The organism is Bradyrhizobium sp. TM239 (assembly GCF_036247985.1).
Taxonomy (GTDB): Bacteria; Pseudomonadota; Alphaproteobacteria; order Rhizobiales; family Xanthobacteraceae; genus Bradyrhizobium; species Bradyrhizobium ottawaense.
This window is the reverse complement of sequence record NZ_BTIR01000005.1, coordinates 227,096-688,468: the sequence shown is the minus strand read 5'-3', so window position 1 is coordinate 688,468 and position 461,373 is coordinate 227,096. Positions and strand designations below refer to the sequence as shown.

Below are 461,373 nucleotides of genomic sequence, written 5' to 3'. Positions count from 1 at the left end.
CTTGTCGCGCAGGGCCGCGTCAAGCTGCGCCTGGGCCGCGATATGGCGGCGGCAGAACGGGCAGTGCAGGCCTCGAAACAGGCCGACCAATATCGGACTTTGCCCGCGAAAATCATCAAGCGCGATCTTCCCTTCGCGGGTGATGGCATCCAGCACGATGTTCGGTGCGCGATCACCCGGTTGCAGCGGTCCATCGACATGACGTTCTGACATGGTTGAACTCCTTCACATGACCTAGTCAAGAAATGGCAGTACAATCAGTCCGGCGGGATCAAGCCCGTACCTGGTGCAGACGTCATCGGCCAGCGCGAAATACCGCTCGGCCTCGGGCATGTCGCCGCGATCAAGGTTCAGCGTCGCCAGACCATCATAGCATGGAAAAAGCTGCTGCGGCTCGCCGGTTTCGCTGGCGACCTTGATCGCCTCATTGTAGCAGCGGGCGGCCTGATCGGGCCGGAAATGGCATTGATGGATTTGCCCGAGCACGATCAGGGGCACGGGGAGGTGCTCGCGCTGATCGAGCGCACGGTCGATCTCGATTGCCTTTTCGGCAGCCGGCACGCCTTCGTCGGTGCATTTGTCCGTAAAGGTGCAACAGGCAACGGCAAAATTGGCGAGAAGACGCGCCTGGAACCCGAGATCGCCAATACGATGGGCGACGTCCAGTCCGCGCCGACAGACCTCCATGGCTTGCGCCGGGTCGACAATCGTGTAGAGCACGCTGAGATTGGTGTAACCGCGGCAGGCCACATTGAGAAGGCCGGCGGCCTCGGCTGCCGCGACACTTTGCTCCACTTCGCGCACCGCATCCTGGTGTCGTCCAAGCCGCGCCAGTGCAACCGCCTTGGTATTGAGAGCCTCGGCAATGGCGCGCGCCGCCTCGAGTCCGGCCTGCTCATCCGCGTCCGCTGGAACGGATCGGGCGTAGCCAAGCGCCTCGTCCGCCCATGTCGCGGCCGCCACGTGATCGCCCATGCGAAACGCGAGACGGCCGCGCTCCTGCAAGAGGTGCGCCCACTCGATCCGTGCATCGGTCCCTCCAAGCAGGTCAGCCGCCTCGGCGTAATGCCTCTCTGCCTTGATCCGCTTGCCGGCGTCCCACAACAACCTGCCAAGCTTGCGAAGGATTCGCGCTTCGCCAATGCGGTCCTCTGCGGCGCGGTGCCCCTCCAGCGCGCTCTGGTAGTGCTCCTCGGCCGTGTTGCGGCGGCCCGCCGCGGCGCAGAGGTCCGCGATCCGCTCGTACAGAACCAGGCGCTCCGGCTCGCACTCCCCGCCGGTCAACAACATGGCGAGGGCCTGCTGGTAGAGACGGATGGCATCGTCATTGGCATAGGTCGCGCGTGCGCGATCGCCGGCCGCGCGCAGATAGCGCGCGCCTTTCGACTTGTGCGCGCTCAGGCTGAAATGATGACCGAGCAGGATGAGGTCCTCGAGCCGTTCGGGCGCGCTGCCATAGAGCCGCTCCAGCGCGGCACCAATCCGTCCGTGGAGCTCGATCCGCCGCTGCAAGAGCAGGTTTTGATAGATCACATCCTGCAGCATGGTCTGCGTGAAACGGTAGGATCGCAGCGAGATCGAATTTGCGCCCGCAACCTCCTCGACAATCTCGGCGTCGCACAGAAGTTCGAGCCCCACTTCGACCTTCGCCGGCCCGGTTGCTGTCGCACCGAGCAGAGCCGCGTCGAAGCGCGGGCCGATCACCGCGGCCTCCTGGGCCAGCCGGCGCACCTCATGCGGCAGCCGGTCCAGCCGCGCCAGCAACAGCGCCTGGATGCTTGCCGGGATGTCGGCGGCGGCCTCATCCGACTTTATCCGCCACTGCGAGCCGTCACGCTCCAAGGTGCCGGCCTCGATGAGACCGCGGATGATTTCCTCGAGGAAAAGCGGATTGCCGCTCGCGCGCTCCAGGATTCGACTGAACAGATTTCCCGGCGGCTCACGCCAACCGTGACTGAAATAGGCCGCGAGCAAGTTTTGTCCGTCGGCGTCACCGAGCGGAAGCAATCGAATGGTCGTGTGGCTGATCCGACCCGAACCGAACTGATCCAGCTCCAGCATTGGCCGATGCGTAAACAACAGCATCAGCCGCGTGCGCTCCAGCCGGTCCATCAGGAACCGCAGCGCCTCGAGGGAGACGGCATCGGCCCAGTGCAGATCCTCGACGATGATCAGAAGCGGTGACAAGGCCAGGCGCCGTTCGAAGACGGTTCGGATCGCAAAGAATATCTGCCGCCGGAGCTGTTCAGGCTCGACGTGCTGCAATGCGGCGTCCGGGCCGCCGAGGCCAAGAACATGGACATAGAGCGGCATCAGCCGCTCTGCCTCTTCGGCCGCAAGGCCAAGCTCCGACAGCGCCTCAGCCAGCCTGGCTTCAGCGGCCGCGGCGCTGGCCTTCTGCGCGATGCCATAGGCGCTGCGCAGCACCGCGGCGAGCGTGCCGTAGGATTGTTCGCCGAGTGGCGAGCAGGCGGCCTGCCGGATCGCCACACCCGCGAAGCGCTCCTCATCGCAGATGCGGGCGACGAATTCGTTCACCAGGCGCGTTTTGCCGATGCCCGCTTCGCCGACCAGCCGCACCAGTTGCGCCGCACCGCCGCACGCGCGATCGAGGCTGCCGATCATGCGGGCAAGCTCGACGTCGCGGCCGATCAGCGGCGCACTGAGGCCCAGCGTGTCGAGGCCTCGCGCCGCACGCGGCGTCTCGAGCGGTCCCTTGAGGCGATGGACCAGGACACTGCCCATCTTGCCCTTGAGCGAGACCTCTCCGAGCGATTCATACGAGAACGCATGCCGGGTCAGGCGGTAGGTCAACGGCCCGACCAGCACTTCGTCCGGCGGCGCCATCGACTGCAATCGCTGCGCGGTGTTCACCGTGTCGCCGGTTACCGAATAGGACTTGGCAACGCCCACACCCAGTCCGCCCGCAACCACGTGCCCAGTGTTGATGCCAATGTGGAGCAGCAGCGGTGCGCCGGCGTAGACCTTCGCACGCTCGCTGAGCTGCTCCGTCCGCTTGATCATGTCGAGTGCAGCGCGGACCGCCCGCTCCGGATCGTCCTCGTGCGCTGCTGGAGCGCCGAACAGCGCCAGCAGCGCATCACCGATGAATTTGTCGACGAAGCCGCCAAAGCCTTGCACCGCTTCCGTCAGCTCCTCGAACAATTCGTTCTGAAGCGTCTGCATGACTTCGGGGTCGAGGCGCTCGCTCATCGCGGTGAAGCCGCTGAGATCGGCAAACAGCACGGTAATGGTGCGGCGGTTGGCTTCGCTGTCCAGCCTGTCCGGCTGCGGTCGAAATGCCTGGTGAGGGTCGACCGCCGGCGCCAGCGGCGGCGACGACGCTCTGACCGGCGCTGTCAACCGGCCCGGCTGCGCCGGTCCCCCGGCTTCGGGGGCCTCACTGACGAGGGCGCCGCATTTTGGGCAATAGGTGAAATCCGGTGCGCATGCATAGCCGCAGCCGGGGCACGCGTTCGGCTGCTTCGTGCCGCACTTCGGGCAGAAAGCAAAGCCACTCTGAACCTCGGAACCGCAGCAAGAGCAGTTCATGGGTCAAGACCCCGCGGAAGCCGCGATGACGCGGTCTACTGGGCCTGTCCGATGGGCCCAGTGACCTGGCAAGCATGGGCTCGTCGTCAGGGAAGAGCAAGCGGTGGTTGGTTAACGGCCGCGAGCGCGGCTTCACTCATCCCCGCAACCAGCCGGTTCAGCGCGCCAGCGCGCCGATCGGCTACATGGCGCCGGTCCCCACCAGCACGAAGGGCGCCCATATTGCGGGCTGCGCGGTCTCGCCGCCCTTGCTGATCAGTGCCGAGATCGAGCGACGCAGCGCCTCGGCGCGGCCGATATCGGGATGCGTCTTCATGGCATCGATCGTGCCGGTGGTGATGGCAACCGCGGCGTCGGAGTTCACCGCCCAGTGCGACACCAGCAGCGCGAGCGTGCCGGCATAGAAGAACGCCCGCGCAAGACCGGAGAAGGCCTCCGAATTGGTGGCCTGCCCTCCGGCGGTGTTGCAGGCCGACAGGATCACCCAATCGGCATCGAGCTTGAGGCCGGAAATCTCCGACGACGAGAGATAGCCGTCATCGGTGGACGTCGGCGCCGCTGGCGGGCTGAGGATCAATCCGGGCTCGATCGAGCCGCGCACCTGCCCCGCAAGCGCGCCATGCGTCGCAAAATGCAGGATGCGATATTTCGCGAGATCGCCACTCTGGCCGAGCGCCTTCATCTTCGTCTCGGAGGCGTCGCCAGCGAGGATGACGTCGCCTTTGACGGGCGCAAAGGTGCTGGCCACCGCGCACAGTTCGAGCGCAGTTTCCGGCAGCGGCATCTGCCGCCTGAGCTGCACGATGTCCGCGGTGCCGCCCGACAACGCGTCGACGGCACGCAAGCTTCGTTGTGCAACCTGGGTCGCCTGCGTCGGGAGGACGGCGCAGGTCTGGATCTGGCGCGCCAGCTTGGCACGCGCTACCGCGACATCGCTGCGGCCATCGCCGTCGAGCATGGGGTTGCCGACGCCGAGAAACGGTTTCGACGCCGCGCTCTTGCGTGCGACCTGCCGCAATGCCTTGAGGCTGGAGACGGAGGGTAAGACGGTGGTGGCAGATCGCCTGACCAGCCAGGGTGCCTTCGCGAGGTCCTGGCCGGCAGCCGGCTTCTCGGTCAGCAAGACCTGAAAGGGCAGAGTCGCGAGCGGGCCTGACGGCACCAAGATCAGCTCCTTGCCATCGATGTCGCGCGCGACAGGCCCGAGCAGCGCCTGGTAGAGCGCAAAGGCGCGCTCCTGGTCGAACGGCAATGGCTCATCTGCCCCAAGCGGAGTCTTGCGGCCGAGCTTCTGCGGACACGTGGATGCCTTGTCCAGCCATGCGTCCATATCCAGACCGCAACGCAGGGCGCCGACGGCCTCAGTGAGTTGCTTCTCGCCGAGCTCCACCGAATGCCAGCGTACGTCCGAGCGCGTCACGGTCCAGACGAAGGTGGCCCGCGACGTCGTCGTGAACAGCAACATCGCCTCGTTGGGGCGAAGCTGCTTCTGGGCCTCCTCGATCGCAATCGGCGCCTTGGTGACGAGCGCCGCATAGTTCGGAAACTGCGCAGCGATCGTGCGATCCAATTCCCGGATTTGACCTGAGATGACCGAGGCTCGGGCACGAAGCGCCTGCTCCGCCGCCGGGCTGCGCGCGGCAGCCGCCTGCGAGATCGCCGCCACGAGCATCTTGTCGGTCGCGACCGCCTGCGCGTCGAGATCCTGTCGTTCTCGGACCCGTGCGGCGAGATCCCCGCTGCCATCGGCGATGCGGGCCGACATGCCGGCAATCGCCCGCGCGGCCTGCTCGTCACCGATCCATTGCGCCGCCTCGAACGCCTGCGATCGCAAGGCGCCGGCCTGCCCGCCATTGGCGCTCGCGAGATGATAGGCGGCAACGATCAGTCCGGGATAGGGATTGGTCTCTTCATGGACCTTCACATCGCCCCGGCTCTCCTGATCGGCGGCGCGGCGGCCGTTCTGGATCGCCACCGCGCGCGCGAACGCGTCGCGAGCCTGCGGCCAATCCTTCAAATCGATATGATGCGCGCCGAGATTGGCGAAGCTGTTGGCAACATCCGGATGCTGCTCGCCGAGAGCGCGCAGACGAATATCCAGCGCGCGCTTCAGCAGCGGCTCGGCCTCATGCGGCCGGCCGGTACTGTCCAGAATGACGGCCAGATTGTTGAGACTGTTGGCGACCAGCGGGTGAGAATTCCCCAGCGCGGCCTCGCGTATCGCAAGCGACCGGCGCGCGAACGGTTCGGCCTCGGTGAAACGATCGGCCTCGCTCATCAGCGTCACCAGATTGTCGAGAGCGATCGCGACATCCAGATGCGCCGGACCGAGCGCCTTCTCGCGGATAGCCAGCGACTTGCGGAACAGCTGCTCGGCCTCCTGCTTGCGATCGAGATGAGCCCAGGCCTCTGCAAGGTTGTTCAACGCCGTCGCCACGTTCGGATGGCCTATGCCAACAGCCTTCTCCTGAATGGCGAGCGCGCGGGTCAGCAGCCCCTCAGCCTCGGCGTCCCGGCCCTCGCGCGAGAACACCAGAGCCAGATTGTTGAGGCTCGCCGCGACATCGGGATGATCGGGTCCGAGCGCCTTCTCCCTGATGGCCAAAGTCCGCCGGGCCAATTGCTCGGCCTCCGGAAGCCGTCCCTGCGCACGGCGGAGCTCGCCGAGATTGTTGAGGGTCGCCGTCAGATAGATGCTGTCCGGACCATGCTGCTTCTCCTGAAGCACAAGCGCTTCGGCAAAACTCGCCTCGGCCTGCTGCAACCGGCCTTGCGCGCGATTGACCTCCGCGATGTTGTTCAGGGTCACCGGGATCATGATGTCAGCCTGACCCGGCGACTTCCGGAACACCACGAGCGCGCGGTTGAACAGGTCGAGCGCCTCGGTCTCCTTCATCTGGCGGTGACGGAGATTGCCGAGCTGCATCCGCGCCAGCGCCGTCGTGAGATGGTCGGGGCCCAGCACGCTCTCGTCGATGGCAATGGCGCGCGACATGTCGCGTTCGGCATCGCCGAGCCGATTTTGGCTGAGCTCGATCTGACCCAGCGTGGCGAGCACCGCTGCGACATCGGGATGATTGGGACCAAGGCTCTTCTCGCGAATGACGAGGGCCCGCCTCAACACGCTTTCGGCCTCAGCGGTCTCGCCTTTCGTCTGGAGCGCCTGACCCAGCACAACCAGCGTGGTCGCGGTCAGGGGCGATTGTCGCCCCGTGCTCTTCTCGGCCTCAATGACGAGCTTCCTGGCAAAGCCGACCGCCTCGCCATAACGGCCCTCCTTCGCCAGCGCCGTAATGCGCTGCATCAGCGCCAACATGTCCTGCGATCCCGCCTGACCCGGCGAGACCATGACGCTTACGAGAAGTACAAAACAAAAAGACTGCGCGGCAAACCTCGGCCACCTTACCCACATGCTGCGATCGCTCCGATCCCCCGCGCCCGCGACCTGTTGGGCCACGGCAAGATGAAGACACTATGACCGCCTCATGCGTCCATGGACGAACCGATCGCAGGAACCAGGGGAAGACATTCGCGCGGACCGGTCACGGACCTGCTGCGGCCGTGCTGATGCAGCCACGCATGGCGGCATGCGGCGGGTCCGATTGACACGCGCGTCGCCAACGCTACGTTGCTGAACGGAAAGAAGAAACAACAAGGCAAGGGAATCGCCGTGACACGCGTCATCGCGTTTTGAGCGCAGCCGCGCGGCCGTCGGCGCTCGCACCATTCCGCATCCGCAACTATCGCTTCCAGTGGCCGTCCGACCTGCTCACCTCCTGGGCGTTCGAGGTCGAGACGCTAGTGCTGGGCTGGTACATCCTGGTCGAGACCGGCTCGGTGCTGCTGCTCACCGTGCTTGCCTCGCTCCAGTTCGTCGGGACATTGGTCGCGCCGGTGTTCGGCATGATCGGCGACCGCATGGGTCATCGCGATCTCCTGGTCGCGATGCGTCTTGCCTATACGGTGCTCTCGTCGACCATCATGGTTTTGGCGCTGACCGGTCATCTGTCGCCGCTCAGCGTCATGATCATCGTCGCGGTCATGGGCCTGATTCGCCCCTCGGATCTCGGCGTCCGGGGCGCGCTGCTCGCCGAGATCATGCCGGCCGAGCAGCTGGTGGGTGCCATCAGCGTCGCACGCACGACCCAGGACAGCGCCCGCATCGCCGGCGCGCTGACGGGCGCGGGGCTGTTCGCCGTCCTCGGCATTGGCCTCGTTTACGTGGCGATCGCCTGTCTCTACTTCGTGGCCGCGCTTCTCATGCTGTGTCTGACCCGGCCGAAGAGGACCGTCATCACGAGCGATCTTCCGGCGAATAACCATGCCGTCTCGCGGCTGCTCGGCGATCTGAAGGAAGGGATCGTTTACGCCTGGAGTGGCCCGGGAATGCGTGCGGCACTGTGCGTCGCCTTCCTGGCCAACCTCACCGCATTTCCCTTCACTGGCGGATTGCTGCCCTACATCGCCCGGGAGATCTTTCATACCGACCAGACCGGCCTCGGTTACCTCTCGGCGAGCTTTGCCGTCGGCTCGCTGATCGGCTCCATCACGCTGAGCCTCGTCAGCGGAGTGCGCATTGCCCGGCTTCTGATCGGCGCGACACTGGCCTGGTACGCCATGCTGCTGGTGTTCGTCGAGATCAGGACCATGCCGGTGGCGATGGCCTGCCTCGTGCTCGCCGGCATCGCCCAGAGCATGTCGATGATCTCGGCAGCCGTCATCCTGATGCGAACGGCCAGTGCGCACCTTCGTGGCCGCGTGATGGGCGTGCGCATGATGGTGATCTACGGCCTGCCCATCGGATTGCTCGCGGCCGGCAGCCTGATCGACATCATCGGCTATTCCGCGACGGGTTCGCTCTATGCCGCCGCCGGCCTGATCGCGATGCTGGCGATCGCGATCCGCTGGCGCGCCGACCTCTGGCCGGTCCACGCCCCGGCCAATGCGCGGTGACCGCGCCTAATCCCCATACCCGCGCAGCCGCTCGATATCGAGGATGGTGACGCCGCCATATTCGAGCCGGAGCAGTCCCTCCTTCTCCAGCCGGTTCAGCGCGCGGTTGGCGTTCTGGCGGGACATGCCCGAGAGCGCGCCGATCTCCTCCTGGGTGATCTCCAGATGCGCGGTCGATTCCGGATAGAGGATCGGGTTGAACAGCGAGGCGATGCTGCGGGCGAGGCGCGCGGTGGCATCCAGGGTGCGGTTGACCTCGAGCATGCCGATGAACTGGCCGAGCCGTTCGTTGAGCTGACGCACCAGAAAGCGGTTGAAGCCGACGCTGTTCTCGAACAGCCACATGAAGGCGCTGCGTTCCATCAGCGCGACGCGGCTGTCGCGTAGCGCGACCACGTCATAGCGGCGCGGCTCGTTCTTGAGCACACTGCCTTCGCCGAACCAGGCCCCCGCAGTCAGCCCGGCGAGGCTGGTCTCCTTGCCGTCCCTGGAGACCCCGCCCATGCGGGCAAGGCCGCCCACCATGCCGGCCCAATAGGCAAAAATATCGCCGCGCATGAACACGGTCTCGCCGGTGCCGTAGGACCGCTCCGTGATTCCGGCGCGCGCGACCTCGATCTCCGCTTGCGTGAGCTCGCGCGACCAGGCGGCCACGCGCTTCAGATGATCTTCTGAAATCATGATCTCGCGGCCAGCCGCACCGTTTCGTCACTCCGCGTTCTGTTGCATTGCAACATGATCATTTCGGCCGCCATCCGACGAAAGATGAAGACCGCTGCCGCCCGGCAAACTTTGTCGCAGAATTGTCAGCCGGGAGACATTTCAAAATAGCGCTTTCCCCTATTGAGGACCACCTCGGACGATGCGGCTTTTGATCCCTGACGGGAACGAGAGTGGCGCGGCTCCGGTCGAGACCATCTGCTGCATGGCCTCACCGGCACCGCCGTACTAGGATCGCTGGGCAGGAACGGACGAAGAGCGCCACTAGAAAGCGCCATCACCGGGAGGGTTTCGTTTGGTGGCTACCAGTCTTGAAGTGCGCGACGTGTCCTTGCGATTCGGTGGCGTCCGGGCGCTGACCGACGTCGGCTTCTCCATCAGGGAGGGCGAGCTGTTCTCGATCATCGGCCCCAACGGCGCCGGCAAGACCTCGATCGTGAACTGTATTTCCGGTCGCTACAAGCCGACCGAAGGCCAGCTGTTCTACCAGGGCCGCGACATCACCGCCCTGACGCCGAACGCCCGCGCCTCGCTCGGCATCGGCCGCACCTTCCAGAATCTGGCACTGTTCCACCATATGAGCGTGCTCGACAACATCATGGTTGGGCGCCACCATCTCCTGAAGAACAATTTCATCACAGGCTCGCTGTACTGGCTCACCGGCGCGCGCAAGGAGGAGCTCGAGCACCGCCGCAAGGTCGAGGAGATCATCGACTTCCTCGACCTCCAGTCGGTGCGGAAGGCGCAAGCCGGCACCCTCTCCTACGGCCTGCGCAAGCGCGTCGAGCTCGCCCGCGCCATGGCGCTGGAGCCGCGTCTCATTCTCCTCGACGAGCCTATGGCCGGCATGAACTTCGAGGAGAAGGAGGACATGGCCCGCTACATCGTCGATCTCAACGAGGAATTCGGGATGACGGTGGTGATGATCGAGCACGACATGGGCGTGGTGATGGACATCTCCCACCGCGTCATGGTGCTGGATTTCGGCAAGAAGATCGCCGAAGGCGATCCGGCGACGGTGCTCGCCGATCCCCACGTCAAGCGTGCCTATCTTGGTGAAGAAGACGAGGTGCTGGTCGATCCGGATGACGCCGCACCCGCGCAGGAGAGCGCGGCATGATGGATTACGCAGGCCGCGTCGCGCAGGCCGACACCTATCCGAAGATGCTCCGGCTCAACGCGAAGGAGCACGGCAACGAAATCGCGTTGCGCGAGAAGGATCTCGGGCTCTGGCGGCTGTTCACCTGGAACGACTACCACACCCGCGTGCGCGACTTTGCGCTCGGTCTTCTCGAAATGGGCCTTGGCCGCGGCGACGTCATCGGCATCATCGGCGACAACCGGCCGGACTGGGTGGCGGCGGAAGTGGCGACGCACGCCATCGGCGGCCTCAGCCTCGGACTTTATCGCGACGTGCTGGACGAGGAGGCCTCCTATCTCCTCAACTATGGCGAGGCGCAGCTCGTCTTCGCGGAGGACGAGGAGCAGGTCGACAAGCTGCTCACCCTCGCCGACCGCGCGCCGAAGCTGAAGCACATCATCTATTCCGATCCACGCGGGATGCGGAAATACGACGACCCCAGGCTGATGTCTGCGGAGAAATTCGCCGAGCTCGGCCGGGCACGTGCCACGCGGGAGCCCGAGCTCTACGACAGGCTGGTGGATGCCACCAAGGGCGAGGACGTCGCCATCCTCTGCACGACGTCGGGCACCACGTCCCATCCCAAGCTCGCGATGCTCGCTGCCGGCCGCGTGCTCGGCCACTGCGCGACTTATCTTGCCTTCGACCCCAAGGGCCCGGACGACGAATACGTCTCGGTGCTGCCGTTGCCGTGGATCATGGAGCAGGTCTACGTGCTCGGCAAAGGCCTGCTCTGCCGGATGAAGATCAACTTCGTCGAAGAACCCGATACCATGATGAACGATCTGCGCGAGATCGCGCCGACGTTCGTGCTGTTCGCACCCCGCGTCTGGGAATCCATCGCCGCCGACGTCCGCGCCAAGGTGATGGACGCGACGCCTCTCAAGCAGCGCCTGTTCGACGTCGGCATGAGAAGTGGCCTCTCTGCGCTCGAACAGGGCAAGCGGTCGGGCCTTGCCGACGCGATCCTGTTCCGCGCGCTGCGCGATCGACTCGGTTTCACCCGGCTGCGCTCGGCCGCGACCGGCGGCGCGGCGCTCGGGCCCGAGACCTTCAAGTTCTTCCAGGCCATGGGCGTGCCGCTGCGCACGCTGTACGGCCAGACCGAGCTGCTGGGGGCCTATACGCTGCATCCCGAGGGCAAGGTCGATCCCGACACCACGGGCGTACCTATGTCCGACCAAGTCGAGATCCGCATCGACAATGCCGACGTCCACGGCGTCGGCGAGATCGTGGTGCGGCATCCCAACATGTTCCTCGGCTACTACAAGAATCCCGAGGCGAGCGTCGCCGACATCAAGGACGGCTGGATGTTGTCGGGCGACGCCGGCTATTTCAACGCGAACCAGCAGCTCGTCGTCATCGACCGCATCAAGGATCTCGCCGAGACCTCGCGCGGCGAGCGCTTCTCGCCGCAGTTCATCGAGAACAAGCTGAAGTTCTCGCCCTATATCGCCGAAGCCGTGGTGCTCGGCGCCGGTCGTGATGCGCTCGCGGCGATGATCTGCATCCGCTACTCCATCATCTCGAAATGGGCGGAGAAGAACCGGCTCTCGTTCACGACCTACAGCGATCTCGCCTCCCGCCCCGAGGTCTATGCCCTGCTCCGCAAGGAGGTCGAGACCGTCAACGCCACGCTGCCGCCGGCGCAGCGCATCTCGCGCTTCCTGCTGCTCTACAAGGAGCTCGACGCCGACGACGGCGAGCTCACCCGCACCCGCAAAGTGCGTCGCAGTGTCATCAACGAGAAATACGAAGGGATCATCGACGCCATCTACCGCGGCGATGCCGACATCCCCGTCGACACCGTGATCCGCTTCCAGGACGGCACCACGCAGCGCGTGCGGACGACACTGCGCGTGGTCGATCTCGGCGGGCACGGGCACATGGCGGAGGCGGCGGAGTGACACGATCTACCGTCGCGAGCGGTGCCGCCCTTCCCCTCTCCCCGCTTGCGGGGAGAGGCCGGAGCGCGTCAGCGATCCGGGTGAGGATGCGGGTAATCGAGCCTTCGCAAGAGGTCGTCATGCCCGGGCTTGTCCCGGGCATCCACGTTCTTCGTTCTGCGTGGCTAGGCGTGGATGGCCGGGACATGCCCGACCAGGACGCCGTGAAGGCTTTAGCACTCAAACTATCAAGTCATATGCGATTGCCCGGCCGCAAGCGGGGAGAGGCGAAGGACAGCATGACATGAACACCGCCTTCCTCATCCAGCTCCTGGTCAACGGCCTCGTGGTCGGCACGCTCTACGGCGTGGTCGCGATGTCGTTCGTGCTGATCTACAAGGCGACGCAGGTCGTCAACTTCGCGCAAGGTGAATTGCTGCTGGTCGGCGCCTGGGTGTGCTGGGCCCTGCTTGCCAAATATCAGGTGCCGTTCTGGATCGGCATGCCGATGACGCTGGTGTTCATGTTCATGTTCGGCATCGCGGTCCAGGTGCTGATCCTGCGGCCGATGATCGGCGAGCCCATCATCTCCGTGATCATGGTGACGATCGGCCTTTCCACCGTGCTGCAGGCAACGCTGAAATGGATGTTCGGCGTCAACCCGCAGCCGTTCCCGCGCGTGTTCGAGAGCCAGTCGGTCAGCCTGTTGGGCTTACAGATCCAGACCGTCTATGTCATGAGCCTGGTGGTTTCCGTCGCCATGATGATCGGCATGGCCTGGTTCTTCCGCGCCTCCAAATACGGCCTTGCGATGCGCGCCACCGCGTTCAACCAGCAGGTCGCGCAATCGCTCGGCATTTCCGTGAAAAGCGTGTTCGCGATGGCCTGGGCGATCTCGGCGACGGTGTCCGCGGTCGCCGGTGTCGTCGTTGCGGTCGTGAACGGCGTGTCCTCGGGCCTTGCCGCCTACGGCATCAAGGTGTTTCCGGCGGCGATCCTCGGCGGGCTCGACTCCGTCGGCGGCGCCGTGCTCGGCGGCATCATCATCGGCCTGCTCGAGAACGTCGCGCAATATGTCGACAGCGAGTACCTGCACTGGGGCAATCTCTACGAGATCGCGCCGTTCTACGTCCTCATCATCGTGCTGATGATCAAGCCCTACGGCCTGTTCGGCACCCACGACATCGAGCGGATTTGACCCATGGCCGGCCCTGCCCTCATTCCTGCTGGTGACTTCCGCACCTCTTATGCGGCCGACACCACGATCTTTCCGACCACGACCAGCCGCAACTTCGCGATCGCCGGCGTGCTCGCGCTGTGCCTCGTGCCGCAGTTCCTTGGCGGCTACTGGCTCAGCATCCTGATCCAGATCGGCATCTTCTCGATCGCGGCGCTCGGGCTCAACATCCTGGTCGGCTTCACCGGCCAGATCTCGATCGGGCATGCCGCGTTCTTCCTGCTCGGCGCCTTCACCTCGGCCTACATCTCCAACAACGCGCCGATACCGGTGTTCTTCGCGATCCCGCTCGCTGGCGTCGTCACCGCGCTGGTCGGCCTGATCTTCGGCATTCCGGCGGCGCGACTGAAGGGGCTTTATCTCGTCATCGCGACGCTCGCCGCGCAGTACATCCTGCTCGACTTCTTCTCCCGCGCGGAGTGGTTCACCGGCGGCTCGGTGCCGGCGAGCGCGAATCCGTTCTCGATCTTCGGCTACACGTTGCGCGGCGACAAACAGTATTTCTACGTCGTGCTGGCCTATGTGCTGCTCTGCTACATCCTCGTTACCAATCTGATGCGCACACGCGACGGCCGCGCGCTGGTGGCGATCCGCGACCATTATCTCTCCGCCGAGATCATGGGCATCAACCTGACGAAATACCGCACGCTGTCGTTCGGGCTCGCCGCCTTTTTCGCCGGCATCGCCGGCGCGCTCTACGCGCACTACCAGCTCGTGGTGTCGCAGGAGGGTTTCGGCATCGAGCGCTCGATCCTGTTCCTGGCCATGATCATCATCGGCGGCACCGGCTCGATCATGGGCACGCTGATGGGCACCGCCTTCGTGGTGCTGCTGCCGGAGTCCATGGAATTCATCAGCCTGTACCTGAAGGGCGGCGCGATCGACAAGGCTCTGTCGCTCAACACCAACATCACCTTCCTGCGCGAGATCGCGATCGGAGTGATCATCATCGCGTTCCTGATGTTCGAGCCTGACGGGCTCGCGCATCGCTGGCGGCAGATCAAGGCGTACTGGAAACTCTACCCGTTCTCGCATTGAGCGCGGGCAACTAACTTCACTTAAACAATAAACAGGAGGACCCGACCCATGACGATGAAGTCCCTTTTGAGCACCGCATCGCTCGCGATCGCGATCGCCGCATTTTCGGCCGGCGCGCAGGCGCAGATCGCGCTCGGCCATCTCGCCGACTATTCCGGAGGCACCTCCGACGTCGGCACGCCCTATGGCCAGGCCGTCGCCGACACCTTCGCCTGGGTCAACAAGAACGGCGGCGTCGGCGGCAAGCAGCTCAACGTCGACACCAACGACTATGGCTACCAGGTGCCCCGCGCGATCGCGCTGTATAAGAAGTGGTCGGCACCGGACAGCAAGGTCGCCGCGATCATGGGCTGGGGCACTGCAGACACCGAGGCACTGACCGGCTTCCTCGCCCAGGACAAGATCCCCGACATGTCCGGCTCCTATGCCGCGGCACTGACCGATCCGGAAGGCACGAGCGGCAAGGCCAAGCCTGCGCCTTACAATTTCTTCTATGGCCCGAGCTATTCGGACTCGCTGCGCGCGATGCTGATGTGGGCCGCAGAGGACTGGAAGGCCAAGGGCAAGTCCGGCAAGCCGAAATTCGTGCATATGGGCGCCAACCACCCCTATCCGAACGCGCCGAAGGCCGCCGGTGAAGCGATGGCGCAGGAGCTCGGCTTCGAGGTGCTGCCGCCGCTGGTGTTCGCTCTGACGCCGGGCGACTACAGCGCGCAGTGCCTGAGCCTGAAATCCTCGGGTGCCAACTACGCCTATCTCGGCAACACCGCGGCTTCCAACATCTCCGTCCTGAAGGCCTGCAAGACCGCCGGCGTCGAGATCCAGTTCATGGGCAATGTCTGGGGCATGGACGAGAACGCCGCCAAGACGGCCGGAGATGCCGCCAACGGCGTGATCTTCCCGTTGCGCACCGCGGTGAGCTGGGGCGGCGATGCGCCCGGCATGAAGACGGTGCTGGAGATCTCGAAGATGTCCGACGCCAGCGGCAAGGTCTATCGTCCCGTGCACTACGTCGCGGCCGTCTGCTCGGCTCTTTACATGAAGGAAGCGATCGACTGGGCCGCCAAGAACGGCGGCGCCACCGGAGACAACGTCGCCAAGGGCTTCTACCAGAAGAAGGATTGGGTGCCGGCCGGCATGGAAGGCGTCTGCAATCCCTCGACCTGGACCGACAAAGACCATCGCGGCACGCTGAAGGTCGATCTCTATCGCACCAAGGTCTCGGGCGCGACCGATGGCGACCTCAACGACCTCATGGCCAAGGGCACGATCAAGCTCGAGAAGGTCAAGACCGTCGAGCTGCCGCGCAAGCCGGAACTGCTGGGCTGGTGAGCCTCACCATCGCCCCAAACACAACTGTCATCCCCCGCCTTGTGCGCCTTGCGCACTGGGGCGGGGGATCCAGTACGCCGCGGCTTCTCAATGAATCTCCGGCGTCTCTGGAATACTGGGTCGCCCGGTCAAGCCGGGCGACGACAGCGGAGAGTTACGAAGCATGACCCAGACCGCAGAAGCTGTTCGAACCACCCCCACCGCCGTCCCAGCGCCGCCCCTCCTCGCCGTGCGCAACATCGAGGTCGTCTATGACGACGTCATCCTGGTGCTGCGCGGCCTGAGCCTCGACGTGCCCAAGGGGGCGATCGTGGCGTTGCTGGGCGCGAACGGCGCCGGCAAGTCGACGACGCTGAAGGCGATCTCGGGGTTGCTCAAGACCGAGGACGGCGAGGTCACACGCGGCGAGATCCTGTTCGAGGGCGAGCGCATCAATGGCATCGATCCCGACAAGATCGTCCGCCGCGGCATCTTCCAGGTGATGGAGGGCCGCCGCATCATCGCCGACATGACGTCGCTGGAAAACCTCAGGCTCGGCGCCTTCACCCGGAGGGACCGCGAGGTCGATGCGGATCTCGAGATGGTCTTCAACTATTTCCCGCGCCTGAAGGAACGCACCGGGCTGGCCGGCTATCTCTCCGGCGGCGAGCAGCAGATGCTCGCGATCGGCCGCGCGCTGATGGCGCGCCCGAAGATGATCCTGATGGACGAGCCGTCGATGGGCCTGTCGCCGCTGCTGGTGAAAGAGGTGTTCTCGATCATCCAGAAGATCAACCGCGACCTCGGCGTCACCATCCTCCTGGTCGAGCAGAACGCACGCGCCGCGCTGTCGGTGGCGAGCCATGGCTACATCATGGAGCAGGGCAAGGTCGTGCTCGACGGCACCGCGGACGAATTGCGCGACAACGAGGACGTCAAGGAATTCTACCTCGGCGGCGCCGGCGACCAGCGCAAGAGCTTCAAGAACCTCAAGAGCTTCAAGCGGCGCAAGCGCTGGCTTTGACAAAGCGTTTTCAAGCGAAGTGGGAACCGGTTCGCGTGAAGAAAACGCGTCAAAACAAAAGAGTCTTACTCCAGCACCTGCTCCGCTTCCGTGACTGCGCAGAGAACATGATAGAACGACGACGCGGGAATGGTGTCGATCAGCGACTTGCCGTCGCGATCGAACTGGTCGTACCAGCCGCCCTTCACGGGATGGCTGAGATAATGCCGTTCGAGCCGCACCAGCGCCGCGCGCGCTTCCTCGGCCGCGCCCGCCTCGCCAGATTCGGCCTGCGCGATCCACGCCTTCGCGATCTCGGTCTGCGGCCACAGCCGGCGCGTGCTGCGGCGGATATTGCCGATGTCGTCGCCCTCGTCGATCAGGCAGCCCGTGGCCTCGTCGCGGTACCGGAGCGCGGTCACCAGCAATTCGGCGCGCCGCTGCCCGGTCGGGCAGCCCGTGATGCGTTCAAACCCCTTCAGCAGCCAGGCCCATTCCGCCTGGTGACCGGGCTCGACGCTGACCGGCTCGATCTTCGACCAGTCCTCCTCGAAATACTCGCCGAGCGCACACTTCCGCTTGTCGTAGAGATTGGCCAGGAACAGCGCGAAGAACTCGCCGGCGCGATTCTGGAACGACAGATCGTGGGTCGCGTCGAAACACGCGATCATCGCCTCGAACAGGTGCATGTGCGGGTTCTGCCGGCGCGGCAGCGACACCGGAAGGCCTTCGTGCAAGCCCCCATGCGGCGAGCGGAGATGACTGTCGAGGAAAGCGAGCAGCGCGTCGATCTCGGCACGAACCTGGGCGTCCTGGTCGAGCGCGTAGACGGTCGCGAGCGCAAACAGGATGAAGGCGTGGTCGTAGGCATCGCGCCGGCCGTCCAGCACCGCACCTTCCGGCGTCAGCTGGTGCACATAGCCCGGCTGGCCGTCAGGCGCCTTGGCTGTGGCCAGAAGATGCTCCAGCCCCTTCAGCGCGATGGCGCGGCCCTCGGGGTACCAGCCCGTCTGCGCGGCCTTGGCGTAACAATAGATCTGGCGGGCCTGCACGAACACGCGCCGCGGCGCGGCCGCATCCGCGGTGCCGTCGCGGTGCAGCCGGTCGATGAAACCGCCTGCGGCAGGATCCCAGCCGACGGTCGACCACAGCGGCAGCGCCTCCTCGATCATACGGCCCTTCAGGCGCGCGACGACGTCCGTCGCCTCCTCCGCCGCAATGATTCCTTCGTCCGCCATCGCGTCCTCTCTAGGCCTCGCCAATGGCCGTCTGATACCCACGCCAGCGGCGGCGCGCAACGGATGCCAACACGGAAAGAACAGCCATGACCGCCCACTACGATGCCCGCGAGACGCGCGAACAAGCCGCCCGCGAGGCCGATCTGTTCTCCCGCCTCCCGGAGGTGCTGCGAGCCGCGATGGCCGCCCCGGCCTATGCCGAGCGGCTGAGAGGTCTCGATCCCGCCGCTGTGACCTCCAGAACGGCGCTAGCGGGCCTGCCGGTATTGCGCAAGTCGGAACTGCCCGCCCTGCACAAGGCCTCTGCGCCCTTCGGAGGCTTCGTGGCGGCGGAGCCGGGCTCATTCGCCCGCCTCTTTACCTCCCCAGGCCCCATTTTCGAGCCGGAGGGGCGGCAGGCCGATCCCTGGCGCGGCGCAAGGGCGTTGTTCGCGGCAGGGTTCCGCCCCGATGACATCGTCCTCAACACCTTCAGCTACCATCTCACCCCCGGCGGCTTCATCTTCGACGCGTCGGCGCGGGCGCTCGGCTGCGCCGTGATCCCGGCAGGGCCCGGCAATACCGAACAGCAATTCGAGCTGATCGAGGCCTACCGCCCGGTTGGCTACAGCGGCACGCCGGACTTCCTGAAGATATTGCTCGATGCCGCAGCGAGCTCGGGACGCGACGTCTCCTCGATCAAGCGCGCATTGGTCTCGGGGGCGGCGTTCCCGCCCTCGCTCCAGGCCGAGATCAAGGCGCGCGGCATCGACGCCTACCAGGCCTTCGGCACCGCCGATCTCGGCCTCATCGCGTTCGAGACCGGGGCGCGCGAGGGCATGGTCGTGAACGAAGACCTGATCCTGGAGATCGTCAAGCCCGGCACCGGCGATCCCGTAGCGCCGGGCGACGTCGGCGAGATCGTGGTGACGTCGCTCGATCCGCACCATCCCTGGATCCGGCTCGCCCTCGGCGACCTCACCGCAGTGCTGCCGGGCCCAAGCAAGTGCGGGCGCACCAACATGCGCATCAAGGGCTGGATGGGCCGCGCCGACCAGACCACCAAGGTCAAGGGCATGTTCATCCGCCCCGAACAGATCGCCGAGATCGGCAAGCGTCATTCCGCGCTCGGAAGACTGCGCCTCGTCGTCACACGGCAGGGCGAGACCGACGCGATGACGCTGAAGGCGGAAACGTCGGTTGCGAGCGACGCCCTGCGCGAGGAGATTGCGACAAGCTTGCGTGCCGTGACGAAACTCGGCGGAAGCGTCGAGTTCGTCAGTCCCGGCGCGCTGCCGAACGACGGCAAGGTGATTGCGGACGAACGGTAGTCTCAGCTCGACTTCGAGAGCCGATAGTTACCGAGATACAAGACGTCCAGGCCCGAACAGAAATAGGTGTGCAGCGCCTCCAGCGGTGCGTTCACCGTCGGCTGCTCGTTGATGTTGAGGCTGGTGTTGATCAGAACCGGCAACGAGGTCGCCTTCGCGAACTCGCCGATCAGGCGGCTATAGAGCGGGTTGCTGTCCGCATGGACGCTCTGGATGCGCGCGGTGTTGTCGACGTGGACCACCGCGGGCATGGTCTCGGCGACCTTCTGATTGACCGGGAACGTCACCACCATGAAGGGCGCGTCGAACGTGTCCTCGAAATACTCGGCCTGACGTTCGTACAGCACTGACGGACAGAACGGGCGGAATTCCTCGCGATATTTGATGGTGAGGTTGATGCGGTCCTTCATGCCCGCATGCCTGGGATCGGCCAGGATCGAGCGGTTGCCGAGCGCGCGCGGGCCGTACTCCATCCGCCCCTGGAACCAGCCGACCGTCTTCTGCTCGGTCAAATCGGTGACGCAGCGCGACACGGGATCGTCGAGCAGCTCGAACCGCGCGCCGATCTTGTCCAGCATCTCCCGAATCGTGTCGTTGGAATATTCCGGTCCCCAGTAAGCGTGGGTCAGCGGCGCGATCGCGTGGCCCGCCTCGGCGCATTTCATCATCGCGGCGCCGAGCGCCACGCCTGCATCATGCGGCACCGGTGGGACGTAAAGACGCTTCACGGACGGCTCGGCCGCAATCTCCATGTTCATCTTGCAGTTCAGCCCGACGCCGCCGGCGATGCAGACATCACCGCAGCCGGTCTCGGCAATCGTTGTGCGGATCACCTCGGTGGTGACGATCTCGAGCTGCTTCTGGCCGCTTGCGGCGATGTTGGTCAACCGCTGATCGAGCGGCTGACCGCGCAGCCGCCGCGGTCCCAAAATCTCCTCCATCTTCTCGGTGAAGATGCGCTCCTGCCGCGTCGAGAAATCACTGGTGAAGATCTCGGCGTCGCGCCTGCGCTTGTCGAGCTCGGGATCGAGCTCGTAATTGATGCCGTTCGGACGCAGCAGCTTGGCGAACTTGTCGAGATAGTCCGGACTGCCATAGGACGACAGGCCCATGACCTTGTACTCGTCATTGGTCATCTGATAGCCGAGATACTGCGTCAGCATCCCGTAATAGAGCCCGAGACTGTTGTTGCGGCCGAACCGCGTCAGCACGCGGAAGTCGTTGCCGCGCGCATGGGCGACGAGGCCGGAGCTGGAATCACCCGAGAAGTCGAAGCAGGCCACGGTCGCCTCCGAGAAACCGGAGCCGTAGAACGAGCTCGCGGCATGACAGAGGTGATGGTCATAGAGCTCGATCTTCGGGCTGTGGCCGAACTGATACTTGAAATATTCGGTGAGACGCTGCGTGTAGTTGGTGTAGGTCTTCAGCGGCGAGCAGATCCAGTCGACGTCGCGCATGGTGATACCGGCCTGCTTCAGGCAGAAGCCGATCGCGCCGCGCGGCAGCTCGCCGCGCGCATGTTTGGCCAGCGTGAAGCGCTCCTCCTCGGCAGCAGCGATCAGCTCCCCGTCGCGCAGCAAAACCGCCGCGCCGTCGTGATGCCCGTGCTTGATCCCCGAGCTGATTCCGATCACATACATGTCGCGTGGCCCCCTCGGGAGCCTTCTATAGAAACCGCGGCCAATGTAAATCGGCTCCGGCCCGACCGAAGCGCTCGACGCCGGCCATTTTGGCCCGATGCCGCCGGGCGCAGGAACCTTGCATCGCCCCTGCCGCTCCCGTATTACCAACCCTGCTGCGATATGGCCTGGAATTGGCCCTTCCTGGACCCCGAAACGTGCTTGAACGAACCCTCGTCACCATCGCCGAGACCGAGAGCATTGAGGAAGCCTTCCGGCGCCTGAATGCGAACATGCTCGGCATCCTGTTCGCACAGGACGCGAGCGGACGAATCGTCGGCGCCGTGACTGACGGCGACATCCGCAGGCGCATGCTCACCGGGACCACGATCCAGGACCGGGTTGCGACCTGCATCAATCGCAACTTCGTCTCGGCGAGGGCCGGCGGTCCGCGCGAACAGATCCTCAAATTGCTCGACCAGCGCGTGCACGTGGTGCCGATCCTCGATGGCGAAGGACGGCTCGTCGACGTGTTCAGCCGCGAGCTGTTCAACCTGTCCGAAGAGAGCGAGGTGTTCGCGCGCGCCCGCTCGCCGGTGCGGATCAGCTTTTCCGGCGGCGGCACCGACCTGACGCACTATTTCGTGGAGAATGACGGCGGCGCGGTCATCAACGCCACGATCAAGATGTACGCTCACGCGACATTGCGGCGCCGGAGCGATTCCAGCATCCGGATCTATTCGCACGATTTCCGCAACACGATCGAGGCCGACAATCTCGCAGAGCTCGGAACGGACGGAAACCTTGCACTGATCAAGTCCGTCGTGCGCCTGATCAAGCCGACTTACGGGTTCGAGCTCGAGGTCTCCGCCGACTTCCCGGTCGGCTCCGGCCTCGGCGGCTCGGCGGTGGTCACATCCGCCATCATCGGCTGCTTCAACGAATTCCGCGGCGACCAGTGGGACCGTCACGAGATCGCGGAGATGGCGTTCCAGGCCGAGCGGCTGATGCTCAACATCCCCGGCGGCTGGCAGGACCAGTACGCGACCGTGTTCGGCGGCTTCAATCACATGGAGTTCTTCTCCGACCAGAACACCATCGTGCCGCTGCGCCTCGACCCCAACATCATCGCCGAGCTCGAGGAGAGCCTGGTGCTCTGCTACACCGGCTCGGGCCGCGATTCCGGCGCCATCCACCGCGACCAGAAGGCCCAGCACGAGACCAGCGACGCCGTCGCCGCGGCCGCCAAGCAGAAGGAAGTGACGCGCGACATCCGGCGGCATCTCCTGCGCGGCCAGCTCCTGGAATGCGGCCGGCTGATCGACGAAGCCTGGCACGCCAAACGGAAGCTGAGCTCGAAGATCTCGTCGGACGCGATCGATGCGATCTACGATTTCGCCAAGCAGCATGGCGCGGTCGGCGGCAAGCTGCTGGGCGCCGGCGGCGGCGGCTACTTCCTGTTCTTCGTACGTCCGTTCGAGCGCTACCAGCTCATCGCCGCGCTGGAACAACAGGGGCATAGCTGTTCGCGCATCATGTTCGAGGAGAACGGGCTGCGGACGTGGAAGTCGCGCTTTCCCGCGCGATTCGCCTGACGCATATGAGACGAGAATGTTGATGACATCGCCCAAACAGCCTGCTCCGGTCCGCATCGGCAACCGTCTTCTGGGCGATGGCGAGCCCTGCTACGTCATTGCCGAGATCGGCAACAACCACAATGGCGACTTCGACCGCGCCATTGCGCTGGTCGATGCCGCCGTCGCGGCCGGTGCCGATTGCGCCAAATTCCAGATGCGCAAGCTCGACGAGGTCTATCGTGCGTCGAGCCTGTCCGGAAAGGACGACGACCTCGCAGTCGAATACACGCTCGATCTGTTGCGCCGCTTCGAGCTTCCGACGGCGCAGCAGAAGAAGATCGCCGAGTATTGTGCGGCGAAGGGCATCCAGTATCTCTGCACGCCCTGGGACGCGAACAGCGTCGCCGTGCTCGAAGGTTTCGGCGTGCAGGCCTACAAGGTTGCCTCGGCCGACCTCACCAATTTGCCGCTGCTCGCGCGCCTCGCCGCCACCGGCAAGACGCTGATCGTCTCGACCGGCATGAGCACCTCGGACGAGATCAAGGCCGCGGCGAAATTCCTCAACGCGCGCGATGCGGCTTACGTGCTTCTGCACTGCCAGAGCACCTATCCGGCTGCGCTCCACAATATCCATCTGCGTTTCATGGAGACGTTGCGCGAAATCCATCCGGTCGTCGGCTATTCGGGCCACGAGCGCGGCATCGCCGTTTCGACGGCGGCTGTCGCGCTCGGCGCCGTCGTGATCGAACGCCACATCACGCTCGACCGGGAGATGGAAGGCCCGGACCACGCCGCAAGCCTCGAGCCGGAGGAATTCAAGTCGCTGGTCTCGGGCATCCGCGAAGTGGAGGCAGCGCGCGGCGAAAAACGGGCCGAGCGTGCGCTGAGCCAGGGCGAGCTGATCAACCGCGAAAACCTCGCGAAGAGCCTGGTGGCCGCGCGCGACCTTTCGGCCGGCACCGTGATCTCCGAAGCCGACATCGCCGTGAAGAGCCCGGGACAGGGCCTCTCGCCACTGAAGATGCCGGCGCTGCTCGGCCGCAAGCTGACGCGGACGATGGCGGCCGACGACTATTTCTTCCAGAGCGATCTCGATGAAGGCGCCGCAAAAGCAAGGCGCTACCGCTTCGACCGCCCCTGGGGCGTGCCGGTGCGCTATCACGACGCCGAGCGCTTCCTGGAGATCTGCCAGCCCGACATCATCGAATTCCATCTCAGCTACAGCGACATGGAGCGCGATCCCGCGGCCTATCTGTCCGGCACATATGATCTCGGCTTCGTCGTGCATGCGCCGGAGCTGTTTGCCGGCTCCAAGCTGATGGACCTGGCGACGCCTGACGAGGCGCTGCGGCGCTATTCGCTGGAGCAGACCCAGGCGGTGATCGACATTACCCGCGGCTTGAAGAAGTACTTCCCCAAGACCAAGCGCCCGCCCATCGTCGCCAATATCGGCGGCTTCACCATGGACGAGCCGCTGCCGCCGGAGCAGAAGGCCGAGCGCTACCGCATCTTCGCGCAGAGCTTGACCGAGCTCGACATGGACGGCGTCGAGCTGACGCCGCAAACCATGGCGCCGTTCCCCTGGCATTTCGGCGGCCAGCGCCACCAGAACATCTTCATCTTCCCGGACGAGTCCGCCGCATTCTGCGCCAAGCATCACTTGCGCATGTGCGTCGACATCTCGCACACGAAACTCGCCGCCAATCATTTCGGCTTCGACTTCGCGCAAGGCCTCGCCCAGCTCGGGCCGCACACCGCGCATCTGCATTTCGGCGACGCCAAGGGGCTCGACGGCGAGGGTCTTCAGATCGGCGAAGGCGAGATCGATTTCGACGACATCGGACAGGTGCTGCGCAAGCACGCGCCGGGCGCTTCCTTCATTCCGGAAATCTGGCAAGGCCACAAGAACATGGGCGAAGGTTTCTGGACCGCGCTCGAGCGTCTCGAGGGACACATCTGATGGCGCGCAAGACGCTGGCCGTGATCGCCGCCCGCGGCGGCTCGAAGGGCATTCCGCACAAGAACCTGCTCGATCTCTGCGGCAAGCCGCTGATCGCCTGGACGGTCGAGCAGGCGCGCGCGGCGCGCGGCGTCGACGTGGTGGCCGTGTCTTCGGACAGCGACCAGATTCTCGCCGCGGCTGAAGCCGCCGGCGCGGTGGGCGTGCGGCGCCCCGACGACATTTCCGGCGACCTCGCTTCCTCCGAATCCGCCTGGCTGCATGCGCTCGATGCGACCGACGCGCGGATGGGACGGTTCGAGCGGATCGTCGCGCTCCAGGCGACATCGCCGATCCGCGAACCCGGCGACATCGAGAACGCGCTTGCGACCTTCGATCGCGACCATCTCGACAGCCTGCTCTCGGTTTGCGAGGTCGAGGATTATTTCAACTGGCATATCGGCGCGAACGGACCGGAGCCGATCAACTACGACTATCGCAACCGCCGCATGCGGCAGCAGATCGAGAAGCGCTATTTGGAGAACGGTTCGTTCTACGTCCTGATCCCATCCCTCCTGCGCGAGCAGAATAACCGTCTCGGCGGCAAGATCGGCTTTCACGTGATGGAACGTCACAAGATGTTCCAGATCGACCGTCCCGAGGACGTTAAGCTTTGTGCCGCCATCATGCGCAGTTACGGCTATGCCTGACCTCAGCGCCTTCTCGCTCAAGGACAAGATCGCGGTGGTGACCGGCGCCTCGCGCGGCATTGGCGCGGCGATTGCGACCGGCCTGCAGGAGGCCGGCGCTACGGTGTTCGGCCTCAGCCGTTCCGGGACCGCGCCGCAGGGTGTGGCCGCGCTTGCCTGCGATCTCTCCGACGACAAGGCGATCGAAAGCGCGTTCCGCACGATCGCGGCGCAAGGCGGCCGCATCGACGCATTGGTCAACGCCGCCGGCATCAGCCTGCCCCCACAGAGCGCCGAAAGCGAGCTCGCCCGCTTCCGCGCCACGGTCGCGACCGACCTCACCGGCGTCTACGCCACCATCCTTGCCGCCTATCCGCTCTTGAAGAAGGCGGGCTCGGCCGCGATCGTCAACGTCACCAGCATCAACTCGATTCGCGGCTTTCCCGGCAATCCGGGCTACGTCGCGGCGAAGGCGGGTCTTGCCGGGCTGACGCGCGCGCTCGCCGCCGACTATGCGCCCGACGGCATCCGCGTCAACGCGCTTGCGCCGGGCTATGTCGCGACCGAGATGACCGCAAAGAGCTTTGCCGATCCCGTCATGCACGAAGAGAGGCGCCGCCACACCATGCTCGGCCGCTGGGGACGGCCCGTCGACATGGTGGGAGCCGCCGTCTTCCTGGCGTCGGAAGCCTCCGCCTATGTGACCGGCCAGGAGATCTTCGTCGACGGCGGCTGGATCGCCAAGGGCCTCGCCATCAGTTCGGATAGCAAATCGTGACCGCAACGCTGCAACGCATCGGCTTCATGCAGGGAAGGCTCTCGGCCCTGGTCGACGGCAAGATCCAGGCCTTCCCCTGGGACGAATGGCGTGAGGAATTTTCGCGCGCGAAAGAGCTCGGCCTGACGCGGATGGAATGGACCATCGACCAGGAACGGCTGCGCGAGAACCCGCTGACGACAGAGCCGGGGCAGCAGGAGATTCTGGCGCTGTCGCGCGAGAACGGCGTGCGCATCCCGAGCCTGACCGGCGACTGCTTCATGCAGGCACCGTTCTGGAAGGTCGATGCCGTCGTGCGCGACGCACTCGTCGCCGACCTCGATCTCCTGATCGCCGCCTGCAGCCGCGTCGGCATCGAATTCGTCGTGATCCCGCTGGTCGACAACGGCAAGATCGAGCGCGAGAGCGAGCGCGATACGTTGATGCGTGTGCTGCTCGCACGCTCCGAGCAGTTGAAAAGAAGAAACGTCAAGATCGTCTTCGAATCCGATCTGCCGCCGGGCGAGCTTGCCCGGTTCATGGAGGCATTTCCGGCCGAGATTTTCGGCATCAACTACGACAGCGGCAACAGCGCTTCGCTCGGCTATGACAGCGACGAGGAGATCGCCGCCTACGCGCCGCGCATTCTCAACGTGCACGTCAAGGACCGCATTCGCGGCGGCACCACCGTGCCGCTCGGCACCGGCAACGCCGACCTTGCCAAAACGATCCGGCTGATCGAGCGCTCCGGCTACAAGGGCCAATACATCCTGCAAACCGCACGCGCGGCCGACGGCGACCATGCGGGCGCGCTGGCGAAATATCGTGACATGACGGTCGGCTGGATCGAGGACGCGGTGCGATGAAGCTCGATCTGACCGATCGTGTCGCGCTCGTCACCGGTGCCAGCCGCGGGATTGGGCTTGCGATCGCGACGACGCTCGCGGCAGAAGGGGCAAAAGTCGCGCTCGCCGCGCGCGGTGCCGATGCGCTCAACGCCGCGCGCGCGACCGTCGGAGGCATTTCGTCCGTCCACGTCGCCGACGTCACTGACCCCGCCGCTGTGAAAGCATTGGTCGGGGACGTCGAGAAGCAATGGGGCCGACTCGATATCCTGATCTGCAACGTCGGCAGCGGCGCCTCCGTGCCGCCGGGCAAGGAGACCGCGACGGAATGGTCGCGGGTGATGGATCTCAATCTGTTCGCCGCGACCAACATGATCGAGGCCGCCCGGCCGCTGATGGCGCGCGGCAGCGGCGACCGGGTCATCGTCTGCATCTCCTCGATCGCAGGCATGGCGGCGCTTGGCGCCCCCGTGACCTACTACGGTGCGAAGGCGGCCCTTAACGCGACCGTGCGCGGTCTCGCACGACCGCTGGCGCTGGAAGGCATCCGCATCAATGCGGTCGCGCCCGGGAACATCCTGAGCGCGGACGGCACCTGGGCGCGCAAGATCGCGGAAGACAAGCAGGCGGTCGACGACATGCTCCAGCGCGAGGTGGCATTGCGCCGGCTCGGCACGCCCGAGGAGATCGCGGACGTCGTTACCTTCCTTGCTTCGCCCCGCGCAGCCTTCATCACGGGTAGCGTGATGGTGGCGGACGGCGGCCAGCTCAGAAGCTGAACAGGAGCCTTCGATGGCAAACCCCTCCTCCCGCTACGATCTGACCGGACGAACAGCGCTCGTGACCGGCGCCGGCGGCCTGCTGGGCAAGCAGCATGTCGCGGCGCTCGCTGAATCAGGTGCGCGCGTCGTCGTCACGGACGTCGGTCTGGCGCAGGCCGAAGCGGCCGTCGCGGCGCTGAAGCAGGTCACGCCCTCAGCCGATCTGATCGCGCTCGAGATCAACGTCACCTCGCTCGACTCGGTGCGCGCCGCCAATGAGCAGCTGGCAGGCCGCGGCATCTCCGTCGACATCCTCGTCAACAACGCCGCGATCGATCCGAAGGTGACGTCGAGCCCGGGCGTCATGCACTCCTCGCGCTTCGAGGCGTTTCCGGTGCCGCAATGGCAGACCGAAATTGCCGTCGGCCTGACCGGCGCGATGCTGTGCGCGCAGGTGTTCGGCGGCGAGATGGCCAAACGGGGCCGTGGCGTGATCCTTAACATCGCCTCCGATCTCGGCGTGATCGCGCCGGACCAGCGGCTCTACCGCCAGCCGCAGGTGACGCGCGAAGAAGAACAGCCGGTGAAGCCCGTGACCTATTCGGTGATCAAGCACGGCTTGATCGGGCTGACGAAATATCTGGCGACCTACTGGGCCGATCACGGCGTGCGCGTCAACGCGATCTCGCCGGGGGGCGTCTTCAACAACCAGGACCCGGCCTTCGTCGAACGACTGACGCGCTTGATCCCGATGGGGCGGATGGCCGATGTCGACGAATATCGCGCGGCAGTGCAGTTCCTCTGCTCGGACGCCTCGAGCTACATGACCGGGCAGAATCTCGTCATGGATGGTGGGCGGAGCGTCTGGTAGCCACGCGGAGCATGAGGATGGCGAGACCGCACTCGCCGCCCCTTCAGCGGTGATCCAGGGCAGCTCCGGCCTCAGCCGCTGCCGGCTTGCGCCTCGCTCTTGCCTTCCAGCAATTTCCCAAGCCCTTCGCTAGCCACGAAGACGAGCCCCGCGAGCCCAGGTATGATGAGCCTGGTCTCGGAGAAATCCGCTATGAAAAAGACGAGCCCCACATGGATCAAACAAGCCGAACCGACCACGGCGATCGTCCGGGTCAAGGCAAACGTCCTCACGATCGCGATCGCGATCACAGGACTGGCGATCGCCACCACGAGCTTCATGGCTAGAAGATTGCCGACGAGCTTGCTGAAGTCGCCATTGGTGACCAGGAATGATCTGTAATCCGTTCCTGGATGCATCCAGATCAGCGTCTTTGGCACGGCCAGCGAGATGCCGACCAGCAAGGCGAACACGACCCACTCCTTCAATGTCGGCCATCGCCGCTCGAAAGCCGCCAGGGCCAGCAGCGAGAACGCCGAAGCGAACACGACATCGGTCCGCCCGAAACTGATGATCAGTCCGGAAATGATCGCGGCGGGATATCGCCGCGACGTCAGCAGAAAGAGCTGCCAGAACAAGCCGCCAGCAATGAAGACGGGACCCATGCGTCCCGGGTAGATCGCGATCTGGGTGTAGAACGCAAAAGTCAGCAAACAGAGCCACGTCGCAGTCGGCGAAAGAAGCAGCGTCGCCAGCGCAAAGACGGCGAGAAACGACAGAGAATCGAACAAATAGTTGGCGATGATGTGGGTGTGGAACGTCGAGCCGCCGTGGGTGCGATCGTCGCCGAATATCTGGACGTAGGCCTCGGTAATCTTGGCGAGCAACGGCCGCATGACGCCCTCGACGGCGTCCATATGGGCAAACTCGCGCTCGTGATCGAGGCTGAACTGCAGTTGCTCACGCAGCAGGTTGGCTTCGTGCGCAGTGATGGACAACGCAAGGCAGCAACTGACGAGCAGTCCCAGTGCGACCGGATTGAAGAAGCTCCGTCTCACCTTGAACAGGAGCAGCAGCGGAACGAGCGCGACGGCCACGTAGAAGGCTATTCCGGCGTACCGCAGCAGGCCCGGGAGATAACGGTCGGACACATTCACCCAATACCAGGTGATGACCAGGACGTTCGAGATGACCCAGAACCCCAGCACCAGGCGGAGGGATGGAGTCTTCATGTGATCGTCAAACTTCAGCAAGCGGCCAAGACCGCCGGACCATGACAGCATTGCCCCGTGCTCCGACACTCGACTTCCCTGATCAATGCTGGAGAATGCCGGCGAGGTTCATGTGCGCGGGCCGCGAGTGCTCGATGCCCAGCAACGTCCGCCGATTGTCGTTCGTGCGCTGCAAGTGCAGGCTCGCGAGCGTCATTCCGGTGCAAGTGGTAACTGTGGTCCCGCGGCCGCCGAACGGCTTGAGGAAGTCGAACACGCGACTGCCGAACATGTCGACGACCGACACCTCTCGCGCACCGAGCGGCGGAATCTCGCCGAAATCGCCCTCGATCTGCTCGCCGTCCTCGCGGATCAGCTTCGACGTCGGCCGCGCCGCATGAGCATATTCGGGATCGGAGGAATGATTGATCAGCATCACGCTGCTGACGATGTCGCTGGTCGCCATGATCTTCGGATTGATCCCGGTGAACCCGACATGCGCCTTGAGCCTGCCCTCGTTCAAGGGCCGGGCAAACGCGCCGGTGCGGTAGATCGCCACGTTGTCCTGATCGACATAGGTCATCGAATAGCTGGCAGGCGAGGAACGGAAGCCGTCCATGCGTCCGCGCGACATCACGGCGATGACCAGGTAATCGTGCTGTGGCAGCTTGAGCGAGGCGAAAAGGCGTGACAGCTCGATCTCGACGGAGGCGCCCGGCGCGTAGTTTTCCGGAAACTCGTAGGTCGCCCGGTACTCGCCGTCGCGCGACAGGATGTGCAGCTTGAACCTGAGCTTCTTGCTGAAGCCCGAGGCGACCAGGCTGGCGAGCTCGGGAACGAGATCCTTGACCGTTTCGCGAAAATTCTTGCGCAGGCTGCCGGCGACGAGGCTGCGGAGATACCTGATGTCGACCGGACGATACCAGGCAGGGATCGAAAAACCCATGCGCGACTCGACACCCGCGAAAGTCGGGAACATGAATCTGGGCTCGTAGGGCTTCCAGGGGCTGGACGAGAAACGTGTCACGGATGAGCCCCTAAAAATGGTGCAAGCTGAACTTGCCGTTGGCAAATTCATAATAGCTGAACGGACTTGCGATGTTGGTGCCCTTGAATTCCAGGGCGAAACCTTCGGCCGCACCGATCAGCCGTTCAGCGTCGGGGAAAAGGTCCAGCGTGCTGATGCGGATGGCGCCCATCGGCGCGATCTCCGGTATCTCGCGCTGGCCCAATGCCGTGCCGTCCAGCGCCATGAGCCGCGCCGTCCCCACCGAGACGCCCTCGGACGCCATGCAGGAGTTCACGAGCACCACGCCGGACTCCTTCAGGAATCGCGTGAGATAAGATTGCATCCAGGCGGAGGTCGGGAACGGCGCTGCTGCGACCGGTTCGCGCTCGTGCGACAACGTTATCGCACCGTGCTGCGAGAAATATTGTGCGTAATAGCCGGTCGTTACCTTGCGTCCGGGACGAAGCTTGGTCTCGTGCTTCGGGACCAGTGCCATCGCGACCGTTCCCGAAACGCGCGGACACAGCTCCGAGGTCTGCAATTGCAATTGTCCGTTGACGCCAAGTTCCCTGTGGAAATATCCAGCCGGCTTGCCCGCTCCGTCGAAGAGCCAGACATGAGCATCCACCTCGGGATGATCCTTCATGAAAACCGAGAAGTAGTTGAATGCGCAGACTTCCGTCGTGACGGTCTCGTCGTTGCGCAGATAGAGCACGGCGGGCGGATAGCCCCTTGCGACGGCCTCGCCAATCAGCAATTCACCGGGCATTCGACAAGACTCGGCGGGAGGGCAAGGGATCGGCACAGACCGAACCGGCCGGCGGCTTTGGACAAATCATACGCGATGTTCTTGCCCGCATGCTAAAACGTCGACGCGATTTCAGGGCCTGTTTACGCTGAGCCGACAGGAGAATCAACCGGGAACGGCGTCGCATCGAGCGGCTCGAAAGAGACGGCGCGCGCACCGTCGTCGTACTCAAGAGCAGCCAGTCTGCGCGGCCGCGTGGCAGCCGGACAACGCGTGGCAACCAGACAAGACGACGCTCCGCTTCCGGTACAGGTCCCCGCGATCCCGCCTGCCCTGGAATCCTTGCATTGCCGCGGCGGCTCCCGTATGACCGAATCCGGCTACGTGACCGGGTACCCGCCTGAAAACAGGCCGGAACATCGGCCTTTCCTGGATCCGCACCGTGCTTCAGCGACTGCTCCTCAGCATCACTCCAATCACGGCGTTCGTTCCGCCGGGGAAACGCTGACGTGCGCTGGCAAACAAAGGCGCGGGCGTTCTCGGTGCTGTCGAATATCCCCTGGGGCGAAGGCCTGCACTACGCCCTGCAGCGCTACGTCACACGCCGGCTACCGCGACCCGAGAAGCAGGTCAGATCCATCTACACCCTGGCGCAGCGGCTGCTGGCCGTTCACGAGAAGTACAGCCTGCGGCCACTGCAGGATTCGACCTGCTTCGAGTTCGGCGCCGGACGCGACCTGATCGTTCCGCTGGCTTTCAGCGCACACGGAGCCCGGCGCTTCATCACAGTCGACATCGAACGCCTGGCCAAGCTGGAGCTGATCCGCTCCAACGCCGCCATCGTTTCTCGACTGAGCGGCACTGACCACGCCGGCATAAATTCCCTGGAGGACCTCGAACCTTCGTGGAGGATCGACTATCGCGCACCGGCCGATGCCCGGACGACGGGCCTGCCCGCCGCCTCGATCGACTGCGCAGTCTCCGTCGAAACGCTCGAGCACATTCCCAAGCGCGACATCGCGGCAATCTTGAAGGAGCTGCGACGCATCATGCGTCCTGACGGACTGGTCCTCATGCAAATCGACTATGGCGACCATTTCAAAGGCTTCGATCCGTCCATCAGTTCATTCAACTTCCTGACATATTCCGAGGAGGATTGGGCACCCTTCCAGTCGCGCTTCCAATACGTCAATCGTCTGCGCCACAGCGAATATCTGCAGCTGTTCAGGGAGGCGGGGTTTCAACTGCTCAGCGACCAACCTGACCGCCGGCCGCCGGAGCAGCATATCCTGGAACGACTGGCGCCATGCTTCAGAGACTTCTCCGAAGAGGATTTGTTTACGCTCGGCTCGCTGATCGTCGGCCGCCCAGCCGACCTATCGATAGGACAGTGAAGATCGCCGTTTCCCGGTTGCTTGGCCGAAGCCCATTGTAGAGATCTCCCGATGTGGACGACCACATTTGTCCTGACGCTTCTGTTCTTCCTGATACAGCTCGGCACCGGCTTTTCGATTCTGACCATTGCGTCAACGAAATTCATCAAGGCGTGCCGGCTCACGAAGGCTCAGTTCGTCGTTCTCGGATTTACGGTTGGCGCCTCCACAACGGGCATCCTGCTCGGACTGCTCTCGCTATTCGTAAACGATATGTGGCTTCAGTTCGCCGCGATGCTTGCCCTCTCCGGCTTCGGCCTTGCCTGGTCATGGCCGAACTGGCGCCCGAGCTCCGGCGAGACAGGCGCGGTGGCCACTTGGTGCATCCTGGCGCTGCCGATTGCGCTCCTGACATGGTGGTGGTCCTTCGGCGCATTTTCCAGCTTTCCTTACGGGGACATCGGCGCGGATGTTCACTGGATGAAGACCGCGCAAGAGTACGCCGACAGTGGCGTCATCAATCCCTACGCGGCCCAATCCTATGTCGATCTTCGCTCAGCACTCGCAGGCTCCCTGGCAGGAACGCTCGGCCTGGATCTTCTGAGATTCAGCTGGACCTACCGCTTCTTCTCGATCCTGTTCTTCCTGCTGGCGTCCTATGCCTTCGTGCAGGGCATCTATTCCACATCTCAGCGAAAATGGATCGCCTTCTTCTTCGCCGCGGCCGGCAACGCGGTCGTCTTGATGACAAACGGCAGCCTGGCTGTCGCCAGCAGTGTCGTGTTTCTCGGCGTGCTGATGAGCAATTCGGAGCGGGACGCACACGATCTGTCGACGCGATCTGTCTTGCTGCTGACGGTTATCGCCGGCGCGACTCTTTTGCTCGCGTTCGCATTCAACAACAACACACTCGTACTTGCGTTGCTTATGGCCGGACTACTCGTGGTCAGAAGCCTGAGCAACACCGGAAAATATGCAGGGCTTGCCTTTCTTGGCTGGATCTGGCCGGCAACGCTGCTGCTTGCACATCGCGGCTCCTTCCTGTTCGTTCCAACCGTCCTGGCCAGTTGGCTTCTGTATCTTGCCATCGTGCGGATGATCTCCGCCTGGCCGTCCGCCAGCGTCGCGGCCCTGCGATTCTTGTCCTTCGCACTCCCCTTGATCATTGGCGGAATTGTCGTCTGCGTTGCGGGAATGCGCTTCGGCTACATTCCGCAGATGAGCGCCAACGACACGTTCTCCTCGATTACGGGCCTGATCCTGGGCAGACGGATCGAGGGCGGCGAAGAGCTGTTCCTGGGCTCCGGACCACAGGTCGCCACGATCGAGCTCGGCCGGGCGATGGGCCCGCTTTTCACCATCTGCATCACACTGGGCGTTGCATGGTGGTCGATGACCCGGCCTGTCTTCCGTGGTCCCTCGGGGGCGATCGGACCTCAAAGCGAAGGCTTCGTGACACTCGCGTGGTCCTGGATTGCCGGCTGCGGCCTGATGCTCGCCGTGCTCTCGGGCTTCCCCTTCTTGTATCGTATCAGCACGATCATAATGTCGCTGTTTACGATCACGGCCGCTGAGACTTTTTGTCAGTTGCTGATCGACTTCAACCCTTCCCGATATCGACGGGTCCTGGTTGCGGCAGCCGTCACACTGCTTGCAACCGTTCTTGTGGTTCTGGTCTACGCGTTTGCCTGGCGGGCCGACCTGCCTTTTGCCCGCTACCAGGCGTTCCTGCGACCGACGGAAATCGCAGGCATCGTGCTGCTCACGATACTCGCGCTGTCGACCCTCGCCCGGTCGAGACGGATCTACGTTTACGGCCTGGTGGGTGTCGTGGGATTGGGCGTGGCGGTCGACAAGATTGGCCTGTCCGGCATTGTCAGGAGCTACAGTTACGGCGCGCTTCCCGACCGTACTGCAGTCGTTTCACACTACAACGCCGACGATCTTGAAGTCGCTCGCTGGCTCCGCGACAATCTGCGAAAGGGGATCATTCTCTCGGACCCGTATACGATGGGCATCGTCCAGGCGGTCACGGGCGCTCCGGCCGCCTATCTGTTCTCCAATCTGGATACTGTGAACGAAGCTGTCGCGAAGCGGACAAAATCGGTGGTGCGCACGATGCTGCAGCCGGCCGAAGGACGTCAACGGCTTGAAGACGCTTGCAGCCTGATCGCGCCGCTGGTGGGAGCAATCAATTCGGAGACCTTCTTCCAGATGCGAAGGGCCGATGCTTTGGGCGGGATGATGCGATCCGTCCGCACCGTAACGGCACCGCTTCCGGAAACCGCGCAACCGTCTTCCGACGCAGGCGCCTCGGTGAGCCCGGAACTCTCGGGTGAGGAAGCCAAGTCCACGATCCAGAATATCCTGGAAGCGGGTGATAACGCCTGGAACCTGGTCGCGATCATCACGCCCCGCACGATCGCCTGGACACATCTCGCAGCCGACCAGCGCCTCAGCTATTTTCCTCCCGTCGAGCCGATTGAGCCTGCGATCATCGATGGGTTGCGCACCGGCCCGTTTCCAGTTCTGTTTTCCAACAGGCAGGCGGCCGTCGTTCGTATTCCCTGCTCGCGCTGATATGAAGTGGACCGGACATTGATCCTCGCATGGTCGCAGATTGGCGCTATGGCCCGCCAAACATGCTGTGAAAAGGGCACCTCATGTTGAGACAGGCCGCGATCCTCGTCGGCGGGCTGGGTACCCGGCTGGGTGAGCGCACGAAGCTGGTTCCCAAGCCGATGCTCGACGTCGGCGGACGGCCGTTTCTCGACACGCTGATCGACGAACTCGTGCGCTTTGGCGTGTTCGATGAAATACTCCTGCTCGCGGGCCACAAGGCGGAGATCGTTGAGACGCACTATGCCGCGGCGGTCCGGGGGCGGACGCGAATCGTCGTGTCGCGCGAGACCGCGCCGCTCGGCACCGGCGGCGCGCTCGTGCATGCGCGCGATCTGCTGCACGATCGCTTCCTGTTGCTCAACGGGGATTCCCTGTTCGACTTCAACCTGCTCGATCTGATCGCCCGCGCACATGACGGGCGCGTGCACATGGCATTGCGTGACGGCGTCGTCGGAGATCGCTACGGGCGCGTCGTCCTCGATGGTGACATGGTGCGAGACTTCATCGCCCCGGGTGCGGGTGCGACGGGACCGGTCAATGCCGGTATCTACGTCATCGACAAGTCCGTTCTCGACGGCATCGCGACGCTTCCCGCTTCGCTCGAGCAGGAGATATTCCCCGGCCTTGCCAAGTCCGGCGCACTGCGTGGCACGGCCTATCGCGGTTACTTTATCGACATCGGCATTCCCGACGATTTCGCGCGCGCCGATCGCGAATTGCGCCAGCAGCTGCGGCGGCCGGCCGTGTTCTTCGATCGCGACGGTGTGCTCAACCACGATTCCGGATACACGTTCGAGACACACAAGCTCGAGTGGATCGAGGGGGCATGCGAGGCCGTGAAGGCTGTCAACGATGCCGGCTATTTTGCCTTCGTCATCACCAATCAATCCGGCGTCGCACGCGGCTATTACGAGGAGCATCACGTGGTCACGCTGCACCGCTGGATGGCGGACCAGATGGCAGAGGTCGGCGCACATATCGATGCATTCGAATACTGCCCTGATCACCCCGACGGAACCGTCGCGCGCTACTGCCGCATCAGCGACCGCCGCAAGCCGGCGCCGGGCATGATCACCGATCTCGCCAGGCGCTTCCCGATCGACATGACACGCAGCATGGTGATCGGGGACAAGGAAAGCGACATGGAAGCCGCACAAGCGGCGGGCGTTGCGGGTCACCTGTTTGAAGGCGGGAATCTGGAGACGTTCGTGAAGCAGCGCCTGAGTCCGGCGGGCGAGGCTTAGGCGCGCCACGAAAACCGCTGCATCCCCGGGCATTTGGCAGCCCCCAGGCGCTGCTCTGTTGCGCGCAACCGCCAGTGTGCTATAGCGCCATCTTGTTGCGAATACTGGCTTAATCGCCTTTTGGGGTCCGGCATGGCAGATCTGAGGGACGCCCGCGTCCTCGTTACCGGCAGCGACGGCTTCATCGGCTCGCACGTCGTCGAGGAGCTGGTCAAGGCCGGCGCCCGCGTCAAGGCGATCGTGTATTACAACTCCTTCAACTCCTGGGGCTGGCTCGACACGATACCGGCCGACGTCATGAAGTCCGTCGAGGTGGTCGCCGGCGACATCCGCGATCCCCATTTCATGATCGCGGCCGCGAGCGGCTGCACCGACGTGCTGCATCTGGCCGCGCTGATCGCCATCCCGTTCTCCTATGTCGCGCCCGACTCCTATGTCGAGACCAACGTGCGCGGCACCGTGAACGTGCTCCAGGCCGCGCGCATGGCCGGGGTGCGCCGCTTCGTTCAGACCTCGACCAGCGAGGTCTACGGCACGGCGCAGACGGTTCCGATCAAGGAGAGCCACCCGCTGGTCGGGCAGTCTCCCTACTCGGCCTCGAAGATCGCCTCGGACCAGATGGCGCTGTCATTCCAGGCTTCGTTCGACATGCCCGTCGTGGTGATCCGCCCGTTCAACACCTTTGGTCCGCGGCAATCGGCGCGCGCAGTGATTCCGACCGTCATCAGCCAGATCGCGACCGGCAAGCGCAAGATCCGCCTCGGCGCCGTCAGCCCGACGCGCGATTTCTCGTTCGTCACCGACACCGCGCGCGGTCTGATCGCGGGCCTCACGGCGCCTGCGGAACAGGTCGTCGGCCAGACCATCAACCTCGGCAGCGGTTTCGAGATTTCGGTCGGCGCGACCGCGCAGATGATCGCCGACGTCATGGGGACGGCGATCGAAATCGAGACTGACGAAGCGCGTCTGCGTCCCGCCAATAGCGAGGTCGAGCGGCTCTGGGCCGACAATTCCAAGGCACGCCAGCAGCTCGGCTGGAGCCCGGAATTCGGCGGCATCGAGGGCATGCGCCGCGGCATGGTCAAGACGGTGAACTGGTTCACCAATCCTGCAAATCTCAGCCGCTACAAGGCTGACGTGTACAATGTCTGAGGCAATGGTGGACGGTCACGTGACGAGGACAGGCTTCAACCAGAAGACGATCGTCGATGCCGTGCGGCGCGCGGTGGGAACGCCGAACGGTATCCTCGGCCTGCACGAACCGGTGTTCGCCGGTAACGAGATCGCCTATCTCGAAGAGTGCATCAAAAGCACCTTCGTCTCCTCGGTCGGCCCCTTCGTCGATCGGTTCGAGCGCATGCTCGAGGAGGTCACCGGCGCCAAGCGCGCGGTCGCCGTCGTCAATGGCACAGCCGCGCTGCATGCCTGCTTCATCCTCGCCGGTGTCGAGCCCGGCGACGAGGTCATCTCACCAGCCCTGACCTTCATCGCAACGACAAACGCGATCGCCTATTGCGGCGCGACGCCGCATTTCGTCGACAGCTCGCTGGAGACGCTCGGCATGGACGCGCGCGCGCTCGCGGTGCGACTGGATGCGATCGCACAGAAGACTGAGACCGGCACCATCAACCGCGAGACCGGCCGCCGCATCGCCGCGATCTCGCCGATGCACACCTTCGGCCATCCCGTCGAGCTCGACGAGATTGCCGCGATCGCCCGCGACTGGGGCATCGCGCTGGTGGAGGATGCCGCGGAATCGCTGGGATCGACCTACAAAGGGCACGCGGTCGGATCGCAGGCACGCCTTGCAGCACTCAGCTTCAACGGCAACAAGATCGTCACCACCGGCGGCGGCGGTGCCATCCTGACCGATGACGAGGAGCTCGGCCGCCGCGCCAAGCACCTGACGACGACGGCAAAACTGCCGCACAAATGGGCCTTCGTCCACGACGAGATCGGCTTCAACTATCGCCTCCCGAACTTGAACGCGGCGCTCGGTTGCGCACAGCTCGAGCAGCTCGACGGCTTCCTGGCGAGCAAGCGCAAGCTCGCTGCTTCCTATCAACGGGCCTTTGCGGACGTTCCTGGCGTCCATTTCTCGCGCGAGCCGAAGGACACCACGAGCAATTACTGGCTGAACGCGATCCTGCTCGACGAGGAAAATGCCGGCCGCCGCGACGACGTCCTTGCCGCGCTCAACGACGCCGGCTTCGGCGCCCGCCCGGCCTGGACCCTGATGCACAAGCTGCCGATGTTCGCGCAAAGCCCCCGCGGCGATCTGTCCACCGCCGAATCCATCGAACGCCGGCTGATCAACCTGCCCAGTAGCGCCAGCATCAGGTCCCGGGATGAATAGTGGCGCGCGAAAGATCTGCTTCGTCACCGGCAGCCGCGCCGATTTCGGGCTGCTGGTCTGGCCGATGCGCGCGATCCGGGAAACGCCCGGCCTGGCACTTCAACTCGTCGCCACCGGCATGCATTTCGCACCAGAGTTCGGCTACACCTTCAACGCGATCCGCGACGAGGGGTTCGAGGTCGACGAGCGGGTCGAGACGCTGCTGAGCAGTGACACCGGCGCCGGCGTCGCGAAATCGGTCGGCCTCGGCGTCATCGGCTTCGCCGATACCTTCACAAGGCTACAGCCGGATCTCGTCGTCGTGCTCGGCGACCGCTTCGAAATGTTCGCCGCCGCGCAGGCCGCGATGTTCATGCGGCTGCCGATGGCGCATCTGTTCGGCGGAGACGTCACCGAAGGCGCGGTCGACGAGTCCATTCGCCACGCCATCAGCAAGATGTCGCACCTGCATTTCACCAGCAATCAGGGTTCGACGCAGCGGTTGATGCAGCTTGGCGAGCACCCCTCGCGTATCCATACCATCGGCTCGGTCGGCATCGACGCCATCAAGCATCTCGATCTGATGAATCGCGACGACATCGGCGGCGCGATCGGGATGCCGCTCGGAGAACGCAATGCGCTCGTCACGTTTCATCCCGTCACGGTCGAAGCCGGGCGCTCGGTCGCTGAACTGGATGAATTGTTCGCAGCCCTGTCGACGCTCGATCCCGCCTTTCGCTTCGTGTTCACGCTCGCCAACGCCGACGCCGAGGGCCGCGCCCTGAACGCCCGGATCGAGGCTTTCGCGGCCGGCCGGCCGAACACGATCGCGGTCGCCTCGCTCGGGCAGCTTCGCTATCTCAGCCTGATGAGCCAAGTGGATCTGGTGATCGGCAATTCCTCGAGCGGCGTGCTCGAAGCGCCCTCCTTCGGCGTTCCCACCGTCGATATCGGCGACCGCCAGAAGGGACGCGAGCGCGCGGCCTCGGTATTTCACGCAGCGCCCAAGCGCGGCGCCATTGCCGCCGCGATCGCAGCGGGGCTCGAGCGCGGCCGTCAAGCAACCGTCAATCCTTACGGCGACGGCGAATCCAGCCGACGATTCGCCGAAATCGTCGCCGGCATCCCGGATTTCAGGCAGCTTCTGGTCAAGGGCTTTTACGAGCTACCGCCAGGTGGGGCGCAGGCATGACAACGCACACGCTGATCATCGCAGAAGCCGGCGTCAATCACGACGGAAGCCTGGAGACGGCGCTGGCGCTGGTCGATGCCGCCGCGGATGCCGGCGCCGACATCGTCAAGTTCCAGACCTTCAATGCGAAGGCGCTGGCGGGCAGCGCGGCAAAGAAGGCCGACTATCAGCAGCGCACGACGGCTGCTGACGAAAGCCAGCTTGCCATGCTGGAACGGCTCGAATTGCCGCGGGCCGCGCATCACACGTTGATCGAACGCGCCAGGGAACGCGGCATCGAATTCCTGTCGACGCCGTTCGACGACGCTTCACTCGCCTTCCTGCTGTCGCTGAAACTGCCGCGCATCAAGATCGGATCGGGCGACCTCACCAATGCCCCGCTGCTGCATGCGGCCGCGAAGGCCGGCGCGACGCTGATCCTGTCGACCGGCATGGCAACGCTCGGCGAGATCGAGGAAGCACTGGGCGTGCTCGCCCATGGCTACGGCCTATCCGGCGGGCAACCCGGCATCGCCGCCTTCCGCGCGGCGTGGCGCGATCCGGCGGCGCGCACGGCGCTCGCACAGCACGTGAGCCTGCTCCATTGCACGACCGAATATCCCTGCCCCATCGGCGACGTGAACCTCGCGGCGATGGCGACGATGCGGTCTGCGTTCCAGCTTCCGGTCGGTTATTCCGATCACACCGACGGTTTCGAGGTTTCGGTGGCCGCCGTCGCGCTCGGCGCGACGGTCATCGAAAAGCACCTGACGCTCGACCGCAAGGCGCAAGGCCCCGATCACGCGGCCTCACTGGAGCCTGACGATTTCAAGCGCATGGTCGTGGCCATCCGCAACGTCGAGCGCGCGGTTGGCGACGGCGTGAAGACGCCAAAGGACTCCGAGATCAGGAACGTCCCTGTGGCGCGCAAGAGCATCGTTGCGGCGCGCGCGCTGAAGGCCGGCGAGACCATCGGCCCCGCCGACATCACCGCCAAGCGACCGGGCGCCGGCCGGCCACCGATCGACTACTGGTCGCTGGTCGGAACGGCCGCGCCCCGCGCGCTCGAGCCTGACGATCCGCTTTAACCTTGCGGCTTTGCCGGAACGCCGCGAAGGACGGACCCTGGCGGGCATGGACCCGTGACCACCGATCCCATCGCGACCAGCGTGTCGTTGCCGATCGCGATGTGGTCCCTGACCCGGCTGCCGAGACCAACGAAGCAATTCTCTCCGATCTTCGCGCCTCCGCCGACCACGGTTCCCGGCGACAGATGCGTGCAATCGCCGATCCGCACGTCATGCTCGACGACGACAGCGGAATTGATGATGCAGTGATCGCCGATCCGGCTTCGCGCATTGACGATCGCGCCCGGCATGATGACCGTGCCTGCGCCGATCGTGGCTGACGGCGAGATGATCGCGCGCGGATGGATCACGGACGCCCAGCGCTTGACCTGCATGCGGCCAATCATCTGCCGGCGTGCGGGCCCCGCCTGCATCGATCCGATTCCCAACACGAAGGCGGCATCCGGATACTCTGGCGCGGCCTCGTCGGTTCCGAGATAGCTGACGTCGGCGAGCGTGCCGGGCTGGCGATCGAGGAAGCCGACGACCTTGAACTGGCCGGACAACAGCGCCGCCTCGTAGACCATGACGGCATGCTCGCCGCCGCCGATGATGATGAGATCGTCCATCCCGATTCCCTTGCGCGGGGCAATCTTACCGGGGGTACCCCGGGTCTTCAAACCGTTGATTCGGGCCGCGAAATGCTTGGGTTAACAGGGCGGTTCAGGGGATGTCGTTGGGGTTGACGCCGCCTCTCGCAGCCGCGATATAGCAGGCTCAGCCGTGGGCCGCCCCCAATATCTGGCGTATACGAGGCAGATTGCCATGAAATCCTGGCGTAAGGCCGTCGTTGGAACGCAGGCGACCGTGGGCGAGGCCATTGCTGCCATCGAGAGCGGAAGCATTCAGATTGCGCTCGTGCTCGACGACCAGAACCGCCTGCTCGGCGTGGTCACCGACGGTGACGTGAGGCGCGGCCTGCTGCGCGGCATCCCGCTCACCGGACTTGCGACCGACATCATGAACCGTGCGCCGGTGTCGGCTCCAGCGACGCTGCCGCGCGAAGATCGCCTGCAGCTGATGCGGCAGAAGTCGATCAAGCAGCTTCCGCTCGTCGACGAGGGCGGCCATCTGGTCGTGGTCGAGACGCTCGATGAGCTGCTCGAACCGGCTCACTATCCGAACCCTGTCCTGATCATGGCGGGCGGGCTAGGCGAGCGCCTGGGCGCGCTGACACGCGATCTGCCGAAGCCGATGCTCAATGTCGGCGGCCGACCGCTGCTCGAGACGATCGTCCGCAACGTCGTGCAGCAGGGTTTTGGCAACATCTTCATCTCGGTCAACTACAAGGCCCAGACGATCAAGGACTACTTTGGCGACGGCGCCGCCTTCGGCGCCAATATCCAGTACGTCCACGAAACGGAACGACTGGGGACTGCAGGCGCGCTCGGGCTCTTCCGGGCGCCGCCGGCTCTGCCCATGATCGTCACCAACGGCGACATCCTCACCACGATCAACTACGGCGCCCTTCTCAACTTCCACAACGGAACGCCGGCGGAAGCGACGATGGCCGTGCGCGAGCACAAGGTGCACGTGCCCTATGGCGTGGTGTCCACGTCGGACGGTTTTCTCGATGCCATCCGCGAGAAGCCGACCGAGAGCTGGTTCGTCAGTGCCGGCATCTACGTGATCGGCCAGTCCGTCTTCAGCCATGTCGCGCCCGGCGTCAGCATCGACATGCCGACCGTGCTGGAGCGTGTCATCGCCGGCAAGGGGCGGGTTGCGGTCTATCCCATTCGCGAATACTGGCTCGATATCGGCCGCCTGGAGGATTTCGAGCAGGCGCATGCAGAGTTTCACGAGGTCTTCCCGTGACCTCGACAAAAGCCGTCGTGGTTGGCCTCGGCTCAATCGGCACGAGGCATGCGCGCATCCTGCGCGAGCTCGGCCTCGAGGTCGCGACCGTCAGCCGCCGCGAAGGCGGCGACTACGGATCGATCACGCAGGCCGTCGCGACGGCGCATCCGGACTACGTGGTGATCGCCACCGAAACTGCGCGCCATGCGGACGATCTGAAAGAGCTCGCGCAAGCCGGCTTCCATGGCAAAGTCCTCGTCGAAAAGCCGCTGTTCGCGACACCGACGCCGCCTCCGAAATATCCGTTTGCCCATGTCAGCGTCGGCTACAATCTGCGCTTCCACCCGGTGATGACGGCGCTGGCCGAAAGACTGCGCGGGCGCGACGTGATCACGGTCGCCGCCTATGTCGGCCAGGACATCAGGGACTGGAGGCCCGGCCGGGATCATCGCGCGACCGCATCCGCCACGGTCGATGCCGGAGGCGGCGTGCTGCGCGATCTCAGTCACGAACTGGACTACCTCCTGTGGCTGTTCGGTCCGTGGCATCGCGTCGCGGCCCTCGGCGGCGCGTCCGGCGCGCGCGATATCGACGTCGACGACCACCTCGACCTGCTGCTCGACATGCAGCGGGCGCCATCGGTCCACGTCCACATGGACTATCTCGACCGCCAGGGCATTCGCCGCATTCGCGTCAATGTCGACGACGACACCATCGAGGCCGATCTCGTCGGCAGCCGCCTTGCGATCAACGGCAAGGCAACGGAGATCGCAAGCGACCGCGACCAGAGCTATCGCGACATGCATGGCGCGGCGATGCGTGGCGCGAGCCCGGCTTGCTCGCTGCCCGAAGCGCTCGGCGTCGTGCATCTGATCGACGCCAGCGAGCGTGCTCTGCGCACCAAGACCTGGATATCGCCATGACCTGGATATCGCCATGAGCGCCCTCTGCACCATCTGCGCGCGGGGTGGCTCGAAAGGGGTCGTCGGCAAGAATGCGCGCGATCTGCTGGGCAGGCCTTTGCTCGCCTGGAGCATCGCGCAGGCGCGCGAGACCGGCCTGTTCGATGCAATCGCGTTCAGCAGCGATTCGGACGCGCTGCTCGAGGCAGCCCTGAAGGCCGGCGCCGACATCGCGGTCAAACGTCCGGACGAGATGGCGACCGATACCGCCCCGAAACTGCCGGCGATCCGTCACTGTCTGGAGCAGGCCATCGCACAAACGGGCCGGACGCCGGAGATCTTCGTCGATCTCGACGTCACCTCGCCGCTCCGCCTGGCCTCCGACATCACTGGCGCCGTCGCGCTGCTGCGCGAAAGCGGCACACGCAATGTCATTACCGGGGCACCGGCGCGACGCTCGCCCTATTTCAACCTGGTCGAGCAGCGCACCGATGGCAGCGTCCGCCTCTCCAAAACCGCCGATCCTCCGATCACGCGCCGGCAGGATGCGCCGCGCTGCTTCGACATGAACGCGTCGATCTATGTCTGGCGCGTCGCGCCCTTCCTGGAGCAGCCTGCGGTGTTCTATCCCGATACGCGCCTGTTCGAAATGCCGGAAGAACGCTCGATCGACATCGATTCCGATCTCGATTTTACCCTGGTGGAACTGCTACTGCGCCAACGACTGCCGGCCTGAGGAGCCTCAAGCGATGACCACGAGCTTCAAGGCTCTGTTCGATCTGACCGGCCGAACCGCCGTCGTCACCGGGGGATGCGGCATCCTCGGACGTCGCTTCGCCGAGGGCCTTGCCGAGTTTGGCGCCAATGTCGCGATCGTCGATCTCGATCAGGCCGCGACCGATGCTGCGGCAACCGACGTCGCCTCGCGCCATGCCGTGCGCGCCAAAGGCTATGGCTGCGACATCACCGAGCCAGGTTCCGTCCGCAACGCAGCCGATGCGATCGAAGCGGACCTCGGACCGGTCTCGATCCTGCTCAACAACGCCGCGAGCAAGACCCGCGATGTCGACGCCTTCTTTGCACCCGTCGAGAAGTTTTCGCTGGACACCTGGCGGGAGATCATGGCGGTCAATCTCGACGGCATGTTCAACATCGCGCAAGTGTTCGGCGGCCGAATGGCCGAGCGTGGCTACGGCGCTATCGTGCAGACCGCCTCGATCTACGGCTTGATGGCGCCCGACCAGCGCATCTACGAAGGCTCCGAATATCTCGGCCGCGCCATCAATACGCCCGCGGTCTACACCGCCTCCAAAGCCGGCGTCATCGGCCTGACCAAGCACCTGGCGACCTACTGGGCGGCGAAGGGCGTTCGCGTCAACACCCTCACCCCGGGCGGGGTGGAGAGCGGACAGAACGACACCTTCAAGGCGCGCTATGGTGCCCGCATCCCGCTCGGCCGCATGGCTCGCGCCGACGAGATGGTGGGGACGATGCTGTTCCTGGTGTCGGATGCCGCGTCCTACGTGACTGGCCAGAACATCGCCGTCGACGGCGGCCTGAGCGCCTGGTAGCAAAACATCAATGATCAAGCGCCTGATCCAGAACACGGTGATTTCGGCGCTTGCCTTCGGTGTGGCCGCCCTGCTGGGCCTTGCGGTCATTCCACTGATCATCGGGACCTGGGGGGTGACCGAGTTCGGCCTCATCGTCATCTCGCGGCTGCTGCTTCCCAGCGGCATGATGGCGGTGCTGGACCTCGGCCTGTCCGAGGTCGCCACCCAGGTCGTCGCGCGTGCGCGAGAGCACCGCAATTGGACGCAGGCCAGCCGCCAGATCGCCTTCTTGGGGGTGGTCTCCTTCGCTCTCACCCTGATCCTGAGCGCCGCCATTTGGTTCGCGACGCCGCTGTTCGTCATCGCGATGAAGGTTGACGCCGCACATGTCGAGACGTTCACCCGGATCATGCACTACACGGCCCTCGCGAATCTGATCTTCGTTCCGGCGCTGGTGTGGGAAGGTACCGTCAAAGGCTTCGAGCGCTACAACCTGCTCCGCGTTGCGGAAGTCACGTCAACGGCGGCCTATGTCGGCCTGACATTCGCAGCCTCGTGGGCGGCGACAGGCTTTGAAGTGGTCGCCTACATCTATCTCGCCACGCTGGTGGCCCGCGCCGTCGTCATTGGAATTGCCGCGTTCGTCGCCCTGCGGCACAAGCACGTGCGATTGCTGCCGTGGACCCCGGACATCCGGCAGGATATTCTGCACCGCTGCCTGCTGCTCCTGCAGGGCAAGCTGATGGGCGGCATTTCCGGGCCGCTTCAGCCGTTCCTGATCGGATTGCTGTTCGGTCCCAAGGCGGTCGGCACCTACGACGCGCTGGTGCGATTGTCGCGGGTTTCCAAAGTCGTTGTCAGCCTTCTGACATCCGCCTTGCTTCCCGTTGCCAGCCGCCTCGACGAGCGCGGCAGCGCGGCGTCGTTCCAGCGCCTCGGCGACCTCGGCCTCGTCATGATGCCGATGTTCGTGGTGCCGCCGCTTGCCGCGACCGCGATCCTCTCGCCGGAGATCATGAATATCTGGATCGGTCCCCTCCTTGCGCCCTATGCGTTCTGGATGGGCCTGAGCTTCCTGGTTCCGATCTGCAGCCAATATGTGGCGATCGGCAGCCTGATCTTCCTGACGCGGCCCGAGGTGCAGTCCAGGCTCAACAGGCTGATAGCCGTTCAGCTTCTGATCTGGGCGGCAGTCTCCGCCGCGACATTGCACCTGTTCGCGGAACGCGCCCTGATACTCGGCCAGGTCATCGGCAGCATCCTCATCCTGCCCCTGCAGCTGGGAGAGTTGCGCGGTGCACTCGAACTCGACCGCAATCGCTTCGCGAAGGTGATCGGAACCCAGTTCGCAATCCTTGTCCTGGCAAGCATTTTTCTAGCAACAATTGCAGGTTACATTTGGTTCGACAGCGTGCTAAAGCTCGCGCTCGGTTCCATGGTTTTCTGTCTGATTACCTGGACGCTCCAATACTTCCTCGTGCTTGAAAAGCGGCACCGGACTGTATTTCCAGCCGTCGGACAGCTGATGGGACTGACATCCAAAAGCAGTTGAATGAACATCCACGCGACAGACACGAAAGCCGTCACTTCAGGTTTCGCTCCGGCGTCGTTGTCGGACAAGGCGACGACTTATGCGCTGGATGCGGCAAGGAGCATTGGCCGTTTCGCGATGCGCCGCGTCAAACGCACGGCGGACGTCGTTGATTCCGAGTACAATCTGTTGCATTGGCAGCGAACGCTGTCGGAAAAGGCCTGGACGAAGGCCTCGAGCATCGAAGAATTCCTGATCCCGAAGAATCCCGCGCGGGGTCTTCGCAAGGTCGACAATCAGATCTGCAGGGTCGCGGCCGACGACTATTATCGCTATCGCGCCAGGGCTCTCGGCGAACTGCTTGCGCGGCACACCGACGGCACCACGGAGATCGTCGAGCTCGGCGCGGGCTGCGGCATCAACCTGCTGTCGCTTCACCTCAACCATCCCGACTGGCGGCTGCGCGGGTTCGACATCGCGCCGAACGGCATCGCTGCGGGCCGCGAGATCGCGGCGCATTATGGCCTGTCGGACCGGATGTCGCTCGACAGGATTGACCTGACCGACGGCAACGACCCGAACTACGCGGCGATCCGGGACAAGGTCGTTTTCACCTACTTCTGCATCGAGCAGATTCCTTATGACGTGCACAAGGTGGTGGATAACATCATTGCTGCGCGGCCGAAACGCGTCATCAACATCGAGCCGACGACGGAGCTGCTGAACCTCGCAAGTCCGCGAGACATCGTCAGCTTCCTGTACATCCGCTCGGTCGACTACCAAACGCAGCTGTTCTCGACGCTCGACGATTACGAGCGACAGGGCCGCGTCCGCGTCTTGGCTCGCGAACGCATGCCGTTCGCGCCGACGATCCACAATGATGGTTTTTTGTATTGCTGGGAGCCCACATGACAACCGTCGACACGACGGCTGATCGGCCTGCCCCGAAGAAGGCGAAGATCAGCCAGTTCCGCCGCCTGCTGTGGCACGTCAACCGCACCGATCTCGGATGGGTGCTGAAGGCGGCTCTGACCAGCCTGCAATTGCCGGCCCGCGCCAAGCGTATCGCGCTGCTTAACCAGCTTCCGACCAAGCCGGAATGGGCCGAGGCCAGCCGCAAGCTCGACGAGGACGGCTACGTCGACGTGTCCGCGATCGTCGATCGCAGCCTCGCGGAAGCCGTCGCATCGTTCGCCGACGGCAAGGTGAACCGCCTCCAGGAGCTGGTCGGCCGGCAGAAGGAAGGGCACAAATCGTTCTGGGTCAGCCTGCTGGACGAGGATCTCGTCAACGGCGCCTTTGCCACCGACCATCCGTTCGTGCGCTACGCCTTGCAGCCGGCTGCGCTGCGCATCATCGGCGACTTCATGCACGACCTGCCGCAATTGTCGGACGTGGTGCTGACGTTGTCGCAACCGACACCGAACCAGGCGTTGAGCTTCTCCCAGCTGTGGCATCTCGACCACGACGACAAGCGCGTCTGCAAGCTCTTCATCTATCTGACCGACGTGCAGGACACCGCCGACGGTCCGTTCACCTTCATCCCGGCCGGACCATCGAAGGCGTTCCGCAACTCGCTCAAGAGCCACATGAGCGATGCGCAGGTGTTCGCCAAGACCGGTCCCGACGCGGTCAAGGAAATGATCGCGCCCCGCCTGTCTTCCTTCATCGTCAACACGGCACGCTGCCTGCACATGGGAAGCCGGATCCAGTCGGATCACAGCCGCCTGCTGTACACGGCGACCTACATCCAGCAGCCGCGCATCTTTCCCGAACCGCCGGCGCGTTTCCGCGCAGTCGGAGCCCTGACGGACCTCGAGCGCACCGTGATGCGGCTCTGACACGGACCTGCCGGGAGCTCACATCTTGCGTATAGGCCTGGTGGTCGATCACCCCAAGCGTGACCTGCCGGGGGCAGTCATGCTCGGTTATCAGCTGGCACGGCGCGGCGTCTCTGTCGCGCTGGTGCCGATGTACGAGCAGGCCGTCGACGTCCCCCGGCTCGGGCTGGACGCACTCGTCGTCAACTATGCGCGTCCCGTCAATCTCGATTTGATGCGCAGCTTCGGCAAGGCCGGCCTCGCGCTGTACGTGCTCGATACCGAAGGCGGCGTGCTCGCGGAAAAGGGCGGCAACTCACCGCCGGCAATGGCCGCCCACATCAGGGGCAGCGGCTACGCCGACATCCTGGCAGGCTATTTCTTCTGGGGCAATCGGCTGCACGACGCCTTCCTGGCGGCCGGAACCATGAAGCCCGAGCAGCTTCACCTCACCGGATGCCCGCGCTTCGACTTTGCAGCCCCACGCTGGCGCGCGTTGCTCGACGGCGAGCCGCGCGGCTATCTGCTCGTCAACGCCAACTTTCCGCTGGTCAATTCGCGCTTCACAGGCAAGCCGGGTGGCGAGCGCGAGGCGATGGTGCGGGCCGGTTGGGATGGCGCCTATGTCGATCGCTTCATCGCGGACCTGAAGCAGGTCTTCGCTAATTATCTCGTCGAGATCGACCGGCTCGCCACGGCGCGGCCCGACCGCAACATTCTCGTTCGGCCGCATCCCTTCGAGAGCGAGGACGTCTATCGCAACGCCCTCTCGCATCATGCCAACGTCCTGATCGACGGCACCGGCAGCGTACTCGACCGCATCCGCAATGCAGCCGCAGTGATCCATCTCAACTGCGGGACGGCCGTCGAATCGGTCTTGCTGGGAAAGCTGCCGCTCCAGCTCGAATATCTGAACACACCGACGACCGCGGGCCATGCCGCGCTGCCGGCGCGTGTAAGCCGACAGGTCGCCTCGTTCGACGAGCTGCTCGGCGCGATCGATCACATCGAGCGCGAGACCGAGACCTTCGATTTCGCCCGCGTCCACGCCGCCGATATCGAGGCCTTCTTCCACCTCAATGACGGAAAAGCCGCCGAACGTGTCGCCGATGTCCTGAGCAGCGCAACGAGCTCGCGTCGGCCTTACGTCTCGCTGCTCGCGACCGTGAAAGGGACGCGTGCCAAGCCGAGCCTCGGCCAGATCGTCAAAGGGGCCGCCAGCGCCGCGCTCGGCTCCGCCGTCACGGAGCGGCTGCGCAGCCAGTTCAATCCCGCCCGGCGCGACAAGCGAATCGCACCGCCCTTCGTCCAGACCCTGCTTCAGCGCATCGCCGCTCACGATCAGGCGAGCCCGTCTCAATTTACGGCAAGACGCGCGCATTGCGCGACGACGGGCTTGCCGCTCGCAAGTATTGCGATCGAACACGCCCAATAGAGCCATGGCAACACCTGCAAAGACCATTCTCATCACCACACTTGCCGAATACCAGACCCGGTTCTGGATTCCGGTCGCGCAGCGGCTGCGCGCGGCAGGCCTTGACGTCGAGTTGCTCGCCTTCGACGATCGCAGCGCGGAGATGTCGACGGCCGAAGGCCTTCCGGTCACGAACATGTATCGCGAGGGCCTCAAGGCCGGCCCCTCGCCGGACGATCGCAAGGCGTTCGACGCGCGCGTCGCGTCTTACGGGCTCGACGGAACCAATTTCCTGTTCAGCCATGAGCGTTTCACGTTCGGTATCCGCGACACCGCGGCGCTGCGCCGGCGCTTCATGATCTATGCCAATGCGATGGAGACAGTGCTCGACCGGCTCGAGAAGCAAGGCAAGCGCGTCGAACTGGTGCAGGAACTCGGCGGCTTCCTTTCGGTGATCGCGAGCTTCTATGCCGCCAGGCGCCGCAACATCCGCAATTGGTTCATCGAACCCTCGTTCTTTCGCGGCCGCATGTACTTCACGCCCGACACACTCGGCGCACCCGACGTGATGCCAGCGCCGGCGGACGCCGTGTCATCGGAGGTGCGCGCCTATCTCGACGATACGCTGACGCAGCGCGCCATCGTCATCCCCAAGAAGGATCAGCACCATTATTCGGCGGCCTTCAAGAAGGTCGTCAATTTGCGTAACGCCCGCCGCCTCACCGAGAAGCTGTGGGACCAGTTCGCGCTCGGCAAGCACCAGGAGTTCGGGCACAATCTGCGACATGCCCGCGTGCACGCGGCGATGGCGCTCAACGCGACGCGGCTGCGCAAGCTCTATAAGCCGATCCCCGCGGCGCCCTTCGTCTACTATCCGTTCCACGTTCCCGCCGACATGGCGCTGACGCTGCGCTCGCCGGACTATCTCGACCAGGTCGCGACCGTCGACTTCCTGCTGCGCACGATCCCGGATTCGCATGTGCTCGTGGTGAAGGAACATCCCGCCCAGATTGGCGCGATCGCGGCCTCCCGCCTGTTCGAGCTCGCGCGTCGTTTCGACAATTTCGTGCTGCTGCCGCCGCAGACCAACAATTACACCGTGCTCAATCGCGCCGATGCCGTCATCTCGGTCAACAGCAAGTCGGGCGCCGAAGCGCTGCTGCTCGGCAAGCCGGTCGTGGTGATGGGCGATGCGTTCTACCGCTCCTGCCCGCTGGTCTATGCGGTCGATCGTCTGGCCGATGTGCCCGCACGCCTGCGCGAGGCACTCGCCGCCGGGCCGTTCGATCCGGCCAAAGGCGCGCCCTATTTCGAGTCTGCCTGGCGCCAGTCTCGTCCGGGCGAGCTCTATATCGCCGATCCCAAGCTGCTCGACATTTTTGCGGCCTCCTTGCGCGCGGCCATCGCCGAGCCGGTCGGTGCGAACTGAACGGACCCATCATGCCGCTCGTCTCGATCATCACACCGTCCTGGAATGTCGAAAGCCTGATCGAGGAGACGATCCGCTCGGTGCAGAACCAGACCTTCGCAGATTGGGAGCTCCTGATCGCGGACGACTGCTCAACCGACCGGACGCCGGCGATCATCGCCGACATCGGCGAGCGCGATCCGCGCGTCAAGCTGATCCGGATGCCGAAGAACGGCGGCCCGGCGGTGGCGCGCCAGGCGTCGATCGACGCCGCGCAGGGCCGGTATCTCGCCTTCCTCGACAGCGACGATCTGTGGCTGCCCGAGAAGCTGGAGCGGCAGCTTGCCTTTGCCAAGGCGAAGCAGGCTGCTCTCAGCTACACCGCCTTCCGCCGCATCAACGAGACCAACACCGTCACCGGGCGGCTGATCGAGGTGCCGGCCTCGCTCACCTATGGCCAGCTCCTGGAGAATACCGCGATCGCGACCCTGACCGCGATGGTCGACCGCGAGATCGCCGGTCCCATCGCGATGAAGAACGAGGGCTATGACGATTTCTGTCTGTGGCTCTCGATCCTCAAGCGCGGCCACACCGCCTACGGCCTCAACGAGGACCTTGCACGCTACCGCGTCAGGGGCTCATCGGTCTCCAGCCGACCGGCACGCTCGGCCAAATGGGTCTGGCAGATCTACCGCAACGTCGAGCACCTCTCGCTGATCAGGTCGGCCTGGTGCTTTGCCCATTGGGGTACGCGTGCCTGGCTGAAACGGCGGGAGTTCTAGCGCCGCCGGCGGCTTGGCACGCAGCCACTTGCAACAGCCGGAATTGAACATTGCGACCTTGACGGGTTGCCTCTAATCTGCCCCGGATCGGAGGGGGCTTTGCGTGTACAATCAAGGTGTTATTCCACTGGCAGCGCGTCCCCACGCCGATCGCCGGGCCTCGATTGGCTGGACGCTGGGCTGCCTGTTTCCGGCAATTTTTCTGCTGCTTCTGTTCGCGCTCACGTCGCTTAGCGCGCCCGAGCATGACGACTTCTGCTTCGCGGATCTGTACGCGCGTCACGGGTTCATCGATACCGTATCGCTCTTCTATCATTCGCAATCGGGCCGGGTGCTGGCCCTGTGGTTGACCCAGGTTCCGCCGGCGATCTCTGCCGCGACAGGTGTCAGCTTGCTGTCGGCCTATTCACTGATGATGGCTGTGAGCGCGGCGCTGTTCCTGGCCGCCACGGCCCTCGCCATGGTCCGGGCCTGGCCCCGCACCGCCGCTCTCCAGCTGGTTTTCCTCACGCTCGCATTTGCGAGCGCCGTGGTCAGCGCGGCGCCGAGCGTGCGTGATCTGCTGTATTGGCTCTCGGCCGTGACCTGTTACGTCCCGCCCGCCCTGATCACCATCCTGATCCTTGGGGAGTGCGTTCGGGCGCTTGACGGGGAAGCCGGCTTTTCGTGGACGCTCAGCGTCGCGATGGCCCTGGGCGGCTTCGTCGCTGCACTGTGCAACGAATTTACCGGGGCATGGCTGCTGCTGATCGTTTTGGCTTCACTGGGCGCGCGCTATCTCTTCGGCCAGCAGCGCCAGTTCGTGCATCACCTCCTGATCGCGACCGCCATCGCGATCGGATGGATCATCGTTGTCTCGGCCAGCGGCAACAGCACGCGCATGGAGCAACTCCCGAACGGCGGGCATGTGACATGGTCGGTTCTTCAAGCGCTGGTCGATTCGCTCGCCGGTCTTGGGCGCTTCCTTCGAGAGCCCGCCGCGGTGGTCTGGCTCGCCGCTGTCGGCCTCATCGCGTTGGCCGAGCCGCAAGCCACGCAACCAGCGCCGCAAAAGGGCAAGATGCTGGCTCTCGGCACGATGGCGATTTGCCTGGCATGCTGTTACTTCGAATATTTCGCTCATCGATATGCGACGGGGATGCGGCTCATCGAGCGGGCGCAGAACCAGGCGCTCATCCTGCTGCTGTTCGGATCGACGCTGGGCCTCAGGCTGCTCGTCGGCGCCTACAGCCAGCAATTGCGCGAACGGCTTGCGGCGGGCGCGTTTCGTGGCCTGCTCGGTCCGGTCGGGATGCCTGCGAGCCTGGCGCTGCTCACGATCGCCTCGCTCAGCCTGAGCTCAACGGCGTTCCAGTTGCGCGCGCAATGGCAGGGCCTGTATCCTTACTGGCAGGAGAGCGCCGAACGGCATGCCCTCCTGACCACGAGCCCCGAGCCGGTTGTCGTGGTTCCCCGGCACAAATGGACGCCGTCCCTGCTGATGACCGCCGATGTGACGGCGGACGCCGACAGATTGCCGAACGACTGCATCGCCAGATACTACCACAAATCCGCCGTCTACGGCGCCAACACGCCGCGATGACCATTTGCCCTGCTTCAGAGATGCGAACGTGAAAACAATCAGCGTCATCACGCCCTGTTACAATGAAGAGCTCAATGTCAGGGATTGCTACGAGGCAATCCGGAAAATCTTCGACGGCGAACTCCACGGCTATCAGCGCGAGCACATTTTCTGCGACAACGCCTCCGACGATCGCACCATCGAGATCCTGCGCGAGATCGCAGCACAGGACCCCGCGGTAAAGATCATCGTCAACGCTCGCAACTTCGGACCGCTGCGCAACACCTTCAACGGCGTGATGGCCTCGCGCGGCGACGCTGTCCTGCTGTTCATGCCGGCGGACCTTCAGGATCCCCCGGAATTGCTTCCCGAATTCGTCAAGCTGTGGGAAGCCGGCTACGAGATCGTCTATGGGATCCGCGCGGTGCGCGAGGAAAGCCGTCTGATGCGCGGGCTCCGCAACGCCTATTACCGCGTGCTGACCAGATTCTCCGAGCTCAAGGTGCCTCCGGGAGTCGGTGATTTCCAACTTGTCGACAGGCGCGTTGTCGAAGCCATGCGCCTCGTCCGTGACGCCTATCCATTCATGCGAATGATGACGTTCGAATGCGGCGGTCGCATGGTCGGGGTGCCCTACACCTGGCGCGAGCGCAAGAAGGGGTTTTCGAAGAACCGCGCCGGCGCGCTGATCGACCAGGGCCTCAACGGGCTGGTGTCCTTCACCACGGCGCCGGTCCGGTTCGGACTTCTCGCGGGCTTTCTGATCTCGGCCGTGAGCATCGCATACGCGATCGTCAACTTCATCATCGGCCTCGTGCTTTATCAGAAGCTCGCCGAACCCGGCATCCTCACGCTGATCGTCGCCATGTTCTTCTTCGGCGGCGTACAGCTGTTCTTCATGGGCATGATCGGCGAGTACGTTCTCGCGATCTACGGACAGGTGCGCGAGAAGCCCGTGGTGTTCGAGCGCGAGCGCGTCAATTTCGATCCCTCACCGCCGCCCGGCGCGTGAGGCGCAGGCGGCGTCAGCGCTTCGCCAGCGATTGCTCGACCCGCGCGACGATCGCCTGAGCCGAGAGGCCTGCGGCATCGAGCAGCGCCTCGCGCGACCCCGCGCTCGATGTCTTCCCACCCTGCTCAGGAATGCCGAGGCCTGTGACCGGCGGCCGGACCGCGTCTCCGGCAAACGCGCCCGCGACCAGGCTGAACAGGCCGCCGCGCAGGATGTGCTCTTCCAGCGTCACGATGAGCGAGGCGTCGCGCACGGCGTCGCGGATCGCGATCTCGTCGAGCGGCTTCAGACAGGAGACGCTGACCACGCCGACGTCCCTGCCGCGCCCGGCGAGTTCGCCGGCGGCCTCCAGCGCGCGCGAGGCGATCGGCCCCGACGCGAGGATGACGACGTCCCGTCCGTCACGCAAAACCCTGGGCTTGCGCAGGTCGGGCACGGCGGCGCCGAGATTCGGCTCCCCCTGACGGCTGAGCCGCAAGTAAGATGGCTTGCCGCTTGTCGCGATCAGACGCGTCGCAGCCCGCACCTCCATGGGATCGCAGGGCACGAACACCTCGATGCCTGGCAGCATCGACATGATCCCCGCATCCTCCAGCGCGTGGTGGGTGTAGCCCTGGCTGCCATAGGCATAGCCGGCGCCCACCGCCACGACCTTGACGTCGGCACCGTGATAGCAGACGTCGTTGCGGAGTTGCTCGAGACAGCGCAACGTCGGGAAATTGCCGATCGAGTAGATGAAGACCGTCTTGCCCGACAGTGCGATGCCAGCGGCGATCCCCGCCATGTTCTGCTCGGCCACACCGACATTGAGATAACGATCGGGAAACTGCGCCGCGAACGGCTCCAGCACGGAGTAGCCGAGATCGCCGCAGAGCAGCCAGATGTCGGGGTTTTCGCTTGCGGCCTGCGACAGGCTCTCGATGAACGTCGTCCTCATGCGCCGACCTCGGCCAGCGCCTGCGCGAGCAGCTCATCCGAAGGCGAGCGGTAGTGCCATTCGAGCTTGTTCTCCATGAAGCTCACGCCTTTGCCCTTCACGGTGTGGGCGATCACGACGGTCGGCCGGCCCGATGCCGCCGGCACGCCGCTCAGCGCACGCTCGAGCGCGGTGAGGTCGTGGCCGTCGATCTCCTCGACCTGCCAGCCGAACGCTTTCCATTTCTCGGCGAACGGATCCAGGTTCAACACCTCGGCGACCGAGCCGAAACTCTGGATCTTGTTGAAGTCGACGATGACGCAGAGATTGTCGAGCTTGTGATGCGGCGCGAACAGGATGCCCTCCCAGTTCGAGCCCTCGTCGCATTCACCGTCGCTGAGCAGGCAGAACACGCGGCTGCCCGCGCCCGCATTCCGTGCCGCCAGCGCCATGCCGATCGCAATCGGCAGGCCATGGCCGAGCGAGCCGGTCGAAACCTCGACGCCGGGCACGGCGTGGCTGACATGCCCGGTGAAGATCGAACCGTCGCGGCAATAGGTGTCGAGCTCGGCCAGAGAAAAGAAACCGCATTCGGCAAGCGTTGCGTACATGATCGCTGTGGCGTGGCCCTTGCTGAGCACGAAGCGATCGCGGTTCGGGCTTTGCGGCTCTGCGGGATCGACGCGCAGGATCCGCGTGTACAGCACCGCCAGGATGTCCGCCATCGAGAGGCAGCCGCCGATATGGGAGGCCTTCGCGGCATGCACCATGCGCAACGCGTGCGCACGAATCCGTCGCGCGAATTCTCTCGGCTCAGGAAGATTTGGTCGCGTCATGCCACTCTACCGTCTCGCGTAGTCCCTCATCCAACGGCACTTCGGGCTTCCAGCCCAAGGCAAGCATGCGCGAAACGTCCGCAGCCAGGACCATAACCTGATCGGGCCGATACGCCAACTCGCCGAAGCCGAGAGCGGCGCCGGGGGCGACGAGATCGCGCAGCCGCGTCACCGTCTCGCGCAGCGGCGGCGCGTCCGCACTGCCGACGTTGAAGATGCCGCTCCCCGCTTCATGCGTGATCGCCAGCCGGAAAGCGCTCGCGGCGTCGCGCGCGTGCAGAAATCCCCAGCGCTGCTCACAGGCCGTCAGCGCCATGCGGTGCCCCGAGCGCAAGTTCCGAATCATGCTCGGAATCAGCCAGTGATCGGCATCCTTCGGGCCGTAGGTCGAGAAAATCCTGAGCCAGGCGGCACGCAGCCCGCGCTCCTCGCATAGGCGCATCGCCATCGATCCGGCCGCGAGCTTGGCCATGCCGTACAATGTCGTCGGCCGTGGCGCGTCGTCCTCCCGGATCGGACGATCATAGGGTCCGTACTCCGCCTGCGATCCGGCTCCGACGAAGATCCTGGCGCCGGCCTCGGCTGCGAGCTGGGCGAGGCCCACCGTGTCGGCCACGTTGACGGCCTGAACCGGGCTGTTGCGATCGCTGCCTGCGACGCCGCGCCAGGCCATGTGCACGACCGCGTCCGGCGCGAACGCCCCCAGCGCTCCGCGCAGCCCGTCCGGATGCTCCAGACTGCCCGGGATCACGTGCAGCCGGTCGTGAAGCGGCCCGAGGCGCCAATAGGAACTTGCCGGCCGCAACAGGACGGCCACCTCGTGCCCCCGCGCCATGAGGTCCGCAACGAGATAGGAGCCCAGAAAACCGCTCGCACCGGTGGCAAAAACACGCATAAGCCCCGGGTAGATCAGCTACCCCGGCCCCGTCAATGTCCCGCTTCGGCAGGTCCCCTGCCCGGGCCACGTTCCCGGCACGGCCGAAGGGCGATCCGAACTTGATTATCCGGCCCATGCGGCTAAACGAAGGGCCAGATCGAGGTTCGACGACGTTAGGGGTAGACGCATGAATGACTTCAGGCTGGCCATGGTTTCCGCAGGCTTCGAGCACGGCGGAAACGTCACCCATCGTCACTTCGACGGTCATCCCGACCTGCTCGTCTATCCCTTCGAATCGCAGCTCGGCAACCGCAACTTCAACGACTTCCTGGCCTCGGTCGAGCGCGTCCAGTACCGCTATCCCGAATTCCCGGAGGGGCTGACGGCCACCGAGCTCTATGAGCAGATGATCGACGAGGAGCTGAAGACCTTCCTGCGCAAACGCAACGGCTCCAAGTTCCGCGATGCGGACTGCGTGATGGACGAGAAGAAGCGGGTCGCCGAGTTCGCCCGCATCGTCGGCGAGCCGCCGATCTTCCGCCGCCAAGTGGTCGAGGCCTACTTCCGGTCGACTTTCGCGGCGTGGGAGAACTACTACACCAAGCCGCGCCCGGGCATGGTCCACGTCGGCTACTCGCCCGCCATCGGGATCGATGCCGATCGCATGGTGCGCGACTTTCCCAACGTCCGCATCCTGCACATCGTGCGCAATCCGTTCTCGGCCTACCGCGACACCAAGCGCCGCCCGTTCCCACAACCGCTGACCAAATACCTGATCACCTGGAACATCTACCACTCGACGGTCGAGATGTTCGCCAAAATGTATCCGGAGAACGTGCGGATCTTCCGTTACGAGGACCTCGTCGACGACAAGCGCAAGTTCATGACCGAGGCGGCCGGCTTCATCGGCGTGCCCTTCGCCGACTCCATGCTCTATCCGAGCTGGAACGGCGTCGAGATCAAGGACTCCATCGCGCCCTGGGGAACCGTGCTCAAGAGCACGAAGGACTACAACCAGGCCGTGATCCAGGAGCTCTCGGACGAGGAGCGCAAACAGATCGCACAGGGCACCGCGGCACTCGCCCGTCATTTCGGCTACGACCGGATCGACTATCTGAGCCCGCTCTATCGTGCTGAGTAAGATCGCGTTCTTCGAAACCGACGACCGCCCCGACATCGCCGCCGATCGCGCGCGCCTCCTGCCCGCGCTGCTACAGCATCTGCAATCTCTAGGCCGCAACGTCACCGTTGCGGCGGCGCCTGGCGGCACGCTCGGCGCCTGCTACGATGCGGATATCTCCGGCGAAAAGCGGTTTCTGAAGACGCATCTGCCGGGGGCGCGCGCGCGCGCCAGCCTCGCCAAGGAAGCCGACATCCTCGAGCAGCTCTACGGCAACGCGATCGTGCTCGACCGTTTCGAGATTCCCCTCGCGGATGGAGCGGCGCGACTCTGCCTCATGATGCCCGCGCTGGTGCCGCAGGCCGCCCCGATGCCGCCCGCTGATGCCGCCGCAATGGCACACGCGTGCAGTGCGCGGCTCAAGGACTGGCAGCCGGACGGACTTGCCTCGTTTGATCACTATCTGGCGTCCGCCGCAGAGGCACTGAAGACGCTTTCGAGCCGCGGCCTGCTGGAGCGGGCCGGCGCGATCGAGGTGGGCAGGCTGATCGCGCTGCTCGGGGATCGTCTGGCGGATTTGCCCGAGGCGCTCTGTCACGGCGATTTCGGGCCGAAGAACATCATGCTCCAGGGCACCGCGCGGCGCGTCATCGACTGGGAAGATGCATTCCGCGGCATCGCCGGCTACGACTACCTGTACTGGCTGACCTTCATGGAGAACCGGCCGTTCCTGCAAGAGGCCGCCTTCGGCCGAACCGGCCTCGCGCAGGATGTCGAGCGCGCCATCCTCGTGCTCGTCGTCCTGCTCAAATCCTATCTGGCGGTCTTGTCGGGCGAGCACCTGAAGCACGCGGTGTCGGCAGAGGACCGCATTGCCGAGATCCTCGATCTGCCGGGCTGATCAGGCCTGCGCCGCGCCAGCGACCTGGTCGAGCTGATCGAGCGAGAAGCTGCGCAGGTCGCGGCCCTCGCGCAGCGCCTTGTACCATTCGACGGTCAGCCAAAGGCCCTGCGCCAGATCGAGCCGCGGCGTCCAGCCGAGCTCGCTCCGCGCCTTCGCGCAGTCGAGCCTGAGATAGGCGGCTTCGTGCGGATGCGGGCCGGCGTCGGCCGTCCACCGCGCCCCGTCGCCCCACAGCGCGATCAGATGATCGACCACGGTCCCGACCGGCACCTCGCTTGCAGTATCCGGTCCGAAATTCCAGCCCCCGACGAAACGCTCATCGCCCGCCAATCGCTCGACCAGCGAGAGATAGCCGAGCACCGGGTCGAGCGCGTGCTGCCACGGCCGCACCGAATTGGGATTGCGGATGCGGAGCGCCTCGCCGGCCAGGAACGCCTGCATCGCATCGGGCACCAGGCGATCGCGCGCCCAGTCGCCGCCGCCGAAGACGTTGCCGGCCCGCGCGGTCGCGACGCGCGCCGCCCCCTTCGCGTTGAAGAAACTGTGGCGGTAGGAATGCGTCACGAGCTCGGCGCAAGCCTTGCTGTTGCTGTAGGGATCGTCGCCGCCGAGCCGGTCGCCCTCGCCGAAGGCGGTGCCCATGCCGTTGTTCTCGTAGCATTTGTCGCTGGTGACGTTCAGGATCACCTTCACCGAGCGCAGAGGCCGTGCCGCCTCCAGCACATGCACCGTGCCCATCACGTTGGTCGCAAAGGTCTCGACCGGCTCCTCATAGGAGGGACGCACCAGCGCTTGCGCCGCCATGTGGATGACGATGTCGGGCTCGGCCTCCGCCATTGCGGAGCGCAAGGTGGAGAGATCGCGGATATCGGCGACGCGGTGCTTGATGTCGTCGGCGATGCGCGCCGTGACGAACAGCGCGGATTGGTGTGTCGGCGCCAGCGCATAGCCGTAGACGTCGGCTCCTAGGCGGCGCAGCAGCAGCGACGCCCAGGCGCCCTTGAAGCCGGTGTGGCCGGTGAGAAAGACCTTCTTGCCCCGCCAGAATGCCGGATCCGTCACCAGACCCTCCATTTGGCACGGTTGCCGGCCCACTCACCCTCGAGGAAGTTACGATCGCGCAGCGAGTCCATCGGGTGCCAGAAGCCGTGATGCACATAGGCGCGCAGATCGTCGCCGCGCACCAGTTGCTCCATCGGCTCGCGCTCCCAAATCGTGTTGTCGCCCGCGATCAACTCGCCGACCGACGGCGACAACAGAAAGAAGCCGCCATTGATCCAGCCGCCGTCGTCATTGGGCTTTTCCTCGAAGTTGACGACCCGGTCGCCCTCGACCGCGATCGCGCCGAATCGCTTGGCCGGCCGCACCACCGAAACGGTGGCACGCCGCCCGTGCGCCTTGTGGAAAGCGATCTCGGCGGCAAGGTCGATGTCGGCGACACCGTCGCCATAGGTCAATGCGAAGAAGGGCTCGTCCGCGACATAAGGCAACACCCGCTTCAGCCGGCCGCCGGTCTGGGTGTCCTCGCCGGTATCGACGAGCGTGACCCGCCACGGCTCGGCCGTCTCGCGATGCACTTCCATCCGGTTCTCGGCGATGTGGAAGGTCACGTCGGACATGTGCAGGAAGTAGTTCGCGAAGTACTCCTTGATCATGAAGCCCTTGTAGCCAAGGCAGATCACGAAATCATGGAAGCCATAATGGCTGTAGATCTTCATGATGTGCCACAGGATCGGCCGCCCGCCGATCTCCACCATCGGCTTCGGCCGCGTGCTGGTCTCCTCCGCGATTCGCGTGCCCAGGCCTCCCGCAAGAATTACGACTTTCATTCACCTGCTCCGAACGGGAGGCACGCTCCCCGCGTAGTCCAGACCGGCTTCTATACGAAGTGGCCGGACCTGGAAAATTATCGACCCCTAAAGCTCTTCTGAGGTCAATAGGTATTTTATTACCTTGCGCAAGGCTATTGGCGTTTCCGCCCGTAGCCGATACCACTCTGCCGGCCGCACCGGGAGGACTCCCGAGATCCAGCTGGAACCCGATCATGCCGTTTGAAAGCTACAAGAACAGCCGCATCCTCGTAACCGGCGGCGCCGGGTTCATCGGATCGCATCTGTGCGAGCGACTGCTCGATACGGGAGCCGAGGTGGTGTCCGTCGACAACTACTTCACCGGCAGCCGGCGCAACATCGCCCATCTGATCGCAAATCCGCTGTTCGAGGCGGTCCGGCACGACGTCACCTTCCCGCTCTACATCGAGGTCGACGCGATCTTCAACCTGGCCTGCCCGGCCTCACCGATCCACTACCAGCGCGATCCCGTGCAGACCACCAAGACCTCGGTGCACGGCGCCATCAACATGCTGGGGCTCGCCAAGCGACTCAAGGCGCGCATCTTCCAGGCCTCGACCAGCGAGGTCTACGGCGATCCGCTGATCCATCCGCAGACCGAAGATTACTGGGGCAACGTCAACCCGATCGGCGTCCGCTCCTGCTACGACGAGGGCAAACGTTGCGCCGAGACGCTGTTCTTCGACTATTGGCGTCAGCACGGCCTGCCGATCAAGGTCGCGCGCATCTTCAATACCTACGGTCCGCGCATGCAGCCAAATGACGGCCGCGTGGTGTCGTCCTTCATCGTCCAGGCGCTGCAGGGCGAGCCGATCACCGTGTTCGGCGACGGTGGGCAGACCCGCTCGTTCTGCTATGTCGACGATCTCGTCGAGGCCATCATGCGCTTGATGGTGACGGCGGAAGACATCACCGGCCCGATCAACCTCGGCAACAATTCCGAGTTCACGATCCGCGAGCTCGCCGAGAAGGTCATCAAGCTCACGGGCTCGCGTTCCAAGCTGGTGTTCAAGCCGCTGCCGCAGGACGACCCGCGCCAGCGCCAGCCCGACCTCACCAAGGCGAAGGCGGCGCTGAACTGGGAGCCGAAGGTCGCGCTCGAGGACGGGCTCAAGGAGACGATCGCCTACTTCAAGCACTCGCTCGACATCACCTGACCTGCTCGCAACGTCCATCGTCCGCAGCGAGCTTCCGTCATGAGCGCACCGGCCGGCATCATCAGCGATTTGCGCGCCCGGCTGGACTCGAAAGCCGCGCTGACGAGGTTGGTGCTGCTGCACAGCGCCGTCACCTGCCTGTCGCTGATCGAGGTCGCGACCTTCCAGCTCTCCATCGACTTCGACCCGAGGCGCCTCTGGATCGCGGTCATCGTTGCGGCCGGCTTTTCCGTCGTCTCGCTGCTGTTTGCCTCAGCCCGCTTCTGCTTCGGCTATTTCGTCGGGTTCTATTTCTACACGATGATCCTGGGCTTCCTGTGGATCGACGTCTTCTCCGACTACAATTACCCGCGATTGCTTGCCGGAGTTTCCGCGGCATTGGCGCTGCTGCTCTGCCTGATGCCCATGCTGTTCATCCGCGCACCGCTGCGACAGTTCGTGCCCATGTCCAATGCCCGCTTCGAGCATTTGCTGACGCTTATCCTCCTGGTCTCCATCGTCACCATCGCCGTCGCTTCGACCTACAATTTCCGCCTGGTCTCGATCGCGAACATCTATGACTACCGTGACACGCTCGAATTCCCAGGATTGCTGCGATATCTCATAGGATGGGTTTCCAGCGCGCTGCTGCCGTTTGCCTTCGCCAGCTACTGGCTGCTCGGCCATCGGTGGCGCGCAGGACTGGCGCTGGTCCTGCTCCTGCTATTCTATCCCATCACGCTGACGAAGTTCGCGTTCTTCACGCCAGCCTGGTTGATCGCGCTGGTCGTGCTGTCGCGGCTCCTGGAGGCGAGAGCATCGGTCATCGCCTCGATTTTCGTCCCGATGCTGATCGGGCTGCTCGTGATCTGGGTGACGGAGGCGAGTCTCAGGAGCATTCCCGGCAGGTATTTTGATATCGTCAATATCCGGATGATGGCGACGGCATCGGGGGCGCTCGAGCTCTACAACGATTTCTTCGCCAGCCACCCGCTGACCTGGTTCTGCCAGATCTCCGTGCTCAAGCCGCTGATGCATTGTCCTTATAATGAGCCGCTCGCGGTGCTGATGCAGAACACCTACGACTTCGGCAATGTGAACGCCTCGCTGTTTGCGACGGAAGGCATTGCGTCCGTCGGCCCGTGGCTGGCACCGCTGACCGCGCTCGCAGCAGGTCTCGTGCTGGCGCTCGGCAACCGCGCCTCCGCGGGCCTGCCGCCCCGCTTCGTGCTGATGTCGTCGGGTGTGCTGCCGCACATCCTGCTCAACGTGCCGCTCTCCGTCGCCTTGCTCACCCACGGCACCGTGCTTCTGTTCCTGCTCTGGTACGTGATGCCCCGCACCCAGTTCGAAGAAAAGCCGTGACGCCGTGCGCATCCTGATCCTCAACGCCGACTATCCGCGCTTCCTCGCCTGGCTCTACCGGCGCACGCCCGGCCTCGAGAACCAGCCTTATGCGGCGCAGATGGCGGCGCGGAACGCCAGCCTGTTCGGCGTCGCCGATTTCTATTCGCGCAATTTCGCCGGCCTCGGGCACGCCGCCGCCGACATCCATGTCAACAATCCCTGGATGCGGGCGGCCTGGGCGCGCGAGCACGGCCTTGCCGTCACCGAGCCGCCGCCGCCCGGCACGCCGGCCGCGCGCGATGCCGTTCCCGGCTGGCTGCAGCGGGCGGTCGCCCCCTTCAAGCCGGTGCTGCGGCCGCTCGCGCGCAAGGTCGGCCTCAGCCCGCGCCTCGATGCCGAAGCGGAAGAGATCCTGCTGGCGCAGATCGAGGACTTCAAGCCCGATCTCGTCCTCAACCAGGATCTGTTTCACGTCGACACGCGCCTGGCGCGCCGGATCAAAGGGATCGGCCGCCCGATCCTGGTCGGCCAGATCGGCATCTCGCCCTCACGCGGCGAGGACTGGTCGGTCTATGATCTCATGATCTCGCAGATGGCCGCGGTGGTGAACTTCTTCCGTGCCCACGGAGCGCGCGCCGAAGTGGTCCATCTCGCCTTCGAGCCCGGCATTCTCGACGTCCTGCCGCCGCCGCCCTCGCAAGACTTCGACGTCACCTTCGTCGGGGCCGTGTCGGCCGATCACCAGCTTCGCGTCGCGCAGCTCGAGGCGGTGGCGCGGCGCTACGATCTCAAACTGTTCGGCAGCGGCCTGCACTCCCTTCCCGCCTCCTCGCCGCTGCACCGCTGCTACCAGGGCGAGGTGTGGGGCGTGGAGATGTACCAGGCACTGCGCGCCTCGCGCGTCACCCTCAATTCGCACATCGACATGGCCGGCCGCGAGGCCGGCAATGCCCGCCTGTTCGAAGCGACCGGCGTCGGCGCGTTCCTGCTCACCGACTTCAAGGACAATCTGCATACGTTGTTCGCTCCCGAGCGCGAGGTCGTCGCGTGGCGCAGCGTCGAGGACTGCCTCGCGTTGATCGATCGGTATCTCGCCGACGACACGGCGCGCCAGTCCATAGCCAAGGCGGGACAGGCGAGGACGTTTGCCGCCCACACTTTCCGCCGGCGTGTCGAAGAGATCCTCGGCTACATCGGCTGAATTCCGCACCGGCAGGCGGAGCAATCACCGTGAGCCGTCCGCCCTTGACGGTCCCGGCCAAAATGGCCAAAGTGCACAGCGGGACAGCTATCTCTCTCTAATCACAGCGATTTTTTCGAGGCTCACGATGGAACACGTCGAACAAGTTCGATTCGGCGACCAGCTCTACGCGATCATCGTGCGGGCCTCGTTCCGCGAGCCGGGCATCCACTTCTTTTCGACGCCGGAGCTGTCCCAGCAGCTCGCCTTCATGAGCCATCCGCAAGGCAAGACCATCGAGCCTCACCGCCACAACAAGGTGACGCGGGAGGTGCACTACACCCAGGAGGTCCTCCTGATCCAGAAGGGCAAGCTCCAGGTCGACTTCTACACGGTCGAGGAAACATATCTCGAAAGCCGCGTGCTCGGTGCCGGCGACATCATCCTGCTCTGCAGCGGCGCGCACGGCTTCCACGTGCTCGAGCCGCTCGAGATGTTCGAGATCAAGCAAGGTCCCTATTCCGGCGAGAACGACAAGACCCGGTTTGCCGAAGCCTCCCCGTCCGAAATCCGGATCAAAGGCCCAAACCCGTGACCGCACCGTTCATTCCCGTCAATACGCCGCTGCTCGACGGCAGCGAAGCCGATTATCTCGCCGAATGCATCCGGACCGGATGGATCTCCTCTGAGGGGCCGTTCATCAAGCGCTTCGAGCAGGCGATGGCCGAGGCCGCCGGGCGAGGACACGGCATCGCCGTCACCAACGGCTCGGTTGCGCTGGACATCGCCGTCCACGCGCTTGGGCTCGATGAGGGGTCCGAGGTCATCATCCCGACCTTCACGATCATCAGCTGCGCCGCCGCCCTGGTGCGCGCCGGTCTCGTCCCGGTCGGGGTCGACTGCGATGCCGCGACCTGGAACATGACGGCCGAGGGCGTGGAAGCCGCGATCACGCCGCGCACGCGCGCGATCATGCTGGTCCACATCTACGGTCTGCCGGTCGATCTCGATCCGATCCTGGCGCTGGCCCGCAAGCACGATCTGAAGGTGATCGAGGACGCCGCCGAGATGCACGGCCAGACCTATCGCGGCGCGCCCTGCGGCAGCTTCGGCGAAGTCTCGACCTTCAGCTTCTATCCGAACAAGCACGTCACGACCGGTGAAGGCGGCATGATCCTCACCGACGACGACGCGCTCGCCGGTCGGCTGCAAGGCTACCGCAATCTCTGCTTCCAGCCGCAGCAACGCTTCGTCCACGAAGAGCTCGGCTGGAATGCGCGCATGACCAATCTCCAGGCTGCGCTTGGCGTTGCCCAGGTCGAGCGCCTGCCGCGCACGGTCGAGATCAAGCGCCGGATCGGTCGGCTCTATGACGAACATCTCGCAGGCCTCAACCGCATCCGCCGCCCCGTCGCCCGCACTAGCTATGCCGACAACATCTACTGGGTATACGGCGTCGTGTTGAACGACGACGTGCCGTTCGACGCCAAGGAAGCGATGCGGCGCCTCGGCGAAAGGGGCATCGGGACACGGCCGTTCTTCTGGTGCATGCATGAGCAGCCGGTGCTGCGCCGGATGGGCTTGATGCGCGACGAAAGCCATCCGAATGCGGAATACATCGCCCGGCGCGGTTTTTACCTGCCGAGCGGACTTGCCCTGACCGACGACGAGATCGCGCGCTCGGCCGCGGCGCTGAAGGAGATCCTGGCGTGACGGTGTTCGCCGACTACGCGCCCTGGTATGATCTTCTCTATCAGGACAAGGATTACGCGGCCGAGACGGCATTCGTCGAAGCGCGCCTGCGCGACCACGGCGTTTCCTCGGGCAAGCTGCTCGATCTCGGCTGCGGCACCGGCTTGCATGCGCTCGCCTTCGCGCGCCAGGGGTGGAACGTTGCCGGCATCGATCTCAGCGACGAGATGATCGCGCGCGCCAAGACGCGCGCCGGGCAAGCCGGGCTGTCGATTCCGTTCCGGCAGGGTAATGCCTGCGAGACCGGTCCCGAACGCGATTTCGATGCCGTGGTGTCGCTGTTCCACGTCGCAAGCTATCAGACCAGCCGCGATGCGCTGACGGCCATGTTCCGCACGGCTCATGCGGCGCTGAAGCCGGGCGGCGTCTTCTTCTTCGACTATTGGTACGGCGGCGCGGTGCTGGCGCAGGGCGTCGAGACGCGCGTCAAGGTGATCGAGCAGAAGCCGCTGCGCCTCACCCGCATTGCGCAATCCGATCATGACGAACAGGCCGCGACCGTCACCGTGAACTATACGCTGTTCTGCGAGGACATGGATCGCGCCACGATCCAGCGTGTCGATGAAGCGCACCGCATGCGCTACTGGTTTCCGTTCGAGATCGACGCGGCGCTTGCGGCGACCAGCTTTCAGCCCGCCGCTCACGCCGCATGGCTGACGCAGGACGCGCCGAACTCGAAGAGCTGGGCGGCCTATGCAGTCGCCAGAAAGAGTGTTGCACCGTGAGACCGCTGCGGCTCGCCGTGATGCTGGAACAGGCGCTCGAGGTCGGCGGCGGCTTCCAGCAGCCGCTCAATGACCTGCTCTGGCTGCGCGACTGGGCGGCCAAGTCGGGCAACGAGATCGTGGTGTACTCGCCCTATCCGAAGACCCTGGACATCCTGAAGGAGTTCGGCGTCGCGGCGCGCCTGCTCAAGTTCGGCCCGCTCGACCATGTCTTCCTGTTTCTGAAATATTGCGGGCCGTTCGATCTCGTCCAGATCGCGCTGAAGCTGAAATCGCCGTTCGAGCGTGCGCTGATCCGCGACGGCATCGACGTCGTGCACTTCACCTCGACCTCGAAACGGCACCTGCTGCTCTACGAGCTGCCGTTCATCATCACGATCTTCGACGGCTGCCACCGCGACGCGCCGGAGTTTCCGGAAGTGAGGACGTTCGGCGAATTCGAGCGCCGCGAGATCCTGTTCAGCCTCGCCAGCACCAAGGCCGCGGTGGTGATCGTCAATGCGCCGGAGCTGGTCGACGATCTCTGCCGCCGCTATGCCATGGAAAAAGAGCGCGCGGTCTGCATCCCGTTCTCGCCCTCCACCTATGTCAGCCAATCCACGTCCGACGCCGCCGACGACGGAGCGGTGCTGTCACGATATCGGCTCGAGCCCGGCTATCTGTTCTATCCGGCGCAATTCTGGCCGCACAAGAACCACATGACGCTGCTCGCTGCGCTCGCAAGCTTGCGCGAGCGGAGCATCACCGAACGGCTGGTGCTGTGCGGATCGGATCGCGGCGGCCGCGACAAGATCGATGCGGCGATCCGCACCTTTGGCCTGTCGGACCAGATTTCCATCATCGGCTTCGTCGAGTCCGCCGAGCTCGGCGCGCTGTATCGCGGCGCCGCGGCGCTGGTGATGCCGAGCTATTTCGGCCCGACCAATCTTCCACCGCTGGAAGCCTGGGCGGTCGGCACGCCCGTGATCTATCCCGAGGCCTTCAAGGCTCAGGCCGGCGACGCCGCGATCCTGTTCGACTATGACGACCCGCGCTCGCTCGCGGATGCGATCGTCAGCCTGCGCACCGACGGCACGCGCGAGCGACTGCGCGCGGCCGGAGAGCTCCGGCTCGCACAGTTTGCCGAGGAGACCGAGGCCGGCCAAGCGCAGTTCGCCCGCCATCTCGAACGATTGAAGCACCGTCTGGCATTGACCGCGCGTTGAATAGCAATAGCTAGGCAGGAATCAGCGCTCGCAACCGCTCGCGCAGAGTTGTGCTCAGCAGCGGGCTTGCGAGCATGCCGACCGCGGCGAGCCAGATCGCGCATTGCACGATGAAGTGCGCGAGCCCGCTCCCCGGCACCAGTACGATGATCGCCTGCCCAATCAGCCAGCCCGCTCCCACGACAATAACGGCCATGAGCATCAGGAAGGCGATGTGCCTGAACGGATGATGCAGGGTCTGGCGCATGACGATCAGCGCGAGCAGTCCGAACTGGATGAGGATGTCGCTTGCGACCACGGCGAACGCGGCGCCAAGCGGCCCTAGATGCGGGATCAGGGCGAAGGACAGCGCCAGGAAGACCGCGAGCTGGAGGCCCTTGGTCCGGATCAGGAGATCGCCGCGATTGCTGTGATTGGCAAAGACCAGAGCCAGCAGCGATGGCGCGACGGCCGCCGAGCCGAGCAGCAGGGTCACCGTGAGCGGCGCGTCGTAGGGGATGCTGCCATGGGTCCACAATGCGAAGAAGTCCGGCCAGAACGGCAGCAGTCCCGCGACGATCAGGCAGGCAAGGGCTGTCACGAACACCGAGCCATGCGCGTAGAGCCGGCGCAGCCGATCCTTGTCGCCGACCGCGTGGTCGTGGCCGAGCTCGGCGGCGAGCGGCAGCGTCACCTGGAGACAGAGACCGCGCACCAGGCTCGCGATCACGCGCGTCAGGCCCCATTGCGCCACCGCGACGCGGTTCGTGACCAGCGCGGAGACGAGCAGCACCGGGACGTTGACGAGCGCAAGCTCGGTGATGTTGGCGACCGCGAAGGGCACCGCGCGGCCGAATTGCCCGATGCTCCAGCGCAGGGATGGCGACACCAACGGCGGCTTGCCGGTGCGGCGCAGGAACGGAAACAGTCGCGGCGCGTCGAACGCAGCGAGCATGATCGCGAACAGGAGCTGCATCGACACGAAGGCAATCGCGACCGCAAGCAGGCTGCCGAACAGTGCGAGCGCCGCGAGCTGGGCGATCTGTCCAAGCAGCAGCGCGGCGTTTTGCAGCCAGACCGTCCGGCCATAATGGCCGCGCACCCGATAGAGGCCGGAGACGAGGTTGGCGGGGACGGTCAGAAGCATGCCCAGCGTCATCACCAGCATCGCAGCATCGAATGTCGGCGCGGCCTGAAAGCCGAGCACCGCCGATGGCGGCGCGAGGACCACCGCTGCGCACAGCAGGACACCCAGCACCGCCACGATGGCGAGATAGATCCGCAGCAGGGCCGAATAGAAATTCGCCGTGCGCCCGTCGCAATCGGCGCAAGCCTTGAACGCGAGAAAGCGGTTGATCGCGCGAAGCTGCAGCCCGGCATCCGCCACGACGACGAGACTCCCCGCCGCATAGATCGCGAGCCAGGCCGCGAGCATGTCGCCGGTCCAGACATGCAGGAAGGCCGGGATGAGCAGGAGCTGCTGAGACAGCCCCAATACCATCTGGACCAGGTTGGCCGACCAGCCCTGCACGAGGCGGCGGGCGCGACTGATGCCGCCAGGTCTGCTCGAACCGTCGGCCGTGCCGGGCGCGTCAATTTGCTTGTCGGTCAAGCCGCGTCCTTCCCGTCAAGCAGTCGGCCGCGCGCCCGCCAGCGCTCAGAGCCCATCCGACTCGCCGTTCTTCGGCGTCGAGCGCGGCACGAAGGGGGAGAACGAGGGATCGGCCGGGCCCGGCATCGCCAGCTTGCCCCCGGCATCTGCGGGCGGGCTCGCGGCAGCGGCTGGGTCCAGCCGCTGAAGCACCAGCACCTCGCTGCGCTCGCCCTGCTTGAACGTCACCTCGCGCGGCTGCACCGACGTCAGCGACCAGCCTGCGAGCGATTCGCCCTGCCGCAGACGCACGACCTTCTGATCGATGCGGTTCACGAGAATTGCGATCGCATCTCCCTCGCCCACCACGGCCCCGACCAGCGACAACGGCGGTGGTGCCTCGACCGGCTTGGGCGGCGGCGCGGGACTTTCCTCGACGGGTGATGCGGCGACCGTGCGCGGCGGCGGCCGGCGCATGGCCGAGAAGATCGGACGTTCCTGGGTCGCGGTCAGCGCCGAGAGCGGCACCGACCACAGCGGATTGCCGCGAGGAATGGGCCTGCCTGGCGCCTGCTGTACCGGCCGCGCGATCGGCTTCATCGCCCCGACATCGACACTTTCAGCAGGATTGCCCGCCGCGTCGTCCGACAGCACATCCACGCGCGATGAGGTGGCCGCCATGGTCCCGGCCATGCCCAGACCCATGCACAGCGCGGCCAATCCTGTCGGCCTCAGCCACCCGGACATCGACATTCCCCTGCGACCACCGGCCGCGCCACGCGACGGCGAGGCATCCGCGCCAAACTAGTTCCGATCCGCGGCGTCATCAACCCACACCGTCCGGCCCAACCCGACGAGCAGGCCCATTCTGCCCCGCACCTGTTGCAATGCATGAATATGTTGCCCGACGGCCACGATGGCTGAAAATGCAAAGCGGAACAGGGAGGAAGCAGCCGCAAATGGATATCCGTTCATTGCAGGCCGTTGCGGCGGCATGAGATCATGGCGTGGGTGCCGGGCCCCGGTACGCGCCCCGGTTGCATGTTTGCGATGATTTCTTTGCTGATTTGAGACGATCGGATGGCTGGACCGACAATGGCATGTGGGAGGAACGGATACGGGCTGCGATCCGTCGCGCGCCTCTCGCTGGCCACGCTCCTTGCCACCACAGCGCTCGGCATCGTCGCCGCGCACGCCGTGGACGGCACATGGACCGGCGGCTCGACCGACTGGACGGATCCGACCAACTGGTCCTCCAACCCGAGCGTGCCCGACGAGACCGCGACCTTCACCAACGCCGGAAGCACGGCGGTCGACAACAACAACGGCGTCGTCAGCATCGGCACGATCCAGTTCGCGAACACCTCGCAGGCTTATACGTTCACGATCGGCAATCCGTTCATCGTCAACGCAACGGGCATCGTCAACAACGATACGGTGAACACCCAGACCTTCCAGGTCACCTCCGGCAACAATCTGGTGTTTCAGAACAGCAGCACCGCGAGCGGCGGCGCCGGGGCCGTGACCATCACGAACGATGTCGGCGGCAACGTCAACTTCATCCAGAACAGCACGGCGGGAACGGCGAGTCTCGTCAACAGCGGCTTCGTCACGTTCGAAGATTCCGCTTCTGCCGGCAACGCCCAGATCACCAACAACGCCACCGGCCAGATCGATTTCTTCACCAACGCCTCGGCCGGCTCGGCGACGATCAACAACGGCGCAGGCGGAGTGCTGAACTTCCACAACGCCACCACCGCCGCCACCTCGTCCATCATCAACGACGGAACGGTGAATTTCGACGGCTCTGCCACCGCAGGCAGCGCCACCATCACCACCAATAACGGCGCCACCACGAACTTCGCCGGCACGTCTAGCGGCGGCAGCGCCAAGTTCGTCACCAATGCGGGCGGCACGGTCGACATCTCGGGCCTGACCAGCGGCGGAACGACGGCCGGCTCGATCGAAGGCGCTGGCAATTATGTTCTCGGCGGCAACACGCTCACCACCGGCAGCCTCAACACCTCGACCCAGGTCGACGGCGTGATCTCCGGCGCCGGCGGCGGGCTGACCAAGGTCGGAACCGGCACGCTGACGCTGGCCGGCACCAACACCTATACCGGTGCGACGACGATCGCGGCCGGAACGCTGGCGATCTCCGGCTTCGGCAGCATCTCGTCGTCCAGCGTCGTCACGGTGAATTCGACGTTCGACATCTCGGCATCCGCGGTCGCATTCAATGCGATCACCACGCTTGCCGGCAGTTCCTCCGGTGTCGTCAACATGGGCGGCAATGGGTTGGTGATGACCAATGCCTCGACCGAATTCGCGGGCGTGATCCAGGGCACCGGTGGGCTCGAGGTTTTCGGTGGAACCCAGACGCTGTCGGGCGTCAACACCTACACCAACGCCACGCAAATCGACGCGGGCGCGACGCTGGCGCTGAAGGGCAGCGGCTCGATCGCGAGCTCGCTCTACGTCGCTTTCAACGCTGGGGGCACGCTCGATATCTCGCAGACGAACAGCGGAGCCTCGGTTGGCGGCTTGTTCTCGCTTTTCCTGGGCAACGTCGCTCTGGGATCGAAGACGCTGACGATCACCAGCGGCAGCGTGTTTGCCGGCGTGATCCAGGACGGCGGCATCGGCGGCGGCACCGGCGGAAATCTCGTGATCGCCAACGGCGCCCTGCAGCAGCTCGCCGGCATCAACACCTACACCGGCACCACCACAATCGACAGCGGCGGCGAGCTCGATCTTTTCTCTATCGGCGGCAGCGCTGGCAGCATCGCGACGTCCAGCAGGGTCATCGCCAACGGCACCTTCGACATCACAAATCTCCTGTTCAGCACCGGCACCTCGATCAAATCGCTGTCCGGTTCCGGCCTGGTCAATCTCGGCACCAAGACGCTGAACATCACCGCCGCCAACGATACCTTTGCCGGCGTCATCGACGATGCCGGCTTGGGTGGCGGCCTGACCATCGCCGGCGGGACGCAGACGCTGACCGGCATCAACACCTATACCGGCGCCACCGCCGTGAACGGCGGCACGCTGGTGGTGGACGGCTCGATCCTGAATAGCCCGGTCACGGTCAACACCGGCGGCACCCTCGCCGGCAGCGGCACGATCGCCGGCGTCGCGGTCAACGGCGGTACGCTGGCGCCCGGCAGCGCGGCGAGCCCGTTCGGCCCAATGACGATCAGCGGATCGCTGACCTTTACTGCCGCCTCGACCTATCTGGTGCAGGTCTCATCGACCAACGCCAGCCTCACCCAGGTCACGGGCGCAACCGACCTCGGCGGCGCGACGGTGCGCGCAAACTTCACCTCCGGCACGGTCAAGAAGCAGTACACGATCCTGACTGCGGCCGGCACCCTGGTCGGTACCACGTTCAACCCGGCCGTCGTCTCCAACATACCGACGCTCAACGCGACGCTGAGCTACGACGCCAGCACCGTGTTCCTCAACGTCAACGTCAACCTCACACCGGCGGGCGGCCTCAACGTCAACCAACAGAACGTCGCGAACACGCTGACCAACTTCTTCAACACCACCGGCGGCATTCCCGCGGCCTTCGCCGCGCTGACGCCGGTGGGACTGACCACCGCCTCGGGCGAGCTCGGCACCGGCATCATCCAGTCGGCGATCAATGCCGACGGCCAGTTCCTGAACCTGATGCTGGACCCGACCGTCGTCGGACGCTCGGGCGGCTTCGCCAAGGCGGGCAGCGTCGCCCAGTTTGCCGAGAGCGATAACGCAGCCTCTTATGCGTCGATGCGGCCGGCCACTGCGCGCGAGCGCGAGGCTTATGCGATGGCGACCAAGGCGCCGCTGCTCTCCTCGCAGCCAAGCAGCCGCTGGAGCGTCTGGACGGCGGGCTATGGCGGTTCGGCCGAGGTCGGCGGCAATGCGACGGTCGGCTCGCAGGATCTGACGGCACGGGTCTGGGGCGGCGCGGCCGGCGCCGACTACCGGCTCTCGGTGGACACGCTGGTCGGCTTTGCGCTCGGCGGCGGCGGACTGAACTACTCGCTCGCCAATGCGATGGGCTCGGGCTCGGCCGACCTGTTCCAGGCCGGCGTCTATGGCCGGCACAATTTCGGACCGGCTTACGTCTCGGCTGCGCTCGCCTATGGCTGGCACGACGTCACCACCAACCGCACCGTGGCGCCCGGCGGCTTCGACCAGCTCCAGGGCCGCTTCAAGGCCGACACCTTCTCGGCCCGCTTCGAGGGCGGCTATCGCTTCACGACGCCGCTGATCGGCATCACGCCCTATGCTGCAGCGCAGGTGACGAACTTCAAACTGCCGAACTACTCCGAAGTCAGCCTCAATGGCGGCGGGCTGTTCGCGCTGAACTACGCTTCGCAATCGCTGACCGATACCCGCTCCGAGCTTGGTTTGCGCACCGACAAATCCTACGCGATGCAGAACGGCGTGCTGACGCTGCGCGGCCGCGCCGCCTGGGCGCACGACTACAATCCGGGCCGCGCCGTCACCGCGCTGTTCCAGACCTTGCCGGGCACCAGCTTCGTCGTGAACGGCGCCAGGGTCGATGCCGACTCCGCGCTCGTCAGCGCCAGCGCCGAGATGAAATGGCTGAGCGGCTTCTCGATCGCCGGCACATTCGACGGCGAGTTCTCCGGCAACGTCACCAGCTATTCCGGCAAGGGCGTGTTCAAGTACAGCTGGTGAGGTGACGAAGCTGTTCCTGACGGAACTATACTCTTGGCGGCCCTTGACTGTATCCTATAGGATACTTATGTTTGAGGTTCAGAAGACTGACGAATTCGATCAATGGTTGGCCGCGCTCAGAGATCAGCGAGCGATCGCGAAGATCGCTTCTCGCATTGAGCGGCTCGCCATGGGTAATGCAGGCGACGTTAAAGCCGTAGGCGCGGGAGTTAGTGAACTGCGCATCGACTATGGGCCGGGTTACCGCGTGTATTACAAGCAAGTCGGCAACAGGATCGTGTTGATCCTCTGCGGCGGAGACAAGTCGACCCAGGATCAGGACATCAGACATGCCAAAGCGATCGCAGCCGAGCTCTAAGCAAAGCGCGAAGATAAGAGTAACCAAGTTTGATGCAGCCGACTATCTGAAGACACCGACGGCGATCGCGGCTTATCTCACTGAAGCCTTCGAGACAAATGACCACGCTTACATTTGTAACGCGCTCGACACCGCTGCTCGCGCGAAGGGAATGGGGGATATCTCGAAAGCGACCGGCCTCTCTCGTGAGAGCCTCTACAAGACGTTCAAAGAGACCGCGAAACCTGAATTCGAGACGGTCCGCAAGGTAATGAACTCGCTCGGCGTCAAATTGGTGGCCGTGCCCATCGACGATCAGCAGAAGGTGGCTTGATCGCGCCGCCCTACTTCCCCGCCTGCCACTGGCCCGAGACGCCCAAAATCACCCTGACGCGACCGGCGCCGGCATCGCTCAAGGCCGTCGTCTGCGGCACCTGGACGTCGAGCTGATCGACGAACAGGAACGGCATGCCGGCCTCGAGATCGTACAGCAGCCTTTGGAGCGCCGGCTGCTCGAGCTCGCAGCTCACGACGAGGCCGACGAAGCCGTCCTTCACTTGCGCGCCGGAGACATCGACCTGCGAGGACTGAACCTGGCCGCCGACATTGCCGACCGCAGCGGCAACGCGCTGCAGCAGATTGGCGCCGGCGACCGTCACGGTCGGTCCTTCCAGGAACGGCGTGCCGGGATGCTCGGCCATCGCCGCCGCAGCGTTCTTGGTGCCGCCCTTGCGGCCGCGAAACTGGTCGAGCAGGTCGGAGGTCTGCGCCAGCGCCTGGCGATGGGCGAGGATTTCGGCGATCGACAGCCCCGCCGTCAGCAACAGCGCGCCGGCAATCGCCACATAGAGCGTGACCGCGATCAGCGGCGAGCTCGCAAGCGCCCGCGCAACCGCATTGCCGCCGGCGATCTTTGCGCTGCTCATGGCACGTTCCTCGGCTCGATCTGCGCCTCGATGTGGAAGCGCTCGCCGGGATCGGAGGAGCTGCGCGTGGTCGGGGCGTAGAACGTCGCCCGGGTGAAATGCTGCGACTGCTCGATCAAGGGGATCAGCGAGGGCGCATCGCGGGTGATGCCGCCGATCTGCAGCTTGTTGCCCGCTAGATGCAGCTCGGTGACGTAGGTGTGGTCCGGCAACACCCGGCTCAGCGTTTCCAGCACGATCACGCTCGCCGGCGCCTCGTATTTGCGGCGTTCGAGCAGCGCGAGCGGCGAGCGCTCGCCGCCGTCGCTGCCGCGGAGCGCGGCGCGGCGCTGGGTGATCTGCCGTTCGAGCTCCCTCTCCTGCGCGCTGAGGCTGTCGGCCAGATAGCTTGCTGCGACCGATCCGGCCACCGCGGCGACGGCGGTGAGAGCCAGCACCGCTTGCAGCGCCCGGCTCAGCCGCGCCGGATCGACCGCGCCGCGCGATCTCTGCTCGAATACCTTGATGCGTCCTCCCGCGGTCGCCTCCGTCGCGATCGCGATCGCCGACGGATGGAACGGGGAGACGGCCTCGACATAGCTCATCGCCAGCTTGCGCGGCGCGGCCGCGATCTCCGTGGTGATGCTGTCGCTGCCGTGCGGCGCCGGCGCGCGGCAGCCGAACACGGCCTCGCTCGCGCTCCACGGCGTCAGCCGGTCGATCTGCGCCCGCACGATGCCGTCGAGGAAATCGGCCGCGCGCGCCGGCAGCTCCAGCGGACGAAACAGGAAGCGCGACGGCCGCAACACGATCTCGACGCGGCTGCCGCGGACGATCTGCGCAAGATCGGCGCCAGCGAACTTGCCATCCGCGAACGCGATCTCCTTCGGGGCGTTCTCCGCCTTCGCCGCCTCCAGCGCGAACGCGCCTGTCTCGCTTTCGACCAGCCGCACCACCCGCGGCGACACGGTCCGCTCCAGGGCGCGAACGATTGCGCTGGCCACAGTACCGGTCCAGGCATCGAGAACGGCGCGGAGGGGTTCGAGCGAGCTCATCTCACAGAGGCTTTCCGGCGGAGCCGTCGACGGCGTTGTGCCACGACAATACACGATACGGCTCATCGCCGCTTTCGAGAAGCAGGATGACGATCTCGGCCGAGCTCCGCCGGTGCGACGGCAGCTCGACTGCGACCGTCAACCGGTACGCCTTCGAGCCTTCGACCGTCGCATTGGTGCCGCCGGCGAGCCCGACCAGGGCCCGGGAATCGAAATTGGGATCGGCGCGGTCGCGCAGCACCTGTTGCAGCATCCCGGGCGTCATGCCCGGCAGCGCCGCCACCACCTGCGGCGCGGCGTCGAGCAAATTCACCGCCCGCATGTTGCTGAACACGGTGACGAAGGGCAGCACGCGCTCCACGACGGCAGCCGGAATGCCGCGCACCAGCCAGAGCTCCTCGCTGTGCGGAAACGGCGCGTGGCGCGGCAGATAGGGCGCGCCGAGCGTGCGATAGTAGGAATCCTCCGGATTGTCCTGGCCGGGCTCCGTCGACGAGCGCCAGGCGAGGATCCGGTCGGCATAGACGGGTGCGTCCGTCGCGGAGACACCGAGCGCCGTCATCAGGCCCGACAGCAGCGGCTTCGGCGCCATGTTGAGATCGACGCGCGCAGCCTCCGAGCGGAACGTCACGCTCACCCGACCGGTACCGACGCGGGCGTTGAAGGTGCCGCTGGTCGGACGCGTCGCCTCGTTCTGCGCCGTCAGCCGATAGGCCGCAAGTTCGATCCCCGCGTTCACCAGCGCATCGGCCTGCAACCTGTCGGCATTGACGGCGACCGTGACCGCCGTGTTGGTGACATAGGTCAGGTAGATCAGCGCCAGCGCCGCCAGTGCCGCCAGCATCCAGAGCACGGCGACGACGATGAAGCCGCGGCCGTCGGCAAGCCTCGCTTCGTCGTGCCTTGCGCCGCTCACAGCTGCTGCTCCTGTTTCTCCGCCTGCTGCGGCCGGGTGCGCGCGGTGACGCAAGTCGCGGGATTCTTGGCCCGCGCGCATTCGGCCGGCGCCGTGATGTGCGGGACCACAGCGCCCGAGACCGCGAGCACCTGCCCGGTTCCGCTATCGCGCACGGTGATACGGATACGATCCGGCAGCTGCGCCTGCCCGCGCCAGGTCGGTTGCCACTGACCGTCCGGTCCGGCATAGGCGAAGCTCACGCGGAACGGCGCCCGGATCAGCACGACCTGATCGACGAAGCGGATCTGCCCGTCGGTCGGCATCGGTTGGAACGGCGCGCGCTCGCGGACCAGCGCAAGTCCCTGCGCGTCGGCCTTTTCAATCAGGCGGACGAATTCGAGGCCCGGACGCGTGCTCGGACCGAGCGCCGTGCGCAGGAAGGTGACCGACAATTCGGCGCCGTCGAACAGCGGCACCCTGGCATCGCCATTCACTGTAATCTGCTCGGCAACCGTGAGGTCGGCGACGATGCGGTCGAGCCCGGTTGCGAGACGCTCGGCCCGCTGCACGCGGGCAATGCCGCGATTCCAGTTCGGCAGCCATTGCGCGGTCACGGTCGCCAGCGCCGCCAGGATGACGGTCATCAGCAGGGTTGCGAGCAGCACTTCGAGCAGGGTGAAGCCGGCCTCATTGGCCAGTGCGCGGCGCAGGCGCTTCGTTGCAAGGCCCTTCGTTACCAGACGCTTCATTGCGAAGCCCTCGGCACCAGCTTCACCGTCGTGACCTGAATGGCGCTGCCGTCGGCGCGCTGGAGGCGCAGATTGACGGCCAATGGCACGAAGCGATCACTGGCGGGATCGCCGCCCGGCACGTTCATCGGTGCAACGTCGACCCGCCAGCGGCTGCCGGCCAGCTCGCCGCTGCGCCGGCCGGGCTTTAGCAGGGAGCGCGCCGGCAGGTCCGCAAGCAGGGTCTCGGCCGTGCCGGCGAGTGCCAGACGCTGGTCGATCGCCCGCGTGCCCTTCACCGTCGTGGCGATGACCGAGCCGATGGTCCCGAGCACGACCGCGATGATCGCGAGCGCGACCAGCGCCTCGATCAGGGTAAAGCCGGCGGTGTCAGAGCAGCTTCTGCGAGACAATCTCGACGCCTCCGGTCAGCCAGTTGACACGCACCTCGTATCCCATGCCGGGCCGCGCCAGCGCGATCACCCCGCCGCACGACATGCCCGACGGAAAGAAATCGATCGACCGTCCCGCGGCCCGGTCGGCACAGCGCGAGGCCAGCATCGCCTGCACCACCACGTCATCAGGCAGACGGATGGTCCGCCCGGTGGCGCCGGAACGGATCGCGCGCGCCTCCGCATCCACCTGGGTCGCCACCCTGGTTTGCCGGCGCAGCGCCGCGTTGCGGTCGGCTTTCAGCAGCGCCGCAGTTTCGACCGCATAGCTTTCCAGCCGCGCCCGCGTCGTCGTGCGCGGGATCGCCGGCAGAATGATCGCCGCGAGCAGGCCGATGATCGCGAGCACGCACAGGATCTCGATCAGCGCAAAGCCGCGCGCCTCGCCAATGCCCTCAGCGCGCGCCGCTGACAATGTCGGCCGCCGTTCCACTGCCGCCTTCCTGACCGTCCGATCCCAGCGAGATGATCTCAAAAGGCGCGCTCGCGCCCGGCGCGCGATAGACGTAGATGTGCCCCCAGGGATCGCTCGGCACCACGCCGCCGCGCAAATAGGGCCCATTCCAGCCGGCCTGATTGGTGTTGCGGGTCAGGGCGGAGAGGCCTTCGTTCGAGGTGGGATAACGGCCGAGATCGAGAAAGTAGAGATCGAGCGCGCTCGAGAAGCTCTCGATCTGGATCTTCGCCGCCTTCGCCTTGGACTCGCTGAGATAGTTCAGCACCCGCGGGCCGACCAGCGCCATGATCATCCCGATGATGGTGATGACGACCAGCATCTCGACCAGGGTGAAGCCCGCCTCTCCACGCCGCGCGCGCCGCCGGCCGCGCCTTGACGATCGATGTTTGGTCACCTCAAATCCTCCAAATATCCATTTAACCGACAATCTGACTCACCGACATCAGCGCCGTCATCACCGACGTGATCAGGCCGCCGACGACCAGCGAAATCGCGATGATCGCCGCCGGGCCCGCAATGCCGACCGCGCGGTCCAGCGTGCGCTGCAATTTGGCCTCGTAGAATTCCGCGACGCGTCCCGACAGCATCGGCAATTGCCCGGTCTCGTCGCCGAGCCGGAGCATGCGCACCGCCATCGCGGGCAGCGCCTCCGTCTCGGCCAGCGCGTCGGACAGCTTCGAGCCGTGGCGAACGCGATCGGCGGCATCGCTCCAGACCGCGGACGGGCCGGTGGTCGCCATCATGTCGACGAGGATACGCAGCGTGATGGTGAGATTGACGCCGCTGCCGAGCAGCAGGCCGAGATTGCGACAGAACAGCGCCGTCCGGTACGCGCTCATCACGTTGCGGATTGCCGGCAGCCGCGTGATCGCATTGGCGACGGCGCGGCGCACGCGCTCTTGCCGGAGCAGCAGCCACGCCGCGGCGATGGTGGCCGCTAGGCTAGCCAGCACCGCATCCGAATTGCCGCGCAGGAAGGTGGAGATGTTGAGGAAGACGCCGACGACCGGATCGATCTTGGCGCCGAAATCCTGCAATACGGATGCAAACTGCGGCAGCACGAAAGTGAGGAAGAACAACAGCACGCAGCCCGCCGCACCCAGCACGAACAAGGGATAGCGGATTGCATCCGACAGCCGCCGCCGCAACGCCTCGCTGCGGGTACGCTCCCCGGCCAGCACCTCCAGCACCTGGTCCAGCGATCCCGAGGCCTCGCCGACCCGCACCAGCGCGACATACATCGGCGGGAACAGCCCCTCGTGCCGCGCCAGCGCTTCGGCAAAGCTCTCGCCTGCGACGACGCGCGAACGGATGTCGGCAACGACCGGACGCAGCCGGCCGAAATCGGGATCAGTCGCGAGCAGCTCCAATCCGTCATTGATGCGGGCGCCGGCGCGCAACAGCAGCGCGAGGTCACGGGTGAGGATGGTGACGTCTTCCGGCTTCGGCCTGTTGAAGAGGCTGGACACGCGGCCGGCCGAGACGCCCTCCTCCGGCGTGACGTTGTCGACCAGTACGAGACCGAGCCGCTCAATTCGCTGCGCGACGTCGCCCGGCGCGGGCGCGGCAATGGCGCCGGAGACCAGTTCGCCGTTGGCGTTGAGCGCGCGGTAGCGATAGTTCGGCATCCGCTAGCGCACCGTCGTGACGCGGAAGACCTCGGGCACGGTGGTGAGCCCCGCCCGGCATTTGGCCACCGCATCCTCCAGCATCGTCGTCATGCCGCCCCGTATCGCGGCGGCGTCGATCGAATGGGAGTCGGTCTGCGGGCCGATCAGCATGCGCACCTCGTCGGACATTTCGAGGATCTCGAACACGCCGTTGCGGCCGCGATAGCCGGTGCCGCCGCAGCGTTCGCAGCCGCCGGCCGCGTGCACGACCTCGCCGCACTTGAAACCGATCACCGCAAAGCGCGGATCCTCGGCGAGATCCGCCTCGGTCAGCGCATGCGGGACCTTGCAGCGGTCGCAGAGCACGCGCACCAGCCGCTGCGCCACCACCGCGCGCAGCGTGGACTTCAGCAGAAAGCCCTCGATGCCGAGATCGATCAGGCGCGGCACGGCGGCCGCGGCCGTCTCGGTGTGCAGCGTCGTCAAGACGAGATGGCCGGTGAGTGCGGCGTGAATCGCGATATGCGCGGTCTCGGCATCGCGGACTTCGCCGACCATGATCACGTCGGGGTCCTGGCGGACGAAGGCGCGCATGGCGGAGGCGAAGGTCAGTCCGATCGACGGCTTGACCTGGGACTGGTTGATGCCGGGGATCTCGTACTCGACGGGATCCTCGATGGTGAGGATCTTGCGCGTCGGCTCGTTCAGGATCGACAGCATGGTCGCGAGCGTCGTGGTCTTGCCGCTGCCGGTCGGTCCCGTGACCACGATCATGCCGTGCGGCATCGCGAGCAGCCGCGTCATCACGCTCTCGTCGCGCGCGGCGAGACCGAGCTTGCTCATCTCAAGGAGGCCGCGGTCGCGCGGCAACAGGCGGATGACGGCGCTCTCGCCGTGCTGCGTCGGCATGGTCGCGACGCGGACGTCGATCTCGCTGCGCCCGACCCGCACGCGGGCCGCGCCGTCCTGCGGCAGGCGCCGTTCGGCGATATTAAGGCTGGCGAGAATCTTGATGCGCGAGATCAGCGCCTGCGGCGGAATGCCGTGCGGCGACGGCAGCGCACGCAACAGGCCGTCGACGCGCATGCGCACCGTAAGCCCGGCACGGAACGGCTCGACGTGGATGTCGCTGGCACGCAGATCCACCGCGCGCTCAAGCAGATCGTTGAGCGCGCGCACCACCGGCGCGCCGCTGGCGAGATCGCGCAGGCTCTCGATGTCGTCGTCGGACTGCTGCGCAACGCTCCTGCCGCTTCGATCGGCATTTGCGTCGTCGGCATCGGCCCGTTGATCGAGCACCGTGGTGATGTCCTCGTATGAGGCCACGACGACATCGACCGGTGCTCCGAACACGATTTCAGCGGCGCGAATGGCCGCCGTGTCGGACGGATCGGCGATAGCCAGCCGGAAAACATCGTTGGGCGCACTGAAAGGAAAGATGGTGGATTCTCGCAGGAAGCGGCGCGAGAAGCCGTCGAGGCAAGGCGTGGCCGCGAGCAGTTGTGGAAGGCTCAGCCGCGGCAGACCAAAATGGTCGGAGACTTCATCGGCGAATTCGGCCGCGGAGAGATCGGTCGCCTCCCATAATTCACGCAAGGGACGCGTGAGCGCTGGGTTGGCCGATTTGTCGACATGGGCATGCGCCCGCGGCGACAATGAGTATTTTTCCAGGAGGTGCTGTCGGAAGCTATCTGCGGAACGGTCGCGCATCGCATTCACAGCGTTGACCTTGTTACCTGAATGCAACAACCTCGACGGGACACGGACGGTCCTTTGCCCTTGACTTATTTATTAGCAAAAACATAATCGTGGCGCAAATTATTGCGCGTCCGAACCAAGGGGGGATCGGATGCAATTTTCAGTCACTTCAAGCGTTGGCAGGCGTATTTTGTTTAAGGTGGTCCAGCCGCTTTTGCGCCTTCGCTCAGCGTTGTCTGGAACGCTCCTCCTGTTGTCGTCCGCCTTCGTGCTCGGCGCCTGCATCGTGACCGCCGACCAGTCGATCGAAGCCGATCCAAAGGACCCGCGCGCTCAGGACATCGCCGACAAGGTCCGCTCTCTCGATCTCCAGCCGCGTCAACCTGCGGATGCAGGCGCAGGCGGCATTGCGCAGGCCAGGTCATCGAAGCCGGCGATCTATCTCAGCGATGGTGCAACGCCGCAGGGCAGCGCGCTGGCCGAGCGCGACGATGGCGGCGGCAGCGGCTATGACCTCAATTTCGAGAATGCGCCGGTCGCCAGCGTCGCAAAGGTCATCCTCGGTGACGTACTTAACGTCGGCTACACGATCGACCCGCGCGTGCAGGGGACCGTGACCTTGGCCTCGGTGCGGCCGGTGCCCAAGGCGGATGCGCTCTACGTGCTGGAGAACGCGCTGCGCATGTCCGGTGTCGCGCTGGTCCGTGACCGCACCGGCTATCGCCTGCTGCCGGCGCCGGAGGCCGGTCCCGGCGGCGTCGACCGCTCGTTGAACGCCGCGGCCGGCCAGGGCGTCACCGTGGTGCCGCTGCGCTACGTCTCGGCGCAGAACATCTTCAAGCTGCTCGATGCCTTCGGCGTGAAGGCTCAGGCCATGCGTCCCGACAGCGCCCGCAACACGCTGATCGTCAGCGGCAGCGGCACCGACCGGGCAACCGCGGTCGACACCATTCTCTCCTTCGACGCCGACTGGATGCGCGGGCAATCGGTCGGCATCTTCCCGGTGCGTAATTCCACGCCAGAGCCGCTCATCTCCGAGATCGAGAAGATCATGGATTCGGGCGAAGGCGGCCTGGGCCAGAACGTGGTGAAATTCCAGCCGATCGGCCGGCTCAACGCGATCCTGGTGGTCAGCCAGAAGCCGGAATACCTCAAGCGCGCGCAGACATGGATCGCGCGGCTCGACCGCTCCGACACCGACGGTGTGAACCTGAAATCCTATCCGCTGCGCTACGGCAACTCCAAGGCCGTGGTGGCGCTGCTGAATGAGATCCTGTTCAGCCAGAGCGCGACCAGCAGCTCCTCGCTCGACAATTCCGCGGGCCAGATCTCGCCCGGCTCGGGCATTGCGACATCCTCGTCCGGGACCAATCCGATCGCCTCGCTCAGCGCACTTCCGACCGCCGCCTCAGGCGCCGCAACCCCGGTCACCGGCGCTCCCGGCTCGGCGCTGGCCGCGCGCCCCGCCCCCGCGGCGTCCGGCATGCCCGGCCAGGACAACGGCTCCGGCTCGCTGCTCGGCACCGGCGCAAAGCCTGTCAACAATGCCATTCTTCAGAACGTGCGGATCACGGCCGACGTCACCAACAACGCGGTGCTGGTCTATGCCAATGCCGAATCGCAGCGCGTCGTCGAGCAGACGATCCGGCAAATCGACCGGCCGCAACGCCAGATCGCGATCGAGGCGACCATTGCCGAAGTCACGCTGAACGACGCATTGAACTACGGCGTCCAGTTCTTCATCGCCAGCAAGCACGGCTCGGTCTCCAACGTCATCGGCGGCGTCAGCAACAGCGCTTCGGTCGGCAGCAACATCGAGCAGCAGACCAGCGCGGTCAACGCCGCCGCCGGCGCGCTGCTCGGCCGCGCGCTGCCCGGCTTCAACTTCCTGATCGGCGCGGAAAACTCCCCGCGCGTGGTTCTCGATGCGCTCCACAACGTCACCACGGTCAAGGTGCTGTCCAACCCGTCGCTGGTCGTGCTCGACAATCAGCCGGCGACCTTGCAGGTCGGCGACCAGGTGCCGTTCTCGACCGGCACCGCGACCGTGCTGACCGCGAACAACACCGTCGTCAACACCATCGACTACAAGAACACCGGCATCATCCTGCGCGTGCTCCCGCGCGCCAACGCCAACGGCAACGTCGTGCTCGACATCGAGCAGGAGATCTCGAGCGTCGCGGCCGGCAGCACCGGCTCGCTGACGCCGACGATCTCGCAGCGCCGGGTCAAGAGCTCGATCGCGGTGACGAGCGGCCAGACCGTGCTGCTCGCCGGCCTGATCAGCGAGACCGAGAACAAGCAACGCCAGGGCATTCCGATCCTCGATTCCCTTCCCGGCGTCGGCGATGCGTTCTCGCACCAGGGCACGACGCGCGCCCGCACCGAGCTGATCCTGTTCATCCGCCCGACCGTCATCAAGGACGGCGTCGATGCGCACGTCATTGCGGAGGAAATGCGCAGCAAGATGAACAGCCGCCTGGTCGGGACCAGCAATCCCGTGGTCTCCGTGAACCCGCCCAAGGCGGCGCGCTAGGGCGTGACGGATCAGGCAGCGAAGGTCGGGACGGGCCCTCCGCTCGCGCTCGCCATCGCCCTGCTGCTCAGCGTGTTCGCAAGCCTCGTCACTGCCCCGGGCGCCGAAGGCCTGTATGGCGCGTTCCTGGCCGCCCTGATGCTCGCGATCGCCGCGAACGATGCGCGCCACTACCGCATTCCGAACGAGCTGACGGGCGCCGCCTTCGCGCTCGCGCTGCTCCGTGCCGGCGCGTTCGTTCCCGATATCGGCGTCGAGGCGCTGCTCTGGCCGCTGACCCGCGCCGCAGCCACAGGCCTGCCGCTGCTGCTGCTGCTGGTGCTCTACCGCCGCTGGCGCGGCCGCGACGGGCTGGGGCTCGGCGACGTCAAGCTCGCCGCGGTCTGTGGCGCCTGGCTCGACCTTGCGACCGTGGTCGCGGTGATCGAGCTTGCGGCGTTGCTCGCGATCGGCGCCTATGTCGTCGGTGCTGCCCTGCAACGGAAGCCGCTGCGCGCCACCGCCTTCCTGCCGTTCGGGCTGTTCCTGGCACCGGCGATCTGGATCGGCTGGCTGGGCGAGACCTGGTACACGAACTGGCTCGGCGGCTGGCCGGGCTGAAGGCGGGGATCGGGGTCAAACGGACCCTGCTCACATCAAAATGCGAAAACAACCCCATGCACAGTAGGCGGGGACAGCCTTATCAAGGACTTACCTGTCGGCACGCTTTGGGGATTTTACCAAGCGATTTGACTCCGTCGGGCAAAACTCCCGGCGTGACGTCATCGTGGCGATGGTGCTCCACACCGCCTCCTCCGAACATCATGAGCCCATAGGCGGCACAGCGCTCAGTGCTCGCGGCTCGGCGCCCATTCCAGCGCCCGCAGACGGGCCTGAGCGATCTCTCCGCGCGTCATCTTGGTGGTGACGGCATCGCGGATCCTGGCTCGCGCCTCGCGCGCCGGCGGAGGTGCCGCGGCCGTGGACAGGTTGAGCCATTTGGAGGCTTCGACGATGTCCTGCGGCACGCCCTGGCCGCGGTCGTAGAGCAGGCCCAGCGAATATTGAGCGCGGGTGTCACCCTGCTCGGCCGCGCGCCGGTACCACATCGCAGCTTCCGTGTAGTTCTGCGGCACGCCGCGGCCGGTCTCGAACAGGAAACCGAGATAGGACTGTGCAGCCGCGTTGCCCCGCTCGGCGAGCGGAATGAAGATGCGGGATGCCGTGACATAGTCCTGACGATGGAAAGCGGAGATGCCCTGGCGGAACGTTTGGGCGTGGGCCGGGATTGCGAAGGTCAGCGTCAGCAGAATGGCGGCACAACCCCACCCCGCCCGTCGCCAAAAACCGCGCGTCTGTGGCGCCGCACGGCAAAACCCCTGATCCTGGCTGTCGAGGGTCTCCATCCTACCCGCGCTCCCTGCATATGCAGCCAGACTAGTCTGCAGGCATGCCGAAATCCATAGTGGTGCCACGCACAAAAAAGCTCCGGGCGCATCGCGTCCGGAGCTCATCGATGGGCGGGCCTAGTGATATCCGCCAGCGGTCGCCGGCGTCGTGTCGGGATTGTTGCCGTTGATCTGGTTGTCCAGATAGGACAGCACGCCACCGGTGGTCGCCGCTCCCAGATTGTTGACGATCACCGATCGCCCGATACGTGCCCCGGCAACGCCGCTGAGGGCGAAGCCCGTACTCAGGTTCTCCGAGATGTTGCTGTTGTTGACCTGGACGTTGGCCGAACCTTGCGCGCTCACGCCGACGAAGTTGTTGTGAACGGCCGTGTTGTTGATCAGGACGCGGGAGCTGCCGCCGTTCGTGTTGATGCTGATTCCGGCCCCCGCGGCGGCGGTGCCATTGTGCGAGATCACGCTGTCGCGGATCATGAGCATCGAGTTGAAGTTCGACGGATTGGAGAAGACGCCGGTTCCGCTTGCGCCGTTGAAGTCCCTGATGAAGCAGTGCTCGATAACCACCGAGGCCGCCTGGAGGATGTTGACGCCCTTGATCCCGGTGCCGGCCCCCTCGATATCGAGGCCGCGCAGCACGATGTGATCGGTCGCAGCGGCGTTGATGTTGACGCCGTTGGTGCCTGACCCGAGGATGCTGCCGACGACGCCTTCGCAATAGATCGTCATCGCCTTGGTGATCGTCACCGTGCCGTAGCCGGCGGAATCGAGGCAATTGATCTCGCCGCCGGCGGCCGTCTTCGAGATTGCGCCGGCGAAGGTCTTGCACGGAGCGGTGCGGCTGCACGGATTGACGTCATCGCCGACACCGGAAACCCACGTTCTGGTCGCCTGGGCATGAGCCGGCTGCGACACGGCGAACGGCAAGACCAGCCCCGCCAAGAGAGCCCAAAGAGCAATACGACGCATTTTCAACCTCCCAAATTGAACTGAAGATACAAGTTGTTGCCAGAAGAAATTCACGAGCAGTTGCGGACTAGTGATACCCGCCAGCGGTAGCCGGCGTCGTGTCGGTCGCGTTGCCGTTGATCTGGTTATCCAGATACGACAGCACATTGCCGGAGGTCGCCGCCCCCAGATTGTTGACGATCACCGAGCGGCCGATTCGTACTCCCGCGCCGCCGGTAAGGGCGAGGCCCGTACCCAGATTCTCCGAGATGTTGGTATCGTTGATCTGGACGTTGGCCGATCCCTGCACGCTCACGCCGACGAAGTTCTTGTGGATGGCCGTGTTGTTGATCAGGCTCCGCGAACTGCCGCCGTTCGTATTGATGCTGATCCCGGCGCCGTCGGCGGCGGTGCCGTTGTGCGAGATCACGCTGTCGCGGATCATGAGCATCGAATTGAAGTTCAACGGGTTGACGAAGACGCCGACCCCGCCCGCGCTGTTGAAGTTCCTGATGAAGCAATGCTCGATGACCACCGAGGCCGCCTGGAGGATGTTGACGCCCTTGATACCGGTTCCGGCGCCGTCGATGTCGAGGCCGCGCAGCACGATGTGATCGGTCGCGGCGGCGTTGACGATGACGCCGGAGCTGTTCGATGCGAGGATACCGCCGACGACCCCTTCGCAATAGATCGAGATCGCCTTGGTGATGGTGACGACGCCGAAACCGCCGGAGTCGAGACAATTGATCTCGCCGCCCGCCGCCGTCTTCGAGATCGCCCCGGGAAAGGTCTTGCATGGGGCGGTACGACTGCACGGGTTGGCATCATCGCCTACGCCGGACACCCACGTTCTGGTGGCCTGGGCATGAGCCGGCGATGCAATCACCGGCACGAACAATCCTGCAACCAGAGCCAAGAGTGCAATTCGACGCATTTCTCTTCCTCCCGATATGAAGCTGGGTCCCAGCTTGTTGCCATGCACAAGTCTTCGCTGCCGCAGCCCGCGCGTCGCGCAGCCCTACGGCATCATCGTCCATATTTCGCTGAAACTTCCCCCGCCGCTTTCGGCGCTCGCAATACGGCCTTCGTGTTCAATGATTGGATACGCAACGCTATTGGGAAAAAAACGGAAGCAGGCTTCTTGCCACTTCGCATCACGCAACTGTTGCGCGACGGACGGCGGGCTTTCTAGTGGTCGTGCCGGGACAGGCAAGGTTCAATTCGACGTGTACATTTTATGAGGAATTTTACGTCATGAACGCGCTTACGGCGTCGCCAACCTCGTCCAGGAAGCCGCTGGTGACAGTCAGGCTAGAAGCGATCGCAAGGACGCGGTGCATATCGCAGGAATCGCGATGCGACCCGCCTGCCATGACAGGAATGATCGCTCCTGCTGCGTCGATTCGACGCGACCCGCGCCGTCAGCTCAGCAGGAAGCCATGTTCGTGCAGGTTGTGAAAAAACTCGGTCAGAATGTCGATCACAGCCGCGTCGTGGCTTCCCGCCGGTTGAGTCCACTGCTCTGCAGTCTGCGTAGTGGCCGGCGCGGGCATGGCGTCCGGAAGCTCGGACGGGACTGCCGATGAAATTCCGCTCTGCGTGAAATTGAACGCAAAGCCATCACCAGACGTCCCCAGCCCCGCAGTCGCGGGCGGCGCTGCCCCGATGGCACTGTCGCCATTGAGATCCTGGTGAAGCGTCGGCTCCAGCGCCTTCAGCGATGGATCATTCCCGAGCACCTCGGGAGCCGCCGCGAGCGTGGTCACGAAGTTGCCGGTGCTGTCCGTGCTCCACACGGAGTAATGGGCGTTTGCCGAGTTCTTCCAGACCACGTCGTAACCGCCGCCCGAGGCCTGCTCCGCGGCGATGACCGACCATGTGCCGTAATTGGCCGCGATCACCGTAGACCCGGCATATTTCAGGGTGGGACCGGTGCCGGTCGCGATGTCAGCCAGGTAATAGTTGCCACCTGACAGGACCGTTTTGGTCGATCCGAGCGCCTCGACCGTGACGCCGCCAACGACGGGGACCCCGGTCGTGCCGTCGCCGTTGAGATCCTGATGGAGGGTCGGCTCCAATGCCTGCAGGGACGCATCGGTCCCCAACACTTCGGGGGCGGCGGCAAGGGTCGTCTGGAAGTTGCCGGTGCTGTCGGTGCTCCAGACGGAATAGTGCGCGTTCGCCGAATTCTTCCAGACGACGTCATAACCGCCGCCCGACACCTGCTCGGCGGCAATGACCGACCACGTGCCGAAATTCGCCGCGATCACCGTAGCCCCGGCATATTTCAGGGTGGGGCCGGAGCCGGTCGAAATGTCGGCCAGGTAGTAGTTGCCACCCGACAGGACCGTTTTGGTCGATCCGAACGCCTCGACCGTGACGCCGCTGACGACGGGGACCCCGGTCGTGCCGTCGCCGTTGAGATCCTGATGGAGGGTCGGCTCCAGTGCCTGCAGGGACGCATCGGTCCCCAGCACTTCGGGGGCGGCGGCGAGGGTCGTCTGGAAGTTGCCGGTGCTGTCGGTGCTCCAGACGGAATAATGCGCGTTCGCCGAATTCTTCCAGACGACGTCATAGCCACCGCCCGACACCTGCTCGGCGGCAATGACCGACCACGTGCCGAAATTCGCCGCGATCACCGTCGCCCCGGCATATTTCAGGGTGGGGCCGGTGCCGGTCGAGATGTCGGCCAGGTAATAGTTGCCACCCGACAGGACCGTTTTGGTCGATCCGAACGCCTCGATCGTGGCGCCGCTGACGGCGGCGACGACGGGGACCCCGGTCGTGCCGTCGCCGTTGAGATCCTGATGCAGCGTCGGCTCGAGCGCCTGAAGAGACGCATCGGTCCCCAGCACTTCCGGGGCTGCGGCGAGGGTCGTCAGGAAGTTGCCCGTGCTGTCGGTGCTCCAGACGGAATAGTGCGCGTTTGCCGAATTATTCCAGACGACGTCGTAACCGCCGCCCGCCACCTGCTCGGCGGCAATGACCGACCAGGTGCCGAAATTCGCCGCGATCACCGTCGCCCCGGCATATTTCAAGGCGGGGCCGGTGCCGGTCGAGATATCGGCCAGGTAGTAGTTGCCACCCGACAGGACCGTTTTGGTCGATCCGAACGCCTCGACCGTGACGCCGCTGATGGCGGCGACGACGGGGACCCCGGTCGTGCCATCGCCGTTGAGATCCTGTTGCAGCGTCGGCTCGAGCGCCTGAAGAGACGCATCGCTCCCCAGCACTTCCGGGGCTGCGGCGAGGGTCGTCAGGAAGTTGCCGGTGCTGTCCGTGCTCCAGACGGAATAGTGTGCGTTCGCCGAATTCTTCCAGACCACATCGTAGCCACCGCCCGACACCTGCTCGGCGGCAATGACCGACCACGTGCCGTAATCGGCCACGTTGACTACGGTGCCCCCGAATTTCAGAACAGGCCCGGTGCCGGTGGAGATGTTGTTCAAGTAATAGTTGCCGCTCGTCAGAACCACGCTGGTCGATCCGAACGCCTCGACCGCGGTCGGCACGAGGCTGGAACTGGCGACCGCGACGCCCCCGAACTGGAAATACTCGACGCCGGTGACGGTGTCGGTGCCGTCTGGTGAGCCACTGCGCAAGTCGGTCAGGGTGAAGGTCTGTGTCGCTGCGTTGTATGAGATCGTGTAGTTGGCCCGGCTGCCCGAATACACCGCGGTGTCGGTGCCCGAGCCGCCGATGACCGTGTCGTTGCCCGCCCCGCCGGTGATCGTGTCGTTGCCGCCGCCGCCGTTCAGCGTGTTGGCGATGGCGTTGCCGACGATGGCGTCGTTGCCGGATCCGCCGATGGCGTTGTCGATGTAGGAGCGTGCGTCGCCGCCATAGAGATAGGCGTTGTAGACGTTGCCCGCCGCGTAATGACCGTCGCCGAGATACGCCAGTTGCACGGAGGAGAACACCGACGAGGCGCCGGGATTGAGGTTGATGCTCAGGTTCGTCGTGTAGTTCGAGAGGTCGTAGGTATCGACGCCGCCGCCGTCCCAGACCGTCTCGTAGATGCGGTTGGCCGAGCCGCCGACGCCGCCGCCCGGCGCGAGCTGCCCGACACCGTTTATGAACTCCTGCCCCGTGGTCGGATTCCAGGTGTAGACGGTGCTGCCGCTCTGGGTCGTGAAGTCCGCGCCGTACATCGTCTGCAGCGCGAGGATATCGTTGGCCATATAGGTCTGCGAATATCCGTACGCTTCGTTGGTGTAACCGGACGTGGTCGAACCGCCGACATAGCTGCGATAGCTCATGACGGTGTATTCGCTGTCGTCATGCGCGCCCGGCACGGCGACGTTGGCGGGGCCACCGGCCTCCTGGCTGTGCTTCAGGCCGAGGGCGTGGCCGAGCTCGTGCAGCGCGGTGGTGAAGTAGTAATTGCCGAGCTTGGCCAGCGAAAAATTGTATTGGGTGCCGAACCAGACGTCGCCGCCGGGGGCGTAGTTGCCGGGGTAGTAGGCGTAGGCGGTCGGATTGGCCGCCGGCGACTGCGCGACCATGATGTCGGCGCCGTTCGTGCCCGCGTACTGGATATCGGCGTTGGTGTAACTGAGGATCAGCCCGATCGCGTAATTGATCGCCGCTTGGATCTGGGTGGGCGCCGCTGCAAAGCCCGAAATGGTCGGCTCGCCGTTGCCGCCGCTGTAGGGATTGGCGTAGTCGCTGGATGCGTCAGGAAAACTGTAGGTGATCGTGCCGGTCCATTTGTAGCCGGACAGCAGGCCGTCGATCTCGGCGTTGTTGGTGGCACTGACATTAACAGCGGTAGCCAATGAACTCTCCAGAGCAACGCGTCGCGTGCGATTCGGGACGAAAGCACATGATTCTAGCGTGAGAGTTAAACGTTTGGTTTAAATTGGGCAGCTCCGCCTGCCCCTCTTCCATAAGACTGTGTTAGCCATCAGATCCCGTAGTCATACGGGGCGCAACAACAGCCTCGGTTCCTGCGGCACCATAATTTGCAGGGTTTCATGAAACGACGTTCAATCATGGCCGGTCTGTTTGGCGCCTTGATGGCGCTTGCGGGACAGGGTCATCAACCCTTCGGAGGACTGCCTGTCATGGTGGAGAAGGCCAAGGCGGACGACAGCGGCAAGGCGGCGCGTGCGCCCTCCATGCCGATGGCCCGCGACCCCGCCGTTGCGGTGGCAGAGGAGTACGAAGCCGCCCGCCGCAAGGGAACACGGGAGGCGCTCGAGCTCTTCATTGCGCGCCATGGCGACGCCCCCCTGGCCGAACAGGCGCGCACGGAGTTGAAGCGCCTGGCGCGCTGATCGCTCGGACACCGCATCAGGCATGGCATTTCGGCAGGCGGCATCGGCGCCGGGCCGGCTTGTCGCATGGTCTTTCGGCACTATGGTAGGCCCGCAATCTGTCCCGGAGCCTCTCAAAATGCCCTTTCCGCATGCCTCGGAAGCCCTGTCCCGCTTCACCGTGCTCGATCTGACCCGCGTCCGCTCCGGGCCCACCTGCGTGCGGCAGCTGGCGGACTGGGGCGCCAACGTGATCAAGATCGACGCGCTGACCGAGGACGCCGGCGGCGAGCAGCCGGGCGGCCCCCGCCGGGGTTCCGACTTCCAGAATTTGCACCGCAACAAGCGGGCGATGACGCTGAACCTGAAGGACGAGCGCGGGCTCGCCTTGTTCGAGCGCCTCGCCGCCAAGGCCGACGTCGTGGTCGAGAATTTCCGGCCCGACGTGAAGAAGAAGCTCGGCATCGACTATGAGAGCCTCGCGAAGATCAACCCGCGTATCGTCTATGGCAGCATCTCCGGCTTCGGCCAGGACGGCCCCTATCACAAGCGGCCCGGCTTCGATCAGATCGCCCAAGGCATGGGCGGACTGATGTCGATCACCGGGGCGCCGGGCGAAGGCCCGATGCGGGTCGGCATTCCCGTCGCCGACCTGACGGCCGGGCTGTTCTGCGCCATGGGCATCCTCACCGCGCTGCTCGAGCGCGAGGTCTCGGGCAAGGGCCAGTGGGTGCAGACCTCGCTGCTCCAGGCCCAGATCTTCATGCTCGACTTCCAGGCCGCGCGCTGGCTGATGGAGAAGGAGGTCGCCAAGCAGGCCGGCAACAACCACCCGACCAGCATTCCGACCGGCGTGTTCAGGACTTCCGACGGCTACATCAACATCGCCACGACCGGCGGGCGGATCTGGGAGCGTTGCGCCCAGGCGATCGGCGCACCGGAGCTCTATGCCCATCCCGACTACGCGACGGCGCCGGCCCGCTCAAAGAACCGCGACGCGCTCAACGCCGAGATCGAGAAGCGCACCGTGACGAAGCCGACCGAGACCTGGGTCCGCGAGCTCAATGAGGCCGGCGTGCCCTGCGGGCCGATCTACGCGATCGACCAGATGTTCGAGGACGCCCAGGTCAAGCATCTCGGCATCGCGCAGGACGTGCCGAACGACGAGGACCGCCACATCCGCCTGGTCGGCCAGCCCGTGACGCTGTCGCGCACGCCGAGCAGGATGGTGGCGCGACCGCCGGAATTCGGCGAGCAGACCGACGAGGTCCTGAAGGAGTTCGGCCTCAGCGCGGACGAGATCGCAAGGCTCCGGGACGCCAAGGTGGTGTGAGCCCCTCGCTTGAGGTCGCCAGCGAAGAAAGCCCGGCGCTCCGCCGGGCTTTCGACTTAGAGAGCTGCGCCGCCGCTCAAGTTCCGCTGAAGCGGTAGTTCACGCCGAAGCGCAGGATGTTGTCGGTGATGTGGGAACGATAGCCGACGACGAGCGGCGCGCCGCTGAGCGCGATCACGGGCGTTGTGAGCGAGCCGGACACCGTTCCGAGATCGACATAGAGATATTCGAGCCGGGCGCTCCAATTGTCGGCGAAGGCACCTTCGATGCCGGCACCAGCGCTCCAGCCGACCTTGGTCGTGCTGCTGCTGAAGCTCGCCGCAACCGGCGTGAACGCGAGGTTGTCGCCGGAGCCCGGCGAGCCCGTGACATTGATCGCGCTCACGCTGCCCGAGGTGGAGATGCGGCCATAGGCGAGGCCGCCGGTGCCGTAGAGCAGCACGCGCGGCGTCACGGCGACACCGAGCCGGCCGCGGACGGTGCCGAACCAGTCGAGCTTCTGGGTGAGATTGAGCGCGACGGGCAGCGCGGGATCGAACGTGTTGTCGCCGCGATGGCCGGGCGTGCAGATGCCGTCCTGCAGACCGTCCGGCGCACCGGCGCACAGCGCGTCGAGACGGCCCTTCTGGCCGCTGCCCTGGAAATCGGCTTCGAGACCGAGCACGACCATCTCGCGCTGCCAGTTGTAGCCGAGCTGTCCGCCGCCGGTGACGCCGTTGAGATTGAACGTACCAGCGCTCGAGCTCAGCAGCGCGCCGCCGCCGCTGTCGATGAAATCCGTTGTCGTCACCGAGCGGCCCCAGCCGTAACCGATGTTGAGGCCAGCGTAGAATCCGCTCCAATTGTAGGTTGGATCAACAGCCACCGGCGGCGCCTTGGTATGGATGTGCGGCATTGCCAGATCAGCGGCAAAGGCATGCGGGGCGAGCAGCATGGCGATCGCGGACGCAACCAGCAGAGTTCGTGTCATCAATCTTCCCTCGAGAAACGGCATGGCCTGATCGCCCGCTCGCAAGACGCGCGGGTGATTCAGTGCGGCGAAACTAGGGAAGAACCGTTCGGCTCGCGTCCTGCGATCGAATGTCGGTCGTTCGGAGGATTGGCTCGCGATTACAGCCGGGCGAGCGCGATGACCGGCCGGTGAGGGTCAGGCAGAAACGACAAAGCCCGGCGCGAGGCCGGGCTTTGCTTCTTGTTGACGCCTTTGTTGATTCAGTATCTCGCGACCACCGGGCTGTCGAACTGGTAGTTGATGCCGGCGCGCAGAATGTGATCGGTGAAATGGGACGAGACGCTGGCGCTGATCGGAAGCGCCGGCGCCAGACTGAATGCGCCGGTCGAGAAGCGGCCAAGATCCATGTAGAGATATTCGAGCTTGGCGCTCCAGTTCCGGGTGATCTTGCCTTCGACGCCCGCGCCGACGGTCCAGCCGACGCGCGTGGTCGAACTCGAGCCCACCGCGGCGATCGGACCGAACGGAGCGACGGTGCTGAAGCTCGACAGCGTACCGGTGGTCTTGATCTCACCGAAGGCGAGACCGCCGGTGCCGTAGAACAGCACCTTCGGGGTCGCGAGGATACCGACGCGGCCGCGAACCGTGCCGAACCACTGGAGCTTCTGATCGATCGCCAGCGTGGTGCCGGCGAGGCCGCCGGGCGGAAGGAACGTAAAGGTGGGAAGGCAGGGACCGGCGACAGGCGCCGCGGCAGTGCCAACGCAGGAGAAGCCAGCGCGGCCCTTCTCGTCCGACCATTGCAGGTCGCCCTCGATGCCATACACCCAGTTGGCGCTCTGCCAATTGTACCCGGCCTGACCACCGGCAATGGCGCCATTCATGTCGAACGATGCGCTGGTGATGGAGCCGGCTGGCGGCGCAATCGGCGCGCCGGTTCCGTCGAAGAAAGACGCATTGGAGCGCGAGCGTCCCCAGCTGTAGCCGGCATTGGCGCCGACGTACCAGCCGGTCCAGCTCCAGACCGGATCCATCACCGGCGCCTTGACGTAGGGCCGCGCCGCGAGATCCGCAGCCAGTGCACCCGTCGCGAACAGCGACATCGCCGCCGCCATTCCAATCACGATCCGCTTCATGGAGATCTCCCCCTCCGCACGACTTTGTGATCGGAAGCATACACCGGGTTGCGTCCAAGGGTTGTGCCGCTCCTGCAACATTCAGCAACAATCGGGACTGCTGCAGGCGACACATCAGGACACCGGCGACAATCCTATCCCCTTGACCTGCAAAGACTATGCATCCTGGCGTTGAACCGCCTTTGTGCGCTGCGTCCATCCGACGCGGGCCAGCATGCCGTCGATCACGGGCCAGAACAGCAGGACGATCGCCAGCGTCGTGATCGAGCCGACCAGGCCGTTCGACCAGAACACTTTGAGGTCGCCGCCGGAGCCGATCATCGACAGACGAAAGGCATCTTCAGCACGATTGCCGAGCACGAGCGCGAGGGTGAACGGGGCCAGCGGAATGCCGATCTTCTTGAAGACGTAGCCGACGATGCCGAAGCCCAGCATCAGCCAGATGTCGAACATCGCGTTCTGGATCGCGTAGGCGCCGATCGCGCAGGACACCACGATCATCGGCGCCACCGCGGCAAACGGCACGCGAAGGATCGAGGCGAAGATCGGCACCGTCGTCAGCACCAGCACGAGGCCGACGACATTGCCGAGATACATCGAGGCGATCAGGCCCCAGACGAAGTCCTTGTGCTCGACGAACAGCAGCGGCCCCGGATTGAGCCCCCACACCATCAACCCGCCGAGCAGGATCGCCGCGGTGCCGGACCCGGGAATGCCGAGCGCCAGCATCGGCAGCAGCGCCGAGGTGCCTGACGCATGCGCCGCCGTCTCAGGCGCGAACACGCCCTCGATGCGACCCTTGCCGAAACTTTCGGGATCCTTGGCGAAGCGCTTGGCGAGGTTGTAGCCCATGAAGGACGCCGCGATCGCGCCGCCCGGGGTGATGCCGAGCCAGCAGCCGATGAAGGAGGAGCGCAGCAGCGTCGCCCAGTATTTCGGCAAGTCCTTCCAGACGCCGAGCACGACGCGCAGCGAGATGCTTGCGGCGTGCCCGCGAAGCGCCAGCCTCTCCTCCATCGTCAGCAGGATCTCGCTGATGCCGAACAGGCCGATCACCGCAACCAGGAAGTTGATGCCGCGAAGCAGCTCCGGCGAGCCGAAGGTCATGCGGAGATTGCCCGACACGGTATCCATGCCGATGCCGGCGAGCAGCAGCCCCAGCGACATCGAGATGACCGTCTTGTGCTTGGCCTCGCGCCCCAATCCGACGAAGGAGCAGAAGGTCAGCAGATACACCGCGAAGAACTCGGGCGGGCCGAACTTCAGCGCAAAGGACGAGATCATCGGCGCGAGGAACGTGATCAGCAGCACCGCGACCAGCGAGCCGATGAAGGAGGAGGTGAACGCCGCGGTCAGCGCCTCCGCCGCCCTGCCCTGCTGCGCCATCGGATAGCCGTCGAAGGTGGTTGCGACCGACCAGGCTTCGCCGGGAATGTTGAACAGGATCGAGGTGATGGCGCCGCCGAACAGCGCACCCCAATAGATGCAGGACAGCATCACGATCGCCGAGGTCGGATCCATCGTGAAGGTGAGCGGCAGCAGGATCGCGACGCCGTTCGGGCCGCCGAGGCCCGGCAGCACGCCGACGAAGATGCCGAGCACCAGCCCGACCATCATCAGCACCAGCGTCTTCCACGTCAGCAGGACGGCAAAGCCGTGGAGCAGGAGACCAAAAGCTTCCATCGCGGGACCGCCTAGCGGCCGAAGGCCGCTTCGAGCGGCCCTTTCGGCATGATGACGTCGAAGGCGACATCGAATGTGACGAACATGATCGCCGTGAACACAACAGCGGTGAGCAGCGACTTCCACAGCGCGATCTTGCCGACGAGGCGCATGAAGCCGGAGATCAGCAGGAAGCTCGCGACATAGAGGCCGAGGAACTGCGTGACGAGGCAGAACAGCAGCGTCGGCACGAACACCGCCAGCACGCGGCGGCCTTGCGCGCGCGTGACGAAGGTTCCCGACGCCGCACGCCGCGCCAGCAGCGCCACGACCAGGCCATAGAGGCTGGCGCCGCCGAGGATGACCGAGAGATAGAACGGAAAATAACCGGGTTCGGGCCCGGTCGAATCCCAGGACGCGCCGGTGCGCCAATTGTCGGTGCCGAGCGTGACGGCCAGCGCGAGCAGCAGCAGGCAGACGAATATCTCGACCGTGCCGGACGAGACGACGGAAGGCGAGTCGTCTTCAGGCGCGGTCGGATCGTCGACGACGATTTCGAGATCGGTTTGGGACATGCTCTGCCAGGGACGGAGTGCGGTCAATTCCCCCTCTCCCCGCTTGCGGGGAGAGGGTTGGGGTGAGGGGGAGTCTCCGCGAGGACGGTGAAAGCGGGACTCGCGGAGAGTCCCCCTCACCCGGATTGCACTGGACGATGCTTCGCATCGCCAGGTGCAATCCGACCTCTCCCCGCAAGCGGGGCGAGGTGAAGAGGAGGGTTACTTCGCGACGAATCCGGCTTCGGTCATCAGCGACTTGTTGATGGCATCATCCTCCTCGAGGAACTGCACCATGTCCTTGCCAGTGAGGAAGATCGGCTTCAGCGCCTGCTTCTCCATGTAGTCCTTGTACTCGGCGGTCTGCGTCACCTTGTGGAACAGATCGACGTAGAACGCCTGCTGCTCCGGCGTGACCTTGCCGGGCAGGAACATCGCGCGCAGCATCAGATATTGCACGTCGACGCCCTCCTCCTTGCAGGTCGGGATGTCGGCCCAGGACTGGGTGTCCGTCACCTTGGCGCTGTAGGAGATGCGCTCCTTGTCGAACACGCAGAGCGGACGCACCTGGCCGGCGCGCCAGACTTCGAGGTTTTCGCTAGGGTTGTTGACGTTGGCTTCGGTGTGGTTGCCGACCAGCTGGGTCGCGGCCTCGCCGCCGGACTTGTAGGGCAGATAGGAGAATTTTGCGCCGGTCTTCTGCTCGAGGAAGACGGTCAGCACGTGGTCCTCGCGCTTGGAGCCGGTGCCGCCCATCTTGAACGGCGCGCTCGCCGCCTTCGCGGCCGCGACGAACTCCTTCACCGTCTTGGGGCCGGCGCTGTTGTCCCACAGCACGAACTGGTCGAGCGCGACCACCGAAACCGGGGTCAGCTCGCGCCAGTTGAACGGGATCTTGGCCGACAGCGGCAGCATGTAGATCAGCGAATAGGCGATCAGAACCTTGTTCGGATCGCCCTCGCTGGACTTCATGTACATCAGCGCTTCCGCACCCGAGGCGCCGCCCTTGAGCGAGACGACGATCGGCTGCTTCATCAGATTGTTCTTCTGGATCGCGGCCTGCATCATCCGCGCCATCTGGTCGGAGGCGCCGCCCGCGCCCGCCGCGACCACGATCTCGACGGGCTTTGCCGGCTCCCAGCCTGCAACAGCCGGCGTGCCGCAAAGCGCGACTGTCAGCGCAATCGCGGCCTTCATTCCATGTCCCACGGGCGTCTTCCCTATGTTCTTGTTCGGATTGGAAATTCAGAGATGAATTCAGCGACCATTGTGCTGGCGAATTCAGCCAAGTTCAAGCCATCCGACGTCATCCCCGTTATGACTTTGGAATGAGATGACGCAACGCAAAAAAGCGGGCTCCCTGCGGAGCCCGCGCCTTGGGGCTTCAAACCCGGATGCAGTAGCCTACACGACCAATATGTCGTGCTGATTGAGCAGCACGCCGTTCTGGACGCTGACCAATGCGACCGCCGCACCCTGGGTGCCATCAGCGCTGTAATAGAGCGTCTGGTTGCCGGTGTCGAAATGGAATTGGGAGAAGCCCGAGAACACATCGTCACCTGAGGTCTCGAACGTCACGTCCATCCCTGCCGTCAGCCCGCCGCCGAAGCTGCCCGCCGAGACGGCGATGCGGTCGTGCTCGGTGGTATTGTTGAAGTCGCCGATCGTGCTCGGACCGGATGGCTGGAGGAAGGCGAAGGTGTCGTTGCCACCGCCGCCGGTCATCGCATGGCCGCCGGCCGTGGCGATCAGCACGTCGTTGCCGCCGCCCCCGCTCATCGTCTCGCTCCCGTTGGTCGCGATCAGGATGTCGTCACCGCCGGTTCCGGTCAGCGCGCCCGCGCCGGCCGCGTTGTTGATGATCGTCGCCGTGGCCGCATTCGACGAGGTCGTGCTCCCGTCGAAGGTGGTGTAGCTGAACGAGCCGCCGAGCGCCGAATCGTCGGTGAAGGAAGCATCTCCGAACGCGAAAGCACTGCCACCGGAGCTCGCCGTGATAGTGCCGAGCGACAGATGGTCGATGGTGTCGGGGTCGGTGTCGTTCAAGGCGAGGGCCCAGCTCGGGATCTGGACGGTCCCATTGGCACCGACATCGGTGATCACGGTCTCGCCGACCGCGGTCGGCGCATCGTTGGTGCCGTTGATGGTGACGGTGACATCCTGCGTGGTCGAGCCGCCATTGTTGTCGGCGATCGTCACCAGATAATCCTGGGTCAGCGTCTGCCCCTGCGCCAGGAACTGGATGTCGGCATTGTCGACCGTGAAGTGCCAGGCGAGCGATCCGGCGCCGCCGGCCTCGCTGAGCGGATCGAGCGAGAACGTGCCGACATAGCCGCTGTCGATCGGCACGAAGCTCGCGCTGTGCATATCCCCGATCTCGGCGTCGAAGAACGACAGCGAGCCCGCCGTGGATTCGGTGGCGGGCCCCGTCGCCGGGCTGACGCTGACGGAATCGAGGATCATCCCGGTGTCATGGTTCTTGTAGGTAAACTGCAGCAGCGTCGACGACAGCGCGCTGTCGCCGAGCACATCGAAGGAATAATGATTGACGCCGGACGGCACATTGCCGAGCGACAGGATCGTGGCGCCGTCCCACGACACCGCGAGCGGTGAGCTGACGCTCTCGGGATCCCCGAAGATATCGAAGCTGACGAAATAGTGCTGGCCGGGCGTGGTCGCGACGTTCTGCGACAGTGTTTCCGGAATGCTCGTCGGCAACAGCTCGACCGAGTAATGGCCGAAGCTGCCCCCGAGCTCGAGCTGCGCGACGTGAATGTGGCCACCGCCGCTCACCGTCCAATTGGACAAATTGCCGGTCTCGAAATCGCCGTTGAGGATCACCGGCGGGCCGGCGTCCTCGGTGACCGCTCCGCTGAGATTGGCCGCGGTGACCTGCGGGTTGTCGTTGGCGCCGGCGATATCGAAGGTGATCGTGGTCGAGGCCTGGTGGCCCTGGCCGTCGTCGACCGTGAAGGTGAACTGGTCGGTGACGTTGTCGCCGGCGAGCAGCGCGTCGACCGACGCATCCGCGACATAGCCGTAGGAGCCATCGGCGTTGAGCACCAGCGTTCCATGCGCACCGGCGACCGAATGGCCGACATTGGCGGCGCTGCCGTTGACCTCGGTAATGGTCCGCGGCGTGCTCTGATCGACCGGCTGGGTGATGTCGAAGATGGCACCGCTTGCGATTCCCGTACCGGCATCCGGGCCCGCCGTATCGGCTGCCGCGATCGTCAGCGGCGTCAGGACCAGTGGATCCGCCGCGCCGTCGATGGTCACGGTGACGGTCTGGACCGAATTGATGAAGCCGTCCCAGACATTGACGTCGTATTGCACCGTCAGCGTCTCGCCGACGCTCAGGAAGTCGAGATCGGCGTCGGGAATGCTGAAAGTCCAGTCGACGCTGCCGATCCCGGTGCCCGTGGAATCATGCAGCACCGTTGCGAGCGCCGATTGCAGGTCCACCAGCGTCTGCGCCGGGGCGGCAAAGCTATTGGCCGACCACACCGCCGAGTTCAGCACCACGCTGACGGAATGCGTGTCCGACAGATCAACGTCGTTGAAGCTCAGCGTTCCCGTCGGCACCGGACTGGTGGTGTCCGGCGACTGCGATCCGGTCACGCCCGGCTGCTCGGACAGCGACGCGGATTGCGGCCCGGTGGTGATCACCGGCGCGTCGTTGGCGCCGGTGATGACGACAGAGACGGTCTGCGTCGAACTGGTCGAGCCGTCCGCGACCTTGATGTTGTAGGTCACCGTCAGCGTCTCGTTGAACGCGAGATAGTCGAGATCGTTGTCAGCGATCGCAAAGTTCCAGTCGATGCTGCCGGTGCCGGTGCCCGTGGAATCGTGCAATGTCGTCGTCAGCGCCGCTGCGAGATCCGCCTGCGTTGCGGCGGGCGGCGTCGGCCCCGAGGTCGAGTCCAGCGTGACCGTCACCGTGTGCGTATCGCTGGTGTCCTGGTCGGTGAAGGCGAGCGTGCCCGCCGGGGTCGTCGGCGTCGTATCCGGCACAGGCGAGCCCGTGGTGGCGTCCTGCTCGGCGACCGTGGAGGATTCCGGACCGCTGGTGATCACCACGGGCTGGTTGACGCCGAGGACGGTGATGGTGACGTCCTGGGTCGTGGTGGCGCCGGAGGGATCGGTGACCGTGACGTGATAGACCAGCTTGAGCGTCTCGCCGCCGTTGAGGAAATTGGCAGAGGAATTGGGAAAGGCGAAATTCCAGTCGACCTCGCCGATCAGATGACCGGTCGAATCCTGAAGCGCGGTGCCGAATGCGGCCAGCAGCTGCGTATTGGTCAGCGGGATCGCTCCGCCGCCCGAACGGGTCGCGGTGACCGTCGTCGAGACGGTGTGCGCGTCGGCAAGATCGATGTCGGTGAAGAGCAGGCTGTCATGTGCGGTGAGATTGCCGCCCGGGTCGACATTCTGATTCTCGACGAGCGCGGCCGATTCCGGGCACGACAGGAAAAATGGCTTGTCGTTGGTGCCGACCACCGTCACGGTGACCGTCTGCGTCGAGATCCCGCCGGCATGGTCGTCGAGCTGCACCGTGTAGGTGATGTCGAGATGCTGGCCCGCCGAAAGATAGTCGAAGGCGAGATCGGGCGCCGAGAAGGTGGTGTTGATGGTGCCGGTTGCCGAGCCGGACGTCTTGACGACGTTGTCGACGTGATAGAACGACATCAGCTCGGCGTTGCCGAACGGGCCCGGCAACAGGCCCGCGGTGGCTCCGGAGGCGGAGACGCCGATCACCGTCGCGGTGTGCCCGGTGTTGGCGAGGTCGTCATCGGTGAAGTTGAGCGCGACGTGAACCATGTCGGGCGAGAGCGACAGCGTCTGGTTGGTCTGCTCGGTGACCGTCGCGGCCGTGGTCATGTTGATCACCGGCTTGTCGTCGGTGCCGGTGATGGTGATCTTGACGGTCTGGATCGCGAAGCCGCCGTGGTTGTCGAGGATCTTGACGTCATAGGTCAGGACCAGCGTCTGGTTCTTGGCCAGGAAGTCGAAATCCTGGTCCTGGTCGCTGAAATTCCATTTGAGCTGGCCCGAGCCGTTTGAATCGCTCAGGATCTGCGACTGCATCGCGGTCTGGAAATGCGCAAGCGAGGCTGCCGGCACGATCGTTCCGCCCGAGACCACCGCGGAATGCAGCGTCGCCGACGTCGTATGGGAGTCGGTCCTGTCGCTGTCCTTGAAGCTCATCGTCCCGGACAGAGTGTGCAGCGTGGTTGAATCGTTGAGGTTGGCAAATTCGGTGAAGCTGCCCGTCGCGGATGACGAGGTGAAAACCGGCGTGTGGTTGGTCATGGAAAAATCCCTGCCTGCGTTGCCATGGAGGCGCCGCCGCATGAGGGCGCGGCGACGTGACTGATCGGTCCGAGAAATCAGACGAGACTCAACGGTCTTGCATCAAAGCGTTGGCTTAGGGTCTTGATTTAGGAGCTTGATTCAGGAGCTTGGGCTTGTTCGCGAGGCCGTCCCGGGATGGTCGGCAGCAATGAAAATTCTGGCGCGGGCTCGCGTCGTCGAAATTACGTCGCTATCTCTTCAGTTCAATTTCAGTTCAATGACATCCGGTTGCAGCACGGCCGGTCAGAACGCTTCGCAGAATTCACGTCGGTCAATTCAATCGGACTTAAAATCACTTGCTGGCCGCCCTGTCGGCACGAGGAATATAGAAGGCATCATGCAACCTCTGCGATCTTATGCCCGAGCTCGCCGCGCCGTCAACGTGGACGCATAACCGCAGACGCGCGCAATTGCGGTTCCGGAGGGCGGAACCGCCTGAAAGATCTGTGACAATTGCAATTGCGCGGGGCCACTGACGGTTGATTGGTCAGCCATCGCTTCCGCCGGTTGCCGCACCCAGCATGGCGCAGCCGGCCAAGGACGCGGGCTACTTGCCCTTCCAGTTCGGCGTGCGCTTGTTGAGGAAGGCGTCCATGCCTTCGCGGAAATCTTCGCTCATATAGGCTTTCAGGATCAGGTCCTCGCCCTCTTCGCGCGACAGCGTGCGGCGGATGCGGCGCACCGCTTCCTTGGTCGCTTCCAGCGTGAGCGGCGCGTGGCTGGCGACGAGCTTTGCGGTCTCGTCGGCGCGGCGCTGCAGCGTCTCGACGTCGGGCACGATCTCGTTGAGGAGGCCGAGCGCAAGGGCCTCCGGCGCCTCGACGAGGCGCGCCTTGAAAATCAGATCCTTGGTGCGGGCAGGTCCGACCAGCGCCACGACGCGGCTGATGTTCGACATCGACAGGCAGTTGCCGAGCGTGCGCGCGATCGGAAAGCCCATCCGCGTGGTCTCGGTGCCGATGCGGAGGTCGCAGCAGGCCGCGATGCCGGCGCCGCCGCCGGTGCAGGCGCCGGCGATCGCCGCGATCACGGGCACGCGGCACTGCTCGAGCGTGCCGAGCACGCGGTCGATGCGGGCCTCGTAGTCGAGCGCGTCCTGCGCGGTCTTGAACGCACGGAACTGGGAAATGTCGGTGCCGGAGGCGAACGCCTTGTCGCCGGCGCCGGTCAGGATCAGCGCCTTGATGGAGCGGTCGGCGTTGATCTCCTGGCAGATCTCCGCCATGCGATCATACATGGCGAAGGTCATTGCGTTGCGCGCCTGCGGGCGGTTGAAGGTGATCCGCGCGATGCCGTCCTGGACGGAGTAGAGCAGGTCTTCGTTTGTCGTCGTCGGTGCGTTCATCGCGCGTCTCTTCTTCTCTAGGTCGGTTCAGGCCGGCTGAGCCGCCAGGCTAGCTGAGCCTCTAAGCTACCTGGGCCTTGGTCATCGGCACCGCGTCGCGTCCCTTCAGGACGTCCATGGCCGCCAACACGCCGCCGCTCCGGTGCGGGATCTTTGCCAGATCCAGGCCCATCTCGACGCCGGCGAGCGTGCCCATCAGCATCAGATCGTTGAAATGGCCGATGTGGCCGATGCGGAAGACCTTGCCCTTGACCTTGTTCAGGCCGGTGCCGAGCGACATGTCGAAGTTTTCCAGCACAACCTTGCGGAAGGCGTCGGCGTCGTGTCCGTCCGGCACGCGCACGCCGGTCAGCGCCGGCGAGTGCGCAGCCGGGTCGGCGCACTGCGTCTCCAGGCCCCAGACCTTGATCGCGGCACGCGTCGCCGCGCTGTGGCGCTTGTGGCGGGTCCAGACGTTCTCCAGCCCCTCCTCTTCCAGCATCTTCACAGCTTCGCGCAGGCCGTAGAGCAGATTGGTGGCGGGCGTATAGGGGAAGGTGCCGAGCTTGTTGAAGTTGATGACCTCCTGCCAGTCCCAGTAGGAGCGCATACCGGGGTTGGCCTTGGCAACGCTGAGCGCCTTCTCCGAGACGGCGTTGAAGCCGAGACCCGGCGGCAGCATCAGCCCCTTCTGGGACCCCGCGACCGAAACGTCGATGCCCCAGGCGTCGTGCTCATATTCCATCGAGCCGAGGCCGGAGATGGTGTCGACCATCAGCAGCGCCGGATGCTTGACGCGGTCGAGCAGCTTGCGCACCTCCAGCGGCGGCGTCACGCAGCCGGTCGAGGTCTCGTTGTGGACGACGCAGACGGCCTTGATCGCGTGCTGCTTATCGGCGACGAGGCGCTTCTCGATCTCGGCGAGGTCGGCGCCGTGGCGCCAGTCGCTGGGGATGAAGTCGACGTCGAACTTGAACTTGTCGGCGATGCCGCGCCACAGCACGGCGAACTGGCCGGTCTCGCACATCAGGAGCTTGTCGCCGGGCGCGAACACGTTGACCATCGCCGCTTCCCAGGCGCCGGTGCCGGACGAGGGGAAGATGATCACGGGCTGCTTGGTGCGGAACACCCGCTGCATCGAGGCGAGAACCGCAAAACCGAGCTCGGCGAACTCCGGACCGCGATGGTCCAGGGTCGGCATGTCCATCGCCCGCAGCACCCGGTCGGGCACGTTGGTCGGTCCTGGAATCTGTAAGAAATGCCTTCCAGTATGCACGGTCATCGGCGTCCTTCCCGGTCTTTGAGGCTGTCTTGGCTCTCGAGGCTGTCTTGGCTCTAACGTCGGTTGGCCCGAATTGAGAGCTCCGGCGAGCCGCTCGCATATCACTATTCGCCGGGCTTGTCCCTCGCCCGGCGAGGTCCGTCAATGCACAAGAAGCAGGGCTCGCTTGCCAAGGGCCGTGACGGGAGGCAAGACGGTGCCGGCGAACAGGCGAAAGCGGACCATGGCGGCGGAAGTGGCTGGAAAATCACCGGAATCGGCTGAAAAGGGCGGCCTGGCGGCACGCCTGGCCCGGGAAATCAAAGGTGACGTCCTGTTCGACCGCTTCAGCCGTGGCCGTTACGCCACCGACGCTTCGTTCTACCAGATCATGCCGGCCGGCGTGGTGGTGCCCCGGACCATGGACGAGGCCTTGCTGGCGCTGGCGATTGCCCGTGACGATGGCCGCAAGGTCACCCCGCGCGGCGGCGGCACCTCGCAATGCGGCCAGACCGTCAATGACGGGATCGTGGTCGATCTGTCGAAACACCTGAACCGCATCCTCTCGCTCGACGTCGAGGGCCGCACCTGCGTGGTCGAGCCCGGCATCGTGCTCGACGATCTCAACCGCCAGCTTAGGAAGCATGGCCTCTGGTTCCCGGTCGACGTCTCCACGGCCTCGCGCGCCACCATCGGCGGCATGGCTGGCAACAATTCCTGCGGCGGACGCTCACTCCGCTACGGCACCATGCGCGACAACACACTGTCGATGGAGGCCGCGCTGGCCGACGGCACGCTCGGCCGTTACGGCGAGGTCTCGCGCGATCTCTCAGATCTCAATGCGAGCGACAGCGCACGCGCCCTGTTCCGCGACATGCTCGATCTCGGCACGCGCGAGGCCGACGAGATCGCGGCAAGGTTTCCAAAAGTGCAGCGCCGCGTCGGCGGCTACAATCTCGATGCGCTGGTGCCGCGCAATGCGCGCAACAACATGGCGCACCTCCTGGTCGGCTCCGAGGGCACGCTGGCCTTCACCACCAAGGTCGAGCTGAAGCTCTGGCCGGTGATCCGCAACAAGGCGCTGGGTGTCTGCCATTTCGGCAGCTTCTACGAGGCGATGGATGCGGCCCAGCACCTCGTCAAGCTGAAGCCAATCGCGGTCGAGCTGGTCGACCGCACCATGCTCGCGCTCGGCCGCGACATCGCGATGTTCGCTCCCGTCATCTCCGCCGCGATCAAGGGCGATCCGGATGCGGTGCTGGTGGTCGAATTCGCCGAGGAGGACCAAGCGGATAATCTGTTGCGTCTCAAGCAGCTCTCCGAGCTGATGAGCGATCTCGGCTTCGGCTGGAACAACGACAAACGCAAATGGGGCGGCGTGGTCGAGATCACCGAACCCGCGCTGCAGAGCGGCATCGCCGATTTCCGCGCCGCCGGCCTCAACGTCATGATGTCGATGAAGCAGGAGGGCAAGCCGGTCTCCTTCGTCGAGGATTGCGCCGTGCCGCTGCCGCACCTCGCCGACTACACCGCGCGGCTGAACGAGGTGTTCGCCAAACACGGCACCAGCGGCACGATGTATGCGCACGCCTCCGAGGGCTGCCTGCACGTGCGCCCGGTGTTGAATCTGAAGCTGGAGAAGGACGTCAAGGCGATGCGCGCCATCGCCGAAGAGGCCTTCGCGCTGGTGCGCGAATACAAGGGCTCGCATTCCGGCGAACATGGCGATGGCCTGGTGCGCTCCGAATTCCACGAGACCATGTTCGGCGAACGTCTCGTCGCCGACTTCAGGGAGGTGAAGCAGCGCTTCGATCCCGACGGCACGCTCAATCCCGGCAAGATCGTCGATGCGCCCAGAATGGACGACCGCTCGCTGTTCCGCTTCAAGCCCGACTATCGCGTCGGCGAGTTGAAGACGAAGCTCGACTGGTCGGCCTATCCCGGCGCCGGCGGCGGCTTCCAGGGCGCGGTCGAGATGTGCAACAACAACGGCGCCTGCCGCAAGCTCGAGGGCGGCGTGATGTGCCCGTCCTATCGCGCCACGCGCAACGAGAAGGACGTCACGCGCGGCCGCGCCAACAGCTTGCGGCTCGCGATCTCCGGCCAGCTCGGCCCCGACGCACTGTCCTCCGACGAGATGATGGAGACGCTGAAACTTTGCGTCTCCTGCAAGGCCTGCCGCCATGAATGCCCGACCGGCGTCGACATGGCCAAGATGAAGATCGAGGTGCTCGCCGCGCGCGCCGCTTCCCACGGCCTGACGCTGCGCGACCGCCTGGTCGGCTATCTCCCGCGCTATGCCGGCCTCGCCTCGCGGCTGGCGCCGCTGGCCAATTTACGCAACCGCAGCGCGCTGCTCCGAAAGCTGTTCGAGCGTTTCGCCGGCATCAGCGCGCGCCGCGCCCTGCCCGCCTTCCGCAGCGACGTGTTCGTACCGCCTGCGGGCAGCGTTGGTCCGGAGACTGGCCGCGAGGTCGTGCTGTTCGCCGACACCTTCAATCGCATCTATGAGCGCGAGAACCTCGATGCCGCCCTGCGCGTTCTGGTGGCCGGCGGTTATCGCGTGCATCTGCCGAAGGCACTGAGCGGCAGCCGCCCGCTGTGCTGCGGGCGCACCTTCCTGTCCGCCGGCCTCGTCGATGAAGCCAGGGTCGAGCTCGATCGTCTCGTGGCCGCGTTTGCGCCCTTTGCCGCGCGCGGCGTGCCGATCGTCGGTCTCGAGCCGAGCTGCCTGTTGACGCTGCGCGACGAGCTCGCCTCGCTGCGCAAGGACGACGACGCCAAGGCCATCAGTGCCCATGCCCTCACCTTCGAGGAATTTCTGGTGCGCGAGGCCGAGGCCGGCCGGCTGCAACTGCCGCTCGGCACCATCGCTGACAAGGCCGTCGTGCACGGCCATTGCCATCAAAAATCCTTCGGCGCCTTCAAGCCGGTCGAGCAGGTGCTGCGGCTCGTCCCGGGCCTTGCGGTCGAGACCATCGAATCGAGCTGCTGCGGCATGGCCGGCGCGTTCGGTTATGGCGCGGACACCTATGATGCCTCGATCGAGATGGCCGAACTGTCACTGCTGCCGGCCGTGCGGCGCGCGGACCCAAACACGCTCATCGTTGCCGACGGCACCTCCTGCCGCCATCAGATCCATGACGGCACAAAGCGCGAAGCGCTTCACGTCGCGCGCGTGCTGGCGATGAGCCTCGATCGTACCGAAACCAATTCCACCTCAACTGCTGCAAAGGAACCCAGCCATGGCTGACCTCACGCTCGACACCGCCCGCAAAATCCTCGACGCCGCCTTCGCGAAGGCTGGCGAACTCAAGCTCAAGCCGCTGGTCGTCACCATCCTCGACGCGCGCGGCGTGCTCAAGCTCGCCGCGGCGCAGGACGGCACCAGCCTGATGCGCGGCGAGATCGCGCACGGCAAGGCCTATGGCGCGCTCGCCATGGGCATGGGCTCGCGCGCGCTGTTCCAGCGCGCCCAGGAGCAGGCCTATTTCATCGACGCCGTGAACACCATCGCCAAGGGCGCGCTGGTGCCGGTCCCCGGCGGCGTCTTGATCATGGACGGCGCGACGCTGCTCGGCGCGGTGGGTGTCTCCGGCGACACCTCCGACAATGACGAGGCCTGCGCGGTGGCCGGCATCCAGGCCGCGGGGCTGAAGGCCAATGCGGGGTAAGATGCAGTAGGGTGGGTTAGCACTGTGGGCGCGCAAAGCGCGTCCCGCAGGGCGTAACCCACCTCTTCTGCCTCCGCGGAAACAGACTTGGTGGATTACGCTGACGCTAATCCACCCTACGACACCTACAAGCCCTTGCGCCACCCGACGGGCGAAACACCCATCGCTCGGTCAACCGTCACACCCCAAAATATTCGCCTTTACAGAATTTCTGATTTATCGCATTGTCGGCCCATCCTGATCCCGTGACAAGGGGCGGTCGTACGTCGTCACGAACCGCGGATCGGGTTGCGGTGGACGCTGGGCAGCGCCGTCGCGGATGTGAGACGCAGGGCGGGGCGATGGATTGAGCCGAACCCCGTGAGCGTCCCGCAAGCCGCGTTGTACGAACGGCGCTCGATGCCTGCGAGCCCTTGGGCGAAGACGCCCGGGGGTGAAGCGGGAAGCCTGCGTACGGCAAAACCGCGTGGTCCTAGCCGTCGTTGCTACGGTCAAGCCTCTGCGAATGCGGCGTCGCTTCAACCGAGGCGCGTCCGTGACTTTCGCGGAAGTGACGGAGGCAAGACAGAACTCGTCTCCGGGGAGAGCGCGCATAAGCCGTCAAACCATTGCGCGGGGAAGGCCGGATGTTCGGCTGCCCTGTACTTCTCCTGTGCCTTGCGTGTGCATCATTCTTGCACGGGAGTCTTGCGGGTGCCAGCCGGCACCCGGCCTTCCCTGCGCCCTTTCTTCGGACAGGGCGTGAAGCGAGAGCAAACCCCGGGCGAAATGCGCCGCGGGAAGGCGAAGGCGTGTTTGCTGTTTGAGATGTGAAGTTGGTTGAGCACACCCTCGCGCCCCGGACGCAGCGCAGCGCCCCTTCGGCGGTGCGCTGCAGAGCCGGGGCCCATGCCCCCCGCATTCTCCCGTGCCGCCCTCTGGGTCCCGGCTCTGCGCCGCAACGCCAAGAGCGTTGCAGCGCGTCCGGGACACGAGAGCGAGCCCCCCTCACCTTCCCGTCCAGACCGGCTTTCTCTTCTCACTGAACGCTTTCAGGCCTTCCTTGGCGTCCTCGGTCATTGCGAGCAGCGCGATCTGGCTTTCGGTGTAGGCGATGCTCTCGTCGAACGACATCGAGGCGATGGCGCGCATGGCGTATTTGCCGCGGCGGATCGCGGTCGGGGACTTGTCGACGATGCGGCCGATCAGCCAGTCGACCTTGGCATCCAGCTCGGCGGTGGGAACGACGTAGTTGAGCAGGCCGGCAGCCTGCGCCGCCTTGGCATCGAACGGTTCGCCGGTGAGCGCCCATTCGTTGACGAGGCGCGGCGGCGCAATGTTCTGCAACAGGCTCAGCACCTGCATCGGGAACACGCCGACCTTCACCTCCGGCAGGCCGAAGACGACGTGATCGGCCGCGACCGCCATGTCGGTCATGCAGAGCAGGCCCATGCCACCGGCCATGCAGACGCCGCCGACCCGCGCAATCGCCGGTTTGGTGGCGTTCTGTGACAAACGTAACAGATCGGCATAGTCGACATTTGGTTTGGAATGATCCATCGCGAAAGCCGCGCCGGAATTCTGCAGATCGGCGCCCGCGCAGAACGCCTTGTCGCCCGCGCCCGTCAGCACGATGACGCGGACGTCCTTGTCGTCGTGCGCGTCGCGATAGCCTTTGGTGATACCGGCGATGACCTCGCCGTTCAGCGCGTTACGTTTCTCCGGCCGGTTGATGGTGATCCAGAACGCCTGCCCGCGCTTCTCTGTGATGATTGCTGTGGTGTCGGTCATGCTACGCTCGCTTCCATGCCATCCATTTTGCAGCCATTTGCGGCAGGACGGGCGGCGCGCGCAAGGGCAATCTGCAACGCCGTGTCACCATAGCGTGTGGGCGCAAATTCGCTTGGCGATTGAATTGCGGGTGACGGCCGCTATCCTGACTGGAGATTTTGATCACCGATGAGCCATTTCATGCGCGCCGCGATGATTTTGTTGCTGACAGGCCTGCTTGCGCTGGGCGCAGGCCGCGCAAGCCACGCGGCTGATGCTGCGAAACTTGCGCTGGTGATCGGCAACGCCAGATATCCCGACAACGAGTTCGTGCTGAACGACGTCGCCAACGACGCCCAGGACGTCACTGAGGAATTGAAGCGCGACGGCTTCGTCGTCGACCGGCAGAACAATCTCACGGCCGACGCCATGCGGCAGGTGCTGGATCGCTTCTATGCCCGCATCGAACGCGGCGCTGTGGCGCTGATCTTCTTCGACGGTTTTGCCATCCAGTCCAACCGGCAGACCTATTTGCTCCCCGTCGACGCGCAGATCTGGACCGAGCCGGATGTGGCACGCGACGGCTTCAGCCTCGACACCATCCTCGCCGAGATGAACACGCGCGGCGCCGCGATCAAGATCGCGCTGATCGACGCCTCGCGCCGCAACCCGTTCGAACGGCGCTTCCGCCGCTATTCGGCGGGCCTTGCGCCGGCGATCGCGCCGAGCAATTCGCTCGTGCTGTACTCCGCCGCGCTCGGTGCGGTCGCGGCCAGCGGCAAGACCGAGCATGGCCTGTTCGTCGCCGAGCTGCTGCGCGAGATGCGCGCGCCGAACATCAGCGCCGAGCAGGCCCTGACCAACACCAAGAACGGCGTCGTCGCCGCCACCAAGCGCGAGCAGGTGCCGTGGCTGTCGTCCTCGCTGACCACGGAATTCTCGTTCGCAGGTTCGGTGACGCGGCCGCCCGACACCAAAGCCGGCGACCCGGCCAAGCCGGAGCCTCAGAAACCCGAGCCGCAGAAGCCGGTCTGCGAGCCGCCGCAGGCAGAGCCGCCCCCGAACACCGAGGATCTCGCCAGGGATCCCGTCATCGCCGATCTCAGCCGCAAGATCGCGGCGAACGCCAATGACGTCGCCTCGCGCTACAAGCGCGGCCAGGTCTATGCGATCAAGCGCGGCTACGCGCTCGCCATGCAGGATTTCGACCTCGTGATCCGCAAGAATCCCAGGGACGGCGAGGCGCTCAACAATCGCTGCTGGACGCGCGCTGCGACCGGCGACCTGCAGGGGGCGCTCGCCGACTGCAATCTGGCGCTGCAGATCGATCCCGGCTTGAGCGATGCGCTCGACAGCCGCGGGCTCGTCAACCTCAAGCTCGGCCGGACCGCCGAGGCGATCAAGGACTACACCGACGCGATCCAGCGCAACCCGCGCTCCTCATCTTCGCTGTTCGGCCGCGGCATCGCCACCCGCAAGAACGGCGGCGACGGTGCCACGGACATCGCGCAGGCGAAGTCGATGAACCCGAACATTGCGAAGGAGTTCGCAGGCTACGGTGTCTCGGAGTGCATCCCCTAGACGGTGGCGGCCTTCCTGATCCAGACCTTGTTGTCGTGGAACGCGGCCCCGCCGATCGGCGCGACGGTTTCGGCACCGGTCAGCATGTTGATGCCGCGGCCGCCGATGTGGTTCTTGTTGGGATGAACGGACTCCGCGATCAGAACGCCGCGCCGTACACCGTCGAACAGCGTCGCCACCAGCGTGGTCTCGCCGCGGGTGTTGCCGAGTGTCACGGCATCGCCGTCGGCGATGTCGAGCGCGGCCGCATCCAGGGGATGGATCATCACGCTCGCCCTGCCCTCGCGCGCCTGCGAGGACGGCGTCTCGTTGAAGGTCGTGTTGAGGAAGCTGCGCGAGGGGCTGGTCGCAAGCCGAAACGGATGGGCCTGGTCGGTCTGCTCGATCACGGCCCAATGGTCCGGCAATGCCGGCATCTTGTCGAAGTCACCCATCGTGACGCCGAACGGCGGATGCGCCCAATCGGCTTTGAAGTGGAATTTCCCGTCGGCATGGGCAAAGCCGTCGAGAAAATGCGAGGTGCGGAAGTCCGGTTGCAGGTCGCGCCAGATGTCGGCTTCGAGGCCGCCGATATCGCCGTGGTCGCTCAGCTTCAACGTCGCGTCGATCAATTCGCGCGGCGTCATCTCGAAGCCCTGATGCCTCGCACCGAGCCGCGGCGCCAGCGCCTGCAAGACCTCGTGATTGGAGCGGCATTCGCCGGGCGGGTCGATCAGCTTCGCACCCACCGAGATGTGCTGGTGGCCGCCGCCGTAATAGAGATCGTCATGCTCCATGAACATGGTCGCCGGCAGCACGATGTCGGCCATCTCTGCCGTCTCGGTCATGAACTGCTCATGCACCGCGACGAACAGATCCTCGCGCGCAAAGCCCTGCCGGACCAATGCCTGCTCCGGGGCCACCGTCATCGGATTGGTGTTCTGGATCAGCATCGCCTTGACCGGCCCCTTGCCGCGCAAGGCCTCGGCATCGCCGGTCAGGATGCGGCCGATCTTGGACTGGTCGAGCGCGCGGATGTTCTGGTCGACGGCGTCGTGGCCCTCGATGATGGATTCGTTGAAATGCCACAGCGCGTAATTGTTGAAGAAAGCGCCGCCGCCTTCATATTGCCAGGCGCCGGTCACCGCGGGAATGCAATTTGCCGCGTGCATCTGCGTGGCACCGTTGCGGCTGCGCGTAAAGCCGTAGCCAAAGCGGAAGAAGGTGCGCTTGGTCTCGCCAACCGCTTTCGCGAAGGCCTCGATTTCGGCCACCGGCACGCCGCAAATCGCGGACGCCCATTCCGGCGTGCGCGTCATCAGATGCGCCTCGAGCTCGGCCGGGCAGTCGGTGTATTTGTCCATGTAGACGCGGTCGGCGTAGCCGTCGCGGAACAGGACGTGCATCACGCCGCAGGCAAAGGCGCCGTCGGTGCCGGGCCGCAGGATGATCCTGATGTCAGCCTGCTTCATGGTCTCGTTGTCGTAGATGTCGACCGCCGCGATTTTCGCGCCGCGCTCCTTGCGCGCTCTCGACGCGTGCGTCATCACGTTGACCTGGGTGTTGACGGGATTGGTGCCCCAGATCACGACGAGGTCGGACAGCGCCATCTCGCGCGGGTCGACGCCGGCGATCTTGCCGGTGCCGATCGCAAAGCCGATGCGCGCGACATTGGCGCAGATGGTCTGATAGAAGCGCGAATATTTCTTCACATGCGTGAGACGGTTGAGCCCATCCCGCATCACGAGGCCCATCGTTCCGGCGTAGTAGTAGGGCCAGATCGATTCCGCGCCGAACTCGTGCTCGGCCTCGTTGAAGCGATGCCCGATCTCGTCGAGCGCCTCGTCCCACGAAATGCGCGCGAACTGACCGGAGCCCTTCGCACCCGTTCGGCGCATCGGGAATGTCACCCTCTCGGGGTGATGGATGCGCTCGGCATAGCGGGCGACCTTGGCGCAGACGACGCCGGCCGTGTAGGTCTGCTTTTTCGAACCACGGACACGACCGATGCTGCGGCCTTCGACCACCTCGACATCGAGGGCGCAGGCCGACGGGCAATCATGCGGGCAGGTCGAATGGCGGATTTCGATTTTGGCGTGCTGGTTCATGTCCCAGTTCGTAACACCAAAATACCAGCCAGCCGAGCGCATTTATCCGGCAAGGCCCATGCGATTTGCTCAAGGCGCACGCGCCGCGGGTTCCTGCTGCAGGCGCGAAACGCGGCGCAATCACACCGAAAACCACCCGATATTCCCGGCCCAATCGCCTTTGTGAGGCGTCGACAGTCCGCATTCCCTGCCGCTACAGTGCCGGCCAACAAGAACGATATCAGGGAGGTGGGCATGATGGCCCGAAGATCCGTGCTGACATTGGCGGCCGGCCTGCTCGCTGTAGTCTCCGCAGCCCCCTCATTCGCACAGGATTATCCCAGCCATTCGGTCCGGATCGTCGTGCCGTTCGGCGCCGGCGGGCCGGCCGACGTCGCGGCCCGGCTGATCGGCAACGTGCTCCAGGAGAGTTTTGGTCAGCCCTTCGTGGTTGAGAACCGCACCGGCGCCGGCGGCGTCATCGGCACCGTGGAAGCTGTGAAGTCGCCGGCCGACGGCTACACGCTGCTGATGATGTCCAACACCCAGACCGCGAATGAATCGCTGCTGACCGCGGACAAGCGCAAGTACGAATTGATGCGCGACCTCGCGCCGATCGCGCCGGTGAATTATTCCGATCTCGTCATCGTTGTGAACCCGCAAGTCCCAGTGAAGACGCTGGCCGAGTTCGTCGCACTTGCCAAAGCGCAGCCGGGCAAGCTGAACTACGCTTCCTCCGGACAGGGCACGCCCTACCACATGGCGGGTGAGCTGTTCAAAGCCATGGCCGGCATCGATGTCGTGCACGTTCCCTATCGCAACAGCGGCGAGGCGCGCAGCGGCGTGATCGGCGGACAGGTGCAGATGATGATCGACGCGGTGCCGGCGATGGCGCCGAACATCAGCGAAAATCAAGTTCGCGCGCTCGCAACCACCGGCAAGCAGCGTTCGACCGTGCTGCCGAACGTGCCGACAGCAGGCGAAGCCGGTGTAGCAGGCTATGAGGCGACGATCTGGCTCGGCCTGATGGCGCCGGCCGGCACACCGAAGAGCGTGATCGACAAGCTCAACGCCGCCGTCAACGCAATGGTGAAGCGGCCCGACATCGTCAAGCTCTGGACAGAACAGGGCGCCCTGCCCATGTCGATGACGCCGGAAGAGTTCGACAAATTCCTGCGCGGCGACATCGAGAAATGGGCCGACGTCGTCAAGAAGTTCGACAAGTCCTGAGGCCGCAGAGCGCAATGCCCACCATCCAATTCCAGCTCAACGGCGCGACCGCCGTCGTCGAAACCGATTCTGACCAGGCGCTGCTCGATGTGCTCCGCGGCCGGCTCGGCGTCACCGGTCCGCATTTCGGCTGCGGCGCCGGTGAGTGCGGCGCCTGTCACGTCATGGTCGACGGCCGCGCGATGGCCTCCTGCGACATGCCGTTGTGGTCGGTCACGGACAAGGACGTCGTCACGGTGGAGGGCCTCGGCACGGCAGAGCAACCACATCCGCTGCAACGCGCCTTCATCGCCGAACAGGCGATGCAGTGCGGCTATTGCGTCGCGGGGATTCTCGTCAGCGCCGCGGCGCTGCTGAAGCGCAATCCGTCACCGACGGAGGCAGAGGTCAGATCCGCGCTGGATCGCAATCTGTGCCGCTGCGGGTCGCATAACCGCATGGTCCGCGCCGTGCTGCGGGCGGCGGCGGAGATGGCGGCGTCATGAGCATGCCATCCCCTGCCCCGAAGCTGCCGGTGAGCCTTGTTGCCAATCCCAAGCTGTCGTCCTGGGTGCGGTTCACCGATGACGGCCGTGTGGCGATCTCGCCCGGCAAGGTCGAGATCGGCCAGGGCATCGTTACGGCGCTGGCGCAGATCGCGGCGGACGAGCTCGACGTCGAGATCGGCCGCGTTGACATGATCCGCACCTCGACGGCGATGAGCCCGAACGAGGGCGTCACCTCGGGCAGCCTCTCGATCCAGCAATCCGGCCGCGCGCTGCGCCAGGTCTGTGCCGAGGTGCGCCAGCGCTTCCTTCGCGCGGCATCGGAACGTCTCGGCGTCGATGCATCGCTGCTCGATGTCGATGACGGCACCATCTCCGGTCCCGGCAATGTCAGGACCAGCTATTGGGAGTTGATGGACGAGCTCTCGCTCGACCACGACGCCACCGCAGCCCCGACAGCGAAAAGTGCCGCCAAGCGCACCATCGCCGGACATTCGGTCCAGCGCGTCGACATTCCCGACAAGGTGTTCGCACGGCCGCGCTTCATCCACGACCTTGCGCTGCCGGGACTGCTGCACGGACGCGTGCTGCGGCCGGATGTCTCGGGCGCCAGATTGGTCACACTCAATGAGGAGGCTGCGCGCGCGGTCCCCGGCATCGTTGCGATCGTCCGCGACGGCGGCTTTACCGGCGTCGTCGCCGACAACGAGGCGGCGGCGGAAGCCGCGCTGAAAGCCTTGCGCAAGGGCGCGACATGGTCGGCCGGCGACCCGCTGCCGGACGAGGACGATGTGGCGGGCTTTTTGAAGAGCCAGCCGGTCGAGACCGCCATCATCGACACCAGGATGGCGGAACCGGCGCGCAAACCCGTCCAGACGCTCCGGCGGCAATATACCCGCCCTTACATCGCGCATGCCTCGATCGCACCATCCTGCGCCATGGCGCGATGGGACGGCGATCGTGTCCATGTCTGGACGCACAGCCAGGGCGTCTACCTGCTCCGCGCCGATCTCGCGATCGTGCTGAAGCTGCCGGCCGAGAACATCGTCGTCGAGCACATCGAGGGCGCCGGCTGCTACGGGCACAATGCGGCGGATGACGTCGCGCTTGATGCAGTGCTGCTGGCACGAGCTGCCAACGGCCGTCCGGTGCGGGTGCAGTGGTCGCGCCACGACGAGATGTCCCATGCCCCCTTTGGCGCGGCGATGGCCATCGAGATCGAGGCCGATCTCGACGCAGGCAACGAGATCGCCGGCTGGCGCCACGCGATCTGGAGTAACGGCCATGCAGCAAGGCCGGGACGCGCGGCGCAGCCGGCGCTGCTTGCCGCAACCGAGATCGCAAATCCCTATCCGCGCATGATCTCGACCAACCCGCCGGTCGCCAATGGCGGCGGCGCCGATCGCAACTCCGTTCCGCTCTATGACTTCCCGGCCTGGACGATCACGAGCCACCGGCTGCTGACCATGCCGGTGCGCACCTCAGCGCTGCGGACGCTGGGCGGACAAGGCAACGTGTTCGCCATCGAATCCCTGCTCGACGAGATCGCCGCCCTGCGCGGCGAAGATCCGATCGCATTCCGCTTGCGGCATCTGCGCGACGAACGGGCGCGCGATGTCATCAGCGCTGCGGCGCGACGTGCCGGATGGAAGCCGCAGAAGCAGCCCGGAATCGGTCACGGCGTCGGCTTTGCCCGCTACAAGAACATGGGCGCCTACTGCGCCGCCATCGCGGAGATCGAGGGCGCCGACGACGTCCGCGTCAAGCGGCTGACGCTCGCGGTCGACGTTGGCGAGGCCATCAATCCGGACGGCGTCATCAACCAGATCGAGGGCGGCGCGATCCAGGCGACGAGCTGGGTGCTGAAGGAGCGCGTCCGCTTCGACCGCACCGGCATCACCTCGACCTCCTGGACGGACTATCCGATCCTGACCTTCAGCGAGGTGCCGGCCGTGGACGTCGAGATCATCCAGCGGCCGGAGATCGAGCCGGTCGGCGCCGGCGAAGCCGCGCACGGCCCGGTGACGGCGGCGATCGCCAATGCGGTGTATGATTGCCTCGGCGTGCGTGTGCGAGACCTGCCGATCACACGCGACAAGATCATTGCAGCGATGGAGCGTGCGCCTTGACGACAGTGAACGTTTTGAGCGGAGGCGCGGCACAAGGCCTGGTGCGCGGCGTCACCGACGCTTTCAAAGCGCAAACCGGCCTCGGTATCGACGGCGAATTCGGCGCGGTCGGCATCATGGCGGACAAGCTGCGCGCGGGAACACTGGCCGATCTCGTGATCCTGACGCAGGTGCTGCTTGCGAGGCTTGCCGAGGAGAAGCTCATCGTCCCCTCCTCGATTACGGATGTCGGCCGGGTCGAGACCGCGCTGGCGGTCCGCAGCCGCGATCCCAGGGTGATGGTGAAGACGGAGGCCGATCTGCGCGACGTGCTGCGCGGCGCCGATGCAATTTACGTCCCCGACACCAAGGCCTCGACCGCGGGCCAGCATTTCGCAAAAGTGCTGGATCAGCTCGGCATCGCCTATGAGGTGGCCTCGCGCCTCAAGATCTTTCCGAACGGTGCAACCGCAATGCGGGAGCTCGCGGCATCCGGCGCGGCAAAGCCGATCGGATGCACGCAGGCGACCGAGATCATCGCGACAGACGGTATTGCATTGTCGGGGGCGCTGCCGCCCGGCTGCGAACTCGTGACGATGTATACGGCCGGCGTGACAATGCAGGCAGCGCATCCGACAGAGGCGGCGGCGCTGATCGCGTTGCTGACCGGCGCAGATCGGAAGGACCTGCGCCAGCGCGCTGGCTTTACCGGCTAGAGCCGATGACGCCCTATTTGTGCAGCTGAGTGAGACCGGTCGGCGGGCCGTCGACGGCGGTCCAGCCGCCATCGACGAACAGCGTGCTGCCGCTGACATAGCTGGCGGCATCCGAAGCGAGATAGGCCACCGCGGTCGCGACCTCATCGGCGCTGCTCCAGCGGTTGAACACGGTATGGCCGGCGTAGAGATTATAGATGTCGGGCCGCTGCTTGAACGGGCCGGTCAGCGCGGTTTCGGCGATGCTCGGCGCGATCGCGTTGACGCGCACGCCGGCATGGCCGACCTCGGAGGCAAAGCCCTTCACCAGCAGGCCGATCGCCGCCTTGGTCGAGCCGTAGACGCCAAGGCCCGGCTCGATGGTCACCGCGCGCACAGACGAGCAGGCGATGATGCTGCCGCCCTTTTGCGCGACCATGATGCGGCCGAACGCCTGGAAGAACCACACCGTACCCTTGACGTTGAGGTTGAGGACACGGTCGAGATCCTCCTCGGTGTAGTCGAGGATGGTCTTGCGGATGTTGAGCCCGGGCGTCGTCACCGCGATGTCGAGCCGGGGAAATTTCTGCATCACGGTTTCGGCCAGCGCGTTGACGTCCGCCGCGCTCGCGGCATCACAGCTGGCTGCTTCCGCCCAGCCGCCCTTGTCGCGAATCCCGGCGGCGGTCGCCTCAGCTGCGTCAAGCGCGCGATCGGCGCAGACGACGCGGGCCCCGAGCCCAGCCAGCGCCTCGGCCGACGATTTGCCGATGCCCGATGCGGCGCCGAGCACCACGGCCGTCTTGCCGGTGAGATCAAAGAGCTTGCGATAGTCAGTCACTGATAGCTTCTCCTGTAGCTGCTAGCCCTTGTAACCCATCAGCAGGCGGGGCAGCCACAGCGAGAATGCAGGCACGTAGGTCACGAACATCAGTGCTGCGATCAGCGCGGCGTAGAACGGCATGATGGTGCGCATCACCGCGCCGACCGAGATGCCGCCAATGGCGCAACCCACGAACTGAGTCGTTCCGACCGGCGGGGTGTTCAAACCGAGGGCGCAGTTGATCAGCATCAGCATGCCGAACTGCACCGGATCCATGCCCGCCTTCATCGCAATCGGCAGGAAGATCGGGGTGCAGATCAGGATGGTCGCGGCCATGTCCATGAAGGTGCCGAGCACGAACAGGATGACGTTGATGAGCAGGAAGATGACCCAGGGCTGGGTGGAGACCTTGCTCATCAGGTCGCCGGCGAAGTCGGCCACCTCGTACAGCCCCATCAGGTACTGGAACATGGTGGATACGCCGATCAGCAGCAGCACCACGCCCGTCGTCTTCACGGCCTTGGCGGCGGCGCGCAGGAAGTTCGGCAAGGTCATGGTGCGGTAGATGAAGAAGGTCAGCAGGATCGTGTAGGTGACCGCGACGGCAGCGGATTCGGTCGCGGTGAACACGCCGGACAGGATGCCCGCCAGGATGATGCCGACGATCAGAAGGCCGGGCAGAGCGGCTGCGAACGAGCGAAAAACCTCGGGCCAACCCGGGAACTTGCCGGCCGGATAGCCGCGCTTCACGGCGACCGCGTAAGCGGCGACCAGCATGCACACCATCAGCACCAGCGCCGGCAGGAGGCCGGCGGCGATCAGCGCGCCGATCGAGACCTTGCCGCCGGCGGCGAGCGCATAGATGATCATGTTGTGACTGGTCGGCATCAAGGCTCCCACCAGCGACGCATGGGTGGTGACATTGACGGCGTAGTCGGTGTCGAACCCCTCCTTTTTCATCATCGGGATCATCACCGCGCCCATCGCCGACACGTCGGCCACGGGCGATCCGGAGACGCCGCCGAACAGCGTGCAGGCGACCACGTTGGACATGCCGAGCCCGCCGCGGATGTGACCGACGAGATTCTTGGCAAGCTGCACGATCTTGTCGGCGACGCCGCCATGCAGCATCAGCTCACCGCTGAAGACGAAGAAGGGAATCGCAAGGAACGAGAAGATGTTCATCCCCGACATCATCTGCTGGAAGATGACGGCGACCGGCAGACCCTCGTAGAGGATGGTGCAGATCGCCGAGAGACCGATCGCGAAGGCGACGGGGACGCCGAGGATCAGGAAGCCGAAAAACGTGGCGCCGAGGATGATCAGTTCCATGAGGGGACGACCTCTTCGCCGCGCAAGAGAGCAATGATGTGCTCGATTGAAAAGGAGACGATCAGGACGCCGGAGGCGATCAGCGGGACGTAGCGGATGACCTCAGGGAGGCCGAGATTGGGAATCTTCACGGTCCCCACGGATGCGCCGAGAATCCAGCCGTTATAGGCCATCGCGACGCCAAACGCGGCCACCAGGACGTGGATGACGAGCTCGATCTTCTCTCGCGCGTGATCCGGAAGCATCACCAGCAGGCTGTCCATGCCGATGTGTCCGGCATCGCGCACGCCGACGGCGGCGCCGATCAACGTGACATACAGGATGAGGACCAGCGCGAGGTTCTCCGTCCAGGTCGGGCTCGAATTGAGCACGTAACGCCCGAACACCTGGTAGAACACGACGGTGACGATGACGAGCAATCCGGTCACGGAGAGATACATGCCTGCGCGAGCAACGGGGGCGTTGATCCGCGACAGCAAGCCGTTCGCCGGGCGTGCGGCGACCGCCCCCTGCTCGTGGTCTGCGACGTGTGGGTCTGTCATTCCCGCGTCTCCTTGCGAGGGTCCGGTGTCGCCTTCGCGGCGACGCCGGACCCGACGCTGTGGTCTTACTTCGTGTCCTGGATACGCTTGACGAGGCCCTGCAGCTTCTCGTCACCCGCAAACTTCTGGTACACCGGCTTCATCGCGTCGACGAATTCCGCCTTGTTGGCGATCGTCACGACCTGAACGCCGGCGGCCTCGACCGTCTTGCGGGACGCCTGCTCACGCTCATCCCAGAGCTTGCGCATGACGGGCACCGATTCCTTGGCCGCCTTGCGGATCATGGCCTGATCCTCCTTGCTCAGCGTGTCCCAGACCTTCTTGGACATCACCAGAACTTCGGGCGCCAGGGAGTGCTCGGTGATGTTGTAGAACTTGGCGGCCTCGAAATGGCGCGACGACTCGTAAGAGGGCCAGTTGTTTTCGGCGGCATCCACCAGGCCGGTCTTGAGCGCGGTATAGACCTCGCCATACGGCATCGGCGTCGGGTTGGCGCCGAGGCTCTGGATCATGCCGACCCACAAATCGGACTGCTGGACGCGAATCTTCAGACCCTTGAGGTCCGCGAGCGACTTGACCGGCGCCTTCACGGTGTAGATGGACCGGGCGCCGCTGTCGTAATAGGCAAGGCCGACCAGTCCCGCGGGCTCCATCGCCGCCAGGATCTCATCGCCGATCGGCCCGTCGAGGACGGTGCGCATGTGCTGGGTGTCGCGGAAGACGAACGGCAGGCACAATGCGATGGTTTCCGGCACGAAGTTGTTGAGCGGCGACGCGTTGATCCGCATCATGTCGAGCGCGCCGATCTTGAGTTGCTCGATGGTATCCTTCTCGGAGCCCAGGGCTCCGTTGGGAAACACCTTCACGCCGAGCTTGCCGCCGCTCGCCGTCGCGAGCTGCTTGCCCATGAACTTGACGGCCTCGACGGTCGGATAATCTGCCGGATGGATGTCGGCGGAGCGGAAGTCGCGTGCGGTCGCCAGCGGCGCTGAGAGCACCAATGCAACGGCTGCGATGATACCGGTGAGTGTCTTCATCTGGGCTTCCTCCTGGGTTGATTATGTCGTTGTCGGCAGGCTGCAGGCCGCCTTGGGTCGCTCCCCTTCAGGTGTGAAGTCAAGCGCCAATGTCGTCCCTAGGGCGCGCGGCATTCCATGTCCAAGCCAAATCCGGCATTGATCGATGCAGCAGTTGCATCGATCAATCTGGCGCAATTCGCGTCGTTGTGGAAGCCGGCGGGACGGCTTGCGTCGCCGGCACGTGACTTGACGCGACCAAGAGAGGCCCCTCAAGATGTCCGGAACAGCGGGCCATCTCGAAGGAATGTCCATGCCGCGGAAGCTGATCGATATCTCGGTGCCGCTCAGAAACGACGTGACGGCCGATCCGCCGGGCAACCATCCGACCATCCAGTACATCGATCACCAGCAGGGCCTGCCCCGCATGCTGCAGTTTTTCGACGGCCTCAAGGCGCAGGATTTGCCTGATGGACAGGGCTGGGCGGTCGAGCAGGTCTCGCTGTCGACCCATAACGGCACGCATCTCGATGCGCCCTGGCACTTCCATCCGACCATGAACCGCGGCGAGCGGTCATGGACGATCGACGAGGTGCCGCTGGAATGGTGCTTTCAGCCCGGCGTGAAGCTCGACTTCCGGCATCTGCCCGACGGCTACGTGGCGAGCGCCGATGACGTCGAGAAGGAGCTGAAGCGCATCGGGCACACGCTGTCGCCGCTGGAGATCGTGGTCGTCAACACCAGTGCCGGCGCAAAATTCGGTCAAGCCGACTACGTCAATTCCGGCTGCGGCATGGGCTATGAAGCCACCATGTATCTGCTCGAACGCGGCGTGCGGCTGACCGGCACCGACGGCTGGAGCTGGGACGCGCCGTTCCTCTACACCGCAAAGAAATATGCCGAGACAAAAGATGCCGGCCTGATCTGGGAAGGCCACAAGGCGGGACGACACATCGGCTACTGCCATCTGGAGAAGCTGCACAATCTCGACCAGCTGCCTTCGACCGGCTTCACGGTCTCGTGCTTTCCGGTGAAGATCGAACGCGCCTCCGCGGGCTGGACCCGCGCGGTCGCCATCATCGATGGCTAAGCGTACGCGCTCACTCGCCGTCGAGGCCGCTCTCGGCGAGTTCGCGCAGCGCATCCGTATCGAGCACGACGATGGCACCGTGCTCGAGGCGAACCCAGTTGCGGCCGGCCCAGGCGCGCAATTGCTTGTTGATGCTCTCGCGCGTCATCCCCACCATCTCGCTGATCTCCTGCTGCGTGATGGCGAGCGTGCCGCTGCCGGAGTCGAACTTGCGCTCCTCGGTGAGACCGAGCAGCGCGCTCGCCAGCCGCCCCGGCAGATTTTGCAGGATCACCTGCTCGACCTGCTGGCTGGTCCAGCGCAGACGGGCGCAGAGCAGCTCGATGAATTTCATCGCCAGCGCCGGCTGGCTCTTCACGAACGGGAGGAAGTCCCGGCGATCGATGATGTAGAGCTCGCAATTGGTGTTGGCGGTCGCATCGGCCGACCTCGGAGCGCCGTCGAGCACCGCGATCTCGCCGAAGATCTCGCCGGGACCGATCAGATTGAGAATGGCGTTCCGTCCATCGGGCGACGAGGAAGAAATCTTCACTGTCCCCGTGATCACCGCGAACAGATTGTTGCCGGGATCGCCCTTGGCAGCAATCGTCGCGCCGCGCTTCACGGTGGTGTGCTTGGCGTAGCGGCAAAGCTGATCGAGCGCTTCCGGCTCCAGATCCGCGAAGATCGGGTGCTTGCGCAGGACCGATAGTTTGTTGCCCGCCGACTGTCGGGGGTCGCCGGTCTTGTCCTGAGGCACGCCGCGGGGCTCCTAAGACTGCGAGGCACTGGGGTTCCTGCGTAGTCAACGTTATCAGGCTTTTCAACCGGAAAGCACGCGCGAGATTTGTGGCAAATGCCGCGAAAATGCCGCGGTCGAGCCGGAAGTCCGCATCCGAAGGATGCGCCGATGCGTTTTGATCGATGCAGAGTTGCAGGCAGCGCAAGCCCGCTTGCGTTAAGGCGCTGGCGACGGCCAAGCCGGGCGAGCGCCGGCTGTTGGCGCGTCTGAGCGGATTAAGAGCTCAGGAGCTTCAGCGCTTGGAATCCGGATCGAGCCGACCTGCACTGGTTTGCCGGTCTGCCCAAGCCAGGGCTGCGGCGAATGCGACGAAGATCGCGACGACGACGATGGTCACCAGCAACGCATCAGCGGGCATCATGCACCTCCCGGATTGTTTGGGGCATTATTTTGCTGCATCCGTCCGGCGTCATTGATCTCGATCAAAAACGTCGGGGGCGTTGCGGACGGACGATCAGGCTGCGGCCAGCGCCTCGGCTCGGGCAGGATCGAGCAGGCTGATGCCGCCGTGAATGATCTCGATCACGCCGTGACGCTCCAGCTTGGTGAAGGTGCGACTGACGGTTTCGATGGTCAGGCCGAGATAGTCGGCGATGTCCTGACGGCTCATCGGCAGCGGAACCGTGTCGGACAGCCCCTTGAGCGCGACCTGCCGTTCACGCCAGCCGAGCAGAAAAGTCGCAACCTTCTCGTCCGCCGAGCGGCGGCCGAGCAGGACCATATGGTCGCGCGCCTGGCTCAATTCCCGGATGGCCAGCTCGTTGATCCGCTTGAGCAGCTGCGGCCGGTCTTCGATGAACCGGCCGAAGGGCGCCTTGGCGAACTGGCACACGGTTACTGCGCCGATCGCATCGGCCGAAAAATTGTGCCGGCCGGATATGTTCATCCCCAGGAAATCGCCGGGCAAGGCAAAGCCGACGATCTGCCGCCGGCCGTCGGGCAACAGCTTGTACAGCCGCATGACGCCTTCGAGGACGTTGTAGAACGAGGTCGTCATGTCCTCCTCGGAGAACACGGTCTCGCCGGAATCAAAATGAACGCGGCGTCCGAGATGCTCGAATTCCCTGAGTTCGGCGGCATCCAGCGACGAACAAACCGCCGCTCCGCGTACGGCGCAATCGCTGCAAAAATGCCCGTTCGGCTCAATCGTGACCACGGAAGGCTTCATCCACCGCTCCCCGCGCCGGCTGCTCCCGACACCGGGCCGAGTCCACCGCGCCGGTGCATTTTACTGCACTGCGCCAAAGCCAATTGACAGAGATCAAATTTGAGTGGCATCCCGTCATATTCTGCTTCCAGAGTTCGACGGGATCCCTTTCCATGCTGCAAGCCGCCCTGCGTCACGGCCTGATTGGGCTGCTTCTGCTCACACCTGCCCTGGCGGCCCCGACCGCCGAACAACGCGGCAAGACCTTCGCACGGGCCAATTGCGCACGCTGTCACGCGATCGACCGCGCCTCCCAAAGCCCGCTCAAGATCGCGCCTCCGCTGCGCACGCTGCACCAGCGTTATCCGATCGAGACCCTTGGTGAGGCGCTGGCCGAAGGGATCTACACCGGTCATGCCGACATGCCGGCCTTCGAGCTCAGTCCGGACCAGATCCACGACCTTCTGTCCTACCTGAAGACGCTGGAATAGACGGCGTCACACCGCCTGCACGGTCCACCCGATCAGCTCCTTGGCGATGCGGGCAAAGGCCGTATCGAAGGCAGCGACGGCCGCGGCCGGCTCGACCTTGTCGAGCTTTTCGCTGGTCTCGACCAGGCGCGATGCCACCACCTTGCCGGTCTTGTCGACGATCCGCGCCGACAGTTCGATCTCCACCCGTGTCTCGCCCTCCGTGGCGATCCGAAAGCGCCGGATGTCGATCAGGAGCTGGTAATCCGCCTGACCGAGGTCGCTCGTGCGCAGCGGGGCGTGGGCGATGTCGTAATTCTCGAAGCTATCGATCAGGCGCGCCTGCACCAGTTTCGGAATGCTGTCGGCCCAGAGGAAATCCGCAAAGCCCGGTCTGTCCCCGACGGGCGCGAACAGCATGCGCTGGGTCTGCAGCATTGCGACCGCACTCGGCTCGGGAATGGCCAGTGACGCCGAGAGCGTCTTGCTGGCCAGCCCGAGGTTCTGCGGCGTGTGAAGGTCGTAGGTAACCTTCTGCGCTGGAGCGCCGCCGCCGGTCATCTTCTCCAGGCCCGCAATAATGCCGTCGAGCTTGCCGGTGTTGCGCGCGAGGCCGTCGGAGAACGTCTTGAAATTCGCAATGGTGTCCTTCAGCGGGCCGGAATTGTCCTGAAGCACCGTGTCGACACGCCGCAGCGCATCGCGCGCCGCCTGCGTCATGCTCTGGCCGGCGCCGGCATCGGCGATCAAGGTCACGGGCTCGCCGGCTTTGGCGACGATCGCGCCGCCTTCCAACGTCACCACCGGCACGCCGGTCAGGCCCTGGAATTCGAGACCGACCCTGGTGTCGGAACGCACCGGCGTGGCGGCCGCAACCGAGATCGTCGCATTGACGAAACGCGGATTATCAGGCGCGAGCCCGAGCTGGGTCACCTCACCGACACGGATGCCGTTGAACAGCACGCCGGCGCCAACCAGCAGGCCTGGGACCGGCCCCTGGAATTGCACGTGGTAGTTCGTGCGCGGCCCGATGCCGCCGGTGTTGTTCAGCCAATAGACGAAGCCGAACACCGCGAGGATCGCGGCCAGCACGAAACTGCCGATCAGCACGTAGGGAGCGCGGGTTTCCATGTCTCATCTCATCTCGTGTTGCAGCATCTGCGAGCGCTTGCCGTGGAAATAGGCGCGCACCCAGGGATGCTCGGATTGCAGCAATTCGCGCATCGGGCCGATCGCCACGATCTTGCCGTCGGCCAGCGCAGCGACGCGGTCGCAGACCGTGGTCAGGCTCGCAAGGTCGTGGGTCACCATGAACACGGTCAGCCCCAGCGTCTTTTGCAGCGTCGTGATCAGCGCGTCGAAATCGCCGGCGGCGATCGGATCGAGGCCGGAGGTCGGCTCGTCCAGGAACAGGATCGGCGGATCGAGCGCGAGCGCGCGCGCCAGCGCCACGCGCTTGGTCATGCCGCCGGACAGCTCCGCCGGATATTTGTCGGCGTCCTGGGCGCGCAAGCCGACCATCTCGAGCTTGGCGATCGCGATCTCGTCCATCAGCTCCTGCGACAGGACGAGATTTTCGCGTAAGGGAAACTGGACATTCTGGCGGACCGTCAGCGAGGAGAACAGCGCGCCTTGCTGGAACAGGATGCCCCAGGTCGTGGCTGCGCCGCGACCGTGGCCGCCGGTGGGCTGTCCCATGACCTCGATGGTGCCGCCCTGGCGCGGGATGAGGCCGATGATGGTGCGCATCAGCACCGACTTGCCGCCGCCGGACGCCCCCACCAGCCCGAGAATCTCGCCGCGGCGAACGTCGAGCGACAGATGGTCGAGCACGGTCTGGCGGCCGAATCCGACCACGAGGTCACGGACGCGGATCGCGAACTCGTCCTGCGATACGTCCATCGTCACATTCCGATCGAGGCAAAGAAGATCGCAAACAGGCCGTCGAGGACGATCACCAGGAAGATCGACTTCACCACCGACGTCGTGGTCTGCCGCCCGAGCGACTCCGCGCTGCCCTTGACGCGCAAGCCCTCGCTGCAGGCCACGATTCCGATCACCAGCGCCATGAACGGCGCCTTCAGGATGCCCACCTCGAAATGGGTGACGGAGATGGCCTCATGCAGCCGCGCGATGTAGATCGCCGGCCCCATGTCGCCATAGAACTGCGCGACGAGACCGCCGCCATAGAGCGCGGCGACCGATCCGATGAAGGTCAGGATCGGCAGCGCAATGACCAGGGCCGCGACGCGCGGCAGAATCAGGACGTCGACGGGATCGAGCCCCATGGTCGAGAGCGCGTCGATCTCCTCGCGCATCTTCATCGAGCCGAGCTCGGCGGTGTAGGCGCTTCCCGATCGTCCCGCGACCATGATGGCGACGATCAGCACGCCGAGCTCACGCAGCACCAGGATGCCGACCATGTCGACGGTGTAGGATTCCGCGCCGAACCTGCGGAAATGGAAGAAGCCCTGCTGCGCGATGATGGCGCCGATCAGGAAGGTGATCAGCGCCACGATGGGGATCGCCTGCCACCCGATGCGGTAGAGCTGATACACCAGGGACGTCAGCCGCAGCGAACCCGGCCGGCGCAGCACGCCGATCACGGCCATGAACAATGCGCCGAGCATCTGGAGGAAGATCGTGATGTCTTCCCGCGCGTCGGCCGTGGACTTGCCGAGATCGCCCAGCCTCGCCAGCACCGGATTGGGCGCAGCCGTCGGGGCCGGCGTGTGGCGGTTGACCTGGCGCACCTCATCCAGCAGCCCGCTGAAATGATCGGCGACGCCGACGAATTCGGCCGATCTGCCCGATGTTGCGGCCCTGCGCGACAGTTTTTCCAGGACCCAGGCACCGAGCGTGTCGAGCGCACTGACGCCCGACATGTCCAGGGTGACGACGCGCGAGCGATCGACGTCGGCACCGACCGACCGGGACAATGTCTCGAGCGTGACCACATTCGCGGCGGTCCAGGGCCCTTCGGGGCGCAAGTTCAGCACGTCGCCGGACGGCGTCGCGAGCAACAGCGGTTCGTGGTTCACGCTTCCACCTCATCGGGACAATCGGTCCCCATTCAGACGGTATTTCTAGGCCAGCATATGGCGGCCGGCTTGACCTGTCTCAAGAGCTGAACTGCGCTGCCGATTGACGCAAATCAAGCGCGATCGCACGCGCGGGTCCTAGGCTTGTGTCCATTCAATGGGGATATCAAGTCCATGTTCGACAGTGACAGGATGAGCGAAGAATTGCGGGCGCTGAAGGTTGACGTCACGCGCTTGCTGAGCACCGCCGGGGAGGAGATGTTCGAGAGCTCGAAGGACCGCGCCGAGGCACTCGCCGATCAGATCAGGGCGGCGCTGACCGAGCTCGGCGAGACCGTGGACGAAGAGCAGGCGCAGCTTCAGGGTCTCATTGCGGACCGTCCGATCACATCGCTCGCCTCCGCCTTCGCGCTCGGCGTCGTTGTCGGCTTCATGCTGAGGAGACACTAGGTGAATACCGAGAATGTGGTCAAACATCTGCGCGCGTTGTGGCGCGCCGACAGGATCATCGCGGACATCAGGCTGCGCCATCTGCTGGTCGGCCTCGGCTTGCGTGCCTTTGCGGCGCTGATCGCGGCGTTCGGGCTTCTGATGCTGGAGCTGTCGGCCTATTTCGCGCTGGTGCAGATATGGAGCGCGATTGCCGCGGCCGCCATCCTCGGCGCCGGCAATTTCGCCATCGCAGCCGCTCTGTTCGCGATCGCCGGCCGCGCTCCGTCGGGCCGCGATATCGAGCTTGCCAACGAAATTCACGACACCTCCATCGAAGCCCTTCAGCTCGAAGCGCGCGCGCTCCAGGCCCAGGTGTCGGGCGCGGTGCATCATCCGCTCAGCACGATCGTGCCGGTGCTGGTGCCGTTGATCGCGATCATCATCAGGAATCTGCGGACGACCGCCAAATCGTCCGGCGCAGCGAATTCGGCTGAAGCGCGCTCCTGAAGCAAGGGCGCGCTCACAGCTTCAATTTGACGTCGCAGATATCGGGCTCGGCCGGATCGGGCTTGACCTCGAAGCCCAGGTGCCGGCACATTTCGAGCATCACGGTGTTCTCCTTGAGCACGTCGCCCGATATGACTTTCAGCCCTTCCGACTTGGCGTAGTTGATGATGAGCTGCATGAGGGCCCAGCCGAGCCCCCTGCCCTTGAGATCGGACCGGAGCAGGATCGCGTATTCGCCGCTCTCGTAGATCGAATCCGAATGGAGCCGAACCACGCCGACCATTTCGCCGGTGGCCTCGTCGAAGGCGATGAAGGCCATCGCGCGCGCATAGTCGAGCTGGGTCAGGCGCGCGATGAACTCGTGGGTAAACTCCTTCATCGGCGCGAAGAAGCGCAGGCGAAGATCGTGCGGGGTGACGTGACGCAGGAATTCGTGGATGGTCGGCTCGTCCTCGGGGCGCATGGGCCGCACGAAGATGCGCCAGTCGTCCTTGAGCTTGAGGCGGCGCTCCCATTGCGACGGATAGGCGCGAACGGCGAAATTGGCCGGGCCCGAGCCGACAAACTTCCGCTGCGGCGGCCCGACCGCGACGCGGGCATCGACCGCAGTCACGCCGGTTTCGTCCGCCAACAGCGGATTGATGTCGAATTCGCGGATTTCGGGAATGTCGGCCGCCATCTGCGCCAGCTTGACCAGCACCATGGCTACGGCGTCTTGCTTGACCGCGGGCACATCACGATAGGCCTTTAGAAGCCGCGACACGCGGGTGCGGTCGATCAGATCGCGAGCGAGCTGCAAGTCCAGCGGCGGCAGCGCCAGCGCCTTGTCGTTGATGATCTCCACCGCCGTGCCACCGCGGCCGAACACGACGACGGTGCCGAACGTGGGATCGTCGGCGAGGCCCAGGATCAGCTCGCGCGCCTTCGCCTTGACGACCATCGCCTGGACGATGACGCCGCCGATGCGGGCCTCGGGCCGGAGCTTTCTCGCCCGGGCGAGAATGTCGGAGGTGGCCGCTCGCACGGCCTCCGGCGTCGTCAGATTGAGCACGACGCCGCCGACATCGGATTTGTGGATGATGTCGCGCGACATGATCTTCAGCACCACGGTGCCACCCTGCGCGAAGATTTCCTTCGCATAGGCCACCGCCTGCTCGACATCGGTCGCCGCATAGGTCGGCACCATCGCGATGTCGTAGGCTTCGAGCAGGTGCTTGATCTCGACCGGCTCGAGCCACTCACGGCCATCGGCGATCGCGGCGGTGACGATCTGCCTCGCCCCTCGGGCATCCGGCACGAACGTATCGGGCATCGCGGGGGGAACCTGGCTGAGCTCCTCCACCACCTCGCGGTGCCGGACCAGATACATGAAGCCGCGGACGGCATCGTCCTCGGTCGGATAGTTCGGCACACCGGCACTGGAGAGTGTTTGAATGATGTGCTGATCGGCTCCGACCCAGGCTGCCAATATCGGCTTCGCCCAGCTGCGGTGCTGCGCGCGATATTTGCCGACGAGCTCTGTCACGGTCGTGGCGATCTCGGCTGCCGAGGCGATCGCGGTTTGCACATTGAGGACGAGAACTGCGTCGTTGTCGGTGTCTGCGAGCAGCACCTCCAGCGCCGCTGCGTAGCGCGAGGCGTCAGCATCGCCCACGATGTCAACGGGGTTTGCACCGGACCAGGTCGGCGGCAGGGCCGCATCGAGCTTCTTGCGCGCCTCCGCCGAGATGGTCGCCGGAATGCCGCCGAGTTCGACCAGCCGGTCGATGGCAAGGACGCCGATGCCACCACCGTTGGTCAGGATGGCGAGACGCTTTCCCGTCGGCGATTCGACGCGGCCGAGTGTCTCGGCGCAATCGAACAGCTCGCGCAGGTCGGAGACCCGCAGGACACCCGCGCGGCGGAACGCCGCGTCATAGACCGCGTCCGCGCCGGCGAGCGCACCGGTATGCGTGGCAGCCGCCTTTGCGCCCTGCGCCATACGGCCGGATTTCACCACGACGACGGGCTTCACGCGCGCAGCAGCACGCGCTGCCGACATGAACTTGCGCGCGTCCTTGATGGATTCGATGTAGAGCAGGATCGCGCGCGTCTTGTGATCCATCGCGAAATAGTCGAGCAGATCGGCGATATCGACGTCGATCTGATCGCCGATCGAGACGATGCCGGAGAAGCCGACGCCGCGCTGTGCAGCCCAGTCGACCATGCCGGCAGCGATCGCGCCCGATTGCGAGATCAGCGCGAGGCTGCCCGCCCCCGGCATATGCGCGGCAAAGCTGGCATTCAGGCTGACCCCGGGCATCATGATGCCGAGACAATTCGGTCCGATCAGCCGCATGCCGTATTTGCGGGCCGCCGCGATTGCAGCCTCGTACAGAGATCCCGGTCCGTGGCCGAGCCCGGCCGAGACGATCAGCGCGCCCGCCGATCCGCGACGCCCGGCCTGGTCGATGATACCGGGAATCTCGCGCGCCGGCGCGGTGATGATCACGAGTTCGGGCACGAAGTCCAAGCCGTCCAGGCTCTTCACCGCCGCAACACCGCCGATTTCGGCATGGCGTGGATTGACGAGGCCGAACTGCCCCTTGAATTCGGCCTTGTGAATGTTCTCCAGAACGGCGCGTCCGACTGAGACCGGACGGGCGCTCGCGCCGACGAGCGCAACTGAACGCGGCGCCAGCAGATTGTTGAGACGATAGGTTGACATGAAAGCAAATGCGCCGGGTCAACGGCGGTTCCGATGGTTGACGATCAGGCCGGGAAAATGGCGAGCCTAGTGCGAGATCATAACCCAGCATGGTGGCTGGCCAATGACGGTCTTTGTCACACCGCCCCACACGATCTCGTTCAGGCGTGAATGATGGTAGGCGCCCATCACGATCGCATCCATGCCATGGGAATTCGCCCAACTTCCCAGTACCTTGCCGATCGAGCTGCCGTTGCCGGTCACCGTTTCGAAGGAGGCATAGACCCCGTGTTCTCTCAGATGGTCGACGAGAGCCGCACCGGATTGCGCGACCGCGTCAGCCTTGTCCTCTGCGACCGTCACCACGCGGACCGAGGTCGCAGCCTGAAGAATCGGCAATGCGTCGCCGACCGCACGCGCCGCGCGGGCAGAATGATCCCAGGCGATCATGACGCTCTCGAATTCCGGCCGCAACTGCGCCGCATGCTGCTCCGGGCAGAGCAGCAGCGGTCGCCCGGATTCGAACAGGAGGGTTTCGATGATGTGCTCCGTTCGGCTGTCGTGCGGCGTCACGGGAAACAGCGTGAGATCGCTGAAACGGGCATGCTCGGCCAGGATCGCCGCGATCTGGTCCGCCGGCACCTTGCCCGTTCGGCTCTGGGCGCGAATGTTGGCGCGGGACGCCGCGTTGGTGAAGGCATCGAGGAGCTGCTGCGTCTCGTTCGCCTCACGCGAACTGCCAGCCTCCGCGGAATCGCGATCATGGGGCAGCATCACCTTCGGCCGCTCGAAAACGTCTTCCTCGAGCGCGAGCGCCGTGATCCTGGCGCCGAGGTCGGCGGCGACGGCGACGCATTTCTCGATCGCAACCAGGGCCGATCCGCGCGGCTGGCCGACAAGCGGCAGAAAGACATCCTTGATGGGCATCGGGATTCTCCTTGGTCGCCACAATAGGCCGGCCTTGGTCGAGACGCTTGATCCTCGTCAAGCCAAGTCAAGCCAAGGGAACTCGGTCCGTTCGGGCTGGAAACAGGCGTTGACCGACGTCAAGGACTGGTCGTCCAGCTATTCTATGGATAATTCAGTCGGAGCGGTTCGCCCCGGAGAGACTGATGCGTGCGATGGTGTTGCCGGCCCCGCGAACGCGGCTCCAGATGGAGGAGCGGCCTGACCCGACACCCGGCGAGGGTCAACTCCGGGTGAAGATCAGCGCCTGCGGGGTATGCCGGACCGATCTTCATCTCGTCGATGCCGAGCTGCCCGATATTCGCTATCCGATCGTGCCCGGCCACGAGATCGTCGGTCGGGTCGATCTCGTGGGCCCGAATGTCACCACGCATGCGCCCGGTGATCGCGTCGGCATTCCCTGGCTCGGTTTCACCTGCGGACACTGCCGATTCTGCCGTGAGGGCATGGAAAACCTGTGTGACGCACCGCTGTTCACCGGCTACACGCGCGACGGCGGCTACGCGACCCACACCATCGCCGATGCACGCTACGCCTTTCCCCTCGGTGAGGTGGGCGACGACGTGGGGATTGCTCCTCTGCTGTGTGCAGGATTGATCGGCTGGCGCTCGCTGGTGCTGGCCGGCCCGGCCGACCGGCTCGGCCTCTATGGTTTTGGCGCGGCCGGCCACATCATTGCGCAAGTCGCGGTTTGGCAGGGACGGTCCGTCTACGCATTCACGCGACGCGGCGATGTTGCTGCACAAGACCTTGCACGCCGCCTCGGCGCTGTCTGGGCGGGGGCCTCAGACGAGGCGCCCGGCGAGCCGCTCGACGCGGCCATCATCTACGCGCCAGCCGGCGAGCTTGTCCCGGCCGCACTGCGCGCCGTCCGCAAGGGCGGCCGCGTCGTATGCGCCGGCATCCACATGACCGACATTCCAAGCTTTCCGTACGATCTGCTCTGGCAGGAACGGCAACTGCTGTCGGTCGCCAATCTGACCCGGCAGGATGGCCTCGATTTTCTCAAGATCGCTCCGCAAGCTGGCGTGCGCACCGAAACGACGGCATTTCCGCTTGATCAGGCCAACGAGGTTCTGAACATGCTGCGGGATGGCCGGATTCTCGGCGCGGCCGTGCTGACGCCCTGATGGTGCTTTCGGATGCCCGTTCCCATGAAAGATGAAACGGCGGCCCAGGAGCGGATCTTCCGGACGCTGGCCGGCCATCCCGGCGTGACGCGGATCGACACGCACGGCGCCTCGGTGTTCCTCGACGGCAAGCGCGCGTTGAAGATCAAGCGTGCCGTGCGGTTTCCCTTCCTCGACTATTCGACGCTGGAGAAGCGCAAGGCGGCGTGCGAGGAGGAAATCAGGATCAACCGGCCGCTGGCGCCGCAGATCTATCATCGCGTCGCGGCGATCACGGAAGAGCCGGATGGATCGGTGCAGGTCGACGGTCCCGGCCGGCCGATCGAGTATGCGGTGGACATGGCGCGCTTCGACGAAAACCGGACGCTCGATCATCTGGCAAAGGCCGGCCCGCTGGATGCGGCCCTCGCCTCGGCTGCCGCCGACGCGATCGTGGCTTCCCACGGCGCGGCGACACGCGCGGGCGGCGAAGCGTGGGTCGCCTCCGTCCCCGCCCTGATCGACGGCAACAGTCACGGCCTGCGGGCCGGCGGCCATTTCATCGCGGAAGACATCGAAAAGCTCGGCAAAGCCGCTCACGAGGCATTCCTCCGCGTCCGTCCGCTGCTCGCGGAGCGCGGCCGGATGGGCTTCGTGCGCCGCTGCCATGGCGATCTGCACCTTGCAAACATCGTCCTGATCGATGACCGGCCGGTGCTGTTCGATGCCATCGAGTTCGATGCGCAGATCGCAACGGTCGACGTGCTCTACGATCTCGCATTCACGCTGATGGACCTGTTGCACCACGATCAGCGAGATGCGGCCAACATCGTCCTGAACCGCTATCTCGCCGCAACGCCGGCCGACAATCTCGACGCGCTCTCGGCGCTGCCGCTGTTCATGTCCATCCGGGCGGCGATCCGCGCCCAGGTGGCCCTGGCACGGCTGAAGCCGCCGCATTCCGATGACCCCGGCATCCTTGACCAGGCACAGCGTTATTTCGACCTCGCCAGGACGCTGATCCATCCTGCCGCTCCGCGCCTGATTGCGGTCGGCGGCCTGTCAGGCACCGGCAAGACGGTCTTGGCGCACGCGCTCGCGCCCGTCGTCGCACCGCCCCCCGGAGCCGTCGTGCTGCGCAGCGACCTCATTCGCAAGCAGATGTTCGGGGTCGAGGACATGCACCGCCTGCCGCCGTCCGCCTACACGCCAGAGCACGCGGCCCGCGTCTACGACACGCTGGCTCAGCACGCCCGGCGGGTGCTGGCGCAGGGCCATTCGGCGATCATCGACGGCGTATTCGCCCGCGAGGACGAACGGGACGCGATCGCCGCATTGGCGCGAGAGCGCAATGTGCCGCTGAGCGGCCTGTTCCTGGTTGCGGACCTCGCGACCCGGCAGATGCGGATCGGAAGCCGCCGGGGAGACGCATCCGACGCCACGCAGGAGGTTGCTGCGCAGCAAGAGCGCTATAATATCGGTCACGTCGGCTGGGCGACCATCGATGCATCCGGGACACAGGAGCAGACGCTCCAGAACTGCCGGGACGCAATCGCTAAAAGCAAATAAGGCAATCTGATTGGCGCGGACAAGAATGGCGCGACCCACCACGACCTCGACGGCCGCTCGCGCCAGTCCGGCGGCGAGGCGCAATGCCCTGCCCGGCCGCCTCAGCCCCGGCATGGCCTGCGATACGGCGTTCCGCATCATCGCGCGCCGTCACCTCGATGCCGTGCTCGCCCAGCATGACGGCACCTGCCGCGGCGATCCCGACGCGCTGCATCAGATCCGGATCGCGTTGACCCATCTGCGAACTGCCATCCGCTTCTTCTCGCCGATGGTCGACGACGCCCTGCGCCCGAATGTCTGGGCCGAACTGAAATGGCTGAATGGCCAGCTCGGCATGGTGCGGGACCTCGACGTGGCGATCGAGCGGATCGTCGCCGAGAGTGGCGACGATCTTGCGGTGGTCGCCGAGCTTCAGCATTGGGACGAAAAGCGCGCCGAGAGCCACCGCCTGCTGGCGCGTGCGCTGCAATCGGCGCGGTATCGCCGCCTTGTCGAGCAGACCTCGATCTGGATCGAGAGCGGCCCCTGGTCGACCCGGCGCAGCAAGGAAGCCATTCGATTGCGCCGCTGCACGCTCGCCGATCACGCCACGGAGCGGCTGACCGAGTGGGAGACGACGCTGCTCAAGAAGGCGCGAAAACTCCGCAAGCTCGACGTCGAAAAACGACACAAGCTGCGGATTCTCAATAAGCGGCTGACCTATTCGATCGAGTCGCTCCAGGACCTGTTCGCCGAGGAATCGCTGACGAAACAGAAATCGATCCTCAAGAAATTGCGCAAGGCGCAACGGTCGCTCGGACGATTGAACGACGATGCACGGGGACGAGCGCTGGCGGCCTCGTTGAACGGCGCCGGCCTCGATGCCAGTAATCGCTTCCGCAACCGCAAGCGGGAAAAGAAGCTGTTGCGGACGGCGTCAACGGCCTACCGCAAGCTGGACAGGACCAAGCCCTTCCGCTGCTCGGATCTCGGACCGAGTTCCGAGCCGGAGGTTTAGGTGTGGACGTAATCCCCCGGCGCATCGGGCAGGCCGGGAGCGTCTCCAAGTCCGATCGGCGGCGGATCGCAGGGCGCACCGGAGCGCGCCGCCAGCCATTTGGCCCATTCCGGCCACCACGACCCTTCAACGCGCGGAGCCAGCTTCAGCCACTCGTCCGCACCGACATAGGGCGCGTCCTCGGCCTTGCTCAGCACTTGATAGCTGTGGCCGGGCTCGTCGGGAGGCGCGACGACGCCTGCATTGTGGCCGCCACTGGTCAACAGGAACGTCACGTCGGCATCGACCTGATAATGGATCTTGTAGACGGATCGCCACGGCGCGACGTGATCGGCCAGCGTGCCGACCACGAACATCGGGGCGTGAATATCGGACAGCGAAACGCTCCTGCCGCCGACGTGATAGCGCCCCCCGGCGAGGTCGTTGTTGAGGAACAGCTTTCGCAGATATTCCGAATGCATGCGATAAGGCAGCCGCGTTGCGTCCGCGTTCCACGCCATCAGATCGTTCAGCGGCGCGCCCTCGCCCATCAGATAGTCATGTGACAGACGCGACCAGATCAGTTCGTTGGAGCGCAGCAGCTGGAAGGCGCCGGCCATCTGCGTCGTGTCGAGATAGCCGCGCTGCCACATCATGTCTTCGAGAAAGGCGACCTGGCTCTCGTTGATGAAGAGCGTCAGCTCTCCGGCCTCGGTGAAGTCGGTCTGGGCCGCAAGGAGAGTGACGGTGCCGAAGCGGTTATCACCGTCGCGCTCCATCGCAGCGGCAGCGATCGACAGCAATGTCCCGCCCAGACAATAGCCGAGCGCATGGGTCTTCCGACCCGGCATGATGCGGCCGAGCATGTCGAGCGCCGCCATGACCCCCAGCTTGCGATAGTCGTCGAAGGCGAGATCCCGATCTGTCGCATCCGGGTTGCGCCAGGAGATCGCGAACACAGTGAAACCCTGACCGGTCAGATATTTGACCAGCGAGTTCTGCGGCGAGAGATCGAGGATGTAGTACTTCATGATCCAGGCCGGCACGATCAGGATCGGCTCTGGTCGCACCTGCGCCGTGGTCGGCTGGTACTGAATCAGCTCGATCAGCTCGTTACGGTAGACGACCTTGCCGGGTGAAGCCGCCACCGATTTGCCGACCACAAACTGCTCGCTGCCCGCCAAATTTGAGGCGGAGAGCAGGCGCATCAGGTCGCTGCACCAGTTTTGCCAGCCGAAGACGAAGTTCTCCCCGCCACTCTGGAACGCCTTTTCCAGCACCTTCGGATTGGTCGCCGCGAAATTCGACGGCGCCAGCATGTCGAGCATCTGGCGCATCGAGAACTCGACGATGGCTTCATTTGCGTGCGACACGCCGCGCACACCGGTCGTGGCATCGTGCCACCAGCGCTCTCCGAGCAGGAATGCCTGCGCCAGCAGATTGAACGGCGCGGTCTCCCATTGCGGTCCACTAAAGCGGCGATCCCGCCCCTGTGGCTGGATCACGGACCACGGCTTTTGGCCCAGTGACGCCGCGTGCGCGGCGGCTTCCGCCAGCCGACCGGTGTCGCGCAGGATGTTGCGGGAAATCTCCATCTGGCGCTGCGGCGCCGCAGCGAGATGCGAACTCCAGTCGAGCCAGGCGAGCGACAGAGCCAGCGGCGAAATGCCGCCGGTGAACCGCGCCAGCATCGCGTGAAACGCGCGATCGAGGGGATAGGGCTCCGATACAGGCAAGGGGTCCGCGGCAGCCGGCGTCCCCGCAAGCTTCTCGGAGCCTACCGTCGGGGCTTCGGGAGCGGCGGCGGGATTGACAGGAAGGGCCTGCACCGCCGGTTCTTCGGCTCGTGGAAATATCTGCACGACGCTCATGGCTCAATGTTCCCGAGGGCTGCTGTTATACGTCGGCGGCAGGATATGGCGAGGCTTCGCAGAGGCGTTGAGCTGCATCAAATCCGGAGCGCGGATCACGATTGCTTAATCAGGACGGACAGGCTTCGTCCGATTGACCTGAGTCAAACCGCACCCTGACACCCGAGCTAGTTTTCACGCATCGAAATTCGACAAGCGGAGTTGTCCATGCGCGCCCACCAGATCATGACCCGGTCGGTCATCTCGGTTACCCCCGACACAAGCATCGTCGAGGCGGCAAATATCATGCTGAAGCGGCACGTCAGCGGTCTCACCGTGGTCGACGATACCGGCAAGCTGGTCGGCGTCGTCTCGGAAGGGGATTTCATCCGCCGCAGCGAAATCGGCACCGGGCGCAAGCGCGGACGCTGGCTGCGGTTCATCCTGGGGCCGGGCAAGTCGGCCAGTGATTTCGTCCACGAGCATGGCCGCAAGGTCGCGGAGGTGATGACCGACTCGCCCGTAACCATCACGGAGGACACGGCGCTCGCCGAAATCGTCGACCTCATGGAGCGGAACAACGTGAAGCGGCTGCCGGTGGTGCGCGGCGACAAGGTCGTCGGGATCGTATCCCGCGCCAATCTGCTGCAGGCGGTGGCGGGGCTCGCCCGTGAAGTGCGTGATCCGACGGCGGATGACGACCACATTCGCAACCGCATCATCGACACCATGGAGAAGAACGATTGGTGCCCATTCGGGCTGAACGTCATCGTCCGCGACGGCATCGTTCACCTCAGCGGCGTCATCACCGAAGAGCGCACGCGGCAGGCCGCGATGGTCGCAGCGGAGAACGTCGACGGCGTGAAGAAGGTGCACGACCATCTGTGCTGGGTCGACACCATGTCGGGCATCTATCTGAACTCGCCCGAGGACGACGATCTCGCCAAGGCGAGCTGACAAGGCAAGCTGACAAGGCGAGCTGAACCAGACGCGGTTCAGCGTGGAATGACGGCGGTGGCCTCGATCTCGACGCGCGCCGCCTTCTCGACGAGGCGCACCACCTGCACCAGCGCCATGGCCGGATAATGTGCGCCGAAGATGGCACGGTAGATCTTGCCGAGCTCCCTCAGGTTGGACAGGTACTCGTCCATGTCGACGACGTACCACGTCAACCGCACGAGGTGCTCGGGCCTCGCGCCGGCCTCGGTCAGGATCGCGGCGATGTTGCTCAAGGTCTGACGCACCTGCGCGACAAAGCCGTCGGCGAGACGCTCTTCGGCATCCCAGCCGATCACCCCGCCAGTGACGACGATGAGCCCCTCAGCGGCCATGCCGTTGGCATAGCCCTTCGGCATCGGCCACCCCGACGGCTGGAGCACCTGCACCCGCGAACGGGCGTCATCGTCGGCTGCTGTCGACAGCACCGCGAGCTGCGGGCCTTTCGGCGTCGTCACGGACAATTCTCCATCCTTGTCTCATTCCGCCGCGACGCCTGAGGACGTCGCCGCGGCCTGCGCCATTTGCCGCAAGGCAAAGCGCTTCAATTTTCCGGTCTCGGTCTTGGGCAGTTGCGTCACGAACTCGATGGCGCGCGGATATTTGTACGGCGCGATCTCGCGCTTGACATGCTCCTGCAACGCGGCCACGAGCTGAGCGTCCGGCGTCACGTCGGGCGCCGCGATGACATAGGCCTTTACGATCATGCCGCGCGCCTCGTCGGGGGCGCCGACCACGCCGCATTCGGAAACCGCCGGATGCGTGAGCAGCGCCGCCTCGACATCCGTGCCCGCAATATTGTACCCGGCCGACACGATCATGTCGTCGGAGCGCGACTGGTACCAGAAATAGCCGTCACTATCCATCAGATAGGTGTCGCCGGTGATGTTCCAGCCGTTCTGGACGTATTTGCGCTGCCGCTCGTCGGCGAGATAGCGGCAGCCGGTCGGCCCGCGCACCGCAAGCTTTCCCATCGTGCCCGGCGGCACGTCACGGCCGTCGTCGTCGACGATCTTGGCCTCGTAGCCCGGCACCGGCTTGCCCGTTGCACCGGGGCGGATCTCGTCCTCGGTCGCGCTGATGAAGATATGCAGCAATTCGGTCGAGCCGATGCCGTCCATCAGCTTGATACCGGTCGCCTTGAGCCAGGCGTCGAAGGTCGGCTTGGGCAGCGTCTCGCCCGCGGAAACACATTTGCGAAGCGAGGAGATGTCGCGGCCCGGCAGCTTGCCGATCATGGCGCGGTACGCGGTCGGCGCCGTGAAGCAAACCGTGGTCTTGTATTGCTCGATCGCCGCGAGCATGTCGTCGGGCGTCGTCTTCTCCAGCACGACGAAGGAGGCGCCGATATGCATCGGAAACAGCACGCCGCCAAAGCCGAAGGTGAACGCGAGCGGCGCCGAGCCGACGAAGCGATCCTTCTGCTCGGCTCGCAGGATGTTGCGGGCATAGCCGTCGCAGACCGCGAGCATATCGCGGTGAAAATGCATGGTGCCCTTGGGATCGCCTGTCGTGCCCGACGTGAAGGCGATCAGGCAGATGTCATCGGCGGCGGTATCGACGGCGCTGAACTCCGGGCTCGCATCCGCGATCAGCGCCTCGAGCGAGGCGGCAGCGCCATTGCCCCAGTAGACGACATGCTTGAGACCGGGCGCTGCGGCCTTCGCCTTCTCCATCTCCTCGGAGAGTTTGCCGTCGCACAGCGCCAGCGTGATAGCCGCCTTCTGGATCGGATAGGACAGCTCCTTGGCACGGAGCAGCGGCATCGTCGCCACCACAATGCCGCCGGCCTTGATCACCGCGAGATAGGTCGCAACCATCATCGGGTTGTTGGCCGAGCGCAGCAGCACGCGGCCTCCGGGGACGAGGCCGAGCTTGCCGACCAGGACGTTGGCGATTCGATTCACCAGCGCTTGCAGCTCGCGATAGGTGTAGCTGACGGCGGGACTGATGACGCAGGGGGCCTCGCCATGGCCCTGCTCGACCCAGCGATCGAGGAAATAGCTGACGCAGTTCAGTCGCGGCGGATAGCGCAGCTCCGGCCGCGTAAAGATGAACTCGGGCCAGAGCTCGCGTGGCGGCAGATGCTGCCGCGCAAACGTATCGACATGGGCCGTCGCGGCGTTGCCGTCATGCGAGCCCGACACTTGAATCTTGGCGGCGTTGGCCATCGCACGCTCCTTTCAGCATGGATTGCACCCGGCAGCACGATCTGGAAAACATTTTAGGCTTAAAACAATTTGGCGCAATAGCGGATTTTGGGCATCCCGTGCTTTTTCCTGCGGCAAAAGGGATCGGCGGCGGTGCTTACGGCCGGCGGCGCGCGGCCGATTTCTGCGCCGACGCCTTGGTCTTGGCGAGCAGCCGCATCAATTCGCGTACGTCCTTCGGCGAGAGGTCTCCGAACAGATCGGCGATCCAGGTCTCGTGCTCCGCGGCCATCTTGCGGAACTCGGCGCGACCGAGTTTCGTGAGGCGGATCACCTGGACCCGGCGATCCGTCTCCGAGGTCCGACGGTCAAGATGGCCGGATTCCACGAGGCGCTCGACGAGACCGGTCACATTGCCGTTCGACACCATCATCCGCTTGGAGACATCGGACAGCGTCATGCCGTCAGGCGCCTTGTCGAGCTGCGCCATCAGATCGAAGCGGGGCAGCGTGACGTCGAACCGCTGCCGCAGCCGGCCGCGAACCTCGCCCTCGATCAGGGTCGTGCAGGTCAAGAGGCGCAGCCACAGCCGAAGCTCGTCGGCGTGGTCCTCCGGCGTTTCGACGGCCTTGGTCTCGGAATCGAGCATCTCGGTGCAGTCACTCTCGGCGGGCATTGGCGCCGGCACGGATTCCCCAACATTTTGAGCTTCAAATAAATTGAAGCCGGCCGCAAGTCCAAAGCTGCAACAATCGACCGCACGCCAATTTCTTTAGGCTTCAAATAATTGGCGCGCCGCTTGCATGCGCCGCTGCCCGCAGGATGGTGACAGTCTGAGCGCTGCTTGCCGCGGCCGCCATCATCGGCATAAGCTTGGACCAGAGTACGCGGCTTGCAGCGCAAGCCCTGATGTCACGGGGGACAGATCATGAGAATGCAATCAACCTTGGCCGCGGCCGCCGTGCTACTCGGCACTGCCGCGACCCCGGCCGTGGCGCAGGAGAAGATCAAGCTCGGGGTGATCGTGACTCTGTCGGGACCAGCCGCAGCGCTTGGCCAGCAAGTTCGCGACGGCTTTGCGCTCGCCGTAAAGGACCTCGGCAGCAAGATGGGCGGCCGTGACGTCGAGGTCGTGGTGGTCGATGACGAACTGAAGCCGGACGCGGCGGTGACCAAGGTCAAGGGTCTGCTCGAACGCGACAAGGTCGATTTCGTGATCGGCCCGATCTTCTCCAACATCCTGCAGGCGATCCACCGGCCCGTGACGGAATCGAAGACCTTCCTGATCAGCCCCAACGCGGGCCCCTCGACCTTTGCCGGCAAGGACTGCAACCCGTTCTTCTATGTGACCTCGTACCAGAACGATCAGGTTCACGAGATCCTCGGCAAGGTCGCGCAGGATCGCGGTTACAAGCGCATGTACCTGATGGTGCCGAACTATCAGGCCGGCAAGGATTCGGCGGCGGGGTTCAAGCTCGACTACAAGGGTGAGATCGTCGAGGAATCCTACATGCCGCTGAACACGCTGGACTTCCAGCCGGAGCTTTCGAAGATCTCCTCGCAGAAGCCCGACGCGCTTTTCACGTTCATGCCGGGCGGCCTCGGCGTCAATCTCGTCAAGCAATACCGGCAGGCGGGCCTTGCTGACAGCATTCCGGTGCTCTCGGCGTTCACGGTGGATGAATCGACCTTGCCGGCGCAGCAGGACGCCGCCGTCGGCATGTTTGGCGGCGCCAACTGGGCGCCCAATCTCGACAATCCCCAGAACAAGAAGTTCGTCGCGTCCTACGAGGCCGCCTATAACGTCGTACCCGGCACCTACGCCTTCCAGGCGTATGACGCCGCGATGCTGATCGACAGTGCAGTCAAGGCCGTGAAGGGCGATCTGTCGAACAAGGACGCGGTTCAGGCCGCGCTGAAGAAGGCCGACTTCACCTCGCTGCGCGGCACCTTCAAGTTCAACACCAACGGCTATCCGATCCAGGACTTCTACCTGACCAAGGTCGCCAAGCGTCCGGACGGCAAGTTCCAGACCGAGATCGTCCAGAAGGTCTTTGAGAATTACGGCGACCGCTATGCCAAGGACTGCAAGGCAGCGAACTAAGCCGCGCGTCGCGTCAAGGGTTACGGGAGGACTGCAATGAAGAGCGAAATCACCGGCATCACGCGGGCCAATGAAGGGATCCAGGGAATCTCCTGGAACATCCTCGGCCAGACCTATGTGCCGAAGAGCAATACCGAGCACAGCTTCTCATGGCACGCGACATTGCCGCCGGGCACGTTCGTGCCGCCGCACATTCACCCCGACCAGGATGAATATCTCTACATGCTGGAGGGCAAGCTTGACTTCATGCTGGGCAATTCGGAGTCGCAGGCAACCGCCGGCGACCTGATCCGCCTCGGCATGGGTGTGCCGCACGGCATTTTCAACAAATCGGAGCAGACCGCAAAAGTGCTGTTCTGGGTGTCGCCGACCAGAAAACTGTTCGACCTGTTCTGGGGCCTTCACAACATGAAGGAACAGAAGCCGGAGGACGTGGTGGCGATGGCCGCCGAGTTCAACATCCACTTCCTGCCGCCGCCTCCCGGCGCCGGCTAGCGGCAGGTCTCAAGCGCGCACCGCCGCCAGTCCCGGCACGGCGGCGAAGCCCGCCTTGGTGGCATAGCCGCGCACGATGGCCTCGCGCTGGGAATAGCTCAGCACATTGTCGACATTGTCAAAGCCGTCGGGCGCGAGCTGCTCGACGGCGTCGATGACGCCCTCAGGGCCGCCGCGCCGGTTGGAGCGCACGATATCCGCCGTCATCGGCAGGCGCTTCTTCTCATATTCGAGCAGCGCCTGGCGTGGATGCTCGGCGCGCACCAGCGCATCAGCAAGGCAGCGCGCATCGAGGATCGCCTGCGACGCGCCATTCGAGCCGACCGGATACATGGGGTGCGCGGCGTCGCCGAGTAGCGTGACGCGTCCCGACGACCAATAGGGCAAGGGATCGCGGTCGCAGGTCGGATATTCGTAGAATTCGGGCGTCGCCGAGATCAGGCTCTTCACGTCGACATAGGGCACCGAGAAGCGGGCGACGTGCGGCATCAGCTCCTCGCGGCGGCCCGGCCGCGACCAGTCTTCCTTCCGCGGCGGTGGCGCATTGCCCTCGCCCACCTTCACCAGCACGGCCCAGTTGGTCAGGCGGCTCGCCGGGCTCGATCCCTCCGCGATCGGATAGATCACCACCTTGGCATTGAGGCCACCGGCCACGATCATCGATTTGCCGGTGAGGAACAGCGGCCAGTCGCGCGCACCGCGCCACAGCATCAAGCCGTTCCAGCACGGCGGTCCCTCGTTTGGGAACAGCGTGTCGCGAACGCGGGAATGGATGCCATCGGCGCCGATCAGGATGTCGCCGCGCGCGGTGTGGACATGCGCGCCGGCACGATCGAAGAAGTAAGCGGTGACGCCGCCCTCGTCCTGCGTGAACGCGCCGAGCCTGCAGCCGGTGTGGATCGCCTCGTGCCCGAGCCGCTCCTCGACGGCGCGATGGATGACGCCCTGAAGCCGGCCGCGATGGATCGAGAACTGCGGCACGTCGTGACCGGCGTCGATGCCGCGGGCTTCGCGCCAGACCTCCTGGCCGTGGCGGTTGAGGTAATAGAGCTGGTCGGTGCGAACAGCGACGTCGTCGAGCTTCTGGAGCAGGCCGAGTCCGGCGAGCTCGCGCATGGCATGCGGCAGCGTATTGATGCCGACGCCGAGCTCACGAATGGTGTCAGCCTGCTCGAAGATCTCGCATCCGATGCCACGCGAACGCAGCATCAGCGCCGTGGTGAGGCCACCGATTCCGCCACCGACGATAATCGCCTTCATCGCCCTTACTCCACTCGAAACACGCCAGGCAATGAGGTTAACGTCGCACGGGCGGTTACTCCGCCGCAAGCGGCTTTGTCGCCTCCGCCTTGAGCTCGGCCCGGGTCTTGGGCTTAGCCTTAATGCGCAGCTCCTCCAGATCCTGCCGGTCGCGGACGCTGTTGCGGAAAATCTGATCCATTCCGGGCAGATATTGCGGCGGGCAGAACGCGTCCTTTGCCCCGTACCAGGCCGCCGCCCTCATGGTGAAGAACGGATCGACCAGATGCGGCCGGCCGAGCGCGACGAGATCCGCCCGGCCAGCAGCCAGGATGGTGTTGGCCTGATCAGCCGTCGTGATGTTGCCGACGCACATCGTGGCCACGCGCGCCTCGTTGCGGACCTGATCCGAGAACGGCGTCTGGAACATGCGGCCATAGATCGGCTGCGCATCGCGGACGGTCTGCCCGGTCGAGACGTCGACGAGATCGACACCGGCCTCGGCGAAGGCCCGCGCGATCGCCACCGCATCGTCGCCGGTGATACCGCCGTCAGCCCAGTCGGTCGCTGAAATGCGTACCGACATCGGCTTGTGCGACGGCCAGACCGCGCGGAGCGCCTCGAAGATCTCCAGCGGGAAACGCAGACGATTTTCGAGCGAGCCGCCGTACTCGTCCGTGCGGGTGTTCGTCAGCGGCGAGATGAAACTCGCAAGCAGATAGCCGTGGGCACAATGCAGCTCGAGCATGTCGAAGCCGCAGCGCTCGCCGCGCTCGGCCGCCGCGACGAAAGCGTCCCTCACCGCATTCATGCCGGCACGATCGAGCTCGCGCGGCACCTGGCTGTCGGGGAAATAAGGGAGCGGCGATGCGGAGAACACGTCCCAGCCGCCTTCGTCCAGCGGGCGATCCATGCCGTCCCACATCAGCTTGGTCGCGCCCTTGCGCCCGGCATGGCCCAGCTGGAGGCAGATCTTTGCAGCCGAATTGCCGTGGACGAAACTCACGATGCGCCGCCAGGCGGCCTCCTGCTCGTCGTTCCACAGACCGGCGCAGCCCGGCGTGATCCGGGCGTCGCGGCTGACGCAGGTCATCTCCGTGAAGATCAGGCCGGCGCCACCGATCGCGCGCGATCCGTAGTGCACGAGGTGGAAGTCGGTCGGCACGCCCTCCTTGGCCGAGTACATGCACATCGGCGACATCACCGCGCGGTTGGCGATCTCCATCTCGCGCAGCCGGAACGGCTGGAACAACGGCACTGCGGGCTTTTTGGTATCGACGTCAAAGCCGCTGTCGCGAACCTGTTTGGCAAATGACTTTTCGACTTCGGCGACGAAATCGGGCGCGCGGAGCTTCAGATTGTCATAGGTGATCGCCTTCGAGCGCGTCATCACGCCGAAGGCGAACTGCACGGGGTCGAAATCCCAGAAGCGGTCGACATGCTCGAACCAGACCAGCGAGACGTCGGCGGCATGCTGTGTCTTCTCGACCTCCTCGCGGCGGCCGTGCTCATAGAGATCGAGCGCCGCCTCGGTGCTCGGCGCGTTCTGCATCGCGTCGGCGAGCGCGATCGCGTCTTCCATCGCCAGCTTGGTGCCGGAGCCGATCGAAAAATGCGCGCTCGCCTTGGCATCGCCGAGCAGCACCATGTTGTCCTTGACCCAGCGCTTGCTGCGGATCATCGGGAAATTGCGCCACATCGAACGGTTGATGAGCAGCTTGTGTCCATCGAGGAACCAGCCGAAAATCTCGGCCATCCGTGCGGCGGACTGCGTCTCGTCCAGCCCCGTGAGGCCAGCCCGCTCGAACGTCTCGGGATCGGTCTCGAAGATCCAGGTCGAATGTCCGGCCTCATATTGATAGGCGTGGGCGATGAAGGGCCCCCACTCGGTCTCCTGGAAGATGAAGGTGAAGGCATCGAGCGGTTTGGTCGAGCCCATCCAGGCGAACTTGTTGGAGCGGAGGTCGACCTCCGGCTGGAAATGATCGACATATTTCTCGCGGAAGCGACTGTTGATACCGTCCGCGATCAGCACGAGATCGGCGTCGGCGAACCGGGTTTCGTCGTCGATGTCCACCTCGAAGTGCAGGACGACGCCGAGCTCGCGGGCCCGTTCCTGAAGGATCAGAAGCAGCTTGCGCCGCGAGCAGCCGCAAAAGCCGTTACCGCCGACCCGGTGGACCGTGCCGCGGAAATGCACGGCGATGTCGTCCCAGTATGCGAACTCCTGGGTGATACGGCGGTAGCTCGGCAGATCGTGCTTCTCGAAATTGTCGAGCGTGGCATCCGAGAATACCACGCCGAAGCCGAAGGTGTCGTCGGCCCGATTGCGCTCGTACACCGTGATGTCGGCGCCCGGGCGCTGCTTCTTGAGCAGGATCGCAGCGTAGAGACCCGCAGGTCCGCCACCGATGATCGCGACTTTCATGGGAGCCTCGCCAAGTTCACCCGGCCATGAAACTATTTTAAGTCTAAAATAATTTCGCGCAAGTCCCCCTTGCTGGCCGGCTCGGACAAAGACGCCGTTTAGTCGCCCCTGAATACCGGCTTGACCTTGTTGGCAAAGGCCTCGAAGGCGCGCTCGAAATCGGCCGTGGTCATGCACAGGGCCTGGGCAACGGCTTCCGCCTCGATCGCCTCCTCCACCGACATTGCCCATTCCATCGCCAGCATCCGCTTGGTCATGGTGTTGGCGAAGGTCGGCCCTTCCGCAATCTGCCTGGCCAGCAATTGTGCCTGGGCCAGCACCTGCTCCGGCGTCACGATGCGGCTGAAGAAGCCCCAGCGCTCGCCTTCTTCCGCGGTCATGAACCGGCCGGTGTAGAGCAGTTCGGAGGCGCGGGACTGCCCGATGATCCGCGGCAGGATCGCGCAGGCGCCCATGTCGCAACCGGCAAGGCCCACCTTGTTGAACAGGAAAGCAACCTTGGTCCCGCTCGCCGCGAGGCGCATGTCCGAGGCCATGGCGACGATCGCACCGGCCCCCGCACAGATGCCCTCGACCGCGGCCACGATCGGCTGCGGGCAGGCGCGCATCGCCTTGACGAGGTCGCCGGTCATCCGCGTGAAGGCCGTCAGCCCCTTAGTGTCCATCTTCACCAACGGGCCGATGATCTCGAACACGTCACCGCCGGACGAGAAATTGCCTCCAGCGCCGGTGACGACGATGGATTTGACCTCGTCGTCGAAGGCGCAAGCGCGGAAGAAATCGGTCAGTTCCCGGTAGCTTTCGAACGTCAGCGGATTCTTTCGTTCGGGCCGGTTGAGCGTGACCGTCGCGACGCCGTCGACCACCGCCAGCAGGAAGTGCTGCGGCGAATGGTCCGCGAGCGGAATGGTGACGGGATTTGCTGGTCTGCTCATGCGATCTCCTTGGTGTGTTCGTTCCGCGCCGCTAGATTTCGCCACCAGCCACCGCGATTGCCTGCGCGGTGATCGCACTGGCTCCCTGCCCGCACAGCCAAAGCACGGAATCCGCCACCTCTTGAGGCGCGATCAGGCGCCCTTGCGGATTGTGCTTGGCAAGCTCGGCGATCGCCTGCTCCCGGCTTCGTCCCGTCTTGGTCATGATGTTCTCGATGCTGCCGGCGACGAGGTCGGTGTCGGTGAAGCCCGGACAAACCGCATTCACGGTCACATTGCTGCCGGCCAGCTCGAGCGCAAGCGAACGAACGAGACCGACCGCGGCGTGCTTGGCCGCAGTGTATGCGCTGACATAAGCATAGCCCTTGAGCCCCGCGGTCGACGCAATCACGACGATGCGGCCATACGGACGATCCTTCATGCCCGGCAGCACGCCGTGGATGGCATGGACGACGCCCATGAAATTGATGTCCATCATGCGCGCAAACAGGGCACTGTCCGACTTCGCGAATGGTGCGGATTCGGCGATGCCCGCATTGGCGATCAGGATTTCGATCGGCTTTCGCGCCTGGGCCTCGGCGATGGCGGCCTTCAGAGCGATCTCGTTCGAGACGTCGGCGACAGCCGCAAAATGCGCGGCGCCTGCATTGACCGCCTCTTCGAGGACCGCTGAGTTCCGACCGACTATCGTCACAATGGCGCCGGCGCCGACGAGAGACGCCGCGATCGCACGGCCGATGCCGCGGCCACCACCGGTCACCAGTGCGTGCGGCGAGTGCGGCAATCCGGACATGCGCTGGCTCCCTCGGATCCAATGATCGTTCCTCCGATATATTTTAACCTTCAAATTTTTGCAACGAAAGCGGTGCTCGCCGCCGCGACCGTCAGAGCACGAGAGGGCGGCCCGAAAATTGCTTTAAGTATAAAATTATCGCTTCCCATCCCCCACAGGCCTGTTAGCATCAAGGGCCAAGCAAAAGGATGTCGCGTGTCGCAGCCTGCGCCAATGATAACAAAGGACGGACGCTTCGCCTACGAAGCCGCGGGCGATCCGAATGCGATACCTCTGATCTTCCTGCATGGCATCGGCGGCGCAGCGCGGGCCTGGCGGCGGCAGCTTGCCACATTCGGTGGCCGCTTCCGCGCAATCGCATGGGATATGCCGGGTTACGGCGGTTCGACCCCGCTCGCCAGCGTCAGCATCGCTGCCCTGGCGGAGGCGCTCCAGCAATTCATCGAACAACTCGGTGCAGCCAGACCCATTCTGGTCGGTCACTCGATCGGCGGCATGATCGTGCAGAAGTGGCTGGTGCAATCACCGAAACCGGCACGCGCGGTCGTGCTGGCGCAGACCAGCCCGGCCTTCGGCAAGGCCGACGGCGACTGGCAGAAGTCGTTCATCGCGGCGCGGCTCGGGCCGCTCGATCGCGGGGAGACGATGAAGTCGCTGGCGCCCTCGCTGGTGAAGGAGCTTGTCGGGGACGATCCCGATCCGAAAGGGATGGAGCTTGCACGCGAATGCATGGGAAGCGTGCCCGAGGCAAGCTATCGCGCCATGATGCTGGCTCTCATCGGCTTCGACCAGCGCAGCGCGCTTGGGGATATTTCCGTCCCCACGCTGCTACTGTCGGGATCCAGGGACAACAATGCACCCGCGCCCATGATGGCGAAGACGGCGACGTACATTCCCTCGTCCGAATATATCGAGCTCGCCGGTGTCGGCCATCTCGCCAACCTCGAGCGCCCCGATGCCTTCGACGAGGCCCTCGGCCGGTTCCTGAATTCCGTTACGACCAAAGCGTAAGGTGACTGCGCAATGACCATGCAAGTCAGCAAGACGATCGGCACGACTGACAAGGTCGCGCTGGATGCGCCGATCTTCGATCCCATTGCATTCCGCCTCAGCGACGAGCAGGCTGGCATCATTGCGCGGGCAAGAGAAATCGGCCAGAGCGTGTTCGCCGCTCGCGCCGCCACTTACGATCGCGAGGCGACGTTTCCGATCGAGAATTATCGCGACCTGCACCGCGTCGGTCTGCTCGGCATTGCCGTTCCCAAGAAACACGGTGGGCTCGGCGCGAATTATCAGACCTATGCTTTGGCGGCCGCCGAGATCGGCCGCTATTGCGGCGCGACCGCGCTGACCTGGAACATGCACGTGTGTTCGACCCTCTGGTCGGGGCCCCTCGCCGACGATCTCGACATGGACGCCGGGACCCGGGCCGAGCACGAACGGCGTCGCGCAGTCCACTACAAGCGCATCGTCGAAGATGGTGCGATCTATTCGCAGCCCTTCTCCGAGGGTGGAGCGGCCGCCGCAGGCGGCGTCGCCTTCGGCACGGAAGCAAGGCCGGTCGAGGGTGGCTGGATCGTCAACGGCAAGAAGATTTTTGCATCGCTCTCCGGCCACGCCGACTATTACGGCGTGCTCTGCACTGAGATCGAGGAGGGCGAGAAGGCCTCGCGCCGCAACACGCTTTACCTCGCGATATCAGCCAAGGCCGAAGGCGTCTCGGTCGTCGGCGACTGGGACCCGCTCGGCATGCGAGGAACGGTTTCGCGAACGCTTCTGTTCAAGGACGTGTTCGTGCCGGCCGACTCTGCACTGATGCCGCGCGGCGTCTATTTCCAGGCCGCGATGCGCTGGCCGCACATGTTCCTGACGCTGTCGCCGACCTATATGGGCCTGGCGCAAGCGGCCTATGATTTCACCGTGCGTTATCTGCGCGGCGAAGTGCCGGGCATGCCGCCGGTCAAGCGCCGGATGTATCCGACCAAGCAGATCGCGGTCGCGCAGATGCAGATCAAGCTCGAGCAGATCAAGGCGATCTGGTTCCAGGCGGTCACCGAAGCCTGCGCCAATCCGAGCAAGGAGCAGGTGCTGCGGGCCTATGCCGCGCAATATTCGGTGATGGAAGGCGCCAACGAGCTCGCCGCGCTCGCGATCCGCACCTGCGGCGGTCAGGCCATGCTTCGATCGCTGCCGCTGGAGCGGATCTATCGCGACAGCCGCTGCGGCTCACTGATGTTGCCCTGGACCGCCGAGCTGTGCCTCGACCGGATCGGACGCGAGGCGCTCTATGAGATCGGCGAGACGGACGACTGACGGTGGACCTTTGCAGTCTGATCGATCGCAACGCGGCGTTCGCGCCAGACAAGACGGCCATTGCCTTCGAGGGGGAAAGGCTGAGCTATGCGGCGTTCGCCGCACGTATCGAGCGCACCGCGACGGCATTGAAGCAGGAGCTCGGCGTCGGCCGCGGCGACCGCGTCGCCATCCTCAGTCTGAACCGGCCGGATTACCTGGTTCTGCTTTATGCCTGCGCGCGACTTGGCGCGATGCTGGTGCCGCTGAACTGGCGGCTCGCCGTCGCCGAGCAACTCTTCATTCTCGCCGACGCAGGCGCCAAGGTGCTGGTGCTCGAGCAGGCATTTGAGGGAGTTCTCCCCGAGCTTGCGCCGGGGACGTCCGTTGTCGGCCTCGACTTCACGCCGCCTCGCGGCACAACATTCGAAAGCCTGCTCGCGCGCAGCGACGGCAGCAGCCGAAATCCGCACACCGATCTCTCCTGCCCGCTGCTGATCGTCTACACATCAGGGACAACCGGGCGGCCGAAAGGCGCGGTGCTGCGCCAGGAGGCGCTGTTCTGGAACGGCGTCATGAGCCAGCACATGCACAACATGACGTCGGACGACCACGTGCTGACCGTGTTGCCGTTCTTCCATGTTGGCGGCCTCAACATCCAGACCACGCCGGCACTGCAGCTTGGCGCGACCGTCACGGTCCATGCGCGCTTCGCGCCGGAGACCGCGCTTGCAGCCATCGAACAGGAGCGGCCGACACTCACGGTCATGGTGCCTGCGATCATCCAGGCGGTGAGCGAGCATCCTGCCTGGGCGGCCACCGATCTTTCGTCACTCAAAGCCGTCGCCACCGGCTCGACCATCGTGCCTCCGCATCTGATCGAGCGTTTCGTCGCGCGCGCTGTCCCGGTGCTTCAGGTCTACGGCTCGACGGAAACCTGCCCGATCGCCGTCTACACGCGGCTCGGCGGCGACCTTTCGCGCGCGGGATCGACCGGTCTTGCCGGCCTGTGCTGCGACGCGAAGGTGGTCGATCATGCCGGCAACGAATTGCCCGCCGGCACGCCGGGCGAGATCGCGGTACGCGGCCCCAATGTGTTCTTCGAATATTGGGGCAACGAGGCCGCAACGCGCGACTCATTGCAGGATGGCTGGTATCGCACCGGCGATATCGGCCTGAACGACGCCGACGGCTATTTCTGGGTCCGCGACCGCAAGAAGAATATGATCATTTCAGGCGGGGAAAACGTCTATCCCGCCGAGGTCGAGCGCGTCCTGCTCGAACATCCCGACGTCAGCGAATGCGCCGTGATCGGCCGGCCGGACCCGCGCTGGGACGAGGTGCCGATCGCTTATGTCATCCCCCGATCCGGCTGCCGGCCCGAAGCGAACGAGCTGAGAGCCCATCTCCAGGCGCAACTCGCCCGCTATAAGGTGCCGCGCGAGATCGTCTTCGTCGCCGACATGCCGCGCACCGCGCTGGGCAAGGTCCAGCATTTCCTGCTGAAGCAGCTTGATGCGCAGTCCCGCGCGCAGGGAGAGGCATCTTGAAGATTGCAGTTCTGGGTGGGGGAAACGGCTCGTTCGCGGCCGCCGGCGATTTTGCGCTGTCGGGGCATGAGGTGCGGCTTTGGCGCCGCGATGCCGGCCAGGTCGCGGCACATCGCGCCGCCGGCTCGCGCATCCTGGTCAAGGATCACAACGGCCGCCACGACGTGACGCTCGCGCTGGTCACGACGGATATCGCCGAGGCCGTCAACGGCACGGAGCTGATCCTGTGCCCTGCTCCTGCCTTCGCACAGACCGATATCGCTCGCCTGCTCGCCCCGCATCTGCGGGACGGTCAGGTCGTCTTTCTGCCGCCAGCGACATTCGGTTCGATGATCTTCGCAAGGGCTGCGCGGGAAGCTGGGAACCAGGCCAGGGCAAGCTTTGCCGAAACCGGTACACTGCCGTGGCTCACCCGCAAGCACGGACCGTTCGAGGTCGCGATCACCATCCGCGCCAAGCGGCTTCCGGTCGGCGTATTCCCGCTCGACCGCGCACCGCATGCGCTCGAAGTCATCGGACGCGCCTTCCCCGATACGATCGAGCCGTGCGGAGACGCGCTGTCCGGGGCGCTGATGAATGCCGGCCCGATCATCCATCCGCCGCTAATCGTGATGAACGCAGGTCCAATCGAACATTTCGAGCGCTGGGACATTCACAAGGAAGGCACGCAAGCCGCGATCCGCCGGGTGACCGACGCGCTCGACGCGGAACGCATCACGGTCCGCGAGGCACTTGGTTACGGTGCGCCGCATTTTCCGCTCGCTCACCATTATGCGAGTGAAGGCGAGATCTGGATGTATGGCCGCGGCTCGCACGACCGGCTGACGGATTCAGGCGACTGGCGCGAGCGGATCGTGCTGCCGGAGCATCGCTATATGCGTGAGGACCTGCGGCTTGGGCTGTCGCTGCTGGTCTCCGTCGCCGGCCTGGCGGGCGTGGCCACGCCGCTGGCCAAAGCGTTCCTGTCAATCGGCGGCGCGGTCTGCGGCGAGGATTTTGCGCAAGGTGGCCGAACGCTTGAGACGCTGGGGCTCGACAATCTCAGCAAGGCCGAATTGCAGACGCTGCTTCGCAATGGATTTTGACCGATGACCAATCGCGCCAATATCGTCTGTCTGGGGGCTGGCCGCATGGGACGCGGCATTGCGGTCGCGTTTGCCTACGCTGGGCATCAAGTCACGATGATCGACGTCAAGGCGCGCTCCGCGGAGGAGTTCGCCAAGCTGGAGGCGGACGCGATCGGCGAGGTCGCGAAGACCTTTGCCAGCCTGTCCAAGCTGGGGCTGCTGACGGAGGCCGATGTCGATCCGCTCATCGCGCGCGTCTCGGTGGTGCCCGCCAGCCAGAGCGAGGCAGCGCTATCCGACGCCGGAATGGTTTTCGAAGGAGTCCCTGAAGTCGTCGAACTCAAGCGCGAGGTGCTGGGGTCAGCCTCACGGCAGGTCCGACCCGACACGATCATGGCATCGACGACGTCGACCATCCTCGTCGATGATCTCTCCGGCGCGATCGTGAACCCTCGCCGCTTCCTCAACGTGCATTGGCTCAACCCAGCCTATCTGATCCCGCTGGTCGAGGTTTCGCCCGGCAGAGCCACCGATCCCGCCATCGTCGACGAGGTCAAGGGACTGCTCGAAGGCATCGGCAAGGTGCCGGTCGTCTGCGCGGCGACGCCCGGCTTCATCGTTCCGCGCATCCAGGCGCTGGCGATGAACGAGGCCGCACGCATGGTCGAGGAAGGCGTCGCCAGTGCCGAGGAGATCGACAAGGCGATCCGCTACGGTTTTGGCTTCCGCTACGCCGTGCTCGGACTGCTCGAATTCATCGACTGGGGTGGCGGCGATATCTTGTACTACGCCAGTCGCTATCTCGAAGGCGCGCTCGGCAGCGACCGCTACCGCGCGCCGGACGTCATCTCACGCAACATGCATGAAGGCAGGATCGGCTTGCGCACGGGTGCCGGCTTCCTCGACTATTCGGGCATGGACGTTGACGCCTATCGCGTAAAGCGGCTTCAGGCCATGGTGGATCTGCTCCGCCACTTCGACCTGGCTCGCCCACCCGTGCTCGACCGCAATTAGCCGAATACGTCCTGGAGCACGCCCTCCCGGACCACAGCAACGCCATCGAGCTCGATGGTCGTCCCCATCATCGGCAGATCGAAATGCCCCGCCGTGTAGCGGCCGGCAAATTCGTTGGCGCCGGTCGAGAACAGGAAATTGCCGGAGACAGCCCGAATCTCGGTGCCATTGGTGTCGCGCTGGTCGTACATCGACAGCGCTTCATAGCGCGCACCGGGGTTCATGCCGAAACCGACATGCGAGACGGCATAAGCCTCGCGATCGCCCCAGGCAGCAAGATAGGCGCGCATCATCGCGGCATCGGTGCCCTCGCCTTCCAGCTCGACGACATAGTCGTCTTTCAAGGTCATCTTCACCGGTGAGGCCAGGTAGCGCTTGAAGGTCAGGTTGATGTCGCCGGGCGCCATCACCAGCGTGCCGTTGATGGTCCCGCTCTTGGGGAAACTGACGACGATTCCGCCGGGCCAATGCGCCAGCGTGCCGGGCTTGTCGGTCCAGCCCCACACACCGACCGTGGACGCACCGACCATGTCGACGTCCAGCGCCGTGCCGGCCTTCGACGTCACCCGCATCCGCTTGGTCCCGCGCAGCATCTTGGCCGCCGCCCGAACGCGCTTCTCGAGTGCGCTATCCGGCACCATCCGCTCCAGCGCTTCGGGATGCTCGTTGGAGATCACCAGGATCCGCGCGCCGGCCTTGAGGATCTCGGGCGTCTCCACCGCGTGCATCAGACCTTCAATGGTGCAGTCCACCACAAAGCCGGCCTGCTGAAGCGCGGTGATGACCGGGCCAAGGCGCTGGATCGCCTCGCTCGCCCCCGTTGAGCGAACCGGCACGATGTTGCGGTTACGCGGCGTCGGCATCACCACATGAAACGGCCGCGCGCCCATGCGCAGCAGGGCGAGCTCCGCCAGATGCACGTTCAACGCGCGTGACTGGGTCTCCGAGAGGATTGCGGCGGTATCACCAGCCTTGACGGCGCATCGCTCAAAAATCTCGCAAAATGCGTCGATCCATTTTGCCTCGATGCGATCAGCCAGCATGGTTCACTCCCGGTCTTCTGTTCTTCTTGGTCAGTTCACGCCTCGGGAAAGCCCCGCAGCAGGTACGAGCGTAGCGCCCCGAGCAGGCCATTCAGGATTAGGCCCAGCAGCGAGATCGTGATCAGCGGTACGAACATATCGACGGCCTGGAAAGTTCGCGCCGCGGTCACGAGCGCGTGCCCCAATCCGTCCGTCGACGTGATCATCTCGGCCAGAAACACCACGATGCAGGAAATGACAAGCCCGATCCGGCATCCGGTCAGGATCGACGGCATCGCCGCCGGCAGCACCACCTTGAAGAGGATTTCGTAGCGCGGCGTTCCCGCTGCCATCGCCGACCAGATCAGCTTCTGCTCGACAGTCGATGCACCGTAATAGGTCGAGAGCAGAATGGGGAAGAGTGCGTCCGCGGCCACCAATGTGATCTTCGACCCGTGGCCGAATCCGAGCAAAAGCAGGAGTGCCGGATAGAGCGCGACCTTGGGCAGCGGGGCCAATACGCGGACGATCGGCCGAACCACGGCATTGATCGCCGGATTGGCGGCGGCAGCAATGCCAATACTGACACCCAGCACGACCGCAATCGCGAACCCTGCAAACAGCCGGATCAGGGTTGCCGCGATCTCCTGCTGAAACGTCCACGTGACGAGCTGCTGGAGCAGCCGGCTGAAGACGAAGCCCGGCGGCGGCAGCAAGACCGCGGGCGCGAAGCCGAATGACACCAGGCCTTGCCACAACGCGATAACCAGCACGATCGGGGCAATCCCGAGAAGGACGTTTGCGGAGAGAATGCGCGACATCACGAGAAGCTCAGCGGCATGTCGAACTGCGGCTCGGACCAACGCACGAGTCTGGCACGAACCCTTTCAAAAATCGCGTCGAGACAGATTCCCATCGCGCCCACGATGATGATCATCGCAAAGACGGTGTCGTACTGACCCATATCGAGCGCATTGAACAGGATGTTGCCGGCGCCGGACTGGCGGGCGATCATCTCGCTGGTGATCATCGTGATCAGCGCCAGCACTAGTCCCGTGCGGCAGCCGGTCAGGACCTCCGGCAGCGCCGCGGGCAACACGATCCGCACCAAGCGTCGTGCGGGCGAAAGCCCCATCGCGGCACCCGACCACAGCATCTTCTCTTCGACAGCCTTGGCACCCTCGAAGCTGTGATAGATCACGGGGAGGCTGACGCCCAGAAAGATCACCAATGTCTTGGTGACGTCGCCGACGCCCAGCCAAAGCATGATGATCGGCATCAAGGCGGCCTTCGGCACCGGATAAATCACCATCAAGAGCGGATTGAAAAAGGCCGCGACGCCCCGGCTGCGTCCCATCAACAGGCCCAGCGGAATCGAAACCAGCACCGCCACACCGAACCCGATCGCCATGCGGCGAAGCGAGGCCAGGATGTTGATCAGGGATTCCTTGTCGCCGAGAATATCCGGAATTGCCTTGATCGCCTCCATCGCGGTCGGGAAGCTGTCGTTCTTCAGCGCAAGCGATGCAGCCTGCCACACGGCCAGCAGCCCGATGCAGGCCAGCACCGGAGCGGCCCGTCTGATCAAGGTGGCCGACGACATCATGATGCCGGCCCGGCTTCGTCGCTTTCATCGAACATGCGCTCGATATCGACGATGTACTTCTGATAGCGCGGGTCGAGCAACAGCTCGTTGCGGCGGCGCGGTCGCGGCAGATCGATGTCGATGACCTCACGGATGCGGCCGGGCGATTTCGACATCATCACGACCTTATCCGAAAGAAAGACCGCCTCGTCCACCGAATGGGTGACGAACAGCACCGTCTTGCGGTCGCGCTCCCAGATGTTGAGAAGGTCGTTCTGCAGCCGCGTCCTTGTGTGCGCGTCGAGCGCACCGAACGGCTCGTCCATCAGCAGAACTTCGGGATGGTAGGCGAGCGTCCGCGCCAGCGCCACGCGTTGCTTCATGCCGCCCGACAATTCCTTGGGGTAGAAACTCTCGTAGCCCTTGAGGCCAACCATCTCGATCAAGGCCCGGCTCTGCGCTTCCGCCTCGGCGGCGCGCACACCTTGCTGACGCGGGCCGTACATCACGTTGCCCAGCACGGTCTTCCAGGGAAACAGGGCAAATTCCTGGAACACCGGCCCGCGATCCGGACCGGGCCCCGTGATCGCATGTCCCTTGATCTTCGCCGAGCCGCTGGTCGGGCTGACAAAACCACCGACGATATAAAGCAGTGTCGACTTGCCGCAGCCGGACGGCCCGAGGATGGAGACGAAGGCGCCCTCCTCGATCGTCAGCGAGATGTCGGAAAGCGCCACGTGATCCTTGCGCGCCGAAGTCTGAAAGACCTGCGAGACGCGGTCGATCTCGATGATCGCAGAAGCCGGCTCTTGTGATGTCACCGGTCTCACCCATTCGCTCGATCTCGCAGGCACTACCGTCATCCCGTCTGTCGCCTCACTCGCGCGAACATTTCTCGACGAACCCGCTGAACGTCCTCCGTCAGCGGCACGAGCTTAGCAAGAAACCTGCCAGACAGGCGGTCGTTTTCGCACCCGTGCGGTGGGTCATTCGAACCACGGCCATTCTGCCGGGCCTTCATGCGTCACGGCTCCACCCGGCGCCTGCCCAACCAGCCGCGCGTACTTTGCAAGCGCGCCCGCCCGGTGACGCGGCGGACGTTGCTTCCAATCGCGTCGCCGCGCTGTGAGCTCCTGCTCATCGAGCAGCACATCCATCCGCCGGTTTGCGGCATCGATCCGGATTCTGTCACCATCGCGAACGAGCGCCAGCGGACCGCCGACAAACGCCTCGGGGGCCACGTAGCCGATGCACATGCCGCGGGTCGCGCCGGAGAACCGGCCATCGGTGATCAGCGCCACCTTCTCGCCCATGCCCTGTCCGTAGATCAGCGCGGTGACGCCGAGCATCTCGCGCATGCCGGGACCGCCGACCGGCCCCTCATTGCGGATCACGAGAACCTCGCCCGCCTTATAGCTGCGGTCACGAACCGATGCGACGCAGGCTTCCTCATCCTCAAAAACGCGCGCCACGCCTTCGAAGAATTGACTCTTCAAACCTGCGACCTTGATCACCGCACCGTCGGGACAGAGATTTCCCTTCAGCACCGCTACGCCGCCGTCAGGCATGATCGGCGCGCGGGCCGCATACACGACTTCTCCATCGGGTGCGTTGGCGGTGCCATACTCTTCGGCAAGTGTGCGGCCGGTGATGGACAAGCAGCCGCCATCGATATGCCCGCTCTGGATCAGCTCACGGATCACGACTGCCGCACCGCCGATGTCGTAGACGTCCTTCGCCGTGTACTTACCCCCGGGGCGCAGATTTCCGATCAACGGCGTCCTGGCAAAGACCTCGCCTACATCATCGATCGTGAATGCAATGCCGGCCTCATTCGCGATCGCCGGCAGATGCAGCGCGGCGTTGGTCGAGCCACCTGTCGCAGCGACGATCGCCGCGCCGTTCTCGAGGGATTTCCGCGTCACGATGTCGCGCGGCAACGGCCCGCCGCGGGCCAGCATCTCCATGATCAGGCGTCCGGCGCGCCGCGATATCTGCGCACGCTCGGCATAGACACCGGGCACCATCGAGACGTTGGGAATGGTCAGGCCCATCGCCTCCGAGACCATTCCCATGGTGTTGGCGGTGAACTGGCCGGCGCAGGCGCCGATCGTCGGCAAGCAGGCACGCTCGATCCGCTCCAGCGTGGCGCCGTCGATCTCACCAGTCATGAAGCTGCCGACAGCCTCATAGGAATCGAGCACCGTCAGCGTGCGCCCATCCACGCGGCCCGGCAGCGAGCTGCCGCCATAGATGAAGATGGAGGGCACGTTACAGCGAACCATGCCCATCATCACGCCCGGAAGCGTCTTGTCGCATCCGCCGTATCCGATCAGCGCATCGTAGGCCAGACCATGGACGACGGCCTCGATCGAGTCGGCGATCAGCTCGCGCGAAAACAACGAGAACTTCATTCCCTCATGGTTCATGCTGATGCCGTCAGAGACCGACACGGTCGAGAATTCGCGCGGCGTGCCGCCGGCCTCCTCGATGCCCGTCTTGGCCGCGGCCACCTGAAAATCGTGGGTCATGTTGCAGGGCGTCTGCTCGCCCTTCATGCTCACGACGCCCACCATCGGCTTGGCAATCGCAGCGTCGTCGAGCCCCATCGCGCGCATGAATGCGCGGTGTGGGGCCCGGTCGAGGCCGTCAGTGGTGACGCGTGATCGCAATTTCTTCATACGTGCATCTTCCCTCGTCCCGGATCATCTGGAACGCCGCCACCACTTCGTTCGGATCATCCGACTGGCCGCCTACTGCAGCGGAGCAACGATCGTCGGATGCTTGAACTGCGCGACATCCAGTTTCGGCAGCATTCCGGTCTCGGCGTAGATGTCCAGCATCTTCTGGATCGCCGGAAAATTCGGCGCTGCACCTGGATCACGGCCAAAATCGTTGTCTTTGAGCAGGTAGGTCTCAAGCACCGGGATGGGCGCCTTCAGCACTTCATTGACGACCTTGAGAGTCTCCTCGCGGTTCGCCAGCGCCTTCTTCATGCCCGAGGTAATATCGCGGACATAGGCCTTGACCAGTTCCGGGTTCTTGTCGACGAAATCGGCACGGCAAGCTTCCAGGATATGCACGATGTTCGGCATGGCCTGAGACAGCGAGAAGAGCTTCCTTGTACCGCCCTTTGCCTCCGCCCGCGCCGCGAACGGCTGGTTCATGTTCACCGCATCGACGCGGCCTTGGCGCAATGCATCCTCGGAGACGGCAAAGCCGACCTCGACCAGCTTGATATCCTTGGTTGGATCGACGCCATTCTGCTTCAGGAGCAGGTTGAACGGGCCTTGCGTGCCACCGCCGATCACGGAAATGCCGACCGTCTTGCCCTTGAGATCAGCGATCGTCTTGATAGGCGACTCATCCATGACGGCCCAGTAGACCGAGAAGCCGCCCGGCTTCTCGAACACGTGCTGCGCCACGATGTAGGCCTTGAGATTGCCGCCGACCACACCGTTGGCGAGCGACAGCGGCGCCTGCGTCGCGCAGTCCAGCGCGCCGGCTGCCAAGGCCTGCGTCATCGGCGCGGTGCCCTGGAATTGGGTCCATTCGATATTGTAGGTCTTGCCGAGATTGGGAAATTCAGCCGGGCGGCGCATCATCCAGTACTTCGATTCCTCGGCCGGGATCGTCCAACCGACGCGGATCGTCTGCTGCGCCCATGACGGGCTTGCCCCCGCGCTCACGGCGGCCGCCGCCCCCAAAGCCAGGATCCATCTCGAAACGGTTCGCATCGTGCCCACTCCGCTGCTCCGGCGCCGACCGGCGCCACCCAACCCCGACCGGGTTCAAATCTTTCATGGTTCAAACAATCAGGCAAGCCATGCGAGCCGGGCGGTTTTGCCGTCCGATGCGCAATGTATAGTAAAGCGGCGTCGCGCTGCGGCAGAAGGAGGCAACCTATGGCTGATGCGAGCAAGGCAAACCCGCAAGACGCCGAGAGGCTCGGCTATCTCGGCCTTGGCCTGATGGGAACGCCGATGACCCGACGCCTGCTCAAGGCCGGCTATCAGGTCACTGTCTGGAACCGTTCGGAGGGCAAGGTGGCTCCGCTCGCCGAGGCCGGAGCCAGGCGCGCAGTCACGCCTCGTGATCTCCTGACGAACTCCGATATCGCCTTCATGTGCGTGACGGATGCCGCGGCCGTCGAGGAGGTGATCTTCGGGCCTGACGGGCTGGCAGCGGTGCCCGGCGCAGGCAAGCTTGTCGTCGACTTCTCCTCGATACATCCCGACGCCGCGCGCGATCTGGCCAAGCGACTGAAAGCCGCCAATGGCGCCGGCTGGATCGATGCACCGGTTTCCGGCGGAACGAAGGGCGCCGAGGAAGGCACCCTTGCGATCATGGCCGGCGGAGAAGCGGACGAGATCGAGAGGGTACGCCCCTACGTGCTGGCCATGGCGCGCAGGTTCACCCACATGGGCCCTATTGGCGCCGGCCAGACCACGAAACTCTGCAATCAGGTGATCGTGGGATGCGCGATGGCCGTGCTGGCAGAAGCCACGCGCCTGGCCGTCAACGCGGGTATTGACGCCAATCGCCTGCCCGAAGCGCTCGCCGGCGGCTTCGCGGACTCGATCCCGCTTCAGCTTTTCGTGCCGAGAATGGTGCAAGGCATTCACTCGCCACCGCTCGGTCACATTGCCACGATGCTCAAGGATCTCGATACGGTCGCCGACGTCGCGCAGGCGACATCGACACCGGTGCCGATGGCCTCTCTTGCGGGACAACTTTTCAGGCTCGCCAAGGCCGCGCGCGGCGCGGAAGCGGACGCGCTGGAGATTTACAAGCTTTCAGCGGCGGAGCGCTAAGCTGTCGAGCGCGATCTGAAGTCCATCAAGGCGACGTCTTGCGCTCGTCATCCGCGAGGAATCGGCCGAACGCCCCCCGCGCGAAGAGCAGCGGCTCCGTTGTGTTGTAGGTATAGGCCTCGACCGCGCCGAGAAAGATCACGTGGTCGCCGCCATAATAGCGATTCACGGAGCGGCATTGAAAGTTGGCGACGCTCTCCGCAAGCACCGGCGCTCCGCCGAGGCCCGGCGCCCAGTCCACACCTGTGAACTTATCGTCCGACGACTTGGCGAATTTTGTCGCAAGCGCCTGCTGCGAAGCACCAAGCACGTTGACGGTGAAATGGCTGGCGTTCTGGAAGATGGTCAGACTCGAGGAATAGACGACCAGGCTCCACAGGACCAGCGGAGGGTTCAACGAGACGGAGGCGAACGAATTGCAGGTCAGCCCGTAGGGCTTGCCGTCAGGCGCTGCGGCCGTGATGATCGTCACGCCCGTTGCATAGGTTCCGAGCGCGTTGCGAAAGTCGCGAGGATCGATCGACGAGCTGTCGCTCGCGAACTCGTTGGCGGGATCGGGAGCGCCGGGCTGCTGCGGCAGATCATTCATCGGCCGGCCTCACAGCGTGAGATTTTCGGACGGCAGGCCCAGCGCCACGCGTCCATAGTTGGTCCCGGCCGCATCGAAGTTGAATGCGAGATGCGAGTTGATCGCGTGCGCATCGCGAAATTGCCGCTGCAGCACACCAGTTGTGAACAGACCGCGCGCGCCGCTCGCGGCAAACAGCATCGAGACCGCGTCCGTGCACAGGTTTACCGAAAAAGATCCGTCGCGCCGATAACGGGTCTTGGTCGCCATGTCAGGGATATGACCGCGCCGCGCGTCCTCCATGGCATCAAGGCACGCCGACCGCATGACCAGGCGCGCGGCGTCGATCTTCGCCGAGGCCTCCGCGATCTTGATCTGGGTGCTTTGAAAATCGCTCAATTTGGCCCGGTTGTAGGTTGAAATACGATGGCGTGCGACCTCCGTATAATCGTCGAGGCACGCTTGCGCATTCCCCAGCGCAACACCGGAGAGGACGTATGGGAACAGCGAGAACACGGGGAGCGCATACAGCGGATTGGGATTGACCTTGCTTCCCGGCGTCGTGCCGCCAGCGAGGTCGCCGACGGCGACGGTCATATGGTCCGCCACGAAGACGTCCCTGACCTCCACGTCGCAGGACCCCGTCCCGCGCAGTCCCGCAACGTTCCAGGTGTCCAGCACGCTGTAATCGCCTTTCGGCAGCAAAAAGATGCGATACTCGATGCCGTCGGCCTCGTCGTCGGAGTAGACTACGCTTGCGAGCATGTTCCATTCGCAGGAGGCAACGCCGGAGGAGAATGGCCAGCTGCCGCGAAGCTGATATCCGCCGTCCACTCGCGTGGCCCGTCCGGCGGGAAAAATGAACGAGGACGCGATCAGCGCATCCGGATCACGGCCCCAGACCAGATCCTGCGCCTTCTGCTCGAACATGCCGAGCATCCAGTGGTGGCTCGCCAGATTGGCGAGATTCCAGGCCACCGATGCATCCGCCTGTCCGAGCAGCTCAGCGCAGTCGACAAGAGCGACATAGTCGAGCTCGGCGCCGCCAATCCGTGCCGGTTGGAGCATCCGGAACAGGCCGGCTTGATGGAGATCCATCTCGGTTTCCGATGGGAGATGCCGCAGCTCCTCCGTCCGCACCGCCCGCTCTCGTAGTCGCGGCACGAGGGCCTGGGCCTTCGCGATCATCGCCGCATAGGCGCGTTCGCCTGCTTCCGACCCGGTGGGCTGACCCATGCTCGGCTTTCGACCAGGCGCCATTCGTGTCCCTCACTTTCACATATTTATGCGGCCGCTCCTTCGCCAAATCAAGCCAATGCAGCCGGCATCACGAAGCATCGATTCGCTTGCCGCGCGATGCCTGTTGCGAGGAGACTGACAGCCGGCCTAAACCGGCGTCGAGGGCTTTCCCGAGCCAAAGACGCCTTTCCGGCTAAACTCCGTGATCCGACGCTCGTCATAACCGAGCATGCTGCGCAAGACGTCCTCGGTATGCTCACCTAACAGGGGGGCTGCAACGGGATCGACGGGGCCGGTCAGGCTCATGGTAATCGGCGGCTCGATGTTCGGCACCCATTCCGCTGTACGGTGCGGAATGCGGCTCAAGCGATGGCGCTCGCGAGCCTCTGGCGCATTGAACCCCTCCTCGACCGTCCGGAGATAGCCGACCGGAATATTGGCCAGCTTCATTTTCGCCATCCAGTTCTCGAGCGTATCGCTGGCAAAGACCTCTGCAATGGCTGCGCGCAAAAGCTCCTTGTTCTCGGAACGGGCCTTGCGCGAGGCAAACTGCGGATCGGTGATGAGATCTGGCCGGTTCAGCACCTCGACCACGAGCCGGCGATACAGCCGATCGTTGGCGCAAGCCATGTAGAGCGGCCCATCCGAGGCTTCGTAGACGCCGACCGTGGGAGACCCGCTGGGCGAATTGCCGAACCGGCCGGGGTTTTCGCCGTTGATGAGATACGCCATGCCGTAGAAGCCAGTCATCCCCATCGCAACGTCGAACAAGGCCACTTCGACATGCTGCCCGCGGCCAAGCCGGTCCCGCGCCAACAGCGCGAGCAGGATGGCGTTACAGGCAGACATCCCCGTCGCCATGTCCACGATCGGAGGGCCGGTACGAACCGCCGGACCGTCGGCAAATCCGTTGAGCGACATGAAGCCGCTCTCCGCCTGCGTGATGGGATCGAAGCCGGGGCGGGAGGCGAACGGTCCGGAGCGTCCGTAGGCCGAGATCGAGCAATAGACCAGTCGTGGATTGAGCGGGGCGACCGCGTCATAGTCGAGCCCGAACTTCTTCATGACTCCGCTCGAGAAATTCTCCACAACCACATCCGCCTTGCGGATCAGATCCAGCACGATCTCGCGGGCCTCTGGCACGGCAAGGTTGAGCGCAATGCCGCGCTTGTTGCGGTTCAGGCTGAGATAGGCGGCGCTTTCGCCGCCAATTTCCGCATGCTCATAGGCGCGCGTGTCGTCGCCGCCGTCGGGATTTTCGATCTTGATGACCTGCGCGCCAAAATCTGCAAGCGTCTGCGTGCAGGCCGGGCCGGCGACGACACGCGTGAAATCGATGACCAGCAGACCGTCGAGCGCACTCGGCCCTTCCGTCGCGCGCGGCGAACGTTCCGGCAATTGAGGCTTGGTTGGCATCGATAGCGCTCCCTTACATCGGCTTATGGCCGCCGAATTTCCTGCAGGAGCAAACTTAAAGCCCGGCGCCGCCAACTTCGCAAGGGCCTCGCTCGCTTCACCTGAAACGCAAAAACGGCCCGGCAGCTGTCAAGCTGCCGGGCCGTTAGATATTTGAGCGTACGGTGGCTGCGCGCATCTTGCGCAGCCACTCTAGTCCGAGAAGGTCACGTTCCGCATCACGGGAAACCACTCCAATTACTCAGCGCAGCCACTTTCGCCAATAAAGCGTATGCGACCAGGCCCAGGGCGATTCGGGCTCGTACAGCCGATAACCCGCATGGATGAAATTATTGGCAGATACCGGGTTGTCCGTCGTATCGGAGACGATGCTGTCCCATCCAAGACGCCGCCCTCGCGCCTCGATCGCCCGCATCAGCCTGAGCTGAAGTCCCCGCCCCCAATGCCGCTGCAAGACGCCGACCCGACAAAAATATCCGCTGTTTCGTGCATGCGTCGACGGCACGACGCCGGCGAAGGCAACCGCGTCATCATCGTGGTAGCCGAGCCACCACGATCCCGATTCGAACTGCGGCAGGTTTGCCCCACCGAAGAATGTCAGCCGGTGCAGATCGCCGAGAATTTCGGCGGTCTCATCGTCGTCCGCATCAACGATACGAATTCTGTACATGGGATAGCCTATTTGCAGGGGTGATCGGGAGTGCGCAACCGGCGAATCCATGGCGGTCGAGGCTCACTTGCCCAGCACGACCTTGACCCCGAGCCAGACCGCACCCATCAGACCGGTCGCAATGACTGTGATCACCGCCTTGAAGGTGTAGCTCTGCGCCTGTTCCACGCTCTTTCGCCAGCGCCGCAGGTGCTGGAAGTCAGCTCTGAGCTCCTTCCGGTCATCGTCCTCGATCCCGAACGAGGCCAGGACTGACGCCACCGCTTTCAATACGATGGCATCGACGCTCTCCTGCTGAACCCGGTGCTGCTCGGCCAATGTCTCCGCGACAATCGCCCGGATCTCTTCGTCTTGAATCTTCACCGCTTGATGATCCTCGCAACATTCTCGAAGCCGCGCTTGGCGAAATAGAAGGAGACGACCAGATTGGCCGTGATCGCCGCAAATCCCGCCAGAGCGTCCGTGGAGCCAAATCCCAGGACCTTGTCCCAGACCAGCAGCTTTGCGAAGTAGAGCGCCACGCAATAGCCCATCAGCTTGTCGGGCTCATAAGCGCGAGCGATATCAGATAGGCGGTCATCATTCCTCCCAAAAGAAAAGAAATGCGGCGGCAGATCGCGCAAGGCGAGGCGCGATCGTTTCGGGCGCGAACCCTATCTCCGTGTCTTCCCGGAGACCGCAGCGGCGCGGGCGATTGGCCCCGGCGCCGCGGGCCGGCACGTTCGCGCGTGCACGGCCAGCAATGGTTCGGACGGCGGCGCGCCGATCGGCGCTCCAGGTTTGACGAGTGCGTGGCCGTAATGCGCCGCCGCCGTCCGATCTCGAAAATCGAGACGAAAAAACCCGCGGCGGATGTGCTCCGCGCGGGTGAACCAAACTTCTTTCGATGATGCCATTCTGCCAGTGTTTTGCCCGACGTGTCAAACGAACTTACGGGCCCGGCGAAAGTTAGCCGATCAGGAGGATTGGTTTGATGACACTTGAGATGACGTCACCTGAGACAACGCGAGAATTGCCCGGAGCCAAGCCGCGCATCGACAAGGCGCGCGAGAAGGAGGCGATCGTCGAAGACGCGGGCGAGACAGAGGACGAGGATCGTGATCTCGTTCACGGCGATGGCGGCACCATCGTCATCCCCACCAAACCCGGCGATCTATCGAAGGACGATTAGAGGGACCGGCGCGCGTTTCGATGACGCCGTTCTGCTGGTGTCTTGCCCGAAGTCTCGGCATGCGGCGGGGCCTTTGCGGGAACTTACCCGACAAGAGGCGCGTTGAATGCTTCGTCAGAAGGAACATTCGTGCGATGAGCCACACTGTCCTGGTTGTTGACGACGACCCCGCCGTCCTCGACGTGATCGTGGGCATGCTGGAAGATCTCGGCTGCCAGGTGATCAGCGCCCAAAGCGGCCCGGATGCACTCGGCCGGCTCGAGCAAAACCAGGACATCTCCATCCTCATCACGGATATCAACATGCCCGGCATGGATGGTCATGAACTGGCCGAGCTGGCCAAGCGCGTCCGCCCGGAGCTGAAGATGCTGCAATTGTCGGGTCGCGAGCCCCGGCGCGGCGGCCTTCCGATGATCAGGAAGCCGTTTTCGTTCGAGGAGCTCGCCGACATCATGCAGCGGACCACCGGCGTCTGCTGACCGTCCAATGCCGCAAAAGAAAACCCGCCGCAGATCGCTCCGCGCGGGCTGAACCAAACTCTTTCGATGATGCCATTATGCCGGTGTTTTGCCCGACGTGTCAACGCGGCGAACGCGGAAGAGAAAGCCCCTTCTCCCAACTCAATATGTGGTGCGCAACGGGCTTGCTTCAAGTCCCCGCCTCTGCCGTAGAACCCCCGCCCCAGGAAACATCCAAAGCAACCAGCCGAGGGGTCACGACATGCCCGTACTGCTTCCGACGTCCCGTTCACGCCGTCAGCCGCAGGGAGTCGACGCACAGAACCAGATGCCGCCCGGCCATGCCGTGGTGATCGCCGGCGGCGGCCCGACCGGCTTGATGCTGGCCGCGGAGCTCGCGCTCGCGAAGGTCGATGTCGCCATCCTCGAGCGGCGCGCGAGCCAGGATCTCGTCGGCACGCGCGCCGGCGGGTTGCACGCCCGCAGCATCGAGATGCTCGATCAGCGCGGCGTTGCCGATCGCTTCCTGCGCGAAGGACAGATCGTCCAGCTCGCGGGCTTTGCCTGGACGCGGCTCGACATCAGCGATCTGCCCACCAGGCACGCTTACGGGCTGGCGTTGCGGCAGAGCCATATCGAGCGGATCCTGGCGGACTGGGTCGAAGAGCTCGGAGTGCCGATCTATCGCAACGTCGAGCTCACGGGCTTCGCGCAGGACGAAGCCGGCATCGACGTGATGCTCTCCAGCGGCGAGACCTTGCGCGCAGGCTATCTCGTCGGCTGCGACGGCGGCCGCAGCCTGGTGCGCAAGGCCGCCGGCATCGATTTTGCCGGCACCTCACCGACGCTCAGCAATCTCATGGCCGAGGTCGAGATGCAGGAGCTGCCGGCATGGGGCCTGCGGCATGATGCGCTCGGCTTTCACGGCCTCAGCAAGACTGAGGGCGGCCGCGTGCTGGTCGTCGTGACGGAAGCAACGCTCGCGCGCACCGGCGAGCCCTCCTTGCGCGATCTCAGCGATGCCCTCGTCGCGGTCTACGGCACCGACTTCGGACTGCACAATCCCGCCTGGATCTCCCGTTTCACCGATGCGGCACGGCAGGCCGCGACTTATCGCAACGGACGCGTGCTGCTCGCCGGCGATGCCGCGCATATCCATCACTCCGTCGGCGGGCAAGGCCTCAACCTAGGTGTGCAGGACGCCGTCAATCTCGGCTGGAAGCTGGCGCAGGTGGTCCATCGCATCTCGCCAGCCAGCCTGCTCGACAGCTACCACGCCGAGCGCCATCCCGTCGGCGCGCGCGTGCTGAAAAACACCATGGCGCAGATCGCCCTGCTCCGCCGCGGCGACGACGGCCTCAAGGCCGCACGCGACACCGTCTCCGAACTGCTCGGCATGGACGAGCCGCGCAAACGTTTCGGCGCGATGATGAGCGGGCTCGACATCCGCTATGATCTCGGCGAAGGCCACGCGCTGCTCGGGCGGCGCATGCCCGATCTCGATCTTACCGTCGAAGGACAGAAGCTGAGATTATTCTCGCTGCTAAAGGAGGCACGGGGCGTTCTGGTCAATTTTGTCAAGCGAGGCGGCGTTGCCGCAACGCCCTGGGTGGACCGCATCAATGTCGTCGACGCCGGTTACGACGGCGCCTGGGAGCTTCCGGTCATCGGGCAGGTCGCCGCACCAGACGCAGTGCTGGTGCGGCCCGACGGCCACGTGGCCTGGGTCGGGAACGAGAACCAACACGGGCTTGAGGATGCGTTGACGCGGTGGGTCGGGCCGCCTGCGGCGGCGTAGCGCCCGTACTCCTGAATTGGGCGCTTAGTTCGGCGGCCCCTGATGTCCGCTCGTCTCTCCAGACGAGCACAAACAGCGGACATCATCGAAGGTCGCCGATGGGCCAGTTGCGATCACACTCCTTACTCGCGCGGAACTGCAGCAGCTTGATCGACGAGATTGGTATTGGCCGCAAGTTTATGCGAGCGCGCAAAAACGATCCGAGACGTGGCAGGTATCTCGGCTTCGGCTCTACCGTCTTGGCCGATGAGGATCAATCCGGCGCCGCCATTTGCTACATTCAGAATAATCGGGTCCCCGCTCCAAGTCATGATCGGCTCCATTCCGATGATGAGGAACTCGCCCACGGGCTGGTCGAAATATTGGATGCGCAATTGTGGTCCGACCTCTGCCGGTGCGAGTTCAAAGCCGAGTTTTCGAGCCCGTGAGTAAAGGTCAGCTAACGTCACACTATCGCTCGTGAACCCAAGTTGCGTCGGGGAGACGAGTGCAAGCTCCATGTCTGTCTTCTGAGAAGCAGTAATAAAGGACGGTCGGGCAAGGATTTCGCCCGCTTGGCCGCCCACACTGCATCGCATGCTGTCCATTGCATCGCGCAGCTTAAGTGAGTCGGCGAACGTGCCTATTGCAATTGTCTTCCATATCGCAATGTCACGCTCGGATTTAATGAGCCGTTGAGGCGCTTCGGACGCGCGTGTCTTGAATTTCAGCTGTCTCTCCAAAACATCGCGAGCTGCGCACTGTGTCTGCGCCGTACTGCTTGCGAGCTGAAGGATGCAAACTAAAAGGATTAAAACAACTAAGTAGTGGCACGCCGTGCTTCTGTTGTGGCGATTGACTGAAGTGCATTGAGTTATGCTTTTTGGAATGGACATGGCGGAATCACTTTTCCGATCAAGCTGACAGAAAAAGCCCGCCTCCGAGTCAAGGGGAAGAACGGAGGGAAATGACGTCCATGAACATTCCCCGGCCGCTTTTGAAATGCGTCCGGAGGCGGGGCCTATGGCTTCAAGAATTCCAATTTCCAAATTGCAGGCTGCAGTCCGTAAGCCTGATCAAGCCTGCCCATCAGACCTAAGGCACGATGTGAACGAAGCATAGCAATGTGGCTGCATCCGCTCAATATGCCAAAAGTCTGCTACGGGTCACTGGCGCTGCTTCGAAGGTCGGCCGGTTGCTCTCTCCCATTTGTCAACGTGGCTGACGGTAATCGCCCGGAATTGCTGTTGCGCGAACTATTGGATGGAGTCTTCCGGCACCAGCCATGATGAACGTGTCTTCGCAAAACTGGTCGTGGTGGTGAAGTTCGGCGCATGTGTGACCGGCTGCATTAGCGGTGTCATGGCGCGCGATATGGACTTCGAGGTGAACGTCCGTTGAAGTTCCCATCGCCTGCATTAAAGTATTTCGCTCATGGCTGCTCCTGCGAATGCAGCCAACGCTCTTCATAAATCGCCTCGGAATCACATATCGCCCCGAGGCTTCCGAGAACACTGATCGGGACTCGCTGCACGCTTTCCTCGATCTGCGCTTCCATCGTCACGTTATCGCCGGGATGGACGATGACCCGCTCGATGCGATATTGCGGTGGCAGCTGCGACGCGTGCATGAGCGGGAGCATCTTTGTTACCCGCGATCTGCACGAGAGCCTTCATGGCGACGCCGGTATGTGTCCGTGCCGAGGATTTGATTTCGGTCAACGTCCGTTGCTTCACCGCTCGGCGAGCGGCCGCTCTCGCGAGAGCGTTTTGGGAAAGCAGGTTGGCATTCACTACGTCAGTCATTTGGAAAATTCCTTCAAATTACCCATGTCAATTCAGGATCGAGACGCAAAAAACCCGCGGCGGCAATATCCGTCGCGGGCGCAAAACAAATTCATCTCGATGATGCCATTCTGCCGGTGTTTTGCCCGACGTGCAAAAGAGGATCTCGAGCGGCGCACACCACTCCGGATTAGTCTTCACTCCTGACGAAGCAATGGCCGTATCCAGCGCGAGAACCACTCCTCAGCGTCGCCATGGGGTTGGCCCGAACCGTCCACCCCGAAGATCGGAGGTGGAACGAGGTAGCTCGGCTCATCGGCGAACATAGCGATCGGCTTGCTCGGCTGCGATCGCCCGCTGTTAGCCGTCGGCACGGCCCAACTGCCAAACCGTTCGTTGAATTCCGTTGAAGGCAGGTACGGGACCGCCGCACTCCCGGACGTAAATACGCTGCCCGCGTTGGACTCGTTGACCCGGGCAAGGCGCCGGACATCTTCGGGCGCGACTGATGCGGCGTAGCCCGAGGCTTCTGATTGAAGCGCCTGCGACTGTTGAGTTGGTCCCTTCGAGGTCTCGTCCTGATCTCCGCGGCGATTCACCGTCGGGGGTACTGCTGTTGTCTGCTCCACACCCACGTTTGCCCACGGGTCCGAACTTGGGCTGCCAACATAGCTATTGGAAGTCGTCTGGTCGCGCTTGAATGGATCATATGGGAGCTGGCCCGTGGAGAATACTCCGCCGCCGGTCCCAGCGGTTGCTAACGTCGGTGCGCTAGCAGCTAGCCCAGCAACGCCCATCCTGGCCCAGAGAGGCAAGAATTCCGGAGCGAACACTGCGGCTGCGGCAAGCCCCGCCCCCTTGTAGAGGCCCGCCGGCGGCGTTGCCTGAGACGGAGGGTCGGGATCTAATATCGGAGAGCGTTCGGAGAATGGAAGTGCCCAGCCGGTTGCCGGATCAAATTTGAGCACCAACGGATCTTGGGGGACAGCCGTCGTCGGAGGTAGTTGTCCGAAACCTTGAGGATTGATTGCCGGAAAACCTGGCAATCCAAACTGGAGAAGCGGATTACTTGGCAAAAATCCTTCCGGTCGATTCAGATCTTCTGTAGCAGGCGGAACAAAGCCGGGCAGTCGCGCATCGAAAGATGGCACCTCGAAGCCTGGCAGATCAGGGACAGGCCCGACAGCGGCAAAGTGCTGCGAAATCGGCGAACTGTCGGTATATCTCTTCAGGATGGCTATCTTGTCCGCAAGACTGAGGTTGCCGTGAGGCAAGAGGACGGGAGCACGCAGAGCGCCTTCCCGCTCGCCCGCGGAATGAAGTTGGTCGACGGTATCCCGCATTTGCAGAATGCTGTCCTGGTTGTCTTTGGCATAAGTCCTCCAGTTAGCGTACCAATTTTCGATACGCTTGTTCGCATCCTCCCGCGTCATGCCCACAGGGGTATTGGTGAGCAAATGCCCTCGCGCCAACGCGTGCTTGGCCGCGGCGAGAAAGTCACCCATCTCGGCGTCCAATTGATCAAGAGCAGCAGTATCGCCTTGTTGGGCGGCAGCAAAGGATGGGTGTGCCTCGAGTTCACCAAGGAATTTGCAAAACACCTTGTTATAGCTTCCGAGGTGGCCGCCTGTGTGAGGGCTTGATTCCACCTCGTGAGCTGCTTTTTGATCTGACGGCAGATGCATTAGATTCTTGATGCCGTCTAGGTTGAAGCGATCACTCAAGACTTTGAGTGCGCGATGACCAACAAGGCTCCGCGGCAGGATGTGATGGATCTGGAACATGCTACCCTCTGGCGCAGCGCCAAGGCATCGTTCAGCGGCGCGCCGAAACATTCGGCGCCAGGCACGCGAGACGAAAATTGAAGTGTGGGGTTTGTCCGCCCGTGCTGACGGGCGAAAACGGCGGCTAGTGGCCGGCAGCGACGGCGTGACTCACGACTGCCGATGAGTGGACGAAGCGAGCGAGCGCGGCCGCACGGCTGGGCCTGCGCGTTCGTCAAACAAGCTTGCAATATTTCTGAAGTGCTATGGCGTACAGGCGAGCGCTCGATCAGACCGTCCGCAGTTGACGCTCGCGGAGCGGAATTGCTCACCGGCCCAAGAGCATGGGCCCTATTGGTTCTATTTTAGATCAGGCAAAGGGGGTCTTGGCGCGCCGGCACGAGCCGAGTCCGCTAGACGAAATTTGCCAAGCCTGAACTGGTCATCGTTGAAGCAAAGGCGGCCGGCGTTTCTCGCCCGTACCGAGAAAGCACAGCCGCCCGCGAGCGAACGGACTTCACTTCTCAGGAAGGCGCGAGCCCAAATCGGCTTTTTGAGGCGTAGTCAAACCGAATTCTCTTCAGGCCCGCGGATTTGCAGGCCTCCTTGAGCTCTTGATCGCATATGACAGTCGCATCTTGGTAGGCCATGCGAAAGATGTGCGCGTTGCCGATATCGGCCTCTCTGAAGACCAGTTTGTAGCCGGGAATGACTTCGTAATATTTCTGACCGTGGTCACTCATGACTGGATCTCGTTGAACATCGTGCTCGCGATGACACCCGTCGGAAACCACGAGCGACCGCGCAACAAAAAAGCCCGCGGGATCCCGCGAGCTTGATCGGATTCTTTCGATGATGCCATTCTGCCGGTGTTTTGCCCGACGTGTCAAACGATCGCTCCCGAATGACTGATACAGGCCGCTGTAATCAATTTCGCTCTCGTCGCGGCTTTCTGCAGGCGATGAGCCTTCAACGCCAGCAGCAGTTGCACTTGGGCTCAATACTTGGTCGCATCAGTGAATCCGATGCCCCTTATGCCAGCTTCCTTGCACGCCTCCTTCAGGACTTGGTCGCCGACAACCATCGGATAGAAGAGAAGCCTGAAGATATGGGCTGCCCCGACGCTATCCTCTTTGAAGATGAGGCAGCTTCTTTTTCTCAGATTGTAAACCTTACGATCGGGCGTGGGATACTCGATCTCAAGATCCGATTTCGCCTCGTCGACGGCATCGAGTACCCTGATGATGTCACAAAGCCAATACGTTGGCGCCGCATGGCCGTCTCGATAGCGGGTCTCGCATCTGACGAAACGAACCCCCTCCGGATCCAGGGCCTCGAGAAGGCCTTTCATCCGATCCGAAACAAGCCGGTAGTCGTGAAAGAGCTCCCAGTCCACGGGCGCGCGGCCGAGAGATTTGTCGATGACGAGTCGCGGTGCTTCAGGGAAAGGCGGGAAGCCTCGCCCCGGCGGTGGAATGAGTACGTGGCGCCCACCTGCGAGAACCGCGAGATTCTCCATCTCCCAGCCCGGCGCCGTTTGAAACCTGAAGTCCAAACCGACGACATAGAACCTGCGATCCTTTGCCCTACCCCGGCGCTTCTCGGCAGGAGAATCAACCATCATTCTTCTCATCAAATCCAAGTCTAGCGCACGCCGGCGCAGTGTGCCGACGCTGCCGATCTAAACAGAATCATCCGTACAGTAAAACACCGGCAGCCCGCCAAACGCATCAGAGTTCTTGTGACGAACCTGAATGCGTTCGCTCGCACTCGCCCCGATCGTGTCGCCGTCCTTCACCACGCTTCCATGCTCGAGCAGATACACGGAAAGGCCGGCCACTTTGTCGAACAACGCCGGCAGCGCGAGCTCACCGGTCACGAACTCGATCTCCCGGCCGACGAATGCGGACAGTCCCATCGTGACCGCGCCGATCTTGGCATCTGACCGGAACGGAAGAATGTCGATCCACAGCCTGAAGGGATAGTCGGGATACGGCGCGAATGAATCGCGTGACATTTCGCGCCAAAGATCGGCGGGCCGCGCGACCCGGCTGGCCCACACCACGCCGCAACATTCCGGCATCGTGGCAATCAACGCGCCGATCACCGCGCTCGTGACGCGCGCGGCGACCAGCGGTTGCTCACTCTTTCCGAGCATCGATACGACCAGATGACCGCGATGCCGGGCGGCCACCGCCTTGCTCTCCGGCCACGTCGTGGCGGCGCGCGCCCACAGCCCCTGATCATGCGGAATGGGTGCCGGCATCGACATGACGGCAACGAGCTCTTTGCCGCAACGAATGAGCGGCGAGTTTGCGCGAGCCTGCAGTGCATGCCCGTCGTCCATCGTCTCGGTTGCCAACTCCGAATGTCGGGCGTGAAGGACCTCTGCAACCTCTGACATGTCCGGCGTCACCGGATTATCCAATAAGACCAAAGCGAGAAGGGAGCTACTCATCGACTACCCGCGGAAATAATCTTGGACGAGACGCGATCTCAGATTGCTCGCCCAACGGTTGAAGCATTTTGAAGTTTAGAACAAAACGTGAACATTGTCAATCGGCGTTTTCTCTGCTTCATATTGTGCGGGCGCATTCGAGTGCCGGCGCACAGCTCCCAAACGGTCCCCCATGTTCTCAATCCACCCCGACGATCTCACCTCTGAACCGACCCGCCGCCTGCTCGCGCTTCATCTCGCCGGCATGCATGCGAACTCGCCGCCGGGCCACGTGTTCGCGCTCGACCTGTCGGGGCTGCAGGTGCCCGATGTCACCGTGTGGTCGGTGCGCGAGGGCGATGACGTCGTCGGCATCGGCGCGCTGAAAGAGCTGGGCGACGGCGGCGCCGAGGTGAAGTCGATGCGGACCCACCCCGATCATCTGCGCCGCGGCGTCGCGGCGCTGCTGCTGGACCACATCGTGCGCGAGGCCGAGGCGCGCGGATTGACCCGGCTGAGCCTGGAGACCGGAAGCGGCCCGGCGTTCGAGCCGGCGCTGGCGCTGTACCGCAAGCGCGGCTTCGTCAACGGCGAGGCGTTCGCCGATTACCAGGCGAGCGCCTTCAACCAGTTCCTGCACCTTGCGCTTCGCGCCTGAGCCCGCGCGCGGACGCCTTGGGGGTGTCTTGCAAGCGATCCGAGGGTCGGCTTTGGTCCAAAGGTGAACTCAGGGTTCGTGTCGCACTCAAATTGAGTAAGTGCCTCAAGCGACTGAAATTACACCCGAAAATTTAATTTGCGGGCGTATCTTATGATACAGACTCGGCGCCTCCTGCGGCCTAGGGTTCATCCATCATCGCGAGGCCCTTGGCATTTATCGGTGATGAGAACGCCAAGTCGCGCTCCCGCCTCCTCGAACAGGGAGAAGCGCCATGCTGATGCGCCGTCGTTTCAAACAGACCAAGACTCTCACCCAAAGGCTCGCCGACGAAGCCACGCGCTGTCGCGAGGAAGCACGCGCGCTTTCGCCGGGGCGCCGCCGCGAGATGCTGCTGCGCCGGGCGCGGCAGGACGAAACGGCCATGCAGATCGAGGCCTGGCTGCGCTCCCCCGGCCTGAGAGCACCGACATGATGCAGCAATATCGCGCTTATCTGATCGGCGAGAACGGCGTCTTCCGCTCCGCCGAAGCGTTCGAAGCCCCGTCGGATTCCTCCGCCCTCAGCTTGGCGCGCCAGTTCACACGCCACGGCAAGGTCGAGGTGTGGCAGCTCGGCCGGAAGATCGCCGTGCTGGATTCCGAGGAGTCGCCGCCGCGATCGTTGACGCGTCAATGATCGCCTGATTGCGATCGCGATGCCGGAGTCTCGATCTCGAACCAGAATGTCAGTTGCATGACGGGACCGCCCGCGTCGCGAACGTCGATCGCCATCGTCTGCCTGCCGCCCGTGGGCGGCGCCGAGAGGACGGCATCGCGTGCCATGTCGGCAAGCGACTTGGCCGCCTCGGCCCGAACGGCGCGCGGGCTGGCCAGTTCCAGCCCTTCCTCGTCGAGGGCAATTCCCTTGTCGTCGCGAAGGTCGAAGTAGTAACGCGGCATTGTTGCATCCTTTGCCGTATTAGGCCCGAGAACGGCAAAGGTTTCTAACAAGACGAAAATTCGCTGGGGATCAACGGGTTCCGGGAACACCGTCCAAGGGACTCTGCCAAGGGACTCTGGCAAGGGACGCTGGCAAGGATCGATCCGGCAAGACACGGACTATGCCTGCTTGCGCAGCCCCCTACTCCTCCGCAAGCTTGTGCTCGATATAGGCATCAACCGTCTCGGCGAACGAGCGCTGCACGCCGACCGCCACATCGTGCTGGTCGAGTGCGTCGCGCTGGAGCACGCGCAGGCCGCGCCCGCGGGCGCTGAGCGGCGCCGTGTTCAGATACTGATCGATGGCGCCTTTGGCGAGCGGGATGGCCTTGGGATCGCCCCTGGCGATCAGGAGCCTGAGCAGGCTCTGGCATTCGGCCAAACCTGGCATGGGTTCAGCCTCTCACCTTTGCTGCGATTTCGGCTTCGGCCGCTTCACCGGCTGGGTGTGGGTGCCGAACAGCGCCAGCAGGAACGCAACTTCTTCCTTCGAACCGATCTGGATCATGATTGTCTCTCCTCTTCGCTCCGTTGGTCGGCACGAGCGGGCGCGGAGTTCAGGGCGATCTGGTTTCAGCAATGTTTCAGCCGTGTTTCGTCCGATGGGGTGCTCGGGGCGCCGCCTGCTTGTGTACACAATTGAACATGGCCACCACGGAGTTCATCCGCGCGGCAGTGAGCGAGGTGCCACTTCGGACGCGCCTCGGGGACTTCAGCGGGGCTGAACGTACCGCTCGCGGTTGAGACAATTCCCGGCCTTCGAAATTCTCCCAATGCGGTTCATATAGAACAGCCCGCGCGGATCGCTCCACGCGGGCTTTTGCTTGACGCTCACGCAACCTCACCCGCAGGGTGAGGGCTCTGGGTGCGCTGGGCACCCTCGACGTCCATTCTCAGTGCATGTGGCCAATCAGATAAACGCCGCCACCGATAACGATCACGGCCGGGACGGCCCAAAGCAAAAGTACAGGCATCGCCAATCTCCTCAGTTCGACGTGCAGACCTTGACGGTCTTCATGCCGGCCTCGGCTTCAGTTCTGGTCTTGTACACGGTGTCACCGCTGACGACCGTCGTTTCCGTGCTCGTCGGCTTCGCCTCCGTGATCGTGCACTTCTTGGTCTTGACGTCCTGCACCACGTAGAACGACTGCGCGAATGCAGGGGCCGCAACCGACGACAGCACGACAGCGGCAATGATGGTCTTGACGTTCATTAGATCCTCCTCCAGCAGCGCCCTTCTATCCGGGCCTGGATTTGACCAACATCACAAATTGCCACTTGTTCCCGGTCAGGCCCGAACCAACTGCCCCCGGCTTGCGTTGGTGCGCAAACCGGAGGCCTCGATGCTGGACATGAGACTTGTGACGACTTCGCTGGCGATGCTGATGGCACTGCTGTCCGTGGCTCTGGCCGAGCCTGCCGGCGATCAAGCCCGGCCTGCCGGTCAAGGCTCCGCTGAGGCTCGTCCGATCCGCGTCATCCTTCCCGCACCTTGGGAGCCGGCCAGGACGCAAGCCGACGCACAATCGTCGAAGTGACGCGGCCGCCTTCCAGTGACTCCGCGTGCCGCTGTTCGGCGCGCGCGACGAGCTGGCGACCAACGCGGTGCTCCACCGTCTTGCTGCGCTTTGACACGAGGAGAACGAGGTTCCCTGCGCGACGATTGCGGTTTCCTGGCTGGAACACGCACTTTCGGTGACGACCTTCACCCCGCATTCACACCCCCGTCCCTAAACCTCCGGCCGACGAAACGGCAGGTAGGTAGGACGATGTCCTTTGACCCGATGGCCGCTGCGGTCGACTGGCTTGATGCCTACCGCGCCGGTGATATCGAGACCATTTTGAAGATGTACGCCGACGAGGCGGTGGTCCGTTGCGGCTGCGGCGGCATGAAGACGATCTCAGGCAAGCAAGGCTTGCGCGCTTATTGGATCGACCGCCTCAGAAATCACCCGGCCTCCAGCCTCGACAACCTCCAGCCGTCGGCGGAGGGCACGGTCATCTCCTATGTGGCGCAAGGCGGCGTTGTGAGTGCGATCCTGACCTTCGACGCATCCGGGAAGATCGCCTCGCTCACATGCGGGCCTTCGAACTAGCGGTTTTCACGGGCTTGCGCTTCTGAATGACAAGCCGCAGGGCGATGCCGTGCTGCCAGGCACGCACTCTCACCGCCGCTTCGCTTCGATTGAGCTCGCTTGCAATCTCGTCCGGCCGCCGGCCCGCATCGGCCAATGCCTTCAATCGCTCGTGGTCTTGCGCCGTCCATTTCTTCAACAGTCCGCGGGGCGCGCATAAACGGGATAAACTGGCAGACGTTCCTAAACTGGTTCGATGCACCCGCGCGTTTCGCGCGACACAGGCTGCGGCACTCGGCAGCTTCAAACGTAAGCAACCAATTCGAATCTCACTTGTTGTCGCCGGCACATTCACTTGCTGGAGGACGAAGAAATGCGACGTCTCACTCTACTTGCCACGACCATGTTGCTGCTCGGAGCGGTGCCCGCTGGCGCGCAGTCACAGCCTGCCCAGAGCGGGCCGGGCAACAACGCCGTCAACAGCTCGGACCAGAACAACTCGAACAAGCCGGTCGCTGGCCGCAACAGCTTCACCGAGGGACAGGCGAAATCGAAGATCGAAGAAGCGGGATATTCCAACGTCTCCGGCCTGCAAAAGGACAACGAGGGCGTCTGGCGCGGCAAGGCCGACAAGGCCGGCACCAAAACCGACGTCAGCCTGGACTTCCAGGGCAACGTGAACCCCACCAAGTAACAAGCAAATCGCCAGGAGACCCTCACAATGACCGTCACCATCTCACGTCTTTACGACAATTACTCCGATGCCGAACGCGCTGTGACCCGGCTCGAAGGCGCCGGCGTGGCGCATTCCGATATCAGCATCGTCGCCAACAATTCGGACAATTGGTACGGCTCGCGGTCCGGTAAGGTGGACCGCGATCGCGACGGCGTCGACGATCGCGCTGAAGGCGCCGGGACCGGAGCCGGCATCGGCGCCGGCCTCGGCGGCGCGGCGGGCCTGCTCGCGGGCCTCGGCCTGCTGGCGATTCCCGGCCTCGGACCGGTCGTTGCGGCAGGCTGGCTCGCCTCGACCGCCGTCGGCGCGGCTGCCGGCGCGGCCACCGGCGGCATCGTCGGCGCCCTGACTCAGGCCGGCGTCTCCAAGGAGGATGCCTCGCGCTATGCCGAGGGCGTTCGCCGCGGCGGCACGCTGGTGACCGCGAGGGTGCCCGACCAGGACCGCGCGCGCCTCGATGCGCTTCTCCACGAGAAGTCCGTGAACCTGCAGGATCGCAGCATGGCCTGGCAGAAAACCGGCTGGAGCGACTTCGATGCCGCAAGCCCGCCATTGTCTCCGGAGGACATCGGCCGCGAGCGCGAACTCTACGGCGTGGGCACGCGGCGATAGGCCATCCCACACCCGCCACGACAAAGGCCCCGCGACGCGGGGCCTTTTTTGATGCGAGAAAACGCCATCAGCGCAGCGCCACCACGTCCCGATGCTCCACCCTGCCGATGCTTTGCCGGACAGATCAGACTTTATCTCAAATGCAGCAAAGCGGATTTGGCGAAATGCAATCTCTTCGCGCCATGCTGGGACATGGGCTTGCGCGAATGCAATCGGGAAAGGGTCGGAGAGATTGCCATGTATTACGTCGCCGCTGCATTGCTGGTGCTGTCGGGACTGTTCTACTCCGCGAGCCATCACGAGATCGGCTCGTTCGGCGTCACCATGTGCAGCTATGGCGGCGCATTCTGCGATAACCCGCTGATCGTCTTTTCCGGCGCGGCGCTGGCCGCCGCCTGGGGCATGTTCGTCAGCGTCAAGTAGCGCGGCGGACTTCCTTCATCCCCGACGTTCAAAGTCCCGCACCCGGCGCGAGCAGCCTCGCGGACTGACTTGCGCTGGGAGATGTCGGGCTGCGAGAATTTGGGGCTGCGAGAATTCTTGCGATGATGGCAATCTACACCTGTTTTGCCCGACAGTCAAGTCGATTTAGATTTAACCGAAATCGCAGATCGCCCGCGCGGCCAGGAACTTTCGTTCTCTGATTGGCATTTGCTATGAAACCACCTGCTTCGACGAGGTCCCGTTCATGAGCGACAGCGCTCTCACGCCGACGAAATCCGCGCCGACGCTGCTGCAAAGGCTGGGGCCGGGCCTCGTCACCGGAGCCGCCGACGACGATCCCTCCGGCATCGCCACCTATTCGCAAGCGGGCGCGCAATTCGGCTACGGGCTGCTGTGGACGGTGTTTCTGACCACGCCGTTCATGATCGCCATCCAGCTCGTCAGCGCGCAGATCGGCCGGGTCACGGGCAAGGGACTTGCCGCCAACGTCATGCGGATCGCGCCGCGCTGGGCGGTGCTGAGCCTCGTCGCCATGCTCGTTGCCGCCAACACGTTCAACATCGCCGCCGACATCGCCGCGATGGCCGAGGCGCTCTCGCTCGTCATTGGCGGCCTCAACCACGAGCACGCGCTGATCTTCGCGGCGGGCTCGACCCTGCTCCAGGTGTTCCTGCCCTATCGCCGCTATTCGCCGGTGCTGAAATTCCTCACCTTGGCGCTGTTCGCCTATGTCGCGACCGCCTTCACCGTCAAGATCCCGTGGAGCACGGCGCTGCTCGCCGCGGTGTGGCCCGAGGCGAACGTCACCGGCGATTATTTTCTGATGGTCGTCGCCGTGCTAGGCACTACCATCAGCCCCTATCTGTTCTTCTGGCAGGCCTCGCAGGAGGTCGAGGAGATGAATCAGGGCAAGCGCGACAAGCCGCTTCGCGAGCTCAAGCGCGGCGGCAGTCCGGAGCTCGCGCGCATCCGGGCCGACACCATCTCCGGCATGCTGCTGTCCAACGGCATCGCTTTCTTCATCATTCTCACCACCGCATCGGTCCTGCACGCCAACGGCGTCACCAGGATCAATTCGGCGACGGAGGCGGCCGAAGCGCTGCGGCCGCTGGCTGGGGATTTCACCTTCGCGCTGTTCGCGATCGGCATCATCGGCACGGGCCTGCTCGCGATCCCGGTGCTGGCGGGCTCGGCCGCCTACGGCGTCGCGGAGATCTTCGGCTGGCGTGCCACGCTGGAGGCCAAGCCCGACGAGGCCGCCGGCTTCTACACCATCATCGCCGCGGCAACCATCATCGGCTTCGGCCTCGGCTTCACGGGCATCGACTCCATCCACATGCTGGTGTGGAGCGCGGTGCTCAACGGCATCGTCGCCGTGCCCATCATGGCGATGATGATGCTGATCGTCTCGAGCCGCGCCATCATGGGCCGCTTCAGGGCCCGGTCATGGCTGATCGCGCTGGGCTGGCTCGGCACCGCGCTGATGGCGCTGGCCGTGCTCGCTCTGCTCGGCTCGTCGGTGATTGCTTGAAGCGGACTAAGCTACGGCGTCACGGGGTTGACGGTCGGCGACGTCTTGGGTCCTGGCCGCGAGGGCTCGATCGGCGATTTCGGTGTGGTCGGGAGTACCGCGGCACCAGCCGCCCGCGCCGCCTCTCCCGTGGTCGCATACATGGCTATATGGGCAGGCTGGGTCTTGGCGCGGCTCCAAGGGCCGTGATCGACAATCAGCATTGCCGCAATCGTTACGCCAGCCACGATCAGCGCGATCACACCGGGATGGCGGAGGGCGGCCGAGATGGAGCTCGCGAAACGAGTATTTGTCATCGAAAGATCCGCTGTTGTCCTCATGCAGGTTAATTCAATGGCGCCCCTCCCGGTTCCCGCCTCCCTCGGAGCGATCCCAGCCTGCAGAGGCCACGATCCTGCGGCCGGAAAGCGATCCCACTCGGCACCGCGTTGGCCGAACCGAGGGAATAGCTTCAATACACATGGCTGAGTGCGAAGGGCCGCTGCAGGCGGCCCTTCCAGATTCGACACCGCCGCGGTTCCAGGCGGGAAATATCGGCAATGCGCGCTTGCCTTTGTTCAGATCAGCGAAAAAAATTCTGCCGTCCTTTTCGTCGGCGGCGTCGGCTATTTTCTGGTTCATATGCGCTGAGCGATGAGACGCTTACTCGTGCGGCGGCCCGTCCGGCACCGGTCGCCTTTGTTTGGCGAGCCACTCCGGTGTGGGCAAATGAAAAGGGCCTCCAAATGGAGGCCCTCGATCTCGATAACGTTCGTCCTGTCAGTTGTAGTCCGAATATTTGAACTGCGGGAGCGCCTTCAACTGCTCCTTGTTTCCGCTCATGACGGCGTGATCGGGGACCCAATCATTGGTGTTGCGGCTCGTGGCGTTGGTCGAAGCCGCGCCGGTCGTCGTCTCGCGGGAGGTGGTCGAAGTGCCGGTCGAGCTGGTCCGGACCGGCTCTTCGACGAACTTCAGCTTGTCCATCGAAACGGCGATATCGTGCTCGCCCATTCCCAGGAAGCCGCCGATGCCGATCACCACCGCGTTGATCTTGCCGCTCTTGTCGACGAGCAGTTCGTTGATGTCGCCGAGCTTCTCGTTGGCTTCGTTATAGACGTTCAGGCCCATGAGCTTCGAGGCGCGCCAATTGTTCTTGAGCATCATCTTATCGGCCGGCTGTGCGGTAGCAGCAGGAGCCGCTCGATCAGCGGGCGGGGTGGATTGTGCCAACGCAGCGCCGCTGATCAGAGTGGTGGTGATCAGAGTTGCGGCAAAAATGGTCTTCATCGATCGTCTCCTCCAGTGAGTCAGCATCCAGATGGATGCCTGGCCGCCAACGCCTGGATATTCCACTTGTTCCCGGTTGGGCACTCAGTGAGCGGAGCCGCAAGCCCGGCGGGCCGATCTAGCTCCCGAACATGATGCGCAAGGCGATCACGATGACCGCCGAGACGAGAAAGGAAATCGCCAGCAGCGTCCAACTCGGCCTAGTGCTTCCGCGGGCCACGCGGGCAACGAGCGTCTTTATGTCCGTCAACATTCGTCCTTGGGAAGCCGGTGCAGGTAGGCTATCCCGAAGCTGGCGAGTTCTTCGGCATCGCTTTCGCGCTCTTCCTATCTGCAAAAAAGACCGCGCTCCGAACGGGCACGGCCTTTTCCTTTACATCGCTTGCGAACTTTTCCGCTCACCACCATCCGCCGGACAACGGGTCGTGCCGCTCGAGGGCAAGCCGTCGCTCGGCTGCCCTTTTCGATGATTTGGCCGAGCGCTTCGGCTGCGGACGGGCCTCTGCGGAGATGCGGGCGGGCGGTTCTTTCTTAATCTGGTCGAACGGTGCTGCAGGCATGGCGGCCATGGCTTCACGCATTTGCTGCCGCGGTTCTTCAGGAATCGGATCGGCCTGCGCGATCTCAGGCATATCGGCGCGCGGCCGCGTATCGAATACGATCTTCTCCGGTAGCTTCCTTGCCGATGCGATCCGGATGATGGTTCTGTCAGGATCTGCCGTCGCTGCAGGCTCGCCCGGAGCCGGCAAGTACCGGTCGGCGACGAACAGCAAGGCCAGCAGGACCCCGCCGACGAAGACGAAGTATCGAATGATCGGCATGACAGCCGCTCGCAAACAAGAATAAGGGGAAGGTATTGGGCGGGGCCGTGGTTGCGGGAGGCGGGCCGCCTGCTCAGCGACCCGCCTCCCGGGACTTAGTCGATCTCTTGGACGACCGTGCGCGTCGACGGATCGACCAGCATCACGCGTTCGCCCGAGTAGACGTAACGGTACCTGGTGAGCGAGGGGCCCCAATCGGCGGGCACGGCCTCGAGCTCGACCTCGCGCGGCACCGGCTGGCCGACCACGATTTTCTCTCGGGTCTGCACCGGGCGCACCTTGTGTTCGGTCACGTAGGTACGAATCTTTGTGCGGTATTCCGGCTCGATCTGCACGGCGGCGGCATGGCCGGTGCCGGTGGTGGTGACGACGGTCGACTGCGCCAGCGCGCCGGTCGAGATCAGCGCAGCAGCCGCGCACGTCAGCATCAGCTTCTTCATGGGTATCTCCTCACCGCAGGATGCGGCTTGCGAGAACCCAGGGACCGATGACAAGGTTCCAAAGATGTTGCCACTTTTTCCCGACGTCGCCGGACCCAATTTGGCCGAAGGGCCCGCGCGGCGTTTCGCTAAGGTCGCGGCGTTGGCTGCGGCGGCGCAGCGGGTTGCTGCGAAGGTGCGGCGGGCGGCTTGGGCTGCTCCGCCGGCGCAACAGAATCTCCCCCGCCGTGTGGCACACAGGTGCCCACGTTGCTCAGCAGTCTTTTCGCCTCGAGATCGCGGGCCTTCCTGTAGTCGCTACGCCGGTCGATTCTTGCCGCGGCCACACGGTCCCAGGCATCGAACGCATCGGAGTAGTGCTGTCGCATTTGCGCTTCGGCGGACAGGCAGTCACTGAACTTGTCGAATACGAGATCGGTATTGACGGGGGCGACGCCACCCACGAGGACCACAAGCATCCATTTCATGGTGTCCGCCTACGTTCGCGCCCGCGCATCGGGAACGGTGTTATGTCGGCAAAGTTCCGGCCGGGTCACCAGCCGGTCGCGATGGAAAAAGGCCCCAGCTCGGGGGGCGATTGGGAGCTGGGGCCATGCGTGTCACCCTTGGGGAAGGGCACTGGGAAAACTTGGCAAACGTGGGAATGTTCCTGCCCGATCTAACCGCGCGAGGAGTCGGGTTCGCGGCTCGTTCGTACGGTTGCGCGAGAAGAAGCGACCTATGCCGGAAGGCGTTGGGAGATCAGCCAGGTCCCATAACCGCCCAAATATCAACTTGTGCCCTAGTCTTTAGGCCAACATCTTCCACGACCAATAGACACCTATCGCCATCTGGACTGCGAAAGCCGTGAAGCGCAGACTGACCGCGATAGGACCGCTCGAAAGGAGATGGATAATCGACTGCACGATTCGTGCGGCAAGAAACCAAGGCGCCAAGGGATCCGTAATCGCTGTTCTTGATGTCATGATCGCAATCGCCAACAGACCGCCAAAGATCGGCAGACCTTCGACGCAGTTGGCATGAGCACGGGCGAGGCGCTGCATAAACGGCGACAGTCCGGAATTGTCCGGCGTGAAGCCATTGGCTGCAACATCACCCGTCACCACAAGATAAGCTCGGATGCTTTCCATGAGCACCAGCAGCAAGAGAGCCCACGAGATGAAACCTGTCAGCGCGTAGCCGGTATTGGACACTTTTCCCCTCCCAGGTCATTCTTCCCTCTCTTTTACATTAGCTGAAAGCAGTGATCTCCGCTCTGGGTCAAAGGCTGCTCTTGGCAACTTGTCCGATGTGGTTCGGGTCACCTTTGGGAAGCAGACGCCGCGGCGGATTCGACTATGGCCCGCTACGGGCCAAGGGGCGACATAACATTGGTTTCGAAAGGCGCGCCGCCCTCTCCGGATCAATACACGCCAATCAGAACGGCCGACTCGCCAGCTCATGATCCGCTCGGTCGATTGCATCACTCGCCCGGAGCGATCGCGTTGCTCGGCGTCGGTCGGTCGGTGATCTGCTGGCCGAACAGGCTGCCGATCAGCTCGACCGCCGTGCGCGCCGTCCGGCCGCGCTCGTCCAGGAACGGATTGAGCTCGACGATGTCGACCGATCCCACCACGCCGGAATCATGCAACAGCTCCATGATCAGGTGCGCCTCGCGATAGGTCGCTCCGCCCGGCACCGTGGTGCCGACGCCCGGCGCCACGCAGGGATCGAGGAAGTCGACGTCGAAGCTGACATGCAGCACGCCGTTGCTCGCCTTGACCCGCTCGATGACGCGCCGGATCAAGACGGCGACGCCGAACTCGTCGATCTGGCGCATGTCGACGACCCTGATCCGGCGCGCGCGCATCAATTCCTTCTCGAGCTTGTCGATTGAGCGCGCGCCGAACAAATCGAGCCTGTCAGGGGTGATCGAAGCGCGCGGATCGTCACCGAGCAGGCCATCGAGGCCGGGCTCGCCACACAGGAACGCGGCCGACATGCCGTGCATGTTCGCAGTAAGCGTCGTCTGCGGCGTGTTGTAGTCGGCATGAGCATCGAGCCAGAGCACGAACAGCTCGCGTCCACGCTCCTGCCAATGACGCGCCATGGCATTGACCGAACCCATGGACAGCGTGTGATCGCCGCCGAGAAAGATCGGCAGCGCGCCGGTTTTCGCGATCTCATGGCCTCGTTGGCTCAGAACGCGCGTCCAGCGCTGGATCTCGCGGTAGTGATTGGCCCTTTCCGGCGGCCTGTCGGTGAGGTCCCCGACTTCGGCCACGGAAAGATCGCCGTAGTCGACGACCTCGAAATCCAGGCTTTCGAGCAGTGTCGCAAGGCCTGCGGTGCGCAGCGCCGCGGGGCCCATCAAGGTGCCGCGCTGCGAAGCCCCCATGTCGATGGGAGCGCCGAGCAAGGCGATGCGCCGGCCTCGATCCGTCACGGTCCGATCGGTCACGGCTGTCTCCTGACATCAGCAAGCCACCGCCAGCCTAACAGAGATTCGCACCCGTCGTTTCCCGGGGAAGGTCCGCCGTGGACGTCGTATCGTCCGGAACAAAATCCCGCGCGCTGAATTGCCCATCCAAGGCCGGCACCCGCCGTAAACCACGGCGCCTGTCGCGGATAGCCAAAGGTCATCAAGGCCCGCTGTTCAGAACGAGCGCTCGCGCGGATAGCCAAAGGTGCCGGCCCATCGTCAGGTCTGGAGGTCGCGCACTTGAGCACGGAGATACCGCAATCCACCTCGCAACCCGGCGTCGCCGAGCGCGCCATCGATACGGCCGCGGATGTCTCCCGCACGATCGGTGAAGTCGCCGGAGGCCTGCACTCGGCGGTCAACCGCCTGACCTCGACGATCGAGGAATCGCGCAGGCCCGGCGGGACTCTTGCTACCGTCGCGGCGATCACGCGCGAAGCACCGCTGGCCAGCCTGTTCGTCGCGTTCCTCTTTGGCGTCGCGGTCGCCCGGCGGCGATAGAGACGGAGCCCTGCTCAGGCAGCGCTGACCGCGTCGAGCTCGGCCGCCAGGAATTGCTTCTCGAATGCCTCGGCCGGCATCGGGCGGCCGAAGAAATAGCCCTGCCCTTCCGCGCATCCCATGCTGACCAGGAAGTCGGCAGTCGCGCGGTTCTCGATGCCTTCGGCCACGACCGTGAGGCCGAGCTGCTTGCTGAGGCCGATGGTCGAGCCGACGATCGCGGCATCGTCGGAATCGGCGAGCAGATCGAGCACGAACGAACGGTCGATCTTGAGTCCGTCGAGTGGAAACTTCTTTAGATAGCTGAGGCTCGCATAACCGGTGCCGAAATCGTCGAACAGGACGCGCACCCCGAGCTCCTGAATTCGCTTGAACATGTCGAGCACGCGGCGCTCGTCGTGGATCAGGATGTCTTCGGTCACCTCGATTTCGAGCAGTGACGGGGTAAGCCCCGTCGCTTCGAGCAACGCCGCAACCGAATGCGCGAGATCGCCGGAGTGAAGCTGCGAGGGCGACAGGTTGATCGCGACGCGCACGCCGTTGCCGGACAGTTCCCAGTCGCGCGCCTGACGGCAGGCGGTCTCCATCACCCAGTTCGCGATCCGCTCTGACAGTGCCGAGGTGTTGACCACCGGCATGAACTCTCCGGGCGAGACGTAGCCGCGCACCGGATGCCGCCAACGGATCAGCGCTTCGGCCCCGACAAGGCTGCCGTCGATCAGACGAACCTGGGGCTGGTAGAACAGTTCGAACTCGCCGCGATCCGCCGCAAGCGCCAACTCGCTCTCGAGCGTCAGCCGGTTCTCCAGCTCCTGCCTGATCGCAGCCTCGAAGATCACATGGCTGCCGCGCCGCGTCATCTTTGCCTTGCTCAACGCCAGATGAGCATTGCTGAGAAGTTCGTCGGCGCCCTGTCCGCCTTCGCCATGGACCGCGACGCCGATGCTGATCCTGACGCGATGCTGGCGTGTGCCCGTCGCGAGCGGTGTTTCGAATGCACGCGCGATCCGCTCTGCGAACTTCGCGATCGGCTCACCGCCATCTGCGGCTTCGCGCACAATGGCGAATTCGTCTCCGCCGAGCCGGGCGACGATCGCCCGATCTCCGGCTTGCCCCTCCAGGCGAATGGCGACCGCCTGCAGCACCAGATCTCCCGCCGAATGCCCCAGTGTCTCGTTGATGCCCTGGAAGCCGTCGAGCCCGACGACGAGCAACGCGACTTCGCGAGGCCGTCGCTCTGCATTCGCAATCATGCCGGCCAGTCCTGCATGCAGCGTGTTGCGATTGGCAAGACCGGTCAGCGCGTCGTGTTCGGCAAGATATTTGACGCGTTCGGCTTCGCGCTTGCGGACCGAGATGTCGCGCAGGATCGCGCCGTACTGAAATCCGTCCGTTCCCTGCCAGCCCGAGAAGCTCGCCTCGACGGCGAAGGTTTCGCCATTCTTGCGCCGGCCCTCGAACTCAACGACGACCGCCCCGCCCGGGACCAGCAGCGCTTGGCGCGCGGCGTCATGCATGGACGGCCTTGCATCGCCGTCCATCGGCACCGCGCATAGCATTTCGAACGGACGGCCGATCATCTCGGCCGGCGCGTAGCCGAAGATCGCGCTCGCGCCGGGATTCCAGACCGTGATCCGGTGATCCTCGTCGGTGCACACGAGACCGTCGCCAAGCGACATCGCGATGCGGTGAAAGCGACTCTCGGCGATGCGTCCCAGGAGACTACGGAAATCGATCTCGTCCAGCGCAATCGCGGTCAGATAGGCGACGATCGCGATGTGGAATAGCGATGTGTCGATGACGAAGGGCCATCTTGCCTGCACGAGGGCCGCGACCAGCTCGATGGCAGCTCCGGAGGCGATCAGGACAGCGACGCGAATTCCCGGTGCGAAGCGGCGCCACGAAAACACCATCAGCAGGCAGATCACGCCCAGACCCAGGATCATGCCGATATCGGATGTCCAGCTCAGCATCCGGCTCTGGAGGATCGATTCTGCGGCCAGCGCCTGGAGGACCGGCCCCGAGACGAGCCTGCCGTTGGGAACGCTGAACCGGTCACCGAGCTCGAGCGCCGTGGCGCCGACGATGATCTTCTTGCCTCTCACCTTGTCGAGAGTCGCGGCATCGCCGCGCAGCGCGTCGACATAGGAGACGCTCGGAATGGAGGTGGCACGAATGCTGAAGTCGATCAGGAAGGGCCGCCGCCGGTTGGCGTCCTGCCCGGCCAGCACGACGGCCATCGACGGCGTCAAGGCATCGCCGAGCTTCTCGCCGAACGGATAGCGGCGAACGAGCCCGTCGGATTCGACCGCGACGTTGACGACGGCCGGCCACGACTGGTTGCTGAAACCCTTCAGCGGGCGATTGATGTGCGCCGCGCCACCATTCGGCGTCGGCTGCTTGAAGGACGGCAGGATCGTCGAGCCGCCGACATCGCGGAGGGCCTGGACGAAGGCCTCGTCGGAAGCCGGATCGGACGGCGTGCTGAAATCGACGTCGAAGGCGATGTCCCCCGCTCCCGCCGCCTCGAGCCTGCGCAACAGCTCCGCGTGGAGCCGGCGCGGCCACGGCCACACCCCGATCTGATCGATAGACGGTGCGTCGATGGCCACCACGACGACATTGCCGCTGGCCGCACGCGACTGCCAGCTGAACCGCAGATCAGTGAGCGCGTTGCGAAGCGCACCATGCCATCCCGTGGACAGCACGATCGCAAGCGCGATCACGACGAGAATATGCGGCCGATAACGTTTCACCCGATCCTCCCGCACACCCGCTTCAACGGATGCGCCCCCCTCATCCCCTAGGAAACCGCCTCAGCGCCTGTTGTGGCCGTAGGCATTGCCATGGCCGTTGCCGCCGCCATTGCCATTGCCGTTGTTGCCCCTGCCGTTGCCGGTGGCACCATGGTTGCCGTTGCCGTTGTTCCCGCTATTTCCGTTGTTACCGTTGCCGTTGTTGCCGGAATTGCCATTGCCGCCGGAGTTTCCGTTATTGGCGCCGGGGCTGTCGCTGGATGCACCGGCTGCCGCTGCCGCGATCGCCGCATTCGCAGCCGGCGCGCTGCTGCCGGCAGCTGCACCGCTCGTCGTGGCCGCAGTCTGGAGCGAGCTGTTGGATTCCGGCGTATTGGTCTTGCCGTCGCTCCAGACCGTCGCGGTGCCGGCGTGAGCGTTCGCGTTGCGCACCTGTCCGGGAGCAACCGCGCCGTGGGCGAGCCCATTCGTGACCTTGTGGACATTCAGCTTGACCTCGCCGAGCGAGCTCGAGATGCGCACGGCGCCGGCCTTGGAAACATGACCTCCAGCCGCCTGATGCGATGGCTTCGGCACGCCAGCCGCCTTGGGCCCCTTGTCGATCGGACCGAGCGCATGGATCGCATGGCCGCTCGCGGCATTGCGCGGCGCCGACAGGCCCGATTTCGGGACCGGGACACGCTCGATCGTCGAGGCGCGCGGCTTGCCATGCTCGATCGGATTGAACGTCCCCGCGCCGCTCAAGCTGAGACCAGGCTTGCCGTGCTCAAAGACGGTGGCCGCTTGTCCCGGCATGACCTGGGCGACCTGTCCCGTCTTGAAGTCGGAGACTTCGACCTGGCCGCGGAGCACGCCGACCTTGGTGCTATCGGCTCCCACCGTGACGCTGAACTGCGTTCCCTTGACCACGGCGGCGAGATAGGGCGTCTCGACCTCGAAATGCTTGACGTTGCGCTTCTCGACCTCGAGCAGGATCGATCCCGCCTGCTGGATGATGGTGGTCGAGAGCCCCTCCTTCTTCTCGGCCGGCAAGCCGACCACGGAGTTGGGAGAGATCAGAATGGTTTCCTCGCCGCGGACCAGCAGCACCCGGCCATTGCGTCCGGTGCGGATGGTATTGCCAGGCTTGAGCGTCTCTTCCTGGCTCAGCGACACCTGCTGCGCGCCCTCGGTCGCGACCCACACCTCACCGGTGGCCTTGCTGACCGACCAGACGCCATCCTCTGCGGCGAACGCAGCGGAAGCCGTTCCAAGGGTCAGCGCCACCACGAAGGCACACCGCATTCCAATTCTGCCGAGCATGACGATCCTCAGTCCGCGTTACAGCCGGAGCTGAGGGGTATCCGGAAATCACTCAAGAGAGGATTAGCGGGAAGCGGCGAGTGGAGTGGCAGCATTAACCAATCATTGACCATAAAAAACTATGAAAAATCATGCGGATAACGAACCCTTACCGCCCCATCGCAGAGTCTCCGTCAAACTACGGGGAAAGATTCGCGCCGTGCGTTGGGAAGCGGCATTTCATTACCGCGTTGGCAGTGCTGGTACCGATCTTTGCGGGAATTTCCCAGGTGTTCGCACAACAGGCGAACCAGCCGGGTTTCGATCCGCGCCAGCCCGAGAAATACTTTGACAACCAAACCGAGCGGGAATCGCTGAGCCGGCCTCCGGTCCGGCTTCCGAGCGTCGGGCAGCCCAACACCGGCGGCGATACCAAACCGCAATTCGTGCTGCGCGGCGTCAACGTCAGCGGCGCACACACGCTATCCCAAGACCGGATCGCCGCGATCTATCAGCCCTATCTCGGCAAGCACGTCTCGCAGGCGGATCTCGCCGCGATCGCCGGCGCGATCAGCGATCTCTACCGCGCCGAGGGGTTCCATCTGAGCCGGGCCATCGTGCCGCCGCAGGACATTGCCGACGGCCGGGTACGGATCCGGGTGATCGAAGGCGCCATCGTGCAGGTCGAGCTGAAAGGCGACGGCGCCGAGCAGTTCGGCGTGAGGCCGATGCTCGGGCCGGTTCTGGCCGAGCAGCCGTCGCGCCTCCCGACGCTCGAACGTCAGCTCTTCCTCATCAACGGCAGGCCGGGCGTCCGGATCACCGATACCGCGCTTGAGGAGATCGGTGGTGCGACCGGCCGCTTCCGTCTCACAGTCGTTTTGAAGACCTGGCACGTCTTCTCCTCGTTCGGCCTGGACAATCTCGGATCATCTTCCGTTGGCCCGTGGCAGAGCTACGCCACCGGCGCATTCAACTCCTATCTCACGCCTGGCGACACGCTGGCAGTCAACCTGTCGACGATTGCCAACGATCCTCGCGAGCTCGGCTTTGCGCGGCTGTCCTATGACACGCCCGTCGGCGTCGACGGCGTGCGCCTCGGCGCTTCCGTCCTGTACAGCGCAGTTCGGCCGGGCGATGCCCGCCGCCTCGACAGCGACATCACCACGACAGAGGCGTTCGAGCTGCGCGCCAGCATCGTCCCGCTGCAATCGCAATCCTCCACGCTCACGCTGACTGCGGCGACGACCTACAGCAATGTGTCCGAGCACGACCTCTACGGTCCCTGGTACAACGACCATATCAGGACCGCGAGCCTGACCGCCGACTACCGGCTGCAGGATCGCTTCGGCGGCACCAATCTTGCGACGCTGACCTTTCGCCAGGGCCTCGACATCTTCGGCGCCTCGCATTTCGAGGACGACCTGTTGTCGCGCGACGGCGCATCCTCGAACTTCTCGGTGCTGAACCTCTGGTTCACGCGCTACCAGACGCTCAACGACGCCTGGTCGCTCAAGCTCTCCGCGGCGAGCCAGACGGCGTCACGGCCGCTGTTCATCTCGCAGCAATTTTATCTCGGCGGCGCGGCCTTCGGCCGGGGCTATGGCGCAGCCGAGATCAGCGGCGACAACGGCCTTGCCGGCTCGCTCGAACTGCGCTTCGACCAGAAGCTCAATTTCCGCTACTGGACCGGCTATCAGCTCTACGCCTTTGGCGACGCCGGCGCAGTCTGGAACGACGGTCACCGCCTGAGCGAGGGCCTGTCGCTCACATCGGCCGGAGCCGGTGTGCGCTTTTTCCTGCCAGAAGATCTCCAGGCCGATCTCGGCGTGGCCGTGCCTCTGAGCTACCGGGCACCGGACAACGAGCGCCGCAGCCCCCGCTTCCTGTTCACCCTGTCGAGCGCGTTCCGGCTCTGCCCCGAACGCGGCAAATCCGGCTGTCTCTAGCCCCCCGTCGTTCGCGCGGTGGGCTTGGCATTGGCCCTTTTTGCGGCCTTGCTCACAGACTTGCCTAAATTTAATCCCGTAACCTGCTCACGGTCGCTCGATCCGGGAGTTCCCAATGACCATGTTCAGCCAAACGTGATTTGAGAGGAGACCATGACGAGGGTGTTTGCAATCCTGGCGTTTCTCTGTGTCCTCGGCGTCGGGGAATATCTGGTCGTCAGCCGGTTCGCGATCCGCCACGAGACTTTGGCCCTGTACGACGCCGCGCGGCAGCGGCCGATCTCGGTCGAGGTGGCGGTGCGGCGCGACTACGAAACCAAGGCCAATCTCGGCCTCTGGAAACTCCCGCTCGCCATCATCAGCAACGGCAACACCGTCAAGGCGAGCGAATATTCGTTCCTCGCCAACGTGCTCGCCGCGCGCGGCTATCTGGTTGCCAGCATCCAGCAGGACCTGCCGAGCGATCCGCCGTTGATGACCCATGTCGGTCAGCAATATGTCGGCCGGCGTGACGTCTACATCCGCTGCGAAGCCAACATTCTATTCGTGCTGGACAAGCTGAAGAAGCAGCAGGAGAACGTCGATTACGACCACATCACCCTCGTCGGCCACTCCAACGGCGGCGATGTCTCCATGTATGTCGCCCATCAGCACCCGGAGCTGGTGTCGAAGGTGATCACGCTCGACAATCTGCGGGTGCCCTTCGTGGTCAGCGACGGCATGAAGATCTTGTCGTTCCGGTCGAAGGACCCGCAGTTCGTGACTGATCCCGGCGTGCTGCCGACGCCGGAAGAGGCCAAGGCACGCGGTATCGACATCGTCCACACCGGCGCGCAGCATACGGAAATGAGCGATCGGGGTCCCAACTCGGTCAAGGAGAAGATCCAGGAGACGCTCGACCGCTTCCTGCGTGACAGCGCCAGCAGCGCGCTCGCGCCGGCTGATACGAAAAGCCCGATGATCATGAATCCGGGCGACTATTAGCCGGGAGGGCTTTGCGGCAGATCAAGGCGGCCCCGAGGCGCAAGGATAGAAATACCGTATGGCCTCGGAGAGATACGTGTCGCACTATATCGAAAGTCTTGATACGAAGGGTCTCGATACGAGAAGTCTCGTTACGAAAGATCTTGGCCTGCCCGCGGCGAGGATGCCGGCTTTCGTACGGCATCTCTATCGTTCGGTCCGCAAGCTGCTGCGGTCGATCATCGCCCGCATCGATCTCTCGCAATTTCCGGGTTCGTGCTGCGGATAAGCATGGCGGCCGCCAATCAACGCATGAAGGTTACCCTATGCACCAGCATTTGAGACGAATTTGCCTGCTGCTTGCCGTAACCGCGAGCTTCGGCACATCGTCCGCTCTCGCAGCCGATGCCGGTCACGGTGCCGACCTCGCCAAGCGCTGGTGCGCAAGCTGCCATGTCGTCGCGAACGGCCAGACTCAGGCGAGCGCCGACGTCCCCTCCTTCGTCTCGGTTGCGCGCAGGCCGGACTTCAGTCCGGAGAGGCTCGCCTTCTTCCTGCTTGATCCGCATCCGAAGATGCCGAATTTTCCCCTGAGCCGAACCGAAGCCGGCGACATCGCGGCCTACATCGCAACGCTGCGCTAGTCGCGCGCCGAGCACGACGCTCGCCACACATGCAAATCCCTGCCGGAGGACCGGCAGGGATCAGCAGAAGGGACGACGGACGGCGAATGTGGTCATTCGGTGGTCCGTCATGGATCTGAGCCAGCATCGAAGTTCCGATCGCCACGCCGCGCGAGTTCAATGAGTGGGCACGCTGCGCGCGCAGAAAATCAGGACTTCCCCTTGCCCGATTGCATGAGACTGCCGGTCATCTGGCGCATGTGATCTCCGGCGCTGGTGAACTGGCTGCGCAGGAAATCGGACTGGATTCGCATCGCTTCCTGCAGGTCGGTGGCATGAACCAGCTTGCGCGCATGCTCGAAGGCTGACTTCATGTTCTGCTCAGTGAAAACCAGGGCCTGCTTCGACACCTCCGTCCCCGGTCCTGGAACGGACGACATCGATTTGGTGGCGGCGTCGAAAAACATACCGAATGCCTTCTCCGCCTGATCAATTGTCTTCTCGGCCAGGTCGCGCAGTTCGGCCGGAACTTCGAGCTTCGGTTCGATCATGGTCGCACTCCTCCCGTTTTCCCCATTGAATACCACACTTGCCGGATCGCCTTCCAGCGGCCAGCCGCGTGGAAACGTCGCCGGCGGTCCGGCTCCGGCGGGAAAACGAACGGGAAAACGAAAGAAACGGCGTAAGGCCGGCGCTCGGCCGGGCTCAGGACAAAGGGTGCTCGGGAAGAGCTTCTTCGGTGGCGAGGTCTTCGACCAGCTTGATGACCTCGAAACGCTGTCGAGGCGCGAGCTTCAGGAACGCGCGGAGCAGGCGCAGGCTTTCGACCGTGCCACTTGCGGGCGCGCCGAGCTTGAGGTGCAGTTCAGCCGCGAAATTGAGGTTTTTCATCTCGCACCTATGACAAGCATCGGCTTCGTGCCCCGCTCAAGAACCGAACGCCATAACAAGACGCCATAACAGGACCTATGGCGACGAACTCTCGGCCGGGTGGCCCCGGCGGGTTGGCACGCCGAACGGCATGTCCAAACGACTGGCTCAACCAGATGGTTGCAATTATGCCAAGGAACAACCCGTCCGGCAAGCCCGACAGTGGCTGTAGCGATGCTTCGTCTGCATCGCACCACGGCAATTCCGGATAACAGGAATATCGACCGCCGTCACCCACCTGCGTCAAGAAGCGGCATCAATCACGCACATAGCTCCGATCGCCGTCAATCGGCACAACGTTTCTGCTTGTTTCCGATATGGCCGGACGTCGGGCTGCGAATGAGCGCTTCCCAGCGCCTACACGTATTTGTTGAGTCCGGCCTCGGCGGTTGTATCAGCGACGAAATGAAGATCGATCCCGCAACCGATCTCCCAGCGTCCCGATCCCGGCGCGGCTGTCGCCTCGGGATTCATCGGTCCCAATATGTTTCCGCCCGTGAACCGTTGTCCATGAACGAGCGACCAAGCGGTTGCGGCACGGCCACGCAGACAACGGGCGCCATGGCTGAAAACTCTCGATTCGGGCGCGCCTCAGCACCAAAGGACGACGGCATGCTTTCTCGCTGCGATCTCATCAAGGGCGCCGCGGTCGCGCTTTTCACCCTCTCGATACAAGGCGCATGGGCGCAGGAGACCAAGATGAACCTGTTCAAGATCGTCACCATCAAGGACGAAATCGTCGTCGGGTTGTCGGCAGACGAGCTTCAGGCGCTCGGCGGCAATGATGCGAGCGCGGTTGCGCACGCGCTGGCGCAGAAGGGTGATCTCACGGTCTGGCAATACAACGTGCATCGCGGCCCGAACGGCGAATTGCAGCAGGCCCCGACCGCCAGGATCGGTCTTTTGGCCAACGCCTCGCTCCGCGTCGAGCCCTATACGACGCCCTACCAGATCGTACCGCATCCGTGAGCGGCAGACTGGCACGCCCGCGGCTAAACCGCAGGCGTGCCATCGTCATCTGCGCCGTCCTGCCTGCTGTTTCCCCGTTTCCGTCGCAAAGCCGTAGAGCAGCGCCAGCCGGTCCAGGCACTCGCGAAAGCGCCGCGCGAAATAGTCGTTCCAGCGCTGCGTGCGGACGGCACGACGCTGCCCGATCTGATCCATGGTCAGGCCCAGCACCAGCACATCGTGCACCAGCGCCGCGCCGTCGGTCCCGAGCTCGCGCTCGACCTGGTTCAGCCGCAGCACCGCCTGGCGCTGGCTCTCGGTCACCGGCTCGCGCGTGCGCGCGCCATCGACATATTCGCGGGTCGGGTCCATCGCCTGCGGGCCCCGCTCCGCTCTCTCCCAATCGTTCTGGAAGGCGCGCCCGCCGAGATATTGCGCCTCGTCGATCTGGTGGTGTGCGTGCAGCCGTCCCAGCGGATCACCCCGGATCGACCGGATCGCCACGATCTTCTCGCCAGCATCGAGCGCCAGCGGATTGTCGACCTCGACCTCCGCCACTTCGGCATTGAACGGCACGTCGCGGGACCGCCGGTCGTAGATCTGCGCCAGTTTGTAGGACTTGTTGCGTCGGGCACGAGCCACTTGGATACTCCTTGCGACATTGACGATGGAACGGGTGAGAGTTCAGGCCGCGAAGACCAGCTTCAGCACGACGGGACCGGGGACACGGGCGGACGCAGCCCCGGAGCGACGCGTCAGGCCCGCATGCGGCGCGCAATAGCTGGAGCCCGGCTGGCGCGGATGGCCGCAGAAGGCGATCTCCTCCCCGTCCTTGTCGCCGCCATAGGGATAGCGGCAGTCGGCCGGATCGAGTTCGACCAGTTGGATCAGGCGCGGCTGAACGCCGACGCAGCGCAACTTCACCTGCACCGCAGGCTTCATTGCGGACTTCGGCGGCACGTTCAGGTTCGGTAGCACCGCGCGGCGCGGCGAAACCGGAAGCTCACCCGGCAAATAGGGCGCGACCGATGGGCTCGCGATCCATTCCGGTACGACAAGCCCGAGCCGCTTGGCGCGTCCGATCACCGCATTGCGCGTGTAAGCCGTTCCAAATCTTGCGTTAATCTGCCTTCCGATCTCCGCATAAGACATGCCTTTGAGAAAATAGTCGCGAAGCGCGTCGGAGTGCTCCGACGGCCAATGGCCCGGTTCCATGCTGCTGTCCTGTGATGCGCCTCCTCCGATCGCACGATCGTGGAGCGAAACAGACATTCCGGTATTCCGAAAATCAAGTCAAGCGAATAATTCTGATATTCATAATTGCAATAATTCCGAATTTCGGATTACAAGAGCAGACGATGGGTAATCGAGGGAATCACCATGTTGGACGTTGCAATGATCGAGCGGGGCCTGGAAAAGACGGGCAAGAGCAAGGGCGGCCTGGCGGCGGCCATGGGCGTGCGGCCCGGCGCGGTCTCGGAGATCCTCGGCGGCGAACGCCTGGTGAAGGCCTCGGAAATCATTCCGATCATGGAATATCTCGAGCTCAATCTCGCGCCGATCATGGGCCGCGTCGGCGCCGGCGCCGTGATCGAGCCGGATTACGAGCAGGTCCCCCCGGAGGGTCTCGGCGACATCGCGCTGCCCTTCCCGATCATGGAAGAGACCGTCGCCTTCGAGATCGTGGGTGATTCGATGCTGCCCAAATACGAGAGCGGCGACGTGATCGTGGTCTACAAGGACCAGCGCCATCCGCTGTCCAGCTTCTACGGCGAAGAGGCCGTAGTCCGGCTCAAGAGCGGCGAGCGCTATTTGAAGACGATCGAGCGGGGAAAAAGCCCCTCCGTCGTCAACCTCACCAGCTTCAACGCCAAGCCGATCGTCGGCGTGAAGCTCGAGTGGGTGGGTGAGATCTGCCTGTCCATGCCCAAGGGCCAGCTCGAGCGGCTGCGCGCCAAGTCGGCGCGCCCCCGCAAGAAGGGCAAGTAAGGCCTCACACGGCCAGCGATTTCGCTTTTTTAGAAATCTAGCTTGACTTGATTCCGTTTTTCGGAAATACTCTGCCGCGCCCCCGCAACGGGAGCGCGGCAGAGTCGTTTTGATGCAATATTTCGTCGTGATGATCGACTATGGACGGCGGGGCCGCGAGGCGGTCGTCGACCCCGAAGTCACAAGGCGCGAGGTCGTCTCCCGCGTCGCCTCGGGCGAATACCAGAATGTCTCGTTCATCCACGAGACCTCCGGGAGTTCGCTCGAGGACGTCACCGAGGCCATCCTGACCGAGGCCGCCCTGCCCCGGATCCCGCCCGAGGATATCGACCTCCAGGCAATTCACCTCGATCACGCCCGCGATCTGCGCAAGCACGAACGGACGTGACGCAGGCCCGGACGTTACACCAGAAGGACGGTCGATCCCGTGGTCTTGCGTGCAGCGAGATCGGCATGCGCCTTGGCGGCGTCCTTCAACGGATAGGTCTGGTGCACTTCGATCTTGACCGCGCCGGACTTGACGACGTCGAACAGCTCGTTCGCCATCGCGACCAGATTTTCGCGCTTGGCGGCGTAGGTGAACAGCGTCGGACGGGTGACGTAGAGCGAGCCCTTTTGCGCGAGCAGGCCGAGATTGAGCGGCTCGACCGCGCCGGAGGACTGGCCGAACAGCGCGGCGACGCCGAGCGGCGCGAGGCAATCCAGCGACTTCAGGAACGTGTCCTTGCCGACGGAGTCATAGACCACGGGGACCTTCTTGCCGCCCGTGATCTCGTCGACCCGCTTCACGAAATCCTCGCGGGTGTAGATGATGACGTGGTCGCAGCCATGCGCCTTGGCGAGCTTGGCCTTCTCGTCGTTGCTGACGGTGCCGATCACGGTCGCGCCGAGATGCTTGGCCCACTGGCCCAGGATCAGACCGACGCCGCCGGCCGCGGCATGCAGCAGGATGGTATCGCCGGCCTTCACCCGATAGGTCTGCCGGATCAGATATTGCGTGGTGAGACCCTTCAGCATCATCGCCGCCGCGGTCCTGTCGTCGACCCCCTCAGGCAGCTTCAGCAAGCGGTCCGCGGGGATCAGCCGCGCCTCGGAATAGGCGCCGAGCGGCGAGGCGCCATAAGCGACACGATCGCCTGGCTTCAGATCGGTGACACCGGGCCCGACCTCCTCGACCACGCCTGCTGCCTCGCTGCCGAGCCCGCTCGGCAGTTGCGCCGGATACAGGCCGGAACGGTTGTAGATGTCGACGAAATTGAGGCCGACGGCGGTGTGGCGGATGCGCGCTTCGCCCGCCCCGGGCTTGCCGACGCTGACCTCCTCCCAGACCAGGACTTCCGGACCGCCGGCCTTGTGAAAACGAATGGCATGCGTCATGGGCGTTGCTCCCTTATCGTTGGTTGAGGATCCAAAAAACCGGATGGGCCGCAGAAATAGGCATTCGGTCCGCCCGTTACAGTACAGACACGTAACAAGAATGTCACAGCGAGCGACAAACGTCCGCCGTTCCATCTCCGTTCGATAGAGTTGATGATGTGCCTGGAGCGACCGGCAGTAGCTTCTGCGCGGGGTTTGGTTGTCGCCTGCGAAGGAGAGCCGAGATGCCAGCTTATGTACAGCATCATCAGGACATCGAAATCGCGCCTGTGAATTGCCCGACATGCATGGGGTTCCTGCCGATGTATGTGCGCGAGGTCGAACCGCATTGGAGCCTTGCCAAGATCGACTTTGTCTATGAATGCGCCGATTGCGGCGCCGAGGTCAGACAGACGATCCGCAAGCCGGAGCTGCTGCGGCACTGATCGCGCGAACGGCGAGCCGCGCGAATATCCGCGCCGACACCTATTTGCGTCGAACGGAAAAAGCGCCGTCCGTGCGGGTCTGATGCCTCCCAAACGAGGCTTGTTCTTTGCCGGGAACGCAGGCAGAACAAGCCCCAAGCAAGACCTTTGGGAGCGCCCTTTCGTGGCTGATCAGAAGGCCTCGACCTCGATCGAGGCAGTGGAGAGCGGCCTCGCCGCGCAGGGCTATATCGCGAGCTGGCAGATCGCGACCGCCGTCTATTTGTCGCAACAGATCGAGAAGCCGATCCTGGTCGAGGGCCCCGCGGGCGTCGGCAAGACCGAGCTTGCCAAGGCGATCGCGGCCTGGCGCGGCATGAAGATGATCCGCCTGCAGTGCTACGAGGGTCTCGACGAGGCCAAGGCGCTCTACGAGTGGAAATACGCCAAGCAGCTTCTCTACACGCAGATCCTCAAGGACAAGCTCGGCGAAGTCCTTGGCGGGGCGCAGACGCTGCATGCCGCGCTCGACCAGCTCCACGATTTCGGCGACGTGTTCTTCTCCAAGGAATTCGTCGAGCCGCGCCCCCTGCTCCAGGCGCTGGAGCAGCCGGGCGGCTGCGTGCTCCTGATCGACGAGATCGACAAGTCGGACGCCGAATTCGAATCGCTGCTGCTGGAGATCCTGTCCGATTTCCAGGTCACGATCCCCGAGCTCGGCACCGTTTCGGCAATCACGCCGCCGACCGTGATCCTCACCTCCAACAGCGAGCGTGACCTCGGCGACGCCCTGAAGCGCCGCTGCCTGCATCTGCATATCGGCTTCCCCGAGCAGCGGCTTGAGGAGCGCATCGTCGAAAGCCGGGTCCCCGGCATCTCGCAGGCGCTGCGCCGGCAGATGGTCGGCTTCATCCACGAGATCCGTTCGCTCGATCTGAAGAAGCTGCCCTCGGTCAGCGAGACCATCGACTGGGCGCGCGTGCTGGTGCTGCTCCAGGCCACGGAGCTCGATACCGAAATCGTCAAGGACACGCTCAACGTGCTCCTGAAATACGAGGCTGACATCGAGGCCGCATCGCCGCAGGTGACGACGTTCATTGCCAAGGCGGCACGGTCCAACGTCTTCGGTTGACGCCGATGCGCGAGAACCTCCATCGATTCTTTCGGGCAGCACGCGGCGTCGGCGTCCACGTTTCGCCTGCCGAAAGCATCGATGCAATGCGCGCGGTCGCGCAGGTCGGCATCTCCGACCGCGCCGTCCTGCGCGATGCCCTGCTCCTGACGCTTGCCAAATCGCAGGACGAGAAGCTCGCGCTCGGCGACTGCTTTGATCTGTTCTTCAGCCAGCCTGAGCCGCGGCAGGATCAGACCGAAGCCAACAGCGAGGAGACCGCCTCGCAGGATTCGGAGCAGTCGCCCTCCTCCGGCTCGGCCAGCGAAGCGGGCGAGGGACAGCCTCCCGAGGGCTTGGGCCCGCTCGCGCAGATGCTGCTGTCGCAGGACCGCAACGCGATCGCCGCCGCCATCGCCGGCGCGTCCGGTGCCGCCTCCCTGTCAGATATCCGCTACTCCACCCAGCGCGGCATCTTTTCCAGCCGCATCCTCGACGCCATGGGTCTCCAGCGCCTGCGCGACGATCTCGACGCGCTGACCGCGAGCAACCCGGCGCTGGCCGAGCGTCTGCGCGCCGCGCTCGATGCCTTGCGTGAAGCCGTGCGCGACACCGTCTCGCAGGGGCTTGCGCTCTACGCGCGCGAGGAGGCCGAAAATCTCCGCAACGAGATTTTGCGCAACGCACCGCTCGCCCGCATCGAGCGGCGCCAGATCGCCGAGATGCGCGCCCTCATCCGCCAGATCGCGCGCCGCCTGCGCGAGCGCTACTCCAAACCCCGCAAGCGCCAGCGCCGCGGCCATCTCGACGTCCGCCGCACACTGCGCCGCAATGCGGCCTGGGGCGGCGTGCCTTTCCTGACCGCGTGGAAGCGCAAGCATCGCGACCGGCCGAAGATCGTGGCGCTATGCGACGTCTCCGGCTCGGTCGCGCAAGTCTCCGATTTCTTCCTGCTCCTGATCCACTCGCTGCACGAGGTGGTCGACGACGTCCGCTCTTTTGCCTTCTCCTCGCACATGATCGAGGTCAGCGAGATCCTGGAAAAGAAATCGCCGGAAGAGGCGATGGCCGAGATCATGTCCAAGGTCGGCTTCGGCTCGTCCGATTACGGTTCTTCGCTGGTCGATTTCGAGAAGGACTTCATGAGCACGCTGACGCCGCAGACCACGGTGATCGTGCTCGGCGATGCCCGCAGCAACAACCTCGACCCGCGTGCCGACATCCTGCGCCGCATCTCCGAACGCTCGAAGCGGTTGGTCTGGCTCAATCCCGAAGGACGGCTCGCCTGGGGCTTTGGCGATTCCGAGATGCCGCGCTACGCGACCTTCTGCACCGTCGTGCGCCAATGCGCCACCGCGCAGCAGCTCGAGCGCGCGGTGTCCGACATCGTGGCAACTTATCAATAGATCTTCCACGCGCGGCCAGCGTCAGTTTCGCGCAAGCTCCGCCTGGCCGATGTTGCACTCCCGGAAGTGATAGGCAATTTCGTCGAGCGCGCGCTGCTCCCATTCCTGGGCTTGCGCGAGCCAGAAAACCCGACGCTCGAAATCGAGCGCGGCACGCTCCCGGCACAGGGATTCCTGACTGCGAATTTCGACCAACCTGCTCATGCACTCCACTCCTGCCGCGTGAAGTCATTCCCCGGGAATTACCGTAACAGAGTCCTCAACCTTTCGCCTCACGATTTCTGTGCATATTGCGACGCAGAATGGGACAGCAGCGCTTCCCGTGCACCGCGGAAACTTGCAGTGCAGCATCAATCCAAAATCATCAATATGTGATCGAAACTCGGGACGATGTTTGCTGTCGAACGATCTTTACTCTTGTGGCGCAATGAAGTGCGGCAATTCGTGAAGAGACGTTCTAAACAGCGCACCGAATTCCCGACTCATTGTCGTCGCATGGTCTTCATGCAGCGCCGCTAACAGAGGCGCGCGAATGGTACTATCGCTTGAGGCAGCATGAGCAACGATATCGACTTCGATCTTTCGCCGGACCAGTGGGAAGCCCTGCGCACACTTCGCAACCCGGTGTCGGGCGGTCGCCTCTCGAGGGCCTATCTTATCGAAAGTCTCGTCAAGTTCGGCCTCGTTGTCGTCAATGACGGCGTACCCGTGATGACGCCCACGGGACGCAAGGCGCTCGTGCGCGGATCGTGCCGGCTGCTGGATCTTGCAGCGTGACGATGCCCTTTGTTTCGGCGAAGGCATAAAGGCGGCATCCCTCGCTCCCCACGCGATTTGTTCGGCGAGATGGCATCGCGGCCTCGACACCAGAGCGACGTCCTGCGCCGCTTTCCGGAATTCTCCGCGACATTCTGGCACGGTTGTTGCTCCTGTTTGACGTCCAAGTCGCGTCAAACCGGGGGAATTCACCATGTCGACCATCACCGCGGCGCCCGCCGCCGAGCCGAAGCCGCTCTACACCTCGCTGTTCGTCCAGGTCCTGGCCGCGCTGGTGCTTGGCGTCATCCTGGGCATGGCCGCCCCGGATTTCGCGATCGGGCTCAAGATCCTCAGCGACGCCTTCCTGAAGCTGATCTCGATGATCGTGGCACCGATCGTGTTCTGCGTCGTCGTGCACGGCATTGCCGGCGCCGGCGACCTCAAGAAGGTCGGCCGGGTCGGCGTCAAGGCGCTGCTTTATTTCGAGGTCATGACGACCGTCGCACTCGTCGTCGGCCTGCTGCTCGCTTACCTCTTCGGCCCCGGCCACGGCATGAACATCGATCCCTCGACACTCGATGCCAAGGCGCTCAACACCTACGCCGACAACGCCCACAAGCTGTCCGGCGGCGGCATCGGCGCCTTCCTGATGAACGTGATCCCGACCACCTCCTTCGATGCGCTGTCGCGCAACGACGTGCTCCAGGTGCTGTTCTTCGCGGTTCTGTTCGGCGTCGGCCTCGCGCTCGTCGGCGGCGAGAAGGGCAAGCTCGTCACCACCATGATCGATGCCGCGTCCACCGTGCTGTTCCGCGTCATGGGCCTGATTGTCCGCGTTGCCCCGCTCGGCGTGCTCGGCGCGGTCGCCTACACCGTCGGCAAATACGGGGTCGGCTCGCTGAAGCAGCTCGTGTCGCTGGTGATGCTGTTCTACGTCTCGGTCGGCATCTTCGTGCTGGGCGTGCTCGGCGGCGTGATGGCGCTCGCCGGGATCAACATCCTCAAGTTCCTCGCCTACCTGCGCGAAGAGCTGACCATCGTGCTCGCGACCGCCTCCTCCGATGCCGTGCTGCCGCAGATCATGAAGAAGCTGGAGCGGATGGGCGTGAAGGATTCCGTGGTGGGTCTCGTGATTCCGACCGGCTATTCCTTCAACCTCGACGCCTTCTCGATCTATCTGACGCTCGCCGTCGTGTTCATCGCCCAGGCGACCAACACGCCGCTGTCCTTCGGCGACCTCCTGCTGGTTCTCGGCGTCTCCCTGATCACCTCGAAGGGCGCGCATGGCGTCCCGGGTTCGGCGATCGTAATCCTGGCTGCGACGCTCAATGCGGTGCCGAGCATTCCCGCGATCGGCCTCGTGCTGGTGCTGTCGGTCGACTGGTTCATCGGCATGGCCCGCGCGCTCGGCAACCTCGTCGGCAACTGCGTGGCGACGGTCGTGGTCGCGGCCTGGGAAGGCGATCTCGACCGCGCCAAGGCGGCCAAGGTGCTGGAGGGCGGCGAGCTGGTGGACGTGACGGCGGGTTAGCGCCCCGCTGGATCAGTCGTTCCATTGGAGGAGCGGCGTCCCATACGCCCTCCTCCAGACCGACAGGAAGCGCGGAAACCAGGAATGGGCCACGGCGCCCTTATAGGCCCAGGTGCGGTACTTCAGCCCCTGTTCCGAGATCAGCTCCTGATATCCGCCGTGCACTTCGGTCGCGGTGCGAATGTCCTTCAATATCCCTTGCGCGCAGGCCAGGTAGTGATCGCGGCCGGAGACCTCGTCGTAGTCGAGCATCCGGTCCGCGAACTCGACGTTGAACGTCGGCCAGGATGAGCGCCCCTGATAGGCGGGAGCCGCAATCTTGTGGATCATCTTGTTCCGCGGATTATCCGCGGACACCAGGAAGTGGAACGTAGAGGGTATGCGGAAGCGCGGCTCCGCGATGATCAGATCCGCCGTCGCCGCGAACAGCGCCCGCTCGCTCGCATCGTTCATATTCCAGAAGCCGCGATGCACGCTGACGAAATCCAGCGCGACCGAGGACACCGGCGATCCCTTTGGACCATCCAGCGAATGCCTGATGTAGCCGTCCCTGCCGAACAGACGGAGCAGGTCCTTCTTGTGCTGCGCGAGGCTGCGTCCGAGCAGCCGCTTCAGCTCGCTCTCGTCGACGATGCCAAGCTGCACGCTCCACACGAAGGTTGTGTAGACGCAGGCATTGGTGACAAAGCGCCTGCGTTCCGCACGGGTATCCGTTGCGGCGGAGCGAGGGCCACGGGCATCACACAGCAAATAGCTGGTGCCGTCATCGTCGAACGGCTCCAGCTCGCTTGCGAGCTGCAGGATCGCACGCTTCAGGTCACCGCCATATTCGGCCAGCAGCAGGCGGCCGGCATGCGCGCATTGCGACATCGCCAGATAGGACGGCGCCCTCTGATCGGCCGAGATCATCTGCTGCAGGCCGGCCAGAATGCCGAGCAGCGTATCCGACGGACGCGAGAAATAATTCACGCCGAGGTACCGACCGCGCCCCGCCGGAACGATGGTCGTCGTGACGACATCGGCGCGAACCGCCTCCAGCAGCAAACGGATGCTCTTGTCGAGCAGCCGGGCCCGCCGCACTGCGTCCTGCGCATCCATGATGGTCTCGGGGTCGAGGACATCAGGATAGAACCAGGCGAAGTCACGGGGATAATAGGCGGATGCGTGCGGCGCGCCGGTGACGAGGAAGGCCTCGGTCACCGAAAAGGCGCTGTCCATCGAGTGCCGGTAAAGGTCCTCGATCGCCGACAACGAATGGTGCGACTTTCTCAGGAATCGATCACCGAGAAAATTGACAGCCTGGAGGGCGTTGGCGAAAAAGGCCGCGGCCACGCCTTGGTAAAATCGGTTTCCGCGATCTGAGGGCAACGAGATATCGCTATTCATATATGGCTAGGGTAACTCCGATGGTGCGGCCACCACCCAAAGCATGGCTGATTCGTATTTCGTCCAGATGACGTACCGGCTTCCAGCGGGGCTTCTTCAGCCTACCCTTCCCGGGGCCTGAAATTCTCGATCACCCGCAGCAGCACCCGCGCACCGGCGCCGGCATCGGCGAGCTCCACATGCTCGTCCGGGTGGTGGCTGATGCCGCCGCGGCAGCGGACGAAGACCATGCCGATATCGGCGATGTCGATCATGGCCATGCCGTCGTGCCCTGCCCCGCTCGGCAGCTCGAACACCGAGAAACCCTCCGCTCCGATCGCCTGCGCGATCTGCTCCTTCAGCCACGGCGCGCAAGGCGCGGTGCGGTTCTCGTGGGTGACGTCGAGCTGGAGGGCCAAGTGCCGACGCCTGGCGATCGCCTCGATCTGGCGGACGATATCGGCGACCGCGCGCTTGCGGTGCATGTCGGTCGGCGCGCGCATGTCGATGGTGAAGGACACCTCGCCCGGAATGACATTGGTCGCCCCGGGCCTCGCTTGGATGTAGCCGACCGTGCCGACAAGCCCACTCGCGTCGGTGCGGCAAAACTGCTCGATCGCCCCGATGCATTCGGCCGCGCCCGCGAGCGCATCACGCCGAAGCGCCATTGGCACCGTGCCGGCGTGCCCGGCCATGCCGGTCAGCCGCGCGGCAAGGCGCGTGGCACCGGCAATCGCGGTGACGACCCCGACAGGCAGGTCCTGCGCTTCCAGCACCGGCCCCTGCTCGATGTGCAATTCGAGATAGGCAAGCAGCTCGCGCCGCGTCCGCGCGGCCGCTCCGATATGATCGGGATCGAGGCCGAACTGCACGAGCGCATCGCGCATCGACACACCGTCGCGGTCGCGCGCATTCAAGACACTCTCGTCGAAGGTGCCGGCCACCGCACGGCTGCCCAGCAAGGTCGAAGCGAAGCGCACGCCCTCCTCGTCGGCAAAGCCGACGATCTCGATCGCGAACGGCAGGCGCTTGCCACGGCGATTGAGATCGGCAACGCAGGCAATGGCCGTGATCACGCCCAACGGCCCGTCCCATTTGCCGGCATCGCGTACGGTGTCGTAGTGCGAGCCGAGCATCAGGCAGGGCGCGCCGGGCCGCTCACCTTCGTAGCGGCCGCAGACATTGCCGATCGCGTCAAGACGCGCGCTCATGCCGGCCTCGCGCATCCAGCTCAGAAGGAGGTCCGCCGCCTTGCGCAGCTCCTGGGTGAGATAGGTGCGGGTGAGGTTGTCGCCCGCTTCCGAGATCGCAGCCAGATCGTTGATCGCTCGCACGATCTCTTCGCCGAGCGATGCATTTTGAACGGCGTTGACGGCACTCATCTCGACGAGCTTTCTCTTCTCTGGACCGGGGCAGCGGCTGTCCTGGCGACAATCGGTACACGTTCGGCGGCACATCACGCACCAGCGCCCGTCTCAACCGGCGCGTGGTTAGCATGAATGCGCGTACGCGGCAGGCTGCGTCGCGCCGGTCATGCACAGGCGCGGCTCAACACCATAGTTTCATCCTTATCAGGGCCCGAGCGGCCCGCATAATCAATATTTTTCAATCGGTTATCCGGAAGATACCGTCAACGACCCCGGCCGGCTGGTCGAGATGCTCCACGCCGAATTCGTGTATGAAGGACGGGCCAGCGAAGCCGGTCGCGGACCGGCCGGCGCATGGCGGGGCACTGACCGCGGAGGATCGATGGCCAACGCATCCGAGCGCGACGAGCATTTTCTGCGTCTGTCCTTCGCGGTCGCCCGCCGCTCCCTCACCCATGGCAACCACCCGTTCGGCTGCATCGTTGTCGATGCGGGCGGCAAGGTGCTGATCGAGACCGAGAACGGCTACATGCCGGATCATGACGGCACCGCGCATGCCGAACGTCTCGCGGCCACCCAAGCCTGCCGCACACTCGGCCGCGAGGTGCTGGCGACAGCGACGCTCTATTCCTCGGCAGAGCCCTGCGCGATGTGCGCCGGCGCGATCTATTGGGCCGGCATCGGCCGCGTCGTCTACGGCCTCAGCGAGCAGCGCCTGCGCGGTGTCACCGGCAACCATCCTGACAACCCGACCCTCGACCTGCCGTGCCGCGAGGTCTTTGCCAGCGGCCAGCGGCTGACCGAAGTCGTTGGTCCGCTGCTCGAGGACGAAGCCGCAGCGCTGCACGATGGCGTGTGGACGAAGTAGACACAAACTCGGATCAGTAGGGTGGCGATCAGAACTTCACGGTGATACCGGAGTAGAGCGAGGACTCGGTGCACGATCCCGTGCTCACCGTCCGGCCACCGACCGCCGTGGTACAGCCGACGGCAAGGTTGTGATCGAGACCGAACTTGTTCTGCCAGTAACGGTAAGCCACCCAGATGTCCACGAAGTGGGAGTACTTGTCACCCCAGGCGGCCTTCGAGGCATCGAAGGTCAGGCGGATCGGCTCCGAATTCAACTCGACCGCCGTGTTGTAGACGCCGTTCGCCGGGCTGTAGGGAAGCGGCTGGGTGTCGGTGCCCTTCTTGCCGTACCAGCCGGCGCGGCCGCTGATCGAGAAATATTGCATGTTCGGCGGCAGGAAGCCGAGATCCATGTAGTAATTGACCTCGACCGCCCAGGTCGGCTTGAACGAGGTGTTGCCGTCTGCAAGACAGGTCACGCCGGGAACGCCCGCACCGAACAGTCCGCACTGGCTGAACGAGTTGTGATTGGCGAACTCCCAGTACACCAGCGGTGCAACGTTGATGTAACCCTTGTAGGGCAGATCGAACGCAAACTGCAGACCGCCGACGACGTCGCGCTTGGCGGCGCCGAAATACCTGTTCTCGGTGTTGGCATCCATGCGACCTCGAACGAGATGTTGTGAAGCGGCCCCGCGGTGAAGGTCTTGGTGTCGAAGAGCTCATTCCAGCCGAACGTCGATCGGAACAGCCCGTAGATCTCCGTTGCACCGGCGCAGTTTGCTGGCGCGCCGAAGATCGTGCCCGCGTTGGTGCAGGGCCCGGCCGGATCGTTGTGATCGGACTTGAACATCGAGATGGTGAAGAAGTTCGTGCCGTACGCCCAAGCGTCGAAATGCGTGAACGAGTAGACCTGCTTGGTGGCCTTGCTGTCGATCGACCCATCCGGCCGGAACGACCATGCACCGGGCTGCGAGGCGTTGAAGATGTAGGAGAAGGTGACGCGGTTATCGATCACCAGGAAGAACGGAAGGTCCGACGCTTTCTTGGCAGCCTTGACCGGCAGATCCGCCGCCTGAGCCAGGCCACCGGTGGCGAGCGTGGCAAGTGACAGCGCCGCTGCTGCAATTGCCTTGAAACGAAACGACATCCTGAATACCCCCAAGTGTGGACACGTCAATGAACGCCCTGGGGTGCGAGACTTGCGCCGATCTCCCGGAGGGAGAAGCCTCAACTTTTTTCAAGGCATGCCGCTTGTTTCGGCAAGGGGCGGCGTTTCTTCGTGGGATTTAGCAGGTTTTCTTCAGCGGGCACGCGACCGGCGACGCCGGCTATTGCCGGACATTCCCGTTTGATTTCGCTCTTCTTTCATACCGAGCGGACATTGCGGGCGCGATGGTCGGGAGCCAATGTTGCGTCGATCCGCAGTGCATAAGCGCGATGGCGCAACTTTGCTCACTGCGACGTCAGGTCTGCATAGCGGGTTCCGATTTGGCTTGGACCGTCACAAATCTGCAACAGGCGCCCGCACCCGCATGCCCGAGCGCCGGCGTTTGAGCAGGGATCTTCGTCCCGGTCGGCGCAAGCGCACCGACACAAGGTGCCTGCCGACGCGTTGAGCAAGGGATGACGCATTTTCACACCTTACGCCGGGGTCCAAACTGGCCCACTATTGGGGCATTTCACCATGCAAGCGCATCAGCGAATGTTGGATCCGACACCTGACGGCCTGAATTCCGGCGAGCCCCCGCTGCTGCGGACGATCGGACTCACCAAACGCTACGGGGATTTCCTCGCCAACGATTCCATCGACATCGATATCCGGCCGAGCGAAATCCACGCCCTGCTCGGCGAGAACGGCGCCGGCAAGTCGACGCTGGTCAAGGCGATCTACGGGCTGATCCAGCCCAGCGCCGGCGAGATTCGCTGGCAGGGCCAACGAATCGTGCTGTCCGGTCCCTCCGAAGCCCGCAGCCGCGGCATCGGCATGGTGTTCCAGCACTTCTCGCTGTTCGACAATCTCACCGTCGCCGAGAACGTCGCGCTCGGCCTCGATGGGCGAGAATCCTTCAAGGACATGTCGGCGCGGCTCGAGCAGGTGTCGAAGCTCTACGGCCTTCCGCTCGATCCCAAACGCGAGGTCTGGCAATTGTCGGTCGGCGAGCGCCAGCGCATCGAGATCGTCCGCGCGCTGATGCAGGATCCGAAATTCCTGATCCTGGACGAGCCCACCGCCGTCCTGACACCGCAGGAAGCCGATCAGCTGTTCATCGTGCTGGAGCGGCTCAAGGCCGAAGGCCGCGCCATCCTCTACATCAGCCACAAGCTCGAGGAGGTGAAGCGGCTCTGCGACACCGCCACGATCCTGCGCGGCGGCAGGAAGGTCGAGACCTGCAATCCCCGGCGCGAGACCGCCGCTTCGCTGGCGCGCATGATGGTCGGCGGCGAGATCAAGCAGGTGAAGGCGGCATCCGGCCGGAAGACCACCGTTCCCCGTCTCGTCGTCAACGATCTTTCGCTCGCACCGAGCGAGGCGCATGGCGTAAGGCTCAAGCACATCTCGTTCGAGCTGAAGGGCGGCGAGATCCTGGGCATCGCCGGCGTCGCCGGCAACGGCCAGGACGAATTATTCGCCGCACTGTCCGGCGAGCGGTTGTCGAAGGATCCCGGCACCGTCGTGATCGAAGGCATTGCCGCCGGCCATCTCTCGATCACGGAGCGACGCAGGCTGGGAGCAGCTTTCGTTCCCGAAGAGCGGCTCGGCCATGGCACCGCGCCGCGCATGAAGCTCTCCGAGAACGCGCTGCTCACCGGACATGCCGCCAGCGGCATGGTCCGTCGCGGCTTCATCAATACCGCGGCCACGCTGAAGACCGTCGACCGCGCGACCGAGACGTTCGACGTGCGCAAGGCCAAGCGCGATCCGGAAGCCGCATCCCTGTCCGGCGGCAATTTGCAGAAGTTCATCGTGGGACGCGAGATCCTGCGCAACCCTGCGGTGCTGGTGGTGAGCCAGCCGACCTGGGGCGTCGATGCCGGCGCTGCCGCCGTCATTCGCCAGGCGCTGCTTGATCTTGCAACCGCAGGGGCCGCCGTGCTCGTCACCAGCCAGGATCTCGACGAGCTCGCGGAGATCGCCGACCGCATCGCCGTGATGTTCCACGGCAAGCTGTCAGCACCGCTCGCGACCCGCGAGGCAACGCGCGAAAAGCTCGGCCTTCTCATGGGCGGCAGCAGCCTCGAGCCGAAGGAGGCCGCGCATGCAGCTGGTGCTTGAGAAGCGCGCCGAACGCTCGGGCACGATCGCGCTGGTCTCGCCGCTGATCGCGATCGGCCTGACGGTCGTCACCATGGTCATCCTGTTCGCGATCCTCGGCAAGAATCCGCTGCTCGCCTTGCACGCCTATTTCATCGCGCCGCTCACTGACAGCTACTCGCTCCAGGAGATCGCGGTGAAGGCGACGCCGCTGGTGATGATCGCGATCGGGCTGTCGCTCTGCTATCTCGCCAATGCCTGGAACATCGGCGCAGAGGGCCAATTCCTGATCGGCGCAGTGGCAGGAAGCTGGATCGCGGTGAAGACGCAAGGCACCGATGCCGGCGCCTGGGTGCTGCCGGCGATGCTCGTGCTCGCTGCCGCCGCGGGCGCGCTCTATGCGCTGATCCCGGCGATCTGCAAGGTGAAGTTCGGCGCCAGCGAGATCCTGACCAGCCTGATGCTGGTCTATGTCGCCGACCTCTTTCTCGACTATCTCGTGCGCGGGCCCTGGCGCGACCCCAACGGCTTCAACTTCCCGACCACGGCCGAGTTCGATCCGGTGGCGACCGTCCCGTTGCTGATCGAGGGCGGCCGGCTACATCTCGGCTCGATCATTGCGCTTCTTGTCGTCGCCGCGGCCGCAATCCTGCTCGGGCGCACCCGCAAGGGATTCGAGATCCGCGTGGTCGGCGCAGCCCCCCGCGCGGCACGGTTCGGCGGCTTCAACGCCAATCGACTGATCATCCTGACCTTCGCGGTATCGGGCGCGCTCGCAGGGCTTGCCGGCATCATCGAGGTCGCTGGTCCCGTCGGACATCTCCAGCCTGGCATCTCCCCGGGCTACGGTTTTACTGCGATCATCGTTGCCTTCCTCGGTCGGCTGAATCCGCTTGGAATATTAATTGCAGGCCTTTTCCTTGCGTTGACCTTTATCGGCGGCGAGCAGGCGCAGATCGCGATGAAGATTCCGTTGGATGTCACCAAGGTCTTTCAGGGCATTCTGCTGTTCTACGTGCTCGCCTGCGATTCCCTGATCCTCTATCGATTCAAGCTGGTGTTCCCGAACCGAGAGGTGGCCCGTGGAACTCATTGAAGCCATCATGCTGGCCGTGCTCGCCGCGTCCACGCCGCTCCTGATCGCCGCGACCGGGGAGCTCGTGACCGAGCGCTCCGGCGTGCTCAATCTCGGCGTCGAGGGCATGATGATCGTTGGCGCGGCCTGCGGCTTTGCCGGCGCCTGGCTCACCGGATCGATCTTCATCGGCGCGCTGTTCGGCATCATCGCGGGAACGATGATGTCGCTGATCTTCGCACTGATGGCCCTCGGGCTCGCCGTCAACCAGGTCGCGACGGGTCTTGCGCTCACCATCCTCGGCGTCGGGCTGTCCGGACTGATCGGCGCCGGCTTCGTCGGAGAGCGCATCACGCCGGCAATCCATCTCGCTATTCCAGGCCTTACCGACATCCCGCTGGTCGGGCGCGTGCTGTTCGGCGAGGACGGCTTCGTCTACTTCTCCATTGCACTCGTCGTCGGCGTCTGGTGGTTCCTGTACCGCACGCGCGCGGGATTGATCCTGCGCGCCTGCGGCGACAATCACGTCTCCGCGCACGCGCTCGGCTATCCCGTGCTGCGCATCCGCACCTTCGCCGTGATGTTCGGCGGCGGCTGCGCAGGCCTTGCCGGCGCTTATTTGCCGCTCGCTTATACGCCGTTCTTCATCCCCGGCATGACCGCGGGCCGCGGCTGGATCGCGCTGGCGCTGGTGGTGTTCTCGTCCTGGCGGCCGGGCCGGCTGGTGGTCGGCGCCTATCTCTTCGGGGCCGTGACGATCCTGCAGTTGCACGCGCAAGGCTGGGGCGTCGGCATTCCCTCGCAGCTCATGTCGGCGCTGCCTTATCTCGCGACCGTCATCGTTCTGGTCCTGCTCTCCCGCGCGCGCAGCGGCGGCTCGACCGCCCCGGCCGCGCTCGGCACCGTGTTCGTGCCTGACCGCTGAATTCATTTCCGCGGCGCGCGCGATGGGGCGCGCGCGTTGCGCATCGTGGCTTTCCCCTGATGTTTGGAGATCGATGATGAGGAAATCCCTTCTTGCGCTGGCTGCCGGGCTTTTGCTGGCCGGAAGCGTCAGTGCAGCCTCCGCCGCCGACAAGCTCAAGGTCGGCTTCATCTATCTGGGTCCGATCGGAGATTTGGGCTGGACTTATCAGCACGATCTCGCGCGGCAGGCGCTGGTGAAGGAGCTGGGCGACCAGATCGAGACCACTTATCTGGAGAACGTGCCTGAAGGCCCCGACGCCGAGCGCTCCATCGAGCAGCTCGTCCGCGCCGGCAACAAGCTGATCTTCACGACGTCGTTCGGCTACATGGATCCGACGCTGAAGGTCGCCAAGAAATATCCGAACGTGCATTTCGAGCACGCCACCGGCTACAAGCGCAATCCGAACATGTCGACCTATTCGGCCAGATGGTGGCAGGGCCGCTACATCCAGGGCCTGATCGCAGCCAGGATGACGAAGTCCGGCGTGCTCGGCTATATCGGCTCGTTCCCGATTCCGGAGGTCGTCTCCGGCATCAACGCGACGATCCTGGCGGCGCAAACCATCAAGCCTGACATCAAGGTCAAGATCATCTGGGCCAACACCTGGTTCGACCCCGGCAAGGAGGCCGACGCCGCCAAGGCGCTGATCGACCAGGGCGCCGACGTGATCATGCAGCACACGGATTCGCCAGCCGCGATGCAGATCGCCAGCGAACGCGGCAAGCTCGCCTTCGGCCAGGACTCCGAGATGATCAAGTTCGGGCCCAAGACCCAGCTGACCTCGATCCTCGACACCTGGGGCCCCTACTACATCGAGCGCGTCAAGGCCGAGCTTGCCGGCACCTGGAAGTCCCAGGACAGCTGGGGCGGCCTCGACAGTCACATGTTCGCGATGGCGCCCTATACCAACATGCCTGACGACGTGAAAAAATTGGCTGAGGATGCCCAAGCCGCGATCACCGCAGGCAAGCTGCATCCGTTCAAATGCCCGATCGTTGGGCAGGACGGCAAGCCGGTCGAGTGCAAAGGCGGCGATCACCTCGACGACGGCCAGATCCTCGGCATGAATTTCTACGTGAAGGGCATCGACGACAAGCTTCCGGGCAAGTAGCACGCTTCTTGCTTTGACTAATTCACCTGCTCCTCCCGGAGGAGGTTCGGAGGGGGTGGCCAGAAGCACCCGGCACTTGTGGTCGCCCCCTCCATCTATTCTGCCCTGACTATCCGGTCCGCATGGCCCGCGCCGCCGAACTGTGGCGGCGAATGAGATCAACGACATCGAGGCCCGGGATCGCACCGTCGATCACGGCCCATTGTCCCGCCACCATCACCCGGTCGGCCCGATGCGCTCCGCACAGCACCAGCGCGGCCAAGGGGTCGCCATGACCGGAGAAGCGCAATTCGTCGAGCCTGAACAGCGCGAGATCGGCCGCCTTGCCGACGGCGATCTCGCCGAGTTCCGGACGGCCGACGCAGGCCGCCGACCCCTTGGTCGCCCAGCGCAGCGCATCCTTGTGGCTGACCCTGGTTACGCCGTAGCGCGCCCGTTGCAGCAGGAAGGCGGCGCGGACCTCCTGCATCAGGTTCGAGCCGTCGTTCGAGGCTGAGCCATCGACACCGAGCCCGATGCCGACGCCGGCCTCCTCCATCTCGCAGACAGGACAGCAGCCGGACGCCAGCAGCTGGTTGCTGCACGCGCAATGGCTGATGGTCGTCTTGGCCTTGCCGAGCCGTTTGATCTCGTCGGCGTTGAAAAATATGCCGTGGGCGAGCCAGGTTCGCGCATTGAGCCAGCCGCATTGCTCGAGATAATCGAGCGGACGGCAGCCATACATCTGCTGGCAGAAATTGTTCTCGTCCTCGGTCTCGGCGAGATGGGTATGCAGGCGCACGTCGAGCTTGCCGGCGAGATCGGCGGTGGCGCGCATCAGCGACGTCGTCACCGAGAACGGCGAGCACGGCGCCAGCGCGATCTGCACCATCGCATCCGCGCCGCGCTGGTGATGCCTGGCAACCACGCGCGCGCTGTCGGCGAGGATCGTGTCCTCGTCCTGCACCACGCTGTCAGGCGGCAGGCCACCGTCCCGCTGCGACAGGTTCATCGAGCCGCGCGTCAGCAGCACCCGCGTTCCGAGACGCTGCGCCACGGCGACCTCGATATCGACGGCGTCTTCGAGGCCCGCGGGGAAGACGTAGTGATGATCGGTCGTGGTGGTGCAGCCCGACAGCAGCAGCTCGGACATCGCCACGGTGACGCCGAGCTCGAGCGCCTCAGGCGTCAGCCTCGCCCACACCGGGTAGAGCGCCTGGAGCCAGGGGAACAGCTCGCGGTCCATCGCCGCCGGCAGTGCCCGGGTCAGCGTCTGGTAAAAATGGTGATGGGTGTTGATCAGGCCCGGCAGCACGACATGTTCGCTCGCATCGAACACCGCGACGTCAGCGGTTGCTGGCGTGCCGCCCGCCGGCACGAGCTCGACGATGCGGCCGTCCTTCACCACGACCCCGCGCGCGGCACCGTCGGCGAGGATGGCCAGCGGATCCCTGATCCAGATCGGCTTTGCGTCGCTCATGATCCCGCTTCTCCCTCACATCCGCTGACAGGCCAGCCAGATAAACGCCGGCCCGGCCACCTTCCCGCGACGACTTGTTTGTTGCGACTTGGCTCCGGTCTTGCAAGACTCATCGGCGCGATTCACCCGGCGGGGACGTTGGCGCAGCCATGGATTTGAATACCATCACGACGGTCGCCCATCCGCAAACGCGAGCGCAATTGCCGGCCTGGACGGCAGGCGACGCCTGGCTCGCGGGCGGCACCTGGCTGTTCTCGGAGCCGCAGGTCCATCTGAAGCGGCTGATCGATCTGACCGACCTGAAATGGCCGGCGCTGACGATCACGGACAAACATCTCTCCATCGCCGCCACCTGCACGGTCGCGCAGCTCGATGGACTTGCCTGCCCGCCCGACTGGCTCGCCGCGCCGCTGATCAACCAGTGCTGCCGCGCCTTCCTTGCGTCCTTCAAGATCTGGAAGTCCGCGACTGTCGGCGGCAATCTCTGCATGTCGCTGCCGGCCGGACCGATGATCTCGCTCACCGCAGCGCTCGGCGGCGTCTGCACCGTCTGGAAGGCCGGCGGCGGCGAGCAGACAATTCCTGTCGTCGACTTCGTCACCGGCAACCAGCGCAATCGCCTGACGCCGGGCGACCTGCTTCGCCAGATCGACATTCCGATCGCCGCGCTGAAGCGCCGCACGGCGTTTCGCCAGATCTCGCTGGCGCCGGTCGGCCGCTCGGCGGCGCTCCTGATCGGCAGCCTTGATACCGACGGCACGCTGACGCTCACGGTCACCGCATCGACGGTGCGGCCGATCCAGCTGTCCTTTCGCCGGGCCCCGGACGCGAGCGTGCTGCGCGATGCGATCATCCAGCAGATCACGGACGATCTGTACCACACCGACATCCACGGCCAGCCGCGCTGGCGCAAGCACATGACATTGCGGCTCGCCGAAGAGGTTCGCCGCGAACTGCTGGGGGCAAGGCCGTCATGAGCTTCGAGGTCAACGGCAAGCCGTTTGCGCAGCAGCCGCGCGCCGGGCAGTGCCTGCGCACATTCCTGCGTGAGCTCGGCCATTTCGGCGTGAAAAAGGGCTGCGATGCCGGTGACTGCGGCGCCTGCACCGTGCTGCTCGACGGCGAGCCGGTGCACAGCTGCCTGATCCCGGCGTTCCGGGCCGAGGGACGGACTGTAACCACGATCGAAGGTCTTGGCGGCGATCACGGCACGCATCCGATGCAGCAGGCCTTCCTCGCTGCGCAGGGCTTTCAATGCGGCTTCTGCACCGCCGGCATGATCTTGACCTGCGCCTCGCTGAACCAGGCGCAGCGCACCGATCTCGGCGCGGCGCTGAAGGGCAATATCTGCCGCTGCACCGGCTATCGCGCGATCGAGGATGCATTGCTCGGCAACACCAATGTCGAGGCGAGCGTCGAGCCCGGCGCCGCGTTTGGCCGCAGCCTGCCGGCGCCCGCAGGCCCCGACATCGTGCGCGGCAACGCGCGCTACACCTTCGACACCGCCATCGACGGCCTGCTTCACGTCAAGCTGGCGCGCTCGCCGCATGCCCACGCCAGGATCGTCGCGATCGACAAGTCGGACGCCCTTCGCGTTCCCGGCGTGCACGCGGTGCTGACGCATGAAGACGCACCTTCGATCCTGATCTCGACCGCGCGGCACGAGATGGACTGGATGGACCCCGAGGACACCCGCGTTCTCGACGACGTCGTGCGCTTCATCGGCCAGAGGGTTGCTGCAATCGTCGCCGAAAGCGAAGCCGCCGCCGAGGACGCCTGCCGCCGGCTGAAGGTCGAGTACGAGATTATGCCTGCGCTGATCGATCCGGAGCAGGCGATGGCGCCGGGTGCGCCCATCATTCATCCCGACCGCACCGCCGCGAACCGCATCGCCGATCCCCAGCGCAACCTCGCTGCGGAAACGCATGGCGAATTCGGCGACGTCGCGGCGGCGCTCGCGACATCTGCCGTCACCTACGAGGGCACCTTCCACAGTCATCGCGTGCAGCACGCGGCACTGGAGACCCATGGCGGCCTCGCCTGGCTCGATGCCTCGGGCGTGCTCAATGTCCGCACCTCGACACAGGTCCCGTTCCTGACCCGGCGCGCGCTGTCGGACATATTCAAGCTTCCTCCCGACAAGGTCCGCGTGTTCTGCGAGCGCGTCGGCGGCGGCTTTGGCGGCAAGCAGGAGATGTTCGTCGAGGACATTCTGGCGCTCGCTGCGCTCAAGACGGGACGTCCGGTGAAGCTGGAGCTCACGCGCGAGGAGCAGTTCATCGCGACCTCGACGCGGCACCCGATGCGGGTCCACATCAAGGCCGGGGCGGATGCCGACGGCAAGCTCACCGCGCTCCAGCTCGACGTGCTCTCCAACACCGGCGCTTACGGCAATCACGCCGGCCCGGTGATGTTCCATTCGCTGTCCGAGTCGATCGCGGTCTACAATTGCCCGAACAAGCGGGTCGACGGTCATGCCGTCTACACCAACACGGTGCCGGCGGGCGCGTTTCGCGGCTATGGCCTGCCGCAGACGCTGATCGCGATCGAGGCCGCGATCGACGAGCTCGGCCAGCAGCTCGGCATCGACCCCTACGAGATGCGCCGGCGCAACATCGTCAGGAACGGCGATCCCATGCTGTCGCCGCCGCCGTCCGAATTTCACGACGTGCTCTATGGCTCCTACGGGCTCGACCAGTGCCTCGACCTCGTCGAGCGCGCGATGCAGGCCGATGGCCCGCAGCCGGACCTGTCGCCGGACTGGCTGATCGGTGACGGTGTCGCGCTGACCATGATCGACACCGCGCCGCCGGCGGGCCACCTCGCCGACGCCATGATCGCGCTGCGTGAGGACGGCGGTTTCGATCTCACCGTCGGCACCGCCGAATTCGGCAACGGCACCAGCACCGTGCATCGGCAGATCGCGGCAACGACATTGGCAACCACCGTCGACAGAATCCGCCTGCGCCAGTCCGACACCGCCCATGGCGGCCACGACACCGGCGCCTATGGCAGCGCGGGCATGTTCGTCGCCGGCAAGGCGACCCATGCGGCTTCCCTGCAGCTCGCGACCGAATTGAAGGCGGCCGCCGCCGGCGCGTGGCTGTGCGACATCGGGAGCTGCGTACTCGAGGACAACGCCGTCGTCAGCGGCGTCCGGCGCATGTCTTTTGCGGAGCTGGTGAAGCTCGCGCGCGAGCGCGGGCAGCCGTTCGCAGGCAGCGGCAATTCCGAGGGAACACCGCGTTCGGTCGGCTTCAACGTCCAGGGCTTTCGTATCGCCGTGAACAAGGCGACCGGCGAGCTCAGGATTATCAGGAGCGTCCACGCCGCGGACGCCGGCATCGTTGCCAATCCCATGCAGTGCCGCGGTCAGGTCGAAGGCGGCGTGGCGCAGGCGCTCGGCGCCGCGCTCTACGAGGAGATGGTGATCGACGCCGAGGGGCGCGTCACCAACCCGAAATTCCGCGACTACCACCTGCCCTCCTTCGCGGACGTGCCGCGCACCGAGGTCTTCTTCGCCGAGACGTCCGACACGATCGGGCCGCTAGGGGCGAAGTCGATGAGCGAGAGCCCATACAATCCGGTCGCCGCCGCGCTCGGCAACGCGATTGCGAACGCCACCGGCATCCGCTTCACCGCGCCGCCATTCAAGCCGGACCGGCTGTTTCCAGCGCTGCACGCGAAGTTCGGCGACTAAAGCGCGATGCGATTAGGATGAATCGTCATCGCGCTTTGGGTTGTTGTTTAAGCATGATCTTTTCGGAAAACCGCTGCGCACTTTTCCGGATCATGCTTTAGCTGCCGCGATAGGTCGAATAGCTCCATGGCGTAACCAATAGCGGCACGTGATAGTGCCCCTCTGGCTCGCTGATGGCGAAGCGCAGCGGGATCTCGTCGAGGAACGGCGGATCCGACAGCGGCACGTTGCGCTCGGCGTAATATCTGGCGACGCTGAATTTGAGCTCGTAGCGGCCGATCGGCAGCGGGCGACCGCCGATCAACGGTTGATCGGTGCGGCCGTCCGCATTGGTGACCGCGCGCGCGATCACACGGCTCTCGCCGAGGCTGGCGAACTCCACGAGCTCAATCGGTATGCCGGCCGCCGGCTTGCCCGTGTGATTGTCCAACACATGCGTCGACAGCCGGCCGTGCACCTTCAGCCTGTCATCGGCCACGACGAGCTGATCCAGCCGCAGCGCGGAGATGCGGCCGATCTCCTCGATTGCGCGCCGCACCTCTGTCTTGGCGATATTGCGTAACCTGATCTCGAAGTCGCGCAGCACGGAATCCCTGGTATGGCGGCGCACGCAGACGATATAGGGGAAGCCGAACTTGTCCCGATAAGCGCTGTTGACGCGCTCGAACGCCGCGTATTCGGCATCCGACAACCTGTCGAGGCCGGCGCTGTTCTGCTCGTCGGTCGAGTCCGTCGTCAGCCCCGCCGCGCGCTGGGTCTTGCTGGCGAGATCGGGATGCGCCCGGATCAGCGCCAGCTGGACGTCGGGTTCAGCGCTCTGGATCGCCGCCATCAGCGCTGCGTGCAACTGGTTGATGCCGGCGAACGGCCGCTTGGCGGCGAGTTGCTCGGCGATCCACGGCGAATATTCGACGACATTGCCGAGCGCCGCGACGAAATCGGCTTGGCTTGCGGCATTGAGGTCGGCGAGCGAAATTCGCGGCATCGTCCTCAACCGATCTCGAACGCAGTGGCCGCGAGATGCGCATGCTTGTCGTGCCAGTGCTGGGCGATCTGCAATCGCGTCGGCACCCAGACGCGCTCGTGCTTGTCGATATAATCGAGAAAGCGCATCAGGCCGGCAGCGCGGCCGGGCCGGCCGGCGAGACGGCAATGCAGGCCAACCGACATCATCTTCGGCGCGGTTTCGCCCTCGGCATAGAGCACGTCGAAGGCGTCCTTCAGATAGGTGAAGAACTGCTCGCCCTCGGCAAAGCCTTGCGGGTTGATGAAGCGCATGTCGTTGGCGTCTAACGTATAGGGAATGACGAGCTGCTTGCCGCCCGCACCCTTGACCCAATAGGGCAGATCGTCGGCATAGGAGTCGCAGAGATAGAGGAAGCCGCCCTCCTCCATCAGCAGACGGTTGGTGTTGATCGAGGAGCGCCCGGTGTACCAGCCGAGCGGCCGCGATCCGGTGGCCTCAGTGTGGACGCGGATCGCCTCCGCGATCTCGGCGCGCTCCTGCGCCTCGGTCATGTCCTTGTGCTCGATCCATTTCAGGCTGTGGCTGGCGATATCCCAGCCGGCCTCGTTCATGGCGGCGACGATTTCAGGGTTGCGCTTCAGCGCGGTGGCGACGCCGAACACGGTGGTCGGCCAGTTGCGCGCGGTGAACATCCGCCACAGCCGCCAGAAGCCGGCGCGCGAGCCATATTCGAACATCGATTCGATATTGGCGTGGCGCTGGCCCGGCCAGGGCTGCGCGCCGAGCACGTCGGACAGGAACGCTTCCGAGGCGCGATCGCCGTGCAGGATGTTGTTCTCGCCGCCTTCTTCGAAATTGACGACGAACTGCACCGCGACCCGCGCATTGCCGGGCCACTCGGGGTGCGGCGGGTTGCGGCCGTAACCGCGGAGATCGCGCGGGTAGCGTACGTCAGTCACTCAGACTTCCTCGAAGCGGATCGGCAGCGCGCCCTTCCACAGCACGCTCTTGCCCAGCGTCGCCAGATTCTCCAGGCCCGAAGTCAGCGTGATGAAGTGGTTGCCGGCGAGCTGGCCCATCTTGCTGGCGAAGTGCACGCCGCCATAGGCCAGCAGGATCTCGGTCTCGCTGATGCCGCCGGGATAGAGGATGATCTGGCCCGGCGCGGGATAGCTGGTGTGGTTCTCGTAGCCGACGCCGAAATCGAGATCGCCGAGCGGCATCCACACGCCCTCGCCGCTCCAGCGCACATGGATGATGTGGCTTTCGAACGGCAGTGCCTTGCGAAAGGCGGCGACGGTCTTGGGTGCCAGTTGCTCCTCGAAGCGGGCATCGAAGGTGAAGTCGCCGGCACGGATAACGAGTTTGCTCATCTCATCTCTCTGGATCGGGGCCGGTGGCCCCACGGATCATTTTCAAGCAAAGAGCACTCCCGACAGTTTCGCGCAAGGGGCGCGGACGCGTCACCTGCGGTCGTAGGACCAGCCGAAAATGCCGCTCTGCCGCGTCTGTGGTTCCGGCTCGGCGGCCGGCGGAGGGGCTTCCTTCAGCTCCGCCCGCGGCGGCGGCAGGTTTTCGCACGTCATGGAGTAGACCAGCTTGCCGTCGGCGGTACGCCCGATCGGGGCACAGGGATCGGGATGTCCGGCCGCGGTCTTCGGCGCCAACTTGACTTGCGCGGCCGCCGGTGAGGCCAGCAGCAGCAGGACCAGCAGATATCTCGACATCGTTGTCGCCTGAAAGCTCGATTGGCCCATTGAACCGGATTGGGGCGGGCAAGTCCATCGGCGCCAGAGGGCGCGATTGCCGAATATTTAGCCGGCATGTGCTAGCTCTGCGGCGCACCGTCATTACAATGCGCCAGTGCGCATCCCAGCGCAGTGCCGTCGGGTGGGCAAAGGCGCACAGCGCCGTGCCCACGATCTCTCTCCATAAGCAACAAGGCGTGGGCACGCTTCCGCTTTGCCCACCCTACGATATCGAGTTTGTGGCACGCAGCTCGGCTCGCAGACACGCCTTCGCATTCTCGCGGCTCAATTCGCCCGAGCTTTGCTTCGTCGCTCCACCCTCCAATCCAAGAGGGCGCAGGGAAGGCCGGGTGCCGGCTCGCACCCGCGGTCTGCTGCGCGAAATGCACACGCAGAAAACCGCACAGCAGCATACAGGTGGTGCCGATCACTCGGCCTTCCCTGCGCGATGGTTGGACGGCTTATGCCGTGCTCTCCCGGGAGCCGAGTTCCCTCTGGCCTCCCTCGCCCCGCGAATTGGATGATGCAGTCTGCCCGGTTGGGCTCGCTCGCATCTTCGCACGACTTGACCGTAGCAACGACGGCCAGGACCACACGGTTTTGCCGTACGCACGGCCCGCCATGTCGCCGCAGTATTCCCGGCCCTGTCGACGGAGCCGGAAACTTACAGACGAGACGAAGCCTAGCAGCGTCGTCGTCCGCACGCGGTTACGGACTCACGGGGACTACCCGCCCTGCCCGCGCCTCTCGTGCCGACGCTGCCGCGTCCACCGCAAGCCCGGCTCGCGAACATGACGACGACAAGTCGCCCCTCTTGGTGAGCCGGGATGGGCGACACATACGCCGAAACCGAATTTCGGTAAAGTGGAATATTTTCGCGCGCATGGATTGACAGAGGGCGACACAGGCGCGGTCCCGTAGCCCGGATGAGCGCAGCGACATCCGGGACGGTGCAAAATGCCGGGCGAGCCGTCCCGGATTACGCTGGCGCTCCATCCGGGCTACGAGGGCACCGACGCATCAAAAGAAGGGCGGCGCAAAGCACCGCCCTTTTCGTGCAACCATTCGGGCCGCGTTGAAACAGCCGTTCAGTAGCCCGGATCGTAATAGAAGGGACTGCCGCCACCGTAATAGCCTTGACCGCCATAATAGCCCTGACCGCCATAATAGGGACGCGGAGCATAATAGCGGTTCTCGTAGTAGTCGCGGCGCCGCTGCTCGGCGATCACCCCGCCGATGATACCGGCCGCGGCGCCCATGAAGGCGAGGCCTGCGGCGTTCGACCCGCGCCGATAATAGTGGCGACGCCGGGCTGCGCTGAAATCGGTGACGTCGGAGGAGCCCTGTCCTGCCGTGACGGGCTTCGCGGACACCGCCCCGGGGGACGCCGCAGCCGAGGGCGATGCGGAGGTTGCGACCAATGCCAGGCTTGCGAACGCGGCCAGCGCCAGGTTGCGGCCGGCTGCGGAAATCATGGGTCTAACAGTCATTTTGACCTTCCTATAATCTTGCCGATGCTCTCGCCAAACGTAGGGATCTGCAAACCGGATTCAATGCGCAAACCGTCGAGATGGTTTCATGTTCGCGGCAATCTGCCACGCTTTGAACGATTGTAAACCGAACGATCAAATCGCAGCTTGAACCATCGAACCTGAGCGGATAATGAACAGCCGCGCCGTTTTTCGGTCGCCGTAAGCGTTTCACGTGAACCAACGCATCAACCGACGCCGTCGGGATCGATGCCATTTGCAGGGTTCAACGTGACTGACGCGCCTTTTTCCAAGAGAAATCAGATGATTGTGGTTCGCAAACTGCCGGCGCGCTATGCGCCGATCGTGATGCCGTTCGTGCTGTCCATCCTCATGACGGCCGTGGTGTCGGTCATTTCGACGCTTCGGAGCCTCGGCGCAACGCCGGCGTTCCTCGCGACCTGGCCGGGTGCCTGGGCGCTGTCCTGGCTGGTCGCCTTTCCGACGCTGCTGGTGGTGCTGCCGATGGTGCGGCGGATCGTGACGCTCCTCGTCGCAGCTCCGCCTCAACCGGGCCGATAGAAGGCGCCCAAAGCGCGATGCGATCAGGACGAATCGTCATCGCGCTTTAGGTTGTTTTTAAGCATGATCTTTTCTGAAAACCGCTGCGCACTTTTCCGGATCATGCTTTACGACAGCGCTCCCAACACCCCGCGCGTCGCCTTGTCGATCTCCTCGACATAGCGGCGGCGGGCAAAGGTCTCGGTGAGGAAGCCGACCACCTTGCGGCTGTCGGTGGAATCGACCACCGCCAGCATCTCGGCTTCGGCCTCGTCGAACACCGCCATCGCCGACTTCACGTTCATTTCCGGGATCAGCACGATGTCGATCAGGCGAGCGAGCTCGATCACCTGGATGTCGTCGGCGATGGTGTCGAGATCGCTGGAGAACAAATCGGGCAGCATGACGAGACCGACATATTCGTCGGAATTGTTGACGATGACGATACCGGGCCGCGATCCCAGCACGAACTCGCGGCGGACGGCGGCGATCGTCGTGGTCGAGGGCACTTTGCCGACGTCGGAGCGCATCAGCCGCTCGACGGTGAGATTGCGCAGCCAACCGACGTCGTTGGCGCTGCGGATGGTCTCGCCGCGCAAATGCAGGCGCCAGGTCGAGAAGGAGTGGCCGAACATGAAGCGGACGCAGATCGAGGTGACGATGCAGCCGGCCAGCACCACGGCGGTGACGTCGACGTTGCGGGTCATCTCGAGCACCAGGAACGACATGGTCAGGGGGCCGCCGACGATGGCGACACCGAGCGTCGCCATGCCCGTCAGCATCGCCACCAGCGGATCGATCGCGAAGCTCGGGCTGATCAGGAGCAGCACTGCGGCGAAGAACTTTCCGATCAGGCTGCCGACGAACAGCGAGGCGAAGAACAGACCGCCGCGGAAGCCGGAGGCGAGCGAGATCAGGCAGGCCGTCACCTTGAGGGCGATGATCAGCGCGATCAGGCCGATCGTCATGTCGTGAAAGAGATCGAGCACCATGGCGCCATGGCCGGCCGCCAGCACCTGCGGCGTCACGATGGCAAAGCCGCCGACGATGAGCCCGCCGATCACCGGGCGGAGCCAGATCGGCAGCCAGGCGAACAGGCGCTCGAACATCGGCGAGGAGCGCATCACGGCGATGCCGACGCCGCTGGTGATGAGCGCAAGCCCGATCAGGGCCAGATATTGCTCGACGCCGACGGCGCTGACCTTGGGGATCTCCAGCGAGTATGGCGCGCCGCCGAGCCATTGCGCGGTCAGCGCGCCGGCGAGCGAGGCTGCCAGGATCGGGGCCGCGCTGCCGACCGAATAGACGCCGACGATCAACTCACAGGCATAGAAGGCACCGGTGATCGGCGCGCCGAACGCCGCCGCGATCGCCGCCGCAGCGCCGCAGCCGACCATCAGGCGCAGATCGTTGCGGCGCAGATTGAAGAACTTGCCGAACAGCGAGGCGATCCCCGAGCCGATCTGGGTATAGCCCGCCTCGAGGCCGACCGAGGCGCCGCAGCCGTTGGAGATCAGCGTCTGGCTCGACACGATGACGCTGTCCCGCATCGACAGATTGCCGCCGCGCAGCGCGTTCGCCTCGATCGGGTCGACCGCGCTCGAGATCTTCATCCGCCGCCGCGACCATTCCATGATGCCGAGCGCCAAGCCGCCGAGCGCAGGCGCGATCAGTGCCGCCCAGGGGCTGACCCGGGCGTTGGCAGAGAGGCGGACGTCGACCGGAATGCCGTAGATGACCATATGGGCGATCTGCGCGATCTCGGCCATCAGCGTCACGATGGCGCCGGCCAGCGTGCCGATCACCAGTGCGAGCGGGATGAGATAGAACTCGTTGCTGCGCAACAGCGCGCGCAGCCGAACCATGACGCGGTTAGATCCCTTGCGATCGGTGAGATGTCTGATCCGCGCGAACACCGTCCGCCCTAACCTTCCGACAGGCCGTAGCCGGCCATGCGCTGGCGGACCCGCTCGATCTCCTCGCTGGGGAGCAGCGGCGGTTTCCCGATCTGGAGGCAGCCGTGATATTGCCGCGCCAGCGTCTCGACCTCGACGGCGAGCCACATCGCCTTGTCCAGCGTCTTGCCGATCGCGATCATGCCGTGATGGTCCAGCAGGCAGGCCAGCCGCCCCTCCAGCGCCCGCACCGCATGCTCGGACAGCTCCACGGTTCCGAACGTCGCATAGGGCGCGCAGCGGATGCTGTCGCCGCCGGCCGCCGCGATCATGTAGTGCACCGGCGGAATCGCCATGCCCATGATCGCCAGGATGGTGCAATAGGTCGGATGGGCGTGCACGACGGCGTTGACGTCACCCCGCGACTTCAGGATGTCGCGATGAAAGCGCCATTCGCTCGACGGCTTCTGATCGGGCGCATGTGTGCCGTCCATGGCCATGAAGACGATCTGGTCCGGCGTCATGGCCTCATAGGGCACGCTGGTCGGCGTCACCAAAAGCCCGTCCACATGCCGGACAGAGATATTGCCCGAGGTGCCCTGGTTGATGCCGAGCGCGTTCATGCGCCGGCAGGCGTCGATGATGGCCTGTCTCTTGGCGAGCTCGTCCGTTGTCATCGACATCCCGACTTCCTGACGATGGGCTTGTTAGACCCGAAGTACGTCAAAGCAATATGGCAGTGCAAGCGAAAGCGGCCCGGATCCGGTGCCACCTTGTCACCCCTCCTGCCAAATCACCAAATGGACGGCAAAATCAACGAATTCACGGATTGTCGCAGCCTTACGGCAGGCTGGTCCTGACGGCCGCAATCCCGTTGATCACGAACTGCACGGAATAGGCGGCGAGCAGCATGCCGAGGACGCGCGAGAGCACGGCATTTCCGGTGCGTCCGAGGGTCTTCGCGATCAGGTGGGCCGAGACGAAGCACAGCATGCAGAGCAGGCAGACGCAGAGGACGACCGCGATGATCACCGCGAGCCTCGCCCCATAGCCGGCATCGCCCGACAGCAGCAGCGTGGTCGCAATCGCGCCGGGGCCGGCCATCATGGGGATGGCCAGGGGAAACACCGCGACGTCGGAGGCGTGCTCGGACGTCGCCTTGTCGGCCTCGCGGGCCTCGCGATGCGGACGATCGCCGAAGATCATCTGGTAGGACACGCCGAACAGCAGCAGCCCGCCGGCGATCTGGAAGGCGGGGATGCCGATCCCGAGCTGGCGCAGCAGCCAGTTTCCGACCAGCGCGATCACCACCAGGATCGAGGCCGCGATCAGCGGCGCGCGCAACGCGATGGTTCGTTTGACCTTGTCGGGCATGCCGGCGGTCGCAGCGAGGAAGGCCGGCGCAAGGCCGACCGGATCGACAACCAGCAGCAGCGTCACGAAGGCGGACAGGGCGAAATCGAGCATTGCCGGTGTGGTCCTCGGGCGCTGGAACGATGGCTTCCGGGCAGACTTAGCCCAGCAAAGCCGCTTTGGAAATCACTGGAGACGACAATGAGCGACAGTGGAATCGGAATGCTCCTCGGACACCTCTCGGCCAACCTGCTCTGGCTCTGGTTCATCGGGGCCTTCGTGCTCGGCGGGGCGCTCGTCTATGGCGTGATGAAGGCCGGCCACCTCAGGCGCAGCGAGCGGGCTCAGCTCGATCGCAACACCGAGGCACGGCAGCGCCAGGAAGATCCCTACAAGCGCCCGACCTGAACGATCGCCGCGCGCGCCGGTTGCAGTTTGGAACTTTCGTTCTCCAAACGGCTTTGATGGGCTGAGGATTGGGGAAGGAGATGCCTTCCCGTGTCACCTCAAGAGGAGGACATATGGCTAAACGAGCGAAGAAACGCGCACCCAAGAAGACCGCAGCGCGCCGACCGCGTCAGGCGCCGAAGATGCTCAGCGACCTGTTTCTGGAGACGCTGAAGGACATCTATTTCGCCGAGAACAAGATCATCAAGACCCTGCCCAAAATGGCCAAGGCTGCAAACTCGAAAGAACTCGCGGCGGCCTTCAACAAGCACCTGCGCGAGACCCAGGGCCAGGTCAAGCGTCTCGACCAGATCTTCAAGATGCTGGGCAAGCCTGCACGCGGCAAGCCCTGCGAGGCCATCAACGGCATTACCGATGAAGGCGCCGAGATCATGAAGGACTTCAAGGGCGCGCCGGCGCTCGATGCGGGACTGCTCGCGGCCGCGCAGGCGGTCGAGCACTACGAGATCTCCCGCTATGGCACCTTGCGCACCTGGGCCGAGGAGCTCGGCATGCAGGACGCAGCAAGGCTGCTTCAGGCGACGCTCGACGAGGAAGAGGCGACCGATCACACCCTGACCGAGCTCGCGACGTCCGTGATCAACCTCGAGGCGGAAGAAGAGTACCGCGCCGCGGCCTGACCCGCGCCCCAGCCGATGACGAAACGCCGCGGCGACTGCCGCGGCGTTTGCTTTTGCGATCGCACGACGGCGCATGGCACGTCAGCGCCAACGCACTGGATTTCCGGGGAACGAGCCCCATATGCAGGCTTTCCCACCCCTGAGCCCGCATCATGCAACCGAAAAATCCCCTCGACTGGATGCTGTCCGAAGCCCTGGACCAGCTGACGCGCGCCGATCGGCTGCGCCAGCAGTTCGGCCGCCAGGAAGCCTGCTGGGAGCCGCCGATCGACGTGCTCGAGACCGAGCAGGAGCTGTTGATCCTGGTCGCGCTTCCCGGCGTCAATCCGGACAATGTCGAGACGGTCATTCATGACGGCGTGCTCGTCGTCTCCGGCCAGCGCACCCTTCCGCCGGAGCTTCGCAACGCCCGCATCCACCGGCTCGAGCTGCCGCAGGGCCGCTTCGAGCGACGCATCGCGCTTCCGCTCGGCCGCTACGCCATCAGCCGCTTCGTGATGGACGGCTGCGTCGCGCTGCGTCTCGCCAAATCCTGAGGTCGATCATGGCCACCGAACAGATGAACAACGAACAGACCAATAACGACGTGAAGATCCCCGAGGACGCGCTGATCATCATCCCCGTGCGCGAGATGGTGCTGTTCCCCGGCGCCATCGCGCCGATCGCGATCGCGCGGCCGAAGTCAGTTGCCGCCGCACAGCAGGCGCTGCGCGAGCAGCGGCCGATCGGCATCGTCCTGCAGCGCAGTCCCGAGACCGACGAGCCGGGGCCGGACGACCTCTACCGGGTCGCGACCATCGCCAACATCGTGCGCTACATCACCGCGCCCGACGGCACCCATCACATCGTCTGCCAGGGCGTGCAGCGCGCGCGCATCCTCGACTTCCTGCCGGGGACGCCGTTCCCGGCCGCGCGGATCCAGCAGATTCCGGAGCCGACCACGACTTCGCCGGAGATCGAGGCGCGCGCGCTGAACCTGCAGCGCCAGGCGATCGAGGCGATCGAGCTGCTGCCGCAGGCGCCGCCCGAGCTGGCCGCGATGTTCCAGGGCACCACTGCGCCCGGCGCGCTGGCCGATCTGGCGACCTCGTTCATGGACATCAAGCCGCAGGACAAGCAGGAGGTGCTGGAGACCATCGACCTCGCCTTGCGCGTCGAGAAGGTGTCCAAGCATCTGGCCGAGCGGCTGGAAGTGCTGCGCATCAGCAACGAGATCGGCCAGAAGACCCGCGCCAGCTTCGACGAGCGGCAGCGCGAGGCGATCCTGCGCGAGCAGATGGCGACCATTCAGCGCCAGCTCGGCGAAGGCGACGGCAAGGCGGCCGAGGTCGCCGAGCTGACCTCTGCCATCGCCAAGGCCAACATGCCGCCCGAGGCGGACGCGCATGCCAGGAAGGAGCTGCGCCGCTACGAACGCATGCCGGAGGCCGCCGGCGAAGCCGGCATGGTCCGCACCTATCTGGACTGGCTGATCGAGCTGCCCTGGGCGCTGCCCGCGGAGAAGCCGATCGACATCAAGGAAGCGCGAGCCATCCTCGACGCCGATCATTTCGGTCTGGAGAAGATCAAGGGCCGGATCATCGAATATCTGGCGGTGCGCAAGCTCGCCCCGCAGGGCAAGGCCCCGATCCTGTGCTTCGTCGGCCCGCCCGGCGTCGGCAAGACCTCGCTCGGCCAATCCATCGCACGCGCGATGGGGCGCCCCTTCGTGCGCGTCAGCCTTGGCGGCGTGCATGACGAGGCCGAGATCCGCGGTCACCGGCGCACCTATATCGGCGCGCTGCCCGGCAACATCATCCAGGGCATCAAGAAGGCTGGCAGCCGCAACTGCGTCATGATGCTGGATGAGATCGACAAGATGGGCCGTGGCGTGCAGGGCGATCCGTCCGCCGCCATGCTGGAGGTGCTCGACCCCGAGCAGAACGGGACGTTCCGGGACAATTACCTGGGCGTGCCCTTCGACCTGTCGCGCGTGGTGTTCATCGCGACCGCCAACATGCTGGACCAGATCCCTGGTCCGCTCTTGGACCGCATGGAGCTGATCAGCCTCGCCGGTTACACCGAAGAGGAGAAGCTGGAGATCGCGAAGCGCTATCTGGTGCGGCGGCAGCTCGAGGCCAATGGCCTTTCGGCCGAGCAGGCCGAGATCGAGCCGGAGGCGCTGAAGCTGGTGGTCAAGGGCTACACCCGCGAGGCCGGCGTGCGTAACCTCGAGCGCGAGATCGGCAAGCTGTTCCGCCATGCCGCGGTGCAAGTCGCCGAGGGCACGACTGCGAAGGTGGTGGTGACGCCGAAGGACATCGGCACCGTGCTCGGCCAGCCGCGCTTCGAAGGCGAGATCGCGCAGCGCACCAGCGTTCCGGGCGTGGCCACCGGCCTTGCCTGGACGCCTGTCGGCGGCGACATCCTGTTCATCGAGGCTTCCCGTGTGCCCGGCCGCGGCGGCATGATCCTGACCGGCCAGCTCGGGGAGGTCATGCGCGAGAGCGTGCAGGCTGCGCTGACGTTGGTGAAGAGCAAGGCCACGCAGCTCGGCATCGATCCCCAGCTGTTCGAGAAGAACGACATCCACGTTCACGTGCCGGCGGGGGCGACCCCGAAGGACGGACCGAGCGCGGGCGTGGCGATGTTCACGGCGCTGACGTCCCTGCTCACCAACCGCACGGTGCGCAGCGACACCGCCATGACCGGCGAGATCTCGCTGCGCGGCCTGGTGCTGCCGGTCGGCGGCATCAAGGAGAAGGTGGTGGCGGCCGCGGCGGCGGGCCTGAAGCGGGTGATGCTGCCGGCGCGCAACAAGCGGGACTATGACGACATCCCGAAGAGCGCGCGGGACAACCTCGAATTCATCTGGCTGGAGCGCGTCGACGAAGCCATCGCCGCGGCGCTCGAACCCCAAGTCGATGCGAAGGTCGAAGCGGCGGAGTGAATGCGATGAAGAAACTGCTGGAGAAAGCGAAGCGATCGCGGACAACGCAGCGGCTGCGCCAGTTGCTCGATCGCGCGATCGACCGTGCTCGCGATGCGTTACCGGCGCCGGGGCCACAGCTTCAGCCGATCCCGGTCCGGGTGAAGCGCCGCAAAGGTTGAGCCCTCCGTCTCAGGCCCTCGCGGCTGCCCCAATCAAAAGGCCCCCTCCGACCGAGGGGGCCTTTGCGTCGTTAGCCCACGGCGTCCTTGGCCGCCTTGACCGGGCGGGCGCGGACGATCTTGCGGGCCGGCTTGGCCTTGAACATCATCTCTTCACCCGTGAACGGGTTGGTGCCCTTGCGAGCCTTGGTCGCGGGCTTCTTGATGACCACGAACTTCGCGAAGCCCGGCACCAGGAACAGGCCGTTCTTCTTGAGCTCCTTGTGACCGACGTCGGTCAGCGTCTCCATGACGTTCTTGACGTCGCGCTTGGAAAGCTCTGTGGCGGTCGCAATCTTTTCGATCAACTGCGATTTGGACATTTGGGTTGCCATCGTGTCTCCTCTGATTCGTGACGGCTGCATATTAGACCAACCGGCGAAGGCCTATAGCCTTCTGCACAGTTTTGTCGCGGTTTTACGGGCTTTTTTGGCCCCATGTGGCAAAAAACCCTGCGTTTTAGCTGCTTCCGGAGCGGAAGAAGCCTCGAGCAGCGGATTTTGCCTTGTTTCAAAGGCCCGCACGCAACCTTGCTAAAGCTGATTCGCCGCTTTCGACAAGCGACGAGGTGCCTCTTTGTGCAAGGCCGGTCGCGATTCACCCTGGAAAATAAGGCTAGATCGTCGCGTTGCGGCGTCTCACCTGCTCCCTCATCCCGTTCTACCGGGCGCGCGACGAGCTTCGCTCGCGCTAGATGCGCTCGATGATGATGGCCGGCGCCATGCCGCCGGCGGCGCACATGGTGACGAGACCACGCTTGAGGTCGCGCCGTTCGAGCTCGTCGAGCACGGTGCCGATCAGGATCGAGCCGGTGGCACCGATGGGATGGCCGAGCGCGATCGAGCCGCCGTTGACGTTGACCTTGGCGCGGTCGAGCTTGAGGTCGCGGATATATTTTTCCGCCACCACTGCGAATGCCTCGTTGATCTCGAACAGGTCGATGTCGTCGACGGTCAGCCCCGCCTTCGCCAGCACCTTGCGCGTTGCCGGCACCGGCGCGTTCAGCATCAGGGTCGGGGAGTCCCCCATGTTCGCCATCGCGACGACACGGGCACGGGCTTTAAGGCCATGCGCCCTGGCGTAAGCGGGCGAGGCCAGCAGGATCGCGGCGGCGCCGTCGACGACACCGGAGGAGTTGCCGGCGTGGTGCATGAAGTCGATCTCGAGATCAGGATATTTCTGCAGGATCAGGCCGCGATAGGTCGTGCCCTTGTCGTCGAGCGCATAGTCGGCGATCGCCGGAAAGGCCGGCTTCAGGCTGCTGAGGCCTTCCATCGTGGTCTGCGGCCGCGGATATTCTTCGTGGTCGAGCGCAAGACTGCCATCCTCGCGGTGGACAGGCACGAGGCTCTTGTTGAAGTGGCCGTTCGCGATCGCGTGCGCGGCGCGCTTCTGGCTCTCGAGCCCGAGCGCGTCGACGTCCCTCCGCGTGATGCCCTCCATCGTCGCGATCGCGTCGGCACAGACGCCCTGATGCGATTGCGGATGTCGCGCGCGCAGGCGCAGATTGCCGCCGTCCATCATCATCGGGCCGGCGCCGCGGCGTCCTTCCATAGACATCATCTCGCAGCCACCCGCGATAACGAGGTCTTCCGCGCCCGCCATGATCGAGGATGCCGCCATGTTGACGCTGGTGATGCCGGAGCCGCAGAAGCGGTCGAGCGTCACGGCGCTGGCGCGCACGTCATAGCCGGCATCGAGCGCCGACATCCGGCCGAGATCGCCGCTTTGGGTCGCGACCTGCGCGCTGCAGCCCCAGACGATGTCATCGACATCGGCGGTGTCGATGCCGGTGCGGTCCGCGAGCGCGCGCAGCACGGTGGCACCGAGCTGCTGCGGATGAATGCCCGAAAGCGCGCCCTTGCCGGCCTTGCCGACGCCGCGCGGGGTCCGGCAGGCATCGATGATGAGTGCATCGGTCATTGGCGTTGTCCTCTTGTTGTGGGTTGTTGAGAGGCGTTTTCAATCAGGGGGAGATGGGAGTCAATGCGCGGCATTCCTTCGTCTCTCCCCGCGTGCGGGGAGAGACCGGATTTTACGCGCAGCGGAAAATTCGGGTGAGGGGGGCTTCAACAAGGACGATGGCGGATGGACTCGCGGATAGAGCCCTCACCCTGCCCTCTCAGCGCGAGCGAAGCTCGTCGCGCCCCCGTAAGGACGGGGAGAGGAAGATGAGCTACGCCCCCGCCGCGTTGTTCGCGATCACGTTGCGGTAGAAGCTGGCGCTGAGTTTCGGCGTGCGGACCTGGGTGTCGAAATTGACGTGGTACAGCCCGAAGCGCTTGTGGAGGCCGTACACCCACTCGAAATTGTCCATCAGGCTCCAGAGGAAATAGCCGCGCACCGGCACGCCCTCGGCGGTCGCGCGCTGGAGCTGGGCGAGATAGTTGCGCAGGTACATGATGCGGTCGGTGTCGTAGATCTTGCCGTCGGGCGTGACGACGTCGTCGCCGGAGGCGCCGTTCTCGCTGATGTAGATCGCATCCGTCTTCCAGATCTTTGCCGCCAGCTTCGGCACCCAATAGAGCGTCTCCGGCCCGACCCGCAGCCAGTCCGAGTTCATGTGCGGGAACGATTTCGGGATCGGCAGCGGCATGAAGCCCGCGCCCTGGTCGGAGGCCACCACATAATTCTGCGGCGCGTAGATGTTGAGGCCGAGGAAATCGACCGGCGAGGAGATGATCTTGAGCTCCGCATCGGTGAATTTCGGTGCGTTGGGCCCGGCGAATTTCAGGAAGGCGTCGGTGTAGCGGCCTGTCATGATGACGTTGAGATAGCCGGCGTTCATCTCGCGCAGCGCGATTCCCGCGGCACGAACGTTCTCCGGCGTGTCGATCGCGGGCGCGCAGGCATCGATGTTCTCGGCCGGCCCCACTCTGGTGCCGCGGCGGCCATGGGCGCGCACCGCCTGCACCGCGAGCCCGTGCGCGAGCGCGCTGTTGTGCCTGATCTGGTTGACCTCGGCTTGCGGCAGCGTCACGCCCGGCGCGTCGATGCCGATGCCGTAGCCGAAATAGACGAAGCGGCCGCTCTCGTTCAGCGTGAACACGTTTTTGACACGGTCGGTCAGATGCTCGGCAACATAGGCGGCGTAGTCGCCGAAGATCTTGCAGGTTTCCGTCGAACGCCAGCCGCCGAAGCGATCCTGCAGCGATTGCGGAAGATCCCAGTGATACAGCGTCAGCCACGGCTCGATGCCGTTCTTCAACAGCTCGTCGACGAGACGATTGTAGAAGTCGAGCCCCTTCGGATTGGGCTTGCCGTCGCCGTCCGGAAACAGCCGCGGCCAGGCCACCGAGAAGCGGTAGGCCTTGCAGCCGAGCGCCTTGATGAGCGCGATATCCCCCTTGTAGCGGTGATAATGCTCATTGGCCCGATCGCCATTGGTGCCGTCCTCGATCTTGCCGGGGATGCGCACGAACTTGTCCCAGATCGAGGCCCCTCGCCCGTCCTCGTTGACCGCACCCTCGACCTGATAGGACGAGGTCGCCGTGCCCCAGACGAAGTTTTGCGGAAAGCCGCTGACATTGCGCGGCGGCGATGCCGGCCTGGCCTCGACGAGATCAAGCGGATTTGTCACCCCGGCTGCGGACAACCCCGCGAGCTTCGCGAACCGGCGACGCGAGACCTTGTCCGACATTGATGCTGCTCCGCTTCTCTTGGTTTTCGGCTCGGCACAATGAACAGTTCGAGGCCATTTGAGAAGCGCGTCTGGGAGGACCCAGATCCAGCAAACGTAGACGGTGCGGCAGGCACAATGCCGTCACTTTTCGGCGTCGGATGAATAGTTTTCGGCTTCAGAGGGGCAGCTTTAGGGCCGACCTGCTCCGATTGCGCTGACCACGACCTGCATGAGCCACGCGATGCCGGCGTCTCTCATCGCCGCCTTGGTTGCGATCGCGCGGATCGCATCCGGTTTACGCGCAAAAGGCAGCTCGACGAACACCAAGCCGAAACGGCCGGCGTGGTGCTCCACCAATCGGCGCGGCAATGCTGCGATCAGATCAGATCCTGAAAGCTGGACGAGCGCCATCATGAAATTCGGGACGGTCAAGGCGATGCGGCGCTCGAGGCCGCGCTTTGCCAACATCTGATCGACGAAACCGCGCGCTTCACCACTGAGAGATACCAGCAGGTGCTGTGACTGCGAGAATGCAGCACGGGTTGGCGCTTTTGCGAGGGGATGTCCCTTGCGCATGGCCAGCACGAAATCCTCGTCGTAGAGCCTGCGCGCCTCGAATCGCGGCGATACCGTTGGCAGCGGCAGCATTGCGACATCGAGCTCGCGTCTTTCGAGCATATCGAGGCTTTGGTGCCAGGGCTCCCCGATCGCGCCGCCGCGCGGCGCAGGCATCAGGTGGATCAGGGCGAGGTCGATATGGGGGGCCGCAGTCGCGATCGATCGCAGGAGCTGAACGGATGTCGAGACCAGTACGGCATCGGGGGCGCCAATCGTGAACCGGCGGCGGCTCTTCGCGGGGTCGAACGGTGCAGCCGAGCCGATCAGCTGTTCGATGCGCGCGATGATCTCGGTCACGGGCTCCTCGAGCTCCAAGGCCCGCGCCGTTGGAACGACGCCCTTCGGCGTCCGCAGAAACAGCGGATCGTTCAGCAAGAGACGGAGCCGGCCAAGCGCATGGCTGACAGCCGACGGCGTCAGGCTCAGCCGGGCTGCAGCACGCGCGACATGACGTTCTTCCAGAACCACGCGGAAGAGCACGAGGAGATTTAGGTCGATCCTGGATAGATCAATTTGGTTCAGCATATTGCTGAAATCATATCGCTGGATTCATCAAGATCAAGGTCTCATGGATGGGGTCATTCGTCGTTCGATCAGGAGACGTGAAATGACCAAGAGACCGCCCGGTGTGAACAATTGGCCAGACCGGCAGGAGAAGATGTCGCGGCGCTCGATGATGGCCGCCACGGCGGCAATTCCGCTGTCCGTTCAGCTTTCAGCTGATGAGGCCGTCGCAAACGACGCGACAGCCAGCCTCATCGAACGTGCCCGCGCGAAAAATGCCGCGTTCATGCGTGGCGACATGGATCGCTGGCTCGAGCTCGTCCGCATCGCGCCGGATTTCACGTTGATGCAGCCCTTCGGCGGGCCTGCCAGTCGCGGATTCGACGCGAGCCCCAAGCGCCTGGCCGACCTATCGCGATACTTCAGGGAAGGCGAAACCGAGCTCGAGGTCTTGCAAACCTATGCATCGGACGCGCTCGTCGTTCTCGCAATGATCGAACACCAGCGGGCCGAAGTGGGCGGATTACCGGCCCAAGACTGGTCGTTGCGCGTAACCGAGGTCTACCGCAAGGATGGCACGGATTGGCAACTCGTGCACCGTCATGCGGATCCCCTGGTCCGAAGCATCACCCTGCAACAAGCCGCGATCCTCGCCCGGGGCTGGCCGGAGGACAAATGATGTCCCTCGCCTCGCTGGAGCAGCCGGTCAGCTGGCCCCTGACGTCACGCATCGCGATACGAAATTTTCAGCGCGAGCGCTTCGGCAGCTTTGGCAGCTTGTCGGGATTGAATGCCGGGAACTGCTCGGTTCGCTCACTTGCCTGCGGCTGCTGTTCGGTCAGAATGAGCGTGCCCTTGAGGATCATTCCCGGCACTTGTTGTGCCGTCGCGGTGTAAGTCGCGATCTTGCCGGGACAGTTTCCCTCGATATCCAGGGTGAGCTCGTCTTCCACGCCGAAGACCGTTGCACGTCCGTCGGTATGACGCTTCGTTGATACGGTGGCGGTGAAGCGATCTCCATCGACCCGGCACGAGCCATGATACGTCATCAGGCTGTCGCGGCCCCAGATCTGTCCGTCTGCGACATGGACGATCCCGGTCCCCTGGTCGAGCGGCGTCTTGTACCACGCCGCATATGTCCCGTCCTTCAGCATGGGAGCAGTCTCCCTGGCATTCCCGCACAACAATCCGCATGATAGCACTAAGAAACCGTTAATCACGCGGCCCGTGCCAATCCGGCCTTTCCTTGCGCAGCTCGGCTTCAAGCTCCTCGACGATGCCGTGAAGCAGGCACGCGGCAAGTGGATCTGTCACCTCCCGTTCCAAGCGCCGATAGCGCGCGATCTGGCATTCCTGCTCTCTCAACTGGTGCTCTGTCATCAGACGGGCCCTCCAGCGAATCGACGCGCAGACAGCCGAGCAGTTTCGTTAAAATTTTAGGATCATTTGCCATGGTTTCTGAACGGTAAAGGACCATCGGGCGGTCTGTCCGCGCAGGCCTGGAGAGAAAGCCCGGTCATGTACCCTTCCCCGCTCGACCTTCCAGCGCGCGACTGACGAGTCTGTCGGAGGCCCCCATCAGCGCGGCCGCATAGGACGGCTCCGTGGACGACGGGCTCGCCAGGATCGCCTCCGCCTTGCTATTGAACATCGCACCGCTGCGGTCGTCGAGATCGCGCGACACCAGGAGCGGAACCAACCGCTCGGCGTAGCCATCCGGCTCGACCATCATGAAGCTGGTCAGCCATTCCACGACGGCGAACAGCGCGCGCGACCCGAGCAGATTGGCGCGGATGTTGGTCTTGACGAAACCGGGGTTGAGGCCGAACACGTCGACGCCGGGAAAACGGCTGGCCGCCTCGATGACGAGCACTTCGTTTCCGGCCACGGTGTTCGAATGTGCGGCGAACCGTTTGTAGCTTCGTTCCGAGTTCAGGTCGTCGACATTCGCCCTCTGCTCCGTCCCCGGAAATCCCATGACGAACATGCGGGGCCTCAGGTCGGCCCGGGCGCGGTCCTTGCCAAGTCGCGGAGCAATCTCGTTGAGGATGACGCGGCGGCTCAGATAGCTGACGGCAAGGTCGCGCTCGATGCCTTCGCCCGTCACCTCGCGTTTGGGGCCTGCCATGATGCCGGTCGTGAAGACGATGATGTCCATCTTGCCGGCGGGCAGCGCGCTGCCGATGCGGCGCGCATCCCGCATCGAGCTCAGATCTGCCTTCATGAACGTGATGCGCGGCATGTCCTGGTCGCGGAAGGTCTGGCCGACGACCAGGACATTCGCGCCCCTGGCTGCGAGTTGACGGCTGAATGCCCGACCGATCCCGCCGGTGCCGCCGATCACCGCGACATTCAGTCCATCGACCCGGAGGCTTTCGAGCGACGGTAGAGTCACGTTCAGGCTCTTGTCCAATTCCACGCGTTTCACTTCAGGTGCCTTCCGCAAGCATTGAATGAAAATGAGCGCTCTGCGCCGCAGTCGCAGCGCAGAGCCGATGAATGTGATGACCGCCAGTCCTCAGACGGCGGCAGCCGCGTCCCATGCGGGATAGTCGGTGTACCCGCTTGCATCACCGCCGAAGAAAGTCCTGCGGTCGGCCTCGTTCAGCGGCGCACCGGATTTCAGGCGCGTCAGAAAATCGGGATTCGCCAGGATCATCTGGCCGTATGCTTCCAGATCGGCCAGTCCCGCGGCGACGTCGGAACCGATACGATCGCGCGGACGGCCCGGCCTGTTCACGATCAGCTTGCCGCGCCACAGTCTGCGGAGGTCGGCGAGCAGGTGATCGTCGCCCTGGTGCATGATGTGAAGGTAGGCGAGCGAAAGCTTGTCGAGCTCAGCGACCAGATGGCGATAGAGGTCCGGTCCTTCGGCACCTTCGTCGATGCCCCACATCGTGATGCCCGGAGACAGGCGGATCGCGGTCTTGCCCGCGCCGATCTCCGCGGCGATGGCGGCCGCAACCTCGACGGCGAAACGCGCACGATTTTCGATCGAGCCGCCATAGGCGTCGGTCCGGGTGTTCGCGCTCGGCGCAATGAACTGCTGGACCAGATAGCCGTTCGCGCCATGGATCTCGACGCCGTCCGCGCCCGCCGCGATGGCGTGACGCGCGGCATCGCGGAAGTCGCCGACGGTCCGGCGCACTTCGTCGATCGCGAGCGACCGCGGCTGCGGGATATCCTGCATGCCCTTCGGCGTGAACATCGGCGTATCGGGCGCGATCGCGGACGGGGCCACGCCCTGCCGGTGATGCGGCGTGTTGTCGGGATGCGACATGCGTCCGGCATGCATGAGCTGGATGAAGATATGGCCCCCCTTGGCGTGCACGGCGTCGGTGACCTTGCGCCAACCGGCGACATGCGCGGGCGTGTAGATGCCCGGCGTGGTCATGTAGCCCTGCCCGTCATCGGACGGCTGGGTGCCCTCGGTGACGATCAGGCCGACGCTGGCGCGCTGCGCGTAATATTCGGCGGCGAGGCCGCCGGGAACGCCGCTGGCATCGGCGCGGGAGCGCGTCATGGGCGCCATGACCAGGCGGTTCGGAAGTTCAAGTCCGCCGACGCGGACGGGACTGAAGAGCGAATTCACGGCGAGTTCCTTCTCGATGATGCAGAGAAGGGAGATGGAGCTTCCAGATAATGGAATAAATGCCGTATAATGGAACAGATTGATCCATATATGGGATAATTCGATGGAGCTGTTGAACGACATGGCGCTCTTCGTCGAGGTCGTGAAGGCCAGGAGCTTCCGGGGCGCCGCAGCGGTCCTCGACATGCCCAACTCCACCCTGTCGCGACGGATCGGTCTCCTGGAGAAGGAAATCGGGCTTCGCCTGCTGAACCGGACGACGCGCAGGATCGAATTGACCGAAGCCGGCCAGCTCTATTTCGAGCGCTGCAAGCGCATCGTCGACGAAGCGCGCCTGGCGCACGAGCAACTCGGCGAGATGCTGGCGCGGCCGAGCGGACTGCTGCGCGTCTCACTGCCGGTGGATTTCGCTAACACCTATCTGGCGCCGTTGATCACCGAATTCGCGCGGCAATATCCCGGCATCGATTTCGAGTTCGACCTGACGCCGCGGCGCGTCGATCTGGTCTCCGAACCCTACGACCTGGCGATCCGCGTCGGAGAATCCGAGGCCTCCCATATGATCGCGCGGCCGCTCGCTCGCCTGCACGGCCATCTCTACGCCTCGCCGCGCTATCTCGAGGAGAACGGCGAGCCGGACGAACCGGCGGACCTCGCGCATCATCAATGCCTCTGCCAGACCAGGGTGGGCAGCTGGACGCTGCACAACGGAACGCAAACGGTCGAAGCCGGCGTCAGCGGCCGTTTCCACCTCAACAGCATCGGCATGCTCCGCCGCCTGGCGACGCTCGACATGGGCATCACGTTCATGCCGCAAGAGATCGTCGCCGATGAAGTCGCAGCCGGCCGACTACGCCGTATCATGCCGCAATGGCAGGGCTTGCCGATGACCATCTACGCGGTCACCGAAACCCGGCTGCTCCCCGCCAAGACGCAACGCTTCATCGAATTCCTGAGAGAACGGCTGAGCCGGGACTAGATCCGGTTCGCGCCAACTCCCGGTTTGTCAGTCGCAGGGTGTCCCGCAAGCTGTCGGCGCTTCCCAAGCCGAAGGATTGGCAGAGAAAACGGCTCGCCTTTAAGAGACCAGACGAAGCCAGACGTCTCTGCTTGCCAGCGTGCCATTCGGCGTGGCGATTTCCATGTCCACGACGTGCAGGGAGCCGGGCTCGTCTGCGTAGATGTACCTGAGGTGCCACATGAGACCCAGGTCTGGTGAAATGACAAAATCGTCAAGCCCGTCGGTGATATCTCGAACGGCCTCGCGATGCGTCAATGGCGCAGAAAACATCGCATCGATCAGGTCGGCCAGGCTCATGCCCTCGACGAGCATGAGGCGGGCGACCTCATCGCCGTAAACATGTCGGAGCGCTGTAACGATAGCGGCGACGGCATCCGGATTTTTCAACGACACGGCAAAGCGAACCTCCGGGCGCATGATGCCGGAGGCAGGACATTTTACGCAAGCCGTCCGCCCGAGGCGGTGGGGAACTCTCTGCCCCGGCGCAGCCGGCTGCGCCTTCGCGCCTAGAACGTCACCCGCATCCCCGCGTAGAACGCGCGCGGCCTTGCCGGGCTCAGCGAGCGCGGGTCGGTGAAGTCGTTGCCGCCGTTGGTGAAGTTGGGCAAGGCCTCGCGGTCGAAGAACTGTCCGTAGGTGGCGTAGCGCCTGTCGAAGACGTTGTCGACCCGGCCGTAGAGCTGGATGTTCTTCGCCACCTGGTAGGAGGTGTGGAGGTTGAATACCGTGTAGGATGGCAACTTGGAATATTGGTTGGACTCGTCGCCAACGAAATACTGGCTGGACACGAACAGTGCGTTGCCGCCGACCTTCCAGACGTCGGTCACGGCGTAGTCGATGCCGACCTTGACGCGGTGACGCGGGATCGCGGGAAGCTGGTTGCCTGGCGAAACCTGGATGGTCTCGGTCACGGGATCCCTGAACGGGCTTTCGGAGCCCAGCTCGAAAGCATCGAGGTAGCGTGCGTCCACGAACGCGTAGCTGGCCTGGAACTGAAGCGTCGGCGACTTGATGTTGACCTCGGCCTCGAGTCCCTGGCGCCTGGTACGGCCGACATTGGAGAAATAGCCGAAGCCGGTGCGTCCGACCGCGGGAACGGCGACGATGTCGTCGTAATTGGTGGCGCGGAAGCCTCCGACCTTCCAGCCGAGCGTGCCGATGTTCAGCTCCCTCGTGCCGCGAAAGCCGGCCTCGATGGTCTTGGACACGACCTGCTTCAACGGCGGGTCCGACACCAGAAACGCCGCGATGAGGCAGGGCCGGGCCGGATCGGCGCAACCGAGCTCGAGCGGCGTCGGCACGCGGTTGGCCTCGGAATAGCCGGCATAGGCAGTCAGCTCCGGCGTGATCTTGTAGGTGCCGCCGATCACCGGATTGAAGCGGGTGAAGGTGTGGTCGCCGTTGAGATCGGTGCCGAGCTGATCCTCCAGCGTGATGCGCGCCACGTTGAAGCGGCCGCCACCGGTAATCGCGAAGGCCTCCGTGACGTTGAAGGTGTCCATCGCGTAGAGGCCATTATACTGGTTGACGGTCCGCAGCGAGACGGGGCCGGCAACGGTGGCTGGTGAGCCCGTCGGCCCCAGGAAGAGGCCGCTGCCGCTGACGACGTAGTTCTCGCCCATCGAGCCGATTTCGGCGGTGGCGGTATAGCGCGTGACGCTGGCATCATAGCTCGTGCCCACCACGAAGCGGTTGTCGTGGCCGAACAGCTGATCGGTGTTGGTGGCCTGCCCCGACACGCCGAAGGTGGTCGAGCGGATGGAGCCCCGGTCGATCTCGCCGAGGATGGTTCCGAGCGGATACGGATTGGCAAGCTGCGCGCCGTTGGTCCCGTTGGCCGCCGTCGTATCGTCGCCGAAGCACAGCAGCCCCAAAGCGGCGCACTCCTGCACGTCGGTCGGATTGCCGTCGACGATCTTCTGCTCGTACCGGCGCAAACGAGCGGTGCCTTCGAGCGTCCAGGTCGGCGTCGCATCGGCCTTTCCGGTCAGGTTGAGATAGCCGACGCGGTTGGACGTGGTCTGCGGCGTGGTGTAGGTCGCGCCCCAATATTTGTCGAGCAGCTCGGCCGGAACGGTGGCGCTGGCGCCGAAATCGTTCTTGGCGACGCCCATATTGGCGTGGAATTCGCTGTCGCCGGCCTTGTAGCCGACATCGCCGTAGAAGCGCCGCACGGTCGATTGCGAGAAATTGCGGAAACCGTTGTCGCGCAGGCCTTCGAGCGCGGCATAGACGCCGAAGTTCTTGTCGACCTGCTTGCCCCATTGCGCCGAGCCCTGGACGCGGCCGAACGAGCCGCCCATCACGTCGATCTCGGCGCCCTGATAGGTGAAGCCGTCCTTCATTTGCAGATTGATGGCGCCGCCGAGCGCGTTAAGGCCGAAAGCGGGATTGTTGGTGACCAGCGTCACCGACCTGATCGCAGCGGTCGGGATCAGGTCCCAATTGACGGCATCCGAGAAGGCTTCGTTGATGCGGACGCCGTTCTGATACACCGCAAGGCCTTGCGGCGTGCCGGTCACGGGCGAAGCGACAAAGCCGCGGAATTCGACATCCGGCTGGAACGGATTGCCGGTGACCTCGGTGATGTTGACGCCGGCGATGTTGTCGCGCAGCGCGTCGGTGACGTTCAGCGAGCCGGTGCGCTTGATCTGGCTGACATCGACGGCGTTGATCGCCGACGGGACCTTGTCGACATCGAGACCTCTGCCGGTGCCCGGCGAGGTCGGGTAGACATAAAGCCGTGTCTTCGGGGCGGCGGACGACGCTGCCCCGATGCGCGCGACCGGTCGCGTTGGCGCGGTACGCCTCGCTACCGACTGCGGCGGTGCCGCCACTTCGACCGGCGGCAGATTCTGGACGTTGGTCTCCTCGTCTTGCGCGGCCCCGGCGGGGCCCGCGAACAGCACCCCGGACGCCAGACCGGCCGACACCGAGGCCATCAACAAACGACGCTTGAACGAAAGAACCTTGCCCATCCCCGCCTTCCCATCCGTGACCACCGGCTGTTTTGATTTTCGCCGATTGGTTGAGACGAAGTGTAATCGGCGGCCGGTCGCGCGCCAGCCACAAAAGATCGGGCGTTATCCGCACTCGTTTTCCCGACCAAATCGGGAATTTTTCCCGATCACTTCGGGAGCGATCAGGCGGCCGCGGTTGGAACCAGCGCCTCCACGGTCAATCCGCCATCGCCGGAGACGACGTTGAGCGTGCCGCCCAGCGCCAGAATCCGCTCACGCATGCCGACGAGGCCGAAGCCGAGCTTCTGGCCCGGCTCCATGCCGCGGCCATTGTCGCTGACCCGCACCCGGGCGCAGAAGCGGCCGTCTTGGGCCATCTGCTCCGCCGGCTCGATGACGACATTGACCGAGGTCGCGCCGGCGTGGCGGAACACGTTGGTGAGCGCCTCCTGCACGATGCGGTAGATGGTGAGATCGGCGGTCTCGCCGGTGACCCCGAGCGACGGCGAGATCACGGTCTCGATCGCGACATCGGGATGCGATTCCCGCCACAGCCGCGACAGCGATTCGAGCGCCTGGCGCAGCCCGAGCTCGGCAAGACCGACGGGGCGGAGACGTTCCAGCACGCGGCGATTGAACTGCTGCAGCGCGTTGATCTGCTCCAGCATGGCGCTGCCATGTTTTCGCACGGCCTCCGCGCTCGGCACGCGTCCGTCCGCCTGCTTCGCCAGCGCGCCGGCATGCGCGCGCAGCGAGAACAGGTACGGCCCGAACTCGTCGTGGAGCTCGCGCGCGATCTCCTTGCGCTCGATGTCCTGGAGCGACACCGCCCGCTCGGCGAGGCGCCGCTTGTCCTCGACCGCCTCACCGAGGGTTGCGGCCAAGTGGTTGAGCCTGGTGCAGATTGCGGCGAGCTCCGGCGCGCCGCCCGGCGCGACACGGGCCTCGTAATGTCCGTCTTCGAGCTTCCCCATTGCCTCCGCCAGCGACTGGAGCGGTGCCAGCGCCCGGCCGACCACACTCATCATCAGGAAAAACAGTGCCAGCGCGATCACCGTACCGACCTCGAGCTGGGTCACGATGCCGTCCCAGATCTCGGCGATCTCGTCATCGGGATGCGAGGTGATCAGGAGCGAGCCGAGCTTGCCATGGATCGAGACCGGCACGCTCACCGCGGTCTGCTCGGGATGAACCAGGCTGACGAACCAGGCCGGCGGCCCACGCGTGTCCGCATCGGCGTCAAGCCGGGGCGGTGTCTGCGCATTGCCGCCGGCGTCCCGAAGCGTAATGCTGACATGGCGCAGACGGCTGAGATCGCGCGCGATCTGGTTCAGCCTGGCATCGGGATCGGGCGCCTCCTTGAGATCGGCCACGATCATCTCGATGAATTCGCGTGCGAGCCGGATCACGCTCTGGTCCTCGGCCTGCACGCGGGGACCCGCCTCCGCGACCTGGCGGCCGATATTGACGGCGAGCCCCAGCGCCAGCAGCAGCGCCAGCAGAAGGTTGATGCGCCCGCGCAAGGATAGATTTTGCCACATTGGTGTCGCTCGTGCCTCGCGAAGCTTCGCCCGCCGCTGTCCGATGACGTTGACAGAGGCGAAGCGGCGGATATCTAATCGGAAGCGTACAGCAATCCCGGCCGGGCGCGAAACAGGCCGGCGCTGTCACAAGGAAACGCCTATGCGCATTCTGATCGTCGACGATCATCCCATTGTCGCCTCCGGCTGCCGTGCCGTGCTGGCCGACGAGGGCGAGATCGAGATTTTGGAGGCCGCCGACGCCGAGGACGGCGAATGCGTCTTCATCGTCGAGCGCCCCGACCTCTGCATCATCGACATCAATTTGCCGACCGTCTCCGGCTTCGAGCTCGCGCGCCGCATCCTCGAGCGCGCGCCCGAGGCCCGCATCATCATGTTCAGCATGAACGACGACCCGGCCTTTGCCGCGCGCGCGATCGAATGCGGCGCCAAGGGCTACGTGTCCAAGACCGGCGATCCTGATGACCTCGTCGAGGCGATTCGCGCCGTCGGCGGCGGCGGCACGTATTTGCCGAGCGCGATCGCGCGCAGCATCGCCTTTGCGGGGCCGACGCTGGCGCAAAGCCCGCTGTCCAAGCTGAACGCGCGCGAGATGGAGATTCTGCGGCTGCTCAGCGCCGGAAAGAGCCTGTCCGAGATCGCCTGGCTGGTGCAATCGTCCTACAAGACGGTCGCCAACACCTCGTCCATCATGCGCCAGAAGCTCGGCGTGAAGACCTCAGTCGAGCTGGTGCGGCTGGCGATCGACAGCGGTGTTGCCTGACGCGGGCAGCTGCCACAAATTCGGTCACACAAGCGTTGCAATATTGATGTGGTGAGATGCCACGGAGTGAAGGCATGACGATTCAGACTGTCTCGACCAACAAATCCTACGGCGGCGTGCAGGGCGTGTATCGCCATGCCAGCCAGGCGACCGGAACCGACATGGTGTTCTCGGTCTATGTTCCCCCGCATGCCGACGGCGCCAAGCTGCCCGTAGTCTGGTATCTGTCCGGGCTCACCTGCACCCATGCCAACGTCACCGAGAAGGGCGAATTCCGCAAGGCCTGCGCCGAGCTCGGCCTGATCTTCGTCGCGCCCGACACCTCACCGCGCGGCGCCGACGTGCCGGGCGATGCCAACAACGCCTATGATTTCGGCCTCGGGGCCGGCTTCTATGTCGACGCGACGCAGGAGCCGTTCGCGCGCAACTATCGCATGTGGAGCTACGTCACCGACGAATTGCCCAAGCTCATCGCGGGAAATTTTCCCGTCGACGCCAAACGGCAATCGATCATGGGCCATTCGATGGGCGGCCACGGCGCGCTGACGGTGGCGCTGCGCAACCCGCACCGCTATCGCGCCGCGAGCGCCTTCGCACCGATCGTGGCGCCCTCGCTCGTGCCCTGGGGCACCAAGGCGCTCACCGGCTATCTCGGGCCGAACAAGGACGCCTGGCGCGGCCACGACACGGTGGCGCTGATCGAGGACGGCGCGAAGTTTTCGGGCTTCCTGGTCGACGTCGGCGAAGCCGACAATTTCTTGAAAGAACAGCTGAAGCCCGAGCTGCTCGAAGCCGCCTGCACCAACGCGGGCATCCCGCTGACGCTGCGGCGGCAGGCGGGCTACGACCACAGCTATTACTTCATCTCGACCTTCATGGGCGATCATCTGCACTGGCATGCGGAGAAACTGAAGGGGTGATTTCTTACCCTCTCCTGGAGGGTAAAGAGCGCCCTACTCCCGCTTGCCGTAATTCGGCGCCAGCAACCGGTTGCGGATCAGGTAGCTCATCGTGCGGGTCCAGGCTTCATCCGTGTTGCCGCGCATGTCGGCGCTGGCCGCCGTGATCATGTTGCCGGTTTTCACGTCGCGCAAATAGATGTTGAGATTGATGATCAGGTTCGAGACCTTCTGCACCATGCCGGTGATCTCGAGGTCAGCGCCCAATTCGCCGGCGAGCTTGAGATCGCAGCCACCGCAGGCCTGTAAGTTGGCGTGACGGGCGGCGTCCCTGACCGGCGCGATGTCGAGCACCTGGAACCTGCCGGACTCCGTCAATTCCTTGCGCAGCTGCTCGCTGATGAGCACGAGCCGCGCCTCTTCGGGCCTGGAGCCGTAGAACTCGCCGGGCAGGCTGGTGTCGATCAGCTCGAAATCGAACACGGCGAGCTTCGGCGGATCGGCGTGCGCGAGCGCAGGCGTCAACAGCAAAGCGGCGATCACCATCAATGCTCGCATGATCGTGATTCCAGGCCTCGCGCGCGCGGGGACGAAATGCGGGGTTGCATGCCCTGACAAATTGGTCATGCTTGAAGCAGAGACAATTCTCTACCGGCGGTCAAGCGGGGGAGAACGCTTGGAGGAAACATGATCCGATGGTTGGCCGGCCTGATTGGCTTAGGTCTTGCTGCGACGAGCGCGCTCGCGGCGGAGCCTGCCCTGATCGGTGTCGGCTATCTCGGCATCGCCGGCACCAGATCCACACTGTCGCTGGTCGAGCAGCCCGCGGAGAATGACGGCGTCGCCGGCGCGCGGCTCGCGATCGAGGACAACAATACCACCGGCAAATTCCTGGGTCAGCGGTTCGCGCTGGAAGAGCGCCGCATCAAGGAAGGCGAGGACGTCGTCCAGGCCGCGACCGCGCTCGCGGAGAAGAACGGCTTCATCATCGCCGACCTGCCCGCCGATGCGCTGCTGAAAGTCTCGGACGCCTTGCGCGACCGCGGCACGCTGCTGTTCAACGCGGGGGCGGTCGACGAGCGGCTACGCGAGGCCGATTGCCGCGCCAACGTGATCCACACCGCGCCGACGCGCGCCATGCTGGCGGATGCGCTCGGGCAATATCTGGTTTGGAAAAAGTGGTCGCGCTGGCTGCTCGTGGTCGGCTCGCATGACGAGGATAAGCTGTTCGCCGATGCGCTCAGGCGCACCGCGACGCGGTTCGGCGCCAAGATCGTGCAGGAGCGTACTTTCGAGGACAAGGGCGGCGCACGCCGCACCGACTCGGGCGTCACGCTGATCCAGCGGCAGATGCCTGTCTTCACCCAGCAAGCCCCTGCTTATGACGTGCTGGTCGCCGCCGACGAGAGCGAGGTGTTCGGCGCGTATTTGCCCTATCGCACCTGGGATCCCCGCCCCGTTGCGGGATCGGCTGGCCTGGTGCCGCGCAGCTGGGACGCATCGCAGGACCAGTGGGGCGCGATCCAGATGCAGAACCGCTTCGTCAAGCTGAACGCGCGGCGCATGACCGCGCTCGACATGCAGGCCTGGACCGCGGTCCGCATGATCGGCGAAGCGACCTCGCGCACCAATTCCGGCGACGTCAAGAAGGTGACGGACTTCATCAAGGGCCCGGATTTCTCGGTCGCCGCCTTCAAGGGCACGCGATTGACCCTGCGCGACTGGAATCTGCAATTGCGCCAGCCGATCCTGCTGGTCGACGGCCGCATGGTGGTGTCGGTGTCGCCGCAGGAAGGTTTTCTGCACCAGGTCTCCGAGCTCGATACGCTCGGCTATGATCGTCCGGAGAGCAAATGCAAGCTGAAGTGAGAACGATGATGTCGCGCATGTGGCGTGTGGGGCTCTTGTCGGGATTGGCGCTGGCGGCGGCGCCCGCGCATGCGTTCATTGCCTATGTCTCGAACGAGAAGAGCAATACGGTGACGGTGATCGACACCGACAGCTGGACGGTGACCAAGACCATCAAGGTCGGCCAGCGCCCGCGCGGCATCGATTTCACGCGCGACGGCAAGTTCGTGATGGTCGCGGTCGGCGACGACGACACCATCCAGGTGATCGACGCCAAGACGCAGAGCGTGGTGGACAGCCTGCCGTCCGGACCCGACCCGGAATTGTTCGCCCAGGATGCGGCCGGCAAGATCCTCTATGTCGCCAACGAGAACGACAACACGGTGACCGTGATCGACCTCGAGAAGCGCGCCCGGCTCGGCGACATCCAGGTCGGCGTCGAGCCCGAGGGCATGACCATCAGCCCCGACGGCAAGACGCTGATCAACACGTCGGAAACGACCAACATGGCGCATTTCATCGACACCGCGTCGCGCCAGATCGTCGCCAACGTGCTGGTCGATGCGCGGCCGCGCTTTGCTGAGTTCAAGCACGACGCTTCCGAACTGTGGGTCTCCTCCGAGATCGGCGGCACCGTCTCGGTGATCGACCCGAAGAAGCACGAGGTCATCGGCAAGGTCACATTCGAAATTCCGGGTCTGCGGAAAGAGGCGATCCAGCCGGTCGGCATCGGCATGACCAGGGACGACAAGACCGCCTTCGTCGCGCTCGGTCCCGCCAACCGCATCGCCGTCGTCGACGTCGCCTCGCGCAAGGTGACGAAATATCTGCTGGTGGGTCAGCGCGTCTGGCACATGGCGTTCACCCCCGACGAGAAATATCTGCTCACCACCAATGGCGTCTCGAACGACGTCTCCGTCATCGACGTCGCCGCGCAAAAGGTGATCAAGACCATTCAGGTGGGCGAACTGCCCTGGGGCATCACGATCGCGCCATGACCAGCCCTGCTCCGATTCCCGAACCACAGGAGGCGCCGAAGCTAGAAGCGGCGGCGGTGCCGGCGCTGTCGATCGACGGCGTCAGTCATGCCTATGGGCAGCGGCGTGCGTTGATCAACGTCTCCTTCAACGTGCAGCCGGCGAGCTTCACGGCCCTGCTCGGCCTCAACGGCGCCGGCAAGAGCACGCTGTTCTCGCTGATCACGCGCCTGTTCGGCATCCAGAGCGGCCGGGTCGGCATTTTCGGCCACGACATCAGCAAGAGCCCCGGCGAGGCGCTGCGGCTGCTCGGCGTCGTGTTCCAGCCACGTACGCTCGATCTCGACCTGTCGCTGACGCAGAACCTGCTCTATCACGCAGCCCTCCACGGCATCAGCCGGAGCGAGGCCGCCGCACGCAGCGCCGAGCTGCTCGGCCGCATCGGGCTCGCTGACCGCGCCGGCAGCAAGGTGCGCGATCTCTCGGGTGGCCAGATGCGGCGGCTGGAGATCGCCCGTGCCCTGCTGCACCGGCCGCAGCTGCTGTTGCTCGACGAGCCGACCGTCGGCCTCGACGTCAAGGCGCGCGCCGACATCATCAGCCAGGTCCGCCAGCTCGTGACGGAGCAAGGCATCGGCGTGCTCTGGGCCACGCATCTGTTCGACGAGATCATGCCGAGTGACGACCTCGTGGTGCTGCACCAGGGCAAGGTGCTGGCGCAGGGGCCGATGAGCCGCGTCGTCACCGAGGCCGGCGCGCAGGACGTCAACACCGCCTTCATGCGCCTGACCGGTGCGCAAACCATGCCGGGAGGCGGCGCATGAGCAGCATCACCACGCGCGAGGTGCCGCGCGGCTTCTCGGTCCAGGAGTACCTCACCTGCCTTACCGGCATCGTCTGGCGCGAGGGGTTGCGCTTCCTGCATCAGCGCGAACGCTTCGTCTCGGCGCTGGTGCGGCCCCTGGTGTGGCTGTTCATCTTCGCCGCCGGCTTCCGTCAGGTGCTCGGCATCTCCATCATCCCGCCCTACGAGACCTACATCCTCTATGAGGTCTATATCGCGCCCGGGCTGATGGCGATGATCCAGCTCTTCAACGGCATGCAGTCCTCGCTCTCGATGGTCTACGACCGCGAGATGGGCAACATGCGCACGCTGCTGGTGAGCCCGCTGCCGCGCGGCTTCCTGCTGTTCTGCAAGCTGTTGGCGGGCACCGCGGTGTCGCTGCTCCAGGTCTACGCTTTCCTGCTGATCGCCTGGTTCTGGGACATCACCCCGCCGTCGTCGGGCTATCTGACCGTGCTGCCGGCGCTGATCCTGTCCGGGCTGATGCTGGGCTCGCTCGGCATGCTGATCTCCTCCGGCATCAAGCAGCTGGAAAACTTCGCAGGCGTCATGAATTTCGTGATCTTCCCGATGTTCTTCGCATCGTCGGCGCTCTATCCGCTCTGGCGGGTGCAGGAGGGCAGCCCTTATCTGTACTATCTCTGCGAGGCCAATCCGTTCACCCATGCGGTCGAGCTGATCCGCTTTGCGCTCTACGGGCAAATCAACTGGATCTCGCTCGCGGTGGTCGCGGCTTGCACAATCGTCTTCATGATCGGCGCAATTCTGGCCTATGATCCCTCGCGTGGGCTGGCGCGACGGGGGCCCGCAGGAGGCGAAGGATGAAGGTTCTGGCGATGGCTGTTGTGGCGCTCGCGCTGTCCGGCACGGCCGCCCGCGCGGCCGATCCGCGCTATCCCAACTGGCCCTGCACGCAGGCCAAGGTGCCGGAGATCTCGCTCGCCGCGGTGTGGGCTGGTCCTGCGCTCGACGACGCCGAGACCAAGTGGAAGAACGACACGAAAATCACCGCGCTGGTCGCAAAACTATCGGCGCGCAAGACGTCGATCGACGAGGCCGAGAAGTCCGTGAAGGAATTTTTGGCCGGCTCCGCTGCCGACAAGAGCGCGAACGCAAAATTGCTGTTCGCCGGCCTGTTCGACACGCTCAACGCTCAGCGCTCCCAGGTGATGGCCGGGCTCGAACGCGTCAGCCGCAAGCAGCGCGAGGCCGCCGACAAGATCCGCGAGGAGACAATTCAGCTCCAGGCGCTGCAGAGCGCCACGCCGCGTGACGAGGCCAAGGTCGAGGCGCTCGGCAACGAGCTGATCTGGAAGACCCGCATTTTCGAGGACCGCAACAAGGTCGTGCGATTCGTCTGCGAGGTTCCAACCACGATCGACCAGCGGCTGTTCGCGCTCGGCCGCGTAATCCAGCAGGAAATGGAATAGCGGCCCCTCGCTGACCGCTCACGGCAGGTTCCCGATCGGCCCGGCTGACCTTTGCCCTGCTATCGGCCGGAACCAAATCGATCTAGGATGGCTTGTCGAAGTGAACTCCAAGACGTCGGGAGGCCTCGATGGGAACCACCAAATTCATCTTTGCGGGCGCTGCGGCCCTCGGCATCCTCGCAACCAGCGCTCTCGCCGACGACATGACCGGTATGGTCATGCGGATCGATCGCCTCAATGGCACGATCTCGATCCAGCAGACGCAAAAGGGCACCGTCGGTGGCAGTGCCGGCGGCGCCGGCGCGCTCCAGGAGTACAAGACCAAGGACGCCGCGATGCTGGACGCCGTTCACGCCGGCGACAGGGTGAACTATTCTGCAACCGACAATAACGGCACCGGCACGCTGACGAAGCTGCAGAAGCAGTAAGGCGCTTGCTTCGCCTCTCCCCGCAAGCGGGGCGAGGGAGCACACCTGAGTTCGCTCGTCTACTGCTCAGGCCGCGGCTCCGGCTGCACCTCCTCTGTCGGAAGCTTCGCGCGCTCCCAGCCGTCGGTGCCGTCGGGGTACCAGGCGATGTTGGAGTAGCCATACGCCAGCGCGCGCTTGGCGGCGTTCCAGGACATCCAGCAATCGGCGAGGCAATAGATCACCAGCAGCGCGGCCTTGTCGCCACGCGATGCCTGTGCGAGGCCGCGCTGGAGATAATCGTCCATGGCCGGCGGCAAACTGCCGTAGCCGGTATCCGGCAGCCAGATGCTGCCCGGAATGTTCTTGCGCGGCACATCACGCCACACCGTGCCTGCGGGAAGGTTCTTCGGCTTCGGCGGGCGCGGCAGCACGTCGACGAACACACCGCTCCTGGCGCGCCAGATCGCTTCGGCCTCCATCGTGGTGAGCACGCGCGCGCCCGCAAGCGTCGCCGGCACCGGTGCGCGATAATTGTCGGCGCGATAACCTTCGGGCTCGAACGGCTCCTGCTGCTGCGCGAATGCCGGTACCGCGAACGCGGCAACCACGAGCGCAGCGGCAAGACGCCGCCTCATTGCGACTTCTTGGCCGTCTCCGCGCCGAGCGGCTTGTCGCTCTCGTCGAGCAGCGGGACGCCGAAGTCGACCAGGATCTTGTTGATCTCGCCCTGGTTCTCCTGGATCAGCTTGTTGAGCTGTCGCTTCCAGTTCTGGTCGGCGGGACGCACGCCCATGCCGATGCGATAGACCAGCTTCGGCCCCGTGGTTTCCTTCACCAGCGGCGTGACGTGAAGCGACCCGACTTTCTTCGCGTAGTAGCCGGCCATGGGCCCCCACAACACCCCGGCCTCGATCTTGCCGGCGGCGAGATCGTCGATCATCGCTTGCGCCGAATTGTCGTAGCGCGTGTCGATCATCAGCGGATAGGGTTTTGCATTGCTCATCAGGCCGGCAATGGCCATGTTGGTCGCCGGCGGCGTTCCGGCGACGATGCCGACATGCTTGCCCTTCAGCTTCGGGTCCTCGAGCGTATCGACGTCCTCGAGCCCGCTGCCGGCCTTGGCGACCAGCGCATAGCTCGTGCGGTAATAGGGATTGGTGCCCTGCACGACGTCATCGCCTTGCGGAAAGCCCATGATGACGTCGCAGCGATGCGCGCCCAGCGTCATCCGCACGAAGCCGGTGGCCTGCGGGAAGAAGACGTAGTCGAGCCTCTTCTTGAGCTTGTCGGCAAACAGCTCGGCCAGCTTGTTCTCGAAGCCCTCGCCCTTCTCGTTCGAGAACGGCAAATTGCGCGGATCGGCGCAGACACGTAGCACGTTCGGGTCGACCAGCTCGAACGAGAGGTCGCCGCTGTCATTGGTCTGCGCGACGGCGACATCGCCGAACGCACAGGACGCAACCAGGATCCCCAGTGAAAACAACCAGCGACGATGTCGTCCGGCCTCCGTCATCGCGCTTCCTCCTCGTTTTGTTTGAATGCTATCCATGCAACGCATGACGCGCCATGTTTTACCAGACTGCGCTGGCTTTGCTTTGTTGCAGTGCAATGCAGCAACCCTTTGAACTGAGGCGGAAAAGTGTCTCGCATCGCTCGAGTGATCGCAGCCTTGTCCCTGCTGGGGACGGTAACGCTAGCACGGGCCGGGGCGGCCGAATTGCCTGTAAGCGAAGTCGCACCGGGAATCTTCGTACACTCCGGGGCCATTGCCCTGATGACCCGCGAGAACGAGGGCGACATTGCCAATGTCGGCTTCATCGTGGGCGATGATGCGGTGGCCGTCGTCGACACCGGCGGCAGCCTTCGCGAAGGCGAGGCCCTGCTGGCCGCGGTGCGGGCCCGTACGCCCAAGCCGATTCGCTATGTCATCAACACCCACGGCCATCCCGACCACGTCTTCGGCAATGCGGCCTTCGCCGCCGCAGACACCAGCTTCGTCGGCCACAGCAAGCTGCCGCAGGCGCTCGCGACGCGCGGACCCTACTATCTCGACAATTTTCGCCGCATCATGGGCAGCGCGTTGATCGATCCCGTGAAGATCGTTGCCCCGACCCTGCTGGTTTCGAACACGATGACGCTCGATCTCGGGTCGCGCCGCCTCATCTTGCGCGCCTGGCGGACCGGGCACAGCGACAGCGACGTGACCGTATACGACGAGACGACGAAAACCCTGTTCGCGGGCGATCTCGTCTTTCTCCGCCACATTCCAGTCATGGACGGCAGTATCCGCGGCTGGCTCGACACGTTGAAGGAATTGGAGACCATCCCGGCGCGACGGGTCGTGCCAGGTCACGGCCCCGTGAACGACTGGCCTGCCGCGCTGGCCGATGAGCGGCGTTACCTGTCGACGCTGCTGTCTGATGTCCGCACGCTGAACAAGAGCGGCGAGCCGATCCGAACCGCGGCCGACAAGGCGGCCGCTGAAGAGCGGCCGCGCTGGGAGTTGTTCGGCGATTACAACGCCCGGAACGCAACTGCAGCATTTTCGGAAATTGAATGGGAGTAGCAGGCGCGCTACGATAGGCGCAGGAGATCAGCTTCGCTGACTCCGGAACGAGATCAGCTTCGCTGACTCGGAGGATCATGACCATGACCGGATGGACACGCCACCTGCCCTTGATCGCTGCACTGCTCGGCATCGCGTTCGCCGTGCCGGCGCAGGCTGAAGAGGCCGACGATCCCTGGCCGGGCCTGGTGCAGGACATCTTCAATAGCCGTGCGATGAACGACGGCAGCGCCGTGATCGGCATCGAGATGCCGTATCGCGCAGAGGACGCGGCGATCGTGCCGGTGACCCTGCGCAGCAAGCTGTCGCCCGCAGATAGTCGCCGTATCCGTTCGATCACGCTCGTGATCGACCGTAACCCGGCGCCGATGGCGGCCAAGTTCGAGCTCGGCTCCGACGCCAATGTCACCGAGATCTCGACGCGCGTGCGCGTCAACAATTACACCGATGTGCACGCGGTGGCCGAGCTCAGCGACGGCCAGCTCTATGTCTCGAAAGTCTATGTGAAGGCCTCGGGCGGCTGCTCGGCGCCGGCGGGAAAGAACGCCGAGGAGGCGCAAAACCGGCTGGGCCAGATGCGCTACCGGCAATTCGCGCGCGAGGAGGCGCCGGCGAGCCGCATCCGTGAAGCGCAAATCATGATCGGCCATCCCAACAATTCCGGCCTGCAGATGGACCAGGTCACGCAGCTCTACATTCCAGCCTTCTTCGTCAACCAACTGAAGCTGACGCAGGACGACAGCCCCGTGCTGTCGATGGAAGGCGGCATCTCGATCTCGGAAGATCCCAATCTGCGCTTCACCTATGTCTCCAACGGCGCCAAGCGCTTCCGCGCGGAAGCAAAGGACACGGATGGGCACGTGTTCCGCAATGAGTGGGATGTAGAGAAGCCGGGGACGTGAGGCGAGATGTACCCTCCCCCTCCAGGGTAGGGTGACACACCGGGGCGCAACTCAGAAACACCTCACCTCGGCTTCCGCCTGCGCGCGCCGCAAATCATTCACCGCCGTGTTCGCCTGCTCCGAGGTGCGGAACTGGACGCCGAGATTGCCGCGGACCTGGGACATGCTGAGCGCGGTCTCGGCGGTCACGTAGCGCTCATAGGTGACGATCGAGGCCACCACGTCGATCGAGCAGGAACATTGCTCGATCGACTGCCGGCTCTCGCCATTGGCCTTCATGCAGCCATAGACGTACTCCGCGCGCGCCGACGTCGGATAATCATTGGCCTCCTCGGCCCGCGCCACGCATGCGGTCGCCGCCAGCACCGTCAATGCGGCGACAATCGGTCGTAGCTGTCCGGCCAGTTTCATGCGCATCCTCCCGCGGGTTGCGACCAAAGCTATGCTATGCGTATTGTCCTGAAAAGCACTCTGTCAGAGGAAACGGCTCACAAGGCGATGAGAGCACTTGGTGTGATGAGGGCACTTGGTCGGACATTGGCGCTCGCGACGGCGCTGGCGTTGATATTGGCCACTCCCGGCGGCGCCGCGGATTCGATCCGCCTTGCGGTGCAGAAAACCGGAACATTCTCCTGGGAGCTGGCCGCGATCCGCGCGAGCGGTCTCGACAAGGAGGCGGACCTCTCGCTGGAGGTCACCGAGCTCGCGAGCACAGAGGCCGGCAAGATCGCGATGCGCGCAGGCAGCGCCGACATCATCCTGTCGGACTGGCTGTGGGTCTCGCGCGAGCGAGCGCTCGGCGCCAAGCTCACCTTCTATCCCTATTCCAGCGCGCTCGGCGCGGTGATGGTACCCGCATCCTCGCCGATCAGGACGCTCGCCGACCTGAAGGGGCGCAAGCTCGCGGTCGCCGGCGGGCCGATCGACAAGAGCTGGCTGCTGCTCCAGGCGAGCATGAAGCAGGACGGCATCGACCTGAAGTCGGAGGCCACCATCGTCTACGGCGCCCCGCCTTTGATCGCCGCCAAGGCGCTCGACGGCGAGATGGAAGCGAGCCTCAATTTCTGGAATTTCTGTGCCCAGCTCGAGGCCAAGGGTTTTCGCCGCCTCGCCGGCATCGAGGACATTCTGCCGAAGCTCGGTGCCAAAGGCGCGGTCTCCGCCGTCGGCTATGTCTTCGACGAGAGCTGGGCGGCGAGCCACAAGGACGCGGTGGCGCGCTTCATCGCGATGACTCGCAAGGCCAAGCAATTGCTGATCACCTCAGATGCGGCCTGGGACAAGATCGCGCCGCTCACCGGCACGTCCGACGCAGCCATGCTCAAGACCTATCGCGAACGCTATCGCGACGGTATTCCGCGCCGGAGCATCGACGACGAGGAGAAAGATGCGCGCGTGCTCTACCGCGTGCTGGCCGAGATCGGCGGCCGCGACCTCGTCGGCCCCGCAGCCGAGCTCGATCCTGGCACGTTCTATCACGCCGTGCCTGGAGACTGAGGTGCTGCGTCTTCTGTCGTTTGCCCTGTTTCTCGTGATCTGGTGGATTGCCGCGCTGTTCGTCGGCGGCGCGAAGCTGCCCTCCCCGCCGGCCGTGCTCGAGGTGATGATCGCGGAAGCCTCATCCGGCGCGCTGTTCCTGCATCTCGGCGCCACGCTGGCGCGCGTCACCCTCGCCTTCGTGCTGGCGATGTCGCTCGGCAGCGCCATCGGCTACCTGATGGGACGGGTCAGGCTCGCGGATAAGCTCGGCGATCCCTGGCTGATCCTGCTACTCAATTTGCCCGCGCTGGTCGTGATCGTGCTGGCCTATATCTGGGCGGGCCTGACCGAGACCGCAGCGATCGCGGCGATCGCCATCAACAAGCTGCCGACCGCGGTCGTCACCTTGCGCGAGGGCACCCGCGCGCTCGACCGCTCGCTCGACGAGATGGCGAGCGTGTTCGCGATGCCGCGCTGGCGCGCGTTCCGCCATGTCGTGCTGCCGCAGCTTGCGCCTTATATCGCAGCCTCGGCCCGCTCTGGACTGTCGCTGGTGTGGAAGATCGTGCTGGTCGCCGAGCTGCTGGGTCGTCCGAACGGCGTCGGCTTCGAGATCGGCGTCGCCTTCCAGCTGTTCGACACGCCGCGGCTGCTCGCCTATTCGCTGACCTTTGCCGCGGTCGTGCTCGTCATCGAGACCTTGCTGGTGCAGCCGTTCGAAGCCCGCGCAAACAGGTGGCGCCCCCGTGCGGCTTGAGGTCGAGATCACAGGCAAGACGTTCAGGAGTGCCGCGGGCGGAACGCACGAGGTGCTGGCGCCGCTCAAATTCGCGCTTCAATCCGGCGAGGTCGGCGTGCTCATCGGTCCCTCCGGTTGCGGCAAGAGCACGATGCTGCGCATCATCCTCGGGCTCGATAGCGATTTCAGGGGCCACGTTGCGCGGCCGCCGCAGGCGCGGATCGGCATGGTGTTCCAGGAGCCGCGACTGCTGCCGTGGCGTTCGGTCGAACAGAATGTGCGGTTGGCGGCGCCCGACGTGACCGATGCGAAACTGTCGGAGCTGTTCAAGATTCTGGAGCTGGAAGCGCATCGCAGCCACTTTCCCGGCGAGTTGTCGCTCGGCCTTGCCCGGCGCGTCGCGCTCGCCCGCGCTTTCGCAGTCGAGCCCGATCTGCTGGTGCTGGACGAGCCCCTCGCCTCGCTCGACGACGCGCTCGCCGGCCGCTTGCGCGACGAGATCGCGACGCTGGTGGCGGGCCGTCCGGTGATGACGCTACTCGTCACCCACAGCCTCGATGACGCGATCCGGCTCGGCGACCGCCTGTTCTTCTTGTCGCCGCGCCCCGCGCGTATCGTGGCCGAGGTGCCTATCGGCATCCCGCGCGACAGACGCGGCGAAGCCGAGATTGCGGCGATCAAGGCCGGCCTCGCCCAACGAACTCAAGGCGACCGCACTGAGCGAGATGTCTCATAGCCGGTCGCCTGGCGGACGTGCTAGACTGGGCCGGCGGCGGAGTCGATGATGACGCGGATGGTCGCACTCTCAACGCTGGCAGCGCTTGGTCTTGCACTCGTCACGATGACGGCGGGCGCGCAGGACATGATGCGCGACGTCGACCTCACCTCCCCCGCGATGGTCTCGTCCGAAATGACCAGACCAGAGGTCGAGGCCGTGCTGGCCAAAGCGAGCGCCGCGCAGCCTGCCGATTTCACCGGCAAACGCCTGTCGGGCCTCGATCTCTCGGGGCTGGACCTGTCCAACGCGGTCTTCCGCGCCGCGCGGCTCAACAAGACAATACTCCGAGACGCCAGGCTTGACCGTGCAATCCTCGATCAGGCGTGGCTGCTGGATGCGGATCTTACCGGCGCAAGCCTGAAGGGCGCCAATCTGTTCGCCTCGCAAATGGCCCGCGCGCGTCTCGACGGCGCGAACCTGTCAGGAGCGCGCATCGCTGCCGATCTCACCGGCGCAAGCCTGGTCGGCGCTTCGATCGCGGACGCGCATCTGGGCGCCGATATGCGCAACCAGTCGATGGGGCTGATGCGCGCGGTGCTGAGATCCGCCAATCTGGAACGGCTGAACGCGCGCAACGCCGATTTGTCGCGCGTCGACCTCGAATTCGCAGTCCTCAGGGGCGCCGATCTGAGCGGCGCATCACTGAAAAACGCCCAACTCGGCGGAGCCGATCTGACGGGCGCCATCGTCATCGACGCCGATTTCGACGGCGCCGATCTCGTCTCGGCGAAGCTGATTGCACTGAACGGCCTTGACCGCGCCAAGAATTTCGACAAGGCAAAGAACCGCGAGCGCCTGATCAGGGAATGATGGCCCGCCTTTGGGAGGACTGGCTGATGCGTTGGGTTCTAGCTTTGATTGCGTCGTTGACGCTTGCCGGCGAAGCCGCCGCGCAGGCCAAGGGCAAGGGCATTAGGCTCTGGAACCTGACGACGGAGACGATCTCCGGCTTCCAGCTCTCACCCGCCGGCAAGACCGACTGGGGCCCGAACCAGTGCTTGAACGACAAGGACAAGGAGGTCGACCACGACGAGCGGCTGCGCATCACCGGCGTCGAGCCGGGCCGCTACGACGCCAAGGTCAGCTATCCCAATGCGCGGCAGTGCATCGTTCGCGACATCGAGATCAGGGCGGATGCGGTGTTCTCCATCGCCGACAAGGATCTGAAGGACTGCAGCAAGTAGCGAGACGTCTTACGCCTTGTCGTTCGGGTGCGGATATTCGCAGCGCCACCGCACCGCCTGCCACTTCGGATGGTCGCCGACCCATTGCGCGATATAGGGGGGCGCGGCCATCGCGCATTGCCGCGGCGACCCACCATAGTTGAACATCAGATGCTGTTCCTCGCAGGTCGCAGGCGAGAGCACCGTACACACAGTCACCACCAGGTCAATCGGGTTCATGCCGGGATCCTCTCGCAGGGGGCGATCAAGACTAGCACGAAAGGTTACGTTCCTCGGAGGGGGAAGTTTCAAGTCTGGGTGAGAAACGGGGCCTCTATCGCCACTCCCCGCCTGCGGCGGAGAGGCAACGAGCCGACCTAGAAGTTAACGCCGAACACCATCCGGGCCTGGTGGCGCTCGAAATTGACGAGGTCGAGATTGCCGCCCGATCCGGCCGGCCGTCCCCAGGCCTGCATGCTCCAGCTCAGGGTCAGCCGCGAGCGCTCGGAGAGCTGAAAATACGCGGTCGGGCCGACGAACAGGGCCTGGCCCGAGAACTCGCCGAGGCCGATGCCTTCATATTGCCGGAAGTAGCGCAGCTCGCCGCCGAGCAGCACGTTCGGCCGCACGCGCACCAGGCCGGCAAAGGCCGCACCGATCGTAGAGCTCTTCTCGGACTGCCCCGTCACCTCGAAGCGCGCCCATTCCGGCTGATAGATCAGGTTGATCGCGCCGATGGCGAAGTGCGGGATGAGCTCGCGGTCGATGGCGAGGGTGAATTCCGTGCCGTACATCCGCCCTTTTGCGCCGCTGGTCTCGTCGATGCGGTCACCGTGGAGCTCGGCGGCGATGGTGAGACCGAACGGGGCGCGCTCGCGGTCGAGCAGGCGATAACGCAGGTCGAGCGAAGCGCCCTGGAAGTTGAGCTGGCGGCGGTCGTCGATATCAGGCACGCCGGTGATGTCGTGCAAGCTGGCGGCGGCGCCGAGCTCGATGCGGAAGTTCGGCAGCGGCACGATCTCGATCTCGACCTCCTTCTCGAGCGCGCGATAAGTCCCGCCGCCCTTGCCGAAGCGCCCCGTCGTCTGGCTCTGGAATTCGCGCTCGCCGGGATTGCCGACATCGGTACCGATCATGAAGCCGAAGATGTGCTCGGTATCGAAGCCCTCCTCGGCGTGCCCATGCGCCGGTGTCAGCGCGACCACGCAGGCAATCACCATCAGAAATCTGCAAGCTCTGCCGCGCATCCCGTGCCTCGAAGGCGCGCGCCGCTCTGAGGCGGCAGCAGCGCTGACCGAGCACCAGCGTAACACACCGCCGCAGAGCGTGGTCGAGATTTTGATGGAAGATGATCGAAGCCTGCGCAGGCGTGTCATCGCGTCGATGACAAAGCACAGAGCCCAACGATGCCAGACTTGCGATGCCAGGCTTGAGATGCCAGGCTTGAGATCCGACACTGCCACGGCTTCAACGGCGTTCACCGTCGAAGCCGCGGCAGATCGTCAGTCTTACTTGCGCGCAGCGCAGGCGTACATGTTGATTTCCATGCCGACCGGCACTTCCACGATCTTCGGAGCTTTCCAAGCCATTCGGGTCTCCCCAAGGTATTGAGCGCGACATCGCGCGGCGCAAAACCTAGGGCTGCGTCAGTTGCAGTTCAAGCCTCGATTCGCCTGCCGAGCGGGTCCGTGTCGATTCTTCGCGGCCGCATTTCTCTCTCGGACAAAGCCAGTTCCCTCTTGGTCAAACACGACCTGCGAGACGCAGCCTTGTGCGACGCACCGCGCGTCGAATCGACACGAATGGCACCGTCGCCGTCAGCAGCCCTTGTCGGCCATTGCGGCGTCCGGCTTGGCACCTTCGGCGCGCTGAGCCGCCGTCGGCTGGCTCTGCATCTGCCGCTGCGCATCTTCGGATGAAGCCGGCGTTTCGCCACTTGCACGATTCATCGTGCTGGTCGGCGGATGCTGGCTGGTGTCGCCCGCTGAACTGGACGAGTGCGACTGCGCTGCGCCCACCGTCACGGGACCAGAACCAGCATCCTTGTCGGTGCTGGCGCTGCCCGTGTTGCACGGGCCGGCGACCGCGACGCCGGCGCTCAACGCCAGGATCGCGCAGGCAGCAAGAACGGAACGTTTCGTGTTCATCTGCATCTCCTCTTCTCCCGCTGCGCTGCCCCGGCGCCGAGCAGGACATCGCGAAGAGAACAGGCCGAACAGCCTGATGTTCCGAGTTTCGGAGCGGAAATGCTGGCAACCGCCACCGCGCCACGTCTGTTCCGGTTGCACCGCTCACCGCAACAAGCGCAGCAGCGCACGGCCGGCGCGCGAGTTCAGCTCCTTCGCATCCAGCGTTCCGTCCTTGTCGGGATTGGCTGCGTTGAAGCGCTGCTCGACCACGGACAGATATTCGTCGAGGGTCAGGGTCCCGTCACGATCGGGATCGGCCGCGGCGAGCTCTTTCGCCGTTAACCGTCCGCGCAATTCGCGCGCATCGAGCGTACCGTCATGATCGGGATCGAGCTTTGCGAACGTTGCGGCGGCCGCCTTCTTCACCTCGGCGAGATCGAGCGTGCCGTCATTGTCGGTGTCGAACAACTTGACCGCGTTGCCGGAGGCCGGCCACGCCGGACCGGACAACAATGCAATGGTGAGCGCAAGTGCAACTGAGCGACGCGAAATCATCAAGACCTCCCAGATGAAGAGCCCCGGTTCAGGCGGGGACACAACGACATAAATCCATAAGCGGTCCCCGGTTCAAGTCCGGAATGCAACTTGCGCGCGCGACAACCCCGGGGAACCTGGCTTGCGCCCCGACAACCTACGCCGAAGCTGCTTCGTGTCGCGGAATTTTTCCAGCGTCTCCACGCAAGTGAGAGTCCGCTGCCGTCAGGTTTCCGTAAGGTGACCGGCACCTGTCGTCCAACGATATCGACACGACACTTACGACTTTCGTATTGACGCGTTTTGGTTTCCGACGGAGTGTTGCTCCCGCAGCGTCAAAAGGCGCGCATATTGGGAGGAACGGATGAAACGCTTTGCGATGGCCGCGAGCCTCGTCATGCTTGCATCGACTTGTGCAAGCGCACAGACCACCGAGCAACTGGTCAAGGGCGCGACTGATACATCGAACGTTCTCAACTACGGGATGGGCTACAATCTGCAGCGCTTCTCGACGCTGAACCAGATCAACAAGGACAGCGTCAAGAACCTCGTCCCGGTCTGGAATTACTCTTTCAACGACGATCGTAGCGAGGAATCACAGCCGCTGGTGTACCAGGGCGTGATCTACGTGACCTCGCACAACGCGACCATGGCGGTCGACGCCAAGACCGGCAAGCAGATCTGGAAGACCAAGGTCGAATATCCCGCCGAGACCCCGCGCATCGTCTGCTGCGGCATCATCAACCGCGGTGCGGCGCTCTATGACGGCAAGGTGTTCCGCACCACGTTAGATGCCAACGTGATCGCGCTCGACGCCAAGAACGGCAAGGAGCTGTGGCGGCAGAAGGCGGCCGACATCAAGGAAGGCTATTCGATGACGGTGGCCCCGCTGGTCGCCGACGGCGTCGTCATCACCGGCATCTCCGGCGCCGAGTTCGGCACCAGGGGCTTCATCGACGGCTGGGATCCGGCGACGGGCAAGCATCTCTGGCGCACCCATTCGATCCCCTCGCCGGACGAGCCCGGCGGCGACACCTGGAAGGGCGATACCTGGAAGCTCGGCGGCGGCTCGACCTGGATCACCGGGTCTTATGACCCCGAGCTGAACACGGTGTACTGGGGCATCGGCAATCCCGGACCGTTCAATTCGGCGGTGCGTCCCGGCGACAATCTCTACACCTGCTCCGTGCTGGCGATGGATCCCAAGACCGGCAAGATCAAATGGCACTACCAGTTCTCGCCGAACAACCCGTTCGACTATGACAGCGTGGCCGAGATGGTCCTCGCCGACATGAATGTCGAGGGCAAGCCGACCAAGGTGCTGATGGATGCCAATCGCAACGGCTTCTTCTACGTGCTCGACCGCACCAACGGGAAGCTGCTCGCGGCCAATCCTTACGTGAAGGTCAATTGGGCAACCGGCGTCGACATGAAGACCGGCAAGCCGATCGAGACCGACGTCGCCAAGGATGCGCGCGAAGGCAAGAAGGTCACGGTCTATCCGTCGATCCTCGGCGGCAAGAACTGGGAGCCGATGTCCTTCAACCCGCAGACCGGCCTTGCCTACGCCAACACGCTGAACTTCGGCGGCAAGTACAAGGCCGAGCCCGTCACCTTCAAGCAGGGTGAATGGTATCTCGGCATGGACCTGACCGATCCCTGGGAGTTCGGCGACGGCCCGCGCGGTCATCTCAAGGCGATCGATCCCATGACCGGCAAGTCGAAGTGGGAACAGCCGAGCGACATTCCGCGCTTCTCGGGCGTGCTGTCGACCGCGGGCGGCGTCGTGTTCTCGGGCCAGCTGACCGGCGAATTCGAGGCGTTCGACGCCGACACCGGCAAGAAGCTCTGGCAGTTCCAGACCGGGTCGGGCATCGAGGGCCAGCCGGTGACATGGCAGCAGGATGGCGTGCAGTACGTCGCGGTGACGAGCGGCTATGGCGGCGTCTACTCGCTGTTCTCCGGCGACGAGCGGCTTGCCAAGGTGCCGCCCGGCGGCTCGCTGTGGGTCTTTGCGGTCAAGCAGTAATCCACGGCATGATGCTGAGAAGGCTATCTCACAAGACGGCGGCGGTCCTCGCCGCCGTCGCGGGGCTGACGGTCGCGCTTGCGGCGACCGTTCGCGCCGCGGACGACGCAACCGGCAATCCCATGCAGGCACAGATCGACCACGGCAAGTCGACCTATGCTTCGAAATGCTCGCACTGCCATGGCCCCAACCTGATGAACTCCGGCACCATCACGCCGGACCTGCGTGCCTTCCCCGACGACAAGACCCGCTTCATCACCACGGTGAAGAACGGCAAGAACAACAGGATGCCGCCCTGGGGCGATATCCTCGACGACGACGAGATCGGCTCTCTCTGGGCCTTCATCTCCAGCCGGAGGAAGCCATGAGGGGCCAGCGTGCCGCATGGAGCATTGCGGCCTTGCTTTCGACGATGGCGTCGGTCGCTCTTGCGGCCGACGATCCCCTGAAGATCTGCCTCGACGAGGACCGGCCGCCGCTCTCGATGCACCACCGCGGCAAGCCGGATGCCGGCTTCGACGTGCTGCTGGCGCAGGCGATCGCGGAGCGGCTCGGACGGAAGCTGACGATCCAGTGGTTCGAGAGCAAGCTGGACGAGGATTCGAGCCCACAGCTCGAGGCCAACGCGCTGCTCTCGGATGGCCGCTGCTCGCTCGTCGGCGGCTACGCGCTGACGCAGGATTCGCTCGTCGTCCCCGGAATGAAGACGGCGCGCCTGCCGGATTTCGCCGGGGCCACCCGCGACGATCGGCGGCGCCGTGTCGCACTCGGCGTGCTCGCGCCGAGCCAGCCTTACGTCTATTCGCCGATGACGGTCGTGCTCGGGCCGAAGGCAAGCGGCCGCAAGATCGGCGACATTGGCGATCTCGCTGGGCTTCGTCTCGTCATCGAAAGCGGCTCGCTCGGCGACGCCATCCTGATGACCTTCGACAAGGGGCGACTGATCGACAACATCACCCACCTCGTCCCCGGCCGCGACGATCTCCTTGGCGCGCTCCAGCGCGGCGATTACGACGCGACACTGATCGACCTCGGCCGCTTCGACGCCCATCGCGCCGCGCACCCGGACACGGCGATCACGGCGTCCGGCTACTATTATCCGATCGGCGCCAATCGCGGCTATGTCGGTCTCGGCAGCGATCCTGTGCTGATCGACGCCGTCAACAAGGCGCTGACGGGGCTCGCGGCCGAAGGCAGGATCGCAGAGTTCGGCAAGCAGGCCGGCCTCACCTATCTGCCGCCGCGCGAGCCTGCGATCCTGGGCGATGTCTGGACGAAGATCATTCAGCGGTGATTGGAAAGGCTCTGGTGTCCCGGACGCGCTGCAACGCCCCTCAGCGTTGCGGCGCAGAGCCGGGACCCATGCGGCATAGCTTGGGTCGAGGCATGGGCCCCGGCTCAGCAGCGCACCGCTGAAGGAGCGCTGCGCTGCGTCCGGGGCACGAACGCCGCGCCCACCATGCCCCACCCTGTCCGACGGAATGCGCCAATCTGTCTCGCTCGCCGGCCATGGCGGCGCCAGCCCGATGCAGTAGGTTCGGCCAAAATCAGGAGGGAATCATGTCCGCCAAATTCGATCGCCGCCACTTCGTCGCCGCCGGTACCACCGCACTTGCGATGCCTTTCGTCTCGCGCAGGGCATCGGCGCAAGCTGCGTCACAGGGCACCTGGCCGGCGCGGCAGATTCGCATGATTTGCAGCTATCCCGCCGGCGGGCAGACCGACCTGCTCGCGCGCGCCTACGGTGAGTTCATCTCCAAGCAGGTCGGCAAGACCGTGGTCGTCGAGAACAAGCCCGGCGCCTCCGGCGCGATCGGCACGGCCGAGGTCGCCCGCGCCGAGCCCGACGGCCACACCATGCTGTGCTCGATCTCGACCACCTACATCATGAACCGGGTGGTGATGAAGAATCCCGGCTACGACATGGACAAGGATTTGGCGCTGGTCAGCGTCATTCCGGGCGCCGGCCTTCTGCTGGTCGCGAACCCCAAGACCGGGGTCAAGACGCTGGAGGATTTCGTCGCGTTCGCACGCAAGAGCGGCAAGGTGAACTTCGGCACCTACAGCGCCGGCTCGGCCCCGCACATGACGATCAACGAGCTCAACAAGCAGTACGGCCTGTCCATCGAGCCGGTCCATTACCGCGGCGAGGCCCCGATGTGGACGGGGATGCTCGAAGGCACGCTCGACGCCGCGATGGGCAGTTACACGGCGGCGCAGTCGGTCCTGCAAAGCGACCGCGGCAACGTGTTCGCGGTGCATTCCAAGAAGGTCGACGCGATCCCTGCCATCAAGACCCTCCCGGAGCAGGGCGCGACCTCGAAATTCTTCACCGTGAGCGGCTTCTCAGGCTGGGCTGTGCCGAAGGCGACGCCGCAGGCGGTCGTCGACCGCCTGGCGGAGCTGTGCGTTGCCGCCAACAACGATCCGAAAGTGAAGGAGGTTCTGGCGACCTTCGTGCTCGAACCCGCAATCGGCTTCAAGGAGACCAACGCGCTGTACCAGCGCGAACTGCCGATCTGGATCGAGAGCGCGAAGTCACTCGGCCTCGAGCCGGCCTGAAGCTCGAGGCGCGGCGCGCGGACCGCCTTTTTACGGCCCGTAGATCAGAGCCTAGTGTCGGAACGGCATTTTCCGGCTATCATTGCGCGTCGCTGCCGGAAGATAGCAACCGCACGGGCTCGAAAGGCCGATCGCATGACGCCGGATCCGCTCGCCGTGGCCGCCATGATCATCCTGCTCTTTCCGATGGGTTATTTCACGCTGGCTTCGCCCGCCTTCCTGCTGGTGAAGCTGGATGTCCAGCCTGTCGCTCTGTTGCTGCGTGGAATGTTCAACGCCCATTTTCTGGTGATGGGCGCGGCCGGAATCATCGGGACCGTGGCCTTCCTGCTTGCCGGCCGGCTCGCCTTCGCGACGGTCGTCGGGCTGCTTGCAGCTCTGGCGATCGGCGGCCGCCGCCGGTTCATGGCGCGGATGGACAATCAGCTCAGCGCCGGGGATGCCGGCGACGCCGAGGCCCCGCGCCGGCTGCGACGGCTGCATTGGAGCGGGATGCTGTGCAACGCGGTTCTGCTCGCCGCGCTGCTGGCCAGCATTCCCTATATTTCGACGGCTGCGTGATCGGCAACGGCTGCGTGAGCGGCACTGCAATCGCTGGAAGCCCTTGCGCCTGGCCTAGTGTTCGCCCGAACTCGCGGTGGCCTGCTGCGCCTTGTGGATCGAGGACGGCACCACGCCGAAATATTTCCGGAACACCCGGCTGAAATGCGATGAGCTGGAGAAGCCCCAGGAGAACGCGACGTCGGTGATGGTCTTGCCGGCGTGGGCCTCGAGCTCCTGGCGGCAGTTCTGCAGGCGCGCCTGCCAGATGTAGTCGCTCACCGTGGTGCCGCGCTCCGAGAACAGCATGTGCAGATAGCGCTTGGAGCAGCCGAGCTCGGTCGAGATCTGGTCGATGCACAGATCCGGATCGCGCAGGTGCTCGCGGATGAAGAACTGCGCGCGCACATACATCGCTTCGGGCCCGACACGGTCGAACATCGTGTCGGCTTCGCGCAGCGGCAGCAGCAACAGGTCGATCAGCGAATCGGCGACGCCGACCGCGCTGTTTGCCGAGAGCTTTGCCGCCTCGTCGAAGGTCGCATGAACGAAATCGTGGGCGATCCGCCCCGTCCCTGTCTTCGACGACAGCTTGCAGGCGGGCATCCGCTGCGACGGGAATCCGCGGTCGCGCAGCAGCGCCTTCGGCACGATCACGACGTCGTGACGGGTGAAGGCCGGGCTGATGATCGAATGCGGGCAGGAGACGTCATAGGCGATGATGTCGCCCGGGTTGATCTCGATGTGGCGGCCTTCTTGTTCGAAATAAGACACGCCGTAAGTCTGGAAGTGAATCTTGATGTACGGATGCTCGTTGGCCTTGGCGCGCGCCAGCGTATGGGCAATGCGATGCTGACTCACTTCGATCTGGCAGAGCTTCAGGCGCGAGACGCTGGTGTAGTCGATGCGGCCCTCGAGCGAGGACGCCTCCAGCGGATCGACGTCGAAATGCCCACACAGGCTCGTCAGCCCGTCGATCCAGCTCTGGATCTGGCGCTTCGGCGTCATGCCGGTGGTCGAGAGCGTGTGAATGGTGTCGGACATTAATCCAGCCACTGGTTTGATCCGGAGAGACGCGAATCGCGACCAGCGCTGCCGGAGCCCTCAGCCGTGATTGCGTGACGTTTACCTCGAATTTGAGCGGTCTTTTGGCACGAGCGCCATCGTTCCATTGCCACCCTTGAAAGTTAATCCTCCGCCTTAGTTGCAGCGCCGTCAAGGGGAACCTGAGCGTTGAAAGTGCTGTCAAAGCGATGCGAAGCCGCTGAATTCGCTACTGCAAAATCAAAATCTTCGCATCCGTGCGCTATGAAGCAAACCGGCTTCTCTCTTGGGCAAGTTTCCCGATGACGAAGTCGTTAGGGATTGCGACAGGAACAACAAGAACGGGCCGCCCTGCACGTGGACCCGTGGCTCTCATCAGGAGGAGGAAACAGCACAGCATCGTTTCTGGTCCCAATCGTGACCGCCCTGCACGAGCAGACGCCGGACGAGAAGCCCGGTGAATCAATATTGCTTCGGAAACAATAAACGAGACCAACGGAGGAATAACTATGCGCAAGGTGCTACTGGCGACCTTACTTGGCTCCGCGGCGGCTCTCGCCGTCGGGGGCGCCTCAGCCAATGACGAGCTGGTCAAGATGTCGCAGAACCCGAAAGACTGGGTGATGCCGACCGGCGACTACGCCAATACCCGCTATTCCAAGCTCAACCAGATCAACGCACAGAACGTAGGCAAGCTCCAGGTGGCCTGGACCTTCTCGACCGGCGTGCTGCGTGGCCATGAAGGCGGCCCGCTGATCATTGGCAACATGATGTACGTCCATACGCCGTTCCCGAACAAGGTCTATGCCATTGACCTTTCGCAGGAGAACAAGATCGTCTGGAAGTACGAGCCGAAGCAGGATCCGAACGTCATCCCGGTGATGTGCTGCGACACGGTCAACCGCGGCCTGGCCTACGGCGACGGCAAGATCTTCCTGCATCAAGCCGACACCACCCTCGTCGCGCTCGATGTCAAGACTGGTCAGGTTGCATGGACCGCCAAGAATGGCGATCCGAGCAAGGGCGAGACCGGCACGTCGGCGCCCATGGTCATCAAGGACAAGGTGCTGATCGGCATCTCCGGCGGCGAGTTCGGCGTCCAGGCCCATATGTCGGCTTACGATATCAAGACCGGCAAGCTGGCATGGCGCGGATATTCGGAAGGGCCGGACGACCAGATCCTCGTCGACGCCGAGAAGACCACGGCGCTCGGCAAGCCCGTCGGCAAGGACTCGAGCCTCAAGACCTGGCAAGGCGATCAGTGGAAGATCGGCGGCGGCGCCACCTGGGGCTGGATCTCCTACGATCCCGAGCTGAACCTCGTCTACTACGGATCGGGCAATCCCTCGACCTGGAATCCGAAGCAGCGTCCCGGCGACAACAAATGGTCGATGACGATCTGGGCACGCAACCCGGATACCGGCGTTGCCAAGTGGGTCTATCAGATGACGCCCCACGACGAGTGGGACTATGACGGCGTCAACGAGATGATCCTCTCGGATCAGGCGATCAACGGCGCCCCGCGCAAGCTGCTGACGCACTTCGATCGTAACGGCCTCGGCTACACGCTCGATCGCGTCACCGGTGAGCTTCTGGTCGCCGAAAAGTACGATCCGAAGGTGAACTGGACCTCCGGCGTCGACATGGACAAGAACTCGCCGACCTATGGCCGTCCGAAGGTGCTCGACGCAGCTTCGACCGACAAGGCGGGCGAGGACCACAACGTGAAGGGCATCTGCCCGGCCGCGCTCGGCACCAAGGACGAGCAGCCGGCAGCCTACTCGCCGGACACGCAGCTGTTCTACGTTCCGACCAACCACGTCTGCATGGACTACGAGCCGTTCAAGGTGAGCTACACCGCGGGCCAGCCCTATGTGGGTGCGACGCTCTCGATGTATCCGCCGGCGGGTGAGACCCACATGGGCAATTTCATCGCCTGGGACGGCAAGACCGGCAAGATCGTCTGGTCGAACAAGGAGCAGTTCTCGGTCTGGTCGGGTGCGCTCGCAACCGCCGGCAACGTGGTGTTCTACGGCACGCTCGAAGGCTACCTGAAGGCGGTCGATGCCAAGACCGGCAAGGAGCTCTACAAGTTCAAGACTCCCTCCGGCATCATCGGCAACGTCACCACCTATGAGAACGGCGGCAAGCAGTATGTCGCAGTGCTCTCCGGCGTCGGCGGCTGGGCCGGCATCGGTCTGGCGGCAGGCCTGACCGATCCGACCGCAGGTCTCGGCGCGGTCGGTGGCTATGCGGCCCTCAGCAACTACACGGCACTCGGCGGTACGCTGACCGTGTTCTCGCTGCCGAACTAGGCCCATCAGCATCGCTCCGGCGCGTGGAATCAACTCCACGCGCCGGCTCGTCTCCCCCGGGCTTCTTCGAGGATGAATCCCTTGCGTAAAATCTGCTCTGTCATTGCTGCGATGATCTTGGTTGCGTCCGGAGGAATTGCGGTCGCGGACGGTCCGGGCGATCCGACCGCCGTGAAGAAGGAAGACGACGGAAAGTGGCTCGATAAGGATGGTACTCCGACCTACAAGATTTCCGACGGCACCGTGGACTGGTTCACCTATTCCGGATACCGCCGCTATCACTCCGACTGCCACGTCTGCCATGGGCCCGACGGCATGGGCTCGACCTACGCGCCGGCGCTCAAGGATTCCGTCAAGTCCATGAGCTATGGCGACTTCCTCGGCGTGGTCGCCTCCGGTCGCAAGAACATCTCGACCGCGCAGGAGAACGTCATGCCGGCCTTCGGCGATAATCCGAACGTCGCCTGCTACATGGACGATCTGTACGTCTATCTGCGCGCCCGCTCCACCGAAGCATGGGGCCGGCAGCGTCCCTCCAAGAAGGAGGAGAAAACGGAGGCCTACACCAAGGCGGAAGACGCCTGCATGGGCCATAAATGAACGTTGCCGAGGCTGCCGAGACTATCTCTTGGCATCTTGCGAGAATTTGAGGAGCTACCAATGAAGACACGTGCCGCCGTCGCTTTCGAAGCCAAGAAGCCGCTCGAGATCGTCGAGCTCGATCTGGAAGGACCGAAGGCCGGCGAAGTCCTGGTCGAGATCAAGGCGACGGGCATCTGCCATACCGACGCCTATACGCTCGACGGCTTCGACAGCGAGGGAATTTTCCCGTCGGTCCTGGGGCATGAGGGCGCGGGGATCATCCGCGAAATCGGCCCTGGCGTGACCTCGGTGAAGCCGGGTGACCACGTCATCCCGCTCTACACGCCGGAATGCCGGCAGTGCAAAAGCTGCCTCAGCCAGAAGACCAATCTCTGCACCGCGATCCGCGCGACGCAAGGCAAGGGCGTGATGCCCGACGGCACCAGCCGCTTTTCCTACAAGGGCAAGCCGGTCTACCACTACATGGGCTGCTCGACCTTCTCGAACTTCACGGTGCTGCCGGAGATCGCGGTCGCCAAGATCCGCGAGGACGCCCCCTTCGACAAGAGCTGCTACATCGGCTGCGGCGTCACCACCGGCGTCGGCGCCGTCGTCAACACCGCGAAGGTCACGCCCGGCTCCAACGTGGTCGTGTTCGGCCTCGGCGGCATCGGTCTCAACGTGATCCAGGGCGCCAAGATGGCCGGCGCCGACAAGATCATCGGCGTCGACATCAACGACTCCAAGGAAGATTGGGGCCGCAGGTTCGGCATGACCGAGTTCGTCAACCCCAAGAAGATCACCGGCGACATCGTCCAGCATCTCGTCGGCCTCACCGATGGCGGCGCCGACTACACTTTCGATTGCACCGGCAACACCACGGTGATGCGCCAGGCGCTGGAAGCCTGCCATCGCGGCTGGGGCACCTCGATCATCATCGGCGTTGCCGAATCCGGCAAGGAGATCGCCACCCGCCCGTTCCAGCTCGTCACCGGGCGCAACTGGCGCGGCACGGCCTTCGGCGGCGCCCGCGGCCGCACCGACGTGCCGAAGATCGTCGACTGGTACATGAACGGAAAGATCCAGATCGATCCGATGATCACCCACGTGCTCAAGCTCGAGGAGATCAACAAGGGCTTTGACCTCATGCACGAGGGCAAATCCATCCGTTCAGTCGTCGTGTTCTAGCTCGAAAGCGTCACCCCAAGGAGGATCGACCCATGACTGTTGCACTCCATCCATCGATCGACAACGGCCTCAAACAAGGCAGCGGCAGCTTCGCCGGCGGCACGCTGGCCTGCAAATGCAAGGACCACCAGGTCAAGGTCGGCATCAAGGGCGACGTCGCCCACAATCACGCCTGTGGCTGCACCAAATGCTGGAAGCCGCAGGGCGCGACGTTCTCCGTCGTCGCCGTGGTGCCGCGCCAGAACGTCACCGTGCTCGAGAACGGCGACAAGCTCCAGATCGTCGATCCCTCCGCAGTGATCCAGCGCTACGCCTGCAAGGCGTGCGGCACCCACATGTACGGCCGCATCGAGAACAAGAACCACCCGTTCTACGGTCTCGACTTCATCCATCCCGAGCTGTTCCAGGAGCAGGGCTCGCAGGCACCGCAATTCGCCGCCTTCGTCTCCTCGGTGATCGAGGCCGGCGTGAAGCCGGAGCAGATGGCGGGCATCCGTTCGCGGCTGAAGGAAATCGGGCTCGAGCCTTATGATTGCCTGTCACCGGCACTGATGGACGCGATCGCGACCCACGTCGCCAAAGCCAAGGCCGCCTAACAAGGCCGCCTGAGCAAAGGCTGCTAGACGTTCGCCATGCCCCATCCGCTCGCTGGCCTCGACCAGCGCCAGCGAGTCGGACGGGCCCGGCCCCGGAGCAATCGCGGCGATGCCGCCGCCGCTGCAAGTTACGCGTATGCGAGGGCGATCGGCTCCCTCAGTCCTGGTCTCTGAATGACTGCGCAGCGCCGCCAACTTCCGTCTTGAAGTTCCCGGTCCCTGCGTTTCTCCCTCCCTCGACTGAGGCACCTTGCTTCGTCCGCGCAGTCTTTCTGACGGACGAAGCTCTTTTTTCATCGCAACCCTTGTTTGCGAAACGCGCGGTCCACGCGGCGATGACGCGCCCTGCTTTTGACAAACCACCGATGCAATCTTTTCCCGGTGAGAACACCCGGCTGTGAACGCCGGGCGGGCGCGATCGTTGTTACGCTCGCGCCGTCACGATGCCGCATGACGCTCAATCAATTAAGAACAAAAACGGGAGGTATCGAGCACATCCAGACATCGCCATCGGCGTTCCTGCCTCCCTCCGGGATTTGCCCGCGCGGGACGACGGCGGAATGTGGCGAGACGAGGCACGAACCGTCGCCGACCGGCGTCGGCGAGTTTTGAATTTGGCATGCTTATGAAGAGCGAGGGACGATCATGATCAAGGTGAAGATCAACGGCCAGGAACAGAGCTGGGACGGCGACCCGGATCTCCCGCTACTCTGGTTCCTGCGTGACGAAGCCGGGCTGACCGGCACCAAGTTCGGCTGCGGCCAGGCCCTGTGCGGCAGCTGCACCGTCATCGTCGACAAGGAAGCCGTGCGCGCCTGTGTCACATCGATCAACGATGTCGCCGGGCGCGAGGTCACCACGATCGAAGGGCTGCATCCGAGCGGCGATCATCCGGTCCAAAAGGCCTGGCGCCAGGTCAACGTGCCCCAATGCGGCTTCTGCCAGGCCGGCCAGATCATGCAGGCCGCCGCGCTTCTGATGGACAATCCGAAGCCTTCGCACGACCAGATCCGCCAGGCGATGTCCGGCAACATCTGCCGCTGCGGCTGCTACCAGCGCATCGAGAACGCGATCCATCTCGCATCGACGGGGGTGTGACATGAATTTCATCGACAATCCCGGCAAGCTCCATGGCTTCGAAAAACGTGGCTTCGAAAAGAACATCAAGATCGAGAAGGTCTCGCGCCGCAGCATCCTGAAGGGGCTCGGCATCACCGGCGGCTTCGTGCTCGCGGCACCCGTGATGTCGCGCCAGGCGTTCGCCTATGAGACCGGTGCCGGCAAGATGCCGCACGGCGTCGTGGTCGACCCGCGCGTGTTCGTTTCGGTCGCGCCCGACGGCATCGTGACCATCGTGGGTCACCGTTCGGAAATGGGCACCGGCGTCCGCACCAGCCTGCCGCTGATCGTGGCCGAGGAGATGGAAGCCGACTGGTCCAGGGTCAAGGTGCAGCAGGCCCATGGCGACGAGGTCAAGTTCGGCAACCAGGACACCGACGGCTCGCGCAGCACGCGGCATTATCTGATCCCGATGCGCCAGATCGGCGCCTCGGCCCGGACCATGCTGGAGCAGGCCGCGGCGAAGCGCTGGGGCGTGCCGGCGACCGAGGTCAAGGCCGTCAATCACGAGGTCGTCCACAGCGCCAGCGGCCGCAAGCTCGGTTTCGGCGAGCTCGCTGCCGACGCCGCCAAGGAATCGGTGCCTGCCATCGAAGGCCTCAAGCTGAAGGACCCCAAGGACTTCCGCTATCTCACCAAGGGCCAGGTCGGCATCGTGGATCTCCACGACATCACCACCGGCAAGGCGCGTTACGGCGCCGATGTACGGCTGCCGGGGATGAAATACGCCGTGATCGCGCGCCCGCCGGTCACAGGCGGCAATCTGGTCTCGTTCGATCCCGATGCGGCGCTGAAGGTCCCCGGCGTCGAGAAGGTGATGAAGGTTCAAGGCTGGCCTTGGCCGTCAAAGTTCCAGCCACTCGGCGGCGTCGCGGTGATCGCCCGCAACACCGGCGCGGCGATCAAGGGCCGGGATGCGCTGAAGCTCGTGTGGGACGACGGTCCCAACGGGAAATACGACTCGGTCGCCTACCGTAAGGAGCTCGAGGAGGCCTCGCGCAAGCCCGGCCTCGTCCTGCGCACGGAGGGCGACGCGGATGCGGCGCTGAAGGGCGCGGACAAGGTAATCGTCGGCGAGTACTACATCCCGCATCTTGCTCATGTCAGCATGGAGCCGCCGGTGGCGGTCGCCGACGTCAAGGGCGACAAGGCTGAGATCTGGGCGCCGGTGCAGAGTCCGGGCGGCACCCGCGACGACGTCGCCAAGACGCTCGGCATTCCCGAGGGCAACGTCACCGTCAACGTCACGCTTCTCGGCGGCGGTTTCGGCCGCAAGTCGAAATGCGACTTCGCGCTGGAGGCCGCCCTGCTGTCGAAGGAGCTCGGCGCGCCTGTGAAGGTGCAGTGGACGCGGGAGGACGACGTTCGTAACGGCTTCCTGCACACGGTCTCGGCCGAGCGGATCGAGGCGGGCCTCGACAAGAGCGGCAAGGTGATCGCCTGGCGCCACCGCAGCGTGGCCCCCAGCATCGCCTCGACCTTTGCGGCCGGCACGGTGCATCAGGCGCCGTTCGAGATCGGCATGGGTCTCGTCGACATGCCGTTCGAGATCGCCAACATCTCCTGCGAGAATCCGGAAGCCGCTGCGCATACCCGCATCGGCTGGTTCCGCTCGGTCTCGAACATCCCGCGCGCCTTCGCGGTCCAGTCGATGGTCGGCGAGATCGCGAGCGCGACAGGGCGCGACCAGAAGGAGACCCTGCTCGCGCTGATCGGCAGCCCGCGGATCGTCAAACCCGCGGTGAAGGATCTGTGGAACTATGGCGAGCCCCTCGACAGCTACCCGATCGACACCGCGCGCCTGCGCAAAGTGGTCGAGCTGGTCGCTGAGAAGGGCGAATGGGGCCGTCAGGTGCCGAAGGGCCACGGTCTCGGCATTGCCGTGCACCGCAGCTTCGTCAGCTACATCGCGACCATCGTCGAGGTCGCCATCGACGACAAGGGCAAGCTGACGGTGCCACGGGTCGACACCGCGATCGATTGCGGCACCTATGTCAACCCCGAACGCATCGCCTCCCAGATCGAGGGCGCCGCGATCATGGGACTCAGCCTCGCCAAATACGGCGAGATCACCTTCAAGGACGGCAAGGTGCAGCAGAAGAATTTTGACGACTTCCAGGTCGTCAGGATCGACGAGTCCCCCGTGGTGACCAACGTCTACATCGTGCCGCCCGCATCAGACACGCCGCCAAGCGGCGTCGGCGAGCCCGGTGTCCCGCCATTCGCGCCGGCACTGATGAACGCGATCTTCGCTGCGACGGGAAAACGCATCCGCACGCTCCCGATCGGCAAGCAATTGGAGGCGTGAGACGGAACAGAGGCGCGAGACGGAACACAAGCGGTCTCGCGCCGTTTCCATCGATCTGACAGGAGCAGATCGATGACAAATATCTCAAGGGCGCTCGCAGTCTCGTTGCTGTCGGGCGCTTTTCTTTTGACGGCCTCCGGCGCATTCGCCCAGGGCAACACGACGACGCCGGCCACCGCGACGCGCCCCTCCGCGCCGGACCAGAACTCGCTGCCCAACACCAACGCCCCGCCCGCCTCGACCACCCAGACCACCGGACAGCACAATCCGGATCCCAAGATTCAGGAGATGAACCAGAAGGAAAAGGACAAGGTGGAGCGTCAGGGCAAGTAGTGCTGCTCTGAGGTGCTGCAAACCGACGGTGCCACACCGTCATGGCCGCGTCACCATACGCGCAAGAAATGCGGCGGACGTTGCCGTCCGCCGCATTCGCCACCCCCCTGCTGCTCCGCCTCTTTCGATCCGCCCGCGGAGCTACTTCTTCAGCGCGAACACCCAGATGACGCCGCCTTGCGGCACGTTGGCTTCGATGCCGATGTTGTTGGTCACCAGCGCGTCCTGGATGCGTTGCGCGTCGACACCCCATCCCGACTGGATCGCGATGTATTGGGTGCCGTCGATCTCATAGGACACCGGCATGCCCATGATGCCGGAGTTGGTCTTCTGCTCCCACAAGAGTTCGCCGGTCTTGGCGTTGAAGGCGCGGAAGTTGCGGTCATTGGTGCCGCCGACGAAGATAAGATCGCCCGCGGTCGCCGTCACCGAGCCGAACAGCTGCGACTTCGGGAAGTTGTGTTGCCACACCTTCTTGCCGGTGGTGGGATCCCAGGCCTGCAGCTCGCCAAAATGATCCGCGCCCGGCTTCGTCTTCAGACCGATGTCTTCCGGCTTGGTGCCGAGCCAGAGCTCGCCCGGCTTGAGCGCGACCTTCTCGCCGGTGAAACCGCCGCAGAAGTTCTCGTTGGCGGGCACGTAGACGAGGCCGGTCTTCTGGCTGTAGGCCGCCGACGGCCAGTCCTTGCCGCCCCACAGCGACGGGCAGAACTCGACGCGCTTGCCGACCACCGGCTTGTGCGCGGGGTCGACGATGGGCTTGCCGCTCTCGGGCTCGATGCCTTTCCAGACGTCGGTCGAGACGAACGGCCAGCCGGCGACGTAGTTGATCTTGGTCGGCGTGCGCTCGAGCACCCAGAAGATCGCGTCGCGACCCGGATGGACCAGGCTCTTGATGTTGCGGCCATCACGTTGCAGGTCGATCAGCATCGGCGCCTCGACCTCATCCCAGTCCCAGGAATCGTTCTGGTGGTACTGGTGAAAGGTCTTGATCTTGCCGGTGCTCGGATCGAGCGCAAGCACCGAGGAAGTGTAGAGATTGTCGCCGGGATGGGTCTCGCCCGGCCATGGCGCGGCGTTGCCGACGCCCCAATAGATCGTCTTGGTCTCCTTGTCGTAATTGCCGGTCATCCAGGCCGAGCCGCCGCCGTTCTTCCAGTCGTCGCCCTGCCAGGTGTCATGGCCCGGCTCGCCTTCGCCCGGAATGGTGAAGGTTCGCCACAGCTCCTTGCCGTCCTTGGCATCATAGGCGGCGACATAGCCGCGCACGCCGAACTCGCCGCCGGAGCCGCCGACGATGACCTTGCCGTCGACGATCAGCGGCATCAGGGTCATGTACTGGCCCTTCTTGTAGTCCTGCACCTTGGTGTCCCACACCACCTTGCCGGTCTTGGCATCGAGCGCGACGACGTGGTCGTCCGTGGTGGCGAGGTAGAGCTTGTCCTCCCAGAGACCGACGCCACGGCTGGTCGGATGCAGCTGGAACAGATCGTCGGGGAGTTGCCGCTTGTAGCGCCAATATTCGTCGCCGGACTTGGCGTCGAGCGCGATCACCTGCCCCATCGGGGTCGCCACGAACATCACGCCGTTGTTGACGATCGGCGGCGCCTCGTGGCCTTCGACGACGCCGGTGGCGAAGGTCCAGACCGGTGTGAGGTTCTTCACGTTGGAGGTGTTGATCTGATCGAGCGGGCTATAGCCGTGCCCGTCATAGGTGCGCCGATAGAGCATCCAGTTGCTTGGCTCCGGATTCTCGAGCCGCTGTGCGGTGACCGGCGCGTAATTCTCGATCGGACCCGACATGGCGGCGGTCGAGGCGAGGCAGGTGAAGGCGACGAAGCCGGACAGGTACCATTGCTTCCTGGTCATGAAAGTTTTCATGGACGTTCCCCTTTTCATCCGTTTGAATTCTTGTGTTGAATTCTTGTGCTGAATTCTTCGTTCGTCCCGCCGACCGCCCGTCGGCGGATACGGCCTCTCGTGACGCGGGCGCGGGCCCGCACCGTCCATCTCATCCTGGCTGCGCGCCACCTACCTTTCCGATGAAGTTGCCGGCGACGCTGAGCGAGCCGTCAGCGAGCGCCAACGGCAGCGCCGCGAGCCGTCGCGGCGCCGGTCCGAACACGACCTGCGCACCCGCACGAGGATCGTATTCGGAGTTGTGACACATGCACTTGAGCACCTCCTTGTCGCCGACATCGCTCTTCACCCAGGCGGTGACGGGACAGCCGGCATGCGCGCAGATCGCCGAATAGGCGATGATGCCGTCGACGGCGCGCCCGCGCGTCTTCTCGTCGAGCTCGGCGGGATCGAGCCGGATGACCACGATCTCGTTGAGCCGGGAGGCGCTGCGCACCACCGAGGTCTTGGGATCCTTCGGCCAGGCATGCACCGGCGGTCCGCCGGCCGGCAGGTCGGACGCCGTGATCAGCTTTCCCTCCTTGTCGCCTTGGGAGAAGACGAGCACATCGCCTTTCTGGGGCCGTTCGTCGGAGCCAGGCGGATCCTCATCCGCGCGCGCGTGCGTGGAACAGCCGAGGCACGCGGTGGTGGCGAGTGCGCCGAGCAGGACCGTTCGCCGCGTCTGCTCGGCGCACGCGTCGGCGTCGGGTGCCCTAGGGTTTTCGGATGATGAGGAATTGGCGGTCAACGATGCGCGGGACATGTCCACAAGCAGGCGCTGGAACTCTGCCGAAAAGAAGGCGAAGAATTGGCACCGCAGTGCATCAATATGGCTTTGCTCGCGTTGATTGAACGACGATGAACGCATTCAAGCGCGTTTTCACAAATTCAACGTCACGCCGCGCGAGCGGCATGATGATTTTGCAGATCAGACCGATGATGTCGGAATTGGTGCAGCGCGCTATTCGTCGCGCTGCGCAAACGCAGCGCGACGTCCCTGCATGTTTTGCAGGCAGCAGGTCGTCGTCAGGACCTGAGCACGTGGCGCGGCGCGGCGATAGAACCGGCGACGGTGGCCGACGCCATCTCAAAACTGTCGGCGATGCGGCGCGCCTTGTCGATGAACAGGCTAGCTGCCGGCGGCGGGCAGACCTCGCGCGCGGTCTGCTCGAACAGATCGAGCCAGCGGTCGAAATGATCGCCCACCAGACTGAGCGGCAAATGCGCCCGCATCGGCGAGCCGTGATAGCGGCCGCTCATCAGCACGACCGAGGACCAGAAATCCCTGAGTTTGGCAAGATGCTCGTCCCAGTTCTGCACGATCCCGAACACCGGCCCGAGCTGTGCATCTTCGCGCACGCGCCCGTAAAAGCGGGTGACGAGTTCCCCGATCATCTCCTCGGTAATCCCGGTGCGCTCGATCGCATCCTGGGTCAACAGGTTCCGCCGCGCGGCCGCCGCCTCGCGCTCGGCCTTCAGTCGATCCGACATGTCCTTTGTGTCCGTTCCGTTATTCCCGCGGGCCGCCCGTTCGACATTGTCGGACCCGTTGCGCGCGGCGTCTTTGTCGCAGCGCAAAGTGCGGGATCCGGCGGCGGACGCTCAAAGCCCGCCGCCGACGCCTGATCAGGCGCTATAGGTGTAGAAGCCCTGCCCGGTCTTGCGGCCGAGATGGCCTGCATCGACCATCTCTTTGAGCAGCGGCGCTGGCCTGTATTTAGGATCGTTGAAGCCCTTGTAAAAGACCTCCATCACCGAAAGCATGGTGTCGAGTCCGACCAGATCGGCCAGAGCCAGCGGCCCGATCGGATGGTTGCAACCGAGCTTCATGCCGGCGTCGATCTCTTCCGCCGTCGCAATCCCCTCCTGGAGCGCGAAGATCGCCTCGTTGATCATCGGGCACAGGATGCGGTTGACGGCAAAGCCCGGGCTGTTCTTGGCGGTGATCGCCACCTTGCCGACGCGCTTGGCGAAATCGAGCGCCTTGGCGTGGGTGTCGTCGGAGGTCTGCAGGCCGCGGATGAGCTCCAGCAGCGCCATCACCGGCACCGGGTTGAAGAAGTGCATGCCGATGAAGCGGTCGGGACGATCGGTCGCCGCAGCGAGCTTCGTGATCGAGATCGACGAGGTGTTGGTCGCGAGCAGCGTGCGCGGCGACAACGTGGCGCAGAGATCCTTCAGGATCTTGACCTTGAGCTCCTCGTTCTCGGTTGCGGCCTCGATGACGAGATCGCAGTCAGCAAGCTTGGCGCGGTCCGTCGTGCCGGTGATGCGCTTGAGCGCCGCCTCCCGATCGACCGCCGACATCTTCTCCTTCTTGACCAGGCGCTCGAGGCTGCCGCCGACGGTCGACAGCCCGCGGTTCACCGCCGCATCGGAAATATCGACCATCACGACCGAGAGCCCGGCCGCCGCGCAGATTTGCGCGATACCATTCCCCATGGTCCCTGCCCCGATGATGCCAACCGTCTGGATCATTGCCTCATATCCTTCATCCTTGCGGGCGAGCCATCCCGGCCGGGCCCATTGTTCCTGCATCAGGCTCTAGCACCGCCGGCGGGCGCCTGCGACCTGATCCTGCCTCTTCCTTAAAGCATCCATGGCGGGAATAAAGCCGCTGCCGGTCGCCAAAAGGCGCGATTTGGCCACCTGGCAGGCGGTTTGCCCCGAATTTGCCTGCTCCTTGCCCGGCGCCGCACAGCGGAAGGGCCGCTAGCGCCCGGCGCGCTTCGGATCTCGATCTCGACCTATCGGACGATGCGGCGGCCACTTGCGGTGTGGTGTAGTCGATGCGCAATGGCCAGCGCGCATGCGTCGCGACGCCGTTGTGACATAGACCACATCGGCTTCGTGCCTCACCTGTTAGCGTCGCGCACATGAAGAACCACATCAAACTATCAATCATCCTCGCCGCTCTGCTCGTCGCCACACAAAGCGTGGCAGCCGAAACCAAAGGCGCCGGCTCAACCTTCGTTTCGCCCGTGATGGCGAAATGGACCGACGCGTACAAGGCCAAGACCGGCAACGTCGTCAGCTATCAAGCCGTCGGCTCCGGCATCGGTCTCGGCCTGATCAAAAAGGAAGCCGTCGATTTCGGCGCCAGCGACATGCCGCTCGACCCCAAGGAGTTGGACAGGCTCGGCCTGATGCAATTTCCGATCGTGATCGGGGGCGTCGTGCCGGTGGTCAATATCGACGGCGTCAAGCCCGGCCAGATCCGCTTCACCGGGCAGGTGCTCGCCGACATCTACCTGGGCAAGCTCAAATTCTGGAACGATCCCGCGATCGGCGCGATCAACCCCGACGTCAGATTGCCGAATGCTGCGATCACGGTGGTCCACCGCATCGACGGCTCCGGCACGACGTTCAACTGGTCGAACTACCTCTCGAAGGTCAGCCCGCAATGGAAAGCCAGCGTGGGCGAAGGCACCGCCGTTGAGTGGCCGCTTGGCCTCGGCGGCCGGGGCAATGACGGCGTCGCCTCGCTCGTCAGCCTCGTTCCCGGCGCGATCGGCTATCTCGAATACACTTACGCGCTGCAACGGCTCGACCGGATTTCCTTCGGGATCGTGCAGAACAGCGCCGGCAATTACGTCGTGCCCGACGCCGCATCGTTCCAGGCGGCGGCATCAAGCGCGGATTGGAAGGCGAAGAAGGATTTCCATCTCGTGCTCACCAATGCGCCCGGCGAAGATGCCTACCCGATCACGGCGACGACGTTCGCGTTGATGCCGAAGGCGCCGAAATCCAGCGAGCGATCGGCCGCCGCGATCGACTTCCTCCGCTGGCTGCTCGAGAACGGCAGATCCCAGGCCGAGACGCTCAACTACGTCCCGCTGCCGCCTGCCTTGATCGACCAGATCGAGCACTATTGGCGGGAAAGCGTCGGGGCAGCCCCGACGGTCTCGGCATCGGCCAAGGTCAAGCGCTAATGCCGAAAGCGGACGTGCTATCCCGTCCGCGACATTGAATTCCAGCTGAATTCGGTTTCCAAACTGCTCCGCGCGAGTATTCTGTGAATGGCCTGCTGCAAGGAGAACTCCTTGTAGCCGGCGGAGCCACAAGTGCCTGCGGAGCGCGATCGCGCCACTGCATTGCACTGCGACACTCGCAGGGAATCATCCGTGAAACGCCTCCCCAGTCCCGACACCGACGCCCCCGCGGCATTCCGGCCGGCGCCGACGTCCAGGCTCGGATGAACGACTTCGCACGATCCGTTGGCGCAGCGCTCTCGCTGATCGGCGAAGCCGACGCCGAACTGCTGGGCATCGTCGCATTGTCGGTGCGCGTCAGCCTGACCGCGAGCATCCTTGCCCTGCTGATCGGCGCGCCGATCGGGGCCTTGCTCGCGATCACGCGTTTCCGCGGGCGGCAGGTGATCATCGTGCTGACCAATGCGCTGCTCGGCCTTCCGCCGGTCGTGGTCGGGCTCGCGCTCTATCTTCTGCTCTCGCGCTCCGGCCCGCTCGGGGTGGCCGGACTGTTGTTCACGCCGGCCGCGATGGTGATCGCGCAGACGCTGCTCGCCACCCCGATCGTGGTGGCGCTGGTGCACCGGCCTGCGAGCCTGCTGTGGGCGGAATATGGCGATCTGGCGCGGATCGACGGGCTGTCGGTCTTCCGCTGCATGGCGCTGCTGTTCGCGCTCGGCCGGACCTCGCTGCTGACGGCCTTTCTCGCCGCCTTCGGGCGCGCCATCGCCGAGGTCGGCGCCATCATCATCGTCGGCGGCAACATCCGCGGCTTCACGCGCACGATGACGACCGCGATCGCGCTGGAGACCAGCAAGGGCGATCTGCCGCTGGCGCTCGGACTCGGACTGATCCTGCTCGCGCTCAGCGTCGCGGTGTCGACCGTCGCCTTCCTGCTAGTGGGACGCGTTGGGGAAAAATAGCTGCTCGCCGCCCACCTTATAGCCGGCGATCGCCTCCTGCCCCTTCGACGAAACCAGCCAGTCGATGAAAGCCTGCCCGTCCTTCGCCTTCACGTTCGCATGCTTTGCCGGATCGACCAGCATGACGCCGTACTGGTTGAACAGCCGCTTGTCACCCTCGGTCAGGATGGTGAGCTCGCCGCGATTCTTGAAGGACAGCCAGGTGCCGCGGTCCGACAGAACATAAGCGTTCGACGACGACGCCATGTTCAGCGCCGGGCCCATGCCCTGGCCGATCTCACGATACCAGCTGTCCTTGCCGGCACTGATGTCGACGCCCGCCTCCTTCCACAGCCGGAGCTCGGCCGCGTGCGTGCCGGACTTGTCGCCGCGCGAGATGAACGGCGCCTTCGCCGCCGCGATCTTGCGCAGCGCATCGGTGACGTCCTTGCCGCCGGCGATCTTCGCGGGATCGCTTTTGGGACCGACGATGACGAAGTCGTTGTACATGACGTCGAAGCGCTTCACGCCCTGCCCTTCGGACATGAACTTGTCTTCGGCAGCCCGATCATGGACGAACACCACGTCGGCATCGCCGCGCCGCCCGATATCCAGCGCCTGGCCGGTGCCGACGGCAACGACCTTCACGCTGATGCCCTCGGCCTTCTCGAACAGCGGCAGCAGATGGCCGAACAGGCCCGACTGTTCCGTCGAGGTGGTCGAGGCCACGGTGATGGTGCGCTCCTGGGCGAAGGCGATGGTGGACCAGAGCAGAGCCGCTCCGATGGCGACAGTCCTTTTCATGCTTCGTCCTCGAACCGACATTGATGCTTCTGCATAGCCGCTGGCGGCGAACACGGGAACCCCGACATTCGGCCGCAGAGAGTTGAAGCACTGCCGTCAAATTGGCAGGAACGCCAATGGCGCAGGCGGATTGTCCGGAGATGTAATGTCAAGGAGAATCCCATGAAAAAGATCATTCTGGCATCCGCGTGCATCATGGCACTGGCGACCGGTGGCGCCTTCGCGCAGACACAACCGGCTCCCGGCGCCTCCGGTCAGGGCGACGTCGGCCCCTCCTCGCGCGGCCCCGCGACCAAGGGAATGACGACGGGGCGTTCGTCGAACATGCAGAACGAGGCCAGCGACAGCAAGGGCGCGCAGCAACCATCGGCCGGCGGCAGCAACACGAATAACATGGGCAGCCAGGCCGGAGGCAGCGCGGGCGGCGGCAGCGCCGGCGCCGGCAAGTAGCCGAAAGATCGAAAAATCCCGGAGGGGATCATCGTCCCCTCCCGCAGGCCGACCGGCGTCGATCAACGGCCGGGGCAATATCTCATCACGCTGCGGATTCCCTGCGGCTCCGGCTCCTTCATCCACCCGATTTCCCTGGCCAGCCAAAGTTTGTCGTCGCCGATGACATAGGCGAACGTCATGGTGTCGAAGCCCCTGGGATTGCGGACCGTGACCTCACCGCAGGCCACCTCGACCGAACGGCCCTGCGGGTCGGATGCGGGGCTGGTCCAGGAAATGTGGATTTCCGCATTCGGCGGGATCAAATGAGCGGCGATTTTTGGCGAGAGATCATCCGCCAACGCAGGTGCGCAGATCAATGCGGCGAGGACCGCAGCCGGATATGTCTTGCGGATCACGTCTTCTCTCCTTCGCTTTCGAAGGAAGCGTACCCGGATCGGTGCCGCAGCTCTGTGGGAGCGGTCACATTGGCAGCCGGTGCAAGGCCGCCTCATGACAATCGTAATCTCTCGATGATGCCTGAGACGTCATGCAGCCGACCGCGCGGATGCGTGGATGTTCTGCAATTGGTCCCGTCTACATTGACAGGGGTGTGACGGCCGGGGCAGTTTTTCACATAGCTGGCGAATCAGCGATTGCCTCACGCCGAGTACCTCTTGGACAACTCCCAGTGCTTTCGAGACTGATATCGTTGCTGCGCCGCATCCCCGCGGTGAAATGGGCGTTCACCCGGCTTCGGCCCTTGCCGCATGGCGGCAGCATCGACGGTGCGGCGGTCGTCGCGGAACAGCCTGTCATCGTTGCCGACAGCGCTGAAGCTCTTCCGGCTCTCCACACCGGCATCAGCACCGAGCCGTTGCGCAGCGACGCTGCGGTCGCCGAGGACTCCACTGCCCGCGCCGTCATCGCGGAAGCAGCAGCCGATGGCGGCGGCAGCGACGGTTCACTGCAGCAGGCGCCGACAGATGTCGAGCCGGTCGTCGTGGCAGAGGTCTTGGCCTCGGACGAAGTCACCAGCGAAACGGTCGACGCTCCCAAACCCGTCGATGTTCCTGGACCCGTCATCGACGATGATCCGCCTGTGGAGGTCTCGACGAAGCTCGAGCCCGTCGCCACCCAAGCGGTCGCGGCCAGCGACGTCGAAGACGAGCCGGCCAAAGCCGCTGAGCCCGTCATCAGCAGCGATCCATCTCCCGAGCTCGCAGCCAGCGTTGACCCCGACGTCGTGGAGGAGACCTCGTCCAATCTCGAGGTCGCTTCGGTCGAGGTCGCGTCGGTTGACGCTCCCGCTCTCGTCGTTGCCGACGATCCCTCCACTGTTGCCGCCGTGGATGTCGAGCCTGTTGTAGACGACACCCAGGTCACGCTTGCCGATCGCGACGTCTCGGCCGAGCCTGTCGCTGCAGACAAGATCGACAGCGATCCCACCCCCGGCACCGCGGTGGCCATCGAGCCGGTCGCTGCAAGCAATCCAGCCCCCGTCGCCGCGGAGAACTCTTCCGCCGACGCCATCGTGGTCACCTATGATGAGCCGGCTCCGGCTCCTGCAGCTCCAGCTGAAGAGATTCGCAGCGCGCCGAAACTTCGTGCGAAAGCCACCGAACCTGCCGACCGCACCGCGCTGATCCGGCAGCGCTGGACGGAAAGCGGAATCAGGATGTGGAATCCCCGGCTTCACGGCACCGGCGAAGCCACGCTGAACATCCAGGGAAGCGTCGGGCTGCTGCCGCCAGCGCCCGGCGAGACGATGCCGCGCTATGACAAGCTGGAGTTCAAGATGCTCGGCGGACAGATCGTCTGCGAGGGCGTGATCGTCGAGGCCCCCGCGCAGGCAACCCATCGGAGCTTCACCCGGCTCGCCGAGCCAGGGAAGCCCGATCGGGTTCGCGAACCGGTGCGGGAACGCCAGGCCGCTTTGGCCTGATCCTTTCCGCTGCAAGCGCCGTCACGCCGTGCTAGGCTGAGGTTTCCCGAACATGGGAGATCGCATGTCTGCAAAGCTATTGCGACTGATCGTGATCGCCGCCCTCTGCGTCCCGCAAGGCGCCTTTGCGGCGTCCAGCAAACGGCCTCACCACAAGCCCGCCACCGATCCAGCCGCGCCCTACAAGGCCGACCGGCTCTCCTCCTCGCGCGGCCAAACGATCCTCAACACACCCGGCCAGACCACCGTGCTGACGCGAGAAGTCCTCGACGATATGAACGCGAGCAGCCTCCGCGATGCCATGCGCTCGACCGCCGGCGTCACGATCGGGCGCTAGGTTCTGCTCAGGGGATCGGATAGCCCTTCCAGATCCACTCGAGCGCCGACGGCAGCGTCTGTGCGATCGTCGGCCGATCGACGTGCTTGGCGTTGCGCACGAACAGGAACTGATAGTGATAGCCCTTCTCCGCCAGGACCTTGGCCATTAGCGCGTTCGACAGGGTCCAGTCGTGCATGCCGTCGGGAATGGTGGGGTTCGGATAGAACAGGTCCTGGTCGCCGCCGAAGAACCAGAAGCGGATCGGCTTCGTCGGCGCACTCACGATCAGCGGCACCCCGGGCGGTTCCGCCGGCGTGAGCACGCCGGCCTTGGAGATGAGGCTGGGGCCGGCCGGCCCCGTCCATCCACTGTGATATTCCCAGGCACCGCCGCGCAGCGACGGATCATGCGGCCATTGCTGGTTGACCATCGTCGGCGAGAAGGCCAGCACGCGATGATAGAGATCGGGATAGAACCAAGCCATGGTGAAGGCCGCCGCCCCACTCGAGCTCAGCCCCATGGTCGCGCGCCCGTCGGGATTCCTGGTGAGCTTGACGTCGGCGTTGGTCTCGACCAGCGGCAACACTTCACGCTCGACGAACTGCGCGTAGGCGCCTGACACCGCGTCATATTCGCGGCCGCGCTGGCTGCCCTGCGCGTCCTGGCCGCCATTGCCGATCTGGATCGCTACCATCGGCGGCACGCGGCGCTGTGCGATCAAATTGTCGAGGGTCGTTGCGAGGTCCTTGTAGGCGTTGGAGCCGCCGTCGCCGACCACGATGAACGGCGCCTCGCTGCCGCGCACATATTGCGCCGGCACGTAGACGTCGATCGTGCGCGACCAGATGCCGGGATGGCTGGTGGTGACGATCATGTGCGACTTGTCGTCCGGCGCGGTGACGGTCGTCATGATCGAGGAGTTGGTGCATCCGGCGACGTCGTCGCGGATCAGGCCGGGATTGTAGATCGTGCTCTGCTTCGAGGTCAGCGTGAAGGACTTGGTCGTACCGCGCGGCACGCCGTCCTTCGCGATCGTCTCCGGCGCGGGATTGTGGGTCGGGCCGATGATGAAATTGCCTTCCGCCCCCGGCGGCGGCAGCGTGCCGTCGGGCAGCTCGGTCGCGCGCGGATAGTTGGCGCTCGATGGATCGCGCGTCGGCGGCGCCGTCTTGAAATCGAGGCCTGTCGTGTCGATGAAGAACGGCGCCGTCTTGTCTGTGGTGTTTGCACCAGGCGGCACGGCCATGTTCTGGGTGACGCAGGCCGGCTGCGCGAGGGCAATTGAAGTGAAGGAGACCAGAGAAATCAGCGTCCCCGCAAGGACGGACAATGAATTGGTCATTTTCAGCTCCCGGTACCGACGAGTCTTGCTGGCTCGTCTTGATGCAAAGTATGGCGGGCCGGCCGCACGTGGTCAAACGCCGGCCGGCGGCGTTGCCGCGATACCCGCTATGCATGAGGCATGAGGCCGTTGCTGCCGCACCTCTCCGGACATAGCTTGCACGCCGGCAAAGCCGTGCGGAAATCGCGTCCAGCCAAAATGACAAGAACACTTCGGGAGGCAGACTATGAGAAGACTTACCGCCGCATTGTGTGCGTTGGCGTTCCTCGCAACCGGCGCGCAGGCGCAGACCATCAAGGATTTCCTGGCAGCGGTCATGCAGAAATGGACGGCTCCGTTCGAGCCGTTCCAGCTCATCGGCAACGTCTACTATGTCGGGACCGAGGGCATCGCCGTCTACGTGATCAGGACATCGCAGGGCCTGATCCTGATGGATACGGCGATGCCCCAGTCGACCGGCATGATCAAGGACAATATCGCCAGGCTCGGCTTCAAGGTCGCTGACATCAAGATCGTCCTCAACTCGCACGCGCACCTCGATCACACCGGCGGTTTCGCCGAGATCAAGAAGGAGACCGGTGCGCAGCTCGTGGCCGGCGAGCGCGACAAGCCGCTGCTCGAAGGCGGCTATTATCCCGGTGACGAGAAGAACGAGGACCTCGCTTTCGCGCCGGTGAAGGTCGACCGTGTCGTGAAGGAAGGCGACAAGGTTACGCTCGGCGACACCACGCTGACGGCGCATGCGACGCCTGGCCACTCGCCGGGCTGCACGAGCTGGGAGATGACCGTCAAGGACGGCGAGCAGAACCGCGAGGTGCTGTTCTTCTGCAGCGGCACCGTGGCGCTGAACCGGCTGGTGGGACAGCCGACTTATCCCGGCATCGTCGACGACTACCGTGCGACCTACGCCAAGGTGAAAGCGATGAAGGTCGACGTGCTGCTCGGGCCGCATCCGGAGGTCTATGGCATGCAGGCCAAGCGTGCGCAGATGAAGGACGGCGCGCCGAATCCGTTCGTCAAACCGAATGAGCTTGCGACCTATGCGACCAGCCTGTCGGAAGATTTCGACAAGCAGCTCGCCAAGCAGACGGCGGCGCTGGAGAAGAAGTAGCAGGCCGTCGCATGCTGCCCTTGACCTCTCCCCACCGGGGAGAGGTGCGGCAAGACGTTGCGCCGACGCGCATGGTTAGCAGAGCGTAACGGCGGCTTTTGCAGGACTTCGGCGCCGATACGCCTGCTGCCGCGGCCACCTATCGTTAACAGGGTCCCACCATTGCACGCGACCGGAATTGCAGCGGTAGCGTGCAACCTGCGCTGGTCTTTAGCGCAAGGCCCGATCTAACGCGCCCTTTACCCACGCTATGCAAGATCGCCGGCGTTTTCAGGGATCCAGGGCTCGTATTGCAATGCCTGTCGCCAGATTTAAGTCTCATCTCGCCACTGTCGTGGACCTGTTTCGCGTGCCGGCGGACAATCCCGAACTGACGCGCGCGCAGTTCGATGCCTTCTCCAAGCAGATCCCGCTGCTCTATTTCATCCTGATCACCAACACGATCGCGGTCGCATATACCTATGTGCCGCTGGCGCCGGCCTCACTCAGCATGATCGTGCCGGGCGCGTTGATCGCGGTGGCGGGCTATCGGACCTTCTGGTGGCTGCGGCAGCGCCATGTCGTACGCAGCGACGCCGACATCCTGCGCAATCTGCGTCTCACCAACTGGATCGCGGCACCGATCGCGGCGGGCTTCACCGTCTGGTCGTTCGCCCTCTATCCCTACGGCGATCCCTTTGCCAAGAGCCAGGTTGCCTTCTACATGGCGGTGACCGTGATCGGCTGCATCTTCTCGCTGATGCACCTGCGTTCGGCCGCACTGATCGTGACTCTCGTCGTCGACGTGCCCTACGTCGTGTTCTACTTCGCCACGGGCGAGCCGACGCTGGAGGCGATGGCCGTCAACAATTTGCTGGTCACCGGCGCGATGGTGACGGTGCTGACCATCTACTACCGGGACTTCGCCGATCTCGTCGCCAGCCGCAAGTCGCTGCTGGCCCAGCAGGCGGCGACCCAGGCGCTCTCGGACGAGAACTTCCGCCTCGCCAATCTTGATTCCCTCACCGAGCTGCCGAACCGCCGCCGCTTCTTCGCCGAGCTGTCGAGCGCCTTTGCCGACGCCGAGCGCAGAAACGTTCGCGTCGCGGTCGGGATCATCGACCTCGACGGCTTCAAGCCGATCAACGACAATTACGGCCACAGCGTCGGCGACCGCGTCCTGATCGAGGCGGGCCGCCGTATCCGCGAGATCTGCGAGGGTTTCGGCCCGCAACGCGTGGAATTCGCCCGGCTCGGCGGCGACGAGTTTGGCCTCGTCGTGTGTGGTGATCCCGACGATGCCGATCTGACACGGCTCGGCGAACGCATCGGCGGGCAGGTCAAGCTGCCATACCAGCTCGACACCGCCCACACCGGCCTGTCCTGCTCGATCGGTTTTGCGCTGTTTCCGGACTCCGCGACGACGTCGGAAGCTCTCTATGAATGCGCCGACTATTCGCTTTATCATGCCAAGCGCCACCTGCGCGGGCGCACCGTGATCTTCTCGGGCGAGCTCGAGGCCGAGATCCGGAGCCGCGGCGTGATCGAGAATTTGTTGCGCACCTCCGATTTTGGCGCCGAGATGGAGCTGGTGTTCCAGCCGATCGTCGATGCCATGAGCGAGCACACTGCGGGCTTCGAGACGCTGGCGCGCTGGCACAGCCCCCGGCTCGGCTGGGTTTCCCCCGCCGACTTCATTCCCGCGGCCGAGCGCATCGGCCTGATCCGGCCACTGACGCAGACGCTGCTGGCGCGCGCGCTCGCGACCGCCAAGACCTGGCCCGACGACATCCGCCTGTCGTTCAACCTGTCCGCCCACGACGTCTGCGCCGCCGAAGGCATACTGCCGCTGATCTCCATCATCGAGAAAAGCGGCCTGTCGCCGCGTCGGATCGACTTCGAGATCACCGAGACCGCCGTCACCTTCGATTTCGTGCGCGCGCAGCAGTCCATCTCGACGCTGAAGGCGATGGGCTGCGGCATCTCGCTGGACGATTTCGGCACCGGCTATTCCTCGTTGAGCCACGTGCACCGGCTGCCGCTCGACAAGATCAAGGTCGACCGCAGCTTCGTCGCCGACATCAACGAGAATCCGGTCAGTCACAAGATCATCAAATCGCTGACGGGCCTCTGCGACGACATGGAGATCGCCTGCGTCGTCGAGGGCGTCGAGACCCGCGCCCAGCTCGACACCCTGCGCCGGCTCGGCTGCGACTTCATCCAGGGCTATTACTTCGCAAGACCCATGTCAGCCGATGCGATCGGCGACTATCTCGCGAACGAACGCCAGCGCCTCGACGGCGCCAAGGTCGTCGCGTAGCGCGTCTAAACGTCAGACCGCGCAGTAACGCTCCTGGATGTCCTTGTCCGCGAGCAGCGCCGCAGCGCTGCTCTCGTGCACGACCTCGCCCTGATCGATGATCACGGCGCGATCGGCCAGCCGCAGCGCCCATTCGACGTTCTGCTCGACCAGCAGCAGCGTCTTGCCCTCGTCGCGCAGGCGGCGGAACAGCACGCCCATCTCCTCGACGAGGACGGGCATGATGCCCTCCGAAGGTTCGTCCAGCAGGATCATCTTGGGCTTGGCGATCAGCGCGCGCGCGATCGCCAGCATCTGCTGCTCGCCGCCGGAGAGCGTCACGCCTTCCTGGTCGAGGCGCTCCTTCAGGCGCGGAAAGGTCGCGGCGATCTCGTCGATCGCGGCCCGCTCCTCGATGTCGCTGCCGGCCGCGACCAGACCGAGCCGGAGGTTCTCGCGCACCGACAGTCCGGGAACGATGCGCCGCTCCTCGGGTACGTAAGCGAGGCCAAGGTGGAAGCGCTGATGGGCGCGCAACGGCAGGAGCTCCCTGCCCGCAAAGCGCACGCGGCCGGTCGCCTTCGGCATCAGGCCCATCATGGTTCGCAAGGTCGTGGTCTTGCCGGCGCCGTTGCGGCCGACGAGGGCAACCACCTCGCCCTCCTTCACGTGCAGCGAGATGCCGTGCAGGATGTGGCTCGCGCCATACCAGGCGTGGAGATCTTCGATTTCGAGCAGCGCGGTCTCAGCCATAACCTTCACTCTGTCCGAGATAGACCCGGCGGACTTCCGGATTGCTCCTGATCTCATCGGGCGCGCCGTCCGCGAGCAGGCGGCCGTGATGCAGCACCACCACGCGCTTGGACAGGCCCAGCACCATCTTCATCTTGTGCTCCACCAGCAGCACGGTGCGCTTGTCGGCGAGCCGTTCCAGCAGCGCGACCATGTCCTTGGTCTCTTCCGGCCCCATGCCGGCGGTCGGCTCGTCGAGCAGCAGCAACTCGGGTTCGGAGACCAGCGCGATCGCGATCTCCAGCGCACGCTGCTGGCCATGCGAGAGGAACTTTGCAAATTCGCTTCGCTTGCCGAGAAGCCCCACCGCGTCGAGTGCCGCATCGGCACGCGCATGCAATTCGGTCAGCCGCGCGCGATTGCGCCAGATGTCGTAGCTCACGGTCAGCGCCTGGGCGGCGACGCGGACGTTCTCATGCACGGACAGATCCGGAAAGATGTTGGTGATCTGGTAGGAGCGCGAAATGCCCTGGTGCACGAAGCGGTGCTGCGGCAGGCCGTTCAGCTCGCGCCCCCTGAATTGCAGCTTGCCGGAGGTCGGCGTCAGCGCACCGGAGAGGATGTTGAAGAACGTGCTCTTGCCGGCACCGTTCGGTCCGATGATCGAGGTGAGCTGCCCCGCCGCAAAGGACAAGGTAATATCCTCGAGCGCGACGAAGCCGCCGAAGCGCTTGCCGATTCCCTCGGCGCGAAGCAGTTCGCCGCTCATCGCCGCGCCTTTCCGATGCGAAGGGCATCCAGCAGCGTTCCCCAGATGCCCTTGGGCAGGAACAGCACGAACAGCACGAAGATCGCGCCGACGAAGATCTGCCAATGCGGCGTCCACAGCGAGATCACGTCCTCCAGGATCAGGAAGCTCGCCGCGCCGACGAAGGGTCCGAAAAAGCTGCGGGCGCCGCCGAGCAGCACCATCATCACGATCATGCCGGAGGTCTGGTAGTGCAGGATATCGAGCGGCACGATCGACAGGTGCAGCGCCAGCATGCAGCCGCCCAGCGAGGAGATCGCGCCCGACAGCATGAACACGACCAGCTTGCTGCGCTCGACGTCGTAGCCGCAGGCCCGCGCGCGTTGCTCGTTTTCGCGGATCGCCTCGATGACGGCCCCGAACGGCGAGTTCAGGATGCGCGACTGGAACCACATCGCCAGCGCCGCGAACGCCATCAGCACGTAGTATTTGTTGACCGGGTCGAGAAAGTTGACCTGAAGGCCGAACAGGCTGATGCGGTCGACGGTGAAGCCGCGCAGGCCGTTCTCGCCGCCGGTGAAGGAGGAGGCCTGGAGCGCGACGTAATAGACCAGCTGCGCCAGCGCGAGCGTCACCATGGAGAAATAGATGCCGCGGGTGCGCGTCGAGATGATTCCGATCACGGCCGCAAGGCAGGTGCTGAGACACACGGCGAGCGCGACCGCGGCAAACCACGGCACGCCGTAGCGGCCGATCGCAATGCCGGTGAAGTAAGCACCCGCCCCGAAGAACGCGGCCTGACCGAACGACAACAGCCCGGTGTAGCCGAACAGCAGATTATAGCCCATCACCACGACGCCGTAGATCAGGACGTTGACGGCCAGCGCCTTGGACGGCAGCAGCCAGGGCAATATCGCCAGCACGGCGATCGAGAGCAGCACGCGGTGGTCGAGAAGCCGGCCGAGCCCGCTCGGCGCAGGCTTGGCGAGCGCCTCGCCGCTCGAAGGGTGCGTCACGCCGTCCTCCCTCTCACGCCGAACAGGCCTTGCGGGCGGATCAGCAGCACCACCGCCATCAACGCGAACATGACGATGGTCGCCATTTCAGGCGCGAACAGCGCCACCAGGCTGATGGAAATGCCGACCATGAGGCCGGCCACGACCGCGCCGACGATCGAGCCGAGACCGCCGATCACGGTCACGACAAACGCTTCGGCCAGAACCAGCGAGCCCATCTCCGGATTAACGCTGCGTATGGGACCCGCGAGCACGCCGCCCAGCGCGGCAAGTCCGACGCCGAGACCGAAGATCGCGAGCCAGACCCGGCCGATGTCGACGCCGAGCACCTGCATGATGGTGGGATCGCGCGCACCCGCGCGCACGATCAGGCCGACACGGGTCTTCTCCAGCGTCAGCCAGAGCGCCAGCAGCACCACCGCCACCAGCACGATGACGAACAGGCGGTAGCGCGGGAAGAAGCCGATGCCGAGATCGAGCACGCCGATCAGCTGCGGCGGGGTCGGAAACGGAATGCCGTCGCTGCCGAACACGATGCGCACGCCCTCGACCAGCACATAGCTGAGGCCGAAGGTGAGCAGCAGCGGATCGTCGATCGAGCGTCCATAGAGCCTGCGGATCAGGACGAATTCGATCAGCATGCCGAAGGCGCCGATCAGGATGGGCGCCAGCAGCAGCCCCCACCAGAAGCTTCCGGTGAGAGAGGCCAGATACAGCCCCGCATAGGCCCCGATCATGAACAGCGCGCCGTGGGCGAAATTGACCACCCCGAGCATGCCGAACACGATCGTCAGTCCAAGCGCAGTGATCACCAGGACCGCCCCAAGGGCGATCCCGGAGAGAAGCTGCATGATGATCAGCGACAGGTCCATCGTCACAAATCTTAGGTCGCGTGGCCGAGCTCGCTGCAGCTGCGCAGCATGTCGTCGGAGCCGATGTCGTTGGCGAGGATGGCGAACAGATCGTTGTCGCCCGCCATGGCGGACTTCTTCTTGGACTCCAGCACCAGCACCGACTGCACCGACTGGTGGTCGCATTTGCGGTAGTGCTGCGGCCCCTTGGTCAGATCATATTGCAGCTTCTCCAGCGCATCGACCACCTTGTCGGTGTCGGTGCCGCCCGCGGTCTGCATCGCGGCCAGCAAGGATCCGACGCCGGAATAGCCATAGGCGCCGTAATCGGTCGGGATCGCGCCGCCATTGGCGGCCTTGAAAGCCGCATTGAAGGCAGCTGCCGACTTGCTCTGCGCCTCCAGGCCCCAATAGTAATTGGCGCCGCCGACCACGCCCTCGAACACGTCGGGGCCGACCGCGAGCCGCTGGTTGTGCAGGATGACGGGGACCACGATCTTCATCTGCTGCTTGACGCCGAAATCCACGGCTTGCTTGATCGCATTGGCCTGGTCGCGGCCGAAATTGGAGATGCAGAGCACGTCGGGCCGCATCGACATCAGGCGCGGCATGAAGGTGGAATAGTCGGCCGCACCGAACGGATGCAGGATCTCGCCGACATTGTCCGCACCGATCGCGGCCTGCGCGCGCTTGAAGCCGCGCAGCATCTCGTGGCCGTAGGCATAGTCGGCAGCGAGATGGGCGACCTTCATGCCCTTCTTCAGCGTCTGCCGCGCCACGGCGGCTGTCGTCATGTGCGGGTTCAGCGCTTCGTGGAAGGTGTATTTGCTGAAATCCTTGGCTTCGTTGATGGTGTCCGACTGGCTGATCGAGACGTAGATCACGCCGCGGGCGCGGGTAACCTCGTTGACCGCGAGCTGCACGGCGCTGGAGAGCGCGCCGACCACGGCATGAACCTTGTCCTTCTCGATCAGCTCGAGCGTACGCGTCGCGGCCTCACCGGCGTTGAGCTTGTCGTCGCGCACCAGCAGCTCGACCTTGCGGCCGCCGATGCCGCCCTTGTCGTTGACGAGCTTCACCGCGAGCTCGGCGCATTTGACCTGATCGCGCGCTTCGGCGGCGAACGGGCCGGTCAGCGGTGTCGGAAAGCCGATGCGGATCGTCTCGTCGGCCGCGCGGCCGATCCGGGGCATGGCAAGCAGCGCCGCGCCGGCCGAAAGGCCGGCGAGCGCGGTGCGGCGGGATATTTTCGACGTCGAAACGGACTTGGGCATGATTTCCTCCAACTGTCTTTTTTCTAGAAACGCTTCAGGGCTTTCAGGACTTTGGTCGGCGTGATCGGGATCGAACTGATCGTCGCATCAAAGGGCGAGAGCGCGTCGTTCACCGCATTGAGCACGCAAGCCGAGGCCGCCGCCGTGCCGGCCTCGCCGACGCCCTTGGCGCCGAGCACGGTGTCGGCGGTCGGCGTCTCGACATGGCCGATGACGATGTCGGGCATCTCCATCGGCATCGGAACGAGGTAATCGGCGAGCGAGCCGTTCATCAGCTGGCCGGTGTCGCTGTAGCGGCATTCCTCGAACAGCGCCGCGCCCAGCCCCTGCACGATGCCGCCGCGGAGCTGCTCGTCGACCAGCATCGGATTGATGACGCGGCCGCAATCCTCGACGATAAAGTGCTTCAGGAGCTTGATGAAACCGGTCTCGACATCGACCTCCAGCGAGCAGCCCTGGATGCCATTGGTGAAGGCAAAGGGATAGCCCTGCGGCGCGAAATGATGGCTCACCGTGAGCTGCGCCTGCGTGCCCGGCGGCAGCGTGTCGGAGCGGAAATAGGCAATGCGTGCGATCTCGGAGATCGGCATCCGTTGGTTCCGCGTGCCTGCGTCGACGATTTCGCCATCGACGATGTCGAGCGCCGACGGCTGTTCCTGGAGGATCAGCGCGGCGATCTCCAGGATGTTGCGCTTGAGCGCGCGCGTCGCCTGCAGCGCGGTCTCGCCGCCGATGCCGGCGCCACGGCAGGCCCAGGTCGCCCCGCCATGCGGCGTCACCTCGGTATCCCCGGTGATGACCTTGACGTGCTCCTGGGCAAGGCCGAGCTGGTCGGCCACGATCTGGCTGATGATCGCCTCGGTGCCCTGCCCCTGCTCGGTCACGGAGATCAGGCAGCGGACCTCGCCCGACGGCGTCAGGCTGAGAATGGCGCCGTCCTGCGAGGAGATGCGCGCGCCGCCAACGCCATAGAACGCCGGGCTGGGGTTCGTGATCTCGACGAAGGCGGCGATGCCGATGCCGCGATAGACGCCGCGCTTGCGCAAATCCGCCTGCTCGGCCCGCAGCGCGTCATAGTCCATCATCTCGTGCAGGCGCTTCAGGCAGGCCTGATGCGACAGCGCCTCGAAACGGTAGCCGGTCGGCGAGGTCTGCGGATAGGCATTATCGGGGATGACGTTCTGCGCACGGATGGCGAAGGGATCGAGGCCGATCTTGCTTGCTGCCATATCGACCAGCCGCTCCGTGACGGCGCAGGCGATGGGATGGCCGACGGCGCGGTACTGGCTGGTCTGCACCTTGTTCTGGAAGATCACCTCCAGCGTGGCGCGGTAATTCTTGAAGCGATAGGGCGCGCCGATCAGGCGAATGACCTGGTTGCCCTCGACCACGCTGGTGCGCGGATAGGTCGAGAACGCGCCGATCGCGGTCAGATCCAGCACGTCCATCGCCAGGATCTCGCCCTTAGCGTCGAGCGCCATGCGGGCGCGGACGCGGTGGTCGCGCGCGTGGATGTCGGAGACGAAGGACTCCATGCGATCGGCAACATACTTCACGGGACGGCCGAGCAGCATCGAGAGACCGACCACCGCCATGTCCTCGTGATAGACATGCAGCTTCATCCCGAAGGAGCCGCCGATGTCGGTCGCGATGACGCGGACGCGGGCTTCCGGGATGCCGTAGTGGCGGGAGTAGAGGTCCTGGAACTGGTACGGCGTCTGCGTGCCGTGATGCACGGTGAGCATGCCCGCGGTCGGATCGTAATCGGCGACGATGGCACGCGGCTCCAGCGTCACTGCGGTATGGCGGCCGAAGGAGAACTCCTCCTCGACCACATGGGCCGCATGCGCGAAGGCGTCGTCGACGCTGCCGTTGTCGAGCTGGCTGCGGAAGCAGGAGTTGTTGGCGCTGCCGGGATTGACCAGCGGACCGCCGGCCTCGCGTGCGCTGTCAATGTCGACGACGACGGGAAGGTCCTCGTAGTCGATCTCGATCAGCTCCAGCGCATCTTCGGCGATCGCGCGGCTCTCGGCCACGACCGCAACCACCGCCTGCCCGGCCCAGACCACGCGATCCAGCGGCAGCGGCAATTGCGGTGCTGAGGTCATGCCCTTGAAATGATCGAGCGTGCCCGTCCAGGGCGTGCAGATCCTGGCGAGATCGGCGCCCGTCGCGACGAGATGCACGCCTTCGAGCGCGCGGGCCTGTTCGGTATCGATCGAGATGATCTTCGCGTGCGCATGCGGGCTGCGCAGGAACGCGGCATACAGCATCCGCGGCAACTTGAGATCGCTGACATAGCGCCCCCGCCCTGCCAGCAGCCGTTTTGCATTTGGCCGCGGCACGGAACGGCCGATATAGGAGTTGGGCCGATCGAGCGAGGTCAGCGGCGCGCTCATGCTGCGCCTCCGCCTGCGCTGCGCGCTTTGGCCACGGCGTCGATGGCATCGACGATCGCCTCATAGCCGGTGCAGCGGCAGTAATTGCCCGACAGCGCGTCGCGGATCTCCTCGCGGCTCGGCTGCGCCGTCTGCGAGAGCAACTCGTGAGCGTTGATCAGCATGCCCGAGGTGCAGAAGCCGCATTGCAGCGCATTGCGACGGTGGAATTCGGCCTGGAGGTCGGCGAGCAGGCCGCTCTCGGTGAGCCCCTCGATCGTGTCGATCTTGCCGCCGTCGGCCTGCACCGCAAACATCAGGCAGGAATGCACGGCGCGGCCATCGAGCTGCACCAGGCAGGCACCGCAGGAGCCCATCTCGCAGCCGGCATGCGTGCCCGTCAGCTCGAGCCTGTCGCGCAGGCAATCGACCAGCGTGTCGCGCGGCGCGACCTCGCAGGCGACCTTGCGACCGTTGACGACGAGGCCAATGCGCACGGTCTCGTCGGCCTCGTTCAGGAGGGTCTCGTCAAAGCCGCTCATGCGTCCTCACCGAGACGTCCGAGCAGGCGGCCAAGCAATACGCGGGCGAGATGCAGCCGCATCGCGGGCGGCACCTCGTCGCTCTCGGGCGGAGCGAGATCGCCCTCGAGCGCGCCTTGCGCGGCGGCGATGCGTTGCGCATTTAGATCCGAGCCGATCAGGCTTGCCTCAGCGCCCTTGACCCGCATTGGCGTATTCCCCACGGAGAAAAAGGAGATGCGGATGTCGTCAATGCGCTCGCCGGTGCAGGTCGCCATGATCCCGCACCCGACCAGCGCATAGTCCCCGCGCCGCCGCGCCAATTCGTCGAACGCAAAGCGCTGATCGGCCTTGAACAGCGGAACGTAAATTGCCGTGATCAGCTCACCGGGCCGCAACGCCGTCTCGAACAGGTCGATGAAGAAGTCGTCGGCCTTGACGCGCCGGCGGCCTGACGGCCCGGCGATCTCGATCTCGGCATCCAGCGCCAATGTCATTGCCGGAAATTCGGACGCGGGGTCGGCGAGCGCGACGCTGCCCCCAAACGTGCCGCGGTTGCGGATCGCGGGATGCGCAACGAACGGCGCCGCCGCATGCAGCAGCGGCGCGAATTCGGCGATCAGCGGCTCGCTCAGCATTTCGCAGTGGCGCGTCAGCGCACCGATGCGCAAGCCATCGCCGTCGCGCCTGACGCCGCGCAGCTCGTCGATGTGGGTGATGTCGATCAAAAGCCGCGGCGCCTGCAGCCGCAGCGACAGCGCCGGCACCAGGCTCTGGCCGCCGGCGATGAAACGCGCATCGTCCCCGGCGCGGGCGTGAGCATCCAGCGCTTGGTCGATCGTCGCCGCACGAAAATAGCTGAAAGCCCTCGCCTTCACTGCCGTTTCCTCAGAGATCCATCGGCTCATCAGCCGGGACGTCAGATTTGTAACCATCTGGTCTCAAAATCCTGACACGGCGCTAAAGGCCGGTCAACAGGAAATGACCATTTGGTCACAAATGCGCCTTGGGCTATGAAGGCAGCGATACGTTGATTCAGCGACGAGATGGCCCGAAAAGCGCAGAGAACTTTGAGGCGACCGGCCCGCAAGCGGACCGAGACAGGCAGCAAGTCCGCGCCAAAGCGTCGCAACATGCGCGCGGCTGACCGCGAGCGCGCGATCGTGGAGGAAGCCATCCGCTTCTTCGCCGAGCGCGGCTTCGAGGGGCAGACCCGCGAGCTCGCCAAGCGCATGGGCATCACGCATTCGGCGATCTACCGCCACTTCCCGAGCAAGGAAGCGCTGATCGAGCGGGTCTACCAGGAGGTCTATCTCAGCCGCTGGTCGCCCGATTGGGGTCCGATGATCCGCGACCGTTCGTTGTCACTCGAAGCGCGGCTCACGCGCTTCTATCTCGACTATGTCGAACGGGTGTTCGAATACAATTGGGTGCGGATCTTCGTGTTCTCCGGCATGAAGTCGTTCGGCATCACCAGCCGCTATCTCGACATCGTCCGCCGCGAGATCATCGAACCGGCGACAGCCGAACTCCGCCACGAGCTCAAACTGCCCGACGCAAAAGCTCACTCATTGAGTGAGCGCGAGACCGAGTTGTTCTGGGGCCTGCACGGGCGCATCTTCTATCTCGCCATCCGCAAGTTCATCTACGAGACGCCGATCCCGCCGGATCTCGACGCCATCGTCCGCGACGCCGTCCAGACCTTCATGGACGGCGCGAAGACGACGATGCCGAAGCTGCTGGTGAGCGGCTGAATCGGCGAGGCTGCCCTGAAGAAGGTGCGCTCCCTCTCCCGCCTGCGGGGGAGGGCTGGGGTGGGGGTGCCTCCGCAGAGAGACTCCCTGATTGGAGAGAGCCCCCACTCGGCGCTTCGCGCCGACCTCCCCCGCAAGCGAGAGAGGTTGATCGAGCCCGCGGCTAGCTACTTCGCAAGGCTCGGCAGATCGAGCCCCTTGTCACGGGCGCAGTCGATCGCGGTCTCGTAACCCGCGTCGGCATGGCGCATGACGCCGGTGGCCGGATCGTTCCAGAGCACGCGCTCGATGCGCTTGGCCGCTTCCGGCGTGCCGTCGGCGACGATCACCATGCCGGCATGCTGGGAATAGCCTATACCGACGCCGCCGCCATGATGCAGCGACACCCAGGTCGCGCCACTGGCGCAATTGAGCAGTGCGTTCAGCAGAGGCCAGTCGGACACCGCATCCGAGCCGTCCTTCATCGCCTCGGTCTCGCGGTTCGGGCTTGCCACCGAGCCGCTGTCGAGATGATCGCGGCCGATCACGATCGGCGCCTTGAGCTCGCCGCGTGCCACCATCTCGTTGAAAGCAAGGCCGAGGCGATGGCGATCACCGAGGCCAACCCAGCAGATCCGCGCCGGCAGACCCTGGAATTTGATGCGTTCCCTGGCCATGTCGAGCCAATTGTGCAGATGCTTGTCGTCGGGCATCAGCTCCTTGACCTTGGCATCGGTCCTGAAGATGTCCTCGGGATCGCCCGAGAGCGCCGCCCAGCGGAACGGCCCGACGCCGCGGCAGAACAAGGGACGGATATAGGCGGGCACGAAGCCGGGGAAATCGAAGGCGTTCTTCAGGCCCATGTCCTGCGCCATCTGGCGGATGTTGTTGCCGTAGTCGAGCGTCGGAATGCCCTGCGCATGGAAATCCAGCATCGCCTGGACATGCTCGACCATCGACGTCTTCGACGCACGCTCGACGCCCTTCGGATCGGACGCGCGCTTGGCTTCCCACTCGGCGAGCGTCCAGCCCTTCGGCAAATAGCCGTTGATCGGATCATGCGCGCTGGTCTGGTCGGTGACGATGTCGGGCTTGACGCCACGGCGCACCAGCTCCGGAAAAATCTCCGCGGCATTGCCGAGCAGGCCGACCGAGACTGCCTTCTTCGTCTTGGCGGTCTCTTCCATGATCGCCAGCGCTTCGTCGAGCGTTGCGGCCTGGCGATCGAGATAGCCGGTTCGCAGCCGCATCTCGATGCGGCTCGGCTGGCATTCCACCGCGAGCATCGAAGCGCCGGCCATGGTCGCGGCCAGCGGCTGCGCACCGCCCATGCCACCGAGGCCAGCGGTGAGAATCCATTTGCCCGCAAGGCTGCCGCCATAGTGACGACGCCCGACCTCGACAAAGGTCTCGTAGGTGCCCTGCACGATGCCCTGGCTGCCGATATAGATCCAGGAGCCCGCCGTCATCTGGCCGTACATCATCAGGCCCTGGCGATCGAGCTCGTTGAAATGATCGAGCGTCGCCCAGTGCGGCACGATGTTGGAGTTCGCGATCAGCACGCGCGGGGCGTCGGCATGGGTGCGGAAGACGCCGACCGGCTTGCCGGACTGGACCAGCAGCGTCTGGTCGGCTTCGAGCTTGCGCAAGGCCGCAACGATCCGGTCAAAGCTCTCCCAGTCGCGCGCGGCGCGGCCGATGCCGCCATAGACCACGAGCTCGCTCGGGCGCTCCGCGACGTCAGGGTCGAGGTTGTTCATGAGCATGCGCAGCGGCGCTTCCGTCAGCCAGCTCTTGGCGCTGATCTCGCTGCCGCGGGGGGCGCGAATGGTGCGGTCATTGTCCAGTCGGCGGTTCATGCGGACCTCTTAATCAAGCCTCGGGAACGGATCGGATGGAAGCGCAGCAATGGCCGTGGCCGGCAACGCATCTGCCTCGACCAGCGTAGCTGCCTTGGCGAGGTCGCCGGCCATGTAGCGATCCGCATCGAGCGCGGGCACCTGCTCGCGCAGGGCGGCGATGACGGCAGCCAGCGGCGCGCTCGTCGCATGCGGCGCGCGCAGCGTGATGCCTTGGGCTGCGACCAGCAGCTCGATGCCGAGGATGGCGGCGAGATTGTCGGCCATGTCGGACAGCCGCCGCGCGGCGTGTGCGGCCATCGAGACGTGATCTTCCTGGTTGGCGCTGGTCGGCGTCGAATCGATCGAGCAGGCCGCCGCGCGCTGCTTGTTCTCGGCATAGAGCGCTGCGGCCGTCACCTCGGCGATCATGAAGCCGGAATTGATGCCGGGATCGGGCGTCAGAAACGGCGGCAGGCCGAAATTCAGCGCGGGGTCGACCAGCGTTGCAATGCGCCGCTCGCTGATCGCGCCGATTTCCGACAGCGCCAGCGCGAGTGCGTCGGCGGCAAAGGCCACAGGCTCGGCGTGAAAATTGCCGCCGGAAACGATCTCGCCGGTTTCGACCAGCACCAGCGGATTGTCGGTGACGGCGTTGGCTTCGACAATCAATGTGCGCGCGGCTTGCGTGATCAGGTCAAGCGCGGCGCCTGCGACCTGCGGCTGGCAGCGCAGGCAATAGGGATCCTGCACGCGTTCGTCGCCTTCGAGATGCGACAGACGAATGTCGCTGCCATCCAGCAGCGCCATCAACGTTGCGGCCGCGGCGATCTGCCCGGCATGGCCGCGCAGCGCCTGGATTTCGGGACGGAACGGCGCCGTCGAGGCCATCGCCGCATCGACCGACAGCGCACCGGTCACGAGCGCCGCGCGGGCCAGGCGAAACCCGCGCAGCACGCCGGCAATGGCGTAAGCGGTCGAGAATTGCGTGCCGTTGATCAGCGCAAGCCCCTCCTTGGGGCCGAGCGTCAGCGGCGCGAGGCCGGCCGCGGCGAGCGCTTCACCGCCGGACACGATTTTCCCGTCGACGATGGCCTGCCCTTCGCCGATCATCACCGCCGTCATATGCGCGAGCGGCGCAAGATCGCCGGAGGCGCCGACCGAGCCCTGCTGCGGCACCAGGGGAGCGACACCCCGTGCCAGCATGGCCTGCAACTGCTCGATCACCGCGCGGCGCACGCCGGAAGCGCCGCGCCCGAGCGAGACGATCTTCAGCGCCATCATCAGGCGAACGATCGGCTCGGGCGTGACTGGGCCGACGCCGCAGCAATGCGAGACGATGAGATTGCGTTGGAGCAGCGCGGTCTGGTCCGCCGGAATGCGCTTCGAGGCCAGCTTCCCGAACCCGGTGTTGATGCCGTAGACGGGCGCATCCGCTTGCGCAGCCTTCGCGACGATTTCGGCTGCCGCCTCGACGCGCGGCCAGAACGAGGGATCGAACACGACGGATGCGCCTTCCAGCACGCGCGCGAGATCGTCGAGACTGACCGCTCCCGGCTTGACGACGATCGCTGTGCCCTGCTCCGTCACTGCCCCCTCCACACCCGGCGATGCAGCGGATTGAAGCCGATGCGGTAGACAAGCTCGGCGGGGCGCTCGATGTCCCAGATCGCGAGGTCGCACCATTTGCCGGCCTCCAACGTGCCGGTCTCACTGAGCACGCCCAAGGCACGCGCGCCCTCGCGGGTGATTCCAGCCAGGCATTCGGCGACCGTCATCCGGAACAAGGTCGCGCCCATGTTCATCGTGAGCAGCAGCGAGGTCAGCGGCGAGCTGCCGGGATTGCAATCGGTCGCGAGCGCCATATGGACGCCATGCTTGCGGAAAGTTTCAACCGGCGGCTTCTGCGTCTCGCGAATGAAGTAGAACGCGCCGGGCAGCAGCACGGCCACCGTTCCCGCCTTTGCCATCGCGGCGGCGCCGGCTTCATCCGTGTGCTCGAGATGATCGGCCGACAGCGCCGAGAATCTTGCAGCGAGCGCGGCACCGCCGAGGTTCGACAGTTGATCGGCATGGAGCTTGACCGGCAGCCGCAGCCCCCTCGCCGTCTCGAACACCCGCGCGGTCTGCTCCGCCGAAAACGCGATGCCCTCCATGAAGGCGTCGACAGCGTCGGCGAGGCCAGCCTTTGCAACGGCCGGCAGCATCTCGTTGCAGACGAGATCGATGTAGCGATCCTTGTCACCCTCCGCCTCCAGCGGCAGGGCATGCGCACCGAGGAAGGAGGTGCGGATCGCAACCGGCCGCTGGCGACTGAGGCTGCGCGCGGCCGCGAGCTGTCGCATCTCCGTCTCGGTGTCGAGACCGTAGCCCGACTTGATCTCGACCGTGGTTGCACCCTCACCGATCAGCGCGTCGAGCCGCGGCAGCGCGCGTGCGACGAGACCTGCCTCGCTCGCCTTGCGGGTCGCGGCCACCGTCGAAACGATGCCGCCGCCGGCGCGCGCGATCTCCTCGTAGCTCGCACCCTTCAGGCGCAGCTCGAACTCGTGCGCGCGGTTGCCGCCGTAGACGAGATGGGTGTGGCAATCGACGAGGCCGGGCGTGATCCAGCGTCCCTCGCAGTCGATCCGTTCGGCAGCATCGGCATCCGCCGGAAAATCGATCTGCGCTCCGGCATAAACGATACGGCCGCCGCGCGCGGCGATCAGGCCACGTTCGATCTCGCCGAGATCGGGCCGGTCGGCCCGCATCGTGGCGAGCTTGGCATTGTGCCAGATCCGGTCGAAGCGCTCTGCCATGCCATGGTCCCCAGGTGTGGGATGCTTGACTTATATGTCTAGACATATAATCGTAAGGCGGTTCTGTCCAGCCGGCGTGTCGTCAATCATGTCCCGACTGCATTTCGCCTCCGCGCTCCTGCCTTCGGGCTGGGCCAATGACGTGCATGTGGTGATCACCGCCGGCGCGATCGCGGAGGTGACGCCGGGCGTGCAGCCTGCCGCCGGCGACGAACGCCACGCCATCGCGCTTCCGGGACTTGCGAGCCTGCACAGCCACGCCTTCCAGCGCGGCATGGCGGGCCTCGCCGAACTGCGCGGCAATTCCACCGACACGTTCTGGACCTGGCGCGAGACGATGTATCGCTTCGCCCTCGCGATGACGCCCGATGACGTCGCCGCCGTCGCGACACTTCTCTATGTCGAGATGCTCGAACAGGGATTTGCCCGCGTCGGCGAATTCCATTATCTGCATCATGATCGCGACGGCTCGCACTTTGCCGATCCCGCCGAGATGGCCGCGCGCATCGCGCAGGCCGCCGAAGCCTCCGGCATTGCCCTGACGCTGCTGCCGAGCTTCTATGCGCACGGCTCTTTCGGCGGCGCGGCGCCTCATGACGGCCAGCGCCGCTTCATCTGCTCGGTCGATCAGTTTGCGGCATTGATGGCAGCGTCGCGCAAGGCGATCAGCGCATTGCCCGACGCCAACATCGGCATCGCGCCGCACAGCCTGCGCGCGGTATCGCCGGACGAGCTCGCGGCGATCATTCCGCTTGCCGAGGGCGGCCCCGTGCATATCCATGCCGCCGAGCAAGTGAAGGAAGTCGAGGATTGCCTCGCCTGGTCCGGACGACGTCCGGTGCAATGGCTGCTGGAGCACGCGCCCCTCGACCGGCGCTGGTGCCTCATTCACGCGACGCACATGACGGATGACGAAGTCAGCGCATTCGCGAAGACCGGCGCGGTGGCGGGCCTCTGCCCTGTCACCGAAGCGAGTCTCGGCGATGGCATCTTTCCGGCCCGCGAGTTTCTTGCCGCTGGCGGTGCGTTCGGCGTGGGCACTGATTCCAACGTGCTCATCGGCGTCACCGACGAATTGCGCCAGCTCGAATATGGCCAGCGGCTCAAGCATCGCGAGCGCAACGTGCTCTCCAGCGGGACGGGCCGCTCCACCGGTCGCACTTTATTCGACCATGCACTTGCGGGTGGCGCGCAAGCGCTGGCGCAGCCGATAGTCGGCCTCGCCGCGGGCGCTCGCGCCGACATCGTCACGCTCGACACGGGGCATCCTTCGCTGGCGGGGCGCGCCGGCGACGCAGCCATCGACGGCTGGATCTTTGCCGCGAGCAGTGGCACGATCGATTGCGTCTGGGCCGGCGGTCACAAGGTCGTCGAAGGCGGCCGGCACAAATTGCGTCAGGGCGCGCGCGAACGCTTCAACGCGACGGTGCGGAGGCTCCTCGCATGAGCCTTGCGACGGATGCCGCCGACAAGCCGACGCTTTACAAGCGCATCCGCGCCGACATCGAGACGCGCATCCTGACCGGCGAATGGCCGCCGGGACATCGCATCCCGTTCGAGCACGAGCTGGTGGCGCGCTACGGCTGCTCGCGCATGACCGTCAACAAGGCGCTGTCGGAGCTCGCGCAGGCCGATCTGATCGAGCGGCGGCGGCGCGCCGGCTCCTTCGTGCGCCGGCCGCAACATCAATCGGCCGTGCTCAAGATCGCCGACATCCGCGCCGAGATCACCGCACTGGGGCGCGGCTACGGCTACGAGCTGATCCATCGCAAGCTACGCGCCGCAACGGCGACCGACCGCGACCGTCTCGGCGTGAGGAAGGCCGGCAAGGTGGTCGCGATCACCTGCCGGCACAGCGCCGACAAGGTGCCGTTCGCCATCGAGGACCGTCTGATCGACCTATCGTCCGTGCCTGACGCCGCGACCGCGGATTTCTCGCGCGAGCCGCCCGGCTCGTGGCTTCTTCACCATGTCCCGTGGACGGAGGCCGAGCACACCATCAGCGCCATCGTTGCCGACGATCGCACGGCGGATGCGCTCGCGATCGCCGTCGGCGCGCCCTGCCTCGTGATCGATCGCTACACCTGGCGTAGCGCCCGCACCATCACCGCCGTGCGCCTGCTCTATCCCGGTGACTCTCACCGCCTTGTCGCGCGATTCAAGGGAGGCTGAGAGGGTATGTCGGCACAAATCGTGCAACGCTTCGGGCAACGGTCCATAGGGACCGACAGTGATCAAGAGGACGTCAATCCATCGATCGACAAGAGGACGACAATCATGCGTAGTTCGACGATATTTGCGACAATCATTGCTCTTTCGGCCGCCACTCCCGTGCTCGCCGACGACGTCAAGGTCGGAATCGGCATCTCCGGATGGACCGGCTTCGCGCCGCTGACGCTGGCGAAGGAAGCCGGCATCTTCAAGAAGAACGGCCTCGACGTTTCGATCAAGAAGATCCCGCAGAAGGACCGCCACCTTGCGATCGCGTCCGGCGACATCCAGTGCGCGGCGACCACGGTCGAAACCTGGATCTCCTGGAACGCCAACGGCGTTGCGACCAAGCAGATCTTCCAGCTCGACAAGAGTTTTGGCGCCGACGGCATGGCCGTGCGCCACGACGTCGCCGCGATCAAGGACCTCAAGGGCAAGACCGTCGCCGCCTCCGCGCCCGGCACCTCGCCGTATTTCGCGCTGGCCTGGATGCTCAAGAAGAACGGCCTCACGGTGAAGGACGTCACCGTCGTCAACCTCGAGCCGGCAGCGGCCGCGCAAGCCTTCGTCTCCGGCCAGAACGATGCCGCGATGACCTATGAGCCTTATCTGTCGACCGTGCGCGCCGCCCCCGACAAGGGCAAGATCATCGCCACCACGCTCGACTATCCGATGGTCATGGACACCTTCGGCTGCACACCGAAATTCCTGACCGAGAATCCCAAGGCCGCCAAGGCGCTCGCCGACAGCTATTTCGAGGCGCTCGACATGATCGCCAAGGACCAGGCCAAGGCCTACGAGATCATGGGCGCGGACGTGAAGCAGAGCGGCGAGCAGTTCGGCAATTCGGCGAAATATCTGCGCTGGCAGGACAAGGCCGCCAACCAGAAGTTCTTCGCGGGCGACTTCCTGACCTTCAACAAGGAAGCCGCCGAGCTTCTGCTCGAGATCGGCATCATCAAGGCCGCTCCGAAGGTCGAGGACCTCTTCGACGCGAGCTTCATCAAGTAACGTCTCAAGAGCCGCCGGCCCCGTCTCGCGGCGGGGCCGGCAATCTCGTTTCATCGCCCGGATAGACAGTTTGATGCGTCCCCTGGACCCTGTTACATCGAAGCAGCGCGTGGCCTACGGCCTTGCGTTCTTCGTGGTGTTCGTTGCCCTCTGGTCGTGGGCGACCTTCGGCGGCTATGTGTCGAAGACCTTTCTCGCCAACCCGCTGACCATGGTGCAGGAAGGCTATGACCTCTTGGCCAAGCAGGGTTTTGTGTTCGACATCGGCATGACGATCTGGCGCGTCGTCGGCGGCTTTGCGCTGGCGGCGATCATCGCAGTGCCGCTCGGCGTTCTCATGGGCGCCTACAAGCCGGTCGAAGCCTTCCTCGAACCGTTCGTCTCCTTCGCGCGCTACCTGCCCGCTTCCGCCTTCATCCCGCTCCTGATCCTGTGGGCCGGCATCGGCGAATTGCAAAAGCTGCTCGTCATCTTCATCGGCTCGGTGTTCCAGGTCATCCTGATGGTCGCCGTGACCGTCGGCGCCACGCGGCGCGATCTGGTCGAGGCGGCCTATACGTTGGGGGCACGCGACCGCGGCATCATCCGCCGCGTGCTGCTGCCCTCCTCCGCGCCTGAGATCGCGGAAATCCTGCGGCTGGTGCTGGGCTGGGCGTGGACCTATGTCATCGTCGCCGAGCTGATCGGCTCGTCCTCGGGCATCGGCCATATGATCACCGACAGCCAGGCGCTGCTCAACACCGGCCAGATCATCTTCGGCATCATCGTGATCGGGCTGATCGGCCTGCTCTCGGACTTCATGTTCAAGGCGTTCAACGCCTGGCTGTTTCCGTGGAGGCTCGCATGACGATCCTCAAGGTCGAGCAGGTCTCGCGCACCTTCCCCGCCCGCCACGGCAATGCGCCAACCAGGGCGCTGGAGCCGACCGATCTCGTCATCGGCAACAACGACTTCGTCACCATCCTCGGCCCCTCCGGCTGCGGCAAGTCCACGCTGCTGCGCATCGTCGCCGGTCTCGACCGTCCGACCGGCGGACGCGTCACGCTCGACGGGCGGGAGGTCACCGGCCCCGGCGCCGATCGCGGTATGGTGTTCCAGTCCTACACGCTGTTTCCCTGGCTCACCGTACGCGAGAACATCGCCTTCGGCCTGCGCGAGCGCGGCGTATCCGAGGCGGAGCGCAACGGAATCGCCGACGCCTTCATCCGCCAGGTCGGCTTGTCCGGCTTCGAGAACCATTGGCCCAAGCAACTCTCCGGCGGCATGCAGCAGCGTACCGCAATCGCCCGCGCGCTCGCCAACGATCCGAAAATCCTGCTGCTCGACGAGCCGTTCGGCGCGCTGGACAACCAGACCCGCGCATTGATGCAGGAGATGCTGCTCGGGATCTGGGAGCGCGACCAGAAGACCGTGCTGTTCGTGACCCACGACATCGAGGAAGCCATCTTCCTCGGCAGCCGCGTCATCGTCATGAGCGCGCGCCCCGGCCGCATCAAGGCCGAGATCAATGTGGACCTGCCGCATCCGCGCTCCTACAAGATCAAGACCACGCCGGAATTCGTCCAGCTCAAGGAACGGCTGGTCGAGGAGATCCGCACCGAGGCGCTGAAGGTTACCGAGCATGCCTGACAATCGTCCTTCCGCCGACGGCGCGCGCGTCCTCGCCGATCTCAATGCGCTCCGTGCCATCGGCGCTTACAAGTCCGGCGTTCACAAGCCGACCTTCTCCGAGCCGCACAGGCTTTCGCTGGACTGGCTGGTGCAGAAGCTGCCCGGCGCCGGTCTTACCGCTGCGATCGACGGCATCGGCAACGTCTTCGGCACCAGCGCCAAATCCGGACCCAAGCTTCTGGCCGGCTCGCATCTGGAGAGCCAGAACTACGCCGGATGGCTCGATGGCCCGCTCGGCGTGGTCTACGCTCTCGAAGCGGCCCGCGTGCTCAATGCCGATCCTGCCATGAAGGGCGCCGTCGAAGTCGCCGCCTGGTGCGACGAGGAAGGGCATTTCGGCCATTTCCTCGGCTCGCGCTCCTATGTCGGCCAGGTGACCGAAGCCGACATCGACGCCGCGCGCGATCGCACCAGCGGCCGCACCATGCGCGATGCGCTCGCCGAGATGGGGCTCGCAGGACACCCACGCGTCGGCGTCGAGCCGGGCCGCCACGTCGGTTATCTGGAGGCGCATATCGAGCAGGGCGACACGCTCGAAAGCGGCAAGCTCGCGATCGGCGTCGTGACGTCCATCGTCGGCATCTGGCAATACCAGATCAATTTTGCCGGCGAGCAGAACCATGCCGGCACCACCCGCATGGCGGTGCGCAAGGATGCCGGGCTGGCGCTGGCCAAGTTCTGCGTTGCGATCGACCAGCGTTTTCCTGATACCTGTGGCCCGCGCACGGTCTGGACCACCGGGCGCATCACGCTCGATCCGGGCGCGCCGAGCATCATTCCGGGCGGCGCCGAGATGCTGTTCCAGATCCGCGACGACGATCCGGCCGTCATTGCGCGACTGGAGCAATTGCTGCGGACCATGGCGGACGAGGTCAGCGCGACGGGTCCCTGCACCGTCACCGTTGAGAAAATCCGCACCGGCGCGCCCGCCATGATGAATTCCGGCTTTCAGGATGCGATCGAAGCCGCGAGCAAGGCGCTGGCCGGTGGACGTTCCATCCGCATGCCCAGCGGCGCCGGCCACGACGCGCAGATGCTGGCAACCGTCATGCCCGCCGCCATGCTGTTCGTGCCGTCGATCGGCGGCATCAGCCATCACTGGACCGAGAACACCGCCGACGCCGATATCGTCACCGGCGCGGAGGTGTATGTCGACGCCTGTCGGCGGATCCTCGCGGGCTGACGCCCATTTTTTTGAGCATGATCTTTCGGAAAACCGCTCCACACTTTTCCGGATCATGCTCTAGAACGACGTCCCTCCTCCGAACCTGAACTCCTGGACGACGTCGTATTTGCCCTTCGTGATCGGCACGGCATAGTCGAAGCGCAGCGGCCCGAACGGCGAAGCCCAGATCAGGCCGACGCCGACCGACGATCGCACCGTGTTGCCGTCGTCGTATTGCAGTCCGCAGGTCGGGCACGCCTTGGTGTTGACTTCGCCCGTGGCCGACCACGAGGTCGGCCCCTGATAGCCCCAGAGCGAGCCGGCGTCGGCATAGACCGCGCCCTTCAGGCCGACCTCCTTGGGCAGGAACCAGAACGGCATCTGCAGCTCCGCGGACGCGCCCCAGTATTTCGTGCCGCCGAGCGCATCGCCGCTGGCGCCGAGGCTCCAATAGGTGACGTCGCGCGGGCCGATGCCGTTCGAGGCGAAGCCACGCACGAGGTTCGAGCCCATCTGGAAATGATCCAGCATGCGCAGATCCTGATTGCCGAGCTTGCTGAGCAGGCCGCCCTGGAGATGGATCACGCTGACGATCTCGGAGACGAGCGGCGTGTAGTATTTGGCGTCCATCGCGGTCTTCAGATAGGTGACGTCGCCGCCGACCCCGGCGAAATCCTGCCGGAAGTCGACCAGCAATCCGTCCGTCGGGTTCTTGGTGTTGTCGAGCGTGTTGTAGTTCAGCGTGTAGCCGAGCGCCGAGGTCCAGGTCGCGCCGTTCGCCAGCTCCTTTCGGACCGGCAGGCTCGACTCGCCATCGCCGTAGCAGCCGTAGCCATAGACCCCCGAGCTCGTGGAGTTGGTCGGGTCCACACCGCCCAGGACGTTCTGGATGTAGGCCGGCGTCGGGTTGTAGGCGAGCGAAGCGTTGGACGCGTTGTTGTTGCAGTTGTTGTAGGCGCTGGCGAGCGAGATGCTCTGCTGATAGAGCGAATAGCGCAGCTGGAGTGAGACGTCCTCCCGCAATGCGAGGCCGATGCGCGGGGAGAAGCCGAGCGTGGTCACGCCGTAGCTCGTATAGCTGTTCGACTTCTGCTGCTTCCAATAAGTGTCGAACCCCAGCGCCATCCGGTAGTCGAGCAGATAGGGCTCGACGAAGGACAGCGATATGCCGCGTGAATATTGGCCGTAGCTGACCGAGGCCTTGCCGTAGAGACCGCGGCCGAGCAGGTTGCGCTCGGAGATCGACACTTCCGCCAGCGCGCCGTCGGTGGTGGAATAGCCGCCCGAGATCGAGAAGTCCCCGGTCGATTTCTCTTCCATGTCGACGATCAGGATCACGCGGTCGCTGGAGGAGCCGGGCTCGGTGACGATCTTGACGCTCTTGAAGTAGTCGAGATTCTTCAGCCGCCGTTCGGCGCGGTCGACCAGCGCGCGGTTGTAGGCATCGCCCTCGGAGAGATCGAATTCGCGGCGGATCACGTAGTCGCGCGTGCGGGTGTTGCCGCGCAGGTTGATGCGCTCGATATAGGTGCGGGGGCCTTCGTCGACGTTGAACACGACGGAGACGGTGTGCGCCTCGAAATTGCGGTCGCCGCCGGGCCGGACCACGGCAAAGGCATAGCCGCGGCGCGAGGCCTCGATCTGCATCTCTTCGGTCGACTTCTCGACCAATTCGACGTTGTAGAGCGAGCCGGCACTGACGCGCGAATAGCTGCGAAGCGAGCCCGCGTCGAAATTGGGAATGCCGGAGCGGAAATCGACGGAGCCGATGCGATATTGAGCACCTTCCTCGATCTTGAAGGTGACCAGAAAGCCCTTCTTCTCCGGATCGTATTCGGTGAGCGCGGCGACCACCTGGACGTCGGCGAAGCCGTTCTTGAGGTAGAAGCGGCGGATCAGGTCGCGATCGGCCTCGACGCGGTCGGGATCGTAGATGTCGTTGCTGCCGAGGAAGCTGAGCAAATTGCTCTCATGCGTCTTGATGACGTCGCGCAGGCGCGAAGCCGAGAAGGCGCTGTTGCCGATGAACTCGACCGACTTCACCGAGGTCTTGGCGCCCTCCTCGACCGTGAAGACGAGATCGACACGGTTGTTCGGCTGCTCGATGATTTCAGGGGTGACGCGAACGTCGTAGCGGCCGGAGCGCCGGTAGATTTCGGCGATGCGCAGCGTGTCGGATTGCACCAGCGCGCGCGAGAAGGTCCCGCGCGGCTTGGACTGGATTTCCGCCGAGAGCTGCTCGTCCTTGATCTTCTTGTTGCCCTCGAAGGCGATGCGGCCGATCACGGCATTCTCCACCACCGACACCACGATGCGGCCGCCCGCCTGGTTGATCTTCACATCCTGAAACAGGCCCGTCGTGATGAGCGCCTTGAGCCCGTCGTCGATCGCGGATTGATCGAGGCGCCCGCCGGGGCCCGGCCTGAAGTAGGAGCGGACCGTCTCGGCCTCCACCCGGCGATTGCCTTCGACGACGATCGTCTCCGCCGCCTGCGCGGCCGCCGGCTGCGGCAGCAGTGCAAGCGGAAGCGAACTTCCAATCGATACAGCACTCATCGCCACGGCGATCAGCCAGGCCCGCAAAAACGACATTCCACACCTCAGCAGCACTTCACATGCCCTGAAGACGGGAGCCCTGTGGCCGCGGTGTGGCTTTGCGATTTCCGCATTGTTTCTACGCGTTGAATTTCGTGCGGGGCGCTCCGCCGCGCCGCGGCGCGATGCCGGACCGCATGCGCCCTCTTCAGCAACGAATGACCGGCATCTCAGCCGTCGCGCGCCCCCGCACTGGCAGGCGTTCGGCAACATCGCGCAATGCTCGGATCCTTTACAGGCTCTTGAGCCGATGCGAGAGGCGACCACGTCAGATAACATCATGAGGCATTTGCCGATGAACGCGCTCGTCACGACCAGAACGGTGCTGCTCGCCCTCCTCCTCTCGACTCTGAGCGCGCATTCGGCGACCACCGACAAGCGCGATCGACAACGGGCGGCGCAAGGTACCGTCTATGAGTACGGACCGCGCGGCCCCAACCGGTCCTACCAGTCCGGTCCCCACACCCGCATCTATGTGAGCAAACGGTCCTGGCTGGATGGCGGGACCGAGGTGCTCCCAGTCGAGCGCAAGTTCACCGACTATGCCTTGCCGCCCGGCGCCTCGTTCGCACGCAGCAACAACAACCGGCCGCTCGACCGGCAGCCACTGAGTCCGGATTCGGACCTGGGCGGATATGCACAGAGAATACCGATCCCGTGGTGAGCGGACTCGTGTCTCGGACACGCTGCGTCCGGGGCACGAGAGCGGAGTTTGGCGCGCGCTTTCTCCGCCGTCATTGCGAGGAGCTCTTGCGACGAAGCAATCCAGAATCCCTCCGCGGAAGGACTCTGGATTGCTTCCGTCTTTGCCAAGGCTTCGGCGGACAGGTCGCTGCGGCCGCAATGATGGTGCTGTTGGTCCCGTCATCCTGAGGCGCGAAGCTTGCAATGCGCAGCGTTGCAAGCGAAGCCTCGAAGGATGAACGGCCGAGATACAGCCGGGCCGTCGCCCTTCGAGGCTTGCTCTGCAGCGCTGCGCGCAGCAGAGCGCGCACCTCAGGTGACGGTCATAGGGTTTTACCACGCTTTCTATCGCAAACACGCCTTCGCAGCCTCGCGGCTCAATTCGCCCGAGCTTTGCTTCGTCGCTCCACCCTCCAATCCAAGAGGGCGCAGGGAAGGCCGGGTGCCAGCTCGCACCCGCGGTCCGCTGCGCGAAATGCACACGCAGAAAGAACCGCACAGCAGCATACAGGTGGTGCCGAACACTCGGCCTTCCCTGCGCGGTGGTTGGACGGCTTATGCCGTGCTCTCCCGGGAGCCGAGTTCCCTCTGGCCTCCCTCGCCCCGCGAATTGGATGATGCAGTCCACCCGGTTGGGCTCGCTCGCACCTTCGCAGGACTTGACCGTAGCAACGACGGCCAGGACCACACGGTTTTGCCGTACGCGTTCAGCGTCGCTCGTCCGCACGCGGTTTCGGGCTCACAGGGACTACCCGCCCTGCCCGCTACCTTTTCGTGCCGACGCTGCCGCGTCCACCGCAAGCCCGGCTCGCGAAACGTGACGACGCGCGATCGCCCCTCAAGGTCAAGCCGGGATGGGCAACACATACGCCGAAACCGAATTTCGGTAAAGTGGAATATTTTTGCGCGCATGGATTGACAGAGGGCGACACAGGCACGGTCCCGTAGCCCGGATGGAGCGCTAGCGTCATCCGGGACGGTGCAAAATGCCGGGCGAGCAGCCCCGGATGACGCGTTCGCTCCATCGGGCTACGGGGCTACGGGACATCAGCGCTTCGGTCGCGCCGAGACGTCCTGCAATACCTGTTTACATTCAGCAACATTCCGGCTGCCGAAAGGCCACGATCGGCCGGCTAGTGGCGGCTGCCTCGTCCTGCCCCCTGAGGGCCATGAGCTCCCTCCGAGCCGAGGTCAATGGATTTCAGCCGATTTGATGCCGTCGTACTCGTTCGCCGCAAGTCCCCTGCCAACCGCCAAGGAGACGCATCGTCCGAAGCCCGCCCCGTTGCGCTGCCCCATGTCGCGCGCCGGAGCAGCCTGCGTTGCGCTGATGCTGGGCAGCGCCCTGGCCGGCTGCGCGGTCGGCCCGGATTATGCCGGCCCGCCCAAGCTCGCCTTGCCCTCGCACTGGAGCACCAACACCGCCCCGCATCGGGACGCCGGTAAGCTCGACCGCTGGTGGCTGCGCTTGCGCGATCGCCTGCTCAGCCGGCTGATCGAGGAAGCCGTCGAAGCCAACCCTGATGTCGCGAAGGCAAAAGCGGTCGTGCGCGAGGCGCGCGCCACGCTGCAACAGACGGCGGCAGGCCTGTTTCCGTCCGTGAGCGGCGCGGCCTCGGTGACCAGCAACAAGACCAGCGCCGGCTCCTCGTCCGTCCTCGTCGACAGTGCGCCCTACTCACTTCACCAGGCAAGCTTCGATTCGAGCTGGGAGCTCGACCTGTTCGGCGGCACGCAGCGGAGCATCGAGGCCGCGGCGCATGGTGCTCAATCCGCCGAGGAGGATCTGCGCGACAGCCTCGTCACGCTGATCGGCGACGTCGCCGCCTATTACGTCGAGGCGCGCGGCTATCAGGCCCGGATCGCGCTGGCGCAGCGGACCGCGGTCTCGCAGCGCGACACCGAAAAGCTCACCCGCAGCAAATACGACGCCGGCAGCGGCAACGCCGTCGATCTCGCCAAGGCCACCGCGCAGGCCGCGAGCACGGAAGCCAACGTTCCAACCTATCAGGCGGCGCTTGCGGCCGACATTCACCGGCTCGGAATCCTGCTCGGGCGGCCGCCCGGCGGCGTCGCCTCGTTGATGGCGCGGTCCGCACCCGTGCCGGCACCACGCATGCCGCTCCCCACCGGACTGCCCGCCGATCTCCTCATGAGCCGTCCCGATATTGCCAGTGCCGAGCGCAAGCTGGCGCAGGCGACCGCCAAGATCGGCGCCGCCGAGGCCGACCGCTATCCGGCGGTGTCGTTGACCGGCTCGGTCGGCACCTCTGCGCTGCGGGCCGGCGATCTCGCCAAATATTCCAGCGTCAGCTGGTCGGTCGGACCTTCGATCACCGTACCGGTGTTCGACGCGGGCAAGCGCCTGGCCACGGTCAGGATTGCGGAGGCGCAACGCGACCAGGCCTTCGCCACGTTCCATTCGACCCTGCTCACCGCGCTCGAGGACGTCGAGAATGCCCTGGTCTCGTTGTCGCGCGAACGCGTGCGCGCCACCAAGCTGACGGAGGCGGCCAGGAACTACCGCGAAGCCGCACGGCTGTCGCGATCGCTGTTCGAGACCGGCAGCGCCAGCTTCATCGACGTGCTGGACGCCGAACGCTCGCTTTATTCGGCCGAGGATTCGCTGATCCAGAGCAAGGTGTCGGCGGCCAAGGATTACATCGCGCTGGCAAAGGCGCTCGGCGGCGGCTGGTCCGATCCGGTCGACGTTTCGACGCCGATCATCGTGGACACCAACACCGGACCTCACTTCCGGGAGGCGCAGAAGTGACCGGGATCATCACCGCCAGACGCCTGAAGATCGCCGCAGCGATTGTTGCCGTCGTGGCAACCGGCGTGGTCGCGGCCACGCGCTTTCCGGGGACGTCGAGCAAGGCGCAGTCCTACATCACGGCGCCGGTCACCGTCAGCGATTTGCGCGAGGAGGTGCTCGCCAGCGGCACGCTGAAGCCGGCGCGGCTGACCGCGGTCGGCGCGCAGGTGTCAGGCCGGATCACCGCCCTCAACGTCCGCGTCGGCGACACGGTCAAGGCCGGCGACGTCATCGCCCAGATCGATCCCGTCACCAGGCAGAACGATCTGCGCAGCTCCGAAGCCTCGCTGAAGAACTACCGGGCGCAGAAGGTCGAGAAGGAGGCCGCGCTGGTGCTGGCCGAGGCCAATCTCGCGCGCCAGCAGGCGACCCTGGCGCAACGCGCGACGTCGCGCAGCGACTTCGACAGCGCGGATTCGACCGTGCGGCAGACCCGCGCCCAGATCGCCGCCCTGGAAGCCCTGATCGTGGGGGCGGAAGCCAGCGTCGAGACGTCACGCGTGAACCTCGAATACACCCGCATCACCGCTCCGATCGACGGCACGGTCCTCGCCACCGTGGTGCAGGAAGGACAGACGGTCAACGCGGTGCAGTCCGCGCCGACCATCGTCGTGCTCGGCCAGCTCGCGACGATGACGGTGCGGGCGGAGATCTCCGAGGCCGATATCGTCAAGGTCAGGCCGGGGCAATCGCTCTACTTCACCATCCTCGGCGACCAGGACCATCGCTACGAGGCCCGGCTCGAGCAGATCGAGCCGGCGCCCGAATCGATCAAGAACGACGCCAGCTTCTCCTCGACCACCACCAGCTCGACCTCGTCGAGCTCGACCAGCACGGCGATCTACTACATCGGCGTCTTCAACGTGCCGAACAAGGAGCTCTCGCTGCGAACCTACATGACCGCGGAGGTGCACATCGTCACCGGCGAGGCCAAGCGCGTGAAGGTGATCCCGGCGCTCGCGGTGATGCGAAAGTCCGACGGCCGCAGCACGGTGCGCACGCTCGCCGCGTCGGGTGACATCAGCGAGCGCGAGGTCAAGACCGGCCTCAACGATCGCACCATTGTCGAGATCAAGTCCGGCCTCGACGAGGGCGAGCGTGTCGTGACCGGCGAGGCGAACGAGCAGACCGCATCACGCGGCATGCCCGGCGGCCCACCGGGAGGGGGAGGTCCCTGACATGATCCCTCATTTGGCCGATCCGATCATCGCGATCGAGAAGGTTCGGCGGGAGTTCACGGCCGGCGACACCAGCGTGGTCGCGCTCGACGATTTCTCGCTGAGCATCCAGCCCGGCGAGATGGTGGCGATCATCGGCTCGTCCGGATCGGGCAAATCGACGCTGCTCAACATCCTCGGCTGTCTCGACCGCCCGACCTCCGGCACCTATCGCGTCGCCGGCAAGAACGTCTCCGAGCTGGATGCCGATGCGCTGGCGGCGCTGCGCCGCGAGCATTTCGGCTTCATCTTCCAGCGCTATCATCTGCTCGCCGACCTCTCGGCCGGCGAGAATGTCGAGATCCCCGCGATCTATGCCGGGATGAAGGCCCGCGAGCGCCGCACGCGCGCAGAGCAGCTTCTCGCAAGGCTCGGCGTCAACGACCGGCGCGGCCATCGCCCCAACCAGCTATCCGGCGGCCAGCAGCAGCGTGTCTCGATCGCACGCGCGCTGATCAACGGCGCCGAGGTCATCCTGGCGGACGAGCCCACCGGCGCGCTCGACCGGCGCAGCGGCGAGGAGGTCCTGAAGATCCTGAAAGAGCTGCACCGCGAGGGGCGGACGATCATCATCGTCACCCACGATGCCGATGTCGCGGCACGGGCCGAACGCATCATCGAGCTGCGCGACGGCAGGATCGCCTCCGATCGCCGCGCGGCGACGGAACGCGCATCGGAGCCGGCGGTTCCGGTGTCGCGGACGTCGTGGAGCAGCGGCACCGGCTGGTCCGGCGCCTTGCGGCGCCTGCGGGAGGCCTCGCGGATGGCGCTGGTTGCGATGGCCGCGCACCGGCTGAGGGCCTTCCTGACCATGCTCGGCATCATCATCGGCATCGCCGCGGTGTCGTCGGTGGTGGCGCTCGGCAACGCGTCCCAGCGCAAGGTGCTGTCCGACATTTCGAGCCTCGGCACCAACACGATCGAGGTGTTTCCGGGCAAGGATTTTGGCGATGCGCGCGCCGGCAAGATCAAGACGCTGGTGCTGGGCGATGCCCGCGCGCTCGACCGGCAGGATTTCATTGCCGGGGTCACGCCGACGGTGTCGACCAGCACGACGGTGCGCTATCGCGGCAACGAGTCCAACGTGCTGGTGAACGGCGTCGGCGAGAGCTATTTCCAGGTCAAGGGCGCCAAGCTCGCGAAAGGACGCCTGTTCGATACCGACGCGATCCGCAACATCGAGCGGCAGGCCGTCATCGACGACAATACCCGCAAGACCTTCTTCGCCGACGACCAGACCTCCGGGATCGGCCGCGTGATCTGGCTCGGCAAGGTGCCCTGTCGCATCGTCGGCGTCATCGCCCAGCAGCAGGGCGGGTTCGGCTCGAACCAGAACCTGTCGGTCTACCTGCCCTACACCACCGTGCAGGCCCAATTCACGGGCGACCGCGCGCTGCGCAGCATCCTGCTGCGGATCAGCGACGAGGTTTCGACCGCGCTGGCGCAGGACGCGGTGACCACGCTCTTGACACAGCGGCACAACACCCGGGATTTCGTCATCCTCAACACCGACGATATCCGCCGCACCATCACCAGCACGACACAGACGCTGGCGTTCCTGGTGGCGGCGATCGCGGTGATCTCGCTGGTCGTCGGCGGCATCGGCGTCATGAACATCATGCTGGTGTCCGTGTCGGAACGGATCAGCGAGATCGGCGTGCGCATGGCGGTCGGCGCCAGGCGCAGCGACATCCTCCAGCAATTCCTGGTGGAAGCGACCTTGATCTCGTCGATCGGCGGCATCGCCGGCATTCTCGTCGCGATGCTGCTCGGCGTCGCCATCAACGTCGCGGTGCCCGGATTCGAGGTCAGCTATTCGACGTTCTCGATCGGCGCGGCATTCCTGACCTCGACCGGGATCGGGGTTGCCTTCGGTTTCTTCCCCGCCCGCCGCGCCGCCTTCCTCGACCCCGTGGTGGCACTGAGCCGCGACTGACCTTAGGATTGCACGATGACCGTAGTTCTTCGGGCGAGACATTCGTCCGCAAATCGACCAACGATCGGCAATCCCGATGCGATTTCAATCATGACCAACGGCCCCCAGAACATCCTGATCGTCGAGGACGACAAGCAGACCCGCGACCTCATCTCGCGTTATCTGCGTGATCACAACTTCTCGGTCGACGCGGTCGCGAACGGCAGGGAGATGGACCGCCATCTCTCCCGCGAGCGGGTCGACCTGATCGTGCTCGACCTGATGCTGCCGGGCGAGGACGGCCTCAGCCTCTGCCGCCGGCTGCGGATGGAGTCCACGACGCCGATCATCATCCTCACCGCGAAGGGCGAGGATCTCGACCGGATCCTCGGCCTCGAGATGGGCGCCGACGACTATCTGCCAAAGCCGTTCAACCCGCGCGAGCTCCTCGCCAGGATCAACGCGGTGCTGCGACGGCGATCGAGCAGCCTCGCCGGCCCCACCGCCGCGCGTCTCAAGTTCCAGGGCTGGACCATCGATCTTCGCCTGCGCGAATTGCGCGATCCCGAAGGCGCACAGGTGCCCCTGACCAGTGCCGAGTTCGATCTGCTGCAGGCCTTCTGCGAGCGGGCCGGCCGCATCCTCACCCGCGACAACCTCCTGAGCATGACGCGCGGTCGTGCCGGAGCAAGCTTCGGCCGCAGCATCGACGTGCTGGTCAGCCGGCTGCGCCGCAAGCTCGACCGGACGGAGGGCGCGTCCGTGATCAAGACCGTCCGCATCGGCGGGTACGTCTTCACTCCAAGGGTGGAGGAAGCATGAGCCGCGCCGCCGACATCGTCGCACTCTTCAGCTTCAGGCGGATCAGCGGCCAGATCGCCGCCTTGATCCTGGGATCGCTGGTCCTGATCCATGTCCTGATCGCCGGATATTTTCTCCTCAACCAGCCGAAGCTGCTGGCGGACACGCCGCTGGAGCAGATCGAGCTGATCGTGCGGATCGTCGCCAACACGCCGAAGGCCGAGCGCGCCATCGTCCTCGACAGCGTCAGCCGGACCTTTCCGCCGCTCAAGCTCCAATTGCGGGACAGCGTATCCGCCGCCGCCACGCCGCAGTCGATGCGGACCTCGCTGACCATCCCCTCTGCGCTTGGTGTCAGGGCCGAGCTCGTTCGCGGCAGCGGCGCGGACGACGAGCGCGTCTGGTTCTACCTTCCGGGCGACGACGTGCTCGAAGCCACGATCGGATCGCCCAAGATGCCGGCCTTCGTCAGCGGCCTCTGGACCTCGACGCTGCTGTTCCTCGTGGCAAGCCTGACGCTGCTCGGCGTCTGGGCAGGTCGCGCGCTCTCCTCGCCGCTGTCGGCCTTCGCGCGCGCGGCGGAGGATTTCAGCCTGAGCCGGTCCTCCGCGCCGCTGCCGGAAAACGGACCGGAGGAGATCAGATCCGCGGCAAGGGCGCTGAACCGGATGCGCGATCGCATCACAACGCTGATGAACGACAGAACCCGCATGCTCGCGGCCATCAGCCATGATCTTCGCACCCCGATCACGCGTCTGAGGCTGCGTTCGGAATATATCGAGGATCCGGCACAACGCACGCAGACCGTGCGCGATCTCGACCAGATGCAGTCGATGCTGGAATCGGTGCTGTCGCTGCTGCGCAGCGAAAGCCCGGTCAAGCCGACGCTGGTGGACATCGCGGCGCTGCTTCAAATGGTTTGCGAGCAGTTTTCGGACTCCGGATTCGCCGTGACCTATTCCGGCCCGGACCGGGCCGCCTTCGTCCTGCGGCCCGACGAGATCATCCGCGCGGTCACCAACCTCGTCGAGAACGCAACGCGCTTCGGAACCCAAATCGACGTCGCGCTGGTGACCGCCGAGGACCGGCTCGTCATCGACGTCTGCGACGACGGGCCGGGCATTCCCGACGAAAGCAAGGCCGCGATGCTGGAGCCCTTCGTGCGCGGAGAGGAAGCCCGCACCATGGACGAGACATCAGGATTTGGTCTCGGTCTGTCGATCGCGCAGGCGATCGTGAGCGCGCATGGCGGAACGCTTCAGCTGCTCGACAACGCGCCAAAGGGCCTGCGCGTCCGCTTGCAGCTCGCGAAGGCCGCCCGCGACGATTTGGGAACGCCTCGGACATAAAGCCGCGGCATTTCTCGGGCTTGTCGATCGCCCTGCCTCTGCTTCCCCGGAGTTCCCATGTCTTCCGCCGACCGGCCCTCGACGCGCCTTGCGACCCGGCTTGCCTTCCTCGTCGCGGGTTTCGGCATCGCGTGCTGGGCGCCGCTGGTGCCGTTCGCGAAGACCCGGCTCGGCGTCGATGACGGCGTGCTCGGATTGCTGCTGCTCAGCCTCGGCATCGGCTCGGTCATCGCGATGCTGGTGACCGGAATCGTGAGCGCGCGCTACGGCAGCAGGCCGATCATCATTGCGGGCGGATTCGGGCTGGCGCTGGTCCTGCCCCTGCTCGCCATCGCGGCTTCGCCCGCAACGCTGGCGCTGGCGCTTTTCGCGTTCGGCGCCGCGCTCGGCTCGATCGATGTCGCCATGAACATCCACGCCGTGGAGGTGGAGCGCGCCGCGCACCGCCCGCTGATGTCCGGCTTCCACGCCCTGTTCAGCATCGGGGGCTTTGCCGGATCCGCGCTGATGACGGCGCTGCTCTCGCTGCAATTCGGAACGCTCGCCTGCACCTTGATCTGCTCCGTCCTGATGCTGATCGCGATGGCCCTGACCTCGCCGCGCCTGCTTCGTTCCGTGCAGGTGCAGGAGGGCCCGCTGTTCGTGCTGCCGCACGGATCGGTGCTGCTGCTCGCGCTGCTCGGCGCCATCACCTTCCTGGTCGAAGGTGCGATGCTGGATTGGGGCGCCCTGCTCGTCATCGGCGCAGGTCTCGCCACCGAGGCGCAAGGCGGCGCCGGCTATATCGTGTTCTCGATCGCGATGACTGCGGGCCGGCTCGGCGGCGACGCCGTCGTCGCGCGGATCGGCGACCGCACGACGTTGCTCTGGGGCAGCCTCATTGCCATCGCCGGTTTCGTGGTCCTGCTGACGGCGCCCATTGCAGCGGTCGCCATCGGCGGATTCCTGCTGATCGGGCTCGGCGCCTCGAACCTCGTGCCGGTGCTGTTCCGCCGGGCGGCGCGGCAAACGGTGATGCCCACGGGGCTTGCGGTCGCGGCGATCACGACTGCGGGCTACGCAGGAATCCTGATCGGCCCCGCAGGCGTCGGCTTCGTCGCACATTTTGGCGGATTGCCAATGGCGTTCTGGCTGCTGGCTGCGTTGATGGGCCTGGTCACGCTGACGGCGCGCATCGTCACCAAGGACCCGGGTCAGACCATGGCGACCTAACCCCTTCCTTCTCAAGCATTATTTGGGCGGGCCGAAGCTGACCCAAGCCATCTGCGCAGGTCTGCCAGCCATGCTGCTTTCGGCCAGTTTACTGGACGCCTCGTTCTGCTAGACCACAATAAAATACCTTTTGAACCCCGTTGCGGGGGCAATGGCACGTGCCAGCTCACAATAACAACCAAGACTCGGCCATTTCATTCGGGCCATTTCGGCTGTTTCCCAAGTCGCGGCTCCTGGAGAAGGAAGGGGAGCCGCTTCATGTCGGCGGCCGCGCGCTCGATATTCTCATCCTGCTTGCCGAGCGCCCCGGAGAAGTCGTCGACAAGAGAGAGCTGGTCAAGCGCATCTGGGCCGAGGTGAATGTCGACGAGGGCAGCCTGCGTTTCCATGTCGCAGCGCTGCGCAAGGTGCTCGGCGATACCGGCAAATCGGCCCGTTATGTCCTCAACGTACCCGGCCGCGGCTATTGCTTTGTCGCCCCGTTCGCCCAAGCGCCCTCGCAGGTCGCGCCTGCCGCCGCCGAAATCATTCCTCCCCGCTCCCTGCCCGCCCAGCTTGCGAAGATGGTCGGACGCGAGGAGGTCATCGAGAAGATCTCGAACGGCCTGACGCTCTATCGCTTCATGACCCTGGTCGGCCCGGGCGGCATCGGCAAGACCGCGGTCGCCGTCACGGTCGGGCATCGGCGCTCGGCGGATTTCGACGGCCGCGTCTTCTTCGTCGATTTCGGTCCGCTGCGGGACGCCAGCCATGTCCCAACCAGCATCGCCTCCGTCCTCGGACTGACCGTCAGCGCGGAGGATCCGACGCCGGCCATCCTGACATTTCTGAAGACCGGACCGGCCCTGCTGATCTTCGACAGTTGCGAGCATGTGCTGGATCATCTGGCGCCGCTCGTCGAGCGCATCGTTCGCGAAGCGCCGCAGCTTCGCGTTCTCGCCACCAGCCGCGAGTCGTTCCGAAGCGAAGGCGAGCGGATCTTCCGGCTGTTTCCGCTGGATTGTCCGCCCGAGCGCGAGGGCCTCGACGTCGCCGATGTTCTCGCCTACCCCGCGGCCCAGCTCTTCGTCGAGCGCATCGCGCAGAGCTCCGGGCCGTTCCAGCTCAGCGCGGAAGAGGCGCCGCTTGTCGCCAGCATCTGCCGGCGCCTCGACGGCATTGCGCTGGCGATCGAACTCGCGGCGGGCCGGGTCAATGCGTATGGCATCGCCGGCACCGCCTCGCTGCTCGACAGCCGCTTCTCGCTGCAATGGCGCGGACGGCGCACGGCCGTCCCGCGGCACCAGACGCTCGCCGCCGCCCTCGACTGGAGCTACGATCTGCTGCCTCCGGCGGAAAGCGCCACCTTGCGGCGATTGTCGGTGTTCGCAGGACCCTTCGCGCCGGAGGCGGCTGCTGCGGTTGCGTCCGGCGATGGCCTCAGCACCTCGGAGACGCTGGAGGCGATCGACAGCCTCGTCACCAAGTCGCTGATCTCGCCATCCGGGTCGCGGACGCTGCGCTATCGCCTGCTCGACACCACGCGCACCTACGCGCTCGGGAAACTGAACGAGCTCGGTGAAGGCAGACAGTTCGCGCGGCGTCATGCGGAGCATTTTCGCGATCTCTTCGAGCGCGCGGGGGCCGACGCGTCGACGCCGCTGCCCGAATGGCTCAGCACCTATGGTGGGGAGCTCGACAATGTGCGCGCGGCGCTGGACTGGGCCTTCGCACCCGACGGCGACACCCGGCTCGGCGTTGCGCTGACGGCGGCCGCGGTCACCCTGTGGGTGCGCCTGTCGCTGTTCGCCGAATGCCGCGAGCGCAGCAGAACGGCGCTGGCGGCGCTCGGAGACGACGGTGACAACGACCGCGTTCGCATGCAGCTCCTGTCGGCACTCGGCTGGTCGCTGATGTATGGCGAGGGCCGCGCGCGCGAGGCGCGCCCGATCCTGGAGACGACGCTCGAGCTGGCCGAGAGCCTCGACGACAAGGACTTCCGGCTGCGGGCGCTCTGGGGCCTGTGCATCGACCAGTTCAACAACGGGCAGTTCGGCAAGGCCCGCGCGCTCGCCGAGCGCTTTGCGAACGCGGCTGCGAATTCGCCTGACAGCACCGATCTGATGCTGGGCGACCGCCTGATGGCCGTCGCGTTGCATTATCTGGGAGATCAGAACGACGCGCGGCAGCGTATCGACCGGGTGAACGCCTCGCTGCATGTGCTGGTGGCGAAGCCGAAAATCTTCCCGCTCGATCTCAGGATATCGACGCAATATTTCCGGGCCCGCATCCTGTGGCTTCAGGGCCTCGCCGATCAGGCCCAGGCGCTCGCCGCCAAGAACATCGAGGAAGGCCGCGCCAACGGCCATGCGCTGACCTTCTGCAGCGTGCTGGGGCAGGCCGCCTGCCCGATCGCGTTCTGGTCCGGCGATTTCGATGCCGCCGAGCGCCACGGGACCGAGCTGCTCGAACACACCGAGCGCCACGGCATCCGGCTGTGGGGCCTATGGGCACGCGCCTTCAACGCCGCGGTCATTGCCAGGCGCGGCGACATCGCCACCGGCCTGCCGCTCCTGCGCGAAGAGCTCAACCGCGCCGGCGATGCGCGCTTCCTGCCGCGCTTTCTTCCGCTGCTCGGCGAGCTCGCCGCGTGTTCGCTGGAGGCCGACCAGGTTGACCGTGGCCTCGACGTGATCGAGGACGCCCTGACCCGCTGCAACGACCGGCAGGAGCTCTGGTATCTGCCGGAGCTGCTCCGCATCAAGGGAGAATTGATGCTCAGAAGCGCGCGGCATTCGGACGACGCCGAGGCGCACTTTCGCGAGGCCATCGACATTGCCGCCCAGCAGGGCGCGCGCTTCTGGGAGCTCCGCTGCACGACCAGCCTCGCGCGGCATATGATCGGCGCAGGCCAAAGCGCGGACGCTCGGGCCATGCTGAACAATGTCACGGGATCGTTTGCCGAGGGATCCGATATCTCCGACATGCGCACCGCCCGCGAGCTGATGGCGCAATTGCGCGCCTGACAGCCCGCGACCTGATCTAGCCTCCGACAGCCGCCGCGCGGCGCGGCAGCTTCCAGCCCGGCCGGATGAAGTGGCAGGTGTAGCCGTCAGGATAACGTTCGAGATAGTCCTGATGCTCGGGCTCGGCCTGCCAGAATTCGCCTGCGGGCGCGACCTCGGTCACCACCTTGCCGGGCCACAGGCCGGACGCCTCGACGTCGGCGATGGTGTCTTCGGCGATCTTCTTCTGCTCGTCGCTCGTATAGAAGATCGCGGAGCGATAGCTGGTGCCCCTATCATTGCCCTGGCGATCGAGCGTGGTGGGATCGTGGATCTGGAAGAAGAACTCCAGCATGGTCCGGTAGCTGGTCTTGGTGGGATCGAACATGATTTCGATCGCCTCGGCGTGGCCTTCGTGATTGCGGTAGGTCGCGTTCTTCACCGCACCGCCGGTGTAGCCGACGCGGGTGGAGATCACGCCTGGCTGCTTGCGGATCAGATCCTGCATGCCCCAGAAGCAGCCTCCGGCCAAAACTGCGCGCTCCGTCGTCATTTGATGCTCCATTGGTCTGGTCGAGATATTCAGCGCCGGTCCGCAGCCACATGCAAGCGCGGATCATCGTGGTCATCGTGATATTCGAGGCCGAGCGGGCCGATCGCCGAGACCTGTGTGACGTATTCACCGGACTTCGCCCAATGAAAATGCCAGGTCTCGCCGGGCAGCACGATAACACTGCCCGGCGGATAGGCTCTGACTTTATCGCCATCGAAACTCTCGCCGAGCCCGATGTAGAACACGCCCGACATGACCGTGTAGATGCGGTCCTCCGGATGCTTGTGCGGCATCAGCCGGGTGCCGCCGGGCACCTTGACCCGGACCACGTAAGGTCCGGGCTCGGCGGGATGGCCGACCATAACGGCGAGGCGCGCGCCCGGCGGGAAAGCGGGGAACGGCTGCCATGCGATATCCTCGGGCAGGATCGCCCGGAACCTGTCTTCATCCGGTTGATGTTGGCGAGGCGGATCTTGACGCGACATGGCAGCGTTTCCTCTGATCGCTCAGCCCAGCTTGGCGTCGAGCGTGATCGCGGCGTTGAGCACCTTCGATACCGGACAATTCTTCTCGGCCTCGCCGGCGATTTTCGCAAAGCCTGCATCGTCGAGGTTCGGCACCTTGGCGCGCAGGGTGAGCGCCGACTTGCTGATCTTGAAGCCCTTGCCTTCGGGCTCGAGCGTGACGGCGGCTTCGGTCGAGAGCTCGTCCGGCGTGAAACCGGCCATCTGAAGGCCAAAGGCCAGCGCCATCGTAAAACAGCCGGCATGGGCCGCCGCGATCAACTCCTCGGGATTGGTGCCCTTCTCGTTCTCGAAGCGGGTCTTGAACGAATAGGGTGTCTGCGCGAGCACGCCGGATTCGCTCGTCAGATGACCGGTCCCATCGCGACCGGTGCCTTTCCAGACTGCCGTTGCCTTGCGGATCATCTCAATTCTCCTTGTTTGATTTCAGCACCGCTACTCCGTACCGGTGGAAGGCGACTTCGGCGTGACCGCCCGCCACCGTTCCAACCGGCCGCGCGCCGCAGCGGTTCCGTTAGCTGCCGATCTGTCCGACGTGGAAGCCGAGCCGGTTCTCGACGTCCCCGGAGCGGTGGAAGCCGCGCGCCATCAGCGCCCTGATTCTGGTCTGGCTCGCGGGACGGCCGAGCGAGGCCAGGAACGCGTCCCACTCCGGCTTGATATCGGCGTCCGGCGGCAGGCTTGCGACATCGACAAGACGCTTGGTCTCGGCGATCGCCTCCTTGTCGAACGACGCGATGCGCATGGCGAGTGCCTCGACGAAACCATCGAGCTCGGCGTCCGGCAACGACCGGTTCACATAGCCATAGCGTTCGGCGAGATCGCCATGGATGTCGTCGGCGCCGAGCAGCACTTCGAGCGCACGGCCGCGGCCCATCAGGCGCGGCAATCGCGCCATCGGCCCGCCGCCGGGCACGAGGCCCGCGCCGACCTCCCATTGCGACAGGATCGCCTTCTCGCGGCTGGCAAAACGCATGTCGCTTGCGAGCGCGAGCTCGCTGCCGACGCCGGTCGCGCGGCCCCGGATCGCGGCGATGGAGACGACCGGCGCGCGGCTGAGGCGCACCAACGTGTCAGGCAGCGACTGCAGGCCCGTCGGCCCGGGCGGAACGGCAAGCGAATCCTCCAGTGGCGCGAGGAAGTCGTAATGGGTGATGAAGAAGCCTTCGACGGCGCTGTCGAACACCACCACCTTCACCTCTGGATCGGCCTCGATCGCGGCCACGATGTCGCTGAGCAGCGGAAGATGCCTGGGGCCGAAGATGTTGACCGGCGGCATGTCGAAGGTGACACGCCAGTAGGTCGGCAGGCGGCGCTCGAGGCGGATCTCGCCGGTCGTGAAAGTACGTTCGGGGCGGTTCATGGTCTCACTCCTGATGTGGGCTGATTTCAGATCGATTGCCGCAGCGGGCGGAACGCGGTCCGCACCTCCGCAGAGAACAGCGCCGGCTGCTCCCAGGCCGCGAAGTGTCCGCCCTTGTCGAGGCGGTTGTAGTGGATTAGCTTGGGATAGGCCTTCTCGGCCCAGCTCCGCGGCGCGGCGTAGATCTCGTCCGGAAAGACGCTGACGGCGACCGGGATCGTCACGTGCTTGGGTGCGAAGAACACCAGCTTGTTCTCCCAATACAGCCGGGCCGACGAGACCGCGGTGTTGGTGAGCCAATAGAGCGTGATATTGTCGACCACATCGTCGCGCGACAGCCCTTCCGTCCGACCGTCGAACACGCGCGCGATCATCGCGGCGCTGCGCGCATCGTGATCGAGCATCCACGATGCGAGGCCCGCGGGCGAATCCACGAGACCATTGAGCGTCTGCGGCCGGTTCGACATCTCGATCGCGTAGCCGAGACCGTGCTTGTAGAAATCATCGAGCTGGTCGTAGGCAAGGCGCTCGTCGGCCGAAAGGTTCGCCGGGCGCGTTCCACCGGGTTGAAGCGCCTTGGCGATGTCGTCGGGAACGGTCGCGGGCATGTTGGTGTGGATGCCGAGCAGTTCCGGCGGCGCGATCAGCGCCATCTGCTCCGTCACCGCATTGCCCCAATCGCCGCCTTGCGCGACATAGCGGCTGTAGCCGAGCCGCTTCATCAGAACGACCCAGGCTTGCGCGATGCGCTGGGGATCCCAGCCGAGCACCTTGGGCTTGCCCGAGAAGCCGTGGCCGGGAAGCGAGGGAATCACGAGGTCGAACGCGTCCGCGGCCTTGGCACCGTGTGCGGTCGGATCGGTGAGCGGACCGACGATCTTCATCTGCTCGATGATCGAGCCGGGCCAGCCATGCGTGACGATCATCGGCAGTGCATTCTCGTGCCGCGAGCGGACGTGAATGAAGTGAATGTCGACGCCGTCGATTTCGGTGACGAATTGCGGCAAGGCGTTCAATCGCGCTTCCACCTTGCGCCAGTCGTAGTCGCTCTGCCAGTAGCGCACGAGCTGTTGCACCGTCGTCAGCTGCACGCCCTGCGACTGATCGGCGACGATCTCGCGGTCCGGCCAGCGCGTGGCAGCCAGGCGCCGGCGCAGGTCGAGCAGATCCTGCTCGGGCACGTTGATCTGGAAGGGACGGATGGCGCCGCCTGCGGCGGCCCTGGCCGGATGCAGCGGCAACAGGCTCGACACGCTGGCGGCCACCGCGGTAATCGCGGCCTGGCTCAGCAATTGACGGCGATCGGGATTGAGGCTCTCGGTTCGTGCTTGCGCGGTCATGTTGGATCTCCCTTGCTTTGGTCGGTGACGCTGACCGAGTTCGAAATCAACGCCTCGGTTGGTGTGCAGAGAGATTGGCGCGGGCCCCGGCAATTTGCTCGTTATGGATTGTTAGCCTGCGTTAGCCGTTGCGAGTCCGCGCACTGCAAGAGGGCGATGACATGCGCGCGATGCGACGAGGCGCGCGACGACCATGTCATCGCGCGCCGTGTCGGCCAAAATCGGAGATGCCTTTCGCGGCAGCTCAAGTCGGCAACGGCTGGCCGGCCTGCTCGCGGACGATGTGGTCGGCGTACCAGTCCGCCCAGTTCTCGTCGTGCCCGCCGGTTCGCGTCTCATGCTCGCCATGCGCCAGCGCCGCGCGACGCAGCGCTGCGGCCAGATCGGTTGCTGAAGCGAATGTCGTGCCGTCGCCTGCGATGCGTCCGGGCAATCGTGTCGTGACTTCCTGGAACAGCCAGCCATTGCCGTCGGGATCGCTGAACGCGGCGAATGAGGCATAGCTGCCTTGCTTCGGGTCAGCACCACTGACTCGAACGCTGCCGAACAGATACGGCTCGTCGGGCCCGGCATGAACGTCGCCGGCACCGTGGAATGGCGCGCTGACCTCGACGCCGCGGTCGAGCAGATCCTGTCGTGCCGCTTCGAGATCGGAGACGACCAGATACAGGCCGCGCGCCGAGCCGGGTGCTGCCGCCGTGACGTTCCTGCCGAAAATCACCGAGCAGGCCGAGCCCGGCGGCGTGAACTGGATCACGCGCCAGTCGTCGCCCGACGTGAAATCGGCATCCAGTCGCCAGCCGAGTCGTGCATAGAACGCCTTGGCGCGGTCGACATCGGACACCGGGATCACGAGGACCTCGAGCTTCATATCGACGCCGCGAGATGTCGAGGGCTTGGTTTGAGCTTCGCGATTGATCTCGATCACAGCCATGTCCAACTCCTTGTTTCAAGCCGCGGGTTCGGGATCGACACCCGCTCTGAACGTCAAGACTGTCGCGCAAACGAGAGACAGGCGCCCGTTATGGAGTGTTAGGGTCCGCTAGCCGTTGTGAGGGAGGGGGAAAGCTTCCCCCGCCGTCACACCGCAGCGATCGGCATCACGATGGTGACCCGCGTGCCGCCCTCCCCCGCCTCGCCCTGGAGCCGTGCGTGGATGCTGCGTGCGAGCCCTTCGAGAATCCGGCTGCCGGTGCCCTGGAGCGGACCGGTCGCACCGATGCCGTTGTCGGCCACCGTGCAGAGCCAGGCGCCATCGCGCCTGGCCAGGCCGATGCGGATCAGCGCACCATTCTTGTTCGAGAAGGCATGCTTTGCCGCATTCGTGACCAGCTCCGTCAGCATCAGTGCGAGCCGATGACGCTGCGCAGCCGACAACGTGCCGCTTTCGATCGCAGCCTCGCAGCGGATGCCTGCCGGTTCCAGCACAGCCTCGGAGATCGCTTCGCACAGGCTTTCGAAGAAGGCCGCTGTGGAGACGACCGGCAGATCGTCATGATCAGACAACAGTTGATAGAGCCTGCCGAAGGCGACGATGCGCCGCTCGAGCCGATCCACCGCCAGCGCTACGTCCCCCCTGCCCGCGCGCGTGAAATCGCGACGGACTGACGCACCCAGCAGCGTCAGCGTGTTCTTCATGCGATGGTGGGATTCCCGCAGCACGAGCTCCCAATCACGCGACTGATCATCGAGACCAGGTACAAACTGAGATCGAACGACATGGTCGTTTGGCCGAGCACCGATCGCGGACATCATAGCCTCCCGTTGAAAATTGCATCCAACTCGAAGGCCATACTGGATGCTGTTGGCGTGCTATGCTCGTTAGACGTTGCAAGATTCTGTTATGATCAGCGTCGCAGCGCCCGAGATCCAAATCCGCCATCGCGGTCCGACACATTGCTGGATTGTCCCGATCGCGCGCTAAACCACTCGCGTTTAAGCTAGATTTGCGACGGATCATCATCGCGTGATCGGGCGAATGCGATGATCGCCACGCGATTTCGCCACTTTCGGCCAGTTTACTGGACGCCTCGTTCTGTTAGACCAAAACTGCAGACTTCAGCCCTTTCCCTGGAAATATTGGCCGTGCCGGACACTAACGAGCAAGATTCGGTGATTGCCTTCGGGCCATTCCGGCTGTTCGCGAAGTCGCGGCTGCTCGAAAAGGACGGCGTCCCGCTTCACCTCGGCGGCCGTGCGCTCGACATCCTCATTTTTCTCGCCGAGCGTGCCGGCGAGGTCGTGGACAAGCGGGAGCTGATCAAGCGCATCTGGGCCGACGTGAATGTCGACGAAGGCAGCCTGCGTTTCCACATCACGACGTTGCGCAAGGCCTTGAACGATAAGGCCTTGAACGACAAGGCCTTGGACGACAAGGCCTTGGACGACAAGCCCTTGGGCAATGCCGGCGAAGGCTCCCGTTACGTGATCAACGTCCCCGGACGCGGCTATTGCTTCGCGGCCCCGCTGCTCCGGGCTGCGCCTTCGGAGAGCCGGACCAGCCAGCCTGCCGCTTCGCCCCGCTCGCTGCCCGCGCAGCTTGCGAAGATGATCGGGCGGGACGATGCGGTCGAGAAGATTTCCGCCGAGCTTGCCCAGCATCGCTTCGTCACCATCGTCGGCCCGGGCGGAATCGGCAAGACGTCGGTCGCGCTTGCGGTCGCGCATCGCGAGCTCGCAGGCTTCGATCACCAGGTGTGTTTCGTGGATTTCGGCGCGTTGACGGATGTCCGGCTGGTTCCCGGCACGATTGCGGCCGCGCTGGGCCTGACCGTCAACGCCGACGATCCCGTGCCGAGCCTGCTGACGGTCCTGCGCAGCCGGCGCATGCTGCTGGTGTTCGACAGTTGCGAGCATATCCTCGACGAGCTCGCCCCTTTGGCCGAGCGCATGGTCCGCGAGGCGCCGAAGCTGCATATTCTGGCCACCAGCCGCGAATCCTTTCGCACCGAAGGTGAGCGCGTCCACCGGCTGTTTCCGCTGGATTGCCCGCCGCAGCGCGAAGGCCTCGGCATCGCCGACATCCTTGCTTATCCCGCAAGCCAGCTCTTCGTGGAACGCATTGCCGAGAGCCTGAGCGAATTCGAACTCACCGAGGAGGATGCGCCGCTCGTTGCCGAGATCTGCCGACGGCTTGACGGCATAGCGCTGGCGATCGAGCTCGCGGCCGGACGCGTCAACGCCTATGGCATTGCCGGGACCGCATCACTGCTGGACAGCCGCTTCTCGCTGCTGTGGCGGGGACGGCGCACCGCGATTCCGCGGCACCAGACCCTGAGCGCAGCGCTTGCCTGGAGCTACGATCTGCTGCCGCCGGCCGAAAGCGCGACACTGCGCGGATTGTCGGTGTTCGTCGGGCCGTTCACGCTGGAAGCCGCGCTTGCGGTCGCATCCTGCCAGGGCATCAGCGAGGGCGAAGGTGTGGAGGCCATTTCGAACCTGCTCTCCAAATCCCTGATCGCGACCTCGCCTGCGGAGCGGCGGCTGCGCTATCGCCTGCTCGACACCACCCGCGCCTTCATGGCGGACAAGCTCGTCGAGAATGGCGAAGCGGACCGCGTCGCGCGCGCCCACGCCGAATATTTCCGCGATTTCCTGCGCGACATTGCCGTCAAATCCACGGGCATGCAGAGCGCGGGCGGCTTCCTTCCCTATGCCGACCATTTGCCCAATGTCAGGGCCGCGCTGACCTTCAGCTTTTCGGACGACGGCGACCGGACGATCGGCGTGGATCTGGCGGCCTCGGCGGCGCAGTTCTTCCTCGAACTGACATTGCTGACGGAATGCTACCGATGGACCCAGCAGGCGCTGGCGTCCCTCGACACCAGCGCGGTGGACAGCCGCCAGGAGATGACCCTGCAGGCCGCGCTCGGCGTCTCCGTGATGTTCACGCAAGGCAATACGGAAGCGGTCCGGTCGGCCTTCACCCGCAGTCTCGAGCTTGCCCGGCAGCTCGATGACCTGCACTGGCAGCTCTGGCTGCTGCGCGGATTGCACATCTACCTGACCAGGGTCGGAGATTTCCACGGTGCGCTCGGGACCGGCGAGCAGGGCGAGGCCGTTGCGCGCAAACTGAATGATTCCGCCGCCACGCTGAACGTGGACTGGATGCTCGGTGTCGCGCATCATCTGATCGGCAACCAGGACAAGGCGGTTCGATTCTGCGAGAGCGCGATGGTGCACAATCCCGGCTCGCAACGGCTGAATATCGGGCATCTCGGCTATGACGATCGCATCGTTGCGCTGGTTGCGCTGGCGCGCGGGCTCTGGCTCACGGGCCGGCCCGAGCGAGCGGTCGAGGTGGCCAGATACACCGTTCGCGAGGCCGAGCTGCTCGAACAGCCGCTCACCCTCGGCATCTCCCTGATCTGGACGATCTATGTGTTCCTCTGGGTCGGCGACTGGGCCAGTGCCGAAACCTTGATCGAGCGGCTGATCGATCATTCCGCACGGCACTTCCTCGGCCCCTATCACGCGGTCGGGATCGGCCAGAAGGGCGAGCTGCTGCTGCGCCGCGGCGACGTCGCAGCGGGCATCGAGCACCTTCGCCGCAGTCAGGCCACGTTGTACGCGACGCGGCACCGCATCATGACGACGGTGTTCGCGACGGCGCTCGCGGAGGGTCTCGCCTCCCAGAACCAGCCCGACGAGGCCTTGCAGACGATCAACGAGGCGATCGCCCAGATTCCCGATCATGGCGAATCCTTCGACATGCCGGAGATGCTCAGGATCAAGGGTGATATCCTCGCCGGGTCGGGCAACGCCGCGGAGGCGGAGAGCACCTTGCGGAAATCGCTCGATCTGTCCCGGCGTCAATCCGCGGTCGGCTGGGAGCTTCGCGGGGCGATCAGCCTCGGCCGCATCTGGGAGCAGGCCGGCAAGGCCGCTGACGCCCGCGCTTTGCTCACCCCCCTCGTTGCGCGCTACCAGGAGGGCCTCCAGACCCGCGATCTGATCGCGGCCAGGGAGCTGCTGGGCACCCTGAATTGAGAGTATCTTCAACGAGATACTGCCATGCTGCCCGCTCGCAACTCCTAACAACTTCTAACACGCCAAGCCGCATGCGCCCCGCCATGGTGGAGACACTGCACGGTGGATGTGGCGGGACATGGCGCTTCTTGACGATGTAATCGATGCCAGCGGCGGAATGGCCCGCTGGAACAGCTTGAACCGGTTCACGCTCCACCTTTCCGTTGGCGGGACGCTGTTCTCCAGCGCGGGCCATGCCCGGGAATTCAAGGATGTGACCGCGGAAGGCTCGACCCGGACGCAATCGGTGCGCTTCACCGGCATCACCGGAGGGGAGCACTCCGGCGCCTTTCAACCGGACGCAATCACGATCGAGAGCCTGGATGGTGAGGTCCTGCGGTCCTGGCGCAACCCCAGCCTCGCATTTCCCGAGGTCGATCCGCCGGCGCTTGCCGATGAGCTGCATCTCGTCTTCTTCTGCGGCGTAGCGATCTGGAGTTATCTGACCATTCCATTCCTGCTTGCCCACCCCGATGTCGTGATCGAGGAGCTGTCGCCCTGGCAGGAGAATGCCGAAACCTGGCGGCGGCTGCGCGCACGCTTCCCGGCTCACCTGATGACGCTCGCGCCCGAGCAGATCTTCTATTTCGACGAGAGCGCCCTCCAGCGGCGGACAGATCACGATCTCTTCGGGATGAAGGTCGCACACTCCTCCTGGGCGCATGACAGCTTCGGCGGCATCGTGGTGCCGACACTTCGGCGCGCGCAGACAGTGCGGCCGGATGGAACCGTGATTGCCAAGCCGGTGCTGATGGACGTCGAGATCTTCGACGCCGTCTTCGAATAGCGGCGACACGCCTGGTATCGCCGCTCTCTCAACGTCTAACAATACATAACGAGCCAACAGCCCGCATTGAGCGCAGATTGGGTTTGCGAGCAACGAACGACGTGCTCGAACGAGACCAGGCGACGCAGCCACGCGCGTGGAATGCGCCGCAGCACTCTCCACAGACCCTCACGCTACGTGCAAGAGCAATGACATGAGCATTTCAGCCGCCCTCTCCGCCGCAATGGCCTGCGCCGCCGTCCAGGCCTCGGCGCAGGAAATGCGATCGAGCCGGCGCTCGATCAGCTATCACAGCGTCGATATTCGTGACCTCAAGATATTCTACCGCGAAGCCGGGCCCCCCGACGCCCCGACCGTGCTGCTGCTGCACGGCTTTCCGTCCTCGTCGCGGATGTGGGAGCCCTTGCTGCCGCTGCTCGCCGACAAATATCACGTGATCGCACCGGACTATCCCGGCTTCGGCCACAGCAGCGCGCCGCCGCCGTCCGATTTCACCTATACGTTCGACAACATCGCCGACGTGATCGTCGAGCTCACGACGAAGCTCGGTCTTGGCAACTACGTCCTGTTCATGCAGGACTATGGCGGCCCGGTCGGCTTCCGCATGGCGCTGGCGCATCCCGAACGCGTCCGCGGGATCATCATCCAGAACGCCGTGTCGCACGAGCAGGGCTTGAGCCCGCTCTGGGAGGCGCGTCGCAGATATTGGGCCGATCCGGCACACGAGCTCGAGGCGCTCAAGGCCAATTTCACCTCCCTGGCGGCGACGCGGCAGCGGCATCTCGGCTCCAGCCCGCACCCCGAACGTTACGACCCCGATAGCTGGACCGACGAATACGCCTTCCTGACCCGTCCGGGCCAGGCCGAGATCCAGACCACACTGTTCCTGGATTACCGGACCAACGTCGCCTCCTATCCGAAATGGCAGGAGTGGTTGCGCAAGACCCGGCCGCCGACACTGGTGGTCTGGGGCAAATACGATCCGTCCTTCACGGTTGCCGGCGCGTCGGCCTATCGCGACGACGTTCCGGATGCGGAGGTTCACATCCTGGACGCGGGCCATTTCGCGCTGGATGAAGCCACCGACGACATCGCCGCGCGCGTTCGCGATTTCCTTGGACGACTGGACGGACACAAGGGCTGAACAGCAACCCGCGTGGCGGATCGCTGCGCCTCACACCATGCAACGACGACAGGAGCAACACATGTCCGACAACATCAACCATGAACGCCGCCGCTTTTTCGGAAGCGCGGCCATGACGTTCGCAGCGGCCCAGCTTTCGCTGAGCGCGACCGCCTCGGCGGAGACGTCCAAGCCGGCGAAGTCCGCCGTCCCCATCAAGACGGGAGCCAACACGACGTTCGCGTCCCTGAAGCAGATCGAGGCGGGCCTCCTCAACGTCGGCTATGCCGAAGCGGGACCCGCGGACGGTCCGCCCGTGATCCTGCTGCACGGCTGGCCCTATGACATCTACAGCTTCGTCGACGTCGCACCGCTGCTCGCTGCGGCCGGCCATCGCGTGATCATCCCCTATCTGCGCGGCTATGGCAGCACGCGCCTGCTCTCCGACGCGACGATGCGGAACGGTCAGCCAGCGGCGATCGCAGCCGACGTCATCGCGCTGATGGACGCGCTCAAGATCGAGAAGGCCACGCTCGCCGGCTTCGATTGGGGCGCGCGCACCGCCAACATCGTCGCGGCCCTCTGGCCGGAGCGCGTGAAGGCGATGGTCTCGGTGAGCGGCTATCTGATCGGCAGCCAGCAGGCCGGCAAGATGCCGCTGCCGCCGAAGGCGGAGCTGCAATGGTGGTACCAGTTCTATTTCGCGACCGAGCGCGGCCGCGAAGGCTATGACAAGTACCGGCGGGATTTCTCGCGGCTGATCTGGCAGCTCGCCTCGCCGCAATGGCATTTCGACGATGCCACCTTCGAGCGCAGTGCCGCGGCCTTCGACAATCCGGACCACGTCGCGATCGTGATCCACAATTATCGCTGGCGCCTCGGCCTCGCCGAAGGCGAAGCGAAATACGACGACGACGAGGCGCGGCTGGCGCGAGCCCCGGTGATCACCGTGCCCACCATCACCATGGAAGGTGACGCCAACGGCGCGCCGCATCCGGAGCCGACCGCCTACGCCGCAAAATTCTCGGGGCGCTATTCGCACCGGACCATCAAGGGCGGCATCGGGCACAATCTGCCGCAGGAGGCGCCAAAGGCCTTTGCCGACGCGATCCTGGACGTGGCCGCCGCGAGCTAGCATCACAATGGCGAAACCCGCACCAAGGGAGCGACCAGGGATGCACCGGCTGCTTGCGACCCTCGCCTTGCTCGTCGTCGTCCTGCTCGTGCTGATCCAGTTCGGTCCGGCATGGCTGTCCGGATAAGCTCCTCGGCTGGGTCAGCCGGAGGGCGGATTCAGGATGAGCCGTGCGGCCTTGAGATCGGCGGTCTCGAACCCCTCGGTGAACCGCGCATAGGTCCTGGCGAGCTGTTCGCGCGGATCTTGCGCACCCTGTCGCTCGCGCAGCCGCGCCAGCGACATCCCGGTGCGCAGCTGCCAGGACAGCGCGCCCTGTTGCTCGGCGAGCTCTGCCGATGCGACAAGGCTTGCCTCGGCCGCGTCGAGGTTTCCGCTCTGCGCCTCGAGCTCCCCGCGCAGACGAAGCAGCTCGGGCATGTCGAAGGCGCCTCCTTCCTGCTCGACGCGGTCGATGGTTTCGTGCAGGACCTGAGCGCCTTCCGCCAAACGCCCCAACGAGACCAGCCCGGAAGACAGATCCGCGGCGAACGCCGACATATAGAGCTCGTAGCGATCGGCGTGCAGACGCGGAAGCGCGCTGCGCAACAGGTCGATGCCGCCGGTCACCTCGCCGTGGGCGATCATGGTCTGCGCCCGAAAGCCGGTCGCAACGGCTTCGTAGGGGACCAGCCCGTGCATGCCCGCATGCGCGGCCAGACGAGCGCTCATGGTCTCGACGGCGGACCAGTCGCCGACCCAGCCGAACACCGAGGCGGACCAGCACAGCGCGATACAATGCATGACCACGTCGCGCGGCGCCGACGCGCCGACGAGCGGCAGGACGCATTCGAGCGCGCGATCGGGATAGCCGCGCAGCCACAACACGCGCGCAAGCGGAATTTGCGGCGTACGCGAATAGGCGAAATGTCCGGGTTGCGTGCCCCGCAGTGCGGCGTCATCGCGCATGCCCTCGTCGAGATGAGCTTGCGCCTCGGCCTGGTCGCCGGCGAGGTGATAGGACACGCCGAGAAGCGCCTTGCTGCCGGCAATGCCCGCGGTATCGCCGATCAGGCGCGCGATCCGCTCGGCGTGACGCGCTGTCGGCACCAGATGCCGGTAGCCGCCGGTCCGGCGGTAGAACATGTTCAACCGCGACAGCAGCCTGAACGTGTTGGCGTGATCGCCGAGCGCCTGCGCGATCTCCAGCCCGCGCCTGAGCGCCGCTTCCGCCTGCTCGCTGTTGCGCTCGGTGAACATGAAGGCGTGGCCGAGCGTCGACTGGAGCTCGAGCTCCCATCGGCCGCCACGATCGGCGTCGTCGAGCATCGCGAGCGCGCGATCGGACCAGATGCGCGCCTCGTTCAGCAAATTGAGCTCGACGAACAGACCCGTGCAACTGCCGGCAAGCGGCACGCGCAAATCGGCGCCTTCGTCATGGGCGTAGCTCCATGCCAGCGCCGCGCGGGCATCGGCGAGCAGGCCCACCCGTTCCTGCGAGCGGGACAGCTGGCCGCTGCCGCCCTGCGCCGCCAGGCCGGCTTCGAGGGTGCATTGAACATAGCAAGCGTGACGGCGCGCGATGACGTTCGCCTCACCGCCATCCGCCAGCTTCTGCATGGCATAGGCACGCGTGGCATCCAGCAGGCGATAGCGCCGCGATGCGCCGTCCGGCTGCGAGGACACCAGCGACTTGGCCACGAGCTGCTCCAGCGCCTCGATGACACGATCTTCCGGCGTCGCCTGCTCGGTCGCCACCGCTATCGCGCCCCTCAGGGTGAAGTGACCCGCGAAGACGGCGAGCCGCTGGAACACGATGCGCTCTTTCTCGCCGATCAGGCCGAAACTCCAGTCGAGCGTGGCACCGAGCGTCTGCTGCCGCGGCGGTGCCGTTCGCCGCCCGCGCCATTCGAGCTGCAGGCGGCTGTCGAGCAGCGCCGCCATCTCGCGCAGCCCGTAGAGACCGACGCGCGCGGCGGCAAGTTCGATCGCGAGCGCGATGCCATCGAGCTTGCCGCAGATCTGCACCAGGACTTCGGCGTCCTCGTCCGTGAGGTCGTCGCGATGCCCCGCCGCGCTGGCGCGGTCGACGAACAGACGCGCCGCGGGATAACCCAGCACCTCGCCGGCGCTGAGGCGAGCGCCCTGCGGCGGGCCCGGCAGCGGAGCAAGCTCGAAAATCTGCTCGCCCGCCACCGACAGCTGCTCGCGGCTGGTGGCGAGGATGGCAACGCCCGGCGCCTCGCGGTGGATGTCTTCTGCGAGACGCGCGACCGCGTCGATGACGTGCTCACAGCTATCGAGAACGAGAAGCAGCCGCCGCCCGCGCAGGAAATTGACAATGCTGCTACTCGGATCCTTGTGATGCACGACGAGGCCCAGCGCGGCGGCAACCGTGCTCGCCACCAGCGCGGCATCCCTCAGCGGACCGAATTCGAGGAAATGGACGTTGCCGTCGAACCTGTCGCACAGATCATGCGCGAGCGCGACCGCAATGGTGGTCTTGCCGATGCCGCCTGGCCCTCGCAGCGTGACGAAGCGGTCGCGGAGCAGGCGCGGCGCCAACTCGGCCACGAGTTCGTCCCGCCCGACCATCCGGTCCAGGCGATGCGGCAGAGACGGTGACGGCGTCACCTTTTCGGCCGGCCGCGACGTGAATGCAGGCTGCTCCGCGCGTGTGCCACGCTGCACCGGCGCGACGAAGCAATAGCCCCGGCTCGGGATGTTGGTGATGTAGCGGGCACCGTCCTTGCCGTCGCCAAGCGCCTTGCGCAGCTCCGCGACATGAACCCGCAGGGAGATCTCCTCGACCGAGAGGCCGGACCACGCGTAGTTGAGAATCTCGCTCTTTGGCACCACCTCGCCGGCTCGGCTGACGAGCAGGCGCAAGATATCCATCGCCCGACTGCCGAGCTTGACCGGCACGCCGTCCTTCTCCAGCAGCCGCGAGCGCAGCGAGAACGGCCCGAACGTGACGGCATCCAGATCGAGGATCGTTCCGGCGCCGCCGCTGCGGGGGCCATGTCCTGCCGAGAGGTCGGTCACATCTTGCTCATCTTGACGGCGGCTTCCTCGAAACGCGCAGGGACTATACCCGGCACCGACGCGAGGTCCAGCGAAGGCCCTGTGTGGATCTCACATCGGCACGTCGATCGCCACGCGATGCTCCGTGAGGTCCCCTCAAACAGAGGCAGCTCGGCAAATCTCCGACAAATTGGACTTAATCAAACGTCTGCGGCGGGCTGTCGCACCCGATGCACACGCACAGAATCTAACAGATCCTAATCACCACTAACGGGCGTCCTGGCCAGCTCACGCCTATCCTCCGAGCATGGAAAGCATTGGGTTTGCGCGTTTGCCGATCGTTGCAAACAGCGGCAAAGCCAGGAGAGGACGAGCGATGTCGAACAATTTGCACGCGGCGCATGCCTGGATCGATTTTCCGGCCGGCTCGCGGGATCACGAGGTTCTTCGCCCGACGCAGGTGATCGCCCGGGAGAGCCAATGGCGTCAGATCGATCGCACTCCGGACGGCGCGATGGAGGACATCACGATCTCGCGATGGGAGGATTCGCGGAGCAGCTCGTCGCACGAAACGACGACGCCGGACGATCGCTATTTCATCGGCATCGCCCTGAAGACCACGCGCGCGAAGCTGACACGGGACCGCCAGGTCATTTTCGACGGCACCATGCCAGCGGGGACGCTCTATGTCACCGCTCCGTCGAAATCTCTCGGCGTGCAGTTCCAGTCGCCATGCGCCTTCCTGCACGTCCACATCTCCACGGATCATCTTCCGGCGCATGTCGTTGCGGCCGACGGGCTCAATGACCTCGTGCTGCTCCGCAATCCGCTCGCCGCCGAGCTTGCCAAGGCGCTGATCGAGCAGAATGATGCCAGAGACCGGCATTTCACGCAGTGCATCGGCCAGACCCTGGCGATGCATCTCACCCGGATGGAGCTGCCGCGCGTCAGGGTCAATGCCTTGCCGAAATGGCGGCTGCGGCGTGTCGAGCAATATATCGCCGATCATTTCCACCGCTGCATCAGCCTGTCCGAGCTCGCCAATGTCGCCGGCCTGTCCCGGATGCATTTCGCGGCACAATTCCGCGCCGCGACCGGATACCGTCCGCGCGAATATCTGCTCAATCACCGGACCGAGCAGGCGAAGATGCTGCTTGCAAGCACCGAGCGGCCATTGGCGGAGATCGCGCTTGCCGTGGGCTTCAGCACACAGGCGCATTTCTCGACCGTGTTCAAGCGCATCAGCGGCGAATCACCGGCACGCTGGCGTCTCGCCAGCAGGGGCGAGCGGCTCGAGGTCGAAGCGCCGCCGCGGCGGCGTCCTTCCCCGCAGATCGGCTGGATCGCCAGCGCCGCGGCGTAACCACACGGCCGGCTCGCGCCCTCGTCCTCCCGGGCCAGCGAGCCTCTCGGGGCCGCCCTGATCCCACACAGGAGCGGCCCCTTTTTCTGTCGTGAGCGCATGCTACTCGCATATAGATGCGGACTCTCATGTCCCGGACAAGCCGCAGCGCGGAAGCGCTGCGTGCGGGGCACGGGAGCGCAATACTGCCGCTCGCTACACCGGATCGAATGCGCGGATCGGCGGCAGATTGCCGGTGAACTTCTCCACCTCAACCACCGTCAGCTGCCCCGTGCAGCCTTGCGCGAACGACGAGGTCCCGATGTCGCGGGTGAGCACGTTCGGATTGCCGTGAACGCAGAGCGGCGCCTCGTCTTCGGGGTCCATCGGATCGTACCAGGCGCCGGTCGGAAGCTGCACCACGCCGGGCGCGATGCCGTCAGTGACGTGGACCGCGGCGAGGCACGCACCGCGATCGTTGAACAGGCGGATGATGTCGCCGTCCTTGATGCCGCGCGCATCGGCATCGCGCGGGTTCATCCGCGCGACCTCGCGCCCGCGATGCTTTGCGGCAAGCGAGTGTCCGCCGAAATCGAGCTGGCTGTGCAGGCGCGTCACCGGCTGGTTGGCGACGAGGAAGCATGGCGCCCCCGGCTTAGGCATGTCGGTCTTGTCGAGCCAGACCGGATGTCCCGGACAATCCGCATCGTTGTGCCCGGCGATCTTGGCCGAATATATCTCGATGCGCCCGCTCGGCGTCGGCAGCGCGTGATTGACGGGATCCTCACGAAAGCGGCGCAGCCGGCCGCCGTCATCGGGCTGCTGCGGCACGACCAGGCTGCCGCGCGCCCAGAACTCGTCGAAGTAAGGGGCTTCCAGGCCACGCTTCGCGAGCGAAGCGCGGGTCGGCTCGTAGAGATGCTCCAGCCATTGCCGCGACGTGCGTCCCTCGGTGAAGGGTTCGCGGGCCCCCAAACGGTCGGCGAGATCGGCGAAGATATCGTAATCGTCACGCGCAAGGCCGAACGGCTCGGCGATCTGGTGCATGGCGACCATCAAGGGATCGTTGGTGGAATAGCCGATGTCCTCACGCTCGAGCGTCATCGTCGACGGCAGCACGATGTCGGCATGCCGGGCGGTGGCGGTCCAGGCGAGCTCGTGCACGACGAACGTATCGAGCTGCGCAAAGGCCTTTCGCAGGCGGTTGATGTCCTGGTGATGATGGAAGGGATTGCCGCCGGCCCAGTAGACCATGCGGATGTCCGGATAGGTCCGCGTCTCGCCATTGTAGCGATAGGTGCTGCCCGGCTTGAGCAGCATGTCGGCGATGCGCGCCACCGGAATGAAATCGGCGACGCCGTTGCGGCCCTGGCCCAGCGTCGGCCCCGGCACATCGTTGACGCGGCGGCCGTAATAGCCGATGGCCCCGAGCGAATAGGCATAGCCGCCGCCGGGAAGGCCGATCTGGCCGAGGGCTGCCGCCAGCACCATGCCCATCCACACCGGCTGCTCGCCATGCTCGGCGCGCTGCAGCGAATGAGAGACGGTGATCAGCGCGCGCTTTCCGGCGAGCCGGCGCGCCAGCTTGCGGATCGTCTCCGCCTCGACGCCTGAGATCGCGGCGGCCCATTCGGCATGCTTGGCCTGCCCGTCGCTCTCGCCGGTGAGGTAGCGCAGGAAGACCGGCCATCCCTCGGTGTAGCGGTCGAGGAAGGCCTGGTCATGCAGACCTTCGCTGACCAGCGTGTGGACGATACCGAGCATCAGCGCGGTGTCGGTGCCGGGCACGCAGCTCATCCATTCGGCGCCGGCCTCGACCGGAAGATCGTCACGCAGCGGGCTGACCAGGATGAATTCGCAGCCGCGCCGGCTTGCAGCAGCCATCGCGCCGCGCTCGACGTGCTTGCTGATGGAGCCGCCGGCCACCATGGAGTTCTTCAGCGCCATGCCGCCGAAGGCCAGCACGATGTCGGTGGTCTCGGCGATCTGCTCCCAGGTGACGTTGCGCTTGGTGATGTCCTCGTACCCCGCCAGAATCTGCGGCAGCAGCACCGAGGACGCGCCCGAGGAATAGGTGTTGACCGAGCGCACATAGCCGCCCATCGCGATGTTGAGGAAGCGATGCACCTGGCTCTGGGCGTGATGAAAGCGACCGGCGCTCGACCAGCCATAGGAACCACCGAACACGGCGCCCGGCCCGCGCGTATCGCGGATGCGCGACAGCTCGTCGCCGAGGAGGTCAAGCGCCTTCTCCCAGCTCACGGAGACGAATTCGTCACGGCCGCGGCGATCGTCGGGGCCCGGCCCGCGCTCGAGCCAGCCGCGGCGGATCGCCGGCTGCGAAATGCGCGCCTGATGGCGGAGCGCACCGGGGAAATTGTCGATGATGCCGTTCGGATCGGGGTCGCCCGCATAGGCCCTGACCTCCAGCCCGGCCGCGCCCTGACGCGCGGAAAACACGCCCCAATGCGATGTGTGCGGCTTGAAGCCATCCGACAGGTCGAGACCGGGATCGGGGAAGCCAATCGTATCGTCCATCATCTGATCCTTGTTCCGGCGTCGGCCTGCAATCGGGGTGGTACTATACCGATCCAATCCGGACGTCGTCGAGATCAGCGTTGACGGAAACGCTGGGCTGCCCCGCGGTGCTGGCTCTTGGCGTCAACCGCGACGGCTAGGCGCTGGCCCGCACGCGCTGCAGCAGGCGCGAGGCGGCCATCAGATCCTGCGTTTCAAAGCCCTCGGTGAATTCGCCGTAAAGGGGAGCGAGCAATCGGACGGCTTTCGGCCTGCGGCCCGTCGCGATCCAGTGCGCGGCAAGATCGGTGGCGATCCGCAACGCGAAGGTCACCGCCCCGATGGCGCGCGCTTCGGCGAGCGCCTGCTGCAGCCGCTTTTCGGCGCGCAGCGGCTCCCCTTCGTGCAGAAGAATCGACGCCTCGACCCGCTGAAGTTCCGAGCGGCACCAGCGCTCGCCCTGACGTTCCTGATGGTCGATCGCCCGCGTGATGGCCGCGCGCGCCTCCGCGATTCGCCCCTGCCGCAGATGGGCGCGCGCGAGGACCGCCAGATAGCTGCCGATCCGCATCAGAAAGCGACAGTCGATCAATTCGTCGATCGCGGCTCGAATATCCTCCACCGCCTGCTGATCGCCGTGCAGATCGCGAAGGCAGGCGGAGAAATAGCGCTCGACCGGAACCCAGCGCGAGATGCGCTCCCGTTCCAGATTGCGCCGCAGCCGCTCCGTATAGGTCTCGAGCGCGGTCAGGTTTCCGGTCTCGAGCGAGACAGGGAGCGCGGCGAGCCCGAGCGCATTCGACTGGGATACCCAATGACCGCTGCGATCCGCTGCGTCGACGGCGTCGCGGGCGAGCCGCGCCGCGTAGTCGGGCTGCCCTTGCATCCACGCAACGAAGGGCAAATTGAAGCGGACAGTGATGAACCGATAGACCTCGTTCGCATCCTTGCGCGAACGTCCGGCGGCGAGCGAATGGGTCGCCGCGAGGCGATCGAGAACCGGGCGGCTCTTGCTCAATTCGCCGGCAAACGCGCGGGCCCAGGCCAATGCCCGGTCGGCTTCGGACGTTGCCGTCAGGTCGCGGTCCCGCTCGGCGAGCCCCGTGGCCTCCTCGAGATGGGTGATGGCGCGCGGGACCTGGCCAATCTGCAGCAGGTAAAAGGCAAATCCCACCAGCGCGCGTTGCTGATACTCGACGTTGCCCGAGCGCCTTGCAAAGGCGATCGCATCGAGCCAGGCCACCTCGTTCTCGTTCGACATCTTGCGTGCGTAGAACAGGCTCCATCCGAGGGCGCAGGCGAGCTTCGCCTTCGACAGATCGTCGCATTCGACGATCTTGGCCAATGTGAGCGCCTGCTCCAACCGCGCTTGCGCTTCCGACAGGATGGAGGTTTCCGACCACAGGGTGATCGCCGCGACCGTGAGCCTCAGCCCGAGAACAGGGTCTCCCGCCTCGCCGAACGCCCATGACAGAGCAGCCCTCAAATCCGCGATACGGCCAAGATAGCGCTGCGTCCAATCGGCCGGCTCGCGCCAATTCCATTCCTCCTCGGACTGTTCGAACAGCGCGAGGACGCGCAGCGCGTGACGGTGCAGGGCATGGCCGCAGGCGGGATCGGCCTGCCGCCGCTCGGCCGCGTAGCGCCGTGTGCTGTCGAGCAGTCGATAGCGAAGGCCCGGTCCCCTCGTCTGCGCGCTTACAAGCGATTTGGCGACGAGACTGCCGAGGCCGGTGACGACGTCGACCGGAGTGAGCCCGGCGGCCTCCGCCACGAAAGCCGCGTCCTCGACCTCGAACGCGTCGCTGAACACCGACAGCAAGCCGAACAGCACGGCTTCCTTTTGCGACAACAGCCTGAAGCTCCAATCGATCGTCGCCATGAGGGTTTCGTGACGTGGCGGTGGGCCCTCGGTGCCGGAGGCGCGAAAACCCAGATTCTGATCAAGCAGCGTCACCAATTGGCGGGGACTGAATGTGCCGATCTGGGCCGCCGCCAATTCGATCGCCAGCGGAAGACCGTCGAGCGAATGGCAGATCGAGGCGACAGCCTCGCAATCGCCATCGATGAACTGGTAGTCCGACCATTCGGCGGCACGGCGGACGAACAGCTGGACCGCCGGAAACCTGACAGCCTGATCGACCGTCAAGTCGAGCCCGGACCTCGGTGAGGACAGCGAACCAAGCCGCACGACGTGTTCGGTGGCCGTCCCAAGCGGTTCGCGGCTCGTGGCCAGCAGCCTGGACGGCGAGGTGTCCGCCAGGAACCTGCCGGCAAAGATCGTGGCAGCCGGCAGCACGTGCTCGCAATTGTCGAGAATGAGCAGCATCTGCCGCGGTCGCAGATAGTCGAGGACCGCGGCCAGGCTGTTGTCCGGATTGCCCCTGATGCCCAGTGCCGTGACCAGCGCCGCGCCGAACAGCGTCGGGTCGGAGATCGTGGCGAGATCGACGAAGCAGGCGCCGTCCCGGCATTGTGGCGCGAAGAGCCGTGCTGCCGCAGCGGCGACCGTGGTCTTGCCGACCCCGCCCGGGCCGGCCAGCGTGACGTGCCTCGTATTGGTCAACACATCGGCAATGTCGGCGATGTCGGCTTCGCGACCGACGATCCCCCGCAACAAGGGCGGCCCGGACAAGGCGACCGGCTGAGCGAGTGCCGGATCGTCCTCGATCTCGCCAATGCTGGTTTGCACCTGCGCGATGAACTTGTAGCCACGGCGCGCCACGGTCGCGATGTAGACCGGCTCGATCTGGGTATCACCCAGCGAGCGACGCAAGCTCCACATGTTGACCTTGAGATTGCTGTCGTGAAGGAAGGTGCCCGGCCAGGCGGCCGCCATCAGCTCATCCTTGCTGACGAGCTCGCCGCCACGCTGCACTAGCAGCTGCAGGAGTTCGAATGCGCGCCCGCCCAGTTTGACGGGGCGCCCGTCGAGCAGGAGCAGCTGGCGGCGGGGAATCAGCCGAAATGGCCCGAACGAGAATGTGAGTTCCTGTCGGCCTGCGCCTCGCTGCAGTGTCTCGGTGACAGCCCGCATTGACCATTGCCAGTCGATCGAAGAGATCGCCTGCAATTATCATGCACTGCGAAAGTGTTGAATAGCGCCCTTTTGAATTAGCACGATTGCGGCGGGCATTTCGCCGCAGGACGTTTCGCGAGGACAGCGCGTCCGCGGAACTCCGATCATTTCCTGGGCACGTCGAGGATCGCCATCCGCATGACCTCGACGCCGCCTTCGGCAAGCTCCGGAAGCTTGGCGAACCATTCCTGGACGTAAGCAGCGGCGTTATGCGCGTCGAAATCCGCCCGGCTCGCGAAGACCTCGTAGAAGATGAAGTGGCCGGGCCTGGCGCGATCCTCCTGGAGAAAATAGACCAGGTTCTTGGGATCGCTGCGGACCTTGGCAATCAGCGGCAGGGTGGCTGCGCGCAGCGCATCTTCCTTCCCGGGCCTTGCTCGCACCTGCGCCACGACCGAATAGGCGCCTTCCGGAATCCCCTGGTAGTGCACGCGCGGCGCTTCCTGAGCGACGGTCGAGGACGCCGTCATGGATAGCGAGACGGCGAACAGCAGGACAGCCGGCGAATGACGGGCGAGAGACGGCATGATGCATTCCTTCACATTGGGGCGTGAACGCTTCACTGGGCGAGCAGGCTGCCGGCACGGATCCGGCGGCCCGTCGCCCGGGGGCCCGCGGATCAGCGTGTGACTGTCTGCTGCCGTTTTGCCAGGGCCTCGCTGAAGCGCTTCTTGACGGGGCCGAGCGCCTTGACGAACTCGAGCTGCTCGCCTTCGGGACCCTTGCAATAGATGAGCTCCCAGCCGTTCGAGGGCTCCTCGGTCACTCGGTTGGTGTTGGCGCTCTGAGGCGCGGCTTTGCGTGCAGCCTCGGTCATGACCCGGACCGTGCGGTTCGCCCTCACCTGCGTCATGCCGCGGCGCGCGGATTCGGCTTCGAGATCGGCGATGAACTTGTTGAAGTCGACGTCGTCGCGAACGTAGAAGCAGATGTGCATCATGCGCGGAAAGGCGGGGCTCATGTGCTCCACCGGTTCGGCAAAGCTCTTCGAGCTGCCCATGGGCTGGTCGGCCTCGCGATATTGCAGCAGCTCGAGCACCATGTTGTCGAACTGGATAAAGCGGACGTCGAGCCTCTGAGCTCCGCTGCGCAGATCCGGGACGCCGATCGTCCGTGGATTGACCCCGCGCGCATTCGCCTCGATTTCCTGGTCGGCCAGCAGCGTGTTCTGCACCCCGTCGCCCTGGAAGTCGCCATGACGGAAAACCTCTGTGCCGCCCAGCACGCCCGTGTAGAACTCGTAGGCCCGCTCCATGTTCTGGACCGTCAGCCCGAAGTGCTGGACGCCCTGGAGCCGCGCGCCAAGCGGCGCTTCGTTGCGCTCGGCTGAGGACATGCTGTCGGCGCCTCCTGTCGCTGCAGCCGCATCCGTCGCCGTACCGCCGACCACGAGGCCCGTGACGACGGCTGCTCCGGCAGTCCGAAGCATGGTGCGGCGGCCCATGCCGTCGGCGTTGTGTGCTTGATCTGTCATGTCTTTCTCCTTGGTCGCTGTTGACTTGGCGTGTGCCATCCTTCGGTCGAGGCCTCGCTCGACCCGATGAACCTGCCGCGCCCTCAAGCGGCTCAATCGGCCGCCGGAAGCGGAGCTGCGGGGTTGACGAGCCCCGCCGAGCGGAGCTCGCGCCAGAAATCGGCGGGGATGGCTTCCTCGACGGCGGCGCGATCTTCAGCGATGCGGCTCGGACGGCTCGCACCTGGAATGACGGCAGCGACGACTGGATTGGCCAGCGCGAACTGCAAGCCGGCCGCCTTCATGCTGATCCCGTAGCGATCGGCGATTGCCTTGATCCGCGCGACCTTTCCGAGAATCTGTGGAGGCGCCGGCGCATATTCGAAATTCGGCCCGCCGACGAGCGCGCCCGAACTGTAGGGGCCACCGACGATGATCGCGAGCTCATGTTCCGCAACCGTCGGCATCACCCGCTGCAGCGCGCGGGCATGGTCGAGAAGCGTGTAGCGGCCCGCGAGCAGGAAGCCGTCCGGGCGCGGATCTTCGAGCGCGAGCAGCAGCTCGACCGGCTCGACCCGGTTGACGCCGAGCCCCCAGGCCTTGATCACGCCCTCGTCGCGCAACCGGTCAAGCGTCCTGAACGCACCCTTGCGCGCGGTTTCGAACACCGCCAGCCACTCGTCGCCGTAGAAATCCTGCGCGACGTCATGCACGAAGACGATATCGACATGGTCGGTGCCCAGCCGCTTCAGGCTGTCCTCGATCGAGCGCAGCGTGGCATCGCCGGAATAGTCGTTCACGATTCTGTTCGGGCGTCCATGTTTGAAGACGCCGGCCTTTTCGCCGAGCGCGCGGGCACCGGCGTCCTCGGTTTCGTCGAGGATCAGGCGGCCGACCTTGGTGCTGATCACATAGTCGCCACGCGGCCGAGCGGCGAGCGCGGCACCCATCCGGATCTCGGCGAGGCCTGCGCCATAGAACGGCGCAGTGTCGAAATAGCGGATGCCGTCGTCCCAGGCCGCGTTCACCGTCGCGAGCGCTTCCTGCTCCGGGATATCGCGGAACATGTTGCCGAGCGGCGCCGCGCCGAAGCCGAGCTTGCCCGGCAGAACATCCCTGAGGGCCATTGCGCATATCCTTTGTGAGTGGCGGGAGAAGCCATTCGTGCGCGGCGCGACAAATCTCAGTCGGCCGCGGACGGGTCCGCGCTTCTTATGAAGGCCGCGACCTCGCGCGGATGCGACAACATCACGGCGTGGCTGCTCTTCAGCTCCGCCATTTTCGCGCCTGCCCGCCGGGCCATGGTGCGCTGTGCCGTCGGTGGGATCATGTGATCCTCGCTCGTCACCATGTAATGGGTCGGCTTCGTCTTCCAGGCCACACGATCGACCCTGGTCTGCACCGCCTGCAATCCCCAAGGGAGCTGCGCAGCCCCCATGAAGCGCGTCGTGGCCACGTCGACATCGGCGGCGAACGAGGTGGGGAATTTATCGCGGTCCACGAGAAGGTAATTGCCGTCGGTGACCAGTGGCGCTTTGTGCTCACCGGCCGGCGCCGGCGCTTCCGCCAGCGTGCTGACCGACTCTCCGGCGTCGGGAGCGAATGCCGCAAGATAGACGAGGCTGCGAACCCTGGGATTGTCGCCGGCCTCGGTGATGACCATTCCGCCGTAGGAATGCCCGACGAGGATCACCGGGTGCCGCGCCTTGGCGATCACGCGCTCGGTCTCGGCGACGTCATCGCGGAGCGTGATGGTCGGCCGCTGGACGACGAGCACCTCATAGCCCGCATCCGAGAGGATGTTGTAGGTGTCCTTCCAGCCCGAACCATCGACGAAGGCTCCGTGGACAAGGACGATGGAGACGGGCCTCTCCGCCGCGACCGCCGTGGCGGCCTGCGCAGTCACGATCGACATTGCGACAAGTGCCGAGACACATGACTTCATATCAGGCTCCGATCCTCGATACGGCGAGATTGCGTTCGATGAGCCATCATGAGATCGCGCCGGCATTGCGGTATTTTCGTTTCCTGCGCGATGACGGACGCATCTTGCTCATCCGTCCGCAAGATCCGTTTTCGAAGCCTGTCGGGCACATGACCAAGTCTCAGCGCTGCTTGCCTTTTACCTCTTTTAACCGGGCTGCCTCTGGACTTCGCTCACGTCGCTTGTGAAACATTCCCATCGGCGTGGCAGCGACCGGGGCTGCAACTCTACACCGGATGGAATGATCGCTCGCTTGCGATACGGGGCCGGAATTCGCCGCAGCAGAAGCGGAGGTCATGATGGCGCTCGTCACGCATGGAGATCAGAAATACCAGAACAGCGAGAAGCTCGCGGAGACCAGCAACTGGTCCGCACTGAGCATCGAACATCGGAAATTCGAGGCGGGACGGCAGCAAACGCCCGTTCCCGTTTGCACCGAGCTCGTCATGCTCGTGTCAGGCGGCGGCATGGTGTGCCGGGCCGGCAATGGCGAAGTCCAGAAGAGCCTCGCCCGGCCGGGCATGAGCTACCTCGTGCCCGTCGGAACGCAGGAGAGCCATCTCGAGCTTTCGGACCGGATGGAGTGTCTGCATCTCTATCTGCCGCCGGCGCTGCTGGACCAGAGTGCCCTCGCCGACTTCGACATCGATCCGGCAAAGGTCGAGATCGCCTATGCTCACGGTCTGGCAGACCAGGTGCTCTTCCACATCTGCTCGCCACTGCGTGACCTGCTCCATCGTCCCCGCCAGCGGACCGATGCGCTGTTCGTGGAAGGAATTCAGGTCGCGCTCGCGGCTCATCTTCTCGGACATTATACGATCGACCGCTGGCGTCCGCCGGAAAAATCGCCCTCGCTCGACCCACGACGGCTGCAGCGCGTGCTGGACTATATCGAGGCCTCACTTGGCCTCGACATCAGGCTCGAGGAGCTGGCGGCGCAGGCCTGCCTCAGCCCCTATCATTTTTCCCGGCTGTTTCGCGAGGCGACCGGACTGTCCCCGCACCGCTACGTCACCGATCGCCGCGTGCAGGCCGCCCGGCAGGAGCTCGCACGCAACCGTTTGGCCCTGGTCGAGATTGCGCTGGAGTTCGGCTTCGGTTCGCAGGCCAATTTCACGCGCGTGTTCCGCAAGGCCGCGAGTCTGACGCCGGGACAATATCGCGAATTGTGCTGCGGCCAGCCCGACATGAAAGCCGATCGCGCCGATACACTCCGCAGGGATTGCGCATGATCCCGCAGGATTCGGAAATACTGCTCCTCGCCGTGAGGCGATGCTGCCGAGCCGACCAGATCCGCCAAGGGACACACCGACATGATCGAGCTCACAGTGAACGGGATCAAGCGCCAGGTTGACGTCGTTCCCGAGATGCCTCTGCTCTGGGTGTTGCGCGACGAGCTCGGCATCACGAGTCCCAAATTTGGCTGCGGGGTCGCGCAATGCGGTGCCTGTACCGTCCACATCGACGGAAAGGCCGTCAGGTCCTGCCAGTCGCATATCGGCGAGATCGCCGGCAAGTCGGTCGTCACGCTCGAAGGGTTGGGCAACAAGGACCAGCACCCGGTCCTGCAGGCCTGGATCGAACATCAGGTCCCGCAATGCGGCTACTGCCAGACCGGGCAGATCATGCAGGCGATCTCGCTGCTCTCGAAGATCCCCAAACCGACGGACGAGCAGATCAACCAGGTGATGTCCGGCAATCTCTGCCGCTGCGGAACCTATCCGCGCATTCGCGCCGCGATCCACGCGGCTGCCGCGCACAAGATGGCGGAGAAGTGAGATGGGCGAGCTACAGGGCATTTCTCGTCGGACCTTCGTGCTCGGCTCCGCCGCCGTCGCCGGTGGCATCGCTTTCGGCTCCTACGGGCATCCGGCCGCGGCTGCCGACGGCAATCCGTTGGCTGCCGGCCTCGGCCCGAACTCCGTGACCTTCAATCCCTGGGTCGAGATCAGTCCGGACAAGATCACGCTCATCGCCCAGCACGCCGACATCGGTCAGGGTGTCGGCTCGGTGCAGCCGATCATGATTGCCGAGGAGATGGACCTCGATCCCGGCCAGTTCGAAGTTCGCTTCGCTGGTCCCAGTCCCGCCTATTTCAACACAGGATTCAAGGAGGAGCTTGCGCCGTTCCTCGCCTCGGATCAGAGCCCCGCGGCCGAAGCAGGTCGCGCCGCGGCGCTCGAAGGTCTTCGAAAGTCCGGCATGCAGATGACGGGCGGGTCGAGCACGATCCCTGACACCTATGAGAAGCTGCGCACGGCCGGGGCCGTGGCGCGTGAGACGTTGAAGGCCGCGGCCGCCAAACGTTCGGGCGTCGCGGTGGCCGACATCCGCACCCAATCCGGGCACGTGATCCTCCCCAACGGCGAGAAGATTCCCTATGTCGAGCTCGCCGCGGACGCCGCCAAGATTCCCCCGGTGCTCGATGCGCAGACGCGCGATCCCTCCACCTGGCGCATGATTGGCAAGCCGATGATGCGCCTTGATGTGCGCGCCAAGGTTCTGGGCGAGCTGAAGTTCGGCATCGACATGAAGATGGAGGGCATGCTGTACGCCGCCGTCAAGCTGAACCCCAACAAGGGGCAGCCGCTGAAATCCTTTGACGCGGGCAAGGCGCAATCGATGCCGGGGGTCAAGAAGATCCTCGAAATCAACAACGGCGTTGCGGTGATTGCCACGAACAGCTGGTACGCGATGAAGGCAGTCGACGCCATCGCGTGCGAGTGGGCGCCCTCCGCCTATCCCGCCGAGCAGGCCGACCATTGGAAGGTTCTGGAATCCTCGTTCAAGCCGGAGTTCCTGGGCAAGGAATGGCGCAAGATCGGCGATGTCGAAGCTGGCTTGCGGACGGGAACGCGCATCGAGGCCGAGTATCGCGCGCCCTATGTCGCGCATCAGCCGCTCGAGCCGCTCAACGGGATCGGCCTCGTCACCGACAAGGGGATGGAGATCTGGGTCGGCCACCAGAGCCCTCAATTCGTGCAGTATGTCGCGGCGACCGCGATCGGCCTGAAGCCGGAACAGGTCACCTTCCACAATCAGTGGACCGGTGGAAGCTTTGGCCACCGCCTCGAATACGAGAACGTCCGTGTGCTTGCCGAGATCGCGAACCAGATGCGCGGCACGCCGATCAAGCTGGTGTTCTCGCGCGAGGAGGATTTCCTTCAGGACATTCCGCGGCAGATTGCGATCGCCCGGCACAGAGGGAGCATCGACAAGGGCAAGATCGTCGCGGCCGATCTGCAATTGGCCTCGACGGCGCCGCTCAAGGGGCTGCTCGAACGTTCGGGCGCCCCCTCGAAGGATCCCGATGCTCAATTGGCGGCCGGCCTCTGGAACGTCTACTACGACATCCCCAATTTCCGGGCCACGACTTACGAGGCGCAAGGATTGTCGCCGAGCACGACGTGGCGGTCGGTGGGAGCCTCCACCGCCGGCTTCTTCACCGAGAGCTTCATCGACGAACTGATCCATGCGGCCGGCCTCGATCCCATGAAGGCGCGCATCGCGATGTGCGCCGTGCCGACCTACCGCAAGGTGCTGGAGGCGGTCGCCGAGATGTCGGATTGGAAGGGACCGCTCGGCAAGGGCAGAGGTCGGGGCGTCGCGTTCGTCGAGTCCTTTGGGACGCCAGCGGCCGAAGTCGTCGAGGTGACGGCGACGGACCGAGGCATCAGGATCGACAAGGTCTGGGTCGCGGTCGACGTCGGCAAGGTCATCGATCCCGTCAATTTCGAGAACCAGGTGCAAGGCGGCGTGGTCTGGGGGCTCGGGCATGCGATCAATTGCGAGCTCACTTACGCCAAGGGCGCGGTGCAGCAGACCAACTACAACCACCACGAAGCCATGCGGATCTACCAATGTCCCGTCATCGAGGTCCGCGGGCTCGAGAACGATCCCAAGGTGAGAGGCGTCGGCGAGCCACCCGTTCCACCCGCCGCCCCCGCGCTCGCCAACGCGATCTTCGCAGCGACCGGAAAGCGCATCCGCGAAATGCCGTTCAACAAGTTCATCGATTTCGTGTGAGGCACGCCATGAACAGGTCTCTGATCGCCGTCGTCCTCGCGGCCTCATCAATTGCCGCCCTCACCGGCATCGTCGCGGCCAAGGACGAGGCCCCCAAGGATGCGTTGCCGACGCGCAGCCTCAGCCGCGCCGAGGGACTGGCGGCGTGGAAGCGGATCGAAGCCGTGGTGACTCATCCGCGCTGCGCCAACTGCCACGTCGATGCCAAGGCGATCCCGATATGGACGCCGGCGGGCGAGGCCAAGCCGCGCGTGCACGGCATGAACATCCACGGCGGAGCGAGCCGCATCGGCGAAGAGGCGATCCCGTGCTCGACCTGTCACATGACCTCCACCCAGGCGAACGAGCCGGCCCCGGCGCCGCCGCGCGCCGGCATCGACTGGCAGCTTGCTCCCGTGGCCTTCATCTGGTTCGGCAAGAGTGGCGCGGAGATTTGCGCACAAATGAAGGATCCCAAGCGCAATGGCGGTCGCGACGCCGCCGGCCTCGTCGACCATTTGCGGCACGACGCCTCGTTGAATGGCTTCATTCCACGTGGATGGGCACCGGGAGCTGGCCGCTCGACGCCGCCCGGCACCTTCGAGGACCACGTCAAGGACATGGCCATGTGGGGAGCGGCGGGGCAACCTTGTCCGAATTGACGGCTTCGTTGCTGCCGCATTGATAACGCGAGCGTGATGACGCTGGAGGACGCGTCACAAGGAGCGCCAACCTCCGGAGGCGACATCACTCACCTGCGCAGCAATCCACCAACAGCTGCCAGATCCGCTGCGCCTCGCCTCTCTCGTGGCCTTCCGGCACCTTCTCGGCGCCGGACCGACCATATCCGGCGATGGTGCGCGCTTCACGCGGCACGATCCACCGTTCCGAGATCGGGTCGTACCATTTTCCGATGTTCATCTCAGTCACGGCGATCGATTCACAAAATTCCCAACGGTCGAGCGATGCGCCTCCTTGCGGCCCCATGCGAACCATCCGGCGGCGCGTCGCTCAGTTACCAATCAGCGGCGCGTATGATGGTTCCAGTCGCTGCATCAGCCCGGCCGGGCCGGATGAAGCGTACGCGGGTGCCGCTCGTGCAGCAGCCGCGCGAGCTCCTCACGCTCGGTTGCGCGTCCCTTCATGGCGATCTCGAACAGCGCCTCCTGGATGTCGCGAGGCATATCGCCCCACACGTCCATGGCCGCACGCCCGAGCAGGCCCGCAAGGTGATCTACTCCATCGCTCATTCGGCTCTCCTGGTCTGCACACGGGAATGGAACAGCGGCGGTCGTGCAGCGTTCCACTGCCATCATTGTGAAAAGGAGGCGTCTTTTATGGGATTCTTCACCAAGGACATCAAAACGATGGAAGACCTGCTGCTGCACGGGCTGCAGGACATCTATTACGCCGAGCAGCAGATCCTGAAGGCGTTGCCGAAGATGATCGACAAGGCGACCAACAAGGATCTCGTCACCGGACTGAAAGCTCATCTGGACGAAACCAACAAGCAGGTCGAACGGCTCGGCAAGGTGTTCGCGAAGCTCGGCAAGGAGCCCAGCGGCACTCAATGTCCCGCGATCGACGGCATCATCAAGGAGGCCGACGAGACCGCCGGTGAGATCGAGGACAAGGCCGTGCTCGACGCCGCGATCGTCGCCAACGCGCAGGCCGTGGAGCACTACGAGATGTGCCGCTACGGCACGCTGATCGCCTGGGCGGAAGAGCTCGGCCACGACGACATCGTGCGCTTCCTCACGACCAATTTGAACGAAGAGAAGGCTGCCAATACCAAGCTGAACACGGTGGCTCTCCGCAAGGGCGTCAACGCCAAGGCCTCCAACGCCGCCTGATCGAGATGCGCCGATTGCGACCTGGCGGCCCGGCTTCCGGCGCCGCCAGCGTTCTTGCGCTGCCCTCATCGCTGCGCTCGCAATGACGGAGTGTGAGGTGATGGCTCGTTCTCCAATTGACGCTGTCATTCCCCGCCTTGTGCGCAATTGCGCACTGGGGCGGGGAATCCAGTACGCCGCGGCGTCTCGATTCATCAACGACGTCTCGGCGTACTGGATCGCCCGGTCAAGCCGGGCGATGACAGTGAGTATGTTGTGGCAGACATGGCTTTGCGGCCTCGCGGCGGATTTCGCCCGAGCTTTGCTTGGTCTCGCTACCCTCCAATCCAAGAGGGCGCAGGGAAGGCCGGGTGCTGGCTCGCACCCGCGGTCCGCTGCGCGAAAAGCGCACGCAGAAAGAACCGCACAGCAGCATACAGGTGGTGCCGATCACTCGGCCTTCCCTGCGCAGTGGCTGGACGGCTTATGCCGTGATCTCCCGGGAGCCGACCATTCCTTCTGGCCTCCCTCGCCCCGCGAATTGGATGATGCAGTCCACCCGGTTGGGCTCGCTCGCACCTTCGCAGGACTTGACCGTAGCAACGACGGCCAGGACCACACGGTTTTGCCGTACGCACGGCCCGCCATTTCGCCGCAGTTTTTCCGGGCCCCGTCGACGAAGCCGGAAACTTACAGACGAGACGAAGCCTAGCAGCGCCGTCGTCTGCACGAAGCCTCGGGCTCACAGGGACTACCCGCCCTGCCCGCGCCTCTCGTGCCGACGCTGCCGCGTCCACCGCAAGCCCGGCTCGCGATGCGTGACGACACATGATCGCCCCTCTTGGTGAGCCGGGATGAACGACACATACGCCGAAACCGAATTTCGGCAAAGTGGAATATTTTTGCGCTGGTGGATTGACAGTGGGCGACACAGGCAAGGCTCTGCCGGGGCCATGGCGCCTTTCTCGACCGAGCAGCGCCCTTGCGGCACCCCTGTTGCACCGCGGAACCATTTGCGCCGCACCATTCAAAAATGAGACTGCCCGTCAAACCAAAGGAGGCGCCAACGCATGCACCGCACCGGACTTCGGTTAGCTTTCCCATCAAAGCCGCGGGCCTTGCGAGAGCCACGCGGCGACAAGAGACGACACACAGGGAGGAGCACGATGTCGAAATGCAGTGTGGGACTGCTCGCGCTGAGCAGCCTGTTTCTTTCAAGCGCAGCGATCGCTCAGGAAAAGATCAAGGTGGGCGTGACCGCGACCCTCGAAGGCACCTACACGGTGCTCGGCGAGGACGGCATGCGCGGCCACCAGACGGCACTCAACGTCCTCGGCAAGAAGGTCGGCGACAAGGAGCTCGAATTCATCGTCGCCTCGACCGACGCAACGCCGGACAGCGCGGTGCGAGCCGTGCGCAAGCTGATCGAGCAGGACAAGGTGCAGATCCTGCTGTCGCCGCTCTCCGGCGACGAAGGCATCGCGGTGAAGAACTTCGCAAAGACCCATCCGGAGCTGACCTTCATCAACGCGGCCTCCGGCGCGCAGGAAACCACTTATGTCGATCCTGCCCCGAACTTCTTCCGCTACAACATGGACGGCGCGCAGTGGCAGGTCGGCCTCGGCAAATACGCCTTTGAGGACAAGAAGTATCGCAAGATCGCAACCGTCGGCGAGGACTATTCCTTCATCTACACCCAGGTGTTCGGCCTCGTGCTCGAGTTCTGCGGCGCCGGCGGACAGGTCACCAACCGGCAATGGGTGCCGCTCGGCACCAAGGACTTTGCCTCGGTCATCGCCGCGCTGCCCGACGATGTCGATGCGATCTATCTCGGGCTCGGCGGTGCCGACGCCGTCAACTTCCTCAACCAGTATCAGCAGGCTGGCGGCAAGGCGCATCTGATGGGCGGCTCCATCATGATCGACCAGACCATCCTGTCGTCGAAGGGCAACGCCAAGAACGCCCTGGTCGGCACCATCGCGGCGAGCGGCCAGGCCGATACCTGGGAGGATCCGGGCTGGCAGAAATTCGTGAAGGCCTATCAGGACGCCTTCCCGCCGAACAAGCGCTTCCCGAGCCCGTCGCTGCTCGCCACCAACTATTACGGCTCGACCATGGCGCTGATCCTGGCGCTGCGTGAGGTCAATGGCGATCTCTCCAACAACCAGGCCAAGTACAAGGAAGCCCTCGCCAAAATCGAGATCGATGCGCCGAACGGCAAGATCAAGCTCGACTCCAACCGGCAGGCGATCGGCACCAACTTCGTCACCGAAGTCGTCGATGACGGCAAAGGCGCGCTGTTCAGCAAGGTGGTGAAGGTGATCCCGAACGTGAACCAGACGCTCGGCTACGATCCGGCCGTCTTCTCCAAGATCGGGCTGCCGAGCCGTACCGTGCCGGAATGTAAGAAATACTGACGCATCACCTCCGCGATGCACGACCCGGGGAGCGACTTGCTGACGCGGTCGCTCTCCGCTCTTGCAATCTCGTCGGCGTTGTTGAACGCTGAGCGAAAAGACAAGAACATTCGGGAGGGGAAGGCATGAGCCGTGCGCTCGCCGTCTTCCACGGCCGGTTCGGCCGGGCGACGGTTTATCAGTTGAACCGCCCTTTCAATATCCACGCCCATCGTGAAGGTCATCTGATCTTCCATGTTGGCGGCATGCCGGCATGCATCGACGTCTCCGACGGACACCACGATCTCAACGAGACGTCCGTCGTCGCGGTCAATCCCTGGGAGCCGCACAATTTCCTGCCCGCCGATCTCGACGGCGGCGCGATCTTCTTCGTGCTTTACGTCAACGCCGAATGGTTTGCGCCCGATGCATCCGGCACCCACCGGATGCGTTTCGGCCGCACCCAGTTCCGGCGCACGCCGGCCCTCGACAAGCACATCAGGCGTACCGCCGCGCTCGTGTGCGGCGCACCATCGCTCTCCAGCCTCGATTCCGAGCTGCGGCGGCTGATCGACATCTGCTACGACGAAAGCTGGCAGCAGGCCGAGATCGCGCGCGATCCACGCGCAAACGGCTCCGTCACCGATTTCCGCGTGCGCAAATGCATCAAGATGATGTCGGAGAGCCCCGGCGCCGAGATCGAACTCGATACGATCGCGCGGGAATCCGGCCTGTCGCGGCCGCATTTCTACCGGCTGTTCCGCGTCCAGACCGGCGTGACGCCGAACCTCTATCTCAACACGCTGATCATGGAACATGCGCTCGAAGCGCTGGTGGCGAGCGAAACGCCGATCGCCGATATCGGCTTCGATCTCGGCTTCTCCTCGCAGAGCGGTTTCACCCGCTTCTTCGCCGCCAATGTGGGGATGGCCCCGACCGATTATCGTCGCGCGGCCAAGATTTTGCGCGCCTGAGCGCGGGCCACGAAAAGATACTCACGATCAAACGTCGCCCTCGCAGCCCCGCTAGGATGCGGGCAACGCGATCCCGAAAGAGGGTCGCGACCGACGGGAGCGCGCGTTCATGGTGAGGCTAGCAGCCGCTGCAAGCCTGTCTGACCTGCATTCGGTGGACCTCCGGCGCGGGGCCTGGACTGGCGGGCTGCGCACATGAGCCGCTTTGTCGAACGCCATCCGGCCTGGGCGCTGATCTCGATCATCGCCATTGCCGTCGCTCTGTGGCTGGTCTTCGCGGTCTGGCCGCCGGGCCTCGAAGAAGCCGTCGGCCGCAAGCGCGTCTTCCTCAACGCGGTCTTCAACGGCATCACGCTCGGCGGACTCTACTTCCTCGTCGCCAGCGGCTTCACGCTGATCTTCGGCCTGATGCGCAACGTCAACCTCGCGCACGGCTCGCTCTATCTGTTCGGCGGCTATGTCGGCTACGCCATCAGCACGGCGACCGGCTCCTGGCTGCTCAGCTTCATCGTCGCCTTCATCCTCACCGCGCTTGTCGGCGTCCTGCTCCAGCTGATCGTGTTCCGCCGGATGGAGGGACAGGACCTCAGGCAGACCATGGTGACGATCGGGCTTTCGATCGTGTTCGCCGATCTCATGCTGTGGGCCTGCGGCGGCGACTTCTACCAGATCCAGACGCCGAACTGGCTGATCGGCCCCATCGAGCTGCCGCTGGTCACGGCGATCAAATCCTCCGGCGAGCCGGTCTATCTCCGATATCCGCTGGTGCGGCTGGTGATCTTCGCCGCCTCCGTCGTGATCGGCGTGGCGATGTGGCTCGCGCTCAATCGCACCCGCGCCGGCATGATCATCCGCGCCGGCGTCGACGACCGCGATATCCTCGCCGCGACCGGCGTGCGCATCCAGCTCGTCTTCGTGGCGGTGTTCGCGTTCGGCGCGGGACTTGCGGGCATCGCCGGCGTCGTCGGCGGCACCTTCCAGTCATTATCCCCGGGCGAGGACATCCGCTTCCTGCTCGCCTCCCTCGTCGTCGTGATCGTGGGCGGCATGGGCTCGATCCCCGGTGCCGCACTCGGCGCGCTGATCATCGGCCTCGCCGAACAGCTCGGCTCGGTCTACATCCCGACCTATGCCATCGTCGTGACCTTCCTGATCATGGTGCTGGTGCTGGCGATCCGGCCGCAAGGCCTGTTGGCGAGGCGCTGACATGTCGCTCGCCCACGATGCCCGCGTTGCCGTTCGTCCCGCCGATGTTGCGCAGCGGCCCACGCGGACATGGCCGGAGATCAACAATCCCGCCGCCTGGATCGTCGCGGCCATCCTCCTGATCATGCCGCTGATCGCGAGCGGCTTCTTCCTGATCGAGATCTTCGCGACCACGCTGATCCTCGGCATCATGGCGCTCAGCCTGATGTTCCTTGCCGGCTATGGCGGCATGGTCAGCCTGATGCAGCTCACCATCGCGGGTTTCTCCGCCTACATGGTCGCCGTGTTCGGCGTCAGCGGCAACGCCAATATCAGCCTGGGCTGGCCGTGGTGGCTCGCGGTGCCGATGGCGCTGGCGCTGGCGACCGCCTTCGGCACGCTCGGCGGTGCGCTCGCGGTGCGCACCGAAGGCATCTACACCATCATGATCACGCTCGCGATTGGAGCTGCCTTCTACTATTTCACCAACCAGAACTGGGCGATCTTCAACGGCCATACCGGCATCAACACCGTGGCGACGCCGCACTTCTGGGGCGTGAACTGGCGCGCCGACATTCCCTTCTATTATATCGTGCTCGCGGTTGCCGCGCTGTGCTATTTCGCCGTCGAATATCTCTCGCGCGCTCCGTTCGGGCTCGCGCTTCAGGGCGTGCGCGACAATCCGCGCCGGATGGCGGCGCTCGGCTTCAACGTCAATGCGCACCGCGTCGCCGCCTATGCCTTCGCCTCCTTCGTGGCGGCGCTCGCCGGCGTCCTCCAGGTCTGGAACTACCGCCAGATCTCGCCGGGCTCGGTCAGCGTCGGGGCCTGCATCGACGTGCTGATCATCGCCGTCGTCGGCGGCATCACGCGTCCGATCGGTCCGTTCATCGGCGCGCTGATCTTCGTGCTGCTGCGCACCTTCGCGCTCGACTTCCTGGTCAGGCTCGGCCTCGACGGCAACCGCTTCCGCCTGCTGATCGGGCTCGGATTCCTCGCTATCGTGTTCTGGTCCTCGGACGGCGTCATCGGGCTGTGGCAGCGCTGGCGTCAGAGCCGGCGTCCGGCTGCAAATCGACCGGGCGGAGGGCGCGGCCATGGATAGCGTCGCTCAACGCCTCTCGGCCGTCGGCGCCGGCGCCGCGCTGGAGCTGCGCGGCGTGACGCGGTTGTTCGGCGCGCTCGCGGCGCTGACCGACGTCACCATCACCGTGCGCCCCGGCGAACGCCGCGCCGTGCTCGGCTCCAACGGCGCCGGCAAGACCACGTTGTTCAACTGCATCACCGGCGACTTCGCGCCCTCCTCCGGCACGATCCGCTTCTTCGGCGAGGACGTCACGCATTTCCCGCCCTATGAACGCATCCGCCGCGGGCTGCGCCGGACCTACCAGATCTCGGCGCTGTTCCCCGGCCTCACCGTGCAGGACAATGTCTATCTCGCCTGCCGCGGCGTTTCGCGCGGGCGGTTCTCGTTGCTGCGCCCGGGGCAGAACGATGCCCTGATGCATGCGGCCGACAATCTGGTCCAGGCCGTGCATCTTTCCGCCGTGAGGTACCAGCGCGTGGCCGAGCTCGCGCACGGCCAGCAGCGCCAGCTCGAGATCGCGCTCGCGCTCGCCGGCGCCCCGCGCTTCGTCCTGTTCGACGAGCCGGCCGCGGGACTGTCGCCGACCGAGCGGGCCGAGCTGATCGAGATCCTGACCTCGCTGCCGGCGCATATCGGCTACATCATCATCGAGCACGACATGGACGTCGCCTTGCGCGTCGTCGAGAGCGTCACGATGATGCACAACGGCCGCATCTTCAAGGAGGGCCTGCCGGAGGAGATCCAGTCCGACCCCGAGGTGCAGGAGCTTTATCTCGGAGGCGGCCATGAATGAGGCCCGCCGCTCCGCCGCCGCGCTCGAGGTCCGCGGGCTCGACGTCTATTACGGGCACTCGCACGCCCTGCAAGGCGTCGACCTCACGCTGGAGAGCGGCGTGTTCTCCGTCGTCGGCCGCAACGGCATGGGCAAGACCACGCTGTGCAAGGCGATCATGGGGCTGGTCGGCGTCAGCGGCGGATCGATCCGTGTCCGCGGCGCGGACATCACGAGGCGGCCGCCCGCCCAGATCGCCCGGCTCGGCGTCGGCTACGTGCCGCAGGGACGCCGCCTGTGGCGCTCGCTCAGCGTCGACGAGCATCTGCGGCTGGCCGGCGGCATGCGCTCCGGCGCCTGGACGGTGGAGCGCATCTACGACACCTTCCCGCGCCTTGCCGAGCGAAGGGATCACGGCGGCGGCCAGCTCTCCGGCGGCGAGCAGCAGATGCTGGCGATCTCGCGCGCGCTGCTCACCAATCCGCATCTGTTGATCATGGACGAGCCGACCGAAGGCCTCGCGCCCGTCATCGTCGCGCAGGTCGAGGAGATGCTACTGCGGCTCGGCGAGGACGAGGACATGTCCGTGCTCGTGATCGAGCAGAATATCGGCGTCGCCACCGCGGTCTCGCGCAACGTCGCCATCATGGTCAACGGCCGCATCAACCGCATCATCGATTCGGCGCGGCTCGCCGCCGACCGCGAGCTCCAGCAGCGCCTGCTCGGCGTCGGGCTTCACGCCGAGCTCGAGCCGGATCTCGACATCCCCGCATCCGGCCCGGACGCCAAACCGGCGCCGGCGCCGCGCCGCGACGGGCCGATCCGCATCTACGTCTCCAATCCGACACTGCCGACGCGGTGGTCGCAACCGGTGCCGATCGCCCGCATCGAGGCCGCAGCGCGCACGCTCTCGACGCAAGTCGCGCGGCTCGACGAGACGGCGCGGCGCAAGCGCGAGCCGATGGCGGCGCAGACCGCCGGCCCGCCCGTCGTCCTGGTCGTCGGCACGCTCGACACCAAGGGCCTCGAGCTGCGCTTCATCCGCGACATCATCGCCGAAACCGGCCTGCGCACGCGGCTGGTCGACGTCTCGACCAGCGGCAGGCATTCCAGCTGCGATGTCTCCGCGCAGGAGATTGCCCTCAACCACGGCCGCGGCGGCTCCGCCGTGTTCGGCCCCGACCGCGGCGCGGCCGTAACCGCGATGGCCGATGCGTTCGCCAGCTGGCTGCGGCGCCAGGGCAATGTCGCCGGCGTGATCTCGGCCGGCGGCTCGGGCGCGGCGTCGCTGGTTGCCCCCGGCATGCGCGCGCTCCCCGTCGGGGTGCCGAAGCTGATCATCTCCTCCGTCGCCTCCGGCGATGTCGGGCCCTATGTCGGCCCCGCCGATATCACCATGATGCACTCGGTCACCGACGTGCAGGGGCTGAACTCGATCTCGCGCGCGGTGCTGGCCAACGGCGCCCATGCGCTCGCCGGCATGGTCAAGGCGCGGCTGGACGCGCGCGCCACGACGACGCGGGAGGCCGGCGGCCTGCCTGCGGTCGGCATCACCATGTTCGGCGTGACGACGCCGGCGGTGCAGAAGATCGCCGCCGAGCTGCGCGAGGATTTCGAGTGCCTGGTCTTCCATGCCACCGGCGTCGGCGGCCGCTCCATGGAGAAACTCGTCGAGTCCGGCCAACTCGCCGGCGTCATCGACCTCACCACGACAGAGGTCTGCGATCTCCTGATGGGCGGCGTGTTTCCTGCGACTGAGGACCGCCTCGGTGCGATCATCCGCACGCGCGTTCCCTATGTCGGCTCGGTCGGCGCCCTCGACATGGTCAATTTCGGCGCGCCCGACACCATTCCCGAGCGCTACCGCGGGCGCAAATTCCACGTCCACAACCCGCAGGTGACGTTGATGCGGACGACCGTGGAAGAGAACGAGCGCATCGGCCGCTGGATCGGCGAGCGACTCAACCAGATGGACGGCCCGGTGCGCTTCTTCCTGCCCGAGGGCGGCGTCTCCGCGCTCGACGCGCGGGGCCAGCCGTTCTGGGATCCGGACGCCGATGCCGCGCTGTTCCGCACGCTGGAGCGCATCGTGCGGCAGACCGGCAACCGCCAGCTCATTCGCATCCCCAGAAACATCAATGATCCCGACTTCGCCGCCGCCATCGTCGGTGCATTCCGAACCCTGTTCGGCCGCACCGGCGCGCGGCGGAGACTAACGAGGTGAGCGATGCCAAGGTTTGAACGCGCAGCACTCCTGAGGCGGTTCCGCGAGATGGCGAAGCGCGGCGAGCCGATCGTCGGCGGCGGCGCCGGCACCGGGCTGTCAGCCAAATGCGAGGAGGCCGGCGGCGTCGATCTCATCGTGATCTACAATTCCGGACGCTACCGCATGGCCGGACGCGGCTCGCTCGCCGGCCTGATGGCTTACGGCGATGCCAACGCCATCGTGCTGGAGATGGCCGGCGAGGTGCTGCCCGTGGTCACGAGGACGCCGGTGCTCGCGGGCGTCAACGGCACCGATCCGTTCCGCGACATGGACGCGTTTCTCGACCAGCTGAAGGCGCTCGGCTTCGCAGGCGTGCAGAACTTTCCGACCGTCGGCCTGATCGACGGCACCTTCCGCGCCAATCTCGAAGAGACCGGGATGTCCTACGCGCTCGAGATCGACATGATCGCCAAGGCGCACGACAAGGACATGCTGACGACGCCCTATGTGTTCAGCGAGAAGGAAGCCGCCGCGATGGCGATCGCCGGCGCCGACATCGTCGTCTGCCACATGGGCTTGACGACCGGCGGCTCGATCGGCGCGCAGACCGCGTTGAGGCTGAAGGACTGTCCGGCGCAGATCGACACCTGGGCCTCCGCCGCGCTCAGCGTCAACCCCGACATCCTGGTGCTGGCGCATGGCGGCCCGATCGCGGATCCCGCCGACGCCGATTTCATCATGAAGAACACCCGCCATTGCCACGGCTTCTACGGCGCGTCCTCGATGGAGCGGCTGCCCGTGGAGCGGGCGCTGACGGAGCAGGTGCGTCAATTCAAGGCGATCGGCGCGCGCTAACGCCTGAAGGTTGGAGGGAGGAAAAGATGTCGGGGATGCTGGTCGGTGAATTGATCCTCTGGCTGATCGTCGCGATCGTCGTGATCGTGGTCGGCGTCTATATCGTGAACTGGCTCTACCATCGCTCCTCCAAGGAGACCTCGTTCGTCCGGACCGGTTTCCTCGGCGAACGCGTGGTGATCAATGGCGGCGCCTTCGTGCTGCCGTTCATCCACGATTACACGCCCGTCAACATGAACGTGCTGCCGATGGGCATCGTGCGCTCCAGGCAGGACGCGGTGATCACCCGCGACCGCATGCGCGTCGACATCGAGGCCGATTTCTACGTCCGCGTCCAGGCGACCCGCGAAGCGGTCTCGATCGCGGCCGCCACGCTCGGCCGCCGCACCATGGAGCCGGGACAACTGCATGCCCTCCTCGCCGGCAAGTTCATCTCGGCGATCCGTTCAATCGCCTCCGAAATGACCCTCGAGCAGATGCACGAGCAGCGCGGCGAGTATGTCGCCCGCGTCAAGGCCAACGCGGCGGAGGCCCTCGCCCAGAACGGCCTCGAGCTGGAATCGGTCGCCATCACCGATCTCGACCAGACCGACCTCGAATTCTTCAACCCCTCGAACCGGTTCGACGCCGAAGGCCTGACCCAGCTGATGCAGGACATCGAGGCCAAGCGGAAGCTGCGCAACGACATCGAGCAGGACTCGATGATCAAGATTCGCGCCCGCAACCTGGAGGCCGAGCGGCAGGCGCTGGAGATCGAGCGCGAGAGCGAAACCGCACGCCTGGAGCAGGAACGCGACATCGAGATGCGCCGCGCGCTCCAGCGCACGGAAGTCGCCCGCGAGCGCGCATTGCGCGAAACCGAGGCCGAGCAGGCGCAGATCTCCGCGGGCGAGACCATCGAGCGCGCCCGCATCGCCAACGACCAGGCGATCGCGGAGGCCCGCATCGCCTCCGAGCGCGAAACCCGCCAGAAGGAGATCGAGCGGACCCGCACCATCGAGGAAAAGGAGCTGCTGGCGCGCGAGGAGATCGAGAAGACGAGGATCGCCAACCAGCGCTCGATCGACACCACGCGGATCGCATCCGAGCGCGAGGTCCGCCAGCGCGAGATCGAGCGGATGCGGACCGTCGAGGAAGCCGAGATCGCGGCGCGCGAAGCGATCGAGAAGGCGCGGATCCAGCAGGACCGCGTCATCACCGACGCCCGCATCGCCAACGAAGAGGAGACGCGGCGCCGCGAGATCGAGCGCACCCGTGCCGTGGACGAGGCCGAGATCGCGGCGCGCGAGGCGACCGAAAAGGCGCGCATCGCCCAGACGCTGATCGTCAATGTCGAGCGTATCTCCTCCGACGAGCGCACCCGCGCGCTGGAGATCCAGCAGGTGCGCACCATCCAGGAGGCCGAGATCGAGGCGCAGCGCGCCGTGGAGGCCGCCCGCATCGCCCGCGAGCGGACGCTTGCCGCCGAGCGCATCGCCGCCGAGCAGAACACGCGGCAGCTGGAGATCGAGCGTAACCAGGCATTGGACGTCGCCGGCATCGCCGCGCGCGAGACCACGGAGGCCAGCCGGATCGCCCAGGAGGAGCGCGTGCGCTCGCTGGAGATCGCCCGCAACCGCGCCGTCGAGGAGGCCGACATCGCCTCGCGCGAGGCGATCGAGGCGGCCCGCATCGCCCAGGAGAAGGCGGTCGCGGCCGAGCGCATCCAGGCCGAGCGCGACACCCGTTCGCTCGAGATCGAGCGCACCGGCGTGCTGGAGGCGGCCGAGTTGAAGCGGCGCGACGCCATCGAGCGCCAGCGCATCACGGTCGATCTGGCGCTCGAGGCCGAGCGCATCAATTCCTCCAAGAAGCGCGAGGTGCTCAACATCGAGCAGAAGAAGGCGATCGAGATCGCCGACGAGGACCGCGTCATCGCACTGTCGACCAAGAAGTCCGAGCGGATCGATGCCGACCGCCAGGTCCGGCAGGCCGAGATCGTCGCGCGCAAGGAGGTCGAGACCACGGACGTGTCGCGCGAGCAGGCGCTGGAAGCCGCCCGCATCGAGCGCCGCCGCTCGATCGAGCAGCTCGAGGTCGCCCGCGTGCAGTCGCTGCAGGAGGCCGAGATCGCCTCTCGCGAGGAGGTCGAGCGTGCGCGCATCGCATCCGACCGCGGCCTCGACGAGGCCCGCGTCGGTCGCGAACGCGAGCTGCGCAAGCTCGAAGTCAACCGCGAAAAGGAAGTCGAGACCGTCCTGATGGAGAAGGCCATCGCGATCCATCTGAAGTCTCTGGAAGAGTCCGCCGCCAAGGCGTCGGCCGAGGAAGCGCGGATGCGCGCCACCGAAGCCACCGAGCGCGTCATCACCGCGCGCGAGAGCGAGATCGCCAAGCGGCGCAAGACGGTGGAAATCCTGATCGCCGAGAAGCAGGCCGAGGAGACCCGGATCGCGGCCGAGGCCGAGCGCGTGCGCGCGGCCGTCGAGGCGGAAGCCCAGCGGATGCTGAACGAGGCCGAGAACGTGCTGACCGACCAGGCGCGCTACTCGCTGTTCCGCCGCAAGCTGCTCGACCGGATCGAGGGCATCGTCCGCGAGAGCGTCAAGCCGATGGAGAAGATCGAGGGCATACGCATCCTCCAGGTCGACGGCCTCAACGGTAACGGCCATGGCGGCAATGGCGGCCGCAGCGCCACCGACGAAGTCATCGACTCTGCCCTGCGCTATCGCGTCCAGGCGCCGCTGATCGACTCGCTCCTGGCCGATATCGGCGTCGAAGGCGGCAGCCTCGCCAAGATGCCGGGCCTGATCCGCGAGGCCCGCGACATGCAGGGGATCAAGGAGTCCGCACGCAAAAGCGGCGGAGGCGGAGGTGGCGGCGACAAGCCGGCGGCCGCGCCAGCCCCCTCGGCCGAAGGTGGCGAACCGCCGGCCGATCGCGGGCCGCGGAAGAAGAGCTGAGGTCGCGCCATGGCTCGCGTCTACGTCTCCACCGTCGTCAATGCCCGCAACGACCGCGTCTGGGCGCGGGTGCGCGATTTCAATGGCTTGCCGAACTGGCATCCGGCCATCGCCGAAAGCCGCATCGAGGGCGGCGAGCCCGCCGACAAGATCGGTTGTGTGCGAGATTTTCGCCTGCGCAACGGCGACCGCATCCGCGAGAAGCTGCTCGGCCTCTCCGACTACGACATGTTCTGCACCTATTCGATCCTGGAATCGCCGATGGGTGTCGAGAACTATGTCGCCACCCTGCGGCTCACCCCCGTCACCGACGGCGACCAGACCTTCATGGAATGGACCGCCGAATTCGACTGCGCGCCGGAGCGGGAGACCGAGCTCGTCAGCAATATCGGCGGCGGCGTGTTCCAGGGCGGATTTGACGCGCTCAAGCGCGTGTTCGGAGGCTGACCGTGCCGCATGTCGTCAAGAGCACGATCCTGGACGCACCGACCGATGCGGTGTGGACCGTGCTGCGCGATTTCAACGGGCACGATCGCTGGCATCCGGTTGTCGCGACCTCCTCGATCGAGCGCGCGCAATCCTCCGACAAGATCGGCTGCATCAGGCGGTTCAAGCTCAACGACGGCTCCGAGCTGCGCGAGCAATTGCTGGCGCTGTCGGACCTGGAGCAGTCCTTCAGCTATTGCCTGCTCGATACGCCGGTGCCGATGTTCAACTACGTCGCCCATGTCCGGCTGCTGCCGGTCACCGACGGCGACCGCACCTTCTGGCACTGGGAGTCCCGCTTCACCACCAAGCCGGAGGATCGCGACCGCATCACCCACATGGTCGCAGAAGACATTTACCAGGCCGGATTCGAGGCGATCCGCCGGCATCTGAGGGAGGCCGCATAATCATGGCCGTGACAGTGAAGACGTTTGCAAGCGCCAGCGAGGCGGCAGGGGCGCTGTCCTCGGACCGCACCGCGCGCTATCTCGGCGGCGGCACGCTGGTGATGCGGGCCTTGAACGAGGGCGATGTCGCGATCTCGACCGTGGTCCGCGCTCAGGACCAGGCGCTGACCCGGATCGACGCCTCGGGGCCGCGCATCACGCTCGGCGCCGGCGTCACCTTCGCGCGCATCCTTGCGGAACGGGACCTCGCCTTCCTGCACGCGCCCGCCCGCTCGATCGGCGGTCCCGCCGTGCGCAACATGGGCACGGTCGGCGGCAATCTCTTCGCGCCCAGCCCCTATGGCGATTTCACCGTGGCACTGCTCGCGCTCGATGCGACCGTCGCCGTCGCGGGCGGCTTTGGCTCCCGCGACATCGCGATCGAAGAGTTCCTGCAGGCGCGCGAACGTCAGGCCGGAACATTGGTGCTGTCGGTGTCCTGCACCCGGCCGGCGAGCAGCGACGCGTTCCGCTATCGCAAGATCGCCCGCATCAAGCCGAAGGGCGGCTCGGTCATCACGCTTGCCGCACATCTGCCGATCAGTGGTGGCCGGATCGCGGGCGCCCGGATCGCGCTGGGATCGATGGCGCCGACCCAGATCCGCGCCCGTGCCGCCGAGCGCGCGCTGGAGGGCCGATCGCTGGACGCCGCAACCGTCGCGGCGGCCGCATCCGCGGCGACTGAGGGAACATCGCCATCCGACAACGCGCTCGGCAGCGCCTGGTATCGCCGCGAGATCGTCGGCGTTCATCTGCGGCGCCTGCTGTCAGGCCAGGAATAGAGCCCATGTCCAAGATACCCCTGCAATTTCGTCACAACGGCCGCGACGTCGCCATCTTCGTCGACGGCGGCACCAATCTGCTGGTGGCGCTGCGCGAGCTGATCGGCGACATGACGCCGAAATTCGGCTGCGGCCAGGGCGGCTGCGGCACCTGCAGCGTGCTGATCGACGGCGAGCTTCATCTCTCCTGCCTGACGCTGGCGGAGACGGTGGCCGGCCGTTCCATCGAGACGCTCGACGGCATGAAGCAGGGCCCGAACCTGCACCCGCTGCAGCGCGCCTTCGCCGACCATTTCGCGGCCCAGTGCGGCTATTGCACGCCGGGCATGCTGATGGCCGCCAAGGCACTGCTCGACCGCAATCCCTCGCCGAGCCGCGACGAGGTCATTGAAGCCATCTCCGGCAACATCTGCCGCTGCACCGGCTACGAGCCGATCATCAATGCCATCCTGGCCGCCGCGAGCGGCCGGGTCAGCGCCTGAGGTCAACCATGCTGGAACTTCGCAAGGACATCTTCGCCGACGAGCGCGACGATAATCTCAAGGAAATCGGCAAGGGCACCCAGCGCCAGGACATGCTCGGCCACGTCACGGGCACGTCGAGCTACTTCAACGATCACAAGCTGCAAGGTATGCTGCACCTGAAGGTCGTACGCTCGACCCAGGCCCATGCAAGGATCCGCCGCATCGATACCACGGACGCAGAGCGCTCAGCCGGCGTGCGCCGGATCATCCGTGGCACCGACGTGCCGGTCAATCTCAACACGCTGCTCAGCCTGATCAACTTCGGCAAGGACGACGAGCCGTCGCTGGCGGTCGACAAGGTCCGCTACAAGGGCGAACCGATCCTTGCCATCGTCGCCGACAGCGAGCGCGAAGCGTTCGAGGCCATCGCGAAGGTCAAGGTCGATTACGAGCCGCTCCCGGCCGTGTTCGATGTCGAGGACGCGCTGAAGCCCGGGGCGCCCGTGGTCAACGAGACCTACCCGAAGAACGCCTTCATCTATCACGACGTCTACGATCACCAGCGCCTGCGCTTCGGCGATGCCGACGCCGCGCTCGCCAGCGCCGACCACGTGCTGGAGCAACGCTACCAGATGTCGCCGATCGAGCACGCGCCGACCGAGACCAACGGCGCCATCGCCGCGCCCGACACCAATGGCCGCTACGTCGTCTACACCTCGACCCAGGCGCTGTTCTTCTCCGTCGACACCTGCGCCAAGATCTTGGACGTGCCCTCCAACCGGTTCCATTTCATCGGCGGCACCGTCGGCGGCGGCTTCGGCGGCAAGGTGGACACGTTGACCGAGCCGCTCGCGATCCTCGGCGCCATGCTGACCGGGCGGCCCGTGCGCTACGTGTTCGGGCGCGAGGAGGAGATGCAGTACGGTCCGCCGCGCGGCGCCGAGCGCATCTACATCAAGGACGGCGTGATGCGCGACGGCCGCGTCGTCGCGCGCAAGATCCGCGCCTATTTCGACAGCGGCGCCTATACGCGTCTGTCGAGCTACGCCGCGGTGAAATGTGCCGCCCACCTGCCCGGCCCCTACACCATCCCGAACGTCTATGGCGACGTCTACTGCGTCTTCACCAATCGCACGCCCGCGACCGCCATGCGCGGCTTCGGCGTTACCGCGATGGACTTTGCGATCGAATGCCAGATGGACAAGCTCGCAAACCTCGTCGGCATGGACCCGATGGAGTTTCGCATTCTCAACGCCTATCGCGACGGCGACATGAAGGCGCACCGGCGCGAGGCCAAGAACACCGCGCTGATCGAATGCGTTCAGGTCGCGGCCGAAAAGGCCAAATGGCCGATCCGCGACGAGTTCAAGCGCGCTTCCTCGCGCAAGGACGGCGGCGGCAGCCGCGCGGTGATCCCGCCGACGCCAACGGAGTCCCGCGCACGTCCGGCTGCGCCTGCACAGCAGCGCACGACCTATGACCGCGCACCCGTAACCGCGACACGGGAACCGCCGCGCGATCCACCCCCGCCGGCACCGCCGCCTCCCCCACCGCGCCCGGCCGCGCCATCGCATGGCGCGACGCGGTTCTCGTCGGTGTTCGGCACCAGGAGACGCTGACATGACCAGGCATCGCGGACGCGGCATGGCGTCGATCAATTATCCCATCGGCATGAACCTTGGCGGCGACCCGAGCCAGGCCCTGGTTCACTCCAATCCCAGCGGCAAGTTCACAGTGGCGCTGTCGTCGATCGACCTCGGCCAGGGCATGAAGTCGGTAACGCGGCAGATCTGCGCCGAGACGCTGGGCGTGCCGGTCGAGGACGTCTATGTCGACACGGCGGATTCCGACACCGGCCCGCACTGCATGGGCTCGTTCGCCTCGCGCGGCACCCACCGGGTCGGCAATGCCGTGATGGCGGCGGCCCGCGAAGCCCGCGGCGTGATGATGGAGGCGGCGGCCGAGGAGCTCGAGGTCAATGCCGCCGATCTCGACACCGACGGCCGCGGCAATATCCACGTCAAGGGCGCGCCGCACCGTTCGATCTCGACCAAGGATGTCGCGATTGCCGCGCAGTTCAAGCAGGGCAAGACCATCTCGGGCCGCGGCATCTTTCTGGTTCCCCTCTCCAACGTCGACCCCGAGACCGGCGAGATGTCGCCGGCGACCTGTTACGCCCATGCCTGCCTCGTCGCCGAGGTCGAGGTCGACGACGAGACCGGCGATGTCGCGATGGTCCGGATGGATTCCGCCTACGAGCTCGGTCGCGCGCTGAACCCGCGTCTGGTCGAGCAGCAGCTGGTCGGCGGCGCCTGGATGGGCGTCAGCCACGCGCTCTATGAGACCCCGGAGCCCTATTATCCCGATCCCGTTCACGGGCCCCGCGACTTCGTCGAATATCTGATGCCCGGCCCCGGCGACATCTGCCCGCACGATATCGCCGTGCTGGAACGCCCCGCTCCCGATGGTCCGTTCGGTGCCAAGGGCCCCGGCGAGATGTGTGCCAACCCGGTGCTGCCGGCCGTCGCCAATGCGATCTTCAATGCCGTCGGCGTGCGCATCGACGACCTGCCGATCACGCCTGAAAAGGTGCTGCGCGCGATCAAGGCCCAGGGCGGCGCGCGGCCGCAGGCGCGGCGCTAGAGGATCGGCCGTGGCGGTTCGCAGCAACATCGTCGGCATCGACAGCCCGGAGGCGCTGGAGAAGGCGCTTCGGGCAGCCTATTACCTTGCCGACGAGGGCCTTGCGACCGCGGCCTATCTCGGCCTCGCGCTCGGCAAGCCGCTGCTGCTCGAGGGCGCGCCGGGCGTCGGCAAGACGGAAGCGGCAAAAGCGATCGCTGCCGTGCTCGGCCGGCGCCTGATCCGCCTGCAATGCTATGAGGGCATCGACGCCTCTGCCGCGCTCTATGAGTGGAACTACCCGCGCCAGATGCTGGCGATCCGCCAGGCCGGCGACGAGAGCATCGACATCTATGGCGAGACGTTTCTGATCGAGCGGCCGATGCTGGCCACGCTCCGCGCGCCCGATTCCACCGTGCTGCTGATCGACGAGATCGACCGCGCCGATCAGGAGTTCGAGGCCTTCCTGCTCGAATTCCTCTCCGACTTCCAGATCTCGATTCCCGAGCGCGGCACGGTGCGCGCGGCGGAACGCCCCGTGGTCGTGCTGACGTCGAACCGGACGCGCGATTTGCACGAGGCCTTGCGCCGCCGCTGCGTCTATCACTGGATCGACTATCCGAGCGCCGAGCGCGAGGCGCGGATCATCATGATGCGCGCATCGAGCGTTGCCGAGGCCACCGCCCGCGCCGTCGTCGCGGCCGTGGAGAAGCTGCGGCGCGAACCCCTCAGCAAGGCGCCGGGCATTGCCGAGGCCGTCGACTGGGCCGAGGCCGCGACGCTGCTGCACAAGGGCGGCGCGCGCTGGCCCGATGCGTTCAAGCGCTCGATCGGCGTGGCGCTGAAGGACGAAGAGGATCTGCACTTCATCTCGCCGAGGCTCGATGCCTTGCTCGCGGAGGCGACCGCATGACCACCGAGCCGCAACTCCCCCGCGCCGCACGCATCTTCGTCGCCTTCGTCCCGCTGCTGCGCGCGAACGGCTTTGCCGTCGCACCGGAGCAGACCACGACGTTCCTGGCCGCGATCGAGCTGCTGGGTCCGCGTAGCATCGAGCACGTCAGACAGGCCGCCCTGGCGACGCTGGCTCCGCCACCCGAACGCCGCGCGACCTTCGACCGGCTGTTCGATCTCCATTTCCGCGGCAGCGAGGCGATCGCGCGAGACGACGAGGGCGAGGACGACGAGACAGTCCGCCTCCAGGAGGAGGGCCGCGGCGACGAGGAGCCCCTGCTCTCCGACGAGGCCAATGAGTCCGGCCTCACCGCGACCCGAAGCGAGGCGCTGGTCGAGCGTCGCTTTGGGGCGACCTCGAGCACGGACGCATTGCGCCGCCTGACGCGGGAGGCGCCGCGACGCCTGCCGCGACGGCGCGGCCATCGCCGCATGCGCGCCCGCCGTGGGCCGTTTGCCGATCTCCGCCGCACTTTACGCGACTCTGTCCGCAGCGACGGCGAGATCCTGCGGCTCGGTCACATGAAGCGGCGCCAGCGCCCGCGCAAGATGCTGCTGCTGATCGACGTCTCCGGCTCGATGAAGAGCCGCACCGAAGAGAATATGAAGCTCGCGCATGCGCTGGTGCAGGCGGCGCCCAATGTTGAGGTGTTCACCTTCGGCACGCGGCTGACCCGCATCACCCGACCGTTGCGGCTGAAGCGCCGCGAGCAGGCCATGAACGCCGCCGCGCATCTGGTCAGCGACTGGGACGGCGGCACCCGCATCGGCGATGCGCTGCAAGCGTTCCTCGCTGTCCCCCGCTTCGGCGGCTATGCGCGCGGCGCGGCGGTGGTGATCGTCTCCGACGGACTCGAGCGCGGCGAGACCGACGCACTTCGCGACGCCGTCGCGAAATTGTCGCGGCGCGCCTGGCGCCTGAGCTGGCTGACGCCGCTGGCGACCAGCCCCGGCTTCCGCCCGCAGACCGAAGCGCTCGTCGCGATCGAGCGCTTCGTCGATGACCTCGTGGATGGCGGCTCGAGCGCGTCGATCGTCGCGCATATTCTGGCGCTGGGACGAAGGAGAGCGGCGTGACCGACATTGTCGATGGTCATCATCATATCTGGCGGCAGGCCGACCTGCCCTGGCTGATCGGCCCCATGCAGCCGCGCATCTTCGGACCTTACGAGCCGATCCGTCGCGACTATCCGATCGAGGAATATCTCGACGACCTCAGGGCCACCGGCGTCACCCGCTCGGTCTACGTGCAGACCAACTGGGCCAACGACCGCTTCGAGGACGAGGCCGCCTGGGTGCAGCAGACCGCCGACGCGCACGGCTGGCCGCACGCGATCGTCGCCTATGCCGATTTTGCCGTGGACGACGTTCGCCCGCAGCTCGACCGCCTGAAGCGCTATCCTCTTGTGCGCGGCGTGCGCATGCAGCTGCACTGGCACGAGAACCCGCTGTACCGCTTTGCGGCCCGGCCGGATCTCTGCGCCGACCCGATGATCCGCCGCAACGTCGCGCGTCTCGCCGGCTATGGCTGGAGCTTCGATTTGCAGGTGTTCACCCCGCAGATGCCGGACGCCGCAGCACTTGCCGAAGCCTGCCCCGACGTGACCTTCATCCTCCAGCATGCCGGTATGCTGGAGGATCTCTCGCCTGGCGGCCGCGCCGCCTGGCGCAGCGGCATGGCCCGGCTCTCGGCCTGCCCGAACGTGGTCTCAAAGCTCTCCGGGCTCGGCACCTTCATCCATCGCAACGATCCCGCGCACATCGCCGCCGTGCTCACCGATACCGTCGCGATCTTCGGCGCCGAGCGTTGCCTGTTCGGCTCCAACTTCCCGATCGAGAAATTGTGGACCAGCTATCGCGAGCTCGTCGGCGCCTTTCGCACGGCCGCGGCGCCGTTCAGTGCTGAGCAGCAGGACGCCATCTTCAGGACGACGGCGAGGCGCGTCTACCGGCTTTGACAGACAAGAAACAGATGAGGGAGGGCAACGAATGGCGCTGGAGATCAAGATCCTGGACTATGGCGATATCGAGCTGGAATCGAGCTTTCTGGTGCTCGGCCGCGACTGCGGCCGCACCCGCCGCGTCCTCACCCTCGGCTTCCTGATCCTCGGGGGGAAATACCCGGTCGTGGTCGACACCGGCTACCGCTCCAACCAGATCATGGAGACGCTGGGCATGCGGGGCTTGCAGTACCACGAGAACATGATCGAGAACCAGCTCGCGCGCCACGGCGTGCGCATGGGCGACGTCCGCTTCGTCTGCCACACCCATCTGCACATCGACCATGCCGGCAAGGACGATCTGTTCCCGATGAACACGACCGTCGTGCTCAATCGCAAGGAGCTCGAATATTCCGTCTCCGGCCTGATGCATCCGCAATATCCGGCGCCCGACATCAAGCACCTGATCGACCGGCTGCACACCAAGAGCGCGCTGCGCTTCCTCGACCTCGAGATCACCGGCCCGATCGAGCTGATGCCCGGCGTCTACTGCGACGCCGCCAATGCGCATACCGAGGGTTCGATGAACGTCATCGTCGAGACCGCCGATGGAATCGCCACTATCTGCGGCGATGTGATCTACGATTTCAACGACCAGATCGTGACGCCCTTCAACGAGATCCACGATTGGGAGCCGCGCACGACGGGCAACCACGGCACCAGCAAGCGGGCGGAGAAGGCCTCGATCAAGAAGCTGTTGAGCAATTCGCGCTATCTGCTGCCGGTGCACGACCGCCCCGCCAAGATCGAAGGCGGCAACGTCGTCGGCCGCCTGCACGATCAGGTCCCCGGACCGATCGTGCAGTCCTTGCCCGCACGCAACTGGTTCCCGGCTTGAGATGATCTTGGGGATCGACCGATGACGCACGTCACCTTGCGAAGCGAATTCGAAACTTTGATCGACCCTTATGCGCCGGTCGCGCAGGTCGGCACCGGCTTTGACTTCACGGAGGGGCCGATCTGGCATCCGGTCGATCACTATCTGCTGTTCTCGGACATGCCGGGTGACGTACGCCGGCGCTGGGACGCGCGGCGCGGTGTCGCCGAGGTCAAGCGTCCCTCGAACAAGTGCAACGGCATGACCTATGATGCCGAGCTCAATCTGATCGTCTGCGAGCACGCGACATCGCAGCTAGTCCGCGAACGGCCGGACGGGCGGCGCGAGGTGCTGGCTTCGCACTTCCAGGGCCAGGAGCTGAACAGCCCGAACGACGTCTGCGTGCACTCCTCCGGCGCAATCTATTTCTCCGACCCCTGGTACGGCCGCATGCCGGTCTATGGCGTCGAGCGGCCGCGCCAGCTCGGCTTCCAGGGCGTCTATCGCCTCGTGCCCGGCGGCGAGCCGAAGCTCGTGGTCGAGCGCAATCTGTTCGACCAGCCGAACGGCCTGTGCTTCTCGCCGGACGAGAAGCTGCTCTATGTCAACGACACCGTGCAGGCGCTGATCCGCGTCTTCGACGTCAACGCCGACGGCTCGCTGTCGAATGCGCGGGTGTTCGCAAGCGGCATCCGCTCCGAGCTCGAGGCCGGCCTGCCCGACGGCATGAAGTGCGATCAGCACGACAATATCTGGGTCACCGCGCCCGGCGGCGTCTGGGTCTATTCGCCGCGCGGCGAGCTGCTCGGCAAGGTCCGCGTGCCCGAGATGGTCGCCAACCTCGCCTGGGGCGGCCCGGATTTCCGCACGCTGTATCTGACCGCGACGCACTCGGTCTATGCGATCCCGACCAAGGTCGGTCCGCGGCACGAGCCCTATATGAGTGGCCGGCGAAGCGGCGGCGGCCAGGCGGCAAGCGCATCGCCGGCGGCGCCTATCCTCGCTGACGGCGACATGCGGCTTGATCCGCAGCGCTGCGCCATGATCATCCAGGACCTGCAGAACGACGTCATCATGGACGGCGGCGCGTTCGCCGAGTCGGGCGCTCCCGGGCATGCGAAGCAGCAGCACGTCGTCGAGAATGTCCGGCGCCTTGCTGAGACCGCGCGGGCGCGGGGCGTTGCGATCATCCACGTCTGGTTCGTCGTCGAGCCCGGCGCACCCGGTGTCACGCTGAACGCACCGCTGTTCGAAGGCCTGGTCGACAGCAAGGCGATGGTGCGCGGAAGCTGGGGCGCAGCGCCGGTCTCGGGCCTCGAGCCCCGGCCCGGCGATTTCGTCGTCGAGAAGATGCGGATGAGCGCGTGGGAGGGCACGCGGCTGGAAACCATCCTGAAGGCGACCGGGCGCGACATGATCATCAACACCGGCGCCTGGACCAACATGTCGGTCGAGCACACCGCCCGCACCGGGGCAGATAAGGGTTACTTCATGATCGTCCCCGAAGATTGCTGCTCGACCATGAACGCCGACTGGCACAATGCCTCGATCAATTTTGCCATGCAGAACGTCGCGATCGTCACGAGGGCAGATGCCGTCATCCGGGCGTTGGGATGAGCGGTGGCAAAGCTCCTGCACCTGTCCTGCTCGCCCCGCGCCGACTCCTTCTCGAGCGCCGGCGCGCGCGTCTTTCTTGACGGATTTCGCCAGGCCCGGCCGGACTGGGATCTCGATGTCGTGGACCTCTGGCGGGAGCGGATGCCGGAATTCTCAGGTCCCATCGTCGAGGCCAAATATGCACGGATGAACGGGCAAGCCTTCAACGACCCGCAACGCGACAGCTTTGCCGAGGCCGAGCGAATGGCGCTGCGGTTTTCGCTGGCCGATCGGGTGGTGATCTCGACGCCGATGGGGAACTTCGGCATTCCCTACAAGCTCAAGCAGTGGTTCGACATCATCGTGCAGCCCGGACTGACGTTCCGGTTCGACCCGTCACAGGGCTATCTCCCACTGCTCAAGGACCGGCCGACGCTGGTGATTCTCGCCAGTGGCAGCGACTTTGCCACCGGCATGAACCGCGGCCGCATCGACATGGCAACGCCTTACCTGCGCGACATCCTGCGCTTCATCGGCATCGACAATGTCCGTTTCGTGCCGATCGGGCCAACCACGGGACCGCAACAGCCGATCGAGGCCGCGCAGGACAGGGCCCATCGACGGCTGGCCGCAATGGCCGCGACTTTCTGAGCACCCGGCAACGCCGGAACGGTTAGAGAGCCCCGATTTGCGCCGAGGCTTGCGCATCCCCTGATCGGGCCTGACGATAGACGTGCCCCGGCTCCGCCCACAGGAAGCCATTCGAGAACGGCACGCCGGGATAGGCCGCGGCAAGCCGGCGATTGCCGCCCTCGACATCGTCGCGACCGTCCAACACGTCGCGAAAAGCCTTGGCGACGACGACCATGTCGCAATCCTGCGGCGACAGGCGCAGTGATCCGACATTGCTCTCGCGCAAGAGGCCGGCCTCGCCCAGCAAATTTGCGCAGGTGTGCGACAACGTCTGCACGCCGTTGATGGTCAGGAAGTCCTGCTGCTCCAGCGTGTTGAGGAGAAGACCATCCGGGTCCTTCTCGCAGACGAAGCGGCAATTGTCCTTGGTGAGCTTGTGAAGGCGCGCATGATAGCACCGCGCGGAGATGGCCAGCGGCACGCGGCCGAACGCGAACACTTCGATCGTGGCATCGGGAACAGCCTTCGCGATCGTGGCCACCGAGGCCAGCGGCAATTCCGGCGGCAGGCAGATGCGCCTCGCCCCGTGCGCGGCGTGAAAGGCCGCGCTCGCCTCGTTGTAGATGTTGACGAACGGGCCGATGGCGTGCGGCCGGCCCGCAAGCGCCCTGAGACAGGTCAGATCGTTGACCTCGACCATGGCGCCCTCGACCGCCGCGAGCTCCTCGGTCTGGCGGCGCTCGCGCCGCAGCGAGACCAGGATCAGCGAGCCCAGCAGCACCTGCTTGCCGGCGTTCTGCAGTCGTTCGACCACGGCCGGGATGTGGTCTGCGAAGAACGGCGAGCGCTTCGAGCAGACGATCTCGCCGACGGACACGATGTCGACCGGCGCTTCGTCGGCGATCCGGAAATAGAAGTCGCGCCAGCGTTCCGGCGCCCAATTGTACAGAACTGGACCGAGGCTGAGTTGCATCTTTCGGATCTCACATCGTCGAACGGATTAGCGCCAGGTCTTGCGATAGGCGCCGAGCGTGGAGGCCTGACCTTCGGTGAACGGCTTCAGGCTCGCAATGTCCGCCTCACTGCCGCTCTCGAGCGCAGCGAGCGCATGACGGAAGTGGCGCACCACGCCTTCGACATAGGCACGGCCGCGCTGGCGGCCCTCGATCTTGAGCGCGGTCACGCCGGCATCGCGCAAGCCTTTGAGCAGCGTCGTGGCATCCAGGCTGACGGGGTCCTCGAAAATATAGCCGGCACCCTGCGCGGTCGAGAAGCGCCCCTTGCACAGCGTCGGATAGCCCGCAGGCTCGCTGACCCCGAACCGGTTGATGGCGAAGCCGCCGAGACTGGACTTGGTCCCATCCGCAGTCTGTTCGTAGGTCACATGGCTCGGCGGTGAGCAGACGCCCTGCATGTTCGGCGACTTGCCGGTCGCATAGGACGACAGCGAGCAGCGCCCTTCGGCCATGACGCAGAGGCCGCCGAACACGAAGACCTCGGTCTCGCAGGCCGACTCCCTGGTGATCTCGGCGATTTCAGGCACGCTGAGGACACGCGGCAGCACGACGCGCCGCGCGCCGAAAGTTTCGGCGTAGAAGGCGATGGCATCGGGATTGGCGGCCGCAGCCTGGACCGAGACGTGCAGACGCTGGTTCGGATGGCGCCTCGCCGCATAGTCCATCAATCCGATGTCGGCGAGGATCAGCGCATCGGCCCCCGCGCTCGCCGCATCGTCCACCGCGCGATGCCAGATGTCGACGGCGGAGGCGCGCGGGAAGGTGTTGATGGCCACCAGGATCTTCGCGCCGCGCCCATGCGCCAGCGCGATCCCCTTGCGCAGCTCGTCGCGGCTGAAATTCAGCCCCGGAAAGTTGCGCGCGTTGGTCTCGTCGTTGAAGCCGCAATAGATCGCATCGGCGCCGGCATCGATGGCGCTCTTCAACGCCGCCGGCGTGCCGGCAGGACAGATCAGCTCCATCATCTCGATTGCTCGCCATGGCCTGAGGAGCCGATCACACGGCCACGGGCGGCCTCGAAGGCGCGTCTCGCCGGCGCACCCAGCGGGCCAAACAGCGAGGACAGCTCTTCGGCCAGATCGAGCTGGGCGTCGTCGATCGCATTGCGCAGCGCCAGCACCGCCTCGACATCGCCCTCGACCACGAGCTCGCGCGAGAACATCAGGGCATCGCCATCGACCCTGCCTTCAAGCAGCGCCAGCAAGTTGGCGAGCGAGGCCGAGATCCGCGCATCCAGGCCTCGCGGCAAGTCGCGCACGACGGACAGGCGCGGCGGCCTGGCCTCGACCACGAAGGCGAACGGCAGATCGATCGGCTTGATACCGAACCGCGCGCGCGCGTGAGGGCCGAGCCGGTCGAATATTGCAGGGTTGCGCCGGTGGATCCGCTGCAGGACGCCGCCGAGAACGAGCTGCAGCGGCAGCAGGGGCAGGGGACGCATGGCCAATGCGACGAGCGGCGGAATCGTCGGCAACGGGCCGGGCGATGCGGCGGACGGATCATTCATGGCCCCACATCTGGACGGATTGCACGCCGCTGTATTTGAGCGGGAACAATGAAGACCGAAAACAACCCGGCTAGCTCTGATTTTTTGGGAGCTTGTCCAGTTGCAACGTGATGTGCCGCGCTTTCGCGACTTGTCCGACTTCCTGCGCTTCATCGAAAGCCGGGGGCAGTTGCGACGCATTCGCGGGAAGGTCTCCGTCGTCCACGAGATCACGGAAATCCACCGGCGTGTGCTCGAGGCACACGGACCTGCACTATTGTTCGAGCAGCCCGTCAAGGCCGACGGCAACGCGTCGGAGATGCCGCTCCTCACCAACCTGTTTGGAACGGTCGAGCGGATCGCGTGGGGAATGGGCATCACGCCCGACCGTCTCGGAGAGCTCGGCGCGCTGATGGCCGAGCTCCGCGCGCCGCGACCACCACACGGCATCAGGGATGCCCTCGACAAGATCCCGCTGGCGCGCGCCGCGTTGGCGACGCGCCCGCGCACACGGGCGGCGGCGCCGGTTCAGGACTGCGTCGCGATGGGGCCCGACATCAACCTTGCAAAATTGCCGATCCAGATCTGCTGGCCCGGCGAGCCGGCGCCACTGATCACCTGGCCACTCGTGATCACCGTCCCGCCGGAATCCGCGACGGCGGACCAGGAGGAGAATGTCGGCGTCTACCGCATGCAGGTGCTCGGCCGCGACCGCGCCATCATCCGCTGGCTCGCGCATCGCGGCGGCGCCCGGCATCACCAGCAATGGAAGGCGATCGGGCGCGACATGCCGGTCGCGATCGTCATCGGCGCCGATCCGGCCACGATCCTTGCCGCCGTGCTGCCGCTGCCCGAGACGCTGTCCGAGCTGCGCTTCTCCGGCATCCTGCGCGGCGAGCGGCCTGACCTCGCGCCATGCCTCACGGTCCCGCTCGCGATCCCGGCCGAGGCCGAAATCGTCATCGAGGGCTTCGTCTCGGCGACCGAAACCGCGCCCGAGGGACCCTATGGCGATCACACCGGGTACTATAATTCCGTCGAACAGTTCCCCGTGATGCGCGTGACCGCGATCACCAGCCGGCGTCAGCCGGTCTATCTCTCGACCTTCACGGGCCGGCCGCCGGACGAGCCGTCGCGGATCGGCGAGGCGCTCAACCAGCTGTTCGTGCCGCTGATCCGTCAGCAATTCCCCGAGGTGACCGACTGCTGGCTGCCGCCGGAGGCGTGCTCCTACCGCATCGCGATTGCGGCGATCAAGAAGCGCTATCCCGGCCAGGCGCGGCGGCTGATGCTGGGCCTGTGGTCGATGCTGCCGCAGTTCAGCTACACGAAGCTGCTGATCATCGTCGACGACGACATCGACATCCGCGATTGGCGCGCCGTGATGTGGGCGGTCTCGACGCGCAGCGATTCCTCGCGCGATCTCGTGACGCTCACCGACACGCCGATCGACTATCTCGATTTCGCCTCGCCGAAATCCGGGCTCGGCGGCAAGCTCGGCATCGACGCCACCACCAAGATTCCCCCCGAGACGGATCGGGAATGGGGCGTTCCGCTGGCCATGGACCCCGCCGTGGTCGCGCGTGTCAATGCGATGTGGTCGAACCTCGGCCTGTCCGGCGCGCCCGCACGTGCACCGGTCCTCACATGAGCGGGCGGCAAGGCATCATCGTCGGCATCAGCGGCGCCTCGGGCGCTGCAATCGGCATGCGCATCGTCGAGCTGCTGGCCGATGATCCACACTACGCAGTGCATCTCGTGGTCTCGCCCGCGGCAGAGCGTACGCTGAGCGAAGAAGTCGGGCACGATGCGCTCGCGCGGCTGCGCGCCCTCGCCTTCCGCCGCTATCTTCATTCCGACATCGGCGACGCGATCGCCAGCGGCTCGTATCCGGTCGCGGGCATGATCGTGGCCCCGTGCTCGATCCGCACGCTCTCGGCCATCGCCTGGGGGCAGCTCGACAACCTACTGACCCGTGCGGCCGACGTGCAGCTCAAGGAACGGCGCCGGCTGGTGTTGCTGGTCCGCGAAAGCCCGCTGCATCTCGGCCATCTCAGGGCGATGCTGCAGGCAACCGAGATCGGCGCGATCATCGCTCCGCCGATGCCGGCCTTCTATCTGAAACCACAGTCGCTGGAGGAGGTGATCGAGCAGATCGCCGCCCGGGCGATCAACCTGCTCGACCTGGCAAAGCTTCGCGCACCCGCAAGGATCTGGTCCGGCCCAGGCGCCGAAGGCGTGTAGACAGCGGAGCGCCTCCAGGCAGAGCCGCCTCGCCGGATCAATTCACCTCGGCAAAGCCGAGCGACGCCTTGACGCCGGGCGAGATCATCCAGGGCTGCCAGGGCGGCTCGAACGTCATGGTGACGTCGACCGATTCCACGCCGGGAACCAGGCACGCGCTGTTGGCGACGCCCTCCTTGAGAAAGGATGCGGCGGGACAACCCGGTGTCGTCGCCGTCATGGTGATGTGCACCGCGCCGTCGTCGATCGACACGTCATAGACAAAGCCGAGGTCAACGATGTTGTGCCCGAGTTCCGGATCGATCACGGCCTTCAGTGCCTGCCTGATCTGGGCCACGAGATCATCGTCGTTGATCGTCATGCGCAAACCCTCACTGTCAGTTGATAGGTGTCCTTCTGCGGCGTGAATCCGCCGCGCCACTGATGGCCGCGCTTGGTCAGCTCCCGAAACAGGAAGACCGGTTCACGACTGAGCAAGGCGCAGAGCGTCTGCCCAGGGGCGAGCCGCTCCATTGCAGCCAGAATCCGGACCATCGGCTCCGGCGGATCGAGGTCGCGGTTGTCGAGATGAACCACGGGCTCCGGCCAATCGCCACCACTCGGCGCCGCGGGCGCCGGTTCAGCCGCATCTGGCGAGCCGTCGTCCGGCAGGAACCGGATCTCCCATTCGCCGCCTTCGAGCTCGGCTTCCCGATGCGCAAAGCCCTTGCTCGCCATGACGTCGAACAGAGGAACCGGCTTGAAGGGGGCATAGAGCCGCAGCCCCTCCCCGGGCTCGAGCCGCGCGAGCGCGGCCATGATGATCGAGAACGGCTCGCCGCCAGCACGCAGGATCGGCCGGACATCGACGTCGACGAATTCGGTCATTGCAGTCTCCTTTCAGTTTCGCGAGACCAACAGATGCGGCACGACTGCTCCCGTCGGCAGGCGCAGCGGCTCCGCCACGTCCGCAAGCCGCCTTGCCCTGACGAGCTCCTCGCTCAGGCCGAGCGTCGCAAGCGCCACGATCGCGACGGCGACGCGGAAGCCGAGTGCCGCGTCGACCAGGAGCATCAAGGTTGCCGCCCAGCTTCCGGCGAAGAACAGCACGAACCATTTCATCGCGCGGCGCTCGTCAACGAGATCCTGCACGCGGGGCGTCGGCACTCTGCCCATCACCGGACCGTAGGTCTCGAGCCAGGTCAGGAACGGGACGATCTTGTAGAGATTGGCGAGCACGAGGCCAGTGAGCCAGCCGAACGCGACCAGGAAGGCGAGCGCTCCGACATGCGACTGGAGAGAACCGGTCGCAAGCAACACGGCGCCGAGGATTGCGACCGCGACGAGGCTCGCCAGCGAAACGAGGCTCATGCGCGTGTTGAGCTCGAGCGCGCGACGTTTGCGGGCTCTGTACAGGCCGAGCACGTCGCGGCCGTAGGCGGCCAGCGACAGCAGCGCCGCAGCTCCCGCCAGCAGAAGCGCCAGATTTACCCCGGTCGCACGCCAGAGTGCGAGCACGCCGCCGACGGCTCCGGCGACCAGCGCGGCAAAGCCGGCAAGCCAGGCAAGCTGTCCCAGCCTCGCATCGCCGTCGGGCGCGAGCATGAACATCGCCAGCAGGCGATAGCTGACGCCCATGGCCGTGAAGGTCAGCCATCCGCCAAGCCCAGCAATGGCGTGGATCGGAACGCCCGACACGAGCAGGTCCGGCCATTGCGCGCCGATAGCGGTTCCGGACAGCACCAGAGAGAACGTGCCGCCGAATGCCGCCGTGACACAGATGCAGGCAAGCCCGGCTGCGACGAACCGCGCCGGCCCCGGCAGCGGACGGGCCGACCAGAGCGTCATGCCGAGATTGGCAACGACCAGGGCGAAACCGGCGATCAGCAGGCTGGCGCCGACGGGGAGCAGCCGGGGCGGCCCGTTCAAGTGCCCGCCAAGCGTCAGGAAGCCCGCGAGCAGGATGGTCAGCCCCAGCGTCAGCAGCACCAGAGCCGGCAGCGTCCAGCGCTCCGCATAAAGCGGCTTTGCGACCAGCACCGGCACGAACTGAAACAGCGCGCCACACACGACCATGCTCAACCAGCCGATGCAGACCATATGGACGATGACGAGCGTGTCCGGGCCGCCGATGTCGTGGTTCGGAAAACCGAACCCGGCGACCACCAGGACTTCCGCGACCAGCAGCCATACGATTGCGACCGCGAAGTAGCTGATGGCCCATCTACAGAGACTGGTTCCAATCACGGCCTGCTTCCCATCGCGTGCACACGAAACCCCGTGTCAGCACCCGAAACGGTAAGCAGTTGCAGTCACGACCACTTTGTCGAGGCGCAAACTCCGGCGCCTTTCGCGGCCGACATCAGCATGATCCGTTCAGGGCAAGACCAACTTCTTGCGGATCGCATAGCGGACGAGCTCAGCGGTGGACGACATCCTGAGCTTGCGCATGGCCGAGGCGCGATGGGTCTCGACGGTCTTCACACTCAGTTTCAGGATCGAGCTGATCGACCTGTTGGTATGCCCCTCCGCGATCAGCTGGACCACGCTCTGCTCGCGTGAAGTCAGCAGCATGTCGGCCCGATTCTCCTTGTTGCCCTGGTAGTCGTGCAGTAGCCTCTCCAGCAGGATGCTGGTGAAGTAAGGCCTGCCGTCAAGCAGGGCCTCGATGGCGGAGATGAGGTGCTTGCGTGCGTCTGACTTGAACAGAAAGCCGCGCACCCCGGCCAGAATGGCTTCGGTCAGAAGTTCCTCGCTCTCGTGCATCGTCAGGATCAGGACCTGCGCGCCAAGGTGGAGCGCCTTGAGGCGGCGACTGACCTCCAACCCGTTCATGACCGGCATGGAGTAGTCGACGATCACGATGTCCGGCCTGGTCTCGATCGCCAGCGCGACCGCCTGCTCGCCATCCGTCGCCACGCCGCTCACGATCCAGCTGGAATGCGTTTCGATGATTGCACGCAGCCCGGAACGCACAACTTCATGATCATCCGCAATCAAGATGCGTTTCACCGTGTCGTTCCCGTTTGCCGACCCTTGCGCTTCCGGGCCGATACCGGCAGCAAACCGCAGTCGAACGATCATAGGGAGCGCGGCTGGAATCGTTATCCCACAAAACCCTGATATCTCCCGGCGAAGGTACCGACGCCCGTACTGCTCGCCGATATCGCCGCCTCAAGCTTCGACCAGCCCGGTCCGAACGGCGTACCGGACCAGCCCCGCCGTCGAGTTCACCTCCAGCTTTCGCATCGCGGCTGCCCGGTGGGCCTCGGTGGTCTTGACGCTGAGGTTGAGGATCGCACTGATGCCCTTGTTGCTGTATCCTTCCGCGACCAGCTTGACGACCAGCTGCTCGCGAGCCGTGAGTTCGTGATGCCGCTCGCCGCCGGCCCGCGGCCCGTGGTCGAGCTCGGTCAATCCCCTCCGGGGGCAGAACGGCCGGTGCAGCAACAAGGCCTCGACAGCTGCGACAAGCAGCTTGTTGGCGTCGGACTTCACCAGGAATGCGCGCGCCCCCGCCTCGAATGCCTGCTGGGCAAGCAAGCCCGAATTGTGCACCGTGAAGATCAGCACCTCGGTCTGCAGCGGATACTCCCTGATCCGCCGCGCCACCTCGACGCCGGTCATGCGCGGCATCGAGAAGTCGACAATGGCGACATGGGGCCGGCTTTCGATCGCGGCTGCGACCGCCATGCCGCCGTCATTCACCTCGGCGACCACCTCCCAATCCACCCGTTGCTCGAGCACCGCCCGCAAGCCCGACCGTACCGCCTCATGATCGTCCGCAATGAGAATTCGCTTCATGGCAGAGCACTCCGAATCCGCATCGGCGATGGGCCGGGGACCCGGCCCGCCGCCTCGCGGTTAGTGTTTTTTCGCTGATTGTGCGCCTGCGCGGGCCCTTGCGCTTGTCGTGGCTCCGCGGCGATTGGCCCTGTCCGCCGAGGGAGCATAGGGAAATACTGCACACAGCACCGTGCCGGTATGCCGGGGCGCCCGACTGGATTGGATGTCGAGCGTACCTCCGATCTCGTGCAACCGTGCTTGCATCGCCGGAATTCCGACACCAACAGAGACCGCGCTCCTGCCGAAACCCGGCGGGAGCCCGCGTCCATTGTCGCTGAGCGTCAGGTGAAAACGGCCGTCCGCGGTGTCGATGACGATGGCCACCTCGGTCGCGTTGGCGTGACGGAAGACGTTCGTCAGCGCTTCCTGAACGACCCGCAGCAATGTCCGTTTCGTCTCATAAGGCAGCCGATCCACATCCGGCACGATGTCGACACTTGCGCGCAACGACGTGCGCGCCGCAAATCCCTCCGCGTACCGCTCGATCGCAGCCTTCAGGCCCTCACCGGCGAGGTTCCGGGGATGCAGCAGATACGCAAAGGCGCGGATTTCCCGGAGCGCTTCATCGATCGATCCATCGATCTCGTCGCAGAGCTGTTCGGCCAAGTCCGATTTGCCAATGCTGCTTCGGATCCGCATGAGACCGAGACTCGCGGCAATCAGGTGCTGGCACGTCGAATCGTGGAGATCAGACGCTATCCGCTGCTGGATGCCTTCCTGGATCAGGCCGAGATTCACGCCGAGCCGGTTGTCCGGCCCGCCCCCGCTCTCGAACGCGCGGTTGCGCAGGGGGCGGTGACTGCCGATCAAGCGAACCGCACCGCCATGCGAAGATTGAACGACCGGAATTACAACCGTTTCAACGTTCCGGGGCGAGCCGCCGAACGCGAGACGCTGCCGGATCCTGATTTCCGCTCCTTCTGCGACGCACGCCCCCAGCGCCTGGCAGACGATTCTGGCGTCGTCCGCGTTCATGCAATCGAACACATCCATGTCGTAGACGTCTTCCGGCGAGAGACCGAGCCGAGACCCGAACTCCGGATTGATCGCCTGGTAGACGAAGCGTCCTTCAGGAGACGGACGCACGACGAAGAGGAGATCAGCCGAGAACGTCCAATAGAGCGCTTCGATCGATTGTTCCGAACCTGTCTGCAGCCAATTCCCGAGGCTGGTTCGATGCGACTCGCTGGCGGGGGAGACATGTACCTTCACGATACGCACTCACTCTTCTCCGGCGACATCGCGACGCTGACAACAGCATCGCTTGTGTCCGCTCGCCTGTTCGGGGACATCTCCCCTCGCCGGCCGCGGACGCGCCTTGGAGCCGATGCAATTATATACCCTGGAATCGCCACACAACAAGAGGTAGCATTTCCGTAGGATTAAAATCTCGAATCCGCGACGCGGCGTCTGCGCTGCGCGACGAAGCGGTTCGCGCCCTGCGCTCGAATTTGGCGCAACAGAGATTAAAAATGCGGGATTCCGAGCAGCGGACTCCTGCGCCGATAGGCGGCCATGCCTACCAACGCGGCGATGACGCTAGCGGCCGCTGCCACCATTTGCGCCGGACTTCCTCCTGTGTTCCGTCCTTGCTTTTGGAGCCGTCGGAGGTGGCGCAATCTGCAGGGGATGCGATGGCGGCGTCAAACGGTTTGTCGCAGCATCGTCCCGAAGCGCATCGGTATCAAGACGCTGGCTTCGATCGACGGCGTCGCGCGGATCGGCGGCGGCAACGGATGCCGCCGCTAGGCCCACAACAATGCCGATCAACAGCGACAAGCCTCTTGCGTGCATCGATCGGATACCTCTCAAAATGCGAAGTCCAGACGAGGGCCGATGCGAACGTCCCTATATCGCCGTAGCGGCACGTTCGACGTTCGCGCCTCGTACAGCACGGTCGTCGTGAGCGACACATTGCTCGCAAAATTATACTTCAGACCGACGTCTGCCGAATAGAGCTGATCGTGTCGCCCGCGATTGAGCCCGTCGGTGAACCAGTAAGCCTCGAACAGCGGCGTGCTCACAATCGACCATCTGGAATCGAGCTTGACCTCGATACCGAGCACGGCGTCGAAGCGCCAGCGGCGCGCCTCCGCCAGGTCGGAAAATCGATAGGTCAGGAGCAGCAATGGCGAAAACGTCGCGCTATTGAAGCGGAAGTCGCGCGCAACCGAGCCCATCACATCGTTCGAGGTGAAGGCCAGGTCGCGGTAGATACCGTCAAAATCGTAGCGATGCTCGTAAATGGCGGAGAAACGCCAGCCGTCCCAATTCTGGGTCAGGCGCCCGCCCATCCGCGCGACGGCAAAGTTGCCGTCCTTCTCCCGCGAAAACGCTTCATATTGCGCCCGCGCATAGAGGCGGTACGACAGGTCATTGCCGAGGTCCCCGTCCAGCCGGACGCTCACGTCGGGCACGTAGTAAACGTCCGACTTGCGGTTGTCGCGGGTAAACAGGGCGTTGTCGGTGAAGGTGGGCGCGATGGAACCGACGACGCTCCAGGTGGGTGTGGAGGTGTACGGCACAGGGGCCGCGATCGTCTTGAACTCGGTGACATCAAGGTCGGCTGCACCTGCCGTGCTTGCGCCGAACAGACCAAAGATCGGCAGAAGAATTCTGGACCTTCGCATGGTGTCCCTCGATGGCTGTCGCGTGCATCGGGATTCGCGTCAGGCTGTGACACGATTGTGGCGTGTTAATGTTATTCGGTTAAATCATGGGTTGATCAGATCGATCATCGTTTCGTAAACGGCCGCAAGGACCGCTGATGCGGGCTTAATAGTCGACTGCGTCCCTGATGATCGGACAGGTCATGCAATGACCGCCGCCGCGACCACGTCCGAGTTCCGCACCAACGATGGTGATGACCTCGATGCCCTCCTTGCGCAGCAGCGTGTTGGTGTAGGTGTTGCGGTCATAGGCAAACACGACGCCGGGGGATGCGCAGACGAGATTGGCGCCGCTATCCCACTGGGTTCGCTCGCGCATATAGGCATTTCCGCCTGTCTCGACCACGCGCAGCTTCTTCAGCCCAAGCGCCTCTGCGACGACCTCGACGAAAGGCTTTTCGTCCTTGCGCAGCTCGATGCCTGCGGAGCTGCCGGCCGGACGGTAGGAAAATGCCGCGATATTGTTGACGATGTCTGGATAAAGCAGCACGCAATCGCGATCGGCGAACGTGAAGACCGTATCCAGATGCATCGCCGCTCGGAGCTTGGGCATGGCAGCCACGATCACGCGCTCGGCCGCCTTCTTCTTGAACAGGGCGGCGGCGAGCTGGCTGATGGCCTGCCGCGAGGTGCGCTCGCTCAATCCGATCAGCACGTTGCCTTTTCCGATCGGCATCACGTCGCCGCCCTCAAGCGTCGCAAGGCCGTGATCCTGTGTCGGATCGCCCCACCAGACATTGACCTTGCCGGCGAAATCCGGATGGAACTTGTAGATCGCGGCGGCGAGGATGGGCTCTTCGTGGCGCGCCGGCCAGAACAGCGAATTCAGCGTAACGCCCCCGTAGATCCAGCAGGTGGTATCGCGCGTGTACAGGGTGTTGGGAAGGGGCGGCAGGAGATACTCGGTCATGCCGGCCGCTTCCCGGATGAGCCTGAGCGTCTCGCCGCCGCGGGCTTCCGGAAAGTCCTGGGTCGACAATCCGCCGATCAAGGTCTCCGCCAGCTCGCGCGGCTTGAGGCTCTCCAGATAGGCGCGCAGTTCGTCAATCAGGCCGAGGCCGACCTGATTGGGAATCACCTGATTGTCGAGAATCCACGTTCTCGCCTCCGGAATGGCGACCGTGTCGGCGAGGAGATTGTGCATCTCGACGACTTCGATACCGCGGTCGCGCATCTTCTGCACGAAATCGAAATGATCGCGCTTGGCATTGTCGACCCATAGGACGTCGTCGAACAGCAAAGTGTCGCAGTTCGTCGGCGTGAGACGTTGATGAGCCCGCCCCGGCGAACAGACCATCACCTTGCGCAGCTGGCCGACTTCCGAATGAACACCGAAGGGAACCCCTTGGTCCGATGTCTGCTTTGTCATGAGGCCTATCTCCGGAGTTGCTCCGCTCAGATCGTGATGTACCCCGTGGCCAGGCCATGAATGCCGATGACCGCGCCGATCGCGACGACAATGAAGATGATCCACTCGACGAAGGTGAAGACTCTCGCCTTCTGTTCGAGACGTGCCCACAGATACAGTGCCGTGCCGGGCGCGTAGAGGATGGCCGACAGCAGGAGGTATTTCATTCCGGCCGCATAGATCAGGAAGAGCGTGTAGATCAGCGCAATGCCGGTAAAGATCAGCCCGCTTCGACGCTCGTCCGGGCGCTTCTCATAGGTCTCGCCCCGCTTGACCAGCAGGAGCCCGTAGGCGGCGACCAGGAAAAACGGGATCAAATTCATGACGCTCGTCAGATTGAGCATCAGCGAGAAGGCGTCCCGCGACCAATAGGTGCTGATGACGAAGAGCTGGACGACGACATTGGTCAGCCACAGCGCCGCAGCCGGGACCTTGTTCTCGTTCTCGGTGCCGAACAGGGCCGGCATATCCCTGGTGCGGCCCGCGGCTGAAAGAACCTCGGTGCAGATCAGGCTCCAGGCGAGATAGGCGCCAAGCACCGAAACCAGAAGTCCGATGCTGACGAAGACCGCCCCCCAATGTCCCACCACGGCCTCCAGCACCGCTGCCATGGACGGCTGACGCATGTCGGCGATGTCGGGACGCGGCAGCACGGCGTAGGGCAGCATGGTGACGAGCACCATCAGGCTGGTCACCATCACAAAGCCAATGATCGTCGCCGCGCCGACATGGGATCGCTCCTTGGCATAGCGGGAATAGACGCTGGCCCCCTCGATCCCGAGGAACACGAACACCGTGACCAGCATGGTCGCGCGGATCTGCTCGAAGAGCCCCTTGTCCGGCATGCCCTCGCCGCCCCAGAAATTGTCGCGGAACTGGTCGGCCTTGAAGGCGAAGATCAGGATGACGATAAAGACCAGGATCGGCACGATCTTGGCAATGGTCACGATGGTGTTGATCGCGGCGGCCTGTTGCACGCCACGCAGGATCATGAAGTGAAAGAGCCAGATCCCGATCGAGGCAACGATGATCGCGGTGACGGTATTGCCGTCGCCAAACACGGGAAAGAACGCGCCCAAGGTCGACTTGATCAGGACCCAATACGACACGTTGCCAATGCAACTTCCCATCCAATAGCCGAGCGCCGACAGAAAGCCGGGATAATCGCCGAAACCTGCTTTCGCATAGGCGTAGACACCGGCATCGAGATCGGGCTTTCGCTCCGCCAACGACTGAAACACGCGCGCCAGCGTGTACATGCCACCGCCCGCGATGCACCAGGCTAAGATGGCGCCGAATGGACCGGTTGCGATGCCGAATGTGCGCGGCAGTGAGAAAATGCCGGAACCGACCATGGAGCCGACCACCATGGCCGTCAGAGCAAATAGCGAAAGCTTCTGGATCGACGGCGTCGCGCTCATGTGAAAGCCTCGGACCGCGAGGGATGGTCGGCGCGGCGGCCGCTTCGCTCGCTGCGACCCGGACGATGCGCCGTGGGGCACGCACGGCCAATCAGGTGATTACCTAGTCGAGGTCCGGGATTACCCTCACCGCCCACGCGCTCTCAGGCCGCGGGCGACGAGCCGGAAGCTTCGGCCTGCTCCTTTCCGCCGAACCAGGCGACATACAGTGTCGGCAGGAAGACCAGGGTCAGACCGGTCGCGACCAGCAGGCCGCCCATGATCGCAAAGGCCATCGGCCCCCAGAACACCGTCGGCGCAATCGGGATCATGCCGAGAACGGTGGAGACGGCCGTCAGCATGATTGGACGAAAGCGGGAACTGCTGGCGTCCACCGCGGCCTGCCAGGGCCCCTTCCCCAGTGAACGCTCCGCCTCGATCTGGCCAATCAGGATGACCGCGTTCTTGCTGATCATGCCGAGCAGCGCAAGCACACCGAGAATGGCGACGAAGCCCAAGGGCCGGCCCGACAACAGCAGCGCTGCGACGACGCCGATCAGACCGAGCGGCGCAACACTGACGACCATCAGCAATCGCGGAAAGCTCTGCAACTGGGCCATCAGGACCGTGAACATGACGAACAGCATCACAGGCACCACCGCCATGACGGACGCCTGTGAATTCCGGCTTTCCTCCACCGTGCCGCCGACCACGACGCGGTACGAAGCCGGCAGCGCCGTCTTCAACTTTGCCATGGCCGCGGCCTGCCTGTTGACGACCGTCTCCGGCAGCACGCGGTCGGCAATGGCGGCCCGAACCGTGAGCGTGGGCACGCGGTCTCGTCGCCAGATCAGCGGAAACTCCTGATCATACTCGAAAGATGCGAACTGGCTCAGTGGAACGGTCCGCCCGCCCGCGATCGGCATCTGCAACGTGCGTAAACTCGCCAGCGAGACCCGCTGTTCGTCGGTTGCGCGGACCACCACATCGACCAGGTAGATATCGTCGCGCACCTGCGTGACCGGCGTGCCGGATATCACGGTGTTCAGAACGGTGGAAATCGTCTGCGAACTGAGGCCGAGAAGTCGGGCCTCGTCCTGGTTGACGCGAATGCGCACCTGGCGATCGGGCTCCATCCAGTCGAAATTCACGCTCTTGGCAGCTGGATCGGCCCCGACGATCCGTGCGACGTCGAGCGCGATATCGCGCACCCGCTCGACGTCAGGACCACTGACGCGATACTGCAGCGGCCATCCGACCGGGGGGCCAAGGCCGAGCGGAGAAACCGACGAGATCGCGTACGGAAACTCATCGGCGAGGAATCGTTCCAGCTTGCCATGCAGCCGCTCACGCGCCCCAATGTCTCTGGCCACGACGACCGCCTGCGTGAAGAAGTCGTTCGGCAATTCGACGCTGAGCGGCAGATAGAACCGGATCGCGCCACGCCCGACATAGGTGCTCCAATGCGCGACGTCGGGATCGCCCGTCAGCATCTTGTCCAGACGCTTTGCCGCGGTTTCGCTGGCAAGGATCGATGCATTCTGCGGCAGGCTGAGATCGACCAGCAGTTCCGGCCGATCGGAGGACGGAAAGAACTGTTGCGGGATGAGCGGCAGCGCCAGCACGGAGGCGGCGAACAGCGCGGCCGTCCCACCGAGGGTCAGCCACTTGGCGCGGATCGCCGATATCAGGAATCGTCGATATAGCCGGAACGCCCATCCGGAAGTCGCAGCCCCCTTCTGCTCGGGCGGAACAAGGATGGCAACGCCCAGCAGTGGCGCGAAGATCACCGCGACGACCCAGGACGCCAACAGCGCGATCGCGACCACTGCGAACAGCGAGAACGTGTATTCGCTCGCGGCGCTTGCAGCAAAGCCGACCGGAATGAAGCCCGCGATCGTCACGAGCGTCCCCGCAAGCATGGCAAGCGCGTGGGTCCGGAAGGCGTAACCGGCGGCCTCGACCTTGCTGTCGCCCAACGCCAGGCGAATGAGCGTGGCGTCCGTCGTCGTCATGGCGTCATCGACCAGCAGGGCAAGCGCAATGATCAGGGCCCCGAGCGATATCCGCTGCATGTCGATGTGAAGGACCGCCATGACCGGAAATACGATCGCGAGCGTGAGCGGGATCGCCAGCGCGATGATCAGACCCGGACGAACACCGAGGCTGATGAAGCTCACGACCAGAATGATGGCGATCGCCTGCAGCAATGAGGTCATGAACTCGCCGACCGCCTTGCCCACGACGACAGCCTGGTCGGCCACGAGGCTCGGCTCGATCCCGATCGGCAGATCAGCGGTGATCCGCGCCATCGCCTCCTTGACGTTCCTGCCGAGCGCGAGGATGTCGCCGCCATCGCGCATGGCAATGGCAAGCCCAATCGCCGGGCGGCCATTGATCCGGAACAGTGGCTGGGGCGGGTCGGCGTAGCCCCGCCGCACTATCGCAAGGTCGCTCAGGCGCAGCATGCGACCGCCGGCGGCGAAGTTGATATCGGCAATGTCCTGCTCGGACAGGAAGCTGCCCGACACCCGCAGCGATATCCGCTCGGTGCCGGTCTGAATCGTTCCCGCCGGCATCACGACGTTCTGCGCGCGCAACGCCGCGATCAGGGCCGTGCGATCAACACCGAGATTTGCAAGTTCCTGCTTGGAGAACTCGACGAAGATCACTTCCTCCTGCGCGCCGAGCAGCTCGATCTTCGCGACGTCCGGCACAGCCAGGAGCTGCGAACGGATCGCCTCGACCCGGTCACGCAGCTCGCGTTGCGCGAAGCCATCGCTGGTGAAGCCGTAGACGATGCCAAAGGTGTCGCCGAAATCGTCGTCGAAGAACGGCCCAACGACACCGGCAGGCAGCGTATGGCGAATGTCGCCGATCGTCTTCCGCACGTGATACCAGGTATCGGAGACATCCCGCGCATTGGCGCTTCCCTTGAGGTTCACGAAGATGGTCGTGAGGCCAGGACGGGTGAAGCTGCGCAGGAAATCCAGATGCGGGGTCTCCTGCAATTGGCGCTCGAGACGCTCCGTCATCTGCTTCATCGTCTCATCGGCCGTCGCCCCCGGCCAGACGGCATGAACGATCATGGTCCGGATCGTGAAAGCCGGATCCTCGTTCCGGCCCAGCCGGAAATATGACAAGACGCCGGCAGCCACCGCTATCAGCATGAGGTAGACGATCAGCGAGCGTCGCCCCAGTGCCCATTCTGAAAGGTTGAATCCGCTCATCGCCCCGACCCGAGCACGCGCACCTTCTGGCCTGGATGAAGTGCCTGAACGCCCGCAGTCACGACGATCTCGCCGCTATCAAGCCCTTGCGCAACGATCACCTGCGCCTGGTCGAACCGCAGCACGTCGACATTTCGCACCGAGACCGTATTGGCCGAGGGATCTAAGACCCAGACGGCCGGCTGTTGATTCATCCTGGTCAGCGCGGTTGCGGGAATGCCGATCATCGGTCCGGAGCTCGCCTCGGCGCGCCCGACCACGGTCGCCCCGAGCCGCATCGCAGCCGGCGGATCTGTAAGGCCGACCTTGACCTCGAAGGTCCGCGTGACCGGGTTGGCCTGGGCGGCGACCTGCCGGATGCGCCCTTGCGCCGTCACTGCCGGATCGTCCGTGAGAGCGACCGTTACCTGCAGATTGGCTGGCGCCGCTCTCACCAATTGGGCGGGCACATCGAAGACTGCATCGCGACCGTCCTGGCGAGCGATCTTCGCGATCGTCTGTCCGGCCTGGACGACCTCGCCGGCGGCGGGGCCGGTTTCGGTGACCTTGCCCGGCGCATCGGCGCGCAGCTCGGTAAAGCCGACTTGATCGTGGGCGGCGCTCAACTGGGCTTCGGCCGCATCGACCTGCGATTGGGCGGTTTGTTGCGCCTGCGTCGCGGCTTCGAAGTTGGCACGGGTGGTCCAGCCCTGCGCCAGCAGCGTCTGCTGACGCTCGAAGTGATTGCGGGCCTGAGTGAGCTGGCCTTGCGCCGCGGCAAGGGCCGCCTGCGCCTGGCGTAGCGCGTTCACTTCGTTCTGCGATTCCAGCTGCGCCAGAAGCTGGCCGGCCTGGACGCGATCACCAAGCCGGGTGTTGTTCGAAAGCAGCCGCCCGCCGATTCGAAATGCAATGCTTACCTCGTCCTCCGCCTCGATGCGCCCGGTGAACGTGAACGGCGTCAGCTGCTCGCGCTTCTCGACCGTGGTCGTGCGAACCGGACGTGGCGCCGGGGGTGCATCCTCCGCCGGATCCCTTTCACAGGCGGCAACCAGCAGCGTGGTGACCGCTGCGACAAGCGCGGTGTTCAGCGGCCGCATCGGCATGACATGATCATCGGTCAACTGCTCCGCCGGCGATCTTGTCGATGGATCATCTCCCTTCCATCGGTAAATCTACTGAGCGATCACCGATGCAATCGTGGTCCGGAGATCCTTCCGGCATAGTCAGAAGATTCCCAAGGCAACGTCAGGCAATCACCTGATACCGAGGGCGCCGCAAGCGGTGCATCAAGGCTGCACCTGCTCTCGCCGCGGCGCGCTCGCCAAAGCAGCAGGTGGCAAGGGAACCGGCCGCTCAGGCCCCGAATGATTCACACGACGATAGGAGGATCGACATGAGAAAGCTGGCTTTGCTGTCCGCCGCCGTCTTCATTGCGCTCAGCGCGATGGGCTCGCCGACGCCCGTACAAGCGCAGGATCTGGCATGGTGCTCGAAGTTCAAGGGAATGCTCAACTGCATGTACGAGACCCGCTCCCAATGCCGCGCATCGCTGAGCGGACGGCACGGCACCTGCGTGCAAAATCGCCGCCGCTAACGGCAGCGCTCAGTCCGATATCGGCCGGGCGGCGTAAATGATGCGCTGTTGGTTGTCGTACGCCACCCGGATTCGGCATGCATGCCGCAACTGCCCGCCCATCGGGACATTCCTCCGCCAACGTCCGGGGTTTCCTCCAATCGCGGCGGGTACCCTTGCACGGTAGCGTCGATTGCAATGCGCCGGTTCGCTTTTGGATCAACGGGAGGTGTCAATGTCCGATCTTGTCGCGATCGTGTATCCGTCGGAAGCAAAGGCAGAAGAAGTCCGCCAGCAGCTCTTCAAGCTGCAGAAGGAATATCTGATTACCATCAGCGACGCCGTGATTGCCGTGAAGACGGACGCTGGCGGCATCAAGCTCAATCAACTCGTCAATACGACCGCGATGGGCGCAATGACGGGAAGTTTCTGGGGCCTTCTCATCGGCGTCCTCTTTCTGAACCCAATCCTCGGAGTCGCGGTTGGCGCAGCGTCCGGCGCGCTCGGCGGCGCACTCTCGGACTTCGGCATCGACGACGCCTTCATGAAGAGCCTGTCGACCAGCCTCCAGCCCGGCAACGCGGCCTTGTTCGTCCTGATCAAGCACATGACGGCGGACAAGGTGATCAACGAGATCAAGAGCGCCGGCGGCGTTGTACTCAAGACGTCACTCGACGAGACGAAGGAGAAGCTCCTCCGCGATGCGCTGACGAGCGCGGTGGAGCGGCCGGCGGCCTGAAGCCGCCGCTCCTCCCTGTCTCAACGCCTGCCGCCCGCAAGCCGCAGCAGCATCATGAAGAGGTTGATGAAATTCAGATAGAGCGACAGCGCCGCGATGACCGACTTGCGACCCGCAGAGGTATGGTCATCCGCGCTGTCGTACATCGCCTTGATCCGCTGCGTGTCGTAGGCCGTAAGCCCGGCAAATACGCCGACACCCACGATCGAGATCAGCCAGTCGAGCGCGCTCGAGGACAGAAAGATGTTGATCAGGCTTGCGATGATGACGCCGATCAACCCCATGAACAGGAACGTGCCCAGCCCGGAGAGATCGCGTCGCGTCGTATATCCGAAGGCGCTGAGCGCTCCGAAACTCGCGGCGGCGATGAAGAAGACCCGGGCAATCGACGAGTTCGTGTAGATGTGGAACAACGTCGAGAGCGATACGCCGACCAAGGCGGCGTAGAGGAAGAACAGCAGCCGTGCCGTCGACACGGACAGCGTATTGATGCGCGAGCCGATGAAGAAAACCAGCCCCAGCGGCGCGAGAATGAAGACCCACATCAATGGACTCTGCAGCAGAGCCGGGCCGGTGACCTGATAGGTCAGCCAGGCCACGACGGCGGTCAAGCCGACGCCCGCGGCCATGTGTGCGTAGATGCGCAACATGTATTCATGCAGGCCAGCGTCCACCGCAGACGCGCCGCCAGCCGACTCTGCCGCAGTCAGGTTCTGATCGAAATTTGACACATCCGCCTCCTCTGGACTTCGCCGGGGGAGACGACGCTAATCCTCGGGCTTCCGGAACGGCATCGGACAATCACCCGAATGCCGCCCGTGGAAATTACCCTTCGCTGTCGCAACTGCGGGCATCGCAGGGATGCCGCACATTACCGATGCGAGAGCTTGGAACTACGTTTAAGCCGTTTGGCGTATGCTCCTTACGGCTTTGTCACTTGGAAGTCGGGCGGGTCGCGATCTAACCCATGCCATGCGCTTCTTCTTTCACATCGCCGACAGATACGGCCTCTTCCCCGACGGGACCGGACAGGACTGCCCGGATCAGGATGCAGCCATCCTGCACGCCAGACGGCTCGCCGCCGAGCTCGCCAAGGCCGGTGAATTCTGCCGCGGCAGCGTCGTGCTTGTGGCCAGCCCGCCGCAGACGGCTTGCGGAGCCCCGGGCGGCGGCTGATTTTTCTGCCCTCACCTCCTACAGAGAATCCCTGATGTGCGCATGCGGCAGACACTTCTATGGTCCTCCGCAGGGGGCGGTCGGCAGATGCGACCACCACCGCGCTCCGGATTGGGAGGCCATCCTCCGTCATGGCGTCTTCGTCGAACGAGGCCGATCAAGAGCTTTCCCGCAACGCGTTGATTGCGCTTGTGATCGGATCGATGGTGGGATCCGGCATCTTCGCCCTGCCGGCGGCGTTCGGACGTGCCACCGGCGCCCTCGGTGCGATCATCGCATGGATCGTCGCAGGGACGGGCATGCTCATGCTGGCGCTCGTATTCCAGTCGCTGTCGCAGCGCAAACCGGAGCTGGATGCCGGCATTTACGCCTACGCCAAGGCCGGATTCGGCGACTACATCGGATTCGCGTCGGCGGCCGGCTACTGGATCGGCTGCTGTCTTGCCGACGTCGCCTGTCTCATTCTGATCAAGGCCACACTCGGGCAATTCTTTCCGATCTTTGGTGACGGCACGACGCCGACGGCGATTGCATCGGCGACACTGCTGCTGTGGAGTGTGCACTTCCTCGTGCTGCGGGGCATCAGGGGCGCGGCCAGGCTCAACACGATTGCAACCTTCGCAAAGATCGTTCCGATCCTCCTGTTCATCGTCGTGGCCGCGTTCGTCCTCGATCGCGAGCTCCTGCTGCAGAATTTCTGGGGAACTGAGCCGCCCAGCCTCCGGCAGGTGCTGAGCCAGGTGCGCTCTACGATGCTGCTCACCGTATTCGTGTTCGTCGGCGTCGAAGGCGCGAGCGTCTATTCGCGCTACGCCAGGAATCGCGCCGACATCGGCATTGCAACAGTGGTGGGCTTTCTGAGCGTTCTCTGCCTGCTCGTCCTGGTAACGCTGCTGTCCTACGGCGTGTTGCCGCGGAACGAGCTGGCGGATCTTTCGACGCCGTCGATGGCAGGCGTGATGGAATCAATGGTCGGACGCTGGGGCAGCGTGTTCATCAGCGTAGCCCTGTTGATCTCCATCCTCGGCAACTATCTGTCCTGGTCGCTGCTCGCCGCGGAGATCCTGCATTCGGCGGCGATACACCACACCATGCCGTCCTTTCTCGCGCGTGAGAATGCGAACAAGGTACCTGTTGGTGCTCTCTGGCTGACCAACTGTGTGATACAGGCGTTTCTGCTCGTCAGCTGGTTCGCCGAATATGCCTTCACGCTCGCACTGAAGATGACGAGCGCGATGACGCTGATCCCGTACGTTCTTGTCGCAGCCTATGGTCTCAAGCTCGCATCGACCGGCGAGACCTATTACGCCGGCGAGCGCGCCCGCACGACCGATGGGATCCGCGCCGCCGTTGCGACGCTCTACGCCGCCGCGATGATCTACGCCGGCGGACCGAAATTTCTCCTGCTGTCCTCGATCCTCTACGCGCCTGGAACCTTGCTATTCCTGATGGCCAAACGCGAGCGCAGGGAAAACACCTTCACGAGAACCGAAGCTATCCTGTTTGCGGCGGTCGCAATCGCGGCGGGCGGCGGCGTCTATGGGCTCGCCGTCGGCGCCCTTTCGATCTGACCCAGCGTCTTTGATTGTAGGGAGGCGAACATGAACATGACGATCACGAGTTGCGGCTTGCTCCTCGCCGGGTTGCTGATCGTCGCGGCGCCACCCACCGTCACGCTCGCGCAATCGAAGGACGACGGCGCAACGATGGCAAAGCAGACCGGCACCACGACATCCAAAAAGGATGCCGCGCCGCCGAACACCAACACCAATCCGACAAAGCACCGGTACTGGCGTCATCGCGGCGGCAAACACCCGCACTATGGCAGCCGCCGCCTTCGCACCTGAGGCATCGTAGTGGCCCCTTCGATGGATCAACCTGAGAGCGTTTCCGGAATGCGCTCCGAAAAATACCGAGAGCTCATCCGGCACGAGACCGCTGTCGAGGAGCCCGGCGAGACCGGACGGCCAAGTCTGCTGGCCGTCGGTCTCACCCTGCTCGCCGCCGGCATCGCCTTGTTCTTGATCTGGCAAACGGTCTCCAGCCTTCTGATCGTGTTTGCCGGGGTGTTGTTCGCCGCCTTTCTGGACGCCTTGGCGCGAGCTCTGGCGCCGGTCCTTCCACTCAAACGAGCCTGGCGGTTGACGCTCGTTGTCTTGCTTCTGTCCGCGCTCTCTTGCTTCGGCCTCGCCTGGGGCGCGCGCAAGCTGCCGGAACAGACGCGCCTGCTTCTGAAAGTGATGGATGCGCAGGTCGATCTGCTCCAGGAGCACCTGCTGTCGTATGGCGTGGACCTGCTCGGCCCGGAATGGGGCCGCGACTTTGCACAATGGCTGTTCGCCGATCAGGGCCGGTTCTTCAGCCACGCTCAATTTCTGCTCGGCGGAGCGTCGAGCCTCCTGACCGCCGTGCTGGTGATCCTGTTCCTCGGCATTCTCTTCGCTTTCGATCCCACCGGCCACCGCGAAAGTGTGATCGCGCTGGTCAGGCATTCCCATCGCGGCCGTGCGCGCGCCGTGATGGACGAGATGGGCAACGTCATGCGGCTGTGGTTCGTCGGACAATTGATCCGCATCATGCTGATGACGTTGTGCGTGTGGCTCGCGCTCTATCTCATCGGGCTGCCCGGTCCCTTCGTGCTTGGACTTCAGGCCGGCCTGTCGAACTTCATCCCCTATCTCGGGCCGATCGTTGCCGCAATCCCGATCGCGCTCGTCGCGATGCCGCTGGGCGCATCGCTCCTGATCTGGGCGGTCGCCGTGTACACCATCATCCAGTCGATCGAAGGCTACGTGATCGGCCCGCTGATCCAGCGCCAGGCGGTCGAGACCCCGCCTGCGTGGACACTGGTTGCGATCGTCCTTCTCGGCGCTCAGTTCGGCGTCATGGGCGTCGCGGTCGCGATGCCGCTGGTGGCGATCGGTCGGGTTGCGATCGTCAGGTTCTATGTCGAGGACTATCTGGGCGGCGATCCCAAGCCACGATCGATTGCGAGTGAGCAGCCATGAGCGAGTTCGGAGCGCATTCGAATGATGCCCCGGTGCGTTCGACGACGGCCCGTTTCCTGTGGCAGCAACTTCCCTACGTCGTCGCGCTGTTGCTCGCGATCGTCGGCGTTGCCTACACCAACGTCTCGCACCAGCCCTTGACCGGCTATTGGGAGTTCCTGGCGCTCGCCATCGGCGTCGTCTGCGTTGTCACCAAGTGGCCGGAGATCGAGGGCAAGGAGGGCCAGATCCGGCTGATCTGGACCCAGGCCCTGCACTGGATCGCGGTCCTGATCACGATGAACATCATGCTGATTTCGGGCGTGCAGCAATTGCTTCCGACCCCTGCAACGGGGCTCGTCCTGCTGACATTGCTCGCGCTCGGCACGTTCCTTGCGGGCCTGAGCCTGCTGTCGTTGCAGATCTCCTTCCTTGGCCTTGCGATGGGCGCCGCCGTTCCGGCGATATCCTGGCTGAAGCAATCCATCTTCTTCTTCCTGCTCGGGGCTGTGCTGCTCATTGGCCTCGCCATCTCGTTCTGGTGGCGTCAGGACGGCAGCCCCTCGCAGAGCATCAGGGACATCACGAACCGACGGGAGGGTTGAATGCGAACGTTGCGATGTCTTGCCGCCATCGGCGCATCAGTCGTTCTTTGCGCTGTCAGCTCGCCGGCGCAAGCCGAGAGATTCAGGGTGGGCAGGCTCCTGTGCTTCTCGGAGCCACGTGTCGGACTGGTGCTTGGATCGACGCAGGCGCTGCGCTGCGTGTTCAGCGCGCTGCGCCCGCCGCGGCAGTACGTCTACGAGGGACGGATACGGCGCGTCGGCGTTGATATCGGCGTGACCAGCGCCGGCACGCTATCCTGGGCCGTCTTCGCCAGGAACTCGCGGATAGGTCCCGGCACGTTGCGCGGCAGTTATGTCGGCGCGAGCGGCAGTTTGGCATTCGGTCCCGGCCTCGGCGCCAACGTCCTGATCGGCGGCTCGCGGAGGAGCGTGATGCTGCAGCCGATCTCGATCGAGCGCTCGATCGGGCTCAATCTCGCGGCTGGCGTAACTCATCTGACATTGGGACCGCGGGGCGGGCTCTGATCCCGCTTCCGGCCTCGCTGCTCGAGGAAAACGGCCTGGACCTGCCACCCGCTTCGATCCCGCCGCCACGATCCCGCAGCTCGGTCTGCTCTTGATGCCGGTTCGTGCAGGGAGAGGGTGAGAACATTCCCGCCTCGCGGCTCAGGGTTTCGTCCGATGTCGGCGTCGGGTGTTCGAAGCTAGAATCCGATGCATCTCGATCGGGCCGTGACCGCCCAGGAGGATCGCATGACAGTGTATGACAGTCGCGGGAGTCTCGATGCCGTGGTTGCTCCGCCGCTGTGGGTTTGTGCGCTCCTCGGCGTCGTCCTGATCGCCGCCGGCCTGTTCGCGCTCGGCGATCTTGCCTTCGCCACCGTCGTCAGTGTCAAGCTCATCGGGCTCACCGCGATCGCCGCCGGCGCATTCGAGATTGCCCACGCCTTCTGGACCAAGGGGTGGGGTGGGTTCCTGTGGCAAGTCCTGCTCGGCGCGCTCTACCTCGCCTTCGGTGTCGTGCTGCTCACCCAGCCGGTCTCGGGCGCGCTGATCCTGACCTATTTCCTCGGCGCGGTGCTGTTCGCTTCGGGTGTCATTCGATGCGTGCTGAGCTTTGCCCATTGGCGGCAGAACGGATGGATGATGCTGATCTCGGGCGTCTTCGCGGCGATCGCCGGCGTGCTGGTCCTGTTCGGCTTCCCCACCATCAGCGCTTGGGCTCTCGGCTTCCTGTTGGGCGTCGACCTGATTGCCCATGGCCTGGCATGGCTGCTCTACGCGCTGCAATCGGTGCGAACGACTGCATAACAGAGGAGAGAACAGCCATGGATGCTCCCAGTCGCCGCGTCTTCCTCAGCCTTGCGACGAACGCCATTGCCGCCGCCGCGATCGGAGCGTCCGGCGCGCACCTCATCAGTGTTGCGGACGCAATGCCGGTCGATCCCGATCTCTCTCGCGCCGGCCGGGCACCCGAGCATCGCGCCATGCCGGTGCAATGGGGACCTCCGCCGCGGCCCGGCTGGGGTCCGTCTCGTCCTGGCTGGGGCCCGCGACCGCGCCGACGCCGCCGCTGGGTTTGCTGGTGGCATCGCGGGCGCCGTCATTGCGGATGGCGCTGGTAGTCCGAAGGGGATGAGGAAATGGTACGCAACAAGAACCAATGGCTCCTCGTCGCCGTGCTGGCAGTGCTTCTCCTCGCCGCGAGCTGGTTCTGCCTGTCAGTCTGGAGGGCGACGCCCTCGATGCCGCTTTACGGAAACATCGTGCTGGCGGCGGCTGCGATCCTTGTTCTGGTGTTCGGCTGCGGCCTGATCGCGCTGATGTTCTATAGCCATCGCAAGGGCTACGACGAGCCGGCGCGCAGCGACCGAACCGCGCGGGACTAGCACGGCCCGTCGAATGGTGGCGGCCTGACGCCGGCAGTTCCGAGCCCGGAGCAAGGAGCGGACGATGAACCTTGCTGACGTCCGGCTCGGACTGCTGGCGGCGAGCCTTGTGACATTGTCGGCCGGCGAACCCGCGCGGCCGCAGCCAGCCCCGCCCGCGCCCGCCGTCGGCGTCGTCGAAGCGGCGCAGCGGCCGATCACCGAGAGCAGTGAGTTTCTCGGCCGGATCGAGGCCATCAACCAGGTCAACATCGCCGCCCGCGTCACCGCCTTTCTGGAGCAGCGGCTGTTCACCGAAGGCGCCGAAATCAGGAAAGGCGAGCAGCTCTATCGGCTCGAACGCGGCCCGTTCGAGGCCGATGTCGCGGCCAAGCAGGCGCAGGTGGCACAGCTCGAAGCAACGCTCGAGAATGCCAAATTGACCACCGAACGCGCCCGCACCCTGCTTGGCGGACCGGCCGGGCAGCAATCGACCTACGATGCCGCGCTCGCGAGCCAACGCAGCCTCGAGGCCCAGGTCAAAGCCGCGCAGGCACAGGTCCAGGCCTCACAGATCAACCTCGACTACACCATCATCAGCGCGCCGATCGACGGCAAAATCGGACGCACGGCCGTGACGGAAGGCAACATCGTCGGCCCGAATTCGGGCGTGCTGACCACGATCGTCAGCCAGGATCCAATGTACGTCACGTTTCCGGTGCCGCTGCGCCAGGGACTCGAACTGCGCGAACGCTACGGCCCCCAAGGCGGCCTCGAAGCGGTGACGATCCGATTGCGGCTGCCCGACGGGCGCATGTATGGGCAATCCGGCAAGCTGAATTTCGTCGACAACACCATCGCCCAGAACACCGACACGATCACGGTGCGCGGAGAGATCGCCAACCCGATCCTGCGTGCTCCCTCGGCGGCGGGCGTTACCGCCCACGAGCTCACCAACGGCGAATTCGTCACTGTCGTGCTCGAAGGCGTCCAGCCTATCGAGGTGCTGGCGATTCCGCGCTCAGCGGTGCTGTCCGACCAGCGTGGCGACTACGTTCTCGTCGTCGGCGCGAACGACAAGGCGGAGCAGCGGCGCATTCAGCTCGGGCAATCGACTCCCGCGATCGCCGCCGTCATCAGCGGATTGACGGCCGGTGAAAAGGTGATCGCGGAAGGGTTGCAGCGGGTTCGCGCCGGCCAAACCATCTCTCCAGAGCCGGCAAGTCCGCTGATCTTGTCGAGCATGAAGGACCCAACCGGCGAAGCGGCTCCGCAAGGGGCGCGCGCTCCCCTGCCTCGAACCCCCAGGGGCGGCAGCCAATGATATCGAGCGTCTTCGTCGACCGGCCGCGTCTTTCGATGGTGATCGCCGTTGTCATCACCATCGCCGGCGCGCTGGCGCTCACGCAGATCCCCGTGGCGCAGTTTCCCGATATCGTGCCGCCGCAAGTCACCGTGGCCGCGAACTTTCCCGGCGCCTCCGCCGAGGTCGTGGAGAGCAGCGTCGCACAGCCGTTGGAGGCGCAGGTGGTCGGCGTCGACCGCGCGCTCTATATGAAATCGACCAGCGGCAACGACGGCAGCTACACGCTGACGGTTTCGTTCGCGCTTGGCACCAATCCCGACATCAACACGGTCAACGTCAACAATCGCGTCCAGAGCGCATTGTCGCAATTGCCCACGGAAGTGCAACAGCAGGGCGTGACCGTCCAGAAGCGATCCTCTTCGATCCTGCAGTTCCTGGTGCTCTACAGTGCAGATGGCCGGCAGGACCCGCTCTTCATCACCAATTACGCCATCATCAACGTGCTGGACGCAATCGCGAGCACGCCGGGGGTCGGCCAGGCCAATCTGTTCGCCAGGATGAACTATTCGATGCGGATCTGGTTCGATATGCAGCGCCTCACCAGCCTCAACCTGACCCCCTCGGACGTGGTCGCGGCCATTCGCGCGCAGAGCGTCCAGGCTCCCGTCGGCCGCATTGGCGCGCGGCCAATCAGCGACGATCAGCAGTTCCAGTTCAACGTGCAGACGATGGGCCGCCTCGCCACCGCCGATCAATTCGCCAACATCGTGCTGCGCGCCGAGCCGGACGGATCCTCGCTGCTGGTCAGGGACGTCGCCCGCGTCGAGCTGGGCGCGCAAAATCTCGACAGCGAAGCCCGGATCGACGGGCGAGCTGCCGTTCCGATTGCGATCTACCTCGCCCCGGGCGCCAACGCGGTGACCACCGCGCGCGCGGTCGCGGACACGATGCAACGGCTGTCCGGCCGGTTTCCGGCAGGGCTCGGCTATCTCGTGCAATACGACTCCACCACCTTCGTCCGGGACACGATCACGGAGGTGCTGTGGACATTGGGCGAGGCCTTCGTCCTGGTTGTGATCGTGGTCTATCTGTTCCTCGGAAACATGCGCGCCACCGCGATTCCGGCCGTCGCAGTACCGGTAAGCCTCGTGGGCACATTCGCCATCCTGCTCGCGCTCGGTTATTCCGCCAACACCGTATCCCTGCTCGCAATGGTGCTCGCGATCGGCATCGTGGTCGACGACGCCATCGTCGTGGTCGAGCATGTCGAGCGTGTCATGGCGGAGGAGCCTGATCTGTCTCCGGCCGAGGCCAGCAAGAAAGCCATGAGGCAGATCACCGCGCCGATCATCGCGATCACGCTGGTTCTGCTCTCGGTGTTCGTGCCGATCGCTTTCATTCCCGGTATCTCGGGCACGCTGTTCCGCCAATTCGCCGTGACGATCAGCGCCGCCATGATGATCTCGGCATTGAATGCCCTGACGCTGTCGCCGGCTCTCTGCGCGCTGTTGCTGCGTCACACAGGACAGCGTCGCGGCATCATCGGCCGCATCCTCACCGGCATCGACTGGGTGCGCGATCGCTACAGCGGCGCGGTCCGCCGGCTCGTGCGCATGGCAACCGTGTCGCTTCTCCTGGTGGCCGCCTTTGCCGCAGCAATCTTCGGCCTGTCGCTGGTGACCCCGACGGGCTTCCTGCCCGAAGAGGACCAGGGCGCCTTCTTCACCTCGGTTCAGCTGCCGGACGGCGCATCGGTAGCGCGGACCAGCGAGGTCACCCGGCAGATCGAGGACATCTTGAAACAGATGCCGGCCGTCGATCACGTCCTCGCGGTGATCGGCTTTTCCCTGCTCGACGGAGCTTCCGAGCCGAACAGTGCGCTGGTGGTGGCGCGACTGAAGCCGTTCGCCGACCGCGGGACGGCGACGAATTCCGCCCAGGCGCTGATCGCCAAGACCTTCGCCGCCGGCGCGCAGATCCGGCAAGCCAACGTGCTGCCGTTCAACCTGCCGCCGATCATCGGGCTCTCCACCGGCGGTGGTTTCGAATATCAATTGCAGGCCCTGGAAGGTCAGGCCCCGGCCGCGATCTCCAGCGTCACGAACGCGTTGATCGGCGCGGCCAATACCGATCCTCGGCTCGCACGCGTGTTCTCGACATTCACGGCGACCAATCCATCGCTCTATCTCGATATTGACCGCCGCAAGGCACAGGCGCTGGGCGTCACCGTCAACGACATCTTCACCGCGCTCCAGGCCACGCTTGGCGGCGTCTACGTCAACAACTTCAACCTGTTCGGCCGCACCTGGCAGGTCAACCTGCAAGGTGAAGCATTCGATCGCGCCGATACGTCCGATGTCTGGCGCATCCATGTCCGTAACGGATCGGGCGAGATGGTGCCGTTACGGTCCCTCGCCGGCCTCAAGATCGTGACCGGGCCGCAGGTCATCACCCGCTACAACAACTATCGTTCAGTGACCGTCAACGGCGGTCCGGCATCGGGCATCTCGTCCGGGACCGCGATCGCCGCCATGGCGCAGATCTCGGAGGATGTTCTGCCGCCGGGTTACAGTTTCGCGTGGACCGGCACCGCCTACCAGGAGCAGCAGGCCGCCGGCCAGACCGGCATCGTGCTCATGCTCGCCGTCCTCTTCGCTTATCTGTTCCTGGTCGCGCTCTATGAGAGCACCGTGATCCCGATCCCCGTGCTGCTCTCGGTCGTCGTCGGCGTGCTCGGATCCTACCTCGGCATCAAGATCGCTGGCCTCAATCTCGACCTCTACGGCCAGATCGGCCTCGTCGTGCTGATCGCGCTTGCCGCCAAAAACGGCATCCTGATCGTCGAGTTCGCCAAGGAGCAACGCGAGGCCGGTGTGCCGCTCGACGAGGCGGCGATCCAGGGCGCACATATGCGCTTTCGCGCCGTCATGATGACCTCGGCGGCCTTCATCCTCGGCCTCTTGCCGCTCGTGATCGCGACCGGCGCAGCCGCCCTCAGCCGGCGCGCCGTCGGCACGGCCGTCTTCGCCGGCATGCTGGCCGCAAGCTCGATCGGAATATTCATGGTGCCGATGCTCTACGTCGTTTTCCAGCGCCTGCGTGAGCGTGCGAAGGCAGCCTTTAAGTCAAGCCGTCAGCCCACTTCGCCCGACCGCAATGCAGTCTAGACGGCGTCGATCGATCGGGCAGCGGTCTGCCGCGGCTCAGCGTCATGCTCGAACCGAAGGCCTGTCGCTATCTCTTGAAGCTGCCCTTAGAGCGGCTCACGCCGGGGCTTGGAGCCTTTTCCGTTCCGATTGATCGAATCCTCGGGTACCCTGTTCTAGCCGCGTCGGCGGAACTGCGTTGATAGATGGCTGCATGGAGAGCGGAGATGGGCCGGCTCGATAAGGAGATGGATCCCTTCCACCCTGCCGCTCATCCGGCTACGGGGGATCGCGTCCCCGAGAATCTAGAGCTTGAGCATGTCGACATGGCGTCGTCAGTTGATCCGGACCGAGAGGAAGCCACCTCGTCGCCCGCGCATTTTGGGTCGGGCCAGGCGGCGACCGGCGGAGCGGGCTCTACCGATTGGATCGACCGAGGACGTCGCATCTGGCGGAGCCATCTCCAGCGCGATCAACTCCCCCGGACGACCGGAGGGTCGATGGGGAACTTTGAGCGGTGGTTGATCGCACTGCTGAGCGTCGGCCTCGTCGTGAGCTGCGTTTGCGCAATCATTGTCTTCATGCAGGTCAACGCGCGCAAATTGGAGATCGCAACGCTGCAACGTGACATCATCGCGCTCAAGCTACGCGTAGCCAGGCTCGATCAGATCGCAAGCACCAATGAGAACCGTGAAAAGGCGAGCAGTGGAACAACCAAGCCGCCGTCGGAGACCCAGCCTGACCGGGCTCCGCTCATCCTGTCACGTGAAGAGATTCAGCTCATCCGAGACTATATCAAGCCTGCACCACTTGCAGGCCCCGCGACTGAGACGATAAAGGTCGGCGATCCCGTCGCGGGAGAAACCGTTCCCTTTCCCTCTCCGATCACGGAGAAGGTGCGGAAACTGCTCGGCGCGCGATTTACCGTTCGCAATGGCCTTGTTGTCATCATCCGCAGCGGCAGCCGTCACGCTGATGCTGTGATTGGGCCAAATTGACGAGAACTGGCCGTGATCGCAGTAGCCGGTCGACCACTTATGGCTGGTTGTTTGGTGGTCTTTCAATGAACCGCCGGCTGCCATTGAGAAGCTCGAGGTTATTGGCGATGACCGGATTACCCGGATCGAGCGAATAAGCCTTCTCGAACTTCCGTCGCGCCGCATTCAGATTGCCGCGCAGCATGTACGAATATCCCTGGTCATTCAGGATCTGAACGGTTTCGCCTCCCAGCCGGATCGCTTGCGCATAGGCCTGATCGGCCAGGTCGAAACGACGCAGCTTGTCGTAGCTCGCTGCGAGACCAATCCAGGCCGTGACGTCCTTGGGTGATTTCTCGACGGCATCCTTGAAATAGCGCTGTGAGAGTCCGTAACTGCCGCGATTGTAATGCTCCAGGCCCAGCCGCACAGGCTCGTCCGACGGGTAGTACTTGACGTCGGTCGGCTCCTGCACCGGGTCCCCACCCGGTGGATCGACCGGAGCCACGATGGCAGCCTCCCTCGTGGTATAGTCACATGCCGCAAGGCCTGGCGCCAGCCAGCAACAGGTCAGCAGTAGAATGGCACGTCGCATAATCTTGTCCCCCGCCCGGCCCAGCGGACGCACTGCACCGCACTCAAATGTCCCGTCACTCAACTCAATTACCAGAAGCCGCTACCTGCCCCCTGCCCCGCCGACCGGCACCGATACTCCCGCCGATGCTCCCGCACCCAATCCAGTTACGTTGACATTCTGCGTGACCGGAGGCCGCTGGCCGATGAGTTTCGTCGGATCACCCATGTCGGGAAGCTGATCCACCGGCTGTTGCTGGTTGCCGTAACGCGTCACGGCCGAGCCCACACGTCGAGCATCGTATGCGATCCGGCGATCGCCGACGTATCGCGGCCATGGATGGATTGTATGGGTGACGGCGTTGACCTGCTTGGCATCGCCGGCGGTCATCGTGATGCTGTTGGAACGCTGAAAGTAGCGGTCCACCTCGTCATGACCGGCGACGCCGTAACATCCCCCGAGCAGGATGGGCGCAAACAGAACCAGATACCTGATCGTCATCTCGCGCGTCCTCTAGTTTAGAGTTTTGACGACCGTCTGATCGGCACTCGCGGCCGGGACGACGACGGGGGCCCGCACTTCAGGCGCGATGATGTGGCCATACGGTCCCTTCACCTCACCTCCGGAATTGACGTAGTCGTTGTACCGCTTGCGGACTTCCATCTGGCCGTTGAGGAAGAAATCGACGTCGTTGGCCGGCAGGCGGGAATCGAGTGGCGATGCCAATTGCTGACCGGGTGCCGCCGGCGCGACCAGGCGCGGGGTCACGATGATCACCAGATCGGTTTCCTCCTGCTGATACGATTTGCTGCTGAACAGGCTTCCAATCACCGGCACCGAGCCGATCCAAGGCAGTTGCGAGACGTCCTGGCGATTGCGGGTCTGCAACAGGCCAGCGATGGCAAAGCTCTGGCCGTCGCGCAACTCAACCGTGGTTCGCGCGTCGCGGCGGGTCAGCGCAGGAACGGTCGTCCCCTGGATCGTCACGGCGTTGGCGAAATCAAGTTCGCTGACCGACGGCTCGACACGAAGATTGATCACACCGCGCGAGAGCACAGTAGGGACGAAGGCGAGCTCAACACCGAACTTCTTGTAGTCGATTGTGATGGTGGGAAAGCCGTTCTGAGTCTGGGTCGGGATCGGCACTGGAAATTCACCGCCGGCGAGAAAGCGGGCAGCATCGCCGGACAGCGTGGTCAGGTTTGGTTCCGCCAGCCGGCGTGCCAATCCTTTGGTTTCCAGCGCCGAGATCAACAGGTCCACCGAGCCCCCGCTGCTGGTCCTGATAATGCTGGTCAACAAGCTTCCGAACGGCGCCGGCGCAATGCCTCCTGCAGTACCGGCCAGCGTCCCGAGAGTTCCGAGGATCGGAAGGCTGCCAGCAGGATTGGCGCCAACAGGAGTGCTGCTGGGACTAAGGTTGCTAGTGCCGCCGGTGGTGGGTACCCGAGTGAGACTATTGATGCCACCGATGGGCGCCCGCCCGACGGCGGTCGTCGAACCAAGTCCGCTATTGCCCACATTGGTGCCATTAGCATTAGCCGCATACAGATTGACGCCCAAGTTGCGTCCAGCCTCGCGGCTCACTTCGAGAAAGCGCACCTCGAGCATCACCTGTTGCGGCGCCGCGACGCTCATCGCGTTAACGACGACGCCCCCTTTCGCGACCGTGCTGGTGGCGATCGCCATCGCCCGCTCGGCCGTAACTGCGTCGGCGGCGACCCCGCTGAGCACCACCTGGCCCTCGGAAGCCGACACGCGGATACCCTGCCCGCCGGTGCTGGTCCGGATGTTCTGCTGCAGATTGCCGGTATCGATCACGACCTCGACGTCGAGGATCCCGATCTGCTTCATCGAGCTGTCGAACAGGATGACGTTGGTGGTGCCGGTCTGCTTGCCCTGCACGTAGATGAGATGATCGCTCAGCGACTTCACGTCGACGATGTCGGACGAGCCCGCCACGATCGTCGCAAAGGCCGTGTCGACCTTGAAGGTACGTGACTTGTTGACGACGAGCTTGACCCGCTGGACGTCACTCATCTCGCTGACGATGACGCCGCCGGAGGAGCTGCGCCGGTCTGCAGCCGCCGCGCGGTCGGTGAACCCAGAGGAGGCGAGCGCCGCGCCCAGACCCATCACGCCGAAGGCGAGAAGCCTCCCGACCTTGTTACCCGCAACGCGATCGCCACTCATCCGAGTCCCCCCACTGCGATCCACGGAGATCCCCGCAAATCTACGTGCTCGACGTCCTCAACATTTCCCCTCTGCGCACCACGTCGCAGAGCTTACAATCTGTCCCACTACAATTCGTTACTTCGTGTTTCCAAGATCATCCTCCCTCATGCAGGCAGGTTGCAAGACGTGATACTTACCGCGCCGCCGCAAGCAGAAAGAAAACCCTTCAATGTTGCCAGCGCGCATCATTCTCACTGGTTGTGGGGAACCATCCCGCCGCACAACCGCTCTTGGCGCGCGCTCCGGTCGTGGCCTTGCGATGGAAGGACAATCGGTGGCTCGCTTGGCGACTCGCTTGGCGATTCGCTTGGCCGAGTAATCCCGCACCCGCGCGTTTGGCCCGCACGCCGCGGCGACAAAGAGCAGTCGAGCCAAACATGTCAGGCGTGCTGCCATATTCGCCTTAGAAGGGAATCTGGTTGGAGGCGATCGGCGCATTGAGCGTTGTGCCCCATATGGGCATCAGCATCTTAAAGTTTGCCTGGGAAGCTGTAACACTCAAGCTGTTGCTGTTGGCCCCCACGGTCAGCGTTGGCGTGAGACCTCCAAAAAACAGGAAGGGGGCCGCGGTCTGCTTGGCGGCGGTGGACAGGGGATCCCCGATGCAGCCGGCCGGCGACTGCGGCGGGCTTTGAAGCAAGGCAGGCGTATAGCAGCTGATCATGACCGCACGGGCGCCGACACTCGCAAGCGTCCGCAAGGATTGCATCGTGATGGCATAGCGCCCAAGATCGAAGATGACGAACATCAACGTGAAGAGCGCCACGGACACCATGATAAATTCAAACGGCGCCATACCGCGATTGTCGAGCTTTCTCATCATTGCACCAAAGCGACAACTTGGGTGTAAACGATGGTGGCCGGCGCACAGCCTTCTGTGCTGAGGTAGCCGCCACCGCTCATGTCGATCGTCTTCGCAATCACTTGCGAACAGGTCGTATTCGCACTTGAAGTCGTACCGGCCCAGCTAACGTCGACCTTGGGGAAGTAGATGGCCCCGCCCAGGCTAACCTGACCGCCACCGTTTATGGTGACCTTGTTGCTGGTCTTGCTCGGAGCCTGATCATCAATCAGGACGCCATTCAGATCAGAAGAGAACGCGTTAGTGGTAGGTGCGGAGAGATCAGCCGTACCGCCGTTGATGGTAAGCTGCGAGTCTCCGAGCAGGACGAGGGTTACGCCTGTGCCCTTCAGTTGTCCGCCGGTCATCTTTATATTTGCTTTGAAGAAGAAGTATGTTCCCGGATCCAAAACGTACTTATCGCCGTTCTGCACCGTGAAACTGCCGTAAGCTCCAGTCCCGGCGCTATTTGGCGCGCAATGCTTCCACCCATCCGCCTGAAGGGTGCACGGCATATTTGTATTGCCCGTCCTGCTGTTGAACGATGCGGTGTCCAGTTTGCTGAGCGGATTGCTGGCGTACGTCATAAAATAGTTGTGCGGCACGCTAACATTGCTGCAGCTGCCTGTGGGGGTGCAGCCACTTACACCATAAACTGCCCATCCCGAGCCGGTGAACGTTGGAGTGCTGGCAAGTTGAACACTGGTATCCGACATCAGAGCGCAGCCAGTTCCGTTGTTGCTGAGGTTGCCAGCAAGCTTGAGTGCGCCCAAATCAGGTCCAAGCGCCAGGACGCAGGCCTTGGTCGGCTGCTGGACCACTGCAATGGCTTGGGTGGGGATGTTGATGTTGGTCAAACCCAGCACTGCCGCCAGGTACGCCGGTTGTTGCTGACTGACTCTGGCGCGAACGGCATTGCCGGTACCTGCAGCTGGCGTTGTGAACGTGGTCCCATTGTAATCGCCGATATCGATCTGCACGGACCGCGAGACTCTGGTCGGTAGGCTTGTCGGACAGTTTCTGCCCGGATAGCCGGTAGCGTCGTTGGGACTCGAGTTGCAAAACCCGTTCTGTGCCGCGAATTCCTTGCCGCGATAATCCACTGTCTGGGTTTCGCAGGCCGCACCCGCCATCGTACATGAAAGCCGCAATGCGCCCGAATAGGCGGCCGAGTCGGCGGCGTTCTGCGCATGCTGGCGGGTGACGTACCACGATCCGGCCTCAGCCCCGAGTGCGACTACTCCGATGAGCGGCACGAGAGCGATGACCGTTGCGAATGCGACGGAGCCTCGTTGGGAACGGAGCAGACTACGCATGGAAGCCCCCTACTGGAAGCGTTCTGAGTAAGGCAGCGTGTAGGTACAAGTGGTGGGACACAGCACCCCTCTCCACACAATTGGAGCCAAAGTGATGGTTGTCGAGAATGTAATGTACTTGGGAGAAGCTAGATTGCCTGGCGAACAGCTGGCCCCCGCGTCTCCGCACAAAACCTGAAGGTTGCTGATCGCATGACCAGCGACTGTCGTCTGGAGCCCCGTCTTCCAGCTCACCGTGCCGTCAGGGGCGAGCGGATTAGCGTACTGCACATACTGCCCGAAGGAGCGCAATGCGCTCCACGCGGAGATAAACTGGAAGCCCGCAGCAGCCAGGTCGGCGAGCGGCATGAGCAGGAACGCCACCAAGACTGGGTAGACGAGCAAGGTCTCAAACGCGACGGCGCCGCGTCGATCCACGATGAACGACTTCCTGTGGCTCATGAGTTGACCTCGACCGATACTCACCCTTCCGGTCGTCGACCGGAACAGCACTCACCAAACGTAAGGGACCACTCTCCAGCGCGATGCTTCGTAACCGGAATATTCCGGGCAGTTGCGACGAAGCAGGTCCTCTTCGTAATAGATTCGGCAGACCTGAACGCCGATATGCAAGACGAGCAAGACCGCTGTCAGCGGCGTCGGGCTTCTCAGCACCACACCCAGCACGGCGATTTCTTCCGCAAGGTAGAGCGGGTGCTTGATCCAGCGATACGGACCCGTTTGCACCACGTTGCGCGCCTGTGGCACCAGACTGAACGACCTGCCAAGATGTCGGATGGTGACCAGCATCATGATCATGCCGATCAACACGCACGCGGTGGACGCCAGGTTTGGCAACGCCTTGTCGGTCTCGCCGAAGAAGGCGATCGTCCACGGCATATAGGTGCCGACGAACGCCGCTATCCTTGGGAGGCCGTTCGCTTGCGCCTTCGCCGGGGGCCGCGTGATGATCAACAGCGCCAGGAGCACGTAGAAGACAGCGAGGCAAACACTCGACAGGAGCGACGGCCAGGGATCATGAACCGATGATCCGATCTTGATCGCCACGCCAAGCGCCAGCAACATGAACCACATGCCGCCGAACAGTTGCATTGTCCGATCGTAAGAGAACGTTTTCGACAGGGCAATCGTGCTCATGGCTACTTACCGAAGCTGGCGAACGAACGCACGAGGTGCAGAATGGGACTTCCTCCCAAGATGACGAACATGGCTGGAAGCAGGAACAACACCATCGGAATGGTCAGCTTGGCGCCCAACTTGTGTGCTCTTTCTTCAAGCTTGGTAATTCGTTCGCGCCGGAGGTCGACGGCGATACTCCGCAGAGCCTGGCCCACCGGCGTTCCATATTGCAGGCTTTGGCCGACCATGATTCCGAATCGGCGAAGCCCATCCGACGTCGATCCCAGTTTCTCGAATGCGTCGCTGCGGCTTGGCAGGATCCGGAGATCATCAAGAAGGCCGCTCATGACCCGGGCTATGGCGGGATTGGTCTCATTCATTTCCTGCGCGACGCGTGCCAGCCCGCTTTCCAGGCCCATTCCCGCCTCGCTGCACACAACCAGCAAATCGATCATGTCCGGCGTGCCCAGGCGAATGGCGGCATCAAACCGCCGCTTCAGCACCGCCAGTATCAATCGCGGCGCCAAGATCCCGATCGCCATGCCAATGAGCGTGAAGACCAGCACATCCAGCAGTGCCTTCCCGAAAAGCTGAGCGACACCCCCGGCAATGATCGGGCATAGGGCCATGCTGACGGCTTTGACACCGATCCAGGTCGGCAAGGCTCGATGATGATTGAAACCTGACGATTGAAGGATGGTTCGTAGCTGATCCAGATTTTCCTCAGCATAGAAGCGACGATACCGCATGCCGAGTGACGAGAACCAACCGGTCACATCCTGGAAGGGTGCAGACCGGCCAGCAACGCCCATCACGGCGTTTGATACCCGGGCGTCCAATGCACGAATGTGTATTTCGCGGATGATCAACATGCAGGACGCAGTCGCAGCCACGACTGCAAGGGCCACCAGACTGAGACCAGAAGTCATAATTCTGTTTCCCTTCTGACCATCCAACTTATCACCAGGGCTCCGACAAGCACCGAAAGGACTGCGTAAGCCAGCAGCTTGTTTCCGACCGGATCGGTGAACAACAGATCAACCGTTTGCGGATTGGCTGCGTATAGGACCCCACCTGCAATCAAGGGCGAGACTGTCAGCGCTCGTGAGGAAAAGATCACCTCTCCTGCCAGCGCCTTGGCCCGAGCAGCCAGCGCAACACGTTGCCTGACAGTGTCTCCCAGGTTCTGCAAGGTCTCGGCCAGGCTGCCGCCGGACTTCAACTGGACGGCAAGTGTCACCGCAAAGATCGCATACTCGGCCACCTGCGTCCGCCGATAGACGGCTTGGACAGCTTCCTCTGCAGGTCTTCCCAGATTCACTTCGCTGCATACGATGGCAAACTGCCCGGCGGTTGGCTGCGGCATATCGCGCGCGAGGGCACGAAATGCCTCGTGCACAGGCAGACCCGATCGCACGGTACTTGTCACCAGCTGGATCGCATCAGGCAGCTGTCGAAAAAGCTGAAGAGCAAAGCGACGTTGCTGCCATCCGAACAGGCCTCGTATCACAATGAGGGCCGCGATTACGGCGACAATGGACCCGTAGACGATGGAATATCCCAGCTGGCTGTTCGCATAAAGGATCGCTGCTGCTCCGAATGCACCGGCAAGCAGCACATAGGCAGGATGCAACACGTAAGGTATATCGGGATTGTAATTGGATAGCCGATTGAGAAACTGAGCCTGGGACCCGGCCTCCAAGCGGCGAATGGATGGCAGGTTGGCCGGATGCGACGCTGGCAGAGCAACCGCCAACTGGCGATTGATGCGTCTTTCCCGCGCGTCGAGCCACAACGAGATGGCCGCTGCGCACATCGCGAGCGCCAGAACAGTGACGATCACGGACTCCAGCGTCATACTTGCCTCATGGCCTCGGCCCAAGCACCATCCAGCCCGAAATAGACCAGCCGGCTCTTGAACTTCGGGGTTGCAAGGTTGGACTTGTAGCTGCCCGATATCCGCCCGTGCACATCCTCCTCCTGATACTCGAAGGCTGCGATGTCATTGGTGGTGATCACCTCGCCTTCAAGGCCGATCACCTCGCTGATCTGAACGATACGGCGCTGTCCGTCCCGCATGCGCTCGACCTGCACAATGAGATCCAGCGCAGCGACGATCTGGCTTCGAATGGCGCGCGACGGTAGATTGACCTGTCCCATCTGCACCATGTTTTCGATGCGGGTCAGGGCATCCCGGGTACTATTCGCGTGTACCGTGGAGATCGAACCATCATGGCCGGTGTTCATCGCCTGCAGCATGTCGAATGCTTCGGAACTGCGCACCTCGCCGACGACGATCCGGTCGGGACGCATACGCAGGGCATTCACCAGCAGATCGCGTTGTGTCACCTGCCCTGTGCCCTCGAGGCTGGGAGGCCGGGTCTCCAGGCTGATCACGTGCGGCTGCTGAAGCTGCAGCTCAGCCGCATCCTCGATCGTGACGATACGTTCGGTGTGATCGATGAACTGACTCATCGCGTTCAGGAGCGTCGTCTTGCCGGATCCGGTGCCGCCGGAGACCAGAACATTGAGCCGCGAGCGGGCGGCGATCTCCAGCAATCGTCCGATGGCCGCGGTCATCGAGCCGTTTTCGATCAATCCGGCGATGTCCAAACGGCGGCTTGGAAACTTCCGGATGGAAATGCACGGACTATGGATCGCCAGCGGCGGGAGGATGATGTTGACCCGGCTGCCATCCAGCAGGCGACAATCCACCATCGGACTGGATTCGTCGACGCGCCGTCCAACCTGCGCGGCAATCTTCTGAGCGACGGAGGCGATGTGATCATTGTCGCGGAATCGCACCGCAATTCGTTCCAGCTTGCCGCTTCGCTCCACGTAGACATTACTTGGACCGTTCACCATGATATCGTTGATCGATTGGTCCAGCAGTAGCGGACGCAGCGGCCCGTAGCCCGTCATGTCGTCGGCGATTTCGTCCGCGAGCTGCAGCTGCTCGCGGCCCGACAGCTCGAGCCGTTCCTGGTTGGCAATGTGGTGAATGATCTCCTCAATCTGCCGCCGAAGAACTTCCCGCGAGACGGTTGCGGCCACCGCTGGCTCGATCTGCTCAATCACCCGTTCACGCAGCGAAGGCGGGATTATGGGTTGGTGGATCCCCGGCTCGTCGCGCCTTGGCGCAGGCGACGGCACGCTCGGTGCGGATGCAGTCGCGCTGGGCGACGGCAAAGGCAGGCCTATCGCAGATGCAGGGAGGCCTGCCACCAATGCAGATACGTGAGCCGGTGCGTCGTCGTCACGCCTACCAAACTTCTTCATCGCAGATGTGCTGTGAGCACCCTCCTCCACCAGCTACCCCGCTCGGCAGCGACACCGCTGATCTCCCGTACGATCGGTGCCAGGTAACGCCGCAATTTCCTGACGTGCTTCAGAGCTGGAATTCCGAGATTGAGCGCCTCGGTCATGCCCTTGCCGAGATCGGGAACGACGATGTCGGGCTCTGCACCCAACGCCTTGACGACCGCCGCCCTCGGAAGGCCCCCGGGACGACCGGCCCGGTTGAGCAAGGTGAAGACCCGGTCCTTGCCCGCGATGTTGATCACGGCGGCGCGTAGCGCATGGGCATTGCGAAGTCCGGTCACCTCGGATTCGAGCAGCACCATCACGTGACGGGACAGCGCAATCACGGGATAGATCGACGGCGGAAACGGGACGGGTACATCGACGACGATGTAGTTGAACCGTTGACGCAGCAGACCCAGCACGTGTCGTACGCCAGCCTCCGTAATTTCGAGCTGCGCATCGAGGTCCTCGTCGGCCGAGACCAGGCAAACCCTTTCGTTGACTTCGATAGCCGCGCGCTCGAGGAAGAGCGTGTCTGCCCGCGCCGGATTTTCCAGAGCGATACGCAAGCCCGGCCCGGGACGAACACCCAACATCACGGCGGCCTCGCCGCCCTGCAGATGGAGATCAAGCAGCGCCACCTTGGCCTTGGTTGTCTCGGCAAGTTGCAGCGCCAGATTGATCGCGATGCTCGTGGCGCCGGCGCCGCCCTGCGCCCCGCAGATCGAGACCACGTGCCCGCCACGATCGATCTGGTTGGCTGCGACGTCGCCGAGCAACTTGGGACGCAGCTTGTCCAGCACCATGTCGCGCGTGAGCGGTCGCGGCAGATACTCGGTCAAGCCGAGCTCCAGGAGCTCACGGTAGAAGGTGATCTCCCTGTTGTCGCCGATCACGGCCACGCGGACATCGGGTGGACAGACGCCGGCCAGCCTTTCCAGCTCGGTAAAGGGATCATCGATGCCACTGATGTCTGCCACCAGCGCGAACAGATCGGTGTCGGTTTCGAGCATCCGTATGGCATTGCGGATCGTGCCGCGCCTGATCGAGAGGTTGGCGCCTTCGAGCCCCTTGCGCAGCGCCGCAGCGCTGAGCTCGTCATTGACGAAGCCGACGATGCGGTTACGCGTGACGATCGACGTCGATTCTTCAGGCGGAGTGGCTATGGCAATGTTCATCAACGTTTCTCCGACAACCTGTTATCGTAACCCGCCGCCGTTGCAGCCGGGCGTACGGCTTCCGATGCACCGTCGCAGCTGACGAGAGCGTCTTCCTCTTGCTTCCTGACCGTGTATTGCTTGACCTCACCGCCTGAGTGAACGAACACTGCCGTTCTCTGTGCGGAAATTGCATACTGGCGGGCAAGTTCAGGCGACACGTCACAGCTCGACATCGCGCCGGTGTCTGCCTTGTCCCACTGATCGACTGCTGCGCGTACCGCGAACGAGAGCGTCCCGAGCTGCTTTGCGACGGTGACTTTCTTGACCTGCACCTGCGTAAGCTCCAGTGACACGGTCTGCGTTTGCTTACCCGCCATCCCGCCGATGGGTCGCGCGCCCTGCACGATCTCCTGATCGATCGCGATGACTCGAACGTTGCGCAGAACGGTTTCGCTGAGGGCACGACGCGCGGTATCGACTTTCTCGAAAACCTGAGTCAGCACGACGTCGACGTGATCGCCCGGCCTGATGAGGCCCGAGACACCGGCTTCCTCGTCAACCTTGATGCTGATGGCACGGCTGTCTGGCGCCAGGACACTGGCGAGGAAACCCCGATCCCGCGGACGCAGGATATCCTGCAACGTAACGGGACTGCCCGCTTCGACGAAGTTGCGGATGAGTGAACCGGCAAGTCCGGCCTTGGACTCGGGGGTCTCAAGGATAGCGCCTTGGGGAACGCGCTCCGGTGGCACCGAGCGGACGGCCAAATCCTCTTCGCGGGCCAACGTCCCCCTCGGCAATGGCCGTGCCGCGACAAAGTATCCGGCGGTCGTCGGCGCCGCCGGCGCGAGGGTCTCTGTCACTTGTACTGGGACCGGAGGCAGCGCCTTCGGCAGGTTCATGCTATAGGCGATCAGTCCGAACGCTGTGGTTGCAAGCAAAAGCACCACGATGATCGACAGACGCAGCGCGGATGACATTTCACGATCCTTTGCTCAAAATGGTCCAGATACCGCCGCAGGCGATAGCAGCTCCGTAAGGCAGCGGGGCGTGTCGCAAATGGCGCCAACGCTCGATCGCGTAAATCCGGCGCGCGAGCGACGATCCGGCGGGTGCCAACCTGGGATATGGCAGGTGACGCATCATCAGATGCACCAAGGCAAGAACGCCGCCGGCCAGCACGGTGACGGTCAGCAACTGCATCACGCCGCTCGGCGGGAGACCAACCGCCAGGGCAACCAGCAGCTTGACGTCGCCGCCACCAATTCCTCCGCGCGCGTACAGGACAAAAAGTAGCAGAAAGAGGATCGCGGCTGCGATCAGCGACACAGCGACTTGAATCGGGCTGGGCAATTGACCGGCGATCCCGAGGAGCGCCAGCGCAAGACAAAATTCGTTTCGGATCAAGCGCGTCGCGACGTCCATCGTTGCGACATAGAGCAACAACAGGATTTCCAGGATCGAGGCTGTGGGAGCAATCCAACTCATGAAATGCACGTTTCAAAAAAGTGGAAGGCAAACTGGCGGGAGCACTCCTGCGGGAGGGGGGCTGCTTGGATTGCCCCCCTCTGGTGCCAAAACGGCTGTATCAACCAGCGATCGCGGTCGTGAAAGCGGTGGTGATTGCGGTGATCCCGGTAGTCAGCGCCGCCCCGATCTGCCCGCCGGCTCCACCACCGAACACAGCACCCACTGCGCCGACGATACAAACCGCGACGATGATGTACTCGAATGACACCACGCCATCCTGGTCCGTTCGCAGACGCTTCAACGCTTCCTTGGTCTCGATGAAATGATGCAACATAGGAAGAATCCCTTCTTTCAAGATGAATTTGCAGACACCTCGGCGACTTCCAGCGGCTGCGGATTTATGTCCGGCCCCGCCAGCGATAAACTATCCATTAAATGTTTATTATCGTCAACATTTAATATATAATGTTTTTTGAATTAACCCTACTCGAAAGCGAGCCGTCGTGAAAGTCCAGAATCGGCGAAAACCGGCGCAACAGAAAGAAGATAGCTGCCCCCGCAATTGAATCCGGGACTAGGCGCCGGCTGAGAATCGCCAGAGATTCACCGGAATAATACGGGCGACTAGTGGTATAATTTTATTATTCTGAGATTAGAGAATTATGTAATGGCGATGAGCCATGGTGCTGCATCAACCTGTCGATCCACTCACATATAATCGAGCGGATGCTGCGGCCGGGCCGGCGCCCATGGAGCAGGGCGCCCAAATCTCCATGCGAACCAAGTACCGACTTTGCAGTCAGCACCTTTAGCCATCTCCTGGCAGCGCGTTCAGACCAGATACTCGTGATAGCTGATGAGCGTTCCCATGTTCTTGTCTGCCTCAGTCTGGAAGCTCGCGGGATCGTACTGGCCCAACAGGCTGATATTGGCGGTATGAACTCCGTCAGTCACCGAAAGGATTCCTCCAGTGCCGGCCTGATTTGCGACATAGCTAGCGGTCGTGCCGTCCCCGAATGCGACGCCGAGGAGATCCAGGTGGTCATCTCCGTCGAACCCGGACACGACTCCGCTGAAGTCGAAGGAGTCATGGAGCACGATTGTCCCGGTCGCTGCGGCATCTAGTGCAACATGCGCAGATGAAGCCGCTCCGAACTCGATCGTAGCCACGCCATCCATCAGTACGGTGCCGCTGCCGCTTACACTGCCATTGAGAGTGACGTTGGCTCCATGCGCCCACAGCAATCCTGAATTGTCCACGCTGCTGTCGATGACCAGACCGCCGCTGCCGCTGGCCGCAATCGTTCCGGAATTGACGATGCTGTTGCTACCGGTGTCAATCTCGAGTGCGTTGGTGCCCGTCGCGATGATTGTACCTTGGTTGACAAGGATCATAGTGCCTTCGCCAAGCTGTCCGGCTCCCGAAATGGTGTTGTCGATGTTGGTCAGGGTGACGTCGGAAACAGCTCCACTGACAGTGTTCCCGCTATTGTCGGACAACAGCACCTGACCGCCACCTTCAAGCAGAATGCCGTGCCCAACAAGCTGGAGGTCGGTCTCGGCGCCCGTCGAGTTCAACGAGATGGTGCCCGTATTGTGGATGTTGCCGGATAACGGCAGCAATGCGCCGTTGCCGATTGTCATTGTGCCTGAATTGTCGACCATGGGCTTGAAGTCGAATACGAAGTCGTCCGCTGCGAGCGAGCCGGCATCGACGCCATCCAGAGTAATCATTTGACCGTCGGCCAGCGCAATGACGGCATTGCCGTCGTTGTCGGTAGACAGATGCGTTTGGACGTCGGCGAACGTCTTGAAGCTGGCGTAGCCGATCAGGTCGATCTGATCATGCGCAATCTCGAAATTATAGATGACGTCGTGGCCGATGGGCTGTGAGAATACAAGCAGATCGCTGCCACCTGACGCTGTGAGATAATCGTTGCCGGAAATGGCGACGATGGCGGAGCCCGCTGCAAAAGCTTCAACGTTGTCGGCGAATGTCTCGATTACAGCCGAGCCATCCGGCTGCATCCAGGTCACGGTCACGTCGAGGTGCAATGCTCCGGCGAAATCGACCGGCGATGTCACCATTAGCGAACTGACGTCAGTCGTCTCGATCGTCCAGTTGCCATCGGGGAGCAGCATCCCACCATTCAATGTCCAGCCTGCGGGCACACTGCCCACAGTGACGGTGGCGATTTGACCCTGATGAGCGGGCGAGTCCGTCAGGCCGAGATTGATGGGCTGGCCCGACACCCCCGCAGGAGCAAGCGCCGTTCCAAACCCAAAATCCGCCGCGCTGAAACTACCGGTTATGCTCGCCAGCGTGGTCAGGTTGTCCAAATCGGCGACGAGTGTCGCGCCGCCTGCGACGCTCGGATTGGGATCGTAGTAAACTTGCGCGTGGCCCACTGTCGAGTTGTGGAATACAAATAGGGCTCCTGTGGTGATGTTGGAGTAACTGTTGATCGTTGATTGAACTGTCGCCGTCGTCACGGATGCGTCTGTCTTGATGCCGACCTCCGTGTTGGCGAGATTTAACGCAGCGTTGTTGCCCGTCCTGACGTTTTCAACGGTCGTATCGACATCACCAATGACGAACCGCCCGGCGGTTACAGTAAATTCCAGCTTATCCCCTGAGGTGTTGAAGTCGGTGATGTGGTCACCCGCGTCGGTAACAGCGAGATAGGCGAAGGTATCGTTCCCGCCACCACCGGTCAGCGCATCTGCGCCACCACCACCCACGATCCTGTCCGCGCCAGTGCCTGCGCCACCGTTGATCGTGTCGTTACTTGAACCACCCTTGAGGGTATCATCACCGCCGTTTCCAGAACTGCCCATGATGACGAACGATCCAGACGTGACTGCGCCAGCATCTACGACCAGGTCGCCGTTACCCGTGATGCCGGATCCGTCAATCGTAAGCGTTCCTCCATTTTGGAATGTCGAAAGGAATGTCAGGGTGTCGGTGTGATTTCCGCTGTTGCCGTCACTTAAGACGATTGTTTCGAAGTTCTTCAGGCCAATGCTCCCTGCACCATCGCCGAAAGTGAAAGGCCCCAGACCACCACCACTGACCGCGAGAGTGTCCGTACCGCTTCCCCCGGTCAGCATGTCGCCGTTGTTCAGCGTTAGGGGAGATTGCGTGCCGGTCACAGTATTGGTGCCCGATACATAGGAGACGGTATCGGTGCCGGTCGTGAGAGCGAAGGGGCTGGGGCTCGTGACTGAAATTGTCACCGTATCCACATCGGTCAATGCCCCACCCGCTCCGGTGTGGCCATTGTCGCTTGTCGCCATGGTCAGAGTGCTAGTTCCGGCAAAATTCGATGTCGGAACGTAATTGACCGTCGAGGTCAGGGTGGAATTGATGGCGCTGACTGTTCCGGTCAGCGTCACCGTCGACGTTCCGCTGCCGTTGATCCCTGCGGTACCTCCTGAAACGGTCAAGGTGCCGTTGGTTACCGACAACGTGACCGTTTCGCTGGCGCCGTCCGAGTCGGCATCGGAGATGCCAAGTCCCGTGATCGCCTTTGTCGTGTTGATGTTCGTCGTCTGGGCACCCGGAACCGTATTCACCGGCGCGTCGTTGACCGGAATGACCGTGACTGTCGCGTTCACGATATTGCTGGCGTGGCTGGCCGTCTGGCCGTCGTCAACCTGGTAGCTGATGGTGCGGGTCGCGCCCGACGGATCGTCGCCCGAGTTCGAATATGTCACGGAGCGCAGGGCCGCCTGGTAGTTCGCCACACTCGACGAACCCGTCAGGGTCAGCACCCCAGTGCTGGCGTTATAGCTGCCGGTGATGCCGTTCTGATTGGTAAAACCGAGCACATCCTGGCCGAAGGCGAAGTTGCCTGTGATCGAGACCGTCGCGCCGGTCAGATTCGCGCTGTCAAGGTCCGACACCAACAGCGCCGTATCGATCGCGGTCGCCGCCTGACCCTCGGTGTAGGACATTGAACCGCCATTGGCGTCCAACACCGCCGCATCATTGCTGCCGGTGATAGTGACCGTCACGGTGCCGGAGGCGGTGCCGTCCTGGCTGGTCACCGTGAACTGATCCTGGACCTGCTGGCCGGCGGTGAGTTCGTCATGCGCGCCATTGCCGATGTAGCTCCAGGCGCCGTCGGCATCGACGCTGAAGTCGCCATAGGTCCCGTGCGCATTGCTCTGCGCCACGACATGGGCTTCGCCGCTGTCGGGATCCACAATCGTCAATAGGCCGCTCGTGTTCAGTGCGGCGGCGGCATTGCCCTCAGTGACGGACTTCGAGTCCGATGAGACTGTCGCCGCGTCATTGCTGCCGGTGATGGTGACCGTCACCGTGCCGGAAGCGGTGCCGTCCTGGCTGGCCACGGTGAACTGATCCTGCACCTGCTGGCCCGCGGTGAGCTCGTCATGCGCGCCATTGCCGATGTAGCTCCAGGCGCCATTGGCGTCGATCGTGAAGTCGCCATAGGTCCCGTGCGCATTACTCTGCGCCACGACGTGGGCTTCGCCGCTGTCGGGATCCACAATCGTCAGCTGACCGGAGGCGTTCAATGCGGCGGCAACGTCGCCCTCGGTGACGAACTTCGAGTCCGACGAGACCGTGGCCGCGTCGTTGCTGCCGGTGATGGTCACCGTCACCGTACCGGTGGCGGTGCCGTCCTGGCTTGTCACCGTGAACTGGTCCTGCACCTGCTGGCCGGCGGTGAGCTCGTCATGCGCCCCATTGCCGGTGTAGCTCCAGGCGCCGTCGGCATCGATGCTGAAGTCGCCGTAGGTCCCGTGGATGTTCGATTGTGCGACGACGTGGGCTTCGCCCGTGTCGGGATCCACAATCGTCAATAGGCCGCTCGTGTTCAGCGCCGCCGCGGTGTTGCCCTCGGTGACGGACTTCGAGTCCGACGAGACCGTGGCCGCGTCGTTGCTGCCGGTGATGGTCACCGTCACCGTGCCGGAAGCGGTGCCGTCCTGGCTGGCCACCGTGAACTGATCCTGCACCTGCTGGCCCGCGGTGAGCTCGTCATGCGCGCCGTTGCCGGCGTAGCTCCAGGCGCCGTTGGCGTCGATCGTGAAGTCGCCATAGGTCCCGTGCGCATTACTCTGCGCCACGACGTGGGCTTCGCCGCTGTCGGGATCCACAATCGTCAGCTGACCGGAGGCGTTCAATGCGGCGGCAACGTCGCCCTCGGTGACGAACTTCGAGTCCGACGAGACCGTGGCCGCGTCGTTGCTGCCGGTGATGGTCACCGCCACCGTGCCGGAGGCGGTGCCGTCCTGGCTGGTCACCGTGAACTGGTCCTGCACCTGCTGGCCGGCGGTGAGCTCGTCATGCGCGCCGTTGCCGGTGTAGCTCCAGGCGCCATTGGCATCGATGCTGAAGTCACCGTAGGTCCCATGGACGTTCGATTGCGCCACAACATGGGCTTCGCCAGTGTCGGGATCCACAATCGTCAGCTGGCCGGAGGCGTTCAATGCGACGGCAGCGTCGCCCTCGGTCACGGACTTCGAGTCCGACGAGACCGTGGCCGCGTCGTTGCTGCCGGTGATGGTCACCGTCACCGTGCCGGAGGCGGTGCCGTCCTGGCTGGTCACCGTGAACTGGTCCTGCACCTGCTGGCCGGCGGTGAGCTCATTATGCGCGCCGTTGCCGGCGTAGCTCCAGGCGCCGTCGGCATCGATGCTGAAGTCGCCGTAGGTCCCGTGGATGTTCGATTGTGCCACGACGTGGGCTTCGCCCGTATCCGGGTCGGTGATGCTGAGCTGGCCGGAGGTGTTCAGCGCCGCCGCGGTGTCGCCCTCGGTGACGAACTTCGAGTCCGACGAGACCGTGGCCGCGTCGTTGCTGCCGGTGATGGTCACCCTCACGGTGCCGGAGGCGGTGCCGTCCTGGCTGGTCACCGTGAACTGGTCCTGCACCTGCTGGCCGGCGGTGAGCTCATTATGCGCGCCGTTGCCGGCGTAGCTCCAGGCGCCGTCGGCATCGATGCTGAAGTCGCCGTAGGTCCCGTGGATGTTCGATTGCGCCACAACATGGGCTTCGCCAGTGTCGGGATCCACAATCGTCAGCTGGCCGGAGGCGTTCAATGCGGCGGCAGCGTCGCCCTCGGTGACGGACTTCGAGTCCGATGAGACTGTCGCCACGTCGTTGCCGCCAGTGATGGTCACCGTCACCGTGCCGCTCGCGGTGCCGTCCTGGCTGGTCACCGTGAACTGGTCCTGCACCTGCTGGCCAGCGGTGAGCTCATCGTGGGCCCCGTTGCCGGTGTAGCTCCAGGCGCCGTCGGCATCGATGCTGAAGTCGCCGTAGGTCCCGTGGATGTTCGATTGTGCCACGACGTGGGCTTCGCCCGTATCCGGGTCGGTGATGCTGAGCTGGCCGGAGGTGTTCAGCGCCGCCGCGGTGTCGCCCTCGGTGACGAACTTCGAGTCCGACGAGACCGTGGCCGCGTCGTTGCTGCCGGTGATGGTCACCGTCACGATGCCGCTCGCGGTGCCGTCCTGGCTGATCACCGTGAACTGATCCTGGACCTGCTGGCCGGCGGTGAGCTCATCGTGGGCCCCATTGCCGGTGTAGCTCCAGGCGCCATTGGCGTCGATGCTGAAGTCGCCGTAGGTCCCATGGACGTTCGATTGCGCCACGACGTGGGCTTCGCCGCTGTCGGGATCCACAATCGTCAGCTGGCCGGAGGTGTTCAGCGCCGCGGCGGCATTGCCCTCGGTGACGGACTTCGAGTCCGATGAGACCGTGGCCGCGTCGTTGCTGCCGGTGATGGTCACCGTCACCGTGCCGGTGGCGGTGCCGTCCTGGCTGGTCACCGTGAACTGGTCTTGGACCTGCTGGCCGGCGGTGAGCTCATCGTGGGCGCCATTGCCGGTGTAGCTCCAGGCGCCGTTGGCGTCGATGCTGAAGTCGCCGTAGGTCCCGTGGATGTTCGATTGTGCCACGACATGGGCTTCGCCGCTGTCGGGATCCACAATCGTCAATAGGCCGCTCGTGTTGAGCGCGGCGGCGGTGTTGCCCTCGGTGACGGACTTCGCCTCGGAAGAGACCGTAGCCGAATCGTTTGTGCCTGTGATCGTGACCGTCACGGTCTGGGTAGCTGTCGAGCCGTGGCCGTCATTGATCGTCACCACGAAGCTCTCGGTGATCGTCTGGCCCGCAGCGAGGTACTGGGCGGCCGCGTTGTTCAGATTGTAGTGCCATTGCACCGAGCCGTTGGCGGCATTGTCCATCTCGTTGACAGGATCGAGCGAGAAGGCGCCGAGCGACGTGGTGTTGGAAGAGGCTGCCGCGAACGAGGCCGAATGCGTGTCGCCGAGATCGGCATCGTTGAAGCTGATGGTGCCGGCCGCGATCTGCGAATCCGAGAGATCCGGCGTGGCATTCGCGTCTTCTACCACCGAGCCGCTCTGCGGACTCGATGTGATGAAGACCGAGTCGTTTGCGCCATTGAACTGGAGTGTCACGGCCGCCCAGCTGAGCGTGCCATTACCCAGCTGGATAGCGTAAGTGAATGTATCAGTCAGCGTTTGCCCGGTCGCCAGCGCCTGAAGCTGAACGTTGATGTCGCCCTTGTCGTAATGAACGGTGCCGTCCGCTTCGATCCAGATGCGTGCACCGAGGGCGCTGCGGTCACTGGTTGCGGCCATTCCGGCGGCATCACTGCTGTACGCCACATCTTTGACCAGCAAGTCCGCAGGTGCGTAGTTCTTGGTGGACGCGGAGGCGCTCGTTCCATTGTCCAGGGAGAACAGCGTCTTGGCCGCGCCCCCGAGGTCATTTGCCAGCACATTCAAGATGAGAATGTTGCTGGCGTCCTCCGTAAACGAGAAGATGTCGACATTGGCTTGCGGAGTATTTCCGAAAGAGACCGTGCTGCCGCCACCCGTTGTTTGCGTCGCCATAGCTAAATCCTCTGAGTAAAGCGCCGTCCGTGTTCACGGAACCGCACAAATTGCACAATGACGCGGTGATGACCGGCCGTTGCCTTGCCTATGTTGCTGAGTAGGACTGCCGCTTGGCCAAGGGCTTGAAAAATGCGCAAAGAGAGCATCTGACGAGCTCAAGGCCGGTTTGGAGCTAGCGTCGCTCCGAACTCGCGATAGGATGTCGTGTGCACGGTCGCGTGCCTGACAGGAGCAGAGGGCGCCTCCGGCGCCGCCCTGTACGCGATGGCTCGCGCACCATTCGCAAGCGCCAAACTTGGCTCGATAGAAGGATCACATGTTGGCGGAGAAGAACTCGAAATTGCCCGAGCCCGGCCGAACGTTGCTCCAGACTCGCATACAAAATGCGCGCACGTCATTCGTAGCCCTCGTCTGCCAACGCGGAGAGGGAGTGTCGCTGTCAATCAATTCACGCAAATCACGAGCGCTCGCTCGGACGAATGATGAGTCCGCCCCAACGCGACGATCCGGCCAATTGCTGCCAAGTTACGCGAAGAGATTTAGAGCTGTATCCCCCTGCCCATTCATGTGCGGTCTTGGTCCGCCCACGCCCGGCAATCATTTATTGATCTCAATATTCTTCGGCTCCAGAACCGAAGGTCGCGAGACTAGAGCGATCACGATCCCGGATTAAATCGAAAGCTAGATTATTATAATGCGACCGTCAATTTATTTATTAATTTTCCGCATTTAATTATTAACGAGTGAAAATCAAAAGCAGGAAGACGCCCGGTTCGTTTTCCTACAAAAATCAGGGATTCGCAGGGGTTTTGCCCATGTCAGCGGTCTGGTGTCCTGCACGCCACTTGTTCCGATCCACGGAACCCAATATTTAATTTGTGAGCCGGCCCACTGGGATCATGAGCCGTGCAGGCCGACAACATCGTGCACGCCACATCCGAGATGCGCGCGGTCCGCGAGATGGTCCGGCTTGCCTTTGGGTGGTCGGCTCGGCTGGAAGTCGAAGCGCCGCCCATCAATGGAGCGGGAAGCACGGAAGCAACAGTCTCAACAATTGCTCGCAACAGGCACGATTGTTAATTTGCGCGCTCGGCGCGCTGCTGTTTCATTGCTGATCCCCTAAATGGTGCGACCCAACTGAAGCTGTCCTTGAGCCCTGGCCGTCGCCATTTTCGGCTTTCTCGCGCGCGACAACGCGCGCCAGGCAATTGTCCGGGCACAGCGACTTGACGCCGAACTGATTAAGAGCGCCGACAGGCTGTTCGCCCCTCTTCCTCTCGATGAGGAGAATAAGGCGCAGTGCGCTCGAGCGGTCGATCAGCGCAAGCGCGCGCATTAGCGGGATGGCTGGATGCGCAGACCGCACGCGACAGCAATGGCCACTGCGCCCCCAAGCCCCAGGGTCGCGCAGCGCGCCGCCAATCTCGCGTTCTGTGTTTCGAGTCATTCCGAAAGCTCAGGCACAGGGTCAGCCAGATTATCCGACCCGTCGCACGGCGCGCGACCGCTAAAAGCGTCGCACGAGACCCGGTTTGCCCTGCCGAGGAATTTAAAAAAGCCCTTGCGGGCCAGTCTCTTAAGGATGGTGGGCGCACCAGGGCTCGAACCTGGGACCCGCTGATTAAGAGTCAGCTGCTCTACCAACTGAGCTATGCGCCCGAAAGGCGGTTAGTGCCTTGCGAGGTCGGTCGTTTAGCAAAGCGATCCGGGTCTGGCAAGCGATGCAATGAAGGTTTTTCCACAGTCCCCAGAAAGCGAAAAGCCGCTGGATTCCAGCGGCTTCTCCAGGGTCAATCGTCGCAAAATCCAGTCCCGTTCAGAGCCGGCCCTCGCGATCCCGGTCGGGGCCGCCATCGCGGTCGAAACGGTCACGATGGAAGTGCTCCATGCCGCGCTCCATCATGCGGTCCATGCCGCGTTCCATGAAGTGGCGGTGCGGGCCGTCTTCGCCGCCGCCGAACGGGCCGCGGTGGCGGGTCAGCACGGCGAGGCGCCGCTTCTGGCCCTCGTCCAGGGTCTTGTAGAGGGGGTCGGCGGCATCGGCGATCTTCTTCAGGGCCGCCGAGGTCGCGCCCATGTCCTCGGCGCGCTGGCGCAGGCGGGCGACCGGATCCTCCGGCCTGTCGGCGTCCTTGCCGGCGTCACCGGGACCGGCATTCATCCGCGCATTGGCGCGGTCGATGCGCAGCTTGGCGAATTCGCGCACGGCAGCCTCGACCGGCGGCCACAGTTTCTCCTGATCGGCGTTGAGCTTCAGCCCGGCATGGACGGCGGCGATCCGCGCGTCGACAAAAGCGGCGCGGTCTTCCGGGTTCATGCGGATGTGGCGGATGTGCTCCATCCACGGGCGATGATATTGGGCATAGACCGCGCCCGAGCCGGCGATGCTGAGCACGGCGATGGCGGCGATGGTGAACTTCCTCATCCGGACCTCCTCTGGAAGGATGTCCCTGAAGATGGGCGCGACCCGGCGGACACGCAACTTACAACTTGGACAGGAAGTGCGCCCTTGCCAGGATTGTAACGCCCGATTTTACCTCCAGCCGCAACTCGGAAATCATCCGCAACAAAAAGGCTTCCGTGCAGAACGCACGGAAGCCTTCGTTCGTCGTTCGAATTGCTCAGTTCGTGGCCGCTCAGTTCGTGGCGCTCTTGGCTTCCTTGAGGAATTCGTCGATCAGCGGCTGGCCGATGCGGCCGGCGGCATCCTTGTAGACCGGCTCCATCGCCTTGCGCATCGCCTCGCTCTGCTCCGCCGTGAGCTTGATGATCTCGCTCTTGCCGCTCTTCTTGATCTCGGCGAGCGCGTCGTCGTTTTCCTTCTGCGACTGCGCATTGCCGAAATCGGTCGCTTCCTTCATCGCCTTGGTCAGCTGGTCGCGGATGTCGGCCGGCAGGTCGTCCCAGAACTTCTTGTTCACGATCACGACGTAGCCGATGTAGCCGTGATTGGTCTCGGTGATGTACTTCTGCACCTCGTGCATCTTCTGGGTATAGATGTTCGACCAGGTGTTCTCCTGGCCGTCGACCACGCCGGTCTGGAGCGCCTGGTAGACTTCCGAGAACGCCATCACCTGCGGCAGCGAGCTGAGCGCCTTGAACTGGGCCTGCAGCACGCGCGAGGACTGGATGCGGAACTTGACGCCCTGATAGTCGGCGGGCGCGACCAGCTTCTTGTTGGCGCTCATCTGCTTGAAGCCGTTGTCCCAATAGGCGAGGCCGGTGATGCCCTTGGCATCCAGCAGCTTGAGCAGCCGCGTGCCGAGCGGGCCTTCCGTCACCTTTCGCAGCGTCTTCAGGTCGGGCAGGATGTAGGGCAGATCGAACACCTCGAACTCGCGGATGCCGAGCGGTCCGAATTTGGAGTTGGACGGCGCCAGCATCTGCACGCTGCCGAGCTGGAGCGCCTCGAGCTCTTCCTTGTCCTTGTACAGCGTCGAGTTCGGATAGACCTCGACCTTGACCTTGCCGGCGGTGTACCTCTCGGCGAGCTCCTTGAACTTCTCCGCCCCCTTGCCCTTCGGCGTGTCGGTGGCGACGACGTGGCTGAACTTGATGATGATCGGCGATTGGGCCGAGGCCGACCCGGCAAGTCCGAGCGCCAGTGCCGCGATGGACGCGGCGATCGCGAAGGTGCGCATGATCTCTCCCTGTTGTTCTCTTGGGCTGCCCGATGCGGGCGCCTATTCCGAAGCCGGAAGCATCAATAGCGGCTCACGCATTGAGCCGCTATTGGCCCTTCGCAGGGCAGCTATTCATGATGAAGCCCGCGAGCACCGCTGCGCCCCCTCTCCCGCTTGCGGGAGAGGGTTGGGGAGAGGGTGTCTCCTCAGTGGGATATTCCCCGTGAGGAGAGAACCCTCACCCGCCGCCCTCCGGGCGTCGGCCTCTCCCGCAAGCGGGAGAGGCGAAGAAGTCAGCTCGCAGCCGCCGTCGTCACAGTGTCGCGCTGGCGCTTCATGACGATCTTGTTGAGCGCGCCGAGATAGGCTTTGGCCGAGGCGACCAGCGTATCCGGATCCGCCGCGCGCGCCGTCATCGAACGCCCCTCCTGCGACAGCCGCACCGACACCTCCGCCTGCGCGTCCGTGCCTTCGGTCACCGCGTGGACCTGATACAGCTCCAGCTTGGCCTCGTGCGGGACCAGGCGCTTGATGCAGTTGAACACCGCGTCCACAGGACCGTTGCCCTCGGCCTCCTCGATCTTGATCTGGCCGTCGACGTCGAGCTTCATGGTCGCGCGCTGCGGGCCATGGGTGCCGGCGATCACGGTCAGCGAGGTCAGCTTGATGCGGTCGTGGGAAGCCGCCATCTCGCCGTCGACCAGCGCCTCGATGTCCTCGTCGTAGATGTCCTTCTTGCGGTCGGCCAGCGCCTTCATCCGCGTGAACGCATCTTCCAGCTGGTTGGGGCCGAGCTTGTAGCCCATCTCCTCCAGCTTGTGCACGAAGGCGTGGCGGCCGGAATGCTTGCCGAGCACCAGCGAGGACTGCTTCAGGCCGACCATCTCGGGCCGCATGATCTCGTAGGTGGAGGCGTCCTTCAGCACGCCGTCCTGGTGGATGCCGCTCTCATGCGCGAACGCGTTCCGGCCGACGATCGCCTTGTTGTACTGGACGGGAAACGAGGTTGCCGCCGAGACCACCTTCGAGGCGCGGGTGAGCTGCGTGGTGTCGATCTTGTTCCAGTAGGGGAATTTGTCGTTGCGGACGTTGATCGCCATCACGATCTCTTCGAGCGCAGCGTTGCCGGCGCGCTCGCCGATGCCGTTGACGGTGCATTCCACCTGGCGCGCACCGCCCACGATGCCGGCCAGCGAGTTCGCGACCGCCATGCCGAGGTCGTTATGGCAGTGCACGGAGAACACCGCCTTGTCGGAGTTCGGCACGCGCTCGATCAGCGTCTTCATGAAGTGGGTGTATTCCTCCGGCACCGTGTAGCCGACGGTGTCGGGAATGTTCACCGTGGTGGCGCCGGCCTTGATCACGGCCTCGACGATGCGGCACAGGAAATCCATCTCGCTGCGGGTGCCGTCCTCGGCCGACCATTCGACGTCGTCGATCTGGTTGCGGGCGCGTGCGACCATCGCGACCGAGGTCTCGAGCACCTGCTCCGGGGTCTTGTTCAGCTTCACCCGCATGTGCAACGGCGAGGTCGCGATCACGGTGTGGACGCGGCCGCGCTTGGCGAACTTCACCGCCTCGGCGCAGCGGTCGATGTCGGCCGGATGGGCGCGCGACAGGCCGGCGATGACGGCGTTCTTGGAGCGGCGGGCGATCTCGCTGACGGCCTGGAAGTCACCTTCGGAGGTGATCGGGAAGCCGGCTTCGATGACGTCGACGCCCATATCGTCCAAGAGCTCGGCGACCTCGAGCTTTTCCTCGAAGGTCATGGTGGCGCCGGGACACTGCTCGCCGTCGCGCAGCGTGGTGTCGAAAATGATGACGCGGTCCTTCTCGGACTTGTTCACGGTGGCCATTTCAGATTTCCTTTTGAGCTTTTGCGCCGTTCAGACCATTTTAGCCCTTGGCGCTTGAGGTGTCCGGTGATCTCGACCAACCCCTGAGCGCCCAGGCGCATGGCGCCCAGCCGGCCCTCAGGGGCAGCTAAGAAGAAGCCCGCCAATCAGGAGGGTGGGCAGCAGCGCGGCCGGGATCGTGGCGGCGGCCAGAGCCACCTCCCCCGAAATCCCATCGATTTGGCCGCGAATCAGCATTGCCAGACCCTTTTGAGCCCACAAATCCTCGGCCAAAACCGTTGACGGTTGGTTGCCGGGAGGCTCAGTGACCCGTTTCTAGACGAGAAATAGCAGCAACTGCAACGCCAAAAGATGGTCAGGGGGCCTGACCTGGTTGCGGGGTCTCGTGTCCCGGACGCGCTGCAACGCGAAGCGTTGCTGCGCAGAGCCGGGATCCCAGTCGGCGGCGCGGCACAACGCGGATAGATGGGCCCCGGCTCAGCAGCGCACCACCCCCGACGATGCTTCGCATCGCCGCGGGCGCTGCGCTGCGTCCGGGGCACGAGTGCAGTGAGTGGGGACACACCTTCGCGTCCTCGCGGCGCAATTCGCCCGAGCTTTGCTTGGTCGCTCCACCCTCTAAAGCCAAGAGGGCGCAGGGAAGGCCGGGTGCCAGCTCGCACCCACGGTCTGCTGCGCGAATAATGCGCAAGATAGACCGCACAGCAGCATACAGGTGGTGCCGATCACTCGGCCTTCCCTGCGCAGTGGCTGGACGGCTTATGCCGTGATCTCCCGGGAGCCGACCATTCCTTCTGGCCTCCCTCGCCCCGCGAATTGGATGATGCAGTCTGCCCGGTTGGGCTCGCTCGCACCTCCGCAAGAGCTTGACCGTAGCAACGACGGCCAGGACCACACGGTTTTGCCGTACGCACGGCCCGCCATTTCGCCGCAGTTTTTCCGGGCCCTGTCGACGAAGCCGGAAACTTACAGACGAGACGAAGCCTAGCAGCGCCGCTCGTCGCACGAAGCCTCGGGCTCACAGGGACTACCCGCCCTGCCCGCGCCTCTCGTGCCGACGCTGCCGCGTCCACCGCAAGCCCGGCTCGCGATGCGTGACGACACAAGATCGCCCCTCTTGGTGAGCCGGGATGGACGACACATACGCCGAAACCGAATTTCGGTAAAGTGGAATATTTTTGTGCGCGTGGATTGACAGCAGGCGACACAGGCACAGTCCCGTAGCCCGGATGGAGCGAAGCACAATCCGGGACAGTGCAAAATGCCGGGCGAGCCGTCCCGGATTACGCTTGCGCTCCATCCGGGCTACGAGAACCTCCAAGCTTCGCCCTATCCCGCGCGGCGGGCGCGGGCTCTGCTTTCCCAGCGGGTCAGCATCTGGCCGAGCTCGCCGGTGACGACAGGGATTGCCGTGATCACGCTCGCGACCTCGTTGGTGTTGGCGGGCGCGTTGGCGGCAAGCCAATCCGGCTCGGAATATTCGCGCCAGCGGCGGGCTTCCGCGCGTCGTTTGCTGGAGATGTGATCACGCGTGAAATAGCCGGCCGCGAACGCGATCCCAAGCAACACGATCAATACGATGACGCCACCCACATTCAACTCCGTGCATCTGACCGGCCGGTTCTTGCGTGGCAATCCGCGCGAAATCATGGCTTCGACACGGCTTTTTCTTCAGCGCATTCGAATATGACGACATTGCGGCTCACAACCGCACGGAAGAATTCTATTCCTCTCGCAACCGGCGGCGGACCGCATTAACCTCCGCTTCCGCTCGGCCGGATCAACCGGCCAGCGAACATCATTGGGAGGACGCGATGACACGCCAAGAGGCTCGTGACCACGCAGCTCATGATCACGAGCAGCGTGAACAGGATGCTGCGCTTTCACGACGAACACTTGTCCGGGGGCTCGCGCTTGGCGCAGCCGCCACCGTCGCCGGCCCCGCGCTGGCGCAGACCGGTCCCGCCGCACCGCCGACCACCATCACCACCCCGCCGCGCGATTTCGGCCCGCACGGCGCGCCCACCACCTATTTCTGGGACCCCGACATCCTCGCGGTCGATCCCTCCTTCAACGACCTGGCGCAGCCCAACACCGCGATCAAGCGTCTCTACACCGGCGTGCTGTGGGCCGAGGGCCCGGCCTGGAGCGCGCAAGGAAGATATCTGCTGTGGAGCGACATTCCCAACAACCGGCAGATGCGCTGGAGCGAGGACGACGGCCGCGTCAGCGTGTTTCGCACGCCGTCCAACAATTCCAACGGCAACTCGTTCGACTTCCAGGGGCGCCAGCTCTCCTGCGAGCACCTGACCCGCCGGGTGACGCGCTACGAGCATGACGGCACCGCCACCGTGCTCTGCGACAATTACAACGGCAAGAAGCTGAACTCGCCGAACGACGTCGTCGCGCATCCCGACGGCAGTTACTGGTTCACCGATCCACCCTATGGCGGTCAACTCTACGAAGGCGAGCCGGACGCGGCGGGCGGTCCGAGCAATGCGGGCGGCAAGCTCAATCCGCGGATCGGACAGCCGGCCGGCTTCCAGCCGGGCAAGCGCGAGCTGCCGACCAATTGCTATCGCATCGACCCCTCGGGCCGCATCGACCTCGTCGTCACCGAGGAGCAGGTGCCCGATCCCAACGGGCTGTGCTTCTCGCCTGATTACAAGAAGCTCTACGTCGCCTCGACCGGCAAAGGGCCGGGCGACAGCGGCCCGGGCGGCAAGGGCGAGATCTTCGTGTTCGACGTCGGAGCTGACAACAAGCTCGCCAACCCCAAGAAGTTCAGCGATTGCGTGATTGACGGCGTGAAGTGCGGGCCGGACGGGGTGCGCTGCGACGTCAACGGCAATGTCTGGGCCTCCAGCAATGCCGGCCGCGCCGTCGGCTACAACGGCGTGACGGTGTGGTCACCGGAGGGCAAGCTGCTCGGCCGCATCCGCCTGCCGGAGGTGTGCGGCAACATCACCTTCGGCGGCCCCAAGCGCAACCGCCTGTTCATGGCCGCGAGCCAGTCGCTCTACGCGGTGTTCACGGCGACGCAAGGCGCAGGGCCCGGCTGAGACGAGGCAAGTCAAAGCAGGGCGCCGGCAATCACCGCCGGCGCCCTGCTGCTTGTCTGCGGCATTATCCGCTGGATCGATGGCCGCAAACATGCCGGCGCACCTGCGTTTCATGACAGCTTGACGACGCGCATCCTCCGATGCGGTTCCTCGGCCGCAATCAAGCTGCATCGCAGGCCAATCTCCGCCATCAAACCAAAGATGATGCGTGACGCGGCAAGGCCGCAGCGCGGTGCGCGGGCATGATGCTCGGCGCGATCCGCGCCTGACATGGACTGGGAGCCTACGCGATGCGCCATATGCCAAACGACACGATCATCGTCAGTGTCGGAAGTGAGGAACTCGTGATCGCGTTCGGAGACCCCGGCCTGCCGGTCGACGGCCGCGGCGGTAACGACATCATGATCGCAACAGTCGATGGCGGACCCAGCAGCCTGCTGTTCGTCGGTGACGAGTCGATCCTGGAGGGCCGATCGCATGGCGGCAACGACCTTCTGGTTGCGACGGTCGAGGGTCGCTTGCCCTATGTGTCTTTTGACGGCGACGCGCAGATCATGTCCGATCAGGCCCATGGCGGTAACGACCTGCTGCACGTCGAGGCCTCGAACACGACCTATGCGAGCGTCTATCTCTCCGGCGACGCCGAGATCGCGATGAGAGACGACGCCAAGGGCGGCAATGACCTCATCACGGCAGAGATGGGCGACAGATCGTATGGCGCGTTCAGCGGCGATTCCGGATCGCTCATGAGCGGCAACGCTGAAGGCGGCAACGACATCGTCAGCGTGGTCCAGGCCGGCGTCTCTGGCAACGCGTCGATATCAGGTGATGCCTTGGTGACCATGACCGGCGATGCACGCGGCGGCAACGACATCCTCATCTACACCGTCGGCGCCGATGCGCGGTCCGGCGGTGCATCGCTCCTCGGCGACAGCGACTACATGAGCGACAATGCCCGCGGCGGGGACGACATCCTGATCGCAGCCGTCGCCGGCAACCCTGACTCGACGTCGATCACCCTGTTCGGCGATGCCTCGAGCATGTCAGGCAGCGCGCATGGCGGCAACGACATCCTCATGGGCAGCGATCGCGGCGACCGGCTGTATGGTGACGCCAACACCTACGCGCCTTCCGCGGCCGGCTCGATCACCGGCGGCCGCGACCTCCTGAACGGCGGGGGCGGCAATGATCAGCTGTGGGGCGGGCCGAACAACGATCTGTTCGTGTTCAACGCCGGCTCGGGCCAGGACGTGATCAACGATTTCGACCAGGGCAACAAGGCGGCCGGCAGCACGGCGCTGGAGCACGATGTGATCAACGTCCACGCTTACGACTTTGCAAGCTGGGCCGAGCTGAAAAGCCTGATCAGCGACGACAGCTCCAGAAATGCGGTGATCCACCTGACCGACAACGACACGATCACGCTGGACGGCATCCACGCCGCCGATCTCAACGCCAGGGATTTCATCGTCTGAGGTGCGGCGAGAGTCCGGTCGGCACCGGCAAGCCAACACATCCAGCAGGGCCCGTCGCGTTTACCGCGGCGGGCCTTCGCTTTGTGCAGAAACCAAAGCCCACGCTGGCACCGGAGGACCCATCCTACGATCTTGTCGTTACCCCCCGTGTGGGTTAGAGGCGCGAGATGGATGATCGACCAAAGCAGACTGAGAGCCTGACCCAGGACGACGGCTTCGTTCACGTCCGGGGCGCGCGCGAGCACAACCTGAGAAACGTCGACGTTCGCATTCCCCGCAACGCCCTCGTCGTGTTCACGGGCGTGTCGGGCTCCGGGAAATCCTCGCTCGCCTTCGGAACGATCTACGCCGAGGCGCAGCGGCGCTATCTGGAGTCGGTGTCGCCCTACGCGCGGCGGCTGTTCCACCAGATGCAAGTCCCTGAAGTCGACGACATCGAAGGCCTGCCGCCCGCCGTTGCGCTCCAGCAGCAACGCGGGGCACCGACGACGCGGTCGTCCGTCGGCAGCGTCACCACCATCTCGAACCTGCTGAGGATGCTCTATTCGCGCGCCGGCGATTACCCGCGGGGACAGCCGATGCTCTATGCGGAAGCGTTCTCGCCGAACACGCCCGAGGGGGCGTGCCCGACCTGCCACGGCATCGGCCGGATGCTCGACGTGACCGAGAAGTCGATGGTGCCCGACGACACCAGGACGATCCGCGAGCGCGCCGTCGCGGCCTGGCCGAGCGCCTGGCAAGGGCAGAACCTCCGGGACATCCTGACGACGCTCGGCTACGACGTGGACAAGCCCTGGCGCGAACTTCCTAAAAAAGACCGCGACTGGATCCTGTTTACGGATGAACAGCCGACCGTGCCGGTTTATGCCGGCTATGACGCTGCCGAGGTCAAGCGCGCCCTGCGCCGCAAGGAGGAGCCGAGCTACCAGGGCACGTTCACCGGCGCCAAGCGCTACGTGATGCAAACCTACGCCAAGTCCGAGAGCGCGATGATGAAGCGCCGCGTCGCGCAATTCATGATCACGCGGGATTGCCCGACCTGCCACGGCACAAGGCTCAAGCCCGAGGCCCTCAAGGTCAGGTTCGCCGGCCTTAACATCGCCGAGATGTCGCACCTGCCGCTCAAGCAATTGCAGGAATTGGTCAAGCCGTTCGCAGAAGCCTCGACAGACAGATCGGAGAAGACCGTCGTCGCCAGGCGGATCTGCGAGGATCTGTCGGCGCGCCTCGCCGTCCTGCTCGACCTCGGCCTCGGCTATCTCGCCTGCGAACGCAGCACGCCGACGCTGTCGCCGGGCGAGTTGCAGCGGCTGCGCCTCGCGACGCAGGTCCGCTCGAACCTGTTCGGCGTCGTCTACGTGCTCGACGAGCCGTCAGCGGGCCTGCATCCCGCCGACACCGAGGCGCTGCTGCGGGCGCTGGACCGACTGAAGCACGCCGGCAACTCGATCTTCGTGGTCGAGCACGAGATCGAGGTGATCAGCCACGCCGATTGGCTGGTGGATGTCGGGCCTGACGCCGGCGACGGCGGCGGGCTCATCCTCTACAGCGGGCCACCGGAAGGGCTCGGTGACATCGCGCAATCGCGAACCGCGCATTACCTCGCACGTCCGCGACAGAAGCTGCCGACGGTGCGCCGCGAGCCGAAGGGACATCTGAAGCTCCGCGGCGTGGTCCGCAACAATTTGCGCGGCCTCGACGTCGACATCCCGCTCGGTGTCATCACCGGCATCACCGGCGTGTCGGGCTCCGGCAAATCGAGCCTGATCAGCCAATTCCTCGTCGATACCGTTGCCGCGCATCTCGGCCATACGCTCGCCACTGACGCCGACGACGACAGCTTGGCCCCAACGGTCGAGACACTGGGCGGCAGGATCGTTGCCGGCCTTGACCAAATCAACCGCCTCGTCGTCGTCGATCAGAAGCCGATCGGCCGCACCCCGCGATCCAATCTTGCGACCTACACCGGCCTGTTCGATCATGTCCGAAAACTGTTCGCGGCAACGCCGCAGGCAAAGTCCCGCCGCTACGATGCCGGACGCTTCTCGTTCAATGTCGCGAAGGGACGATGCGCGACCTGCGAGGGCGAAGGCTTCGTCTGTGTCGAGCTCTTGTTCCTGCCCAGCGTCTACGCGCCCTGCCCGACCTGCAAGGGCGCCCGCTACAACGACAAGACGCTCGAGGTGACAATCCGCGGAAAATCCATCGCGGATGTGCTGGCGATGCGCGTCGACGAAGCCTTCGAGTTCTTCGAGGGCGATGCCGCGCTGAGCCGGTCGCTGTCGGTGGTTCGCGAGGTCGGCCTCGGCTATATCCGCCTCGGCCAGTCCGCCACCGAACTGTCCGGCGGCGAAGCCCAGCGCATCAAGCTGGCGACCGAGCTGATGCGTCCGCAACGCGGCCATACGCTCTATGTCCTGGACGAGCCGACCACCGGTCTGCATCCCCGGGATGTCGAGCGGCTGATCGCGCAGCTGGAGCGGATCGTGGACGCCGGCAACAGCATCGTCGTGGTCGAGCACGATATGGACGTCGTGGCGCACAGCGACTGGATCATCGATCTCGGCCCCGGTGCCGGCGACGAGGGTGGCCGCATCGTCGCATCGGGAACGCCGGACCAGGTTGCCAAGGCCGGCGGAAAAACCGCGCATTATCTGGCGCGGCGCTTGAAGCAGTAGCGCGACGATTGTCGGATGCGGTCGCCTCGCGGTCATTTCGCAATTGCGTTCTATGGCGCTACTGACGGACCCCGACTTTCGCGATGTTGACTTTCCGCCGTCCCGCTCCGCATACTTCGCGAAAAGATAACAACCAATCATAAGACGGTTTTTGAGGGAGGATAGGATGCCGACTTCACGCAGGCAGCTGCTGAAGGGTACGGCGGCTGCCGCCGCCACACTCAGCCTCGATTGGACCAGGGCCCAGGCGCAGGCCGAGAATTTGCGGATCGGCCTGATCTACGACCTCACCGGCCCGTTCGCTGCCGGCGGCTCGGTCGCCTCCTCGGTCGGCGCGCAGATCGCCATCGACCTCGTCAACGAGAAGGGCGGCATCGGCGGCAAGACCAAGATCGTGCCGGTCGCGGCGGATTCCCAGAGCAAGGCCGACGTCGCCATCAACGAGGCCGAGCGGCTGATCAGCCAGGAGAAGATCGACATCATCAACGGCGTCTATTCCAGCGCGCATGCGGTGCCGATGGCGGCGAAGGTCGAGCAGCAGAAGAAGATCCTCTGGATCACGACCGCGGTCTCGACCGCCGTGTTCAAGGACAAGAACCTGCAATACGTGTTTCGCGCGCAGATCCATTCCGACCAGTACGGCCAGGCCTTCGCCGGCTTCATCGCCGAGCATGCGCAAGGCAAGCTCGGCATGGAGGCAAAGGACGTCAAGGTCGCGCTGATCCACGAGGACGGCCCCTATGGCGTCGGCGTCGCCGCTGCCGACGAGGCCTATGCCAAGCAGGCCGGCATCCAGGTGGCGATGCGCGAGGGCTATTCGGCGTCCGCGCCCGACCTCTCGGTGCTCGTCACCAAGCTCAAGCGGGCCAAGGTCGATGTGATCTCGCATGCCGGCTACAACCCCGACATCACCCTGTTCCTGCGTCAGGCCCGCGAGAGCGGATTGCGCTTCAAGATGCTGTTCGGGGCCGGCGCCGGCTACAGCCAGCTCGACAAGCTGCGCGCCACCTTCGGTCCCGACATCGACAATTTCTGCAACATCGACCCGGTGCCGGCGCAGCTGCTCGATGCGGCAAAGCTCGCGCCGGGCATGGGTGAGCTGATCAAGACCATGGTCTCGCGCTACCAGACCAAGACCGGCGCCACCGACGTGCCGCCGCACTGCTCGATGGGCTTCAACCAGACCTGGGTGCTGCTCAACAACGTGCTGCCGGTGGCCAAGGAGAAGTACGGCAGCTTCGAGCCCGAAGCCATCCGCAAGGCGGCGCTCGACGTCGACATCCCCGCCGGCGGCACCATCCAGGGCTATGGCGTGAAATTCTTCCCGCCGGGCACGCCGCTGTCCGGCCAGAACGAACGCTCGACCCCGGTGGTGATGCAGAACGCGGGCGAGCACATCTCGGTGGTGTGGCCGACCAACATCCGGACGCAAGACCCGGTGTTCCCGCTGCCGAAGGGCTCGACCTACGGGGCGTAGGCACTTCGCCTCTCCCCGCTTGCGGGGAGAGGGAGCACACCTCCGCTGCGGTGATGAGCTGCTTCACAACACCACCCGTCGCCCCTCCTCCGCGGCCCAGTACCCGGCGTAGTTCACCTTGATCGTCTCATAGGCGAGCGCGAGGTCGGACAGCGGCTGCCGCCCGCTCGCGACGCATTCCATGAAGTCCTGGATCTCCTGCAAATAGCCGCGCGTCCATTCCTCCTCGAGGCAGACATATTGCCAGCCGGTCTTGCGGTCGACTTTTTCGGTGATGTAGACGCTGGCGAGCTTCTCCTCGGAGGTCTGGTAGCTCATCAGATGAGTGTTCGGGGTGATGTTGGCGAACAGCGAGCCGCCGGACGTGTAGGTCTCGACCAGATTGCGCACGCCGCCCATGATCATGTCGCCGGAGAACACGGTGGCCTTGGTGCCGTCCGAGAACGTCGCTGTCAGCGTGCCCCAGTCCTCGACATCGACGGGATTGGCCTTGATGGTGGTGCGCTCCTCCGGCTTGAGGCCGGCTGTGACGTTGCCGACATCGCCGGTGACGCTGGCCACGCGGATGCTCTCGCCGCGCGCCTTGGCTTCGACCTGCTTCAGGTACAGCACGGCCGAGAGCGGATGACAGCCCATGCGGATCAGCGAGCCGCCGCCGGTCATCGCCCATTGCGCGGCATGGGCCGCGTGCGAGCCGGAATGGCTCTCCTCGCCCTTCATGAACAGGATCTTGTCCTTCGTCGCCCTGATGATCTCCGCGGTCTTGGTCACCGCGGGCGCATAGATCCAGTCCTCGGCATACATGAAGAGCTTTCCGCTGCGCTCGATCGCGGCGCGCGTCTTGTCCATCTCCTCCAGCACGCGCTCATACATCAGCGCCTTCGGCACGCGCTTGCCGATCGGCGGCTGGTCGCCGTCGCGGCCGAAATAGCCGGCGAACGGCTTTTCGCAGATCACGTGCTTGCCGGCCTGCATCGCCGCGACGATCATTTCGGCATGAAGATTCGGCGGCGTGCAGATGTCGACGACGTCGATCTCGCGGTCGGCGATCAAATCGGCAAAGCTGCGATAAACCCGCGGGATGGTGTGACGGCCGGCGAATTCGACGACGCGGTCGCCGCGCGCGGCCACCGCCGCGACTTCGACGTCCACGCCATAGACGCGCCGGAACGCATACATGTGCAGCTCCGACACGAAGCCGCAGCCGACGAGTCCTACCCTGATCCCAGCCATAGCGCCCCCTTGCTTTGGGCGGCACTATAGCGCGCTGGCCGGCCTATTCCACGGAGACCCGCACCACGCCGGCACTCATCATGCCGAGCGCCCGGGCAGCCGGCACCGAGAGATCGACGATACGGCCGCGGATGAACGGGCCGCGATCGTTGACGCGACACTGGATCGTGCGGCTGCCATAGGAGACCCTCAGCACGCTGCCGAACGGGCGCGTCCGATGCGCGCAGGTGAGCTCGCCCTTGCCGGCTTTTCCGTAGCCGTAATAGGAGGCGAGCCCGCTTTCGGCATGGGCAACAGAAAATGGTGAAAACGAGAAAGTAGCGAGACAAAACAATAGCGTCGGCTGCGCGCGCACGGCACCGCTCCGGGTTGGCCCAGACCCGTCGCGCAAACGCCAGTTTGTTCCCTTCAGTTCCTGGAACTGCCGGGACGGATCCCGGCAGCGCCATCACACATTGTTACTGTTTGTGAAAAACCAGCGTGCGCACCTCGATGCTTTCACGCGGCGCGGCGTCCAGCGGCGTGGTCGGATCGACGAAGGCGGTGTGCGGCCCGAAGCGGGTGCGGCCGTCGGTTGCGGAATCGTAGCATTTGAGCAGCAGCGCCTCGTCCGGTGTCATCTCCGGGAAATAGAACCAGCGATGATCGGGATTGTATTTCACCGAATAGGTCTCGCCGCGGCGGTTGGGATAGATCAGGTCTGACGCCACGAGATCGTCGGGCGCAACCGTGGTGCCGTCGGCCATGGCGAGCGGTGAATCGCGCAACGGACCGCGGATCGGACGCCAGAGGTTGATCACCTGGACGCGGCCCTTCAGCAGCCCTTCGGCTTCGTCAGGCAGATGCTCGCGCACCCGGTTGGCGCCGGAGATGGCGGTCTGGTCGACATGGACGCGTGTCGCCGGCTGGCGCGGGCCACCGCCGCGGATGTCGGCCGCGCCCTCGACGCGCTTGCGCACGGTATGGTCGAAGATGACGACGCGGTCGGCCTTCAGCGTCGCGCGCAGGAACGCCTCGACGGCGGGATAGTAGACCGCCCTCACCTCTGCGTCGTCGTAGAAATGCTTCACCTGGGTCGGATGGCGCACCAGCGCAAAGCCTTCGCGATCGAGCGAGAAACTGTTCGCGATCAGGCGCGCATCGAAGATCGGCACCTGATGTGGCTCCGGCAGCGACGTGCTCTTGGGCTCACCGGGCGGCGGATCGAAGGCGTAGGTGCGCGGCTTGCCGGATGTCGGCGCGAGATAGTTGAGCTCGGCAGTGACGAAGGGAAGCGATTCGATTCTTGTTTCTTGCAGGCCCATGGCCGGTCTCCCGATGTGGTCGTCGGATTGATTTTTGAGGGCGCGCGACGTGGCACAAGAGGTGCGGTGCAAATAGCAATGAGGGTGTTGTCGGGAGCGACGAATGCAGAAGGAACGTGTCGCGCAAGATGATTGCGCTGGAATGGGTTCTTCCTGCTTCACGGATGCTTGAGTGTTAGTGATATCCCGTGCCCCGGACGCAGCGCAGCGCTCCTTCAGCGGTGCGCTGCTGAGCCGGGGCCCATCTCTCCGAGAGCATCCTGCGTGGTATGGGTCCCGGCTCTGCGGAGCAGCGTTGCACGCTGCATCGCGTCCGGGACACGTGGACTTCGTTACAGCCCCGTCTTCGCAATCGCATCCGCGAACGAGCGGTCGACGATCTCGGCGGCATCGAGCTTCTGCTTGATCAGGCCCCAGCGGAAATAGAGGTCGATGGTGCCCTGCTCGTCCGCGACGACGCCGTCGTCGATCGGCGCGATGCGGATTCTTGCGCGCGAGAGCCAGTTCTGCGGCACGGCGACCGGAATGTTCATCAGCCTGCCCCAGGTCGCGGCATAGCTGTCGACATTGCTCAGCGACCATGCGCGCGCCGCGGTGAGGCGGCGGATGAAGTCCGTCAGCTCGGCGCGCTTGTCCCTGATCGCGTCAGGCCGCGCCACCTGGAAGCTGAGGCCCGGCGTCAGGCCTTCCGAGGTGATGATGCGCCGCGATTTGAACAGCACCTCCTCCTGGCTGACATAGGGCTCCCAGGTCGACCATGCGTCGACCGAACCCTGCGTGTAGGCGATCTTGGCATCCGAGGGCGCCAGGAACGCGATCTGCACGTCGCTCGCGCTCCAGCCGTTCTTCTCCAGCGCCGCGAGGATCAATTGATGGCCGATCGAGCCGCGGCCGGTTGCGATCTTCTTCCCCCGCAAATCGGCAAAGCTCTTGATCGGCGACGTCTCCGGCACGAGGATCGCGAGCCCCTCGCGCGTCTGCCGGATGGCGGCGATCGCCTTCACCGGCGCGCCCGAGGCGGCGGCGAAGGTGAAGGGCGCGTCGCCAACGAGCCCGGTCTCGATCGCGCCCGCGCTGAGCGCCTCCAGCAGCGGGGCTGCCGCCGGAAACTCCTTCCACTCGATCTTGTAAGGAACGTCCTTGAGCACGCCGGCCGCTTCCATCACGGCCTGCGAATTGCCCTTCTGGTCGCCGACGCGCAAAGTGGTTTGCGCTGCCGTCAGCTCGAACGAGCCGAACAGCAGCGCGCCGGCCAGCATGAGACGGATCATTCCGCGGCCTCGCCGCGCACGGCCTGGCGCCTGGCGACCAGCTCTCGCGTCAGCGGGATCAGCTCACGACCATACTCGATCGCGTCGATCAAGGGATCGAAGCCGCGGATCAGGAAATGGCTGATGCCGAGGTCGTAATAATCGCCGAAGACTTCGGCGACCTGCTCGGGCGTGCCGACCAGCGCCGTGGTGTTGCTGTTGGCACCAGTGAGCTTTGCGATCTCGGTCCAGAGCCGCTTGTCGATCCGGCTGCCCTGGTCAGCGAGCGCGAGCAGGCGCCGCGCGCCGGCGGTGGCGTGGCCATCGGCGGGCTTGCGGTAGCCGGTCTTGTCCTGCAGCGCGGTGGCCCGCGCCAGGATCTCCTCCGCCTTTTCCCAGGCCTGCTTCTCGGTGGGGGCAATGATCGGCCGCACCGACAGGCTGAAGCGCGGCGTCGGCCGCCCCTGCCTGACAGCGGCGTTGTGGACGCGCGAGGTGACGTCCCGCACTTGCGCGTAGGATTCGCCCCACAGTGCAAAGGTGTCGGCGTGCTTGCCGGCGACGTCGATGGCCGCATCCGAGGCGCCGCCGAAATAGACGCGGATGCCCTCGGGCCGATACGGCTTCACCTGCGAGAAGGCGTTCTCGACCTGATAGTACCTGCCCTTGTAGGTGAACGGCTTGTCGCTGGTCCATTCCAGCTTCAGAATGTCGAGGAACTCGGACGTGCGGGCGTAGCGCTCGTCCTTGTCGTCGAGCGTGTTGCCGTCCTGCCTGAGCTCGGTGGCATTGCCGCCGGTGATGACGTGCAGCGCGACGCGGCCGCGCGAAAACTGGTCGAGCACGGCGAACTGCCGCGCCAGCAGCGTCGGGGCGGTGAAGCCGGGCCGCTGCGCGATCAGCACGTTGAGGCGGGAGGTCGCGCCAAGAACGTGCTGCGCCACCTGGAGCGCGTCCGGCGAGGTGGAATGAAATGCCAGCAGCGCGCGATCGAAGCCGGCATTCTCGTGCGCCTTCGCCACCGTCTCGATGTGGGTGGGATTGAGCACCGGTCCCTCGCGGACGACGGTCTCGGACGAATTGTTGTTGCTGATGAAGCCGATGAACTCGATCGACATGATCGTCTCCCTGTTGATCTCTTAGAGCCCGAGCGCAGCGCGGCCGAGGCCGATGCGCGTGGAATCGTCCTGCGGCGTGTGCACGCGCCCGCACAGCACGTCGCGATAGTGCCGTTCCAGCGGATTGGCGCGAGACAGGCCATGATTGCCGGTGAGCGACAGAGCATCCTCGACCACGGCGATCGCGTTGTTGGTGACGGTGAGCTTGATGACGTTGGATTCGCCGGCCGAGAGTCCAACGCCGTCGTCGAAATCACCGGCGAAGGAGGCGATCAGCCGCGCATTGACCGCGAGCCTGGCTTCGATGGCGCCGAGGATCTCCTGTGCGCGGGCCAAGGTCGCCAGCGGCGCACCGAGGCTGGCGGGAACGCGCTGCTTCAGAAACGTGATCAACCAGTCGCGCGCGGCGCGGGCAACGCCGTCATAGATCGCCGCGACGAAGACCGTGTGGACCGTCGCCTGCGTGATATCGAGCGTCCGCCAGTCCGCCGGCTTGCGGACGTCGACCTCGGCATCGAGCGGGATCACGACGTCGTCGAAGATGACGTCATGGCTGCCGCTGGCGCGCAGGCCGTGATGGTCCCAGGTCTCGACGATGCGCGTGCCCGGCAGGCCCGCCGGCACCAGGAACTGCCCGACGCGCGGCTCGGCTTCATCGGTCCGCGCCCAGACCAGATACCATTTCAGGATCGGCGAGCCCGTCGAATAGGTCTTGTGGCCGGAGAGGCGCCAGCCGGTCTCGGTGCGCCGCGCGATCGTCGCCGGCAGGCCGCCGCGCGCCGGCGAGCCCAGATCGGGCTCGACCCGCAGCGCATTGACCAGCGCAAGGCCCTCGACGCTCTCGCGCGCAAGCTTGCGCGACAGCCGCGCCGGCCAGGTCGGGCTGCGCGCCATCACGAGATGATTGATGTAGTGCATCGACAGCACCAGCGCGGTCGACGGGTCGGCCTTGCCGATGATGCCGATGACGCGCGCGGTGTAGCGCGCACCGGCGCCGGCACCGCCATGGATTGCCGGCACCATCAGCGACAGCAAACCCGCTTCGGACAGCTCGCGAAAATTCTCGAAGGGGAAGCTGCCGGTGCGGTCATGCCCGGCCGCGCGTGCCGCGAAACCTTCGGCCAATGCTTCGGCACGCGCGATGTAGTCGGGCTCGCTATGGGCCGTGCGCCCCTTGGCTGCGGATGTCACCATGTGGCGTCCAGCCCCAGCAGGCCGAGGATCTGGCGGCGCAGATCGGCGAGATAGGGATCGCCGCGATGGCGCGGATAGGGCCGGTCGACACGGATGTCGGCCTTCACGCGTGCGGGACGATCGCTGAAGACGATGACGCGGTTGGCGAGCACGAGGGCTTCCTCGGCGTCATGGGTCACGAGCAGCGTGGTAAAACCCTTGCGCTGCCAGAGCGAGACGAGCTCGGCCTGCATGGTGATGCGGGTGAGCGAGTCGAGCTTTCCCAGCGGCTCGTCGAGGATCAGGATCTTGGGATCGTTGACCAGCGCACGCGCCAGCGCGACACGCTGCGCCATGCCGCCGGAGAGCTGGTGCGGATAGGCGTTGCGGAACGACGCCAGTCCGACCAGATCGAGCGCGGCATCGACACGATGACGCTGGCTCTTGAGAATGCCCTGGGCCTCGAGGCCCAGGGCGACGTTGTCCCAGACCGACCGCCAGGGAAACAGCGTCGGATCCTGGAACACGACCACGCGCGAGGGATGCGGGCTCCTGATGCGCTCCTCGTCCTCGCGCAATCGTCCCGCCTTGGGCTTGTCGAGGCCGGCGACGAGCCGCAGCAAGGTCGACTTGCCGCAACCGGAGGGACCGAGCAACGCGACGAACTCGCCCGGCTCCACGGAAATGCTGACGTCGCTGAGAACAGGCAGCTCAGTGCCATCGATGTCGAAGGCGTGACTGACCTGCTCGATGTCGAGCGCGGCGCCGGCGGCCGGATGCGTGACCGCTTCAGCCAAAGCTGCGGCTACCATTTCACAGTCCCCTTCTGCCAGACCAAGAGACGATCGCGGATCGCAAACAGCAACGTGATCGCGCCGGAGCAGAGCAGCGACATCACGATCAGCGCCGCATACATGTTGGCGTAGGCCGCCCAGCCCTGCGCCCATTGCAGGTACCAGCCGAGCCCGGCCTTGACGCCGATCATCTCGGCAACGACGAGCACGGCGAAGGACGAGCCGAGCCCCATGAACAGGCCGACGAACACGTGCGGCAACGCCGCGGGGATCGCGACCTTCAGCACCAGGAAGGACGGCTTGGCGCCGAGCGTGCGCGCGACGTCGTAATAGGCATTGCTGACGCTCGCGACACCCGACCAGGTCAGCACCGTGACGGGAAAGCCCGTGGCCAGCGCGATCAGGAAGGTCGAGGCGCTCCAGCTCGACGGGAAGGTGAAGAAGGCGATCGGCAGCCAGGCCGTTGCCGGCAGCGGGCCGATGAAGCGCAGCACCGGATGCACCCAATAGCCGACCGCGCGCGACCAGCCGATCGAGACGCCGGTCAGGAAGCCGACCGTGGCCCCGATCAGATAGCCGCCGAGCTGAAGCTTGACCGAGGCGAAGACGCTGTCGAGCAGCTTTGGCAAATCGTCGGTATAGACCTCGATGATCGATTGCGGCGGCGGGAAGAACGGCAGCGGCAGCCAGGCGAACTTTGCCGTCGCGACCTCCCACAGCGTCAGGAAGGCGCCGAGCGCGACCAGCCAGGGTGCGCGCTTATGCAGGGCCCTGCCCGCCGATCCCAGATAGTCGGCACCGACGGTTCCGAACAGCGCGATGGCCGCGATGACGAAGGCGGCGATGCCGAGCGAATGCGTGCGCGACCAGTCGCCGACATCCGCCCACCACAGGCAGGACAGGCCGAAGGCGGTCCAGGCGATGCTGGCGAGCACGCCGACGCCGGATTCCCTCGCCCAGCTCGCCAGCAGCGGCGTGCGGGAAAGACGCGGCGCGCCGGAGGCGAGTCCGTCAGACAGCGAATACGTCGACATAGATGCGCTCCGCGAATTTGGCCGTGTCGGTGCTCGGCTTGAAGACCTGCACGCTCTTGAGATCGTCGGCATAGGCCTTGAGCTCGCGCTTCAACACGTCGCCGACGGGATGATGATGGTGGGTGTGGTAGCGCACCATGCCCTCGATATCGGCGAGCGTGGCCGCCTTCGGCGCGTAGGGCTGGAACGACTTTGCCGCAATCGTCGAATTCTGCGAGGTGAACATCGCGGCATCGAGCAGCGCTTGCGTGATGGCGCGCGCGACCTGCGGCTCCTCCCGCACCAGGCTGCCGCGCAGGCCGAGGATGCAGCAGCTCTTTTCGCGGAATTCGCCGTCGAGATTGGACGCGACCTCCTTGTACTGGGTGTCCTTGAGCCAGAGATAAGCGAGCGGATCAGACGACAGGAACGCCTGCACCTCGCCCTTCTC

Annotated in this window: 416 protein-coding genes, 1 tRNA gene and 2 pseudogenes (2 of these 419 only partly in view); 210 read left to right on the top strand and 209 right to left on the bottom strand. The window is 64.6% G+C overall.

All coding sequences use genetic code 11. From position 1 onward, the window contains the following. The 3 genes from AABA84_RS11955 to AABA84_RS11945 form a co-directional block, all read right to left on the bottom strand. Positions 1–213, bottom strand: the start of a protein-coding gene (locus tag AABA84_RS11955) for a redoxin domain-containing protein (RefSeq protein ID WP_212250648.1). 468 nt of this gene lie to the left of the window's left edge; only the first 213 of its 681 coding nucleotides appear in the window; its start codon is at positions 211–213; its stop codon lies beyond the left edge, outside the window. A 21-nt stretch (positions 214–234) separates the two neighbouring features. After that, a complete protein-coding gene (locus AABA84_RS11950) occupies positions 235–3,552 on the bottom strand; it encodes an adenylate/guanylate cyclase domain-containing protein (protein ID WP_338312151.1) in 3,318 nt (1,105 codons plus the stop codon). A gap of 181 nt (positions 3,553–3,733) precedes the next feature. Beyond that, complete coding sequence (locus tag AABA84_RS11945) at positions 3,734–6,868, bottom strand: CHAT domain-containing protein (RefSeq protein ID WP_338312150.1); 3,135 nt, start codon at positions 6,866–6,868, stop codon at positions 3,734–3,736. A 374-nt stretch (positions 6,869–7,242) separates the two neighbouring features. Between AABA84_RS11945 and AABA84_RS11940 the strand changes: the two genes are divergently transcribed. Continuing rightward, entirely contained in the window at positions 7,243–8,505 is a 1,263-nt protein-coding gene (locus tag AABA84_RS11940) for an MFS transporter (protein WP_338312149.1), read from the top strand. Between the two features lie 6 nt (positions 8,506–8,511). Here AABA84_RS11940 and AABA84_RS11935 read toward each other — a convergent pair whose 3' ends face one another. Next, the gene (locus AABA84_RS11935) at positions 8,512–9,186 is read right to left on the bottom strand and encodes a Crp/Fnr family transcriptional regulator (RefSeq protein ID WP_200456135.1); all 675 of its coding nucleotides are present in this window, start codon (positions 9,184–9,186) and stop codon (positions 8,512–8,514) included. A gap of 337 nt (positions 9,187–9,523) precedes the next feature. Between AABA84_RS11935 and AABA84_RS11930 the strand changes: the two genes are divergently transcribed. From AABA84_RS11930 to AABA84_RS11905, 6 genes are all read left to right on the top strand, one after another. Beyond that, positions 9,524–10,345 (top strand): ABC transporter ATP-binding protein, encoded by an 822-nt coding sequence (locus AABA84_RS11930; RefSeq protein ID WP_212250656.1) that lies wholly within the window; start codon positions 9,524–9,526, stop codon positions 10,343–10,345. Continuing rightward, the gene (locus tag AABA84_RS11925) at positions 10,342–12,273 is read left to right on the top strand and encodes a long-chain fatty acid--CoA ligase (RefSeq protein WP_212250658.1); all 1,932 of its coding nucleotides are present in this window, start codon (positions 10,342–10,344) and stop codon (positions 12,271–12,273) included. The genes AABA84_RS11930 and AABA84_RS11925 overlap by 4 nt, the downstream gene beginning before the upstream one ends. A gap of 283 nt (positions 12,274–12,556) precedes the next feature. Beyond that, a complete protein-coding gene (locus AABA84_RS11920; RefSeq protein WP_212250660.1) occupies positions 12,557–13,450 on the top strand; it encodes a branched-chain amino acid ABC transporter permease in 894 nt (297 codons plus the stop codon). A 3-nt stretch (positions 13,451–13,453) separates the two neighbouring features. Then, positions 13,454–14,527, top strand: coding sequence for a branched-chain amino acid ABC transporter permease (locus AABA84_RS11915; RefSeq protein ID WP_212250662.1), 1,074 nt, complete (start codon positions 13,454–13,456; stop codon positions 14,525–14,527). A 48-nt stretch (positions 14,528–14,575) separates the two neighbouring features. Further along, complete coding sequence (locus tag AABA84_RS11910) at positions 14,576–15,859, top strand: ABC transporter substrate-binding protein (RefSeq protein ID WP_338312148.1); 1,284 nt, start codon at positions 14,576–14,578, stop codon at positions 15,857–15,859. Between the two features lie 163 nt (positions 15,860–16,022). Continuing rightward, complete coding sequence (locus tag AABA84_RS11905; RefSeq protein ID WP_212250666.1) at positions 16,023–16,862, top strand: ABC transporter ATP-binding protein; 840 nt, start codon at positions 16,023–16,025, stop codon at positions 16,860–16,862. Positions 16,863–16,927: 65 nt separating this feature from the next. Here the strand turns inward: AABA84_RS11905 and AABA84_RS11900 are convergent, their stop codons facing one another. Continuing rightward, positions 16,928–18,079, bottom strand: coding sequence for an AGE family epimerase/isomerase (locus tag AABA84_RS11900; RefSeq protein ID WP_338312147.1), 1,152 nt, complete (start codon positions 18,077–18,079; stop codon positions 16,928–16,930). Positions 18,080–18,165: 86 nt separating this feature from the next. On the opposite strand from AABA84_RS11900, the gene AABA84_RS11895 reads away from it, so the two are divergent. Continuing rightward, positions 18,166–19,389: a phenylacetate--CoA ligase family protein gene (locus AABA84_RS11895; protein ID WP_338312146.1), complete on the top strand. Its 1,224-nt coding sequence runs from the start codon at positions 18,166–18,168 to the stop codon at positions 19,387–19,389. Positions 19,390–19,391: 2 nt separating this feature from the next. Here AABA84_RS11895 and AABA84_RS11890 read toward each other — a convergent pair whose 3' ends face one another. Further along, complete coding sequence (locus AABA84_RS11890) at positions 19,392–21,029, bottom strand: carbamoyltransferase family protein (RefSeq protein WP_338312145.1); 1,638 nt, start codon at positions 21,027–21,029, stop codon at positions 19,392–19,394. A 197-nt stretch (positions 21,030–21,226) separates the two neighbouring features. Between AABA84_RS11890 and AABA84_RS11885 the strand changes: the two genes are divergently transcribed. From AABA84_RS11885 to AABA84_RS11855, 7 genes are read left to right on the top strand one after another with little or no spacing between them, the layout of a single operon-like run. Beyond that, a complete protein-coding gene (locus AABA84_RS11885) occupies positions 21,227–22,603 on the top strand; it encodes a GHMP family kinase ATP-binding protein (protein WP_338312144.1) in 1,377 nt (458 codons plus the stop codon). Positions 22,604–22,625: 22 nt separating this feature from the next. Then, positions 22,626–24,545, top strand: a complete 1,920-nt coding sequence (locus AABA84_RS11880) for an N-acetylneuraminate synthase family protein (protein WP_338312143.1) — start codon at positions 22,626–22,628, stop codon at positions 24,543–24,545. Next, positions 24,545–25,234: an acylneuraminate cytidylyltransferase family protein gene (locus AABA84_RS11875; protein WP_095425625.1), complete on the top strand. Its 690-nt coding sequence runs from the start codon at positions 24,545–24,547 to the stop codon at positions 25,232–25,234. The genes AABA84_RS11880 and AABA84_RS11875 overlap by 1 nt, the downstream gene beginning before the upstream one ends. Next, complete coding sequence (locus tag AABA84_RS11870; protein ID WP_212250675.1) at positions 25,227–25,991, top strand: SDR family oxidoreductase; 765 nt, start codon at positions 25,227–25,229, stop codon at positions 25,989–25,991. Before AABA84_RS11875 ends, AABA84_RS11870 begins: the two co-directional genes overlap by 8 nt. Continuing rightward, positions 25,988–26,836 (top strand): sugar phosphate isomerase/epimerase family protein, encoded by an 849-nt coding sequence (locus AABA84_RS11865; protein WP_338312142.1) that lies wholly within the window; start codon positions 25,988–25,990, stop codon positions 26,834–26,836. The genes AABA84_RS11870 and AABA84_RS11865 overlap by 4 nt, the downstream gene beginning before the upstream one ends. Next, positions 26,833–27,594 (top strand): SDR family NAD(P)-dependent oxidoreductase, encoded by a 762-nt coding sequence (locus tag AABA84_RS11860; protein WP_338312141.1) that lies wholly within the window; start codon positions 26,833–26,835, stop codon positions 27,592–27,594. Before AABA84_RS11865 ends, AABA84_RS11860 begins: the two co-directional genes overlap by 4 nt. A 13-nt stretch (positions 27,595–27,607) precedes the next feature. Then, positions 27,608–28,447 carry an SDR family oxidoreductase gene (locus tag AABA84_RS11855; protein ID WP_338312140.1) on the top strand — a complete coding sequence of 280 codons (840 nt, stop codon included), beginning with the start codon at positions 27,608–27,610 and terminating at the stop codon, positions 28,445–28,447. Between the two features lie 71 nt (positions 28,448–28,518). On the opposite strand, the gene AABA84_RS11850 is transcribed toward AABA84_RS11855, so the two are convergent. The 3 genes from AABA84_RS11850 to AABA84_RS11840 form a co-directional block, all read right to left on the bottom strand. Then, positions 28,519–29,658: a hypothetical protein gene (locus tag AABA84_RS11850; RefSeq protein WP_338312139.1), complete on the bottom strand. Its 1,140-nt coding sequence runs from the start codon at positions 29,656–29,658 to the stop codon at positions 28,519–28,521. Between the two features lie 82 nt (positions 29,659–29,740). Continuing rightward, a complete protein-coding gene (locus tag AABA84_RS11845; protein ID WP_338312138.1) occupies positions 29,741–30,583 on the bottom strand; it encodes a hypothetical protein in 843 nt (280 codons plus the stop codon). A gap of 91 nt (positions 30,584–30,674) precedes the next feature. Continuing rightward, on the bottom strand, positions 30,675–31,415 hold the full coding sequence (locus tag AABA84_RS11840) for a hypothetical protein (protein WP_212250685.1): 741 nt from the start codon (positions 31,413–31,415) through the stop codon (positions 30,675–30,677). A gap of 488 nt (positions 31,416–31,903) precedes the next feature. On the opposite strand from AABA84_RS11840, the gene AABA84_RS11835 reads away from it, so the two are divergent. The 7 genes from AABA84_RS11835 (at position 31,904) to neuB (ending at position 41,227) form a co-directional block, all read left to right on the top strand. After that, positions 31,904–32,788, top strand: a complete 885-nt coding sequence (locus AABA84_RS11835) for a class I SAM-dependent methyltransferase (protein ID WP_212250687.1) — start codon at positions 31,904–31,906, stop codon at positions 32,786–32,788. 51 nt (positions 32,789–32,839) lie between these two features. Next, positions 32,840–35,347, top strand: a complete 2,508-nt coding sequence (locus tag AABA84_RS11830) for a hypothetical protein (protein ID WP_338312137.1) — start codon at positions 32,840–32,842, stop codon at positions 35,345–35,347. A gap of 83 nt (positions 35,348–35,430) precedes the next feature. Then, positions 35,431–36,633, top strand: coding sequence for an HAD-IIIA family hydrolase (locus tag AABA84_RS11825; protein ID WP_338312136.1), 1,203 nt, complete (start codon positions 35,431–35,433; stop codon positions 36,631–36,633). Between the two features lie 132 nt (positions 36,634–36,765). Further along, on the top strand, positions 36,766–37,785 hold the full coding sequence (locus AABA84_RS11820) for an NAD-dependent 4,6-dehydratase LegB (protein WP_212250690.1): 1,020 nt from the start codon (positions 36,766–36,768) through the stop codon (positions 37,783–37,785). A gap of 19 nt (positions 37,786–37,804) precedes the next feature. Further along, positions 37,805–38,989: a LegC family aminotransferase gene (locus AABA84_RS11815; protein WP_338312135.1), complete on the top strand. Its 1,185-nt coding sequence runs from the start codon at positions 37,805–37,807 to the stop codon at positions 38,987–38,989. Further along, positions 38,982–40,160 carry a UDP-N-acetylglucosamine 2-epimerase gene (gene neuC / locus AABA84_RS11810; protein WP_338312134.1) on the top strand — a complete coding sequence of 393 codons (1,179 nt, stop codon included), beginning with the start codon at positions 38,982–38,984 and terminating at the stop codon, positions 40,158–40,160. Before AABA84_RS11815 ends, neuC begins: the two co-directional genes overlap by 8 nt. Beyond that, positions 40,157–41,227, top strand: a complete 1,071-nt coding sequence (neuB, locus tag AABA84_RS11805; RefSeq protein WP_338312133.1) for an N-acetylneuraminate synthase — start codon at positions 40,157–40,159, stop codon at positions 41,225–41,227. The genes neuC and neuB overlap by 4 nt, the downstream gene beginning before the upstream one ends. On the opposite strand, the gene AABA84_RS11800 is transcribed toward neuB, so the two are convergent. Then, a complete protein-coding gene (locus tag AABA84_RS11800) occupies positions 41,224–41,835 on the bottom strand; it encodes an acetyltransferase (protein ID WP_338312132.1) in 612 nt (203 codons plus the stop codon). The genes neuB and AABA84_RS11800 overlap by 4 nt on opposite strands. A gap of 196 nt (positions 41,836–42,031) precedes the next feature. Between AABA84_RS11800 and AABA84_RS11795 the strand changes: the two genes are divergently transcribed. From AABA84_RS11795 to AABA84_RS11740, 12 genes are all read left to right on the top strand, one after another. Continuing rightward, positions 42,032–43,081 (top strand): nucleotidyltransferase family protein, encoded by a 1,050-nt coding sequence (locus AABA84_RS11795; RefSeq protein WP_338312131.1) that lies wholly within the window; start codon positions 42,032–42,034, stop codon positions 43,079–43,081. Beyond that, positions 43,078–43,986, top strand: a complete 909-nt coding sequence (locus tag AABA84_RS11790; RefSeq protein ID WP_338312130.1) for a Gfo/Idh/MocA family protein — start codon at positions 43,078–43,080, stop codon at positions 43,984–43,986. The genes AABA84_RS11795 and AABA84_RS11790 overlap by 4 nt, the downstream gene beginning before the upstream one ends. A 13-nt stretch (positions 43,987–43,999) precedes the next feature. Continuing rightward, a complete protein-coding gene (locus AABA84_RS11785; protein WP_212250698.1) occupies positions 44,000–44,701 on the top strand; it encodes an acylneuraminate cytidylyltransferase family protein in 702 nt (233 codons plus the stop codon). A gap of 13 nt (positions 44,702–44,714) precedes the next feature. Further along, positions 44,715–45,536 carry an SDR family oxidoreductase gene (locus AABA84_RS11780; protein WP_212250699.1) on the top strand — a complete coding sequence of 274 codons (822 nt, stop codon included), beginning with the start codon at positions 44,715–44,717 and terminating at the stop codon, positions 45,534–45,536. 10 nt (positions 45,537–45,546) lie between these two features. Further along, positions 45,547–47,070, top strand: a complete 1,524-nt coding sequence (locus AABA84_RS11775) for a hypothetical protein (RefSeq protein ID WP_338312129.1) — start codon at positions 45,547–45,549, stop codon at positions 47,068–47,070. Next, entirely contained in the window at positions 47,071–47,961 is an 891-nt protein-coding gene (locus tag AABA84_RS11770; protein ID WP_338312128.1) for a class I SAM-dependent methyltransferase, read from the top strand. Beyond that, the gene (locus AABA84_RS11765) at positions 47,958–48,890 is read left to right on the top strand and encodes a hypothetical protein (protein ID WP_212250702.1); all 933 of its coding nucleotides are present in this window, start codon (positions 47,958–47,960) and stop codon (positions 48,888–48,890) included. Before AABA84_RS11770 ends, AABA84_RS11765 begins: the two co-directional genes overlap by 4 nt. 25 nt (positions 48,891–48,915) lie before the next feature. Further along, entirely contained in the window at positions 48,916–50,304 is a 1,389-nt protein-coding gene (locus AABA84_RS11760; RefSeq protein WP_338312127.1) for a surface carbohydrate biosynthesis protein, read from the top strand. 4 nt (positions 50,305–50,308) lie between these two features. Continuing rightward, positions 50,309–51,712: a capsular polysaccharide export protein, LipB/KpsS family gene (locus AABA84_RS11755; protein ID WP_338312126.1), complete on the top strand. Its 1,404-nt coding sequence runs from the start codon at positions 50,309–50,311 to the stop codon at positions 51,710–51,712. An 11-nt stretch (positions 51,713–51,723) separates the two neighbouring features. Continuing rightward, positions 51,724–52,473 (top strand): glycosyltransferase family 2 protein, encoded by a 750-nt coding sequence (locus AABA84_RS11750; RefSeq protein WP_338312125.1) that lies wholly within the window; start codon positions 51,724–51,726, stop codon positions 52,471–52,473. A gap of 103 nt (positions 52,474–52,576) precedes the next feature. After that, positions 52,577–54,055 carry a DUF6056 family protein gene (locus AABA84_RS11745; RefSeq protein WP_338312124.1) on the top strand — a complete coding sequence of 493 codons (1,479 nt, stop codon included), beginning with the start codon at positions 52,577–52,579 and terminating at the stop codon, positions 54,053–54,055. Between the two features lie 28 nt (positions 54,056–54,083). Beyond that, positions 54,084–55,046 (top strand): glycosyltransferase family 2 protein, encoded by a 963-nt coding sequence (locus tag AABA84_RS11740; RefSeq protein WP_212250712.1) that lies wholly within the window; start codon positions 54,084–54,086, stop codon positions 55,044–55,046. Positions 55,047–55,059: 13 nt separating this feature from the next. Here the strand turns inward: AABA84_RS11740 and AABA84_RS11735 are convergent, their stop codons facing one another. The 3 genes from AABA84_RS11735 to AABA84_RS11725 are packed head-to-tail and all read right to left on the bottom strand — an operon-like array spanning position 55,060 to position 57,693. Then, positions 55,060–55,983 carry a transketolase family protein gene (locus AABA84_RS11735; protein ID WP_338312123.1) on the bottom strand — a complete coding sequence of 308 codons (924 nt, stop codon included), beginning with the start codon at positions 55,981–55,983 and terminating at the stop codon, positions 55,060–55,062. Continuing rightward, positions 55,980–56,798 carry a transketolase gene (locus AABA84_RS11730; RefSeq protein WP_338312122.1) on the bottom strand — a complete coding sequence of 273 codons (819 nt, stop codon included), beginning with the start codon at positions 56,796–56,798 and terminating at the stop codon, positions 55,980–55,982. The genes AABA84_RS11735 and AABA84_RS11730 overlap by 4 nt, the downstream gene beginning before the upstream one ends. After that, positions 56,776–57,693 carry an NAD-dependent epimerase/dehydratase family protein gene (locus AABA84_RS11725; RefSeq protein WP_338312121.1) on the bottom strand — a complete coding sequence of 306 codons (918 nt, stop codon included), beginning with the start codon at positions 57,691–57,693 and terminating at the stop codon, positions 56,776–56,778. The genes AABA84_RS11730 and AABA84_RS11725 overlap by 23 nt, the downstream gene beginning before the upstream one ends. 169 nt (positions 57,694–57,862) lie before the next feature. Between AABA84_RS11725 and AABA84_RS11720 the strand changes: the two genes are divergently transcribed. Together AABA84_RS11720 and AABA84_RS11715 are read left to right on the top strand one after the other, a co-directional pair. Next, positions 57,863–58,816, top strand: coding sequence for a sulfotransferase family protein (locus tag AABA84_RS11720; RefSeq protein WP_095425655.1), 954 nt, complete (start codon positions 57,863–57,865; stop codon positions 58,814–58,816). Further along, entirely contained in the window at positions 58,806–59,696 is an 891-nt protein-coding gene (locus tag AABA84_RS11715) for a phosphotransferase (protein WP_338312120.1), read from the top strand. The genes AABA84_RS11720 and AABA84_RS11715 overlap by 11 nt, the downstream gene beginning before the upstream one ends. Here the strand turns inward: AABA84_RS11715 and rfbG are convergent, their stop codons facing one another. Then, positions 59,697–60,761, bottom strand: a complete 1,065-nt coding sequence (gene rfbG / locus AABA84_RS11710) for a CDP-glucose 4,6-dehydratase (RefSeq protein WP_338312119.1) — start codon at positions 60,759–60,761, stop codon at positions 59,697–59,699. Further along, a complete protein-coding gene (gene rfbF, locus AABA84_RS11705) occupies positions 60,758–61,528 on the bottom strand; it encodes a glucose-1-phosphate cytidylyltransferase (RefSeq protein ID WP_095425656.1) in 771 nt (256 codons plus the stop codon). Before rfbF ends, rfbG begins: the two co-directional genes overlap by 4 nt. Before the next feature lie 215 nt (positions 61,529–61,743). Between rfbF and AABA84_RS11700 the strand changes: the two genes are divergently transcribed. The 7 genes from AABA84_RS11700 (at position 61,744) to AABA84_RS11670 (ending at position 68,894) form a co-directional block, all read left to right on the top strand. After that, complete coding sequence (locus tag AABA84_RS11700; protein WP_212250719.1) at positions 61,744–62,706, top strand: UDP-glucuronic acid decarboxylase family protein; 963 nt, start codon at positions 61,744–61,746, stop codon at positions 62,704–62,706. A gap of 39 nt (positions 62,707–62,745) precedes the next feature. Beyond that, complete coding sequence (locus AABA84_RS11695; protein ID WP_212250720.1) at positions 62,746–64,050, top strand: hypothetical protein; 1,305 nt, start codon at positions 62,746–62,748, stop codon at positions 64,048–64,050. A gap of 4 nt (positions 64,051–64,054) precedes the next feature. Then, the gene (locus AABA84_RS11690; protein ID WP_338312118.1) at positions 64,055–65,233 is read left to right on the top strand and encodes a CgeB family protein; all 1,179 of its coding nucleotides are present in this window, start codon (positions 64,055–64,057) and stop codon (positions 65,231–65,233) included. A 127-nt stretch (positions 65,234–65,360) separates the two neighbouring features. Further along, positions 65,361–65,807, top strand: coding sequence for a hypothetical protein (locus tag AABA84_RS11685; protein WP_212250722.1), 447 nt, complete (start codon positions 65,361–65,363; stop codon positions 65,805–65,807). Further along, the gene (locus AABA84_RS11680) at positions 65,804–66,925 is read left to right on the top strand and encodes a DegT/DnrJ/EryC1/StrS family aminotransferase (protein WP_338312117.1); all 1,122 of its coding nucleotides are present in this window, start codon (positions 65,804–65,806) and stop codon (positions 66,923–66,925) included. The genes AABA84_RS11685 and AABA84_RS11680 overlap by 4 nt, the downstream gene beginning before the upstream one ends. Then, the gene (locus tag AABA84_RS11675; RefSeq protein WP_338312116.1) at positions 66,922–67,689 is read left to right on the top strand and encodes a class I SAM-dependent DNA methyltransferase; all 768 of its coding nucleotides are present in this window, start codon (positions 66,922–66,924) and stop codon (positions 67,687–67,689) included. Before AABA84_RS11680 ends, AABA84_RS11675 begins: the two co-directional genes overlap by 4 nt. Beyond that, positions 67,686–68,894, top strand: coding sequence for a glycosyltransferase family 4 protein (locus AABA84_RS11670; protein ID WP_338312115.1), 1,209 nt, complete (start codon positions 67,686–67,688; stop codon positions 68,892–68,894). Before AABA84_RS11675 ends, AABA84_RS11670 begins: the two co-directional genes overlap by 4 nt. Before the next feature lie 10 nt (positions 68,895–68,904). On the opposite strand, the gene AABA84_RS11665 is transcribed toward AABA84_RS11670, so the two are convergent. Together AABA84_RS11665 and AABA84_RS11660 are read right to left on the bottom strand one after the other, a co-directional pair. Continuing rightward, on the bottom strand, positions 68,905–70,485 hold the full coding sequence (locus AABA84_RS11665) for a hypothetical protein (protein WP_338312114.1): 1,581 nt from the start codon (positions 70,483–70,485) through the stop codon (positions 68,905–68,907). A 45-nt stretch (positions 70,486–70,530) separates the two neighbouring features. Continuing rightward, positions 70,531–71,211 (bottom strand): hypothetical protein, encoded by a 681-nt coding sequence (locus tag AABA84_RS11660; RefSeq protein ID WP_338312113.1) that lies wholly within the window; start codon positions 71,209–71,211, stop codon positions 70,531–70,533. Positions 71,212–71,544: 333 nt separating this feature from the next. Between AABA84_RS11660 and AABA84_RS11655 the strand changes: the two genes are divergently transcribed. The 3 genes from AABA84_RS11655 to AABA84_RS11645 all read left to right on the top strand — a co-directional run bounded on the left by AABA84_RS11655 (position 71,545) and on the right by AABA84_RS11645 (position 75,830). Further along, the gene (locus tag AABA84_RS11655) at positions 71,545–75,159 is read left to right on the top strand and encodes an autotransporter domain-containing protein (protein ID WP_338312112.1); all 3,615 of its coding nucleotides are present in this window, start codon (positions 71,545–71,547) and stop codon (positions 75,157–75,159) included. Positions 75,160–75,226: 67 nt separating this feature from the next. Continuing rightward, positions 75,227–75,517 carry a type II toxin-antitoxin system RelE/ParE family toxin gene (locus tag AABA84_RS11650; RefSeq protein ID WP_338312111.1) on the top strand — a complete coding sequence of 97 codons (291 nt, stop codon included), beginning with the start codon at positions 75,227–75,229 and terminating at the stop codon, positions 75,515–75,517. Next, a complete protein-coding gene (locus tag AABA84_RS11645) occupies positions 75,489–75,830 on the top strand; it encodes an addiction module antidote protein (protein WP_338312110.1) in 342 nt (113 codons plus the stop codon). Before AABA84_RS11650 ends, AABA84_RS11645 begins: the two co-directional genes overlap by 29 nt. Before the next feature lie 10 nt (positions 75,831–75,840). Here the strand turns inward: AABA84_RS11645 and gspM are convergent, their stop codons facing one another. From gspM to AABA84_RS11600, 9 genes are read right to left on the bottom strand one after another with little or no spacing between them, the layout of a single operon-like run. Further along, positions 75,841–76,422 carry a type II secretion system protein GspM gene (gene gspM / locus AABA84_RS11640; protein ID WP_212250728.1) on the bottom strand — a complete coding sequence of 194 codons (582 nt, stop codon included), beginning with the start codon at positions 76,420–76,422 and terminating at the stop codon, positions 75,841–75,843. After that, the gene (locus tag AABA84_RS11635; protein WP_338312109.1) at positions 76,419–77,456 is read right to left on the bottom strand and encodes a PilN domain-containing protein; all 1,038 of its coding nucleotides are present in this window, start codon (positions 77,454–77,456) and stop codon (positions 76,419–76,421) included. Before AABA84_RS11635 ends, gspM begins: the two co-directional genes overlap by 4 nt. Before the next feature lies 1 nt (position 77,457). Then, a complete protein-coding gene (locus AABA84_RS11630; RefSeq protein ID WP_338312108.1) occupies positions 77,458–78,372 on the bottom strand; it encodes a type II secretion system minor pseudopilin in 915 nt (304 codons plus the stop codon). Further along, on the bottom strand, positions 78,369–79,103 hold the full coding sequence (locus AABA84_RS11625) for a prepilin-type N-terminal cleavage/methylation domain-containing protein (protein ID WP_338312107.1): 735 nt from the start codon (positions 79,101–79,103) through the stop codon (positions 78,369–78,371). Before AABA84_RS11625 ends, AABA84_RS11630 begins: the two co-directional genes overlap by 4 nt. Beyond that, positions 79,100–79,495 carry a type IV pilus modification PilV family protein gene (locus AABA84_RS11620; RefSeq protein ID WP_338312106.1) on the bottom strand — a complete coding sequence of 132 codons (396 nt, stop codon included), beginning with the start codon at positions 79,493–79,495 and terminating at the stop codon, positions 79,100–79,102. The genes AABA84_RS11625 and AABA84_RS11620 overlap by 4 nt, the downstream gene beginning before the upstream one ends. Continuing rightward, the gene (locus tag AABA84_RS11615) at positions 79,473–79,967 is read right to left on the bottom strand and encodes a prepilin-type N-terminal cleavage/methylation domain-containing protein (RefSeq protein ID WP_338312105.1); all 495 of its coding nucleotides are present in this window, start codon (positions 79,965–79,967) and stop codon (positions 79,473–79,475) included. The genes AABA84_RS11620 and AABA84_RS11615 overlap by 23 nt, the downstream gene beginning before the upstream one ends. Beyond that, a complete protein-coding gene (gspG, locus tag AABA84_RS11610; protein ID WP_338312104.1) occupies positions 79,930–80,385 on the bottom strand; it encodes a type II secretion system major pseudopilin GspG in 456 nt (151 codons plus the stop codon). The genes AABA84_RS11615 and gspG overlap by 38 nt, the downstream gene beginning before the upstream one ends. 22 nt (positions 80,386–80,407) lie before the next feature. Continuing rightward, positions 80,408–81,619 carry a type II secretion system F family protein gene (locus AABA84_RS11605; RefSeq protein ID WP_338312103.1) on the bottom strand — a complete coding sequence of 404 codons (1,212 nt, stop codon included), beginning with the start codon at positions 81,617–81,619 and terminating at the stop codon, positions 80,408–80,410. 3 nt (positions 81,620–81,622) lie between these two features. Continuing rightward, the gene (locus AABA84_RS11600) at positions 81,623–83,311 is read right to left on the bottom strand and encodes a GspE/PulE family protein (protein ID WP_338312102.1); all 1,689 of its coding nucleotides are present in this window, start codon (positions 83,309–83,311) and stop codon (positions 81,623–81,625) included. A 139-nt stretch (positions 83,312–83,450) separates the two neighbouring features. Here AABA84_RS11600 and gspD point away from each other — a divergent pair, with 139 nt between their 5' ends. Further along, positions 83,451–85,835 (top strand): type II secretion system secretin GspD, encoded by a 2,385-nt coding sequence (gspD, locus tag AABA84_RS11595; protein ID WP_445083406.1) that lies wholly within the window; start codon positions 83,451–83,453, stop codon positions 85,833–85,835. Between the two features lie 3 nt (positions 85,836–85,838). Further along, entirely contained in the window at positions 85,839–86,435 is a 597-nt protein-coding gene (locus AABA84_RS11590; protein ID WP_338312100.1) for a prepilin peptidase, read from the top strand. A 227-nt stretch (positions 86,436–86,662) separates the two neighbouring features. On the opposite strand, the gene AABA84_RS11585 is transcribed toward AABA84_RS11590, so the two are convergent. The 4 genes from AABA84_RS11585 to AABA84_RS11570 form a co-directional block, all read right to left on the bottom strand. Further along, positions 86,663–87,220 carry a tetratricopeptide repeat protein gene (locus tag AABA84_RS11585; RefSeq protein WP_338312099.1) on the bottom strand — a complete coding sequence of 186 codons (558 nt, stop codon included), beginning with the start codon at positions 87,218–87,220 and terminating at the stop codon, positions 86,663–86,665. A 120-nt stretch (positions 87,221–87,340) separates the two neighbouring features. Continuing rightward, a complete protein-coding gene (locus AABA84_RS11580; protein ID WP_212250749.1) occupies positions 87,341–88,189 on the bottom strand; it encodes a right-handed parallel beta-helix repeat-containing protein in 849 nt (282 codons plus the stop codon). 67 nt (positions 88,190–88,256) lie between these two features. Continuing rightward, a complete protein-coding gene (locus AABA84_RS11575) occupies positions 88,257–89,102 on the bottom strand; it encodes a right-handed parallel beta-helix repeat-containing protein (RefSeq protein WP_212250771.1) in 846 nt (281 codons plus the stop codon). Between the two features lie 487 nt (positions 89,103–89,589). After that, on the bottom strand, positions 89,590–92,946 hold the full coding sequence (locus tag AABA84_RS11570; RefSeq protein ID WP_338312098.1) for a M10 family metallopeptidase C-terminal domain-containing protein: 3,357 nt from the start codon (positions 92,944–92,946) through the stop codon (positions 89,590–89,592). A gap of 198 nt (positions 92,947–93,144) precedes the next feature. On the opposite strand from AABA84_RS11570, the gene AABA84_RS11565 reads away from it, so the two are divergent. Then, the gene (locus AABA84_RS11565) at positions 93,145–93,447 is read left to right on the top strand and encodes a hypothetical protein (protein WP_212250097.1); all 303 of its coding nucleotides are present in this window, start codon (positions 93,145–93,147) and stop codon (positions 93,445–93,447) included. A 118-nt stretch (positions 93,448–93,565) separates the two neighbouring features. Continuing rightward, positions 93,566–94,759, top strand: coding sequence for a CaiB/BaiF CoA transferase family protein (locus AABA84_RS11560; protein ID WP_338312097.1), 1,194 nt, complete (start codon positions 93,566–93,568; stop codon positions 94,757–94,759). A 76-nt stretch (positions 94,760–94,835) separates the two neighbouring features. Here the strand turns inward: AABA84_RS11560 and AABA84_RS11555 are convergent, their stop codons facing one another. The 8 genes from AABA84_RS11555 to AABA84_RS11520 all read right to left on the bottom strand — a co-directional run bounded on the left by AABA84_RS11555 (position 94,836) and on the right by AABA84_RS11520 (position 107,024). Beyond that, positions 94,836–95,729, bottom strand: a complete 894-nt coding sequence (locus tag AABA84_RS11555; RefSeq protein WP_338312096.1) for an outer membrane protein — start codon at positions 95,727–95,729, stop codon at positions 94,836–94,838. Between the two features lie 242 nt (positions 95,730–95,971). Then, positions 95,972–96,847, bottom strand: coding sequence for an outer membrane protein (locus tag AABA84_RS11550; protein ID WP_212250103.1), 876 nt, complete (start codon positions 96,845–96,847; stop codon positions 95,972–95,974). Between the two features lie 156 nt (positions 96,848–97,003). Then, entirely contained in the window at positions 97,004–98,530 is a 1,527-nt protein-coding gene (locus tag AABA84_RS11545) for a tripartite tricarboxylate transporter permease (protein WP_212250105.1), read from the bottom strand. A gap of 11 nt (positions 98,531–98,541) precedes the next feature. Beyond that, positions 98,542–99,084: a tripartite tricarboxylate transporter TctB family protein gene (locus tag AABA84_RS11540; protein ID WP_212250464.1), complete on the bottom strand. Its 543-nt coding sequence runs from the start codon at positions 99,082–99,084 to the stop codon at positions 98,542–98,544. A gap of 201 nt (positions 99,085–99,285) precedes the next feature. After that, positions 99,286–100,260, bottom strand: coding sequence for a Bug family tripartite tricarboxylate transporter substrate binding protein (locus tag AABA84_RS11535; RefSeq protein WP_338312095.1), 975 nt, complete (start codon positions 100,258–100,260; stop codon positions 99,286–99,288). A 207-nt stretch (positions 100,261–100,467) separates the two neighbouring features. Then, complete coding sequence (locus AABA84_RS11530; RefSeq protein ID WP_338312094.1) at positions 100,468–104,376, bottom strand: beta strand repeat-containing protein; 3,909 nt, start codon at positions 104,374–104,376, stop codon at positions 100,468–100,470. A gap of 589 nt (positions 104,377–104,965) precedes the next feature. Further along, complete coding sequence (locus AABA84_RS11525) at positions 104,966–105,763, bottom strand: enoyl-CoA hydratase/isomerase family protein (RefSeq protein WP_212250110.1); 798 nt, start codon at positions 105,761–105,763, stop codon at positions 104,966–104,968. 61 nt (positions 105,764–105,824) lie between these two features. After that, positions 105,825–107,024: a pyridoxal-phosphate-dependent aminotransferase family protein gene (locus tag AABA84_RS11520; protein ID WP_212250111.1), complete on the bottom strand. Its 1,200-nt coding sequence runs from the start codon at positions 107,022–107,024 to the stop codon at positions 105,825–105,827. Positions 107,025–107,247: 223 nt separating this feature from the next. Between AABA84_RS11520 and AABA84_RS11515 the strand changes: the two genes are divergently transcribed. Both AABA84_RS11515 and AABA84_RS11510 read left to right on the top strand, forming a co-directional pair. Continuing rightward, the gene (locus AABA84_RS11515) at positions 107,248–110,256 is read left to right on the top strand and encodes an FAD-binding and (Fe-S)-binding domain-containing protein (RefSeq protein ID WP_338312093.1); all 3,009 of its coding nucleotides are present in this window, start codon (positions 107,248–107,250) and stop codon (positions 110,254–110,256) included. After that, positions 110,249–110,677 carry a GlcG/HbpS family heme-binding protein gene (locus AABA84_RS11510; protein WP_166468672.1) on the top strand — a complete coding sequence of 143 codons (429 nt, stop codon included), beginning with the start codon at positions 110,249–110,251 and terminating at the stop codon, positions 110,675–110,677. The genes AABA84_RS11515 and AABA84_RS11510 overlap by 8 nt, the downstream gene beginning before the upstream one ends. A 987-nt stretch (positions 110,678–111,664) precedes the next feature. Here the strand turns inward: AABA84_RS11510 and AABA84_RS11505 are convergent. Then, positions 111,665–112,447: an enoyl-CoA hydratase/isomerase family protein gene (locus AABA84_RS11505; RefSeq protein ID WP_212250114.1), complete on the bottom strand. Its 783-nt coding sequence runs from the start codon at positions 112,445–112,447 to the stop codon at positions 111,665–111,667. 168 nt (positions 112,448–112,615) lie between these two features. Between AABA84_RS11505 and AABA84_RS11500 the strand changes: the two genes are divergently transcribed. Then, on the top strand, positions 112,616–114,007 hold the full coding sequence (locus AABA84_RS11500) for a caspase family protein (protein WP_338312092.1): 1,392 nt from the start codon (positions 112,616–112,618) through the stop codon (positions 114,005–114,007). On the opposite strand, the gene AABA84_RS11495 is transcribed toward AABA84_RS11500, so the two are convergent. Further along, entirely contained in the window at positions 114,004–116,094 is a 2,091-nt protein-coding gene (locus tag AABA84_RS11495; protein ID WP_338312091.1) for a molybdopterin oxidoreductase family protein, read from the bottom strand. The genes AABA84_RS11500 and AABA84_RS11495 overlap by 4 nt on opposite strands. 234 nt (positions 116,095–116,328) lie before the next feature. Between AABA84_RS11495 and AABA84_RS11490 the strand changes: the two genes are divergently transcribed. From AABA84_RS11490 to AABA84_RS11475, 4 genes are read left to right on the top strand one after another with little or no spacing between them, the layout of a single operon-like run. Continuing rightward, a complete protein-coding gene (locus AABA84_RS11490) occupies positions 116,329–117,303 on the top strand; it encodes a Bug family tripartite tricarboxylate transporter substrate binding protein (protein ID WP_338312090.1) in 975 nt (324 codons plus the stop codon). 14 nt (positions 117,304–117,317) lie between these two features. Then, the gene (locus AABA84_RS11485; RefSeq protein WP_338312089.1) at positions 117,318–117,788 is read left to right on the top strand and encodes a (2Fe-2S)-binding protein; all 471 of its coding nucleotides are present in this window, start codon (positions 117,318–117,320) and stop codon (positions 117,786–117,788) included. A 2-nt stretch (positions 117,789–117,790) separates the two neighbouring features. Next, a complete protein-coding gene (locus AABA84_RS11480; RefSeq protein WP_338312198.1) occupies positions 117,791–119,917 on the top strand; it encodes a xanthine dehydrogenase family protein molybdopterin-binding subunit in 2,127 nt (708 codons plus the stop codon). Continuing rightward, positions 119,914–120,612, top strand: coding sequence for a molybdate ABC transporter substrate-binding protein (locus tag AABA84_RS11475; protein WP_338306663.1), 699 nt, complete (start codon positions 119,914–119,916; stop codon positions 120,610–120,612). Before AABA84_RS11480 ends, AABA84_RS11475 begins: the two co-directional genes overlap by 4 nt. A gap of 13 nt (positions 120,613–120,625) precedes the next feature. On the opposite strand, the gene AABA84_RS11470 is transcribed toward AABA84_RS11475, so the two are convergent. The 4 genes from AABA84_RS11470 to AABA84_RS11455 all read right to left on the bottom strand — a co-directional run bounded on the left by AABA84_RS11470 (position 120,626) and on the right by AABA84_RS11455 (position 124,325). Beyond that, a complete protein-coding gene (locus AABA84_RS11470; RefSeq protein WP_338312088.1) occupies positions 120,626–121,432 on the bottom strand; it encodes an SDR family NAD(P)-dependent oxidoreductase in 807 nt (268 codons plus the stop codon). 21 nt (positions 121,433–121,453) lie between these two features. Further along, complete coding sequence (locus AABA84_RS11465) at positions 121,454–122,746, bottom strand: TRAP transporter large permease (protein WP_338306665.1); 1,293 nt, start codon at positions 122,744–122,746, stop codon at positions 121,454–121,456. Next, positions 122,737–123,288, bottom strand: coding sequence for a TRAP transporter small permease (locus tag AABA84_RS11460; RefSeq protein WP_338312087.1), 552 nt, complete (start codon positions 123,286–123,288; stop codon positions 122,737–122,739). The genes AABA84_RS11465 and AABA84_RS11460 overlap by 10 nt, the downstream gene beginning before the upstream one ends. A gap of 65 nt (positions 123,289–123,353) precedes the next feature. Further along, on the bottom strand, positions 123,354–124,325 hold the full coding sequence (locus AABA84_RS11455; protein ID WP_212250137.1) for a TRAP transporter substrate-binding protein: 972 nt from the start codon (positions 124,323–124,325) through the stop codon (positions 123,354–123,356). A 292-nt stretch (positions 124,326–124,617) separates the two neighbouring features. Here AABA84_RS11455 and AABA84_RS11450 point away from each other — a divergent pair, with 292 nt between their 5' ends. Continuing rightward, positions 124,618–125,394 carry a cyclase family protein gene (locus AABA84_RS11450; protein WP_338312086.1) on the top strand — a complete coding sequence of 259 codons (777 nt, stop codon included), beginning with the start codon at positions 124,618–124,620 and terminating at the stop codon, positions 125,392–125,394. A 10-nt stretch (positions 125,395–125,404) separates the two neighbouring features. Here AABA84_RS11450 and AABA84_RS11445 read toward each other — a convergent pair whose 3' ends face one another. The 3 genes from AABA84_RS11445 to AABA84_RS11435 all read right to left on the bottom strand — a co-directional run bounded on the left by AABA84_RS11445 (position 125,405) and on the right by AABA84_RS11435 (position 127,343). Next, positions 125,405–126,133 carry a Crp/Fnr family transcriptional regulator gene (locus tag AABA84_RS11445; protein ID WP_028142565.1) on the bottom strand — a complete coding sequence of 243 codons (729 nt, stop codon included), beginning with the start codon at positions 126,131–126,133 and terminating at the stop codon, positions 125,405–125,407. A gap of 274 nt (positions 126,134–126,407) precedes the next feature. Further along, positions 126,408–126,536, bottom strand: a complete 129-nt coding sequence (locus AABA84_RS11440) for a hypothetical protein (protein WP_283806129.1) — start codon at positions 126,534–126,536, stop codon at positions 126,408–126,410. Positions 126,537–126,629: 93 nt separating this feature from the next. Continuing rightward, a complete protein-coding gene (locus AABA84_RS11435; RefSeq protein ID WP_212250141.1) occupies positions 126,630–127,343 on the bottom strand; it encodes a helix-turn-helix domain-containing protein in 714 nt (237 codons plus the stop codon). A gap of 152 nt (positions 127,344–127,495) precedes the next feature. Here AABA84_RS11435 and AABA84_RS11430 point away from each other — a divergent pair, with 152 nt between their 5' ends. Further along, complete coding sequence (locus tag AABA84_RS11430; protein ID WP_212250149.1) at positions 127,496–127,813, top strand: c-type cytochrome; 318 nt, start codon at positions 127,496–127,498, stop codon at positions 127,811–127,813. Positions 127,814–127,819: 6 nt separating this feature from the next. Here AABA84_RS11430 and AABA84_RS11425 read toward each other — a convergent pair whose 3' ends face one another. From AABA84_RS11425 to AABA84_RS11415, 3 genes are read right to left on the bottom strand one after another with little or no spacing between them, the layout of a single operon-like run. After that, entirely contained in the window at positions 127,820–128,923 is a 1,104-nt protein-coding gene (locus tag AABA84_RS11425; RefSeq protein WP_212250151.1) for an ABC-type transport auxiliary lipoprotein family protein, read from the bottom strand. A 3-nt stretch (positions 128,924–128,926) separates the two neighbouring features. Then, a complete protein-coding gene (locus AABA84_RS11420; protein WP_271594959.1) occupies positions 128,927–129,694 on the bottom strand; it encodes an ABC transporter ATP-binding protein in 768 nt (255 codons plus the stop codon). A gap of 2 nt (positions 129,695–129,696) precedes the next feature. Continuing rightward, a complete protein-coding gene (locus AABA84_RS11415) occupies positions 129,697–130,833 on the bottom strand; it encodes an ABC transporter permease (protein WP_212250160.1) in 1,137 nt (378 codons plus the stop codon). 174 nt (positions 130,834–131,007) lie between these two features. On the opposite strand from AABA84_RS11415, the gene AABA84_RS11410 reads away from it, so the two are divergent. Together AABA84_RS11410 and AABA84_RS11405 are read left to right on the top strand one after the other, a co-directional pair. Further along, the gene (locus tag AABA84_RS11410; protein ID WP_028142571.1) at positions 131,008–131,283 is read left to right on the top strand and encodes a hypothetical protein; all 276 of its coding nucleotides are present in this window, start codon (positions 131,008–131,010) and stop codon (positions 131,281–131,283) included. Then, positions 131,284–131,772, top strand: a complete 489-nt coding sequence (locus tag AABA84_RS11405; RefSeq protein ID WP_338312085.1) for a phage holin family protein — start codon at positions 131,284–131,286, stop codon at positions 131,770–131,772. It begins immediately after the preceding gene. Positions 131,773–131,785: 13 nt separating this feature from the next. Here AABA84_RS11405 and AABA84_RS11400 read toward each other — a convergent pair whose 3' ends face one another. Both AABA84_RS11400 and AABA84_RS11395 read right to left on the bottom strand, forming a co-directional pair. Continuing rightward, positions 131,786–134,479: a bifunctional acetate--CoA ligase family protein/GNAT family N-acetyltransferase gene (locus AABA84_RS11400; protein ID WP_338312084.1), complete on the bottom strand. Its 2,694-nt coding sequence runs from the start codon at positions 134,477–134,479 to the stop codon at positions 131,786–131,788. 66 nt (positions 134,480–134,545) lie between these two features. Next, positions 134,546–135,385, bottom strand: a complete 840-nt coding sequence (locus AABA84_RS11395) for a universal stress protein (protein WP_338306668.1) — start codon at positions 135,383–135,385, stop codon at positions 134,546–134,548. 185 nt (positions 135,386–135,570) lie between these two features. On the opposite strand from AABA84_RS11395, the gene AABA84_RS11390 reads away from it, so the two are divergent. From AABA84_RS11390 to AABA84_RS11380, 3 genes are read left to right on the top strand one after another with little or no spacing between them, the layout of a single operon-like run. After that, positions 135,571–136,554, top strand: a complete 984-nt coding sequence (locus AABA84_RS11390) for a zinc-dependent alcohol dehydrogenase family protein (RefSeq protein ID WP_338312083.1) — start codon at positions 135,571–135,573, stop codon at positions 136,552–136,554. A gap of 24 nt (positions 136,555–136,578) precedes the next feature. Further along, entirely contained in the window at positions 136,579–138,102 is a 1,524-nt protein-coding gene (locus AABA84_RS11385; RefSeq protein ID WP_338312082.1) for a bifunctional aminoglycoside phosphotransferase/ATP-binding protein, read from the top strand. Between the two features lie 25 nt (positions 138,103–138,127). Further along, positions 138,128–139,099 (top strand): CHAD domain-containing protein, encoded by a 972-nt coding sequence (locus AABA84_RS11380; RefSeq protein WP_338312081.1) that lies wholly within the window; start codon positions 138,128–138,130, stop codon positions 139,097–139,099. Here AABA84_RS11380 and AABA84_RS11375 read toward each other — a convergent pair. Next, the gene (locus AABA84_RS11375) at positions 139,096–140,949 is read right to left on the bottom strand and encodes a PHA/PHB synthase family protein (protein ID WP_338312080.1); all 1,854 of its coding nucleotides are present in this window, start codon (positions 140,947–140,949) and stop codon (positions 139,096–139,098) included. The genes AABA84_RS11380 and AABA84_RS11375 overlap by 4 nt on opposite strands. A 207-nt stretch (positions 140,950–141,156) precedes the next feature. Here AABA84_RS11375 and AABA84_RS11370 point away from each other — a divergent pair, with 207 nt between their 5' ends. Then, entirely contained in the window at positions 141,157–141,885 is a 729-nt protein-coding gene (locus AABA84_RS11370; RefSeq protein WP_338306673.1) for a CBS domain-containing protein, read from the top strand. A 38-nt stretch (positions 141,886–141,923) separates the two neighbouring features. Here AABA84_RS11370 and AABA84_RS11365 read toward each other — a convergent pair whose 3' ends face one another. From AABA84_RS11365 to AABA84_RS11355, 3 genes are all read right to left on the bottom strand, one after another. Continuing rightward, positions 141,924–142,382: a RidA family protein gene (locus tag AABA84_RS11365; protein ID WP_338306674.1), complete on the bottom strand. Its 459-nt coding sequence runs from the start codon at positions 142,380–142,382 to the stop codon at positions 141,924–141,926. Between the two features lie 21 nt (positions 142,383–142,403). Further along, positions 142,404–144,095, bottom strand: a complete 1,692-nt coding sequence (locus AABA84_RS11360; RefSeq protein ID WP_338312079.1) for a benzoate-CoA ligase family protein — start codon at positions 144,093–144,095, stop codon at positions 142,404–142,406. A 136-nt stretch (positions 144,096–144,231) separates the two neighbouring features. Next, positions 144,232–144,750 carry a MarR family winged helix-turn-helix transcriptional regulator gene (locus AABA84_RS11355; protein WP_338312078.1) on the bottom strand — a complete coding sequence of 173 codons (519 nt, stop codon included), beginning with the start codon at positions 144,748–144,750 and terminating at the stop codon, positions 144,232–144,234. Positions 144,751–145,002: 252 nt separating this feature from the next. On the opposite strand from AABA84_RS11355, the gene AABA84_RS11350 reads away from it, so the two are divergent. Further along, positions 145,003–146,178: an ABC transporter substrate-binding protein gene (locus tag AABA84_RS11350; protein WP_338306676.1), complete on the top strand. Its 1,176-nt coding sequence runs from the start codon at positions 145,003–145,005 to the stop codon at positions 146,176–146,178. Between the two features lie 36 nt (positions 146,179–146,214). After that, positions 146,215–146,673, top strand: a complete 459-nt coding sequence (locus AABA84_RS11345) for a cupin domain-containing protein (RefSeq protein WP_247328833.1) — start codon at positions 146,215–146,217, stop codon at positions 146,671–146,673. 9 nt (positions 146,674–146,682) lie between these two features. On the opposite strand, the gene AABA84_RS11340 is transcribed toward AABA84_RS11345, so the two are convergent. The 4 genes from AABA84_RS11340 to AABA84_RS11325 all read right to left on the bottom strand — a co-directional run bounded on the left by AABA84_RS11340 (position 146,683) and on the right by AABA84_RS11325 (position 152,068). After that, the gene (locus tag AABA84_RS11340; protein WP_212250180.1) at positions 146,683–147,933 is read right to left on the bottom strand and encodes a flavin-dependent oxidoreductase; all 1,251 of its coding nucleotides are present in this window, start codon (positions 147,931–147,933) and stop codon (positions 146,683–146,685) included. Positions 147,934–147,988: 55 nt separating this feature from the next. After that, positions 147,989–150,340 carry a bifunctional salicylyl-CoA 5-hydroxylase/oxidoreductase gene (locus AABA84_RS11335; RefSeq protein ID WP_338312077.1) on the bottom strand — a complete coding sequence of 784 codons (2,352 nt, stop codon included), beginning with the start codon at positions 150,338–150,340 and terminating at the stop codon, positions 147,989–147,991. A gap of 98 nt (positions 150,341–150,438) precedes the next feature. Continuing rightward, the gene (locus AABA84_RS11330) at positions 150,439–151,275 is read right to left on the bottom strand and encodes an enoyl-CoA hydratase family protein (RefSeq protein ID WP_338312076.1); all 837 of its coding nucleotides are present in this window, start codon (positions 151,273–151,275) and stop codon (positions 150,439–150,441) included. A 31-nt stretch (positions 151,276–151,306) separates the two neighbouring features. Continuing rightward, positions 151,307–152,068, bottom strand: a complete 762-nt coding sequence (locus tag AABA84_RS11325) for an SDR family NAD(P)-dependent oxidoreductase (RefSeq protein ID WP_338312075.1) — start codon at positions 152,066–152,068, stop codon at positions 151,307–151,309. A gap of 195 nt (positions 152,069–152,263) precedes the next feature. Here AABA84_RS11325 and AABA84_RS11320 point away from each other — a divergent pair, with 195 nt between their 5' ends. From AABA84_RS11320 to AABA84_RS11300, 5 genes are read left to right on the top strand one after another with little or no spacing between them, the layout of a single operon-like run. Beyond that, positions 152,264–153,079, top strand: a complete 816-nt coding sequence (locus AABA84_RS11320) for an alpha/beta fold hydrolase (protein WP_338312197.1) — start codon at positions 152,264–152,266, stop codon at positions 153,077–153,079. A 12-nt stretch (positions 153,080–153,091) separates the two neighbouring features. After that, positions 153,092–154,381 (top strand): acyl-CoA dehydrogenase family protein, encoded by a 1,290-nt coding sequence (locus AABA84_RS11315; protein WP_338312074.1) that lies wholly within the window; start codon positions 153,092–153,094, stop codon positions 154,379–154,381. A 2-nt stretch (positions 154,382–154,383) separates the two neighbouring features. After that, positions 154,384–155,910, top strand: a complete 1,527-nt coding sequence (locus tag AABA84_RS11310; RefSeq protein ID WP_338312073.1) for a class I adenylate-forming enzyme family protein — start codon at positions 154,384–154,386, stop codon at positions 155,908–155,910. Further along, positions 155,907–156,995, top strand: coding sequence for an NAD/NADP-dependent octopine/nopaline dehydrogenase family protein (locus AABA84_RS11305; RefSeq protein WP_338312072.1), 1,089 nt, complete (start codon positions 155,907–155,909; stop codon positions 156,993–156,995). Before AABA84_RS11310 ends, AABA84_RS11305 begins: the two co-directional genes overlap by 4 nt. A gap of 3 nt (positions 156,996–156,998) precedes the next feature. Next, positions 156,999–157,991 carry a 3-hydroxybutyryl-CoA dehydrogenase gene (locus AABA84_RS11300; protein ID WP_212250200.1) on the top strand — a complete coding sequence of 331 codons (993 nt, stop codon included), beginning with the start codon at positions 156,999–157,001 and terminating at the stop codon, positions 157,989–157,991. Here AABA84_RS11300 and AABA84_RS11295 read toward each other — a convergent pair. From AABA84_RS11295 to AABA84_RS11270, 6 genes are all read right to left on the bottom strand, one after another. Further along, complete coding sequence (locus AABA84_RS11295; RefSeq protein ID WP_212250202.1) at positions 157,988–159,034, bottom strand: peptidase M29; 1,047 nt, start codon at positions 159,032–159,034, stop codon at positions 157,988–157,990. The genes AABA84_RS11300 and AABA84_RS11295 overlap by 4 nt on opposite strands. A 35-nt stretch (positions 159,035–159,069) precedes the next feature. Then, a complete protein-coding gene (locus tag AABA84_RS11290; RefSeq protein ID WP_246550567.1) occupies positions 159,070–159,834 on the bottom strand; it encodes an ABC transporter permease in 765 nt (254 codons plus the stop codon). Next, positions 159,834–160,619, bottom strand: a complete 786-nt coding sequence (locus AABA84_RS11285; RefSeq protein WP_338312071.1) for an ABC transporter permease — start codon at positions 160,617–160,619, stop codon at positions 159,834–159,836. Before AABA84_RS11285 ends, AABA84_RS11290 begins: the two co-directional genes overlap by 1 nt. Next, positions 160,616–161,461 (bottom strand): ABC transporter ATP-binding protein, encoded by an 846-nt coding sequence (locus tag AABA84_RS11280; RefSeq protein ID WP_212250208.1) that lies wholly within the window; start codon positions 161,459–161,461, stop codon positions 160,616–160,618. The genes AABA84_RS11285 and AABA84_RS11280 overlap by 4 nt, the downstream gene beginning before the upstream one ends. Positions 161,462–161,584: 123 nt before the next feature. Continuing rightward, complete coding sequence (ilvD, locus tag AABA84_RS11275; protein WP_338306684.1) at positions 161,585–163,279, bottom strand: dihydroxy-acid dehydratase; 1,695 nt, start codon at positions 163,277–163,279, stop codon at positions 161,585–161,587. Between the two features lie 72 nt (positions 163,280–163,351). Continuing rightward, complete coding sequence (locus tag AABA84_RS11270; protein WP_338312070.1) at positions 163,352–164,335, bottom strand: ABC transporter substrate-binding protein; 984 nt, start codon at positions 164,333–164,335, stop codon at positions 163,352–163,354. 168 nt (positions 164,336–164,503) lie between these two features. Between AABA84_RS11270 and AABA84_RS11265 the strand changes: the two genes are divergently transcribed. Further along, positions 164,504–165,412 carry an NAD(P)-dependent oxidoreductase gene (locus AABA84_RS11265; RefSeq protein ID WP_212250211.1) on the top strand — a complete coding sequence of 303 codons (909 nt, stop codon included), beginning with the start codon at positions 164,504–164,506 and terminating at the stop codon, positions 165,410–165,412. A gap of 25 nt (positions 165,413–165,437) precedes the next feature. Here AABA84_RS11265 and AABA84_RS11260 read toward each other — a convergent pair whose 3' ends face one another. From AABA84_RS11260 to AABA84_RS11235, 6 genes and pseudogenes are all read right to left on the bottom strand, one after another. Next, the gene (locus AABA84_RS11260; RefSeq protein ID WP_338306685.1) at positions 165,438–166,001 is read right to left on the bottom strand and encodes a flavin reductase family protein; all 564 of its coding nucleotides are present in this window, start codon (positions 165,999–166,001) and stop codon (positions 165,438–165,440) included. Between the two features lie 9 nt (positions 166,002–166,010). Beyond that, complete coding sequence (locus AABA84_RS11255; protein ID WP_445083405.1) at positions 166,011–167,216, bottom strand: acyl-CoA dehydrogenase family protein; 1,206 nt, start codon at positions 167,214–167,216, stop codon at positions 166,011–166,013. 150 nt (positions 167,217–167,366) lie between these two features. Beyond that, positions 167,367–168,635 carry a CaiB/BaiF CoA transferase family protein gene (locus AABA84_RS11250; RefSeq protein WP_338306740.1) on the bottom strand — a complete coding sequence of 423 codons (1,269 nt, stop codon included), beginning with the start codon at positions 168,633–168,635 and terminating at the stop codon, positions 167,367–167,369. A gap of 241 nt (positions 168,636–168,876) precedes the next feature. Then, positions 168,877–169,305, bottom strand: a complete 429-nt coding sequence (locus AABA84_RS11245; RefSeq protein ID WP_212250470.1) for a GNAT family N-acetyltransferase — start codon at positions 169,303–169,305, stop codon at positions 168,877–168,879. 63 nt (positions 169,306–169,368) lie between these two features. Continuing rightward, positions 169,369–169,668, bottom strand: coding sequence for a hypothetical protein (locus AABA84_RS11240; RefSeq protein WP_092260851.1), 300 nt, complete (start codon positions 169,666–169,668; stop codon positions 169,369–169,371). After that, a pseudogene (locus AABA84_RS11235) lies at positions 169,665–169,862 on the bottom strand (hypothetical protein); the annotation flags it as partial. The pseudogene AABA84_RS11235 and the gene AABA84_RS11240, both read right to left, overlap by 4 nt. A gap of 416 nt (positions 169,863–170,278) precedes the next feature. Between AABA84_RS11235 and AABA84_RS11230 the strand changes: the two are divergent. The 3 genes from AABA84_RS11230 (at position 170,279) to AABA84_RS11220 (ending at position 172,732) form a co-directional block, all read left to right on the top strand. Next, positions 170,279–170,476 (top strand): hypothetical protein, encoded by a 198-nt coding sequence (locus AABA84_RS11230; RefSeq protein ID WP_338312069.1) that lies wholly within the window; start codon positions 170,279–170,281, stop codon positions 170,474–170,476. A 134-nt stretch (positions 170,477–170,610) separates the two neighbouring features. Continuing rightward, positions 170,611–170,955 carry a response regulator gene (locus AABA84_RS11225; protein WP_212250218.1) on the top strand — a complete coding sequence of 115 codons (345 nt, stop codon included), beginning with the start codon at positions 170,611–170,613 and terminating at the stop codon, positions 170,953–170,955. 241 nt (positions 170,956–171,196) lie between these two features. Continuing rightward, positions 171,197–172,732: an FAD-dependent monooxygenase gene (locus AABA84_RS11220; protein ID WP_338312068.1), complete on the top strand. Its 1,536-nt coding sequence runs from the start codon at positions 171,197–171,199 to the stop codon at positions 172,730–172,732. A gap of 122 nt (positions 172,733–172,854) precedes the next feature. Here AABA84_RS11220 and AABA84_RS11215 read toward each other — a convergent pair whose 3' ends face one another. Continuing rightward, positions 172,855–173,607, bottom strand: a complete 753-nt coding sequence (locus AABA84_RS11215; RefSeq protein ID WP_338312067.1) for a hypothetical protein — start codon at positions 173,605–173,607, stop codon at positions 172,855–172,857. Positions 173,608–173,974: 367 nt separating this feature from the next. On the opposite strand from AABA84_RS11215, the gene AABA84_RS11210 reads away from it, so the two are divergent. Further along, positions 173,975–174,112, top strand: a complete 138-nt coding sequence (locus AABA84_RS11210; RefSeq protein ID WP_338312066.1) for a hypothetical protein — start codon at positions 173,975–173,977, stop codon at positions 174,110–174,112. Positions 174,113–174,143: 31 nt separating this feature from the next. On the opposite strand, the gene AABA84_RS11205 is transcribed toward AABA84_RS11210, so the two are convergent. From AABA84_RS11205 to AABA84_RS11185, 5 genes are all read right to left on the bottom strand, one after another. Continuing rightward, positions 174,144–174,353 carry a hypothetical protein gene (locus AABA84_RS11205; RefSeq protein WP_338312065.1) on the bottom strand — a complete coding sequence of 70 codons (210 nt, stop codon included), beginning with the start codon at positions 174,351–174,353 and terminating at the stop codon, positions 174,144–174,146. Between the two features lie 339 nt (positions 174,354–174,692). Next, complete coding sequence (locus AABA84_RS11200; RefSeq protein WP_338312064.1) at positions 174,693–176,330, bottom strand: AHH domain-containing protein; 1,638 nt, start codon at positions 176,328–176,330, stop codon at positions 174,693–174,695. Positions 176,331–176,782: 452 nt separating this feature from the next. After that, the gene (locus AABA84_RS11195; RefSeq protein ID WP_338312063.1) at positions 176,783–177,001 is read right to left on the bottom strand and encodes an imm11 family protein; all 219 of its coding nucleotides are present in this window, start codon (positions 176,999–177,001) and stop codon (positions 176,783–176,785) included. A 254-nt stretch (positions 177,002–177,255) separates the two neighbouring features. After that, the gene (locus tag AABA84_RS11190) at positions 177,256–177,882 is read right to left on the bottom strand and encodes an imm11 family protein (protein ID WP_338312062.1); all 627 of its coding nucleotides are present in this window, start codon (positions 177,880–177,882) and stop codon (positions 177,256–177,258) included. A 57-nt stretch (positions 177,883–177,939) separates the two neighbouring features. Continuing rightward, positions 177,940–178,674, bottom strand: a complete 735-nt coding sequence (locus AABA84_RS11185) for a DUF4261 domain-containing protein (RefSeq protein ID WP_338312061.1) — start codon at positions 178,672–178,674, stop codon at positions 177,940–177,942. 214 nt (positions 178,675–178,888) lie between these two features. Between AABA84_RS11185 and AABA84_RS11180 the strand changes: the two genes are divergently transcribed. The 3 genes from AABA84_RS11180 to AABA84_RS11170 all read left to right on the top strand — a co-directional run bounded on the left by AABA84_RS11180 (position 178,889) and on the right by AABA84_RS11170 (position 180,031). Then, positions 178,889–179,353 (top strand): GNAT family N-acetyltransferase, encoded by a 465-nt coding sequence (locus AABA84_RS11180; RefSeq protein ID WP_152102603.1) that lies wholly within the window; start codon positions 178,889–178,891, stop codon positions 179,351–179,353. Between the two features lie 274 nt (positions 179,354–179,627). After that, the gene (locus AABA84_RS11175) at positions 179,628–179,828 is read left to right on the top strand and encodes a hypothetical protein (protein ID WP_212250233.1); all 201 of its coding nucleotides are present in this window, start codon (positions 179,628–179,630) and stop codon (positions 179,826–179,828) included. Further along, positions 179,825–180,031 carry a hypothetical protein gene (locus AABA84_RS11170; RefSeq protein WP_212250235.1) on the top strand — a complete coding sequence of 69 codons (207 nt, stop codon included), beginning with the start codon at positions 179,825–179,827 and terminating at the stop codon, positions 180,029–180,031. Before AABA84_RS11175 ends, AABA84_RS11170 begins: the two co-directional genes overlap by 4 nt. Here the strand turns inward: AABA84_RS11170 and AABA84_RS11165 are convergent. The 3 genes from AABA84_RS11165 to AABA84_RS11155 form a co-directional block, all read right to left on the bottom strand. After that, the gene (locus AABA84_RS11165; RefSeq protein ID WP_445083404.1) at positions 180,025–180,384 is read right to left on the bottom strand and encodes a DUF6894 family protein; all 360 of its coding nucleotides are present in this window, start codon (positions 180,382–180,384) and stop codon (positions 180,025–180,027) included. The two genes, AABA84_RS11170 and AABA84_RS11165, sit on opposite strands and share 7 nt — an antisense overlap. 91 nt (positions 180,385–180,475) lie before the next feature. Then, positions 180,476–180,724 (bottom strand): hypothetical protein, encoded by a 249-nt coding sequence (locus AABA84_RS11160; RefSeq protein ID WP_018319193.1) that lies wholly within the window; start codon positions 180,722–180,724, stop codon positions 180,476–180,478. Between the two features lie 594 nt (positions 180,725–181,318). Next, a complete protein-coding gene (locus tag AABA84_RS11155) occupies positions 181,319–181,546 on the bottom strand; it encodes a hypothetical protein (protein WP_338312060.1) in 228 nt (75 codons plus the stop codon). Between the two features lie 556 nt (positions 181,547–182,102). On the opposite strand from AABA84_RS11155, the gene AABA84_RS11150 reads away from it, so the two are divergent. Next, positions 182,103–182,429 carry a nuclear transport factor 2 family protein gene (locus tag AABA84_RS11150; RefSeq protein WP_338312059.1) on the top strand — a complete coding sequence of 109 codons (327 nt, stop codon included), beginning with the start codon at positions 182,103–182,105 and terminating at the stop codon, positions 182,427–182,429. Here the strand turns inward: AABA84_RS11150 and AABA84_RS11145 are convergent. Beyond that, positions 182,407–182,607 (bottom strand): hypothetical protein, encoded by a 201-nt coding sequence (locus AABA84_RS11145; RefSeq protein ID WP_338306699.1) that lies wholly within the window; start codon positions 182,605–182,607, stop codon positions 182,407–182,409. The genes AABA84_RS11150 and AABA84_RS11145 overlap by 23 nt on opposite strands. A 174-nt stretch (positions 182,608–182,781) precedes the next feature. Between AABA84_RS11145 and AABA84_RS11140 the strand changes: the two genes are divergently transcribed. From AABA84_RS11140 to AABA84_RS11125, 4 genes are all read left to right on the top strand, one after another. After that, positions 182,782–183,102 carry a hypothetical protein gene (locus tag AABA84_RS11140; RefSeq protein WP_038947871.1) on the top strand — a complete coding sequence of 107 codons (321 nt, stop codon included), beginning with the start codon at positions 182,782–182,784 and terminating at the stop codon, positions 183,100–183,102. Between the two features lie 27 nt (positions 183,103–183,129). Then, positions 183,130–183,756 (top strand): hypothetical protein, encoded by a 627-nt coding sequence (locus tag AABA84_RS11135; RefSeq protein ID WP_212250256.1) that lies wholly within the window; start codon positions 183,130–183,132, stop codon positions 183,754–183,756. A gap of 237 nt (positions 183,757–183,993) precedes the next feature. Further along, complete coding sequence (locus tag AABA84_RS11130; RefSeq protein ID WP_020508701.1) at positions 183,994–184,179, top strand: hypothetical protein; 186 nt, start codon at positions 183,994–183,996, stop codon at positions 184,177–184,179. A gap of 265 nt (positions 184,180–184,444) precedes the next feature. Continuing rightward, a complete protein-coding gene (locus tag AABA84_RS11125) occupies positions 184,445–185,731 on the top strand; it encodes an NRAMP family divalent metal transporter (RefSeq protein ID WP_212250258.1) in 1,287 nt (428 codons plus the stop codon). An 11-nt stretch (positions 185,732–185,742) separates the two neighbouring features. Here the strand turns inward: AABA84_RS11125 and AABA84_RS11120 are convergent, their stop codons facing one another. The 7 genes from AABA84_RS11120 to rocF all read right to left on the bottom strand — a co-directional run bounded on the left by AABA84_RS11120 (position 185,743) and on the right by rocF (position 190,701). Beyond that, positions 185,743–186,027 carry a hypothetical protein gene (locus tag AABA84_RS11120; RefSeq protein WP_212250259.1) on the bottom strand — a complete coding sequence of 95 codons (285 nt, stop codon included), beginning with the start codon at positions 186,025–186,027 and terminating at the stop codon, positions 185,743–185,745. Between the two features lie 463 nt (positions 186,028–186,490). Beyond that, entirely contained in the window at positions 186,491–187,000 is a 510-nt protein-coding gene (locus tag AABA84_RS11115) for a PRC-barrel domain-containing protein (RefSeq protein ID WP_338312058.1), read from the bottom strand. A gap of 398 nt (positions 187,001–187,398) precedes the next feature. Further along, positions 187,399–187,821, bottom strand: coding sequence for a hypothetical protein (locus tag AABA84_RS11110; RefSeq protein WP_338312057.1), 423 nt, complete (start codon positions 187,819–187,821; stop codon positions 187,399–187,401). A gap of 95 nt (positions 187,822–187,916) precedes the next feature. Further along, positions 187,917–188,261, bottom strand: a complete 345-nt coding sequence (locus AABA84_RS11105; RefSeq protein ID WP_018319180.1) for a DUF1236 domain-containing protein — start codon at positions 188,259–188,261, stop codon at positions 187,917–187,919. Positions 188,262–188,389: 128 nt separating this feature from the next. Further along, positions 188,390–188,728 (bottom strand): hypothetical protein, encoded by a 339-nt coding sequence (locus tag AABA84_RS11100; RefSeq protein ID WP_212250265.1) that lies wholly within the window; start codon positions 188,726–188,728, stop codon positions 188,390–188,392. 321 nt (positions 188,729–189,049) lie between these two features. Then, on the bottom strand, positions 189,050–189,454 hold the full coding sequence (locus AABA84_RS11095; RefSeq protein WP_338306702.1) for an MAPEG family protein: 405 nt from the start codon (positions 189,452–189,454) through the stop codon (positions 189,050–189,052). A 269-nt stretch (positions 189,455–189,723) separates the two neighbouring features. After that, positions 189,724–190,701, bottom strand: a complete 978-nt coding sequence (gene rocF / locus AABA84_RS11090; RefSeq protein ID WP_338312056.1) for an arginase — start codon at positions 190,699–190,701, stop codon at positions 189,724–189,726. 261 nt (positions 190,702–190,962) lie between these two features. Here rocF and AABA84_RS11085 point away from each other — a divergent pair, with 261 nt between their 5' ends. Further along, entirely contained in the window at positions 190,963–191,223 is a 261-nt protein-coding gene (locus AABA84_RS11085; RefSeq protein ID WP_338312055.1) for a hypothetical protein, read from the top strand. A gap of 14 nt (positions 191,224–191,237) precedes the next feature. Here the strand turns inward: AABA84_RS11085 and AABA84_RS11080 are convergent, their stop codons facing one another. Together AABA84_RS11080 and AABA84_RS11075 are read right to left on the bottom strand one after the other, a co-directional pair. Then, positions 191,238–193,979 (bottom strand): EAL domain-containing protein, encoded by a 2,742-nt coding sequence (locus tag AABA84_RS11080; RefSeq protein ID WP_338312054.1) that lies wholly within the window; start codon positions 193,977–193,979, stop codon positions 191,238–191,240. Positions 193,980–194,039: 60 nt separating this feature from the next. Continuing rightward, entirely contained in the window at positions 194,040–195,281 is a 1,242-nt protein-coding gene (locus AABA84_RS11075; protein WP_338312053.1) for a FecR family protein, read from the bottom strand. Positions 195,282–195,412: 131 nt separating this feature from the next. Here AABA84_RS11075 and AABA84_RS11070 point away from each other — a divergent pair, with 131 nt between their 5' ends. The 3 genes from AABA84_RS11070 to AABA84_RS11060 all read left to right on the top strand — a co-directional run bounded on the left by AABA84_RS11070 (position 195,413) and on the right by AABA84_RS11060 (position 198,816). Then, on the top strand, positions 195,413–197,209 hold the full coding sequence (locus tag AABA84_RS11070; protein ID WP_338312052.1) for a ShlB/FhaC/HecB family hemolysin secretion/activation protein: 1,797 nt from the start codon (positions 195,413–195,415) through the stop codon (positions 197,207–197,209). Between the two features lie 153 nt (positions 197,210–197,362). Continuing rightward, a complete protein-coding gene (locus AABA84_RS11065) occupies positions 197,363–198,193 on the top strand; it encodes an alpha/beta fold hydrolase (protein ID WP_212250277.1) in 831 nt (276 codons plus the stop codon). Between the two features lie 305 nt (positions 198,194–198,498). Further along, positions 198,499–198,816, top strand: coding sequence for a c-type cytochrome (locus AABA84_RS11060; RefSeq protein WP_212250279.1), 318 nt, complete (start codon positions 198,499–198,501; stop codon positions 198,814–198,816). A 188-nt stretch (positions 198,817–199,004) separates the two neighbouring features. Here AABA84_RS11060 and AABA84_RS11055 read toward each other — a convergent pair whose 3' ends face one another. Then, positions 199,005–199,346: a phasin gene (locus tag AABA84_RS11055; RefSeq protein WP_018319170.1), complete on the bottom strand. Its 342-nt coding sequence runs from the start codon at positions 199,344–199,346 to the stop codon at positions 199,005–199,007. 154 nt (positions 199,347–199,500) lie between these two features. Next, positions 199,501–199,686, bottom strand: coding sequence for a hypothetical protein (locus AABA84_RS11050; RefSeq protein WP_007601490.1), 186 nt, complete (start codon positions 199,684–199,686; stop codon positions 199,501–199,503). Positions 199,687–200,337: 651 nt separating this feature from the next. Here AABA84_RS11050 and AABA84_RS11045 point away from each other — a divergent pair. Then, the gene (locus tag AABA84_RS11045; RefSeq protein WP_338312051.1) at positions 200,338–200,694 is read left to right on the top strand and encodes a hypothetical protein; all 357 of its coding nucleotides are present in this window, start codon (positions 200,338–200,340) and stop codon (positions 200,692–200,694) included. A gap of 45 nt (positions 200,695–200,739) precedes the next feature. On the opposite strand, the gene AABA84_RS11040 is transcribed toward AABA84_RS11045, so the two are convergent. Further along, complete coding sequence (locus AABA84_RS11040; protein ID WP_338306708.1) at positions 200,740–201,315, bottom strand: hypothetical protein; 576 nt, start codon at positions 201,313–201,315, stop codon at positions 200,740–200,742. A 42-nt stretch (positions 201,316–201,357) separates the two neighbouring features. Next, complete coding sequence (locus AABA84_RS11035; RefSeq protein WP_212250283.1) at positions 201,358–201,888, bottom strand: GcrA family cell cycle regulator; 531 nt, start codon at positions 201,886–201,888, stop codon at positions 201,358–201,360. Positions 201,889–202,053: 165 nt separating this feature from the next. Here AABA84_RS11035 and AABA84_RS11030 point away from each other — a divergent pair, with 165 nt between their 5' ends. Beyond that, complete coding sequence (locus AABA84_RS11030) at positions 202,054–202,662, top strand: S24 family peptidase (protein ID WP_212250285.1); 609 nt, start codon at positions 202,054–202,056, stop codon at positions 202,660–202,662. A gap of 112 nt (positions 202,663–202,774) precedes the next feature. Further along, entirely contained in the window at positions 202,775–203,050 is a 276-nt protein-coding gene (locus AABA84_RS11025) for a hypothetical protein (protein WP_338312050.1), read from the top strand. Positions 203,051–203,064: 14 nt separating this feature from the next. On the opposite strand, the gene AABA84_RS11020 is transcribed toward AABA84_RS11025, so the two are convergent. Next, a complete protein-coding gene (locus AABA84_RS11020) occupies positions 203,065–204,039 on the bottom strand; it encodes a quinone oxidoreductase family protein (protein ID WP_338312049.1) in 975 nt (324 codons plus the stop codon). A gap of 224 nt (positions 204,040–204,263) precedes the next feature. Between AABA84_RS11020 and AABA84_RS11015 the strand changes: the two genes are divergently transcribed. The 3 genes from AABA84_RS11015 to AABA84_RS11005 all read left to right on the top strand — a co-directional run bounded on the left by AABA84_RS11015 (position 204,264) and on the right by AABA84_RS11005 (position 206,960). Then, positions 204,264–204,464 (top strand): hypothetical protein, encoded by a 201-nt coding sequence (locus tag AABA84_RS11015; protein WP_018319162.1) that lies wholly within the window; start codon positions 204,264–204,266, stop codon positions 204,462–204,464. Positions 204,465–204,627: 163 nt separating this feature from the next. Then, positions 204,628–205,575, top strand: coding sequence for an AAA family ATPase (locus AABA84_RS11010; RefSeq protein WP_338312048.1), 948 nt, complete (start codon positions 204,628–204,630; stop codon positions 205,573–205,575). 5 nt (positions 205,576–205,580) lie between these two features. Next, positions 205,581–206,960 carry a vWA domain-containing protein gene (locus AABA84_RS11005; protein ID WP_338312047.1) on the top strand — a complete coding sequence of 460 codons (1,380 nt, stop codon included), beginning with the start codon at positions 205,581–205,583 and terminating at the stop codon, positions 206,958–206,960. Between the two features lie 21 nt (positions 206,961–206,981). Here the strand turns inward: AABA84_RS11005 and AABA84_RS11000 are convergent, their stop codons facing one another. After that, on the bottom strand, positions 206,982–207,164 hold the full coding sequence (locus AABA84_RS11000) for a hypothetical protein (RefSeq protein ID WP_338306711.1): 183 nt from the start codon (positions 207,162–207,164) through the stop codon (positions 206,982–206,984). Positions 207,165–207,515: 351 nt separating this feature from the next. Between AABA84_RS11000 and AABA84_RS10995 the strand changes: the two genes are divergently transcribed. Together AABA84_RS10995 and AABA84_RS10990 are read left to right on the top strand one after the other, a co-directional pair. After that, on the top strand, positions 207,516–207,737 hold the full coding sequence (locus tag AABA84_RS10995; protein ID WP_338312046.1) for a hypothetical protein: 222 nt from the start codon (positions 207,516–207,518) through the stop codon (positions 207,735–207,737). Between the two features lie 193 nt (positions 207,738–207,930). Beyond that, positions 207,931–209,250, top strand: a complete 1,320-nt coding sequence (locus tag AABA84_RS10990; protein WP_212250299.1) for a dicarboxylate/amino acid:cation symporter — start codon at positions 207,931–207,933, stop codon at positions 209,248–209,250. A 12-nt stretch (positions 209,251–209,262) separates the two neighbouring features. On the opposite strand, the gene AABA84_RS10985 is transcribed toward AABA84_RS10990, so the two are convergent. Next, complete coding sequence (locus AABA84_RS10985) at positions 209,263–210,636, bottom strand: hypothetical protein (RefSeq protein ID WP_338312045.1); 1,374 nt, start codon at positions 210,634–210,636, stop codon at positions 209,263–209,265. 101 nt (positions 210,637–210,737) lie between these two features. Next, complete coding sequence (locus AABA84_RS10980; protein ID WP_338312044.1) at positions 210,738–211,997, bottom strand: allantoate amidohydrolase; 1,260 nt, start codon at positions 211,995–211,997, stop codon at positions 210,738–210,740. Positions 211,998–212,364: 367 nt separating this feature from the next. Between AABA84_RS10980 and AABA84_RS10975 the strand changes: the two genes are divergently transcribed. Further along, positions 212,365–212,850 carry a nucleoside deaminase gene (locus AABA84_RS10975; RefSeq protein ID WP_338312043.1) on the top strand — a complete coding sequence of 162 codons (486 nt, stop codon included), beginning with the start codon at positions 212,365–212,367 and terminating at the stop codon, positions 212,848–212,850. Positions 212,851–212,878: 28 nt separating this feature from the next. On the opposite strand, the pseudogene AABA84_RS10970 reads toward AABA84_RS10975, so the two are convergent. Beyond that, positions 212,879–213,981 (bottom strand): annotated as a pseudogene (locus AABA84_RS10970) (hypothetical protein). A 555-nt stretch (positions 213,982–214,536) separates the two neighbouring features. On the opposite strand from AABA84_RS10970, the gene AABA84_RS10965 reads away from it, so the two are divergent. The 4 genes from AABA84_RS10965 to AABA84_RS10950 all read left to right on the top strand — a co-directional run bounded on the left by AABA84_RS10965 (position 214,537) and on the right by AABA84_RS10950 (position 219,240). Further along, positions 214,537–216,108 carry an ABC transporter ATP-binding protein gene (locus AABA84_RS10965; protein WP_338312042.1) on the top strand — a complete coding sequence of 524 codons (1,572 nt, stop codon included), beginning with the start codon at positions 214,537–214,539 and terminating at the stop codon, positions 216,106–216,108. Further along, on the top strand, positions 216,092–217,183 hold the full coding sequence (locus tag AABA84_RS10960; RefSeq protein WP_212250306.1) for an ABC transporter permease: 1,092 nt from the start codon (positions 216,092–216,094) through the stop codon (positions 217,181–217,183). Before AABA84_RS10965 ends, AABA84_RS10960 begins: the two co-directional genes overlap by 17 nt. Then, entirely contained in the window at positions 217,170–218,087 is a 918-nt protein-coding gene (locus tag AABA84_RS10955; protein WP_338312041.1) for an ABC transporter permease, read from the top strand. The genes AABA84_RS10960 and AABA84_RS10955 overlap by 14 nt, the downstream gene beginning before the upstream one ends. 76 nt (positions 218,088–218,163) lie before the next feature. Beyond that, complete coding sequence (locus tag AABA84_RS10950; protein ID WP_212250309.1) at positions 218,164–219,240, top strand: BMP family ABC transporter substrate-binding protein; 1,077 nt, start codon at positions 218,164–218,166, stop codon at positions 219,238–219,240. Positions 219,241–219,349: 109 nt separating this feature from the next. Here the strand turns inward: AABA84_RS10950 and AABA84_RS10945 are convergent, their stop codons facing one another. After that, on the bottom strand, positions 219,350–220,699 hold the full coding sequence (locus AABA84_RS10945; protein WP_338312040.1) for an 8-oxoguanine deaminase: 1,350 nt from the start codon (positions 220,697–220,699) through the stop codon (positions 219,350–219,352). A gap of 149 nt (positions 220,700–220,848) precedes the next feature. Here AABA84_RS10945 and AABA84_RS10940 point away from each other — a divergent pair, with 149 nt between their 5' ends. Beyond that, positions 220,849–221,676, top strand: a complete 828-nt coding sequence (locus AABA84_RS10940; RefSeq protein WP_212250313.1) for an FAD binding domain-containing protein — start codon at positions 220,849–220,851, stop codon at positions 221,674–221,676. Beyond that, positions 221,673–224,399 carry a molybdopterin-dependent oxidoreductase gene (locus tag AABA84_RS10935; RefSeq protein ID WP_212250315.1) on the top strand — a complete coding sequence of 909 codons (2,727 nt, stop codon included), beginning with the start codon at positions 221,673–221,675 and terminating at the stop codon, positions 224,397–224,399. The genes AABA84_RS10940 and AABA84_RS10935 overlap by 4 nt, the downstream gene beginning before the upstream one ends. A gap of 97 nt (positions 224,400–224,496) precedes the next feature. On the opposite strand, the gene uraD is transcribed toward AABA84_RS10935, so the two are convergent. The 5 genes from uraD to AABA84_RS10910 all read right to left on the bottom strand — a co-directional run bounded on the left by uraD (position 224,497) and on the right by AABA84_RS10910 (position 228,604). Continuing rightward, complete coding sequence (gene uraD, locus AABA84_RS10930) at positions 224,497–225,384, bottom strand: 2-oxo-4-hydroxy-4-carboxy-5-ureidoimidazoline decarboxylase (RefSeq protein ID WP_212250317.1); 888 nt, start codon at positions 225,382–225,384, stop codon at positions 224,497–224,499. Between the two features lie 5 nt (positions 225,385–225,389). Then, positions 225,390–226,325, bottom strand: a complete 936-nt coding sequence (puuE, locus tag AABA84_RS10925) for an allantoinase PuuE (protein ID WP_212250319.1) — start codon at positions 226,323–226,325, stop codon at positions 225,390–225,392. Further along, positions 226,326–226,739, bottom strand: coding sequence for a DUF3830 family protein (locus AABA84_RS10920; RefSeq protein ID WP_014493672.1), 414 nt, complete (start codon positions 226,737–226,739; stop codon positions 226,326–226,328). 90 nt (positions 226,740–226,829) lie between these two features. After that, entirely contained in the window at positions 226,830–227,093 is a 264-nt protein-coding gene (locus tag AABA84_RS10915; RefSeq protein WP_212250322.1) for a hypothetical protein, read from the bottom strand. Between the two features lie 1,109 nt (positions 227,094–228,202). Next, positions 228,203–228,604 (bottom strand): hypothetical protein, encoded by a 402-nt coding sequence (locus AABA84_RS10910; protein WP_212250324.1) that lies wholly within the window; start codon positions 228,602–228,604, stop codon positions 228,203–228,205. Positions 228,605–228,907: 303 nt separating this feature from the next. Between AABA84_RS10910 and AABA84_RS10905 the strand changes: the two genes are divergently transcribed. Then, positions 228,908–229,165: a DUF2798 domain-containing protein gene (locus AABA84_RS10905; RefSeq protein WP_026202400.1), complete on the top strand. Its 258-nt coding sequence runs from the start codon at positions 228,908–228,910 to the stop codon at positions 229,163–229,165. A gap of 107 nt (positions 229,166–229,272) precedes the next feature. Here AABA84_RS10905 and AABA84_RS10900 read toward each other — a convergent pair whose 3' ends face one another. From AABA84_RS10900 to AABA84_RS10890, 3 genes are all read right to left on the bottom strand, one after another. After that, positions 229,273–231,060 (bottom strand): chloride channel protein, encoded by a 1,788-nt coding sequence (locus AABA84_RS10900; protein ID WP_212250326.1) that lies wholly within the window; start codon positions 231,058–231,060, stop codon positions 229,273–229,275. An 8-nt stretch (positions 231,061–231,068) separates the two neighbouring features. After that, a complete protein-coding gene (locus tag AABA84_RS10895) occupies positions 231,069–231,722 on the bottom strand; it encodes an L-fuculose-phosphate aldolase (protein ID WP_212250328.1) in 654 nt (217 codons plus the stop codon). A gap of 157 nt (positions 231,723–231,879) precedes the next feature. After that, the gene (locus tag AABA84_RS10890) at positions 231,880–232,506 is read right to left on the bottom strand and encodes a MarC family protein (protein WP_212250330.1); all 627 of its coding nucleotides are present in this window, start codon (positions 232,504–232,506) and stop codon (positions 231,880–231,882) included. A gap of 87 nt (positions 232,507–232,593) precedes the next feature. Between AABA84_RS10890 and AABA84_RS10885 the strand changes: the two genes are divergently transcribed. The 5 genes from AABA84_RS10885 to AABA84_RS10865 all read left to right on the top strand — a co-directional run bounded on the left by AABA84_RS10885 (position 232,594) and on the right by AABA84_RS10865 (position 236,570). Further along, positions 232,594–232,800: a hypothetical protein gene (locus AABA84_RS10885; protein WP_212250332.1), complete on the top strand. Its 207-nt coding sequence runs from the start codon at positions 232,594–232,596 to the stop codon at positions 232,798–232,800. A gap of 113 nt (positions 232,801–232,913) precedes the next feature. Next, on the top strand, positions 232,914–233,480 hold the full coding sequence (locus AABA84_RS10880) for a YciE/YciF ferroxidase family protein (RefSeq protein ID WP_212250334.1): 567 nt from the start codon (positions 232,914–232,916) through the stop codon (positions 233,478–233,480). A 152-nt stretch (positions 233,481–233,632) separates the two neighbouring features. Next, positions 233,633–234,016, top strand: a complete 384-nt coding sequence (locus AABA84_RS10875; protein ID WP_212250336.1) for an Hsp20/alpha crystallin family protein — start codon at positions 233,633–233,635, stop codon at positions 234,014–234,016. A gap of 8 nt (positions 234,017–234,024) precedes the next feature. Next, positions 234,025–236,409, top strand: coding sequence for an endopeptidase La (gene lon / locus AABA84_RS10870; RefSeq protein ID WP_338312039.1), 2,385 nt, complete (start codon positions 234,025–234,027; stop codon positions 236,407–236,409). A 5-nt stretch (positions 236,410–236,414) separates the two neighbouring features. Then, positions 236,415–236,570, top strand: coding sequence for a hypothetical protein (locus AABA84_RS10865; protein WP_338312038.1), 156 nt, complete (start codon positions 236,415–236,417; stop codon positions 236,568–236,570). Positions 236,571–236,641: 71 nt separating this feature from the next. On the opposite strand, the gene AABA84_RS10860 is transcribed toward AABA84_RS10865, so the two are convergent. The 4 genes from AABA84_RS10860 to AABA84_RS10845 all read right to left on the bottom strand — a co-directional run bounded on the left by AABA84_RS10860 (position 236,642) and on the right by AABA84_RS10845 (position 241,374). After that, positions 236,642–236,944 (bottom strand): HU family DNA-binding protein, encoded by a 303-nt coding sequence (locus AABA84_RS10860; RefSeq protein ID WP_025037698.1) that lies wholly within the window; start codon positions 236,942–236,944, stop codon positions 236,642–236,644. A gap of 355 nt (positions 236,945–237,299) precedes the next feature. Further along, complete coding sequence (locus AABA84_RS10855) at positions 237,300–238,532, bottom strand: acetyl-CoA C-acetyltransferase (protein WP_212250341.1); 1,233 nt, start codon at positions 238,530–238,532, stop codon at positions 237,300–237,302. A gap of 253 nt (positions 238,533–238,785) precedes the next feature. Continuing rightward, positions 238,786–240,249 (bottom strand): GH1 family beta-glucosidase, encoded by a 1,464-nt coding sequence (locus AABA84_RS10850; RefSeq protein WP_338312037.1) that lies wholly within the window; start codon positions 240,247–240,249, stop codon positions 238,786–238,788. A 171-nt stretch (positions 240,250–240,420) separates the two neighbouring features. Beyond that, positions 240,421–241,374, bottom strand: a complete 954-nt coding sequence (locus AABA84_RS10845) for a LysR family transcriptional regulator (RefSeq protein ID WP_338312036.1) — start codon at positions 241,372–241,374, stop codon at positions 240,421–240,423. Between the two features lie 82 nt (positions 241,375–241,456). On the opposite strand from AABA84_RS10845, the gene AABA84_RS10840 reads away from it, so the two are divergent. Continuing rightward, positions 241,457–242,032, top strand: a complete 576-nt coding sequence (locus tag AABA84_RS10840; RefSeq protein ID WP_338312035.1) for a YybH family protein — start codon at positions 241,457–241,459, stop codon at positions 242,030–242,032. Positions 242,033–242,099: 67 nt separating this feature from the next. Here the strand turns inward: AABA84_RS10840 and AABA84_RS10835 are convergent, their stop codons facing one another. The 4 genes from AABA84_RS10835 to AABA84_RS10820 all read right to left on the bottom strand — a co-directional run bounded on the left by AABA84_RS10835 (position 242,100) and on the right by AABA84_RS10820 (position 244,885). Then, complete coding sequence (locus AABA84_RS10835; protein WP_212250348.1) at positions 242,100–242,507, bottom strand: hypothetical protein; 408 nt, start codon at positions 242,505–242,507, stop codon at positions 242,100–242,102. A gap of 58 nt (positions 242,508–242,565) precedes the next feature. Next, positions 242,566–242,733 (bottom strand): hypothetical protein, encoded by a 168-nt coding sequence (locus tag AABA84_RS10830; protein ID WP_162832255.1) that lies wholly within the window; start codon positions 242,731–242,733, stop codon positions 242,566–242,568. A gap of 136 nt (positions 242,734–242,869) precedes the next feature. Further along, the gene (locus AABA84_RS10825; protein WP_338312034.1) at positions 242,870–243,748 is read right to left on the bottom strand and encodes an SDR family NAD(P)-dependent oxidoreductase; all 879 of its coding nucleotides are present in this window, start codon (positions 243,746–243,748) and stop codon (positions 242,870–242,872) included. Between the two features lie 123 nt (positions 243,749–243,871). Continuing rightward, on the bottom strand, positions 243,872–244,885 hold the full coding sequence (locus AABA84_RS10820) for an alkene reductase (RefSeq protein ID WP_246550623.1): 1,014 nt from the start codon (positions 244,883–244,885) through the stop codon (positions 243,872–243,874). A gap of 163 nt (positions 244,886–245,048) precedes the next feature. Here AABA84_RS10820 and AABA84_RS10815 point away from each other — a divergent pair, with 163 nt between their 5' ends. Then, on the top strand, positions 245,049–245,924 hold the full coding sequence (locus AABA84_RS10815) for a LysR family transcriptional regulator (protein ID WP_212250355.1): 876 nt from the start codon (positions 245,049–245,051) through the stop codon (positions 245,922–245,924). A gap of 99 nt (positions 245,925–246,023) precedes the next feature. On the opposite strand, the gene AABA84_RS10810 is transcribed toward AABA84_RS10815, so the two are convergent. The 3 genes from AABA84_RS10810 to AABA84_RS10800 all read right to left on the bottom strand — a co-directional run bounded on the left by AABA84_RS10810 (position 246,024) and on the right by AABA84_RS10800 (position 250,467). Then, entirely contained in the window at positions 246,024–246,383 is a 360-nt protein-coding gene (locus tag AABA84_RS10810; RefSeq protein ID WP_212250357.1) for a hypothetical protein, read from the bottom strand. An 89-nt stretch (positions 246,384–246,472) separates the two neighbouring features. Beyond that, entirely contained in the window at positions 246,473–248,944 is a 2,472-nt protein-coding gene (locus tag AABA84_RS10805) for a TonB-dependent receptor (RefSeq protein ID WP_338312033.1), read from the bottom strand. A gap of 164 nt (positions 248,945–249,108) precedes the next feature. Beyond that, positions 249,109–250,467 carry a histidine kinase gene (locus AABA84_RS10800; protein ID WP_212250361.1) on the bottom strand — a complete coding sequence of 453 codons (1,359 nt, stop codon included), beginning with the start codon at positions 250,465–250,467 and terminating at the stop codon, positions 249,109–249,111. A 142-nt stretch (positions 250,468–250,609) separates the two neighbouring features. Here AABA84_RS10800 and AABA84_RS10795 point away from each other — a divergent pair, with 142 nt between their 5' ends. After that, positions 250,610–251,230 (top strand): response regulator, encoded by a 621-nt coding sequence (locus AABA84_RS10795; protein WP_018320706.1) that lies wholly within the window; start codon positions 250,610–250,612, stop codon positions 251,228–251,230. A gap of 74 nt (positions 251,231–251,304) precedes the next feature. Beyond that, the gene (gene fghA / locus AABA84_RS10790) at positions 251,305–252,150 is read left to right on the top strand and encodes an S-formylglutathione hydrolase (protein WP_338312032.1); all 846 of its coding nucleotides are present in this window, start codon (positions 251,305–251,307) and stop codon (positions 252,148–252,150) included. Positions 252,151–252,183: 33 nt separating this feature from the next. Here the strand turns inward: fghA and AABA84_RS10785 are convergent, their stop codons facing one another. Next, positions 252,184–252,687 carry a DUF3280 domain-containing protein gene (locus AABA84_RS10785; RefSeq protein ID WP_338312031.1) on the bottom strand — a complete coding sequence of 168 codons (504 nt, stop codon included), beginning with the start codon at positions 252,685–252,687 and terminating at the stop codon, positions 252,184–252,186. 129 nt (positions 252,688–252,816) lie between these two features. On the opposite strand from AABA84_RS10785, the gene AABA84_RS10780 reads away from it, so the two are divergent. The 6 genes from AABA84_RS10780 (at position 252,817) to AABA84_RS10755 (ending at position 257,656) form a co-directional block, all read left to right on the top strand. Continuing rightward, positions 252,817–253,998 carry an ABC transporter substrate-binding protein gene (locus AABA84_RS10780; RefSeq protein WP_338312030.1) on the top strand — a complete coding sequence of 394 codons (1,182 nt, stop codon included), beginning with the start codon at positions 252,817–252,819 and terminating at the stop codon, positions 253,996–253,998. Positions 253,999–254,006: 8 nt separating this feature from the next. Beyond that, entirely contained in the window at positions 254,007–254,975 is a 969-nt protein-coding gene (locus AABA84_RS10775) for a YVTN family beta-propeller repeat protein (protein WP_338312194.1), read from the top strand. Then, positions 254,972–255,778, top strand: a complete 807-nt coding sequence (locus AABA84_RS10770) for an ABC transporter ATP-binding protein (protein ID WP_338312029.1) — start codon at positions 254,972–254,974, stop codon at positions 255,776–255,778. Before AABA84_RS10775 ends, AABA84_RS10770 begins: the two co-directional genes overlap by 4 nt. Next, positions 255,775–256,623 (top strand): ABC transporter permease, encoded by an 849-nt coding sequence (locus tag AABA84_RS10765; RefSeq protein ID WP_028142688.1) that lies wholly within the window; start codon positions 255,775–255,777, stop codon positions 256,621–256,623. Before AABA84_RS10770 ends, AABA84_RS10765 begins: the two co-directional genes overlap by 4 nt. Further along, on the top strand, positions 256,620–257,228 hold the full coding sequence (locus AABA84_RS10760; protein ID WP_212250366.1) for a hypothetical protein: 609 nt from the start codon (positions 256,620–256,622) through the stop codon (positions 257,226–257,228). Before AABA84_RS10765 ends, AABA84_RS10760 begins: the two co-directional genes overlap by 4 nt. Before the next feature lie 128 nt (positions 257,229–257,356). After that, complete coding sequence (locus AABA84_RS10755) at positions 257,357–257,656, top strand: copper-binding protein (RefSeq protein ID WP_212250368.1); 300 nt, start codon at positions 257,357–257,359, stop codon at positions 257,654–257,656. Positions 257,657–257,715: 59 nt separating this feature from the next. Here AABA84_RS10755 and AABA84_RS10750 read toward each other — a convergent pair whose 3' ends face one another. Together AABA84_RS10750 and AABA84_RS10745 are read right to left on the bottom strand one after the other, a co-directional pair. After that, positions 257,716–258,273, bottom strand: coding sequence for a PQQ-dependent catabolism-associated CXXCW motif protein (locus tag AABA84_RS10750; RefSeq protein WP_338309743.1), 558 nt, complete (start codon positions 258,271–258,273; stop codon positions 257,716–257,718). Further along, complete coding sequence (locus tag AABA84_RS10745; protein WP_338312028.1) at positions 258,270–259,151, bottom strand: substrate-binding domain-containing protein; 882 nt, start codon at positions 259,149–259,151, stop codon at positions 258,270–258,272. The genes AABA84_RS10750 and AABA84_RS10745 overlap by 4 nt, the downstream gene beginning before the upstream one ends. A gap of 126 nt (positions 259,152–259,277) precedes the next feature. On the opposite strand from AABA84_RS10745, the gene AABA84_RS10740 reads away from it, so the two are divergent. Both AABA84_RS10740 and AABA84_RS10735 read left to right on the top strand, forming a co-directional pair. Then, complete coding sequence (locus tag AABA84_RS10740; protein ID WP_338312027.1) at positions 259,278–260,204, top strand: quinoprotein relay system zinc metallohydrolase 2; 927 nt, start codon at positions 259,278–259,280, stop codon at positions 260,202–260,204. Between the two features lie 83 nt (positions 260,205–260,287). Beyond that, complete coding sequence (locus tag AABA84_RS10735; protein WP_212250377.1) at positions 260,288–261,106, top strand: quinoprotein dehydrogenase-associated SoxYZ-like carrier; 819 nt, start codon at positions 260,288–260,290, stop codon at positions 261,104–261,106. Positions 261,107–261,157: 51 nt separating this feature from the next. Here the strand turns inward: AABA84_RS10735 and AABA84_RS10730 are convergent, their stop codons facing one another. Beyond that, positions 261,158–261,517, bottom strand: a complete 360-nt coding sequence (locus AABA84_RS10730; RefSeq protein ID WP_026202407.1) for a hypothetical protein — start codon at positions 261,515–261,517, stop codon at positions 261,158–261,160. Between the two features lie 105 nt (positions 261,518–261,622). On the opposite strand from AABA84_RS10730, the gene AABA84_RS10725 reads away from it, so the two are divergent. From AABA84_RS10725 to AABA84_RS10705, 5 genes are read left to right on the top strand one after another with little or no spacing between them, the layout of a single operon-like run. Continuing rightward, on the top strand, positions 261,623–262,603 hold the full coding sequence (locus tag AABA84_RS10725) for an ABC transporter substrate-binding protein (RefSeq protein WP_338309350.1): 981 nt from the start codon (positions 261,623–261,625) through the stop codon (positions 262,601–262,603). A gap of 1 nt (position 262,604) precedes the next feature. Continuing rightward, on the top strand, positions 262,605–263,342 hold the full coding sequence (locus AABA84_RS10720; RefSeq protein ID WP_212250381.1) for an ABC transporter permease: 738 nt from the start codon (positions 262,605–262,607) through the stop codon (positions 263,340–263,342). Continuing rightward, the gene (locus tag AABA84_RS10715) at positions 263,332–264,060 is read left to right on the top strand and encodes an ABC transporter ATP-binding protein (RefSeq protein WP_212250383.1); all 729 of its coding nucleotides are present in this window, start codon (positions 263,332–263,334) and stop codon (positions 264,058–264,060) included. The genes AABA84_RS10720 and AABA84_RS10715 overlap by 11 nt, the downstream gene beginning before the upstream one ends. A gap of 57 nt (positions 264,061–264,117) precedes the next feature. Next, positions 264,118–264,912 carry a pentapeptide repeat-containing protein gene (locus tag AABA84_RS10710; RefSeq protein WP_246550587.1) on the top strand — a complete coding sequence of 265 codons (795 nt, stop codon included), beginning with the start codon at positions 264,118–264,120 and terminating at the stop codon, positions 264,910–264,912. Positions 264,913–264,938: 26 nt separating this feature from the next. After that, a complete protein-coding gene (locus tag AABA84_RS10705) occupies positions 264,939–265,286 on the top strand; it encodes a hypothetical protein (protein WP_338312026.1) in 348 nt (115 codons plus the stop codon). Positions 265,287–265,295: 9 nt separating this feature from the next. Here AABA84_RS10705 and AABA84_RS10700 read toward each other — a convergent pair whose 3' ends face one another. From AABA84_RS10700 to AABA84_RS10680, 5 genes are all read right to left on the bottom strand, one after another. Then, a complete protein-coding gene (locus AABA84_RS10700; protein ID WP_212250387.1) occupies positions 265,296–265,505 on the bottom strand; it encodes a hypothetical protein in 210 nt (69 codons plus the stop codon). A gap of 137 nt (positions 265,506–265,642) precedes the next feature. Continuing rightward, positions 265,643–266,485 carry a hypothetical protein gene (locus AABA84_RS10695; protein WP_338312025.1) on the bottom strand — a complete coding sequence of 281 codons (843 nt, stop codon included), beginning with the start codon at positions 266,483–266,485 and terminating at the stop codon, positions 265,643–265,645. A 288-nt stretch (positions 266,486–266,773) separates the two neighbouring features. After that, entirely contained in the window at positions 266,774–266,854 is an 81-nt protein-coding gene (pqqA, locus tag AABA84_RS10690) for a pyrroloquinoline quinone precursor peptide PqqA (RefSeq protein WP_012029362.1), read from the bottom strand. 228 nt (positions 266,855–267,082) lie between these two features. Beyond that, positions 267,083–267,418, bottom strand: coding sequence for a hypothetical protein (locus tag AABA84_RS10685; protein ID WP_212250391.1), 336 nt, complete (start codon positions 267,416–267,418; stop codon positions 267,083–267,085). Between the two features lie 138 nt (positions 267,419–267,556). Continuing rightward, positions 267,557–267,949, bottom strand: a complete 393-nt coding sequence (locus AABA84_RS10680) for an EF-hand domain-containing protein (protein ID WP_212250393.1) — start codon at positions 267,947–267,949, stop codon at positions 267,557–267,559. Positions 267,950–268,292: 343 nt separating this feature from the next. Between AABA84_RS10680 and AABA84_RS10675 the strand changes: the two genes are divergently transcribed. The 5 genes from AABA84_RS10675 (at position 268,293) to AABA84_RS10655 (ending at position 273,080) form a co-directional block, all read left to right on the top strand. Beyond that, on the top strand, positions 268,293–269,957 hold the full coding sequence (locus tag AABA84_RS10675; protein WP_212250395.1) for a methanol/ethanol family PQQ-dependent dehydrogenase: 1,665 nt from the start codon (positions 268,293–268,295) through the stop codon (positions 269,955–269,957). An 11-nt stretch (positions 269,958–269,968) separates the two neighbouring features. Beyond that, complete coding sequence (locus AABA84_RS10670; RefSeq protein WP_212250480.1) at positions 269,969–270,325, top strand: c-type cytochrome; 357 nt, start codon at positions 269,969–269,971, stop codon at positions 270,323–270,325. Further along, a complete protein-coding gene (locus tag AABA84_RS10665; RefSeq protein WP_212250397.1) occupies positions 270,322–271,251 on the top strand; it encodes a substrate-binding periplasmic protein in 930 nt (309 codons plus the stop codon). The genes AABA84_RS10670 and AABA84_RS10665 overlap by 4 nt, the downstream gene beginning before the upstream one ends. 266 nt (positions 271,252–271,517) lie before the next feature. Continuing rightward, complete coding sequence (locus AABA84_RS10660) at positions 271,518–272,519, top strand: Bug family tripartite tricarboxylate transporter substrate binding protein (RefSeq protein WP_338312024.1); 1,002 nt, start codon at positions 271,518–271,520, stop codon at positions 272,517–272,519. A gap of 135 nt (positions 272,520–272,654) precedes the next feature. Next, positions 272,655–273,080 carry a hypothetical protein gene (locus AABA84_RS10655; protein WP_212250401.1) on the top strand — a complete coding sequence of 142 codons (426 nt, stop codon included), beginning with the start codon at positions 272,655–272,657 and terminating at the stop codon, positions 273,078–273,080. A 54-nt stretch (positions 273,081–273,134) separates the two neighbouring features. On the opposite strand, the gene AABA84_RS10650 is transcribed toward AABA84_RS10655, so the two are convergent. Continuing rightward, a complete protein-coding gene (locus tag AABA84_RS10650; protein ID WP_018320733.1) occupies positions 273,135–274,103 on the bottom strand; it encodes a helix-turn-helix domain-containing protein in 969 nt (322 codons plus the stop codon). 509 nt (positions 274,104–274,612) lie between these two features. Here AABA84_RS10650 and xoxF5 point away from each other — a divergent pair. The 7 genes from xoxF5 (at position 274,613) to AABA84_RS10615 (ending at position 282,544) form a co-directional block, all read left to right on the top strand. Beyond that, positions 274,613–276,418 (top strand): lanthanide-dependent methanol dehydrogenase XoxF5, encoded by a 1,806-nt coding sequence (xoxF5, locus tag AABA84_RS10645; RefSeq protein WP_212250403.1) that lies wholly within the window; start codon positions 274,613–274,615, stop codon positions 276,416–276,418. A 111-nt stretch (positions 276,419–276,529) separates the two neighbouring features. Then, positions 276,530–277,018: a c-type cytochrome, methanol metabolism-related gene (locus AABA84_RS10640; RefSeq protein WP_212250482.1), complete on the top strand. Its 489-nt coding sequence runs from the start codon at positions 276,530–276,532 to the stop codon at positions 277,016–277,018. Positions 277,019–277,078: 60 nt separating this feature from the next. Beyond that, the gene (locus tag AABA84_RS10635; RefSeq protein ID WP_091966608.1) at positions 277,079–278,188 is read left to right on the top strand and encodes an S-(hydroxymethyl)glutathione dehydrogenase/class III alcohol dehydrogenase; all 1,110 of its coding nucleotides are present in this window, start codon (positions 277,079–277,081) and stop codon (positions 278,186–278,188) included. 32 nt (positions 278,189–278,220) lie between these two features. Continuing rightward, the gene (gene gfa, locus AABA84_RS10630; protein WP_212250405.1) at positions 278,221–278,784 is read left to right on the top strand and encodes an S-(hydroxymethyl)glutathione synthase; all 564 of its coding nucleotides are present in this window, start codon (positions 278,221–278,223) and stop codon (positions 278,782–278,784) included. A 645-nt stretch (positions 278,785–279,429) separates the two neighbouring features. Then, the gene (locus AABA84_RS10625; protein WP_212250407.1) at positions 279,430–279,882 is read left to right on the top strand and encodes a (2Fe-2S)-binding protein; all 453 of its coding nucleotides are present in this window, start codon (positions 279,430–279,432) and stop codon (positions 279,880–279,882) included. A gap of 1 nt (position 279,883) precedes the next feature. Next, positions 279,884–282,211: a xanthine dehydrogenase family protein molybdopterin-binding subunit gene (locus tag AABA84_RS10620; protein WP_212250409.1), complete on the top strand. Its 2,328-nt coding sequence runs from the start codon at positions 279,884–279,886 to the stop codon at positions 282,209–282,211. A gap of 72 nt (positions 282,212–282,283) precedes the next feature. Then, the gene (locus AABA84_RS10615; RefSeq protein ID WP_212250411.1) at positions 282,284–282,544 is read left to right on the top strand and encodes a hypothetical protein; all 261 of its coding nucleotides are present in this window, start codon (positions 282,284–282,286) and stop codon (positions 282,542–282,544) included. Positions 282,545–282,685: 141 nt separating this feature from the next. On the opposite strand, the gene AABA84_RS10610 is transcribed toward AABA84_RS10615, so the two are convergent. The 4 genes from AABA84_RS10610 to AABA84_RS10595 all read right to left on the bottom strand — a co-directional run bounded on the left by AABA84_RS10610 (position 282,686) and on the right by AABA84_RS10595 (position 286,984). Then, complete coding sequence (locus tag AABA84_RS10610; RefSeq protein ID WP_212250484.1) at positions 282,686–284,413, bottom strand: methanol/ethanol family PQQ-dependent dehydrogenase; 1,728 nt, start codon at positions 284,411–284,413, stop codon at positions 282,686–282,688. 142 nt (positions 284,414–284,555) lie between these two features. Beyond that, positions 284,556–285,209, bottom strand: a complete 654-nt coding sequence (locus AABA84_RS10605) for a QcrA and Rieske domain-containing protein (RefSeq protein ID WP_212250486.1) — start codon at positions 285,207–285,209, stop codon at positions 284,556–284,558. A gap of 263 nt (positions 285,210–285,472) precedes the next feature. After that, positions 285,473–285,937, bottom strand: coding sequence for a group III truncated hemoglobin (locus AABA84_RS10600; protein ID WP_212250413.1), 465 nt, complete (start codon positions 285,935–285,937; stop codon positions 285,473–285,475). 135 nt (positions 285,938–286,072) lie between these two features. Beyond that, entirely contained in the window at positions 286,073–286,984 is a 912-nt protein-coding gene (locus AABA84_RS10595; protein ID WP_212250415.1) for a 3-hydroxybutyryl-CoA dehydrogenase, read from the bottom strand. A 338-nt stretch (positions 286,985–287,322) separates the two neighbouring features. Between AABA84_RS10595 and pstS the strand changes: the two genes are divergently transcribed. After that, positions 287,323–288,378, top strand: a complete 1,056-nt coding sequence (pstS, locus tag AABA84_RS10590) for a phosphate ABC transporter substrate-binding protein PstS (RefSeq protein WP_212250416.1) — start codon at positions 287,323–287,325, stop codon at positions 288,376–288,378. Positions 288,379–288,641: 263 nt separating this feature from the next. Further along, the gene (locus AABA84_RS10585) at positions 288,642–289,340 is read left to right on the top strand and encodes an ABC transporter permease (RefSeq protein WP_212250418.1); all 699 of its coding nucleotides are present in this window, start codon (positions 288,642–288,644) and stop codon (positions 289,338–289,340) included. Here the strand turns inward: AABA84_RS10585 and AABA84_RS10580 are convergent. Further along, on the bottom strand, positions 289,314–290,123 hold the full coding sequence (locus tag AABA84_RS10580) for a substrate-binding domain-containing protein (RefSeq protein ID WP_212250420.1): 810 nt from the start codon (positions 290,121–290,123) through the stop codon (positions 289,314–289,316). The genes AABA84_RS10585 and AABA84_RS10580 overlap by 27 nt on opposite strands. Before the next feature lie 162 nt (positions 290,124–290,285). Here AABA84_RS10580 and AABA84_RS10575 point away from each other — a divergent pair, with 162 nt between their 5' ends. Then, entirely contained in the window at positions 290,286–290,573 is a 288-nt protein-coding gene (locus AABA84_RS10575; RefSeq protein ID WP_212250422.1) for a hypothetical protein, read from the top strand. A gap of 62 nt (positions 290,574–290,635) precedes the next feature. Here AABA84_RS10575 and AABA84_RS10570 read toward each other — a convergent pair whose 3' ends face one another. Next, entirely contained in the window at positions 290,636–290,971 is a 336-nt protein-coding gene (locus tag AABA84_RS10570) for a hypothetical protein (RefSeq protein WP_212250424.1), read from the bottom strand. A gap of 293 nt (positions 290,972–291,264) precedes the next feature. Here AABA84_RS10570 and AABA84_RS10565 point away from each other — a divergent pair, with 293 nt between their 5' ends. Both AABA84_RS10565 and AABA84_RS10560 read left to right on the top strand, forming a co-directional pair. Beyond that, positions 291,265–292,497 carry a hypothetical protein gene (locus AABA84_RS10565; protein WP_212250425.1) on the top strand — a complete coding sequence of 411 codons (1,233 nt, stop codon included), beginning with the start codon at positions 291,265–291,267 and terminating at the stop codon, positions 292,495–292,497. 64 nt (positions 292,498–292,561) lie between these two features. Continuing rightward, positions 292,562–292,834 carry a TonB-dependent receptor plug domain-containing protein gene (locus AABA84_RS10560; RefSeq protein ID WP_212250427.1) on the top strand — a complete coding sequence of 91 codons (273 nt, stop codon included), beginning with the start codon at positions 292,562–292,564 and terminating at the stop codon, positions 292,832–292,834. A 7-nt stretch (positions 292,835–292,841) separates the two neighbouring features. Here the strand turns inward: AABA84_RS10560 and AABA84_RS10555 are convergent, their stop codons facing one another. Continuing rightward, positions 292,842–294,158, bottom strand: coding sequence for an alpha/beta hydrolase (locus AABA84_RS10555; protein WP_212250429.1), 1,317 nt, complete (start codon positions 294,156–294,158; stop codon positions 292,842–292,844). 226 nt (positions 294,159–294,384) lie between these two features. On the opposite strand from AABA84_RS10555, the gene blaBJP reads away from it, so the two are divergent. Next, complete coding sequence (gene blaBJP, locus AABA84_RS10550; RefSeq protein ID WP_212250430.1) at positions 294,385–295,269, top strand: BJP family subclass B3 metallo-beta-lactamase; 885 nt, start codon at positions 294,385–294,387, stop codon at positions 295,267–295,269. Between the two features lie 295 nt (positions 295,270–295,564). Continuing rightward, the gene (locus AABA84_RS10545; RefSeq protein WP_212250431.1) at positions 295,565–297,568 is read left to right on the top strand and encodes a putative bifunctional diguanylate cyclase/phosphodiesterase; all 2,004 of its coding nucleotides are present in this window, start codon (positions 295,565–295,567) and stop codon (positions 297,566–297,568) included. Positions 297,569–297,580: 12 nt separating this feature from the next. Here the strand turns inward: AABA84_RS10545 and AABA84_RS10540 are convergent, their stop codons facing one another. The 8 genes from AABA84_RS10540 to AABA84_RS10505 are packed head-to-tail and all read right to left on the bottom strand — an operon-like array spanning position 297,581 to position 305,945. Continuing rightward, positions 297,581–298,300, bottom strand: coding sequence for an ABC transporter ATP-binding protein (locus AABA84_RS10540; protein WP_212250432.1), 720 nt, complete (start codon positions 298,298–298,300; stop codon positions 297,581–297,583). Next, a complete protein-coding gene (locus AABA84_RS10535) occupies positions 298,293–299,048 on the bottom strand; it encodes an ABC transporter ATP-binding protein (RefSeq protein WP_338312023.1) in 756 nt (251 codons plus the stop codon). Before AABA84_RS10535 ends, AABA84_RS10540 begins: the two co-directional genes overlap by 8 nt. After that, positions 299,045–300,043 carry a branched-chain amino acid ABC transporter permease gene (locus tag AABA84_RS10530; protein WP_338312022.1) on the bottom strand — a complete coding sequence of 333 codons (999 nt, stop codon included), beginning with the start codon at positions 300,041–300,043 and terminating at the stop codon, positions 299,045–299,047. Before AABA84_RS10530 ends, AABA84_RS10535 begins: the two co-directional genes overlap by 4 nt. Continuing rightward, complete coding sequence (locus tag AABA84_RS10525; protein WP_212250436.1) at positions 300,040–300,915, bottom strand: branched-chain amino acid ABC transporter permease; 876 nt, start codon at positions 300,913–300,915, stop codon at positions 300,040–300,042. The genes AABA84_RS10530 and AABA84_RS10525 overlap by 4 nt, the downstream gene beginning before the upstream one ends. Before the next feature lie 11 nt (positions 300,916–300,926). Next, positions 300,927–302,168, bottom strand: a complete 1,242-nt coding sequence (locus AABA84_RS10520) for an ABC transporter substrate-binding protein (RefSeq protein ID WP_212250438.1) — start codon at positions 302,166–302,168, stop codon at positions 300,927–300,929. A 23-nt stretch (positions 302,169–302,191) separates the two neighbouring features. Continuing rightward, positions 302,192–304,567, bottom strand: coding sequence for a xanthine dehydrogenase family protein molybdopterin-binding subunit (locus AABA84_RS10515; protein ID WP_338312021.1), 2,376 nt, complete (start codon positions 304,565–304,567; stop codon positions 302,192–302,194). After that, positions 304,564–305,088, bottom strand: coding sequence for a (2Fe-2S)-binding protein (locus tag AABA84_RS10510; RefSeq protein ID WP_338312020.1), 525 nt, complete (start codon positions 305,086–305,088; stop codon positions 304,564–304,566). Before AABA84_RS10510 ends, AABA84_RS10515 begins: the two co-directional genes overlap by 4 nt. Then, positions 305,085–305,945 (bottom strand): FAD binding domain-containing protein, encoded by an 861-nt coding sequence (locus AABA84_RS10505; RefSeq protein WP_338312019.1) that lies wholly within the window; start codon positions 305,943–305,945, stop codon positions 305,085–305,087. The genes AABA84_RS10510 and AABA84_RS10505 overlap by 4 nt, the downstream gene beginning before the upstream one ends. Before the next feature lie 255 nt (positions 305,946–306,200). Between AABA84_RS10505 and AABA84_RS10500 the strand changes: the two genes are divergently transcribed. Further along, positions 306,201–306,821, top strand: a complete 621-nt coding sequence (locus AABA84_RS10500) for a TetR/AcrR family transcriptional regulator (RefSeq protein WP_338312018.1) — start codon at positions 306,201–306,203, stop codon at positions 306,819–306,821. Between the two features lie 167 nt (positions 306,822–306,988). Here the strand turns inward: AABA84_RS10500 and hutU are convergent, their stop codons facing one another. From hutU to hutI, 3 genes are read right to left on the bottom strand one after another with little or no spacing between them, the layout of a single operon-like run. Next, complete coding sequence (gene hutU / locus AABA84_RS10495) at positions 306,989–308,659, bottom strand: urocanate hydratase (RefSeq protein WP_212250444.1); 1,671 nt, start codon at positions 308,657–308,659, stop codon at positions 306,989–306,991. 9 nt (positions 308,660–308,668) lie between these two features. Continuing rightward, positions 308,669–310,228: a histidine ammonia-lyase gene (gene hutH / locus AABA84_RS10490; RefSeq protein WP_338312017.1), complete on the bottom strand. Its 1,560-nt coding sequence runs from the start codon at positions 310,226–310,228 to the stop codon at positions 308,669–308,671. Further along, a complete protein-coding gene (gene hutI, locus AABA84_RS10485; protein WP_338312016.1) occupies positions 310,225–311,439 on the bottom strand; it encodes an imidazolonepropionase in 1,215 nt (404 codons plus the stop codon). The genes hutH and hutI overlap by 4 nt, the downstream gene beginning before the upstream one ends. Before the next feature lie 88 nt (positions 311,440–311,527). Here hutI and AABA84_RS10480 point away from each other — a divergent pair, with 88 nt between their 5' ends. The 6 genes from AABA84_RS10480 to AABA84_RS10455 all read left to right on the top strand — a co-directional run bounded on the left by AABA84_RS10480 (position 311,528) and on the right by AABA84_RS10455 (position 317,515). Then, positions 311,528–312,886 carry a formimidoylglutamate deiminase gene (locus AABA84_RS10480; protein ID WP_338312193.1) on the top strand — a complete coding sequence of 453 codons (1,359 nt, stop codon included), beginning with the start codon at positions 311,528–311,530 and terminating at the stop codon, positions 312,884–312,886. Continuing rightward, positions 312,883–313,611: a histidine utilization repressor gene (gene hutC, locus AABA84_RS10475; RefSeq protein ID WP_338312015.1), complete on the top strand. Its 729-nt coding sequence runs from the start codon at positions 312,883–312,885 to the stop codon at positions 313,609–313,611. Before AABA84_RS10480 ends, hutC begins: the two co-directional genes overlap by 4 nt. Before the next feature lie 105 nt (positions 313,612–313,716). Beyond that, positions 313,717–314,661, top strand: coding sequence for an ABC transporter substrate-binding protein (locus tag AABA84_RS10470; RefSeq protein WP_338312014.1), 945 nt, complete (start codon positions 313,717–313,719; stop codon positions 314,659–314,661). A 73-nt stretch (positions 314,662–314,734) separates the two neighbouring features. Continuing rightward, positions 314,735–315,508 carry an ABC transporter permease gene (locus AABA84_RS10465; protein ID WP_028142738.1) on the top strand — a complete coding sequence of 258 codons (774 nt, stop codon included), beginning with the start codon at positions 314,735–314,737 and terminating at the stop codon, positions 315,506–315,508. Further along, positions 315,505–316,290 (top strand): ABC transporter ATP-binding protein, encoded by a 786-nt coding sequence (locus tag AABA84_RS10460; RefSeq protein ID WP_338312013.1) that lies wholly within the window; start codon positions 315,505–315,507, stop codon positions 316,288–316,290. The genes AABA84_RS10465 and AABA84_RS10460 overlap by 4 nt, the downstream gene beginning before the upstream one ends. Then, entirely contained in the window at positions 316,283–317,515 is a 1,233-nt protein-coding gene (locus tag AABA84_RS10455; protein ID WP_338312012.1) for a Zn-dependent hydrolase, read from the top strand. Before AABA84_RS10460 ends, AABA84_RS10455 begins: the two co-directional genes overlap by 8 nt. Before the next feature lie 60 nt (positions 317,516–317,575). Here AABA84_RS10455 and bamA read toward each other — a convergent pair whose 3' ends face one another. Beyond that, positions 317,576–320,089 carry an outer membrane protein assembly factor BamA gene (gene bamA, locus AABA84_RS10450; protein WP_338312011.1) on the bottom strand — a complete coding sequence of 838 codons (2,514 nt, stop codon included), beginning with the start codon at positions 320,087–320,089 and terminating at the stop codon, positions 317,576–317,578. 298 nt (positions 320,090–320,387) lie between these two features. Between bamA and AABA84_RS10445 the strand changes: the two genes are divergently transcribed. The 8 genes from AABA84_RS10445 to AABA84_RS10410 all read left to right on the top strand — a co-directional run bounded on the left by AABA84_RS10445 (position 320,388) and on the right by AABA84_RS10410 (position 333,090). Continuing rightward, the gene (locus AABA84_RS10445; protein WP_338312010.1) at positions 320,388–320,756 is read left to right on the top strand and encodes a hypothetical protein; all 369 of its coding nucleotides are present in this window, start codon (positions 320,388–320,390) and stop codon (positions 320,754–320,756) included. Positions 320,757–322,073: 1,317 nt separating this feature from the next. Continuing rightward, positions 322,074–323,549, top strand: coding sequence for an efflux transporter outer membrane subunit (locus tag AABA84_RS10440; RefSeq protein ID WP_338312009.1), 1,476 nt, complete (start codon positions 322,074–322,076; stop codon positions 323,547–323,549). After that, positions 323,546–324,769, top strand: a complete 1,224-nt coding sequence (locus tag AABA84_RS10435; RefSeq protein ID WP_338312008.1) for an efflux RND transporter periplasmic adaptor subunit — start codon at positions 323,546–323,548, stop codon at positions 324,767–324,769. Before AABA84_RS10440 ends, AABA84_RS10435 begins: the two co-directional genes overlap by 4 nt. 13 nt (positions 324,770–324,782) lie before the next feature. Further along, positions 324,783–326,744 (top strand): MacB family efflux pump subunit, encoded by a 1,962-nt coding sequence (locus tag AABA84_RS10430; protein ID WP_445083411.1) that lies wholly within the window; start codon positions 324,783–324,785, stop codon positions 326,742–326,744. Between the two features lie 90 nt (positions 326,745–326,834). Next, positions 326,835–327,545, top strand: a complete 711-nt coding sequence (locus AABA84_RS10425; protein WP_338312006.1) for a response regulator — start codon at positions 326,835–326,837, stop codon at positions 327,543–327,545. Continuing rightward, a complete protein-coding gene (locus tag AABA84_RS10420; protein ID WP_212253752.1) occupies positions 327,542–328,873 on the top strand; it encodes an ATP-binding protein in 1,332 nt (443 codons plus the stop codon). Before AABA84_RS10425 ends, AABA84_RS10420 begins: the two co-directional genes overlap by 4 nt. Before the next feature lie 57 nt (positions 328,874–328,930). Beyond that, positions 328,931–330,085 carry an MFS transporter gene (locus AABA84_RS10415; protein WP_212253751.1) on the top strand — a complete coding sequence of 385 codons (1,155 nt, stop codon included), beginning with the start codon at positions 328,931–328,933 and terminating at the stop codon, positions 330,083–330,085. A gap of 158 nt (positions 330,086–330,243) precedes the next feature. Continuing rightward, positions 330,244–333,090, top strand: coding sequence for an ATP-binding protein (locus AABA84_RS10410; RefSeq protein ID WP_212253750.1), 2,847 nt, complete (start codon positions 330,244–330,246; stop codon positions 333,088–333,090). 16 nt (positions 333,091–333,106) lie between these two features. Here AABA84_RS10410 and msrA read toward each other — a convergent pair whose 3' ends face one another. From msrA to AABA84_RS10375, 7 genes are all read right to left on the bottom strand, one after another. Continuing rightward, positions 333,107–333,622, bottom strand: a complete 516-nt coding sequence (gene msrA / locus AABA84_RS10405; protein WP_212253749.1) for a peptide-methionine (S)-S-oxide reductase MsrA — start codon at positions 333,620–333,622, stop codon at positions 333,107–333,109. Between the two features lie 29 nt (positions 333,623–333,651). Next, complete coding sequence (locus tag AABA84_RS10400) at positions 333,652–334,107, bottom strand: cupin domain-containing protein (RefSeq protein WP_212253748.1); 456 nt, start codon at positions 334,105–334,107, stop codon at positions 333,652–333,654. Positions 334,108–334,128: 21 nt separating this feature from the next. Beyond that, on the bottom strand, positions 334,129–334,551 hold the full coding sequence (locus AABA84_RS10395) for an OsmC family protein (protein WP_028143735.1): 423 nt from the start codon (positions 334,549–334,551) through the stop codon (positions 334,129–334,131). A gap of 109 nt (positions 334,552–334,660) precedes the next feature. Beyond that, positions 334,661–335,509: an enoyl-CoA hydratase/isomerase family protein gene (locus AABA84_RS10390; protein ID WP_212253747.1), complete on the bottom strand. Its 849-nt coding sequence runs from the start codon at positions 335,507–335,509 to the stop codon at positions 334,661–334,663. 26 nt (positions 335,510–335,535) lie between these two features. Further along, positions 335,536–336,849, bottom strand: a complete 1,314-nt coding sequence (locus AABA84_RS10385) for an epoxide hydrolase family protein (protein ID WP_338312005.1) — start codon at positions 336,847–336,849, stop codon at positions 335,536–335,538. Positions 336,850–337,093: 244 nt separating this feature from the next. Then, positions 337,094–337,783: a VOC family protein gene (locus AABA84_RS10380; protein ID WP_212253745.1), complete on the bottom strand. Its 690-nt coding sequence runs from the start codon at positions 337,781–337,783 to the stop codon at positions 337,094–337,096. Positions 337,784–337,929: 146 nt separating this feature from the next. Next, complete coding sequence (locus tag AABA84_RS10375) at positions 337,930–338,601, bottom strand: sensor histidine kinase (protein WP_212253744.1); 672 nt, start codon at positions 338,599–338,601, stop codon at positions 337,930–337,932. Positions 338,602–338,934: 333 nt separating this feature from the next. Here AABA84_RS10375 and AABA84_RS10370 point away from each other — a divergent pair, with 333 nt between their 5' ends. The 4 genes from AABA84_RS10370 (at position 338,935) to AABA84_RS10355 (ending at position 344,922) form a co-directional block, all read left to right on the top strand. Then, entirely contained in the window at positions 338,935–341,838 is a 2,904-nt protein-coding gene (locus AABA84_RS10370) for a winged helix-turn-helix domain-containing protein (protein WP_338312192.1), read from the top strand. A 118-nt stretch (positions 341,839–341,956) separates the two neighbouring features. After that, a complete protein-coding gene (locus AABA84_RS10365; protein WP_338312004.1) occupies positions 341,957–342,664 on the top strand; it encodes a hypothetical protein in 708 nt (235 codons plus the stop codon). Between the two features lie 193 nt (positions 342,665–342,857). Beyond that, positions 342,858–343,808, top strand: coding sequence for an alpha/beta fold hydrolase (locus tag AABA84_RS10360; protein WP_338312003.1), 951 nt, complete (start codon positions 342,858–342,860; stop codon positions 343,806–343,808). Positions 343,809–343,869: 61 nt separating this feature from the next. Then, the gene (locus AABA84_RS10355) at positions 343,870–344,922 is read left to right on the top strand and encodes an alpha/beta fold hydrolase (RefSeq protein WP_338312002.1); all 1,053 of its coding nucleotides are present in this window, start codon (positions 343,870–343,872) and stop codon (positions 344,920–344,922) included. 141 nt (positions 344,923–345,063) lie between these two features. Here the strand turns inward: AABA84_RS10355 and AABA84_RS10350 are convergent, their stop codons facing one another. After that, a complete protein-coding gene (locus AABA84_RS10350; protein ID WP_338312001.1) occupies positions 345,064–347,946 on the bottom strand; it encodes an ATP-binding protein in 2,883 nt (960 codons plus the stop codon). Positions 347,947–348,301: 355 nt separating this feature from the next. Between AABA84_RS10350 and AABA84_RS10345 the strand changes: the two genes are divergently transcribed. Next, the gene (locus tag AABA84_RS10345) at positions 348,302–349,288 is read left to right on the top strand and encodes a helix-turn-helix domain-containing protein (protein WP_212253738.1); all 987 of its coding nucleotides are present in this window, start codon (positions 348,302–348,304) and stop codon (positions 349,286–349,288) included. A gap of 195 nt (positions 349,289–349,483) precedes the next feature. Here the strand turns inward: AABA84_RS10345 and AABA84_RS10340 are convergent, their stop codons facing one another. The 6 genes from AABA84_RS10340 to AABA84_RS10315 form a co-directional block, all read right to left on the bottom strand. Then, a complete protein-coding gene (locus AABA84_RS10340) occupies positions 349,484–351,805 on the bottom strand; it encodes a molybdopterin guanine dinucleotide-containing S/N-oxide reductase (RefSeq protein ID WP_212253737.1) in 2,322 nt (773 codons plus the stop codon). A gap of 136 nt (positions 351,806–351,941) precedes the next feature. Further along, positions 351,942–354,821 carry an ATP-binding protein gene (locus tag AABA84_RS10335; protein ID WP_338312000.1) on the bottom strand — a complete coding sequence of 960 codons (2,880 nt, stop codon included), beginning with the start codon at positions 354,819–354,821 and terminating at the stop codon, positions 351,942–351,944. 146 nt (positions 354,822–354,967) lie between these two features. Next, a complete protein-coding gene (locus AABA84_RS10330) occupies positions 354,968–355,390 on the bottom strand; it encodes a putative quinol monooxygenase (protein ID WP_212253735.1) in 423 nt (140 codons plus the stop codon). A 92-nt stretch (positions 355,391–355,482) separates the two neighbouring features. Beyond that, positions 355,483–356,337 carry a VOC family protein gene (locus AABA84_RS10325; RefSeq protein WP_212253734.1) on the bottom strand — a complete coding sequence of 285 codons (855 nt, stop codon included), beginning with the start codon at positions 356,335–356,337 and terminating at the stop codon, positions 355,483–355,485. A 92-nt stretch (positions 356,338–356,429) separates the two neighbouring features. Continuing rightward, complete coding sequence (locus AABA84_RS10320; protein WP_212253733.1) at positions 356,430–357,443, bottom strand: aldo/keto reductase; 1,014 nt, start codon at positions 357,441–357,443, stop codon at positions 356,430–356,432. Positions 357,444–357,499: 56 nt separating this feature from the next. Further along, positions 357,500–358,261: an alpha/beta fold hydrolase gene (locus tag AABA84_RS10315; protein ID WP_338311999.1), complete on the bottom strand. Its 762-nt coding sequence runs from the start codon at positions 358,259–358,261 to the stop codon at positions 357,500–357,502. Positions 358,262–358,599: 338 nt separating this feature from the next. Here AABA84_RS10315 and AABA84_RS10310 point away from each other — a divergent pair, with 338 nt between their 5' ends. The 4 genes from AABA84_RS10310 to AABA84_RS10295 all read left to right on the top strand — a co-directional run bounded on the left by AABA84_RS10310 (position 358,600) and on the right by AABA84_RS10295 (position 362,967). Beyond that, the gene (locus AABA84_RS10310) at positions 358,600–359,532 is read left to right on the top strand and encodes a helix-turn-helix domain-containing protein (RefSeq protein ID WP_338308593.1); all 933 of its coding nucleotides are present in this window, start codon (positions 358,600–358,602) and stop codon (positions 359,530–359,532) included. Positions 359,533–359,613: 81 nt separating this feature from the next. After that, positions 359,614–360,078 carry a (2Fe-2S)-binding protein gene (locus tag AABA84_RS10305; RefSeq protein ID WP_212253731.1) on the top strand — a complete coding sequence of 155 codons (465 nt, stop codon included), beginning with the start codon at positions 359,614–359,616 and terminating at the stop codon, positions 360,076–360,078. A 1-nt stretch (position 360,079) separates the two neighbouring features. Further along, positions 360,080–362,326 (top strand): xanthine dehydrogenase family protein molybdopterin-binding subunit, encoded by a 2,247-nt coding sequence (locus AABA84_RS10300; RefSeq protein WP_338311998.1) that lies wholly within the window; start codon positions 360,080–360,082, stop codon positions 362,324–362,326. 8 nt (positions 362,327–362,334) lie between these two features. Further along, complete coding sequence (locus AABA84_RS10295; RefSeq protein WP_338311997.1) at positions 362,335–362,967, top strand: hypothetical protein; 633 nt, start codon at positions 362,335–362,337, stop codon at positions 362,965–362,967. Between the two features lie 85 nt (positions 362,968–363,052). Here the strand turns inward: AABA84_RS10295 and AABA84_RS10290 are convergent, their stop codons facing one another. Together AABA84_RS10290 and AABA84_RS10285 are read right to left on the bottom strand one after the other, a co-directional pair. Then, positions 363,053–363,292, bottom strand: coding sequence for a hypothetical protein (locus AABA84_RS10290; protein WP_338311996.1), 240 nt, complete (start codon positions 363,290–363,292; stop codon positions 363,053–363,055). Between the two features lie 68 nt (positions 363,293–363,360). After that, positions 363,361–363,555: a hypothetical protein gene (locus tag AABA84_RS10285; RefSeq protein ID WP_212253728.1), complete on the bottom strand. Its 195-nt coding sequence runs from the start codon at positions 363,553–363,555 to the stop codon at positions 363,361–363,363. A gap of 87 nt (positions 363,556–363,642) precedes the next feature. On the opposite strand from AABA84_RS10285, the gene AABA84_RS10280 reads away from it, so the two are divergent. The 21 genes from AABA84_RS10280 to AABA84_RS10180 all read left to right on the top strand — a co-directional run bounded on the left by AABA84_RS10280 (position 363,643) and on the right by AABA84_RS10180 (position 387,372). Then, a complete protein-coding gene (locus AABA84_RS10280) occupies positions 363,643–364,158 on the top strand; it encodes a YciE/YciF ferroxidase family protein (protein ID WP_212253727.1) in 516 nt (171 codons plus the stop codon). 1,145 nt (positions 364,159–365,303) lie between these two features. After that, on the top strand, positions 365,304–366,554 hold the full coding sequence (locus AABA84_RS10275) for an ABC transporter substrate-binding protein (RefSeq protein ID WP_028143758.1): 1,251 nt from the start codon (positions 365,304–365,306) through the stop codon (positions 366,552–366,554). Between the two features lie 125 nt (positions 366,555–366,679). Next, positions 366,680–367,507 carry a helix-turn-helix transcriptional regulator gene (locus AABA84_RS10270; RefSeq protein ID WP_018318060.1) on the top strand — a complete coding sequence of 276 codons (828 nt, stop codon included), beginning with the start codon at positions 366,680–366,682 and terminating at the stop codon, positions 367,505–367,507. Between the two features lie 195 nt (positions 367,508–367,702). Beyond that, positions 367,703–368,713 (top strand): branched-chain amino acid ABC transporter permease, encoded by a 1,011-nt coding sequence (locus AABA84_RS10265; protein ID WP_212253336.1) that lies wholly within the window; start codon positions 367,703–367,705, stop codon positions 368,711–368,713. 1 nt (position 368,714) lies between these two features. Further along, positions 368,715–369,797, top strand: a complete 1,083-nt coding sequence (locus AABA84_RS10260; protein WP_212253338.1) for a branched-chain amino acid ABC transporter permease — start codon at positions 368,715–368,717, stop codon at positions 369,795–369,797. Beyond that, the gene (locus tag AABA84_RS10255; protein WP_212253340.1) at positions 369,790–370,572 is read left to right on the top strand and encodes an ABC transporter ATP-binding protein; all 783 of its coding nucleotides are present in this window, start codon (positions 369,790–369,792) and stop codon (positions 370,570–370,572) included. Before AABA84_RS10260 ends, AABA84_RS10255 begins: the two co-directional genes overlap by 8 nt. Continuing rightward, positions 370,565–372,775, top strand: coding sequence for an ABC transporter permease (locus tag AABA84_RS10250; RefSeq protein ID WP_338311995.1), 2,211 nt, complete (start codon positions 370,565–370,567; stop codon positions 372,773–372,775). The genes AABA84_RS10255 and AABA84_RS10250 overlap by 8 nt, the downstream gene beginning before the upstream one ends. Before the next feature lie 3 nt (positions 372,776–372,778). Next, positions 372,779–373,612: a phosphoenolpyruvate hydrolase family protein gene (locus AABA84_RS10245; RefSeq protein WP_104463699.1), complete on the top strand. Its 834-nt coding sequence runs from the start codon at positions 372,779–372,781 to the stop codon at positions 373,610–373,612. A gap of 26 nt (positions 373,613–373,638) precedes the next feature. Continuing rightward, positions 373,639–376,554, top strand: a complete 2,916-nt coding sequence (locus tag AABA84_RS10240; RefSeq protein ID WP_338311994.1) for a flotillin family protein — start codon at positions 373,639–373,641, stop codon at positions 376,552–376,554. A gap of 9 nt (positions 376,555–376,563) precedes the next feature. Continuing rightward, positions 376,564–377,001, top strand: a complete 438-nt coding sequence (locus tag AABA84_RS10235; RefSeq protein ID WP_018318067.1) for an SRPBCC family protein — start codon at positions 376,564–376,566, stop codon at positions 376,999–377,001. Between the two features lie 2 nt (positions 377,002–377,003). Further along, on the top strand, positions 377,004–377,447 hold the full coding sequence (locus AABA84_RS10230; protein ID WP_092253134.1) for an SRPBCC family protein: 444 nt from the start codon (positions 377,004–377,006) through the stop codon (positions 377,445–377,447). A 2-nt stretch (positions 377,448–377,449) separates the two neighbouring features. Continuing rightward, positions 377,450–378,268, top strand: coding sequence for an FAD binding domain-containing protein (locus AABA84_RS10225; RefSeq protein ID WP_338308562.1), 819 nt, complete (start codon positions 377,450–377,452; stop codon positions 378,266–378,268). Between the two features lie 5 nt (positions 378,269–378,273). Next, positions 378,274–378,750 (top strand): (2Fe-2S)-binding protein, encoded by a 477-nt coding sequence (locus AABA84_RS10220; protein WP_028143768.1) that lies wholly within the window; start codon positions 378,274–378,276, stop codon positions 378,748–378,750. Positions 378,751–378,758: 8 nt separating this feature from the next. Next, positions 378,759–380,351, top strand: coding sequence for a xanthine dehydrogenase family protein molybdopterin-binding subunit (locus AABA84_RS10215; RefSeq protein ID WP_338311993.1), 1,593 nt, complete (start codon positions 378,759–378,761; stop codon positions 380,349–380,351). 1 nt (position 380,352) lies between these two features. Then, positions 380,353–381,375 carry a xanthine dehydrogenase family protein molybdopterin-binding subunit gene (locus AABA84_RS10210; RefSeq protein WP_246551065.1) on the top strand — a complete coding sequence of 341 codons (1,023 nt, stop codon included), beginning with the start codon at positions 380,353–380,355 and terminating at the stop codon, positions 381,373–381,375. 10 nt (positions 381,376–381,385) lie between these two features. Then, complete coding sequence (locus tag AABA84_RS10205; protein ID WP_338308560.1) at positions 381,386–382,267, top strand: AAA family ATPase; 882 nt, start codon at positions 381,386–381,388, stop codon at positions 382,265–382,267. Continuing rightward, positions 382,264–383,385 (top strand): vWA domain-containing protein, encoded by a 1,122-nt coding sequence (locus AABA84_RS10200; protein WP_338311992.1) that lies wholly within the window; start codon positions 382,264–382,266, stop codon positions 383,383–383,385. The genes AABA84_RS10205 and AABA84_RS10200 overlap by 4 nt, the downstream gene beginning before the upstream one ends. After that, the gene (locus tag AABA84_RS10195; RefSeq protein WP_338311991.1) at positions 383,382–384,266 is read left to right on the top strand and encodes an amidohydrolase family protein; all 885 of its coding nucleotides are present in this window, start codon (positions 383,382–383,384) and stop codon (positions 384,264–384,266) included. The genes AABA84_RS10200 and AABA84_RS10195 overlap by 4 nt, the downstream gene beginning before the upstream one ends. Before the next feature lie 31 nt (positions 384,267–384,297). Next, entirely contained in the window at positions 384,298–385,146 is an 849-nt protein-coding gene (locus AABA84_RS10190) for an N-acyl homoserine lactonase family protein (protein WP_018318076.1), read from the top strand. A 21-nt stretch (positions 385,147–385,167) separates the two neighbouring features. Continuing rightward, positions 385,168–386,742 (top strand): isochorismatase family protein, encoded by a 1,575-nt coding sequence (locus tag AABA84_RS10185; RefSeq protein WP_338311990.1) that lies wholly within the window; start codon positions 385,168–385,170, stop codon positions 386,740–386,742. 3 nt (positions 386,743–386,745) lie between these two features. Then, the gene (locus AABA84_RS10180) at positions 386,746–387,372 is read left to right on the top strand and encodes an FMN-dependent NADH-azoreductase (protein WP_338311989.1); all 627 of its coding nucleotides are present in this window, start codon (positions 386,746–386,748) and stop codon (positions 387,370–387,372) included. A gap of 22 nt (positions 387,373–387,394) precedes the next feature. Here AABA84_RS10180 and ubiV read toward each other — a convergent pair whose 3' ends face one another. The 3 genes from ubiV to ubiT are packed head-to-tail and all read right to left on the bottom strand — an operon-like array spanning position 387,395 to position 389,877. Then, positions 387,395–388,327 (bottom strand): ubiquinone anaerobic biosynthesis protein UbiV, encoded by a 933-nt coding sequence (ubiV, locus tag AABA84_RS10175; protein WP_338311988.1) that lies wholly within the window; start codon positions 388,325–388,327, stop codon positions 387,395–387,397. 27 nt (positions 388,328–388,354) lie between these two features. Beyond that, complete coding sequence (gene ubiU, locus AABA84_RS10170; RefSeq protein WP_212253487.1) at positions 388,355–389,332, bottom strand: ubiquinone anaerobic biosynthesis protein UbiU; 978 nt, start codon at positions 389,330–389,332, stop codon at positions 388,355–388,357. Then, entirely contained in the window at positions 389,332–389,877 is a 546-nt protein-coding gene (gene ubiT / locus AABA84_RS10165; RefSeq protein WP_338311987.1) for a ubiquinone anaerobic biosynthesis accessory factor UbiT, read from the bottom strand. The genes ubiU and ubiT overlap by 1 nt, the downstream gene beginning before the upstream one ends. 100 nt (positions 389,878–389,977) lie before the next feature. On the opposite strand from ubiT, the gene AABA84_RS10160 reads away from it, so the two are divergent. Continuing rightward, positions 389,978–391,507, top strand: coding sequence for a UbiD family decarboxylase (locus tag AABA84_RS10160; protein ID WP_338311986.1), 1,530 nt, complete (start codon positions 389,978–389,980; stop codon positions 391,505–391,507). Continuing rightward, the gene (locus AABA84_RS10155) at positions 391,504–392,100 is read left to right on the top strand and encodes a UbiX family flavin prenyltransferase (protein WP_338311985.1); all 597 of its coding nucleotides are present in this window, start codon (positions 391,504–391,506) and stop codon (positions 392,098–392,100) included. The genes AABA84_RS10160 and AABA84_RS10155 overlap by 4 nt, the downstream gene beginning before the upstream one ends. Before the next feature lie 37 nt (positions 392,101–392,137). On the opposite strand, the gene AABA84_RS10150 is transcribed toward AABA84_RS10155, so the two are convergent. The 11 genes from AABA84_RS10150 to AABA84_RS10100 all read right to left on the bottom strand — a co-directional run bounded on the left by AABA84_RS10150 (position 392,138) and on the right by AABA84_RS10100 (position 405,717). After that, positions 392,138–392,461: a metal-sulfur cluster assembly factor gene (locus AABA84_RS10150; RefSeq protein ID WP_212253377.1), complete on the bottom strand. Its 324-nt coding sequence runs from the start codon at positions 392,459–392,461 to the stop codon at positions 392,138–392,140. Continuing rightward, entirely contained in the window at positions 392,458–392,967 is a 510-nt protein-coding gene (locus AABA84_RS10145; protein ID WP_212253379.1) for a DUF2249 domain-containing protein, read from the bottom strand. Before AABA84_RS10145 ends, AABA84_RS10150 begins: the two co-directional genes overlap by 4 nt. Before the next feature lie 12 nt (positions 392,968–392,979). Beyond that, positions 392,980–394,326: a hypothetical protein gene (locus AABA84_RS10140; protein ID WP_212253381.1), complete on the bottom strand. Its 1,347-nt coding sequence runs from the start codon at positions 394,324–394,326 to the stop codon at positions 392,980–392,982. 129 nt (positions 394,327–394,455) lie between these two features. Next, positions 394,456–395,091: a response regulator gene (locus AABA84_RS10135; RefSeq protein WP_212253495.1), complete on the bottom strand. Its 636-nt coding sequence runs from the start codon at positions 395,089–395,091 to the stop codon at positions 394,456–394,458. Between the two features lie 162 nt (positions 395,092–395,253). After that, entirely contained in the window at positions 395,254–395,883 is a 630-nt protein-coding gene (locus AABA84_RS10130; protein ID WP_212253389.1) for a response regulator, read from the bottom strand. Positions 395,884–395,943: 60 nt separating this feature from the next. Further along, a complete protein-coding gene (locus tag AABA84_RS10125) occupies positions 395,944–397,146 on the bottom strand; it encodes a sensor histidine kinase (protein WP_338311984.1) in 1,203 nt (400 codons plus the stop codon). A gap of 587 nt (positions 397,147–397,733) precedes the next feature. Beyond that, the gene (locus AABA84_RS10120; protein WP_212253400.1) at positions 397,734–398,555 is read right to left on the bottom strand and encodes an outer membrane beta-barrel protein; all 822 of its coding nucleotides are present in this window, start codon (positions 398,553–398,555) and stop codon (positions 397,734–397,736) included. Positions 398,556–398,700: 145 nt separating this feature from the next. Beyond that, positions 398,701–399,963 (bottom strand): arginine deiminase, encoded by a 1,263-nt coding sequence (arcA, locus tag AABA84_RS10115; protein ID WP_212253401.1) that lies wholly within the window; start codon positions 399,961–399,963, stop codon positions 398,701–398,703. Between the two features lie 26 nt (positions 399,964–399,989). Continuing rightward, positions 399,990–401,423 carry a basic amino acid/polyamine antiporter gene (locus AABA84_RS10110; RefSeq protein WP_212253403.1) on the bottom strand — a complete coding sequence of 478 codons (1,434 nt, stop codon included), beginning with the start codon at positions 401,421–401,423 and terminating at the stop codon, positions 399,990–399,992. A 143-nt stretch (positions 401,424–401,566) separates the two neighbouring features. Continuing rightward, positions 401,567–404,632 (bottom strand): efflux RND transporter permease subunit, encoded by a 3,066-nt coding sequence (locus tag AABA84_RS10105; protein WP_338311983.1) that lies wholly within the window; start codon positions 404,630–404,632, stop codon positions 401,567–401,569. Then, positions 404,629–405,717, bottom strand: a complete 1,089-nt coding sequence (locus tag AABA84_RS10100) for an efflux RND transporter periplasmic adaptor subunit (RefSeq protein WP_212253497.1) — start codon at positions 405,715–405,717, stop codon at positions 404,629–404,631. Before AABA84_RS10100 ends, AABA84_RS10105 begins: the two co-directional genes overlap by 4 nt. A 290-nt stretch (positions 405,718–406,007) precedes the next feature. Between AABA84_RS10100 and AABA84_RS10095 the strand changes: the two genes are divergently transcribed. After that, positions 406,008–406,208 carry a DUF3551 domain-containing protein gene (locus AABA84_RS10095; RefSeq protein ID WP_212253408.1) on the top strand — a complete coding sequence of 67 codons (201 nt, stop codon included), beginning with the start codon at positions 406,008–406,010 and terminating at the stop codon, positions 406,206–406,208. A gap of 214 nt (positions 406,209–406,422) precedes the next feature. Continuing rightward, positions 406,423–406,926 (top strand): DUF1269 domain-containing protein, encoded by a 504-nt coding sequence (locus AABA84_RS10090; protein ID WP_028143792.1) that lies wholly within the window; start codon positions 406,423–406,425, stop codon positions 406,924–406,926. 20 nt (positions 406,927–406,946) lie between these two features. On the opposite strand, the gene AABA84_RS10085 is transcribed toward AABA84_RS10090, so the two are convergent. Then, positions 406,947–407,657: a Bax inhibitor-1/YccA family protein gene (locus AABA84_RS10085; RefSeq protein WP_212253410.1), complete on the bottom strand. Its 711-nt coding sequence runs from the start codon at positions 407,655–407,657 to the stop codon at positions 406,947–406,949. Between the two features lie 241 nt (positions 407,658–407,898). Between AABA84_RS10085 and AABA84_RS10080 the strand changes: the two genes are divergently transcribed. From AABA84_RS10080 to AABA84_RS10030, 11 genes are all read left to right on the top strand, one after another. Further along, positions 407,899–408,102 (top strand): DUF6894 family protein, encoded by a 204-nt coding sequence (locus AABA84_RS10080; RefSeq protein WP_212253412.1) that lies wholly within the window; start codon positions 407,899–407,901, stop codon positions 408,100–408,102. A gap of 131 nt (positions 408,103–408,233) precedes the next feature. Further along, positions 408,234–409,673 (top strand): basic amino acid/polyamine antiporter, encoded by a 1,440-nt coding sequence (locus tag AABA84_RS10075; protein ID WP_212253414.1) that lies wholly within the window; start codon positions 408,234–408,236, stop codon positions 409,671–409,673. A gap of 30 nt (positions 409,674–409,703) precedes the next feature. After that, the gene (locus AABA84_RS10070; RefSeq protein ID WP_212253416.1) at positions 409,704–409,949 is read left to right on the top strand and encodes a hypothetical protein; all 246 of its coding nucleotides are present in this window, start codon (positions 409,704–409,706) and stop codon (positions 409,947–409,949) included. A gap of 48 nt (positions 409,950–409,997) precedes the next feature. Next, the gene (locus AABA84_RS10065) at positions 409,998–411,110 is read left to right on the top strand and encodes an AI-2E family transporter (protein WP_212253418.1); all 1,113 of its coding nucleotides are present in this window, start codon (positions 409,998–410,000) and stop codon (positions 411,108–411,110) included. Next, the gene (locus tag AABA84_RS10060; RefSeq protein WP_212253427.1) at positions 411,107–411,694 is read left to right on the top strand and encodes a hypothetical protein; all 588 of its coding nucleotides are present in this window, start codon (positions 411,107–411,109) and stop codon (positions 411,692–411,694) included. The genes AABA84_RS10065 and AABA84_RS10060 overlap by 4 nt, the downstream gene beginning before the upstream one ends. Beyond that, the gene (locus tag AABA84_RS10055; protein ID WP_212253429.1) at positions 411,695–412,180 is read left to right on the top strand and encodes a DUF992 domain-containing protein; all 486 of its coding nucleotides are present in this window, start codon (positions 411,695–411,697) and stop codon (positions 412,178–412,180) included. It begins immediately after the preceding gene. Positions 412,181–412,408: 228 nt separating this feature from the next. Then, complete coding sequence (locus AABA84_RS10050; protein WP_212253431.1) at positions 412,409–412,966, top strand: HdeD family acid-resistance protein; 558 nt, start codon at positions 412,409–412,411, stop codon at positions 412,964–412,966. A 332-nt stretch (positions 412,967–413,298) separates the two neighbouring features. Continuing rightward, positions 413,299–413,544, top strand: coding sequence for a hypothetical protein (locus AABA84_RS10045; RefSeq protein WP_212253440.1), 246 nt, complete (start codon positions 413,299–413,301; stop codon positions 413,542–413,544). A 64-nt stretch (positions 413,545–413,608) separates the two neighbouring features. Further along, positions 413,609–414,847, top strand: coding sequence for an efflux RND transporter periplasmic adaptor subunit (locus tag AABA84_RS10040; RefSeq protein ID WP_338311982.1), 1,239 nt, complete (start codon positions 413,609–413,611; stop codon positions 414,845–414,847). Then, entirely contained in the window at positions 414,844–417,996 is a 3,153-nt protein-coding gene (locus tag AABA84_RS10035) for an efflux RND transporter permease subunit (RefSeq protein ID WP_338311981.1), read from the top strand. The genes AABA84_RS10040 and AABA84_RS10035 overlap by 4 nt, the downstream gene beginning before the upstream one ends. A 206-nt stretch (positions 417,997–418,202) precedes the next feature. Further along, on the top strand, positions 418,203–418,973 hold the full coding sequence (locus AABA84_RS10030) for a hypothetical protein (protein ID WP_338311980.1): 771 nt from the start codon (positions 418,203–418,205) through the stop codon (positions 418,971–418,973). Positions 418,974–419,010: 37 nt separating this feature from the next. Here the strand turns inward: AABA84_RS10030 and AABA84_RS10025 are convergent, their stop codons facing one another. The 20 genes from AABA84_RS10025 to AABA84_RS09930 form a co-directional block, all read right to left on the bottom strand. Next, entirely contained in the window at positions 419,011–419,460 is a 450-nt protein-coding gene (locus AABA84_RS10025) for a tetratricopeptide repeat protein (protein WP_240543397.1), read from the bottom strand. A 168-nt stretch (positions 419,461–419,628) separates the two neighbouring features. Further along, the gene (locus AABA84_RS10020; RefSeq protein WP_338311979.1) at positions 419,629–420,027 is read right to left on the bottom strand and encodes a hypothetical protein; all 399 of its coding nucleotides are present in this window, start codon (positions 420,025–420,027) and stop codon (positions 419,629–419,631) included. Positions 420,028–420,039: 12 nt separating this feature from the next. Next, on the bottom strand, positions 420,040–421,719 hold the full coding sequence (locus AABA84_RS10015; RefSeq protein WP_338311978.1) for a type II and III secretion system protein family protein: 1,680 nt from the start codon (positions 421,717–421,719) through the stop codon (positions 420,040–420,042). 445 nt (positions 421,720–422,164) lie between these two features. Further along, positions 422,165–422,581 carry a TadE family protein gene (locus tag AABA84_RS10010; RefSeq protein WP_338311977.1) on the bottom strand — a complete coding sequence of 139 codons (417 nt, stop codon included), beginning with the start codon at positions 422,579–422,581 and terminating at the stop codon, positions 422,165–422,167. After that, positions 422,581–423,918, bottom strand: coding sequence for a TadG family pilus assembly protein (locus tag AABA84_RS10005; protein ID WP_338311976.1), 1,338 nt, complete (start codon positions 423,916–423,918; stop codon positions 422,581–422,583). Before AABA84_RS10005 ends, AABA84_RS10010 begins: the two co-directional genes overlap by 1 nt. 9 nt (positions 423,919–423,927) lie before the next feature. After that, positions 423,928–424,359 carry a hypothetical protein gene (locus AABA84_RS10000; RefSeq protein ID WP_338308536.1) on the bottom strand — a complete coding sequence of 144 codons (432 nt, stop codon included), beginning with the start codon at positions 424,357–424,359 and terminating at the stop codon, positions 423,928–423,930. Positions 424,360–424,410: 51 nt separating this feature from the next. Continuing rightward, the gene (locus AABA84_RS09995; RefSeq protein ID WP_338311975.1) at positions 424,411–425,055 is read right to left on the bottom strand and encodes a methyltransferase family protein; all 645 of its coding nucleotides are present in this window, start codon (positions 425,053–425,055) and stop codon (positions 424,411–424,413) included. Positions 425,056–425,057: 2 nt separating this feature from the next. Further along, complete coding sequence (locus AABA84_RS09990) at positions 425,058–425,966, bottom strand: type II secretion system F family protein (protein WP_338311974.1); 909 nt, start codon at positions 425,964–425,966, stop codon at positions 425,058–425,060. Next, positions 425,963–426,895: a type II secretion system F family protein gene (locus AABA84_RS09985; protein ID WP_338308533.1), complete on the bottom strand. Its 933-nt coding sequence runs from the start codon at positions 426,893–426,895 to the stop codon at positions 425,963–425,965. The genes AABA84_RS09990 and AABA84_RS09985 overlap by 4 nt, the downstream gene beginning before the upstream one ends. Beyond that, the gene (locus tag AABA84_RS09980; protein ID WP_212253470.1) at positions 426,892–428,316 is read right to left on the bottom strand and encodes a CpaF family protein; all 1,425 of its coding nucleotides are present in this window, start codon (positions 428,314–428,316) and stop codon (positions 426,892–426,894) included. The genes AABA84_RS09985 and AABA84_RS09980 overlap by 4 nt, the downstream gene beginning before the upstream one ends. Then, positions 428,313–429,518, bottom strand: coding sequence for an AAA family ATPase (locus AABA84_RS09975; protein WP_212253472.1), 1,206 nt, complete (start codon positions 429,516–429,518; stop codon positions 428,313–428,315). Before AABA84_RS09975 ends, AABA84_RS09980 begins: the two co-directional genes overlap by 4 nt. Continuing rightward, on the bottom strand, positions 429,518–430,480 hold the full coding sequence (cpaB, locus tag AABA84_RS09970; protein WP_212253474.1) for a Flp pilus assembly protein CpaB: 963 nt from the start codon (positions 430,478–430,480) through the stop codon (positions 429,518–429,520). The genes AABA84_RS09975 and cpaB overlap by 1 nt, the downstream gene beginning before the upstream one ends. A 1-nt stretch (position 430,481) precedes the next feature. Then, positions 430,482–430,988: an A24 family peptidase gene (locus AABA84_RS09965; RefSeq protein WP_177237000.1), complete on the bottom strand. Its 507-nt coding sequence runs from the start codon at positions 430,986–430,988 to the stop codon at positions 430,482–430,484. Positions 430,989–431,088: 100 nt separating this feature from the next. Further along, positions 431,089–431,304, bottom strand: coding sequence for a hypothetical protein (locus AABA84_RS09960; RefSeq protein ID WP_038949704.1), 216 nt, complete (start codon positions 431,302–431,304; stop codon positions 431,089–431,091). A 497-nt stretch (positions 431,305–431,801) separates the two neighbouring features. Continuing rightward, positions 431,802–438,863 carry a VCBS domain-containing protein gene (locus tag AABA84_RS09955; protein WP_338311973.1) on the bottom strand — a complete coding sequence of 2,354 codons (7,062 nt, stop codon included), beginning with the start codon at positions 438,861–438,863 and terminating at the stop codon, positions 431,802–431,804. A gap of 1,586 nt (positions 438,864–440,449) precedes the next feature. Continuing rightward, positions 440,450–440,525 (bottom strand) — tRNA-Lys (locus tag AABA84_RS09950). A gap of 157 nt (positions 440,526–440,682) precedes the next feature. Then, positions 440,683–441,291, bottom strand: a complete 609-nt coding sequence (locus tag AABA84_RS09945) for a Spy/CpxP family protein refolding chaperone (protein ID WP_038951211.1) — start codon at positions 441,289–441,291, stop codon at positions 440,683–440,685. A gap of 211 nt (positions 441,292–441,502) precedes the next feature. Beyond that, a complete protein-coding gene (locus AABA84_RS09940) occupies positions 441,503–442,507 on the bottom strand; it encodes a TRAP transporter substrate-binding protein (RefSeq protein WP_212253478.1) in 1,005 nt (334 codons plus the stop codon). A gap of 275 nt (positions 442,508–442,782) precedes the next feature. Beyond that, entirely contained in the window at positions 442,783–444,345 is a 1,563-nt protein-coding gene (locus tag AABA84_RS09935) for a 2-isopropylmalate synthase (protein ID WP_212253480.1), read from the bottom strand. A 1,329-nt stretch (positions 444,346–445,674) separates the two neighbouring features. Further along, on the bottom strand, positions 445,675–445,938 hold the full coding sequence (locus AABA84_RS09930; RefSeq protein ID WP_212249733.1) for a hypothetical protein: 264 nt from the start codon (positions 445,936–445,938) through the stop codon (positions 445,675–445,677). A gap of 221 nt (positions 445,939–446,159) precedes the next feature. Between AABA84_RS09930 and AABA84_RS09925 the strand changes: the two genes are divergently transcribed. The 4 genes from AABA84_RS09925 (at position 446,160) to AABA84_RS09910 (ending at position 453,037) form a co-directional block, all read left to right on the top strand. Continuing rightward, positions 446,160–447,407 carry an SMP-30/gluconolactonase/LRE family protein gene (locus tag AABA84_RS09925; RefSeq protein WP_338311972.1) on the top strand — a complete coding sequence of 416 codons (1,248 nt, stop codon included), beginning with the start codon at positions 446,160–446,162 and terminating at the stop codon, positions 447,405–447,407. A gap of 290 nt (positions 447,408–447,697) precedes the next feature. After that, entirely contained in the window at positions 447,698–448,882 is a 1,185-nt protein-coding gene (locus AABA84_RS09920; protein ID WP_338311971.1) for a calcium-binding protein, read from the top strand. Positions 448,883–449,049: 167 nt separating this feature from the next. After that, positions 449,050–451,560, top strand: coding sequence for an excinuclease ABC subunit UvrA (uvrA, locus tag AABA84_RS09915; protein ID WP_338311970.1), 2,511 nt, complete (start codon positions 449,050–449,052; stop codon positions 451,558–451,560). Between the two features lie 166 nt (positions 451,561–451,726). Next, positions 451,727–453,037 (top strand): ABC transporter substrate-binding protein, encoded by a 1,311-nt coding sequence (locus tag AABA84_RS09910; protein ID WP_338311969.1) that lies wholly within the window; start codon positions 451,727–451,729, stop codon positions 453,035–453,037. Between the two features lie 63 nt (positions 453,038–453,100). On the opposite strand, the gene AABA84_RS09905 is transcribed toward AABA84_RS09910, so the two are convergent. The 9 genes from AABA84_RS09905 to AABA84_RS09865 all read right to left on the bottom strand — a co-directional run. Further along, the gene (locus AABA84_RS09905; protein WP_338311968.1) at positions 453,101–454,270 is read right to left on the bottom strand and encodes a Gfo/Idh/MocA family protein; all 1,170 of its coding nucleotides are present in this window, start codon (positions 454,268–454,270) and stop codon (positions 453,101–453,103) included. A 43-nt stretch (positions 454,271–454,313) separates the two neighbouring features. After that, entirely contained in the window at positions 454,314–454,625 is a 312-nt protein-coding gene (locus AABA84_RS09900) for a septal ring lytic transglycosylase RlpA family protein (protein WP_212249743.1), read from the bottom strand. Between the two features lie 103 nt (positions 454,626–454,728). Further along, on the bottom strand, positions 454,729–455,574 hold the full coding sequence (locus AABA84_RS09895) for a CmcJ/NvfI family oxidoreductase (RefSeq protein ID WP_338311967.1): 846 nt from the start codon (positions 455,572–455,574) through the stop codon (positions 454,729–454,731). Between the two features lie 332 nt (positions 455,575–455,906). Continuing rightward, positions 455,907–456,845 (bottom strand): ABC transporter substrate-binding protein, encoded by a 939-nt coding sequence (locus tag AABA84_RS09890; protein WP_338311966.1) that lies wholly within the window; start codon positions 456,843–456,845, stop codon positions 455,907–455,909. Continuing rightward, on the bottom strand, positions 456,842–457,942 hold the full coding sequence (locus tag AABA84_RS09885) for an LLM class flavin-dependent oxidoreductase (RefSeq protein ID WP_212249746.1): 1,101 nt from the start codon (positions 457,940–457,942) through the stop codon (positions 456,842–456,844). Before AABA84_RS09885 ends, AABA84_RS09890 begins: the two co-directional genes overlap by 4 nt. Positions 457,943–457,963: 21 nt before the next feature. Beyond that, positions 457,964–459,136 carry an acyl-CoA dehydrogenase family protein gene (locus AABA84_RS09880; RefSeq protein WP_338311965.1) on the bottom strand — a complete coding sequence of 391 codons (1,173 nt, stop codon included), beginning with the start codon at positions 459,134–459,136 and terminating at the stop codon, positions 457,964–457,966. After that, on the bottom strand, positions 459,130–459,927 hold the full coding sequence (locus tag AABA84_RS09875; protein ID WP_338311964.1) for an ABC transporter ATP-binding protein: 798 nt from the start codon (positions 459,925–459,927) through the stop codon (positions 459,130–459,132). Before AABA84_RS09875 ends, AABA84_RS09880 begins: the two co-directional genes overlap by 7 nt. After that, entirely contained in the window at positions 459,921–460,943 is a 1,023-nt protein-coding gene (locus AABA84_RS09870; RefSeq protein WP_212249749.1) for an ABC transporter permease, read from the bottom strand. Before AABA84_RS09870 ends, AABA84_RS09875 begins: the two co-directional genes overlap by 7 nt. Then, on the bottom strand, positions 460,921–461,373 hold the final stretch of the coding sequence (locus AABA84_RS09865) for an ABC transporter substrate-binding protein (protein WP_338311963.1). It continues 648 nt past the right edge of the window; the window shows 453 of its 1,101 coding nt (coding positions 649–1,101); the start codon falls outside the window, past its right edge; it ends in the stop codon at positions 460,921–460,923. Before AABA84_RS09865 ends, AABA84_RS09870 begins: the two co-directional genes overlap by 23 nt.

Bases quoted from the DNA above. Each gene is read 5' to 3' on its own strand.
- AABA84_RS11950 (WP_338312151.1), bottom strand. From the start codon at position 3,552: ATGAACTGCTCTTGCTGCGGTTCCGAGGTTCAGAGTGGCTTTGCTTTC.
- AABA84_RS11945 (WP_338312150.1), bottom strand. From the start codon at position 6,868: ATGTTGGCGCTGATGCAGCGCATTACGGCGCTGGCGAAGGAGGGCCGT.
- AABA84_RS11935 (WP_200456135.1), bottom strand. From the start codon at position 9,186: ATGATTTCAGAAGATCATCTGAAGCGCGTGGCCGCCTGGTCGCGCGAG.
- AABA84_RS11925 (WP_212250658.1), top strand. From the start codon at position 10,342: ATGATGGATTACGCAGGCCGCGTCGCGCAGGCCGACACCTATCCGAAG.
- AABA84_RS11920 (WP_212250660.1), top strand. From the start codon at position 12,557: ATGAACACCGCCTTCCTCATCCAGCTCCTGGTCAACGGCCTCGTGGTC.
- AABA84_RS11915 (WP_212250662.1), top strand. From the start codon at position 13,454: ATGGCCGGCCCTGCCCTCATTCCTGCTGGTGACTTCCGCACCTCTTAT.
- AABA84_RS11910 (WP_338312148.1), top strand. From the start codon at position 14,576: ATGACGATGAAGTCCCTTTTGAGCACCGCATCGCTCGCGATCGCGATC.
- AABA84_RS11905 (WP_212250666.1), top strand. From the start codon at position 16,023: ATGACCCAGACCGCAGAAGCTGTTCGAACCACCCCCACCGCCGTCCCA.
- AABA84_RS11900 (WP_338312147.1), bottom strand. From the start codon at position 18,079: ATGGCGGACGAAGGAATCATTGCGGCGGAGGAGGCGACGGACGTCGTC.
- AABA84_RS11895 (WP_338312146.1), top strand. From the start codon at position 18,166: ATGACCGCCCACTACGATGCCCGCGAGACGCGCGAACAAGCCGCCCGC.
- AABA84_RS11890 (WP_338312145.1), bottom strand. From the start codon at position 21,029: ATGTATGTGATCGGAATCAGCTCGGGGATCAAGCACGGGCATCACGAC.
- AABA84_RS11880 (WP_338312143.1), top strand. From the start codon at position 22,626: ATGACATCGCCCAAACAGCCTGCTCCGGTCCGCATCGGCAACCGTCTT.
- AABA84_RS11875 (WP_095425625.1), top strand. From the start codon at position 24,545: ATGGCGCGCAAGACGCTGGCCGTGATCGCCGCCCGCGGCGGCTCGAAG.
- AABA84_RS11870 (WP_212250675.1), top strand. From the start codon at position 25,227: ATGCCTGACCTCAGCGCCTTCTCGCTCAAGGACAAGATCGCGGTGGTG.
- AABA84_RS11860 (WP_338312141.1), top strand. From the start codon at position 26,833: ATGAAGCTCGATCTGACCGATCGTGTCGCGCTCGTCACCGGTGCCAGC.
- AABA84_RS11855 (WP_338312140.1), top strand. From the start codon at position 27,608: ATGGCAAACCCCTCCTCCCGCTACGATCTGACCGGACGAACAGCGCTC.
- AABA84_RS11850 (WP_338312139.1), bottom strand. From the start codon at position 29,658: ATGAAGACTCCATCCCTCCGCCTGGTGCTGGGGTTCTGGGTCATCTCG.
- AABA84_RS11845 (WP_338312138.1), bottom strand. From the start codon at position 30,583: ATGGGTTTTTCGATCCCTGCCTGGTATCGTCCGGTCGACATCAGGTAT.
- AABA84_RS11840 (WP_212250685.1), bottom strand. From the start codon at position 31,415: ATGCCCGGTGAATTGCTGATTGGCGAGGCCGTCGCAAGGGGCTATCCG.
- AABA84_RS11830 (WP_338312137.1), top strand. From the start codon at position 32,840: ATGTGGACGACCACATTTGTCCTGACGCTTCTGTTCTTCCTGATACAG.
- AABA84_RS11825 (WP_338312136.1), top strand. From the start codon at position 35,431: ATGTTGAGACAGGCCGCGATCCTCGTCGGCGGGCTGGGTACCCGGCTG.
- AABA84_RS11820 (WP_212250690.1), top strand. From the start codon at position 36,766: ATGGCAGATCTGAGGGACGCCCGCGTCCTCGTTACCGGCAGCGACGGC.
- neuC (WP_338312134.1), top strand. From the start codon at position 38,982: ATGAATAGTGGCGCGCGAAAGATCTGCTTCGTCACCGGCAGCCGCGCC.
- neuB (WP_338312133.1), top strand. From the start codon at position 40,157: ATGACAACGCACACGCTGATCATCGCAGAAGCCGGCGTCAATCACGAC.
- AABA84_RS11800 (WP_338312132.1), bottom strand. From the start codon at position 41,835: ATGGACGATCTCATCATCATCGGCGGCGGCGAGCATGCCGTCATGGTC.
- AABA84_RS11795 (WP_338312131.1), top strand. From the start codon at position 42,032: ATGAAATCCTGGCGTAAGGCCGTCGTTGGAACGCAGGCGACCGTGGGC.
- AABA84_RS11785 (WP_212250698.1), top strand. From the start codon at position 44,000: ATGAGCGCCCTCTGCACCATCTGCGCGCGGGGTGGCTCGAAAGGGGTC.
- AABA84_RS11780 (WP_212250699.1), top strand. From the start codon at position 44,715: ATGACCACGAGCTTCAAGGCTCTGTTCGATCTGACCGGCCGAACCGCC.
- AABA84_RS11775 (WP_338312129.1), top strand. From the start codon at position 45,547: ATGATCAAGCGCCTGATCCAGAACACGGTGATTTCGGCGCTTGCCTTC.
- AABA84_RS11770 (WP_338312128.1), top strand. From the start codon at position 47,071: ATGAACATCCACGCGACAGACACGAAAGCCGTCACTTCAGGTTTCGCT.
- AABA84_RS11765 (WP_212250702.1), top strand. From the start codon at position 47,958: ATGACAACCGTCGACACGACGGCTGATCGGCCTGCCCCGAAGAAGGCG.
- AABA84_RS11755 (WP_338312126.1), top strand. From the start codon at position 50,309: ATGGCAACACCTGCAAAGACCATTCTCATCACCACACTTGCCGAATAC.
- AABA84_RS11750 (WP_338312125.1), top strand. From the start codon at position 51,724: ATGCCGCTCGTCTCGATCATCACACCGTCCTGGAATGTCGAAAGCCTG.
- AABA84_RS11735 (WP_338312123.1), bottom strand. From the start codon at position 55,983: ATGAGGACGACGTTCATCGAGAGCCTGTCGCAGGCCGCAAGCGAAAAC.
- AABA84_RS11730 (WP_338312122.1), bottom strand. From the start codon at position 56,798: ATGACGCGACCAAATCTTCCTGAGCCGAGAGAATTCGCGCGACGGATT.
- AABA84_RS11725 (WP_338312121.1), bottom strand. From the start codon at position 57,693: ATGCGTGTTTTTGCCACCGGTGCGAGCGGTTTTCTGGGCTCCTATCTC.
- AABA84_RS11720 (WP_095425655.1), top strand. From the start codon at position 57,863: ATGAATGACTTCAGGCTGGCCATGGTTTCCGCAGGCTTCGAGCACGGC.
- rfbF (WP_095425656.1), bottom strand. From the start codon at position 61,528: ATGAAAGTCGTAATTCTTGCGGGAGGCCTGGGCACGCGAATCGCGGAG.
- AABA84_RS11700 (WP_212250719.1), top strand. From the start codon at position 61,744: ATGCCGTTTGAAAGCTACAAGAACAGCCGCATCCTCGTAACCGGCGGC.
- AABA84_RS11695 (WP_212250720.1), top strand. From the start codon at position 62,746: ATGAGCGCACCGGCCGGCATCATCAGCGATTTGCGCGCCCGGCTGGAC.
- AABA84_RS11685 (WP_212250722.1), top strand. From the start codon at position 65,361: ATGGAACACGTCGAACAAGTTCGATTCGGCGACCAGCTCTACGCGATC.
- AABA84_RS11660 (WP_338312113.1), bottom strand. From the start codon at position 71,211: ATGTCCGGGTGGCTGAGGCCGACAGGATTGGCCGCGCTGTGCATGGGT.
- AABA84_RS11655 (WP_338312112.1), top strand. From the start codon at position 71,545: ATGGCTGGACCGACAATGGCATGTGGGAGGAACGGATACGGGCTGCGA.
- AABA84_RS11650 (WP_338312111.1), top strand. From the start codon at position 75,227: ATGTTTGAGGTTCAGAAGACTGACGAATTCGATCAATGGTTGGCCGCG.
- AABA84_RS11645 (WP_338312110.1), top strand. From the start codon at position 75,489: ATGCCAAAGCGATCGCAGCCGAGCTCTAAGCAAAGCGCGAAGATAAGA.
- gspM (WP_212250728.1), bottom strand. From the start codon at position 76,422: ATGAGCAGCGCAAAGATCGCCGGCGGCAATGCGGTTGCGCGGGCGCTT.
- AABA84_RS11635 (WP_338312109.1), bottom strand. From the start codon at position 77,456: ATGAGCTCGCTCGAACCCCTCCGCGCCGTTCTCGATGCCTGGACCGGT.
- AABA84_RS11625 (WP_338312107.1), bottom strand. From the start codon at position 79,103: ATGAAGCGTCTGGTAACGAAGGGCCTTGCAACGAAGCGCCTGCGCCGC.
- AABA84_RS11605 (WP_338312103.1), bottom strand. From the start codon at position 81,619: ATGCCGAACTATCGCTACCGCGCGCTCAACGCCAACGGCGAACTGGTC.
- AABA84_RS11600 (WP_338312102.1), bottom strand. From the start codon at position 83,311: ATGCGCGACCGTTCCGCAGATAGCTTCCGACAGCACCTCCTGGAAAAA.
- gspD (WP_445083406.1), top strand. From the start codon at position 83,451: ATGCAATTTTCAGTCACTTCAAGCGTTGGCAGGCGTATTTTGTTTAAG.
- AABA84_RS11585 (WP_338312099.1), bottom strand. From the start codon at position 87,220: ATGGAGACCCTCGACAGCCAGGATCAGGGGTTTTGCCGTGCGGCGCCA.
- AABA84_RS11580 (WP_212250749.1), bottom strand. From the start codon at position 88,189: ATGCGTCGTATTGCTCTTTGGGCTCTCTTGGCGGGGCTGGTCTTGCCG.
- AABA84_RS11575 (WP_212250771.1), bottom strand. From the start codon at position 89,102: ATGCGTCGAATTGCACTCTTGGCTCTGGTTGCAGGATTGTTCGTGCCG.
- AABA84_RS11565 (WP_212250097.1), top strand. From the start codon at position 93,145: ATGAAACGACGTTCAATCATGGCCGGTCTGTTTGGCGCCTTGATGGCG.
- AABA84_RS11560 (WP_338312097.1), top strand. From the start codon at position 93,566: ATGCCCTTTCCGCATGCCTCGGAAGCCCTGTCCCGCTTCACCGTGCTC.
- AABA84_RS11555 (WP_338312096.1), bottom strand. From the start codon at position 95,729: ATGACACGAACTCTGCTGGTTGCGTCCGCGATCGCCATGCTGCTCGCC.
- AABA84_RS11550 (WP_212250103.1), bottom strand. From the start codon at position 96,847: ATGAAGCGGATCGTGATTGGAATGGCGGCGGCGATGTCGCTGTTCGCG.
- AABA84_RS11545 (WP_212250105.1), bottom strand. From the start codon at position 98,530: ATGGAAGCTTTTGGTCTCCTGCTCCACGGCTTTGCCGTCCTGCTGACG.
- AABA84_RS11540 (WP_212250464.1), bottom strand. From the start codon at position 99,084: ATGTCCCAAACCGATCTCGAAATCGTCGTCGACGATCCGACCGCGCCT.
- AABA84_RS11535 (WP_338312095.1), bottom strand. From the start codon at position 100,260: ATGAAGGCCGCGATTGCGCTGACAGTCGCGCTTTGCGGCACGCCGGCT.
- AABA84_RS11530 (WP_338312094.1), bottom strand. From the start codon at position 104,376: ATGACCAACCACACGCCGGTTTTCACCTCGTCATCCGCGACGGGCAGC.
- AABA84_RS11525 (WP_212250110.1), bottom strand. From the start codon at position 105,763: ATGAACGCACCGACGACGACAAACGAAGACCTGCTCTACTCCGTCCAG.
- AABA84_RS11520 (WP_212250111.1), bottom strand. From the start codon at position 107,024: ATGACCGTGCATACTGGAAGGCATTTCTTACAGATTCCAGGACCGACC.
- AABA84_RS11515 (WP_338312093.1), top strand. From the start codon at position 107,248: ATGGCGGCGGAAGTGGCTGGAAAATCACCGGAATCGGCTGAAAAGGGC.
- AABA84_RS11510 (WP_166468672.1), top strand. From the start codon at position 110,249: ATGGCTGACCTCACGCTCGACACCGCCCGCAAAATCCTCGACGCCGCC.
- AABA84_RS11505 (WP_212250114.1), bottom strand. From the start codon at position 112,447: ATGACCGACACCACAGCAATCATCACAGAGAAGCGCGGGCAGGCGTTC.
- AABA84_RS11500 (WP_338312092.1), top strand. From the start codon at position 112,616: ATGAGCCATTTCATGCGCGCCGCGATGATTTTGTTGCTGACAGGCCTG.
- AABA84_RS11495 (WP_338312091.1), bottom strand. From the start codon at position 116,094: ATGAACCAGCACGCCAAAATCGAAATCCGCCATTCGACCTGCCCGCAT.
- AABA84_RS11490 (WP_338312090.1), top strand. From the start codon at position 116,329: ATGATGGCCCGAAGATCCGTGCTGACATTGGCGGCCGGCCTGCTCGCT.
- AABA84_RS11485 (WP_338312089.1), top strand. From the start codon at position 117,318: ATGCCCACCATCCAATTCCAGCTCAACGGCGCGACCGCCGTCGTCGAA.
- AABA84_RS11480 (WP_338312198.1), top strand. From the start codon at position 117,791: ATGCCATCCCCTGCCCCGAAGCTGCCGGTGAGCCTTGTTGCCAATCCC.
- AABA84_RS11465 (WP_338306665.1), bottom strand. From the start codon at position 122,746: ATGGAACTGATCATCCTCGGCGCCACGTTTTTCGGCTTCCTGATCCTC.
- AABA84_RS11460 (WP_338312087.1), bottom strand. From the start codon at position 123,288: ATGACAGACCCACACGTCGCAGACCACGAGCAGGGGGCGGTCGCCGCA.
- AABA84_RS11455 (WP_212250137.1), bottom strand. From the start codon at position 124,325: ATGAAGACACTCACCGGTATCATCGCAGCCGTTGCATTGGTGCTCTCA.
- AABA84_RS11450 (WP_338312086.1), top strand. From the start codon at position 124,618: ATGCCGCGGAAGCTGATCGATATCTCGGTGCCGCTCAGAAACGACGTG.
- AABA84_RS11440 (WP_283806129.1), bottom strand. From the start codon at position 126,536: ATGATGCCCGCTGATGCGTTGCTGGTGACCATCGTCGTCGTCGCGATC.
- AABA84_RS11435 (WP_212250141.1), bottom strand. From the start codon at position 127,343: ATGAAGCCTTCCGTGGTCACGATTGAGCCGAACGGGCATTTTTGCAGC.
- AABA84_RS11430 (WP_212250149.1), top strand. From the start codon at position 127,496: ATGCTGCAAGCCGCCCTGCGTCACGGCCTGATTGGGCTGCTTCTGCTC.
- AABA84_RS11425 (WP_212250151.1), bottom strand. From the start codon at position 128,923: ATGGAAACCCGCGCTCCCTACGTGCTGATCGGCAGTTTCGTGCTGGCC.
- AABA84_RS11420 (WP_271594959.1), bottom strand. From the start codon at position 129,694: ATGGACGTATCGCAGGACGAGTTCGCGATCCGCGTCCGTGACCTCGTG.
- AABA84_RS11410 (WP_028142571.1), top strand. From the start codon at position 131,008: ATGTTCGACAGTGACAGGATGAGCGAAGAATTGCGGGCGCTGAAGGTT.
- AABA84_RS11400 (WP_338312084.1), bottom strand. From the start codon at position 134,479: ATGTCAACCTATCGTCTCAACAATCTGCTGGCGCCGCGTTCAGTTGCG.
- AABA84_RS11395 (WP_338306668.1), bottom strand. From the start codon at position 135,385: ATGCCCATCAAGGATGTCTTTCTGCCGCTTGTCGGCCAGCCGCGCGGA.
- AABA84_RS11390 (WP_338312083.1), top strand. From the start codon at position 135,571: ATGCGTGCGATGGTGTTGCCGGCCCCGCGAACGCGGCTCCAGATGGAG.
- AABA84_RS11385 (WP_338312082.1), top strand. From the start codon at position 136,579: ATGAAAGATGAAACGGCGGCCCAGGAGCGGATCTTCCGGACGCTGGCC.
- AABA84_RS11380 (WP_338312081.1), top strand. From the start codon at position 138,128: ATGGCGCGACCCACCACGACCTCGACGGCCGCTCGCGCCAGTCCGGCG.
- AABA84_RS11375 (WP_338312080.1), bottom strand. From the start codon at position 140,949: ATGAGCGTCGTGCAGATATTTCCACGAGCCGAAGAACCGGCGGTGCAG.
- AABA84_RS11370 (WP_338306673.1), top strand. From the start codon at position 141,157: ATGCGCGCCCACCAGATCATGACCCGGTCGGTCATCTCGGTTACCCCC.
- AABA84_RS11360 (WP_338312079.1), bottom strand. From the start codon at position 144,095: ATGGCCAACGCCGCCAAGATTCAAGTGTCGGGCTCGCATGACGGCAAC.
- AABA84_RS11355 (WP_338312078.1), bottom strand. From the start codon at position 144,750: ATGCCCGCCGAGAGTGACTGCACCGAGATGCTCGATTCCGAGACCAAG.
- AABA84_RS11350 (WP_338306676.1), top strand. From the start codon at position 145,003: ATGAGAATGCAATCAACCTTGGCCGCGGCCGCCGTGCTACTCGGCACT.
- AABA84_RS11345 (WP_247328833.1), top strand. From the start codon at position 146,215: ATGAAGAGCGAAATCACCGGCATCACGCGGGCCAATGAAGGGATCCAG.
- AABA84_RS11340 (WP_212250180.1), bottom strand. From the start codon at position 147,933: ATGAAGGCGATTATCGTCGGTGGCGGAATCGGTGGCCTCACCACGGCG.
- AABA84_RS11335 (WP_338312077.1), bottom strand. From the start codon at position 150,340: ATGAAAGTCGCGATCATCGGTGGCGGACCTGCGGGTCTCTACGCTGCG.
- AABA84_RS11330 (WP_338312076.1), bottom strand. From the start codon at position 151,275: ATGAGCAGACCAGCAAATCCCGTCACCATTCCGCTCGCGGACCATTCG.
- AABA84_RS11325 (WP_338312075.1), bottom strand. From the start codon at position 152,068: ATGTCCGGATTGCCGCACTCGCCGCACGCACTGGTGACCGGTGGTGGC.
- AABA84_RS11315 (WP_338312074.1), top strand. From the start codon at position 153,092: ATGACCATGCAAGTCAGCAAGACGATCGGCACGACTGACAAGGTCGCG.
- AABA84_RS11300 (WP_212250200.1), top strand. From the start codon at position 156,999: ATGACCAATCGCGCCAATATCGTCTGTCTGGGGGCTGGCCGCATGGGA.
- AABA84_RS11295 (WP_212250202.1), bottom strand. From the start codon at position 159,034: ATGCTGGCTGATCGCATCGAGGCAAAATGGATCGACGCATTTTGCGAG.
- AABA84_RS11290 (WP_246550567.1), bottom strand. From the start codon at position 159,834: ATGTCGCGCATTCTCTCCGCAAACGTCCTTCTCGGGATTGCCCCGATC.
- AABA84_RS11285 (WP_338312071.1), bottom strand. From the start codon at position 160,619: ATGATGTCGTCGGCCACCTTGATCAGACGGGCCGCTCCGGTGCTGGCC.
- AABA84_RS11280 (WP_212250208.1), bottom strand. From the start codon at position 161,461: ATGACGGTAGTGCCTGCGAGATCGAGCGAATGGGTGAGACCGGTGACA.
- ilvD (WP_338306684.1), bottom strand. From the start codon at position 163,279: ATGAAGAAATTGCGATCACGCGTCACCACTGACGGCCTCGACCGGGCC.
- AABA84_RS11270 (WP_338312070.1), bottom strand. From the start codon at position 164,335: ATGCGAACCGTTTCGAGATGGATCCTGGCTTTGGGGGCGGCGGCCGCC.
- AABA84_RS11265 (WP_212250211.1), top strand. From the start codon at position 164,504: ATGGCTGATGCGAGCAAGGCAAACCCGCAAGACGCCGAGAGGCTCGGC.
- AABA84_RS11260 (WP_338306685.1), bottom strand. From the start codon at position 166,001: ATGAATGATCTGCCGCAGCAGCCCGGCGCTCCCGATCCCGCCAACGAG.
- AABA84_RS11255 (WP_445083405.1), bottom strand. From the start codon at position 167,216: ATGGGTCAGCCCACCGGGTCGGAAGCAGGCGAACGCGCCTATGCGGCG.
- AABA84_RS11250 (WP_338306740.1), bottom strand. From the start codon at position 168,635: ATGCCAACCAAGCCTCAATTGCCGGAACGTTCGCCGCGCGCGACGGAA.
- AABA84_RS11245 (WP_212250470.1), bottom strand. From the start codon at position 169,305: ATGTACAGAATTCGTATCGTTGATGCGGACGACGATGAGACCGCCGAA.
- AABA84_RS11230 (WP_338312069.1), top strand. From the start codon at position 170,279: ATGACACTTGAGATGACGTCACCTGAGACAACGCGAGAATTGCCCGGA.
- AABA84_RS11225 (WP_212250218.1), top strand. From the start codon at position 170,611: ATGAGCCACACTGTCCTGGTTGTTGACGACGACCCCGCCGTCCTCGAC.
- AABA84_RS11220 (WP_338312068.1), top strand. From the start codon at position 171,197: ATGCCCGTACTGCTTCCGACGTCCCGTTCACGCCGTCAGCCGCAGGGA.
- AABA84_RS11215 (WP_338312067.1), bottom strand. From the start codon at position 173,607: ATGTCCATTCCAAAAAGCATAACTCAATGCACTTCAGTCAATCGCCAC.
- AABA84_RS11210 (WP_338312066.1), top strand. From the start codon at position 173,975: ATGGAGTCTTCCGGCACCAGCCATGATGAACGTGTCTTCGCAAAACTG.
- AABA84_RS11205 (WP_338312065.1), bottom strand. From the start codon at position 174,353: ATGCTCCCGCTCATGCACGCGTCGCAGCTGCCACCGCAATATCGCATC.
- AABA84_RS11200 (WP_338312064.1), bottom strand. From the start codon at position 176,330: ATGTTTCGGCGCGCCGCTGAACGATGCCTTGGCGCTGCGCCAGAGGGT.
- AABA84_RS11195 (WP_338312063.1), bottom strand. From the start codon at position 177,001: ATGAGTGACCACGGTCAGAAATATTACGAAGTCATTCCCGGCTACAAA.
- AABA84_RS11190 (WP_338312062.1), bottom strand. From the start codon at position 177,882: ATGATGGTTGATTCTCCTGCCGAGAAGCGCCGGGGTAGGGCAAAGGAT.
- AABA84_RS11180 (WP_152102603.1), top strand. From the start codon at position 178,889: ATGTTCTCAATCCACCCCGACGATCTCACCTCTGAACCGACCCGCCGC.
- AABA84_RS11175 (WP_212250233.1), top strand. From the start codon at position 179,628: ATGCTGATGCGCCGTCGTTTCAAACAGACCAAGACTCTCACCCAAAGG.
- AABA84_RS11170 (WP_212250235.1), top strand. From the start codon at position 179,825: ATGATGCAGCAATATCGCGCTTATCTGATCGGCGAGAACGGCGTCTTC.
- AABA84_RS11160 (WP_018319193.1), bottom strand. From the start codon at position 180,724: ATGCCAGGTTTGGCCGAATGCCAGAGCCTGCTCAGGCTCCTGATCGCC.
- AABA84_RS11155 (WP_338312060.1), bottom strand. From the start codon at position 181,546: ATGAACGTCAAGACCATCATTGCCGCTGTCGTGCTGTCGTCGGTTGCG.
- AABA84_RS11150 (WP_338312059.1), top strand. From the start codon at position 182,103: ATGTCCTTTGACCCGATGGCCGCTGCGGTCGACTGGCTTGATGCCTAC.
- AABA84_RS11140 (WP_038947871.1), top strand. From the start codon at position 182,782: ATGCGACGTCTCACTCTACTTGCCACGACCATGTTGCTGCTCGGAGCG.
- AABA84_RS11135 (WP_212250256.1), top strand. From the start codon at position 183,130: ATGACCGTCACCATCTCACGTCTTTACGACAATTACTCCGATGCCGAA.
- AABA84_RS11130 (WP_020508701.1), top strand. From the start codon at position 183,994: ATGTATTACGTCGCCGCTGCATTGCTGGTGCTGTCGGGACTGTTCTAC.
- AABA84_RS11125 (WP_212250258.1), top strand. From the start codon at position 184,445: ATGAGCGACAGCGCTCTCACGCCGACGAAATCCGCGCCGACGCTGCTG.
- AABA84_RS11120 (WP_212250259.1), bottom strand. From the start codon at position 186,027: ATGACAAATACTCGTTTCGCGAGCTCCATCTCGGCCGCCCTCCGCCAT.
- AABA84_RS11115 (WP_338312058.1), bottom strand. From the start codon at position 187,000: ATGAAGACCATTTTTGCCGCAACTCTGATCACCACCACTCTGATCAGC.
- AABA84_RS11110 (WP_338312057.1), bottom strand. From the start codon at position 187,821: ATGCCGATCATTCGATACTTCGTCTTCGTCGGCGGGGTCCTGCTGGCC.
- AABA84_RS11105 (WP_018319180.1), bottom strand. From the start codon at position 188,261: ATGAAGAAGCTGATGCTGACGTGCGCGGCTGCTGCGCTGATCTCGACC.
- AABA84_RS11100 (WP_212250265.1), bottom strand. From the start codon at position 188,728: ATGAAATGGATGCTTGTGGTCCTCGTGGGTGGCGTCGCCCCCGTCAAT.
- AABA84_RS11075 (WP_338312053.1), bottom strand. From the start codon at position 195,281: ATGCTCGGCAGAATTGGAATGCGGTGTGCCTTCGTGGTGGCGCTGACC.
- AABA84_RS11070 (WP_338312052.1), top strand. From the start codon at position 195,413: ATGCGGATAACGAACCCTTACCGCCCCATCGCAGAGTCTCCGTCAAAC.
- AABA84_RS11065 (WP_212250277.1), top strand. From the start codon at position 197,363: ATGACGAGGGTGTTTGCAATCCTGGCGTTTCTCTGTGTCCTCGGCGTC.
- AABA84_RS11060 (WP_212250279.1), top strand. From the start codon at position 198,499: ATGCACCAGCATTTGAGACGAATTTGCCTGCTGCTTGCCGTAACCGCG.
- AABA84_RS11055 (WP_018319170.1), bottom strand. From the start codon at position 199,346: ATGATCGAACCGAAGCTCGAAGTTCCGGCCGAACTGCGCGACCTGGCC.
- AABA84_RS11050 (WP_007601490.1), bottom strand. From the start codon at position 199,686: ATGAAAAACCTCAATTTCGCGGCTGAACTGCACCTCAAGCTCGGCGCG.
- AABA84_RS11045 (WP_338312051.1), top strand. From the start codon at position 200,338: ATGCTTTCTCGCTGCGATCTCATCAAGGGCGCCGCGGTCGCGCTTTTC.
- AABA84_RS11035 (WP_212250283.1), bottom strand. From the start codon at position 201,888: ATGGAACCGGGCCATTGGCCGTCGGAGCACTCCGACGCGCTTCGCGAC.
- AABA84_RS11030 (WP_212250285.1), top strand. From the start codon at position 202,054: ATGTTGGACGTTGCAATGATCGAGCGGGGCCTGGAAAAGACGGGCAAG.
- AABA84_RS11025 (WP_338312050.1), top strand. From the start codon at position 202,775: ATGCAATATTTCGTCGTGATGATCGACTATGGACGGCGGGGCCGCGAG.
- AABA84_RS11020 (WP_338312049.1), bottom strand. From the start codon at position 204,039: ATGACGCATGCCATTCGTTTTCACAAGGCCGGCGGTCCGGAAGTCCTG.
- AABA84_RS11015 (WP_018319162.1), top strand. From the start codon at position 204,264: ATGCCAGCTTATGTACAGCATCATCAGGACATCGAAATCGCGCCTGTG.
- AABA84_RS11005 (WP_338312047.1), top strand. From the start codon at position 205,581: ATGCGCGAGAACCTCCATCGATTCTTTCGGGCAGCACGCGGCGTCGGC.
- AABA84_RS11000 (WP_338306711.1), bottom strand. From the start codon at position 207,164: ATGAGCAGGTTGGTCGAAATTCGCAGTCAGGAATCCCTGTGCCGGGAG.
- AABA84_RS10995 (WP_338312046.1), top strand. From the start codon at position 207,516: ATGAGCAACGATATCGACTTCGATCTTTCGCCGGACCAGTGGGAAGCC.
- AABA84_RS10990 (WP_212250299.1), top strand. From the start codon at position 207,931: ATGTCGACCATCACCGCGGCGCCCGCCGCCGAGCCGAAGCCGCTCTAC.
- AABA84_RS10985 (WP_338312045.1), bottom strand. From the start codon at position 210,636: ATGAATAGCGATATCTCGTTGCCCTCAGATCGCGGAAACCGATTTTAC.
- AABA84_RS10980 (WP_338312044.1), bottom strand. From the start codon at position 211,997: ATGAGTGCCGTCAACGCCGTTCAAAATGCATCGCTCGGCGAAGAGATC.
- AABA84_RS10975 (WP_338312043.1), top strand. From the start codon at position 212,365: ATGGCCAACGCATCCGAGCGCGACGAGCATTTTCTGCGTCTGTCCTTC.
- AABA84_RS10965 (WP_338312042.1), top strand. From the start codon at position 214,537: ATGTTGGATCCGACACCTGACGGCCTGAATTCCGGCGAGCCCCCGCTG.
- AABA84_RS10960 (WP_212250306.1), top strand. From the start codon at position 216,092: ATGCAGCTGGTGCTTGAGAAGCGCGCCGAACGCTCGGGCACGATCGCG.
- AABA84_RS10950 (WP_212250309.1), top strand. From the start codon at position 218,164: ATGAGGAAATCCCTTCTTGCGCTGGCTGCCGGGCTTTTGCTGGCCGGA.
- AABA84_RS10945 (WP_338312040.1), bottom strand. From the start codon at position 220,699: ATGAGCGACGCAAAGCCGATCTGGATCAGGGATCCGCTGGCCATCCTC.
- AABA84_RS10940 (WP_212250313.1), top strand. From the start codon at position 220,849: ATGGATTTGAATACCATCACGACGGTCGCCCATCCGCAAACGCGAGCG.
- AABA84_RS10935 (WP_212250315.1), top strand. From the start codon at position 221,673: ATGAGCTTCGAGGTCAACGGCAAGCCGTTTGCGCAGCAGCCGCGCGCC.
- uraD (WP_212250317.1), bottom strand. From the start codon at position 225,384: ATGCCGCGAATTTCGCTCGCCGACCTCAATGCCGCAAGCCAAGCCGAT.
- AABA84_RS10920 (WP_014493672.1), bottom strand. From the start codon at position 226,739: ATGAGCAAACTCGTTATCCGTGCCGGCGACTTCACCTTCGATGCCCGC.
- AABA84_RS10915 (WP_212250322.1), bottom strand. From the start codon at position 227,093: ATGTCGAGATATCTGCTGGTCCTGCTGCTGCTGGCCTCACCGGCGGCC.
- AABA84_RS10910 (WP_212250324.1), bottom strand. From the start codon at position 228,604: ATGACTGTTAGACCCATGATTTCCGCAGCCGGCCGCAACCTGGCGCTG.
- AABA84_RS10905 (WP_026202400.1), top strand. From the start codon at position 228,908: ATGATTGTGGTTCGCAAACTGCCGGCGCGCTATGCGCCGATCGTGATG.
- AABA84_RS10895 (WP_212250328.1), bottom strand. From the start codon at position 231,722: ATGTCGATGACAACGGACGAGCTCGCCAAGAGACAGGCCATCATCGAC.
- AABA84_RS10890 (WP_212250330.1), bottom strand. From the start codon at position 232,506: ATGCTCGATTTCGCCCTGTCCGCCTTCGTGACGCTGCTGCTGGTTGTC.
- AABA84_RS10885 (WP_212250332.1), top strand. From the start codon at position 232,594: ATGAGCGACAGTGGAATCGGAATGCTCCTCGGACACCTCTCGGCCAAC.
- AABA84_RS10880 (WP_212250334.1), top strand. From the start codon at position 232,914: ATGGCTAAACGAGCGAAGAAACGCGCACCCAAGAAGACCGCAGCGCGC.
- AABA84_RS10875 (WP_212250336.1), top strand. From the start codon at position 233,633: ATGCAACCGAAAAATCCCCTCGACTGGATGCTGTCCGAAGCCCTGGAC.
- lon (WP_338312039.1), top strand. From the start codon at position 234,025: ATGGCCACCGAACAGATGAACAACGAACAGACCAATAACGACGTGAAG.
- AABA84_RS10865 (WP_338312038.1), top strand. From the start codon at position 236,415: ATGAAGAAACTGCTGGAGAAAGCGAAGCGATCGCGGACAACGCAGCGG.
- AABA84_RS10860 (WP_025037698.1), bottom strand. From the start codon at position 236,944: ATGGCAACCCAAATGTCCAAATCGCAGTTGATCGAAAAGATTGCGACC.
- AABA84_RS10855 (WP_212250341.1), bottom strand. From the start codon at position 238,532: ATGACCGATGCACTCATCATCGATGCCTGCCGGACCCCGCGCGGCGTC.
- AABA84_RS10850 (WP_338312037.1), bottom strand. From the start codon at position 240,249: ATGTCGGACAAGGTCTCGCGTCGCCGGTTCGCGAAGCTCGCGGGGTTG.
- AABA84_RS10845 (WP_338312036.1), bottom strand. From the start codon at position 241,374: ATGCTGAACCAAATTGATCTATCCAGGATCGACCTAAATCTCCTCGTG.
- AABA84_RS10840 (WP_338312035.1), top strand. From the start codon at position 241,457: ATGACCAAGAGACCGCCCGGTGTGAACAATTGGCCAGACCGGCAGGAG.
- AABA84_RS10835 (WP_212250348.1), bottom strand. From the start codon at position 242,507: ATGCTGAAGGACGGGACATATGCGGCGTGGTACAAGACGCCGCTCGAC.
- AABA84_RS10830 (WP_162832255.1), bottom strand. From the start codon at position 242,733: ATGACAGAGCACCAGTTGAGAGAGCAGGAATGCCAGATCGCGCGCTAT.
- AABA84_RS10820 (WP_246550623.1), bottom strand. From the start codon at position 244,885: ATGGCGCCCATGACGCGCTCCCGCGCCGATGCCAGCGGCGTTCCCGGC.
- AABA84_RS10815 (WP_212250355.1), top strand. From the start codon at position 245,049: ATGGAGCTGTTGAACGACATGGCGCTCTTCGTCGAGGTCGTGAAGGCC.
- AABA84_RS10810 (WP_212250357.1), bottom strand. From the start codon at position 246,383: ATGCGCCCGGAGGTTCGCTTTGCCGTGTCGTTGAAAAATCCGGATGCC.
- AABA84_RS10805 (WP_338312033.1), bottom strand. From the start codon at position 248,944: ATGGGCAAGGTTCTTTCGTTCAAGCGTCGTTTGTTGATGGCCTCGGTG.
- AABA84_RS10800 (WP_212250361.1), bottom strand. From the start codon at position 250,467: ATGTGGCAAAATCTATCCTTGCGCGGGCGCATCAACCTTCTGCTGGCG.
- AABA84_RS10795 (WP_018320706.1), top strand. From the start codon at position 250,610: ATGCGCATTCTGATCGTCGACGATCATCCCATTGTCGCCTCCGGCTGC.
- fghA (WP_338312032.1), top strand. From the start codon at position 251,305: ATGACGATTCAGACTGTCTCGACCAACAAATCCTACGGCGGCGTGCAG.
- AABA84_RS10785 (WP_338312031.1), bottom strand. From the start codon at position 252,687: ATGCGAGCATTGATGGTGATCGCCGCTTTGCTGTTGACGCCTGCGCTC.
- AABA84_RS10780 (WP_338312030.1), top strand. From the start codon at position 252,817: ATGATCCGATGGTTGGCCGGCCTGATTGGCTTAGGTCTTGCTGCGACG.
- AABA84_RS10775 (WP_338312194.1), top strand. From the start codon at position 254,007: ATGTCGCGCATGTGGCGTGTGGGGCTCTTGTCGGGATTGGCGCTGGCG.
- AABA84_RS10770 (WP_338312029.1), top strand. From the start codon at position 254,972: ATGACCAGCCCTGCTCCGATTCCCGAACCACAGGAGGCGCCGAAGCTA.
- AABA84_RS10765 (WP_028142688.1), top strand. From the start codon at position 255,775: ATGAGCAGCATCACCACGCGCGAGGTGCCGCGCGGCTTCTCGGTCCAG.
- AABA84_RS10760 (WP_212250366.1), top strand. From the start codon at position 256,620: ATGAAGGTTCTGGCGATGGCTGTTGTGGCGCTCGCGCTGTCCGGCACG.
- AABA84_RS10755 (WP_212250368.1), top strand. From the start codon at position 257,357: ATGGGAACCACCAAATTCATCTTTGCGGGCGCTGCGGCCCTCGGCATC.
- AABA84_RS10750 (WP_338309743.1), bottom strand. From the start codon at position 258,273: ATGAGGCGGCGTCTTGCCGCTGCGCTCGTGGTTGCCGCGTTCGCGGTA.
- AABA84_RS10745 (WP_338312028.1), bottom strand. From the start codon at position 259,151: ATGACGGAGGCCGGACGACATCGTCGCTGGTTGTTTTCACTGGGGATC.
- AABA84_RS10735 (WP_212250377.1), top strand. From the start codon at position 260,288: ATGACCGGATGGACACGCCACCTGCCCTTGATCGCTGCACTGCTCGGC.
- AABA84_RS10730 (WP_026202407.1), bottom strand. From the start codon at position 261,517: ATGAAACTGGCCGGACAGCTACGACCGATTGTCGCCGCATTGACGGTG.
- AABA84_RS10725 (WP_338309350.1), top strand. From the start codon at position 261,623: ATGAGGGCACTTGGTCGGACATTGGCGCTCGCGACGGCGCTGGCGTTG.
- AABA84_RS10710 (WP_246550587.1), top strand. From the start codon at position 264,118: ATGGTCGCACTCTCAACGCTGGCAGCGCTTGGTCTTGCACTCGTCACG.
- AABA84_RS10705 (WP_338312026.1), top strand. From the start codon at position 264,939: ATGCGTTGGGTTCTAGCTTTGATTGCGTCGTTGACGCTTGCCGGCGAA.
- AABA84_RS10700 (WP_212250387.1), bottom strand. From the start codon at position 265,505: ATGAACCCGATTGACCTGGTGGTGACTGTGTGTACGGTGCTCTCGCCT.
- AABA84_RS10695 (WP_338312025.1), bottom strand. From the start codon at position 266,485: ATGGTGATTGCCTGCGTGGTCGCGCTGACACCGGCGCATGGGCACGCC.
- pqqA (WP_012029362.1), bottom strand. From the start codon at position 266,854: ATGGCTTGGAAAGCTCCGAAGATCGTGGAAGTGCCGGTCGGCATGGAA.
- AABA84_RS10685 (WP_212250391.1), bottom strand. From the start codon at position 267,418: ATGCAGATGAACACGAAACGTTCCGTTCTTGCTGCCTGCGCGATCCTG.
- AABA84_RS10680 (WP_212250393.1), bottom strand. From the start codon at position 267,949: ATGATTTCGCGTCGCTCAGTTGCACTTGCGCTCACCATTGCATTGTTG.
- AABA84_RS10675 (WP_212250395.1), top strand. From the start codon at position 268,293: ATGAAACGCTTTGCGATGGCCGCGAGCCTCGTCATGCTTGCATCGACT.
- AABA84_RS10670 (WP_212250480.1), top strand. From the start codon at position 269,969: ATGCTGAGAAGGCTATCTCACAAGACGGCGGCGGTCCTCGCCGCCGTC.
- AABA84_RS10665 (WP_212250397.1), top strand. From the start codon at position 270,322: ATGAGGGGCCAGCGTGCCGCATGGAGCATTGCGGCCTTGCTTTCGACG.
- AABA84_RS10660 (WP_338312024.1), top strand. From the start codon at position 271,518: ATGTCCGCCAAATTCGATCGCCGCCACTTCGTCGCCGCCGGTACCACC.
- AABA84_RS10655 (WP_212250401.1), top strand. From the start codon at position 272,655: ATGACGCCGGATCCGCTCGCCGTGGCCGCCATGATCATCCTGCTCTTT.
- AABA84_RS10650 (WP_018320733.1), bottom strand. From the start codon at position 274,103: ATGTCCGACACCATTCACACGCTCTCGACCACCGGCATGACGCCGAAG.
- xoxF5 (WP_212250403.1), top strand. From the start codon at position 274,613: ATGCGCAAGGTGCTACTGGCGACCTTACTTGGCTCCGCGGCGGCTCTC.
- AABA84_RS10640 (WP_212250482.1), top strand. From the start codon at position 276,530: ATGATCTTGGTTGCGTCCGGAGGAATTGCGGTCGCGGACGGTCCGGGC.
- AABA84_RS10635 (WP_091966608.1), top strand. From the start codon at position 277,079: ATGAAGACACGTGCCGCCGTCGCTTTCGAAGCCAAGAAGCCGCTCGAG.
- gfa (WP_212250405.1), top strand. From the start codon at position 278,221: ATGACTGTTGCACTCCATCCATCGATCGACAACGGCCTCAAACAAGGC.
- AABA84_RS10625 (WP_212250407.1), top strand. From the start codon at position 279,430: ATGATCAAGGTGAAGATCAACGGCCAGGAACAGAGCTGGGACGGCGAC.
- AABA84_RS10620 (WP_212250409.1), top strand. From the start codon at position 279,884: ATGAATTTCATCGACAATCCCGGCAAGCTCCATGGCTTCGAAAAACGT.
- AABA84_RS10615 (WP_212250411.1), top strand. From the start codon at position 282,284: ATGACAAATATCTCAAGGGCGCTCGCAGTCTCGTTGCTGTCGGGCGCT.
- AABA84_RS10610 (WP_212250484.1), bottom strand. From the start codon at position 284,413: ATGACCAGGAAGCAATGGTACCTGTCCGGCTTCGTCGCCTTCACCTGC.
- AABA84_RS10605 (WP_212250486.1), bottom strand. From the start codon at position 285,209: ATGTCCCGCGCATCGTTGACCGCCAATTCCTCATCATCCGAAAACCCT.
- AABA84_RS10600 (WP_212250413.1), bottom strand. From the start codon at position 285,937: ATGTCGGATCGACTGAAGGCCGAGCGCGAGGCGGCGGCCGCGCGGCGG.
- AABA84_RS10595 (WP_212250415.1), bottom strand. From the start codon at position 286,984: ATGCAGGAACAATGGGCCCGGCCGGGATGGCTCGCCCGCAAGGATGAA.
- pstS (WP_212250416.1), top strand. From the start codon at position 287,323: ATGAAGAACCACATCAAACTATCAATCATCCTCGCCGCTCTGCTCGTC.
- AABA84_RS10585 (WP_212250418.1), top strand. From the start codon at position 288,642: ATGAACGACTTCGCACGATCCGTTGGCGCAGCGCTCTCGCTGATCGGC.
- AABA84_RS10580 (WP_212250420.1), bottom strand. From the start codon at position 290,123: ATGAAAAGGACTGTCGCCATCGGAGCGGCTCTGCTCTGGTCCACCATC.
- AABA84_RS10575 (WP_212250422.1), top strand. From the start codon at position 290,286: ATGAAAAAGATCATTCTGGCATCCGCGTGCATCATGGCACTGGCGACC.
- AABA84_RS10560 (WP_212250427.1), top strand. From the start codon at position 292,562: ATGTCTGCAAAGCTATTGCGACTGATCGTGATCGCCGCCCTCTGCGTC.
- AABA84_RS10555 (WP_212250429.1), bottom strand. From the start codon at position 294,158: ATGACCAATTCATTGTCCGTCCTTGCGGGGACGCTGATTTCTCTGGTC.
- blaBJP (WP_212250430.1), top strand. From the start codon at position 294,385: ATGAGAAGACTTACCGCCGCATTGTGTGCGTTGGCGTTCCTCGCAACC.
- AABA84_RS10545 (WP_212250431.1), top strand. From the start codon at position 295,565: ATGCCTGTCGCCAGATTTAAGTCTCATCTCGCCACTGTCGTGGACCTG.
- AABA84_RS10540 (WP_212250432.1), bottom strand. From the start codon at position 298,300: ATGGCTGAGACCGCGCTGCTCGAAATCGAAGATCTCCACGCCTGGTAT.
- AABA84_RS10535 (WP_338312023.1), bottom strand. From the start codon at position 299,048: ATGAGCGGCGAACTGCTTCGCGCCGAGGGAATCGGCAAGCGCTTCGGC.
- AABA84_RS10525 (WP_212250436.1), bottom strand. From the start codon at position 300,915: ATGGACCTGTCGCTGATCATCATGCAGCTTCTCTCCGGGATCGCCCTT.
- AABA84_RS10520 (WP_212250438.1), bottom strand. From the start codon at position 302,168: ATGCCCAAGTCCGTTTCGACGTCGAAAATATCCCGCCGCACCGCGCTC.
- AABA84_RS10515 (WP_338312021.1), bottom strand. From the start codon at position 304,567: ATGAGCGCGCCGCTGACCTCGCTCGATCGGCCCAACTCCTATATCGGC.
- AABA84_RS10510 (WP_338312020.1), bottom strand. From the start codon at position 305,088: ATGAGCGGCTTTGACGAGACCCTCCTGAACGAGGCCGACGAGACCGTG.
- AABA84_RS10500 (WP_338312018.1), top strand. From the start codon at position 306,201: ATGCGCGCGGCTGACCGCGAGCGCGCGATCGTGGAGGAAGCCATCCGC.
- hutU (WP_212250444.1), bottom strand. From the start codon at position 308,659: ATGAACCGCCGACTGGACAATGACCGCACCATTCGCGCCCCCCGCGGC.
- hutI (WP_338312016.1), bottom strand. From the start codon at position 311,439: ATGGCAGAGCGCTTCGACCGGATCTGGCACAATGCCAAGCTCGCCACG.
- AABA84_RS10480 (WP_338312193.1), top strand. From the start codon at position 311,528: ATGTCCCGACTGCATTTCGCCTCCGCGCTCCTGCCTTCGGGCTGGGCC.
- hutC (WP_338312015.1), top strand. From the start codon at position 312,883: ATGAGCCTTGCGACGGATGCCGCCGACAAGCCGACGCTTTACAAGCGC.
- AABA84_RS10470 (WP_338312014.1), top strand. From the start codon at position 313,717: ATGCGTAGTTCGACGATATTTGCGACAATCATTGCTCTTTCGGCCGCC.
- AABA84_RS10465 (WP_028142738.1), top strand. From the start codon at position 314,735: ATGCGTCCCCTGGACCCTGTTACATCGAAGCAGCGCGTGGCCTACGGC.
- AABA84_RS10460 (WP_338312013.1), top strand. From the start codon at position 315,505: ATGACGATCCTCAAGGTCGAGCAGGTCTCGCGCACCTTCCCCGCCCGC.
- AABA84_RS10455 (WP_338312012.1), top strand. From the start codon at position 316,283: ATGCCTGACAATCGTCCTTCCGCCGACGGCGCGCGCGTCCTCGCCGAT.
- bamA (WP_338312011.1), bottom strand. From the start codon at position 320,089: ATGTCGTTTTTGCGGGCCTGGCTGATCGCCGTGGCGATGAGTGCTGTA.
- AABA84_RS10445 (WP_338312010.1), top strand. From the start codon at position 320,388: ATGAACGCGCTCGTCACGACCAGAACGGTGCTGCTCGCCCTCCTCCTC.
- AABA84_RS10440 (WP_338312009.1), top strand. From the start codon at position 322,074: ATGTCGCGCGCCGGAGCAGCCTGCGTTGCGCTGATGCTGGGCAGCGCC.
- AABA84_RS10425 (WP_338312006.1), top strand. From the start codon at position 326,835: ATGACCAACGGCCCCCAGAACATCCTGATCGTCGAGGACGACAAGCAG.
- AABA84_RS10420 (WP_212253752.1), top strand. From the start codon at position 327,542: ATGAGCCGCGCCGCCGACATCGTCGCACTCTTCAGCTTCAGGCGGATC.
- AABA84_RS10415 (WP_212253751.1), top strand. From the start codon at position 328,931: ATGTCTTCCGCCGACCGGCCCTCGACGCGCCTTGCGACCCGGCTTGCC.
- msrA (WP_212253749.1), bottom strand. From the start codon at position 333,622: ATGACGACGGAGCGCGCAGTTTTGGCCGGAGGCTGCTTCTGGGGCATG.
- AABA84_RS10400 (WP_212253748.1), bottom strand. From the start codon at position 334,107: ATGTCGCGTCAAGATCCGCCTCGCCAACATCAACCGGATGAAGACAGG.
- AABA84_RS10395 (WP_028143735.1), bottom strand. From the start codon at position 334,551: ATGATCCGCAAGGCAACGGCAGTCTGGAAAGGCACCGGTCGCGATGGG.
- AABA84_RS10390 (WP_212253747.1), bottom strand. From the start codon at position 335,509: ATGAACCGCCCCGAACGTACTTTCACGACCGGCGAGATCCGCCTCGAG.
- AABA84_RS10385 (WP_338312005.1), bottom strand. From the start codon at position 336,849: ATGACCGCGCAAGCACGAACCGAGAGCCTCAATCCCGATCGCCGTCAA.
- AABA84_RS10380 (WP_212253745.1), bottom strand. From the start codon at position 337,783: ATGGCTGTGATCGAGATCAATCGCGAAGCTCAAACCAAGCCCTCGACA.
- AABA84_RS10375 (WP_212253744.1), bottom strand. From the start codon at position 338,601: ATGTCCGCGATCGGTGCTCGGCCAAACGACCATGTCGTTCGATCTCAG.
- AABA84_RS10365 (WP_338312004.1), top strand. From the start codon at position 341,957: ATGGCGCTTCTTGACGATGTAATCGATGCCAGCGGCGGAATGGCCCGC.
- AABA84_RS10360 (WP_338312003.1), top strand. From the start codon at position 342,858: ATGAGCATTTCAGCCGCCCTCTCCGCCGCAATGGCCTGCGCCGCCGTC.
- AABA84_RS10355 (WP_338312002.1), top strand. From the start codon at position 343,870: ATGTCCGACAACATCAACCATGAACGCCGCCGCTTTTTCGGAAGCGCG.
- AABA84_RS10345 (WP_212253738.1), top strand. From the start codon at position 348,302: ATGTCGAACAATTTGCACGCGGCGCATGCCTGGATCGATTTTCCGGCC.
- AABA84_RS10340 (WP_212253737.1), bottom strand. From the start codon at position 351,805: ATGGACGATACGATTGGCTTCCCCGATCCCGGTCTCGACCTGTCGGAT.
- AABA84_RS10335 (WP_338312000.1), bottom strand. From the start codon at position 354,821: ATGCGGGCTGTCACCGAGACACTGCAGCGAGGCGCAGGCCGACAGGAA.
- AABA84_RS10330 (WP_212253735.1), bottom strand. From the start codon at position 355,390: ATGCCGTCTCTCGCCCGTCATTCGCCGGCTGTCCTGCTGTTCGCCGTC.
- AABA84_RS10325 (WP_212253734.1), bottom strand. From the start codon at position 356,337: ATGACAGATCAAGCACACAACGCCGACGGCATGGGCCGCCGCACCATG.
- AABA84_RS10320 (WP_212253733.1), bottom strand. From the start codon at position 357,443: ATGGCCCTCAGGGATGTTCTGCCGGGCAAGCTCGGCTTCGGCGCGGCG.
- AABA84_RS10315 (WP_338311999.1), bottom strand. From the start codon at position 358,261: ATGAAGTCATGTGTCTCGGCACTTGTCGCAATGTCGATCGTGACTGCG.
- AABA84_RS10310 (WP_338308593.1), top strand. From the start codon at position 358,600: ATGGCGCTCGTCACGCATGGAGATCAGAAATACCAGAACAGCGAGAAG.
- AABA84_RS10305 (WP_212253731.1), top strand. From the start codon at position 359,614: ATGATCGAGCTCACAGTGAACGGGATCAAGCGCCAGGTTGACGTCGTT.
- AABA84_RS10300 (WP_338311998.1), top strand. From the start codon at position 360,080: ATGGGCGAGCTACAGGGCATTTCTCGTCGGACCTTCGTGCTCGGCTCC.
- AABA84_RS10295 (WP_338311997.1), top strand. From the start codon at position 362,335: ATGAACAGGTCTCTGATCGCCGTCGTCCTCGCGGCCTCATCAATTGCC.
- AABA84_RS10290 (WP_338311996.1), bottom strand. From the start codon at position 363,292: ATGGGGCCGCAAGGAGGCGCATCGCTCGACCGTTGGGAATTTTGTGAA.
- AABA84_RS10285 (WP_212253728.1), bottom strand. From the start codon at position 363,555: ATGAGCGATGGAGTAGATCACCTTGCGGGCCTGCTCGGGCGTGCGGCC.
- AABA84_RS10280 (WP_212253727.1), top strand. From the start codon at position 363,643: ATGGGATTCTTCACCAAGGACATCAAAACGATGGAAGACCTGCTGCTG.
- AABA84_RS10275 (WP_028143758.1), top strand. From the start codon at position 365,304: ATGTCGAAATGCAGTGTGGGACTGCTCGCGCTGAGCAGCCTGTTTCTT.
- AABA84_RS10270 (WP_018318060.1), top strand. From the start codon at position 366,680: ATGAGCCGTGCGCTCGCCGTCTTCCACGGCCGGTTCGGCCGGGCGACG.
- AABA84_RS10265 (WP_212253336.1), top strand. From the start codon at position 367,703: ATGAGCCGCTTTGTCGAACGCCATCCGGCCTGGGCGCTGATCTCGATC.
- AABA84_RS10260 (WP_212253338.1), top strand. From the start codon at position 368,715: ATGTCGCTCGCCCACGATGCCCGCGTTGCCGTTCGTCCCGCCGATGTT.
- AABA84_RS10255 (WP_212253340.1), top strand. From the start codon at position 369,790: ATGGATAGCGTCGCTCAACGCCTCTCGGCCGTCGGCGCCGGCGCCGCG.
- AABA84_RS10250 (WP_338311995.1), top strand. From the start codon at position 370,565: ATGAATGAGGCCCGCCGCTCCGCCGCCGCGCTCGAGGTCCGCGGGCTC.
- AABA84_RS10245 (WP_104463699.1), top strand. From the start codon at position 372,779: ATGCCAAGGTTTGAACGCGCAGCACTCCTGAGGCGGTTCCGCGAGATG.
- AABA84_RS10240 (WP_338311994.1), top strand. From the start codon at position 373,639: ATGTCGGGGATGCTGGTCGGTGAATTGATCCTCTGGCTGATCGTCGCG.
- AABA84_RS10235 (WP_018318067.1), top strand. From the start codon at position 376,564: ATGGCTCGCGTCTACGTCTCCACCGTCGTCAATGCCCGCAACGACCGC.
- AABA84_RS10225 (WP_338308562.1), top strand. From the start codon at position 377,450: ATGGCCGTGACAGTGAAGACGTTTGCAAGCGCCAGCGAGGCGGCAGGG.
- AABA84_RS10220 (WP_028143768.1), top strand. From the start codon at position 378,274: ATGTCCAAGATACCCCTGCAATTTCGTCACAACGGCCGCGACGTCGCC.
- AABA84_RS10215 (WP_338311993.1), top strand. From the start codon at position 378,759: ATGCTGGAACTTCGCAAGGACATCTTCGCCGACGAGCGCGACGATAAT.
- AABA84_RS10210 (WP_246551065.1), top strand. From the start codon at position 380,353: ATGACCAGGCATCGCGGACGCGGCATGGCGTCGATCAATTATCCCATC.
- AABA84_RS10200 (WP_338311992.1), top strand. From the start codon at position 382,264: ATGACCACCGAGCCGCAACTCCCCCGCGCCGCACGCATCTTCGTCGCC.
- AABA84_RS10190 (WP_018318076.1), top strand. From the start codon at position 384,298: ATGGCGCTGGAGATCAAGATCCTGGACTATGGCGATATCGAGCTGGAA.
- AABA84_RS10185 (WP_338311990.1), top strand. From the start codon at position 385,168: ATGACGCACGTCACCTTGCGAAGCGAATTCGAAACTTTGATCGACCCT.
- ubiV (WP_338311988.1), bottom strand. From the start codon at position 388,327: ATGCAACTCAGCCTCGGTCCAGTTCTGTACAATTGGGCGCCGGAACGC.
- ubiU (WP_212253487.1), bottom strand. From the start codon at position 389,332: ATGGAGCTGATCTGTCCTGCCGGCACGCCGGCGGCGTTGAAGAGCGCC.
- ubiT (WP_338311987.1), bottom strand. From the start codon at position 389,877: ATGAATGATCCGTCCGCCGCATCGCCCGGCCCGTTGCCGACGATTCCG.
- AABA84_RS10155 (WP_338311985.1), top strand. From the start codon at position 391,504: ATGAGCGGGCGGCAAGGCATCATCGTCGGCATCAGCGGCGCCTCGGGC.
- AABA84_RS10150 (WP_212253377.1), bottom strand. From the start codon at position 392,461: ATGACGATCAACGACGATGATCTCGTGGCCCAGATCAGGCAGGCACTG.
- AABA84_RS10145 (WP_212253379.1), bottom strand. From the start codon at position 392,967: ATGACCGAATTCGTCGACGTCGATGTCCGGCCGATCCTGCGTGCTGGC.
- AABA84_RS10130 (WP_212253389.1), bottom strand. From the start codon at position 395,883: ATGAAGCGAATTCTCATTGCGGACGATCATGAGGCGGTACGGTCGGGC.
- AABA84_RS10120 (WP_212253400.1), bottom strand. From the start codon at position 398,555: ATGCGAAGGTCCAGAATTCTTCTGCCGATCTTTGGTCTGTTCGGCGCA.
- arcA (WP_212253401.1), bottom strand. From the start codon at position 399,963: ATGACAAAGCAGACATCGGACCAAGGGGTTCCCTTCGGTGTTCATTCG.
- AABA84_RS10110 (WP_212253403.1), bottom strand. From the start codon at position 401,423: ATGAGCGCGACGCCGTCGATCCAGAAGCTTTCGCTATTTGCTCTGACG.
- AABA84_RS10105 (WP_338311983.1), bottom strand. From the start codon at position 404,632: ATGAGCGGATTCAACCTTTCAGAATGGGCACTGGGGCGACGCTCGCTG.
- AABA84_RS10100 (WP_212253497.1), bottom strand. From the start codon at position 405,717: ATGCCGATGCGGCCGCTGAACACCGCGCTTGTCGCAGCGGTCACCACG.
- AABA84_RS10095 (WP_212253408.1), top strand. From the start codon at position 406,008: ATGAGAAAGCTGGCTTTGCTGTCCGCCGCCGTCTTCATTGCGCTCAGC.
- AABA84_RS10090 (WP_028143792.1), top strand. From the start codon at position 406,423: ATGTCCGATCTTGTCGCGATCGTGTATCCGTCGGAAGCAAAGGCAGAA.
- AABA84_RS10080 (WP_212253412.1), top strand. From the start codon at position 407,899: ATGCGCTTCTTCTTTCACATCGCCGACAGATACGGCCTCTTCCCCGAC.
- AABA84_RS10075 (WP_212253414.1), top strand. From the start codon at position 408,234: ATGGCGTCTTCGTCGAACGAGGCCGATCAAGAGCTTTCCCGCAACGCG.
- AABA84_RS10070 (WP_212253416.1), top strand. From the start codon at position 409,704: ATGAACATGACGATCACGAGTTGCGGCTTGCTCCTCGCCGGGTTGCTG.
- AABA84_RS10065 (WP_212253418.1), top strand. From the start codon at position 409,998: ATGCGCTCCGAAAAATACCGAGAGCTCATCCGGCACGAGACCGCTGTC.
- AABA84_RS10060 (WP_212253427.1), top strand. From the start codon at position 411,107: ATGAGCGAGTTCGGAGCGCATTCGAATGATGCCCCGGTGCGTTCGACG.
- AABA84_RS10055 (WP_212253429.1), top strand. From the start codon at position 411,695: ATGCGAACGTTGCGATGTCTTGCCGCCATCGGCGCATCAGTCGTTCTT.
- AABA84_RS10050 (WP_212253431.1), top strand. From the start codon at position 412,409: ATGACAGTGTATGACAGTCGCGGGAGTCTCGATGCCGTGGTTGCTCCG.
- AABA84_RS10045 (WP_212253440.1), top strand. From the start codon at position 413,299: ATGGTACGCAACAAGAACCAATGGCTCCTCGTCGCCGTGCTGGCAGTG.
- AABA84_RS10040 (WP_338311982.1), top strand. From the start codon at position 413,609: ATGAACCTTGCTGACGTCCGGCTCGGACTGCTGGCGGCGAGCCTTGTG.
- AABA84_RS10035 (WP_338311981.1), top strand. From the start codon at position 414,844: ATGATATCGAGCGTCTTCGTCGACCGGCCGCGTCTTTCGATGGTGATC.
- AABA84_RS10030 (WP_338311980.1), top strand. From the start codon at position 418,203: ATGGGCCGGCTCGATAAGGAGATGGATCCCTTCCACCCTGCCGCTCAT.
- AABA84_RS10020 (WP_338311979.1), bottom strand. From the start codon at position 420,027: ATGACGATCAGGTATCTGGTTCTGTTTGCGCCCATCCTGCTCGGGGGA.
- AABA84_RS10015 (WP_338311978.1), bottom strand. From the start codon at position 421,719: ATGAGTGGCGATCGCGTTGCGGGTAACAAGGTCGGGAGGCTTCTCGCC.
- AABA84_RS10010 (WP_338311977.1), bottom strand. From the start codon at position 422,581: ATGAGAAAGCTCGACAATCGCGGTATGGCGCCGTTTGAATTTATCATG.
- AABA84_RS10005 (WP_338311976.1), bottom strand. From the start codon at position 423,918: ATGCGTAGTCTGCTCCGTTCCCAACGAGGCTCCGTCGCATTCGCAACG.
- AABA84_RS10000 (WP_338308536.1), bottom strand. From the start codon at position 424,359: ATGAGCCACAGGAAGTCGTTCATCGTGGATCGACGCGGCGCCGTCGCG.
- AABA84_RS09995 (WP_338311975.1), bottom strand. From the start codon at position 425,055: ATGAGCACGATTGCCCTGTCGAAAACGTTCTCTTACGATCGGACAATG.
- AABA84_RS09990 (WP_338311974.1), bottom strand. From the start codon at position 425,966: ATGACTTCTGGTCTCAGTCTGGTGGCCCTTGCAGTCGTGGCTGCGACT.
- AABA84_RS09985 (WP_338308533.1), bottom strand. From the start codon at position 426,895: ATGACGCTGGAGTCCGTGATCGTCACTGTTCTGGCGCTCGCGATGTGC.
- AABA84_RS09980 (WP_212253470.1), bottom strand. From the start codon at position 428,316: ATGAAGAAGTTTGGTAGGCGTGACGACGACGCACCGGCTCACGTATCT.
- AABA84_RS09975 (WP_212253472.1), bottom strand. From the start codon at position 429,518: ATGAACATTGCCATAGCCACTCCGCCTGAAGAATCGACGTCGATCGTC.
- cpaB (WP_212253474.1), bottom strand. From the start codon at position 430,480: ATGTCATCCGCGCTGCGTCTGTCGATCATCGTGGTGCTTTTGCTTGCA.
- AABA84_RS09965 (WP_177237000.1), bottom strand. From the start codon at position 430,988: ATGAGTTGGATTGCTCCCACAGCCTCGATCCTGGAAATCCTGTTGTTG.
- AABA84_RS09960 (WP_038949704.1), bottom strand. From the start codon at position 431,304: ATGTTGCATCATTTCATCGAGACCAAGGAAGCGTTGAAGCGTCTGCGA.
- AABA84_RS09955 (WP_338311973.1), bottom strand. From the start codon at position 438,863: ATGGCGACGCAAACAACGGGTGGCGGCAGCACGGTCTCTTTCGGAAAT.
- AABA84_RS09945 (WP_038951211.1), bottom strand. From the start codon at position 441,291: ATGAGGAAGTTCACCATCGCCGCCATCGCCGTGCTCAGCATCGCCGGC.
- AABA84_RS09940 (WP_212253478.1), bottom strand. From the start codon at position 442,507: ATGCGCACCTTCGCGATCGCCGCGTCCATCGCGGCACTGGCGCTCGGA.
- AABA84_RS09935 (WP_212253480.1), bottom strand. From the start codon at position 444,345: ATGGCCACCGTGAACAAGTCCGAGAAGGACCGCGTCATCATTTTCGAC.
- AABA84_RS09925 (WP_338311972.1), top strand. From the start codon at position 446,160: ATGACACGCCAAGAGGCTCGTGACCACGCAGCTCATGATCACGAGCAG.
- AABA84_RS09920 (WP_338311971.1), top strand. From the start codon at position 447,698: ATGCGCCATATGCCAAACGACACGATCATCGTCAGTGTCGGAAGTGAG.
- uvrA (WP_338311970.1), top strand. From the start codon at position 449,050: ATGGATGATCGACCAAAGCAGACTGAGAGCCTGACCCAGGACGACGGC.
- AABA84_RS09910 (WP_338311969.1), top strand. From the start codon at position 451,727: ATGCCGACTTCACGCAGGCAGCTGCTGAAGGGTACGGCGGCTGCCGCC.
- AABA84_RS09905 (WP_338311968.1), bottom strand. From the start codon at position 454,270: ATGGCTGGGATCAGGGTAGGACTCGTCGGCTGCGGCTTCGTGTCGGAG.
- AABA84_RS09895 (WP_338311967.1), bottom strand. From the start codon at position 455,574: ATGGGCCTGCAAGAAACAAGAATCGAATCGCTTCCCTTCGTCACTGCC.
- AABA84_RS09890 (WP_338311966.1), bottom strand. From the start codon at position 456,845: ATGATCCGTCTCATGCTGGCCGGCGCGCTGCTGTTCGGCTCGTTCGAG.
- AABA84_RS09885 (WP_212249746.1), bottom strand. From the start codon at position 457,942: ATGTCGATCGAGTTCATCGGCTTCATCAGCAACAACAATTCGTCCGAG.
- AABA84_RS09880 (WP_338311965.1), bottom strand. From the start codon at position 459,136: ATGGTGACATCCGCAGCCAAGGGGCGCACGGCCCATAGCGAGCCCGAC.
- AABA84_RS09875 (WP_338311964.1), bottom strand. From the start codon at position 459,927: ATGGTAGCCGCAGCTTTGGCTGAAGCGGTCACGCATCCGGCCGCCGGC.
- AABA84_RS09870 (WP_212249749.1), bottom strand. From the start codon at position 460,943: ATGTCGACGTATTCGCTGTCTGACGGACTCGCCTCCGGCGCGCCGCGT.